Genomic DNA, 461,373 nt, shown 5'->3' with positions numbered 1-461,373 from the left:
TGAAAATACCTCCTCATCTGTTTAACAAATGGATTCTTGAATACTATATTGATTGAAACACAAAAATTCTATTTTATCCTAAGGTTTCCTTTTTCTTCATCAATTATTCTTGGAAAGCTATTTTATTTGGCTTTGTTAAAATCCCTATAAGGAGGATGTAAAAAAGTGCTTAATCGTTCGAAAATCGGACACGGGGACAGGGCCGCAGTCCGGCCAAAAACCAGGCCTGACAGCAGACCAGTCCCCAAGTCTTGCCCTTCTGTATGCTGAATCAGACTTTTTCACATCCTCCTATAAACATAAAAAAGAAGCTATCTCTCCATAGAATTGAATTCTATTTCAACATAACTTCTTCTTACAATTACATTTTCAAAACAATATTTTTCATCTTTCCATAATAGCCAATAGCTGAATCAATTTTCCTTTTCTTTCAGTTTATCTATAAATACAGCCATAATAATCACTATCCCTATTACAATTTGTTGGAAATAAACCGGCACATTTAGTATGGTTAAACCGTTTCGAAGTGTCCCCAGTATTAAGGCCCCCATTAGTGAACCTAAAATCTTTCCTTGTCCACCCGAAAGTGCCGTACCGCCAATGACAACAGATGCAACCGCATCAAGCTCATAGCTGTTTCCTGCTATCGGCGTCGCATAGTTAAGTCTCGTTGTCAACATAATTGCACCTATTCCGCAAAATAAACCTGCAAGGGCATAAACAAACATTTCTACCTTCTTTACTTTCACTCCTGACAAACGCGCTGCATCCCTATTGCCTCCGATTGCATAAATATATCTTCCGAACTTGGTTTTATGAAGCACAATGTACATAAGCACGTAAATAATTGCGCAGTAAAATATAAAAATGGGGATGTTTACAATTTTCGTTGATGCGATTTTTTCAAAAGCACTCGGAAATCCTGCCACAGGTTTTCCGGAGTTCAGCGCCAATGCAGCCCCACGGGCAATCCCCATCATTCCAAGCGTTACAATAAATGACGGTACGCGGCCATATGAAATAATGATACCGTTAATTGCACCGACAATCAATCCCAGTACCATGCCCAAAATGACAACCAGTACAACCGGGACTCCTGCAACCAGCGCTAGTCCCATTGCAATGCCTACAAAAGCAACAATTGACCCTACGCTTAGATCTATTCCGTTTGTTAAGATAACCATCGTTTCACCGACTGCTATGATTGCCAGAATTGAAGATTGAACAATAATATTGAGTATATTGCTTATGCTAATAAAATTCGGATTAATGATTGAAAAGATGATAAAGATACATAAGAACGCTAAATATATGCTGATCTTTTTCAAACATTCTTTCCAGTCCAAAAAGGTATTCTGATTTAATAACGGTTCCATTTAGCATTTTCCCCCTATCGCATACTCCAGAATATTTTCCTGCGTTAAATTAATACTATTATCCAAAACAGCTGCTTTCTCTCCATTACACATAACCATTACTCTGTCGGACATTTTTAAAACTTCTACCAGGTCTGAACTTATCATGATGATTGATGCCCCTTCTTTTAACAACTCCTCCATAATATTATATATTTCCTGCCTTGCCCCAACATCAATTCCCCGGGTCGGTTCATCAATGATATATACGTCCGCACCACAGAACACCCACTTTGCAATAACTACTTTTTGCTGATTCCCTCCGCTGAGATTTTTTACATAAGTATTCATAGAATTTGTTTTAATGCCAAACTGAGAAATGAGATTATTTACACATGACCGTTCCCGGTCATTATTGATTAACCCATTTTTTTGTATTTTACCTAATGCTGTCAATGTTGTATTTGATTTTATCTCATGTTTTAATATCAAACCTTCATTCTTCCGGTCTTCACTTAAATAAACAATCCTTTTGGAAATGGCATCTGACGGGCATTTAATCTTTTCTTCCTTATTATTAATGAATATTCTTCCTGCATCTTTCCTATATTCACCTATAATGCACTTTGCAAGTTCTGTGCGTCCTGATCCAACCAAACCTGCAACTCCCAGGACTTCTCCCTTATATAATTCAAATGATACATCTTTCAGCAGGCCTTTATAATAAATCCCTTCAACTTTAAGTGCTCTTTCCGGTCTGCGGTAGGATACCGCTCTTTTCTCAAAATCAACATTCCGGCCAACCATCATATGAATCAGTTCATCACAGGTTACGTTTTTCAACTCAACAGTCCCAATATAACTTCCATCTCTCAAAACTGTACATCTGTCACCTATTTCTGTTAGCTCTTTCATCCTGTGAGATATATAGACGATTCCTACACCATCATCTTTTAATTCCCTAATAATTTCAAAAAGCTTAGCAATTTCCGTATCTGTTAAGGTTGCTGTAGGCTCATCAAGGACAAGTACTTTTACATTCATGCTAAGGGCCTTAGCGATTTCAACCATTTGCATTTGAGCAACACTTAAATGTTTGACCAGCGTTTTAGGGGACACCGTTAAGCCTACTTTCTTACAAATACTCTCGGTCTCTTCAATTGCTTTTCTTTTGTCTATCAATCCAAAGCGTTTTGTAAGCTCTTTTCCTAAAAAAATATTTTCATAGATGCTCATATACGGATTTAAATTAAATTCCTGGTAGATTACTCCGATTCCATACTGAAAAGCATCTTTCGGCTTATTGATTTCAACAAGCCTATCTTCAATAAAAATCTCACCTGAGGCTTTTGTATAGGCACCGGACATAATTTTTATCAATGTAGACTTTCCGGCACCGTTTTCTCCAAGCAGGACATGTACCTCCCCAGGTTTTAGATTAAAATTAATGTGATTAAGAACTTGTACTTCTGCAAAGGACTTGCATATATTTTTCATCTCCAAATAGCATTCCGACATTCGATTCACCCCCAACGGTAAATTACTCTTTCACTCAAATCTTTTGAGTCGTATTCCCGATAATTAACTTTGTTGGTATAGTTATTCTCCCCTCACACTTTTCGTGGTTAATCATTTTAAAAAGTGCTTCCATCGTACATTCGATAATCTGGTCGACTTGCTGCTGTATGGTAGTAATTTTGGGATAAAAAGTTTCAGGCATGATACCGTCAAACCCAATCAATGAAATATCGTTTGGTATTGTTAGCTTCATAGAATGTGAACGCAGAATAATACCTTGAGCCAACAAATCATTAGCACAAAAAATTGCTGTCGGAATCTCGGATAAAGACATGCAGTGCTCAAGTGACCTTACTCCTCCCATCACATTAAAATCATCATGATAAATATACCCGGGATAAATTGGCAGTCCATACTTTTTCATGGTATCAATATATCCTTTTTTCCGTATTTGTGTCGTACAAATGTTCTCTGGACCGGCAGCAAAAGCTATCTTTTTGTGGTTTAGTTGTATCAGGTGTTCTACTGCCGTACATGCCCCATTGTAGTTGTCCGATGTAATAATTGGGAAATGCCATTTCGGTCCTATATTTCTATCAATCATTACAGAAGGAATATTATTTCCGATTCTTTTTATGATATCTTCCGAAGCACCTTCAGTAACAATAATCCCCGATACTTGCGCACCAAGCAGATAATTTAGATACTTCATTTCTCTTTCTTTATTATTTCTCGAATCACATATAAACAATGTATAATCATTGTCAAATGATATACGATTAATGCCTTCTATGATCTTTACAAAAAAAGGATTCGCTATGTCATAGATAAATATTGCAATGCACCTGGAATTATTGGTAGTAAACTTTTGTGCAAGCTGATTTGGCACATAATTATATTCTTCAATCACTTTTTCAACTTTCTCTTTTACCTCTTTCGAAACCTTATCCGGTTCATTAAGCACACGGGATATTGTTGCAGTTGAAACACCCGCAAGCTGTGCCACTTCACGTATTGTCATTTTTTTCGTTTGTCGATTACTATTTTTGCCCATATTGTACCATCCTGTATCCCTTTGATAATTAAATCATAATATATTTTGAGCAATTAAGAAACAAAATCTTAATATTGAATCAATGATTTAAAGATTTTATAATTTTTTTCTATCTCCTGTTTATTCATTGATCTATCAGGAGAAAATGTCTTTATTTCTACAGAGTTTTCTATAATTTTTCTCATATCCGTTAAATTCAAGCTCGGATTATGATACTTAAGCTGCGTTGCTATATTCCCCAAGGAAGTCGCCTCCTCCGGTCCGGCGCTTACTGCCTTCCCTGTCAAATCCGATGTCATTTGATTTAAGTAGTAATTCCTGGAACCCCCACCTACTATATAAATCTTTTCCTTTGAGCACCCTACGATTTCCTCAATTTGTTCAATTGCATACCGGTAACTGTATGCCAAAGACCTATATGCAGACGTAATGACCTCCTGATAACCGATTTGTTTTCCTTCTTGCCCGTTAATAAACTTTCCTATTGCTTCAACCATACTTCTAGGATTAAAAAATATCGTATTATTCGGATCAAATAAACCTATATCCCCTGTATATGTTTTGGCTAGGCTCTCAATCTCGTCCCATGAAAGCTTATATCCATCCCGCTCCATTTCCTTCTTAACCTTTTGCAGAATATGCATTCCTGTAGAGTTTTTGAGAAGTGTAATCGAATTAAAAGCACCTACCTCATTTGCAAAATTATCCCTATATACCTGTTCATTAATAACGGTTTTTTGTAATTCAGTGCCAATTAATGACCATGTCCCGGAGCTAATAAAAATAAACCCCTGCTCTTCGGTAGGAACAGCAACAACTGCTGAAGCCGTATCGTGCGATGGCACACAAACAAAAGGACATACATTGACGTTCAGCGTTTTCGCAATACTTCCTTTTAGAATGCCCAACTCTTCACCATGAGCTGCAATTGGAACAAAAAGCTGATCGTTAAGTTTAAACCGATTCAAGACTTCTTTCGAGTAAGCCCTTTTTTCCGTATCCAGGATTTGTGTCGTACTGATAATGCTTCCTTCCGTCTTATATTCACCTGTGAACATATTTACTAAGATATCGGGTATCATTAGCAATTTATCTGCCATATGATAGTTTTCCGGAAAATGCTCTTTAATACCAAGAAGCTGGTAAAGCGAATTAATTCTATTATTCTGTATTCCGGTGCGGTAAAATAAGAATTTTTTTTCTTCTTCATTCAGCCTGTTTAACTGTTCTTCCCCAAAAGAGTTACGATAGCTCATAGGATTCGCCAGCATCTGTCCTTTCTGCCCAACTAATCCAAAATCCACTCCCCATGTAGACACACCAACCGAATCAATTTTATTACATGCTTTAAAAGCTTCTTGCAATCCTTTTTGTAATTCATTAAAAATATATAAAATATCCCAGTAAAATACCCCATTCACTTCAATTGTCTGATTTTCTACTTGATGCACTACATCCATATCAATTTTCTTTCCGTCATAGTGACCCAATACAACACGGAAAGAAGAGTTCCCACAGTCAAAAGCTACGCAATAAATATCCTTTTGCAGGTTCTCCAATATAATCCCCCCATTCCAGTACATTGCATTCTATACCGATCCGATATGAACCTCTACCCCGGATTCTTCTCCAATTTGTACTAAGTACTGCAAATCTTGCTTATTAACCGGTTCAACACTTTCCAGCATATATTTTCTGCCCAGCCCTTTATATTTACTGCTGCCGAATCGATGATAAGGCATTATCTCGATACGAATAACATGCTGTAGATTTGCTGCAAATCGGAGTATCTCCTTTAAAACCTTTAAATCCGAATTAACCCCGGGTATAAATGGAATTCTCACAATAACATTACTATGACTCTTGCTAAGCCGTAATAGATTGTCAAGTATCTGTTCATTTCCTTGACTTGTGTAACGACGGTGGGATTCCGAGTCAATATGTTTTACATCATAAAATATTAAATCAACTTTATCAAGCATCCTCTCAATATTGCACCACCCAACACATCCGCATGTCTCAATAGCCGTATGAATATCTTCTTCCTTACAAGCATCGAGCAATGCCTCCAGAAATTCAGGCTGCATAAAAGGTTCACCGCCTGAAAAAGTAACTCCACCACCAGACGTTTTGAAAAACAACTTGTCTTTATTAATAACTTCCATAACCTCACGTACCGTAATGTGTTCCCCCATTAATTCCCTTGCATTAAAATAGCATCCTTCAACACATTTGCCACAAGCAGTACACTTATTAAAATCCGTAATTAGACCAAAAGTTTCATCCTTCTTGATAGCATGCTGTGGGCACTGCGCTATACAGCGTCCGCAGCCATTACAAAGGTTTAAATAATACATAATCTGTTTACTCATACTTTGCGACTCAGGATTGGAACACCAAATACAGCCAAGGGGACAGCCTTTTAAGAAAACAGTCGTTCTGATCCCCGGACCATCCCCGGTGGCATATCGTTCAATATCAAATATTTTTCCCCTTACATCAAGATACTGCTCCATTATATAAATCTCCCATAAGCTTTTTATACGTCACAATTCAAATTTAACCCGCTGTATCAGATCATCCTGGGCTTTAGGATCTAAAGGTACAAACAGTGTACTATACCCGGAGATACGCACCATTAAATCCGGATATTTTTCAGGATGCTTCTTTGCATCTTCCAAAACATCATTATCAATTACATTAAACTGCACATGCAACCCATACTTTTCAAACAATACCTTAATCAAACTTATAGCCCGTATTCTGCCTTCAGAAGTCGTTAACGTATCTTTTGAAAGCCTCATGTTAAAGATTGCTCCTTTTTGAAACCATATACTCGGCATCTTAGCAACAGAATTTACCGCAGCAGTCGGTCCTGTTTTTTCAGCTCCATTACTGGGAGAAATCCCATTGTTAACCGGTTCTCCGGCCTTTCGTCCGTTAGGTGTCGCACCTACAAAAGAACCAAATGCAATATTCCCTGTAACCGGGCTTTGACTTATCGCATAGCAGGCAGGAATCGGACCTTTTCCATACCGCGAGTTTTTAAAATCGGATTGATAAGTGGAACCGATATATTGCAATATCTCATAGACCCATTTATCTGCTTCATCATTATCGTTTCCGTATTTCGGTGCACGGTTGGTTAAAATTTGTTTTATCTCTTCTCCTGTCGGCGACGTTGTCTGATCTTCAAAATTTGTCTCCAGCGCGTGCATGAGCTGCTCAGACGTTAATATCTTTTCTTTAAATACGGCATATTCAACTGCAGCTAAGGAATCCCCTGCTGTAACCTGTCCGGCAGTAGGGCCGCCATCCGCCGAATAAACCGAGCCTCCTTCTATAAGAGACATACCTCTCTCGATACAATCTTCGATAAGAGAAGAGCGGAATGCATTGATGTCCATCTTTTTATGCAGTTCATCATTGATATGCTCGGTAATCACCTGCCGTTCCATATAGTAATGCAGCTGCTTTTTAAATGCTTCCATTACTTCTTGCGTACTGCTGAAATCAGTTAAATTACCATCTCCCTTTAAAAGGGCTATTCCTGTTTTAGGGTCTTTCCCATTGTTTATTGTCAATTCCAATATCTTTGCAATATTTAACCAAGGACCCTTGGCTGCAAAATCCCATTTCCCGGGGATTGATGCTTCAATACATCCGTCCGGTGCCCAATTATGGAGGTCCTCGTCTTTAATCCCCATATTCTTCAAAATACGCATAAATGCTTTATCGTTATAGAATGCAGGTTGGCCTCCTTTATGTTCCTGTAATGCAATCAATGCGGCTTCAAGAAACTTATCATCCGTTCCTTCAAAGCATTTAATAGAAACAGATGGTGTTACAAGCTTGAGGTTTGAGCAGGCTTCAAGAACCAGGTGCGATACATCATTTACCGCATCCTTGCCTTCTAAGGTTTGACCTCCTACAGCTAAATTGATAAACATCTGGTATCCAAGGAAAAATTCCGTATCAGGCCATGAGCGTAATTTATTAAGTTCATTTGCTTTGATAAAAAAAGCTTCGATTAATTCCAGTCCTTTTTCTTTAGTAATGATATCTGCTTCCAAGTCTTTTTTATAAAAAGGATACAGATACTGATCAAACCGCCCTAAAGAAATCGCATGTCCATTTGTTTCAATATGCAGCATAAGCAAAACAAACCATACCGATTGAACAGCCTGCCAAAAATTCTTTACAGGATTTGCAGGGACAGTTCTACAGTTTTCAGCTATAGCAAGCAATTCCTTCTTTTTTGCCTCATCTTTTTCATTTTTAGCCATTTGTTCACATTTACCGGCAAATCTATTTGCAAATCGGATAATAGCTTTGTTTGCAATAATGACAGATTGAAGAAACCAATATTTATTGATCTCTCCCGGCATGGTCAAATCAAGTCCGGCCATACGATCCTCAGCTTTTTTAATGACACCGTTCAGTCCTTTTGTAAGCACTAAACCATAATCAACAATGACATTTCCTAAACCGGCTGAAGATACCCAAGTATCATCAATAACACCTATATCCCAAGCCTGTTTACAGTCTTCCGGCAGTATTTCCCTAAACGTTTCAAACAAACTTTTGCCGTTCCAGTAAGATAAAATGTCCATGATTTCATTCTTTGTTTCATCGGTATAATAAAACTTATCTCCCGGCCGCTCATGGAGATGATAAGGGCTCCCATTAAACTCCTGTTTGAGCCATTCGGTTGAGTATTCCGGGTAAACGGGGGAAGCTTTTGGGCTGCCGGCTTGATTACCTACGATAAGCTCCCCATCCGACATATATAAAGACATATTTTCCAAAACATGCGCAAAAGCCTTTGCGCGTCTTACTGCTATATGTTCACCTTCTGTATTTTTCATAGATTCTGTAAAATAGCGTGCCCTTTCCGGGCATATTTGAGGCTGAACCGAAAACAGTTTTTCTCTAAGATTACTGATTCGACTATTCACAATGAGTTCCCTCCTTTGCCGGATGCATTTCGACTATCCGGCACATTTTTAGCATACCTATATTTTTATATTGACTATTTCTGCCCATATTGGTTGGCTACAAAATCCTGCATTATTTTCACTTCATCATCAGGAATAACTCTTGCCACACCGATGCTCTTGCTCATAATAAGGATCTGCGCAGCTTTTTCAAGTACATCACTAACCTTAAATGCCATTTCAATAGATTCCCCTACACTTACCGCGCCATGGCTGGTTAACAAAACAGCGCTTTTTTCGCCAAGTGCTTCTACAGTATTCTTAGCTAATTCAATAGTGCCGGGCAAAGCATATTCTGCACATAATATTTTGTTTCCTATAATTTGTGCAAATTCTTCAGTTACTGCAGGTATCCCCTGTCCGGTGACAGCGAATACGGTTGAATACATAGGGTGTGTATGCACGACTGCGTTTACGTCGGGACGCTTTTGGTATATGAATATATGAAGATCTTTCTCTATAGAAGGTCTCCGGGTTCCTTGCACATGATTTCCATCTTTATCGAACACAACAATATCAGAACATTCACATGTATCATAATTCATGCCGCTAGGCGTTATAAAAATATACCCACTTTGAGAATCACGTACACTTATATTCCCCCAGGTTCCAACTGTCAGGCTTCTTTTCACCAATTCATTACCTGCATCAATGACTATTTGCTTAAACTTATCCATGTCTTGTACTCCTTTGCCAATGCTTTATTTTTGTCTATTGTCATAAGTCTCGGAAAACAATTTACACTAAACTTCCGATATGATAAAATACAATTATACGTTTTATTTTTTCTCTCGCGCTTTCTGCAGCACGAAAAACCACTGCAGAAAGCGCATATTTTTATTAATCTTTATACTGTGCAAGATACTTTTGGAAATCTTCCACTTTATCTTTAGTAATCAGTTCAGCACCACTCCAAGTTACTTCCGGAACTTCTCCGCCTTCCGCAAGTGTTTTAGCCGCTTTGACACCCTCAATACCCATTTTTGCCGGGAATTGCGCTACCGTTCCCAACATTTCATCCTGTGCTATTCTATTCAATGCTTCGTTTATTGCATCAAAACCGATAACCTTTATGTCTTTGCCGGTATCTTTCACTGCTCTGATTGCTCCAAGCGCCATACCGTCGTTACTTGCAAAGATCAGATCAATATCTTTGTTGGCTTGCAAAATATTCTGTGTTACATTATACCCTTTTTCTACTTCCCAATCTGCACTTTGTTCTGCTACTACATTGAATTTACCCTCAACTACATCGTAAAAGCCATTTCTCCTGTCTGCCGCGTTTTGCTGACCGGATATCCCTGTTAATATAGCTACATTCCCCTTTCCCCCAAGAAGCTCTAAAGCAAACTCTCCCGCAAGTTTTGCTCCATCATAGTTATTCGTTCCGATGAAAGGAACTGTTTTCAACCCACTGCTTTCAACTAGGTTTGCATCCAGCTTTGTGTCCAAATTAATTACCGGGATCCCTGCATCCTGCGCCTTTTTTAGCGCTGTCATCAATCCTTCTGAAGAACTGGGTACGATACAAATAGCATTCACTTTATTTGCAATCATGTTTTCAACTAATTGCAGCTGCTCTTCTGCGCTCCCATGTTTCTCCCCTGCTTGAACCAATAGTTTAATCCCCAGCTTGTCAGCCTCTTGTTTTGCGGCATTCACCATCGTAATGAAGTACTCATTATTGAGTGTCATCGGAATAAAACCTACCAACAACTGCTTTTCTCCCTGCTTTGCATCATTTTGCTGTGAAGCATCTTGTTTTGCATTGTCTTGCGGCGGGGTGTTTTGCTTCCCACAGCCAATCGTTGTTATCAATACACATAATAACAACATACACACAACCAGCTTTCCAAACTTTTTCATAACTTAAACACTCCTTTTGTTTTTTATATTAACAATATCCTTTTCAGGTATTGCCAATAGCACAGAGTATTAGTATGTAAACAGTTACATTTGTTTTTAAAAAATAATATCAAATATTATTGTATATTTTTATGTCATTTAGTATCGATTTCCGGGATTTTTTTATGCATTTGCGATAAGTATATAAATAAATCAAGAAAAGCTTATGTAACTGTTTACATTATAATTTTATCACCATCTTCTCTTAATGTCAATATGATTTTTATTTTCTTCGGATAAACTTTAAATGGATTGTCCCAAAGCAGCATTTGATTTTAAGACGAAAAAGCTAAATACTTTATTAATGTATTTAGCTTTTTCGCTATTTTAAGATTTTTTATCTATAAAATATTGATTGTTTTCCGCAGATTCTTCGATTTGTCTCTTAAGCAAATATCATGGCTAATACTGATATTATCACGATCGATACAATACCTTGTACTAATGTGACACCTGTCTGACATTTGTAAGCAGTTGCCGTATTCATATCGGAAAATTGCGATACAACCCAGAAATAACTGTCATTTGCATGAGATACTGTCATTGAACCTGCACCAATCGCCATAACTACTAAGACTTTTGCCATTTCGCTTGTCATCCCCATCGATGCCATTAATGGCGCTACCATCGCCGAGGTGATAATCATCGCTACGGTAGATGCTCCCATAGCGGTTTTTAACAACATTGCAATAATAAACGGAAGTAATATCCCTATATTATATTTTAATAGCGAATTACTCAATGTATCCGCAATTGGTAAAGCTCGAAGCACTGCACCTAATGCACCTCCTGCACCGGTAATCGCTAAAATTGATGCTGCATTTAATATGCCATCAGATACCCATTTAAAACTGCTTTGTTTATCTTTTTCAACTTTAGGCACTAATGTTAAAGCAAGAAATATTCCTAATAATAATGCCGTAACCGGGTTTCCGATAAAATCAAAAAATTGTTTTGCAAATCCATTCCCAAATGGCTGAGAAGGAAAATCTGCAATAGACTTTAATGCAATCAAGATAATTGGGAGTATGATAGGTGCAAAAGATTGTGCAGGACCGGGTAATTTCCCATATCTCTCTAATAACTCTTCTACAGTTGTATCCGCTTTAGCCGGCACATCAAATTTGGAGCCTACTTTCATTGCATAAATATAACCCGCCAGCATAACAGGGATGGAAATCAATAAACCTACAATAATAACAAGTCCCAGATTTGCTTTAAGTGTATCAGCCATTGCAATAGGCCCCGGTGTGGGTGGAACCAAACAATGTGTTGCATATAAGCCGGAGCTCAATGCCGTTGCCATGACAGCAAGAGAAATTTTGGACTTTTCCGCCAGCGCCCGGTTGATAGGTGAAAGAATTACGAATCCGGAGTCACAAAATACCGGTATACTGGCAATATACCCTGTTAAACTCATTGTTAGAACAGTATTCTTCTGCCCAACCAGCTTTAATATGAAATTTGCCATCGTAAGAGCAGCACCTGTTTTTTCTAAGATTGTTCCTATAATCGTTCCTGCGATAATGACAATTCCTATGCTTCCCAGAATCCCTCCAAACCCTGATGTAATAGTTTTGATCAGTTCATCAACTTGTATGCCTGCTGTTAACCCAACAAAATATGAAGCAAGCAATAAAACGATGAACGGGTGCCACTTCCACTTGGATATTAGTAAGATCATAGCTATAATAGCTATCACAACAATAAGAAAAAGACCTGTTCCGCTAACCATAACAATTCCCCCTTATAAATTTAAATATTATATACTAAAAAGGCTTATTATTAAACCTTATTTAGCCGTTGGATATATATAATTAAAAATTTAAGCAATACAGCATGGTTAAAGTTTGTATTTATAGACAAGCCTGTAATTTCTTCAATTTTCTTAATACGATAAAGCATAGTATTTTTATGTATATTCAAAAAATTCGCAGTATCCGCAATATTAAGATTATTTTTAAACATTGCTTCCAATGTCTCAATTACCCATCCCTGTATTTTTTCATTATGATTTAACAATGTTTCATAAATCTTTTTAACAAAATGTTCCAATATATCGCTATTTACATTATTCAACATATAATCCGCTTGAATATTCAAATCATTAATATTCTGTATTGACTCTTTCCCAATGTCTAATAATGTTTTTGCTTCTTCAAAAGATTTGCTATAACCTTCAAATCTTCTATAAAAGCTACCCATTGTAATTTTGATTCTATATTGAAATTTCTCTAATATAATATTACAAATTTTTTTTAGAAGATGATGTTCATTATCATGTGACTTGACTAATTGTCTCTTAAATATAACGTAGTATTGATTTACAAGTCCGGAAAAATCTTCTTTATCGATGCACCCATTATCAATTAATGTTTGCTCTATCCGATTCATTACTTTTAACAACTGTAGAGAATTCAAAGCGCGATCATCGATTATTTCGAATACTATCGCATACCTGCTTATTTCCAAATCTATCCCAGCTATTTTGGATAAACACAATATTTCTTCCTCATTTTTCTTTGCATCTTCATAAATCAACTTTCTTAAAAGCTGCTGTTTTAAATCTTTAACAAGCTTAACCTGCTCTGAAATAAGATGCTGCTCAAGTGCCAACTCCACTGACATTTTTACCAGCTTAGCTACAATACGTACTTCATCCGGGTGACCATGTACGCCAACAACACCTATTGTTTTTCCTTCAATTTTCACAGGCATATTAACGCCTTGTTTAGCTCCAGGATAGTTTGACACATCCTCGGGATAAATATCTACCACATTCCCCGATTTTATAACGTCATCGGCTCCCTTATGATATGTGTTAATACGGCTTTTCTCTCCGGATGCAATGATAAAACCATTGCAATCCATAATATTTACATTTCTGCTATCAATCGTTTCCATGGTAGCGTCTACAATCTTTTGCGCTATTTCATATAGATTCATGCAACTCCCCCTATCCGGTTAATATACCGGTATATAACTTTATTGTTGCATTATATGATCAAATAATCATCATATACTATTTAATTGTATATCTATTCAAGCACTATGCTGGTACCTGTGCAATTATAAAAAAATTTATTCCTTTGCTGCTTTAATTGCTCTACTGCCTTATCGCCTGTACAATGCGAAATACCTAACAGTTTTATATCTATTTCATTAAAGTATGCTAAAGTACTCGTAAGCTGTTTGTCGTCCGCTTCGATCAGATGAGTACCGCCTAAAATTCCATATATGGGTTTTCCCACTCTTTTTTTAATAGTTGATAGGATATTCACAATACCCGGATGAGCACATCCTACTAAGACGACTATTCCTTTTTCAGTATGAATACCAATGATAATTTCATCATTAAAATGATCTGAAACATATTTGCCGCCCGCATCAATAAAAAACCTTGGATTAATTCTTTCAAACTCCGAAATTCTTTCAAAATTGCCTGCAATAAATATTTCCGGAGTTATATAAAAAATATCCTTATTTGTACAGTGAATGCTGACACCACGCTGGTGCAAGTATTCTTCATCAAAATCATTTCCTATGAATTGTAATGCCCCATCTTTTTGCGCGAACTTCTTATAAAAAAAATCTTCATTGACAATTAACTCAAATGAAGTGCCGAACTCATTTATAAAATCTTTGAGACCTCCAGTGTGATCATAATGAGCATGACTTAAAACGACATGTGTTGTTTTAGATAAATCCACATTTAATTTATTTGCATTTTGAATAAACATATTATCTTGGCCCGTATCAAATAATATGTTGTATTTTCCTGATTGTATATAAAAAGATATTCCATGTTGATTCTGCAAAGAAAGATTTTCTCCTTTTGAATTTTCAACTAATGTAGTAATATGAATGGACATTTAAATTCCTTCTTTCTTAATATATATTTCTTAACGAATATTTATAATAACCTATATTGCTTGCAGGATATAACAGCAGATTTGCAGATTACTTGAAGCGACAAAGAATTATTAATAGTTTGTCTTTATGTAAAATCAATTATTCTATTAACTAGATTATATACATATCAGCAAACATTTTCATCATTCATTTGTACAAATTTACAACAAATTAGTTTTTAAATTTTGTGCTAACCAATAGTACTACAAGAATCCTCCCAAACATAAAAAAGCTAAATGCAAATAAATGCATTTAGCTTTTTTAATAGCCAAATATACATAACTATCCAAAAAATTCCGGCATTATAACATGATTTGAACGAACGGCCTTTTGAAGGATTGTAAAATCAATCCCCTTATTTCCTTCACTAAAAGTACAAGGATATTGCACTCCACAAGTACAGCATTGCACATATTCTTTTGCTTCCGTCTGCTCACGATTATCGAATAAAAACGGAAGAAACTCCTCAACATTCTTATGTCCGAGAACATCAGTATCTATATGATATGAATACACATAGGTAGCTTCATATTTTGCAATAAAATCCTTATTTTTACATTTAGGGCATTCTAATTGCGTTAACTGATTCAAATCGTACTCACCTTTTCTTCATTAAGCATTATATATAGTATGCTTTTATTGAAGACCAATATACCCACACAACATTTAATAAATTTACAACAAATTTATTTTAAAATTTTGTACCAGTCACACTTTATTCTTTCTCCAAACCCTTTCCATCTATAAAATCACTTATATGCATAGGATGCGGAGGACAACCGGGAACATAAACACCCTCATTCATCGGTACATTCCGTGTACAAGTGCCCAAGCGAATAATTCTTTGTGCATCCTCATCAGGCATATGGGGATTTTGGCCATAAATCAATGTACAACCCTTTAACTTTTCCAGCTTTCCTTTTACATGCAAACCATGTATATATGCATTTACCACATTGTTACATCCGCTGCAAGCATCACATGCAATAACCTTTATACCCATTTCTTCAAGCAGCTTTTCATCCAGGCTCAATCGTTGAAAGGGCCTTTTTATATTTGACAGCTCTTCACCTAGCACCTTGATTTTATCCATTTGTGTACATCCAAGACCTTGTTCTCCTGCAAGCTGGATATACTCGACTTCTTCCAATCCGAATCCCATAATGTCCATACTCACCCGGTCCACTGCAATGGTATCGGTAGAAGCCAACAGCATCCCTAAACCCACAGGCTTTCCGACCACAGGTCCCATCCCTTCCAAAGCGACTGTCCCGTCCACAATTGTCAACTCAGGCATAGCAAGATGTCCTAAGTCCACTACGGTCTGTGAAAGTCCCCATTTGTGGAACCGTTTTTTATCGGATGGATGGATGATGCCTTTCATATTTTTAAGGCCTAAAGTTACGGCTAGCGCATCATGTGTTTTCATAACAGGTACGTTAATGACTACATTGCTTTCTATAAAAGCGCGTGGAATCCTTATACGCTTGATCTGCCTGCCTAACGGATTCATGACATATGCATATTCATCCTTATGGAAATTTAAAAGATTACAGTTATGCTTTTGAGCTAATTTTCTGAACCCTAAGGCATCAAATACCTTTTCGGTATCATGGCCAATCGCCGAGCCTTCAGCGATGGTGACCTGTTTTGCTCCAACTTCCCTGCACAATTCCGCTATCGCAAAAACAACATTTGGATTTGTTGTCGCTCCAGTGGCATAATCGGCAGCACATATTAAATTGGGTTTAATTAAGATATGATCTCCGGGGGAGATCACGGACTCCATGCCCCCGATAAGGTCCACTACCTGACGTACCGCTTCTTTTACTTTTTTAAATTCGTGGTATTCCCGGCACTTCACTATAGATACTTTAGATTGTTTAAGATGCATTACATGGTCGCCTCCTGTTGGTCGGATGTTAAAGGGTTTTATTGTTCCAATTTTTAAGTATTCAATAAATACTATTTTATCATATTAGGATTGATAACGACAAATTATTCTATATAAATTACGATCATACGCGTTAAGTTAAGCTATTTTTTACCAATTTAATTGAGCAAATAGTGTTCCTGCAATCGCTCAACCGTGGTTTTGCGATTACGTTTATCATGTAAGCTTTGTTCGGCCGCTCTTTTAAGAATCAGTCGCAGTTCCGATATTGCTTCAGTGGTTGCATAAAGGCTTGAAAATATTTTTTCCACCTTTGTCGCAATTAGTTTGATAAACGACATCATACTAATGCATCTGTTTTTTTGTTGGTACATGAGGGCATACAGTGCTGAGTAGACTGTGAAAATTAGTATAATGGCAATTAACCTTCCATATAGAAGACACTCTAATTGCTCTTTACCACAGTTGCCTACTTTGCCAAGGTTTAGATAGCTTTTGCAAGCCTTAAATAAAAGCTCTATCTGCCATCTAGCTCTGTACAATTCACAGGCTGCCTTTGGAGTAAGCATATGTGCTGGGGCGTTAGTAATTAGAAGGTTCCATCCTAATAACTCTAAGTCATAGTCACTCAGTGTTTTGCCTTGTGACTTTGCTTTTTTATTTGCTTTGCGCCTACGTTCATTAGCGACTTCATCAGGTAAACGTACACCAATCAGCCGACATTGTAGTAATTTAGAATACTTGGTGCCAAAGTATACATCTATATCAACACTGGAGCTGTTTTTTAAAACACTTAAAAGGTCTAAGGCTTTAAAAGATTTAGTGTCAGAATTTTGTATTTGAAAAACAGTATTTGATTTAATTCGGCTAAGAAAATATGCACCTTTGGATATTATTTTCCTAAACAAATCTTTACTGTAATATCCTAAGTCAGTAATTAACAGCTCACCATGATGAATGTGTTTTAGAAGTTCATCTTTATAGCCGGCATCTGGACCAGGCGCCTTTGTCAACTCCATATTTGTGATAGTTCTGGACTTAAGGCTATATATAGTCTGGATTTTTAGAGCAGCTTTTGCATTATTGCCACCAAGACCTTTCCAGACATCTGCTAATTTGTCCGGAAGAGTAACTTTAGAGCTATCACATATTTTTACATCAGTAAAAGCTTGGAGCACATCGAGATTCTGGACAGTTATTGCTCTCTTGGCAGAATACTCAACTGCTGACTGGAATACTTGTTTTAGCAATAAAGCACTTGTAGCCAAACGTTGAAAAAGTCCTTCGCGTGTTATACTAAGTCCGCGTTGAATATTTTCGCATTTAGAAGCAGTTTGACGTAAGGATGGATTAGGGGTGTCCCATAAGCCGAATGTAAATACTTTTACTATAGTATCTGGCAGCAGCTTAGAGCGGCGCACCGTAAACCCTGTGTCCTTAGAAATTTCCAGTATTTTTGTCTTTCCTAAAAAGCAAATAAAGCTTATAATTAGTGATATGGGAACTTGAAACATGGGAACCTCACCTTTCATTTCTCTATTACTTTGAGGTTCTCATGTTTTTTTCTTTTTTGCAAATGTAATTATTGGTTTACCATAACATGGCTTAGCTTAACGCGTATGAAATTACGATAAAGAATTTACATCAGCAATCATTTAGTGAGGAGTGGGGAGTCTTTACGCTCTCCTCACTCCCCACTCCTCACTAAAGCAATATATTCCATGTAAAATCTTTAATGCATTTAATATAGCAGCAGAAAAATAAAATTTCATAATCACTTATTTCTAAAATCAACAATATCACTCATATATGGTAATGAAGTCTGCGCCCCTTTTTTCATTACAGTCAGCGTACCTACAATGTTAGCTAGGTCAATTGCAGAATCAATATCCTCTCCTTCGCAAAGTGCATAAGCCAAAGCTCCGGTAAAAGAGTCTCCTGCTGCTGTTGTGTCTATCACTTTAACCTCCGGTACCGGCTTATGAATGATTTCACCACCTTTATTATAAACAACACCTTTACTCCCAAGTGTAATCACTACCTGTTTTACTCCTTTATGAATAAAATACGGAATGGCCGCTTTTGCATGCTCTATACTATCTACTGTTAATCCGGTGATTATCTCGCACTCACTCTCGTTAGGTGTTATAATATCTATATTTGAAAGGAATTCATCACTTAATTTTACAGCTGGCGCAGGATTAACCAAGACCGGCACATGATGCTTTTTGGCTATTTCTATTGCTTTGCATACGGTTCCCAATGGTATTTCAAACTGCACTACAAGTATTGAACTTTCTTTAATCACTTCTTCCAGATCACTGAGCATTTCTACCGACAGTTTTGAATTCGCACCTGGCGAAACGATGATGGAATTATTCCCGTCTTTAATAGTAATCACTGCAATCCCTGTCGAAACGCCCTCAATGACATTAAGATCCTCAACATTAATATTATTTGCAAGAAGATTACCGATTAAATCCTTACCGAAGATATCATCGCCAACACACCCAATCATCTTCACGTCTCCACCTAATCTAGCAGCCGCTACTGCTTGATTTGCGCCCTTGCCTCCCGGTGCGGTCATAAATTCAGTTCCCAAAACAGTTTCTCCCAGCGCCGGTACCTTTGGGGTGTGAACTACCAAGTCCATATTAAGACTGCCTGCTACAATAATCCTTTTAGACATTCTATTAACCCTCCTTCCAAAAATATATAGATAAAAAACTCTAAAATTATAAATTGGTACACGGAAGTAGGAATACCACTGAGGAACCGCCCCCATGTGGCATTCCGGTAAGATTATTTCAAACTTTAAGGTTTTTTATCTATAATCATTCATGTTTATATTATACCTGAGAACTGAATGTTCAAGACTGAAATCTAAAGCAATATTTTAAATCTCAGTAATTTTGAATCTTAACTATAATTTTTCAATCATTGCTTCTGCTTTCTCCATTGCCAGTACCACATCTTCAGCAGTAACCTTAAATGGCATGTTTTGCATCGGATCACTTAATATCGACTTTTCCGCCACTTCTTGAATCACTCTAGGGGCAAAAGGGAGCTTTAGTCCTTTAAAGGACGGCTCAAGATCCAATTGTCTAAAAAAGTTAACAATGCGCTTTATTTCTTCTATCGGAGTTTTCTCCATGATAAGTTGAACAATAATACCGTAACCGATTTTAAACCCATGTAATACATCATGACTCTCAGGAATAATGGACAAACCTGCGTGAAGACCATGCGCAACTGCACCCCTTGTTTTTTTACCGATGCTTTGAATAACAGCGGCTAGATAGATATTCAAGTCGGCTACAATAACAACCGAATCTGCTGCCTGATTATTCTTTACGGCTTGTACCGCATCTATCGCGTGTTTTTCCATTAACTCATTTAAAAGCAAAGCTAATCTGACAGCTGATGATGCAAAGATATCCGGATTCCGGATACCTCCGAAGGCAGCATTCCCTTCATACCATTTTGAAATGGAATCAAGAATGCCTGATTCAAGATATTCAACAGGAGCATTTGCAATAATCTGAGGATCTACCAAAACAAGGTTTGGATTTCTTTCAAGGTAATGGTCTTTCTTATGTACACCTTCCTGAGTATATATTACACTTAATACCGACGCGGCAGCGCATGTTGCAGCAATGGTAGGTATACAAACAATCGGGACACCGCAGATTTCTGCTGCCCTTTTGGCAGTATCCAATGATTTTCCTCCCCCAACTCCTATAATTGCATCGAAATTCATTTTCTGCACTTTTTCAGTAACGATAGATATATTTTCATCACAACATTCTCCAGAAAAATGATTTATCTCCCACTTTATACCGGCTTCATCCAGAGCAGCGAACAGCTTATTTTCCACCGCCTTTAATGCTCTAGCACCGCTGCTTACCAACACCCTTTTTCCCCATTTTAGAATAAATCGCCCACAGCCATCCAGTACATTATTCCTGCTGATGTACTGTGTAGGAGCAGTTAATAAATAGTCTACATTCGGGTCAATATTCTTCATATATTATCCAACACTCCTTTTCTGATTTTGAGAGGCTACCATAATAAAACTCTAATTACTGTTTAGTTTAATAATCGAACCGTTTCGCCTATTAGGCAAATAAAGTTTAAGTATGCGAATTTTTTTGATTACCTCTTTGAACTCTTATATAGATAAAAAACTCTAAAAGTAAAAATTGGGACACGGAAGTAGGAATGCTACTTGGGGACGGTTCGTCTGTGGCATATGATTTTCATGCTACTGAGGAACTGTCCCCATGTGGCATTCCGGTAAGAATATTTCTAACTTTACAATTAACTATCTATATGATAATTATGACTAGTTTTAGACTTTTTAATGGAACATTTCATGTGGACTCTCTAACAATTAATTTCGGTTCCAGTACTATATGCTCACTTTTTAAAGATCTATCTTCTATCCTTTTTATCAATAACTCAGCAGCCTTTTCCCCCATCCAATACTTTGGCTGATGAATAGTGGTTAAAGACGGAATAAACATCCCTGCGATACTTATATCATCATATCCAACTACCGATACATCCTCCGGAACTCTGACTCCTTTTTCAATTAAAGCTCTTACTGCTCCTAGTGCAATTACATCACTTGCAGCAAATATGGACTTTATTCCGCTGCCTTCATCATAAATCGTGCGAATAATATCATATCCCCCCTGAAAACTCACGTCACACTGATGCACCAATAATTCATTGTATTCAATTCCTTCAGATTTCAATGCATTTAAATATCCTGTCATTCTTTCAAAAAATGAACTCCTGGATAATGGACCGGTCAGCAGCGTTACTTCTGATTTTCTTCTTTCTAACAAATACTTCGTAGCAGTATATCCTCCCTTAATATCATCTACTAAAACAGAGCATATATTGTCCCCAACCTTGCTATTAATAAATACAATAGGAGTATCTTGTTTATTCTTTATAATATGATGGTTACGGCATGTTCCTATAAAGATGATCCCATCAATATCTTTGCTATATAAGGTATTGAGATACTCCTTTTCCTTTTTGGAATCTTTATCCGTATTGCATAATATAACATTATAACCATATTTGTTCGCCACATCTTCGATCCCTCGGGTTGTCTCAGTAAAGAATAAATTACAAATATCCGGCAGCATAATTCCTATCGTCAAAGTCTTTTTGGTTTTTAAACTCCGTGCAACAGATCTAGGCTGGTAATTAAGTTCTTCAATCACCTGCATGATTCTTTCTTTTGTTTCAGGTTTAACTTTCTTTCTATTATTTAGCACATAAGAAACGGTACTAACCGCCACATTAGCCTTCTTAGCAATATCTCTGATTGTTGCCATTTCCTTACCTCTCCGGAAACATTTTAAATTTATTGTATGCGAAATTAGAAAATTCTTCAAGAGAATAATAAAATATATACTATTCTTTTATACCCCTAAATATGCCTTCTTTATTTCGGGACTTTCAGCCAATTCACTGCTTGGACCTTGATATTTTACATTGCCTACTTCCAGCACATAAGTCATTGATGTGATATTCATTGCCATACTCGCATTTTGTTCAACTAGAATAATAGGTATTTTCTTTATTTTATTTATATTCACAATGACATCAAACACTTCATCTACGATTACCGGTGCTAACCCTAGAGAAGGTTCATCAAGCATAAGTAGTTTGGGATTTCCCATTAATCCTCGTGCAATGGCAAGCATTTGTTGCTCTCCTCCGCTTAACGTACCTCCCAATTGATTCAAACGCTCTTTCAACCTGGGAAATATCGCCAAAACACTTTCTGCTTCTTCTGCATACCGCTTTGGACTCATCTTCCTGGAATACCCGCCCATTTCAATATTTTCCGCTACTGTCAGATCATAAAATATTCTTCTTCCTTCGGGAACATAGATGATTCCTTTCTTTATAATTTTATGAGTGGGTTGATTATTTATAGTCTCTTCCATAAACTTTATCTCTCCGCCAGCCGGTTTGTTAAGTCCGACAATCGTGCTCATCAACGTGGTTTTTCCTGCACCATTTGAACCGATAATAGATACTATTTGATTCTCTTTTACTTCCAGTGATACATTAAAAAGTGCCTGAACCTTCCCGTAAAAAACATTGATATTTTTAATTTCCAGCATTTATATCACCACCACAAACCATTTATTTTATTTTCTTTTACTTCCCAGATAAGCCTTGATAACCTCTTCGTTATTCTGTATTTCCATTGGTGAGCCTTCTGCAATCTTAGCTCCGAAATTCAGCACCGTCACTTTGTGGCTGATGGACATGACAACATCCATATTGTGCTCGATTAATAATAGAGTTTTTCCTTGCTTATACAACTTCACCAGTATCGATACTACCTCCAGCCTTTCAGATGGATTCAATCCTGCAGCCGGCTCATCTAATAAAATCAAACTGGGATCTCCCATAAGTGTTCTTCCAATTTCAAGTACCTTTTGACGTCCATAGGGCAGATTTTTTACTAGCTCATCCTTCAAATGGTACATACCCAAAAAAAACAAAAGTTCTTCTGCCTTTTCTCTTAAAAATCGCTCTTCCTTCCTAGCTGCAGGAATATTAAGCAAAAAGCTTTGGAATCCTAAATTCCCTTTGCTATGACCTCCCACCATAACATTTTCAAGCACTGTCATGGAACTATACAGTTTTATATTCTGAAATGTCCTCCCTATTCCTTTTTGAGCTATTTTAAATGTTGGCAAGGCGCTGATTACCTCATTATTAAAACTAATCGCTCCTTCTGTTGCCTTCAATACTCCGGCAATCATGTTTAGTGAAGTTGTTTTTCCCGAGCCATTGGGACCGATCAGCGCGTGTATACTTTTTTCTTCAATCTTCATTGAAAGGTGATCTACAGCAGTTAAACCACCAAACTTTTTAGTCACATTTTCCAATTGCATTATAGCTGGCAAGATTGTTGACCTCCCTTCGCATTTCCTTTCTTTTGCTTGAAAGGATTTTTAAAGATTGATACTAATCCATGAGGCAAGGTTATTACAATGATCAATACAATTACACTAAATATTAACCAATAATAATCTTTTAAGAAACGCAGATATTCGGGCAGCGTTGTGACAACAATTCCTCCTATAATGCTGCCTGGTACAGACCCTATTCCGCCTAACATAAGCATCATTAAATACTTAACTGACAAATCAATGTTAAAATCAGATGGATTGATATAACCCATTAAATGTGCATATAGTGCTCCCGCGATGCAAGCATATACAGTAGATAAACAAAAAGCAATGATTTTTATTTCAGCGATATTGATACCACATGCTTCAACAGCCTCGTCATTATCCCGTATGGCTTTAAAAGCTCTTCCCCATTTTGAATTGATTATTCTTAGCGAAAGCATGATTAACATGATTAGAATACCAAGCAATAGATAGTAATAAGCTCTTTCATTATCTATCTTTATTCCAAAAAGATTATATGGCGGAATACTCATTACACCCTGAGTACCTCCTGTAATTCCTGCCAAATTTGTTAAAAGCAATCTTACAATTTCCGCAAAGCCAATGGTAGTAAGTGCAAGGTAAATCCCTTTGATTCTTAAACTTGGCCATCCTAAAACAATGCCGACAATAAGTCCCATCATAATAGCAAGGATTAAACCAATCCACGGTGAGAAGTGCAGCTTGGTAGTAAATAGAGCAGATGTATAAGCACCTGCTGCAAATATCCCTGCCATACCAAGATTAGTTTGCCCGGTAAGACCGGTAATGAAGTTCAACCCGAGAACCACCATTATATTAATAAGCGTCTGATCAAAGAGCATACGATAGTAACTGTTTTTTACAAATAACGGAATTAGAAGCAGTAATATTCCGAACACTATGTACATCACAAGATAGTTTTTGGACTTTTTCATTGCGTCACACCCCTATAAAAGATAATAAGGAATTTATCATCTACATTCCGAATGAATGTTGCAGAGTAAAAACCTAATCAATCAGGTACTTCTCTTTCCTATGATTCCCTGCGGCCTAATCAACAAGAATAATATAAACAATACAAATGCTACAACATCTTTATATATGGCCGGTCCGAACATAAGATATATGTTTTCTATTAATCCAATAAAAACACCACCTGCAATGGCACCCGGAATTGTTCCGAATCCTCCTACTACACTGGCTGCAAAACCCTTCAAACCGATCATATTAGCCATATTGACTTCAATACTGAACAAAGGAATAATCATAATCCCAATAATACAGCAAATAATTGAACTGAAAACTACTGTAATCACGATATTCCTGCTTACATCTATCCCCATTAATGCTGAAGCTACTTTATCTTGAGCAACACAACGCATTGCTTTACCTATTTTCGTTTTAGTGAAAAGTAAATGCTGCAGAATCAAAAACAAAATAGAAATAATGATAATATATACACTGGCTTTAGGTAATGCAATGTTTCCTACTCTTGCAGTCCCTGTTAAAAAATTTTCCAGTGTAAAAGGTTCCGGTCCCCAAAACAACCTTGCTATTTCCGCAATAATTTTGGCTAGCATAATGGTTCCCATTACTGCATATAAGTCAGACGGCATATTCCTTAGCGGATTAAAGATCCCTGTTGCAACCGCCGCACCAAATAGACCCATTAATACCGATGCAAGAATAAACGCGATAAAGAAGTTTAGACCAAGATGATTCACCATCGTTCCTCCAAATACATACGCACCCAGCATGATGAATTTATCATGACCGAAATTAATTAAACTGCTTGCATTCCAAATAAGTGAAAACTCTATGGCAACCAAGCAATAAATACAACCGAATGCTATACCACTTATTATAAGCTGAAGAGCTGTTTCCATCTTTCCTCCCCCTCATATTCGTTTTTCTTACTTTTTGAATATAAATTTTATTTTTATCTATAGAGAATACAGCATGTACATGCTGTATTCTCTTCTTCTATTCTGCTTAGCCTAAGAGAACTTCCAGAGGTTTCTGCATCTGTTTCTTTGTTTCGCTATCCAGTTCACGCAGGGGTCTTCTTGGTATGCCTACCGGCACTCCCTGTACGTTTACCGCCCATTTGAGCATTTCTAACCAATGCACTTTTTCATTGACTTTCGGGTCCATAAAGAAGTTTATAAACGGCAGAAATTGTTTGCATACTGGAAGCAGGTAACGGCACCCTCGGGATTCAGTTTTAGTAATTCGGTTAGTGGTGCCAGAATAGGCATAGTAAGTGATGCAACACCGGAAGTGGTCGGAACAACAATGCTTATAAGACCCTCGATAAGATACATGGCAGTAATAAACAAAGCACTTGGAACCGTATGTAAAAATCCAGTGAGCGTATGCAGAATTGTATCGATAATCATACCGCTTTCCGCCATATAAGAATGCCCCGGCTAACACCGATAATCAGACCGGCATAGACAAAATCACCCATTCCCTTTACAAATTCGCGGGCCATTTCGTTTACCTTCAATCCGCCTAAAATACCGGTCAACAATCCCATCGCAATAAATACAGCGGATAATTCATCCATATACCAGCCGAATTTCACTAAGCCATATACCATTAATACCATGCAGAAGCCAAAAGAAAGCAATACCAGTTTTTGACGTACTGTAAATTCTTCTTCAGACGATTCTGCACTAACGATTTCTTCCCGCCAGGTTAAATCGGTCTTATAAGTTATTGAGGAAAGTGGGTTTTCTTTTACTTTTTTAGCATATCGAAGCACAAAAAGAATTGCCAATGCTTCAAGAAAGATAAATTGGAGGAAACGGAAGAATAACTGAGGGTTACCCGCAATACCGGCAACGCCCTGCGCAATCAGGACATTAAAAGATTTACCGTACCCGCCGCAACGCCAATGCCGGAACCTAAAAATACAATAAGGAAGGTAGTCATGGAATCGTAACCTAAATTAAACATGAGAGGCATAAAGATTAAATAAAATGGAATCAGTTCTTCCGCCATTCCTGTCATTGTTCCGCCAACGCCAAATAGCAGCATGGAGAACGGTATAATAAATGCCCCTTTATTACCAAACTTTTTTATAGCGCGTTTCATGCCTGCCGTAATTGCACCGGTCTTATTCAGAATCTGAAAAGCACCGCCCAACAATAAAACAAATGCAACAACATCTGCGGATTTTTGAACACCTCTTGTAGGCGCCATTAGAATATCAAATATACCCTGACGGGTATCGCCGTCTTTAGTAACCTTTTGAACTGAGTGATAAGTTCCGTCCACAGGAACCGACTTGGTGCTGGAACCCACGGTGACATCCCTACGGTCATATTGGCCGCTTGGAATAACCCAGGTGAGCCCCCCCATGATTACGATAAATATAAAAGCCAGCGCATAGATATGTGGAAGATTCATTTTCCTTTTTTCATTTGTAACAGCTGTAACAGCGGTTTTGTTATCCATAATAATCCTCCTAAATCTTTGTCCATTAAATTTTTAATCAAACCTAGAAAAACCTTCGAGAACAGACACGTTAAAAGGCTTAACCTTAAAATCGAGTTCTTCTTCGATACGAATACCATCGTTTAATGAAATCACTCGTTCGCCGCTTCTAGGTGCACCGGTTTTCAACATCTGAGCTCCAACGGCAACAGCAAGATCTGTCGTAGGATCGTCCAAAACGCCGCCCGCTCGGCCGGAGGCTACAATTAAAAGACCATTATCCTTCATAAATTGTACGGTATCCAATGTCTCCGTCAAAGTCCCTACCTGATTAGGCTTCAATCATCCCTTTAACTGCGCCAATATTTACCGCCTTTTTTGCGCGTTCAATACTTGTGCAAAGGAAATCGTCACCGATAACGGCAGCCTCTATCCTCTGGGAAGCCAGGCGGAACCCTTCAAAATCCTCCTCCTCAAGTGCGTCTTCGACAAATCCGATAGGATACTTTGTACATAAGCCCGACAATATCGTTATGATTTCATCCCGATCCGCATATTTGCCACGATATAAATAAAGGCCTTTTTGCTCATCGTAAAATTCGCTGGCGGCGCAGTCCATGGCAAAACATGCTTTATTTTGATAACCAGTCTGTGCAACTGCTTCCATAAGAATATCAAAGATAACGGATGGGTCGTCAGAAGGAGCACCATAGCCGCAGTAATTCCCAGTTATGGCAGGTTGTTTGCGATACTTTTCGATTAACTCGCCTACCTTATAGAATACCTCTACTCCAACTTGGACAGCTTCCATAAAAGTATCCACATTTCTCGGAATCAGCATAAACTCTTGGAACGGCTGCGTAATGCCATAATAGGTACCGCCATTAATCAGATTAAGTGCCGGTGCAAAGTGAGTTTTGATCTCTCCCAATGCCATATACCTATAAAACGGCTGCCTTGTATAGGCGGCGCCGGCACGAGCAGCCGCAAAAGATGCTGCGTTAATTGTATTGCCCCCCAGTTTTTCCTTATTGGGAGTACCATCAAGTTCGAGAAGCCTTTGGTCAATCCCTTTTTGATCGGTAACATCCATGCCAACAAGAGCTGGTTCTATGTATTCTTTTATATTTTCAATTGCTTTAAAAACACTTAACCCGGCAAAAAGTTTTGGATCTCCATCGCGCAGCACAACCGATTCATTTTTCCCTACCGACGTGCCTGTGGATGCGCCGGAACGTCCGAGAGATCCATCTTCTGTGATAACATCTACTTCAATCACGGGCGGCCATTGCAGTCGATTAACTGACGCGCCTTAACACTACTAATTTTATTTGCGTACATTTACCAAGTCTCCTTTTGCTTTTCTTGTAGTCCAGGTACATACATTACGTTAAAATCACAAAGATTTGTACCTGTGTTTCCAGTTAAAATCGCATTGCCAAGCTGTTCCAAAACGCCTCCCGCATCATGCTTCCGTAATACATCATAAATATTCTGGCCAGCTTGCCGGATCTCGTCAAAGGTTTTGGAATCACAAATTCCGCCTGCGAAGCGGGTGGTTCCGTCTGTTCCTTCAGTGTCAACAGAAGCGAGTGCGGCGCCGTCAGTATACCGGGCTTCCAAAGCGAACCCGAGTGCCATCTCATGGCCAGGGCCTCCTCGGCCTGTGGCGGCATCGTCAACTTTGGTTGTTGTTTCCCCGGAACAGAAGACAAAACATGGCGGTGCAATTGGGACGTTTGTTTGATTGTATCTCGCGGGCAAGCGAGCCAAAAAAGATTCCTGCCTCACGGCTTTCTCCTTCAATAAAGGTAGAAAAGACCATTGAGGGCACACCCATCCTCGCGGCAATCTGAAGAGCAGCCTCACATGAATCCGGGACATCGTTTAACACAAAATGAGTCACCTTATTATCCAGTGTCTTAGGCGTTTCAATATCTGAGCCCTTGCCGGAAAGGTAATCAAGGATTGATTTCGGGATTCGGTCGGTAAGCGCGTAATTCTGGATACATGCAAATGCATCTTCAATGGTTGTTTCATCCGGTGCAATAGGGGTACCGGAAAATTCGACAGGTTCATTTCTATCAACTAGTGGCAAAGCGCCGACTGCATCACTGACTATAATGTTGATCAATTCGGCACCCCGGGCCCTTATACGCTGCCCAGCCGGCCGCCGTTTGTCTTACTATATGCCCCCACCGCGTTAATTTCAAGAATTTTGCGCCAGCACGTAAACACATCCTGTGCCCTGATCTCATCTTCCAGACTGATTTTCCGTCAACCGGACATCTGTCAATGTAAGTAAGGAAACCCTCCGCTGATTACCGATATGAATAAATCTTCCGGCTCGCAAATTATCAATCATCTGAAAAAAAGTTCTTTTGCGGCCTTCATTCCTTCGGCATTTGGCAGAGGATGTCCGCCTACATTGCCTTTATACGCCGATAAAATCCATTTGGTTCTGCAATCCTGACCGATATGATGCAAAAATGCTTTTCAGGCTGTCTCCAAGCACTTCGTCTACAGCCATTGCCATTGCATTGTTTAGTTTTACCTGCGCCGAACAAGTAAATGTTTTTCTTTCTTGAAAGATCCCACTGTTGTTTCCGATGATTAGACTATTCCCCGAGACGTGCATTTAAAATTATGTTGTAAAGTCAATCTCTTTCCACAAAAACTCCAACAGTTGAAGGATCATTTTTTTAGAAGATACATCACCGTGAGAAATCAGTTCAACATCGTTTTTGATTACTGCATTAATTAGCACCTCCAAAATTATGTATAAACTTCTCGGGCTCGGAATGAAAGACGGCTGATCGGACCGTCCAATTATTCCATTGTATAATTACGTGAATTTTATATGGGTGGGTTTATATGTAAAAAACCGGTTTTTACAATCTTTAATTTATTTCAGAAACGGTAGAAATACCCCTCGTTTAATATGTCTTCAATTTTGGAGCTTACCTTGAGGGAATTATCCTTTTCCCTTTCGGCAATTTCGTGAATCATATAATTAATAAGACAAAAAAGCGGTACAAAAGAATCTTTGAATCCTACACCGGATGAATCCGTTAGTATAACCAGATCTGCAAATTGTTCAAGCTGGGCGTGCGAAGGACCTGTAAACAAAATCACTCTCCCCCCCTGCTTGCGAATACGAATGGCCAGTCGCAGACATTTCTTGAATAAAACGTGGATAGGCAAACAAAATACACACATCATGGCGGCCAATCCGAACTATCTCTTCAGGATATGTGCTCGCAATCCCTTGGATAAGATGCGCATTTAATTTAATCTGTCGAAGTATGGTGCAAAATAGAAAGGCTGGCGCAAAACAAGTGCGGAGTCCCATAACATATACGTTTTGAGCTTCCAGAATCATCTCAAAAGCCTTTTCAAGTTTGTTTTCAGATAAGGTTAAAATAGTTTTTTCAATTCCTTCTATTTCCTTCTTAAAATATACATCTAGTCGACGTAACTCTTTTTCAGAAACCGTTATGGTACGTATGCGCTCCGGTAAACTGATGTTTCCCTTTATATTATTTTGAATATTCTCTTGAAAATCAGTAAATCCATTGTATGACAGCACTCTTGTGAAACGTATAACAGTTGTACTGACTCCGATTTTTGCTGCAAGTTCATACAGTGTGTCAAACGCAATCTCACCCAGATTATCTAGAATATATTTTGCCACACGCTTTTGAGATTTTGTCATTTTCGCATAAGAATTGTTAATTTCTTTTACTAAATCCTTCATTATTTCCCCTCCATAAAAAGTATCTCATAGTACATTTTTGTTGTCAATAATATGCTGTTTTTTTGTAATAGATCACTAATCAATACTATTATAACTAGTAAAACTGCCCAAAAATTAAGAGCTGCAATCAAAGAATCTTAGTTATGAAAAAAACGATGTACAAAATTGTACTATTTAATACATTTTTACCAATGTAGTGAAACAACCTAAATTCATTAACTGACTTTATAATTTAGACACGTCTATTTACAATTTCCTGTGCTCATTAGTGTTGCATAAAACTTTTTAAAAAAATTAAATGTAATATTTACCTGTAGAATTAAAGAAGGCCCCTCTGCTAATAAATATAGTAGCTGGCAAGCAACTACATTTATTAGCAAAGGAGCCAACGAACATGAATAATTGTACTACAGTTTTTGAAACTTTAAAAGGCTTTTCACCAAAGAATTTATTGGAAAGAGCCATTGCCGAAACAAATACCGATCACGAAACCAAGAAGTTTACTGCTCCGGCAATTTAATACGCTGCTTTATGCCCTAGTTAATCGGTAAAGAAGAAAGCCTTAGAGGTTGATTCAGCCATTTCTTGATGAAAGAAACACCAAGCTTATCAATGGCAGCTCCTCCCACCAAAACTTCTGTGTAGTTGAAAACATGACCAAATTTTTCTCCTATTTTACTTAACACCCTTAATCCTTGCTCTATTATTTCCGGACCAAACACGCCATCACCTTTTACAACTGCTATATTGTAACTCATAATGATTCTCCTATAAATCTTTAATTTTAATTTTTCATAATAATTTTTTCAAATGTTATATCTTTAAGAGTTTTACAACCTGTCATAATCATAGTCTCTATTAACTCTGCACCGATCTTTTTAGTATAAAGCTCGGCACCCTCCTCACCGCCAAAATGCCGCTATCGCATACGGCCTTCCAATCAAAACTGCATCTGCCCCTAATGCTATTGCTTTGAATACATCAGCACCAGTTCGAATTTACCGCCATCTACAAAAATTTTCAATTTATCTCCTACCATTTTTCTGATTTCAGGAAGCATGGCACAGGTTGCCGGAGTATCTGCAAGCACCCTTCCTCCATGTGAAGATACAACAATACCATATGCACCTGATTTTAAAGCTTTTTCTGCACTGGAGGCAGTCATAACACCTTTTACAATAAAAGGAATCTTCGTCATTGAGGATATTTCAGAAAGTTCTTCTACACTTTTTGACGAAACCGGCAAATTACCCATCAGAGCTAAGTTTAGTAACCCTGCCGAATCAATGTCCATAGCGAATGCCATAGCTTTAGTCTCTTCAATCATTTTAACTTGATCCAATACTTTTTCATTCTTCCATGGTTTAATTGTAGGTACAGCAATACCGTTTGCTGCTTTAATAATCAAAAGACTATTATATCCTCTTGCATTCCGTTTCCAGTAAATGCCGCACAACCAGCTTTATTTGTTCCAAATACAACTGCTGCATCATATTCAGCTTCCGTAAGTGCGCCATTATAATTAAGTTTCATTCCTGCTACTGGAGCTGCAAAAATTGGATACTGAAATGACCCCCGAACAGCGAGATTGTAGTATTCTGACCTTCATTTTTATAATTGTATCCATTTTAATTTTAACAGAAGACAGGAAATCGATGCATATAGTAAATCCGTTACCCCCGTTTCCTTTCGCTCCTACGCCCGGAATCTCTCCCTTACAAACAATTCCATTGCACTCCTTGCATACCCTACAATTAGGTGCCATATTCTTTTTAGCATTTTCTCTCATTTCTTGATATGTCATTAACTTCATCTCCTTTTCTTCTTTTATATAGATTCCTAACAACTCCCTTCAAAAAACTAATATCCTTCCGAATAGATGATTGTCTAGTTTTCTTTATTTATATAAATTAAATAACAAATATAGGAAGATCCTCTTTGCGCTCTTCCTATATCTGTTAAATAATCTGCGATAATTTGCCTTTGAGAATCTGACATATTTTTTCTATAGCTCAAATTCCCGTGTCAAATTGCTAAAAACTCTACTTATACCCATAAGCTCACAATAAATGTTGCCACTAAGCCTCCCAATGCCATAAACATATTAGACAGCGTTAATGTTTTCAAAGCCGTTTTCGTATCAAATCCCATGTAATTCGCATATACCCAAAAGTAGCTGCAATTGACATGCATAGGGGCTCTAGCACCAGCTCCCGATGCAAGGAAAATTAAAATTGGATCAATTCCCAATTGAGCGCCTATAGGTGCTGCCAGCGTAAGCAGTGACAACTGCTACCGTTCCTGATCCCTGTACCACTGTAAATACTGCAGCAATAAAAAACGGTATTAAGATAAATGGTATTCCTAAATTAGCAACCATATTTGCAAGACTGGCACCAGCACCGGATACTTTCAGAATTTCTCCAAGTGCTCCACCAGCTGCTGTTATAAAAATAATGGTTCCTGCATCCTTTAACGAACTATCCATAACATGTAAAACCTGTTTTTTGCCGATACGTTTACCAAGCAGTATAATTGCAAGTACCGTTCCACATATAAGCGCGATATTAGCATCGCCGATAAAACTAGTAATTGCCAAGACCGGAGATTCTTTCGGCAGAATCATTTTGGCAGTTGTATTTGATATAATAAGCAAAATTGGCAGCAGCAGTGGCATAATTGCCGCAAACATAGCAGGAAGATCCGTATCGTTTAAATCCACACTATCATTTGTATCTACTCCATCCTGATATGTGTAAAAACTATCCGGTTTGCTTCTAAGATAAAGTTCTGCAAACAACCAGCCACCTGCAGTCATTAAAATAGCTGCAAAACTTCCATAAAGAATGGCACGTCCGATATCTATTCCCAGCATACCGGCAGCTGATAATGGCCCTGGTGTCGGCGGAACAATACATGAGTTGCCAGCAATCCCGCCGAAAGAGAAACTGCCAATACGGCACGTGCTATTTTTGCTTTTTTTGCAATTGCTTTAACCAATGGCGCAAGTATAATAAATCCTGCGTCACTGAAAACCGGAATAGACACTATATATCCTGCAACAGCCATTGCGAAACTGGATTTTTTTTCTCCAACCATTCTCACCGTACCTAATGCAAGCTTTGTTGTTCCTTTTGATGCCTCCAGATAATTCCCCAGCATAATGCCAAAGATAATGATAATGCCGATATTCTTAATAGTTTTTGAAAAACCGGTTGTCATGTTATTAACAACTTCAACAGGTTGCATACCAGCCAGCAAACCCATTGCCAAAGCTGCTGCCATTAGAGCTACAAAAGCGTTGACCTTCATTTTAAAAGTCAAAAAAAGAATAATCGCAATCCCAAACAAAAAAACGATTTCAATTGGCATAAAACATTTTCCCCCTTATTTTTTAGCTCACTCTCGGAAATTCCAGGAGTTTTGGTTTAATGTATTCGCGTAGTGATGTCACCTCCTGCTTTTTATTAAATAACAGTTAAAATATATCTAATGAAATAACCATTATTTGCATTTATGTTTTCAATCGTTTTATCTTTCGCACATTATCCCATAATAGATATAATTGATATTTTTACATAATTAATATTATGGATATATATGCTACAAGATGATATGATTCATTTTACTTATCGGAAAAAGCTTAGACTCAAAATGCTGGAAAATCAAGAAATACAAAGAAAAGACCTGACTGTCTTGCTTGGTTTATGTTTCAATTTTTCTATCAAGGAAAAACTTTATCTGCTTTATGAGACTACTCTATCTATATCATTGTCCACCTCTTCAATTGCTTTTACCCATGTTACATGGGGAATCGCAAGGTATTCGGCAATTGCAGGCCCTACCTGCGCAGTGTCTCCATCGGTCGTCTGTTTACCGCAGAGAATCAGATCAAAATCTCCTATTACTCGGATTCCCTGCGATAGGGTATATGAGGTTGCAAGGACGTCTGCACCGGCAAATTTTTTATCCGAAAATATATATCCTTTATCCCCCCCCATCATGTAGGCTTCTTTAATAATTGCTTCAGCCTGTAAAGGACCCATTGTTACTACCCCCACCGTTCCCGACCCAGCTTCTCTTTCATCCTTACGCCGTTTCAACCGCATAAAGATCATAGGGATTCATCTTACTTTCAACCCATCCCTTTTAAGCACACCTGTCTTTTCATCTACTTCCACTTTTGTTGTCCCCGGTACTTGTTTTATACAAACTAGTATGTTCATGCTATTACTCCCCCTAGTCTCAGATTCGGTCTAGTGGCCTTACCGCCAATGCAAAAAATTTTATGCTATTTCTTTAACAAAATTCAGGTGTTTGTTCATAATTTCTTGTGCCAGTTGAACATCTTTATTCTTAATCGCTTGGTATATTTGAATATGCTGGTTATATAGAACCTTAGTATTAGCACTGTCTTTAAGAATTTTTGATCTGTTGAATCTTACCGAACTTTCAAATATAAAAGATACACATTCTGCTGCTTTAATAAGAACAAAATTATCCGTAAGGGAAAAAATGGCTTTATGAAATTTTATATCTGCTTCTACCCCCATATTTACATCGTTCTTATCTATGGCTTCTTCCATAAGCTTTATTGGCTCTTCCAGCAAAAATAAGCTACCATTATCCGATCTCATGCATACTAACTTTATTGCTTCAAGTTCAATCATTTTTCTAAATTCCAAAAGCTCTTCTTCCATGTTTTCATTTTTTATAAATAGTGGTGTAATCGCATTAATAAAAGGAGCGATATTGAGATTTGTTATAAATGAACCTTCTCCCGGCCGCACTTCAATCAATCCGATAATTTCCATCGCACTAAATGCCTCACGTATAGATGCTCTGCTTACATTAAACATCTCTGCGAGTGTGCGTTCGGGTGGAAGTTTGTCTCCAACCTTTAATTTTCCTTGTTTAATAAGTTCAACGAATTGCTCTATAATGTATTGGTATATTCTTCTTGTGTTTACAGGAGTAATGTTCATAAGTTCCCCTTTCTTGTCTGGTGGCCTTACCGTTAATAGTATTATATTCCATTTAAATCCAACTGTCAAGTTCTTCATGATCATTATTTTTCTTATATGTTCCATTCTTTTTTGAATATTCTTTCGATAAGTATTAGGATGAGCCTATTTATAAAACATACTATAAGATCATGAAATTTTATTTATAATTGGTATCTACTTACTTGACAAATAATAAAAAATTATATATATTTTTTGTAACATGTCAGACATGAAATACTTTTGATAAAAAGGCGGTAAAACAATGAAAGCAATTGAAAAGATTTCTATCACAGACCTTGTTGTGCATAATATAAAAGACCTAATCTTATCCGGAAAATATAAAGTGGGCGATAAACTACCTACTGAAAAACAAATTTGTACAGAACTTAATGTGGGCCGTTCAACTGTAAGAGAAGCTTTTAGGGTGTTGCAAGCTATAGGACTTATCCAGATGATAAAAGGACGAGGTGCTTTTGTAGCAAAAACTAAAGAGGATGATCCTGACAATATTGTAAACTGGTTTGTGCAGCACAAAGTAAAGCTTACCGACTTTATAGAAGTCAGGATGGCAATTGAACCCCTGGCCATTAAGCTATGTATTGAAAGGGCGTCACAAGATGAAATCAAAGAAATCGAAGAGGTATATAATGCGTTCGAAGAAGCTTTCCAAAACTATGATAGTGTAAAATTGGCTCTGAATGATGAAGCATTTCACAATACCATTATTGAGATGACCCACAATCAATTACTCATCATGATCAATAAAAATATTGTGGAAGCTTTTCGCGAATATCGGAATAGGTCTTTTTCGGTTAGTGAAATTGCAAGAAATGCTTTAGTTCCACATAAAAGTATTGTTGACGCTATAAAAGCAAGAGATGTTGATAAGGGTGTAAATGAAATGATTCACCACCTTAATATTTCATTACAGGATATCTCAAAAGTTGTAGAAAAGAAATCATTGATGTAATATGAATACTATATTCATATTACATCAATACTCAGCTTTCTTTATGCCGGTCATTTATAATTGGCATTATAATTAAAAAACCGGCTTTAAATTTTTCTATAGATCATTTCAAATTCTCATTTTTCATTAGTGCTATATATTAATGTGGATAATTTATTTAATCTGTAATGACACCCTTTTTCAGAATCATATTCGCATAAAGAGCTTTTTCACCGGTTGCAATAATCGCATAAGCCTTTTTTGCTTGCTCGTAAAACTCAAATCTGCTCAGATATTGAAATTCTACTGTTTCAACTTCATATTTATTTATTATCTCCCGATATCTCTTCCAAATAGTAGGCTGATTTGCACCTTCTTGCTCACTTTTCATAAGCATGATAGGATATTCCATACCCACATCCAAAGGAAATAATCCTAAAATTGCTTCAAGAAGAGGTGGAAGATCATGACCATCACAGCGTGCCAATCTTTGTGCACAACTCTTAGCAGGAAAATTGGCATCGGCTAGTACAATTTCATCTCCGTGACCCATTTCCATCAATATTTTTAATAACTCAGGCGATATAATAGAAGGTATGCCTTTTAGCATGTGCGTGCCACCTTTCAAATTCTATATTTTTTTGCCCTGAATAGATTTATCCGATGACTCACCGTAATCTTCTCTATCTCTTGCCATACAAAGGACCGAAGTTGGAACAAGCCCTATAATCAGCACCTTCACGGTCGTTGGTTCCAAAAGCATTCCATGCACTTGGTCTAAAGATTCTGTCTTCAGGTACATTATGCATACATACAGGAATCCTTAACATAGATGCCAGCGTAATCAACTCATCTCCAATATGACCATAGCTTATCGCACCATGATTGGCTCCCCAGTTGTTCATTACCGAGTATACATCTTTAAATGCGCCTTCATTGCTTAAGATAGGTACAAACCAAGTGGTGGGCCATGTAGGATCGGTACGCTTGTCTAAAACGCCGTGAATTTTCTCCGGCAGGTCCACTGTATATCCTTCTGCAATTTGAAGTACCGGGCCCAAACCTTTTATCAGATTAATTCTTGACATGGTGACAGGCATGCCGCCTTTTGTCAAGAAATTGGATGAATACCCGCCTCCTCTGAAATAACCAAGGTTTGCAGGTCTCCATGAAGTTGCTTTCAGGCATTTTTCCGCTTCTTCCGGTGTAATATCCCAAAAAGGCTTCATGGCCGGTTTTCCGTCAATGGACTGCTGCCCTGTACCGTCTAGGGTTGTGGAACCGGAGTTAATCAAGTGGATGATTCCGTTTTCGGCAAGTCCGGTTAATTCTTTACCGGTCACACGTTTAACCGCTTCCGGACTCCAGTATGTTCTGACATCAGAAAAGATTTGTGCCGTATTGGTTAATAGGTGTCCGAACAACATGGATACACCGTTTAAGCAATCATTTTCAGTGGCAACGATAAATGCCTCTCTGACTCCGTTCCAATCGAAGGAGGAGTTTAGTATTGCTTCTAAGAAATCACCATTGGGAAAATGGTCGGTCCACTGTCTTTGTCCCTGGAATCCTGATGCAATGGCATTATGACCTAATGCTTCTTCTTCAAAACCCATGTCCGCAAGCTTGGGATTTCCTATCATTAAGTCTCTTGTTATTAACGTCATCTTGACAACGGTTTCCCAATCTTTGTCTTTTTGCTCCCTTGAGCGCTGTATCTCGGCAGGATTGTTGTCGGCTCCTTCACTGCAGTTTTCTTTTACCCAGCTTAGCGCTTTTTCGTATTCTTCTTTATCATAGATCTCTTCTTCTATTCTTCTGATATATTCCGATGTGTCTACATATTCATTGCGCATCCCGAGATAATCTTGAAAGAAGTCTTCGTTGACCATGGAGCCCGCAATGCCCATTGATACCGAACCAACCGCAAGATAGGACTTCCCTTTCATGGCAGCTACCGCAAGCCCTGCTTTTGTAAATCTAAGCAGCTTTTGCTGCACATCTTCCGGGATGGTGCTGTCTCCCGAATCTTGCACATCTTTTCCGTAAATTCCGAATGCGGGAATTCCTTTTTGATCGTGTGCTGCCAATACGGAAGCAAGATAAACGGCTCCCGGCCGTTCCGTGCCGTTAAATCCCCAAACTGCTTTTGGAATGGAAGGGTCCATATCCATCGTTTCTGCTCCGTAGCACCAGCATGGGGTGACGGTGATGGTCACGCCTACCCCTTCTCTTGAAAACTTTTCAGCTGTTTGTGCCGCTTCTGCCACACCGCCTATACAAGTATCCGAAATGACACATTCTACCGGCATCCCATTGGAGTGTCTTAGATTTTCTTCCAAGAACTTGGCTGTTGCTTTTGCCATATTCATGGTTTGTTCTTCTAATGATTCTCTAACCCCTCTTCTTCTTCCGTCAATCGCAGGGCGAATCCCTATTTTGGGCATGGACCCATAGAGTCTCTTTTGATTTAGATGTATTTCCATATTTTTATTCGACATGTTATACCTCCTTTGACTGATCTTTGTGTTCACTATACTGATTTACAGTACACTACTTACCCATGGCTGAGATTTTTATCTCTTTTAACCTCTTCATTACATCATTGCCGCCGCAGCCAAAATAATCATGAAGTTTTTTATATTCTTCATACAATTTTTCATAGACAGCCGCATTTTCAGCAATTGGCTTATAAGATGCTTCTTTTACTTTTCCCATTGCTTTTGCAGCATGAACGATACTGTCATAACCGCCCTTTTCTTTGCCTGCAGCAACTGCTCCAAACATGGCGGCACCTAGTGCGGGAGCTTGCGGTGAATCGGTTATTTTTATTTCTATATTTGTAACGTCGGCATAGATCTGCATTAAAAGTTCATCTTTTTCTGCAATACCGCCTGCCGCATATAGCTCATAGATCGGCACGCCGCTCTTTTGAAAAGTTTCAATGATCATCTTTGTACCGAAAGCAGTTGCTTCTATCAACGCCCGGTATATTTCTTCCGGTTTGGTCAGCAGCGTACATCCAAGGATTAATCCGGTAAGATCAGCATCTACCAATACCGACCGGTTTCCATTCCACCAGTCAAGGGCCACTAACCCGCTTTCTCCAACTCTCAATGCAGATGCTTTCTCTTTTAGCAGCTTAAAGATATTGACTCTTTTTTCTTTCGCCTCTTGCATATATGAGGCAGGCACACAGTTTTTTACAAACCATTCAAAATGATCTCCTACACAGGCTTGCCCGGCTTCATATCCATAATATCCGGGAATGATCCCATCTTCTACTACCCCGCACATGCCGGGTACCATTTTTTCTTCTTTGTCTAAGATCATATGGCAGGTAGAAGTTCCCATGATCATCATCATTTTCCCCGGCTCTGTGATACCTGCTGCCGGCACAGCCGCTTGCGCATCTCCTATTGCTACTGCAACCGAAGTTCCTTCTTTTAATCCCGTTAACTCTGCTGCTTTTTTTGTGATCTCTCCTGCTTTCATCCCTAAGGGATAAATATCTTTATTTAGTTTGTGCTCTATGACATTTTCAAGTCTCGGATCCAATGCTTTAAAAAATTCTTTAGACGGATATCCTTCTCTTTTATGCCACAGCGCTTTGAGCCCCGCAGTGCAGCTATTTCTTTTTTCTTGTCCGGTCAGCTGTAGCACCATCCAATCGGCTGATTCCATAAACCGGTCTGCGGCATCATAAATTTCCGGTGCTTCATTGACGATCTGCCATATCTTTGGGATCATCCATTCCGACGATATCTTTTCACCATACCGCTGAAGGAATTTCTCCCCTCTTTGGGCAGCAATTTCAGTCACACGGTTTGCTTCATCCTGGGCCGCATGATGTTTCCACAGTTTTACATAACTGTGACCATTGGATCTGAATTCATCTTTAAAACACAATGGAACACCTTCGCTATCGATAGGCAGCATGGTACACTCTGTAAAATCCACGCCTACCCCTATAATATCTTCCGGATTTACTCCCGACTGTCTTATGATCTTTGAGACTGTTTCCTGGAGCACTTCGATGTAATCGTTGGGGTGTTGTAATGCCCAATCCGGTTCCAGTTTTGTTTTACCGTCTACAAAATATTCATCCATGACGCCATGGGTATATTCCTTCACCGCTGTTGCAATTTCGCTGCCGTCGGCTACATCTACCAATACTGCTCTACCCGACTGGGTCCCGTAGTCCAAGCCTATTACATATTTTTTATTCATAAATATCCCTCCTTTAACATTCTTAATTAGACATTAAAATCAGAGGTATCGCCAAAACACTCTTAACTGTTAAATTCTATATCCTTTTGTTTATTCTTTTTTCTAATGGATGATACAACGGTAAATATCGTGACTACAATAAAGAAAATGGATATAGGTCTTGTGACAAATATAGAGTAACTTCCTTCAGATATCAAAAGTGTACGCCCCAAATTCGCCTCAACCATTGGCCCAAGAATCATTCCTAAAAGAACGGGAGGAATCGGATATTCTGCTTTTGACATAAAATAACCCAGTACACCGAACACAATAGTAATCCATACATCAAATAGATTATTCCTCATAGAGTACGAACCTACAATTGCAAATACAAAAATTAGTGTTGTAATAATATTTTTAGGCAATGATAGGATTTTTGCAAAAATTCTTGCTCCCAGGATTCCAAGTACAAGCATCATTAAGTTTGATGTTATTGTACTTGCAAATACAGTATATATAATTTGAGGATTATCTTTAAATAATAATGGTCCCGGCTGCAATCCTAAAACCATCAAACCGCCCAATACAACAGCTGTTGCTGCTTCACCGGGAATTCCGAGTGTAAACATTGGTATTAATGCTCCATTTACACAACCGTTATTGCCGGACTCCGGCGCTGCAACCCCCTCAATCACGCCTGTACCGAATTTCTCCGGATGCTTGGACGACCTCTTTGCTTCTCCGTAAGATAAAAAGGCAGCTATATCTGTTCCGGTTCCCGGTATAGCACCTACAAAAGTTCCTATAAATGCAGACTTAATAATGGTTGGTAAAATATGAATAAACTCCTTAAAACTTATACCTAATTTTTTGATAGCCGCTTGTGCAGCAGCTTTTTCATCATATGTCTCTGCACTTTCCAATGCCTGGGAAATTGCAAACAAACCGATTAACACAGGCAAAAGCGAGATTCCGTTTAAAAAATTCAAATTGCCAAATGTAAATCTGGGGAAACCGTTAATTGGGTCCAACCCTATGGTTGCAATCAACAATCCAAATAGTCCGGCAAAATAGCCTTTTACTAATGATTTACCGGAAACATACGAAATCATCGTGAGACCATACAGTGCCAGCAATACATATTCAGGTGGTCCGAATAATAAAGCAAACCTCGCAATTTGCGGTGCTAGAAAGGACAATGTTAATGCACCAATAAGACCTCCAATTGCTGAAGATATGGTGGCAACCGTTAACGCTTTTCCGGCATTTCCGCTTTGAGCCAACGGATATCCATCCAACAGAGTCGCTCCGGCTGCCGGAGTTCCCGGCGTTTTTAATAAAATCGCCGAAACTGATCCACCATAAATACCGCCGGCGAATATTCCTATCAATAATGAGAGACCGGCTTCCGGAGATACCGTATAAGTAAGAGGAAGCAGCAAGGCGATCCCCATTGTTGCTGTAAGTCCCGGCAACGCTCCGATAATCATTCCAAAAACCATACCTAATAATAAAGTAGCTGCTGACCCCGATGCAAATAAATTTGCAAAACCTTGTAATAGTAAAGAAATCATGTTCTCCCACCTTCGGTAGTTCAATTATTTAGAAGTGTAATAATACCATCTGGTAAAGGTACATTCAAAAACTTTTGAAAAATATATTGAATAACAAGTGTTGCAATAATTGGAATTAAAACTAGATAACGGTACTTCTTCATTTCTAATAAATATAGAATACAAAACATAAGTACCATCGTAGATATGGTAAATCCCACTTTTTTAAGTATTAACGTATAAGCAATTAACAATGCGATTATAGATAATACCTTTTGGAAATTCTTAATTTTAATAGGCTCGTAGCCACCGTTTTTTAGCGCTTGAAAAACCAGAACAGTGGCGGTAATACACATGACTACGCTTAAAACCCTTGGAAATGTTGATGCCCCTACAGGATTAATATGCGGTTCGGGATAAGTGGAAGTTACGATAAAAATACAGATGGTAAGTACATATATAAAAATTCCGATACCTACGTCAATATAGTTGATACTTCTCTTATTCATATAATCTACTCCTATTTAGGGAATATTATTGATAAAAAACTTTAAAGCTTATTGTCATATCTGCGGGCGGACAGAGTCGTCCGCCCCTACAGCATCTTAATCGTTGGTGTGATATATAAATTTTGCGAATTATAAGTTTGAAGTTCTCAGTCTATATATCTTATTTCTTATAGAGACCAAGATCTTTTAATACGGGTTCTAACGCTTGTGCAGTATCATCAGTAAGCTTTATATAGTTTTCCGTATTTCTATAATCTATTCCAAGTCCCATTTTCTTCATTACATCCGTAAAGGCCGGATCTTCCATCATTTTTTTGAACCCATCGTGTAAAATCTTTACTCTATCTTCTGGAATATCAGCAGGTCCGCCCAGTCCTCTGAACGTATTGATATTTACATCAATACCCTCTTCTTTCGCTGTGGGAACATCAGGGAAAACATCCAAACGTTGCTCACCCAATACAGCTAAGACTTTCATCTCTCCTGCTTTTACTTGAGCGGATACTTCTGCTCCGCTAACCGTAACAGCATCGATTTGCTTTCCAAGTACTGCTGCAATTGCAGGTGCTGCTCCATCAAAAGGAACATGCGTAACTTTTATTCCTGCACTTCTTTCGAGAGAAGCAGCAGCTAAATGCCATAATACGCCTGTACCGGAGTTACCGATTTTAACCTTGCCAGGATTCTTTTTTGCATATTCAATAAACTCTCCAAGTGTGTTCCAAGGTGCATCTGCCTTTACAGTCAAAGCGGACGGATCTGTATTCAAATTCATAATTCTCGTAAAGTTATCAAAACTGAATGGGTAGATACCTTGTTTATCCAGGAATCCGAGTTCTACAGGTAATATCGCCAATGTATATCCATCAGGTTTAGCAGCCATCACTTCTCCTAATCCTACAGCTCCCGATCCACCCGGTTTATTCTCTACAATCACCGTCGTGCCTAAATATTTTTCTCCTGTCTGCGCTAAAGCCCTTGCTACTGCGTCTGTACCCCCACCAGCCGACCAGGGTACAATTAACTTAATAGGTTTATTTGGGAAATCACTTGCTGTCTTTTCTTGTTTATCGGAATCATTTTTTACTTCACTTGATTGCTCAGCCTGTTTCTGGTCTTTCGCTTGCTCCGGACTAGATGCTTGATTTGACGTCCCACAAGCTGTAACGCCTATTGCTAAGCCTAATACCAATACCAATGCCAATAATCTTTTATACATTATTTTCTCCTCCTATACTAATTATATCTTAATCTAAATACTTCAACGCAGCCTTAATGTTTTCCTTTTCCTTTTCGGTAGCCTCTAAAATAGGACTGCGTGCGATTCCTACTTCCCGTCCTAGCTGGTGCAGTGTTTCTTTGATTCTTCTTGGGAAGTGGTCACCTTTGATTGCTTGCCATGCCGGATAAAGTTTGTGCTGCAGTTCTTTTGCTTGTGCGCCATTGCCTTCCTGTACCAAATCCCAAATCCGTACACTTATTTCCGGAAAAGCCGTTAATATTGCGGCAATCGCTCCATCTGCACCTAAATCAAAAGTTGAATACAACATGTCATCTGTAGCACTATAAATCAAGCCTTTATCTCCACATAAGAGCTTCATCTCATAAAATGCCTGAATACCGCCGACACTTTGCTTAATTCCAACAACATGCTCTATATTTTCTAACATTCTGCTAAACAAAGACGGACCTATCGGATTTTGTGGAACGACATTATATATGATGATGGAAAGGCCTACTTCATCTGAAAGTCTTTTATAAAAATCAAAATTTCCATCCTCATCCGGTACTAAAACATTATAATGTGTAGGTGTAACCATCAAAGCAGTTGCTCCCGCCTTTTTCACTGCTAATCCTGCTTTTACGGCATCTTTGGCAGAATTTCTAATAATACCGGCTACAATAGGAATATTATTCTTATTTTCTTCTTTGATGATTTCTACCATTCTTACCAGTTCTTCATCACTCAATACCGCACCTTCCCCTGTACTTCCCCCTGGACTAATGCCATGGATGCCTGTATTAAGCAAATATTGTACTTCCTTTCTAAAAGTCTTCTCATCAAAATTTTCATTCTGATCAAAGGGTGTAACTAATGGCGCAATAATTCCTCGTAACGCTTGCTTATTCATCATCTGACCTCCTGATATGTGTTAAATTTATGAGTATATACTTAATTGCCTATCATCGCATACCTTAGGAAAGGTATGCGATCAGACAATTAGGTTCAATAAAAAAATTGTTATTATTATTTTACAAGAGAACTTAATGTTTTTGATAATTGCGGATAGAGTTGTTTATATAATGTTTTATTATGAACACTCATTTTTTTAGCCATATCCAGCATATCTTCTATCGAACCGTTAATATGCTTGGCCATTTCTTCAACTCCCGCATCTATATCTCTCCTTTTTATAGCGTCTAAAACTTTTCGATGCGGCTCTAATGCATTTTTAGAAATCTCTTTAATTGTGAATGACTTGCTCCTATATTCTGCAAAAACGTCCAATATTTGCTGATTAATGCTGATAAGTAGATTATTTTGGGTTGCCTTTATGATATGTTTATGAAAAGCTTCATCATTTGTTAAAAGTGCAACCACATCCTGACCTTCCATAGCCTTTTCAAAATTCGCATGGATTTCTTCCAACTCACTGATCTGCTTAGGTGTTGCCCTCTGAATTGCAAGTTTTACTCCTAATGGCTCAATTCCCATTCTGACTTCCATAAAATCGGTGACTTGCACTTCATGTTCAACAAACCACTTGATAATATGAGTGGGATCGTCCTCTGTCACTTTCGCTACAAACGCCCCTTTGCCTCGTTTCATTTCTACAAAACCCATCGCTTGTAAAACACGAATAGCTTCTCTTACTGTAGATCTGCTAATATTAAGCGCACTGCAAATTTCCATTTCGGTTGGAAGCTTATCGCCAATCTTTATATTTCCCGATATAATTAATTCTTTTAAATTTTGTACTGTCATATCAGTAACGGAGATTCTTTCTATAGGCTTCATATGAACACCTCTAAATTGTCTGACGTCATGTAATTATCATAGTATACTTTTTTTATATTGTCAATAGTATTTATCCAAATATCTATCCATTACTATACAAGCTAAACAACGAAGTTTCCGACAATAACCCTTCTTGTAACTCAGGGATGCCACATTAAATTTAAATAAATCCAAAATACCTCGGTAGAAATAGCGCTAATTCCGGAAACAGTGTCATCACCGCTACTACAATAAAGCCTATTATTATAAATGGCAAAGTAGCTTTTACAACATTTTCGAACTTCTCTTTGCCTACCGCAGCAGTCGCATAAAGCACAACTCCTATAGGAGGAGTAATCAGCCCAACGGTTAAATTTACAATCATTACCACAGCAAAGTGTACAGGGTGTATACCCACTTTATAGGCAATAGGAGCCAATATAGGTGCAAATAAAACGATTGCGGCACCTGTTTCCATCCACATGCCTACAATAATCAGAATGATGTTAACAATGAGCAGCATCATCAGCGGATTATCGGTAATCCCTAATAAAAACTGCGCAATTTGTTCCGGAACATTTTCGACCCCCAGCGCCCATGCAAAAACAGATGAAATAGATATAATAATAAATAAACTTGCGGAATTTTGAGCAGAAGTCCATAAGGCAGCCGTAATATCCTTAACTGCAACATTACGAAACAATAAGAATCCAATAATCACAGCATAAAGAACTGCTATGCCTGCAGCTTCGGTTGGTGTGAAAAATCCCTTTAAAATACCTACCAGAATAATTGCCGGCATTAGTATTGCAATTGCACCTTCTTTTATAATCATAAATACTTCCTGGGATGAATATTTTTTATCGTGCTTAGGCAGGTTCAGTTTTTTAGCCATAACAGCCGTATATAGCATTTGGCCTCCTGCAAGTAAAAGTCCCGGTATGATTCCTGCCAAAAAAATGGCACCGACAGATAATGCCATAATACCTGCATATAGTACGGCAATGTTGCTGGGTGGAATCAACGGACTTTGAATGGATGAAGCAGCCGTAATAGCACAGGAAAAGTCATTCTTATATCCATCGTCCCTCATCGCATTGATCTCCACATAGCCTAGGCCTGCAATATCTGAAAGCGCCGCTCCTGAAATACTGCCGAAAATCGTACTTGCCATGATGTTTACATATGCCAATCCACCTCTTAATCTGCCAAGAATCAGTCGGACAAAATTGAATAGCTTTGTTGAGATACCTGCTTTCACCATAATTTCCGCAGCAAGTACAAATAACGGCAATGCCATCAGAATAAATGAATCAACTCCTGCAAACATTCTTAAAGGAATGACGGTTATATTTTGTGGATTAGTCGTAAAAATATATATAAATGTCGTTATCCCTATGGCAAAGGCGATGGGAACACCTAAAAACAGAGTAACAACAAGAATAACTGTAGCTAGAGTAAATTCTATCACTGTTCATTCCCCCTTCCGGTGATATCTCTTATAATGACTCCTATTAACTGCAGTACCATAAGGAATAATCCTATGATCATCCCGGCTTGCGGCCACAGCATGCTGATCCCCATTGCTGCTGTAACCTGATTTCTGCTTACATTTGGGAAAACTGTCATACTAAGATATAAAATAGACATTAATACTGCTAAAACACAAAACTTTATAAACAGTAATAATGTATTTCTTGATTTCTCTTTGAGTTTATTAATAAAATAGTCTACATAAATATTTTCCCACCTTTTAATTACAGAACTTGCACCTATGAATGCCATATAAATCATAAGGTATCTGGAAAGCTCTTCGGTCCATACAAGGGGATTTTTCAGTATATATCTAAATGAAACCTGCAATATGATGGTGAGAGTCATCATCGCTGCAATAAAAATACATACCTTTTTTACTAACTCATCCAAAAAATCTAAAAATTCCAGAAAAATATCAATGAAACTCGACATACCTAATCAGCCCTCCAAAAACAATCTATACTGTGTTTATAAAGTAAATATGATAAATGGGAGGTTATGTTATATCTATTTGGTCATTCAACCTCCCACCCAATCAAACATTGCTCTAACAACAATGTACTATGCTAAATTAAACTTAATTTATGCAACAGCTTTTTTATTTCTGCTTTTGAAAAACGCGAACAATATAAATGCTACGATCAACACAGCTATTATGATATAAGGTATCGAATTGGAGGATTGTGTCTGCTTCTGCTGTGTGGATGCCTGATTGTCAGCGGCAATTTGACCGCCTTTTGCAACAGTTTCAACAAGCTCATCAACAAGTACAGGGTCTATATTTTCTTTCAACCATTTTATAACCGGCTCTTGTGCCTTTTTGAAGGTTTTTAGTTCTTCCGGTGTCGGCGCATACACATCTACGCCTTTTTGTTTCAATGTCTCAATAGCAAGCGATTCACTTGTTCTTACGATTCCTCTCCCTGCAAAAGATGCCTCTTTCCCTGCTTTTATCAGGGCATCTTGCAATTCCGGTGCAAGGCTTTGGAACCAAGATTCACTTGTCACAATAAACGCCATTCCCAATATGTGTCCGTCCAAAGTATAGTACTTTTGAACTTCTTGCAGTGAACCACCTAGAACAGTTATTGCGGAATTTTCCTGTCCATCTACCACTCCTGTTTGAAGTGCTCCATATAACTCGAGCCAAGCTATTGGTGTCGGAGCTCCGCCAAGGGCTTTAACCATTTCCATATGAGCGGGGATGTCCATCGTTCTGAATTTAAGGCCGTTCATGTCATCAGCACTTTTTATCGACTTCTTGCTATTGCTAAAGTTTCTAAATCCACCATTATCATATACAGCCAGTACTCTTAAGCCGCTTTTTTCAGCCATATCCGCAAAAAGCTTTTGTCCATACGGACCATCAAGAATCTCATATGCCTGCAAAGCATTGTCGAAAAGATAAGGAATAGAAAATACTTGTATATTTTTATAGAATGGAGCAAGACCTCCGTCAGGCGGCGTAGCACCCTGAAGATTACCTGCCAGAATCTGTTCAATATTGGATTTTACATCACCGAGCCGTCCGTTCGGATAAAGTTCTACCTTAATTTTCCCAGCCGAATTCTTTTGCGCAGCGTTTTGGAAAGCCAGCATTGCTGCATATGAAGGATGATATACTTGGTCATCTCCAATCTGAATCTTAGGAGCATCTGTAAATGCTAATTTGAATACAATCGGGTCTTCCTCCGCATTTACCAACAACGTACTAAATGCAAACGTACAAATAAGAAATACCGCAACCACCATTTTTACCATTCTAGACATTCTTAACATAATAAATCCCCTCCTTAAAATATTTACTTTTGATTGTAAAATTACTAAAATAAAACGGCTTACTTTTTAATTTATGCTACCACCACCTTTTACTTTTTTCTCTTATATCAATAGACCTAAAGAGGTCTTTGGAACACGTACACACATTTTTATTCTTTTTTCTTGCAATCAATAAAATCTGTTTACTTAGAAAATAACTTCAATACATTCTCTAACACGTTTTACCATTTTTTCGCTGCCCAGGTCCATTTTTTCGTTTATATATTTTAGGATGGTTTCAATATTCTTATCAGTAGCTTCCAATCGGATGTCGGTTAGTGAAGCGGGCACATTGATGGAACGCAGAAAACCTTTCATACCGTCAATTGAGTCCTTTGAAAATCCATTGACTGCCATTTGAAGAGGTATTGCTGCCGATACAAGCTCTCCATGCAGATACTTCGCCCGATGCTCTTTAAAATGTGCACATGTACAATCATAAACAGTATGGGCCATGGCCAGCTGTTTGCCCCCACTCGCCAACGAAGAAACAATTCCGGTCATTGCAATATTAGTACATACCACATCCTCCACATCTGAAGAATTCCGATGTTTTTTCACATATTCTACTGCGTTATAGCCTTTTTGCATAAGCAACTCCATGTTGGATTTTGAGATATTGAACGCGTTAGCAGGTAATACGGATTTTTCCCAATTCGGTGCATATTCCATGCTGTATGCCAATTCCGGATATTTTGCGACCGCATCCCCTATCCCTGAAGCAAGCATCCTTGTAGGACAGCGCTGAGTAATAACATCCATATCAACGATAATAGCAGCCATTTCCCGTTTATTAAATAAATTACCCAGTACCTCTCCTTCATCCGAGTAAAGCACACATAAAGTTGCGTAAGCAGCACAAGTAGCTGCAGAAGTCGGAATGGTTATGACCCTTAAATTCAAAGTATTAGCAACGCTTTTTGCAGTATCTAGGCATTTTCCGCCTCCTACTCCAATAATAATGTCGGCACCATATGTTTTCGCCTCTTCGCTAATTTTATTGATTTGGCTCATAGAGCAATACCCTTTGAATGTATGTACATGATAATCTATTTTTTCGCTGTCCAAGCTTTCCTTAATTCTGTTAAAAGATACTTCTAGCGCCGTTTGTCCCCCAATAATAAAAACCTTTTTACCATAATATTTCGTTTCTTCCCCTACCCGTTCAAGTGCATCCTTATCTTGGATATACCTGCCCCCACCAAGTATTACCGCATTTCCATTTCTCATAACAAAACACCCCTGTCAAAAATAATAAATTTCTACCATTTTCCTGACTTTAGTTAATAAAGAACACTGCCTCTAATTTAAAAAGCTTATTTTACATCTTCCTGCATTGTGCAAATGTTGATGTTTCACTTGTTATTTTTACAATTGATCAAATCACCAATAGTACTATTATATTTTGTATGCCGTCATACAAAATTTTAGAGTATACTACTGGTATTAATAGGGAAAATCTTGATTTATTTTATCGACTAGACCAACATTACTCTTACTAGATGTGCTGCTGTAATTTATTGTAGATTGAATAATATAACTCTTACTGAATATGCCAAAGCTTTTTATTTTATAGTATAACAGAGCAGCGCTTTTGAACTGATTCTAAAATTGAAAATTAGGCTCTAAACCCCTCTAAGCATAAATTTTATATTGGAATTATTAAGTATAATTTTGTCTGACATCAGCTAGGTATATTTTAACAAATAAACACCTATTTGTAAATACATTTTTATGGATATTTCCAAAATAGATCATTCTACTTTAATGTACTGTTGCTCATGCTCCCAGACCTTCACCTCAGAAATATTTTGCTTCCACAACTCCACATACCTTTCCCGGGTTCAATATATTTTTCGGATCAAATACGCCTTTAATAGACCGTATAAGCTGCATATGCGTATCTCCCACTGATTCTTTCAAAAATGGTACTTTGGCATGCCCGATGCCATGCTCTCCCGACACCTGGCCTTTGAGCCTATGTGCCTTATCGTACATTTCCTTCATTACCACATCTAGCTTTTGATGCCATACGTCATCCGTCAAATCATCTTTACATACATAAACATGAAGATTGCCGTCCCCTGCGTGCCCGAAACTACGTATACGGATGTGGTGAGCCTTTTCCAACTGATTTACAGATTTAACAAACTCGGCAATTTTATTTCTTGGCACTACCACATCACATTCATCCATTTCGGGGGTAGAGCTTTTTATGGCTTCTAAAAATGCGCCTCTGGCGCTCCAGATGGATTCTTGTCTTTCCTCTGTATCTGAAATGAATACATCTACTGCCCCCTCAGCCAAACATATCTTGGCTACATCGTCATAGATTCTTTCTATCTCTTGTGTAGAATTGCCGTCAAATGTAAGCAAAAGATATGCATCTGCCGATTTATCGGGGAACTTTTTACCCAGATATTCCTCTGCAGCTTCAATCACTTCTCTTTGCATAAATTCAATTGCTGTAGGGATTACTTTAGCCTTGGTAATCTTAGGAACTGTTTCTATACATTGGTCAAGGTTATCAAATGGTATGAGAAGACTGACATTTTTTTTGGGGAGGGGAATAAGCTTTAGGATGAGTTTTGTAACAATCCCTAACGTTCCTTCCGAACCGATGAGTAGGTCCTTTATGCTGTAACCGGAGCTATTCTTAGCGACCTTTCCCCCCAGTTCCAGCACTTCTCCGCCAGGCAGCACTACCTCCATACCTCTCACATAATCTCTGGTCACACCATATTTAACAGCCCTCATGCCACCGGCATTGGTCATCACATTTCCCCCGATGGTTGCGCTTTTCTCTCCCGGGTCCGGCGGATACATCAAATCTTTGTCAATGGCCGCCTTTGCAAGCTCCATCAGCAGTACTCCCGGTTCCACTGTAACCGTAAGGTTTTCTTCGTCAAATTCTAATATTTTATTCATTTTGGCCAATGAAAGAAGGATACCTCCGTGAATTGCCACTGCACCACCGCATAGTCCTGTGCCCGACCCTCGGGGCGTTACAGGTATATTATGTTCATTTGCGTATTTCATGATGTTGGATACTTCCAGAGTGTTTACAGCCTCTACCACTACTTCAGGAATATGTTTGCCGTATTCCACCATTTCATCATGGCTAAAGTCTTCATTGATCTCTTCACCGCTGTATACTCTATCAGGTGAACATATGCTTTTTAAAAACCCGATATCTTGCGCTACTATTTTTTTATACTGCATGGACCTTTTCCCCCTTTATCTTTTCAATCAATGAGGGTACGATCTCATATAAGTCCCCTACCATCCCATAATGAGCAATCTTGAATATAGATGCATTCTTATCTTTATTAATGGCAACAATACGTTCTGAAGTGTTCATACAGGCCGTAAATTGTATGGCACCTGATACGCCGCACATAATGATGAGTTTTGGCTTTACCGTTCTTCCCGATAGTCCGATTTGCTTAGTATAGGGCGCCCATCCGGCTTCGACCAATGGCCTGGTCACTGCCATCTGCCCTCCCAGCAATGCCGCAAGTTCTTCCAGCATGCTAAGATCTTTCTGCGATTTTACGCCTCTTCCTGCCACCACCAATACTTCCGCATCCGATATACTCTGTTCCTTTTCTTTATGAAACACCTTTTTTACTCGAATATTTGATTCCAATTGCGCTTCATTTAGCGAAAACACTTCAACCGTCCCGGAGGCTTTATCTTTGCGCGGCTCTTGGTCCATCACTTTATATCTCACTGTAGCAAACTGCGGTCTGCTGTTCGGGGTCACAATTTGCGCCATAATATTCCCGCCAAATGCCGGACGGACTTGAACCAGGTCGGTATTTGGCCTTACATCCAATCCGGTACAGTCTGCTGTCAATCCTGTTCTGAATCTGGTAGATACCCTAGGCGCCAATGATCTTCCGATAGAGGTCCCCCCCACAAGCACGATAGATGGTTTTACCTTATTAATACAGTCTTCAAAGGCATTGGCATATACATCCACCTTGAAAAATTTTAATTCCTCATCATCGTAGACAAATACTTTGTCAATGCCATAATATAATAGTTTGTGAGCTTCATTCTCTATATTACTTCCAATGAATACGCAGTAAACAGGATGATTGATTTTATCCGCCAGCTGCTTTGCTTTTCCTATCAATTCCATTGTCACAGGATGTATTTCTCCTTCCAGATGCTCTACATACACCATGACACCCTTCCAATCTTCTTTGCTGATGGATGCCCTATGTTCGTCAATAAAAGCAATCGCACCTTTAGGGCATCTTTTTATGCATACTTTGCACATCTTGCATGCGGCATTAAACTCCACCCTATGATCATTTATTTCTACAGCAGCGAACGGACAGGCCTCCACACATATACCGCACAAATCGCATTTATGATTGTTAACTGAAAGTACCCCCACCTCGTTCAACTCCTTATACGAATTTTGCTTCTTTTAGCATATCAAACATATTGCTTGCTAAATGTTCCGCTTTTCCGTTCCATAATACCTGCTCCACATCCACTACCGGCGGAAATATTTTTTCTACCTGTGTTGGCGAGCCATTTAAACCGTATTTGCTATCATCCTGATCTGCGAAATCCTCAAAACCGATGATGGTTACGGGAGTATTCATTGTTTGGAGTTTTCTTCGATAAGAAGGGAGCCGCGGCTGATAAATATCCTTTTCAACAGTAATTAAGCACGGATAATGAAGTTCCACTACTTCATAGCTATCTGCCATATCTTGTTCTACAACAATCTTTTCATTGTCCACCTCTTCAATTGCTTTTACCCATGTTACATGGGGAATCGCAAGGTATTCGGCAATTGCAGGCCCTACCTGCGCAGTGTCTCCATCGGTCGTCTGTTTACCGCAGAGAATCAGATCAAAATCTCCTATTACTCGGATTCCCTGCGATAGGGTATATGAGGTTGCAAGGACGTCTGCACCGGCAAATTTTTTATCCGAAAATATATATCCTTTATCCGCCCCCATCATGTAGGCTTCTTTAATAATTGCTTCAGCCTGTAAAGGACCCATTGTTACTACCGTTACCGTTCCGCCCAGCTTCTCTTTCATCCTTACGCCGGTTTCAACCGCATAAAGATCATAGGGATTCATCTTACTTTCAACCCCATCTCTTTTAAGCACACCTGTTTTTTCATCTACTTCCACTTTTGTTGTCCCCGGTACTTGTTTTATACAAACTAGTATGTTCATGCTATTACTCCTAATATCAAATTCGGCCTAGTGGCCTTACCACTAAAGCAAAATTTTTATAGTGCTTCTTTAATCATATTTAGTTGTTTATTTACAATCTTGATTTAACAAAAAACTTTATATTGAATGGTCACCTTATAATATATAGAATAAATGCAGCAGCATTTTTCTGTATAAAGAGGAAATCCTGTATTAGTTCTTTAAAGTAGTGAAATCGCTCTATTTTTGAGGATATTTAATATTCATTACAGCTATTTGATCGGTTTCAAGAGTGTATCTCACCGTATTGATGATATTGACCTCTTTTGCAGGCAACATCATCAATACCAAGAGATCTTAAAGATTTGAGTAGTACAATATTCAATATTTTATTTGCATATTAATATGTTATTTCAGCTTACCAACTGACTTGAGAGTATCTATAAGAACCTTTTTCTCATCTTCGGTGATAGGAGCCAACGGACTTCTTGCAGGACCTACTTTGATATCTGTTACTAGCTCAATTGCAGGCCGCATAATGGAATTGGGAAGAATTCTTCCGTTCTGGCCGCAGCTCTTGCAGAAACGATAGAGTTCTATAAATAGATCTTTAGCTGTTTCATTATCACCTTTATTAAAAGCTGCTATAATCTTTCTGATTTCATGCCCAAAAATATGTGCGCCTCCACTAACGATACCCATTGCTCCTTGAACAATGGTAGGAAGCAGCATAATATCATCGCCATTGAATATAACAAACTCAGGATTTATATCTTTGGTAGCTAGGAAATAGTCTGTAATTTGAGTGGGGTTAATCCCGGCCTCATCTTTTATACCGATAATGTTTTTAATTGCTGCCAGCTCACCGACAGTAGATGCCTCTAAATTAACTCCAACAAAAATCGGAATATTGTAAAGCAGGATATTGATATTTACACTTTTTGCTACAGCTTTATAATGATTGATGATACCCTGCTGTGTTGGCTTATTATAGAATGGTGCAACTACCATACAAAGGTCTATTCCAAGTTTTTCAGCTTTTTGAGTGAGTGCGATTGTTTCTTTTGTTGACGCGCAGCCGGTTCCGCCAATAACCGGCTTTCTTCCGGCTGATACTTTAACAGCAGTCTCCATTAGTTTTACGCGTTCATCAAAAGTTAATAGACTTGCTTCTCCGGTTGTTCCGGTTACAATAAGAGAATCACAAAGATCATTTTTTATCAAGTATTCAATCAGTTCTTCAAAGACTGCATAATTAACCTCTTCCTGGTCATCAAATGGTGTTACTAAAGGTAATAAGATCTGGCCGTATTTCGCGGTAAATTCTTTTTTAGTCATTTTGTTTTCCTCCTCACTATTTTTATACATTAAATAATTACTTTACATGTTGGGTATATAAAAAACTGTACCTAGAAAAATCATGTGTTCCAATGCACTATTATTTACTTTAACAGATTTTATCTTTACTCCTTGCAAACCAAGGAGTTTTGAGATAAAATTATAAGTAGATTGCATCCGATACCATCTCCTTATTTTGATTGACATTTGACAGTAGGGGATGTATCGGCTTTTTTGTACTTTTCCCAATATATTGGTAATATAAGTTTTAGATATCACTTTAATTTAAAGTGACTATAGGTTATTCAAAATTGTCTGACGTCATGTTATATGTTATCATTTTTATTTGAATATGTCAATATACTTTTATGGTTTTTGCAAAAATAGTATATTTTTTAATGCAATGATACCCCTTGCTCAATCAGTATAGATTGTAATGTTTTTACATCCAGTTGATCTGATTCAATTCCCTGCTTTATGCATAGGGCAGCAGCCGTACCCACCGACTGCCCCACAGCCATACATGTTGCTGTGATCCTCACCGATGCTAAAGCTTGATGAGAAACAGATATGCATCTACCTGCCACCAATATATTCTTAAGATTTTCAACTACCAGACATCCATATGGAACATCATAAGCTTTGGCCACTTTTTTAAATTCCATGCTATCACTATCCGGTTGATGAATATCAATCGGAAAAGCGCCTCTAGCTACAACATCATCAAATTTTCTTCCTGTCAAAATATCCTCTTCGGATAGAACATATTTCCCTTTTATCCGTCTTGTTTCTCTAACCCCGATATTCCCGGTATACATTATATAAGCATTTTCAAACCCCGGCACGTTATCTCTAAAAAGAGCTATCAACTCATGTGCCTGTTTAGTAGCCTGAACCTGCGCAAAAGTAATATCATTTATATTGGTTCCATCTCCACCTACTCTGGTAAAATTGATGATTACTTCGCCATTTCTCATGGTGGTAACCATATGCAATTCTCTTCTCTTTAAAGAAAGTATTTTCTTTTCGAATCCATCACCTAATACTTTCGGGAACCCCCATAGATGTATAATCTGATTCTCTGCGAAATCATCAGGATTACTTTCTATCTCAAATTCATCTTTATTTTCTTTCACATAATTGATAAGTCGTTTTACTTCTACGCCACCTGCCTTGAATAATAAAGTCATTGGCTGTGATAATGCATCTTTTGGTCTTCCTTTATCAAATTCAGCCCCTGCAAGTACGCTTAAGTCTCCATCGCCCGAACAATCTATAAAAATATCTCCTTGAATAGCCTGCCTTCCTGATTTGCTTTCTATAATGACCGCTTGAACCTCATCTTTTTCCTTAACGACATCCACAACCATCGTTTGCAAAAGTAATGCTGCACCTGCTTGTTCCAGCATCTGCAAGGCAACCAGTTTGACGACTTCCGCATCAAAAGGGGTTATTGTCTTACAATATTCTACATCATCTTTTACATGCCCCGGTGATCCTCCAGCCTGTATTAATTTCTCCACAAATTCTTGGGCAATCCCTTTAATTACTTGCTTATCAGAATCATGAAATGTCATGATTGCTTCTAAAGGACCATTCGTAATTGTTCCCCCTATAAAGGAGGATTTCTCAATAAGGATTACATTTACACCATTTCTTGCTGCAGCAATAGCGGCAATAAATCCCGCCGGACCACCACCAACGATTACAACATTTTTCTTACATACCACCGGTATGTTTTTGGGTTTCTCCTGTATATACTTCATATCATCTTCCCTTTCTTTTAATAACCAATATAAAACCTACACATAAGCAAAATTGAAGTGAAAATATTCTGCGTGCCCATTCACCCAACACTAATGAATTTAATTTTTTGTAGGGATAGATTTCATATCTACCCGCAAGTATCATGTATTATCGATTCGGGCGGATATGGAATCCGCCCCTACGAGAATTTATGTAATCTATTCGTATATGTTGATAAATTATAAATCTAAAGTTTGTTGCCTATGTTTTTATAGAAATAATATTTTTCTACTCATCCCATAAAATGAGTAGGAATAAACATTACTACCTGCGGGAAATAAGTAACGATAATAAGTGTAATGAGCATGACAATGTAAAATGGAACCATTGACCGGGTTAATTTCTCAAGTTTAATACCTGATATCGCACTGCCTATAAATAATATGACGCCTACAGGTGGTGTAATAAGTCCTATACCTAGATTCAAAATCATAATGACACCGAAATGAACAGGATCCACTCCTATGGATGTAACGACGGGCATCAAAATGGGTGTAATGATCAAAATAATAGACACCATATCCATCATGGCTCCTAATACCAGTAAAAGTATATTTATAATAAGCAATATTACGATCTTATTTTGGGAAATACCTAGAATTACATTAGTTATCATTGCAGGAATTTTTAGATAGGCTATTATCCATCCAAAAGCTGCTGATGTTGCGATTAGAATCATTACAATAGATAATGTTTTTATACTCCTGGTTAATATTCCTCCCATTTCGGATAAAGGAATCTCACGGTATACAAAAAAAGTAATAATAAACGCGTAAACAACTGCAATGGCTGCGGATTCCGTAGCTGTAAAGATGCCGCCAACCACACCAATCACAACGATTAAAACTGTCCCAAGACCTAGTCCTGCTTCCCATACCGCTTTTAGAGCTGTCTTCATATTAAATTTATCACCAACAGGATAATTGCGTTTAAGAGATACGAAATAGCAATAAATCATTAGTGCAACCCCTAACAATATTCCCGGAACCGCACCGGCAAGAAAAAGCTGTCCTATCGAAACACTCCCGGCAGCTAATGCATAAATAATCATATTATGACTTGGCGGTATCAAAAGTCCCTGAATGGAACTTGCCATCGTAACCGTTGTGGCAAAATCTCCATCATAACCATCTTCTTTCATCATTGGAATCAGAATAGACCCAATGGAAGATGTGTCGGCAGTTGGTGATCCGGATATGCCTCCAAAGAACATACTTGCAGCGATATTTACCATCGCAAGTCCGCCTCTCAGCCATCCGACCAACGCATTCGCCAGCTTGATCAATCGTCTTGAAATGCCTCCAGCTCCCATAATTTCTCCAGCCAGTATAAAAAACGGAACCGATAATAAGGCGAATACATTGATTCCTTTCACCATATTCTGTGCTGCCGTTTGCATAGGAATTCCCAAATAAAAGGTGGTAACTAATGTTGCAATTCCTATTGCAAATGCAATATGTTTTCCTAGTAAAATCAATATTAGGAAAGTACCAAGAAGTAAAGTTACTGCAATTGGATCTGTAATCATAATACATCTTCCACCTTTCCAAACAATGTTAACATTAAGCTTAATCCGGCAATAGGTACTGATACGTAGAGCCACGAAATTGAAACTCCTATTCCCGGCATAATACTTCTTATTGTAAGAAGTGTCAGTTTGGTGCCTTCAATGATCATGAATAAAGAAAAAGCAACATTTAACAAATAAAATATTCTATCTAAGAACTTCAGCACCTTTTTAGGAAAAATGGCATCTACTATGCTCATTCTGATATGGGTATTGTCTCTAACTGCCAAGGACGCACTCAAAAGTGAAAACCATACCATGCAAAGTAAAGAAAGTTCTTCTCCCCATGCAGGTGTCTTCTTAAATATATACCGTCCGGCAACAACGTAACATACTATTACTACTTGAACCAGCATGAAGGCTCTGCATAGATTGTTGATTCCATAGTATAGTCGGTCATAAAAAACTTTGAATGCTCTTTTTTTGCTTTCCATATGATCCCCCCTAAGCTTCTATTTAATATGGGGCCAATTAATCATTCTAATTGACCCCATATTTCATATTACAGTAACTAATTCAGTTATTTTGTATTTTTTATCTGATCGATGATATCTTCCATTCCGACCCCGTATTTATCATACAGATGTTTTACGGCATCTTGCCATTCTTGAGTGTTTTCTACCTCTGAGAACTCTACACCTTGTTTTTCCAGATCCGTCAGGTATTCGTCATAAAGTTTCTGTGACATCTCCTTATAATATTGCGCACTTTCATTAAATGCCTCAGTGATAAGCTTTTTATCATCTTCACTTAACTTATTCCATACCATTTCTGAAAATAATATAATACTCGTCTCATATTGATGCGCATCAAATGTAAATTTCTTAGCTACTTCATAGAATTTCATATTGTAGTAACCTTTAAGAGGATTTTCCGCGCCATCTACTACACCGGTCTGCAAAGCGCTATACAATTCGCCGTATGCAATAGGGGTGGGAGATGCTCCAAAAGCTTCTACCATATCTTTGTACATTTCACTCGTTGGCACTCTCAGTTTTAATCCTTTCAAATCACTAAGCTTTGTGACTCTTTTATTGGTAAAGAAAAAGTGCCTTAGCGTAGGCTCATAATATCCAAGTCCTACCAACTGCATATTGGCATTTTTGATTTCATCCAGTAATTGCTTTCCAACAGGACCTTCAATCACCTTGTTCGCATGACCAATATCATTGAAGATATAGGGCAATGATAATACATTCAACTTTTTTATCCCCGCATCTGCCAACCAAGACGGATTATTTCTAGCCATATCTACCGCGCCCATCTGCAGCGATTGAATGATATCTTTCATACCACCTAATTGACCATTCGGAAAAATCTGAACTTCAATACGTCCGTTGCTTTTTTCTTTTACTCTTTTTGCAAAGTCATAAGCGGCCTGTGTTTCAGGGTCATTATCTGCGTTCACTTCAGAATAACGCAAGATAATTTTCTCTTGTTTCTGTGGACTTGGCTCTTTAACTTCAGCTTTAGGGGTTTGGGGTGTTTCCGATTTCGGAGCAGTCTCCTGAGTCGCACATCCGGTTGCAATAAACATGGTTCCTACTATCAGCACCAGAATAAGAGCTATTCCTTTAACTATTGTTTTTCTTAACATTTTCTCCCTCCTAAACATTTATTGGTTACAATAGCATGATACCATGCACCTTATCTTTTCCTCTATGGAATTCGTTGCTTTTTTCTGTACTAATTTGTCCTTTTGCATAATTTTATAAATATCTTATCCGTTATTATTGTAACAATCATCTAATAAAGAGCTTTTCAATATGATCAGATATTATTCTACATATTTATCACGATATTGAGTTGGAGAAATACCAACATAATTTTTAAATGCCTTACTAAAATAATTAGGATCAGAATACCCTACTTCAAAAGCGGTTTCCTGTACCGTTTTATTTTGCTTACTCATCAAATGTTTGGCTTTTTCCATTCTGACCTTAATCAGATAATCCTTATAATTAATGCCCTCCGTATTTTTAAAGCATTTACTCAGATAATAAGAACTTAAACATACATGGTCCGCAATATCTTTTAAAGAAATGTCCTTAGAATAATGTTCATGAATATAGTCTTTTACGATATCAATTATTTTTTTATTGCGCCCCTGTTTGTGTGTCATTATAAACAGGATGATTTGATGAACTAATCTATCTAAATACAGACTGATATCCTCAATACGATTTAAATCCCTAATTTGTTCATGTACCCGCCTTATATTGATCATCCTAATATTGTCTCCAAAAAATTGGACAAGGTTTCTATCGATAATGGTGCATAATTGTTCGGCATAATTCTTAATTTCCTCAAGATTATTCTCACAATGATTTCCCAATACGCTACATATAATCTTTTTAAGTTGTTCTCTCGCCCCTTCAGAATCTTCATTAATCATCTTTTCACAAAGTTTTATTTCCTTTTGATATAGATATTGTGTCTTTTTGAATCTTTCCGGATTTTTTTGATCATCTATTTGACAAGCTTCTTCAATTGCTTTCTTAGCTTGAATATACGCCTGGTGCATATTCGACATGCCTGTATATACTTCACTTATCCCAATATGGCTCCTAATACTGCAATTGTAAGCAAGATAACTCTGTATATCATTTTTTGTATCGCTGAATGCTTTACTTGAAATCACTTTATCTAATTGGTTTTTAAATAAAAATAATATAATTGCGTTAAAAAAATTATATCCTACTACTTCCGAAAAAATAAATCTAAACTTGTTTTTTATAAATGCCGTAATATTATCATCCAAACTAACATCAGTATCGACCTGAAAAACAACACATACAAAATAATCACTCTTTATATTCAAGTATCCTTTATATTCTTTAATTTGTTTCGTACTTAAATGGGTACCGTATGCCATCCCTATTACTATTTCTTTTTCTACCAACTGACCAAGTTTTTGTAATTTATTATATATTTTCATTTGTTCTTCTAAGCTTTTTCTCTTTTTGATTATTTTCTCTATGATAATGTCTAAAGTTTCACAAAACTTTTTATTAGAAAAAGGCTTTACCAGATAATCTACTACACCAACTTGAATAGCTTTTTGAGCATATTCAAAGTAACCGAATGCAGTTAATATGATTATTTCAACATCACTCATTCTAGCTTTGATAAAACTTGAAGCTTCCAGACCATCCATCTTCGGCATATGAATATCCATTAAGATCATATCAGGTTTTAGCAGCAAAGCTTTTTCAATAGCCTCTTTTCCATCTGCAGCCTGATAAATAACCTCAACGGTTTCTTTATAGTATTGAGCCAACAAAAACATAAGTGCTTTTCGCTCTATCATTTCATCTTCAACAATCATTACTTTAATCATTTTATTGCAGCTCCCCTTCTAATGGAATTGAGATGGTAACACTTGTACCTATACCGAGTTGACTCTGTATATCTATAAGGTCTTTCTGTTGAAAGTATAGCTCCAGCCTCTTTTTGATGTTGCATAGTCCAATGCTTGTTTTTACATTCCTTTGCTCTCGCTCTTGTTCTTCAAAGATTCCTTCTAATGTATTCTTTTCAATTCCTCTTCCATTATCATTTATCTTGATATATATATGGTCTTTTTCCTTCCAAACCGAAATATCAATTCTACCTTTTGTACGCTTATCTTTAAGTCCGTGAATAATTGCATTTTCAACAATAGGCTGCAAAATCATAGGCGGAATTCCAATCCCTTCTACCCAATCTAACCTATTAAAAACAAAAGATATCCTATCTTGAAATCTCATCTGTTGTATAAAGATATATGCCTTAAGAGAATCAATTTCTTCCTTCAACGATACCGTCCTTCCTTTGTTTTCCAAATTATATCGTAAAACATTGGATATCGCCTCTATCAACGCTATTGTACTATCTGTATCCTTTAACATTGCAGTTCTACCAACCATATTTAAAGTATTAAATAAAAAATGAGGATTCATCTGCATTTGTAGTGCCAATAATTTGGACTCCTTTAGTAATTTATCCTTCTCAATATTTTTTAATTTCTCTTTGCTCAGTTGAATTTCAATCTCTGCTTTTTCATTCAATTCTTGTATATATGACTTAATATTCTTTTTCATATCATTAAAAGCATTTGCAACAGCTTCCAGCTCCATATACCTATACATCCTAAGGTCAGGTACCTCCCAGTTGGCATTGGATAATAGACCGGCTACTTGAGATACTTCATGAATTGCATCAAACACGTCATTGGAAAACATAATGGCAAATATCATACTAAAACAAACTAGGACAATCATGATAATATACATATTTTTGCCTATATTTCTATAGCTCTCTAATTTTTTTGCGTGTTCATTTCCACTGGAATCCATATAAGAAATTACCAGCCACTGCGCTTGTTTGTTCATGTAGATGTACAATGCTCTTAAGTAACTTAGTTCAGAAAATGTCCCGGAATTCAAGCTGACACTTTCCAAAATCTTATACGATACCTGCTGCATGCGTTCATTCATGGTGTATAATGATCTAAAATACACAAGAGTATTATCATCATTAGTCCCGCTATTACGCACACTCTCCAATACACGGTTTATCTCAGCATTCAACTCATCAAATCGCTTGTACTTTTCATGGTCTTTGTCCTTTAGGTACTGTTCAAAGGCTTCAGCACTCTGACTGATCATGATGGGCAATCTAACCACATCGGAATTAGTATTAATAAATTGATGATAACGATTTATAACTGTATTGTACTGATAAAATGAAAACCAAAAACCTACTGCCATTAATGCAATAATTAGTAAAAAAATACCCATGATTCTAAATCTGATGGATGTACCCATAAATAAGTTCTGAACCTTCATATATCCTCCTTGATCAGTTATAATCATATTTTTTAGTGAGGAGTGGGGAGTGGATAGTGCGGAGAGCTTAGGGACTCCCCATTCCCCACTCCCCACTTAACAACTGCTAATGTAAAATGTTTATCACAATCTGTATACAAGTATAAATAACAAATACTATATAATTATTCTATACTGTTTTTAAAAATCCTCCACGGAAATGATGTATTATGAAATTTTAGTATGATATCATACAATTATAAAGAGTCATATAAACTAATCATAAACGCTCTCCCTTAAATAGGTATTTATCAAATTTGCTAATGAAATTGTACTGAAATTTTAAATACTACTAAAAAAGGACTAACCATGAAGTTAATCCCTTTAATTCTATCTCTATTAATTTACCGACCATTACTTCTTAGTTTTTAGTTATGATTTTCTCCATATCAATTAAAGAGTTTTCAAGATGTTCCGTCATCAACTGTATACCTGAATCAGGGTCACGATCCTCAAAAGCTTTAAGAAGTTTATCGTGAGATTCAATAGCATGCTGTACATTCTCTCTAATGTTATAAGTCTGTATACGATAATCTACAATACACTCAGCAATTATCTTAACAATTTTAATCAATAATTCATTTTCTGATGCTTCAGTAATTTTATTATGAAATTCTTCATCGTACAACGCCATTTTTACATGGTTTTTCATCTCGGCACTTTGAACAAACAATCTATGAATCACTTTAAGCTCATCCAGTTGTCTGTCGTTCATACGCAAAATAGCTAATTTAGTCGTCATTGTTTCAATGGCAATACGAACTTCAGCATAATCCCTTAAACGCTGACCATGCTCTTTGAACCAGTTTGCAACATAGTTGTCATCAGCCTGCTCATTGGGAAATCCTTTAAAGTATGCGCCTTTACCGCGTTTCACTTCCAACATGCCCATAGCTAGCATCATACGATAAGCTTCACGCGCTGTAGAACGGCCTACACCATACATCTCGCAAATTTGCTTTTCGGTAGGCATCTTATCTCCTTCTGAAATTTTATTATCAACAATATAGTCTTTTAAGTTATCAATAACCTGCTCTACAATGGAAATCATTTCAATTGGCTTCATACAACTGTAAACCGCCTCTATTAAGATATTTTGAACAATGACACCAGATGAGTCATATTAATGCTATTAAGTACTTAAATATATTCATAAAGAATATATAGGTATTTTATTATATCATTATGATTTTTTATTCGTCAAGTTATATACTTCCATTAATGTGATTTTATCACTTAGTAATACGTGCAAAATTTTCGCGAATCTTAGTTTGCAAATCCTGATCCGTGATATTGATACTGGTAAAGATAAAATCTAAAATTATATCCAAATTTTCTGCAGTGGGAGCAATTCCTAATTCGCTAAAAGATATTGGAGTTCCAATTTCTTTTAAGAACTGCATATTTTTATGGATATACTCTTCAGAATACCCATTGACTGCTAATTGGACAAGGATACCACAAGATACAATCTCGCCATGAAGATATTTTGCTCTTTGAGATTTAAATAGTTTACTAACAGCGTCATAAAGCGCATGAGCAATTGCCAGTTGCTTGCTCCCACTGGAAAGTTGAGATGTTAACCCTGTTAAAGCAAGATTAGTAAATATGATATCATCTACAGCAGGTGTAATCTTCTTTTCACGTACATCTTTGATAGCTTGTATCGCAGTATTAAAGTATTTCTCAGTATTAAATTCTGCCAGTTTTAATGCCGATAAAGGCATCACTGTTATATCCCAGCCTGTTACAAAACGTATACTGAAATCTATCTCCGGAAACTTTGCCATAGCATCTGCAATACCGGATGCCAACATTCTTTCGGGACAATTTTTAGCGATAATTTCTGTATCCACAATTACTGCAGCGACAGGTTGTTGACAATATTCATTGCAATCAGGTGTACCGGTATCATCATATTTAATACATACGGTGGCGTAGCAAGCACAGGTTGCGGCAGATGTCGGCATATTTATAACCCGGATTCCCAAACGGTCTGCAGCAAGCTTTACAGTATCCATACATTTTCCGCCACCAATACCAACAAGTAATTTTACACCGTAATCCTTAGCTTCATCTACAATTCTGTTAACTGTTGTCTCACTGCAAAACCCTGAAAACATATGTACAGTGTATTCAATACCATTTTCCTCAAAGCTTTTTTCCACAGCTTCTTTTGTTACAGACCAAGCAGTATAACCAGCAACAACAAGTACTTTGTTATAAAACCGTTTTACTTCCCACCCTATAACCGATCTAACTCCAGGGTTCTGAAGATATCGACCGGATCCAAGAATAATTTGAGCGCCCTCTCTCATAAATTACATCTCCTTACTATCTTTTAAAATGCTTGCGGGATTTAATATTTTAATCTCAGATTAAAAACTTCAATTGCAGTCAAACTGAATATCTGCCTTAGTGCGAGCTCATCATTAACAACTTGCTTATATTTTAAGATTTCGCTGGCGGTATTGATTGGAAGATCTGTGGAAAACATCAGTTTCTTAGGGGATAAATTTTTAAGAAACATATCTATTCCTTCTACACCTATACCGCTAGGCTCAATATATACGTGCTCAAATGTTTCGGCTAGAAACATGGCTTGTGCAGCAAAGAAATCAGAACCTCCATGAGCAATAATTATTTTTACATCTGAATAATCACTTATCAATGGATATAGACGTGCCGGATCGGCAAAGGGTATTCCCATACCGGTATGAACCATTACAGGAACCCGTAGGTCACGAGCTACATTAAATACTTTTCGAGCATCCTCAGACATTAAATCCACAGCATGGCCATTAGGTGTAAGCTTGACACCAACAAACCCTAAATCTTCAACGCAACGTTTTACTTCATTTGAGTAGTCATCATTATTAAAATGCGGGTTCATTGATACCATTCCCCAAAAACACCCGGAGTGCTCTTGGCAAAATCGGTAAATTCTATTATGAGCCTCACGTATGTCCGCTAAATAAGGGCGTGTAATACAAGGTTGAACAATGGCTCCATAGAGATTGAATTCTTGACAATTTCTAATTAACATCTCCTCAGTCACTTGAAAATCATATACAGTATCGATTCCAAGATGGCAATGCGAGTCAATAATCATAGCAACTCTCCTTCTACCCTTTCTTAACAGTTTTTCATTGAAGCAACATTCATTTAACCCGTGGTCTTAAAGCTAAAAGAAAAACTTCAATTCATATATCATGTTGTCTGATAACATGATATTATTATACTACGACATATTGCATTAAGTGTCAATACCTTCTTACGCAGTTTTTATGCAATTTTCACAATTAATATATTGACAAATTTTGTTATGATCTATATAATTGTTATCAGACAACAATACAACCTGATATAAGGATATTTGTATTGTATAAAAACATGAGGAGGAATGTTAAATGACCAAAAAAGATTTTACCGCAAAGTACGGGCAGGTCCTATTACCTCTATTAACGCCATACGATGATCAGGAAGAGGTTAATTATACTGCTTACAACGTTCTTTCTGATACAATCAAATCATTTGATAAGCTGGAATAACATCCGGATCATTCAACTAGGATATTTTTGTCGGACTTGGCGTCTAAAACGCTAAAAATTAAAATATGTGGAGGGAATGAAATGAAAAAACTATTGGTAGTTTTACTAACAATTTCTATGATTCTGACAATCAGTGCCTGTGGCACCCAATCTTCAAGTAATCCCACCCAATCTGACACACCCCAAAGTAACGATTCAAATGCACAGAATAACACATCCGAAAACGACGATGAAATTCTTATCGGATTAAGCTGTGCTCTCACAGGGAACTTCCCATTAGCTGGCCAACGAACCCGTGAAGGCGTGGACCTTGCCTTGGAAGAAGTTAATGCCAAAGGTGGAGTTCTAGGCAAGAAACTTGCTTATACTATTGAGGATGATCAGAATACCCAAACCACTGCGGTAAATGTCGTAACAAAAATTCTCACAAAAAATGTTAGTGGTGTAATCGGTCCACATACGAGCGGAAATGCCATGGCAACAAACGAACTATATAAAAATGCTAAAGTTCCCTTTATGACCGGCGGTACCAGTCCAAAGCTTTCCGGATTGAATAACGATTATTTCTTCCGTGTCCGACCTGAGGATACCATTAATGGCCAGGTTGCTGCTAAATATGCTCTTGAAAAGCTGGGCGCAAAAAAAATAGGTATATCCTTTAACAATAATGACTTTGGAACCGGCGGCCGTGATGTTATCATAGAGTATCTTAAAAAAGTAAATGTACCCTATGTAGCGGTAGGACATAATTCAGGCGATAAGGATCTTACAGGTCAGATTATGAAGCTCAAGAGCGAAGGCGTTGATGCCATCATTTCGTGGACTGATGATGCCGAAGTTGTTCTTACTGCACGACAGTTATATGAACTGGGCTTTAAAGTACCCGTAATTGCTTCTGCCGGAGTTGTTATGGACCAAGTTCTGAATCTGATGGAACCGGAATACATAGAAGGCTGGTATTCTGTAACTGATTTTGTTTCCACAAATAACAGTCCGATAGTAATAGAGTTTGTTAAGAACTTTGAAAATAAATATGGCTACAAGCCTGAGCTTTATGCCGCTACCTACTACAGTGCCACCTATGTTTTAGCAGATGCAATTGAACGTGCCGGTTCAGCAGATCCGCAAGCGGTTCGTGACGCATTGGCACAAACAAAGGGTCTGCAGCTTCCGGAAGGAGTTTTCACTACTGATGGAAAAGGAAATATGCTTCAAGGATGTATCGTTGCACAGATTCTTAACAAAGTACCTACCATGATAGAGTATGTGGACCTTAACAATTAATAAATCAATACATAGAAATGCATGATAAATTATAGAGTGATGAAGTGCAGGATCATTGGCTTTCTGACCGCCCTGCACTTATCAAATATCAGTGAATAGTATTTTGAGATTTTTGCACAGGCCACTGATATAAATAGTTAATTGTAAAGTTAGAAATATTCTTACCGGAATGCCACATGGGGACAGTTCCTCAGTAGCATGAAAATCATATACCACAGACGAACCGTCCCCAAGTAGCATTCCTACTTCCGTGCTCCGATTTTTACTTTTAGAGTTTTTTATCTATAAAACAGTAATTAAAATAGAGGTGAAAAAATGGCATCCGAGATTGTGATTCAATTAATTGTTAGCGGTTTGGCGCTGGGATTTATCTATGCTTTGGTTTCCATTGAGTATACAATAATTTTTAACGCAACAGGCTTACTGAATTTTAGCCATGACAAACTAATTATGTTAGGTGCATATGTATTTGCAGGGCAGTATATCATTCGTATGGGTGCTAGCCCTACAATTGCTATTATTGCAACAGTTCTTACTATGTTTCTATTTGGCGTATTTGTAGCTTCAGGTATTTTTAACCCGTTAAGAAACATGGCTTCCCCGATTTTTGCAGTGATTGGAACGGTAATCCTTGGACGTATTTTAACAGAACTTGCACGTATTGTCTGGGGTGCTACGCCTTTCACTGTTCCGGGATTTTTAAAAGGCGTAGTGACTTTAGGAAATATTGTTATTACAAAAGCAAATCTATCTATTATTGGTGTATCCACAATTATCGTTATCACACTTCAAATATTTTTTAAGTCTACTAAAATGGGAAAAGCCATGCGATGTGTTCAACAAAATAAAACTGCTGCTGCTTTGATGGGCATTAACGTACCAGCAAATATAAATTTCACTATTGCACTGAGCGCCGTTATCTGCACAGCAATAGGTATCATGGTTATTCCCCTGTTTACTATCGATCTGACCATTGCCAATATGATAGGATTGAAAGGCTTTGCCTCAGGTGTTATCGGAGGGTTCGGTTATCTTCCCGGAGCAATCCTTGGCGGTATTACAATCGGCATTGTAGAGAACTTAAGTACATTAATTATCCCGACACTGTATAAAGATTGTGTTGCATTCGTACTATTGATTGCTTTCTTGCTTATTAAACCATCAGGACTCCTAGGACACAAAAAATAGAATAAGGTGGTGTACAAAATTGAAAAATATCAAAAGAACTGCTTTAATTATCTTTATCATCTTTCTTCTGATTTTACCTGCGTGGGATAATAATGCCTACCATCATATCTTGTTAAGTCAAACGCTTGTTAATATCATTGTGGTCATGGGTTTGAACTTCATTACCGGTTTAACAGGTCAGATGAACTTAGGTACTGCAGGTATAATGGCATTAGGCGCTTATACAGCTGCATTGATGAGTACAAATCTTCACGCTCCTGCTTGGATATGTTTTGTACTATCAATTGTTATGGGTTGGTTGATCGGCCTCGGACTTGGCTATCCCAGCCTACGTTTAAAAGGTGTCTACCTTGCTCTTACAACGATTGGTTTTAGTGAAATTACGCGCTTAGTTCTTACAAACTGGGTAGATCTAACCGGTGGCACGATGGGCGTTCAAAATATCCCTGCTATCACGGTTTTCGGATATGAATTGGATAGTTCTTTCAAAATATATTATCTATATCTTCTGGTTGTAATTGTGTTGGTTTTTACATCACAGCGTATTGTTAAATCAAAATGGGGCCGTGTTTTTAAAGCCATTAGAGATAATGTAGAAGCAGTGGAAGCTTGCGGGATCGATATCGCCAGTATCAAAATCAAAGCGTTTACCCTTGCTACCATTTTTGGCTGTCTGGGTGGTGCGATGTATACCTATATGATGAGATACGTTAACCCGACCACATTTATACCCGATTTATCGGCCAACTATCTCGTTATGATGATGCTTGGCGGAATAGGATCGGTTGCAGGAAATATTATTGGAGCTGTTATCATTACTCTTCTACCTGAGTTCTTAAGATTTATGCAAAGCTATTATTGGCTTGTGTTTAGTATTATTACTTTAATCTTCGTAATTTTTCTGCCTAATGGTATCATCTCAATATTCTCTGAAGAACGCAGATTTCAACCTTTCTGGATTCCAAAAACAGACAATACTAGGAGGCTAAAATAGATATGAATCCTGTTCTGAAACTTGAAAATATAACCAAACGTTTTTCCGGACTAGTTGCAGTAAACAATTTATCTCTTGAAATGCCTAAGAACTGTATTCATGCACTCATCGGCCCTAATGGTTCCGGAAAAACTACAACTGTAAATATGATTACCGGTGTGCTTCCTGCCAGCGAAGGCAATATCTTTTATAATGATGCTAAAATCAGCGGTAAGCCCTTGTTCCAAATAGCAAGACTGGGAATTGGCCGGACCTTTCAGAACTTGAAATTGTTTGGTTCAATGAGTGTTTTAGAAAATTTAATGGTAGGTGGCCATCAGCTCACAAAAGCCGGATTACTGAGGTTTCTCGTTGATCTTAAAGGAGAAAAAAGAGAAGAAACTCTTCTTAAAGAGCGTGCAGAAGAGGTTTTAGAACAAATTGGCCTAGTAAACCTTCGCAACGAGAAAGTTAAAAACCTATCCTATGGCAGGCAAAAAATGACTGAACTTGGCAGGGCGTTGATGATGAAACCGGATTTATTGATTCTTGATGAGCCGGCTGCAGGTCTTAATCCATCTGAGAGAAAAGAATTTGTTGATATTTTATTAAAAACCCATAGTAGAGGCATAGACTTGTTTTTGATTGAGCACAACATGGATGTGGTTATGAATATCAGTAAAAAGATTACAGTTCTGAATTTTGGAGCAAAAATTGCGGAGGGAACTCCTAAAGAGATTCAAAACAACGACCAAGTCATCAAAGCTTATCTTGGCAATAAATATACGCCCGTTAAGACTGAGAAGACGGAGGAATAGAATATGCTAAAAGTAAATGGAATAGATGTATTTTATGGAAATGTCCAAGCACTTTTTAATATATCTATCGAAGTTAATAATAAAGAGATTGTTTCTATTATTGGCGCAAATGGAGCAGGCAAAAGCACTTTAATGAAAACAATCATGGGTATTAATAAACCTGCCAACGGTTCTATTGAGTATGATGAGGAAGTAATCAGCAGCTTCAAAACCCATAAAATCGTTGGCAAGGGCATAGTTTACGTACCTGAAGGCCGAGAGATCTTTCCTCAGATGTCTGTTCTCGAAAATCTAGAGATGGGTGCATTCAGCAAAAAATATACCAAAGATGATATTGATAGACATATACAAGAGGCCTATGAATTGTTTCCCCGTCTGAAAGAAAGAGAAAAACAGATTGCCGGAACCTTAAGCGGTGGCGAACAGCAAATGTTAGCAATAAGCAGAGGAATGATGAGTGATCCAAAATTGATTATGTTTGATGAACCTTCTTTAGGCCTTGCCCCTGTTATCATTGAGGAGATGTTTGATGCTATAGTTAAAATCAATAAGCGTAATGATACACCTGTTGTAATTGTAGAACAAAACGCATTTATGGCCATGTCCATCTCAACACGGACATACGTACTAGAAGTAGGACAAATTGTAAACAAAGGGCATAGCCAGGAGCTTCTTAGCAGTCCCGAAATTAAAAAAGCTTATCTAGGCGGTTAAAATGAATAAGAAAACAAATAAGAAAAGGGGTTAAATATGAAATTAATAAGATTTCTTCTTAATAATCAGGAGTTTTATGGTAATCTTACCGATGATAAAATTTATATTCTAAGCGGAAGTATTGAAGAAGGTTTTACATCAACCGATCATGTTATCTGTATTGAAAAAGTAAAGCTGCTTAGTCCGGTTAAACCCGGAAAAATAGTTTGTGTAGGACTAAATTATATGGATCATATTATTGAATCCAACGAAAAAGTTCCATCCGAGCCTGTTATATTTATGAAGCCATCTACAGCCGTCATAGGACCTGATGAAGGTATATGTTATCCGGTTCAGTCCCACCGTGTTGATTATGAGGGAGAGCTTGCAATTGTTATTGGAAAGCGTGGAAAAAATATAAAAGAAAGCGAAGCTTCTTCATATATTCTAGGATATACATGTGCTAACGATGTAACTGCTAGAGACCTTCAGCCATCTGACGGACAATGGATCATTGCCAAAGGATTTGATACTTTTTTACCTTTAGGTCCATGTATCCATACGGATGTCGACCCAAATAACCTTCCTATCAGAACGGTTCTTAACGGAAAAATAGTTCAAAGTTCTAACACTAAACACTTACTGTTTAAACCTAATATGTTAATAAGCTATATTTCTTCTGTTATGACGCTTGAGCCTGGAGATATCATATTAACAGGAACTACCTTCGGTATTGGACCCATGCAGGTAGATGATATTGTTTCTGTCGAAATAGATGGAATCGGAAAACTCCAAAACTTTGTAGAAGGCCTTGAATAAATTTCGCCCTGACAAGCAACCAAAAAATTATAAACCGGATGAAATTAGACTTCATCCGGTTTTATTATCACAAGTTTTATGCTGGTTCTTTAGCAAAATTCAGGTGTTTATTCATAAATCTTTTATATCAGTTACAAATTGCTTATAGTATAAACATTGCCACAATAACAGTAGCTGCAAAACCTACCATAACCGGTATCAAATTCTTCCTTGCAAGTTCTATCGGACTTACATTACATATCGCGGCAACAGGAATGACCGCCCAAGGTATAATGGTTCCTCCGCCAACCCATATAGTTACAATTTGCCCTAAAGCAGCAAGGCCGGCCTTATCAATGCTGATTGCATTAGAAAAAGTCTGCGCAAGTGAACCTACAAGGGGCAATCCTGAGAATCCTGACCCATCAAGGCCGGTAATGCCCGATACTAAAGTCTGCATCAAAATAATAGGGACTTTAGATAATGGCACCGTATTTGAAAGAAAAAGTCCAATATCATTTAATAGTCCTGTGGCATTTTCGCCCAGTATCTGTTTTGCGGTGCTCTCTCCTCCAAGAAAGAAAAATGCCCCTATAACAATAACCGGTGCAAAGATTTTCACCCCAAATGTAAATCCTTCTTTTAAATAATCTGTTACTTTTTCAAGAGAATCAACAAAACGATGCTTAATCACTGCCGATACAGCCATGATTAGCATTACCGTCCCTCCTACAAGGGCGGTTGCGTCTCCTCCTCTAAGCTTATATTTATACATTACTATGATATCGATCACAAATACAATGGGGGTAATGAACCCAACAATATAAGTGCCAATCGTATTTGATTTTCTTTTTTCTTCTTTGTCGGATGACTTTAAGTCATCCACATGATTGTTCTTCATATCTTTTCTCATCATAATAAAAGCGGTAACGACGGTTACAACACTCATTGTAATCCATAGGGGCCAGCTGCTGTTTATAATATCGTAAGTATCGCTGATCCCGGCACCTTTCGCAGTTATTGAAGGCGCACCCTGAATAAAGTAGTCACTGGATAATGCGATGCCATGACCAAACAAGTTCATTGCTACGGCAGCCCATATTGCCGGAAGTCCCGCGCGAATAGCCGCCGGTACCATAATGGCACCAACCAATGCTACTGCCGGTGATGGCCATACAAACCAGGAAATGATAGTCATAACAATTCCCAACACGACAAACGCCGCATTTCTATTAATCATAAGCTTTTTAATAGGGCTCATCATAAGATCATCTGCCCCGATATCTTTTAACGCTTTAGACATAGCTACAACCAGAGAAATGATGACAATAATGCCCCAGAATTCCGTTCCTGCCGCTATAAGGGAGTTATATATAACCTGCACACCCTTTAGCAAACTGCCTGTAGCCGCGTATCCCATCACAAATAAACCGATGATGCAAGGAAGAACAATATCCTTTTTAAATGCCAGCGTAAGCAGAATGATCACTACCATCGCAATATAAATATAATGCAATAATCCTAACTCAACCACACTAGATCCTCCCAATCTATATCATTTTCTGTGCAAATATATTACTGGTATTACTGTCTTGTACTCTGCGTTGTATTTCGTTTTTGTCGGTTAAGTACAATCCTAGGTCTTTCATGCGGTCAAAATAAACAGAACCCGAGAAAGTGTATTTCTTTGACATCCCTTCTTCTGTGGTCATTGCTTCTTTTACATAAGCGATTGCATCTCCGGTTGCTAGTGTGGTAGGAATCTGAAACAAATCTGTTTTGAGACCCAGACGTACACTATTATGTCCCGCAAGTACTCCGGTTACAATTGCTTCGGTATGTCCAACCAGTAATCCCGCTTTTTCTCCGCAGCACAGGAGGTTTTCCACACCTTCTACCTTCATGCAATTATCCCTGGGCGCCATCGCAAAATATCTCATAGAATTTCCCATTCCGCCGGAATAAGGATCTTCATATCTTGCATCCTCAAGACCCGGGATTTTCCTCAACGTCTCAATATCATAGTACGGCGTCATCAATTTCGCGTGTCCCGTATCAAGCAATATCAGATTGTCCTTAAACTCCTTTAGGGCGTACTGCTGACACGCTTTCACCCCCAGATGGTCCTCTACTAAATCTTTAGGAATAGGGACAATGGCTACTCCTTTATCATTCAATTCGGCCTGAACCCCTTTAGAAAGGGATTCTTTATATAGCTTACATGAGCCGCTCATCGCACCATAGGAACCGTCGGCCTTTCTCCCCATCATTTCCTGAACACCCGCAAGTCCTGCAATGCTAACCCTGCCGCCAAAACTCGGGCATCTGAGTATACACATCGCGCATCCGTTTCCATACTTTGAACAGTTATTCATTGGACCTGCTGTTCCGGTAGCATCAATGAATACATCCCCGGAAAATTTATTATCACACTGGTCTTGCACCGACATAATGGTGCCCTGATGAACCCTTGCCTTGCTAATTCTAATATTAAAGTAGATTTTTATATCCATTTGCTTTAGATAATTATGCACCGCACCATGGATTTTGGCTATATCGTAAAGATTCGCATGCTTATGGCCTGGGAACTCTATATTTACATGTCTTGCATTGTCATCACATATCTTAAATAAGTCTCCTCCACCCATCGCAATCATTTCTTCTGTGGCAGTATATCTGCCGTTATTTCTCATGATCCCGCCAACAAGACCTGTCCCCAAAAGCATATCTGTTCGCTCAAGAAGCGTGACATCCGCGCCTGCTTTGCGTGCGCTGATTGCCGCAGCACAACCGGACCATCCGCCTCCAATAATTACAACCTTCATTTTATTGACTATACCCCCTCAAAAATAAAAAGCGATTGGTGTACATCCCAATCGCCTGTATTACAATGAATAATAATTTAAATGTCTGCATATCCAATACATTCGATAGCGCTCCACTACTTATGTCTGCAGTGACAGTTATTGCCCTGTTCGCACAACAACCAAGCATAAATCCAAGAGAAAACTCATACTTTCGGAACCTTCCCCTTTCAATAAGCTTCATCGGTATCTCTTTACCTCTACTTATCTACTCTTGTCAGGTCCACCTCTATCTATAATGACTATTCAATTACTATTATAATAACAAACCATGTCGCATTTTGTCAACTTTTCTGAAATTGAAGATTTAGTCAATTAACCCTTTGCTCTTTAAGAAATCACTTACCACTTTCTCAATTTCAACACCTTCACTATCAGCCTGATAATTCATCTGCTGCATTTCATCATCGCTGATCTGGTCTCCCAGTTGATTCAGTACTTCTTCGATTTCAGGATGTGCTTCCAACGTATCCATCCTTACCACCGGTGCCGCATAATACGGAGGGAAGAAACCTTTGTCATCTTCCAATACTTTCAGCTTATAGGTAATCAACTGTCCATCGGTTGCAAATGCATCGGTCACATCCATTTTTCCTTGTCCGATCGCCTGATATTTCAATGCAACCTGCATTTTAGCCACATCTTTAAACTTCAAACCGTACTTTTCGATCATCCCGTCATAACCGTCTTGTCTGTTGAAAAATTCGTGTTCCGCGCCAAACACAAGATCTTGCGCTAAAGGTACCAGATCACTTACTTTATTTACATTATTCTCGTTTGCAAAGTCTTCTTTTACCGCAACCGCATACGTATTATTAAACCCGAAAGGTTTTAACCACTTTAATTTAAATTGCTTATTAAATTCCTCTTGCACGATATCATATACCTTATCGGCATCATTGATAACATCCATTTTCAATTGGGCAGTCAATCCTGTTCCGGTATAATCGGCATACATGTCGATATCACCTTTTTTCAAAGCTTCAAAGTTTACAAATGTTCCACCCATGTTCAGCTTTCTTTCAACCTTTAGATCCGTCTTCGCTTCCAACATTTGTGCAATCATTTCACCTAAAATGATATTTTCGGTAAAGTCTTTAGAACCGATGACGACGGTTTTATCTCCGGCACCTGAACACCCGGCGAATAACCCCACTACTAATAATAAACAAATCATAACTGATAATTTCTTTTTATTAAACATATTTAAAACCTCCAATAATCTATTTTTGTGCCCTTTTCACCATTTTTCCTTCAGCATATCCTAGCAGCAGATCAGCACCTACAGCAAGAATAGAAACAGGAATGGCTCCCGAAAGGATCATCGAGACATCATTAATTTGAATCCCTCTCCATATAAACTTCCCTAAACCACCTGCTCCGATTAATACGCCAATGGTTGTAATCCCCAATGCAGTGATAAATGCAATACGAATCCCGGATAAAATAATAGGCAGCGCCAGAGGAAGCTCTACTTTCAACATTAACTGCATTTTTGTCATACCCATCCCCGTACCGGCTTCTATCAATCCTTCAGGTACACTTAAAATTCCTACATAAGTATTTCTTATAATCGGAAGAAGAGAGTATAAAAACAAACCCGTAATAACAGTGCCGTCACCAAGACCAAACATGGTCATCAGGATAGATAACAGCGCCAACGTCGGTATCGTCTGAATGATATCGGTCACTGACATCACGAAACCGGCAATTGCCCTGTATTTCGTCAATATAATTCCTATAGCCACACCAACAAATATCGCTATCACTACCCCTGATGCCGCGATTTGCAGATGCTCCATCACAACAGTAAAAATCTTTCCCATTACAGCATCCCCCTTTCTACTTTCTTAAACCTTTGGGAGTAGCAAGCTTTTGTATGATGCCTATCACTGTCCCTACTACCAGCGCAAGTATTGATGCAGGAATCGCCCCTGCAAATATCATATTTTTATCATAGCTGGCCAGGCCTGTCCAAATTAAGTCTCCAAGACCTCCGGCACCAATCAGTGCGGCAAGGGTAGCCCAACTGATAATATATACAAGCGAAATTCTTACTCCGGCTATTATAACCGAAAGGGCCAGCGGAATCTCTACCTGTAATAAAATTTGCACTCCGGTCATACCCATGCCTTTAGCTGCTTCGATATACATATCATCCACTTCACTGATTCCCGTATAGGTATTTCTAAGGATAGGAAGAATTGAATATAGTGATAACACGATCAAAGCCGGTGTCGTTCCTAAACCGAAAATGATCAACGCCATTCCAAGCAAAACAAGGCTGGGTATTGTCTGCACAACTCCTGTCACACCTAAGATATAATTTGCAATGCTTTTATTTCTTGTAAGCCATATTCCGGTAGGAATAGCAATCAATGATCCAATGGTAACAGCCAATAGCGATATATACATATGCTGCAGTGCCGCACGAATAATTAAATCCTGCTCTTCGACAACAAAACTCAAAAAATCATTCATTTCCATTATCCTTCCATACGACTTCTGCTAATGCTTTTACCATACTGGTTTTGGTAACCAACCCTTTTACCTTGCGTTCTTCATCTATAACAACAAGGTAGTCCAGCTTGTTTTGAATCAATGTATCGAATGCTTCTCTAGAATCCGCATTACTTGGAATGGTTACTACATTATTATCAATAAGGCCGTCAATAGTGCGCCCGCCTTTTCCGTACTTACTAATTGCTTCAATGGTTACAGCACCTTCAAGCTTTTCTTCTTCATCGACTACCAAAAGCGTGTTTACACCTTTACGCTTCATTAGAGCAACACTTTCAGCCGTACCTATACTCTTTGTTACCGTGACAGGATTCGCTCGCATAACATCTTCAACGGTTTCAATCTCGATCTCGTTAGTCAAGCGGTGTTTACCAATAAACTGAATAACAAAATCATTTGCGGGTTTGGACAGTAATTCCTCAGGCGATGCTGCCTGAACGATTTCCCCATCTTTCATCAACACAATCACATCTGCAATTTTTAGTGCCTCGTCCATATCATGCGTAACAAAAACAATAGTCTTTTTAAGCTTTTTCTGCAGGCGCTTCACTTCATCTTGAAGAGATTCCCGGGTAATAGGGTCCAACGCGCCAAAGGGCTCGTCCATTAAAACTAGAGGCGGTTCTGCCGCCAACGCTCTCAATACCCCTATACGCTGCTGCTGTCCTCCACTCAGTTCTGTAGGGTATCTATCCGCATACTGTTCCGGGTCCATGTCTACCAAACGAAGAAGCTCTTCCGTTCTGGCTCTTCTTTTATCTGCAGGCCATCCCAATAACTTAGGCACGATTTCAACATTCTGCGCTATTGTCATGTTAGGGAATAAACCTATCTGTTGGATAACATAGCCGATCTTTCTTCTAAGCATAACAGGATTGATTTTCGTTACATCTTCCTCATCAATATATATAGCCCCCGATGTTGGCTCAATAATCCTATTAATCATTTTTAACGTAGTGGTCTTACCGCACCCGCTTGGACCGATAAGTACGACCAACTGCCCTTCTTTGATCTCGAAGTTCAGATCTTCTATAACCGCTACATCTTTATAAGCTTTTTTTACATTCTCAAATCTAACCAAATACATCCCTCCTTATCTTCAACATTTTGGTCATTATATAATTTTACATGATAGGTTTTTTTTTCGCAAACCTCGTAACTCTTTATATATCCGGATCTATTTCTACATGTTCCCATAATAAAAAAACAAGCTATATATTCTAAAAATACTTTACGTATCCTTCCATATGCTACCGCTAACTAACAATCCGTCATTATGTATAGAGTTGTTAGTCTATATAAGTACTATATTCTTATACTTTATCTTAGTTATCATCAACTATATTCTCCAACAATTTTATTTCTATCCGTTATTTCAAAGTCAATATTAAATATTATCAGCTTCGCTTTCACCTCATGAATAGTTACGATGGATACCTATTGTTCGTATGGAATCACTACATAGTTATCAATGCGGATGACCAAAGATCGTCCCGACACAGTAGCTGACCCAGAACTTTGGGCAAGATGCTTTCTCAACAACAAAAAGATAAGCTCCTGAACATATATCCAAGGAGCTTATCTTCTATTATTATTAAATTTTCAACTTCTTAAGGTATATATAAACCTTCGCCTTTATTCAAAGCGTAACGCTTCTATCGGATTCAGTTTTGAAGCCTTGCTTGCGGGATAAAAACCGAAGAATATCCCTACCACAGCTGAAAACGAAAAGGAGAATAAAATCGTCATAATGGATGGCTGCGCAGCAACGCTCATTACTTTTCCAATAATTTGCGAACCCATATAACCGAACGCAACTCCTATTAGCCCTCCAAAGCAGCTAACTACAATGGATTCAATCAGAAACTGCACTAAAATATTTCTTCTCTTAGCACCAATAGCTTTTCTGATCCCAATCTCTCTTGTTCTTTCGGTAACTGAAACAAGCATAATATTCATAATTCCAATTCCCCCCACCACAAGTGAGATACCAGCGATTCCGCCTAATAACATGGACATTGTTTTTGTGGTTTCATTAATGGTGTCTAACATTTCCGCTTGATTTAGCACCCTATACGCGTCCTCACTATTAAACTTCTTAAATAAAAATTCTTCTAATTTAGTCACAGCGCTGTCCACTGTTTCAGGTGTTTTCGCCTGAACATAAAATGTAGTGATATTGGCATTCCGCACTAACCTTTTAGCCGTAGTATATGGAATAATTACCCTATCATCTTCTGAACTTTCAGCAGAACTACTCTTTTCTTCCAATATACCCACCACTGCATATATTTCTCCATTTATTTTAATTTTTTCTCCTATCGGCGAGACGTCTTCAAACAATTCATTTGCTACATAAGTTCCTAACAGAACCACTTTCTGTCTTCTATCTACATCTAATGCACTGAAAAACCTTCCATCTTCTACTTTCGTATTTCTCGCAGTTTCAAAACCTTCACTGGTACCGATTAAAGAAGTTTGTAAATTATTAGTCCCATACTTCACGGTTGCTTGGTCTTCTAAAGAAGGAACAACCGCTTCGATCACATCATCATTACTGTATGCTAAATTCATCAATTCATCTTCGCTTACAGATCTATTGCTGTTTCTTCCCATAATACGTACATTAATCAGGTTGGTTCCCATCCCCTGAATTCTTTCGGTAATCGCTTTGGTTGATCCTTCTCCCAAACTTACTAATATAATGACAGAGCTAACCCCAATGATAATTCCCAACATTGTAAGAAGCGTACGAACTTTATTACTTCCTATACTCTTTATTGCCATGTTGAAGGCTTGAAAAATATTCATCTAACTCACCGCCTTGTCTTCAACGATTTTGCCATCCATGATCCTTATGATTCTCCTCGCTTGCTGCGCGATATGCTCATCATGAGTAATTAGGCAAATGGTATTGCCCATCTCATACAGGTTGTGCATCATATTGATAACCTCGGTACCGGATTTAGAATCCAGGGCTCCTGTAGGCTCATCAGCCAGGATTAACGGTGGTTTGCTCGAAAGCGCTCTGGCAATGGCTACTCTCTGCTGCTGTCCCCCTGACAGTTCAGACGGTTTATGGTGTACCCTATCCCCCAATCCAACCTGCTCTAATGCCTGCATGGCCATTTCCATACGTTTCTTTCTTGACAGACCTTTATAAATCAACGGAAGCTCTACATTCTCTATAGCTGACAATTTGGGAAGCAGATTAAACTTTTGAAAAATAAATCCGATTTTATTATTTCTGAACTCCGCAAGTTCATCATCCTTTAACTTGCTAACCTCCTTGTTATCAAGGTAGTAATTCCCTGATGTAGGGATATCCAGACAGCCAATCATATTCATGAGTGTAGATTTACCTGATCCCGACGGTCCTACGATGGCTACAAATTCTTTGGGTTTGATATGAATAGAGATACCATCCAATGCTTTAACCTCAATCTTTCCCATTTTGTATATCTTATACATATCCTGAATTCTAATCATTTTTGCCCTCCAGTTCTCTGTCTCGCATATGCCGGACTATTTTCTCCGTTCCTCCGCATTTACTAATTACCAGATTATGTATTTATCGGTATAAGTACCTGTGTTTCCTGCCATAACAAACGTTCTACCAATCTCATATCATCACCAATCATATCATAAACATGATTATAACTGCAAGTTATGATAATAAAGTGATTAATTTTTGAATACTTTGTGAACATTTCAAACAATAGAAAATACTTCATCCATACTTTTTATTTTTTTCTCTCTAGGCGTATAAGCCGGAATCCCAACCGGAATAAGGCTAATAAACCTTTTGTCTAAAGAAATACCTAAAACTTCATTGATATCTTTTCCTGCAATTGCAGGTTCATTCATCCAACAAGCCCCGTAGCCTTTTTCATGAATAGCCAATAACATATTTTGTATCGCGGCGCCAATAGATAATATATCATAGTTTGCAAAAATATCCATGATACTTTTATTATCATGTCCTTGCTCTTTCAAAACAGATATAAATGTTTCATCATAAAATTTTGCTTTAGTCATAAAAACCGCGATAACCACAGGGGCTTTAGCAAAGAAACTTACCATTTTTCTTTTGGAGGCTAAGTAGCTTTGGGGTAATTCCTCCGCCTTTTCTTTCAAAATATCGTCAACTTTTTGAATGACGATGTTTTCAATCTTCTTTATTATATCTCTATCTTTCACCGCAATAAATTTCCAGCATTGGCTATTGCATCCGCTAGGCGCATAGGTGGCGGCTTTTATAAAATATTCAATATCCTCCACAGGTATTTCCTTATCTTCAAATTTTCTGATACTTCTTCTAGATACCGCTAAGTCTAAAAAACAATTCATGTGATCTCCTCCAAATCCGGTAATTTTATCATATTATCAACTCTTAACTTCGTTATCATAACTCAATTTGTTAATATAGTCCGTATTAAACTTTTCAAAAGTATCAAATACATAATCCGCACCCGCTTGCAGCAGTACTTCCTTTTCATGAGAAGAGGTGTATGCGCACACATGCATGCCTGCCTTTTTGGCACCCATAATTCCCCATACAGAGTCTTCAATTACAATACACTCAGCAGGAATCAGATTCATTTTCTTGGCAGTATATAGAAACAAATCCGGCTCCGGTTTAGTATGTGCCACATCCGTTCCACTACATATGATATGAAAATACTCTAATGCACCGGTAATTTTTAAACATCGTCTTATATCGGGATGCTTGCTTGATGATGCAATGGCTATAGGAATATGTTTGTTAATGAGCTCATTTAATAAATATTTCACACCTGGCATTAGTGCTAATTCTTGCTGCTCTACTATTTTGTAATGTTCCTGCTTTTCATTTAAAACATCCGGACTGATACTATACTCTTGCTTCGCCAGATAATAATCTCTAATTTGCTCGCAAGGGATTCCTACAAAACGTTTGAATTCTTCTTCCTGTAATTTAACACCATACCTGGCGAGTACTTCAATCCACGCTTTACAATGCAGCGGTTCGCTATTTATTAGAACACCGTCCATATCAAAGATGATCCCTTTATACATATAAACCTTCTCCTTATTGATAGCAGCAAAACCCTATTTCTGCTCTATTTTGATGCTGATAAAACCGATAAATTTCTTGAATCTATTATACTATTCGCAATGTATTTATGCAATAAATTGAAATTTTTAGGAATACTTCGCGAGATTGAAACAGACAATAATGATAATACTATCATCATGAGGTGCTGATTTGGATAAAGAGAGGCTTTTATTTAAATTGAATTGGTTTTATAGCTTTGAGTTGAATCAGGTTGACTTATATACTTCTCAAAGCAGCTCTACAAAAGATGATTATATATCATTGGCGTTTGAACGTATCGCCTATATTGAACAGCAACATGTAGATAATATTGCCGATAACATCAAAGAGTTAGGCGGCAAACCCACCATGCTTGGAGATATGATCGCCCCTATTGTCGGTAAAACAGTCGGCAAAATCTTGGGTTTGTCCGGAATAGAAAATCTGTTAAAGATCAATATCCTACTTGAGCAAAAAGCTATGCAGGATTACAAAGACCTTATTCATGCAATCAGAGGAAGATGTGACGATAAAGTGGTAAAGATATTGCAAAGCAATCTGATAGATGAAGATTTGCATGCCGCCTGGTTTCATAACCAACTTTTAGAGTTGAAAGAATAGTTCCGGGTCTATCAAATAGTATATTTACATTTAGAAACTAGTATGCTTAACAAAAATATGAAAAATACAGAAAGATAGACAAAAATTGATGAAGAGGTATTATATCCGATAAAAGGAATGTTTAGAGAAGACCTATACTATAGACTTAACATATTAAAAATAAATCTTCCTGCGCTAAGAGAGCGGAAAGAAGATATTTTATCGCTGGTTGATTCATTCATCAAGGGACATTTACAGCAATTAGGAAAAGAAGATATACAGCTTAGTAATAAGGTGAAAGATATTTTAACGCACTACGATTGGCCCGGCAATATACGACAGTTGAAAAACATCTGCGAAAGATTGGTAGTATTAAGTCAGTTTAGTCTACTTACCGACGGTGATATTGAGAAAATCTTCATTGACTGCGGTGATGACAATAGTCATCCGCTATCCGGTACTCCTCCTGCCAATACCCAAATATCATCCACTGACAAAAATACTATGAATGGTTCTTCCTCATTTTTAAGTGAAATTAAACAGCTTGAAAGGGTACGAATAAAAGAAGCTTTGGAAAAGAATCGGTATAATAAAACAAAAGCTGCTAAGATGTTAGGAATCAACCGGACAACCTTGTGGCGGCGTATGAAAGAATTAAATATTGAGGATTTACTTACTTCATCCGGTTAACAGCCTAAAAAAATGCGACAAGAAATCACCGTCCTTGCCGCATTCTTTCTGACTTTCATTTTAAAAATTATATTACTTTTTCGGATTGTAGACCAATAATCTAAAACAGCAGTTAAAACCAATATGATATTTCCAACGGTATCATTAGTGCATTTTCCTTAAGTTAAAAAAGTGTAGAACTATCGTCAATCATTAACGCATACTGTTTGCAGTATCCTGCTCCAACGTTTTCTTAATTGCTTCAATACCTTCTTGACAAATATAATTAAATGGTGCTCTGCAAGGTCCTACCGGATATCCTAGTAAGTTTACAGCTTTTTTTACTATTGTGTTTGGATTTCCATATTTAAAATTATTTCTAATATTTCGAATACTATCTTGGATTTCCTTTGCTCTATCTACGTCTCCCATCACAAATGTCTCATATAAAGATACCATTGTTTTGGGATAGATATTGGCAATTCCCGCAATACCTCCTACTCCTCCTGCCAACAGATTCCATAAAATAAGAGAATCGTTACCTGAAAGCACATTGAAGTTCTCATTTTTGCTCAACTCAATATATTGAAGCATATTATCAAAATTACCACTGCTGTCCTTTGCACCAATAATATTATCAATCTTCGCCAACTTAGCAATGGTAGCCGGGGCAATATTGACACCGGTTCTAGCCGGAATATTATAAACGACAATGGGCAAATCCACTGCCTCTGCAACAGCTTTAAAATGTTCGTAGATTTCATCCTGCGAAGCCGCCGCAAAATACGGACATATGATAGATAATATATCAGCTCCAACTTCTTTCGCCATAAGGGACATTCTAATGGTATCTTTCGTACCGACACATCCGGTTCCAGCATAAACCGGAACTCTTCCCTTTGCTTCATCTATAGTCACTTCTAATATTTTCTGCTTTTCTTTATCACTTAGTATATAACACTCGCCATTTGTCCCAAAACAGAAAATACCATGTACTCCTGCCTCGATTTGACGGTTTACTTGATTGCGGAGCTCCTCTAAATTCAATGACTCATCTTCATTCATGGGTGTTAGAATAGGTGGTATGATTCCTTTAATCTCTATCATTTTATTTCCTCCCTCAAATTGTTTTATTATACTTTCCATCTGGGATGGTTATATGCTTCCGGGTTGGCCACATAAGGCCATTTCTCACCTTTTAAAACCGCTAAACAGCCATCCACGCACATTTGCGCCATATTCACAACAGCCTCGCGTGTCTGTGCGGCGCTGTGCGGACTAAATACAATATTCTTTGCTGTCAACAACGGATCATCCGTCTTAGGCGGTTCTGTTACGAATACATCCGTTCCTGCGCCGGCGATGACATTATTATTTAATGCTCCAACCAGATCCTTCTCATTAACAATTCCACCTCTGGAACAATTGATGATAACAGCAGTTTTTTTCATTGTTTCCAATTGCTTTTTGGCAATCATATCTTTTGTCTCTGCTGTCAGCGGCACATGGATAGACAAGAAATCACACTCCTTCATCATATCTTCATAATTTTCATAATAGGTGCATCCTAATGCTTCTACTGCCTCCTTAGTTAAGAAAGGATCGTATCCCAGTACTTTCATTCCGATACCCTTACATATTTTAGCAGTTTCTCTACCAATCGCACCCAGACCTATGAACGCTACTTTCTTTCCCAGCAGTTCAAAAGATTTTCCCGCACCTCTAACAACAGTGAAATTACCTTTTTCAGTTTCCATTTGCCCTTCGACGATATTCTTCGCAATTGCAAACATCAAGGCCACTGCATGTTCTGCGACAGAACGGTTATTTGCACCGGGAGTTATCACAATAGGGACCCCTGCAGCAGTTGCCGCGTCCACATCCACGCTATCATAACCTACACCTGTTCTTCCTATCACTTTTAATTTAGGGGAACTTTCAATTACATTTCTATCGCATTTTGCAATTCTGACAATAATTGCATCTGCATCTTTCATTTCATGCAAATAATTGTTTGGATCTCCATCGTCCGCTATGTATATAATATCCGCCTTCCCATCCAGCCTTACCATTCCTTCAGGGCATACAGCCTGGGTCATTACAAATTTCACAATACATTCCTCCTAAACGAATGATCTGCAACAACATCTTTTGCAATATTCACAAAAATTTCTTTTTCTCCGAAACCACCTGATTTTGATATTACCTGCAAGTCCTTTCCATTTAGATTTAAATTCGAAAGAACCGCCCCTTGCCCAATTTCGGAAATGGGCACCAATTCATTGCAGTGGATCAGCTTCATAAATCCCATCAAGGTATCACCGCCGGTCATAATGATGGTGTGTCTAAGACCTCCTTGTATCAACGCCTTCACAATCATTCCTAAATTATTTGCAACACGGAAGCGGAATTCTTCTTTTGAAATTTCATCTTTCTGCGCATCATCCGAAGTATTGATAACATTGCCCGAAGTAAAAGTATCTATGATGAGAGGAACGTTTTCTTCACAATATTCTCTAAGCGTACCAATGAATTTTTTCCCCTTGCCGGTTTCCAAATAATCGATTCCCAACTTCTGTTCCACGCCAAGCGTAACTCTTCTAAACCCTTGGCTCTCAGCGTACTCAATTTGTTCTTTTGTAATTGGATTTAAGCTTCCGCTGACAACCAAAAGCCCATCCGTTTTCTTTAATCCGGCCTTTTTATTTCCTTTCAATTCCAAAATCCCGGGAAGAAAAGCGGCAAACCCGGCACATCCTGCCATTATTTTTAATCTGCCCTGGTTTTTCAGCGTACTTCCGATTCGATATAAATCATGATCGTTTTCTGCGTCAAAAACCGCTATATGTTTACGATTCAAACAGGTATTACGGGAATAATCTTCTTCTATCGGAACATTTACTACACAGGCCTTGCTTTGCTCTCCAATAATTTGAGAAATGCTTGAATGCATCACCGGCTCAAAAGGATCCTGACCGAAGACACTCTCGCGAACCGGTATCCCAGCAATATAATGAATTCCCACTCTTGTAATTCGCCCAATCTTCGGAAAAGCAGGAAGAAACGCAAGATATTCTTCATCACTGGCATCCAGCAACGCCGTCAACTCGCTTCCTATGTTTCCTCTCAAAGCCGAATCCGTTTTTTTGTATATATTGCACACACCTGCCGCAAGAGCCTTTTTAGTCAATTCATAGACCCTCTTGTAAGCCTGCTCCGGTAGGAGAGGTCTTGTTTCGGTGTTTACAACCAGCACCTCAGTGTCATGGGATGCATTGGCGAAATCATATTCCAAGTCGGTAATAACTTTTGTATCAATTCCATTCTTTGCAAACTGAACACCTGTATCTAATGCTCCGGTAAAGTCATCTGCAACAATTAAAAGCTTTATCATATTTTTCACCTATTTTTTCATCATCTTATTCATAGACAGTTTTGCACCATACTCAATTGCGCTTACTAAGCTCAATTCATTGGCATCTCCTTTTCCCGCATGATCAAAAGCTGTTCCATGATCAACAGAAACCCTTACAATCGGAAGTCCCAACGTAACATTCACCCCTGCAACTGCATTCCACATCTGAAGTTCCCGATTATATACAAACCCCTGTACTTTAACAGGAATATGCCCTTGATCATGATACATCGTAACTACTACATCATACCATCCGCCAATTGCCTTGGAGAAAATAGTATCCGGGGGTATCGGACCCATCGCATCAATGTTTTCCGCTTGTGCAGCTTCAATTGCCGGAGATATTTCTTCAATTTCCTCCCATCCGAACATTCCATTTTCTCCACAGTGAGGATTCAATCCGGCAACACCTATTTTAGGCTTTTCAATCCCCAAATCCAAGCATGCCTGATACGCTAGTTTGATTACTTCCAATACTCTGTCTTTCTTTACCCTATCACATGCTTCCCGCAACGAAACATGCGTAGAAACATGTACAACTCTGAAGTCTTCATGAGCAAGCATCATACTATACTGTTTTGTCCCTGTAAATTCAGCATATATTTCGGTATGTCCCGAAAAATGATGGCCGGCCAAATTGATAGCTTCCTTACTCAAAGCATTGGTAACTGTTCCATCCACTTTTCCCGACATAGCAAGATCAATTGCTGTCTTTACATATTGAAAAGCCGCTTCCCCTCCTACGGCCGAAATTTCTCCTAATTTCAACGAATTTGTATCAACCAAATCCAAATCATATACGTCAATCATTCCATATGTGAATTTGGCTTCTTCAACAGACTTTACTGCATGAATCGTGATAGGATTATCTACCTCTACTGTTTTCAGTGCATTTTCCATCACTCTTGCATCTCCGATAATGAGCGGTCTGCAAATATCATACAATTCGTTTTTCGCTAAGGCTTTAATTGAGATTTCAGGTCCTATACTGGCTGGATCACCCATTGTAATTGCTAAAATAGGTTTTTTGCCCATAACTTCGTGTCCTCCTTCTTTCTTAACAAACCGGCATATTATAGAACTTTTTCGTAGATGCTTCTGATATCATCCAAACTGAGTTCTTTCATATTATTCGACAACAATCTCGTTACCTTGCTGCCTGCATCAACCAAAAAGTCGATATCTTCAGGCTTTACTCCAAATTCCTTCAAATCGGTAGGAATATTTGTATACTTAACAATCTCCGCTATCTCATCAATAATGTATTGTGCCTTTTCAGATATGCTGTTTCCCGATAAATCCGGCCTTATCGCGTCGCAAAGAACTGCCAACCTATTTTCACATGCATCCTTATTGAATGCCATCACATGGGCAAACAGGATTGCATTTGACACACCATGAGCAATGTGGTATTTTCCTCCCAAAGGATAGGAAAGCGCATGAACCGCAGTGGTCCCGCTTGCTGTAATGGAAATTCCGCCATAATAGGCTCCCAGCAGCATATTATTTTTTGCTTCCATGTTCTCCGGATTGGCATATGCTTCTTTGATGTTGGAAAAAATCAATTTTGCCGACGCAATTGCATAGGTATCGCTAAAAGGAGTGGCTTTCTTAGAAGTATAGCATTCCACCGCATGTGCCAGCGCATCTACTCCGGTTGCGGCAATAATTGCTTTGGGAAGCCCTTTAATCATCAGCCCGTCTAATACCACATAATCCGGTATCATGCTTTCACTGACAATACCTACTTTTACATTGTCTTCAGGCACAGCCACAATGGCATTGCAAGTTGCTTCAGAACCTGTTCCACATGTGGTAGGAATCATAATGGATTTCATTTTTTTCTGGGCCAAACCCGGATTTTTCAACAAATCCTTCACCGTATAAGGTGCATCTTTTAAAACAGCACACAACTTCGCAGCATCCATTACACTGCCGCCGCCAATAGCGATGATCAAATCACCCTGACAACTCCCAGCCTCTTCCATAACGGCTTCCACATCATGATAACTAGGCTCCGGAATCAGATTACTAAACACTTGATATGACATTTTCATCTCTTCTAGTTGTGTTAACAAAACATCCAATAAGCCGCTTGTTTTAATCCCTTCATCAGTAAAAACCATAACCTTTTGGGCTTTTTCCTTTTCTAAAATTACTTTTATATTTTCAATGCTTCCTTCTCCGCCATAAGTACATGACGGGACTTTCACCTGATAAATTCCCATATATTCTTCTCCTCATTTTCTTGTTTTTTATACTTAGCCATTTATATTAAAAATAAATTTGTCTATATGCGACTCTTCCTTCTTTCATCGTAAGAAGCGGTATAAACATTTTATTACCTATTCGCTGTCCTCCATACCTGTCATAAAATACTTTATTTGTATCCATCACATCAATAATTGCAATATCCGCTTTACTGCCAGTATCCAAAGTACCTGCTTTACCCAATATTCCCAATGATTTTGCCGGGGTATAGGTCACCGCTTTAAATATCTTATTCATTTCCATACCGGCAGCAGAGAACACACACATCGCATGAATCAATGAAAAACCCGGTCTTACATATTCACTGACTCTTACCAAATCCGAACTAATAATATCCGGATAAAAATTATCCTCAAAAGCCCTGTTCAAGTGTTCGAAAGACCAATGGACTCTGCCGTTGCAGCTGTCCATAATAATGCCCCTTTCTTGGGCTTTTTTTATACAGTCAACCACTTTTCCGTTGCTATCGAAGATTGTCTCTCCTTTTGTCTGAAAAACATGAGCTAATACATCTCCCGGTCTCAGTATATTTACCAAGGCTTCCAATCCAACATTGTCAGGCAAATCGTCATAGTGTACAATAATAGGGCAATGGAAACCAAGTTTATTAATATTGTTCGAAATCTCAATGGCTCTCAACAGCGGCGACATTCCGTAATCTCCTAAAGTCCCTTTACACATCCTGACTTTAACACCCTTTAGGATATCCGGGTATTTCCGAAACAGTTTTGCCATCAAATCTTCTCTGAAATCGGCCGGGTCATGATCTTCTTCATGCTTACACAAGCTCTTATTGCCAAAAGTAGAAACATTAAGATATGCCCGTACATCCGTTTCATAGCTTACAATATTATGCTTATAGAACAATTCAAAACCCGATGCGCCTGTAGTTCCTCCATCCACCGCAGTTGTAACACCATTGGGAATACAGACCATATCTGCATTTGCTCCAATCATTGTTCCGTATAGATTTAAATGTGCATGTTCATCGATCAGCCCAGGCAACACATATTTACCCTCTGCATCAATGATATTCTCCGACTCAACTTCCACATTTTCTTCATCGGACTTCTCCACAATAATGCCATCTCTCACATAAATATCTTTTACTTGTATTTTTCCTGAACATGAATGAAATACATTGCCGTTTCTTATAATGAAGTCATATTTCAATGTACATACCTCCTTCTTTTATTTCATTAAAGACGGCAGCCAAATAGCCAAAGCCGGAATAAACGAAACCAAAAATACAGTTGTAAAAAGTATTACAACAAAAGGAATAACATTTTTGCTTAACGTCACAATATCTTGCTTTGTTGCGGAAACAGCTGCAAATAAACAATTTCCAAATGGCGGTGTCGCTTGCCCTACCGCAAGGTTAAATACAACAATACATCCAAGATGTACAGGGTCGATCCCGTATTTCATCGCAATCGGATATATAAGCGGAGCGACAATTAGGATAATTGCACCGGAATCCATAAACATTCCAAGGAAAATCAATAAAACATTGATAAAAATTAAAAAAGTAACTTTATTAGTAATCAATGCCGCTACTGCTTCCGTAAACATACTGGGTATATTATTCACTGTCAAAACATAACCGAATAAACTTGCCGCCATAATGAGCAAAAGAATATTGGCAGTTCCTTTCACGCTCTCAAGAACAATTTGATAAAACCGTTGTATGGTTAATTCCTTATAAACTAAAAATGCAACAATAAGTCCGTATACTACCGCAACTGCAGCAGATTCTGTCGGTGTAAAGATCCCTGAATATATTCCGCCAAGTATAATTACCGGCATAAGAATAGCACCGGTGGCATCCTTGGTTGTTATCCATAGATTTTTCCAAGAAAATTCACTTGTCTTTTGAAAATTGTTCTTCTTAGCAATGATATAAGCATATATACACATAAAAACTCCCGCTAAAACACCTGGTACGATACCGGAAATCAAGAGTTTTGAAACAGATGTACCTGTTGTCGTCCCATATACGACAAATACAATGCTTGGCGGAATAACAATTCCCAGCGTTCCGCCAACAACCGGCAATGCACCCGAATATCCCTTTGGATATTTCTCCTTTACCAGTTCCGGATATAACATCGCACCTATTGCTGCAGTGGTAGCAATAGATGAGCCTGATAATGCCGCAAAAAGCATACAAGTAATAATTACGACCATCGACAAACCACCGCTCATATGTCCCATCAGCGCTTTAGAAAAATTGATCAGCCTTGATGAAATGCCTCCGTGCTGCATAATAGAACCTGCCAGCATATAAAAGAAAATTGCCATTAATGCATACTTTTCTCCGCCGGAATACATTTTTTGCGCAATCTGCATCAATGGTAAACCGTCAACAAACACCAAGGAACTTATACATGATAAAGCTAATGACCATGCAATTGGCAGCCCTATTAACAACGTACCTATAAAAACAACCAGTAATACAACAATCGGATCCATTATTCAGCTACCCCCTCTACATCACCGTTATGACCACCAACTGCCTTGATTATTTTTTTTATAATATTTGTAAGCTTTTGGATAACCATTAGAGTAAACCCTATGATCATCATGCCATAAAGATGATAATACTTTAAAGGAAGTGCCGATAGTACCTGCGGGCGCTTATATGCTTGTTGTGTAATTAAAACAGCACTAATTAAAAGCAGCATCAATACAACAAGTGCAATAATATCTACTATTAAACGCAATATATTATCTTTCTTAGCGTCTCTAAACTTGACAATCTCTATTTTTATTTCACCGTCTTCTTTCATAGCGAGATTCCCACCAATTAGGATCATCATCATAAATAACACTACACTGCTCTGCTCGGACCATGGAATACTGTATGTAAAAACATAGCGGCATAAAACCTGCACAAAATTAATGCCTACCATCGCCACAACTGCTATAATCAAAAGCCATCTCTCCAATAAAAAAGTAATACTATTCACTTTTTCCAAATAGCTGAGAAATGTTTTCACCGTTTTCCCCCCAATACTTTTATTTAATGAACATATGCAACCTACGGCTTGTAGGTTGCATATACTTACATGTTTTCTGATTATTATTTGAGAATTATTTATAACTTTTTACCTTCTTAACTAATTCCGCCAGTTGCGGATAAGCATCATACACAGAAGCAGTGCGTTTCTGTAATTCTGCTTTATCTACCGCCACAACCTTCATTCCGTGTTCTTTCTGTAAAACTTCCTTTGCTTTTTCATTTTCTGTTTCACATGCAGTGCGCTCAATTCCTGTAGCATACTCACTTGCCTTATCAATGACGTTTCTTTGCTCGTCTGTAAGTTTGTCCCACAAAGTTGGAGATACTAAGAGGCCGGCAACCTGGAATACATGCTCAGTTTCTACAATTGTATTATTTACTTCGAAGATATTTGCTTGTAAAATATTTACGTACGGATTTTCCTGACCATCTACAGTTTTTTGTTGTAAGGCTGTAAATAATTCACTGAAATCCATCGGTGTCGGGTCTACTCCCAAAGCTTTAAAAATTGCCAGATGTATTTGTGAGTTTTGCGTTCTGATCTTTTGTCCTGCGAGATCATCTATAGATTTAACATCTTTGCTTGTTGTAGCATTTCTGAAGCCTAATGTCCACCATCCCTTAGCAAGCATACTTTGGCCTTCCAATTCTTTTTCTAAAACATCCCCCACTTCACCATCTAAAGACGCGTATGCATGCTTATAATTCTCAATAATGAACGGCAAGTCATACACGGCAATAGAAGGGCTGAAATTAGCTAATACCGTAGCTGAAATAGGTGCGACATCAATGGTTCCCATCTGTATTCCCTGTGCCGTATCGGATAATGTTCCAAGCTGGCCTGACGGGAATATTCTTACCGACATACTTCCACCTGATAATTCCTCAACCTTTTCCTTAAAAGCTAGGGCTCCCTTATGGAAAATACTCTTTTCATTATCTGCATGTGCAAATTTGATTTCTATTTTCTCAGATGCATCCGTCTTCGCATTTTGGGGAGCCTTTTGTACTTCTCCCTTTTCAGCAGGTGCCGTTTGAGTATTTTCCTTTCCGGACGAGCAACCTACCATCATATATACTCCTAATATCACTGCCATTAACAACCCAAACATTTTTTTAAACATTTTAACTACCCCTCTCACTTTACTTTTTTCATTGGCTAAGCATAAAGACTTGAAGCTTTTTCTCACTTCTCCATGGAATAAATCAAGCTATTTGCAGAGTGTAAGCTACACCCGCCTCCTTTCCGTCACTTTTTTTCACATACTGTAATACATGTTGTGATACAACCGAGAATAGACGCGTTTCATATTTGATCCTATTTCGAAATTATGTATCCTGTAAAACAATTTTACTGAATATCGTTACATTATACAATGTTGTTTTTATATAATTATGTTTCAATTATAAACATAATTATAAATTTAAAATTACTTATCATACCATTATAAATCTTTGTTTCATTTATATACGCACTCCGAATGAAAATATCACTTTATTTCCTCTACCCAGACAATTCATTAAACTTCTATCGCAAAAACATTCGCCGGATTATATATCAGCATATTGTCAATAGCCGACTGCTTAACACCAACTTCTTTCAATACCGGAACAAATCTTGTCAGCAAGTACTCCAAACCGTTCGCCTTTCCCTTTTCTTCCATATAGGCAGCCAGCGCTTCCATTCGCCCGCCGTCCATTCCCAATACGATTTGCTTCTCATATCCTTGCTCTACCAACCACAAAATTGTTTCAGCAATCACTGCATCCGGGCGGTACTGAGGTTTGTTCGGCTCATCAAAACAAATGATGGCACCCGTTTCCAGCACTTGACGATAATAATATTTATCAAGATTTCTCTGCATATGACATAATACGGTTTTTTCAGGCAAACCCCCATTCTTTTTGATTTCTCCAACAATTTCCAAAGCCATGGTGCCAAAATCGGTATGCATCGAGATTGCACACCCTGTTTCTTTTTGGGTAATAGCTGCAACTTTTAAAGCCTTCTGCTCCAAATTGGTAATCAAACGATAGCTGGTTCCGGCTTTAATCAATCCGGCTTTCGCCGTTGTTCTCTCTATTACCGGACCGTTATAGCTGTGATAGTCCATTCCCTCTACAATCTCAGCAATCATCAAATCCGCAATTTTATTTACATCAACCGTAGCCAGAAAAGAAGTATTAGGACAATAATTGTTGCCTTTCTGAAAGCCCGTAGTCATCATGATATGGCCCTTACCCCGGCAAGCATTCGCTACTTCTATCATTTTAGCCACATTGCGCCCACACCCGATAGGATCCATGCACACCATCGTTTTCCCACCGGCTGCAATATATCTCTCAAACTCTTCAATTGCACTATTCACATCATCCATCAAAAATGCTTTATCCAACCCTATCTCCGGCCCGCCACTCCGAATCAAATGATCGTGCGAATCTGTAATACCAATTTCGTTATATGGAATATCTCCTAAAATAGTTCTTATTATTTTCATAACATCACCTCACTTCAAAGGTCAATATAGCAGATTAGGCAATGCCGTCGTAAGAAACGGAACATATGTCAACAACAACAACATAGCAAATAACAGTATATAAAACGGCACACTCGCACGTATAAACTCTTCTGTTTTACATTTTGTTACGCCGCACACCACAAACATCAAATTACCCATAGGCGGAGTCAAAGAACCGATTGCCATATTAAATATAAAAACCATACCAAAATGAACCGGATCTATGCCAAAAGCTACCGCTACCGGCACCAGCATAGGCGCCAACACTATCTGTGCAGCCGTTGCTTCAATAAACATCCCTACAAACAACAAGAAAAGATTTATAACCAATAAAAATACATATTTGTTTTTACATATATCTATCATTAGATTAGTCATGTTCTGAGGGACATTCTCCCATGTCAATACCCACGAAAAACAGGTTGCCGCACCTACGATAAGCAAAATAGACGCCGTAGTAGCAACAGTCTCTTTGATACACGTAACCACATGTTTCGCACTAAGCTCTTTATATATAATACCAAGAATCAAGGCATACAATATCGCAATAGCACCCGCCTCCGTAGGTGTAAAAATGCCAAATCGAATTCCTCCGATAATGATAAAAGGCAAGCAAAGCGGCAAGAATGCCGGTTTAAATGACTTCCAGAGTTCCCCCCTCGACGCCATTTTATCCGAAAGTTTCGGATAACCTCTTTTTTTAGAAACTACATTGACAATAATCATCATCAATGCACACAATATGACTGCAGGCACGACACCTGCAATAAATAGCTTACCAATAGAAGTATTGGTAATACTCCCGTAGATAATCGCCGCTATCCCCGGCGGAATTAAAGGCGTAATAATAGACGATGCTGCCGTAACCGCTGACGAAAAACCTCTGCCGTATCCGCTTCTCTCCATTTCCGGAACCAGCATTTTAGCTTCCATAGCTGCATCAGCCAACGAAGAGCCCGACATACCGCCCATCAAGGTACTAAGCGCAATATTCACTTGCGCCAAACCACCCGTCATATGTCCGGTTAATACTTTACAAAAATCAAGCATCCGCTCGGTAATTCCGCAATAATTCATCAATACACCGGAAGCTACAAAGAACGGCACCGCAAGAATGGGTATGGATTGCATGCCGCTAATCACACGCTGCGCTGCCAATGCTCCAGTAATACCGGCTTCCGGATTCACTATAAAATACCCGATACATGCGCCCAGAACCGCCGCAAATACCGGAACATTCATAAACAATAATACCAATAAAACCACAGCCGAAATTGCTATTGGCGACATCATTCTCCAACCTCCCCTTGATTTTTACCAAATATATTTTTCACAAACAAAACCGTGTATTGCACAATCATAAATAAGCACCCTATAGGTACAGCAATATCAATTACCGTATATGGAATTTTCAAATACGGCGTTACTTTTTTAGTGACCTGCATCGTAAGTTCAGCAGAACCCTTAAGAATATAAATAATAACTGCTACTGTAATAATATATATGAATATATCCAAAACCTTCCTCGCTTTAGGTCTTAATCGTTCAGCAACCAAATCAATACCCACATGATTTCCGGTCCTAAATGCTACACTACCGCCAAACAAAACACACCAGACAAAAAAAAGCAGTTGTATTTCTTCCAACCACGCAAAAGGTTTTCCAACAACCTTACGCATAAAAACTCCACCTATGGTAGTAATAACAATAATACTTAATGATGCACCTGAAATAAGCAAATCCAAATTACCTAAAACTTTTAAGAGCTTTTTCAAAAAAATCCCCCCATCACTAAAAATTGTGGGCAAGAAGCATGCTGCTCCACCCACAATTCAAAGCTAGTAAATATAGTGTTTTCACTACTTTATAATAGACTGAACCTTATCATACAAACCTTTTGTCCAGGTACCTTCCGATTCATAAGAATCATACAATCCCTTTACAGCCGCTTTGAAATCTTCCAAATCCGATAGTTCAGATACTTCTACACCCGCTGCTTTAAATTTATCTAACATCTCTGCTGTTTGCTTTTGATAGATTTCATTATTATATTTAGCAGCTTCATCTCCAGCTTCCATAATAATCTTCTGATATTCCGTCGGTAGTGAACTAAAGAATTTTTCTCCCATAACAAATGTACTAAAAGTCTTTTGATGTCCTGTAAGAGTTAAATATTGGCATGTTTCCTGAAACTTATTATCATATAGCACTGTTAAAGGATTTTCCACTCCATCTACAACCCCTTGACTCAGCGCTGTATATACTTCCGATAATGCCATCGGAGTAGATGCCGCCCCTAACAAATTGAACATTTTAACCGAAATGTCATTATTGGGAACGCGAATCTTCGCACCGGCCAAATCCGTAAGTTTTGCTACAGGCTTTTTGGTAAGCAAATGCCTATCCCCGTATATCCAGTTCTTGGTCACAATCTTAATTCCTTCTTTTTCTAAAAGGCCAGCTTGTTCCGCCCACCAATCACTTGCAGTCAACTTAAACATTTGATCCCAGTTTTCAAGAACATACGGCCCCATAACAATTCCGATATCAGGGACATAATCCATCAGATATGAGCCATCTGCAATGGTCGCTACATTCTGGCCCATTAACATCATTTCAATTAAATCTTTTTTTGCACCCAACTGCGAACTAGGGTATATTCGAATTTCCACTGCACCGTTTGTTCTTTCTTTTACCAATTCAGCCCAACGGTCACATCCTTGGTCAATGGGATCTCCATCATTATTTTCATAACTCAGCTTAATTACATATTTTTCCTTTTTACCGTCTTTACCATCACTTTTTGCAGCATCACTTTTTTCCGCCCCAGAAGGTGCATTGTTCTCAGGTGCGAGTTGATTGCTTTCTTTGTTAGACGCACAGCCTACCATTATAGTTACTCCCAATACCAATACCATCAATAGTGCCAACACTTTTTTCAACATTTTAATTTCCCCTTTCACTTCTTCATTCTCTTTTGTTCATCATCACAACTCTTCAATCTCTCCAGATTAAATACAGCCATTATGTATTTAACCAAACACAGCCCACCTCCCTCCCAGCATCCCAAAGATTGCCTTACGACACAACAAGCGCCAGGCCCGTTTCATATTTAATCCCTTCGCGGAGTTATGTCTTCTTTTATATAATTCTACTGAAGATCGTTATATTACACAATAGAATTTTGTGATTATTATGTTTTATATTTGAACATCTTCTGCATTCTCTTGTGTTTTCACTTATCATTTAGTATAATTGTTTTATATTAACACACTTTTTAGGAGGAATCTCTGAAATGGATAAAATTAAAATTCTAGCAATTGCTCCTTATGAGGGAATGAAAGGGATCATGTTGAATCTAGCCGCAAAAAAACAGGAAATCGACCTAACAGCTTACGTAGGAGACCTTAATCGCGGCGTTGAGATTGTTCAAGAAAATCGTGATATTGAATATGATGTTATTATTTCCCGCGGCGGGACTGCAGAAATGATTAGTAATTCTGTTGATATTCCGGTTATCGAAGTCTCCATTTCTGTTTATGATGTTCTGCGCGCTATAAAATTAGCAGAAAATTCAACCGCAAAGTTCGCAATTGTAGGATTTCCCAGCATTACTAATTGCGCAAAGTTACTATGCGACTTATTACAATACGATATCGATATTTTTACTATTTCCAGTGAAACCGACGTGGAGAACTGCCTATATACACTCAAAGAACGAGAGTACGGGATGGTCTTATGCGACATGATTACCAGCACTGTTGCAAGACAAGTCGGCCTAAATGCCATATTGATTACATCCGGGTACGAAAGTATTGAAAGCGCTTTTGAGCAGGCAATTAAAATATGCCGAAGTTATTCCCACATGAGACAACAATACCTCATGATGCGTTATGCTCTCCTGGAATCTTCTTACAACACCTTTATTTATGATGAAAACAGCAAACTGGTATTTACTTCTCTCAGCAAAACAGACCCATATTCCGACATCCTTGATTTTATCAAAAAATCTTTGCCCACCTTTATAAAAAATAAAGAACATAGAATTGAAAAAAAATGGAATGATTACCTGCTCTCAATCATAGGTAAAAATGTACAAGTAGATGGACAAATCTTTATTCTAGTTTACTTACATATTAATACCTTCCCGGCAATTTCAGACGTCAATGGTATTCAATTAGTGAATAAAAGTGATGATATTAACCATTTTTACCACAACTATTATAACAGTGTACATTCTAACATAAATATTCGATCAACCATCGAAGAATACAGCAAAAGCAACTTCCCTATCCTTATTATAGGAGAAAGCGGAACAGGCAAAGATAAAGTTGCATCACTGATTTATGAGAATGGTCCATTCCAGAACAATCCATTCTATATTATCGACTGCAGCTTTATAAACGATAAGCATTGGACGTCTCTTTTTAAAAATACCGACTCTCCTTTTAACGGTATGAACTGCACTTTTTACTTAAAAGATGTTGGTGTTTTAAATGAACGTCGAGCTAAAGAATTATTTGAATTCATTGAGTGTACAAAGTTATGTAAGAGGAATCATATGCTTTTCTCCTTCGTATGTGATGAAGAGAAAGGAGAGAATCATCCTATCTGCTTGCATTTGATGAACAGACTATCCTGCTTAACACTACGCTTGCCTCCGCTACATCAACGCGCTCAAGACATACCAAGTTTGGCCAGTCTCTATATTAATGAGCTGAATGCCTCCTTAGGAAAACAAATTATCGGCTTCGAACCGGAAGCTATGAATTTATTACAGGAATTTCATTGGAAATATAATTTAGATCAGTTCAAAAGAGTGTTAAAAGAATTGGTGGTTACAACCTCAACTTCCTATATATCTTTGGAAAAAACTGCCGCTATGTTAAAAAGAGAAATGCCTTATACGTCCGCTGGCTCTAATAAGGATTACTATATCAACCTGGAGCAATCTTTAGAAGATATCAATTATGATATTGCACGTATTGTTTTGAATGAAGAAAAAACAAATCATAGTAAAGCAGCTAAGCGACTGGGGATCAGCCGAAGCACCCTATGGAGGATGCTAAAATCCCGTGATTAATTGTTTATACTCCCAGCAAAATGGTCACTCTATAAAATATATCTTATGAGGTGAGGAACGTATAAGAGAATTAAATATCTAGCACTTGATTATTCTCTCCGGTTAGTAGTTGAGTTAATTTCATAATTTCTAATCCTTGAAAACACAAGGTTAGAAAAAAGCATAAAAAATAGTTTACCCCAATCCGATAAATAATTCGTCCAAACAATCCACAGAAAGGAGTAAACGTTGTACGAATTATGAATCGGCAAACAACATTATTTACTTTAGAGCAAATTATAGAAATTCAACCATTAACAAAATTACAAGCTGTTTTAACATTTATTGATTATTCAATTATGCTTGAAACTTTTAAAATTGATGTCAGCAAACGTGGTCCTAAAGGATTTGCGTATACCAGCTTGCTCAATGCTTTACTTGCAATGCAAATAGATCAAATACCTACTATTAAAGCATTAGTTAAAAGGTTGAAAACAGACCCCGTTTTAAGAGTAACCTGCGGGTTTGATACTATTGGCAAAACGCCTAGTGCTTCAACTTTCTCTAGGTTTATAGAAAAGCTCTCTAAAACCGATGTACTTGAAAAAACTTTTCAGAGAATGGTTCGTAGAGCCAAAACCTTGGGACTTATTAATGGTTCCCATGTCTCAATAGATGCATCGAAAATTGATGCCTTTGAGCATGCTGTACCAAAATCAAAAATACCAGAAAACAATCCAGAGTTTCCTCACTGGGGTGCCAAGCAAGATACCAATGGCAATATGATAAAATGGTTTGGTTGGAAGATGCATGCTGTAGTAGATACAACAAGCGGAATCCCATTAGGGTACATCATAACCCCTGCAAATGTTGCAGATATGGTAATGGCAATACCACTAATGAATAAGCTTAAGGCAGATTATGAAGACTTATTCAAACCATCTTACTACATTATGGATACAGGCTATGATATACCATCTATCTATCAACATGCTGTATCATTTGGTGCTCAAGCTATTATGCCAATTAACTGGAGAAATACGAAAACTCCACCTGAAGGCATTAACTGGGAAGGTCAACTTGTTTGCACCATGAATTATCCGTATGTGAATGGTGGAAATGATAATGGAACCATTCGGTTATTATGTCCCCACGCTTGCGGAAAAGCCAATTGTCCTATGGGTTCAAGTTGGTGTACGAGTACAAAATCAGGATACATTGGCAAAGTTAAAATTAAGGATAATCCACGGTTTATATCTTATCCATTACGAGGAACAGAAGCATGGGACAATCTATATGATGAAAGAACATCCGTTGAACGCTTTTTTGGTGATGGAAAAGAAAACTATGCTTTAAACAATCTGCGTGTAGCAGGGCTAAAAAAAGCAAAAGTATTCATGGATTTAGCCTGCATTGCAATTATTGCTACAAGAATTACAAAAGCAGAACAATCAAAAAATATTGCAGCTTAGTATTTTAATTATCAAGGAACAGGAGATGATATTTCTTAATTTCAAAACTATATAGTTGTGGATAACTATCTATTGTAAGGATAGTCTAACCTTTTTTTGCACAATTTCAAAAATATCAGTAGGAATTATCCACATTCTTGATTTTTGAATTATGAAATATCCTCAGTTAATAAAATGCGACAAGACAGAACCCCACCTTGCCGCATTTTTCGTAATGTTAAAGTAGCTGTAAAAGAAGCATAATCAGGTGTTTCTTGTTTTTGCCGCCCAGAAAGCATTTTCCGGTTCTTTCATTCCTTATCTAAATCTTGTTTTCAATATATTTAGAAAAAGAAAGTCCATAATATTTCTTGAAGCACTTACTGAAATAGTATGGATCGTTATAGCCAACTTTCTGTGCAACATCTGAAAGTTGCATATCTTTACATTGGTCCACAATTTCCTTTGCCTTTTTGACGCGGTACTCCGTTAGATATTCAATAACAGAATATCCTACTTCCTTTTTGAAAATATTACTTATATAGGTCGGACTTACGACAAGACTTTCAGCAATCTCCTCCAGTGAAAGATCATACTTATAATAATTAGACTCTATATACTCCTTCGCCTTTTGTACCAGCTTTAGCGTCTCCGGTCTTCTTTCTTTTTTTATATCACCTATTATATGTTTATAAAAATCCATTATTGTATTTTTCATCTCATCCATTGTGTCTAACGTTCTTATTACTTCAAATATATCCTTATGCTCTTCTACTGCTTTATCCAGATAAATATTATTCGCAGAAACATATTCTGTCCCAATTGAGACAAGTTCCATCGCAACCATGTGAACATTATGACGAGGTGTATTCTGTTCCATCATAGCGTTAAATGCGTTAGTTATTATATTTTTAAGTTCATTCATATTTTTCGTCCTAATGCAGATCAAAACCTGATTTTTTTCTCCAAACACAAATATGTTATTCATAGCCCTTGCGTGCTTGGAACGCTGATATTTAATGATCCGTCCGTTTCCTTCGAAAAATTTACTCTCAAGGGCACGTAACCCTTCCTGAAATGATAAGAATATCTTCGTATATTCATCATATGTACCTCCAACGCCGATTGTAACCGAAAGCCCCAATTCGTCTTTAACCCTGTTTATGATTTCTTTTCCAACTACCTCGAAAGATACTTTTTCTGTGCAGTCACCTTCAAGTATTTCATTAAGTATGATTACAATAAGATCGTTAGGGCCCGAAAATACAACTGCATGATAGCATTTTGAAATGATGTCGCTAACTTTTTCCTGTACCTTTTGTTTAAATATTTTACACTGTTGCTCAGTATAATACTTTCCTTTTAAATGATCAATTTCCATCACCATAACGGCTATATGATCCGGAGATATCTTTAAATTAAAATATCTCATTTTTTCAGCAAGTCTTTGGATGTTATCATCAGACTGATTACTTATAGGTTTTTGAATAAGTGTATTTAAAAACTTTTCTTTAAGTATATTATAACCATCCTTTACCTGACGTTCCAAATCCTCGACATACTTTTTCTGGTCCCTATCTTTATATATTTGTTGCTTAGCCTCTATGAGTACCTGTCTTAGCTCCTTTGCGTTAATTGGCTTAACAATGTAACCCAATACATCAATCTTTATGGCTGCCCGTACATACTCAAACTGTTGATAACCGGTTAGAATTATAATCTTGATTCTAGGATGGCACTGATGTATGATTTGTGAAAGCTTTAAACCATCTATAAATGGGATGTTAATATCCATTATGATTAAATCCGGCTTAAATATCTCAACTTTCTCCAGTGCTTCTTCCCCGTCAGATGCCTCTTCTATAATCTCCATTCCTATTTCATCCCATTTAATAGAGTTTTTTATAAGATTTCTTATCAAAGACTCATCATCTACAACCATTACCTTAATCATTATTATCACATCCTCCTGTACGGCAAGATCACATCCACCTTTGTCCATTTTCCATATATGCTGTCGATCGCTATACCATACTCATTTCCAAAATATAACTTTATCCTTTCATTTACACTTCTTAACCCAAAACTCTTGTTGTCAGATTCAGTATTTACCTTAATGATTAAATCTGACAACTGGCTTTGTGTTAGCCCTATACCATTATCGATTACAGAAAGTTTGATCCTATCATCTTTCTTTTTACCTATAATCCATATGGACCCTTTACCTTTGATATTTTTGAGTCCGTGATATATGGCATTTTCAACAAGAGGCTGTATGGTAAGCTTTAGGATCTTTTGCGGCAATATCTCATCTCCCACGCATATTTTATAATCCAATTTATCACAGTACCTTATCTTTTGAATTGTCAGATAATCATGTACATTTTTAATTTCATCATCTATATTTATCACTGTATTTCCACTGCTTAACGCGATCCTGTAGAACATTCCCAGCGATTTGGCCATATCGAACACATCATCGGTTCTATCCAGCTGAACCAAAGAGCAGACACTCTCCAGCGTATTATATAAAAAATGAGGATTTATTTGAGACTGCAAAGATAAAAGTTCAAGTTCTCTTTTTTTCTTCTGATCAGCATAAGCCTGATCCATCAACTGGGAAATCCGCAAAACCATTTTATTAAAAGTTTGAGCAAGCTTTCCCACTTCATCATTGCCTGAAATTTTCGCCCTTACGTTCAGGTCTCCTTGTGCAGCACCATCCATGGATTTAGATAATTGAACAATGGGTTTTGATAAAGTTTTTGAAACGATTATAGAAAAAAGTATCTCAAATAAAATACAAATAAAGCTTGCAAAATAAATGGTATTAGCAATCTTTTTACTGTCTTCCATCAAAGCATCAAGAGGTACTATACCTATGATTGTCCAATCTAACCGGTTAATCCTGCTTAAGTTTACCAATAGACTTTCGTTTCCGATCTTATATATCTTACCTTCTCTTCCTCTTTTGGTCAGCCACTCGGTATAATTTTGATGTATTGTATCTTTATAATGTCCCAGCTCTTTGTCATAAGATACGATATCACCCTGACTATTAATAATAACAAAACTGCCTGCCGAACCATAGTTTAATCTGGAATATACTTTTGAAAAGATATTCCCGCTTATATTAATTTTTAATACTCCCAATATATCTTGCGTCATGGGATCCAATATCGTTTTGAGCATGGTTATACTTTGATCATAAGGACTATATAATGGTTCGGTAAGCAATGTATTGTCAAGCCATAAAGCCATTCCATGATTGTTGATCGCTTGATTTATAAGCTCTTGCTTTATCCCTTTTACACTTTCAAATCTATGTGCGTCAATATACCCTGCCCCTATCATCTTTGCGTCTTTTGTATATATTTCCATCGAATTAATAATGGTCTTTGTCTCAATGATTTTATTGAGAATGGTTTGTCCGATAAAAGAGTAATCAACAGGATCTGCAGCTTTGTTCCCGGCATCTTGCTTTAATGCCTCTAGTATTCTCTCATCCTTTATCGCTACATTCGCAGTGCCTTCTACATCATTTAAAAGCCCGTCCATGCTCTCTATGATGATATCCAGGCTTTGATAAGAATTGTTAATGGTTTTATCTACAATGACATTGGATGACACCCTATTCGCTATAATGGCCAGTATAATAGGAATAATCACAATAATCATATTCGCTAACATCAGTTTCCTTGCAATGGATAAATCCGCACACCATTTCTTGAAATTAATGATTACAGGATCCAAATTCACTTCCTCCGATGCTATTTTTCTATATACTTTAAATTATAAATTTTTTCCCGGCCTGCGTAAAGGAAAAATTATCATTACGTATTTATATATAACGCATAAAGAAATTGCAGTAACGGTAGGTTTGGGGTGGTGTTTCCGTAAGAGACCGTCCACTGTTTGAACGAAGTGAGTTTGGGCGCGTCTCTGAAGGATACATACACCATCCCAAAACCGTTTGCTAATATAGAAACTTTAATGCATTATATATAGTATGATAACGGAAGCAAGTTAAAATAAAGGTACTACATCCAAAAGAATAGCTTTGAATGTAGTACCTCTGTCTTAACATCTCTTTTAAAATTCGTTGCTATTATTCAAATGCAAAGGCAACAGCCCGAACGGGAGCCCCGCTGAATCCTTTTCCCTTTAGCGGAAATGCAGTCAAAAACCATCTTTCTTCCTCCATTATTTCCTCCGGAACGTTAACTTCCTCTAATAGAAATACATCTGCATTAAGAAGTACTTCATGCGGAGGTCTTCCAGTCCCTTCATCCCATCCGCCGATACTCATCCCATCGGTGCAAAGCCCTTTGATCTCTTTTTGCACAAGCCACTCAGCTGCCTCTTTTGAAACATACGGCCATTTAAACAGATATTCCTCATTAAATCCCCGTTTTTTTCCCCAACCTGTATATAGTATTATGATATCGTCTTTTTGGATTTTATCACTATATGCAAGAATATGTTCCGGCAGTATAGGTGAATTTGCTGCTATCCCTCTCAAATCTACCACCACTGCCTGACCTTGATATTTTTCAACAGGTATTTCATCAACAGTCTTTCCATCAGGGAAAAAATGATATGGCGCATCCAAATGTGTACCAGTATGCGAGTTCATTTCAAATATCTCTGCATTATACCCGTTTAACGCGTGAATGGCCTCGTAATTTACCCTTGTTACAAAATGTGTCGGCCATCCGGGACAAGCATGATATATGCTGTGAGATAAGTCCAAAACCTTTTTAACCTTAGGAAACATGTGCAAATTCTCCTTTTTTATTATTTAGGGAATACTGTGTCTGCTAGTTTATCCGCCATTTCATTTACATTATCTTTCGTAACCAATAGTGTTGGAACCTCTATTTCTTTTTCCGGAGTTTTTCCATTGATAATATCGTTAGCAGCATCCATTGCATAACGTCCCATTAAAACAGGCTGCTGCATAGCTGTTGCCAACACCTTACCTGCCTTGAGTGCTTCAACCATTTCAGGGGAACCGTCAAATCCAACCACCGCTACATCCTTTTCTTTCTTTGCATTTTCAACCGCCTTCACAACCCCAAGGGTACCCTCGTTATAGTGACAGAAAATAGCCTTTAAGTCAGGTGCTGCAGTCATCAAATTCTGAGCGAATCCTTCTGACTCTGCCCTTGTATATTTTTCACTTTGTCTCAAGTCACCAAGTTCTATACCGGCAGATTCCATCGCTTCTTTGAAACCATTAAGACGGTTTTGTCCATTGATTCTTGTAAGGGAGATAGTAATCTGAGCTACCGGGCCTCCGCTTATATTGTTTTTCTTAAAGTATTCAGCCAAATAGTCTCCAACTTCTCTTGAACCTTTTTTGTTTGATGATATTACGAATGAAGCATATTCCCCTTTATCGGTACCAATGTCAGCTATGACAACAGGTACGTTTGCTTTTTTCGCTTCTTCTAAAACCGATGCACAAGAAGCACTGTCGGTTGGAGATATTATAATAACATCTACATTCTTGGTAATTGCATTTTGAGCGTTCTTGAGCTGAGTTGCTGCGTCCAACCGTGAGTCATATTCCAATACATCTACACCATATTTGCTTGCATTTTGCTTAATACCGGTCGCAAGATTGTTCCAGAACGGATCGTCAGTTGCTGCTGTAATATAGGCTACTACAGGCTTCTTATCAGCCGGCTTCGCACTTGACTGTGCCGCCGGTTGTGAACTTGATTGATCACTTGTGTTTTGGGACTGTGATGAACATCCGCTAATAATTGTCGCTGTCATCAGGACAGCTAAAACGATGGACATTACTGCTTTCATTTTTTTCATTTCGAACCCTCCTATTATGCTTTTATTTTAGAGGAAATCTTACATTGGTATTTAAAATTTCCTCATTAAATAATCCTGAATATTCAGAATTATTTAATACGATTTGAGACTTTCTGAATAACAAGAGCTAAGATAATGACTGAACCTACTGCGAAGCCTTGCCAATACGGAGAAACTCCTATTAAATCCAATCCGTTACGTAAGAATCCCATAAAGAAAACACCTATTGCAGTACCAACAAGGGTACCTTTTCCGCCGTCAAGAACGGCTCCGCCAATGACAACAGCGGCTATGGTATCCAGTTCAAACCCTGAACCATAGTTTGGGTCAACAGCCATTAATCTTGATGCTTGCACAACCGCACCTAGTGATGCCATCAAACCAGATATAATATAAGGAACCGCTTTATGAAGGTTTGCACTAATGCCGCTTAGCCGTGTGGCATCTTCATTACTTCCTATAGCGTAAGTATATCTTCCAGTCTTAGTATTTTTAAGCACCCAATCGGAAACGATGTAAAGAACTAAAACGAGCAACATGTAATATGGAATAAGTCCAAGAAAATTTCCATTTGTCAAAACTGCAAAAGGTTCGGGTAAAGATGTAACTGAGCGCCCGTTAGATATCAAATATGTAATACTCTTTGCAATTGACAGCATACCTAACGTAACAATAAAGGGCGCGAGCTTTACATATCCAACTAAGGTTCCATTGACAGCACCCATAAATACGCCGACTGCTATCCCTGCGAGAATACCGGGCAATATCCCGAATCTCACCATAGACATGGCTGTGATCATAGAAGACAAGCCCATCATACTTCCTACCGACAGATCAATACCTCCTGTTAAAATTACAAATGTCTGACCAATCGCTAGAATGCCTATTACCGCAACTTGCGAAATGACATTTATCATATTTTTCGAAGTAAGAAAATATGGTGAGGCAAAAACCATGATTATAAAAAACACTAACAAACTAAAACTTACTCCTATCTCCGTACGATAATCTTTGACTATCCATTTCAAATCGGAAGACAAGTTCTTTTTCAAACTAGAATTATTATTATCCATGTAATGATTCCTCCAAAATATCCGAAAGATTTGACTCAGACTGACTTCTTTCTTGACCCCCAAATGACGCATATTCAATGATTAATTCTTCTGTTGCATCTTTCTGATCGATCTCTGCTGCCAGTGCCCCATCTTTTAAGATGAGAATTCTGTCACACATGCCTATTATTTCAGGAAGCTCAGAAGAAACAAGAATAATACACATACCTTGGGCTGCCACTTCATGTATGATATTATATATTTCCGCTTTAGCGCCAATGTCTATGCCTCGTGTCGGCTCATCAAGGATTAATATCTTTGGGTTTGCCAGCAGCCACTTTGATAATACTACCTTTTGCTGGTTCCCCCCGCTAAGACTGCTTACAGGATTTCTATAGTGAGCAGTTTTAATCCTCAGCTTATCAATCATATCCAAGCAGTCCTGGCGCTCATTTTTATGTCTTATTCTGCTTGAACTTGAAATACCCGACTTTGTAATAAGGGAGTTAAGAAGTATCTGCATTTCGAGTATCAGTCCGTCGGTTTTTCTATTTTCCGGAACCATTGCCATCCTTGCCTTTACAGCATCTGTTGGCGATGTCCCTTTATACTCGTTGCCATCGATATATATCTTCCCTTTTGAACGTTTATCCGCTCCAAAAATACAACGCACAAGCTCTGTTCTACCTGCCCCTACAAGACCTGCTATTCCTAAGATTTCACCCTCATACGCCTCAAAGGATATACCTTTCAAATACCCGGTGGCATCACAAATTCCATCTACCTTGATTGCTTTTTTTGCAACCACGCCTTCAGGTTTTTCTTTTTTCTCCCCATAGAATTCTTTTATTTCTCTTCCCACCATCGCATTGATGAGTTTTTTCTCCGTCATGTTTTTCATTTGCTCGCCTTTAACAATAAGGCTGCCATCACGTAATACCGTAATCCTGTCGGAGATTTCAAATATTTCGTTGAATCTGTGTGATACAATGATAAAAGCCACACCTTGTGCTTTAAGTTTTCGTATCAGACTAAATAATCTTTCGGTTTCATTACTTGATAAAGCAGCTGTAGGTTCATCAAGTATAATAACCTTTGAATCATATGATACTGATCTCAATATTTCTATAATCTGCTGCTCTGCCACAGATAAATTCACAACTTTATTCACGGGATTTATTTGATTTTCCATATTAAATAACTTAAGTAAGTCATAAGTCCTTTTTATAAGTTCCTGTTTTTTAATAATAAAACCGCTTTTGAATATATCTTTGTGTCCCATAAAGACATTCTCATATACTGATAAGTCCGGGAAAAGGTTAAATTCTTGCATTACCATTGAGATTCCACTATTTATAGCTTGCCCAGGATCAGAAAAACTAACTTTTTCTCCTTCAAACTCAATACATCCGTCGTCCGGCGTTTCTACACCTGATATTATTTTAGCTAAAGTAGATTTACCGGCACCGTTTTCACCCATTAGAGCATGAACTTCACCATTGAAAAGCTCAAATTCTACATTACTCAGTGCCTGTACTACCCCGAATCTCTTTGATATGCCTGAGGTTTTCAATAATGGCTTATTCTTTTCCACTTCAATTCACCTCCTAAGTTAGTTTTCATCACATCACATCAAAAATTAGTAGTTGGATATCGTGATCACTCCTTCGTTAATACAACTTTCTAGTTATCAATAGTAAAATTGTCAATTTCCCATAGCAGTAACACTACTTTTTTGTATACTTTTATTTTAATAATATGCTATTATAAAATGAATAGATTATCTTTTGATGGTTAGTAAAATTTTTAAGTACTCTAAAATTTTTGTGCTATTCTTTAATAGGAGGGGGGCTTTATAGAAATGAAAAAAATATTAAGTCTTACGATGATATCCATATTAATGATTACGACTTTATCCGGATGCAGTAAAGCAAAGCAACTTGCTGGCTCATGGTCAATCTTACCGGAAAATGCTGATTCATCTATAAAAGTTGCTTATATCGCACCATCTATGGAAATATCATTTTGGCGATTCGTATCCAATGGTATAAAACGCGAAGCAGAAAAGTTAGGAATTCAGACCGATATACAAATATATAATTCTAAAGATAATGCTGCAATACAGCTTGAAAATACCCGGGATGCCATCACTAAGCAGGTAGACGCTATCATCATATCCCCCACAGACAGTTCTACATGCCCTGCTGTTTTAGATGAAGCAGAAAAAGCAAAAATTCCTGTAGTTATATGTGATATAGGAACAGATTCGGGAAACTATGCCGCCTTCGTTATTTCCTCCAATAGGAAAGGTGCTAAGGAGACCGGAGAATATCTTGCCAATTACTTAAAGAAAAAAGGATGGGATACGTTTCCGGTGGTTGAACAAACACTTAGCCTGGCAAGGAATAACGGCAAAGAGCGTACAGGAGGATTTAAGGAAGCAATGGATGCTGCCAATATACAGATTGCTGCAATAAAACAGTTTGAAAAATATAACGTGGCAGAAGGCGAAGCATTTTTTATGGACTTAGTAGCAGAAAATCCTACTGCTCGCGGGATGTTTATACAAGCTGATGAACCCACATTAGGAGCTTTAAAAGCTGTGCAAAACTTAAATAAGCAAGATCAATTTGCCATTGTGGGATTTGACGCAACTCCTGAGACAATTGAAAAGATAAAAGCCGGAGAATTAATCGCTACGTCAGTGCAGCAGCCTGTGCTCATGGGTGAAAAGGCACTTGATGCTGCTGTTGATATACTCAATGGAAAAAACCCTGAAAAAACGATAGAAATTCCCACTCTGCTGGTTACCTATGAGAATATTAAAGACACCGAGTCTATACTTCAAGAAACTGTATTTCCCAAAGAGTGAGTTATTTAAGATCTTATTCGCGGGCAGTATAGAGTTTATATAATTCCACATAGATTATAATCCAATAAGTTAGTATCCGGTAAGAAGTAATCATATAGAAGGGTAGCACTTTCAGCACAAATGTTATAGACGCTGCAAAGTGCTGCTTTTTTGTGCTTACTAGAGCCTATCTAAAGTGAATTAAACATTTACGTCGGAACGGCACAGGGGCCGTTCCCTACATAGAACACTAAATTCTATTCATACATGATTTATAAATAGCATAATATTTTTTTCACTTTTTATTAAGAAAAACTTAATAATTTATTTTTAAATACTTTATCACTATCCTTTATCATTCTATTAGTGGCTTTTATATCTTATAAAGCTATTAAGAATCAATAACAAATCAAACTTTCCATGATATCAAAACTATTTAAAAGGAGGAAATGTGTTTTGGAGAAAGATCAGAAAAACATTCTAGGAAAAATAGCTATCTTTTTTATTGAAAGATACCGCATTGTTTATTTAATTATCCTAGCCGCCATATTATTTGGAACGCAATGCTATCTTTCTTTACCAAGAGAAGAAATGCCGGAAGTCGTGATGCCTGTAGGAATGGTGTCGGTATCCTATACCGGTGCTGCCCCTCAAGAGATCGAAAGTATGATTACCGACCCTATCGAAAGTAAGCTGAAAGAACTGGATGACGTAGATTCTATCAGTTCAACCTCAAGCAATGGTTCTGTTAGCATACATGTTACATTCGAAACAGGTGTAGATATTGATGACAAAATCTCTGACATGGAAAGCTTGGTACAAGAGGTGGAAAATCAACTGCCTGAAGATGCAAGTACCCCTATGGTAAGAGGTTTTGAAAGCAACGACAGGCCTATTATTACATTAAACATTAGCGGAGAAGACAATCTTGCAGATCTAAAAAATGTGGCAGAGGACATCCAAGAAGAAATTGAAAGCATATCCGGAGTGGACGAAGTTACAATCGTTGGCGGCTTGGACCGGGAAATCAATGTTTATATAGACCCGTTAAAACTTATCACCTATAGTTTATCTGTGAACGAAATTGCAACTGCAATATCCAACGCCAATCTCAATGCTCCCGGCGGCAACATAGAGTTAGACGGTCTCAATGTCAATGTTCGAACCGTAGGAGAATTCAATACGATTGATGATTTGGAAAACATTATCGTAACAAAAATAAATGATACACCTCTCTATCTAAGAGATATCGCTACAGTCAAAGATACATACTCGGAACAAACATCCTACTCACAATTGTATTATTCGGATGTCTCTACTGAGAAAAAAACAACTCCAACCATTGCGCTATCGGTCATGAAAGATTCCGACGGGGATGTCGTCAGCTTAAGCAATACCATTAAACAATTCATCAAGGATCAAAAAGGGACTTTATATCCGGATGATGTATTTATAGCAATCACAGGTGATACCGCTGTAGAAGTAAATCAAAAATTAACCGATGTAAGTACCAATGCCGTATCAGGATTGCTAATCGTTGTCATTGTATTGTACTTATTAATTGGACTCAGTGAATCTATCATCGTAGCTTTTGTAATCCCAATGTCCCTCCTTTCCAGTTTTATTTTGATGACTTATGGAGGTATCACACTAAACTCCATGTCTTTAGTTGCATTGATCCTGGCATTAGGAATGTTGGTAGATAATGCAATTGTAATCATGGAAAGTATCGACCGATTGCGGGATGAAGGTGTCGATGTGAACACTGCAGCAAAGAATGCGACCAATCAGGTGGCTCCAGCCGTATTCTCTGCTACCCTGACCACCATGGCGGCCTTCTTCCCCATGGCTATGATTGAAGGAATGATGGGACAATTCTTAAAATCAATCCCGATTACCATCATATTCGCTATCGGCTCGTCATTCGTTATATCCCTTAGTATTACCCCTGCTCTATGTGCAAGGTTTTTAAGCACACATAAAGTTAAAATCAATCATCACGGTAAATTGCTGACGTTGATTCGAAAGATCATCTCTGTTGCCTTCGTTGTCACATTATCGCTGCTTGCTTTTGCCAATAATGGTAAATTAGAATTATTATCATGGATTGCTGCGGTGATTTTCGGATCTCTCATGGCTTTACGTGCGTTTATTCTAAATGGAAGATCCATGGGGGAAATAAAATTTATCAAAATCTATATAAATATCTTGGGGGGAATTCTAAGAAGCATATTTAAACGACTGGTATTGCTTATTGTGGCAGTCTCATTGTTTGTCGGAAGCGTGCTTGCCGTTACCAATGGCTTCTTAAAAATAGAATTAATGCCTTCTTCAGACAGTACCAGCCTAACCATCGATATTGAAACACCGCCAGGATACTTGTTGGAAGATACAGGAACCGTTGTATCCAAAATAGAAGAAATCGTGCTGGAATATCCTGAGATAAAAAACGTGGTCAGTAAAGTGGGTAGTACCGGGAGTATGAGATCCTCCGGAGGAAGTAATACCGCACGCGTATCTATTGATCTAGTCCCTGAAGAAGAAAGAGAAAAAAGCAGTACGGAGATGATCGACGCACTGCGGAAAGACTTCGACAATATTGCGGGAGCTAGTATTACCGTCGAGCAACAGACGATGGGACCAAGCTCCGGTAAACCCATCAATGTACGAATATCCGGTGAGGATACAGCTACCCTGGGACAGGTGGCTCATGATGTAAAAAGCATGCTAAAAGGCATTGACGGAACAGCGGATGTAGCCACTTCATTGGAAGATGGCAGCCCTCAGCTTAAAATACTGGTTGACAAAGAGAGAGCAAATGCATTAAACGTAAGCACATCCACCATTACTGCGGGAATTAGAAATGCTTTACAAGGTATTGAAGCAACAACGATAAAGCAAAATGGCGAAGAGATAGATATTATCCTCCACACAAATGACAATAGCATTAACTCTGTTCATGATTTTGAGAATATATACTTTACATCTAATACAGGGCAAAAAATACAGTTTTCCAGGGTCGCTTATCTTGAAGAAGCCAAGGGTGCCAGCGCAATCACGCACGAAGATTTTAAAAAAGTTGTGAGTGTTGAAAGTAATGTTAAGGATGGAATAAACTCTACCGAAGTCTTAAAAACATTGCAAGAAAAATTAAAAGATTATGCTCTTCCTGAAGATACAAGTATATCTTTTGAAGGAGAAATGAGACATATCCGACAAAGCTTTACCGGTTTGCTTATCGCTATGTTGGTTGCCATTTTCCTTGTATTCCTGATACTATCAATACAGTTTAATTCTTTATCACAGCCGTTAGTAATTCTGTTTTCCGTGCCGATGGCTATCATAGGTGCTATAGGAGGTCTAATACTAACAAAAAATAATTTTGGGGTGTTTGCATTCATGGGCATCGTCTCCCTTGTAGGTATTGCGGTAAATGATGCAATTGTACTTGTAGACCATATAAACTATCTAAGAAAGAACGGATCTCCTATGATCGAAGCAATTAAGGATGGCGTGAGAAGTAGATTTCTACCCGTTATGGCAACTTCTATTACTACCATTGGCGGGATACTTCCATTAGCCTTAAAAAACCCTGATTATGCACAAATGGGCTTTGCATTGATATTCGGATTAATTGCTTCTACAGTGCTTACATTATTGTTCATCCCAATCCTATATTCTATTGTAGAAGGATTAAAAATAAAAATCCAAAGAAAAATACCTATATTTATTGATAGAACATATTCGAAGGGAGCGAGTAAAATTGAAACATTTTAAAAATCTGATTTTATTATTCTTGGTTACTTCTCTGCTGTTTACAGGATGTGCAAAACCTTCAGGGCAGGCTGCTCCCTCGAAAGATGGCGCAGCAACAGCCGGCCAATTCGGTCCGCCAACAGCTAAAGAAGATAGCAGCATTGCCGTTGAAGTCATTCATATTGAAACCTCTGAAGCGGTAAAAGAATACCAAACAGTAGGAACTCTTACCGTAAGCGAAGAGATTAATGTATCCGGTAATACCTCAGGCACAGTAAAATCGGTAAACTTTGATGTAGGTGATACAGTAGCTAAAGGAGATATATTATATACATTGGACAGTGCGGACCTGGAAAATAGTCTCAACTTATCTAAGAGCAAGTATGAGAAGTCTGTTAGTGACGCTGCCACAACATTAGCCGATCAACAAGAGAATTTTAATAACACAAAAATCCTTTATGAAGCCGGTGCTGCCTCCAAAACCGAGTATGACGCAGCATTAACTTCTTTAAATCAGGCAAAATCAAACTATGAGCAGACAGTAAAAGAGCTTGATGCGCATAATTATAGTGCTGCATCTTCATTGAATGATACTATTATCAAAAGCCCTATCGATGGTATTGTCTCCTCTAGAAATATCGAACCGGGAGAGATGACAGGCGGGACAGATTTTATTATAATAAAAGCAGACCCGATTTTAGTACAGACCACTGTATCTGAAGAATTTATCAATAGCATTTCTGTCGGTGACAAAGCAAAAGTCAGCGTACAAGATGAAGAATATACAGGTACAATTTCCCGAATCAGCCCTGTGGGAGAAAACGGCTCAAATATTTACCCTGTTGAGTTAAGCTTAAGTAATAAAAAAAATATTTTAAAGCCGGGGATGTTTGCCAAGGTATTTTTTGAAGTAGAAAAAATCGGAAACCAGATATTAATTCCTAAAAAATCTATCTTAACCGATGACGGTAAGAACTATGTATATATTGCAGAAGACGATAAACCAAAGAAAATAACAGTGGAAAAAGGTTTTACCCAAGACGGAATGGTTCAAATACTAAGGGGACTCAATACCGGAGACCAATTAATCATCAAAGGTCAGGAATACATAACCGAAGGGGCCTCCATTCGCATTGTGAATTAACAAGTTGTATTAAATTAATATAGATGACCAAATCTAGAGTTAAAAATACTCTGCATCTACATCCCAAATAGCACTAATTCAAATGTATAACTGTAGGGGTGGACGACTCTGTCCGCCCGATACATTATTGGGTTATCAACGGGTGGACAGAGTCGTCCACCCCTACAAAAACTCACCTGGCATACAAGTTGACATATTTTAATTCTAAATTTGGTTATGTATAAATGTTCACGATTTCCGATTCTTAACTAGGAGGAGCACTATGTCCATTAAACTCAGGCTTCTATTATCATACATTAGTATATTGGTGATACAAATTGTATTAATGATAGGCATTACATTTTTATTCGGTCATATAAAATTTGAAGAAGAAAACCCAAACTCCGATTTTAGCCTGCCGGGTAAAACGTTTGGTCACTTCATTTTAGATGCGAATAAATTGAATAGGGAGATTGATATACAAACCATTATCAATAAAGCTAAGCTGTTATCTCCATCCTATTTAGACGAGTTGGGATCAATGATAGAAAAATATGATGCTGGAATTATCGTAAGAAAAAACGATGAGTTGATTTACAAATCCCCTCTACTCTTCGGGTTTGATGAAGAAAATCATTTGAATGCTTTTTTAGAGCCTTTCCAGAGAAAAAAACTTCCTAAATCAGACGTAACTTATGGCACCCTTATACAAAAAGATTTTTACTACAGTGATGCGGAAGTTTCAATATTTATTGTAGTAAATTGGAAAGCTGTATATGATAAGGAGAGTTCTTCAAGAAATTTAATAACCGGCTTAATGGTTATATTTTTCATCATCAGTACTGTAATCATTACGATGTTTATATATAGGGATATCAACCGTTCGATCTATCAACTGAAGAATGCCGTCCATGAAATCAAAAAAGGCAATTTGGATTTTAAAATCACTAAGAATCTAAATGATGAGCTTGGTGAATTAAGCGACGCTTTCGATCAAATGCGGATAAAACTGAAAGAATCAAATATCCTGAAAGAAAAATATGAAGAAAACAGGAAAAATCTTATCTCTAATATTTCGCATGATTTAAAAACGCCTATGATGTCTATCAAAGGATATATACAAGGAATCAAAGATGGTGTCGCAGATACTCCTGAAAAAATTAATAAATACATTGATACTATCTACGAGAAAGCAAAAACAATGGAAGTGTTAATTAATGAACTGTTTTTGTTTTCCAGACTTGACCTTCAAAAGGAAGAATTTCATTTCCAAAAAATTGATATCATAGATTTTTTGGAAGACTGTGTGGAAGACTTGGATTTTGATCTTAAGAAAATAGGCGGTGCTATCTTCTTTCATCACGACATAGAACATGCATATGTGAATGCAGATATACAAAAATTGAAACGTGTAGTTCTGAACATTATTGATAATGCAGTGAAGTACCAGGGTGAGCAGCCCATAAGAATACATATCCGCGCAATGCAAAATGATGATAAGATTATTATTGAAATACAGGATAACGGAAGAGGTATTTCTAAAGAACATTTACCCTTTATCTTCAATCGGTTTTATCGGGGCGATCCCTCAAGGAATACGCAAATATCCGGTACAGGATTAGGACTTGCGATATCTAAACAAATCATCGAGCAACACGGTGGAAAAATGTGGGTAGAAAGCATAGAGCACCAAGGAACCCGATTATTCTTCTCATTGAGAATGTAGTATATACCACAAAGGGAGGGCGCACATATGAAGAAAAAAATATTAATTATAGAAGATGATCTTAGCATTGCAGAACTTGAAAAGGATTACCTTATCATTAACGGTTTTGATGTGCTTTTTGAAACTTCCGGCGTAAAAGGCTTGCTTACCGCCAAAAGCGGTAGATTTGATTTAGTTATTTTAGATGTGATGCTTCCTGAAATAGACGGATTCGTGATTTGCAAAGAACTTCGTCAAACTCTTGATATTCCTATTTTAATCGTTTCTGCAAAAGAAGAAGGAATCGATAAAATAAGAGGCTTGGGTCTAGGCGCAGACGATTATATTACCAAACCGTTTAGCCCTAATGAATTGGTTGCCCGGGTCAAAGCCCATATCAGCAGATATGAAAGATTGACGACCTATCAAAACAAAGAAGAAATTATCGAGATTAACGGCTTAATGATGGACATTACTGCTAGAAGGGTATTTGTAAATAACAACGAAATAAATCTGTCCATCAAGGAGTTTGACATCCTTCACTTGCTCGCAAAAAATCCGAATCGCGTATTCAGTAAAGAAGAAATTTTCGAAAGAATATGGGATGTAACATCGGTAGGTGATATTTCGACAGTAACTGTACATATTCGTAAAATCAGAGAAAAAATCGAAAAAGGTTCCGAAGAACCTAAATATATTGAAACGATATGGGGCGCAGGCTACCGGTTTAAAATATAGTAAAATTTCTTTAAATAAAGTATTTAGAGACTCACAAGTCTTACCATTGGCGATAAGGCCTGATTGGTCAATATCTACCACAACAAAATCTGTAGCCGATAGACACTGTGCGTTCTGCATGAACATTTGATGATGTACATTTTTTAGCTGCTCAACGCCTTTGCTGTCTATTCTACGGATCAAGTCATTTACTTGAGATTGGTCAGGAAAACGATCCATATTTAACATGTTAGCAGCGACTTTATCAGGTACAAGCTTTTCGCAGAAGTTTTTTCTTCTTTAAATTCACCTGTGGTAAAGGTTATACTTTTCATATAGGTGAAAACCCCCTTCGATATGTTTTTGTGTGATGACTAAACAATTCGATAAAAATGGGCTTTCACCTTTTGTTATATTATGGTGTCCGGTATATTACATTTTCAAGGTTCACGTTTGTACGAAATTTAGGTAATTACCTTATTATTAGAAGAATATGATAAATTTAGCTGTTGATATTCAAAATTAACCTCTCAATGCATATTCATATCAGGAGATACAAATCCTAATAAATACGTAATGTAGCAATATTCATTAGAATATGGTATTAAAATCAGATGGAGGATTTAATATATGAATTTTATATTGCCTGAATATAATGCACCGGATTTTGAATCTGATACTTTTATATCTAGTCCAAATGTGCATACGGAAGTAGTTGTAAAAGATGGTGTTGCTCCGGACAATTTTCATGCAACAACAATTTTTCCTGAATATTTTAAAATAAATGATAAATGGACTCTTGTAGATAAAAGCCGGATGGACTGCGTAGTAGCAATAAAAGATGATGGCAGCTTAGAAGTAAAAGAGTTTAGAAAATTGAAGATGGGAGAAAGAGTTGTAGTTGGAAGAGCTGAAGATGCTACTCAGGGAATCTATGTTCATACCGATGGATTTAGAGGTAACCAGCAATCATCAGATGAAACGTTTGTTTTCAGAACAGGAAGATCACGGGAAACTTCTTTTTCCAGAGACTATGATAGATTGTATGAATTACTGACATACGAGAAAGATCATGGCCATATAGTGTTTGTACTGGGACCTGCAGTGACTTTTGACCACGATTCTAAAAAAGCAATGATTTCTCTAATTGAAAAGGGTTACGTTAGTACGATTCTCGCTGGAAATGCATTAGCTACCCATGACTTAGAAGGTGCATTATTTAAAACTGCCCTTGGACAGGATATATATACACAAGTTCCAATCTCAAAAGGTCATTATCATCATATTGACGTAATAAACAAGGCCCGGCAGTACTCTTCTCTAGATGAATTTATAAAACAAGAGCATGTTTGTGACGGTATTGTTTATGCCTGTATTAAGAACAATATTCCTCTCATCTTAGCAGGATCAATTAGAGACGACGGCCCGCTCCCCGGCATCATTTCCAATGTATATGATGCTCAAGATCTCATGAGAGAATATACTAAAAAAGCTACAACTGTTTTAGGATTGGCGACACAACTTCATACAATTGCAGTAGGCAATATGACACCCTCCTATCAAGTAATAAATAACAGGATAAGACCGGTGTTTATATATAGTGTAGATATATCAGAGTTTGTAGTTAATAAATTAAGAGACAGAGGGACATTGGAAGTAACATCTATTGTAACGAATGTTCAAGACTTCCTGGTTAACTTGGATAGAAACTTACTTTAGAATTTTATTGTGTAAAACTAACAAGACTTCAAGCTATCGCTTTGAAGTCTTGTTAGTTTTTACAGAATTGCCGTATCAAGAGCAATTATAAAGCTTCAAAGTGAGCCTAGTATTCTTTTTCCAATCATCGAGCAAATAAGGGATACAGCCAATTTGCCCGTTTGATTCATATGATCAAGAATAGGGTTCACTTCAACAACCTCTAAAGAACATAATTTCCTACTATTTGCTATCATTTCTGCTGCAAGATGTGCTTCTCTATATGTAAGCCCTCCATTTACAGGAGTCCCCACCCCCGGCGCTTCATTAGGGCTCATAACGTCCACGTCAAAACTGACATGAAATCCTTCTGTATCTGTCGCTACAATTTCTAAAGCTCTAACCATTACCTCTTTTATCCCATATTTATCTATATCAGAGATTGTAAATACCGTAATACCTGATTCTTTTATTAACTTAGCTTCCTCGTCATCTATATCTCTGGCACCTATCAGCACAACTTTCTCCGGGTTCACGTAGTTAACATCTTCAGGTTTAAACTCCGTCATTTCAAATGCACCAAACCCTGCTGATGCTGCAAGAGACATTCCATGCAAATTACCTGACAAAGTAGTTTCTTTCGTGTTGAAATCACCATGTGCATCTATCCAAAGCACGCCAATATTTTTAAATACACTTTGCGTACCCAAGATGCTCCCTACAGCAATACTATGGTCACCACCGAGAACGATAGGGAAATTCCCAGATAAGAGACTTTCGCTCACTATGGCAGCTAAATTCCTATTTACATATGCGATTTCTTTAGCATGTTTAAAATGCTCATCTTCGAAATCTTGATAACTTTCCGGAACCGGCACATCAATGTTGCCAATATCTTTATAAGCTATATGAAGACTGGTTATAGCTTTTTTCAAGCCGCCATATCTTATAGCACTTGGCCCCATATCAACGCCTCTTCTGTTTGCACCCAAATCAATTGGGACACCTATGATATCAACATTCATAGCTTTATCTCCTTCAGATTTTAATACTTTTATAATATATTTTGATACAATTTAAACTTATTATCCGGTCTGAAAATAAAAACTATAACTCTGCTTTGGCATTTTGTATTATAGAAAGTTAAGAAATAACTAACAATATTTTATAATTGTATATATGTTTGCAAATACTAATTGGGACTAGATTATGTCAGGAGGTTTTTACATGCAGAATTTATCTACAAAGGAAGTAAACTATATAAAGGATATCTTGTCCTGGGAACTGCTTTCAACAAAAAAGTGTTTTCAATACGCACATCAGGAGCTGAACCCTGCACGGCAAAAATTATTCTTTGATACTGCAAATATGCATCAGCAAAACTATTTAAATCTTTTAAATTATGTAGATCAAATAGTAAAAAAGCAAGGAGGTCAGATGCATTGATGGATACTCAGTCAATAATTACAACCAAAATAGGAGTACAAAAAATCGGCAGGCAAGTTTCCGATGAACTCCCACAGGTGAAGGATGCAACCGTAAACTTGCGAGATCGGGTAAATGATATCCTATTGGATAAAAAGCATATCCTTGTCAACTATCAGATTGCTATAAATGAAGCGATAAATGACGATCTCCGCAATCTGCTGATAGACAACCGTAACAAAATACAGAGTACACATACTATTTTTTTCAATGAAATGTTTAGTCTGGGTGAATACCAGGCTGATGTTGCAACCAATCCCCAAATAAGGGATGCATTTGATGTATTTAGCGGTTATAAGACCCAACTTCCGTATAAACAATAGCTATAACAAAAGCCCGGCCTGCCGGGCTTCTTTACAAGAAATCAATAAAGGAGAAAAGCAGATAAATCATCCTGGCAAGGTAGTTGGTCGGTGTTTTATCTTGCATGGTGGATATCATGGTCTCCTTTCGTAGGTATGTTCATTGCTAGAATATCTAAAGGAAGGTCTATTCGAGAATTTGTATTGGCAGTACTGATTATTCCTTCACTTTTGTCATTTATATGGCTATCAGTATTTGGTGGGACAGCCATTTATCTGAATAGTACCTTGAACGGAAGTTTATTTGCAACTGTTCAAGACAAGCTTCCTATCGCTTTATTTGAAATGATTAGCTATTTAAATCTCCCTATCTTTTCTGGACTGTTAAAGATTTTGTTATCTGCAATTGCTACCATACTAGTAATTTCATTTTTTGTAACGTCTAGTGATTCCGGCTCACTGGTTGTAGATAATATAACCTCTGGAGGGAAATTGGATTCACCGGTACCGCAAAGGGTATTCTGGTCTTTTATGGAAGGTTTTGCAGCTGCAATCTTACTCTTAAAAAGTAAGAATATTCAAACATCGTTTATCTTAATCATAATTATTGTATCAATACCGGCAGGATTTTTTCCACCATCTTTATAATCTCTAAATCCAAATTTCATATACATCTTTCTTGCAGCTTCACCAGCGTTCGCATTAGGAGAAAAAGTTTGTACAAAGACAGGCTTTTTACTGTCTAAGCAATCAAGCGCTGCTTTTAATAATTGATGACCATAACCCTTAGACCTACTTTTTTCTCTGACTGCTAACCAAGATATCTCATTCTCAGCTTTATTAATTGCAATTATACCTTCAATATCATTATCAGTATTTAAAACACAAAAGGCTGATGAATTAAATATGCAATCTCTTATTCCCTTTTTAAAATCTTCATTTCCTACCATTTCACCAAATAATGGCTCAACCTCTCCAGCTAATTCTAACCATGGATTGAAATCTTCATTTGTAACAAGTCTAATCATAAATGACCTCTTTTTCTGATTTTAATACTTTAACCGGCCATGCTTCACTCCTTCTGCGTGCTAAATCAGACTTTTTCAGCAGTCCGAACGGTTCTTACGCTTCATACTATCACAAACACGAATGTTTGCCAAGCAGCAGAACCGCCCCCGCTTATTACCAGTGATAAAGATTAAAAACTTCTCATATTTTTTTTCGTATCTTCCCAATTACAAATAAGATAAAAGGAAAAACAAAACCAAAAAGTATATTTGTTGTCAACGCAATATACTTTGAGAAGTTTGCAAGTTCAAACCTGTTTCGAGCTATGTAATAAGAAAAAATAAAAGCAAATAAAGTAACCGGACTTAGTAGCGACTTTGACCCCGAAAGAGAAAAAAGCGACTTGATAATGCTGATAATAATATACATAAAAACAGATATAATTACAAAGTCCACAATTACCCAAAATGCAAGAGCTACTGATTCTATTCGTTCAATACTTTCCATTACTGAAATGCTTTTTACAACTACAAAGTAAGGCAGTGAAACACGTTGAATAATAGTATGACCGTATACTCCGATGGTCTGAATTAAGAGCATTAACGCCATTACTACCAGATAGACCGTACCTTGAAGTCCAAATCTTTTAATATGTTCCTTATTATTTATCTTATCTCCAAAAAAGAAAATGAACGTAAAATATCCCCATATCCCAAGAATTGAATATGTGGACTTAGTAATTGGCCAGATGTCATAATATGTTACCGGAAACAAATTAATTATTTCAACGTTTGTAATGGTTAACAAAAATAAAATAATAAAAATAACTGAAAATGCAAGAAAAAGAAATTCTGTCGTCCTGGTTAATGCAACAATTCCACCCCGAACGGCGTAAAAAACAACTATCAGAATGGTTACCGTAAAAAAGGCCATAGGAGTGTTAGGGAGCAGTGATGTTAAAAATCTTTCGGTAAAATAACGTACATATAAACCTAGTAAAACCATCAACCATACGAGATATAGTGATAATAACACTCTTCCCGGGACCTTTCCTATAATTTTGAGAAACATATCTGAAAGGTTTGCTTCCTTATCCTTTTTAAACAGTGCTTGCATAACATATACAAGGCAAATAAGAGGTAATGCTGCCAAAATCGGTGTTAACCATCCCGCACGTTCTCCTATCTCTGCCGAAGAAACAGGGAATAAGCGTATTGCAGGCGAATATACAAGCATTAAAAAGAGTATAACTGCCTGACGTATCGATATCTTTTCTTTTGAGGCTAACAATTACACTCCTCCTTCCTGCCCAAACAATGAAAGCAATATTTCCGAGAAACTATCACGTTCCGGATTGGAGAGATAAAAAAGTCCTAAAACTGCAACCATCAGCATAAACAAAATATATACAAATATATCCTTTTTTTGATTTTTTGACTTCATATCTTTTATATCCAGTATACTTAATAGTATGATGATGCTCATCAAGTAAACCATGTTTACTCCTTCCCTTTATATCCACTGGGTTCCCGTAATTCATAACTTCTTTCTATTACTGAATCAACTTGAACATTAAATTTAATCTCCGGCAGTATTTGCATCCACTGCTTCTCAATTCTTTTCCATTTTACAGGACTTCTCAATCTGATTTTATCGCAAATATCAAGGCAATCTGATTCAAATTCCAAAACTTTTTCGAAAACATCTTCCATCTCTTTTTTTAAAATCGTTGATTGCTGTTGTTCCATGTGGTGAATAGAGTTTTCTCTTATTACTTCCATTTGAGATTGAATCTCGCCCAGATTGCTTTTTACCTTTGATTTTATAGTGACTTCTGCCAGATTGTCATCAATAAAGTACGGTATAACCTCTGTATTGTTACCGATAATCTCTAGGGATACGTCTTGACCTGACAAGTCTTTTACAGTAACAATAGATGAACCTACGTTATTGGTGATAAGATTTACTCCCCGTGATATTTCTCTTCCAATGAAACCTGCCAGCTTTAAGTCTTTAAATATAGCATATCCATTACTTTCTACATCAAACAATTGCTTATTGCTTTCATTTTCTCGTCTTACCAGTTCTATACATGGGACACGTGCAGACGAATGATGTATGTCAATAAACCTCATCAAATCAGAAATCTTCATTTCTTCTGAGGTACTTAGCAATTTAATATTTTGTCCCAAACTATCAAGCTTGTCAAGAATGAAAAAGTCGGTTTTGTTGACCTCCTCTATCAATTCTTTCGCCGTTGAGCCTTTTACTATATATACTTTTGCCTCTATACGCAGTTCATGATCACGTGTAAAAAAATCAATATATTTGGCAATATTTTCTTTTGCTGCTTCCTCGCCAATCATGTAATAATCGGTGTGACTCCAAAATACCGTTTTATCAACATGTGTCTGTATATGCCGCACTGCGTCAAATACTGTTTTCCCTTGTGAAGTCACAACCAGTGCTTTCCCACCCGTACTATCACCACCTCCTCCGCTGCTTCCCGGACTTTCCTGGCTACCAACTTCTGTAAGCTTTTTACTTGCTGCCGTTATCATTGGGTTTCCCGGATGATCGGGCGACTTGTCAATTCCAATCACTTGTACAAGCTGTAGGTCATCTATTTCCCGGCTCTGAGGCAAAAATTTTGCTTTGCATCCTGTTGAATTTATCATTAACAACGAAAGTATTATTCCTATTAACGTTTGCTTCATAGCATTCTCCTACTTCTGACGCTTTTTATTTGTACTCTTAATACTCGATGGTCGCTTTTTCATTAGGAACAGGGGTAACCTGATAAGTGTATCCTCTGTAAGTTCACGCCCCTCATTAGCCACAAAAGGACTAAAATAAGGAACACCAAAAGTTTCGATCGTATTTAAGTGATACACAAGCATAATAAAAATCAATGAAAGCCCATAAAGGCCGGCAATGGACGCTCCTATCACGAATACCAGACGAAAAATCCTGAGGGCGTTTGAATAATCCTGATTAGGCATGATAAACCCGCAAATTCCCGTAACGGCAACAACAATAACCACAACAGGAGAGATGAGTTTTGCTTGAACGGCTGCTTGCCCTACCACCAGCGCCCCTATAATAGATACTGCCTGACCGATTGTTTTTGGAAGCCGGAGTCCTGCTTCAAGCAATATCTCAAATGCAATTAACATCATAAAAATCGAAGTTACTGTTGGAAAAGGTACTTCTGATTTACTTTGGATAATGGAAACAGCAAGTACCGTGGGAATCATCTCCTGATGAAAAGTTGTTATCGCCACATAAAATGCAGGTAAAAATAGAGTCACCAATGAACCGGCATAGCGTAGAAATCGAAGGAAAGAGCTTATAACATAATTTTGCGCATAATCTTCCGGCGCTTGATAAAAAGAAGTCAGTGTAGCCGGCATTATGTATGTAACCGGTAATCCATCGATAATAACTCCTACTCTTCCTTCTATAATATTATGACAAAACTTATCACTCCTTTCGGTATTCATCACTTGCGGAAACATGGTGCGTTTATGATCAATAATGAATTCCTCAATACTTCCTGCGGTAAGTACACCATCAATATCTATTTCTTCAAGGCGTTTGAAGACCTCCTTAACAATCTTTTCATTTGTCAGGTTCTCAATATAAATTACAGCAATAGGCGTATTTGTCTGGCGTCCTACGGCAACTTCTTTTACCCGTAGATAAGGGGTGCGTATTTTTCGACGAACCAATGCGGTATTTACCCTAAGCACTTCTATGAAAGCATCCTTTGCTCCCTTTATTACATTCTCAGCGGTCGGTTCGCTAATCCCCCTCTTTTCAAAGCCTTTTATATCAAGTGTAACCGCTTTTTTTTCTTTATCAAATACCAGAGCTACTGCACCGTTTAAAATATCCTTTAGGGTATCTCCCAAATTTTGATGCAATCTACGCGAAGCATGATAGACCGTTCCGTACTCTATGAGCTCTATAATGTCGTCAAAATCAGTTACCTCAATTAATACTCTTTCTTGTGTTAAGGGCTTTAGAACATCATCATTCAACATTTTTATATCCACTAGTCCTTCAACGAAAACAACGGTAACCGGAATGTCACGGCAGCCATTTATATAGTGAACTTGATAGCTTATATCACTACTGTCGGATAGAATAGTCTTAATATTTTCAGATGTTATGTCTTTATTATTCATTTCTAATTTTCCTTTTGAGTCTGCTACATTAAGCTCCTTTTTATTTCTCCCAAACCTCAACGACAAAAGTCACTCCTTCCAACTGCTTTTAATATTATCTCACTAGCTTTGCAATTCATACATATTCCCAATTAATAAATAAACGGTATATAAACATGATAATCATAGAAAAGAACAACGAAATGATTGCCAATAGATATTATTTGAAAAAGTAAAGTCACAAAATGGTATACCCCACCAACCAAAAACCACTGATAATTGAACCGAAAAAACTTTTTCGACTATCCTTCTTCGTGACATTTGAAAATTTTACACTGCCCTATTTATGCAGCTTACTTTTAACTATTGATGCATAAGTAATATCTGGTATGTTGTAGTGCAAAATAATTTGAAGCACAAAACTTCCAAATGTCAGCCCCATAACCGTCCCCCGTCACATTAAAAAAATTTATACTTTCTTAGATAATTAAAAAAGCAATCATTCACTTTGGAATAATTGCTCATAACTTTGCTAAAAATTTCTGTATTTATTTAAAAAATGCCTTTCTATATTTAATAGACAAATAACTCTAGTTTTTCATTCCTGTATAAATAAGCACTGCATCTCTCAAAAATTCTGCTGTTCCAGGTTGCTTTTTATCATAATAAGCTGTAAATCTTTCATCATTTACATACATCTGAGCAATTCCAGCATGTGCTTCTTTGGAATAGGTGTCCCAATAAAAGCTTAACCATTGGCGATGTAAATCTGCTGCTTTTTGAGCTAGCCCACCTGCAGGATCGCCTGTCTGAAACGCTGCATGAAGTACTTCAAGAACCTCATCTCTAAGTCTCGTAGTTTCATCATATTCTTCTTGTGTCATTTTTTTCAATTTATTGTTTGACCTATCAATCGACTTATTTCCATACTTTTGACGAATTTCCTTGCCGTATTTCTCTTCATTCTCATCAATCAGTTTTTGTTTAAATCCTTCAAACTTCTCCTTATCACTCATGGTAATTCTCCCTTCTGTTGACGCAATTGTTTTATCCACATTTGCAATTAATAAATTTAACTGCTCCCTTTTCTCAAGAAGTTTGATACGATGTTCTCTCAGTGCTTTTTCTCTATCGAAAGATGGTTGAGTTATAATGTTTTTAATACTATCCAAGTTTATACCCAATTCCCTATAAAATAGTATCTGCTGAAGTGTGTCAACCTCTTGTTGGCTATAAATACGGTACCCTGATGTATTAATTCTTGCCGGCTTAAGAATTCCAATTTCATCATAATACCTCAATGTCCGTGAGCTAACACCTGCTATCTGAGCTAATTTCTGCACTGTATATTCCATGTTCTCGCCTCCTGATAAAACAATAATACACCTTTACGTTGCGTTAATGTCAACAAGTTTTTAATTATTTTTTTGAGATCCTTACCCTGGCCCTATTTCATAATTTCGAGATAGCATAAAGCCTAAAGAATGCATATGATATATTAAATAAAGTATATCGAAATATGGAGGAATATAAGATGGCAACTTTTCAATCTTTTTACGGAGTCATTACCAAGATTGATGATTTCTGGACAGGAAGTGAAGCACCAACAGGATGCTATAAATTAATGTCTGTACAGAACAAAGAGGGAAGTATCGTAAATTTCGTAGTCACACCGAATACTTACTTTGTAGATCATATAACAATGGTTGTTGGCGACCCGGTGATCGGATTTTATGATGCAAACGCCCCTGTTCCTTTAATCTTCCCGCCACAATTTAGAGCAATAGTGATGGCAAGAATGGTACCGGGCTGGAATGTGAAAGTGGACTATTTTAATGAACAGCTGATAAGCAGTGATGCCATGTTAAAACTGAGTATTGCCCCATTTACCCAAATAATACTTGAAAATGATCAGGCCTTTACCGGCAGCCTTGGAAACCGAAATCTAATTGTAGTATATGGTGCTGCTACAAAGAGTATTCCCTCCCAAGCTACACCATATAAAATTATTATTATGTGTATGTATAGTGACGCCCTTAGATAATATATATTAGGCTATAGGCGCCATAAGTACTCTTCCTGTTCCACGGTAGACATTAACTAATCCTTCGCCTGAAACAGCAGAGCCCAGTAAACTCTTGCTAGATTTTTCAACTCTAAATTCTAATGAATCAGACCATGCAATTGCAAAATTTCCATCAATTCGAACTTCATCTTTGTCTATCACAAATTCTATCAGTTCATCTCTTGGGACAGGACTTTCTAATATAGCAATTCCTTCACCTTTAAGACATAAATTAAATAATCCTTCTTTTCCCAGCATTGCCGAAGAAAGATTAGTTCTAGCGACTACCTTCTGTTGAACTCTTGATTCACAAGCAAGAAAAAGCCCATCATCTAATACCAATCCGCCCCAATCTGAAACATCTTCAACTAGAATATGTTTATATGTAGGCTCTAACATTAATAAACCGGTTCCTTGATATCTCGGTTTAATTGCTGATTCCTTTGTTGCTTTGGAAGCTAATGCTTTACCTAATAAATCACCTACCCCTTTAATATCAGCAGTCATACTAACAGATCCTGTGGTCCATTGCATTGCTCCTGCACTGATTGTATAAGCATTTCCTTTTAATTCAATGAGAACTTGTCTTTTTCTGACATTCATTTGTGCTGCATAATATGCATTTATTGCATTTACAGCATCTACGCTTAAATCTTTCTTATACTCAAGGACTTTGACATCTCCTTTTGATTCTATAATCTCTATATTTTTATTTTCATGAAGGTTTTTACATGTTACCATCTTAACTTTCTCCCCCTTTTATCTTACTATATACTACTCTTGTTCATTAACATTATAGTTTTTTATGTATATTTAGTCAAGTACTACCAATACTATACTTGGAAATAGTGTTTAAATTTAATACTTTTTATAAAATAAAGATAAAGAGCTAAGCTCTAAATTGAACTCAACTCTCCAATATATTTTAAATTACCCTTTTAGACAGTTTATGTGTAAATAGATATAAATCCCATTTTTTCATTTATTTCTCATATTATACTGGACTCTTGCTTAATTTAACTCAATAACGATATCATCTAAGAAAAATTCTCTATCTTCCTTTGTCTGTGCTGGTTCCAATATAGTCTCATTCCCATTCTCATCAATGGAAACTCCGCCTGCATTAGTAGAACAGTGTACTTCCGGTGTAACAATCAATTTCGTTGTTCTTTCATCTAGCATTCCAAAAGTCATACTCCAATTCATAACACCTGTATGGATATCCCCTTGCCCTCCATTGCATTGCCCTTCGTAGACATTACCCAAATCATCCTTCACTACTAGTTCAGTGGTTACACTATCCCACTCGTTTCTATACTCTTCAGGTACTTGTTGAGTATAATCCACAATAAATGACATTGGTGTTTTATTTATCTTATTAATGGTTACGGTGAAACCATCTTTCGCCGTCCTCTGATTAATCACTTTACTACTGCGCTTTACGGCCTCTAACTGGAATGTAAAAACCCATTTCCCTTTAATCTTTTCCTCCCTGTCCGGTTCAGCTACCATAATATCTTCAATCTTCAACTTACATCTTACTTGATCTAATTCTCTTGAAACACTATAGTTTGCCTGCCCAATATAGATTCCTTCTTCTACTTTTTCTACCTGTTCGCTCCCTGTGAGTCCACCTGTATAATTTGCGATATCCAAAGAAGGTCCTAGACCGATTAGGGGATGCGTCCCTAGATCTTTATCGGTATTAATCTCATAAGTATAGGTTATGGTCTTACCATCAAAGATCGCATCCTTAACAGTTATCTGAATACCGTTACTCTCTTTACTGATATTAATCTCGTTGGCATTTTCTTTATATAAATCATACATACCAGTACGGCCATCATCCAAGAACCGAAATATATCTCCTATAATTGGAATTTCTGCGGCATATGCTGGATTAGTGATCCCTATATAAGCAGTACTCCCTACTACTAACCCAACTACAGCAGCTGCAATTATTCTCTTCCCGCTCCACCCTTTATTCTTTCTTATTAATTGCTTTAATCGTTTTTTCACACTTGCTCTTTCTAACTCTGTTACTTCTACGTCTTTTTCTATTTCTCTCATTTCCGCCTCATCTACCTCAACTTCTTCTAATAATTGATAAATATTCTTCATCTATATCTCCCTCCATCTACTCGCTGATGCCTGTTGATTCAGTTTTTTCTTTCCTCGGAAAACTCTATTGTCTACCGCTGTTCTGGTCAGCCCTAGTTGATTGGCGATTACATCTGATTTAATCCCTAAAAAATATTTCATAGTAAATATCTTTCGATCAATTGGCTGTAATGCATTAATGAGTGCTACTAATTCCTTCTTATCTTCATTCAACACAACTTGATCTTCTGTTGATTTAGCCTGTATTAAAGAATCATCCTCCAGGGAAACTTCTTCTCGCTTAACTAACTTTCTATAGTAATCAATAGCTTGATACTTAGCTATTTTATAAAGCCATTTTTTAAACTCTTCTTCATTCCCCTCAAATTGATGGCCATGATCCCATATAGCAAGAAATACGTCATTGATACATTCTTCGATACCTCCTTCTCTATCTATTGGACCTAAAATTTTGTGCACCGTTCCTTTTACCAGTCCTAAGTATTTATCTACTATAAACTCTAATCCGTCTTCCTTTTTCTTTTTTAACCGCTTAATATAAAATTGTTCATCACACGTCATCAATTCTTTTCCTCCTAAATATTCCAATAAAGGCCCTTATACTATATATAACGAAAGAAAGTGAATTTTCTCTCATTTTTTTAATAAATTTTTATTTCTACTTATTACTGCAAAAAGAAGCACCCCATATTCCCAATTACAGGATTAGGGGTACATTATGTTAAATAATCTAAAATTAGTATACATATGTCATGGGACGGTTTTCATTGGAACGCATTTCCTCTTGTTAACAGCAAGAACCGTCCCCACTGTCCTAATTATTTGCGTCATAGGTAAATACCAATGAACGTTCTGCAGGTTCCGTCACGGAACTAAGCAAAGCGTCCGTATACTGTAGTGTTGTTACGTTATTATTCCTATCTTCGATCCTCACCAGTCTCCCATCTGCATCATAGACGTATCTTAATTGGTTCTTGAATATAAGTGTATAGGTACCATCGGTGTTGCATGTTAATTTCTCATTGCAGCCGGCCTGCGCTATATAGCTTCCATTATTAGGCGCAAAGCAGGAACTATGTTCGTCACCATACATGACTCCAATAGAATGATCATGATTAAAAGTCAGATAGGAATTATACTGATGCTGCCATCCTTTGCCTAATGAACCTGAATTCCTTCCACATGAATTATATGTACGTGTAAATTCCAATGGTACGGATTTTGTGGGTATATGAATATCTTTACTTTCACTCAAGAAGTTCCCATTTACAATATTGACAGGTTCTCCAACCGATTCACACCAATCCTCTTCCACCAGACTGATAAGAGCATTATAGTCTTCTTGCAAAGATACCTTAAGCGTAATATTGCTGGCAACATAATCTACACTGCCTCTTTCTTTTATTTTTATGTAATATTCTCCCGGTGCTACTTTAAAGCTTGTCTTTCCGGTTGAACGAAACCAGTTACTATACAGTTTATTTAATGACGCATCGTAAATCTCGTAATCTATATATCCGCTGTTATTTGTGATTTCACTGAATATGCTGCTTGTATGATCTACACTGATTTTGAACCAATCTTCATCACTACTATCATTTATAGATGTGATCACCTCCTGCCCCGGCACAAGCTCAATCAAGTCTTCTGCATCACTTGATGCTGCCAAACTGCATATGGGTATGCATAATATAGCAAACAGTGTAATAATACAAATTAACCAAAACTTATATAGCCTTTTATTTGTTAAATCCATTCCCTGTCCACCTTTCTAAGCCTCCCCCTTCTCTTTATAAATGATCTCCTTCTATGCCAAAACACATATCAACTGGAACGTTTCTCATTGGAATACATTTTCTCTTGTTAACAACAGAAACTATCCCCTGTCACATGTATAGGGCGATTTGAGGATATTGCCTATTTAATTCCGCTATCACTGCCCCTCTAAATACTTTAAGCAACTTATTGCCTTTATAAGAAATATTTGCTACAGTCAAATATTTATCATATTCTTTAGAAAGTTCATGCAATCTCTCTTTGTAAATTTCACTCTTTACAACCCTTTTTATAAACTGATTTCTTTGTCTGTCTGCAATCACACCTGTTTTACTTATCAAACTTCTAACCTCATGTAATACTTCCGATAGCAGAATATATGGGTTTAAATGAAGTGCATTTAATAGATAGTAGGTATTATTATAATTTCTATTCACAATGAGAAATCTCTTCTCTTCCAATTCCTTTATATTATTTTGTACCGTTGTATGGCTCATTCCGCAATTCAAGGCTATATCCTCTATGGGAGGATAACAATAATGCTCATCGCCCATGTATCCAATTAAATCCAAAAGAATAATTTTTGCTGTACTTCCTAGGTTAATGCACCTTGATATTTTGTGCGGTATGGGTGTATAAAGTGTATGGGTTTCTATAAACTCCTTATTTTCTGCCAGTTCCTTCATATACTCCCATCCTTGTTGTCTCGAAATCTCTTTCCTTCTTTCCATAGCCTTGCCTCCTTTATAAATATAATAGCGTCAAATTGACCCCCTGTTTTTCTTTGAAAACCTTTTATTTTCAAGGGTTACAAATTTTCTTAATAAAAATAACAATGCCCCTCGGATTTATCAAGGGGCTGGAGTTATTGATAACTTATGCTTTTAACACAACTACTTTGGCAATCCCTGTTAATCTTTCCAATTTGTCTTACAGGTAAACATAATTTAATCTGTTGCGCTACCTAATATTTTTAGCATATCGGTCTCCTAATGTCTTTCCCATGTAATTCATGATTACCAAATACCGCCGCGCACCTTGTAACTGTTATAGAACGCCGGATCCGCAGGATAGGTAACCGTCGTAACAAGTTCTCCGGTACCGTTATCTTCTACTTGAACCGTTACTTGGATGATTTTCGTATCGTAGGTCATATATTTAATTGGGGATTCCGGAATGACCTCCCGGATAGTGTAAGTATGAGTGCCCGGAGCTGTATAAGTTAAATTGAAAGAAACCGTTCCATCGGCTTGATTGGTTTTCGTTTCGGTGTATCCCGTGCCCTCATCTTTTAGTTCAAACGGAAATGCCCCGGCAGTTAATTGCATACCAGTCAGAACCTTTTTCAGCTCAATGGTTGCATTCAACGGCGAATAAACATATTGATTACGGAAGGTCGCGTCCGGTGTATACCGGACGATTGCAGCCAAAACACCATTTTCATCCGTGACAGTTATTTGGGCAGTGATAGTTTTTAAATCATATACGATATTGGGATTAGCCGGTATCGGTACGGATTCCCGTATCGTATATGTATAAACGCCAGCCTTGGTAAAAGTAAGCGGCGAAAATTTGATATTGCCCGATGCGGTGTTGGACACCGTCTCCACAGATACGCCGGAGCTTTCAAGCAAACGGAAATCAAACATCCCTGTGGTCAGTGTCCGTCCTGTCAGTTCCTTGTTTGCCTCCAAAGCTACTGAAACCGGCTGCGGTGTGTATGTGTTGGCAAATACTGCTTCAGAGGGGTACTTCACTTCCGCTGCCAAATCATCATTGGACCTCGTTACAACTACCGTTACCTGGATGGATTTCGTGTCATAGGTCATTCCAGGCTGAGGGGTGGTAGGAATCACTTCCTTGATTTTATAAGTATATGTGCCTGGCTTGCTCAAGCCAAGTGAATCGAAGGTAATAAACCCATCAGCGTCATTGGTAACTGTCCCTATTGCAACATCGCCATGCTCAGTTACTCTTATCAGTTCAAAAGAGAACATTCCTTCCTCCAAATCCTTGCCGGTCAGTTTTTTTCTTACCTGAATTTGAAACGGAACGGCGTCAGGTTCCACAACCTGTACCACCGGTTTATCATAGGCCTTTTCCGCAGAACCGCTTCCACCGAAAGAATAGCTCAAGGCAGCAGAAGTATTGGAATAAAATCCCGGCTGTCCGGAGCTGGTGGTATTCCCTGTGTAATCCGTATCTGCGTCGCCAACATCCGGATAGCTTTGATTTAAGTCGTAATAATCAAGCGCTTCATCACTGCTTCGCACATTAAACGACACCGTGTACCTGCTGTCCGGCGTGGTTGCCTTCAACAACCGTACGGCAAGATCGTTTGTTCCGGTACTGACAGAATAATCGATCCCTGCAGCCAAAGTGACAGGTTCACCGCCCCCGGTGGCCCGTGTTACCTTCAATCCCCCGGTATAAGAAACATACTGGGAGAGTTCATCCGAGATTGTAACATCGTAGAGGGAATTACCCATCTTAGACATAAAACGGTCCAATGTATTTGACACTTGCTCTGCACTGGAAGCCTGAACCATATATTTTTCTTTTCCGACGTTGACTATTTGCGTAATTGTTTGCAGTGTGGAAGCACTTCCTGAGTTATTTCCTATAAAGACTGAATAAAATCTGTCAACATTGCTGATCTGGCGCGCAGCATCACAAGCATAGATCAAACCGGCATATGTGTTAGTCGTTGAGGATACGGCGGCCGGCGCGGCAAATGTCGGTTCTCCGTCTGTAATAAAGATAATAACCTTTTCCCGGTTTTCCGTGTCGCTGCCGCTCATGGTATTGACTTCGGACATTGCATCCCGCAACGACTGGTAGTAGTTCGTCGAGCCGTTAGCCGTTAGCCCCTGAACACTACTGATAAGTTGATTACGATTTGTGCTATTGGAGATTACAATTTGCGAGTTGTTTGCAAACTTAATAATAGAAATACGGTTATATGAATTTTGGGTTAAATTGTTAATTGCATTGATCATCGTGGACTTCAATACGGATATCCTTGATTGGTCCGATCCCAAATCATATGACATAGAACCGCTCACGTCCAGAACAAAGATAATATCCGCTTTGTTATCTTCCGCAGCCTGTTGTGTCGTAACATCAAGGTACAACCGGTAATCGTTTTTGCCGTTAACTGTTGTATCCGGATTCGGAACTTCATCGCCCAGATAGTCTATTTTCTTACTGTAACCGAGCTCAGGATCCGGATCCGAACTTACACTGTCAATATCCGGATTATACTTGAAATGAAGTGTTACGCTAGCCGCTCTTTTGCTGCTATCGATGATTTGAACCCAGTTCAAGGGTTCAGTCGAATAAGGATTGGAGGCACTTCCGGTCGGACTGTACGTATATGCTTTTAGGTTGTCCGCCTCCGCATATTCCACAGCGCAAAGGCTTAAATGCCGATCCGTATATTCATTGGTCTCAAACCAAAAGCTGTCGCATGTTGCATTAGAATAATTGCTGTAATGAATCGTCGTTGTCTGATTATTTACAATGTTAAATACTTTTCTGCTGGTCGCGGTAGGTCTGTTCGCATATGTGGATGAATATTCCATCTTATATATCCGAACAGCCGAATATTTTGATGAGAGGTTGTTGCATCCCGTAGGATATTCATCGGCATTATCGATCACTGTTGTAACGGTTAAATCCATACTTTCGCCAAGTGCAAATGCCGAAGGAGCAAACACTGCAGCATAAGCAATAAACAAGACGAAACCAACAATGAAGTTCCTCAAGTATTTGTTCATCAAATTCATCTCCTTTTCCGGGTGTGAAAGTCAATAATGCGTCTAATTTACCGAACCGCTTTCAACCTGGTTATCCAATCAAGCATATCGTCTTCTAAAATACCGCCTGAGCCGGAAAACGCAAGGTCCAGTTTTTCAACGCAAATTGCTCTTTTATCTTTTGATATTCGCTGAAACAAGGAAGGGTACATGCGGTCGGGAGTATCTAAAAATGCCTGTGCAGCCGCCAGATTGGCATCCGAAATTATCACATGATTTGTTGCCGGGATTCTTCCTGCTTGATTGCAGAGGAGTTCTTGTCCTTCCAAAGAAAGTAAATAGTGGATAAACCCTTTCGCGTCGGAAACGACTTTCGAACTTTTTGAGATCCCCAGCATCATATCGGCTTTAAATACGCCCGTATAAGTGCGACTTGAACCCGGCATCAAAAAAAATCCGGAATCAAAATCGCTGCTAAGTTCCTGCAACTTCCGGATGTCATTGGAATCGCCGGGAATCATCGCACATGCTCCTTTTGCAAACTGCTCCAGCAGCATCTGATGCCCTTGCACGCTTTCCTCTTTTTTCACTATTAAGTCCGACATCGTCAACTCAAAAGCAAGGCCAACTGCATCATAAAATCCGGAATCCAGCTCTGTGTTTTTATCAAAAAATTCCCCATTAGACATCAAGCCGGTATCACAGGCACCATTTGCCAAAATTCCCTCGATAAGATCCACAGTATCCAAAAAGCCGTTTTCATCCCTGTACATGGCAAGCGGTATGATGCCGTTTTGTTGCAGAATTAAGCAATTTACCACAAGATCGGAAATCGTCTGTGGCAGCACCAATCCGCATTTTTCAAAGAACATTTTATTGTAAAAAACAACAGGGACACTGCCTGTCACCGGAACCGCCCGAACATGACCGTCTCTGGTTCCGATTTGCAATAGAGAACTGTTGTAGCCCTCCGGCAACACATTGGATTTATTCAGATCTAAAAGCCTGCCACTGCCGATAAAAGCCTCAAAGTCTTCATCCGCAGGTACTGCAAATACATCCGCTATGTTTTGATCCGAAAGGCCTTGCAGCCAGGTATCCGTATATTCTTCCGGCGGAATGACCTGAACCTCAATTGTCAGTCCGGCATGCTCCTTCATATATTCTCCGGCCAATGTTTCATAAATCTCCCGATTTTCCACATCCCGGTGACTGAACACCAAGGTTCGTTCTTTTTCTGTATTAAAGCTAGACAAAAAAGGAATACTGCAACCGGTTAGAATACCGGCCAGCAAATAAATACATAAAGCTAAACTGACGTATCGTTTGTGCATTATTTATCACCTCGAAAACTTTATTAGTATCACAGCACACATCACCAATCCGCAGGAATATCATGGTTGTCATATACATATCCACCGCCGAATTGACTTGTATAGGAGCCGTTGTAGCTTGAAACTGCAATGGGAGAATACCAGATCATGTCCTTCAAGCTCTCTCCGTAGGTTTCACCCCCATCCAGTGAAACTGTAACAGTGGTCGTCGTCAGCCCGAATATCCTTGCAAATGTATAAGCGTATTCCTTACTGAGTTCCGTACGAATACGGTAATATCTATAATTGGATTCCGGCGTTTCTTCATAAAAATATACCTTTACAGTACCGTTAAAATTGTTGTCCGTCATTGTATCATAGATGATCTGATAGCTGGTAAGCCCGGGATTTTCGGCATACCGGATGGTATCCTGATAGGTGAACCGGTCTTCCCGGATCAGTTGGCATAGACTTTGCATGGAATTTCGATGCAAACAAATCATGCCGATATCCAGGGATAAGCCAATGAAAAAAATGAGCACTACAAGCGTCCCTGCAAATAAAATAATGATATTCCCGTTTTCTTGTTTGAAAAAACGCAGAATTTTATGTCTCATGGTATTCTCACCTCCATATCTTAAATTATTCAGATCTGTGCTGTGTCCTCACAACCCGTGTACACGTCAGTTCTTTTTCAACAGTAATGTCATTTCCGAGAAATAAACTTCCGATGGGTGTGAGTGGCTGGATGACATATGAAAAATCAGCGGTTAAATCCATATATCGCGTTCGGCTGATTGCCTGAACCGGGTTTCCGGGAGTTCTTCCCGGAACATTATAGCTATCCGCTTGATTGTACAGTACGGCATTAGCATCGGCAATGGTCACATTTCCCCCAATAATCCCCAAAGAGCTCCTGCTGAGTACATCAAACAGAACATCCGAAACTACCGCACCTGCATAAACGGCTGTGGAAGGAACTTCCTCCAGTGCATCCGTATCTCCCAGATCAGCTGCCGATACCGACCAACTGGAGTGCATATATCCGTATTCAAACGAAATCCTCTGATAGGAAACCCAACCGAAGTCAATAATGAAAAATGTAATGAGTATATACATCCATAAGGTCAGAGCAAACTCTACCAATGCCTGACCGGAATCATTTTGTTTGTTCAAACCGATTAATTTAAGCATCTCCCGCCTCCTTATCAACTTTTGCATAGTCACGGCGTATATCCTCCCGCATAAACATTCCGCGTGTAGGCAGGCGTTTGCACGTCAAAAGTACTGCCTAAGAACAGTACTCCCCAATAAGTTATGGGAGATAGTTCGTAGGAAAATTGCACTTGAACCTCCATGCATTGGTAGCTGGCGGGCCGGTCTTCGAATTGATCCCAATAATGGGACGGATCAGGATTAGCCTTTGCGCTCGAATATACATAATAGGTGTAGTTTTCGTCTTCAAGGCTCCCCATATTGAAGGAAATTTGAACCCTGCTGCTATCCAAACGGTCGCCATAATAGTCGTTTATCGTTTGCATGATTTCATTGACAGCATTGCCGGAGGAAACAGAAGCATAATTCAACCGGCTGATACTTTCACTTGCAGCACTGCTTAAAATCATTTTTGTATTGACGTAACGGAAAAAATCTACAGGAAGTGTCAGCAATAAAACCAAAATAGGAAGAATGATTGCAAACTCCACAAGTGATTGCCCGGTTTCGGCCTTTCGCCAATTCTGCAATGTTCTTTTCACCGCGCGTCCCTCCTGACATGAAATAATTACGGTATTTTATTCATTGAATACTGTTGTGCTGCTTATAAAACATCAGCAGTTTTAATGTTATTTTCAACGAAGGTGTTCTCCCGGCCCATCTTACGGAAAAGTTCCTTAGCTTTTTGGTAAGCATCTCTGCTCATATCCAAACCGGAATTCATAGACTCCTCCGCTTTGCAGCCATGGATGCTATCATCCGGAATGTCTCTTTGGGCACTGTCAAAACGCACGAGACCTCTCTTTTGCTGCTTCAGTGCTTGCTCCAATTCTGCATTTTTCGCTTCCAGCTCTTCTATCTTTGCTAACAGACAATCCTGCTGCTCCATTAATTCAATATTCCTCATCTCAAGAGCATTTCGTTCGCTGACAGCAGCTTTCAGCGCATCGCGTTCCTGGAGACTGCGTGTCACATAACGATCGATTCCGTTCGACTGCGCATCCATATGCGCCATCATCTGATCCAGCGTTTCACGTAAAGAGGAAATAATTTTTTTTGCTTTTTCATTTTCCTGCCGAATCAGGATATTTTCTTTTTCCAGCTGCTTATAATGCTCCAAAAGCAAATCTTTTTCGGAAATAGCCTTTTCCTGACGTTTCATGTTTTCCATAGATTGAGAGTAGTGCCGGTACAGCCCCTCGATTTCCTTTTTCAAATCATCGCTTTTCCATTGACATTCCTCCTGTTCACGCCCGAAAGCGTCCATTGTCCTTTCCTTCGCTGCTATAAGTTCGCCTATTCCTTCCTCTTTCTGTCGGACAGATTGCCGGTCATTCTGCAATTGTTGACCAAGTGTACTGTTCTTTTGTATATCTATCTTCAATTGGGCTCGTGCTTCTGTTAGATGTTGTTTTTCCTGTTCCAGCTGGGCATGAGCATCTGCTAAATACTGTTTTTCCTGTTCCAGCTGTATTTGCTTCTCATCCAAATGCTGCTTTCTTTGATCAAACTGCTGGTTGGTCTTCTCCATTTGTTGTAAAAGCGCTTGGTATTTCGCCATGATTTCATCATTTTGCCTCTTAAGCTCAGCAATTTCTTTTTCAGAGGACACACGTGAAGAATTGTTAAGTGATTTTTCCAGTTGATCGGTTCTTGCTTTTAGCTCGTCGTAATCCCGCTTATACTTGGCAACTGTCTCGTTCAATTGCACAATTTCCTGTTCCTTCTGTTCCAGCAGCTCCTCATACTTTTTCTTTTGCTCGGTAACCTGCCGGTAATCAGACAGCATCGCTTTTAAGCGTTCATTCTCTTCGCGGTAAAACTGTTTCTCCTTATCACTGATACATTGAGTTTCATCGCGGTACTGCTGACCTATGATTTGATTCCGTGCTTCCGCCAGACTCTCTTCCGCTGCTTTCAGTTGGCTCCGCAAAACGGAACATTCCTGAGAAACACTGGCTTTCTCGGCAGCCAAATCCTGAACCTGCCGTTCCAGCTGCGTTTTAATCTGCTGCAAGTTATTCCTCATTTCTAAAACGAAATTCTCAACACTTTTTTTGGAATACCCGCCTACAACCGAACTCTGAAGCTTGGAGTCCAGTTCAGACTGCAGATTTTTTTCCAAAAGAACGCTAAAATCCGTACTTTCCTCGTTGACGCCTATACTGCCGGCGCTTAGCATAGGGTTATAGTCAATTATGTAAGCATTTTGATTTCCGCTCATCGTAACACCCTTTCCATGTATAGGATACGGGGCTTTTGCCCGTGCTATATCGCTAATACAGCTAACTTCTAAAATGATATGAATTACAGCATTTATAAAACACTCCGGTTCATATCTTGGTTACAAGGATCATCTCGGCCAACAAGCTCCTCCAGACCTATCCTTACAATAAACCTCATACCGGTTTCAAGCTGTGCGGCAACGCCTGCCGAAGTTTCTAAAATCATTTTAGCTCCCTTTACATGTTTCCCGACACGCCAAGGAATAACGGTTTCTTTTCCTAAGACTGTAAAGCCGTCATCCAGATAAACGGCATCAATGGGAAAACGCATAAAACAGGTATGGATACCGGAACATGGAAATAACAAAATCCCCTGCCCGGGCGGGAGGACAGATCTGAACATCAGTCCTTTCAACCGCTTGGCAAAGGTATTCATCCATTCAGCTTTTACTTGAAATCGTCCGCTGTTTTCGTACATATGCATATACATCTCTTCAAATACCTCCCAACGCTTCTATAATGGAAGGAACCGTAGGTCCCAGCAGGATGATAAACATCACCGGAAAAATAAACAGCACCAGAGGAATCAACATTTTGACAGACAGCTTCTGTGCCTTTTCTTCCACGTTTTGTTTGTGCGCTTCCCGGATGACGGACGCCTGTATCTGCAATATGTTCTGCATGGAAGAACCTATTTCGTCAGCTTGAAGCACAGCACTGACAAAAGTCCGGAGCTCCAGATTGCCGCATCTGTCTGCCAGCCGCTCCAGCGCTTCTTTTCTGGAACGTCCCAAAGAAATTTCACGTTGCGCCGTATCCAATTCACGAATCAACGCACCCTCACTTTTTTTAACCACATAGGACAATGCCTGATCAAAACCCAAGCCGGCGGAAACGCTGACGCTTAATAAGTCCAAGGTATCCGGCAGTTGATGATAGATTTCATTTTGACGCCGGGTAATTTTACTTTTCAACTGAAACCGGCTCATTACCAGTCCTGTGCAAATGCCAAAAAAGCCGAACAGAACAGATTTCGAAATGCTTTGGCCAACAACCCATCCGTATAGGGCAAACACCATCACACAGGCAGTGGTAAAAAGAAGTACCGCAGCACTGTAATTCCTGGCACTCATTCGGATTTCGGCCAGCGTAAGCTGCTGCGTCAGCTTGTCCTGAGCAGCGCTGTTCTGCGGTATAAACATAGAAAACAAATTTACCAGACGGTTTAGAGCCGGTTTCAACATACGCTCACTAAACGGTGTGTTTAGTTCGTTATCTTCCATATCCTGATAATTTAGTTCACAAGTATGCTGCAGCCGCTGTTCCAAGACAATCTTTTTTGAAAACAAGAGGCTCAGGCACATATGCACCATGCAATAGAAGAAAACCCCGCAGCTTAATGCGAACATATATTTCATTTCAATCCCTCCTTTCGAACAGCTTCGTGTCAAATCTAACATTCCTATTCTTCTATAGATAAAAAACTTTGAAGTTTTATATAAAAGCTAAAATTTTATATCAACGATTTTATGGATTACAAAAAAACCGATACATTCCATTACGATACTGATAACCAACATCATGTGACCATATGTGGTGGTGAAAAACGGCTGCACATAAGCAGGGTTAAGTACGGAAAGGATCATCAGCAGCGCAATGGGAAGGAATCCGATAATTTGACCCGATATGCGTCCCTGCGCCGTTAACGTTTTAACCGACCGCTTGATTGACAGCCGCTCCCGGATAGTCTGTGAAATGGTATCAAGAATTTCCGCAAGATTTCCCCCAACCTGCTGCTGAACCACAACGGATGTGGTCAAAAGCTTCATATCCCCGCTGTTCATTCGTACTGCAACCTTGGTAAGCGCTATCTCGATGTCGCCGCCAAGCTGAAGTTCACGGCCAACAGACCGAAACTCCGATCCGATAGGATCCGCCAAATCCTTTGTAACATTATCTAAGGCCTGCGGGAACGAAAAACCTGCCCGCAGGCCGTTTGAAATCACCATCAGGGCATCTCCCAACTGTCGTTCAAACAGGATCCGGCGTTTATTGATTGCCATCTTCAGATAAAGAGGCATTGCAAATGTTCCAACCAAAATCAAAACAATAGCCCGGAGCAGGCTTGGTGAAACAGTAAAGCTTAGCGCAGCAGGTCCGAAAATGATCAGTATCCAAAGCAGCACAAATTCTTCCGGGTGCATCTTAATGCCCGAGAGGAGAATATCATTCTTCATACTCTGTGAAATATGAAGAAATCCAAGCCGCGGATGCCCCTTCTGCCGAGGTTCCCGGCTTTGCTTTTCAGACGCAAACTTATCCCGCTTGATTTCATGAAGACGCTCTTCAACGCGCAACGTATTTTTGTTGATACTCACAAAAACCATCTGAACCACGCAGTATGTAAAAACGGTAATTGAAACCAGAAACAGCCATTGCATAATGTTCACCATCCTTTCTGCAGGAACCATTCATCTTTGCAAAGCACCCCGTTATTCCGTATTTTTTCAACCACTTTAGGATGGATGCCGGTTGGCACAAACTGGCCTGCCACTTTTCCCATACTATCCACGCCATTAGGCTTGAACACAAAAATGTCCTGCATGGTAACGGTATCACCTTCCATTCCAATGATTTCCGAGACATTGACGATCTTTCTGCTTCCGTCCCGGAATCTGGACTGATGCACGACCAAATCAATGGCAGAAGAGATCTGTTCCCGAATCGCCTTGGCCGGCAGTTCCATCCCGGACATCATCACCATCGTCTCCATACGGGACACCACATCCCTGGGAGAATTGGCATGCACAGTGGTAAGGGAACCTTCATGGCCGGTATTCATTGCCTGCAGCATGTCCAGCGTTTCACCTGAACGGACCTCGCCGACGATGATCCGGTCCGGCCTCATTCGAAGCGCATTACGCACCAGATCACGGATAGAAACCACACCTTTGCCTTCAATATTGCTCGGACGCCCTTCCAATGTTACTACATGATTTTGTTTCAACTGAAGTTCAGCAGCATCTTCTATCGTTACAATCCGTTCCTGATCCGAAATATATCCGGACAAAACATTTAAAAGCGTGGTTTTGCCCGATCCGGTCCCCCCCGATACCACAGTATTGCAGCGGCCTTTTACACACGCCTCTAAGAAACTGGCCATCTGAGGCGAAAGCGTATTATACCCGATCAAATCTTCGATCTTCAGTGGAACAGCGGAAAATTTTCGAATCGTAATGGTAGGCCCTTTTAAGGCAATGGGCGGAATCACCGCATTAACACGGGAACCGTCAGCTAAACGAGCATCCACCATAGGGTTGGATTCATCACAACGACGTCCCACCGAGGACACGATGCGGTTAATAACATTCAGAACATGAGCATTATCCCTGAACCGTGAACCCGTTAGCTCCAGCTTTCCTGAGCGTTCAATGTAAATCTGATTAGGTGCGTTTACCATAATTTCCGAAACACTACTATCCCTCAAAAATACTTCAAGCGGCCCCAACCCCATGACGTCATCGTAGATTTCCTGTGCAATTTTGGATTCTTCCAATCTTGTCAATGTTTGCTCCTGACGCCCAATCAATTGACGGATAATCTCCATCATATCGACCGAAGAATCTTCGCCGGACCTGTTTTCCGCAAATCTGGTGTTATACTCGGTAACCACTTCTCTATGGACGGCTTCCTTGAGCGATTGGTACTTATCCGTACGGGGACCTATGTCACTATAATTCTCGCTGCCCGTCTTCTGAGAAGGCGTACCGGTATCTTTCACCTGTCCCAATCGTGAAACCCAATTCATGCTTTATTCTCTCCCCTTTTTGCCGCCGAATATCCACTTTTTCTGCTTTTCACCGTTGCCGAATGCCGGCGATACATCTATTTTATCCGTAATATCGGAAATCGCTTTGCTTATTTTGCTTTTAGGGTATTCCAAAACTACGGGATTTCCTTGGTTTGCAGCGGCTACGGCCGCTTTTTCCTCACTGGGAATGCTATGCCAGACCGGAAAGGACAATACACGCGAAACGTCGCCGTCCTTGATGGCCCCGTCACCATCCCTGCCAATAATCAGCTTGATCTTTTCCTGATCCGAAAGCGCATGAACCACCGCAAGCCCTTTTTTTGCGTTCCGGAGCGCCGGTATATCTTTAGCCGTTACAAATAGAACCGTAGACGCGCAGTCGATGCAGGCAGCGGTGATATCATTGAACCCGGAGAAAACATCCACGATCACATAGTCATAATAGACCCGGAGGGCAGCGATAATTCTTTCCGCCTGCATGGGGGAAATCGCATCCGCGTATTCCGGACTATGGGGCGATGGAAGAAAATTGACGCCTGAAATATGCAAAGACAGAAACTGCCGTATCATATCTACGTTCGGATTGCTCTGCTCCTGTATCAGTTCCAGAATTGTGTTCTTTGCGTCCACCCCGAATAACGCACCCACATCTCCAAACTGAAAATTGTAATCGAGGACAACCACTTTATTCTTTTTCTGGGCCAATTTTACGGCCATATTGACAGCCAGCGTTGACTTCCCGGCACCGTCCTTGGCTCCGAAAACGAGAATAACCTTCGATTTATTGGAAGCTGTTCTCGTGTTCTCCAAGGCCAGAAAGCGATTGGCCTCATTATTGTATATCCCTTTTAATTCGGAAATCAAAGTAAGGGGCTCCATTCCGCAAGGAAGTATATAATGCACTCCCGTCTGCATGATTTTCTGAATCAATGCTGCATCATCTATTTCTGAAATAACAACCGGAACAGACTTCGGCCTGAGAAGATAAATCTGCTGGCAGGAACGCAGTGCCATAGGCGAGGTATCAGAAATAAGAATCAGATCCGGTGAAGTCCGGTTGATTTCATCCAATACACTATTTTCGTCTGTCACCGTTCCCACAACTGCCATATCCTCGTCTTGCAAATTCATCTGCAGCTGTGCACAATTCTGCTGTGCACCTAAAAGCAAAATCTTTATTTTCATTGATATCCTCCTCTTGTCGAGTTGTGCCGTCGGTTACTTGGAATACCGCTCCAGCACAGACCCGCGGGCTTCATTGACCGTGCTGTCATCCTCGTGCGAACGAAGGGCGAGACGAATTTTTCCATCATTATCTTTTAAGAGGGCAATTTTCGCCGCTTCGGCCGGGGTTACCTCCAGTGTAACACTGCCATATTGCCGGTCTTTGCCGACAGTGTTTCTGTCAAAATAAAAAGTGTCATCCAACGCCACAACCTTAATATTTTGAAGCATAATCGCCGAAAAATATTGTCCTATATTCTCATTGATAACCTGTGCATTGGCAGGCTCTTCTTCACCACACACTCTAGACAAAATCATCCCTGCCGTGGCCGGCAAACCATTTATTTCGCCGGCTTGGATTTGAGCAGTAAAGATCACATCTACATAATTTCCTACCTTCAGGTTATTAGCCACACCTTGTTCGATACTTACTTCAATAGCAACCGCACGCTTACCCTTTTCCAAACGCGTTGCTAGGCCGAGTGCCGGATCATCCGCTTTTACGACCCGGTTTGTGGTAAGAACTTCGTTTGAAAAAACATCAGAGATGCAGACGCTTCCTACCACATCGTTGACTGACGTATAATAATCCGTCAAGCCTTCGTCGGCGGCAATATGTTTGATTGTGAGCATTTTGCTTGTCAGCGTAGTATATGGTGCAATATCCTGCGTTGCTGCGACAACGGAAATCTGCTTTCCTTTTGTGACACTCATATTTTCGTTCCCCTTCGAGGAAAGGAAAAGATATCCGCAGATAAACATCATAAGTGCGGAAAGCAACGCGATAATCCGAATTTTTTTCAATGCTTCTACCTCCCCTGCTGGGTTATGATTTTAATAAACCTATCTATCGATAAAAGTCTTTCAACTCGCATTTTTAATGAAAACGTATAAAATATTTATAAACTAGTTTAAGGGTGGTATCATAGATGGACTCTGTGATATCCACCCTTGATTTATAAGCAACAACCATGGCCAGCGGCTGTTATGTAAAAATACCGCTTGCCAAACTTAAAGCAGTATCGTCCGGAATGTCCTTATGGAGTAATAGCACCATCTAGAGTATCGCTGATCTTTTCAAAGATATCGTTTAGAGAAGTTTTCATTGTACCCAGAATCGTAATGAGCCCGATAGCGACCAATGCAACAACTAGGCCGTATTCCACCATACCTTGTCCACTTTCTTCAGAAACAAACTGATTCCATAATTTACCCATTTCTTATTACCTCCTTAAAATAAAATAATTTTTTCATAAAATAATGCTGGCCTTTGGTTGGTTACTTCATTAAAATAGAATATGAAAAAGTGTCTGTTACAACACAGAATTCACTTTTGTTAAGATATATTGGTATATTTCAATGACCTTATTGGCCACTCCATCGAAAGAAACTGCAGCAGCTATCACAATCAGTCCCATTATCAGTGCATATTCCACCATAGCCTGTCCGTCCTCGGAGCGTGATAGGTGTTTGTTTATTTGAGAAATCACATTCATCACCGCCTTTGTGTATTACAATGGCATATATGGCACAAAGAGTGCAATCAGAAAACCCGCCATGATATGTCCGCACATGGGGAATGTACTTTTAGGAGTTAACAAACCGATCTGAAGGCCTGCCAGGCAGTATCCGCCTATCGCAACAGCCATGCCTCCAAGAAAATAGTAGACACCGGGATATCCGGCGGTGATTGCAATCGCCATGGCAAGTTTTAAATCTCCTGCTCCTACTCCGGTACTTTTCGTAAAAATTTTGGTAATAACGGCTGTTCCTCCAAAAACCGCGATAACAAATGCCAGAGCGCCCAACGAACCTAACAGGGAATGAGCACCGCTAGCAATGATACGATAAATTACACCTAATACCATCACAGAAAGCACCATTTCATTGGGGATAATTCTAACCTGGTTGTCAACCACCGCGGCGGTGAGAGCAATTACAATAAAGATGTCCATCAACACGGCTTCCATTAAAGGCATTTGCCGACCGGCCAGCACAAACAGGCTTGCGCTTAGAAGTACAATAATGTGCTTGTGCCACTTCGGCATATAAAATGCCGGGGCATCTTGATGCCGTTTTATGCATTTATACCGGATCATTTTCTTTGCAAGGTCAGGAATCATAAAACCTATAGCAAGTCCAACACATAGAAAAGTTCCTATTTTTATCAGTTCCATTCTATTCTCCTTCCTTTCAAGGGTGATTAACGGATATCGGGTGTTTAACACATTGTTTTCATGGGTATAAATTACTTATAACCCGGATTATACTAGCCGTTTTTGTTTTTTTGAACTCTCCCGGTTTTTATTAATTTAAAAAAGCACGGATCTGAAGTTGCATATCAAAATCTTCTTTTGGTCATAATAAACATGAAAATCTTATTATGATATACTTAAATGTGTCGTGGTTTACTCAAAACCGTGACACATATGGAAAAAAAATATGCCTGTAAGACCTACAGACATTAAACGACGGCTTCATTGACGGTGCATATTTCGATGACTTCATGTGATAAATACATGGAATTCATTTTCTGAATAGCAATCTTTTTTTGTTCCAGCATCGAATGAGCATAGATATTTAGCGTGATGCCAACGCTTGAGTGACCTAATATTTCACTTAGGGTTTTGATGTCTATACCAAGTTCCAGTGCACGGGTTGCAAAGGTATGCCGGATGACATGAAATTTCCGTTCATTTACGTTTGCACTTTTAAGTATTTTTTTGTACAACCTCTGAATTGTCCTTGGTTCTACTGGTTTGTCGGTGGACGAAAAAACATAATCGGTCTCGCGCCTGTCGTCAGATGCGATATTTTTGATTAAAGCGGTCATAAAAGCCGGTATAGGAATTTTCCTGCAAGAGCTTCTACTTTTTGGTGTTCCTGTTACCATGATGGTCTTATGCCCTTGCGGATCATGATTCTTTACACGTGCTGTTGTGGCCGTAATGGACATAATCCCGGACTCCAGATCGATGTTCTCCCAGCGCAGAGCACAAAGTTCTCCAAGCCGTATACCGGTATAAAAGCAAAGAAGGATACCATATGTACGGAAATCATTAGAAGATAATATGGCCTGTTCAATCCGTATTTGTTCTTTTGAAGCAAAGACTTCTACAGTGCTATTCTCCATTTTTGGAAACTGTAAATCATTGATTGTTGAAATCGATATCCCAATTTCCTTTATGATCGCTCTCACCGCCGTTTTAAATATGCTTATTATTTTTCTTCGGTAAGAAACGGAAAGCTGTTGATTAATCGCTACAGCCTGAACAAATTTTCTAACCCGGCACTCCGAAAGTTGATCTTCACCTGACTGAAAAAAAGGAATTACATATTTATAAATGCAGTAATAATAGCTGTCATAAGTAGAGCGCCGTATGCACCCGGAGAATTGATTTTTCAACCAGTTTTGGAACAAAGCTGTTGCATTGGTTTTCGCAATTGTTGAATTCTGTGCAGCCACCTCATGATTGGTTGTATTTTTCTTTTTCTCCCGTACTTCACGATAGCTCTTACCATATAAATAAATGTACTTTCCATCCGGCTTTAATATTCGTCCTTCCCAACGCCCGTCTTTGCGCTTATAAATGTTTTCACCACGTTTGCTCATACCTTCACCTCGTTGTTAATTTGACGCCACATTTGACGGCGCTTATGATTATATCAAGATCCCGAAGATACCCAGGGATTTTGAAAATCACAAAAATCGACAAAAATAAGTTTTTTTTACCTTTTTTACACTCTTTGATACTTGCATTTCATCAAAATATGCTATATAATAACTACAATGTATTACACAATGTTACATAATAATTACAGAATATAGGATATATTTGGTTGTTTCGGTGTCACGGTTTTGAGTAAACCACGACATATTAAATCATTCCAAATTACGCGCTGGCATCATATGGATAGTATGTGAGTTGATTGAGTAGCAAAAGTCGAGAAAAATTATTCTCGACTTTTTTGCTCTCATAGAGCCGTACAAACGAGCCACGTATAAGGGCTCCTGGCAAGCCGTGTTTTTTATTTAACGGACATTGTACGGTTGAAGCTTAGCATGGATTTTCACATTAAAGTCTTGATACCGTGCTTAAAAGATAAAAAAACCTGTCGCTAAAAGGGCAGGTTCAAAAAAATTCTCTCTGCGGTAGCCAGGCTGTCATAGTGCTTGAAAACACCTTAGACCCTATAGCTTTGCGTCTCTGTCTTTTAACAGATTTGCCCTTAGCGCTGATTATTCAATTGTTATTTTCAATAACTTAACAATAACTTAACAATAACTGTTTTTATAAAACAGCTAAGAATAATATAGTATATTTTGTATTATTATGGTTATCGCTTCATTGTATAATTCGATATAATTGCTCAAAATCCTTTTTTATTTTTATTTTTTTAATATAGCCGTATTGTGAATGAATATATTATAAAATAACACCTTATATTTAATCTAAAATATCATCCGCAATATGATACTTCGGATCTTCTATTATATTAACTTCAACAATTTGTTTTGAGTTATTGATGAGTTGATAACATTCAGGGCTCAGATGTCTTAAATGTAGCGTTTTATCTAATTTTCTATATTTTTCAGCTATTGTGTTGATAGCTTCAATTGCCGAATGATCATAAATTCTGGCATACTTAAAATCAATAATGACTTCTCACTGCAAAGCTTTGCTCTCTTTGAACAGCGGTTTTTAAAACATAAATAATATTATATAATTTATATATCACTGGGTCACAGTTCAGCGAATCCACTGCAGATAAAGCATTATACAAGGATAAAGAAAAGAAAAATATGGTTATCAGTCTATAAAATATTAAAGGTTCATCAGACTTATAACCATATTTTTATGTTAGCACTATTTTGCATTCATCAGTTGATTACTTATTATCAAACTTTTTTTCCATTGCTTCAAAAAAGCTCTTTAAATTTTCCGGCAGCTGATATTTTGATTCATCATCTACATTACTGACTAAACGTGCTTTCGCGTCACCATAGATTTCTCGAAGTATAGCATCAATAATCATTGCCTTTGGCGGAACCGTATATTCCTTTCCCTCATATACCCATACCCGGCAATCCACTTCATCACCGCATAAATCTCCACAGGATTCACATTGTGACTCTTTCACTTCTAATTGTATATCTCTTCCATTTACTCTGATAGTTGGTGAACTTATAAACTCATATTGCACAGCCTTTTCTGCACTATTAATATGAATTTTATTTAGAATTACCTTTACACCTGTTAATTCCAGTACCTTTATCACTTCCGCAATAGCTTCTTCAAGAGTATTACTCGTTCCCTGGCATCTTGTGCAGACATCCAAATCCAAGTAAAGAAAATCAATCATCAGGGTTCTTTTTTCTGCTTTTTGATTTTGCTCTGTCCCCCTACAACACGCTGTATTACATCCACAGCTATTATTTTCCGTTTGACAACAATCCATATAAAAACCTCCATCTATAAATATTCTTTCACCTTGCTAGACGGAGGTCTTCAGAAAAAGACGCAAAAAACTTGAATTTCCCTAACAATATTTACAGTCATTTTCTCTATGCTTATAATCAATAATATGTCCATACACATCGCATTGGATTAGGCAGCATTCTAAAAACATTTCCTTTAACATAGCCCTTCCCCGCTGTACTCTTGACTTAGCCCCCGATATGGACAGTCCAAGTTTTACAGCTAGTTCTTTCTGTGTTAACTCACCTAATTCTGTTAGTAATATAGCCTGCTTATATTTTTCCGGCAACCTATCTATCATGGGCTTTAGGCAAGTAATCAGTTCACTGGACAATTCAATTTGATTAGCATCCGTATTTTCATCCGGTATATCAGGCAGTTGCTCCGCCTGCTTCTTATTCCTATAATAATCTATAATTGTATTTCTTGTTATTTGATATATCCATGCATATATTTGGGCAGTATCTTTTATTTCAGTAATATGAGCGTTTATTTTCAAAAACACTTCTTGTAAAATATCTTCTGCATCATAACTATTGGATACTCGTTTAGAAATATATTTTTTCAAGTTTGCGCTCAAATCTTCCCAAATGATATTATAATCTTCGATGACATTAGTACCGGAAGCACAGGGGAAGCACAGGGACGGTCCAGAAGCACAGGGACGGTCCTATTGCTTCTAATTACACTTTAAAGACTACACTGGGAGAAATCCCTAGTATTCTTGCAATTTGTCTATGTGTTGCTCCTTCTATGGCTTTTGCAGCTCTTATAATTTTATCTCTTTCCGGTTTGCTCATATTATGTATACTGTCAGCATTTCCATCTATTATCTTCATAATTTCTCTTAAAACTTCATTATCTGTTTTTCGTTTTGACTCATTAATATCAAGACATACCGCATTATCACTTTCTTGCATATATTCCTTAAATAAAGATATCGCTGTATCTTTATCATTCGAAAAGGTTCCCAGTATAAATGCAGTATCACTTAAACCTGTTGGATATTCTAACATGCCATAATAACTTCTACAACTATTCCAACGCCATTCTTCAGATTTTTTGATTAAGTTAGCTTTGACCGGATTATTATGTATATACCTAATAACCGTTAACAAATATGCATCGTCCTCCACACATTCACTTTTATACCTGCCTTGAAATACATGCCCTACCCGGTGATATTTCCAATTGTACCACCGTGCATAACCTGTCCCAATACACTTCATTGCCAAAGATAACCCTTCCTCACCTTCTTTTATTAGAAGGTGTACATGATTACTCATTAAACAATATCCGTAAATTTCTAATTCTTTTTCTTTCTTTACACGGTGTACCGTTTCCAAGTACCTTAGATAATCTTCCTCATCATAGAAAATATCCTGTTGATTGATTCCCCTAACCATTACGTGATAAACACCACTTTGGCTTCTTTCCCTTGTTTCTCTCGACATATAATAAGCCCTCCTCCCTTAATTTGGATTCAGGCTTATTATATCATCGTATTCCTTCGGAAGCAATAGGACCGTCCCCATGCTTCGGTCGTGAATTTGCCGTGCCCCATGCTTCTAGGTAAATTCAGTATACCCTAATATATCTCCCCTTAGCCAAGTCTAGTTTGCTATTAAAACTATCTTCGGTTATTTTCTCTCAGTCCAATATAATACTGGACTGAGCAAAGTTTAGAATTTCTTTCTATCTGGAATATGTGATGTATTATTCATCTATTAATTCTTTTTGCATATGTATATTATTAAAATTAATAACTAAGTCTTTAATCGTCTTTTTTTTGTTTGCAGGTTCAATAATCATTTCTTGGGTCATCATAGTAATGCAAGCTCTTCTAAGTTTACCATTAATAATCATGATGCATGAACCACATACCCCACGATTGCATCGATTTCTCCTAAATGATAAAGATCTATCCCCGCTATCAAAAATATCCAATAGTACTTGCAAAACATTTTTGTTTTCCTCTAAGGGCACTTGATATTCCTCATACTTGGCTTCATCGGAATTCATTCTTTTTCTTAAAATCTTTATAATAGCTGTCCTACCTTTCATGTATTACCACCTCTCGATAGATTCCTGTGAATTATGATAGTACAGTATGATTAACTGATTTTTTTATAACAAGATGCCTCTTCCACTCTACATTGTCTTCATTAGGATGATCGGTTCTGAAGTGATTTCCCCTACTTTCATTACGAGATTTTGCTGCTTTAGTAACTAATAGCGTATTTTCAACTAAATTACAGAGTTCGATAAGTTCCAGCATTTCTACGTTGTAAATACATTCTCTGCTCCTCAAACAAACCTTATTTAACTTCTCATTTTTTATGACCAGTAATTTATCAATAGCATCTTTTAATGCTACTTCACTGCGTATCACACCTACTTTTTCAAACATTAAGTATTGGAGCTCTCTCTTTATATCTAATATATCCAACCCCTCTTTTTGGTCTTGCTGCACTAGTTTGTGAATCCTTGAGATTTCTTCTGTAATCTGTCTTTTGTTAATAGAACCTTCATTGATTTTTTGCGCATATTGCGCTGCATTTCTACCCGCAATCATGCCAAAAACTACTGCCTCTGTAAGAGCATTGCTAGAAAGTCTATTTGCCCCATCAATTCCACCAGTACATTCTCCAGCTGCATATAGACCTTGGATAGTAGTTTCTGCTTTCTCGTTTATCTTAATTCCTCCGCATTGATAATGTGCACTAGGTGCGACTTCCATTTGTGTCGAAAAAACATCTAACCCATTCATACGCAAATAGTTGTATAAAGCAGGTAAAATTTCTATCATTTTTTCTTTACTGCCTTCAGTCAGATCTATCAATACCCCTCCATGCGGCGTACCTCTTCCTTCTTTTATTTCATTAAAAATTGCCCTTGCGAGAATATCTCTCGTAGTATTTTCTTTTCTAATAGGGTCATACTTTTCCGCAAAGTTGTGCTGTAATCCGTTTATCAGTCTTCCTCTAACTAAGTCTTTATAGTAAACTTCCTCCGGTATGATCAACCCTTTAAGCGAATCAGGGTATACTAGCGCATGTGGATAAAATTGAATGAATTCCATATCTACTAACTCGGCTCCTACATCATAAGCTAATATGTTCCCATCCCCGCTGGAATCTAACGATCCATCTGAAATTCTATAAAGACTCTCATTTCCTCCCGTAGCAATGACAATCGACTTCGTATTAAAACTTATAAATTCTCCTGTCTTAAAATCTATACTAAAAGCACCATTTATAACGCCATCATCAGCACATAGCTTAGTTATCATCACATCTTCCATTATTTCTATACCAAGTTTCTTTGCTTCTCTAAAAATAGGTTGTATTAAACCGGGCCCACCTCCCATTATCCATAAACATCTAGGATGAGAGCTGCCACTGGTTTTATATTGAAAATACTCGCCGTTAGTCAGCTTTTTAAATCTTACACCGTATTTTTCCAGGTATCTTATGCAATTAGGAGCGTGTGTTACAAGTATATCAACTAGTAATGAATTATTAATGTATCTTCCTGCGTCCATAGTATCTTTAAAGTGGTCCTCAGGACTATCTCCACTATAAAAAGATGCCTGTATTCCGCCCTCAGCCATAGGAGTGTTTCCGCTTTTTCCTACTGGACCTTTTGTGACCAATATTACTCTCTCTGCTATCTTTTTAGCCTCAATCGCAGCGAGTACCCCTGCTGTTCCTCCTCCAATAACAAGTACATCTGTTTCGATACTACTTCTTAGCTCTTCCAATTCCTTCATCCTTTCACATACTTCCGCTGGCATGCCAATAATTAAATAGCTTAAGCCCAATGTTACCGGAGCCTAGCTATTCAAGTACTCAGTCCTCCAGAGCATAATAATTTGCCGCAATAAAATCAAAAACTAACTTCGCTGCTACAGTACTCGTCATATTTCTATAATCGGTAAGTGGGTTTACTTCTACTATATCTATTGCATCAACATACGGAGCTAATTCCTTAATAAAAGCATAAAGCTGATAAGGGTTTATACCTCCCGGCTCATTCGCGCCTGATCCAGGAGCAAATGCCGAATCGAGTACATCTATATCAACAGTTAAATAGATATGTTCCGTCCCATTCCCTGCTTTTTCTAATACCTCTCTTGCAACCTGTTTGATATCTCTGTTATAAAAGGCATCCGGATTAATTACTAATATATCATTATCTTTAATAAAATGATAATGTTCTGCATAGTTATAACCTCTGATTCCAACTTGAACAACATTACTTCCTGATATTCTCTCCTTTTCGATTGCCCTTCTTATTTCACTACTACCAGAGAATTTACCCTGAACATAGGAGTCCTCAACTAAATCTAAATGTGCGTCCATCTGAATAATTCCCATGTTTCCTGTAGTGTTCTCATATAACGATATAATACCCGGCCATGTTACAGAATGGTCTCCCCCTAGCAATATTGGCGTGAAACCTTGCTGAAAAAGCTTATCTATCTGCATCTTTATTTCAGCAATGCTTTTTTCGTGATCATATCTACTTATGTAGACATCACCAAAATCTTCTATAATGAGCTTGGACATATCAATGATTCTATTACTTTCTGTATCGAACAATTCATTATTCTTAACTCGGTTAAATATCCATTTCATAGAATTTCTAATCTCACTTGGAGCATATCTTGCACCTGGCCAACCCAACGATGCTGTCGTGTCATACGCAAGACCTAATATACCAAATTTGCTTCTTTTTAATTTCTTCATTTTTATAATCATTCCTTTCTAAAAATTTGAATAATTACTATATTACTATCAATATCTGTGACACAAAACGCATTAAAAGCAAAGAGCCTGAAAATATGCATCGTTTATTGGGGTTTACTACCATCTAATAGTAATTTCACCCCTCCCCTACCGCATAAACAGGCTCTAATTCTTTCTATTATATACTTCCTATGCTAGACTCATATAGGAGATTTATTCACTTAGAGGAACATATTGACCATTCTCGACAGTTAATATAATTAAATCTTTTCCTTCAGGCTCTCCATCCTGATTAAATGTTGTCAATCCAGTAGCCCCTCGAAAATCTTTCGTTTCAGATAATGCTTTCTGTATAGCTTTTTTATCGCTAGAACCTGCTCTTTTAATAGCATTTACCATAACATACATAGCGTCATAAGCATATGGAGACCATGAGTCTGGCTCTTTTCCATACTTATCTTTGAATTTTTTTATAAATTCTTGTACTTCAGGTCTAGGATCAGATGGGTGGAAATAGCTTACAACCGTTGCCCCTTCAACTGCTTGTCCGCCTAATTTAATAAAATCTTCTGTGTAAATACTGTCAGTACAAATTATCGGAATATCTAAACCATTATTTTTTGCCTGTTGGGCAATAAGAGCACCTTCTGTAGGATAGCTTGCCAGCATGATTGCTTCAGCTCCACTGCCCTTTATTTTAGTAACTATAACACTGAAATCCTTTTCCTGCCCTCCGATATAGGATTCGATTGTAGTAATCTCACCGCCTAGCTCTTTGAATGTCTTGTTGAAAACATCTGAAACGCCCTTACCATAATCGTTATTATCATAAACGACGGCTACCTTTTTTATACCTTTCGTCTCGTATAACCATTTTGCTAACTGGCTGCCTTGATAATTGTCCCCTACATTAATTCTGAATATATAGTCACCAATTGTGGGTACGTCTGGATTGGTCGAAGCAATTGCAAGGGTAGGAATGCCATTTGATTGATATATAGGCCCTGCCGCTAGCGTTGCACCGCTAAAAAAGTGTCCTAACATTCCTACTATATTTTTATCATTGATAAGCTTTTGAGCTACACTAACCGCTTCTTTCGGGTCGCCTTTATCATCACCGTATACAAGCTCTATTTGCTTTCCTAAAACGCCTCCATTTTTATTGATTTCTTCTAAAGCTAGTTCAAGACCTTCTTTAGTATATTGTCCATATTGTGCATAATCACCCGTCATTGGGGCTGCCGTTGCAAGCTTAATGGTGTTTGAATTGCTGTTAGCTGCCTGATTCGCACAGCCTACAAGACCTAATAAGTTAACAATTAAAATGAAACTAATAAGAACAATCGTTTTTTTTGACTTTAACATAGTAATCCTCCTAATTTTATTATTTATATTGCAAAATATATGGTTTATCACATTTCGCCAAGATATATTTTCTTTACGCTGGAGTCTTCAAGTAATGAAGCTGCATTTCCCTCTAATACAACATCTCCGACTTCCAATACATATCCGTAATCAGCAACAGATAACGCCATCTGTGCATTTTGTTCAACTAAAAGTACTGTTGTACCTTGCTTATTTATTCTTTTTATATTTTCAAAAACATCTTCTACTATAAGTGGTGCTAATCCCATAGAGGGCTCATCTAAAATCAGAAGTTTTGGTTTTTGAAGGATTCCCCTTGCAATTGCAAGCATTTGTTGCTCTCCTCCACTCAAGGTACCTGCCAATTGTTTTTGACGTTCCCTTAGTTTTGGAAAAGTATCCAGTACTTGCTCTATCTCTAGTTTAAAATTTTTATATTTTATAGTTCTTGAGAAAGAACTAATAATAAGATTCTCTTTAACAGTCAGCTGTGGAAATATATGTCTGCCTTCCGGAATATGTATAAGTCCTTGTTTTGCAATATCATGCGGCTTCTGTCCGGTAATATCCCGATCATTGAATAGTATTTTTCCATTTGAGGGTTTTAAAAGGCATGAAATTGTTTTGAGTGTAGTTGTTTTGCCAGCACCATTATTACCTATAAGCGCTATAATTTTACCCTCTGGCACTTCAAAGCTTATATTATTTACAGCTGTGATGTTACCATACTTCACCGTAAGGCCCTCCACTTTAAGCACGTTGCTTCCTCCTTCCCAAGTATGCTTCTATTACTTTATCATTGGATTGAATATCACTAGCCTTACCTTCAGCTATCTTCACGCCATGGTCCAAAACTATAATTTTATCGGAAATATCCATTACAACCCTCATGTTATGTTCAATCAGCAGAATAGTAATTCCCTTATGTTTTAATTCATTAATAAAATTAACCAATTCTATCGCCTCCTGCATTGTCATGCCTGCAGTAGGTTCATCTAACATGAGTAGTTGAGGTTTAGACGCTAATGCTCTTATTATTTCCAGTCTTCTCTGTTCACCGTAGGATAAATTTTTTGCAATTTCCATACTTTTGTTTTCTAAACCAATTTGCTTTAACAGTTCCATCGCATATTCATAGCACCAAATTTCTTCTTGTTTTGTTTTTGGTGTATCAAATAGTGAATTAAGAATATTCGATTTAAGTTTTATATGAAGACCTATCATAACATTCTCTATCACTGTTAAGTTTGAAAACAATCTAATATTTTGAAAAGTTCTTGTTATTCCGACTTCCGCTATCTTATGAGTAGGTAAATTTGTAATATCATTATCATTAAATATTTTATTACCCTTTGTCGCGGTATAGTGTCCTGATATTACATTAAATAAGGTTGTTTTTCCTGCTCCGTTGGGACCTATAATACTAACAATATCGCCTTTTCTGACATCAAAAGATACATCATCTACTGCTTTTAAGCCTGAAAAATATTTACATATATTATGAATACTTAATAATTCCAAAGTATCACCTCTTTCTAAGAATCAGCCTTGGCCTTCATGAGATTTAGAAAGCGTAACAAAGGCATAATTGCTATATTTCCCAAATATTCTTTTTTCCGGTATAATTCCTTTTGGTTTAAATATCATCATAACAATTAATGCAATTCCATATATCAGCATTCTATACATAGATACAAATCGCAACATCTCTGGAAGCAATAGTAATACTAGAACCCCAAAAACAGAACCAATGATGCTTCCTTTTCCGCCTAATACTACCATACATAAAATAAGAATAGACTCATTTGAAGTAAAATTCATAGGACTGATAAAGCTCATATAATGAGCAAAAAGGCTTCCTGCAATACCGGCAAAAGCAGCCGAAATTGCAAATGACCAAACCTTATAATAGCCAATATTAATCCCCATTGCCGCTGCTGCAATTTCATTTTCTCTTATTGCTACAACTGCTCTCCCGAATCTTGACATACTCAATCTTTTGACTAAAATGATAGTAATAATAACTATTGCATAAACAAGATAAAATAGGACTTGTTTTGTGGCAATTTGATATGAAAATATAGAAGGTAAGGGTATCCTGCTCACCCCCATAGGTCCATTCGTAACATCTTGCCAGTTTAACAATACATATCTTATAATCTCAGAAAACCCAAGTGTAACAATCGCAAGATAATCACCTCTGATTCTAAGGCTTGGAATTCCGAGAAGAATACCAAATATAAATGAAACGATGGCAGCGATGAGCAAACCTATCCAAAAATTATTATAGATTTTAATTGTAAATAAACTCGATATATACGCTCCTATCCCAAAGAAGGCAGCATGTCCTAAATCTAATTCTCCGGCTAAACCGGTAACAATATTTAAACTAACCCCTAAAACAATATAGATACCTGCAACAATTAAAATATGAAGAATATAGTTATTATTAAATACAACCGGAAACAACATTATTAACATAATACCTAGAATAACTAGTAATAATGGTTTTTCACTTAACTTCACTATTGTCTTATTATAAGTTTCTTTTAATTTGCTCATTATATCACCTATACCTTTTCTACTTCTTTTTTACCAAAAATTCCTGTCGGCTTTACTAAAAGTACAATGATCATAATCAAAAACGCTAGTGCATCTTTATACTGTGATGATATAAAACCAGCAGCGAGACTTTCAACAAGACCAAGTATAACGCCTCCAAGCATAGTTCCAGGTATATTGCCTATTCCTCCTAAAATGGCAGCAACAAATGCCTTTAAGCCAACCGTATATCCCATATTAAAAACAATGCTGTTATAGTATATACCCATTAATATTCCTGCAGCTGCCCCTAAAATCGATCCCACTGCAAAAGTAATAGATATCACCCTATTGACATTAATCCCCATAAGACTGGTTGTATCCGAATCTTGCGAAGTTGCCCTCATAGCAATTCCAATTCTGGACTTATAAAGCAAAAAATATAATATAACCATTAAAGCTACAGCTGTTATAAGAATATATATTTGAAGATTAGAAAGTACTAGATCATTAATCTTATTTATTTGGGTCGGAACCACTTGCGGGAAAGGCTTTGTTCCTGAACCCCAAGTTAACATTGCAGTATTCTGCAGTAAAACCGATACGCCAATGGCACTTATAAGTTGCGAAGATCTAGCACCATGTCGAATAGATCTAAACGCTACAATCTCTATAAGTATTCCTATTAATCCACAGAGCAAAATAGCTATAATAAGTGATATCCAGATATTTAACCCTAAAATAGATATACAAGTAAATGCTATAAATGCACCTATCATATATATTTCACCATGGGAAAAATTAATTAACCCTAAAATCCCATACGCCAGAGTATATCCTAGGGCTACAAGTGCATATACCGAACCGATAGTCAAACCATTCAAAATTTGTTGAAATAACAAAACTGTTTACCCCCAATCAAATAAAAAACCTATAAAAATTACAATTTTTGTCTTCGTATATCTAAACTTCTTAATTTACTTATTAATAGCAATAATATATAACGACATAATTATAATTTATTTTGCATAACTATTCAACATAAAGTTGAATAGTTATGCAAAATATTCATTATTTCATTATTTTTCATAAAAGTTTTTTAACTTTAGTATACTACTATTCACTATACTAAAATTCCTTTAGAACTATTTATATTTCGGTGGCAGATTTCGCTTTTATGCATAATAAAAGAACCAGAAAACATTTTTCGGTCCTCAAGTTTGCTGCTATTTACTTATATACTATTCTCTTACTACCCAATCAAGATGTGAATAATTGCTATCTACACTTAGTCCGATCAGTTGTGCATTTCTTTGAACAAAGCATGGAAAGTATCTTGCAAAAGCAATAAACTCGGTCGTGCAAACCGAAGTAAATACGCCCGTATGCTATGTACTAACTTTTATCAACAGTAAACTAGAACATAATAATAAAAATTGCATGCTATAAGGTAGCCTTCTTATATATATTTAACTATAGTTTTGCACTTTTTAAATTACATGCATCAATTACCAGCATAAAAGCACAATAAAATAGGAATATAGATATTGCAGGGCACCGGCCCAATCCCTTAAAAAGGAGCGATTCTGCAATGACTATCTACATTCCTATGGAAATAATCCAGTTACTATTATTTCCAAAAGAATGCTTTAAATGCATAAAAACTTATAATTATTTTATTTGCTATATATGGTGCCTACTTGTGGTTCCAGGCAAGAAAACTACCAGAAAGCTGTATCGGCATTGCTTTTTCTTTCGTAAAGACGTATCTAGTTGGTGTAGGTTCTTTACGGAGTATAAATGGGATTATACAGAAGTTATAAGAAAAATGTTTTTGCTGCTTCTGAACTTGTTCCCAAATGAACTCATGGTACATGGTAAGATTCAAGCCTGCTTTGATACTACTTTGAATGCAAAAGATTCTAAGAAAGTAATCGGCATTCAAAAATGGGATAACCACAGCGGTAATGCTGATGCTGGTGAATATATTATAGGACATCACTGGGGAGTACTTGGTATTACAGGCTTTTTCAAAAACCAATATATTAGCTTCCTTATTTCCTTTAAACTCGTTACAGGAAAGCTTGCAAAGAGCCAATGGAAATGTAATCAATCAGGCCAAGCAGAACCATTAAAAATCTGGGATGTTGCACATGCTCAAATACTCCAGTTAAATCAATGGGTATTACAAAGCGGTCATAAACTACGTACCGTAGAAGATGCATACTTTGCAAACAAACCTTTTATTCAGCCATTGCTTGACCAAGGCATTGATGTTGTTACTAAATTAAGAGCTGATGCTGTAGCACGTTTAGACCCTGAACCGCAATCGCAGAAAAAAAGGGGTCGTAAGCCCAAATATGGCAAACAAATTAAAGTTCGTGAACTTTGGAATCTTACCGAACATGAAATTGTTACTGTACAGCTTTACGGCAAAATTCAAACTATAGAAATTGCTGTAGCCGATGTTTGCATGCTCGTAAACGCTTCATAGTAAGTACCTTTTCTTTAAGTATTATATTTGAGATAATGCTCTCATGAACTATTCAGTCAAAAAAGTTTAGTACTAAACTTTTTTGACTCTAGGGAAGGAGAACATATGAAGACTCAAACAAGTTTAGTGGCAGAGCAGATTCGTATACAAAAATGGTCGGAGCAAATTAAAGATTGTCAGGCTCGACCGGCTGGAATGAAAGTTGATACCTGGTGCGAACAGAATGGTATAACAAAAGCAGCATACTATTTTAGGCTACGACGTGTGCGCGAGGCGTGTTTAGCCCATGCTCAGAATAATGAGTCGCACTTTGTGGAATTGCCTGTACCAACAAACTCAAAACCTGTACATTCATGCCCAAGCGAAAAAACGCTGGCATCTGACACTGTTGCAATACTACATGGAACAAATGATATATCGATTGAATTACTTTCTACTGCATCAACTGAGTTTATTAGTACTCTTATCGGAGCTATCGCTCATGTTAAATGATGGAAACGGATTCAAGAAAATTTATCTGGCAACAGGGTATACCGATCTCCGCAGGGGTATTGAGGGATTAGCCGCCATCATTCGCTTTCAATTTCATCTCGATCCTTATGACACAAACACGTTATTCTTATTCTGTGGAAGACGGTGTGACCGTATCAAAGCGGTCTTATGGGAAGGTGATGGCTTTTTGCTGCTGTATAAGAGACTTAATACAGGTGCCTTTAGTTGGCCAAGATCTGCAGATGAGGCGATTGAAATATCAGAGGAACAGTACCGAATGTTAATGCAAGGGCTAGAGATTGTTGCAAAACGTCCGATTACAGAATTAAAGGATCCACCAAAGGCTATGTAGTTTTTGTGCATTTCGTAGAATTTAAAATTCTTGAAAAGCTGAAATCTGAAAATACTTTTCTATTATCCACACACTGCAATTCTGACCGTGAATTGTTAAGGCCAATTATATAAGAATTATCGGTTTGTGTGGATAACCATTCTAAGATGTCAAAGATTTTTGACCTTTTAGAAAGGTTATCCACCGTCAAAATGACGGAAGGCTAACGAACACAGATTAGCGTAATTACGCTGTATCTGCTATAATTAAGTCCAATAAAAGGAGTTCTTGATTATGGCATTTAAATATACAGAAGAACAATTGAATACAATGGACAAGTCGCTCCTTGTCTCGATGTTTCTTGGTCTGCAAGAACAAATGGATGCGCTTACTCAGGAGACGCACGCTCTTAATGAGAAGATGCAGCTCATGATGGAACAGCTAGTTCTTGCTACCAACCATCGTTTTGGCAGATCCACCGAGAAGATGGAGGATGTTGCTCAGATCCGCTTTATGGAAGTCGATGGGACCATCGTATTCTTTAACGAAGCAGAGGCAGTCTGTGATCTGGATGTGCCGGAACCTGAGGAGCTAGAACAAAGCCCCTCAAAGAAGACAAAGCAGTCCGGAAAGAAAGAAAAAGATTTAGCAGGTCTTCCAACGAACAGAATCAATCATTACATGACAGAGGAAGAATTGACTGCTGAATTCGGTGAAAAAGGCTGGAAACAGCTTCCGGATGTGATTACCAAACGGTATAAGTTTGTCCCTGCAAAGGTAGAAGTCGATGAGCACCATATTGGAGTCTATGCAAGCAAATCAGATGAGCATATGGTAAAAGCAGCGTATCCGAAGGGACTGCTTCATGGTAGTCCGGTATCTCCTTCACTTGGGGCAGCTATCATGAATGGCAAGTATGTGAATGCAGTTCCTCTTTATCGTTTGGAAAAAGAGTTTGAACGTTATGGACTGGCAATTACCCGTCAGAATATGGCGAACTGGATGATCCGTCTTGGAGAAGAATACCTTGGAATCATGTATGATCATCTTCACAAGCTACTCTATGATTATCATGTCATCCAGGCAGATGAAACTCCGGTTCTCGTTAATCGTGACGGTCGACCGGCAGGAAGTAAGAGCTACATGTGGGTATACCGTTCAGGTTTCATGTATAGAGCCAGGCAGATCGTGTTGTATGAATACCAGAAAACGAGGAATGCATCACATCCAAGGACATTCCTAAAGGATTATTCTGGTATCTGCGTAACAGATGGATATCAGGTCTACCACACTGTAGAAAAACAACTTGAGGATCTGACGATTGCTGGGTGCTGGGTTCACGCAAGACGGCGTCTTGATGAAGCACAGAAAGTGATTTCGGAGCCTGCAAGGAAAGAATCCATGGCATATCTGCTCATGAAACAGATCCAGGCCATATATCGTGAAGAAGGCAAGTTAAAGGACCTTACTTCTGAGGAACGACTTAAGCAACGCCAGGTTATAATTAAGCCCATGGTGGATGCTCTATTTGTGTACATCAAACAGCATGAATGTGAAGTCCCGGGAAAAGGAAAACTTCGCGAAGGATTCAATTACTTAATAAATCAGGAACGCTATCTTAAAGTATTTTTAACTGATGGTGATGTTCCAATGGATAACAATGCAAGTGAACGAGCCATTCGTGGCTTCTGTATAGGAAAAAAGAATTGGCAAGTTATCGATACGATAAGAGGAGCAACCAGTTCTGCTATCATCTATAGTATTGCTGAAACTGCAAAGGCGAATAACTTAAAGCCTTATGAATATTTTGAATATCTGTTAACAGAGATTCCAAAACATATGGAAGATACAGATAAATCATTTTTGAATGATCTGCTTCCATGGTCAGATAAGCTTCCGAAAAACATCAAAAAGTCAGAACAATAAAATCAAATGGCTATGAATAATGGTCTAACATTTGTCAAGGTACCGAGAATGGAGCGTTTACGCATGCTCAAGTTATCCAAAAAGGTTCGTACGGTAGTGCTCCATACTAATAAAGGTAAGCTAATGGCATTAATCAGTACAGATACAACCCTCACTGCTGCCCAGATTATTGAAATATACGGTTCCCGTTTTTCAATAGAATTGGCAATACGCGATGTTAAGCAGTATCTCGGTTTTGGAGAATACCAACACCACAGCTTATTACCTGTATTACGATTTTTACACACTGTTGGTATCGCCTATAATATTGGTAAAATTGTACTTATAAAGTATGGCAAGTGCAAATGGTTAAATATTACTTCCGATACAGGGGATACCCCTTGGGTATCAGAGTTAAGTTTTTCCAAGCTACGGTATTGTTTGAGAAAGTATGCCTTGGGAAAACTTGTATTCGCTGATTCCGCACCAGAAGCGGAACAGCATGAAATTGTCTTGGATAAAGATGCTATCGTGGACTTCGTTGCATAATGCACAGTGGGTTTTTATGGTAACACATTTACCCAAGAGTTTTCTGCAAAACTATAGATATTTAATTCTACAAAATCAATTACAAGTCCTGCTTGTTTTAAAAAATCTAATCCAACTAATTCATTAACTCTTTCCTTGGGATCAATTACACCAAAATCTAGTTTAATATTTTCTAGAAATATATCTCCCATTTCTATCCTATTAATTCTCTTACGAACCGAGCTATACTCAATTCCTCCATACCCACAGGCCTTTACTAGTTTATCATCATCAGAAAAGCCGACATCTAGCTCAGCAAGATAATCTGCAAGAATAATTGTATGAAACGCTCCTGTATCTATAATTACATCTTCGACCTAAACACGTTTATCCTCATGCATTAAACTAATAGAAGTGTATAATAAGCCTTTTTTATACTCAAGCTTTTGCATTATTATACACTCCTTCGTATTCCCACATGTTTTATTAATTCGATAACTACACTCTCATTTTTAGTGCTATATACAAACTGACCTTCTTTCCGATTAATAAACTCACGCATAGCTTCTTTATCATCCGCTATCGCCTTAATAACTGCTACTTCATCTACAATTTCTTTATTGTCCTCAATATGCGACTCGATTATTTCAAATTTAATGAACTGATTTGGATAACTTTTCCTAACTTCTTTCCAAGTCACTAAAATTCATCTCCTTTGTGTTTTTATACTAACATTATATCCTTCTACCTAATATTATTATATGATAAATTACAGTACATAGCTAAAGTAATAAAGTCGTTTACTATCTCCTTGATAGACTCTTGACATCCTGCTTAACGAACTCATAGATGGCGTCCACATCTTTCCTATCAACTTTGGCATTCTTCTACTTATACTAATTTGTCTACTTATATTTTAGAATTTTATAATCTGAAATCTCACGCATATCGTCAAGGACAAATTCTACATCATAGTTTTCCTCGTTAAGGGTTACGCTGCCTGTAACTCTAACTCTAGAAAAATCTGTTGGCAAGTCACAATAAATATTAACCATACTGTCTTTTATAGTTTCTCCAATATGATAAAATTCACCTTCATCTTCCATGTGTTTTACAACAGTAAAACCTCCTAAGTTAAGTTCTCCGAATACTGCAAAGTGCAGCAAGTTTTTTCCTTCACCTAGTGTATATTCCTTAAATTCGAAAGGAAGCGGTGGTTCTTCTACCTCACTATAAATTCCCTGATACATTGGAATTATTACAGTATAATAATCTCCGTAGTTTATAGCTTCTCCGTTAACTGTTTCGGGCGTAGGATAATTTTTCTTGTTTGTGAACTCCGTTTTAGGCTTAGACACATTAGCATGAATCTCTTTTGCTGACACATATTCAATCCTTGTATATCCTTCACTTGTTAGGAATAAATGAACCTCCATAGTTAAAAATGGCTGTTCAACCTCATCAAGCATGTTAAGAGTTGCAATATATTTTCCGTTTTCTTCTTTAACTTCTTTTAGTTTGCTTTCAGGAAAAGCTGGGTCACATGGAGTCCAGATAGCTTCCTCTTTAGAACTAATATCCACACCAAAGATAGCTTCACTAATAGCTTCTACATATTCTCCATTAGCTATCTTGCCCGGCCCGTACATTGTTTCCCCTTCTTTCACCACCATTTTTTCGGGTGGAACAAGACTACCCAGATTAGGAATATAGTGATCAACAATATATTGCTGACCATACATAAATACTAAGAAACGTCCAAAATCCTCAGCTTCTTCTGAACCTATTGAAAGTATTTGATCCTCATTAAAAATATTAAAACATGCTGCTAAATCACTTGCTATTGCTTCAATCTGTTCGTTTGTCAATTTTTTTCTACTCTCAGAAGCATTATTGTTGTTCTGATCTTCTTTAGATTCTTCTTTCGATTTAGCTTTGTTCTCTAATTCCGCTTTCGTCTCCGCTGTTAGCTCTTCTTTCATCTTTGCTTCGGCTTCCATTTCAGCTTTGAGTTCTGCCTTGATTTCTTCTTCGGTTTTCTGATTTGCCGTCTTAGATGAACAACCTACAAAAATAAAAATCATGGTTAAAATTAATAAAATTCTTAACATTTGTTTCATCATAACACCCCTTCACACATTATTATAGTTTTAAAACTAAATAAATTTATCTTTAGCAAATTTCTTTGCTTATCCATAACTTACATCTTGATTTTTATTTTATCATATCTCATTACATTTATGAACATAAAAAAAGACCGAAAAACACCTTCCAGTCTTCAGATTGTTGACTATTTATCTAGTATTATTCTGCTATCTGCAACCACCAGGTTCAATTGACTGACTAATATCCTTATAACACAAATACCAATCCATACACTGATATCCATTCTGGCATTCTATACGTTTCTTCAACTGCTCGTATGTATTTGGCGGTGGAATAATGACCGGCATACCCGGCAGCCAGTTGGCAGGGGTTACTACCTTTTCAGCATCTGCTGTTTGTAATGCATCCAATATTCTGAGTATTTCAGGTATATTTCTTCCTGTCGTTAAAGGATAGTATAATATTGTTCTTAAAATCCCGTTTGGATCAATAATATATACACTTCTTACCGTTGTCACATCACTCATTGCCGTGGAAATCATGCCGTAAAGCTTGGATACCGTTAAACTTCTGTCATCAATAACCGGGAAAGGTATCTCTATTCCTGTATTCATATAAATGTTGTACACCCAGGCGAGGTGAGAGTAATTGCTGTCCACACTCAAGCCAATAAGCTGTGCATTTCTCTGCACGAAATACGGAAAACATCTTGCAAAAGCGATAAACTCGGTCGTGCAGACCGGGGTAAAATCTCCTGGGTGCGAGAATAAGACAACCCATTTACCACAAAACTCAGAAAGCTTTATCGGCCCGAAAGTGGTCATCGCTTCAAAATCAGGGGCCTTTGCGCCGATTTGAGGCAAGCATGTTCTAGGCATGCTTCTATCTACGTCCATGAAAATCTCTCCTTTCGAAGTAGTATTCTATGATACTATATTCATCACTTGATATAAATGTTCGTAGAATAGACTATGACACACTACTCATTTGATTCACTATTTAAATAATCCGCCAGTGCCTTATCCTGCATACCAATATGCTCAACCAGCCAGAGGCTTAGTGTACTTCCTATCTCAAAGGTAACTTCCGGACTGATTCCTCCCTGTACAACAGTGTCTTTCAATTCTTCTAGTTTGCTAATGAATTCTTCATGTAATTTCTTATGGTTTTTATATCCGGGATAACGGTATTTGCTCTGAATGACTTCCTCTGCGTGAAAATGCTCGACAACATATTGTTCCAAAAATATAATGGTTTCGCAAACAATTCCTTCTTTCTTTCCTTCACTAATTGCCTGCATAAATTGGTTTACTCTATCAAGCATCTCCCTGTGTTGAGCGTCTATTTCTTCATACCCTGTTTCAAGACTTTCATTCCATTGCCAAGGCTTACTCATACTCTTTACCTCCCTTTTACTCTCTTCTGTATGTTAAATTTTTCGAATTAAAGCTTTCATAATAATATCATTATAACATTTAACTTCTTAAATAAAAATATATTGTGAGAGATAAATTATCGGATAGTACTGCTTGGCATGTGTGATAAATAATAAATATGTGTGTCATTAACAGCTGCAGACCTTACTATGCATTTTTTCATTGTATTTGATTCAAACTATCTTTCGTGATATTATATTTTTGTCTATGGAAAAATACATTATAAATACACAGTATATTTAGGCATAAGGTGATGAATATGAATTGGATAAGCAAAACTATACCCGGACTAGCTATTGTACTGGCTATTGCCGCCGCCTCAGCCTGGCTGGGGTCATCATTTCCGATAGTGGGTGGTGCTGTATTCGGCATTGTAATCGGCATGCTTATTAATAATACTCTGGGCAAACCTCCGTGGACGCAAGAGGGGACTAAATTCGCGTCCAAAAAAGTACTGCAGTGGGCAATCATTTTACTTGGTGCTGGATTAAGCCTCACACAAGTACTAGAAACAGGATTGGATTCATTAAGTGTAATGATATTCACACTATCTGCAGCCTTTATTTCAGCATATACGTTGGGTAAATTGATGGGTGTGCCAATAAAGCTTACCAGCCTTATCGGGATGGGCACGGCTATATGCGGTGGTTCAGCGATTGCCGCCATTTCACCTATTATCGAAGCTGATGAGATGGAGGTAGCCTATTCTATCTCAACCATATTTCTTTTTAATGTGATCGCCGTATTGATCTTTCCCCCATTGGGACATTTATTAGATTTCTCCGACCAGGCTTTCGGACTTTGGGCAGGTACCGCAGTCAATGATACTTCCTCAGTCGTTGCCGCCGGTTATGCATTCAGTAATGCCGCAGGAGATTATGCTACCATTGTTAAGTTAACCCGAACTACCATGATTATTCCAATTGCATTCATCTTCGCAGCAGTAATCGCCATAAACAAGAAGCGTCAAGCACAAAGCGATAAATCGGTAAACTACAGCTTTAAAAAGATCTTCCCTTGGTTTATCGTTTGGTTCCTAACAGCTTCCTTGATGAATACACTAGGTATCCTGCCCGATGATGCGATTCACACTCTTAAGGTGGTGGGAAAATTTATGATTGTTGTCGCATTATCCGCCATAGGTTTGAGTGCGGACTTTAAAAAGATGATGCACACAGGAATAAAACCTCTGCTGCTGGGTTTTCTTGTATGGTTTACCGTAGCAGCCGTAAGCATAGTAGTACAATTTGCAACCGGCCAAATTTGAATATATATAACGCATTAAAAAAATTGCAGTAATGATAGGTTTGCCAATGTAGAAACTTTAATGCGTTATATATAGATAACCAATAAAAACATAGGAAAGGAAAAACAAATGAGAACAAGAAAAAAAGCAATTACTCGGGATCAACTGACACATTATGACAACTACATATGCACAAATCCTGAAGACTATCGCAGCAAGTGGCACGAATATTTTTCGAATGACAATAAAATACACGTGGAACTCGGGACAGGCAGAGGAAAATTTTTAATCACGCTTGCCCAACGCAATCCTCATATTAATTATATCGGTTTAGAGATGAAAGAGCCGCTGATTTTTGATGCTGTCTTTAAAGCTCAAAATATAAGGCTAAATAATATCGCTTTTCTTCATTATAATGCGTATAATCTTGAAAAAACTTTTTCTGATAAGGAAGTGGACCTTCTTTTCATTAACTTCTGCGACCCATGGCCTAAAAAAAGATGGGCAAAACGTAGACTGATCCATGGAAATTTCCTTGTAATTTATAATAGACTGCTAAATAATGGTTCTGAAATACATTTTAAAACCGATAACGAAAAACTGTTTGAATTCTCACTAAATGAGTTTTGCCAATATGACTATAAGCTCAAAAACATCACTTTTGATTTGCATAATACTGAAGCTCCAGATATCGTAACCACTGAATACGAAGATAAATTTGTTTCTAAAGGCATGAGGATTTACCGTTGTGAAGCAGTAAACAGAGAGACGGACTGTTGAGGTTAGCGGAACGACACGGGGGCCGCTCCCTACAAAACCACTTGATCTTTCAGGAGGTTGTGAAAAAGTCTAATTTAGCACATAGAAGGGCAAGACTTGGGGACTGGTCTGCTGTCAGGCCTGGTTTTCGGCCGGACTGCGGCCCTGGGCCCCGCCCATGTGTTGCCCTGACCAATCAAGCACTTTTTCACGTCTTCCTTAAGATTGATATGAATGATTATTCTCATTACTTAAAAACTTTCTCATATAACCAATGCTTCTTAATATCAACAGCTTTTTTAGGACATAGTTCATGGCAGCAAAAACATCGGATACACTTATTCAAATCTACTACAGGCTTCCCACTGCTCATATCGATCACTTTGGGCGGACAACTTCTATGGCAGTCTCCACAGGAAATACACAAGGCATAATCAAATACCGGCTTAGGTCTTAATGTCCCCATCACCCAGTCCTCAATAAACTTCGGTACCCTTCCCCCTACGAAATTAATACTTATGGATTTCGGAAGTTTGAAAGGTGATATTTTCAATTCTTCAATCTTTATGCCTTCAATAGCATAATCGTTTACAGACCCTTTGCAAAGTCCTCTTTTTTCAGCCATCCTTATGGTAGGAACGCTTTGGGGATTTATTCCGACAATATAGGCAGCAGCTACGTCCAGTGCATACGGATTGGCAGACGCCATTATAAGACCTACCTGTCGTTTATCTCCCGCCGCCGGTCCATCTCCTTCCATTCCTTCGATACCGTCTATGATTGAAAAAACAGGACACACATATTCACAGATATCTATAAGATGTTCTGAAAAGTTATCTACGCTGCTCATCTTCAAATGATAATCTGCTTTGGTAAGACCGGGGATTACTCCAAATAAATTTTTAACAGCACCGGTAAATGTCATCATGCCATGGGTCTTCAGTTTAGCTGCAGAGATGACAAAATCCACTTCTTCCAGGATTTTGATGACTTGCATGTTCTTTAAACGCAATGCTTTATCATTGCTCACTTCAACAACCGAAGTATCATAGTTTAACATACACCCTGTTTTTTCAGCCACTTCCACCATACCTGACGCTGTATAAACCGAACGGAGCATCCGCTCAGTAAACGGGCCACCGGGACTGTCCCCCAATACAACGATACACCCTTGGTTCTGCAAATACTCAACCATCGCCTGTATCACGCTAGGATGCGTAGTGACCGCATCCTCCGGTTTGTTTTTCTTCAATAGATTTACTTTGATCAGCACTTTCGCTCCTGGCTTCATCTGTTCTTTCATACCATTTATTCTTTCAAAGCATTCGGTTACCGCTGCTTTTACATGTTCATACTCATAATCCGGGCACTTTGTAATATAAACTTTATCCAATATCGCCATCTCCTTTAGCATGGATATCATACATTCTCCTCTGACTTGCCTCTAGTATAATCCATTTTTTCCAATTGTTCAAGAATGCATTTTACTATCGCTATAGATAGCCATAAGTCACGTTAGAGATCTCTTTTCCCAAACTTTCGTATACTCAATCCAACAGCGGCCGCAATATAAATGAAAATATAAATCAGCATTGCATTGCTGGGCTGAGTATTGCCTCCCAGCATTTGATCTAAGTTTACGGTAAATCCTGAGGAAGTAGTAAATAGCACTGCAGAAGCTTTTCTATAAATAATATCGGATGGCATAATTAAACTAATAATAATGCCGATATTGGATATTACATGTTTGGCCTCAGTAGTAATCATCTGTCCCACCTGTTCCAGTATTCCTCCGATCATTGCACAGAAATATAAAATTACAAGCGTAACACCCGATGCCATGGTAGACATAGAACAACTAAAAAATATTCCTACCGAAACCAAAAGGATGGGTAACAGCGCGAAAACACTTAATGACTTTAGGAACGTCGCCAATGAAAAATATTTTACTACACCGTGCCCTATTACCACATTGAGAACCACCGTAGTACCTAACATAAATACCAAATAACCAAGGAGAACTATCACAATCCCTAAAAACCTGCCTATTAACAATTTATATCTGGGTATAGGTTTCGTAGCAATCGCATCATAGGTGCCTTGTTCAATCTCGCTCGAGATAGCCCCTGCACTGGCAAATACAGATAAAAAAGCGATAATAAATCCGGTGATATACACGCCTAAAGACATTAATTGCCCCGATAATGCAGTCTTCATAAGAGGCTCCATATTTCTTAATGAAGCATATACATAGTGAAGTGCCACTCCGTAGAAGATAAAAAAGACTGCAGTCATCGCCAATGCAAGGTATAATATTTTCTTTTTAAGCATTTCTAAAAATGTCAGCCTCATAATCGCGCTCATCGTGCATCCTCCTCGCCTACCGTATCAATAAATAGTTTTTCCAACGCATTGTCTTTTCTCTTCATTTCATATAAAAGACCGCCGCTGGAAATAATCGCAGCCGCAATTTTTGGAAGCACCTCTTCATTTTCAATGTTCAATTCAAACCCTTGAGGAGTTCTTTTCAGTTGTCCGTCAAATGCTGTCAATCTATTCACTAACTCTTCTCTAACGTTGCCAACAGTTAATAACAGTGGCGCTTGCAGCAGTTCCTTCATAGTGCCGGTTTTTAAGATTCTGCCCCGGTCCATCATCGCGACCCGGTCGGAAATAAGCTCTACTTCGCTTAGCAAATGAGTATTTAGAAAAATCGTCTTCCCCTCATTTTTTAAATCTATAATAATATCTCTTACTTGTTTTCTTCCTATAGGATCCAACGCACTGGTAGGCTCATCCAAAAATAGTATTTTAGGATCGGATATGATCGCGCAGCCTAACCCTATACGCTGCTTCATCCCTTTGCTGTATTGTCTTATTGTTTTCTGGTCATGTCCTTCAAGACCGATAATTTTTAATACTGTAGGTATACGTGCCTTTATCTCTTTCGGCGCCATTTTATATAGCAATCCATGGTTATACAGCAGTTCATATCCAGTAAGCCATGCATGATACTGAAAAAGCTCGGGCAGATACCCGACTTGTTTTCTAGTGTCTACATGTCCGATAGGCTGCCCTAGCAAACGTGCTTCTCCTGAGTCAGCATGCAAAAGACCCAGTAATGTCCTAACAAATGTACTTTTCCCGGCACCGTTTTTCCCTAAAAAGCTAAAGACCTCCCCCTCTGCTACGCAGAGAGAGATGTCTACAAATCCGCCTTTACCTTTAAATTGTTTTGTTAAATGTGAAATTTCTATTACCATTATATCACTCCAATGTTTCCAATATCTGCAGCAGTACTTCAAGGGTGACCCCTCTACCACCGGCAAAATATAATTGATTGCCTTCTTTGAAGACCACATCACACCTGTCATATTTTTCATCCTCTGACTTTAATGCGATTCCATGCTGCCCTTGGATTGTAACTTCTATCTTTTCCTGTTTCTCCGCATCATATGGGATAGGGAGGGTACTTGAAATATCACTGATGCCCTGCAGCTGTTTTCTTACATTATCGGGTAATATCTGCAACGCAAACAATGCATCAATCAATTCTTGGGCATCTACTCCATCTGGTATTTCAAGGGTAGGCGTATCCATCTGGACTAAACTGAACCCTTTATATTCTTCATTGTCATTTCCCTGTTCTTTGGAGTTGCTTACCTGATATTGAACAACATTACCCGTACGTATATGAAATTTTTTCCCGTTCAATTCTTGAGGCAGCCTGGTCTCTTCCCCTAAATAGGTTAGTAAGTCATTAATTTTTTCGACATGCAGTGTCATAATCATATCCGTTTCGGGTTGCGTACCAAAACTTTCATATTGGAATTCCGGAGGCAGCTTGACAAGCTTGGCGGATGGTGCTTTTTGTTTAATTTCATTAAAATCGGTAATGTTTTTGGCTGTAAAACCTTTACTCTCACTACTTACCTCCATAGATATCAAATTTTCCACATCCACTTTTCCTTGTCCGTCACGGAAAACCTTTTCAATTTGCGAAAGGTCCTGCTGTGTAATAGAAATCCCTTGAACCTCGTTGGCACGGAAAATTTTCAGAAACTCTGAAGCATAAGTTCTTACAGGCTGAAAACTAAGCAGGCCTGCGCACACAGCTACTGCCGCTGCGGCTGCGGTAATTCTTTTTAGTGGTGTATTCATATATATAACTCCTTTTCTTCTATAAACTTTCTTTGATAATAAAGACTCGTTTTTAAACTCTCTTACCGGCGGAACTGCCATATCCTGTTCCAAACGTTGCCGGATAAACTCTTCCGAAGCTTTTAATCTTGCAAATGCCTTCCGGCATTTTTGACATTGTTCCATATGCTTGTATACTTTGCTTGCATCATCCCGGTACTCCCCATCAATGACTTGTTGAAGGATATTGTCTTCGAAGCACATACGGATCATCCTCCTTTTCATAGGCTTGTTGGAAATTTCCCTTTCCCCTTGCAATCATCTGCCCGATACTATTCTTGGGTATTCCTGTAACACGTTGTATTTCATCATAGGAGTACCCGGAAAATTTCAGAAGCAGACAACTGCGTTGTTTATCATTCATTTGTGAAAGCACCTGTCTTACCCTTCTAATCTCTTCCTTTTGCAGTACTTTATCTTCAAGAAGGAATATCTCTTCAATATTTGATAAGATGTCTTCTTCCCTCTTGATCCTTCTTTTTTCTCCCCGTAAATAATTGAGGGCGGTATGGGCAGCAACTTTTGAAAGCCATGCACCCGGATATTCAATAACCTTATCCTTGGAGTTGTACAGCTTTACAAAAACCTCCTGTGTTAGGTCTTCTGCCAAGCCATTATCTCCAACAAGATAATAGCATTGTTTATACACCGTGTTATAATACTGCGTGTATATTTTCTTAAATTCCTGTTCACTCATTTTCTTATGATTTGGGATCCCAAAAATGTTGATCACCTCCGGTTCATATATATAAACACCACCAAAAGATTTTTTATGACACCAATGCAATAGATTTTTCTCTTTTTCATATTATTTCCCAAAACAAAGACCCTGTTGCTGATAAACACAGGGCCTACGATAAATATTATTTTATTTTGCCAGCTTAAGGATATCAAATAGGTTATATTCTGTCCGTTTTTAGCCGGAAAAAATTTTAATCCTCAAGGCTGATTTTTACTGTTTTTCTATCGGAAACTCAGATATTAACCCTACAACATATCTTAGTATTACTGTAGCGTCCCCTGCTGTAATACTTCCATCTCCATTTACATCAGCTGCTTTTTTTTGCTCTTGACTTAATGAAGTAAGACCTACTATATCTCTTAAAACTAAAGTGGCATCTCCCGCACTAATAATGTTATCAACATTTACGTCACCATAGAGTATTTGGGCAGCCTGTAATGCCTTTACTGTCTCATAAGCATCCGCCATACCGCTTGTCATTACTTTTCCTCCTAATGAGGGCAGCACTTTAACATGATTATCTATAAGCTGAATAATTTCATTGTAACCAATATCGTGTTTAACGCTTTTTAACAGCGCAGCAACTCCGCTAATAAAGGGGGCTGCAAATGATGTGCCCGAATTAAACCCATAACCACGTTCTGGAAACGTACTGAATATTCCTACTCCCGGTGCCGCAATATCAACAGTACTTCCGTAATTTGAAAAAGATGCAAGAGCGCCCTGATTGTTTATCGCCGCTACCGATAAAACATTGGGTAAATCAAAACTAGCAGGATAAACGGGTGATACGTCCAAGTTATATCCGTTATTACCTGTTGCACAAATAAAAAGCATGTCTGAATCTGCCATTACTTGTGCTAAAGCAAGATTATAATCCTCGCCTCCCCAACTGCAATTTACTATTCGCACGCCCATTGTTTTTGCATACTCTATCGCTGCAATAACATCGGAAGTGTAACCTCCATCTCCTTGAATAAATTTTAGAGGTAAAATCTTTACGCCCGGCGCTACTCCCTGAATGCCTTCTGAATTTATACTTGCAGATATGATTCCCGCTACCTGCGTTCCATGCTTCTCCTGCAAATAGAAATCATATGCAGTATTATCATTATTGTAAAAATCCCAACCCATAATGTCATCTATATATCCGTTTTGATCGTCATCTATGCCATTTCCTAGGATTTCTCCTGGATTAACGTATATATTGTATGCTAAGTCGGAGTGATATACATCTATATCTGAATCAATGACCCCGACAACAACATCTTCACTACCGATGGTAATATCCCACACCGGAACAACATTAACATCTATTCCAGCGACTCCTGTCAGTCCTTGGATTACTTGTCCCGTATTCTTGATTCCCCACTGTTCTCCAGAAAATTCATCTTGTAGTGTATCAAATTTATTAAGCTTATAGTTAGGTTGTATAAATTCTATTTCAGGATTCTCAGAAAACTGCTTAAATACTATCTCCGCATTATCGTCATCAACAATCTCGAATAAATCAATACCGAATTTATTAAACCTCTTCTTAAGTTTTACATTGGGCAGCGACATCTTATCCATTATTGAGTTTTTATCAGTATCCATGTTGCTTCGATTTTTGTACTTGACGAGTATCTCATTTTTTCTCTCTACACTCGCCATATGATTACTATATGTATCGTCTGCTGCCTCTATTCCATTATTAGGCACTAAAATATTGAGTATAAACAGAAAAAAGATCGATATCCCAGCTTTCATAAAAATTCTAATATGTTTATCCACCGTTTCATCTCCTAAATATATATATTCATAAAACACTTTACAATACTCAACATTCTTTATTAATAGCACAAAAAGGAACACCAACAGTGCACTTGGCGTTCCTTTTTGTATTTAGTTTAGAATAATAGAAGAAAAGAACTCTTCTTAGCTTCTTTTTGATTATAGACCTTTGTATAATAAGTAAATAATCTTTGCAGCCGCTGCTCTTGTTGCATTATCGATTGGCGCGAACATATTGCCGCCTACACCGTTAATAATATTAGCCTGCTGCATAATAGACACTGCTTCTGCCGCATAGGAAGCGATAGATGCATTATCCACAAATGTTTCTTTTTCATTCACCATTTCAAGCTCTACATTTGCAGCTACAGCAGCTCTATAAGCCATTACCGCCATATCCTGTCTGCTGATCTTGCTGCCTACGCCAAACTTGTTACCACCTATGCCGTTTATAACGCCTGCTTTTTGAGCAGATGCTACATACTTGGCATACCAAGCTTTTTGGTCTACATCACTTAATGATGTTTTCGCTGTTTCATCCATCAAACCAAAGGCTTCCACAATCATCTTAGCAAATTGTTCTCTAGTAACATTGCTGTTAGGATCAAACTTGCCATCTCCTACACCACTGAGGATCTCTCTTCCTGCAAGTGCTTCAATATAAGTTTTCGCCCATGATACTGTCGACAGGTCATTGAAAGTAATATCCGCTTCCATTACGGTATACTTACTAAAGTGATCTGTTGTAAATGTAACTTTTCCAGTAGCAGTATCATACTTGCAATTCTTTACTACTTCTAATTCACCATTATCATTGATATAGTAAATCACGATCTTATCAGGGTCTTCACCAGCCGCAAGCTTATAATCTACAGAAATCTCTACCGGATTTTCTCCTGCAAACTGACTTACTTTCTTTCCGTCTACCGAAAGGTTAAAATCATATACAGGATGGTTTCCAACTTTTGCTGCAACTTCTTCAGACAAAGCATCTTTATCAACAGCAGCAACGGACACTTCCACATCCTTAGATCCGGAATTCACACTGCCCTGTAATGCATCGGGTGCAATGGCTATAGTTGCAATACCGGTATCTATCGCAATCCTATCAATATCATTGTTCTTTGCAAAGTCCAGAATATCCGCAGGGATTTTAGCCGCTACTTCTTTAGCTCCTGCAACATCCGGTACTTCAATCGTTACAATCCTCTTGGCCGCAGCATCGATGCCTTCAGCCTTGGCTTGTTTTTCCAACGCTTCTGCAACCTTTGCCGCATTCTTTATAGCTGTTCTTAATGCTTCTTCTTGAACCTCAAGCATTGCCTTAGTTCCTTCAACTGTAACGTCTTTACTGTCCACAGTTATTTTTGCAGCAGCTCTTACTGCATCTTCGATGGCTTTCTTCGCTGCGGTTTTTACATCTTTATTAGCAGACTGACTGCCTATCACCTTATCTAATGCAGCAGCGCCATCTTTAATAGATTGGTCTGCATCTCCTGTTTGTTGCGTGGTCTTAGTTGTCGATGCACCGCCACCGCCACCGCCGCCGCCTGTGGGGCTGTCATTGTCATCATCCTTGCCGGTATTGATAGTTCCTTCAAAAATTGAGCCATTATTCTTTAAGAATAATTTGAAAGCTGCTACTTCCGAAGGCTGAGCATTCACTAATTGTTCCGCATAACTTAACAGTTTATCAAAATGTGTATCCCCAGTATATCCGTTGATCTTGTTTGCTAGGGTTTCAACACAATCAACCAATGAAGACACTGTTGATTTAACAGATTCATAGCCTTCCATCTTGAAGTCTATTTTAGAAGCATCACTGCTGTCGTTAAAAGCAATAGGCCCCGTCATTGATGTTACCGTTGAAAGTAACTTTACAATGAATTTTAGTCCTGTATCATTGGTTGGATTACCAGTTACTTCTCCGTTGATTGCTGCTGCAATATTGGTAAAACCAGTAGCATTGTTTAAAGATGTTGGAAGCCCCTCGTTAATCGCATTCTCAATCACTAGTTTTTTAGCCGCTGAATACGGTACATAAGCTTCTAATGCTTTCCGCGCATCGGTCGTACTTACTGAATCTAATATATTACAAGCCTTACTTACCAATTCCGGTGTCACGTATACGGCTCCGTATACGGCTCCATATACTGTAGAATCAACCGTTCGAAGCGGAGTTAAAACTTCTGCAACAAATTGACTTCTCTCTGCATCCGATAAACTTAGTGCCTCAATCATCACCTTTTGGAACGGATTCAAATCAGGTTTAATGATTACCGTATACTCTATCAAGGCTTGGGCACTATTCTTTTCTACTCGTAGGGTTAACGTTCCTGTCACTTGTGCATCACTATAAGCCGGTCTCGCAATCACTTTTGCAGTATCTGCTCCAGACCCTGCCCCTTCTATAGCAAGCATACCGCCTGCTAAGGTAGTGTTCGCCCAATACACTCCCAAATCGGCTGCAACCGGTTTAGTAATCGTATATGGGAGCGCTTCGTCACTATAGATGACAATCTCACGATTAACAATAGATGCGGCAAATGCATCTACTGCTGCTTGGTCTGCTTCATCAGCAGCTGCTTGTGCAGCGTTTAATGCGCTTACCTTTGCATCAAGGTCTGACAGTGCAGCCGATAGCGTATTCATGGCTGCTACTACTCCCATAGAATCGGTCATCGCATCAATTTCAGCATCCGTTTTATTCGCTGCGTTTACTGCTGCTATTGCAGCTGTTACTTCCGCTTTTGCAGCTATTACCTCTGCTGCCGGATTGGTTGCAGCTGCTATCGCCGTATTAGCTTCATATACTTTTCCTGCTACTGTTGCAGTCACAGTTTTAAATGCTGCTTGTGCTTCTGCAAGATTCATTGCTGCATCCGCTGCCGCTTGTGCTGCATTTAATGCTGCTACCTTTCCATCAAGATCTGACAATGCACTCTCTAATGCGGTTTTTGCCGCTGTTATGTCCGCTACCACTGTCATCGCATCAATTTCAGCATCCGTCTTATTCGCTGCGTTTACTGCTGCTATTGCAGCTGTTACTTCCGCTTTTGCGGCTGTTACCGCTGCTGCTGTACTGGTTGCCGCTACTATCGCGTCATTTGCAGCTTGCAGCTTCTGAGCTACTGTTGCAGTTACAGCTTTAAATGCGATCTTTGCATTCTCCAACGCATTAGGATCTTCTTGTACGGTAATAACACCATTTTGAGGTGTGATATCAATAGTAGCTACATTTTCATCATTAAATAACGCATCTTCTATTACCAATGCGATATCTCCAGCTGCAGCGTCGGCTTTGATATCAAAACTAACTGAAAATAAGGTTCCTGCTTCAGAAAGCGCCTCTGATCCTGCCCAACTAAAACGCAATTCGCCGTTTGAGGCATTGTTAAGATTTTTAGTGACAGATGTAATTCCATTTGTTACACCCGTTGCTAAGACTTTTGAAGCATCATAGGTAATATCAAACTGATATCCTGCTATTCCTGCGGGGGAAGAAATAGATACCGGTATAGTTACAGAACTGCCTGCAACACCAATGGCACTCCCTACTGATACTGTTCCTTGTGCCGCAAAAGCTGCGGGTACTGTTCCAAAAATCAAGCAAAATGTAAGAATGATTGCAAGAACTTTTGACATGATTTTTGAGCTGTTGCTTCTTTTCTTGTTCATAAACATCCTCCCGTTATTTTTTTGTTGTCGCCTGCAATCTGCATTTGCATGATTGTTTTGCCTTTGATAAGGCTGGTTGGTTAAGCACTCAAATATATATCCTATTGTCCATTCACCTCCTTTCATTTTATAGTACTGAGTACGTCTTGTCCTACACATCAGATGTTTTTACTTGAGTATCTCACCTCATAAACTATTGCTTGATAATTGTCCCATGAATTAGGAATTTCTTAAATATTATAGCATATTTTTCTATAATAATAAATAATTTTTCATACTTTCTATAAATTTTACAGTATTTTTTGTTTGCATATTTGCAGTGAGCAATTCTATTATTTTCTTAGAAGGCTGTCTCGAAATAGAACCAAATTCTTTCTCGAAACAGCCTTCTTTTAGTGTTCAGCAGTATTACTGCATTTGCACAGGGAATAGCTCAATAAGCCCTACAACCTTTCTAAGTATAAGTGTTGCATCCCCCGCTGTAATTCTTCCATCTCCATTTACATCTGCTGCAATCTGCTGCGCATCTGTCAATGCAGTTAACCCTACCACAGCCCTCAAAACAAGAGTGGCATCTCCTGCTGTCACTCTTTCATCTTCATTCAAATCACCGTATACTATGCTCGTATCCGATGATCCTACTTCGCTATCCTCTTTTACTTCAAACGCCTTCTCATTAAAGTCCGCATTCTGTATTGTGATGGTTGTTTGCCCAACATTACCAATCGGTCTGAAAGATAGGTCCAACATCTTTTGACTGTCCGTAATGGCTTGAACGCCTGCAAGTGCAACCTTAATGACGCCAGGTGTATTCGTGTTCACCGCCATTACAAAGTCATTGGCCGCTGCTTTTTTTACGTCTAAAACCTGCAATGCATCGGCATCATAAGCAAGCGTTAGGTCAAGCGCGTACAACTTTTCTTCACCCATATTTACATTTAACGGTACTGTAAAGTCAGCATCCTGCTGTATTTCTACATCTCCAAGTTCTATTTTTAAAGATGATATATTTTGTATAGCTGTTTCGTCATCGGACCAGTTGCCTGTGACATCTCCTATCAGGATTGCAGTAAAGTCTTGATTATGATAATCGGCATTTACATTGCATTCTCTCTGCTCCGGAACAAACGCCCATACCCTTCCTCTTCCCGGAAATGGCAGCTGCCTCAAATCTGCAGCTTTCTCTAACACATAGGAAGCATCCATCGCATTTACTTGGCCATTATGATCCACATCCGCAGCAATCTGTTGATTTGCATCTAATGCCAGCAACCCCGCAGAGCTTTGCAGAATCAATGAAGCATCATATGAAGTAATCCCGACCGCTTCATCTTCTTTCTCCGCTGTCAGCACATATGTGCCTTCTACCACACTATTCATTAAATAGCTGCCCGAATAATCAGTAATGCTTGTGCAGCTGTGATCTCCGTTTAATTGGAGATTTACACCCCCTACTGCTTTACCATCTTTATAATAGTAAACTCTTCCATCTATCGAATACGTATCCGAAAGGTTGAAACTTCCATCCGCCTTATTTGCCGGGATGTTTCCGGCATTTAACTGTATATTTTCCAGTGCCAATGCCGACATTGTTTTACTTGTATCCAATACTTTGAAGTCGATATTCACAAGGGTCCCCTCCCCTGAGACCGCCATGCTGGAAGCCATCGAGAGTTTTACCTGACCCGGTGTAAGTGTGTTTTCAGCTAGAGTGAACTTATTTGTAATGCTTCCCAGTGAGACATCCTGGAACTGCAGTAAATCGGCGTCATAAGTCAACGTCATATCTACAGACCTTAATCCGGTGATATTGCTGATGGATACCGGAACTCGGACGATGCTTCCACGGTTGGCGTTCACTTTAGGAATACTCACGTCCGCACTCCCGCTTCTATAGGTAAACGCCTGAAGCAGCGTATACTTGTTCTGGTCGGAATTAGTTACCGTGACATCCACTACGGCAGGATAATGTGCCGGTGACACAGCAGTCATACGCGTAGCACTTTCTACATGCACATCCGAAGCTGGTGCGGTATCAAACAGAACACTTGCCCCTTCCTTAAAGTTGGTCCCTGTAATAATGACAGATATTCCTCCCGACTCCGCTCCTTCTTTAGGGGTTATGGATGTAATATGCGGAGCATCCAAGATTACGATCTTATGAGGCATATCTGCACTTCCGTCTCTGATAACAGAAACCCCATCGGTCACTTCAATGTAATACTCAATACCCGGCGCCTGTACCAGCGTGCCTTCTAATGTCACAGAATAACGATTGTCGGTGGTCTTAACCATTGCACGCTTTTCATATGTTTCCGTACCTATTTTCCGGTAATAAAAATCCGCGCTCTGTACTTCTACATTATCCGTTACATCCGCATAGATCTGCAAAGGCAATCCAACTGCTGCTTCTGTTGCAGGCTGGTGACCGATTGCCGGCTGTACGGTATCTAAGGCAGCTGCCAATGCAATATTAGAATAATCCGATTCAGAAAAATCTGTTTTTACAACAGTAAATTTATAATAGTAAACTTTGCCCGGTTCCACCTCTGTATCTTCAAATGTTTTTTGGTCTGCCGTGATCAGAGAGGTATTCACCCTCGTGTAACTGCCGTTTTGAGTTTCACTTCGATATAGATTATATCCTGCCAATAAATCAAAATCATCCTGGGTCCAGCTCAATATAATCTTACCCTCAGCACCTTCCGCCTGCAGGTTCATCGCTTCACTGCCCGAAGTCAGAATTTCAAATCCGAACCTTTCGGAATCATTTCCGGTAATCAGCCATGGATCATCGTCCGCTGCAGCACCCGCTACCCGGAAATACTGGTATCCATCGCCGGTAAGAGGGTTAATATCGATGCTGCCTGTCCAAAGTCTCGCCGTCTGCCAGTCTCCATCCACCATATAGTCGGTATAAGGCATATCCGGCCCAAAGGATACCTGGGGCTGAACCGACATATCCATATCCCGGTTGAAGCATACATTGACCACTGCCGTTTCAGCACCCACACGTTCAGCCCGGTCCTGCTCCTGCGTTGACAGATAGATATCGGTCACAAAAGGATAGGCGCTTTCCGGTGGTTGTGTAAGGATAGGCTCGTAAATAATCTTACCCGTATTAAAGTCATCGCTGTAGTCAACCATTGCTTTATCTAAAATCGTTTTGGATGTAGTCCCCCAATAGTTGTTGGATAAGTAGGTGTTAACATCCCTGTCTTGCACACTGAAAAATCTCATCCAATGTTCAACATGAGGATCTTTCCAGTTATTTAAGAGGGCATTATTCTTAACGGTACTGAATGTCCCATCTTCTAACATCTCATTGCGGGCAGCATCTAATTGTTCTTGCGTATAGCTGCCTGGCAGCTCAAGGATAAACGGATAATAAAACCTTGAATATGTCTGCCATTTTCCGTCATAGTCCATTATCACGTAATCTGCATCATTCTCAGAACCCTCTTTATTATCCGGTTCTCCATCACCCCAGTTTGTATAGGCTAGTACTTCACCACTTGTCCACACCATGGTTCCCTCTTGAGTTAAATCATTTAGCCCAAGAGTTGCCTGATTAAAATACCCGAAAGATGAAATCTCCAAACCCGGATAAGTTTGCTTGAATAGTGCTTCATTTCTTTTACTATTAAAATAGTTCTTTAAGAATTCATTTTCACCACTGTCATTGATGCTGACAATATGGCCTCCCAATTGGTTTGCAAAGAATTCTGCAAATTGGAATCTTTGCCGATAAGTACCCTCTATATCCTTTACACTAATGATACAATAGGTTTTTCCATTATATTGTTCAGGATAGACCATCCGTACCGTCTTTTCAGGATTAATCCCATACGCAAACTGGTTGCCCTTTGATGCCCAATATATTTCGTTACCACTATAATCTGTACTAACCTTATAGTTCTTTAAATAAACATTATTCTCTGTGTTTTTGCTGTTCATTAGGTATACGCACGAGTCAAACAGATTGCCGACGGCTTCTCCTTCAATCCTAAGCCTTTGGTAATCACTAACAGCATCGCTGTTGCCGTAATTCGTACCTAGCTGATAGAAATAAGAATTTGAAATTCTATCCGCTTTTACTACAGGCCCATAATAAGCTATAGTTTGTATCTTCCCCTCTGAGGAATATCTGTTTATAATCCTATCATATAAATCCTGACTAAAGTAAGTATGATCGATCTTATTCACTGCCAATCGAGGGTTCATAACCTTCGCATAATTCAATTCCGCATATCCGTTAAGACTACTATTAATATAGCCGGTATACTCCATGATTCCTGTAGAATAAATCCTGACCTCATATCCGGGATACAATGCCCCGGCAAAGATCTCTACCGGTTCTTCCGCTGTTCCGTTGACCAGGAACTTTCCTTCCACCTGCAGATATGGCATTTGCTGCTCGGCATATGGGTCGGAAGGATCCGCACTCCAGAATTGGATCTGCGTGCCAGGTTCTACCGTAACCGTAGTCCCTTCTTCAATTAACACATTATTAGGTAGCAGCCAGTAGTCGTCCTTGGTAAGTGTCATGTCCTGGCTGATGATGGAAGGAAGCCCCCGACCACGGCGGACCATAATACTAAATCCGCTTTCTGCAGTGTAAGTATTGTTATCACCGGCATCAAAACCGTTCTTTGCGGTAATGGTAACGTTGATGGGTATAATATGATCATTGGGAGTATTCTGCGCAAGCTTGATGGTAAAAGGAAGATTTACCCCGGTCACTGCACCTTCCTCATCCCAAAGCAGTCCATTATCATCCACCGCAAAATTGCCTACTGCACCGTAATTTACCGTATCATTGATCACTGTGACATAGGGGTCATCTATACCCGCAGACGACTTTGTATCGATAGTAACCTGGACATCCTCTGCTTTCCCCCATTGGTTGCGGATGACCATTCCTATATTTATCGTTTCCCCTGCATCCGCCACACCATCTCCATCGTTGGCATCATTTATATCGGTGGTGTCGAATAAATAATGCTCCATATAACTCAAACTTGGCTTAGGAGTATTTGTTAACGCCTGGTAGGCATTTACTTCGTAATAGTTAATAGGCGGTTTGTTGGGACTATAAGTTATACCTTGCTTCATCTCTCCGGCACATGCCAGTTGTCCCATGATAAACCTTGAAGAGTATAAAGATTTGTTAGAGAATTTCGAACGAACTAATGCTGCAATACCCGATACTACCGGTGCAGCCATGGACGTCCCGCTCCATTTTGCATATCTCCCATCAGGCAAAGTACTAAAAATATCTACTCCGGGAGCCATTAATTCATATTCACTCGCATTTTCCGGGGTTACATCCCAGTTTGAAAAAGACGCCAGATAATCTCCATTGGATTTTGCCGCAGGCTCTTCTGCCATCACCCCCAAAACCCAATTATATGCTGCAGGGTACATGGGTGCGCCAATCCATCCTGCTACTGACTCATTGGGGGTTCCATCATTCCCTGCCGCTGCAATTAACACAGAAGTACCAAATGCCGTCTGCAACGCATCTTCTTCTACTACCGAACGCCCATAACCGCCGAAACTCATATTAATAATATCTGCTCCTTTATCAACGGCATAATTGATTGCCTGCGCTATATCGGAAGCAGAAAGGCTGCCGCTGGATTGCGCTGCTTTGATTGCCATAATTTGAACATTGTAGGCTATACCGGCACCGCCTACTCCATTTTTAGCCTGGGACGCAATAATTCCAGCTACGTGTGTTCCATGTCCATGGTCATCCATAGGGTCTCCCGACTCACCGGCATATCTGTTTCCTACTGTTGATGCTCCATGAATATCATCTATGAATCCGTTATTATCATCATCGATGCCATTATCAGGGATCTCTCCAGTGTTAATCCACATATTGGCCTCTAAATCCGGATGATTGTAGTCCACGCCGGTATCAATGACCGCCACTACAATATCGCGGCTTCCGCCGGGCTCTATCCCTTCTTGCCCTAAGTAGTTCCAAGCCTGTTTTATGCCCAACTTCTCAAGGTACCACTGCTGACCGTACCCCTCATCTGTTGTTATGTCCGGAAGCTCCAACTCGGATGTATTCCGGATATAGTCCGGTTCTGCCATGACTACACCCGGTTCTTTTGAAATCATCTCCGCCGCTTCCATAACATCGGCACCTTCTTTTAAAGTGGCTTTGTACCACGTCCCGCCGGTCTGCTTGGATGAGTCCGCCTCCATCACATAAAGCTGCCCTGCGTGCTTACCATTATCGGTAAATAAAGGCTCCATCTCCAGTACGCCTTCATCCGAGAATTGGGCACCAAACGTGCCATATGTAGACCCTTCTGTTCCGCTTGCCGTATCTTTCATTTTAATCAATAAGCTATTGCTTTTATAGTTTTGGCGCTGCTGTTTTTCTTCCGCTGCCTTCGTACTCTCTTTGTCCTTAAAAGGCTCATATGCATGCTTTTGTTCACTACTCGTCCCATGATAAGGGCCATATGTGATCTTTGGTTTTTCTTGTGTGAGTGTCTGATCCTCCGCCCCAATCTGTCCATTTGATACTGCTGTGTCTTCCCTCGCAAACGATATCTCGGAAAAGATTGAAAACATGACCATACACGCTAACAACACAACGGATATCTTTTTGATAGTTCCTCTAATCATAGATCTTCCCCCATTCTAAGCCGCATTTTTCAATGTAAATATTATGTATTTTATATAACTTACTCCAATGATTATATATAATTACTGTCGATATGACAAATTTTTTGACAACAGTTATCAGTATTTATCTTTTTGTTTCAATATTTTTTATTAAATTTCCACATTTTTCATTAATCGCCCACTAATTTTTCATGCTCTTTAACACAAAAACACAAAAAGGTTTAACACAAAAAAAGAGCCTAGGATTGCTCCTACACTCTCGAAAGGCTTTCTCCATATATTTTTTGATTGCCTCGACTAAAGACTGGTTTATAATATTGTACTAAAAACGGGTCTGCCCATGGACAGACCCGTTTTTAATTATTTTTTAGATTAGTTAGATTCTACCGGAAACTTCGTAATAAGTCCTACGACTTTTCTCAGTACTAATGTAGCATCTCCCGCCGTTATCTGCCCATCTCCACTCACATCTGCTGCCTGTGTTTGTGTGGCACTAAGTGTTGCCAGTCCTACGACGGATCTTAAGATCAACGTTGCATCCCCTGCTGTGATCTGCCCATCTCCACTTACATCACCATATGTTACTGCCGGCGCAATTTGGATGGTATATGTCTCTGTATAAACATCCGATTGATTTCCTGCCGTATCTATCCCTATAAACTTTAATGTAGTGGTATCACTGATGGTGATAGAGCCGGTATATAAAGTACTTGTAGTTGTCGGTTCGCTTCCGTCAAGCGTGTAGTATATGCTTCCCGGTTCAGATATTGTTAATGTGACCTGCTGCGCACTATTGTAAGTAGCTCCTGCAGGCTGAGCCGTCACTTCCGGACTCTCCGTATCCGGTGCTGTCTGTGTACTGAAACTAAATGTATAGTATTGATTCAAAGCTTTATCCGTCTTATCTTTAATAGTGTTTTTCAAAACTACATTGTAAGTTTCATCCCCAGCAAAGACTGCAGTCGGTGTAAAGATCACCTTTGTATCTCCCTCTGCAAAGGTTATTGTTCCATCTACTGCTTGGTCGCTGCTATCCCTTACAACGAAGGACTCTGCAGTGATTGTGGTTGTATCCATTGACTTATTAAACACAACTGTAACCGGCGTATTCACCGCAGCGGCACTTCCGTCCGTAGGTGTCGTACTTTGAACCATCGGGCTCTGAATATTAACTAACCCAATATTAACATCCTCTCTTGGCGGCGGAATAATGATGGTACTATTTCCACCCGCATCGGAATATTTAGGATCAAATGTTGTTGCATAACTCTCATAGCCTTCCTTTTGTACTAATACGCGGTAAGTACCTTCCGGCACCATCCATCCGTATTTTCCTTCATCATCGGTAAGCTGCGGGTTCACCTGCCCATAAGCTTCCGCATTCCACTGCACCCATGCTCCATCTACAAGCTGCTCGCAGATTGCGGTAGCTCCCTGGATTCTCTCACCGGTATACGCATCATATACATATCCGCTCGGGTCAATCAAGATGGTTAACTCTCCAACGATAAACTCAACCCAGAATTCTCCATACTTAATTCTAATGATGAGCTGCTGTGTTCCTGTTCCAGACCATCCTGTAATATCTCCTTTCCAGTACCCTTCGTCATCCAATGTTGCCGGATAACTATTGCCTAAGAATACATACTCGACTTGATCACCGGCATAAGTATTGGATAGTTTAACTCTTGCTTCTATCGGCTTCCCTTGCATCTGAGAATTTACCCATACCGAAAATGCCGCAATGCCGGTATCCCTGTTGCGCCCTATGTTCTGACCGCCCGAAGAGGTCAAGATAATATCCTGCACTTCTATGGCGCTATTCTTAACTGTTACCGGTACGCTTGGCGATAATCCGGACATTGTCCCCTTAGTCGCCCTTGCAACCAAATGATACGTCTTATCACTTCCATCCAGCGGTGCCGGTAATTGGATCTCTGTAGAATACCATTTTCCATTCGGCGCTGTCACGGCAAATACTTCTTGCGTATCCCTATCCATAATCACAACTTTCGAACCTTGGGTAGCTTCACCATATACTCTAAAGCTTTTACTCTTAGTCCTGTCTGCTTCATCTATACCCACTTGTTCCGGCGCATTTAAGGTAGCACTTACAACCGCTACCTCTGCAAAGCCAATGACTGCGGTATTGCCGTCAAAATTTGCATTTGCGGAGATTACCACGGTATCTCCAACATAATCTTCATCTACCCTTAACATAAATGTCATATGTCCGCGGTCGGCGTTATCTTGTGAGCCATTTGCACTTAATGAAGAAACTGTTTTGGTAACGGTTTGCCCATTTGCAACGGCTCCATCAGTTAAGCTGCTTGCAATAACGGATGTTCCTTCCGGAATGGTCGCTTCTATCGTTACATCCTGTAATGATGCTGTACTGGCATTATGATAATTGACTTCCGCCGTGATGTTTCTGCCTCTCTGTATGGTCGTGACATCGGTTATGACAGAGTTATGGCTGCTGTCAAACGTATACGCATACCCATAAGGTGTTAAACTTAGATCAGTAACAAAGCCCTTCTGATCTATGACATCTTGTTGTGTAATGGTTACCGTCTCTTGTTTTGTATAATACCCAGGTGCCCATGCACTAATGGTATGGGTGCCCGGTCCGAATACATACCCTAAGCTATAGTTACCGGCACTATTTACGGTTGTACTGTGATATTCTCCCATATCTCCGCCATAAGTGCTTATGCGTGCATCGGACAGTGTGTTTCCAGCATTATCTGTCACCTTACCTTCAATTTTAGCACCATCTGCTAGAACAAAATCTATATTGCTTGTACCGGAAGCTACCTGTTCATATTTTGATTGGAGCGGCACACCGGCAGTGCTGGGCAATATCGCAACAGTATATGTCTCGGTATTGCTTTTCGGAACATTAAACGTAAAGGTTCCGTCCGTCTGCGACTGCGCCCACTCATAACGGCTGCTGCTGTATGCCTGTATTTGTACTCCGGAAACAGGCGCTCCTTCTTTCGTCACCGTTCCGGTAATTGTTTCAAACACCGGTACCGTATAGGTTACTTGCTTATTCTCACCGGCACTGTCTATACGTATAGTATTATCATAATCATTGTATGAGTTGTAATAGAGATAAACGTCATACAACATCCCTATCGGGACGTCTGCAAATACAATTTGACCGCTTTCATCGGTTTGTCCTGAATAATACAAGTATTCCTGCCACTTGCTTATATTGATCCATGCATTAGGCACTAAATTGCCTTCTTCATCCCGGACAGTCACTGTTAATGTTCCTCTGCCGCTATAGCTGTCATTTAATGCAAAATTCAAGCCTGATAGATCCTGGCCATCTACTGTTAGTTGCTGCTCCGTTGCTCTGTACTGTCCCCATGAATAAGCATATAGTGTATAGGTGCCATTTGGTATTCTTCCCAAGTCAAATTGACCTTGACCAGTGGTATATACACCTCTTACAATCTGCTGTTCTCCGGTATCGGACATCTTTCTGAGTTCAACATAATGATATGGAACATTATTGCTTCCTGCCGTTAATATCCCATCAACATTGACCAGTCTACTCACAGTCATGCTTGCAGCAGCCGATTCAGCAGACTTATTCCCCGCTAGATCAATAAAGTATATTTTAACTGCATCAGCACTTGCAATGGTTTTTGCTATCCTAATATTGCTTCCAAATAAATAATCATTTCCCAAACGGTCGGCATAGGAAAGCTTATAAATTCCCAACACCGTATCCCCTGCATAGAAGGTTGCATATGCATATAGATTTCTTTCCTTTGCTAAAGCTGTTAAATATACATAGCCTTCTTCATCTACCTGTGCTGATGACTCCCCGTTTAACTGTACATTCAAAGGTGCTTCAGGCACTATGGTATCCAGATAGATGCTTTGACTTAACACTTCGGATTCCAAGCCCTCATTGTTCTTAAACTGAACGAATACTGTCTTTTGACCGTCACCCTCGGACAGCTGCCACTGTTTAACCGTTTGAACCGAATTATACGAAGCTGCTGCAAGTGCCTGCTGAGAATCCGCCACTCTAAATAGCTGGTATCCCGCAGCATCGATATTCAATGTAACATTCCGATCATTCGTATATCTCGCTCCCTGATTGATCTTTACTTCAGGTGTCCCTATTGTCTCTCCGTTAGTTTCAACGTATAAATAGGCATTCCCGATTGTACTTCCATCCATTTCAATATACGCATGATATGAACCATTCGTAAGCATGTCGATAGCAGTCTTGGGTATTTCAAGATTACCATTTTCATTCGGCTGCCCTAAGCTAATGGTGGTTTGATAGCCACCCTCACCTTCACTATAGTAACTACCGTTCTTGTATTCATAATCGGATGAATATAAGACTGCTTGATAATTCCTTCCGGACCCCATGTTCCCACCTGTAAAGAAATAGGTTGGTTCAGGATCATCATTATGCCAGGAACGCATGGTTCCACGAATATAGGGATGTCGAATAGCATAGATGGTCTTAGTAACCCCTGTGGGTACTCCGTCCTGTAATAATTGAAGGATATACGTTCCTTCATGCATTCCGGCGCCGATATTAGCCCTCATCCACATATACCGATTATCATCTTCTATCTGTATACTGCTGGGTGCAATCTCGACAGGGATAATGTTTGCGGCATCTTTCAAGTCGATCAATCTAAACCCTAATGCATCCGTATTAATATTAAGCACACTTTCTAGCGATATATATATCGGCGACTGCTGGTTAACAGATATCAGCGTTTGTACACCCACCCAACAGTTCGGCAGTCCTGTTGCCATAACGGAAGACGAACCTCCTATTTGTTCGTATGCATCATCTTCTTCATATAAATACAAAACATATATACGGTACATCTTCCGTTCTTCCAATGGAGATGCAAGCCTGAAGCTGCCAGCATACTCTTGCGTAGCTCCATTTGCCGATGGGGAAATAATAATATCTGCTTCATCTGCAATTGCCGCTACATTATCATTGTCATCGCGCAGCTCAATTCTCATCTTACTGAGATCAGCATTCATTACTTCACTCATCGTAAATCGTACCTCTGACAAACCGGTTGAGATAATGTTCATATAACCAAAATCCGGATTTTCCGAATAAGTTGCGTCTTCGAAATCCACATCACCCACTCGGACATCGGATACTACTGCTACCGTACGGTTATAGATGTCATAGTAGTAATCATCACTATAAGTGTTTATAGGCTGCCCATTGATTCTTACGTTATATGCGTATCTGATATCCTCATTCACAGGTTCGGTAAGCGCTATCTTTCCTGTAACAGTATATACTTTATCCCCATCTATTGTATAAGGACTATCGATCGATATCGTGTCGGGACTCATTGTTCCCACTACATTCTGACTGGACAGCACCGGAGGCGACTCCACCATATTCCATCTATCGATAAGGTCCACTTCTATACTACTAGTTTCATCTATAGAAGCACCCCTTATTTCCAACGTCGCTATATACTCTGTGACTCCTGCAGGCAGCTGTTGAGGACTTGCATAATAAAGCTGCGAAACACTTGAAGAGCTAAAACTATAGTTCCCATAGGTAACATACTCATCATACCTGCCGTTATTATAGTAGAGATTAAAGTATCCGCTTGTAAGCCTCATCGGCTGTCCATCTTCACCAATAATGGAAAAGCTGATGGTTCCATCCGGATTTACGATACCATAAGATCTGAAATTTTCTGGAGCATATTCCCAAGAGTAATCCCTTAAGTCTAGGATATATTCTTCTCCGATATTAAAATTAACCGTCTTAACGATTAACCTGCCGGTATTCATCTCATCGGTTTCTACGCCAATGACCCTCGGTTCGGTATCCGGAGAAATAAATGCCTCTTCAATATTGCTAACTACTTCCGGACCATCATTTACTATTTGCACAAAATATTGCTCACCGGCAATAATTTGCTGACCTGCTGAAATATTCATTCTATACGTGAGACGTGTGTAACCTGTTACCGCATCATATCCACCATAGTACTGGTAGTTTGCAATGCCGGAAGCCGCAACGATATTGTTAGCGCTGTCCAGTAAATTGATGGTTAAATGCTTTCTTGCCAGATTATACCCATTCACAAATAAATCAAAAGAGCTGGACCCGGGAATGAATGGTTTTATAGAACTGCCGTTTTGATATTCCTCTGCAACGCTAATGGAGGCTAGAATGGGGCTATCGGTGAATGTAAGCTTTGCTTCATCACCAAGACTGATCATCTCCTCATTCACTTTAAGATAGAGCTGATATTCCCCTGGACTGATTTCGTCCATCTTATGCAGAATCCCTCCATAGATAGTTGTACTGCCATTACCCCCATTATTTAAGTACAAATCGTCACCCTTTGAGGAGGCTTTATATGAAGTTCCGGCAATGATTTGATCATTATCATCAAGTAATACTAATTCAATAGCTTCGCGGGACAATTGCTGTTGTATTACAGTATTTTCCAATGTAATTTCATACTCTGAGCTATTAATCAGATAATACTTTTCAACCAACTCAAATACTACTTCTGAAGGCTCTGATGCAAATACCGCTTGTCCCGATTGGTCAAATGCTGTGACTGTTAACTGATAATTCCCCTCAAGATCAACAGGCATTTTTATAGATACAGCACCATCTTCATCGGTCTGCTTGGCTACTTGAGAATCAGTATCCGAATATGTCACGCTACTATTCTGGTTTTCCAGAGAAACAGTAAAGGATAAGTCTTTCACTTCTTCTTTGGTAAATCCCTGGATGGATACTTCAAAATCCGCAGGAGCGGTTTGATAGTATGTAAAATAATTATCAAAATAAATCTGTATTCCTTTTGCATTATATACGGCATTATAAACGGTGCTGTAAACAGCATCATTGACTGATGACGCTTCCAATGCCGACATTAACTGCAATTTATTGGATGTGCCTGTGGATAATTTTGACTTACTTACCAATGGAAAATTGACTACTTGTGCCTGATTAGACATAGTGACGTCCGGATTTGTCGAGTCCACCGAAAGTTCCTCTCTCAAAGCGTTTTGGGCATTCACTGCTGTACCAGGAGCTAACAGAGAAAATGCCATTACAAAAGCTAAAAAAAGCGAGAGAAACTGAGAGGACCATTTCTTTTTAACGTTCATTAAAATCCCCCTTTATCAAATTAATAGATGGTTTGGAAATCATTTCACATCTTTCTTGAAAATTATACCACACGCTTACATATTATTCAATATTACCCCAATTTTTTTGCATTGTGCTATATTAAATAGGGGCTCCACCTGATTTTCAGGTGAAACCCCTATAATCTTTTCCGTTTATTGCACTTCTACTGGAAACATCTGAATCAAACCTACTACATATCTTAAAATTAAAGTAGCATCCCCCGCTGTAATATTTCCGTCTCCACTGACATCGCCATATGTGATATCAAACGCAGTTTTAATTTCTTGGTTTAAGATCACATTACTATAACCTGCTGCTTCAACTAGTATTGAATATATTTTATTAGAAGTAGTAAATACACCTTGAATCGATAATAATTTTGCCAACTTCTATTGTATACTGTGTATCGGCGAGAACCATATCATCAACGGATATTTTAGTAATAGCCTCTCTCCATTGAGTGTTATCTGAAAATACGATCTCAATTGGTTGCCCAACAGTATTTTGCGTTGTATCAGCAGCTATTACAGGCGGTGTTAACTCCCCTTCCGTAATAAAGGATACACTAACCGATTCTTCCGTGCCTATGCTATCCATAATTATTATCGATATTATACTCCTGTGCTGATGAATAGACTTCTGCATAAACCGTTTTGCTACCATTTATAAAATCTACATCATCGACATCAAATTGTTGACTCATAACAAATGCCTCATTCATAGCTAGATTATCGATCATTCTTTGGCTGAAAATTGGTCCATTAAGATCATTCTCTCTAAAATTGACAGTCACATTATTTACCGGAATAGAACTTTTGTTTCGAACTTCAATATGAACGTCTCTTTTATCAAGATTTTCAGTTATATATATTTTTTCGACTGCAACATCTGTATATCCTACATTCGCAGAAACTATATTATCTGTAGTATCAATATCTTGTCCATCTGGTGGGATAAGTTTTACATATACATCATACGTTTTAGCTTCTGCAGGCACAATAAATTCAACATCTATCCTCTTTGTTTCACCAGGTTTAATTGGCTCAGGATATAATCACAGTATTATTTAATATTGCTTCTGAAAGTAATGGGTCACCAATATAAACCTCTGCATTCATACTTCTAACCGTCAATTCACTCTTATTTGTCACATCAAGCTGTATGACGAGGAGCATGTTAGGATAGAACTTTTCGTCTTCCCACATTAAATCCCCTTCAATAGATATGTAAGAAGGTATAATATTCATTAGACATAGATCACTCTGACCGTTCGTATAGTAAATGTCTTGATTCTCTCCAACGTTTTCAATTTTTTGTGCCCTATTATAAACCAATGATATAGAACCATCATTATTAAATGTCCCATCTGCATATAATATTCTTTTTCCTGATTTGGAAAGCTTAACCGCTTCACTCCACTCCCTTTTTGCCGTATCATATAAGGGGCTATTCATTTCAATATTTCCTTCTTGGTCCTGTTGCATCCATAGAATAGTTTTTCTGTTTCCTGATAAAATAATATTAAAATTATCCCTTAAACTCTCTTTCGATTCTGAAAAGATAAAAGATTGCGCTTCTGCAACAGTCTCTGAAAGAGATACTATATCATCAATAACCGAGATATTTCCATTATTAAACCAATATAGCGATGGCTTCCCATCCGTAAATTTACTGTACCATAACCGTTTTGAATATATACTATAGACGGTGATATATGATCACATCCATCGGCTGTTAAATTGATAAAATCTGAATACTCTGTAACCCTTTGTCCATTCTTGTCCAATACTTCAAATTCTATTGAAAACTCTTGGCCTGCAACTTGGTCATCAATAGTAGTAATCTTGATTTCATCAATTTTATCTAAAGTTTCTTGAGAAATTACAGTTATATCACTAGGACGATCCACCAAGTATTTCTGACAAGGATATCCATGCCATGTCGGAGTTGTAAAACCCTGAGCTCCTTCCATAAAGTATACAGTAAGATCAGAAGCTGTACCCTCAAATGCACCTGCTCCCAAGACTGGCGCATCTCCTTCAAAGTATGCACTGTTTAGGCTGCTGCATCCGGAAAATGCATATCCATAAATGTATTTTACACTGTTTGGTATCGTTACACTACTTAGACTACCGCAATCATAGAACGCCCAATCTCCAATGCTGGTTACACTATTAGGTATCGTTATATTCATTAAGTACTGTAAGTGAGAAAACGCATAATCTCCAATTTTTGTGACACTTACTCCATTTATAGAACTTGGAATAACCACTTCACTAGTCCTATTGATAATCTTATTGATTTATGTGAGTATTATTTGTACTTAGAAGAATCTTCTTCAGAATATCTGATAAAGCAAAATATGTGTTTCCAAATGATCCCTTTTGATATTCTTCATAAGATGCTCGTTGATTCAGATTATTTGGGCTTGTCTGAAAATCATCCTAAAATACAGAAGCTTATTCAGATTGCTTTAGATAGGGTTAATAATTATTACAATATAAAAAAAATCAAAATTCACTTATTTACAAAAAGAGGTCTGGAAGATTTTATTCGTACCCGCACGTTAACAGATCATCTTTACTGCTTCAGACCCTTTACCAAAGAAGAGATCAAGTACACTATTGAATTTATACTCCATCAGATAGAAACAAATCCATTTTTCAGCCTCTATCTATTGAAAGACGACTATTATATCGCAAATATCGAATATAACTACTATGAAAATCGCGTTTTACATTTTTTTGATTCGTGCTCTGGTTATAGTGAAGACTTTGAAGATGGTATTATTACAGCTGCTCCTATTATTAGTGCCTTTGATGATTTTATTAAAAACCAGTTAATTCCTTATCACACTTTACCGGTAGCAGAGACAATTATTTTTTTAAATGATTTACTTAAATTGTGCACTAAATCGTAGACAATTGTAGTCATCGGTGCGTCCAATAATTACATTGGTTAAAAATAGACAAAAAGAAGGCATAAGCAACCCAAATATGTTAGTTTTATATTGTCTAAAAATAAAAAAACAAAGATATTTGGGTTGCTTATGCCTGATATTACTATGAGATTATTCTATTTCGCGAGCTTAAGGATATTAAATATATCTTCTGTTGATAAAGGAACAAAAAACCCTAGCTTATCTCCGTTGGTCTTTTTACATTTTTGAGCCATTTCCTCCAACCTGTCGTCCGGAATATTCAGTCCTTTCAACGTAGTAGGAAGCCCTATTCCTTTAAAGAAATCTTCAAGCCGTTTAATCCCTTCCAATGCCGTTCTCTCAGGCGTTTCAAAGTCATACCCCACATTCCATACTCTTACCGCAAACTGCGCAAAGCGCTCTATTCTTTGCTTATAGATATACTTCATCCATGCAGGCAATATCACTGCCAGACCGGCACCATGAGCTACATCATATATACCGCTCAATTCATGTTCGATTTGGTGGGATGACCAATCTCCAATACGTCCGACTCCCAGCAGATCATTATGTGCAAGCGTACTTGCCCACATGATTTCTGCACGGGCATCGTAATTCTCCGGATTTTCCATTACCATCGGCGTATTCTTTATGACGGTTTGCAGCGCACCTTCACATAATCTATCGGTTAAATCCACATTCGAAACATTTGTAAAATACCTTTCCATGATATGCGCCATAATATCTGCCGCACCAGATGCCGTCTGATAAGGCGGAAGGGTATAAGTCAGTTCGGGATTCATAATCGCAAATACCGGACGATTGATTTCAACATTCAATCCACGTTTATACCAACCATCTTCATTAGTTATAACGCAGCTCTTGCTAGCTTCACTGCCTGCAGCCGGTATGGTAAGCACTACACCTACTTTCAGCACATTTTCCGGCACTGCTTTCCCTTCAAAGAAATCCCAAACATCTCCTTCATATGGGGTTCCCGTTGAGATGGCTTTTGCGGAATCGATTACACTTCCTCCTCCGACAGCCAATATAAAGTCGATTGCATTTTCGCGGCAAATCTTTATCCCTTCTTTTACAAGGCTTAGTCTTGGATTAGGCTGCACGCCGCTTAGCTCTATGTATTCTATACCTGCTTCCTGTAAAGACAAACAAATTGTTTCATAGAGGCCGGTTTTTTTAATGGAGCCTCCGCCATAGTGCAGCAAAACCTTACTGCTGTGCTTTTTGCATTCACTCCCTACTTTTTTTTCCGTTTCTTTACCGAATATTATCTTTGTAGAACTTAAAAATTGAAAATTCTGCATCATGCCAACTCCTTTACTACGTCATGTAATTTGTTTTTCTTTGTATTATATCATATTCTTCTACTTTAAAATTAAAAAGCACTAATAATCCTTAAAAAAATGAGTATGCTAAATATTGAATAAAAAACTTCTATGTTTACATAAATTTTTTACAATATTTTTAACGTTTTAAGTTTTATTCTGAGTATTTTTTTGATATAATAAAGCCATATACATTAGTTTTTATTAGTTTTTATTATTTTTTATCTAAGGAGGATATTTATGTCAAATGAAAGAGGCAGTTGGGGATCAAAAATAGGTCTGATCCTAGCCATGGCAGGTAACGCTGTAGGTCTAGGAAATTTCTGGAGATTCCCATATATGGCTGCCAGCAATGGTGGTGGCGCGTTCCTAATTCCATACTTTGTAGCACTTATTCTAGTTGGTGTTCCATTAATGTTTGTCGAATGGAATCTTGGCCGTTTTGGTGGCAGACGCGGTCACGGTACATTGGGTGCAATGGTGTATATTCAAGCTCGCGAAGGCATCAATCCCAGAGCTGCTGCGGTAATTGGAGCATTATGCGGTATGCTGGCTTTTTCTGTAACCGTATTGGTTAATTCCTACTATAACCATATTGTAGGATGGGCATTGGGATACAGCTTTTTATCCGCTACCGGCAAGTATATGTCCAGCAGCGTAGATACTGTAAATTTATTTGTTAATTTCATAGGTACCCCCGCTTTATCTTTTACTTTTTGGATTATCGCCCTTGTACTCTTAGGAATCGCGGTAATGAGAGGGGTTGAAAAAGGAATCGAAGCATGGGCAAGAATTATGATGCCGGTCTTATATATTTTAGGTTTTGTTTTGATTATCCGCGCTTTAACACTTGGTGCGCCGAATGCTGCTCATCCCGACTGGACACCTATCGCAGGCTTAAATTACTTATGGCAGCCTGATTTTGATAAGATCAGCTTTAATACGCTATTAAGTGCATGTGGGCAGGTATTCTTTACCTTATCATTAGGGATGGGTATTATCTGTAATTATGCTTCTTATTTGAAGTCCAATGACGATATTGTTTTATCCGGTATCAGCACCGTCTCTTTGAATGAATTTGCTGAAGTAATCTTAGGCGGAACCATCGTCATCCCCATCGCGTATGCTTTTGGCGGTGCGGAAGGTCTAGGCCAAGGAGTAGGTCTATCATTTATGGCTCTTCCTAATATTTTCAGAAGTATGGGCGGCGGACAGATATTCGGTACCATCTGGTTCCTGATTCTTTTCTTTGCCGGCTTTACTTCTGCCATTGCAATGTACAACTATCTGGTTGCCTTACTGGAAGAAGATTTATCAGTTGCCCGTAAATATGGCGCCTGGATTATCTTTGGGTTATACATCCTAGTAGGGCTGCCTGTGGGACTTGAACCCGTCTTCTATCCTGGAAATACCTTCTATTTAGATGAATTGGACGCATGGGTGGGTACTTATCTGTTGGTTGTATTAGGATTTATTGAAATCTCCGTTGCAGGATGGCTAATGAGAAATAAGGCTTTTGAAGAAATTAATAAGGGAAGCTATTGGAAGATACCTAAATGGTTCTTCAACTTGTTTATCCAGTTTTTAACTCCTATCTTCCTTATTATTGTACTGATAAGCTCTACTATTGAAAAGTTTCAAAAAGGATACTTCAAGTGGATCCCTACTTTTGTTGCCGATAAACCCGAGTCCATTATGTGGGTGCAAATGGCACGCGGTGTAATGCTGCTTATATTGATTTTAGGTTTTACGGAAGCTTACCGTTCAATAAAAGCAAACTATGGCAAAGAGTTGGAAATCAATAAAGTCAGCACTAAAAACTAAGAGGAGGAGTATATCATGACTGGTACGGCAATTGTTTTTATGGTTATTTTCTGGGGTCTTATTCTTTCTATGTGTGCGATTACATTAAGGGCTTTATTAAGACATGAATCCAAAGAATGACTACCTCGCCCTGCCCATTGATGGGTGGGGCGTATTATCTTAAAAGGGTGAACATATGAATACACAAAAATTAATGGACATCTTGTCTCAATTGCAAAATCAAATAAAATCTCATCCATTTCTAAGCGAATCAAAAAGAAAATTTTATACCAATAAAATCGTATCACTGGTACAAACATATGCTTCCGTTGAGATAGCAGAAATACATCAAGATCTATATGAATCGCTTATTAATGGTGGAAACAATCTGATTAAGGCATTGAAAAAAGAAAAAAATATTAAAGAATTGAATCAAAAAACAAATTATTACCTTCGTTATGTTCATGCATCTATCTACGACTTTAACGGTGATATACAAGGGATTAATTATTATACACGGGCTTTCATGATTACAGCCGCTTTGTTTATGGGCCTCACCCCTCAGTTTTATGGGTTTGTACTCCCTATCATTTTCATACTCCCGATCTTTGCAGGACTCAGAGGAGTTAAAAAGCGGAACTATACCGGTTTTTTGATGACCTTATCGGTAGTACCGATGGGAATCATGTCCGGCATCACTTGGATAAGATATTTCTTACAGGTAGCCCTTCCGGACTTTGAGAATACGGTGGCATCTTCTGCGAAAGCATGGAATGTATCTCCTACTGTCGGAATGTACCTTATCATTATTCCCAGTATTTTAAGCGTAGTTTTGATTCTTTCATCCTGTACCACCCTGTATTTTGCATATAGGTATCGTAACATGTTTGTATAGAATCAGAAGCACTAAGCCTTTTAACTTATCGGTATGATGATGAACTATAGAATTATATTTTTTCATTTATATATCATACAAGCATTGGTAGGGGTGGACGACTCTGTCCACCCGCAGATAATGCAATAATGTACCGGGCGGACAGGGTCGTCCGCCCCTACTATAAAACTATTAAATATAATATATTTCAAAGACTGTTAACCTTATATTCTCTTAAATAGTCCCATTATTAACGCAGAGATTAACGATAGTACAAATGCAACCGCCGTCATCATCGCCAGCACAATATATGCAATTCCCTCCATCCCCTCTGCAAAATAGGATGCTTTTGCCCAAAAGCCAAGAGTTAAAGTAGCGGCTGCCAGTGTTGGGATATATTTTATAAATTTATTTCTTTTATACTTTTTCGATAGCACTAAAGTAATTAGAATAAAGATTATACTTATAATAGAAACGGCTGCAATAAATCTTAATTGCTCCATATCAATGATTAAACTCCTTTACTATCAGATTTCACACTCGTTCCGGTACATTTATTCATGATTCTATGACCAACTGCGTATTTGCTTCATGATTTATTATTCACTCTCCGTCTCCTTTAAATACTCTTCAATAGGCTGATCTTGAATATATAATTGCACCACGACACCAAATCCATTACGTATCCGAATAGTGACATTGGTAAATTTGATTTACTCCTATTATATCTTTCTTTTTCACTTTCTTCAATTCAATAATCTGACCTTATTATTTTTAACCTTTTACGAAATGCAACATATACTGGTTATAGAGTAAATAATAAAAGGAGCGATTCAAATGCCTATTCCTATACACGTAGTAGGACTTGCACTGGCAGGAAAGACGCTATTATCCAATAAAAAAAATAGTCGTACTTCATTGACCAGAAAAAGAAGAATATCAAGACCACGTCCTCAGCCAAGGCTTATGAGAAGACAACGTCCGTCGGGTCCTAACCTACTTCAAAAATTGATGAGCAATATATCATCATCAATAACTAAAATTACACAAAAGCCAACAAAAGAAAACTATCAATCAATCGTTCAAGGCTTCTTGCCCGAAAACGCCAAACTTTTGACACCAAAGTATCCTCTAGGCGCGTCACAAATTCAGTTTGCTGATCTGGACGGAGACTCACAAAACGAAATGATTGCTTCATACGCACTAAATAATGAAACTACTACGCTTATTTTAAAGAAGCAAAATGAAAGCTGGAACGAACTCACCAGGATTACAAATAATGATTCCAATACCATGCACTATATAGGTTTTGCGGATATTATGAACGAAGGAAAGAAACAACTGCTGCTCAGCAGTACAAAATCAAAAGCATCCCCAATTCTTGAAATATATTCACTTGATAATGCAGCAGCGAATAAAATGATTGATCTTAATTACAGCAGATTTGAAGTACTGGATCAATCGCAAAACGGAGAAATACGTCCTGCGCGCCTGGCCGTATGGAACGAAGCCGAAACAGGAGAGTATGATATCAAGGTCCTTCATTGGAATGGCGAGGAACTTGCACCTGCTGCAGTCCCTGCGGACTATTATCACAGAAATGTCATTCCCTACTTCGCACAAAAAGCTAAACAGACACCGGGAAACCTTAATCACTGGTATAACCTCACCAAATCACTGATAAACGCCGGAGCTTATAGGGATGCCTCCGCCGCCATAGAACTTGGACTATATATTAATCAGAATTCTCCATCAAAAGAAAAATTAGCATCTCTAAAAGAAGAAATAGAAAATAAATAATACTTTGCTTTAGTGAGGAGAGGGGAGTGAGGAGAGCTTAAAGACTCCTCACTCCCTTCTCCTCACTCCCCACTAAATAATGTACTGGTAATATACCTCATTATATTATATAATAATTAAACAAGAAATGAGGAGAAATGAGCATGAACTACGAATTACTTGACCTATTTAATAGTTGGGTAGCTTTTTGTCTATCATTTACCATTATAGTTTTAATTTCTTTAATAAAAGATAAACAGAATGACTTCAGATACACTTCATTGATATTGCTGACTCCTATGATCATCAATGGGATCATTGTTTTTCATGATATTCCTCATAAGTTTGATAGTATTGCTACTGTTCAACTGATTTTATCAGACTTGGGATTAATTACTTTGTTTTTTTTACGTTCTTTTAAAAAGGTTTCTCAAAACAATATTTTTTATATTATAGCTTTGCTTAATCCTGCATTATTATACCGTTTATCGATACAATTTAGCTCTATCACTACCCCCTCATTTACTTTGGGGATTATATCTGCATCTGTTTTTTCTCTATCGTGCCTCTTGGTAATCATGCGCTCAAAATGTAATAGAACACCGTTATATTATGGCCTGTTCCTGTTAGCAGTGTGTTTGCCAATAAAGGTATTCCTACAAACCGGAACGGGCCCAGCATTGCATTCTTTCCTTCATGCCACTGCCTTTTTGATGATATTTATTCATTACTATATTCAAACAAAAAAAATCATTACTGATAAAATCCAACAAGCAGATAAGATCATATCAGATTTTAACATGGCTTTAAAAAACGAGATTAAAAAGAAAACGTTTGAAATTGAAAAACATAATAACAAATTGCTTGAAAAGTCAAAAAAAGATACGTTAACAGATACCTATAACAAAACAGCCCTCCTAAATATCATCGAAACGTATATTCATACCGGTAAGTATAAAGAGTTTTCAGTATTAATGTTTGATATCGATAACTTTAAGAGTATTAATGATACCTATGGTCATATTACAGGGGATAAATGTATCATGAAACTTGCATCTATTGCGACTGAGAGTATTAGAGAAGAAGACTGTGTAGGCAGATATGGCGGTGATGAATTTATTATTATCCTGCCGGAACTAACCACACAAGAATCTTTTTTCATTGGTGAACGTTTAAGAAAAAATGTTATGAATTCCTCCAGTCCGCAATTTACGATATCAATCGGCATTTCTTCTTTTCCGCAGGACGGCAGTACGGTTCAACAAATTATATCTGTTGCAGACGAAGGCTTGTATCTTTCCAAAAAGAAGGGCCGAAATGCTATCTCACATAAGTCATTTTATGCAAATCACCCTAAGTAGATTGCTTTGGAAATTTAGCTTTAATAAACAATTACAAAGAGTGATGAGTAGATAGCTGAATTATCCACACTTTAACATACTCTCTCTCAATGTCACCCTCGCCCTATGTAATCTGTTTTTTATGATAGATAATGGCTTATTCAATCTTTCCGCCATCTCTTTGTAAGATAACCCATGCTGATGATATAGAATAATCAAAGTCCGATACTTTTCAGGTAGATTTTCAACGGCCTTGTGCACTTGGGCAGCACGCTCCTTGCTGAGGTATTGCTTCTCCGGAGTATCATCATCTCTTGTTAAGCTTTCATACTCATCAATATTTGTTACCTTCAATTTCTTTTTACGGATAATGTCAACACAAAGATTCTTTGCAATGGCTACAGACCATGTTGAAAAGTTGTATTCCGAATTATAACGGTTTAAAGATTTATAGATTTTGACAAATACTTCTTGAGCAACATCGTTAACTTCTTCACGATCTTTAATATAGTAATATACTGTATAATAAATTAGCTTCTTATACCTGTGCACCAACTCGGCAAATGAATCTTGGTCTCCCTGTATACATTTTTCTACTAATTGATGATCAGACATGCTTGACATTACTCTCACCTCCGGAAAATCTGGACGATAATAATTCCACCCTGATATTACGTATAGCCTCAAGAAGCCTCTCAGGCTGGTCTCCTTTACTTACAAAAGCATCTACCCCTGCTGTTAACGCAGCTTTTGACGCTTCCGGTCTACTGCTCATCGCAATAATCTTCAAATTCGGCGACAACTTTCTAAGCATAGGTATAACACCGGATATGCTAGAATCTGGCAGCTCCCAATCAAGTAAAACCAGATCAGCTTTTTTTTCGCTGATCTGCTCTATAAGTCCATCCAGCTCCGCAGCTTCTCCCACGATATTTAACCCGGATTGCTGCTCAAGTATTATTCTCACAGCTGATCGTACATATTTTTCATCATCCGCCAGTAATATTCTCATTTATACCACTCCAATAGTACTTGTATGCTTTTATTATAAAATAAAATCCCCCCATATTCTTCAATCATGTGGGGAGACTTTATTGAACCGAGTGGATAGTCTTTAGCCTGGTCAACAGGCCAGGTATTTAAACAAGTTTGTTCTGAATCGCTATTGCTACCGCTTCCGTTCGCCCTGAGACCTCCAGCTTTGATAGGATACTACTGACATGAAACTTCACTGTGGATCTGCTAATAATAAGCCGGTCTGCAATTTCCGGATTACTAAGTCCCTCTACCATCATACGCAATACTTCCTTCTCCCTTGGAGTTAGTTCAGATACATGGGATTCGGAACGCATTGATGATCTAATAAGGGCCTGGGTTGCCTCCGGTGATAATGTCGGCTGCCCGCGTTTTGCACAACGTATCGCCGAAACCAGATCGTCAGCAGAGACACTTTTTAACAGATAGCCAATAGCTCCGGCTTGTAAAGCTGCTTCTATAAGATCATCTTCTTTAAAACTTGTTAGTACAATCACCTGGGTTTGAGGACATTTTTCACGTATCATGCGGGTAGCGGCAGCACCATCCAATTCGGGCATAACAAGGTCCATGAGTACTATATCCGGCTTCAGTCTCAAACAAACTTCCACAGCTTCTTTCCCATTGGAAGCCTCACCTGCAAGTTCAAGATCATCATATACCATCAAAAATGCACTCAAGCCACTTCTTACAACTTTATGGTCATCTACTAAAACCACACGTATTTTATTCACATCACTCATCCACCTTACCCCCATTCAAATCCCAATATATAACTATCTTTGTCCCTCGTCCTATCTCGCTATCAATTCTCAATTGTGCGCCAATTGCCTCGGCACGTTCCTGCATAATACCTAGACCTAAGTGTTCTCCCGATACATCATTTGGATTGAAACCGTACCCATCATCGCTGATGGTTAGCTTCATAACATTGCAATCTTCATCTGCATCCCAATCGCCTTTTAATGTTACTATAGCTTGATTGGCTTCCGAATGCTTGGCAATATTATTAAGTGCTTCTTGCGCTATACGATAGAATGCGATCTTTACATCCGTCGGTGGATCAAATTGCCCTTCAATAGTGAGTGTAACAGGAATACGCGCATGACCGGTTGTTGCCTCCGCTAAATGTTTAAGCAATTCTTCCAGCTTTGCTTCAACCAACGTAGCGGGTCTCAATTCAAGAAGCAGGGTCCGCATCTCTGCTAGTGCTCCACGTGCAAGCTGGCGGAGTTCTTCTAATCTTTTCTTGCCTTCATCGGCATTTTTATTCCATATTTTCGGAAGCACTTCAGCGATAAGACTGGCTGAGAAAAGTGTCTGTGTTACCGCATCATGAAGGTCCCGTGCCAGTCTGCTCCGCTCGGCAGCCACAGCCATCTCTTCAGCTTGAGCTCTTAACATTGCGTTATCTATAGCAAGCGCAGCTTGATCGGCGAATGTCATCGCTAAATCAATTTCCTCTTTTGTCAAGACCCGTATATCCTGAAAATATAAGACAATACCACCATAAATCTCCTCCTTGCACAACAGCGGAATAGCTAACAATCCACGATAGTTGTTCTCCAACCACGTTAAGTGAGGTTTTCTTCTTGTATCATGTGAAAAATCTGTAGGTATATAACCTTTCATATCTGCTACATCGATGGGCTTCCGCTCCATGACTGCCCGGCCTACAACACCCATTCCAACCGGCACATCCATCTGTTTCACATATTGTTCCGGCAAACCGCACGCAGCTTGGATAGTAAGTATACTATTCTCTTTATGAAGCCGATATAGTGCCCCGGTATCCGTATCCATTAACCTTGCGGCTTGATTTACAATGTAGTCAAGTATCTCGACCAATGGACGGTTGGAGTTAAGAATAGTAAGGATATCTCTTAAACCTTCTGCAACACGCCGGCGTTGTTTATCTTCCAAATGCCGCTGCCGCTCTTCTTGGTACATACGTGCATTCTCAAGCCCAATCACCGCTGCCGACGCAAGCATACTTAATATACGTTCGTCTCCACTATCGAAGTTTCCGGTTGTTTTATCTGCTGCAGCAATAATTCCTATATGCCTTGAACCTGCAGTGAGTGGTACACATAAAAAAGATCGTACTTCTGCCTTCATCACCAGGCCGGGATAAACAACCGGATCGCTTTGTGCGTCGTTTACAGTCATCGGCTTACCATGTATTAGTACCTGCCCTAATATAGATTGCTTTATGGGCATTCTATAATCCAAAAACCTTTTGGTATCCTGTCCTGAAGCCACAGATAGAATCAAATCACTGCCCTCAACCATGAATACCGCCGTACGCTCTGACGCAGTTAATCTTCTTGCTTCATCAGCAATAAGTTTCATGACGGCATCAAGTTCCAAACGGCTTGTAATCGCTTGCTGTACAGCTAACATGGTTTTTAATTCATCCGCCTGTTTCAAAGTCTCATTATATAACCGCGCGTTTTCAAATTCTATCGCTGCCTGATTTGCAAATGTCATACCGATTTCAAGATGTTTGGGAAGATAGTAGCCGGATATGTTATGATCTATTGTAAGCAATCCAATCACCCGATCCTTTATAATCAACGGTATCCCGATCCATGAGCGTATATATGCTAACGCATCTCCCAATAGACCTGTGATATTCTCCCTGAATTCTATTGCAGATTGAGTGTCACTCTGCACATCAGATATGACGATAGGTTGTTTATCAACGATTAATTGCTTCCCTAATGGGATATGTTTATAATGGGCTGAATACTTTTTTTCCTGATCTTCTGTTAAAAAGCTTCTATGGGCTACTACCTTTAGAATCTCACCTTCCAGTGCAAATATTTTCGCACCCTTGTAGTCCAAAATTGTTTTTAATCTATCTAGAATCGCTTCCAATAACAACCTTAGCTCTAATGTAGAAGATACTAGATTGGAGACATCCAACAACGTAGATAATAGATGATTGTGTTTTTCCAATTGCTCTTCCGCTTTTCTACGCTCCGCAATTTCCCGTTTAAGTTTCTCATTAACCCGATTAAGCTCCGACACTTCACTCAAGGACACAGGTATCCCCCCATGCTTAAAAATATTTTACATATACGTGTGATTCTATCCTAATATAAAAAAAATATCAAGTATTACACATTATATTAGATAAAAGCGGACTCTTTTGTCCGGTATAATAAAGTCCCAGCCGATGGAGTGCTCTGGTGCAAGATATATAAAGTAAATTTCTGTCCATATCGCTTGAATAGTTTTCATCATTCACACCGTAAACAAGTGCAACATCAAACTCTAACCCCTTGGCCTTATATACCGGTATGATTACGCTTCCTTTTTCAATTTCGCTGTTTTCTTCATTCAAAATTCTGATGGAACTGTGTTCCTTGAGAGTATGATATAACTCTTCTGCTTGCTGCTGCGTCTTGCATATGACGGCAACAGATTCAAACCCTTGTTGAAGGTAGTCTGTAATATCCCGCATCACGGTCTGTTCAAGTAGTCTTTCTGTCTGTTCATATACAACTGCCGGTGCAGCTTCATACCTTTCAAAAGATACAAAATCTTGTTTGACATTTAATATCTTCTGTGCAAAAGTATTGATTTCGAAGGAAGCTCTATAGCTTTTGTTCAAAAATAGTTTGACCGCTTTACGTTTGTTAAGAATACTGACGACATCTTCATAATGAGATGTTTGAACATTCCTCTCTATTGTCTGATGAACATCTCCTAATACCGTGAAAGTTGCATTATGAAATAAAATCTTTAAAATCTCATAATGCATAGGATAATAATCTTGGGCTTCATCAACCACCACTTGCTTAATCTCTGAGTATAAGTCCGTCCCCTCTAACCTTAGCTTCAGATACAACAGCGGCAAAGCATCTTCATAAAGCACTTGCCCATTTTGAAGCCTGTCAGCAGTACTTGAAATAATATGTTGAATATTTTCAGGCAGCGCGATATCTTGAGCAACCTTATAAAACAGCTCTTGGTTTTCAAAAAGCTTTTGATACAGGCTTAAACTATCAACCTGTGTAAATGTACGAAGTCTCTCCAAAAAGATTTTTGTATCTTTAATAGATAACAAGCGGCTAAAGGATTTAATCTCAAATTGATGTTCTCCATTTTTTTCAACAATCTTTTGAATTTTTTCAAGCCTTATCTTCTGAAGCGGGCGCACTTTTTCCAATATTTTATTCTCAAGCCTCTTCAGGCGTTTTGCCATTGGCAAGCCAATCTTATTATTTAAAAAAGAATTCTTGAGTTGTTGTTTGGTCTCCACCACTTCGCCACTGTAGTATACGTCTTCAAACCGAACCAGTCTATGTTCAAAATGCCATAATAGCTTATCAAGAATCATCCTAAAATTCCTAGATCCTTTGAATTCTACTCCCTGCTGCATAAAGCTTCTGCCAGCATCTTCTTTACATCCAATCACCGATTCCAGAAATTCATTCCTTGTCTGTATCTTCATCTTGCTGTCAAAGCATACGTCAATAATTTCTTCAACGGTAATTTGGTTAACATTATCCTCCCCCAGTTCGGGCAATACACCGGATATATATTTGCTGAACAGCGCATTAGGCGAAACAATAATAACATTATTCGAACCAATTTGCGAGTCCATCCCTTGATAAAGCAGAAATGCTATTCTATGCAGGGCAATGGATGTCTTTCCGCTGCCAGCTACACCTTGAACAATAAGAATCTCATTTTCGGTATCTCTAATGATGATATCCTGCTCTTTTTGAATAGTTTCTACAATATTTCTCATCTTGGCTGATGCATTGCGGCTTAATACCTCTTGTAATGCTTCATCATTGATCCTTATGCTGCAGTCAAAGCAATAACTCAACTCTGACCCCTTAATTTTATATTGCCTTTTTAATAGCACATTCCCGGTAATATCGCCAAAAGGTGTATGATATCTCGCTTCTCCCGGTTCAAATCTGTAAAATATGCTTGAAATGGGTGCACGCCAATCATAAACAAATATATCATGCGTTTCAGAATCCATCAGATTATAAAGACCCACATATATTTTCTCAGCCCCGTTACAACCATCTTCAGCAAAGTCAAATCTTCCGAAATAAGGACAATTTGCCATCTGCCGGTACCTATCAAGACGTTTTCTGGTATGATCATAGGACGCGGTTTGGTTTGTGACTTCAGAAAGATGCTGATTCACCTCCGTCAACTTTTCAAAGTCAGTAGTGAAATGAACTGTATTTTCCCACATCTCTTTTCTTGATGCAACTAATTCGTTTTTTCTTTTTGATAGGTGGCTTGTCTCCATTGACAATTCCTTTTGTATTAATGCTATAACTTGCCTTAGATACTGTTTTTCTTCCACAAGCTGATCATGGTAGCTATCCATTCTTTACCCTCCAATATTTATTAAAACTCCTCTTGACATTAAACTTATACTATGATACAATGATATTGTTGATTCAATGTTATAATTGTGTTAGGTTTAAGTATTTTTATATTATACAATAAAAGGATATTCTTGTAAAGAATTTTTTTATAATTCACATGCGTTAAATACCAAAGAGAGCTGGGAGTTCAAAACACACTCACAGCTCTCTTTTTATATACAATAGTATTTTCCTATGTTCTGTTTATATAACCAAAACTGTCTCAATGAAAGCCAGCATATTACTTCATCAGGCCTGTGCACCTAAGAACTGACTTTTATAGAGATCTGCATAAAACCCGTCCTTTTCCATAAGCTGCTGATGATTTCCCTTTTCAATAATGCTGCCGTTATTCATCACAAGTATTAAATCCGCTTCACGAATAGTGGAAAGTCTGTGCGCAATCACAAAGCTTGTTTTTCCGTGCATTAGCCGAGTCATGGCCTTTTGAATCAGCTGCTCGGTTCTGGTATCCACACTGCTTGTCGCCTCATCAAGAATAAGAATGACAGGGTCGGCAAGAATCGCGCGCGCGATGGTAATCAACTGCTTTTGCCCTTGAGAGATATTAGAGGCTTCTTCATTAAGGATAGTATCATATCCATCGGGCAGCGTTCTGATAAAGTGATCAGCGTGCGCTGCTTGTGCGGCTTGAACCACCTCATCAAAAGTCGCTCCTTCACGTCCGTATGCGATATTTTCTTTGATGGTTCCATTGAAAAGCCAGGTATCTTGAAGCACCATGCCAAAAATACTTCTCAGTTCTCCTCGCTTCATATGTCTAATATCTATTCCATCAATTGTAATTCTGCCGTCATCTATTTCATAAAAACGCATCAAGAGGTTTACAAGTGTAGTTTTTCCTGCCCCTGTAGGCCCTACGATGGCGATGGTTTCTCCTTGTTTCACATCTATATTCATATGTTTAATAAGTGTAACATCTTTGCTGTAACCAAATCCAACATCTGCAAACTTGACTTCTCCTTTCGGAAACTCCAGCTTTTTAGCATCCTCATTGTCAGGGATTTCTTCTTTCTCATCCAGCAGTTCAAAAACACGCTCGGCGGATGCCACTGTAGATTGGAGAATATTCGCTATATTTGCCGTCTGTATAATGGGATGCGTAAACTGCCGGGAATACTGAATAAACGCCTGTACATCCCCGATTTCAATCATTCTTTTGGTTACAAAAATACCTCCAACTACACATACAAGTACATACCCGATATTATTGATAAAATTCATCAGCGGCATGATAATCCCTGAGATAAACTGAGCCTTTCGGTTTGCTTCATAGAGCTTTTCATTGATTTCATCAAATTTGCGGATTGATTCATCCTCATGTCCAAAAACCTTTACGATTTTATGTCCGGTGTACATCTCCTCAACATGACCATTCAAATTCCCCAGTGTTTTTTGTTGCATTACAAAATATTTTTGCGACCGTGCTGCTATAGCTTTTGTTACCATGATATAGAAAGGCAGGGTAATGACTAAGGCAAGGGTCAGCATCGGACTAATGGTCAACATCATAATCACGATACCCACTAGGGTAACGACCGCGGTAATCAGCTGGGTCAAACTCTGCTGTAATGTATTGGCAATATTATCGACATCATTGGTTATACGGCTCAAGATCTCCCCATGGGTGCGTACATCAAAAAATTTGAGCGGCAGCCTTGCCAGCTTATCGTTAATATCTGTTCTCATATCAAAAACTGTCTTTTGCGCAACTCCTGCCATGATGGACTGCTGAATATAACCAAATACCGCACTCACAATATAAAGTCCCACTAAAACAGTAATAATTCCCAATATATAATCGAAATCAATTCCTGCTCCCGGTACACCTTTGTATTTCATCATCACACCTTCAAATAGCTCGGTTGTTGCCTTCCCCATCACTTTAGGACTTATAATATTAAAGACCGTACTAAGGATAGCCGTAACCAATACTAAAAAAAAGCGGAATCGATACGGTTTTAAATATTTCATCAACCTTCTGATTGTACCTTTGAAATCCTTTGCTTTCTCCGCCGGCATCCCCATCGCCATACGATGTCCTCCCATAGGACCTCTTGGAGGTGTTGGACCGGATTTGTATTCTTTATGCTGCTCACTCATGCAATCTCCTCCTCCGAAAGCTGTGAGGATACGATCTCACGATATACCTCGCAGGTCTTTAATAACTCTTTATGCTTATCCATCCCAACCACATGACCATTTTCCAAAACAACAATACGATCTGCCCCTAAAACAGTACTGACTCTTTGCGCGACAATGAGTACCGTCGCATGGGACGTTTCTTGCTTAAGCGCAGCACGCAGCTTCGCATCGGTTTTAAAATCCAGCGCAGAAAAACTATCGTCAAATATATATATTTCCGGTCTTCTGATGAGTGCACGCGCGATGGAAATCCTTTGTTTCTGTCCGCCGGAAACATTGGTCCCTCCTTGTGCAACTTGGGTAGCAAAACCATCCTGCATACTTGAAATAAACTCGGTTGCTTGTGCAATTTCTGCTGCATGCTTTACTTCATCATCCAAGGCATCTTTTTTTCCGAATCTTATATTATCCTCAATGGTACCGGTAAAAAGAAGCACATTTTGAGGAACAAAACCCATTTTAGCTCTAAGATCTTTCTGAGGGATATCCCTAACATCCACACCATCAATGGATACACTGCCACTCTCTACGTCATAAAAACGCGGAATAAGACTAATCAGTGTTGTTTTCCCCGAACCGGTACTCCCTACAATCGCAGTAACTTCACCGGGTACCGCATGGAAAGAAATATTATCTACCGCCGGCTGTTCCGCACCGGGATAACTGAAGCTGACATTTTTAAACTCTACAAGACCTCGCTTATTGCCTGTATTCTTAACTTGTACCGGGTCATTGATTTCAGGCACGAGATCCAGCACTTCGTTAATCCTGGCTGCGGAAACGGATGCACGGGGAAACATGACAAACATCATGGAAACCATGATAAGAGAAAACATAATCTGCATCACATACTGAATAAAAGCCATAAGATCTCCTACTTGCATACTCCCATTATCAATACGAATACCGCCAAACCAAATGATCGCAACCGTTGTGAAGTTAAGAATCAACGTCATGATAGGCATTAAAGCGGCCATAATTTTATTCACCGTGATGGCCGTATCAGCCAAGTCCTTATTCGCACCGCCAAACCGTCTCTTTTCATAATCAATGCGGTCAAATGCACGAATTACCCTTATTCCTATAAGGTACTCACGCACAACAAGATTTAGTTTATCCAACTTTAGCTGCATTGCCTTAAATAGCGGTAGCCCTTTGGTTGCGATGATAACAATGGCTGCAATAAGAATTGGAATAGCTGCCATAATTACAAGCGAAAGCGAAGGATCTTTTGATACTGCCATGATAATTCCACCTATGCACATCATGGGTGCACTGATCATCATCCTCAGGATCATCATCGTTACCTGCTGCACTTGCGTAATATCATTGGTGGTTCTTGTAATGAGTGATGCTGTTCCTATCTTATCTACCTCACGCAGAGAGAAATTTTGAACATGAGAAAATAGCATACTTCGTAGGTTTTTGCCGAATCCGGCCGCCGTTTTGGATGAAAGATCACTGGTCCAGATTGTGCTCACAGCACCAATAGCAGCCACAAGTACCATCCCTCCACCAATCCTATAAATATAATTTATATCACCACTGATGATCCCTTTGTCAACAATATCTGACATCAGTGTGGGAAGATACAGCTGGGAAAGGGTTTGGATAAGCGTAAGCACCAAAACACCGGCCACTGCAAGTGTATATGGTATTAAGAATCTAAATAATCTAATCATACATGATCATCTCCGGTCACTTAAACTTTCAATAGTTTTATTTTTTGATTTCATTAAAATAAACAAATACCTCTGATAAGAGCTCAATAAGCGCTGCACTTTTTTCTTGTCCCAAATATTCAACCAAACCATTTAATGAAGCATGAAATGCATCCGAAGCCTTTTTAATCACATCTTCTCCTTTCTCTGTAAGTCTTATTTGAACTACACGCCGGTCTTCCGGGTCTATACTACGCTCCACAAATCCATTAGACTCAAGGCCATTTACCAGTTGAGTTACGGTAGGAGAAGTAACTCTTAAAGTATTACTAATCTCTGAAATCTTTATTCCGGTAGCATCCGTCCCAACTTCCTTTTTGATACAAAACAAAACCCTAATCTCGCTGTGTTTTAATCCCACGATGGGCTTCTGATGCCAATTTATTCTATGAAACCGAGAAAAACATTCCACAAGCCGCTGCGCAGTCTCATTATTATTACGATCCATCTTCTCACCTCTAATATTTTTTCACTGAGCAATCATTTATTTAGGTTGCCTACCTAATTATATAATTATATATGCAATACGTCAATAGTAAAATTTTTGAATTAATAACAATACTACCATGAGGATTTTGGAATATATTTAAACTTGAAAGATAATACCGGCCTTTGGGCCGGTATCGGTGAATGTTCAAACTGTATTTATGATGCAATCATTTACAATATCTATGCATAGAATATATCTTGTATTGTTTGTATTTCTAAACACTGAGGAAACAGTGACACATACACTCCCGGTTGCATGAGAGATATACGGATCCGATATATACTTGTTCATTCTAAAATTAATCAGTTCATAATAATATCTTTTAAGAGAATTATCCGCACCAACGCTTGATGGATAATACATCAGACCTTTACGATGACCCTTTCTCTCACTGCTGAAAATGGTGTTACTAACCTGAATACCTTTTTCACTAAGTATGTAGCCGCATTTAATATTTAACCATTCATTATCACGTACGAATTGTAGTATCAGTCTGTCAAATTCCTCCGATTCGCTTTTTTCCAATTCAAAAACGAGATTACTTATGACAGAGTCTATCAATCTTTTATACCGCTTTTCACTCTTCATTTTCTTCTTCATATAGTTTTTCCAATGATCGGCAGTACATTTACCTTAGAATTCAGGCTTGCAATAAACCCGCTATCAATAAAATCCGGCTTGGCAAAATAGTACCCCTGAAGCATATGTGCCCCATATTCAAGGGCCATGTATACTTCTCCTTAATAAAAAACCTTAAAAAAAGTTACGCCTGTTCTCATACTTTCAGGGCATAGCTTTTCCTAAGACTTCATCGTCTATATTTTATTCTGTAAAATCCATGATAATATAAAATTGAAAAAAATACAATGCACAATTCGATTTATCTTTATTTTTTCAAAAATATTTATTATATATTCAAACGACAGGCATTATGCCTGTCATTTTTTATTCTCATTGGCATTTGAATCTTTCTCATCCTTTAGCACGCCTACTGCATTACACAGGGTATCACAAGTTCCTACAGCCCCTACCCCGATAAGAATTCCATAAAAAACATACTCTCTTATCAAAAGATTATCAAGACCTAAAAAGCTTACCAAAATCCCTAACGGAATAGCCAGCAAATGCGCATATTTTCTTTTCAAGCCAAACTTTTCAAGAGTTTCGACTAATGCATACACGATAGGAATCAACAAGGTAAAAGATAAATCCATATTGCTCACCTCAATATATCCTATGCACTTAGTCTACATAAAGTTCATTTTTTTCACAATAACCTCATACTCATTGACCCCAATACAAATCTCTTCCTTTTCTCCGTCCTCTCCAAAATGAATTCTTTATCATATGAAATAAAACAGGCACGTTGAAAAATCACCGCGCCTTTGCATAACTTTAATATCCAATATTATTCATCCAATGTTATCATAAATATATACTGTGTTACTATATTGTGTCAGTTATTTTCAAATCATTCAATAAAAATTCTATCCAATCATTACCTCAATCTCCCAACCGGACTATTACTGCATATCCATATCCGAGATAGACCTTAACTGTTGTACTTCATCATCCGACATAGTTTTTATAAGATCAAGTATTAAAATAATTCGGTCTTCAAAGTTTGCTATTCCTTTTATATATGCTCTGTCATTACCGTTTATACTGCCAGGTACAGATTCAATATCGTCATCATTAAGCTTGAAAATATCGGTTACCTCATCTACAATAAATCCAACCGTAGCCTCCTCATTATTCACGATAATAATTTTGCTGTCCTCATTAATAGTTTTATCATCCATATCAAATTTCTTCTTTAAATTAAATATAGGATTAATACGGCCTCTAAGGTTAATAATCCCTTCCAAATATTTTGGTGAATTGGGTACCTTAATAACTTTATAGCTCTTGCTTTTTACAATACCATTAATTGAATTGATATCAATACCATACTCTCCTCCACACAATTCAAAAGTAACCAACTGAACAAATGCCATCACACTCACCTCATTTATTTTTTTAAGATGATAAATTCCTGTTACGCTTTTGTTGCCAGACTATCCAATTCTTCGGAAAGACTGTTCATTTCTTCCAGTCCTGCACTCACTTCTTGTATGGCTGCTGCTTGCTGCTGTGTCGCATCTGTTGTTGAATTTGCCATTTCGACTGTTTTGCTGACCGACTTTTTTATATTTAACGTAAATTCTTTAATTTTATTGACAGTTTGTTTTGAATCACTTGAAAGTTTCCGTATTTCTTGTGCCACAACCCCGAATCCTAATCCTGCTTCCCCGGCTTTTGCTGCTTCTATTGCAGCATTCAATCCCAAAAGTCTGGTTTCATCCGCGATTTCTTTGATAAAGTCGATTACTTCATTTATTTGCTCTGTTAAAGTATTTACATTCTGAATCTCTTTATTTAGCAACGCTTGGTTATGATTCACTTCGGTTGCAGAGGCAGCCATCTGCTCCATGGTCGCCGATATTTGGGTAATACCTTCGTTTAAAATACCCGCCATGCCTCCTAGTTTATGCTGATCATACCACGTCTTAGTAATATTATTAGCTACAATCCAAAGAACGTTTGCAGCTGCTTCGATTCGTTCTTTAGACAAGGTTTTTACTTCTTTAACCGCTTCCATATATGCATCGGAATCTACACCAATTTCTTTAGCTATTTTTTCATATTTTTCAAATTCAGGTGAGTCTGTCAAAACCTGTCCCCCAAGTATCGTACCGATTTGTTTTCCTTCCAACATAATAGGAGCTGCAAAATCTATTAATCCGGCATGACATTCATAAACATAAGGTTTCCCTGTTCTTGCCGCTTCTTCTCCCCCTCTGCGGTGGGATTCGGCACACCTCTTATCACCAATATCTGTTGAATGAGTATAGTCCATGCAAAACCTTGTATACTTGCTTGGTTTTGTTACGGGGTTTCCGTCTAAATCTACTGTAACACTGGCCAGACCTATTCCTGTCGCAAAGTCATCCTGGAATTTTTGCAGAAATTCCAAGTCAATAATGTCTGTGAGTTTCACCTTGCTTAAATCAATAACGTTATTCATTTCGGTAGTTCTGTTACTCATCCTTTGCTCCCCCTCATATAGTAAATATTGGTTACTACTAATAATATATTTCGACATATTTCTACAAAACCCTCTAATATTTGATGATTTTTTTCGATAATCAACAGATAAATTTGATAATATCACACGTCTTTTGCAGGATTTGTTAAACTTTTGTCGAAACTATACTAGTATACGTCTTATACTTACAACACGAACTGCTATATCATTATCAAAGGAGGCCATCATATGAATCTGAAACTAAAAAGCAAGCTATTATTCATAGTAATAAGCTTATTTACTATCCTAGGCTTACTCCTATCTACCCTGGTATATTTTCAAACGAACGAGCTGTTTACCAACCAAGTACTCTTATCAGAAATGAACATTGCTTATCAGTTAATTGATGAAGAATATAAAGGAGTATGGAATATTCAAAATGACACCTTGTATAAAGGGAGCACATTAATTAATGAAAACTATGAATTGATAGATACTATTCATAAACTATCAGGTTCATATGTAACGATTTTCTTAAATGAAACGAGAGTATCGACAAATGTAATAAACGAAGATAGTACTAGAGCAATCGGCACGCAGGCTTCCCCTGAAGTAATAAATACGGTACTGACTCAAGGTAAAAGTTTCCACGGGAAAGCCATGGTTGTAGACAAACCTTTTCTTACACAATACAAACCTATTAAAGACGACGACGGAAACATCATTGGTATGTTTTTTGTAGGTATCCCCGAGGAAAATATAAAAAGCATTATGAAGCCTTTTGCGTATAAAATAGTGGCAATAATAGTTGCTGTGATGGCCGTATCTTTAAGTTTATTAATGTTAGCTATGAACAGTATTATTAATACGGTACAAAAAATCGTATTATCCATGAAAAAGGCAGAAACCGGTGATTTAACCTCGCTTATTGAAAATAAAAAACTTAAGCCTTGTTGGAAATTGCTGCACTGCGAGACGAAATCGTGTCCTGCTTACAACAGTGATAATCTTCGTTGCTGGCAAATATCCGGAACTCATTGTAGGGGCGAAGTCCAGGAAAATTTAGCAAGGAAATTAAAAGATTGCGAGCACTGCATCACCTATAAAAAAGCCAGCGGTGACGAGATACAGCAAATGATTGAATCATTTAACAATATGTTGATAGGTTTTAAAAATATAGCTAAAAATATTACTATATTATCCTCTCAAGTATCGGCATCTACTCAGCAATTAGCTGCAACTGCTGAAGAAAGTGGCGCTTCCGCTAGTGAGGTCGCAAAAACCATTGAACAAATAACTTGTGAAGCTGAAAAACAGGTACAATATATTAATGAGACTAACTCGCTAGCTAAGCAGCTTCAGACTACCTTAGATAAAGTAAATGAAGCTACATTGCATATGCATAATGTTTCTACGGCAGTTACCGAGTCTGCAAATGCAGGTAAACATGTAGTAAGCGGCGCTATTATCCAAATGAACAAAATAGAGGATTCCTCCAATCATGTTCAATCGGTAATTCAAGATCTGCATGTAAGCTCTGATAAAATCAGTAATATTGTACAGATAATTTCTTCTATATCCGAACAAATAAATCTATTAGCTCTAAATGCGGCCATTGAGGCTGCAAGAGCAGGGGAACAAGGAAAGGGTTTTGGAGTAGTTGCAGAAGAAATACGTAAATTAGCTGAAGAGACCAATAAGTCTTCACAAAGCATTTCCCAATTCATTAATAGCATTAGAAAGGAAATTGAGAACGTTATACTTTCTACAAGTGAAAATCAGAAAGAGATAGATATTGGAAAGCAAGAAATTACCAAAACAGAAACTGCCTTTAGTGATATTATTTCGTCGATAAAGCAGATTTCAGAGCAGATTAAAGAAGTTGTTAAATCCTCAACTCATATGACAAAAGATACTGAAGTAGTTAAAGAATCTATAGAAGGAATATCAAGTATTATCAATCAAACCGCTACAGCTTATAACCAGGTACTGGCTTTATCACAGGAACAAAATGCTGCTTCAGAGGAAATTGCTGCTTCTGCTGATGAATTAGATAAGATAGCGGCTGAATTAGTATCCACTGTACACCATTTAAAAATCGAATAATGATTTTAATTATAGATAAAAAACTATTGCCTGTAGGAAGATATAATATAAATAAAATCTTTCTACAGGCAATATCAACTTAATCTGGAATTTCTACTCTCGCTTGTGCATCAAATGTCTGCATTACTTAAACCAATGCGCTTTCCAATCCTGAATCGGCTACAAACAGAATGCTGTTAGGACATACCCTGATGACGTCCATCATCTGCTCATATCCGTTAGGCATGCCAAAAATATTGAGATCTGCCGGCTCATTTTCAACAACGCTCCAAAACTCACCAATGATCACCTTCACTTCTGTACTTCTAGGCAAGCGCGCATCCTCTACAAATTGGATCAGTTCCTCTTCAGCTCTCTTTTTCCCGGCGCTGTTTTTTACAACTCTTATTAAATATAAAGAAGCATTCCAGTTTCTGCTCAAATGCAGTGCACTTAAAACAGCCAGGTTTGTATTGGGACTTCTGTCTCTTAACCATAAGTTAACTCTCTTTTCCTGCCCTAGCCCATATTTAGGATGAAGATGCATACACATGAGACCGATTTTCAAACTCTTCAAACTATTCAACAGCACATTAAATTTATCCTGCTTTTCGGGTTGGTTGCTGATAGTAAAGAAAGCCGTATTAGGAGGTAAAAAAGTACTCATCATACTTTGCAATATAATTTGAAAATCCCTGCTAAATTCCCCACCTCTGATAATCACTTTATGTGCAAATAGGTTTTCACTTTTCAAAGGAACCAGCAGTTCATCAACACTGTGCTCAGTATCTTGCACACAGTTTCCTTCGCCGCAGATGGTCAGATAGTATACCCTACCCGATGGATAGATCAAACTCCTGACAAATCGCGATATACGTCTGAAATCTTCGGGTTTTTCAACCGGTATCACAATAGAAGGCTTCCAAAGACGAGGATGATAGGGCATAGACATCGCCTTTTGCGCCGCCCATTCGGTTACCGCCGTAAAGACACCACCCCGCACATCCCCCCAAGGAGATACAAGGTTCTTTTTGCTAAGAATATAATAGATAAAAACAACAACAAAAAGCGTAACCAGAGTGAATAACTGGTTAATGAGAAGCATTGCAAATAGGCAACCTAAGAACCCTATAATAGGCACCAAAATCGAGAGCAAAAAACGAGGCCTAAAACTAGTCACACCTATAAACTGTTCTAAAAATACAACAAGATTAATCATACCATAAGTTGTAAGGAAAAAAAGTGTCAATAGCTCTGCAAGGCTATTCAAGTTCCCTAGTAAAATAACAGCAAGGCTGATGACCGAAGATACTAATACCGCATTACGGGGCTCACCATTCGCTGCTTTCGCACCTAATTCTCTAGCAAAAGGTATGGTCCTGTTGTCTGCCAGCGCCGCTAAAGTTCTAGGTGCACCAACCAAAGTAGAAAGAGCCGACGATAGTACGGCACCCATAATCCCTGCAATAATTAACGGCTTTGAAAACGCCAACTCCATGATGATAGAACTGTTTGAGAGCAGCATCTCCTGTGAAGCTTGCCTTGCGAACCAAAACGCTAAAAGTATATAAACCCCTAATCCCGTAAATACTGCTGCCAGAGTACCCTTGATGATACTTTTTTTGGGGTTTTGCAGCTCACCCGACATGGACGCCCCCGCTAAAATCCCTGTAACAGCGGGAAAAAAAATAGCAAATGTCTCCCAAAAACCGGCTTGTTCAAATTTTCCTATTAAAGTGATTCCTTCAGTATTTATAGAAGGCCCGAGTAAAAAGGAAAAAATCGAAACTCCTACGGCAGCCAATACAATATACTGAAGGCGAAAAGCAAGTGTAGCGCTAACCATAGATATACCCGCCAGTACAAGCCAAGTGATCACACCAATTAACCACATAGGATGTTCCGGGAAGATAGATACCCACAACTCTGTAAATCCTGATATATAGAATGCGACTGAAATGGTTTGTGAAAGATACAGCGGAATCCCTATCGCTCCACCCATTTCCAACCCCAATGAACGCGCCACAATAGCGTAAGCACCTCCTGCTTCTATCTGAATGTTGGTCAGCATCGAAGACATGGATAACGTAGTGCAAATGGTAATTATATGTGCGATAAGAATGATTACCAGCGTACCTAAAAAGCCTGCATTACCGGTAATCCACCCTAATCGCAGGTACATGATTACTCCTAATATAGTTAAAATTGTAGGTGTAAAAACACCATCAAATGTTCTTAATCTTTTACTCTGCTCCATGCTATTCCTCCAATTATCTAAAAGTTTATTATATTAACCGGTTGTTCTATTTAGCTTTACATAAAGGACGAACTCCTTTATCCTTACAGTATCACTAAGTTAGCACACCGAGTTATATTATTTTTCAACATTAGCATAAATTATATAATAAATCAATGCAATTTACTATCTGTAAATTGCATTGATTTATCCCATTGGCATAAGATCATTCATTTGATATATACCACGTATTCAATAAATATAATAAAAAACTTAAATCCCATCTAAAAAAGAGAAAACATCCCCTCCCGCTTAGATGTTTCCTCTTCACACTTATAAACTATATTTCACCAACTTATCCGCATGCTGAACAGCCGGAGCATCCGCTGCATTTTGATCCTGCTTCTTTTACAACGCGTGTAATAGAAAAAGAACATCGATCTATCGAATACTCATGTTCCGTCCCATCATCAATCATTACTTTATTATCGTCAAAATCAATCTTGAGGGGTACCAGATCCATGATGCTTTCATTAAATAGATTGGGCTTATATGAAGGTTTAAATATTTTCTTGTTTCCATCATGGTCTATAGCTTCTATTCTATCGGTTGAAGTAATAAGAGATTTTATCCTTCCATCTTCATAAAAGTTCAGTGAGTTGATATCCCCATGGATCCCAATGGCATTGGCATCAAATGCGTGGATTCGCCCAATACATGTATCTACAGGAACAGGTTCAACAGGCTCTACCGATTTGATTTGACCATTAGGATATACTGCAATCCCTATACGCGTCTCGGTCATTCCTGTCGGGGTTTGCAGCGTTACAGTATCTTTAGGCCAAAATGTCAAACTTTTGATGCTTCCATTCTCATAAAACTGTATGCATATGATTTTTTTCTTAAATGTACCAAACGAGAATTCGAACTGAAATTCACGGGCTAATTCATACTCATCCTCTTCAGTCCAATACCCTGACATTTTCCCGTTTAACGGAAATATGCGATGAATACTTTCGTCTTCATAAAATGTGACAAGCTCCGCCGGTATAGTACCAACTTCTGTGCTTATATCTGTTTGTGACTGAAGAGAAATACTTTTTAAATTTCCGTTCTGATAAAAGGATAAGGAATTGATATATTTCCGCCTTACACCATCATTCTCGTATTGAGGTATTAGCGCCCCATAAAGCGTATTAATACTGTTTTCTTCACCCAGAATACACTCCTTGATACTTCCGTCAGGATATACTTCTGCAGAAGATATCCCAGACAACATCCCATATTTTGTTGCCAACTCATTCATAAATTCACCCCTTCATTATGCATGATCATTTCTTAGAAAAAATAAAAAGGCGCAATGAATAATTCACTGCACCGTTGCTTCAACACATTCAAACATATACTGTTCAATTCTATGCTTTTCACATCATCGTTCTATTTATATACTATAGTACTACACTTTCGCATCTTATTCAATAAACTTTTTATCTAAAGTGCGCTGTTATATACTGCTAATTATATTAAAAATCCACAACAAACCTTAACATTATCTTGAGCTATATCGTTATACACTCACCGATTTCCTCTAAGAATACTGTGCGCGGAAAACTATCCCGCACTTTCTCATAGCATTTTTTCGCCGCATCTATCCAACCGTCACTATCAAGTTCCTTATAGGGAAGGTGCATTGCCACGATATTCTTTGGCCTGATATACTTTTCAATCATTTGCCTGCCGGCCGCAATACTGATATAGGGAAAGGGCGCTATCAGCAAATCTATATCCTCTCGTATCAGATTCAGATCCATATAATTCTCTTGGGCAGGTTTTGCATCGCCCACATGTAAGATTTTCTTTCCTCCTACATTAATGAGATATGCAAAATTTTCAACCTCTTCATATTCCTTGCCCATATGCAGCATGGATATGGCTTGAATATCAATCCCGTTCAAATGGATATCTTCTGTTTGATACTTTTTAGGTTCTACTTTTATCAACCTGCTTTCTTTCGAATCGAAAAAAACACTATTTAACATCATCATAGACTGAGGGGTCGCTAGCGCAAAGGCTTTTTCATTGCGCTCCATAAAACTTTCTACACTCTCAGCATCAAAATGGTCGGTATGGTGATGTGTGAATAATAACATATCAATATCGTTAAATGGTGAAATGCCTAGCATGATCTGCTGCTTTACTTCATCAGGGATACGTTTGTATATAGGCATCCTTGGATTACAAAAGCTGTCGATTAGTATTTTTTTTTCATTTATTTCTAACATGACACCCGCATTAGATATATACGTCAATTTGTTTAAATGATTCAAAGTATATCCTCCTTGATCTGTACCGTTAGATTATGTTCTAAGCATATCATAAAAGAGATAGTTCCGATACTACTTCTTACCAAATCCAACTTTGTACGATAAGCTAGGTTCGGGTGTTATACGCTTTATCTGCATGATAGGAACTTCTCACCAACGGCCCTGATTCCACATAATCAAATCCCATCTCTAATCCTATTTCCTTATACCTTTCAAACACATCTGGATGTATATATTCTACAATGGAATGATGTTTTTTTGAAGGCTGCAGATATTGACCAATGGTTAAAAAGTTACATTTTACTTTTCTCAAATCTCTAAGCACTTGAATAACTTCTTCTTCATGCTCTCCAAGACCTACCATGATCCCTGATTTCGTTAATATGCTGTTATCCTTTTGCTTAACATTCTCCAGCAAATCTAATGAACGTTGATATTGTGCCATGGGTCTTACCGTGGCATAAAGTCTTGGAACAGTCTCCATATTATGGTCGATAATCTCGGGTTTTGCATCAATGACTTTGGATAAAGCATCAACATTCCCGTCAAAATCGGGAATCAACACTTCTACAACGGTTTTTTCATTCAAATCCCTTATTTTTTCAATCACATTCACAAAATGTCCGGCTCCACCATCCGGTAAGTCGTCACGGGTTACCGACGTCACCACAACATGTTTTAAGCCCAGTTCCTTGACAGCCTGTGCCACATGTAGGGGTTCTTCCGGGTCTAACGGCTGTACTTGTGCTTTTTCTACTCCGCAAAAAGTACAGTTTCTTGTACATATTTTCCCCATAATCATAAAAGTAGAAGTCTTCCTATTGTAACATTCCATACGATTGGGACAACTGGCTTCTTGACATACTGTATTCAATGAAAGCTCATTTAATATGGTTTGAACAAAATCCATATTCTCTCCGCTATAAGACTTAACCTTAAGCCATTCAGGCTTTCTTATATTCAACATCCCCACTCCCCCTAGCACTAATATTACAGTTTCTGCAATATACTTAACTTTTGTAAAAACTGTTGTCTTTCCAACATTTTAATTTCTACATCAAAGACCTTAGCTAAGCACTGCGTTACCAATTCTGCCGTTTTAGCAAAATCCTGCTTTTTTCCCAATATCTTTTCCAGGGAAGTAACTCCCTTGTCCCCAATCCCGCAGGGTACAATCCACTTAAAGTGCTCCATATTCGTATTAACATTAAACGCAAATCCATGCATTGATACCCAGCGTTTGATCGCAAAACCAATCGCAGTGATCTTTTCCTGTCCGACCCATACCCCCGTATGCACAGGATCTCTTCCGGCATCAATATCATATTGCTTTTTAAGCAATTCAATAAAGATCTCTTCTATATTTCCTACGAATTTACGTACATCTTTTCCAAAGTTATTAAGGTCAAAAATGGGATATCCTATCAATTGACCCGGTCCATGGTATGTCACGTCCCCACCCCGGCTCACCTCATAAATCCGAATACCTTGCTCTTCTAAAAACTGCTTTGATGCTAGTATATTAGACTGTGCGGCACGTCGTCCCATTGTCAATACAGGAAAATGTTCCAGTAATAACAGTGTATCTTGTATGTCTCCTTGCATTCTTAACGTCAGCACTTTTTCTTGTATATCCAAAGCTTCATTATAGTCTATTAATCCTAAATTTACAACTTGAACGACCATACACATCATCCCCTTATCTTCATATATCATATAGGACATTTATATTGATTATTAAACATGTCTTATTGTATCTTTGATAAAAAATTACAATATAATGTTATTTTTTATCGTTAATATTAATGATTTTATCATGTTTTCACATTCCGGTCAATTACTCATTTCTTTTTCATATTCGTAAAAAGTCACTGGAGTCATATGACTCCAGCGACTTTTTTGAATCATTAAACTAATACTCTGCAGTATCAGCACACATTGATAATGTAATATTTAAATTACCGTTCCTACATCGCAACGCATCCAAAAACTGTTTTTGACTCACTTTATTATCCATTATGACTGTATAAACCAGCTCATACAGACTTCCTAAATCTGTGGTTCTAATTTTCCTAAGATCATAACCAGTTGTAAACTGTTCGAATATCTCATCAAATGCACCCTCATAGTCTAAATCTTCAGGAATGGTAATTTTAAGCAATTTCTGAGATGTTTTCCTTGCTCCGAAATCCATCAAATGAAGAATTACCATCAGCAGGCAAAGAGCTACCGTGAACAAAACCGCGTATCCGTAAAATCCAACTCCGCTGGCAAGTCCTGCCGCCATTGTGAAGAGTACATAAGCAATGTCTTTAGGATCACCCGGGGCACTCCTGAACTTGATGATTGAAAAGGCGCCGGCCAAACTGAATGCTCTTGCAACATTACTTCCTATTAACAGGATAATGATTGCGATCACCGTAGGTACAAGCACTAATGTTAGTGAAAAGTTCTGCGAATAACTGCTTTTGGCACATGTTTTCATATACGTCAAGCTTATAAGCCCGCCTAATACAAATGATACGAGAATAGTTACTATTGCACTTGTCAGCGATATTGAGGTACTAACCGAAGTTGTGTTAAGTATTGTTTCCAACATATATTTTCTTCCCCCTTAAACTTTTTATTATTAAGCAGTGTTTTTTCATATTCCTTTCCGTATTTTGAAAAACCGGTACTAAATACTCTGTATTCGGAAAGCAGTTTTGATAACCAAACGGGAATACTTTTTTCCGCTTTAACTTCCATAAGCCACCGCTCATTGTCCAGCAATTTCTCTCCATGGTCACCGGCTTCAAGTCTTAAATCATGTCTTCTCGTTCTTATGTTTGTATCAAATGTAATCCTTAGATCACGGCTTTCTTTGCTGAATAAGGCCTTTCTATCATACGCCAAGTAAAGCTTTGGCTCAATGTCATATATCTTTAACATATATTCTATTTCATTCAGAACCTGCTTGTTCATATACTCTTTCCATTCAGGCTTTATGCCTGTACTTACAAAATCATACGCTTCACTGAGTTCTAATGTGGTCCTTCTTTTGTTTACCAGTCCACACACCTTTTTCTTGATTTCCAAATATACCTTTGCATCCTTTTGAGGGACACCATATGCCCTGAGACGGAGTTTTTCTTTGTATTTAGGCTTGGATAACGAGGTCCTTATTAAATGGTTATCTTTGGTATCAAAATATATATTGCTGATGGTATAGAGCTGATGGTTCTTGTTGTATTCATCAAGCTCCATATAATCATTTAGCTTATCTTGAATTTTTTCATAAGTTTCGGTATCAAGTAAAAATTTGTTTTCATATCTGTTAAAAACTTCTATCGCCATCATTCTGCACCTTCCTTTGAAAAGTTTCCATTTCTGCTTTTCTACTTTGTTCTCATTGTTGTTGCTTTCATTCTACACAGTGCACCTTAAATGAACCTTAAAAATTTTACATAGATTTAACAATTCATAAATTATTCACATTTAAGGTTAATTAAAGGTTTGCTATGATATAATACAATCAATAAAACTAAGAACGGAGGGCCTATGATGCGTATATTAATCGTAGAAGATGAAATTCATTTAGCAGAAGCTTTAACACAAATATTAAAAAAGAATAACTATTCCGTTGATACGGTTCATGATGGGGAATCGGGAGTGGATAATGCTTTAAGCAATATATACGATTTGATACTATTAGACATTATGCTTCCTAAAATGGATGGGATCAGCGTCCTTCAAAATATAAGGAAAAACGAAATTACAACGCCGGTCATTCTTCTTACCGCAAAAGGGGAAATTTCAGATAAAGTAACAGGACTTGACAGTGGCGCCGATGATTATTTGGCAAAACCTTTTGCATCTGAAGAGTTATTGGCAAGGATAAGAGCTATTTCAAGACGCAAAGGGGAAATCGTAACTGATAATACTTTAAAGTATGGCGATGTTCAATTAAATACTGCAAACCTCAAGCTCTCACAAGGCAGTAAAGAAGTAAAGCTTACATTAAAAGAAAGTGAGCTGCTGGAGTTTCTTATTCTCAGAAAAAATGCCGTCGCATCCAAAGAATTAATTATTGAAAAGCTTTGGGGGTTCGATTCTGAAGTTGAGCATAACCATGTTGAAGTCTATATTTCTTTTTTAAGAAAAAAGCTTGTATTTTTAAATTCAAATGTAACAATAAACACTGTACGCGGGGTAGGATATGTACTGGAGGTAAAAGATTAAATGTTTATAAAACTTAGAAACAAGTTTCTGATCCTTAATTTAGTCATTATTTCAGTTATGATGATCATGGCATTTTCTTCTATATATTTGATAACCTATAATGACGTACGTAAGGATATTGATATGGAACTCCATAAGATATCGGATTTTTACCATAAAAGCAATAAATCTTTAAAAGAGCCGCGTGATGACTTCGACAAGAATGGGCCACCGTCTGACTTTGATGATCTTCAACCTCCACGGGAACGTTCGGTTGCTTTTACTTTAATAACCGATAGTCAATGGAATATCACAACGATTTCATCTATATTTGATATGAATGATGAATTTTATCAAACAGCTAAAAAAGCTATGCTTTCCAAAGGAATGAATTCCGGCAATCTAAAACTGGACGGCAATGATTGGGCCTTTATGATTACCCCTCACTTTGATGGTTACAGGATAGTATTTTTAGACATCACTTCACAGCAAAGTATTCTTACAAATCTGATCTACACTTTTTTAGTTGTCGCAGCGGTTATGCTGATTATTATTTTCTTTATCAGCCGTTTCTTTGCAAACAGGTCTATACAGCCCATTAAAGAAGCTTTTGACAGACAAAAACAATTTGTTGCCGATGCCTCACATGAACTAAAAACACCACTTTCTGTAATCAATACTAATGTGGATGTACTTTTATCCAATGGTGAAGAAAATATTAACAGCCAGTCCAAATGGCTCCATTATATTAAGTCTGAAGCTGAAAGAATGACTAAACTTACAAATGACCTTTTGTACCTGACGCAACTAGATTACTCAGATATTAAAATGATTTTTGCTGATTTTAATCTTAGTGAGATCGTTGAAAATGTTATCCTAACCATGGAAGCAATCATTTTTGAAAGCAATATCTCGCTCGATTATGAAATCCAGCCTAATTTGATGACACATGGCAACAGCGAACAGATTAAACAGGTAGTAATGATTCTTTTGGATAATGCTATAAAATATACTAATCATAAAGGATTGATAAATATTTCTTTGAAGAAACACTTCAATGCTATTGTATTATCTGTAACAAATACCGGTGAGGGAATTTCAGAAGAGCATATTGATAGAATATTTGACAGATTTTATCGTACTGATAAGTCTCGGGCAAGGAAAAGCGGCCGCTATGGTCTTGGCTTGGCTATAGCTAAAACAATTGTTGAGCAGCATGGAGGAAAAATCACTGCTAAAAGTGTTTTAAACCAGAGCACAACCTTTAGTGTCGAACTTCCTATAGATAGCCAAAAGTAGAATGATAATTTTCTAACTTACATTCAGCATGAATAAATTACCACTACCCTTTTATGTTGCGTAGCGATATATCAACTTGCTAATGAGCATGATTACGGTCAGAATTAGTGGATTTACCATAGCTTACGTAAAAAAAGCGCACTGAACCAAGGTATACCACTAACTCCGGCAACCCAATATATCCCTTTTATTAATAATACATTTTCGAGATTACTATGGATGTCGTGTTAACTGTCATTCTAAGAATTCTTCAATGTCTATATCTAGCAGTTCCAGCACTGTTGTTACAGTTAATTGTTGGTGTTCGCTATAAAACCCATAACTGTAGGTATCTTCTTGTTCTTTCACAAAGTATGCTTTTTCTAAAGCTTCAAGCACATATTTGATGGTAGGGTTTTCAAGCTTCTTGTTATTCCAGCCAATACGTGGAAGCTCCTCTTCTGATTCATTGATACTTTTACGAATCTTGTACTGAACAATTGCACGAATCAGAAGTGAGATGTTCATGAGCATGACCAAGGCATTAATTCGCTCTGGCGTTTTTAAAAAGATTGAAGCTGCAAGTGCAGGTTCTTTCAACAGTCTAAACTGCGCCTCAACAACAGTTTGTTCTTTGTACTGACGGAGGATCTCCTTGCCATCAAATTCTGTCTCATGAATACTTGTGATCAGCACGAAGCATTCTTCTTCGTGTTTTAGTTTCTCCACAGCTGTAGCATTTTCTGCTTGTATGTGTACAGTTACACGCCAAGATATTACGATAACTGGAGGTTTAGGATTTTTTCCCGGATTACCACGTGGTCTTTTTTCTGTTTTTTCTTCCTTGAAACAGACGTCAAATAGAAAAAGACTCTTCTTGTGAGCTTTTTCAAAGCGAGCCCACTCTTCACGGGCATCCGCTTCACAAACAAATACTTTGCCCGATAATGTCAGGATATCTTTTTTAAGCTCCATACGTTGCTTCTCCAGCTTATGCTCAAAACGATCTTTTCCCGCACTACTGCGGACAACAATAAACCGGGTATCACAATTTTCAACAGCCTCCATAAACTCCTGCATTTCATAGGTACATGCGTTCTTGCCAGAACCTATCTGACCGATATCAGTCCATTGATCAAATTTATAAGCTTTCTCGATCAGTCTTCCGGCAACCTTGCCGTAAAAATTTGCAGGACACCGCGATATGAACCGTATCCTGTTGTCTGGATCGGTAAGCTGCTTGAACGTTGGCAGATTAATAAGCTTAGAGTCAGCAATATAAGTTACTTCATTCAAACAATCTCCGAATATTTGCTTTGTAAGGGCTAAGGCTTTTTGATTCCATTCAATATCGGAAGTATTTCCATCCATAGTTGAACTGGCTACGGCAATACCATGTTCATTGACAATCTTACCTACTACGGCCTGTTTGCAATGCGGAAGGTGATCCTTGTTATATCCTTTGGTGATGTTCAAAGCACCCTCCGGCGCATCGTCGCACATATATTGCCCATAAAAGGACAATGTTGTTGTATCAGAATGCAGCCGATTGAAAGCAATATGAAACACGCTGTACATAGACAAACAGATAGATGAAAACAATCCTTCAGGTTTAGCTTCACTGATTCGGTCTAATGCACGTGCGATGGAATAGTCATTTAAGTGTTCTGGCATAACCCCTTTGCCAAACAATGCTTCAGTATCATAACCGGCAAATGCCCGCTTGATCCTGTAAAGTGGGGCTCGTACCTGCATAAATGTTGCCAATATCACGGCCTTAGCTAAATTACCGGGAGACACTTTCCAATGACTTTCATCCCATTCAACACTACCATCTATGAATTCAACAAAACCAATGAGTTTTAAAAACTTGTTTGCAAGCAGTAAAGCAAAAGGAAGGATCAAAGGTTGCTCTACTTTTGCCGGATGCAGTATAGTAATTTTACGCTTTTTATTTCTTTTGTGTTTATGTGACTTCTTTGAAGCTTTTGCCATACGAATCACTCCTATAATTTTGTATATAAAAGAGATTCGCCAAAAGTTCTAAATTCCATTCAAGTTTACATAAATAATGCATGGTAATTTATTCATGCTGAATGTGAGTTCTAACTCCCATAATGTATCGGGCGGCCAGGGTCGTCCGCCCCTCCAGGAGGATGTGAAAAAGTCGAATTCAGCACTTTTCCACATCTTTCTACAGGACTGATCTTAACTGCTTTTTGCCGCTGAAAGTCCGAATAAACTGCCGATCACTCCCAAAATTGCGCTTAGAGATGTAACGAGTACAACCATACCTGACAGCAGCTGTGCAAGAGGCGGCATAGGTATGAAGGGAAGGGGGCCGGATATTTGCATATAAACATACCTTAACACGAATGTCGCTAGAGCCGCCGCCATCAGGCCTCCCCCTAAAGTTAATAATAATCCTACTATCAGAAAAGGGCATGCGATAAACGTATCCGGTGCGCCCAATAATACCAAGGTATTTATTTGCTCCTTGTTATTATGCACTCCTAACCTGATAATATGGGATATGATGACTATTGTCGAGATACCTACGGCAGCTGCGAAAAAAGCGCCTAAAAATCTCAGTGTATCCGAAATATCTTGCAAACGGTTTAGTACTTCTCTATTGTCCCTAATATACGTAATCCCCGATATAGATTCCAAATCATCTATAACTGCATCGATATCCTGTAAATGAACCTTTAGCTCGATAAAAGGACTGAATGGATTATCGTTAAAGAATTCCAAAACACGCGCTTCCTCCCCCAGAATTTCTGCCATTCTGGCGTAGGCTTCATTTGCATCAACCCTTTGCACTTCCTGTATACCTTCTACATTCTTTATCTTTCCGGTTAGCTGCGCAACATCAGTATTATCCATATTTTCATCAAAGTAGACACTAATTTGCGTCTGCCCCTGTATCACTTCAATCACCCTACTGCTTATCCACCATCCCGACATGATCATAGCAAGCATAAAGAAAATAAAACCTGTACTTAGAAGGGAAAAAATATTTGATAATAGATTCATCCTGATAATGGTTTTCGCCTCATTTGTAAAGTATCCTATGTTATAAAAAGAATCCTTCATTGTGATTTCATCCCCTCTTTTCCCATTGAATATTTCCCCTGTCCACCTCAATAAACATACCAACTTTTTTATCGTTAATTAAATGGGTTGCATGGGTGGTAATAACAACCGTTGTTTTTTTATCATTAAAGGAGGTCAAAAGTTCTAATATGTTTACCGCATTATTTACATCCAAATTACCGGTTGGCTCATCCGCTAATATCAAGGCCGGCTTTCTCGCTACCGCACGCGCTATGGCTACTCTTTGAGACTCTCCCCATGACAGGTTTTCTACCGGTGAAAGTGCCTTATGTTCCAATCCCACCTTTATCAGTGCATGATTGGCATTTTCTTTTAGCTGACGGGGAGGAATTCCTAGAAAGCGCATCCCCAGCATTACATTCTCTATAACCGTTCTCCCTTTTATCAACTTAAATTCCTGGAAAACAGGTCCGATGACCCGCCGCAGTCTTCTAATGCTGGCTGCCTGGTCTTTAGTGATGGCTTGTCCCATTACTTTTAAAAAACCTGTTGTAGGATACTCCATCCCCATCATAAGCTTTAAGAGACTGGTTTTACCCGATCCGCTGGGTCCTGTTATGTATACTATATCGCCGGATTGAATTTGCAAATCGACATTTTTTAAAGCCATTGTACCATCCGGGTACGTTAAGCAGACTTTTTTTCCCTCAATCATCTTTCGTCTCCTCTCTTTCTTGTACTAGAAAACGGGTTTAATACCAAACTCCAAGCGGTTTTCTAAAGCTTCTACCGAGTTTAATATATTTGTACCTACTAGCGGCTTAAGATTTAACACAAGTTGGCCTTCCTTGAACAACTCCTCTAACGTATCATCGTCCAATGCTACACCATAAAAACTGCCTTCTTTTACTTGAAATTCTATAATATTTCCTTGTAAAATAACAAATGAGCCTTTTAAAATAAGGTGCTTTTGGGGCAGCTTCATCTCAATTTCTCCCGGATAAAAACTGAATACCATTTGCGGAAGCTCAGCATTCGCCGCAATAATATTATTAAAGGTTTTTTCCTCGATAGACCCTTTAATACCATTGGCAGTCAGCGATATTTTTAATGCATCCGGCGGTAGATTGCCCTCTTCAATAATACGCGAAACTTCTCTTGTGATGTCTGAAAATAATGGTTTAAATTGATCCCATATGTATTGAATATTGTTTACTTGCTGCTGATAATACTCTCGTTCCTCTTCTAAAGATGCCAGATACGTTTCCTTATCTTCTTTTAGCTGTACTTTTTTTGATAAAGACTCATCTAACTGTTGTTGTTTTTCTTGCAGCAATATAAGCCTTTCCGCGAGCGTTGCTTTTTCTTGTGCAAGCCTGTCTCTACTTGCGTCCAGGGATTCCAAAAGCTCTCCGGTATTGCGGGTTAGATCCCGTAAAGCGCCTAGCCTTCTAAGAAATACAGTTAGGTTATCCGAATCTAAAATGATTTCAAGGTAAGAACCTGGTCCCCTTTTTTGGTAGCTCTTAAGAACCTGCTTCAAGATATCCCTCTGTTCTTGATATGCCGCTTCTTCATCTGCGATGGATGCTTCCACACTTTTGATTTCTTTCGCCATCCCCTCAATTTCCCGGGAGATCTCTTGTTGGGCTGCTTCCATCCTCTCTATTTCTTGTTCCAAGTCGAATAAGTATTTAATGATTTCTTTCTTCTCTTGAGAAATCCCTTCCAACTTTTTTTCCATCTCCGAAAATGAATCTGCTTGCCCTATAATCATGGTTGGATAAAGGATCATACAAGCAAAAACTGCGGTTAAAATGAAAACTATAAATAAATTACCTTTTCCGGGTTTGAACATGCGGTTCCTCCTTCCTAACACCCTTAAACAGGAAAAATCCATTGATATGATAACAATCTAATTTTAACAGAATCTTTTATAAATTAAAATCTTTTTGTAATTAGAGGAAGCATTAAAAATGATATTCTATAGAGATGAAACAACATTCATATGAGCTCTATTCTGAATGCTGCTGGATCTCATTGGACTTGCACGGATACTGCAATTTCCCAGAGCGGACGGCCAATGGCCGCCCCTACATTCTATCCACAGATTCTTTGGAGATGTATTAAAAATGATTAAATATTTTATTTAACCTTTATGGTAGCAGTATAATCATACCCCTTTGGAGGATTATCTTGCGCAGTACTATGATGTATGAATTCAATATCCTTTCCCAATTGCTTGGATGCTAACCAGAAATGACAAAACGCAATACCCATATCAATCTTGTTCATCCTTTCATACATAAGCGCTCTAATAAAGTTTGGCTTAATACAAAATGCGTCAATGGTATCCTTATTCACTACAAAATACCATGGTTGGCCATTGGTTGCAGACGGTGCTAATCTAACCGCTTCCAACTGCTCCTCCATGCCGCTGCCACTACTGATTTCAGAAAGTGTTTTTCTTTTGAATTCCTGAGTACTGTTTCTGTGTAATGGTTCCTCAGCTTTTCCGAAAGCCATCGCGATGACAAATTCCAGCGTCAATCCTTCTTTCACTGCCTTTATCGGTTTTGCCATGCCTACCCAGCAGCTTCCGATACCATTGATTGAAAGAAACAGGTCCATTTGCTGAAGCATAAAACCTACATTTGTGAGATACCCTTCTTTATTCTCCGATGATACCACAATATAATGCGGTGATTTTATCGGCAATAAATTCTTGATTTGCTCTTGTGATACAATCATCATCTCTGTTTTGATCTTACTATCAATAGGTTTTAAAACATTCGTGTACGCAGAAATCTCCGCAAGCGTATTCTCATCAAGTGGATTTAAATCATATTTTCTCACAGACTTTCTTTTAAAGATTGCTTCATATAAATTCGTTTGCTTCACTATACCAACTCCTTACTTTTTTAGATTTACTCTCTTATACAGTATTACAAGAGAACAGTACGAGATCACTGAAAAAGTCGGTTTTAGCACGCAGAAGGGCAAAACTTAGGGATTGGTCTGCTGTCAGGCCTGGTTTTTGGCCGGACTGCGGCCCTGTCCCTAAGTTTTGCCCTGACCAATGAAGCACTTTTTCAGTAGTCTCGAACCGTACTTATATCTATACTTCCTAGTATATCAAATCCGAAAATCAATATACAGATTGAAACCCTTCAATCAGCACAGCCCGTACAAAGGCTCCGTCACTTTCTTCAATCTTCACCGGTGGAGCAACCAGGAAGTACTCTCCTTCTGCAGCTTGAGATAAGTCTAAGTTTTCCAGCACCGCAATATTTCTGCCCAGTATTGCTTTGTGCACATCATCATCACCTATTGTATCGGCTTCTGTTCCGATCGTTGTAATCCCTTTTTCTACTATCGCTGTATAGACATCCTCACCAAAGCTTATATTACCCTTTACGAGCAATATTTTGCATCCATCCATTTGAAGTGAAGATACAAACTTATTGTCTGCAATACCACTGCAAGGTACAACCTTACATCTTCCGATAAAAAGTTCAAGAGGCAGCTTGTCAACAGTCATACTGCTATCCAAATAATGACTTGGACTATCTGCATGGGTACCGGTATGTACACAGGCTTTTAAGACAGACAAATTCATTTGATCATTCTTTGCACGATTATAGATTTTCTGAAGCTCGGGCTCCGGATCCCCCGGATAGACAGGCGACGTCAACACTCCCTTGCTTATATCTATCATCTTCATACCAGCATTTCCCTCCTTTAAAACAGCAGTATTTATAAAACCTTGTGAGTCGGAACGGCACAGGGGCTGTTCCCTACATAGAACACCAAATTCCATTCATACCTGATTTACAATTCGTAGGGAACGTCCCCCGTGGCGTTCCGTTGACTTGCAATATTCAATTATTTGACTCAACTTATAGCATAATGATATTTCCTATAAAGGTTCTTTATTACTTAAAAAACGAAAGCTGTCTATCCCCATATCCCATGGTATACGCTCTTATGATATCCTGCATTTTGTAAAGTACACCGAGTTTTTCACATTCCGCCTTAAACACCGTCCATAAAGCCTTTACTTTTGGTGATGTACAGCTATATGCATAACCGTATTTTTTAATATATTTATCTTTCAGTCCGGGAAAAAGCTCGTCCAACTTTTTATAGTAATGGTGCCTCTGATTTTGCCTAAGTGTTACTCCAAAGGCAGGATAAATAAATCTTGCTCCGTTCTTCCTTGCAAGACGAACAATATTTAAAATGTTCTCCTCATTATCTTCCAAAAAAGGCAGCACCGGCATAAGCAATATCCCTGTAAAAATCCCGTGATCAGATAAGTCTTTTATTGCAGAAAACCGCTTCCCCGATTCCGCTACATTGGGCTCTATTTTTCTGCAAAGATCGTCATCATATGTAGTTACAGTCATTTTCACAATAACCGGGGAATGCTGTTTAATATCTGATAAAATATCAATATCTCTGGTAATCAAGTCGCTTTTTGTGGCAATAGCAACTCCAAATGTAAAAGCATTAATAAGCTCCAATGCATGTCGTGTAAGTAATAATTCTTTCTCGAAAGGGTTATATGGATCGCTCATCGCACCGGTACCAATCACACCGGTCTTCACCTTCCGCCTCAACTCATCTCTGATGATTCGTAATGCGTCTTTTTTTGCCCTTACCCTGTCAAAATTTTCCACACGATAGCATTCACTGCGGCTGTCGCAATAAATACAGCCATGGCTGCATCCCTTATAAATGTTCATATTGTAGTCCGTACCAAACCACTGCGTACTTTTCGTTTTTGTCACTATTGTTTTTGCTTGTATATACTCCATACTATAAACTCTCTCCATCAAAAAATGTCATAAACTCCATGGCATCTAACAATAAATTACTACTAACCCTTTTTTACGCTAATTTTTATTATTCATTCTCTAAATATAGTATACTACAATTAGATGACAGCGTAACGCCATGTTCAAAAAAATATATCCATAGGCAGAATGATACCCCCATGGATATATATGTAAGATAATGATCTAAATCGCTTCAACCAAGATTTTTGATGCCTCTTCAGAACGCAGCGCAATAACAGCGCCTCGAATATGATATGCAATTGGGTCACCTGCCGGACTTTTTTGCACGGCTTCTACCTCTGTATTGGAAATCAACCCTAAATCAAGCATTCGTCTTCGAATGGTTCCATCGGAAGTTAGTGCCTTTACCTTCGCTTTTTTGCCTAAAGGTAAAAAATTAAGCGGAATAAAATTTTCATTCATAGATCTACACCTCCTGCAATTTATTATGTTTATTCTTTATTTATTCACTATCAGCGGGGAGCAAATTTTTTTCCCTACACCAACATATGTAAAATAAAATCAAAGTGTTACGCATATAAATGAAATAATTAAAAAATTTTCACTGATACAAGGAGGTAATCACAGATGGACAAAAATCGTGAATTTCACACGGTACGGGGCTACCAACTGTTGGACCAAAACCATAGGCTTCTAACACCGGCCATGGAAGATTACCTTGAGATGATTTATAGAAACATCCTTTTAGAAGGATATATGCGCGTCAATACACTTGCAGATTTATTAAATGTGCGGCCTTCTTCTGCAACGAAGATGGTTCAAAAGTTAACTCAACTCGGTCTTTTAAAATATGAAAAGTATGGAATTATTCTTCTGACAGAACAGGGTAAGAATATAGGTACATTTCTTTTAAAAAGGCATCATATTATTGAAAAGTTTTTAGAAAACATAGGAATTAGCGATAATATCCTGGTTGAAACAGAATTAATAGAGCATAATGTTAGCAAAAGTACTCTCAGGTGCATTGATATGCTCAATGAATTTTTTAATGTGCATCCACATTTGATTGATGAATTTGAATCATTTAAGCTAAAACATTCAAGTACAAATGAACTATAAAGGTATCATAACCGTCAAATAGCCAAAGCTTACCGATATAAATGATAAGCCGGCAGAAGATGTATATCATGCAATGCAAATACATCTCCTCTGCCTTATAGGTATCTGTTAAAGATTTTCCTTTAACTTCTTTAATTCCTCTAATACGCCATAATACTCCTTATCCAGTGCTATGATATCATCATTCTTTGAAGGGAGCGAAAGTTTTCCTACTATTTCCGAAAGGCGATTTTGCAATACAAAAACCCGTTTTTCAATTTCTTGCTTCTGATTATCCAAAGGCTTATTTCTTCTAGATAAATACTCCTGGTAGTTTCCCTGAAACATATTTATCTTATAATCTTCTATTGTCATAATATGATCTGCAACCGAATCCACAAATCTTCTGTCATGTGAAACAAACAATAACGTTCTGTCATAGTCTTTCAAAGCTTCCTCTATTGCCTCGAGGGAAGTTATATCCATATAATTGGTAGGCTCATCCAATATCAAAAAGTTTATATCCTGTAAGAGTATTTTTGCAAGTGAAACCTTCACCCGCTCTCCTCCACTTAACATGTTAACCTTTTTATAAATATCTTCTCTTTTAAATAATAGCCTTGCAAGTAATGTCCTTGCAAAGTTCTCAGCGCTGCCGCTAGTCTCCATAACATTTTCTATGATTGTCATATTTTCTTTTAAGATATACATATCTTGACTAAAGTATCCGATTCTCGCCCCTTGAGCAATTTTTACAGCATTATCCTGCTTCATGATCATTTTAATCAAGGTACTTTTCCCACACCCGTTAGGACCGATCAACGCTGTCTTCGTGCCATTATAAATAGTAAAATCCGCATCCCTGAATATCGTTTTGTTACTAAATACCTTGCTTATTTTCCGGCCTTCTAAAACAATTTTACTGTACAGCCGGTTTGAATCCGCAATATCCAGCTGAATACGTTCCGCTTTCTTAGGTTTTTCTTTAACCTCCAGGTGCTCTATTCGCGCTGCGATATTCTTCACTGCCCTATCAAGCGTTGCCTTAGCTTTTTGATCTCCCATTTTGTGAAGTCTTGCCTCAGAATTCCCCATCCTCTTAGGAGCCTTCTTTATCCGTCTTACCTTTTCCTTGGTATCACTAATGACTTCCTCAAGCCGCTTCTTTTCTTTCACATACTGCTGATACTCAAACTCAACCCGTTCTTTCTCTTGAATCTTTTTAGCCTGATAACCGCTATAGTTTCCATGATATATTTTTATCCTGCCATTTTCAATTTCGAGTATTTTATTGCATAGTTTATCTAAGAAACTTCTATCATGAGATATAAGAATAAGCGCCCCATTGTATTCACCAAAGCTTTGTTCCAGGAGTTCAATGCCTTCCATATCCACATTGCTGGTAGGCTCATCCGCAAATAGCATTATGCTGTTATTATCCAAGCTTTGAGCAAGCTTAAATCTGGTCTTCTCTCCTCCACTCAAATTCTCATGCCAGGCACTTGGAATTCCGAATTTGGAAGCCATCTCGCTACTTATACTTGTATTGTCAGGTGCTTCAAGTTGGGATATATACGCGTATCTGCCATGCAATTTAATCCACCCTTCATCTGCCTCCAGCTTTTGAGTCAGTATGTTGATCAAGGTCGTCTTACCTGCCCCGTTAACTCCTATAATCCCAATTCTATCTTCAGAATAAATTTTTAAATCTTCTATATCCAGTATCAATCTATCACCAAAATATTTTTTCATATTGCTGCACTCTATTAATAGCATAAAAAAACCCCTCCTTGTAACTTGGAGAGGATAGTATCAGAGCCAGTTTACACCCTGATATACCTAAAGTAAATATTCACATGAATAATAAGCACCCCTATAGGAGTACATATGAAGATTCACTGATCACATCAAGGCTATGACGCCGAGCCGGCAAGTTAATAACAGCAAAGAATACTATCCACTCACAACTTTAAATAAAATGCATCACAACAAAGCCTCATTCGAAGGCCTTACTGAATTTTCATTTAACGTAAATCGTTGAAGTGAATTACATTCTCATGTCTGCCAATACCTTACCCTTTCTTAAATAGTAATCCCATTATATAAATTATCTGCCATACTGTCAACTTAAAATCCTTTTAACTGTTGTAAGTTATAAATTAAGAGAAAATAAACAAAAAAACTGGAATAAGAAAAAGACACATAAGATCTTAGATAGACCTAATGTGTCGAAAATCAATGACCTTTTTTCTTCTCTTTCTTTTTTTGTTGCTTTTTTTGAAATTGTAATTCTTTCTCCAGCTCTTTTTGTCTCTTGGATTTACTTTTCCGTTCCAGTTTATTTGCTTCCCGCTCCAATCGAATGGCTTCTTGCGCTTTTGTGGAAATACCTCTGTTTTCAACTGCTTTTTTTATTTTACGCTGCAATCTTTTAGGATTGACCTTTGTCTCAGTTGCTTCTTTAATCGCCACCGGTCTGCTAAATTTCAGTTGATGATAATTTTTCAGTACAAATTCATAAACTTCATAGTCTTTCGGTTCAGGCCCAAAAACAATCCTACAGGTCATTAACTCTTCATTTTCCACCCGTTCAAAAACACCAATCCAAAAGGGGTCGTCAAAATAAACTGTTAACTTATTCATATTTAATTCCTCCTGTTTAATGAGCTATAAACAGAGAATGGACAACCCCAGGAGGGCAGGTTACTGACAGATAATCATCTGCATCCGGACTACCAACCGAATCGTGTTTTTATCTCTTAGCTGTTCTATTTTAACATATTTTTGCACTTAGTGCAGCCCTGTACTCATATATTGAAAATCCATTTCTCCTATTTCTTCTCTGTTAATTCTTTCTCCACTTCAAAAGATACTCCGGCTTGTTTTTGGTAAAACAGCGCAATAGCGCCACTGTCCTTCTCACCGTGCTCTTCCCTGCACATTCCGAATATCTGTTCAACAAGGCTCGCTACAAGCGTTGGTGTGCCAAGCTTTTTACCTACATCTGTAATAATATTCAAATCCTTATACATGAGTGACAGCTTAAAAGAAGGATTGTAATCATTCTCCATAAACATAGGCATCTTTGCATTAAGAATCACACTATTGGCAGTTGCATTTTTAAGAACTTGGTATAAATCTGAGGGATTGATGCCTGCTTTCACTGCCAGACACACTGCCTCAGCAATTGCTGCCATTTCCGATGCAGCTATCAAATTGTTCGCCATCTTCGCAGCAAGGCCGAGCCCGCTAGGTCCGCAATAAACAATATTCTTACCTATCACATTTAATACTTCCCTGAGTTCTTCAAATACTTCCTTATCTCCGCCTACCATAATGGCTAAAGTCCCGGCACTAGCGCCAGCAGGTCCTCCACTGATAGGAGCGTCAAAAAAATATATTCCCTTTTCTTTCAAGCGCGTTCCAAATTCTCTACTTCTGCTAAGGTCAATTGTGCTCATATCTATCACAATACAACCAGGTCTTAGTCCTTCTTCGAGCCCATTTTCTCCGAATATTACTTCTTCTACCTCTTTATCATTTGGGACAACAGTAAAGATTATATCCGCATTTTCTCCGACTTCTCTATATGTGCTGCAAATAACCGCTCCTTTTTCGGCCACTGCTTCCGCAGGCTTTCTATTGTTGTGAAATCCCACATAAAGTTGATAGCCTGCGTTAACCAGATTCATAGCTATAGGAAGCCCCATCGTTCCCAGTCCAATAAAGCCGATTTTCCTCATATCCAACCTCCTTGTTACTTTCTTAAGTTATAAATGGTATATTGCATTTTTACATTTTATCTTTGGTTTTCCTGCCACAAAATACCATATCCTACTATTATTTTAACAGCATGTACTCTTTTTTGTCAATGACCTGCTAATGTAAAGGCACTTATTGTTCCTTGCTGATTTATAGACTCACAGTGAGTTTATAATCTCTGAAATCCCCTTCGTTTTTATCCGTTTTAACGGCCTGATAACAGAAAATAGGGTTACCAGCAATGTAATCATCAATATTAAAATGATTTGATACACTGGAAATCTCCAAATTATATGAAAACTAGATAGATATTTTACTATAAATATCCTTTGCAGCATAATCCCAAAGATGCAGCCTGCAATGCACCCGGTCACCATGTAGGTTGCAGCTTCAACCAGAAGCATTCTATCTAATTGAGTACCCGACATCCCGATTGCCCTCATAACCCCTAAATATCGTATTTTTGATGCAACGCTGGTGTTCATGGTATTGATCATATTCAAGATGCTTATTAAAGCGATTACTGTCACAAAACCGTATACAAATACAGCCATTGTCAAATAGATTTGGTCCATCTCGGTATTTTTCTGACGCATATCCCTAAAAGATATCGTATCATCCACCCTACTCTTTATCGCATTCACAGCTTGCTCATCCTTTTTTTTCTTAAGCTGGATATCTACTGCTTTGAATGCAGACTCACCGGTTAGGTCAGTGAATAATGCTTCGGTTGTAATAAATGTAGTTAATGTCAGTTCTGTGCTGCTTAAAGGTACAGAACGCAATATCCCCATTACCGTTAACTCTTTTTCTCCTGCAGGGGTCTGAATGTAAACCTTATCCCCTAATTGAAAATTTGCAGTCTCTATTGAAACATTTTTTCTTAGATGCCTGGAAACCGCAATGACTCCATTCCTTTCATTCATTTTTTCCTCCGAAAGCTCACCTGCAATCAAATCTGCTTTTGCCCAATTTAATTGGTCCTTATCATAGGAAATGAGCCATGACTTCTCAGGAGGCACTAATAAACCGTTTTCTTTTACCGCAATCCCGTTTTTACTCTCTCTATATGTGTCAGACAGCCTTGACGCATCAAAAGCAGCATCAACATAGCTGAACATTCTTCCATAAGCCCTTTTGACCCCATCCATCTCTGATATCTTAGTATACAGTTCCTCTCCTATACCTTGTTCTGATATCAGCGAAATATCCGGCGTGTAGGGTTTGGTAGTTTTAATAGCAGTATGCATAAAATCGATAAATACATTAAAACCCAAGAACATGATAATACTGATTGCAATGGAGCATGACATCAAAAAAAGTGTTTTCCTCTTGATAATAGCATTGCTTATTCCCATCGCAATTTCAGCATGTAAGATTTTTGTTAGGAGCCCCTGCTTCTTTCTTCTTGGGATTCTTATCTCCCCGCTTCCGGTCACAGCATTTACAGGAGAAACCCGTGCCGCCTTTTTCGCAGGCAATAAAGATGCCGTAAATACGGTCAGAAAGCCAATCACTATACCGGCACATATTCCGGTGATACTTATACTAAACAACGGAATATCTGAAAAAATAGTATTATTGAAATACTTTAGCAGCGCAGAGCAAGCAAAGGTCATCAGCATACCTGCGAGGATTCCTAAAGGAATTGCCCTCAGCGTTATGATAAGCCCTTCCCTTTTAACAAGCTTTTTTATCTGCGCCTGTGATGCGCCGATACATCTTAAAAGCCCGAACTGCTGAACCCTCTCCATTACCGAAATATTAAAGGTATTATATATCATCACTACACCCGCGATAAGAACAATGCAAAATAAAATGCCGCCTACAACATACAAACCAACTGCGGCTTTATGCTCACTTTGCCCGATCACCGCAAGCAAATGATTATTGAGTTCTATCCTGTCACCAGCAATACCAAGTGTGTTTTTAATATCTGCCACCGCTTGATTTATTTTTACTCTTTCCTTAAATTCAACAAGATACAAACTCATTTCTTCAGACGCAATCTCATTCGTAACGGTCGAAGATAATAGCACACCCGGCACACCTGCTGCCTTCATGTTGCCTAAGTCGTTATAGATTCCGCTTACTATAAATTCTCTATCAATATTGCCCGGAAAAGAAATTTGAACACTATCATCAATATCCACATTTAAATATAGGCTTTCAGTTGCCCATTGTTCAATCATTATTTCGTTTTCTTCGATTGGAAACTTCCCTCGTATCACTTTTACATTCATATTAGGCGCAAAGGCTTCATCTATCGCTCCGAGCTTACATTGAATCCCGTTGATATTTGCATCTTCAAACGCTTTCCAACTCCCTGAATTCTTAACATCAATGCGGTTCTTGATAAATGTCCTTTCTTTATCCGATGCATCTTTAACAGCAAGATGAAAATTCCCGTAATCATGAATCACTTGCAGCTTTTCAAACCGCATGAAAACATCCAGCATTGAAAAAATACCGGTAATAAGAGCAACCGATATAGCCACACTGATGATGGTCAGCCGGGCTTTCTTTTTGTGCATGAATAAATATTTAGTGACAAACGCTAAATAGTTTTTCATTTACCTGCCCCCCCGAGTTCCGTGACTATTCCGTCTTCTACATGAAAGACCCTGTCTGCCAAAGAAGCATAATTCTCGTTATGTGTAATCATAATGAGTGTCTGTTCATATCTGTCCACAGATAATTTCATCAGGTCGATGATATCTCTACTATTTTTACTGTCAAGGTTTCCTGTCGGTTCGTCGGCCAGAATGATTGCAGGTTTGGTTGCAAGGGCTCGTCCAATCGCCACCCGTTGCTGCTGTCCTCCCGAGAGTTGACTGGGCAGATGATGTTTTCTTTCCATCAATCCCAATGTATGAAGCAATTCATCGATATAATCCTTATCCGGTCTTTTATAATCCAGCAGTAATGGCAAAATCATATTTTCCTCAACATTTAGCTCCGGCACTAGATTGTATGCCTGAAAAACAAATCCTATATTACGCCTGCGGAAAACCGCCAACGCCTCCTCTTTCATGGAAAAAACATCTCGACCATCTACAAAAACCTTACCGGATGTCGGAACATCCAGTGCTCCAAGCAAATTAAGAAGTGTACTTTTCCCTGAACCCGACGGGCCGACAATAGAAACAAATTCTCCTTTTGAAACGGAAAAAGACGCGTCCTTTAACGCTTCCACTTTCGTTTCACCTTTCCCGTAAGTTTTTGATAGACTTTCCGTTTTTAATATCTCCATATTTCCCACCTCAGTTATATTATTCTATCCGTTCATTTCAGAACAAATATAGAATAACCTCCAAACCTTACTCTCATATGAATTTAATCTTACAATTTTGTAAGCTTGGGCAGATGAATCGCAAACTTTGTTCCTTTTCCCATTATGCTTTCTACAGATATAAATCCATCGTGCATTTCAATGATTGCTTTTACTAAAGTAAGTCCTATACCGGTTCCTTGCTTATCCTGCGAGAATTTACTTCTGTAGAATCTCTTGAAAATGTGATTGATATCATCGGAGTGAATACCTTGCCCATTATCTTCAACAGTTATTTTTATCAGTAACGGTGTTTCTTCAACCAAAACCCTTATATGGTTCCCTCCAACAGTATGCTCCAAAGCGTTTTTAAACAGATTGCTTAAAGCTTCAAACATCCATTCCTTATCGCAGAGATATGATATCTTCCCGTCTGATTTCACGTCAAAGGTTTTTTGCTCTTTTAATAACCGGATTTCGAAACTTTCAGCCACACGTTCTACAATATCATTTAAAACATGACTGCTTTTGTTGAGCTCAATCATTCCCGCGTCCAATTTCGCCAATTTCAAAAGATTCGCTATCAGGATTTGCATACGTTCCAGCTCATTTTCGCTTTTACTCAAAAATCTTGCGATCACTTCATTATCCGTATTCTCATTGTTCATGATTTCGTTATACATCGCAAGGGCGGACAAAGGTGTTTTAAGCTGATGAGATATATTCGCTATAATATCCTTTAAAAAGACTCTGCTTTGTTTTTCTTTTTGAATATGTGTATATAGGGACCCTGTCACCATATTGATGGATGAGGCCAATTTTGACAGACTTCCTTCTTCATGATCATCAAGTTTTGTTGTGAACTCTCCATTCATGATCTTATTGACATCGTCATTATACCGGTCTATTCTTCTGTAATGGTGTTTTAGAAATAAATAGACAACCATCAAAATGGCAATGCTAAGCAGTATGGAAAATGTGAGACTTATTGCTCTATTGATCATATAAAACTTATTCACCTGTGGGATTAAATATAGTTGTATGTTATTTTTATATCCCGATTGCTCAAGCAGGGCTTTGCCTTTTTTAAGGTGGTGGGATAGTTTATTTGCTGTGAATGCCGCTTGTATTTCTAATTCCATTGCCGGATACTTTTGGCTCAAATATCCCGCAAGTTGATAATCATGCATCACCATCTCATTCTTAAAATGAACAGCATTGATGTATACACTGATTTGAACAAGTATCATCCCAACAAACAAGACCAACGTCAATAATGCTAAAATTTTTCTAACTTCTTTATTTACTAGTAAACTCATAGCAAACCCCTTATACAATATTCCATTTATATCCCATTCCTCTAATTGTTACTAAAAATCCAGGGCACTTTGGATCATCTTCAATTTTTTCACGCAGCCTGCTGACGTAAACAGCTAAAGTATTATCATCAATAAAGCTTTCACGGCAATCCCATAACTTCTGGATGATCTGCTCCTTTGATAGTATGACTCTTGGATTTTGCATAAATAGACATAGCAATCTGTATTCGGCGGACGTAAGGTCTATATCTTTTCCGTTTTTTATTACTCGGCCTTCTAAAAGTTTTATGGTAATGCCGTTTGAATTCAATACCGCGGCTTGCTGCTTTGCCAAATCCGAACGTCTCAATGCAGCGTTTATCCTTGATATCAGTTCATTTAGTTTAAAAGGCTTTGTTATATAATCATCTCCTCCCAGATCCAAACCCATAACAATATTTACTTCTTCATCGGAGGCTGTCAGGAAAATGATCGGGATATCGGATGTTTGCCTGACTGTTTTACATATGTCAAAGCCGCTGCCATCCGGAAGCATTAAATCTAAAATAATTAAAGTATATTCACTTTGATTTAAATATTCTTTGGCTTGCTTTAATGTTCTTGCAATAGTTACATCAAATCCATGCTTGGAAAGGGAAAATTTCAAGCCTTCAATCAAGCTTAAATCATCTTCCACTAATAATATCTTTCTCATATTTTCCTCCGCTAAGTGTATTTGATCCCTTCATAACAATAATTTTTAACTATACTTACGTTAATAAACCTGTATTGTCTAATAAACGAATCTTCTTCTTGTAAAATTTTTTCTCTCCCCTAATTTTTCTTCTATCTAACTGTAACAAGTGTAAATCATGGTGCATATCTTAATTATTAGTTGTAGCAAATAAAGTTTCTTGCGACTAATGTATGAAATACGCCAATAAATTATTTTTCAAAAAGGAGGTTATATAGATGGGTTTAACAAACCAGTCTACAGGTACAGGCGCATTAAAAGAGATGTTTGAAGTAGAATTGGAATCACCGGATGATATTGTCATTGCACTGGCAGGCAATCCCAATACAGGGAAAAGTACAGTATTTAACAGTCTTACAGGTCTTAACCAACACACGGGAAACTGGCCCGGCAAGACGGTTACTAACGCACAGGGAAAATATATACATAAAAACAAAAGATATATCTTAGTCGATTTACCCGGCACTTATTCTTTGCTGGCTAATTCTGCGGAAGAACAAGCCGCCAGAGATTTTATCTGCTTTGGTAATCCTCATGCAACGGTCGTTGTAGCTGATGCTACCTGCTTAGAAAGAAATCTTAATTTAGTACTTCAAATCATGGAGATCACTGATAAAGTAGTGGTATGTGTCAATCTTTTGGATGAAGCCAAGAGAAAAAGGATTCATATTGACCTGAAAAAACTTTCCGAACTTCTAGGGGTACCTGTAGTAGGCGCCACGGCAAGAAGCGGTGAAGGATTAGAAGAATTAAAAAATACGGTAGAAAAAGTTGCCCGTGGAGAAATCAAAACCAATCCTCAAAAAATTAATTATGACGAAGTGCTTGAAAAATCTATCAAAGAAGTGCAGCCGTACATTGATGCCCTGGTAGGTGATGAAATTAACGGCAAATGGGCATCCCTTCGTCTGATTGATGGAGATGATGACTTATTAAAATCACTCAATATCCATCTCGATTTTGATTTGTCTAAGGATGAAGTGTTGAACAAAAAGCTAAATGCTGCCCATGCTGATTTAAAAGATGAAAACATCGCATTAGCCGACCTAAGAGATCGTATTGTTTCTAATATTGTCAGTACTGCTGAAAGTATTAGTAAAGAGGTTGTCACACTAGAGAATAAAACCCATCAAGAACTGGACCGTAAGATTGATCGTGTGCTAACTTCAAGAGTCTTTGGTATTCCACTGATGGTCGCCCTGTTAGGCGTTATTTTTTGGCTTACCATCGAAGGCGCAAATGTTCCATCCTCCATGTTAGCGAGTGGTTTCTTCTGGATTGAAGAGCAATTAACAGTATTTTTTCACAGGCTTGGTACACCCGAGTGGGTACATGGTATTCTTGTATTGGGTATGTATCGTACTTTAGCGTGGGTTGTCTCGGTAATGCTTCCGCCAATGGCAATTTTCTTCCCATTATTTACGTTGTTAGAAGACTTAGGTTATCTTCCTCGTGTAGCCTTTAACCTGGACCATTATTTCAAGAAGGCTTGTGCCCACGGAAAACAGGCACTAACCATGTGTATGGGATTCGGCTGCAATGCTGCCGGCATAGTTGCCTGCAGGATCATTGACTCCCCAAGAGAACGACTGATTGCCACCATCACTAATAATTTCGTACCCTGCAACGGACGATTCCCTACTTTAATCGCTCTGGCTACCATCTTTATCGCCAACGCTGCCGGTGCTTTCAGTTCTTTTGCGGCTACCTTATCCATATTAGCAGCAATTGTTTTAGGTGTTATGATTACGCTCTTTATATCCAAACTGTTATCTAAAACAATTCTAAAAGGATTGCCCTCTTCCTTTACTTTGGAATTGCCACCTTATCGAAAGCCACAAATAGGAAGAATCATTGTTCGTTCTATCTTGGACCGTACCTTATTCGTGCTCGGCCGTGCGGTTGCCGTTGCTGCCCCAGCCGGCTTGGTCATCTGGTTCATGGCTAATATTACCGTCGGAGATGTAAGCTTACTGACGCATTGTGCTCAGTTTTTAAATCCTTTCGCTAAGCTTCTGGGAATGGACGGATATATCATGATGGCCTTTGTATTAGGTATGCCGGCCAATGAAATTGTAATTCCTATTTTGATCATGAGTTATATGGCTAAAGGGTCTATGCTAGAGTTAGATAGTTTGGACGAAATGAGACGGTTGTTTGTTGATAATAGCTGGACTTGGCTCACAGCAGTTTGTATGATGTTATTCTCATTAAACCATTGGCCTTGCGGTACTACTCTTTGGACCATCCGTAAAGAAACACAGAGTTGGAAATGGACTTGGATATCATTCTTAGTACCAACCGTTACAGGTATTATAATATGCTTTGTCGTCGCCCAGGGTGCAAGACTGCTTGGTCTGGTATAGAGTAATATAAAAATCCCTTGACTGTATTCAAGGGATTTTTATATTTAAATTTTATTTAAATAAGTCTATACTTGAGCACCAAAAATTGCAACATATTGATTATCTAAAGCAAACCTGGAATTTTTCCATTTTAAGATATTCTGTATGTACCCTAAAGAATCAGCGTTATATCTTCCTGCTATCTTTTGATATGCCAGCAGCTCATACACTCCATTCGAATCAAAATCCACAGGATACAAACCGCTTATAGGATTCACAAATCCGGTAATAGGTTCCTTCAACTTTCCATTCTTATCATATATTTCATTTAAGTACTCGGCGCTTCTAGTGGATATGTCTATAATATATTTTTGATTATTGCTCTTACTCACAACTTCAACCTTGTATTGATCCTTGTAAGTCACAGTGTATTGATACTGCTCATTATATACGTTAAAATCAAATAACAATCGTGCCATATTATGAAGGAACGAATAGATGTAATAATACATCATTCCTCCACTCCCTCCTGAAGCAATCCCAATTAAAATATCATCCACACCATCTCCGGTAAAGTCACCTAAAAATAGTGTAGGATTATACCCTGCATTTTCCCTAAGGGGTATGGTTGTAGATATGCCTGTTCTGCCATCCCGTATTACAAGCGTGATATTTTGAACAAATGGACTCTCGGGCGTCTTAACACCTGTCAAATACACATTATCAGGTATTCCGTCACCGGTTACATCACCTCTTGCATAAGCTACAATATTAGAATATCCCATATTCATATTAAAATGATACATTACAGCTCCCTCCATATGTTTAACTATTTTAACTATTGATTGATATTATCATATGAACGAAGCAGTATTTTTGCCACTTTAGTAATTAATTTATACCTGCACAGCTTAAGATGAAAAAATCCCTACATATATCTCAATCTAGTGAATTTTTTTTTCCGATGTTTTGATGCGCAGAATATGAACTGTAACGCCGACAGCTATTATCAACAACAAAATTCTTATAATCAGGTTTAAACCTGCAAGAATAACTGAATATCCTATTGCCAGCCATAACATAGTTATGGATAAAACCTTGCCTCTGAGCGGTATGCCCTTACCTTCCCGGTAGTTTTTTATAAACCGTCCTAACATCTTATTATTAATAAGTTTGTTGTAGAATTTATCCGAGCTTTTCGAATAACACGCAGCCGCTAATAAGAGAAACGGTGTTGTAGGTAGTAAAGGCAGAAAAATTCCCAGAACCCCTAAACCTAACGAAATACTCCCTACTAAGATTAATATAGTTTTAGTAAATCTGTTCATCATCCACCTCATGCATTACATTCATGAGGATGCCGACGCAAACATACGGTAATAAACTCGTCTTATCGCACTTTAAAAGCACCCTCTATTGCATTTATTCTACAATAAAGGGTGCTCTTTTTCAATGTCCCTTTCTACAGTTTAGTTCGTATCCATTGGGGCCATTCCTCTCTGAGGCCGATTTTGATCTCCGCCAAATCCTCCACCACCGTTGGGTCCTCCCGGCTGAGCGCTTTTTGCGGTTGTTACTCCCGCTTCTGACAGCCATGTGACAACATTTGATATCGTAAAGTCTACGATCTTTGTCCCACCTTCATATTTCCCATCAGTATAAAGACCATCAGCTCCACTTCCCGTGGATGTTCCTCCGGTGTAAAGTGTATAGGTCATATCCTTTTTTAGCTCCGGCGAGCTAATCACTAAAGATTGATAATTCTTTTCAGGCGAAAACGTCACGATGGTATTACCGTTACTGTCTTCCAGATGAGCAACAGTACCTGCCGGCTGTGTCTGTGAATAATTCATAATGATTGAATACTGAGACGATTGGTCAGAAGGTGCCTGTGCCATTCCTGCACTCCCGGCAGCAACCAGTAATCCACCACTCATTTCAAATGTTCCGTCATAATCCAGGGCACCATTCCCATTAGTTGTTGGACCATTTACAATCACTGTGCCGTCAGTCATATAAATTGAGCCATTTGCGTCCAGGCCATCCCCCGACGCATCAACTACAATATATCCGCCATTTATATTAAGCTTGTAGTTTCCTGAAGCACTAAAATTATTTTGTCCGTGACGTCCTTGTAAGGATGATCCATCATTACCTCCCGCAACATTGATACCATCATCGCTGGCAGTAACATGAATTTCTCCATCTGAAACCGTTATAACCGCGCTCTCTATGCCTTCATAGCTTTTTGTAATATTAATTTTCCCACCTTTTATGATGATAGACGAATCTGCATGAATTCCATCGTCACCGGAAGCAATGAAAATGTCACCGCCTATTATGGTAACGCTGTTGTTGCTGTGTATCGCGTCATCAGAAGAATCAATGTTGAAGTTACCTCCGCCGATAACAATTTCTGCAGCAGCCTTAATGGCTTTTGCACTTTCTGATTCCGTTTCATCAGTAGTTGTGATTGTATTATTGCTTGCGTCTCCCCATGGTTTTTGTCTGTTACCGCTAATTTTCTTGCTGCTATTTCCACTGCCACCACCGGAAGAAATCGTAAATGTGCCATCAGTGATAAGCACTGATGTCTCCGCTTGTATTCCGTCACTACCTGCTTTTATGTCGAAAGTTCCTGCTTCAACGGCTATGAATCCTTTGGAAGTATCCGTATCATTGGTAGATTTGATTCCATCTCCAACGGCTTCAATAATTATATTCCCCTCTTTAATTGCCACCATATCCCGGCCCATTAATCCGTCATCCGCTGAATATATTTGAATATTTCCTCCGACGACTTTCAAATCATCTTTGCTTGTAATCCCATTATTATAATTCCCTCGAACAATTAATTTTCCGGTTCCGTTTATAATAAGATCATCTTTACTAAAGATTGCTGCATTTGGTTCATCGGTAGAAGCATCAGAAAAAACATATTCTTCTCCATCGGATATTACATTCTCTGTCCCATCTTGTAAAGTGATAATGGTTTTTCCTGCATTTTTCACATAAATCGGAGCATTGTCAAAACAATTTATTTCTGCTCCATTTAACACCAATCTAACGATCCCCTTATCTTCTTCATCAATAACGATTTGACCGTTATCCAAGATTCCGCTGATTACATATATCCCTGCTTTTGTGATTGTAATTTTACCGTCCTTCATTTCTGCCCCTAAACCTGTTAAGTTAGCATCCGTCCCCTTTAACTCGATATAATTTGGATTTTGATTTTCCCAATCAACATAATATTCGTCATTATCATAGGTGACCAGCTCACTTATAACGCTACTGATCTCTTTGTCACCAGCAACACTTAAGTTCGATTGTTCGGCTGCATTCGATTGAGGATCAGTATTTTTCGGTGTTGTAGATTTGTTAGTACAAGAATATAAAAGTGTTGTGCATAAAAGCACTGCCAATAATTTAAAATATTTCGATTTTCTGTTCATAATAAATCTCTCCTTTTTGACTATTTACGTCATTAAACATTTGAGCATAGAATGCTTAAGTCATTGCTTAAACTAAGTTTGTTTTTGATTTTCATGTGTTCATTTTACAATTTAAATCTTAAACAAACCTTAAATGATTAGAGAAATTTATTAGTTTTTTCTTATAAATATATACGCTCCGATTATCCTCACTTATATTCGACTAAAATGCTATAGAGGCTCTATATGAGCTATCGTACTTAGTGTTCATTATAATTCTCCACATCACTCTTCTTGTTCATCCTTCTTGTATATAATCGGTAAGCAGTCAGTAACGCGCCTACTGTGCATATAACGGCTGCAGTGATATAGACATACCTCATCCCATAGATAAACGCTTCTTCTTGTCCTTGTACGTAGTCCACAACATCATATCCGAGTTTATGGCTCATCCGATTATACAGCAGCGTAGTTGCCAGGGTTATTCCAAAAACCATTCCTAGATTTCTTACTAAAGCATTGACACTGCCTGCGATCCCAAGCTTATTTGGAGGGACTGTAGACATAACCAGAGAATTATTTGGAGATTGAAACAATCCATTCCCCAATGACATTATCGCTATGAAAACAATCATAGTTAGCAAATCGGAATGCTCATTGAGAGTGGACATAAGAAATAGTCCCACACTGGTGAGCAGCAAACCTAAAAATGTCAGAAACTCCGATCCGATTTTATCGGATAGATGACCGCTGATAGGAGCTACTACCGATAAAATCAGCGGAAAGGTCATCATAATCAACCCTGTAACTGCTGGAGAAAGTCTCATAACATTTTGAAGATAAAACGGCTGAATAATATTTGAACAAAAGATAGCGACAAATGAAATAAAACCGCAAAAAATACTCAGAGAAAACAATCTATTCTTAAAAATCTCCAGCTTCAAAAGCGGTACAGGCACCCTTTTTTCCACCATAATAAATATCACCATGGCTACTGCCGCAATCATAAGACCCGTGATAATCATGGGGTGCACATATCCTATATCTTCTCCTATAATTAATGAGCCGAATAGCGTTATCATCACGATGATGATTAAAAATGCTCCCGTAATATCAAATTTCTCCGATGTATTATCATCACTTGAAGGAAGCACTTTTGCTCCCATCAATAATGTAAATAGTCCAATAGGCAAATTGATTAAAAAGATATACTTCCAACTTAGGACGCTTACGATAAAACCACCTAAAGGCGGCCCAACCAATGATCCTAACGCTACAAATGTTCCAGAAATCCCCAAAGCCCGTCCTCTTTCATTTTTGGGAAATACCTGGGTTATAATTCCTTGATTTGTAGCCATAGCACCGGCTGCGCCGATAGCCTGAACAACTCTGGAAATCACTAAAACGGAAAACGAATTTGAAATCCCGCACATTAATGAACCTAATGTAAACAAGACGATTCCAAACTTAAATATTTTCGTTTTTCCCTTTATATCTCCCAACTTGCCAAATATCAAAATTGTTGTAACAATCGCTATCAAATATGAGGTGACCACCCACGAAATCGCTTCTGTGGTCACCCCTAGCTTTTCAGCCATTATTGGCAGCGCCACATTTACGATACTGCCATCCAGGCAGGCCATAAATGTCATCAGTACAACATTAATTAAAATAAGCATTCTATTCTTATATATTTTTTCGTTCATTTACCTCATCCTTTATCCTTTTCTTACTTATATATACGTCACACTAAGTATATTACATACTCGTTCAAAAATGTAACACGGGGACGGTTCTCCTGTCACCCAAAACCGTTGTGACATGAAAACCGTCCCCGTGTCACATTTTTTCTTCTACGCCTGACTGTAATGTACTTAGTGTTATTTATATAGTTATTTATATAGTTATTTTCTATATCTTTGTGCATTTTCTAAAACCTTACTCAATAGATTTATCACTGCCTCCTCTTCCTGGGCACTTAAACCTTTTGCTATCACTGCATTCCACCGGTATAATTCCTTCTTAACCAATGGAACGATTGCTTTACCTTTCTCTGTCAGAAATAATCTGTACGCCCGTGAGTCTTCATGATCTTCTTCCTTAATTAAATATTCAAGTTCAATTAACCGCTTAATAGCCCTTGCAGACATCGCCTTATCAATATTCAGCTCTTTACTGATTTGATTTTGGTTGATGCCTTCCTTTTCATAAAGCGTAAGCAAATACGGGTATGTTCCACTGCTTAGTTTATATTTTGCAAGCGCCTCATTTGCATAAGCTTGGGTACATCTATAAAGGTTATTAGCAAGTTTTGTTAATGGCGGCTTCCCTTCTTTCATATCTTATGCCCCTCTCTTTTTAACGTATTTATAAAATCATCTTCTTTCTCTGGCTATAATCGCATTTTTGCATAAAATAGTAATAACAGAATAAGATAGTCACTCTTTAACAAAAGCTAAAGTAAATTATGATGATACTTTCTTTAGTCACATAATAAAATACAACAAAATAGTTGATTAGTCAACTATTTTGTTAGTTTTACTCTTATGAATATTATTTAAAGAGTTTGATAAACTAGCTCTAAGGAGGTATGAACCTTTATGGAAAAAATAGAAAAAATGATTCAGCATCTTGAAAACTATGGATCAATTACTATGAATGGTAAAAATATTACTGCATCTATTACAGAAGTAGATGGAAAAGAAGGATATCTATACATTAGTGACATGCATGAGTCCTTTAGTAGCAGTGAAGAAGCGATCAGGGAGATATTGCATAGATTTAACGGCGTGAATAATATAGTAGAATGGCTATAAAAATCTCTAATGAAATAAGAAAATTCTTCCGATACAAAATATAGCAGGTAAATATTTTTCTATTTTTCAGCATCGGGAGGCTTACTATGGATCAAATGCTTCACGTCCTTGAGTCAAATACTCTGTTAAACGAGGGGCAGATATATCGCATTAAAAATTATATTTATACCAAGTATCCTCATATACTGGAGCATAAAAGAGTAGAGTTGCTTTCCAATACCCTTCACCGCATTCTTGATGATACCTTAAAAGAGTTTGAAGATACCTATAGAAGCTTACTCAGAAAACGTATTATCGAGAATACACTTGCAAAGGGTCAGATGAACATTAGCCAGTCCGATGTCATTCATTCTTATTTCGGTCTTGATCATAAACCGGAAAATACTTTGCATTCACTAAAAGAGTGGTTGAAAGGTAAAGGATGGGAGGAGACTGTTGCTGAAAACATTACACAGTATTTTTCCGAAATTCTTTATGAGCATTCTACTGTTATCTCTTCAGGCTGGAACACTGATTCTTTGATAACAAAATCAGCTTCTACGCTGTTTCATGAGACAACAAAGAATACATCGGAAGATGCTTTAACATACGCCGAAGTTCTTGTTGACCCGATAGAAGCTGCTTCTATACGCAGCGATGATATTTCAATGTCAGTCAAATCCACAACCATATTGTATGATATGGTTTCGAGATGGACACAAGCTGCGTTGCTCTGCAACAAGTTTTTTAAGAAAGTTGTATTTCATAATCTATCCTCACGCTGGCAAACGGCGCTTATGGCTCTTTCTCTACTAGCTACTGTAATAATCGTCGTTCAAAATCCCGGATATATAGAAACTACAGCATCAGAACAGCCGACTGTCATGGTGGAAAGCCTATTGGCTTCCAAAGAAATTCAGCCGACCACATATATGAAACATGACTTCATATATACAACCACATCCAATTCAGAAAATAGTGGTGTAATACCGGCTACCGCACCTAAAGAAACTGAAAGAATAGAAAGTAAAAAAACTGCTGCCGGTGTACTACCTGAAAAACTAAGATATCACAATATTAACACCAGCAAGCTAAAGAAGTTTCTGGTATCCCGCAACTCCCTGCTTGCAGACGAACCTTATTTTGAGACCATTATCTCAACGGCTCGCGAATATGATATCAACCCATTGGTGTTATTCTCCATCACCGGACAAGAGCAATCTTTTGTCCCAAAGAACACTCGCCATACTGAAAAAATTGCAAATAATCCATATAATGTTTTTGGCAGCTGGAAAAAATACAATACAAACATTAAAGATTCATCCACTATTGCCGCCAAAACCATTCTATCTCTTTCAAAAGATCGTCCGGAAGGAGTAGATCCTTTTCAATGGATCAACCGCAAGTATGCGGAAGATAAGGAATGGTGGGTCGGTGTGCGGAAGTTTTATATCATGCTCGAAAAAGAAACGCTAGCAAGTGAACCTGAATAAATGTACAATGTTTCGATGTACAATTTTATTGCTTTTCTCTGTCATATATATTTACATTGGATCATTGTGCATTGTACATTTTTCCCGATAATAAAAAAAGCACATCCTAATGGATGTGCTTTTTTTCAGTTCCGGCAACGACCTACTTTCCCAGGAAGTCACCCTCCAAGTATCATCGGCACTGTGGAGCTTAACTACCGTGTTCGGAATGGGAACGGGTGTAGCCTCCACGTTAAAATCACCGGAATGCCATTCAAACTTTGTTTGAATGATTGTACAATGTTTCAATGGACAATGTACAATTTTATTGCTCTTTTCTGGTACTTCATTGTACATTGGATCATTGTCCATTGTACATTTTTTAATGTACCTTCAAAACTATACAATGTAAATCATGAGTACTTCTTTGGAAAAACCTACTTCATATATATCTCTCTTTGTTTACTAATGGTCATTGTACATTGTACATTGTCCATTGTAAATTCCTTTTGGTCAAGCCCTCGGTCTATTAGTATCGGTTAGCTCCATACATTACTGCACTTCCACCTCCGACCTATCTACCACATAGTCTACGTGGGACCTTACTAGCTTACGCTATGGGAAATCTTATCTTAGGGGGGGCTTCACGCTTAGATGCCTTCAGCGTTTATCCCTTCCGCACTTAGCTACCCAGCTGTGCCATTGGCATGACAACTGGTGCACCAGAGGTGCGTCCATCCCGGTCCTCTCGTACTAAGGACAGCTCCCTTCAAATCTCCTGCGCCCGCGACAGATAGGGACCGAACTGTCTCACGACGTTCTGAACCCAGCTCGCGTACCGCTTTAATGGGCGAACAGCCCAACCCTTGGAACCTACTACAGCTCCAGGATGCGATGAGCCGACATCGAGGTGCCAAACCTCCCCGTCGATGTGGACTCTTGGGGGAGATAAGCCTGTTATCCCCAGGGTAGCTTTTATCCGTTGAGCGACGGCAATTCCACTCTCATACCGCCGGATCACTAACTCCAACTTTCGTTACTGTTCGAGGTGTCTCTCTCACAGTTAGGCTAGCTTATGCGTTTGCACTCTTTGCGCGATTTCCGACCGCGCTGAGCTAACCTTTGAGCGCCTCCGTTACTCTTTTGGAGGCGACCGCCCCAGTCAAACTGCCCACCTGACAGTGTCCCATACCCGGATTACGGGTACTGGTTAGAATTTCAGTATCTCAAGAGTGGTATCCCAACGTCGACTCCGACAACACTGGCGTGCTATCTTCTCAGTCTCCCACCTATCCTGTACATGAAATACCAAAATCCAATATCAGGCTACAGTAAAGCTCCATGGGGTCTTTCCGTCTTGTCGCGGGTAACCGGCATCTTCACCGGTACTACAATTTCGCCGGGTACGTTGTTGAGACAGTGCCCAAGTCGTTACGCCATTCGTGCGGGTCAGAACTTACCTGACAAGGAATTTCGCTACCTTAGGACCGTTATAGTTACGGCCGCCGTTTACTGGGGCTTAAGTTCACACCTTCGCTTGCGCTAAGCATTCCCCTTAACCTTCCAGCACCGGGCAGGCGTCAGCCCCTATACGTCGTCTTTCGACTTAGCAGAGACCTGTGTTTTTGCTAAACAGTCGCTTGGGCCTATTCTCTGCGGCCAGGTCACCCTGGCACCCCTTCTCCCGAAGTTACGGGGTCAATTTGCCGAGTTCCTTAACAACGCTTCTCCCGTTCGTCTTAGGATTCTCTCCTCACCCACCTGTGTCGGTTTGCGGTACGGGCACCTAACCAATATATAAGCTTTTCTCGTCAGTGTAGAATCGTCTGCTTCGCTACTTGTTTTCGCTCCCTTTCGCCGCACTCAACCAACGGTGCGGTCAGACTATCTTCCTGCGTCCCTTATATACTTATCGGCTTCGGTGGTTACGGAATTTCAACCGTATGTGCATCGACTACGCCTCTCGGCCTCGCCTTAGCTCCCGACTAACCCTGAGCGGACGAACCTTCCTCAGGAAACCTTAGGTTTTCGACGATTATGATTCTCACATAATTCTCGCTACTCATTCCGGCATTCTCTCTTCTATCTCGTCCACATGTCCTTGCGGTCATGCTTCAACCTGTCATAGAAAGCTCCCCTACCCAGTATTGCTACTGCCAAAGCTTCGGTATAGATTTTAGCCCCGTTACATTTTCGGCGCAGAATCACTCGACCAGTGAGCTATTACGCACTCTTTAAATGAGTGGCTGCTTCTAAGCCAACATCCTGGTTGTTTTAGCAACTCCACATCCTTTTCCACTTAAATCTATTTAGGGACCTTAGCTGTTGATCTGGGCTGTTTCCCTTTTGACTATGAAACTTATCTCCCATAGTCTGACTCCCGGACATCATTTATGCGGCATTCAGAGTTTGATAGGGTTCGGTAACCGGATAAGGCCCCTAGCCCATTCAGTGCTTTACCTCCGCTAAATTAATCCGAGGCTAGCCCTAAAGCTATTTCGGGGAGAACCAGCTATCTCCGAGTTCGATTGGAATTTCTCCGCTACCCACAGCTCATCCCCCAATTTTTCAACATTGGTGGGTTCGGTCCTCCACGAAATTTTACTTCCGCTTCAACCTGTCCATGGGTAGGTCACCCGGTTTCGGGTCGTATACAACGAACTGCGCGCCCTTTTAAGACTCGGTTTCCCTTCGGCTGCGGTGCTTAACACCTTAACCTTGCTCGTTACATACACTCGCCGGACCGTTCTACAAAAAGTACGACATCGCACCTTAATGTGCTTTGTCTGCTTGTAAACACAGGGTTTCAGGTTCTATTTCACTCCCCTCCCGGGGTTCTTTTCACCTTTCCCTCACGGTACTATGCGCTATCGGTCATTAGGTAGTATTTAGGCTTGGAGGGTGGTCCCTCCTGCTTCCCACAGGATTTCTCGTGTCCCATGGTACTCTGGATCCTGCTAGCTCACTTCGGTTTTCACATACGGGACTCTTACCCTCTATGGTCTACCTTTCCAGGTAGTTTTGCTAACCTTCATGATACATATTGCAGTCCGCAACCCCTAAAGTATTGCTACTTCAGGTTTGGCCTCTTCCCCGTTCGCTCGCCACTACTTAGGGAATCGATGTTTCTTTCTCTTCCTCCGCCTACTTAGATGTTTCAGTTCAGCGGGTATTCCTCCATACAGCTATGAATTCACTGCATGGTGACTGGATATTGCTCCAGCCGGGTTCCCCCATTCGGATATCTGCGGGTCAATGGCTATTTGCGCCTTACCGCAGCTTTTCGCAGCTTATCGCGTCCTTCTTCGGCTCCTAATGCCAAGGCATCCACCCTGTGCTCTTATTAGCTTGACCTTTGTTTAGTGAATAGTTAGTAGTGAATAATGAATAGTGTTATTCATCTTCCTACTGCTTTTCACCTCAACAGTCTGGTGTTCTCCTTAAGAATTATATGAGTAAAGTTTTCCTTTAAAATTGTAGTGTAATACAGTGGTTCCACTGCGATTACCCTTTTTTAATCTTTTCCTCATGTCTTTACATTGTTTAGTTTTCAAGGTACATTTTGTTTAGTTAATAGTGAATAACTAATAATGAACAGTTATCTTCTATTAACTTTTGAAAGATCATTTTCTTAGTGACTGCTAACAGCTTCCATTCATAGCTTTTAAACTATTCATTATTCACTATTAACTATTCACTAAAAAGAACTTGGTCTTTCAAAATTAAATAGCGTAAGAGTTCTCGTGAAGATCATACTAATATGATCTATCGACCATAGGATTGGCTCCATCCGTTAATAATTATTAACTATTCGTTATTCACTATTAACTGGAGCTCTGCTCCTTAGAAAGGAGGTGATCCAGCCGCACCTTCCGATACGGCTACCTTGTTACGACTTCACCCCAATCATCAGCCCCACCTTCGACTGCTGCCTCCTTACGGTTAGCTCACAGGCTTCGGGTGTTACCGACTCTCATGGTGTGACGGGCGGTGTGTACAAGGCCCGGGAACGTATTCACCGCGGCATGCTGATCCGCGATTACTAGCAATTCCGACTTCATGTAGGCGAGTTTCAGCCTACAATCTGAACTGGGACCATTTTTGGCGATTTGCTCCACGTCACCGTCTTGCTTCGCTCTGTTAATGGCCATTGTAGTACGTGTGTAGCCCAGGACATAAGGGGCATGATGATTTGACGTCGTCCCCACCTTCCTCCGATTTGTCACCGGCAGTCTCGCTAGAGTGCCCAACTTAATGATGGCAACTAACAATAGGGGTTGCGCTCGTTGCGGGACTTAACCCAACATCTCACGACACGAGCTGACGACAACCATGCACCACCTGTCTTACAGTTCCCGAAGGCACTCCCAAATCTCTTTGGGATTCTGTAGATGTCAAGCCCTGGTAAGGTTCTTCGCGTTGCTTCGAATTAAACCACATACTCCACTGCTTGTGCGGGCCCCCGTCAATTCCTTTGAGTTTCAACCTTGCGGCCGTACTCCCCAGGTGGGATACTTATTGTGTTAACTCCGGCACTGGAGGGGTCGATACCCCCAACACCTAGTATCCATCGTTTACGGCGTGGACTACCAGGGTATCTAATCCTGTTCGCTCCCCACGCTTTCGCGCCTCAGCGTCAGTTACAGTCCAGAAAGCCGCCTTCGCCACTGGTGTTCCTCCTAATATCTACGCATTTCACCGCTACACTAGGAATTCCGCTTTCCTCTCCTGCACTCAAGAACTACAGTTTCAAATGCAGCCCCGGGGTTGAGCCCCGGTATTTCACATCTGACTTGCAGTCCCGCCTACACGCCCTTTACACCCAGTAATTCCGGACAACGCTCGCCACCTACGTATTACCGCGGCTGCTGGCACGTAGTTAGCCGTGGCTTCCTCCTCTGGTACCGTCATGTTTCTTCCCAGAAGACAAAAGTTTACGACCCGAAAGCCTTCTTCCTTCACGCGGCGTTGCTGCGTCAGGGTTTCCCCCATTGCGCAATATTCCCCACTGCTGCCTCCCGTAGGAGTCTGGGCCGTGTCTCAGTCCCAATGTGGCCGATCACCCTCTCAGGTCGGCTACTGATCGTCGCCTTGGTGAGCTTTTACCTCACCAACCAGCTAATCAGACGCGAGTCCATCTTATACCGGATTGCTCCTTTGATCAAACAGCCATGCGACTATCTGATATCATGCGGTATTAGCACATCTTTCGATGTGTTATCCCCCTGTATAAGGCAGGTTACTCACGCGTTACTCACCCGTCCGCCGCTAAAATTGGTATCCGGTAAACCTTCAACCAATCTCCGCTCGACTTGCATGTGTTAGGCACGCCGCCAGCGTTCGTCCTGAGCCAGGATCAAACTCTCAATAAAAATTTATTGAACGTTTAATTAGCTCAAAATTATCACTAGCTTTACTTTGTTATAAAGTACGCTAAAGTTTTCTCAAATCATCAATAATTATTAACTATTCGTTATTAATTATTAACTATATTAAACGAGAACCTCTTACGCTATCCAATTTTCAAAGACCAATTTAGTACTGCTCACTGAAGCAGCTTTGCTATTATATCAAACTTTATTTCGTTTGTCAACAGCTTTTTTCTTGGTAATTTCTTCATCGCTCTTGTGAAGCGACAAAAGCTATCTTACCATGATCAACTCTGTTTGTCAATAGCTTTTTCTTTGGTAACTTTTTCATCGCTCTTTCGAAGCGACAAGAGCTATCTTAACATAATCTCTTATGTCTGTCAACACTTTTTTTACGGAAGTTCTATCCATTCAATCAGTGTTGCTTTTCTGTATCAATATAGCTCATTAACTATACAGCACAGTTATTGCTAAGAACTTATCTATTTAGTTACCGTCAATAGTTTCATTATAATAGCTTTTAAACTATTCATTATTCACTATTACCTATTCACTAAATAGTGGTGGAGATGAGGAGAGTCGAACTCCTGACCCCCTGCTTGCAAGGCAGGTGCTCTCCCAACTGAGCTACACCCCCACGGTTTTTGTCACCTGTTGTCACAAGCGACAGCTTTAATAATATATCATATCCTCTTACATTATTCAATCAATCTTTATCTTCAATTATCACTATAAGCAGATATTATACAAATTTATTTCCTCTATTCTAGTGCTAATACAAGTATACTTTCTTAATCTCACTTTTAAGCAATAAAGATCCTAAATTATTGTTAGTCAAAATTTTTTATAAAATAATATAAAGTTTACAAATTGTTAATAGTTCATTAACTTTCTTAAAGTACAATATAAATATACCGATAGATTAATTTCTTTCTTATTTCGGGCACCGTATGGTCCCCCTTACGGTGCCCTCTATATAATCGGGATTCTGTTTACGAACGCTATTAAAAAGGAGTAGTATAAATGAATTATAATGACACACTAAAGACATTAAAACAAGAAATTATTGAACTTCATCGTACAATATCTAAAATATATTCCGGTGAAATTAAAACCGGACAAAACGCGCTGCAATTGATTCATCAACTAACATATTTAAATACTGAATATAAGAGATTAAAGTCACTAAACAAGTAAAAAGCTACGGAAAATAAATATGATGAAAAGATGGCTTTTCTATATCACATAATTGCATTCAATAAATAAGTCAAGCGTATACTGAAAAAAGAACCCTTTTTTAATTTTAGACTTTTGTCGTTATCAATAAAAGAGTTCTTTTTTTGATTATAACCCTACGATTCATCGTATAGTTGAAAGCAGGAAAATTCCCCTATTATATTCTTTAGAAAAGTCAAGAATCCTTTCCATTTACCTGAAGATACTTTTGAATATCTACATAAATACTATCTATATTTCCAAAGTCATCACTAAACCAAATTTCTATTTCTTTTGGGTTCTCAATCGGTTCTAAAGTAATACTCCCCTTTAAGTGTGTGTCGTTATAAGAAGCAGAAGCCCCTCTCATCCTACAATTTGCTCCGTTAACTCTTACTTTATCTATATTATACTTTCCGGGCTGGCTTTCATATTCAATACTGGTAGCCATCTTACCAAAAGCAATTCTATTAATGGTGATATCAGATTTTCCTATTTTTTTAGATATTTTTTTGGAAATAACAATTGAATTAGCGTATCCGGGTGAAAAGACCACGGGAAGCGGTATCGTTTGTTTGGCGATGATTGGATTAGCGGTATTATTTGAATCTTCTATGTTAACATCCAAGTATATTGTACTAGAAGATTGAGGAATCGTTTCTTCATATGTAATTACACCATTCTGCTCAACTGCGGATGTTACACTGCTATTTGAAACTCCCCCGAAAATCCTGCCATTTGCATCGGATAACTCAAAACAAAAATCTTGCCCTTTTTTAAGCTTACTATTGCTATATATGATACTATATCCGGTTACATCGTTACATACTTTTTCAATCTTGAAAACAGTGGGCCCAACTTGATAAGTTTGATTGATCTGTTGTACCATTCCTGCGTTCTCTGCCCTCTTCCATGCTTTTTCATTATAGCTTTTTATTGGAGCACAACCTGCAATAATAAGTAAAACTGCACTGATGATTAATAAAATATACATGCTTTTACATTGATATCCGAACATACAAGTCTCCCAAATTAAGAAATATTTTATCGTTAAAGGTAAATCCTTCCTTATTATAACATTTGTATACTTACTTTACAAGAAAACCAGAAAGAACTAGCGTAGTTATTCAGCATATCTTCTGTAACCTCTTCCACCCAAATGAGTTACGATAGGCAATAATATTGGGATCACTATAACAATAATTCACGACATACCCACCATGGTTCCCAGTACTAAAAGAAGAACATTGATCATTAGTAATATAAGTATCTTACTTTGGGTGATTCCTAAAATCACCTGTGCTAAATATGTTGGAATTTTTAAATAGGCAATCAACCATCCAAAAGCTCCGGCAGAAGCAATTAAAATAAATACTATTGATAAGGTCTTTATAGACCTGCCAAAAATAATCTACCAATAGACACACTGCCTGCGGCTAAAGCATAAATAACCATGTCATGACTTGGAGGTACCAGCAAACCTTGAATAGAGCTAGCCATAGTAACGGTTGTAGCAAAATCCGTATCATATCTATCCTTTTTCATCATGGGAATATGTATTGCCCCCAGAGAAAAAGTATCTGCCGTCGCCGACCCAGATATTCCGCCAAAAAACATACTCGCCATAATGTTTAACATCAATCATACAGGGATAACCAAAAGTTCGTGATTATCCCTGTAATCTTCAAAAACATTTGTTAAACTGGAAATAATAACTTACTTAGAGTTCTGAATCTTACTAATGACATCCTCAAACCCTGCACCATATTTTTCATAAAGCGGTTTGACAGCATCACGCCATTCCTGCGGATTTTCAACTTCCGTAATCTTAACTCCACTTTCTTTTAGAGACTTGATAAATTCTTCATCCTTTTTGCCTGAGATTTCATTGAAATATTTTTTACTTTCATTAAAAGATTCTATAATGAGTTTCTTATCTTCATCACTTAACTTATTCCATACTATCTCTGAAAAGACAGTAATATTCGGACTCATTTCATGCCCCTCTAAAGTATAATATTTAGATATTTCATAAAACTTGTTGGAATAGTATCCTGAAATAGGATTCTCTGCACCGTCTACTACCCCGGTTTGCAGTGCACTGTATACTAAAATAGTTTGGATCATTATATCCCACTCTTAGACTTGTCTCTAATTGCAGTAGCTGATATTTGGATGTTAAAGCTGTCCCAAAAGGTTCGTACTGTGGTTTTACATACTACTATATGTATTCAAATTCTGTGAACTGTAAACCGTTAACTGTGAACCAGTCATGTACATTGGACCATTGTGCATTGTACATTTTTCCCGATAATAAAAAAAGCACATCCTAATGGATGTGCTTTTTTTCAGTTCCGGCAACGACCTACTTTCCCAGGAAGTCACCCTCCAAGTATCATCGGCACTGTGGAGCTTAACTACCGTGTTCGGAATGGGAACGGGTGTAGCCTCCACGTTAAAATCACCGGAATGCCATTCAAACTTTGTTTGAATGATTGTACAATGTTTCAATGGACAATGTACAATTTTATTGCTCTTTTCTGGTACTTCATTGTACATTGGATCATTGTCCATTGTACATTTTTTAATGTACCTTCAAAACTATACAATGTAAATCATGAGTACTTCTTTGGAAAAACCTACTTCATATATATCTCTCTTTGTTTACTAATGGTCATTGTACATTGTACATTGTCCATTGTAAATTCCTTTTGGTCAAGCCCTCGGTCTATTAGTATCGGTTAGCTCCATACATTACTGCACTTCCACCTCCGACCTATCTACCACATAGTCTACGTGGGACCTTACTAGCTTACGCTATGGGAAATCTTATCTTAGGGGGGGCTTCACGCTTAGATGCCTTCAGCGTTTATCCCTTCCGCACTTAGCTACCCAGCTGTGCCATTGGCATGACAACTGGTGCACCAGAGGTGCGTCCATCCCGGTCCTCTCGTACTAAGGACAGCTCCCTTCAAATCTCCTGCGCCCGCGACAGATAGGGACCGAACTGTCTCACGACGTTCTGAACCCAGCTCGCGTACCGCTTTAATGGGCGAACAGCCCAACCCTTGGAACCTACTACAGCTCCAGGATGCGATGAGCCGACATCGAGGTGCCAAACCTCCCCGTCGATGTGGACTCTTGGGGGAGATAAGCCTGTTATCCCCAGGGTAGCTTTTATCCGTTGAGCGACGGCAATTCCACTCTCATACCGCCGGATCACTAACTCCAACTTTCGTTACTGTTCGAGGTGTCTCTCTCACAGTTAGGCTAGCTTATGCGTTTGCACTCTTTGCGCGATTTCCGACCGCGCTGAGCTAACCTTTGAGCGCCTCCGTTACTCTTTTGGAGGCGACCGCCCCAGTCAAACTGCCCACCTGACAGTGTCCCATACCCGGATTACGGGTACTGGTTAGAATTTCAGTATCTCAAGAGTGGTATCCCAACGTCGACTCCGACAACACTGGCGTGCTATCTTCTCAGTCTCCCACCTATCCTGTACATGAAATACCAAAATCCAATATCAGGCTACAGTAAAGCTCCATGGGGTCTTTCCGTCTTGTCGCGGGTAACCGGCATCTTCACCGGTACTACAATTTCGCCGGGTACGTTGTTGAGACAGTGCCCAAGTCGTTACGCCATTCGTGCGGGTCAGAACTTACCTGACAAGGAATTTCGCTACCTTAGGACCGTTATAGTTACGGCCGCCGTTTACTGGGGCTTAAGTTCACACCTTCGCTTGCGCTAAGCATTCCCCTTAACCTTCCAGCACCGGGCAGGCGTCAGCCCCTATACGTCGTCTTTCGACTTAGCAGAGACCTGTGTTTTTGCTAAACAGTCGCTTGGGCCTATTCTCTGCGGCCAGGTCACCCTGGCACCCCTTCTCCCGAAGTTACGGGGTCAATTTGCCGAGTTCCTTAACAACGCTTCTCCCGTTCGTCTTAGGATTCTCTCCTCACCCACCTGTGTCGGTTTGCGGTACGGGCACCTAACCAATATATAAGCTTTTCTCGTCAGTGTAGAATCGTCTGCTTCGCTACTTGTTTTCGCTCCCTTTCGCCGCACTCAACCAACGGTGCGGTCAGACTATCTTCCTGCGTCCCTTATATACTTATCGGCTTCGGTGGTTACGGAATTTCAACCGTATGTGCATCGACTACGCCTCTCGGCCTCGCCTTAGCTCCCGACTAACCCTGAGCGGACGAACCTTCCTCAGGAAACCTTAGGTTTTCGACGATTATGATTCTCACATAATTCTCGCTACTCATTCCGGCATTCTCTCTTCTATCTCGTCCACATGTCCTTGCGGTCATGCTTCAACCTGTCATAGAAAGCTCCCCTACCCAGTATTGCTACTGCCAAAGCTTCGGTATAGATTTTAGCCCCGTTACATTTTCGGCGCAGAATCACTCGACCAGTGAGCTATTACGCACTCTTTAAATGAGTGGCTGCTTCTAAGCCAACATCCTGGTTGTTTTAGCAACTCCACATCCTTTTCCACTTAAATCTATTTAGGGACCTTAGCTGTTGATCTGGGCTGTTTCCCTTTTGACTATGAAACTTATCTCCCATAGTCTGACTCCCGGACATCATTTATGCGGCATTCAGAGTTTGATAGGGTTCGGTAACCGGATAAGGCCCCTAGCCCATTCAGTGCTTTACCTCCGCTAAATTAATCCGAGGCTAGCCCTAAAGCTATTTCGGGGAGAACCAGCTATCTCCGAGTTCGATTGGAATTTCTCCGCTACCCACAGCTCATCCCCCAATTTTTCAACATTGGTGGGTTCGGTCCTCCACGAAATTTTACTTCCGCTTCAACCTGTCCATGGGTAGGTCACCCGGTTTCGGGTCGTATACAACGAACTGCGCGCCCTTTTAAGACTCGGTTTCCCTTCGGCTGCGGTGCTTAACACCTTAACCTTGCTCGTTACATACACTCGCCGGACCGTTCTACAAAAAGTACGACATCGCACCTTAATGTGCTTTGTCTGCTTGTAAACACAGGGTTTCAGGTTCTATTTCACTCCCCTCCCGGGGTTCTTTTCACCTTTCCCTCACGGTACTATGCGCTATCGGTCATTAGGTAGTATTTAGGCTTGGAGGGTGGTCCCTCCTGCTTCCCACAGGATTTCTCGTGTCCCATGGTACTCTGGATCCTGCTAGCTCACTTCGGTTTTCACATACGGGACTCTTACCCTCTATGGTCTACCTTTCCAGGTAGTTTTGCTAACCTTCATGATACATATTGCAGTCCGCAACCCCTAAAGTATTGCTACTTCAGGTTTGGCCTCTTCCCCGTTCGCTCGCCACTACTTAGGGAATCGATGTTTCTTTCTCTTCCTCCGCCTACTTAGATGTTTCAGTTCAGCGGGTATTCCTCCATACAGCTATGAATTCACTGCATGGTGACTGGATATTGCTCCAGCCGGGTTCCCCCATTCGGATATCTGCGGGTCAATGGCTATTTGCGCCTTACCGCAGCTTTTCGCAGCTTATCGCGTCCTTCTTCGGCTCCTAATGCCAAGGCATCCACCCTGTGCTCTTATTAGCTTGACCTTTGTTTAGTGAATAGTTAGTAGTGAATAATGAATAGTGTTATTCATCTTCCTACTGCTTTTCACCTCAACAGTCTGGTGTTCTCCTTAAGAATTATATGAGTAAAGTTTTCCTTTAAAATTGTAGTGTAATACAGTGGTTCCACTGCGATTACCCTTTTTTAATCTTTTCCTCATGTCTTTACATTGTTTAGTTTTCAAGGTACATTTTGTTTAGTTAATAGTGAATAACTAATAATGAACAGTTATCTTCTATTAACTTTTGAAAGATCATTTTCTTAGTGACTGCTAACAGCTTCCATTCATAGCTTTTAAACTATTCATTATTCACTATTAACTATTCACTAAAAAGAACTTGGTCTTTCAAAATTAAATAGCGTAAGAGTTCTCGTGAAGATCATACTAATATGATCTATCGACCATAGGATTGGCTCCATCCGTTAATAATTATTAACTATTCGTTATTCACTATTAACTGGAGCTCTGCTCCTTAGAAAGGAGGTGATCCAGCCGCACCTTCCGATACGGCTACCTTGTTACGACTTCACCCCAATCATCAGCCCCACCTTCGACTGCTGCCTCCTTACGGTTAGCTCACAGGCTTCGGGTGTTACCGACTCTCATGGTGTGACGGGCGGTGTGTACAAGGCCCGGGAACGTATTCACCGCGGCATGCTGATCCGCGATTACTAGCAATTCCGACTTCATGTAGGCGAGTTTCAGCCTACAATCTGAACTGGGACCATTTTTGGCGATTTGCTCCACGTCACCGTCTTGCTTCGCTCTGTTAATGGCCATTGTAGTACGTGTGTAGCCCAGGACATAAGGGGCATGATGATTTGACGTCGTCCCCACCTTCCTCCGATTTGTCACCGGCAGTCTCGCTAGAGTGCCCAACTTAATGATGGCAACTAACAATAGGGGTTGCGCTCGTTGCGGGACTTAACCCAACATCTCACGACACGAGCTGACGACAACCATGCACCACCTGTCTTACAGTTCCCGAAGGCACTCCCAAATCTCTTTGGGATTCTGTAGATGTCAAGCCCTGGTAAGGTTCTTCGCGTTGCTTCGAATTAAACCACATACTCCACTGCTTGTGCGGGCCCCCGTCAATTCCTTTGAGTTTCAACCTTGCGGCCGTACTCCCCAGGTGGGATACTTATTGTGTTAACTCCGGCACTGGAGGGGTCGATACCCCCAACACCTAGTATCCATCGTTTACGGCGTGGACTACCAGGGTATCTAATCCTGTTCGCTCCCCACGCTTTCGCGCCTCAGCGTCAGTTACAGTCCAGAAAGCCGCCTTCGCCACTGGTGTTCCTCCTAATATCTACGCATTTCACCGCTACACTAGGAATTCCGCTTTCCTCTCCTGCACTCAAGAACTACAGTTTCAAATGCAGCCCCGGGGTTGAGCCCCGGTATTTCACATCTGACTTGCAGTCCCGCCTACACGCCCTTTACACCCAGTAATTCCGGACAACGCTCGCCACCTACGTATTACCGCGGCTGCTGGCACGTAGTTAGCCGTGGCTTCCTCCTCTGGTACCGTCATGTTTCTTCCCAGAAGACAAAAGTTTACGACCCGAAAGCCTTCTTCCTTCACGCGGCGTTGCTGCGTCAGGGTTTCCCCCATTGCGCAATATTCCCCACTGCTGCCTCCCGTAGGAGTCTGGGCCGTGTCTCAGTCCCAATGTGGCCGATCACCCTCTCAGGTCGGCTACTGATCGTCGCCTTGGTGAGCTTTTACCTCACCAACCAGCTAATCAGACGCGAGTCCATCTTATACCGGATTGCTCCTTTGATCAAACAGCCATGCGACTATCTGATATCATGCGGTATTAGCACATCTTTCGATGTGTTATCCCCCTGTATAAGGCAGGTTACTCACGCGTTACTCACCCGTCCGCCGCTAAAATTGGTATCCGGTAAACCTTCAACCAATCTCCGCTCGACTTGCATGTGTTAGGCACGCCGCCAGCGTTCGTCCTGAGCCAGGATCAAACTCTCAATAAAAATTTATTGAACGTTTAATTAGCTCAAAATTATCACTAGCTTTACTTTGTTATAAAGTACGCTAAAGTTTTCTCAAATCATCAATAATTATTAACTATTCGTTATTAATTATTAACTATATTAAACGAGAACCTCTTACGCTATCCAATTTTCAAAGACCAATTTAGTACTGCTCACTGAAGCAGCTTTGCTATTATATCAAACTTTATTTCGTTTGTCAACAGCTTTTTTCTTGGTAATTTCTTCATCGCTCTTGTGAAGCGACAAAAGCTATCTTACCATGATCAACTCTGTTTGTCAATAGCTTTTTCTTTGGTAACTTTTTCATCGCTCTTTCGAAGCGACAAGAGCTATCTTAACATAATCTCTTATGTCTGTCAACACTTTTTTTACGGAAGTTCTATCCATTCAATCAGTGTTGCTTTTCTGTATCAATATAGCTCATTAACTATACAGCACAGTTATTGCTAAGAACTTATCTATTTAGTTATCGCCAATAGTTCCATTTGATAGCTTTTAAACTATTCATTATTCACTATTAATTAAAAGCTGTCTGTCAACACTTTATTAACTGGTAGTTTAACCCTTATTTTGCATTAGTTCAATATAATAAATTTAGTACCTCGGCTTCGAAGGCACTTCTCTTATAAAAGAACATCCCTTATAGAACAACTATATGTTAATAGTTTTTTATTCCTATCTTTAATAAGAGAAATGTCCTTTTGCCAACATATGAATTAATATATTTTCATTATATTATAACCGTCATTTTTAAGTACTTTTACAATTTGCCGGATATGTTCATGCCCATTGGTTTCAACTGTTACTTCAAGCTGCACATTCATAAATCTATCTAGGGCTTTAAACTGATTATGGTCGAGTTTCACAACATTTGCATTTGCGTCTGCGAGAAGCTGAGAAATTTTTAAAAGCTCTCCTGGTTTATCTGCTAATTCAACTGAGAAGCAGAAAAGACGCCCACGCGACACGAGACCACGGTCAATCATAGCCGATATTGTTACAACATCAATATTACCACCACTAACCAAGCATACGATTTTTTTATTTTTTTCTTTGATTTTCTTAAGTGCCGTAAGAGATAATACCCCGGCATTCTCTCCAATAAGTTTATGTCTTTCTAAGAGCACTAAAAAAGATTCCATAATTTCAAAATCAGAAACAGTAACAATCTCATCAACAAAATTCTTAATAATTGAAAATGTAATATCCCCGGGTTTTTTTACCGCAACTCCATCTGCTATAGTATCTACAGTATCAAGATGGACAAGTCTGTTACTTTCCATAGAAACTTTCATAGCTTTGGCGCCTTCCGGTTCCACACCGATTATTTTTATATCTGGTTTAAGTATTTTTGCAGCCGCCGCTATACCACTGATCAGACCTCCGCCTCCTATCGGAACAACAATACAGTCTATATCTTGTAATTCTTGTATGATCTCTAAACCGATGGTTCCCTGACCGATAATTACATCCAAATCGTTAAATGGATGGATAAAGACATATCCTTTTTCCTTTTCTAATCTTCGTGCTTCAGCGTAGGCCTCATCATAGCAATCTCCAAAAAGCACTACATTTGCCCCATATCCCTTTGTTGCATCAACTTTAATCAGTGGTGTGGTTTTAGGCATAACAATTGTTGCCTCTACACCGAGCTTTTGGGCAGCAAATGCAACTCCTTGCGCGTGATTTCCGGCTGATGAAGCAATTAGACCTCTTTGTCTTTGTTGCATAGATAGTTTGCTGATTTTATTATAGGCTCCGCGAATTTTAAATGCGCCGGTAGTTTGTAAATTTTCAGGTTTTATATAAACATCATTGCCTGATTCGTTGCTAAAAATCCTACTATGGATAAGTTCGGTTTTAATTAACACAGACCTTAAACAGTCTCTTGCCTTCTCAAATTCTGATAATTTTAATGAATCTAAAATTGTATTCCATTTTACGTTTTTCATTATAAGCCCCCTCGTACAATTGTCATTAGTAAAACTGTGTTTTTACGGCTGCCGGTAATCATTTCTATCGTTCATTATTTATTCTCCACAGCGTTGTTCTGCTAATCCCTATCTTCTTAGCCAGAACTTCTTTACTATATGGAAATATAAATTCAAGCTTTTCCAACAGTTCTTTTGTCAGCCCTTTTTTTTCACCCTCCTCTGTATCACTTATTCCGTTACTCCTTAGAACATCTAATAATAACCTTTCCTCACCGATTGCCCTCACTAAAATATCATGATATTTTATCTTCCTTGTACCTTTTGCAATACTAAAGAAAAGATAAAACCTCTCACATACATTTTGGAGTTCTCTGATATTGCCCGGCCATGAATACATAGTTAATATTTTAAGAATTTCAACAGGAATCTCAAGCTTATAGTCATCTACATCAACTTTTTTATTTAAAAGAGCATTGAATATATAAATTACATCATCATCCCTCTCTTTGAGTGAGGGAATTTGAAGCTGCAAAACATTAAGCCTGTAAAGCAAGTCACGTCTAAACTCATCATTAGAAGCATTCTCTAAATTCTTATTTGTTGCCGAAATAATGCGCACATCAATTGGGATGATCCTGTCACCGCCCACCCGCATCACTTCTTTTTCTTGTATGACTCTAAGAAGGCGTGCTTGAAGATTAATTGACAGTTCACCTATTTCGTCTAACAAAAGAGTTCCACCGTTAGCGATCTCGAATAAACCTACTTTTCCACCTTTTTTACTTCCAGTGAATGCCCCTTCTTCATATCCAAAGAGCTCACTTTCTAGTAAATTCTCAGGAAGTGCAGAGCAATTGATAGCTACAAATGGTCCCCTATTCCTAAAACTAAAATTATGGATACTTTGAGCAAACATTTCTTTTCCAACACCCGTTTCTCCCGTAATTAAAATATTAGAATCCGACTTTGCAAAAATTTTAGCTTGCTCAATAGCACTCTTATAATTGTCAGACTTTCCCAGTATATCTCTAAAGCTGTTTTTGGCTTTAAACCCTTTTTCGTTATTAATTGCTTGTGCCTTCTTTTCAGCTCTAAAATAATCGGATACAGGAGATAACATCGCAAGGGCACCTATCACTTTTTTCCCGTCATCTATTGGAAGCGTGCTTACAACAACTTTATTGTCATTAATTTCTCTTATAATTTTATCAGCAGGTTGACCTTCCTTGATAATTTCATCTAAATTGCACTCTGGAACAACATTTGCTGCATAATTCCCTCTTGCTTTATCCATAGATATTCCTACAACCTTTTCTGCCGCCGAGTTATAAGTAATGATTTTACTCTCTTCATTTGCAAGTATGATTCCTACCGGACTCAGTTCGATGATGGCTTTTATAAAATTAGATCTTTCTCTTTCTTTCCGAACTGCCACTGCAAGGTCCTTGGCTTCCATAATAGCATTAGCAATGGTTTCTTCACCAGGATATATCAGTATCCCGTTCTTACCTATCCTATTCGAAATCTCAACAGCTAAACCTGCACCTATTACCACATTCGCGTCAATTTCTCTCAATTTAAATTCGAGTTCCTCCGTACTGCTATAGATAATATGGAATATTTTAATTGAAAAATGATGTTCAATATTTTTGAAGTCATGGCGTGGCTCATCAATATAGTTTACAATTGCTATATTTCTATCTACTTTGATAGCCTTAAAAATGGCCTCTAAATAATCCATTGCATTCAGTTTAATTTTGATAACATTTGCTTCAGTTGCTTTCATAACATATTCAGCGTTCGCTCCACCCCCGATAAATACATCTGTTCCATTTCTCAGCTCCTTATTGACCTGCTCCACGAGCTCGTCACGTATGCCATATAAGGTATATAGCTCCAGATCGGGATCGTTATTTTTTTTTATCACATTTTGTACTAACAAATCCAATCTTTTATAGGTCAAACAACCAATTTTATACCTCTGCATAATCCTTCCTCCTTGCTACCCTTTAGCTAGCAATATCTACTAGCAGCGTACTTATCGCTATTACCAAACCCGTTCAATCTAATATACCAACTCTGATAACCTGGCATCACTTAATTCTAGCGTCTGCACATTTTCAAGCTCATATTGCTATTAAAAGCTGCCTTTTTATATTAATAATAGCACAAAAGATAGAGGTTTAGATAGAATCTTGCACAAGGAATGATTATCCTATTTCTCGATTAATAATGTACTGTTAGAAATAACACTAAAATGATATATAAATAACTGATCTGTACTAGAACTATTAAATGATTTTACATATAATTTTTTGTTTTCCCTGATGAACGGCGAAACCTCTTACCTTTATATTTACATAATAAGCCGCCGACTTATCACATACAAAGCATTTTCGCGGAGGAATACAGAGCTCCTCCCGTCCAATCTGGACTCCACTTTTATCCATCACATCTATATCAAGTATTCTTCCAAAAACCAGATTATTTTCAGCCTCTACACATACCTTTCTTACATTAACTCCCTCTGCCGAAGTAACAATATAAGCTTCGTATCCATCGACGGACCGATAAACTTCCTTATATATAGCCATGATATTTTTTTATCTAGAAAATCACATATCCTATCATACATCAACGGGAAAATTGTATCCATATTCTCCCCGTATGCCCATCACGCCATACTTTTTAAATAGTTTTTCTCCTTTTGTTGTTGGCGACTCAATGTTTGTTTCAAAATCAGAAAGAGCGGATTTTGCGGTCACCGCGCAATAGTGACAAACATTGTTGGGATTAAACCCTATTTTTCTTGAATGACAAAAACCTGCCACAGTGGATATGATAGATAAAGAAAAAATAGCCCCCTTATGGGTGTTGATTCCTCTTTAATATCTATATTATTTTACATTTCTTATTGTATCAATGACTCGCCCATCCCTGTATACAACTTTTCCTACTACTTTATCTCCTAAGCTCACAGGTTCAGGCTTTCCTGTTAACCGTTCTGCTTTTTCTCTTAATACTTCAATATCTACAATGGGTAACCCTGCTTCAATCAGTCTTTCTTTTAATATCGCATTTTTAGGATTGACAGCGATTCCTCTTTGCGTAACCAAAACATCTACAGTGTCACCTGGCGTGGAAGTTGTAAGAACTTTTTCAACTACAATGGGAAGCCTTGCCCTAAAGAGTGGCGCAACAATCATTGCTAACTTCGCACCGGCCGCAGCATCGCTATGCCCTCCCGAACCTCCGATAATATATCCGTTTGAATCGGTATGGACGTTCACATTAAAGGATGTATCTATTTGTGTTGCTCCTAGTATTACAACATCCAGATTGTCTACCGCGCTGCCTTTTGTGTGAGGCCCGGCATAGAATGAAGCGGTGATTTCCTGGTGGTTCGGATTTTTCTTTAGGGACTCTACCGCTTTTAGGTCAAAACACTGCACATCCAGTAGTTTCTTAAATACTCCTTCTTCAAGAAGATCAACAAAATAGCCCGTGATTCCTCCCAGTCCGAAGCTCCCTGTTATATTCTGTTTTTTCATGATGTCTTTTAAATACTGGGTTGCCGCAAGAGAGGCTCCTCCGGCTCCTGTCTGAAAAGAAAATCCGTCTTTTAACAGTCCCGAATACTCTATGACTTGTGCAGCATATTTGGCAATGGTCAGTCCTACCGGATCCCGGGTAATTCGTGTAGTACCTGATACAATCCCTTTTGGATCTCCTATGCTGTCAACTTTTACAACATAGTCTATTTTTGTTTGATCGATAGATATGGGTGATAACGGATGGTCTACAAGGTAGTCGGTAATAGCCACTACTTTTTTAGCACATGCAGCATCGGGATAAGCATATCCTAATGATCCGCATGCAGAGGGCCCATCCACTCCGTTGATATTTCCGTAAGCATCTGCCGCCGGTGCTGCTATGAATGCGATATCAATGGAAAGCTCTCCCGTTTCAATGGCTGCCGGCCGACCGCCGTGGGTTCTGAAAATGACCGGCTCCTTCATCATCCCCTCTGAAATGGCTTTTCCCACAGGAGCACTCATGTAATTGGTGTCAATACCTGTTACCACGCCACTTTGTATTAAATCGACGATGGGCGCATGGGCATTATGAATGGAGCTTGCACTGATTTTTATATCTTTATATCCCATTTCTGCAATCGTATTCATTACCATATTCAATACATAATCACCGTTTCTTAAGTGATGATGAAATGATACTGTCATTCCGTCCTGCAGTCCGCATAGTTTTATGACTTCTTCCAATGATTTTACCAGCTTTTTCATTTCGTCTGCCTCCTTCCCAGGCTTTCTGCCATCTCCAAGATCTGTCTTGCTCTTTCTACGATGGGCGCATCTATCATCTTCCCATTCAATGAAATCGCACCTTTCCCCTGCTTTTTAGCCGTTTCAATCACTTCCATCACATCTTGAGCGTATTCTATTTCTTGTTGGGAAGGAGTAAAGATCCTATTTACATGGTCAATATGTCTGGGGGAAATAACCGCTTTCCCGTTAAATCCCATTTCTCTTGCAAATACTGCATCTTTGATGAGTCCTTCTTCATCATCCACATCGGTAAAAGGCGTATCCACTGCCGGAAGGCCTGCAGCTTTTGCTGCTACCAGTATTCTTGACCGGCTGTAGAATATTTCTTTCCCTTCTTTTGTCCGTTTCGCTTTTAAATCGGCTGTTAGGTCTTCCGCACCAAGATATAAAGCGTCAATTCTCGGACTGGCTTTTGCAATTTCAAAGGCATTCTCTATCCCCAATGCCGTCTCCAGCAATGGCATAAGCTTTACTTTGTTTAACGGCAGTCCTTTTTCTTTTTCTATATTTGTAATATAGCTATCGATGATTTCTATGTCTTCCCTGCATTGTATCTTGGTAGGTAAAATTACATCCGGCTGTTCAGGGATGATGACCTCCAAATCCCTTTTCCAAAAAGGTGTGGATAAGGAATTGATTCTTACGATAACCTCTACTCCTTCATACTCAAGGCTTCTTAATGCGTTTCTTACTAATATTCTTGCGGCATCTTTTTCATTGGGTGATACCGCGTCTTCCAAATCCAATATGATGCTGTCTGCCCCAAAAACATCGCCATTTAAAAGCATACCGGGATTATTTCCCGGAATAAAAAGCATCGTTCTTCTCATCTTAGCCATCATTCTTCCCCCTTGCTCCTTAAGATTGCGGTCTCCATTCGGGCTTTTAATGTGCAATCCAGTGCACCTTTGTCCTGTACCCGGATATATGCATTTGTGATATCGAAATCTGCCAAGACCTCTCTGATATTCTTTCTGATTTTATCTCCAAACTGTTTTTCAACGATGCTTTCTACCGTTAGTTCTATCCCTTCTCCTTTTGGCGGCCCTAAAGTAATGAGAGCATCATTAGACTCTAAAGAACCGGCCATCACCATTTTATTAATAATCATATCCTTCACCTCTTTAATGTCTGGATTTTGTATGTTTAATTTTTTCTATAACCTCTTTTGCCTGCGGCGAAATCAAATACTGATATGTTGATAAGGGAACCATCTTCTCTAGCTCTTCTATTCTATCTTCCCGTATCAACTGTCTTACTTTTGAAGCACTTACCGCTTCGGCATCCTTTTTTAACCGCTCAACTTCTATGACTTCCAATCCCTTACCGGTAAGTATCTGTTTCATATGATGATTATATGCTGCCGTAACAGGACAATAGGGTTCTTGTCCCACATACCTTTTTTTCACCTTTAAAATCGGTGCAATATGGCGAGCAAATATTTCGAGATCCAAAGAAACCTGTGCTGTAATTACATCCTCATCTCTGATAAAATATGATGGAAAGGTCAAATGTGAGATGACATACTTGCCGCCCGGAATTACCGTAACATTTGAAAGATCACTTGTTCCTCTTTTCACTAAATCCAACCGGACTTCAAAAGGAAAAAGCGAGACATCTTCCTCTACCACTAAAACATAAAGCCATTTATTTTCCTTTGATGCTTTTTCAATCAAATACCGGTGTCCAAGCGTAAAAGGATTGCAATTTACCACGATACATGCTGCTTCTTTAGGATTTGAAGCTGCTGTTGTCGCTAAAAATGCCTTGTATTGTTCGATGCCGTTTCTTCCCCACTCCAGTAAAGCTGCAAAAGACTTAACCTTAGCAACAGTTTTAAATCCTAATGCCTCAAAGTGATATATCTCCTCTGGCTTTGTAAAAATATAGAGCTGTTCCTTGCCCATTTCTAAAGCTTTCTTCATCAAATACGTAATAACTTTTGTAGAAATTCCTTCTCCCTGAAATTCCGGGTCAATGGCTATCCCTTGCAGAGTATCCCTTACTAACGACCCTGTTCCTATTAGCCGTTGGCCATCATAGACGCCGACCGTATAATCGATATTTTTAGGAATCTTTAGTCCTACTAAATCAAGCAGAGGTTTTATTTTTTCTAATTCTTTTATTTCTTTCTCTACAAACATTTAATCTCTCCCCCATTGAATATCAGTATTGATTAAAGCATTGGCACAATCATAAAACAATTGTGCCAATGCTCTAATCATCCTATATTATTCACTTTTTCGGTGGATATTCGTCTTGTTCAAAAACTTTCATGTCATGTCCAGGCAATATATAATCACAGATTTTCTCAATCTTTTCATACGTAGCATAACATTCCTTTAAATCTACGTGTATTGCAGAAGGCAGATGCTTATGAATACCTACTCCTTCCCAGTTTTCAAATCTGCCGATACAATCGCTCGCAATAAGGTACTTACCTCCTTCGGTATCGACAAGAACTCCCTGGAATCCCGGCGTATGTCCCGGAATAAATACTAAATCAATGCCCGGATAAAGATTGACATCTCCATCTACTACTTCATACTGATCCATTGTTTTTTTATATGGAGGTTGCATTCCAATCTGCTCAGACTCATAATAAGGATATTGCATTGGTATAGGATTTTCTGCAAATTCCAGTTCCTTCTTCTGAACATATATCTTCTTACCGGGAAACAAATCATTATTCCAGCAATGATCCCAATGTAAATGTGTGTTTACAATGCAATCTATATCATCAGGCTGAAGGCCTAAGTTTGCAAGTGCATTAAGCATCTTCATATCTTCTGTCTGTTTTATGGGATGATGATATTTCTTAGCCCATTCTTCACCTGAGCACCCCGTATCTACAAGAATGTTCAGGCCTTCACCCCTAATCAGATACGCAATGATGGGTGTAATAATTTTCTCACCATAACCATAAAAATAGGTCAAAGTAGACTTTTCATGCTGCTGGAATTCGCCGCATTTGATTGGTATAATTTTATATTTCGCCATAATAATCTCCTCTTTCTCTTATCATATTTATTTATAACATCCCAAGAACTCTTGGCAACCATAGAATAATCTCGGGAAAAAAAGTGGTCAAGACAAGTGCTGCTATACTTGATACTAAAAATCCAAGTATACTTTTGGATATGGTTCCTAGCTTGATATCCGCAATCCGGCAGGCAGGATAAAGATTAACCGCTACCGGCGGTGTACTAAATCCAATCGCAATAGCTATCGTCATAGTCACGCCAAACCATATAGGATCCATGCCAAGTTGTGTTACAACAGGCAACAGCAACGGAACAAAAATATAAGAAATAGATATACCATCAATAAAAAAGCCCGCTAAAACTAAAATAAGATTTATAAGCATTAGGATGACCCACTTATTATCTGATACAGATAGTAAGGCTGTTCCGAATCTTTGTGCTACACCTTGCGTCGTGATAAGCCATGTAAATGCCGAGGCATTCGCCATAATGATAAGAATACTGGCTGAACTTACCCCGGACTCCGCAACAATTTTCCACAACTCTTTGACATCAAACTCCTTATAAATAAACAATCCGACAATCAAACTATAAATAACCGCAACAACAGCAGCTTCTGTAGGAGTAAATACTCCTCCATATATACCACCAAGAATCACTATCGGAGTAACAAGCCCCCATGAAGCCTCCTTAAATGCCTTCCATATTTCAGAAGGTTTGCCATAAGGCTCCCCTTTGTAACCTTTCCTAACCGCATATATATATACATAAACAGCTGCACATGCACCCATAAGAATTCCGGGTACGATCCCCGCTATAAACAGCGTACCGATGGACTGTCCTGAAAGCACCCCGTAAACAACCAATGTAATACTGGGTGGTATTACAACCGCAACTGCGCTGTTGGATGCAATCAACGCCGCTGAAAACCCCTTGTTGTATCCGGCATTAATCATTGCGGGTATCAGAATAGATCCTAGAGCTGCTACGGTTGCAGGCCCCGAACCTGATATTGCACCCCAAAATAGTGTAATTCCTACCGACATGATGCCAAGTCCGCCGGGAATCGGACCAACAATTAATTTAGCAAAAGCTATAATCCTTTTCGATATCCCTGCCTTTTCCATTATAAATCCTGAAAGTATAAAGAACGGAATAGCCAGCAGCGTGAATTTCGAAAGTCCGGAGGATATAATACTGACATACATCGTGATAGGAACATTATATAACACCATTGTTACCAGGGTTGACAAACCAAGAGAAACCGCAATGGGTATATTAATGAGTATCATAATCATAAATACTATTAATAGTGCTATCCCTATATCAACACCCATCGTCGCACCTCCTGAAAGCAAATACCATATTCTGTACAACTCTAAAAATATATAGTGCAGAACCTACAGGAAATGCCATCGTAAATATCCAATTCGGAACTTGAAGTATAGGCGTCCTGGAATCATAGTTGATATTTGAAACGACCTCCTGAATACCCTGTTTGAATAAAATTGAAAATAATAATATACTGGCTATCGATGCGATAACCATAAAAAATTTTTGTGTTTTTGGAGGACAAAGATCAGTGATTGCTGAAAGTCCCATATTCGCACCTCTGGCACACGCAGCAGGAGCTCCTAAAAGAGATGCACACACAAATAAATAATTTACAAGTTCTTCTGTAAACGCCAGTGAAGCTCCAACCACATAGCGCCCAATAACGTTAACTCCTAAAATCAAAAGCATTATAATCATCATTGCTGCGATTAAATGCTCTTCAAATAATAGCTTCTTTTTCATACTACCTCCATATTGACTCTACTATATTATCAACCCTATAAAACTGCAAACTTCAATAATAAGACCGTAAAGATACATCCTACCAAAATATTTATCTTCTATTTAAATAATATTTGTAATCTTTATAGCAGTTGGAAAGGCTCTGTTCACTTTAATCCATAATCAGTAGCATTTAAGATAAACAGAGCCGTCCTCCTGTATAGCATCTACGTTGATAGCAATCTTAGCAGATATTTAGGTTTACAATCTAGAACTCTGCCTCAATAATCTGTGAATATAACTTTTTCAGCAAATAGACCTATTTATTTGCGTCTTTAAGCAATGTAACTAGTTTTTGGTCATATTCCGGAAGATATTTTTCGACAACAGGTGCAGCCGTATCTTTGAATACCTTCATTTCTTCTGCAGTTGGCTTATAAACTTTCATATCAGCTTCTTCAAGTTTCTTTAGATCATTCTCATAATCAGCACGTGCATATTCTTTTTGTAACTTACATGCCTCGATAGCCGCTTCTTGTATTGCTTTTTTAGTAGCATCATCAAAAGAATCCCAAAGCTTTTTATTGGTTTGGAAAGGATGCGGCTCGTAAGAATAGTCCCACAATGTAATATATTTTTGAACTTCATAAAACTTATTAGGAATTATAATTGTTGAGACAGGATTCTCTTGACCATCTATAGTTTTTTGCTGTAACGCCGTAAAGATTTCTGAGAAATTAATATCTGTCGGGTTTGCACCAAAAGCTTTAAATACATCCAAAAGCATCTTATTGCCTATGACCCTGAATTTGATTCCTTTAAAATCTTCAGGACTTTTAAGCTCCTTAGTATTATTTGTTACTTGTCTAAAGCCATTCTCTCCAAAACCTAACACAACAAAATCCTTGGCATACAGGAGATCATATATTTTTTGGAATGCAGGCGTTCCAGGTGAAAGCGTTTTGTCGATAGTTTCAACATCTTTCCAAAGCCACGGAATACTCATAGCGCCCAAATCCGGTACGATACTCGTCTGTACAAGCGGAGAAAGCCATCCAAAATCAATAGCACCCTTTTGAACCATCTCAATTGCTGTGAGCTGGTTTCCACCGGCTAACTGCGAATTGGGATACACCTCTACTTTGTATGCACCATTTGTTTTTTCTTCAACGAGCTTTGCAAATTCAAGCGATGCTTTGTCGTGCGCAGAGCCTGAAGCAGGTGCGAATGTTAAGGTTAAAATTTTTGCCTTTTTCGCTGGTCCGCTGCTTGGTGCCGGGGTGTTTGTGTCGTTTTTTGAGCTATCCGGCGCAGATTTACCACAACCGGTAAATAGCAGAGTTGTCATTACAACCATTCCAAGTAGTACGGCAAATACTCTTCTTTTCATAATAAAATTCCCCCTTCAAAATTTAACATTTGTTATTTGTAAAATGCTGCAACCTTATACTTCACAGCATCTATACACACTATATTTATTGCTTCGACACATAACATTCAATCATACACGCAATTCAATTATTATATTTTTCGCCTTAACAAATCCAATAATAATGACTATAAATAATACACATAAAGCTAGTATACCTATCTATATCCATATTATTTGCCACTTTATCTTCAATTTTTCTCTGGTTAGATTAATTTTTTCACTGCAAAACTTGTCCGGATAACGGTTGCTATTATGCTCCAATTCCATGCCTAGGATATTTACATAAAAATGTAATAATTTTTCAATATCTCGTGTCGTAATCATAATGTGATTGATATTTTTGATTTTATCTCTCTGAATACAAATCTTAATAATATCGCATAAGCACTTCGTTTATCTATCACCCTATAAACCTGAAATGGACGGTATATATGTCACAAGGACAGGAAACAGGTTAAGTATCAGCAACGTAAGCAGAAGCACGGCAATAAACGGAATAATCTGCTTTGTCAATTTTTCTATAGATACCTTGGCAACATCACAAGCCACAAACATGCACAGACCAACCGGCGGTGTAATCTGACCGATTGCAAGCGCAAATACCAATAAAACACCAAAGTATACCAAATCTCCATTCATGGACTGTATTACAGGATAGAAAATAGGTGTCAGCAGTATAACAGCTACCGCATTGTCAAGGAAAGTTCCTGTTACTAGTAGTGCAACCATCATGATAAGCTGTATAACCAGCAGGTTGTCCGAAAAGTTAACGATCAACTGCGCAAACTTTTGAGGTATTTGCTCACTTGTAAGCAGGTAACTAAACATATGCGCAGACGCAACCAAATACATAATTGACGCCGTACCCTTTGCAGAATCCAAGGTCACTTTTATAAATTGCTTAAAATCCAGTAACCTATATACAAACATACCAATAACGAAACCATAGATTACAGCAACCGCAGCTGCTTCCGTAGGGGTAAAAATACCTCCGTAGATACCTCCCAGAATGAGGACAGGCATTAAGAGCGCCCATATTCCATTTTTAAAGGCTGTCAAAATTCCTCCTGCCGTTACAGCCTCTCCACCACGGTAACCTCTCTTTTTTGAAATCCACAGTTCAACCGAAATTAGTGCAATTGCCATCAGAATACCGGGAACAATCCCGCCTAAAAACATTTTCGCTATGGAAGCCCCTGCAATCGCGCCATACAATACCATGTTATTACTAGGAGGAATCAATAATCCTATAGTTCCTGAAGATGCCACTGTAGCTGCTGCAAACTCCTTGCTGTATCCACGCTCCTTCATAGGTTCCACCATTACAGCCCCTATCGCTGCTGTAGTAGCAGGTCCTGAGCCTGAAAGAGCACCGAAGAAAGTACATGCAACTGTAGATACTACTGCAAGTCCTCCTGTCATTTTACCTACAAAAGCAGCCGCTAAATCTGTAAGTTTCTTCGATACACCACCTCGAGCCATGATATTTCCTGCGAAAATAAAAAATGGAATGGCCATTAGAGTAAACGAGTCGACACCACGGAACATTTTCTGCATCAAGTTAATAACCGGAATATCACTAAAAAATACAACTGCCACAACAGATGATATTGCAAGACAGAATGAAATCGGAATACCGATTAAGATTAAAATAAAAAATGTTATAAATAATGCAATAGACATTATTCCACGCCCCCTTCCATTCTCTCTGTCTGTTGCCCAATATCATCGGCCTTGGTCTTTAGTGTACCGATTATTTTTTCAACCATCAGCAATCCCATCGCTAAGCCACTGATAGGAACCTGCATAAATACATATCCTACCCGTATAGACTCTAGATTAAGAAGCCTCTGGTCATTCTGCAATAACATTGCTACTAAGTTTGTTGAATAATATACAACCATGCCAAGGAAAGCCAGTACCAAAACCTGCGAAAACAAGATGACTGTTTTTCTTAAACTCTTATTATTAATCCTATCTACAAAGGAAGAAACATTAACGTGGTTATCATTCTTTAAGACTACCGCTGCACCAAAAAAAGCAAGCCAAGAGAAACAATAGGTAGATAGCTCCTCAGACCATGCAATCGGACTCTTTAACACATATCTAAACACAACCTGTGAAAACACCATGATGCTCATTGCTAGCAGCAAGCATATTATGAGGACTTTAAATACATTATATATGCTATCATTAAGCTTGCATAAGACCTTATACATATAATCCTCCTTAAATCATGTAGCTTAATTATACACATACCGCTCTTTCTAGAGCGGTATATATATAATTTTAGATTATTTTTTCTTTTTTATCTGATTTTCAATGCTTAAATTCTAGCTTTCTTTACTTTCTAATCATGTCCAGAATTTCTTTGTACTTGTCATAGTACTCATCGTACACCGGTTGGGAAGCTTTAATGAAAGCTTCTCTATCAACTTCATTGACTTCCATAAGACCTTTCAACTCTTCTAATTCCTTAGTATAATTCTCCTTTGCATTCTCAAAAGCCCATTTGGATACCTCTTTACCTGCTTCAACAAAGATAGTCTGCTGTTCCGGCGTTAACTTGCCATAGGCCTTCTTGGACATAATCATCGGCTCTGCCGTATGCACGTGACCGGAAACAGACATGTACTTTTGTACTTCATAGAATTTTTTGTCAAGGATATTTGTAAATGGATTTTCCTGAGCATCTACTACACCCACTTGAAGTGCATTATACAGTTCACTAAAAGCAATATTTGTCGCACTTGCTCCGTAAGTGTTGAAGGCCATCATATTAGGCTTTGTACTTGAAGTTCTGATCTTTATACCTGTTAAATCTTCAGGTACAACGATTGGTTTCTTATTGTTAGTTATATTTCTAAAGCCATTTTCCAACCATGACATAAGTATAACGTTTTTGCTTTCAAGTTTCTTAGCAAGTACATCTCCTACTTCACCGTTTAATGTATTATATACATCATCGGTATCTTTAAAAAGAAATGGCATACCAAGTGCTCCCATTTCAGGAACAAGCGTTGCAAGTGCATCATCCGCAACAATCGCTAAATCAACGGTTCCAAGCTGTATTCCCTCTGTAACCTCCTGCTGTGTTCCTAGCTGATTGGCTGGGAAAATCTCAATGTCGACAGCACCGTTTGTTTTTTCCTTTACGATGTCTCTAAACATCTCTGCACCCTTTTGGTATGCATGATCTGTTCCGCCAACATGAGAAAGCTTTAATACTACAGCCTTAGTGTCTTCTTTAGTTTCTTGTCCTTGAGCAGGTGCTTCCTTATTTCCTTCATTAGCACTCTGTTTTTGCCCACATCCGAACAAAAGTGTAGACATGAACACCACTAACAAAACTAGACTTAATACTTTTTTCACAATTACCCCTCCATTATAATTTATTAATACTCCGCTAGTTAGCAGATAGTATTCTGAATTGCTCATTCCGTTTCCTGAATTGTCCTTAGCTAAGTTATTAATTCTATCAAATCTAATATTGTTGCACTTATATATATTTAATAGCAAATATTATGCCAATATTAAAACAGCTCTAAATCAGCATTTACATAATAATCACTCGTACATAAATGTTTCATATGATAAATTCCCTATATATTTGAAACATTTTTAGCGTTCCCATTTGAGATGCCCCTCATATTCCTTAATGATTTAATTAAGCACATGTTACTCTATTTGCTACATTTAATAAGTCTGTTGAAATATTCACCATATGCCCTGACATTCCCGTTCCTATTTTATTTTTGACCATTCTCGATGCCTCCAAAAGGTTATCAAGGCAAACACCGGTACTTACACCCATCTTTTCAAACATGTTTACCAAATCTTCTGTCGCCGTATTTCCTGTCGCACCCGGTGCAAACGGACACCCTCCAAGTCCTCCTACACACGATTCAATGGTTTTAATTCCACTCTGGGCAGCCACCATGGCATTAGCTAATCCCATTCCTCTTGTATCGTGGAAATGCATGTGAAAATGCATTTCCGGATACTTTTCCAACACTGTCTTCGCTACATTTTCTGTGTGCACCGGATTTGCAACGCCGATAGTATCACAAATACTTACTCTGTCTGCTTTTACTTCACAGGCTTTATCGATAAGTCTAAAAACATTCTCAATTGGAGTAATTCCATTAAAAGGACATCCAAAAGCGGTTGCTACATCAAGTTGTAAGTCTATATCAGGGAACTCTCTTCTTAATTGTTCAAACTCGACAAAGGATTCGTCTATTGTCCTATTGACGTTGGCTTTATTATGTGCTTCACTTGCCGATATAACATAGACTATTCTTCGAAGCCCGCTTTCATATGCTGCTCTTGCTCCATACAAATTCGGAACTAGCGCAGCAAACTTCACATCCGGATATTTCTTCAGAACATTACTTACAATCTCTTTGGCATCTTTCATTTGAGGAATAGCTTTCGGATGGACAAAAGAAGTAACTTGCATCTTTTTAAAATTAGATTTTACTAAGCCATCTATAATTTCCAGCTTTACTTCTGTGGGGATCCACTCCTTTATATTTTGATAACCATCCCTTGGTCCTATTTCAATGATTTCAATCTCCTTTGGAATATTCATCATTTTCCACTTCCCTTCATCACATATCATAATTGATTTAAATTAGACCATCCTTCTTTAGTTCATTGATATCGTCGTCCTACATTCCCATAAATTTATAGTTATTTAGGCTATCGTTATTGCTTAAAAGTAACTCAGATATTCTAATTCACAACTTAAAATACTCCATTATTTTGAAAGTTTTCTATTTTCGCTTGGCTATAGCCCAGGATTTCTTGAAGTATCTCCGTTGTATGCTGGCCTAGAAGAGGTGCCGCCGTCCTTATAGAAGCTTTTTTATTTGTAAATTTTAAATGATTTCCTGTTAATGTTATCTTTCCTGCCACAGGATGCTCTGTTTCTACGAACATCTCTCTCGCGCCTGCAATATGAGGATCCTTTACCACCCTATCAATAGTATTGATTGGCGCAGCAGGAATTCCATTCGAAAGAAGAGTATCTACAATTTCATCAATTGTATAATTCACTGTCCACGCTTCAATAATTTCTTTTAATGGTTCATGATTTTGCACTCTCTTAACATTGCAATCAAATCTTTCTTCTTCCAATGCCGATATTTTAAGAACTTGCTTTAACAGATTAAATAACTTATCGTTACCACAGGCAATAATAACATCTCCATCCTTGGCTTTAAAGGAATCATATGGATAAATTGCTTCATATCTATTGCCGATTTTATCCGGAACCCTGCCTGTACACAGATAAATCATATTGATAATCTCTAACGAGGAAACCATAGAATCCACTAAAGAAACATCCACTTTGTCTCCCTCACCGGTCTTCAGCCTATTCGCATACGCAGCAAGAATTCCTACACAGCAGCTAACACCTCCCATAACATCTGAAATAGCAGTACCCGTCCTGGTTGGTGGTGTTCCCGGCCACCCCGTGGTACTCATCAGTCCGCTCATTGCCTGACCTACAATATCATATCCTGCTCTTTTTGAATAAGGGCCATAGTGTCCAAAGCCAGAAATGGCACCATATACCAAACCCGGATTTATCTTTTTTAAGTCCTCATAACCGAGTCCAAGCTTCTCCATAACGCCGGGCCTGTAATTCTCCACCACAATATCACTTTGTTTTACCAGTTCTCTAAAAATTTCTTTCCCTTCTTCGCTTTTTAGGTTTAGTGTCATCCCGCGTTTATTTCTGTTTAAATTCATAAAATATGCGCTTTCACCATTAACAATCGGCGCGTTTCCTCTTGAGTCATCCCCTCTACCAGGAAGTTCGATTTTAATAACATCTGCACCCATGTCCGCAAGCATCATGCAACAATATGGCCCTGCTAATACACGCGTAAGGTCTAATACTCTTACACCTTCCAACATCAAATTATTTGCTTTACTTTCCACATTCATCACCTCAACAAAATATTTATAACTAACATACGCCTTTCCTAATTAGCTATTTTTACCTATCGCTTCCGTATAGTTTGTCCGCTACCCATAATGTAAAAGCTATAGGTAAGCACAAAATCTCCCCCCTATTATCACAGTGTTATCAATTTGATCCTCCTTCAAAATAATATCTTTACATACTCTATTAATAGCAAGTTCTATGCCAAAATCAAAAAAGCAGCAAAATGGCACTTTCCGAATCTTGTCTTAACAATAATTGTTTCATTCATCCCATTTCATAATATAGTGAAACACATATTCATAAATGTAGCATATTAGTGCAAATATTTATAAAAAAAAATTATTATTATTTTCCAATAAAAAAATACACATGAATTGTTCAAATGCTTTTTCAGCTAAAATTTCCAAACAATTCATGTGTTTTACATATAAATTTATAATATGATAATTAAGAGATGTTCTTCCTTATATCTTTTTTCGAATTTCCCCTATTATTAATATTACAATTGGTATAAATACTCCAAGAAAAATATTGACATATACCACCACATTTTCTGCGAAACTCTGGAGTTCAAAAACACTATTACAGATATACATTGCCAAAAAGTAAATAAATACCATATAAATGTTTATAAAAACCTTATATTCAGATAGTCTAAACACTGATTTTATCATTAACAATACACAATATGTAAAAACGGAAAATAGTATAAAGTCTGAAGCAATCCAAATCATTACGACTATCGATTCTACTTTCTCAAAGATATCGAATACGGATATTTGCTTTACTGCCGTTAAAAACGGCAATGGTATTCTTCCTGTCACTGAATAGCCGAGTGTTCCTACTGTAGCTATAATTGTTGCTATATTTGCAATTAATAAGAACATCAGAGTTTGAATCCCAATATTTTTTATTTTTTCTTTATTATTGATCTTATTCCCTAAAAAAAATAAAAAGAAAAAATACACCCATATACCTGTGACACCAATACTCGCTTCGAATAACGGATAGATATCTTTATAGCTTACTGGCGTGATATCATTTACTTTGATTACTGGTAATAGGAAAAAAATCATCAGTAATGTGCTAATTGTTATCAAATAAAATATTATTTCGTTCATTCGGGCGATTACTACTAATCCCGAACGCAAAACATAAGCCAGTAAACCAAGCATGATAATTAAAAACACACTTATTACTGTATTCGGTAATATTGACGAAACAATTTTCTCACCATAATATCGTACATTCAATGCCAGTAACAAGGTTATCCATATCATATAGATAATAACAACTACTCTTCCAATCCCTAGGCCCAAAACACTATATATTACATCCATCAGCGAATGATTTTTATGCTGTTTGAAAAATCTATGCAGTATATATACAAGAATGACAAAAAAGATACTAGCTAAACATGGCGCAAGCCATGACGCCTGCTTAGCTCTATTGGCTACATATAAAGGTATAAACCTAACAGCCGGTGAATATGCTAATGTTAAAAATAGCAATGCCGCTTGTCTCAAAGATATTTTTTCTCTATCTGCCAACATTATGAGTACCCTTCCAATATCCTTATTTTAAATATCCTAGGATAACAGCAGCCAGACTTTCCCTATATGGCTGCACAGAATAAAATATTCCAAATATAAGAGTGCCAAAGGCAAAAGCAATAAAAACAAACATCTCTTTTTTTTTCTTTTTTCTAACCATATTTACTATTTCAAAAATACTTATTAATACAATAAATAAACATGTTAAAATCATTACTCTTCACCTTTACTTGTTTTTATTTTTTCCTGTATTTCATATGTCCTATTAATTTTGGATTCGGCTTCAACATCGATTTCTAATTCGGAAAACAGTTCCCCCCATTGGTCTTTTATATTATCCCATTGTACAGGATATTTATGAAATACAGCATTGCTTACTTCCAATATATCAGTATTATTTTTCTGAGCATAATCTATAACACTTTTTATTTCGTTTTTTACTAGTTCCTGTTGCTGACTATTTAAGTATGTAATCATATCTTCAGTAAAAACATTTTTTCTACCTTGCACTTCTCCAATATTTGTCGAAAACATGATTTTTATGGTTACTGACAGCATGTTATTTGTAATTTTGGGCAATATTTTGCACTTAGAATCGATAAGCTCAAGCAATATATTATTTCCAGATGTTTCTGTTACTACTATCACTGTCGACTCTATATTATTCTTTATCCAATTAAGCCCACGTGATTGGCCATCGCTTATATAACCAATCAATTTGGAACCTTTAAAAATTGCAAATCCTTTAATAACTATATCCATAGCATTTTTATCTTCCTGTTCCCGTTTTACCCGTTTTTCCAGTTGAATATAAGGTAAATAGGCAGACAAATACTGATTATCCATAACTTTGATAAGTTCAGATAATTCCACCTTAGATGAGATTCCCAGCCCTGCTTGAGTATTTAATAGATTTTCCATCCTGTCAGATACAAATCGTTGCGTGGTACCAGCATTATTAAGCACTTCTTCAGCAGTTGAACCCTTAATAATCAGTACTTTTGAGTTAAGCCTCTGCTCATGGTCACGAGTGAATAAATCTATATAATCAGCAATATTATCCTTAGCCGCTTGTTCACTAATAATTACAAATTCTGTATGTCCAAAAATCGGTTTTCTATCTGCAAATAACCGAAGATTTCTAATAGCTTCAAAAAGGGTTCTTCCCTCTATACTTAAAACATCAATTTGTTTGGATTGTGAACTTTGCTCACTTCCTCCCACTTCAGTTTTTTTTGAGGAAACTGATATTCTTATTAATCCATTGTCTAATTTGTCAACCCCAAAAACTGTAACAAAGAATAAATTCTGTATATCACCGCCACCTCTAATGGGGCTTTTACATCCTGTCATACCAATAACAAGAATAAATAGGATAAGACATCCTTGCAGCTTCACCATTCAAAAACCTCCATCAATCCTGCCTCTTTTTATTGATAGTTTTCAACTGTATTGGCCGTTTTATATGCGTGCGAAGCTTTAGCCGAAACAAAGAGTCTTGCATCTGCCTATTCTCATCAGCCACGAAAGGTGATAGATAAGGCACGCCATAACTTTCTATTTTTGATAAATGATATAGCAATACCAGACTTCCGATACTCAGACCAAAAAGTCCTATGATACTGCTTAAAACAACCAGTACTAAGCGCCATATACGTAATGCATTGCTAAAATCCTGATTAGGCATTGTATAATTCGAGATAGCTGTAACTGCTATAATAAGAACTACAGCCGGCGAAATAAATTTAGCATTAACTGCTGCTTCCCCAACTACTAATGCACCTACGATTGAAACAGCCTGTCCTATTGTTTTAGGTAACCGTAATCCTGCTTCTATTAAAATTTCAAAAGCAATCAGCATAAGTATCACTTCAATAAAAGATGGAAACGGAACTCCCTCTTTTGCCGCCGCTATTGAAAGTGCAAGACTTGTAGGAATCATTTCTTGATGAAATGTAACTATCGATACATAAAAGCCAGGTAAAAACAACGTTACTAGCATAAGTGAGTATCTTAAAACTCTGACTAGCGTACTTATAATATAATTTTGCGAATAATCTTCCGGTGCCTGCAAAAACTGGTTAAGTACTCCAGGTACTTGATATGATACAGGGATTCCATCAATAATAATACCTACCATTCCTGAAATGATTCCGGCACAGAACTTATCAGGCCTTTCAGTGCTTATTACCTGCGGAAATGGTGAGTTATTATTGTCGATAATATATTCCTCAATAAATCCTGTTGAAATAACACCATCAATATTAATATTACTAAGTCTTTTTTTAACTTCATCCAAAATATGTCTGTTTGTTACTCCTTTCATATAGATAATTGCAATATTTGTTAACGTTTGCTTACCTACAATTGTTTTTTCAATGACCAAGTTTTGTGTTCTAATTCTTCTTCTTATTGTTGCTGTATTGATCTGCAAAGTTTCTACAAAAGAATCTTTTGCACCCTTAATAACATTTTCCGTTGTTGGTTCGGATATGCTTCTCTTTTCAAAGCTTTTAGCATCAAATATGATAGCTTTTTTTTCTTTATCTAAGACCAACACCGTACTTCCAGATAGTATATCACTAATTACAATATTAATATCACTCCTGATATACTGGCTGGAATAATAAATCTTCCCTTCCTCAATAAGTGCCAAAACTTCCCTTTCATTTTTTACCGACTTAAACGCTTCCTCTTGATTTAATGGCTTCAATATGTAATCACTCGTCACAGCATGGTCAACAAGCCCGTTTACATATATAAGCGATAAACGAATATTATTTATTTTTATATCACGAAACGAAATATCTTCACTACCGGAAAGTATAGTTTTAAGATTTTGTGCTGATAATTCAAAATTATTTTGCTCTTCATCCGTATACATTATGCCATTACACTCATTCTTTTTATATTTCCCAAAAAGCATGATATCACCTACTTATAAATAATTATTTCCATATTTTTTTTATTTACTCATTAGATTCTACTATGAGAATTCGAATTACAAATATCAATTGATTCCATGTGGATTTCTCCGATCGAGCTGGAGCCTACCAATTATTTGAGTAGCATTCACGGAGGGATTTGTTCAAGTGAGATGAAACAACGCATCAACTAGCCGGAAGACCAGAAGGGCTAGCCGCATGTCTTATTTGAGCTTGCAAGTCTGACACACACCGGTATAGAAAAAGCCATTCTAACTTCCGTATACTGAAGTAGTATGGCTTTTTCTATTAATCATATATTGATTAAGGTTCCTTTGATATGCACAAATTCTGCGAAGACACCTCATATTTATATGATAATATTGGTGACCGTGACCAGTCAGCTCTTGTGTAAGGTTTCTGGACTAAAGTTCAATAGGATAAAACAAATTCTAAAATTAAAAGATATTAAATTTTCCATAGGAGTTTTAGGCATTTTAAGAAATGGTAATTGATGAAAAACATGCAAAAAAGAAGGCTGACCTACCTCCCCAAATAAATTAAATCTTGAAATTTACCATAGCCTATATCTAAATCCGCTGAACCAGTAAAATGTCTAACTTTAGATTCTGTCGCCAATAATGGCATTGCAATCTACTAAAACTGATTTATTATATTGATGTTCTATCCCGATCGCAAGTATTCTTTCTTGTTGAGCTAATGCAAGATTTCTATTTGTATCTTCAAATAGTACAACCTCATTATTATAAGCACCATAATAATGATATGTATCACTTAGTATATCTGCTTTCGACATATCTCCGCTTGCAACAGATATAATTTTATCAAACGCTGAGTCTAAATCCCATAACTTCAGTAAATCGTTAATGATGTTCAACTTTTGTGAAGATAATATACAGAAACAAATATCTCTATACTTGTTAAATAAGTCCATGAAAAAGTTAAAAGGTTTTAGATCTTTCTTTTTAATTAGCTCTAAATAGATAGAAATCCTTTTATCGAAAAAAGTATCATCATCAAAGCTTATTCCAAAATCATCTTTTAACATACTATATATTTTTATTTCTGCATTACCGATATAACGATCAATATGCTTTTTTGTTAAAGCAATATTAAATTCTGACAAGCATATATCATATGCCGCCCAATGTAAAGTCTCCGTATCAGCTATAGTACCATCAAAATCAAAAATAAATACTTTTTTAGACTCCAATAACGAACCGATTTCTCTTATATCTTTTGTTTTTATCATTTTTCCTCCTTAGTCAAATCTACCTCTTTTTCTTTAGCTGCTTTGAGCATATCTTCTCACACTCGCTTCATTTTATCATAAAAAGAAAAAAGGAATCAATACAACTGTACCTTCAATTCGATCTTCAAGACATATAGAATGAATAACATTACTGCGACTATCATGGATATGGTTGATATTATTTTCCTGTCATATTCCAACAATTAATCTACAAATGGTGCTGATAGTTGTAAAAATGTCTATAAAAGACAAAGGCGCCCACATACTGTGAGCGCGCATTTTATCTGAGATAATTTATCGCAGCCTTCCGATATTGATTTAGATGCCGAAGTTAATAGAACTATATTTCTTGTTAACTCAATGATTTATATCTATATGTGCAACTTTCCTATAATATACTGACCTCCGTACTACCAATTAATCTCTACAACAGGCTTAATCAAATCTCTAGGCTTTTCTTTCATAAGCATTAGCGCGGCTTCAATGCTTTCAAACCCTTTAAATCGGTGTGTAACAAGCTTGCTGGGGTCTATTCTGGCTGTCTCGATAAGTGCAGCTAATTTCTCCATACGTAATCTTCCGCCTGGCATCAAGCCTCCTTCAATGGCTTTATGACCCATACCACAGCCCCACTCAGCACGTGGAATCTTAATGTAATCTCCTTCACCAAGATAGTTTATATTTCCTATTTTTCCGCCTGGTTTTAAAACTTTAAGTGCCTGGGCGAATGTATCAACATCTCCACCTGCAATAATAACCCGGTCTACCCCTTTGCCTTTTGTTTTTGCCATAATCTGCTCTACGATATCACCTTCACGGTAGTTGATGATATCTGTAGCTCCATATTCTTTTGCAATCTTAATGCAATTTGCACGAGATCCCACAGCATAAATATAGGATGCACCTCTAATAGCTGCCGCAGCAACAGCCATTAAACCGACAGGACCTATTCCGATAACAGCCACACTATCACCGAATTTCACATCAGCAAGCTCAACACCATGAAATCCGGTTGGTACCATATCAGAAAGCATACAGGCAGCAACTGGATCCATACCTTCCGGCAGCAATGCCAAATTTCCATCTGCATCGTTCACATGAAAGAATTCTCCGAACACGCCATCTTTAAAGTTTGAGAATTTCCATCCGGCAAGCATGCCTCCTGAGTGCATCTGGAACCCACCTTGAGCTTCTAACGAATTCCAATCGGGAGTAATAGCAGGAACAATGACTTTATCCCCAGGAGCAAAATCTTTTACGAATGTTCCTACTTCTACAACTTCTGCAACCGCTTCATGGCCTAAAATCATATCATGACGTTCACCAATTGCACCTTCCCAAACAGTATGAATATCTGACGTACATGGCGCAATAGCAATTGGACGACAAATTGCGTCCATAGGTCCGCAGACCGGACGTTCTTTTTCAATCCATCCTATTTTTCCAATTCCTAACATTGCATAACCTTTCATATTAACAACCCCTTTACATTTAGCTCATGTTAGATTTTTGTTTGTTAATTATCTAACAATACTTCTTATTTTTATTCTATTATGCAATGTTTTAATTATCAATCAAATAAACATATCTAATTTCAGTAATGTTTTATTGTAATTTTTATGTCAGATATGGTATTTCAATAATATTTACAAAAACATAATTATGTTTTTGTACTAAAAAAAGATGTGTTTAATACACATCTTTTTTTAGTACTGCATTGCTTTCTCAATAATGCTAATTGCAGAATTCAAACCTAGGCCAAAACGACTGCACCCTGCTTTAGCCATTGTGATCAAAGTATCCAGATCTTTTATCCCACCTGCTGCTTTAATTTTGGCTTTATTTTTAATAGTTTCATTAATCAATCTAATATGATCAACGGTGGTGGGCTTGTTCATCCATCCTGTCCCTGTTTTGACATAAGACACTCCTGCCTCTACTGCAATATTACTTGCCTTAACAATTTCCTCATTAGTAAGAACCGTTACTTCAAGGATTGCTTTCACAGGCGCTTTTCCCGCAGCATCTACCACTGCTTTTATATCATTAAAAACGGTCTGATAGTTTTGAGATTTTAGGTGGGTTATATTCATTACCATATCAAGCTCGTTGCAACCCATCGCAATCAATTCTTTTGCCTGAAAGACCTTGGCCTCTGTTGTATCCCCTCCGGAAGGAAACCCAACGGCTCCCCCTACCTTGATATTCGGCTCGTCTTTTAATTTTTCCAGCAAATGCGGTGTAAAGCTTGGCAATGCGAAGGCACAAATAAATTGATACTTTCTTGCAGCTGCAATCATTTTATCAATCTCTTCTAACGTATGATTTGACTTCACACAGCTGATATCTATTATTTGAGAAATATTCAAAAGAAAATCATTATCCATGATAAAATCTCCTTTATTATTTATATCGTCCATTCATTGAAATCTCAAGTTCATATTCATCGCCAAGGATGCTTACATGATCTACACAAATCGGCTGATTATCTTTATAGCAAATACGACGAATACACAGAAGTGCCGTATTTGGTTTTACCCCAAGCATTTCTGACTCGGCAAAATCTGCCGACTTTGCATATATTTTGTCCTTTGCGGCATCAATTTCTATCTGGTACTGATCTTCTAAAAACTGATATAGCGCAGAAAATTTATTAGTATATTGCTCTATACCCGGTACTTTCTCATATGAGATGTAATTTTTCATGATTACAACCGGTCTTTCATCGGCCAATTGTATTCTTTGTACACGGGCCAATAAACTTCCTTTCATTACATTCAATTCTTTGGCCAGGTTTTCTGTAGCAGGTATTCTATCAATATGCATGCTTTTAGTCCTTACATTATAGCCTTTTCTTCTTAAAGATTCTGTAACAGAGGTAACCATATTAAGATCTTGTTTTGTTTTGTAGTTCATTACCATAGTGCCTCTGCCTTGCTTGATTTCTACTAAGGTCTCCTGCGCAAGCAATTCCATTGCTCTCCGTACTGTAGTACGGCTTACATTAAATATCTTTTCAAGCTCTGTTTCAGTAGGAAGCAATTCACCTACTGAATACTTTCCGGCCTTGATATCAGCTTTTAATTTATCATGCATTACTTTATACGCTGGTGATTTGCTCATACGTGTAACTCCTTTTTACTATTATTCTTAAACCATTCTAATTACTATAAGCAAATGAAATATATTATTATTATAAAACACTTTCAAACAGAATCCAATAAAGTATACACGTATAGAGTTAATCAGAAATGTATCGAGATGCCCTTGGAGATCTTTAAATATTTGTGATATTATTTAACAAACCTATTATTCAAGTATGACTGGCTCAATGTGTATATTATGATCAAACAATTCATCATTGATTATTTTTCAAGAAGTAATATAATCAATGATTTCACGTATATTCTTTCTTTGCGTGAAATCTGCCGGCTTTTCATAAGCTGCAAGCATCCCCTTCTCATCAGGCGATAGTTCTTCTTTCCTCTTCAGCTTCCATTTCAGTAATGTCATAAGCACTTTATCGAAAGGCTTCAACTTCCCATAATCAAAGCCGCCTCTTAAGTAAAAAAAACGGATATATTCTTGTTGTTCGGAAGTAAAATTATTATTCATTACCTCACTTATTATTTCTTTTCTGTCCGGTGATGCCCCTGATGCGAAAACAACAATCTTCTTTCCTTTAAGTCTGTCGAGATTTTGTATTATTAGCTTTACTCCATTAATACCAACAGCATATAAACCACCACCATAGATCACAGTGTCATAGTTTGCTATTTCATCTATTGTAATATTTGAAGCTTCAAAAATATCCGCTGATAACTCTTGTGCAATCCATTCTGCATATTTCTTTACGAAGCCCGCTTTGGATTTATATACTACAACTGTTTTCATTCTTACCCCTCCCAAGAAAATCTAATTTTATAATGTACTCAGCATATAGATAACGAACTGTAGGATTGTAATTTACCAAATTGTATATCACGCTAATAGTTAAGATTCTGTAGGGGCGGGCGACTCTGTCCGCCCGTAGATACGGTATTAGCACAGCGGGTGGACAGGGTCGTCCACCCCTACGATAGTACGACAGGTATATTGAAACAAGAATTAATCTATTGGTTAATAATAACTTTACAGTTTTTTATCTATATTAAAAGAATCCTCTTACCATCATTGTAAAACCTAAAATTAATAACGGTACTCCCACAATCGCACCGACTACTGTCATACTAAGTATTATCCCTACAATCATCAAAACCAAACCTAGCATAACCGCTACCAGCCTGCCTGTCATCTTGATAATAAGTTCTATCATTTTCCATATCGCAATAAAAGGAAAAAACAGTATTCTCAATCTATTCATCTCCTAATATCTTATCTAACTGTATATACGCAATATCAACAAATAAGTTTATGTATTTAAAAATGTATATTTAATATTTGAGACAAGAGACAATATACCTTTGCCCTCTAGAACAAGCAATAAACAAATGATATAATAAGAGTATCTCAGAATAACGAAAGAGGATAATAATGAAAAATAGTTTTAATGATCTGGATATTTCGCCTCCTATTCTAAAGGCGATAGAAGAGATGGGTTATGAGACACCTACAGAAGTACAGCATAAGGCAATTCCACATATTCTCAATCAGAAAGATATGATGGTCATGTCTAAAACGGGCAGCGGCAAGACTGCTGTCTTTGGCGTTCCTATTTTACAAATGATCGATCCCAGGGCAGCAGGTCCCCAAGGGCTGATTCTTACACCAACGCGGGAACTGGCCGTCCAGGTAGACAGCAATCTCAAACAGATGTCAAAGTATCTTCCGCATAAGACAACAGCAGTATACGGGCAGCACAGTATCAATGCTGAAATTCAAGCCCTCAATAGAGGCGTTTCGGTTGTTACCGGAACACCGGGCCGGATATATGATCACATCTGTCACGGAAATTTACAAACCAAACATATACGTTTCTTAGTACTTGATGAGGCCGACAGGATGTTGGATATGGGCTTTTTAGACCAAGTGGTGAGAATCATTAAAACGCTCCCGCAAAATAGGCTCACTCTCCTTTTTTCAGCTACCATGCCCACAGGAGTTCAAAAAATATGCAGGGAGTATATGAAGCATCCGATAACTATTGAGATTGAATCTCCGACCAAGACTGTGGATACCATCCAACAAAGATACTACCGTGTCGATGGCAATGAAAAAAACCTACAGTTAAACCGCTTACTTCTGGTTGAACAGCCTGAAAGCTGTATAATTTTCTGCAACACACGATTGGCAGTGGATAGAGTTCAAAGCTTTTTATCAAGAAAAGGATATGCCTGTGAATCGCTGCACGGTGATATACCTCAAGGTAAACGACTAAAAACCATACAGCAGTTCAAGCAGGGAGAATTTCATCTGCTGGTAGCTACAGATGTTGCCGCACGCGGTATTCACATCGAAGATTTGGCACTGGTAATTAACTATGATGTTCCTACTGATAAAGACAGTTATGTACATAGGATCGGACGTACCGGAAGAGCCGGGAATAACGGCCGTGCCCTTTCTTTGGTTACAGGAGAAGACATCATGAGCCTCTATGAAATAGAAGAGCATATCGGTGTTATGATTGAAGAAGCAGCGTTACCCACAGAAGCTGATTACAATGAACGCAGCACTTCAGCCGAGAAATGGATACAAGCGAATTCAAAGAAGAGTACACCCCCTCGAGCTGATTCCAAGCCAAATTCCAAACAAGCTCAAAAGAAGTACTCTCATAATAAGCCTTCTCAACACCATAAAAAGCACAAAGATCGGCCAACCGAAGTTAAGAGGGATTATAAAACAACAAGAAGGGAAAATACAATGCGTCCTGCCGAGCAGACCAAATCAGTACATACAACCACTAAACCCGGGATGGCCCCTTCCACTAACGCCGATATATCCCCTGTTAAGAGAAACACAGAAGTGGTGCAGAGTCAAGATTCCAAAACTAAAAAATCCTTTTTTCAACGTGTACTGCAGCGCATATTTGGCAAGTAAGGATAACAGGTGCCTGATGGTTAATAATATTAAAATATCTCCTATTGAATATTGAAGAATAAATAGAGATGTTTAAGCTCCTTCTTCTGATGATTGTCCGGCAGATGGAGGAGCTTATCAATATAGTGTATGGACATAGCCTTTGTCTTTACATCCACATTAGCATTTCTTTCATTTCTTGTTGTTCATTGTTTTTATTATGCACTCAGATCAAATAAATCCTCCTTCACCATATTTACAAACATACTTCCAATACCCTAGATCACAAGACACCGTAAGTTCATCTTTTGTCGGAGTTTGGTCTTCTTTCCTTACATGAGAGCAAAGTGCCTCACATAAAAAAGTATTATGGCTTTTGGGACAGTCACCAAAAAGTCCTCCTCCTGCTACCTCATCCAACGCTTCATCTTTTAGTTTCTCATTTTCCATTTTTTATGCTCCTTTCTTTTTACAGTTCTACATATTAGATAGGTCCAGCTTTTCTTTTAATACATTTCTTTATTTTCCTTTTTGATCCATTGATCAAATAACTTTACACACGAATCATGCTCCAAGATATAGCAATAAGTTTTTATCTCACGTGCAGAGCCTGCGATAAATTCATAAATATAGTTATCATCAAACCCTATATCTTCCGCATCCTTCCTGTTTGCACCAAAATATACTTTGGGTATCTTGGCCCAAATAATAGCTGCCATGCACATAGGACAAGGCTCACAAGTTGCATAAATCTCGCAATCTTCGAGATGAAATCGTCCTAATCTTCGAGTGGCCATACGAATAGCTGCGATTTCAGCATGCATGGTAGGGTCATTGGTAGCTAAAACCTGATTATGGGCTGATGCAACTATTTCACCATCCTTTACAATAACAGCGCCAAAGGGGCCTCCCTCACTACCGGTGATATTCTTCATAGCTTCATCATAGGCAGCTTTCATATATTCATTCATAGCAATCTCCTCTACAACATTTATTATAGTCTCACGTGAGCAACTTTCTGATTATATATACGTAATAGTCTGAAAACTAGCTCAAATTAAGAAATATCGAAAAATAACCGCTTGAAAAATAGGAAATTATTATTTCATCATTCCTAAACATTGAAGCCACTTTTAAATAAGGTACAAAAAAAGCACCTGGCAAACAGGTGCTTAAAAATTCTAGTAATAATTGTTGAGATAACTTTTTGGAACACTACCATTTCCTGTATTTTCCTATCTTTTCATCCATCGTCACTCCTTCAGGTTTATAGTCAATCTTGACGACAGACAACACTCTTGTTGCTCCTTCTGCAGCACAAATATCTTGTACCTCTTTTACAATCTCAAGCAGCTTGCTTAATTCTCCCTCCATGGTTGTTTCCATAGGACCAACTTCGTACTTGACATTGCAGGAATCGATGTATTCAATAACCTTATCTACAACTTCATATAAATTTTCATCCTTCACATTGGGAATCACCTGTAAGCTTACGTTGGCTGTGGGCATAACCTCTCATCCTTTCTATCCGTTTTAGTCGATACTTTGCCATATTATTAAAAGCTACTTTAATCAGTACTCATACTTTCAATAATATCTTTAAAGTTCTCAAAGCACTTTGTATGTATACCTTTTTCAATACAATACTGGGATAGAACTCCTTTAGCAAAAACAAGGTCTGCTATTCCCGCAGGGCACATATCGGAATAGCCGTCTCCGATATAAATCACTTCATCCCCTTCTGATTTTAGATTATTTATCCAAGTTGTCTTGCAATTACCGCATTTTCCGCATGAAGCATTCTTATGCGGACATTCAATGCTAAATCCATGATCCACATTATATAAAAGCTTATTTGAATAGTATTTTAATCTTATATCATATCTCTTAAATATTGTTTCAATATTTAGATCATATCCATCACTTAGTACATATACTTCATACCCCTTTGCTTTGCACAAAGAAAGAAACGCTGTGAAGTATTCGTCAATTTCAATGGTATGCATTAAGTTTATTATATCTTGAGGGGCAGCATCAAAAAGCTTAAAGGTAGCATTGGCACATTCCTCCGTAGATAGCTCTTTGTTCTCCCATAAACGGTTTATCTCTTGCCAGCCGTCTTTGGCGAATTCTTCAATCATCGCAGCGCAAGTATCTTTTTTTGTAATCGTCCCATCAAAATCAATAAAAATTATCTTTTCCATTATTCCTCCCAAAGCTTAACCAAGTTTCTTGATGCCTCTTCTATATCATCACTACCCAAAACCGCCGATATAAGCGAAACTCCATTGATCCCCGAAGCTTTTACTTCTTTTATATTTGAAATCCCTATTCCCCCTATTCCAACAATGGGAATAGATACATTTTGCTTAATTTCCTTAAGACCTTGAATTCCAATAGGTCTTCCTGCATCCGACTTACTTCCTGTTGCATATACAGGACCTACTCCCAAATAATCTGCACCATGCTTTTCTCCATAGAGAGCTTCTTCTATATTAGATACCGAGTATCCTAATATCTTACCATCACCCAACTGCTTACGGGCAACCTCAAGGGGTAAATCCTCTTGTCCGATATGAAGACCTTCAGCATCTACAGCTAGAGCAATATCCAGCCTATCATTGATGATCAGCGGAATATTATAGAAGCGTGTAAGCGCCTTCAACTTTAGTGCAATATTATAAAAGTCCAGGCTGGTAATATCCTTTTCCCTTAACTGAACAAGTGTAACCCCGCCCTTTATGGACTTTTCTACACTTTCCATCAAATCTCTTCCTTTTAAAACTCCCCTATCGGTAACAAGGTATAATGTATAGTCTACAGACATCTTATTTTTCCACCTTTCAATAAATCCTCCTTGGTCATTCCATATATAGAATCAAGAAGTTTTACCCTGAAACTTCCGGGAAGCACTTTTTCCATTGAATTCGCTGCAATTTCACCGGCAAGCCCCATCGCCATAATTGCCGCTGTACCGGCAACAAGTTTATCTTCGCACACACCTGCAGTGGCTGCTGCCAATGCACCAACCATACATCCAGCCCCGGTCACCAATGTGAGCATAGGCGTGCCGTTATCTATAAGGTAAGTTGTTTTTCCATCAGTAATGATATCTGTTTTTCCGGTGGCTGCCACTACAGTATTAAAGCTTTTAGCCAAACTTTTGCAGGCTTCTACAGCACCTTCCCCGTCATCTACCGAATCAACACCTCTTACCTTCCCTACATAGCCTGCAAGTGATTTGATCTCTCCTATATTTCCTTTGACTACTGATATTTTGCCGTACGCAAGCAACTTTTCCGCTATTTCCTTCTTTCGGCTTATAGCACCACATGCAACCGGGTCAAGAACAACCGGCTTACCGATCTGAGCAGCTTTTTTTACTGCAAGTACAGAAGCCTCCTCTTGTTCTTTTGTAAGCGTACCGATATTAATGTACAATGCGGAAATCAAGTTCACAAATTCCTCGACTTCTTCTTTTGCCTCACACATAGCTGGTGATGCTCCAAAACATAACAATATATTCGCACAGTCATTGATTGTTACATAATTTGTTATTGCTTGAACTAATGGTGTCTTTTCCCTCACATCGTTTAATACCTCAATAATTTTGTTTAACATAACATCCTCCTTAAATAATATAAAAAAGGAATGCGTAAGCAACGCACTCCCTTATTCTAAAGTATAATTACTTCCCTACGCTGGCATTACCCAAACAGGTTAATAGGGTTAAGATGTCTCTTTCTCAGCCTTAATGGCACCCCTAGTAAATTTTTATTAAATTTTAAAGTCTTGTTAAAGTAATATTCTTGATGAAAATAACTGATACGCATATTATATGCCTTTCAATTATTTCTGTCAAGCTATTGAGATTGACATTTCAGAAAAAGCATTAGTACTTATATATTTCAATCTATCAATAAATATTATATAATCTATATATCATTATAAACGAAAGGGTGTGTACTGTGCAAAGAGTCGTATTTCTTGTTGATATGAATGCCTTTTTTATAAGCTGTGAAATGACAAGAAATCCTTCTCTTGTTGGTAAACCCGCTGCTGTTGCCGGTGACCCGAAAAAGCGTACAGGTATCATTCTTGCCGCAAACTATGAGGCTAGAAAATTCGGTGTCAAAACCGCTATGACGCTGCACGCCGCATTGAAACTTTGTCCGGATATGCTTTTAGTTCCTCCCGACCATGAATTCTATAATCAAAAGTCTAATGAAGTCATGAACCTTTTATCCGGTTATACGCCTATCGTGGAGCAAAACAGCATTGACGAGGCATGGCTTGATATGACAGGCACTGAATATCTGTTCGGCAAGCCTGTAGAGGCTGCAGCACGAATCATGAATGAAATTAGAGATCACCTTGGTCTTTGGTGTTCTATCGGCATCGCCGAAAATAAATTTCTTGCGAAGATGGCTTCTGAGATGAAGAAACCCCTCGGAATTACAGAGCTATGGCAAAAGGATATTCCGCTAAAACTTTGGCCGCTTCCTATTAAAGCAATGTACGGCATTGGAAGCAAAACTGCTGAAAAGCTTAACCGGCTGGGCATACAAACCATAGGCGAACTTGCAAAATACAATAGAGAGCAGGTTGTGAAAGCTCTTGGAAAATGCGGCTTAGAGGTCCATTTGCATGCAAACGGACATGACCCATCTCCCCTTCAGCCTCACACATCCGGTGATATGAAGTCAATCGGACGCTCAACAACACTATCGGAAGATATTACAGATATAAAAAAAGCCAAGTTGATCCTTATGGACCTTGCCGATGATGTAGGTATGACGGCAAGAAAACACCACAAGAAAGGTCGCACCATACAAATTACATTGAAATATTCAGACTTTCAGGTTATCACAAGACAGACCACCATTCCTGTAACTTGTGCTACCAGAGAAATTTTCCAAACAGGATGCAGCCTGCTGGAACAGAACTGGAACACGCTTTATCCCGTCAGATTGATCGGGATAAGCCTCTCAGGATTTGATGAAGACTATTCTACCGACCAGTTATCTCTTTTTGATTTTGTTCAAGTAGAAGATAAAAATACTAAGCAGCAGCAGATTGATTTAGCAATGGACAAAATCCGAAATAAACATGGCATAGATAAGATCAATCGTGCAGCGTTGATAAAGAGAACTCTGTAAAGATTATCGGTAACTACATACTTTTTAACCTAATTCTAAAAATATGCCTATTTATTTAACTGCCATATGGAATAATTCAGCAATCCGGCAAAACTGACCCACAATATATAAGGAACCATTAAGTACCCTGCAATCTTGTCAATTTTATAAAATTTCACAGTCGTAATGATGATCAATACCCACAGAATAATCAGCCAAACAAAAGCAAATCCTCTTAATTCAAGTCTAAAAAATATAATGGTCCAGAAAAAATTAAATATAAGCTGTATGGTATAAAAAATCAATGCATTTTTCACTACAGGCTTTTGAATACCTGCATTATATACCCTGTAGCTTGCTATCCCCATAAGTAAAAACAGTACACTCCAGACAATGGAAAACACCCATCCCGGCGGACTAAATGATGGCTGTACCAACTGCTGATATTTCTCCATGGTACCTCTTGTAAAAAAAGAACTTAGAATTCCTACCCCTTCTGCTATAGCAATACTTATAAGCAAACCAACGGCATGCTGTATCCAGTTGAGCATTTTCTTAGTCATAACAGTCACTTCCTTTTAATATGTTTTAAATATGTTAATATATTTTTATGTATGATCCATAATCTATATTCTCTTAACTATAATAAAATCCTTCCCATTACTTTCTTATAAAGTATTATAGAAATGATAGAAATATATACGATTCCGACTGTTAAATACGCCCACACACTCATGGCAGCAGCAAATTTATCAAAATAAGCAGCTATTGCCATAGCCGGCCAAAATGCGGGGACAACGCCACAGATATTGTTATATGGATATGGAATGTAAAGGGCTATAACAGGTAGTATCAGCATAAAAGCTGTACCTTTCATCGCTGCAAAACCTTCAACTTTATTACTTGCTAAAGAATTGATTAAAAGCATTCCAAAGGGGATCCCGAGGGATGCTATAAAATTAATCAGGAACGAGGCTGTTATTGGCACATCATACAGATTAATGAGCCAAGTGATAAACATACCGCTAATAGTGGATAAAAAAACAAACAAAGCGCTTTTCGCAAGGATATAATGTGACATTTTAATAGGCAGTACTCTTATGGCACTTAACGTATTATCCTCTCTTTCATCAAGAAGCATAAGACCGATGATGTCTCCATAAAGTACAGGATTCATGACTACGAAAAAAATCATAAGGGCATGATAGTGCTCCGCTAAGTTGAACGTGCTTGAAAGTGTCGCTTTCTGAATGACAGGCACTAAATATCTGCCTATCAGTGTTAGCATAAAAGGATAAACCATAAGTATAATAAGCACGCTGTCTCTACCTATTCTTTTGAATTGTGATATCAGTAAAGCCTTTGTCTTACCCATCTATATCACCTTCCCTTCCTATCACTTTTCGGTTGAAAAGTTTTACCGCAATTCTAAACAGAATGAAGTTCATAGCCATAATATAAGCTATGCTTAGACTAATAAATATTATATTTGAATCTCCAAGTATTGCATCTATGATCTTCATCATTGAATAAGTAGGCCATAGAAATACAATAGCATCCAAAAAATCAAACGTGTCTATATTAATATAAGTTAGAAAGGGTATGAATAAAACAGCAAGCCATACACCCATTGGCATGATCATGTCAGTGAATGACTTATAAAAAGTGGATGTGATGAAACCAAGTAAAATAAAAAAACTGCCGGATAGCAAGCTTGCCAATAGCACAAACCCATAATTGGCCTCAAGTCCTTTTATACTGCTTACTCCAAAGACTAGTCCCATAGCAATAAAACATATTAAAGTACTTAGGCTGATCAACTTGGATAATATATACTCCGATACCCTGACTGGACTTGTTACAATAACATCCAGGGTACCTTGTCCTTTATCAAAAAATAGCATTGCTGCTATAAATAAAAATCCTGTAACGGCAAAATCAGTAACAAAGGCAATAGGTATTACATAGCCCATCGTATACACCGGCAATAATGAAATCATACCAAGCCATACAGCTGTAATGATGATGCCCGCTATAACAATCCCATATTTCACTTGAAATACAAAATCCCATTTTAATAATTTTGAAAGTCGCATTTAGTCTAGACTCCTTCCGGTAACTTTAATAAATACATCTTCTAAAGTAGTCTCCATAGAATGTATTGTGCGTGTTTGATGATTCTTTATTATATTTAAAAATTCCGGATTAGTGCCGTAAGAAGCTAAATCAAAAGTAGCAGACTTGATTTTATCATCCACATAATATTCAATCTCTACTAATTTAAGTCCGTATTTTAGTTTGAGGGATTTTGGTGTATCCATCTCTACTATTTCCCCATCAACGATAAAAGCTACTCTATCGCATAGAGCATCTGCAACCTGCATGTCATGAGTAGTTACAAATATTGTCTTACCCTTGCTTTTCTGCTCAAGTATCAGATCCTTAACAATCTTCGAATTAACCGGATCCAGGCCACTTGTGGGCTCATCAAAGAACAAAAGCTCCGCATCATTAAGAAACGCCCTAACGAAGTTAAGCCTCATTTTCATACCTTTTGAAAAGCTTTCTACCAAATCGTCTTTGTAATCATATAACCCAACGGATTTCAAAAGGCTGTCAGTATCTACATTTTGGTTTTTATAAAAAGACTTAAAAAATTCCAGGTTTTCTTTAGCAGTAAGCTTTGAAAAATGATTAGGCAGCTCAAAACCTATTCCAACTCTTTCATAGTAATCTGAGTTAAAGGACGACAAATCTCTGCTGAAGACTTTAACGTCACCGGAATACCCATCTAATAATTTGATTAATATTTTTTGGGTAGTAGACTTTCCTGCCCCTGAAGGGCCTAAGAAACCGAATATTTCGCCCTTTTTAATATTAAAATCTATCCCCTTCACTGCATGTTTTCCCGATTTCTTATAAGTATAATTAAGGTTTTTCACCTGTATCATCTTGTCTCACCCCATAATGATTCACTTATTTAATTTCTTCTTTTGGGCTTAGCCCTTCAAAAATCACATTATCACAATACTTCAAAGCTTGTCTGTATTGCTCGGAAGACCTTGCTGTCCATCCCAGCACGATACTGCCTCTTTGTGATTGTTTGCTGACAACCGGCTTCGGCAGCGCTTCTATCTCATAGGCAATAAAAGCAGGCTTGCTTTCAAAATTCAGCAGCAAATTTTTAAGCATAACCTTCTTATACCACGCTAAATCTTCATCTTTAAAGGATCCGGATAACTGACCTCTGATAATATGCGGTGCATTTTTCCTGAACCACTTTAAAGAATATGGATTGAAAGACTGAACCGCCAGCTTGCCTTTATAATCTTTGATTTGATTATATAAGGCTTGCTCCATTTTTCCCACTTTCCCTTTGTTTTTTATTTCAATTAGGATTGGAACCTTGCCATTTACCAGTTGTAACACTTGAGCAAATAAAGGAATGGTATATTCCGAATCCAACAATCTTAGTTTTGATAATTCTTCCCATGTGCAGTCTTCAAGATTTTTATCAATACCTGTCATTCTTTTTAAACTCTCGTCATGAAATACAACAACTTTGTCATCCGCACTTAGCTGAACATCCAGCTCAATCGCATATCCTCCTATAAACGCCTTTTCAAACGCTATCAATGAATTCTCCGGTGCTTCAGAATTATTTGTATGCAACCCACGGTGAGCTATAGGTATTGACTTTAACCACTGTCCTTCAAGCTGATCTGCGACAGGCATACTCATAGTGGCATAAGTATAAAGAGAATAAATTGCTGCAATAATAGCAAAAATCCATATCCAAACCACTGTGTGTTTATGTGATAAAACAGCTGGATTCATCATTTCCTTCTCCTTCACGATGTTAGAATATTCAAGTTATTTCGCTGGTTTTGCAATATTAGGTATTGATTTAACATTGCACTTTAATATTCTCCGGTTTTATTATTCCAACTTTTATATGGATTATCTACCAGATTTGAGTTACGGTACCGATAATCATGCGTGACTTCATCACCAACAAAGTCCGGCTTCATAAATTCCTCATCTTCTCTGCTCAATTCTATCTCAGCAACTACTAAGCCTTCATTATCTCCTAAAAATTCATCTATCTCCCAAACGAAGCCTTTATATTCTATCTTATATCTATATTTCTCGATAATTGGCTGGTGACATAGTTCACCGATCATTTTATCTGCATCGTCAAATGGTATTTCATACTCATATTCTATTCGTGAGATACCATTATCAGCACCTTTAATAGCAATAAACGCTTGCTGCCCGATCACTCTTATTCTTACGGTCGCTTTCGGATCGGTAGAAAGATAGCCTTGTTTATATAAAACCCCTTTTGATAATTGCTTAAAGGATAAATCCTTTACCAAATATTTTCTTTCAATTTCTTTTGCCATGAGCCTCTCCTTTTTCCTATAACTATTTTATTCACTTGCATCAAACAACACTGTTTCATTTTTCCGCACTTCTATAAAACACTATCATATACTTAGTACTCTATATTTTAATAATATCTCACCAGTTAGTTATTTTCAACATTAAGGGACAGGTCAATCGTCCCGTTTTCCCCTGATAATTTTATGTTAAACGGAGCTGAGCTCTCGATTTCGATATTCTAGCATAAGATAGTATAAAGGTTACAGCTTCAGCCAACGGTACTGTGAGCCATATACCGATATCTCCTAAGACTATCGGAAGCACCATAATAAACAGGCTTATTAGTACAAGGCTTCTCAGTATGGATATAGCAGCAGATGTTTTTGCATCCCCGATAGAAGTAAAATATGCAGATGCTATAAAGTTATAGCCATTCAGCAAAAACGCGAGAATATGTATCCTCATGCCGCCACTGGCTATCTTTATAATTTCGCTTCTATCTCCTGCAAATAACCTTACCACCCCTTCAGTGCAGCCCATCAATACGATAAATGTAATTGTTCCAACTACAACAACAGCTTTCATGCCTATAGCCAGCAACCTTATTGTTGTTTCTCTATCCCGTGCCCCGAAGCTATAGCTCACCAGTGTATTAACACCCTGCGCGATTCCTGTGATGATCATGTACTGTATAAAAAAAACATAACCAATGATTGTAAATGCCGCAACTCCACCTATCCCTATTCTTCTTAGTATTACAAAGTTAAACAAATATGTTGTTATGCAGATGGAAATCTGACCGATAAATTCAGAAGAGCCATTGAATACGATACTCGTAAAATCCGTACGGTCAAAGCTGAATTGCACAAACCTGTATGCCGACCTTCCTGATAGGAAGTAGATGCACCCGAGAAAGAAAGGAATCATTACCGCAATACCTGTGGCAAGTGCGGCGCCCTTCATACCATAATCCAGTTTTATTATGAATAGATAGTCAAGCATAATATTGATGATGTTTCCGGCTATCCCAAAGAAAAGAGATAACTGCGGCTTACCCTCTCCCCTTATAAACATGGAAAAAATAATATTCATCATCATGAATAAATAAAAAAACGACATTGTTCCCAGATAATCTTTTACATAGCTTTGCAATTCTTCTTTGGCATTCAATATATATACCACATTGTCCAGCAACCCCCTGAGCAGCACAGCCATCCCAAGGATTATAACTGCATTCAGTACAAAAGTGAAGGCAAAGCGCTGTCTTGCACGGACTATATCCTTCGCTCCCAAACTATGAGTGGCAAGGGTCATCCCGCCCAACCCTATCATTATAGTTATCCCTAGTAGCAGGTACAGAACAGGCAGGGTTAGGTTGACTGCCGCAAGTCCCCGTCCCCCCAACTTGTTTCCTATGAACATACCGTCAACGATTGTTACAAAGGATGTGAGAAACATAGCAATTATACACGGAATGGAATAGTTAAAGAAGGTTTTGGTCAAACCTTTTTGAGTCTTGTCCTGAATCATTCTAATCTCTCCTCTCAATTGATCATAGAATGATTTTAAAACAAGAGACTTGGAAAAACTTCTGAATTCGTGCTGTAATAAAAATCAGGTTAATCCTCCTTGACTATGGGTATGCATATATCCATATGTACACGGTCTCCTGCATCCGAGACCGTATGGTAAATTTCTAAAGGAAGCCTGTGATCCAGGTCATATTCACAGAAGGGCAGCCACAGTGAAAACATCTCGTTATACGCTTTTGCGATATTTATAACCTTATCATGAAATTCGTAACATGCATAGTATCCTTCCTCAATGATATGTATATTGGGACCACCCACGCTTTCAACGCTAATGCACACATCAGTGATGCACCTATTTTCATCTATGATAAGGGGATTATCATAGGAGATTCCGATAAAGCGCGTATTCTCATTGATCAGCTGCTCTTTCTCCACCTTTTTGCAAAAGGCTTCCCAGAAATCCGGCAGATCGCAGTAATTACCTACGAATCTTTCATAAAACAGACTCATCCCTTCTATTTTCCGTATTTTTATTTTCCTATGTATAATACCGAAATAATCCTGCATCTCCTTCATTTTTCGTATATGCTCGACTACTGCAATATAGGAATCGTTTGGTGGCATATCATTCTTTTTCCTGTACTCCGTGGCGCTTATACCATAGTGTTCCTTAAAGGTACTGGCAAAATTTGAAGGACTATAGCCGTTCCTAAGAGCAATATCCGTTACAGACATGTTTGTTTTGGTTCTTAGAAGAAAAGCTGCATTTTCAAGCTTTCGTCTTTTTATAAAGGAATACACGCTTTCACTCATTACCGCTCTAAACATTCTGCTAAAATAAAATCTTGAGAAACAACAGTAATCAGCAATTTGTTCTGCCGTCAGGTTTTTATCGAGGTTTTTGTGTATGTAGTCAATAGCCTGATTGATTCTCTGCACACTCTCAATATTGCCCATTAGACTCCTCCCTTTATAATATAGATTGCTATACAGTATTATACTCTTTGCAATGAATATAAATCAGTATTCTTATTTTAGCAAAGCATTATTTTATTGTAAAACAAATCCTTATATAAATTTCCTGCAGCAACAAAATAACTGCCTCCTAAGAAGCAGTTATTTTGTATATCCATTTTCTTTTATTCTTCTACAAAATTAGCTCTAATATATTCTACTGCATTTTCACCGGCGATACGTCCGCTGTTCACTGCAAATCCCAAAGTATTGCCCGGAAGAACGAATACATAATCCGGGTCACAGATGGAGTTTGCATCGGTTCCTGCAGCATATAAACCTTTAATTGCATTGAAGTTATTATCTAAAACTTCCGTCTTATGATTTATTTTGATACCACCTAAACTACCATAAGCACTTGGGGCCAGTTTTAATGCATAATATTTGGGTTCAGCAATCGGTTTTAAGTATTTGGGATTTTTATTGAATACACGGTCGCTTGATTTACATGCCTCATTGTATTCTGCTATTGTTGCCTTTAATCCTTCGCAGTTAATACCTGTTTTTTCAGCCAACTCTTCAATGGAATCTGCCATAAAGAACACATCGCTGCCATGAGCAATCGCTTCATTCATCTCCTGTTTGAAATAGCTCATATCCATACTGGAGGTTACCACATTGATTAAATCAAGACCGTTTTGTTCATAGTACTTCATAATATTTTCATCTATAATGGAGTAAGCGGTACGCTCCTTCTGCCTTAAAATAGCATTTACTGAGAAAACAGGGTTTTCAATGACTTGTTCGTTCATAAAACGCTCACCGTCCAGATTAACCAATAGATTAGGCTGACGGAAAGGCAATTCGATAGGTGCATATCCACCTGTATTTGGTGCAAAGAAAACCAATTCCATGTCCATGGTATCTTTCGCCGCACCGGCTTCCCATGCCATCTTAATACCGTCCCCTGTTAAGCCCGGAATACGGTACGAAAATAGATCTTTTCCCCATTCGAATCTTGTATGTTCCTTAATGAACTCAGGACTGTCACCGAAGCCACCGGTTGCAATAATAACTGCCGCACCATACGCTTCCAGTTCTCCGTCTTTATCTTCCGCCATAATACCTACAACAGCGCCGTCTTCTTTAATCAAGCTTTTAACCGGTGTTTCAAGGTAAATCTCAACACCTAGTTCTTCCGCTCTTTCGGTCATTGCCTTAATCATAGTGGCCGCAGCACGTAAACCCGGATTACCTGTCTTAGGCTTGATGATATGCCAGGTTGCTTCTGATCCCGGGAAATACTTAGACGGAAGCGCAAATTCAACCCCCATCTCTTGAAGCCACTCAATGGTACTCGCCGATTTATCTATGTAGTTCTTCACCAGCTTCGCATCGGATCTCCAATGGGTATAATCCATAAATTTTTCAAAAGCTGACTCTCTTGTTATCCCGATTAATCTTTCCTTTTGGAGCTTTGTTTCCACACCCAACAAACCCATGGCCATGTTTGCACATCCGCCTGTCGTGTTTGCTTTTTCAAAAACCATTACACGCGCTCCTTGTTCCGCTGCTGAAATAGCAGCCGCAAGGCCTGCGGCACCCCCTGCTACAACAATAACATCTGCTTCTAATTGTCTCATAATACCTCTCCTTTTCATATATTTTTTAAGTATGATTACCCTTTATTGTGAACGACGTCTTCTGGACAGCAGTCCTCCACCAAGCCCTGCCGGCTTAAATGTGCCTACAGGAATCGGCTTTTCCGGTGTTTTCGGTTTTATAGCACCTGCTTTGGTAATGGCTGATGATGTGCAAACCTTCATACAATCACCGCATTTATTGCAATTGCTTAGTGAAATCACATGGATTAAACCTGCATCCCCTTCAATAGCCCCGTTAGGACAAGCAACCTTACACTCACCGCAGCCGGTACATTTATCCCCAAGGATATGATAGCTGATGTATTCCTTACATACCAACGCATCACAGCGCTTGCGCTTTAAATGCTTCTCAAAATCATCATACCCTGCATCCAACATGGATTGAAGCATCTCTCCTACAGTTTTTCCATAATCACAGATAGAACCCGCCTTCAAGTTTTCAGCCAATTCGGATAGAATGGCAAGATCACCATCTTTTCCTTTTCCTTCGGTAATATCTTTGATAATCAACGCACTTTGTAAAATGCCTTCCCTGCAAATAACACATCTTCCGCAAGTAGATCTCCTGGCGTATTCAGTAAACTGTTTGGCTTGATTGACGCTGCAGAAGGCTTCATCTTGTTGAACAGTCAGACTCTTTAGATAGTCTTGGATTTCACTTACTTCACAGTCTTTCCAGTCTTTTCTTTCTAAATGTATCAATCTTTATCACCTTCTCTACAATTATTTGACAGCATATTCAGTCCAAAATTTCGGCTTTGTCAGCTTTATACGCAAATCACATTGAAGGCAGCGGCTTGCTTCATGACAAGCATCAGAAGTTTCCAAGCAATGGACTACCTCATTGAAGTTAGACACTCTGAGTTCAGCATGCTCGCAGCTGTTTTTTACCCGTTCTTTTTTTGTGAAACCTTCTTCTTTACCGATATAATCGCTCGGTATTTGCTCCTGTGCTAACTTTTCTTCTATTACGCCGTCACCGCCCAGTTGAATATCTATGTATGCCGCTGCTTTTCTGCCTTCTGCAATAGCTTTAATGACAGAAGCCGTTCCATAAACAGCATCCCCTACTGCGTAGATATTTTCCTGATTCACTTGGCAACTGTTTTTTTCTGTTAAAATCAAGTTGCCTCTTCCGGTTTCTACACCCCATTCTTTCGGTATATCAGGTCTTTGACCGATAGCAAATATGACTGTATCTGCTCCAATGATATGATCCGAATCGGGCGCTATATCTAATATTAATCTTTTATTTTCATCAAAGGCAAAAGATCTCACATCCTGGCACTTAATCCCGCTAACTTTGCCATCGGTGCCCTCAATCGAAACAAAAGTCTTTGAATTTAAAATTCTAACGCCTTCTTCCAAGCCTTCTTCTATTTCTTCTATACTTGCAGTCATATTCTCTCTTGCTTCAAGACAGGCTAACGTTACTTCTTTTGCACCCAGTCTTCTCGCTACTCTGGCGCAATCAAAAGCCACATTCCCGCCTCCGAGAACCACTACTTTATCCCCTAGCTCCACTTTTTCATGCAGAGAGACCTTTTGTAAAAAATCTATATTTTCGTAAATACCGTTGAATTCTGCACCGGGTATGGGAAGCTTGATACCTTTTCCCGTCCCTATTGCTAAAAGGATGGCATCAAACCCCTGCTCCTTCAAAGCTTCTAAAGAAGTAACCGGGTTTCCTGCCTTAATACATACGCCTGCTTCTTCTATGATCGCAATTTCTGCATTCAACGCCTCTCTCGGCAATCGGTATTCCGGGATCCCTGTAGCAAGCATCCCGCCCGCTACCGATTGTTTTTCAAAAACTGTAACTTCATGCCCCTGCTTTACCAAATAGTAAGCTGCGGTTAAACCTGCTGGACCGCTTCCGACGACCGCTATCTTTTTGCCTGTTTTGGGCTTTATCAAAGCTGCATGCTTCCAGAGGCCCTGGTCCTTCTCTGCTAAAAATCGTTTCAGCTCTCGTATAGATACTGCTTCGTTAATATCCTTACGTCTGCATCCCTCTTCACAGAAACGCATACATACATAGCCTAATGAATGAGGGAAAGGTGCTTTCTCTCGAACGACAGCAATTGCCTCTTGAAATTTTTCTTCTTTGATATAACGAACGTATTTAGGTACATCAATATGGGAGGGACACTCTGCCTTACAAGGTACTAGAGCAATTTCACGATTAGGGTGAGGTTTAAAGACACCTTCTTTATCTCTTAGTGCTCCTGTGGGACAAACCTCTATACATGCTCCACAAAAACGGCATCCTCCTTCTTCCAGAGAAACATTTCGTTGCGGTGCTACAATAACACGCCCTTCTTCGTTAATCTGGTAACCCAATACCTCAACACCTCGTACATCTTTACACACCCTGATACATCGGCCACATACCACACAGCGGTTTAGATCCCTGATGATCAATGGATTCCCGGTATTTTCCGGAGCACTGTTTAAGGTTCTTCTTAATCTGGAGGTACTAACACCCAGATACTGGATCAAGGACTGCATCTCACATTTTAAATACTTAAGGCACCCGGTACAATCATCTACATGATTCGCCAGCATCAACTCCATGGATAAACGGCGCATTTCATTTAACTTTTCTGATTTCGTATGTACTACCATCCCATCTCTCACCGGCGTTGTACAAGAAGTTTTTATTTCATCTTCACCGTCTATTTCTACAATACACAATCTGCACGCGCCAATGTCCGGTAAATCCGGATGATGACAAAGATGGGGGATATAGATGTCCGATTCTAGAGCGGCACTCAAGATTGTTTTCCCTTCTTCTGCTTCCACAAGACGATTATCAATCATTATTTTTACTGTACTCAAATTTTTTCACTCCACATCCAATTAACTCAACCAAGCATGTTTGTCATTTATTTAACAGGCTCACCCTTATTATAGACCCTCCCCCAAGGGCAGAGTCAACTTGATTTGCACATTTTTTTATATTTGTATCCCTTTATGAATTCATATATAATAGAACTGGACTTCAAATACTGGGGGGATCTTCTTGCCAAAAAAATACTCAATCGGCGATGTATCAAAAATCATGAATATCTCGGTAAAAGCACTCCGCAATTATGATGCCATAGACTTGCTTAAGCCTTTTTATGTTGATGAGTCATCACGGTATCGCTATTATTCTTATGAACAATTTTTCTATATTGATTTGATACGCTACCTGAATAAGTCTTTATATGTCCCCTTAGAAGATATTAAGTTGATGCTGAACGAAAAAAGAGATCTATCGGATTTGCTGTTATTTCTGGAAAAACATAAGAAATCTGTTGAAGATAAGATCAAGGAGTACGAGTATTCAAGAAATATACTCGCTAAAGTCATTCAGGATATAAAGAAACACTCCCAGAGCAATTTGAGCAATACTATTTTCGAACAGTATCTTTTAAGACGGGAAATCTATGTAAAGGATGCCAATGTTTCTATTTATGATATTGATTCGTATTTTAAACGTAATGAAAAGGTTTTTCACAGCACCCAGGCTGCTGAAGGAAATAATATGTGCTATGTTTATCATAAGGATGACTATGATCCTTCTTCGAACGATTTGCTTATTTCTAAGATGGGGATTATCAGCGATCGAAAGATCGCCGGACTTAATAAGATGGTGTTACCTGAAGGACGCTATGTATGCTGCAAGTTCAGGTATTCGGAAGAAGAGTCCATCCGTGTCATCGCTGCCATTGTCCGTTATGCCGAAAGTAAAAACATCCAATTATCTAAAATAGCCATACAAACCTTTAATATTGTCGACTTGGCAGCTACCAGCAAATATGAGTATGAAATGGAGTTCCAGGTTCTAAGAGAAACGCCTTAAATACAAAAATCTTACCAAGCAGGTGGATAGTATGTAAAATGGGAAGCAGTAAGATGAAACTCTACGCTTCCCATTTTTTATTTTTTTACAAATAATACCAAATAATCAATGCTATTGAAAATTATATTCCTTACTGTCACAGTGTTTTATATTGATACCTTCAAGAACAAAATGCAAAGCATCTTCCTTGGAAAAACCCGGAACAGAGAAGCAACTGTATAACGGTAAGCCGTGTACTCCCCGAGGAACCGTTTCTTCTTTATTCTTTGCTGTAACAAAAATAGCTGTAGGACCGTGTGCACCACCAATGATACCAATTGACGAGGCTGCGGTAGGGCTAAATCCATCTTCCGGGATTTCTGTGTATTGGATGCTGCTATTAAACTGCAGGGAATCGCCCTGGGGTAAAGCAGGCTCTATTTCATACATGGCCTGTACAGCGTAGAAGCTCCTGTTTCCGTCTTCGCCCATTGGCAATTTCACAAGCTCTGCGTTTTGGAAGTACAATGTATGTTTAATTCCCGTTTTCGGATGTTCAAAGCAAATCTTTTTTTGGCTTTCTTTGTCTGATATTCTAAAATGAATATCTAACGGTGAAAACCATTGTACAGGGCACATAGACAGTTTTACGCTGCTTACTTTGTTAAGACGTAAAAAACGCAGCATTTTTTGTACTTTAAAGTTCGTTTTAGGGTATGGTACACAAAAACGCTCACAAGCAAAGCAATCCGTATCCTTTAGAATCAAAGAATATGCCTTTCGCACAAATATCAGCTCATCCTCCTGCCGTGCCCAGGGTATACTGATAGCGCTGCTGGAAGAATAACCGCTTTCCGCTTGTTTTCCGTTTATCCATATCTCGTTGATTGGCATAGGCTGATAAGGATGTTCCTGCTCTGCACAACGCTGCTGCAATGGTGTCAGCGTTTCCTCGATGGCTTCATACTTTTCAAAGAACGCACGGAGCTTTGTTTCATCCAAAAAAGTGATGACATCAAAAACGATGCCTTTTGAAAAACGATATATCACAGGAATGCAGTGTCTGGTTCCTGCGTACTTAAAATGCCAGTTTACCTTCTGCCGCACTCCACCAAGCCCATTGCCTTTGTCCCATAGACTAGAGTTATAATATATTTTCATTTGTCCACCTCTGATTTAGTCAATATTAGATAGATGGTTTATTCTCTTTTTTTGATTAGCAAATTATTTATAAATATCTTTTGCCTGTGGATACTGAGCTAAGAATTTTTCATTTGCCATTTTGAGCTTTTCTTGATACTTCCTATAGGAAGTACTCAATATTATCAAATTAGGAATAAACACTTCGTAGTATCCGTTACTTTTTTGAAATTCTATGAGCGTCTGTTGGATTCTATAGGCGGAGCTTTCTCTGAACTCTTCTGAATTTCGGTACTCCAAATACTGCTCTATGCTATCCTTATTTTTCTCCATAAAATCGCTGTAGCCGTTGATAGCAGCATTTGTGGCTTCATCCATTCTATCAATGTCTATTTCATTTAACACGTTAAATACTTCTGAAAGATATTGTTCCAATTCTTGTGAAAACACAGTAGTATCTATCTTATCAAGAAATTCAATAATCCTGCAATATGCTATTTCTTTTTCAGGGCTATCAATCTTTTCATCTAGGAATTTCCCAAAATGTATATACAGATACTTTCCATAACTTCCTGGAAAAGCATGCAGTAATTTATCTTTGATCATAGTATTAGGGTCTAATTTTCTTTCAACCTCGGTAAATACTCCTTCAATATCGTAACCGCTTTGTATTAAATGATTCAAGCACTCGTATTCAGTCCTAACTTGCCGCATTTGAATTTCTTTTTTCATCTTATATTCAGCTAATGCTTTATGCTTATCCTCACTTTTAATAATCATCTTAATATCGGCAATACTAATGCTAAGCTTTCTAAGCATGGCAATTTCTTTTAATCTCACTAAATCATTATACGTAAAACGTCTATACCCATTGCTTTCATATTCAAATTGAATTAACCCTCTTTTTTCATAATACTCTATAGCCTTTTTGGTCAAACCGCATTCTTTGCAGACTTCATTAATTAACATTTTGTCACCTCAACTATATTGTATACCAACCCCTAAGGTGACAGTCAAGACTTCTGTGAAAAGATTATCTATAATTCCTTTCCAAAACAATTTATTCCATAGCAAGCTTTTATCAGTTCTAATGTCATTTACTCTCCAGTCATTACTTTACATAAAATTCAATCACAAATTATTTTTTCTCAAGTTAGCGTGATTATGATTAATAACTTTTTACACTACCAGTAAATATAACAAAATATTTTAAATATACGAAAAGCAGCTCAAGCTATTTTGAGCTGCCTAAACTTATCATAAAATCAAGCTTCTTTTACGTACTGCAGCATAAGGGCTAATGCTATACTCATTCCGGCCGGTATACTGTCAAGATCCACCCATTCTTCTCTTTTATGAGCCCCGCCTCCTACAATCGTACCGATTGTATTGGCCAATACGCCTCTTGAAAGAGGTATATTCCCATCAGTTGAATACGGTTGAATATCCATCGGTCCATCATAATACTTTTTTATGATGGAAATGTTATTTTCAGTCCAGGATTTAAGAAGTTCACCATTCATCTCTCCTTTTCCCGGACGAATTCCCAATATCTCAGCCTTAATCCTTTTACCTGAACTTCTCAAATCAGAAATTATTTTGTTGAATTTTCCCTCCATATCAGATAAGCACTTCTGACTTGGAGATCGATACTCATAAAGAATAACTGCTTCCTGTGGAATTGAATTTACCGTTGTGCCGCCTTCAATATATCCAACATTATATGTTGTCTTTTCTTCTGTCGGAACTTCTACTTCATATAATCCCTGAATAAGAGATGCCATTGTGCAAACCGCATTTTCATTTCCAAAATCCAGATAAGAATGCCCACCATCACCTTTTACAGAAATTCGGTATCTGTAAGATCCCACCGGTATGCTGGTGCACTGGGACATATATCCGTCAAAAGAATAAAATTCTGTAATACGATTACCAAAGTTGTTAAATATTTCTTTACAACCCTCTAAGTTTCCCAAACCTTCCTCGCAGGAATTCGCAACAAACAGTACACCTTTTTTCATGGGAATCTTATGGTTTAAAAAATATTTTGCTGCCATCATAAGATTTACCAGATTGGCGGTATCATCTCCGATTCCCGGTGCATATAACTTTTTTCCTTCTCTTCGCATGGGCAGTTCTTCTTTGTCAGGAAACACAATATCCGTATGAGCCATAAACACAGCAATATCTTCATACTTATCACAATCTACAGCACATATAACGTTTTTTGCTTCATCAATCCAAACTTCATCAGCACCTTGCTCCATAAACCATCTCATACAAAATTCTGCACGTTTTTCTTCATGGCGGCTAGGTGCCGGAATCTTCCCTAGCTTTTCCAGAAGTTCAATTGCTTCTTGCAAATGCGCATCTACGTAGTCTTTGATTAACTGTTCTTGCTCCATTTTTTCCCTACCCTCCTATAAAAGTAAAAGTAATTACAGTTTTTTTATGCGATGTTCCAGACAGCCATCCAATCCTGCCAGTCCAAGAATCAAAAGAAGGTCCCTCTGGGGTCCTAAAAAAGCATCTATCGGTTCAAACCATTCGTGAACCGTATGAACTTTTCCTTCTTTTCCACCACGTCCTACAGTAATAGCTGGAATTCCCATACTAATTGGAATATTGGCATCCGTACTGCTCTCGTCACGAAGTTCAGGTTCAATTCCCAAAAGTTCTGCTGCTCCCCATGCAGTTTTTACGATTGTGCAATCTTTTGGTTGAGTGCCCGCAGGACGGTTGCCTTTCATTATAATCTCCGCAACGACATTTTCATTAGATTCCCATCTTTTATTTTCTTCTTGTACTGCTAAATCAACAGCCTCTTTCAGCTCCATGCTCAGACGGTTCAACTCCTCACTACTGTCAGAACGGATATCCACAAGCATGGAACAAGATGCAGAAATTGTATTAACGGACGTTCCTCCTTCTACAATCCCCACATTAAAAGTCGTTTTGGGAATATTAGGGGCTTGAAATTGTGAAATTGCATTGATAGCTCTTCCCATGGCATGAATTGGATTCGGTAACCCAAAATCAGCAAAGCTATGACCGCCGCATCCTCGGAATATGACCTGATACCGATGACTTCCGGTAGCCGTATATACAATTCCACCGGTCACGGGATTATCGATCGAGACAAATGCATCAATTGAATTTGGGTTTTCAAAAATATGTTTCACACCTTTTAAATCACCCAGGCCCTCTTCACATACATTTGCACAAAAAATAATATCTCCTTGAGCTCTGATTCCAAAAGCTTTCATGGCTCGTGCTATCGTAAATAATTCAGCTACCGCTCTAGTATCATCATTAATACCGGGACAGTAATACACATCCCCTTCTTTTCTAACTTTTATATCTGTTTCGATTGGAAATACAGTATCGGTATGGGCTGCCAGCATAATAACAGGCCCATTTCCTGTTCCGGGTATTGTACCCATAACATTCCATACCTCATCAATTTTTACATTCTCAAGACCAATCTCTTCAAATTTATCTTTCACGTAAATAGCCCGTTTCCCTTCATTATGGGAAGGTGCCGGTATTTCGCAAAGTTCCAGGTGCTCCCTTAATGTTTTGTTATCATCTTCTTTTATGAATTGAATTGCTTTTACTACTGTTTCATTTTTCAATAATGACTGCACAGTTTTTCAAATCCTTTCTTCTATAAACTCCGTTAAAGATGATCCCTACTGCCGCAATTCCCAGCATCACAGCGAGAAATGTAAAGCGGAACCGATAGCCGCTCTGTCCTAATACCCGTTCAACCAACTGCAATATATAAACACACAAGGATTGACCAATAAACATACTGGCTGTCATAAATGTAACCAACTTTGTGTTTTCATCTTTCGTTCCGGATAATTGGCCGATTTTAAGAAACACACCAGAATAAAAAATACTGTAGCTGCCACCAATTAGTGCAGCAAATCCTGCTATCAAGATAATATCGGAACATACTGCCAGTCCTGCATACCCTGTACCCATCATAATACAAGCCAAGGCAAAAATAAACTGCTTAAATGTACTTCTGAGTTTATCAGTAATTAAGCCTATCAGAAAACCGAAGAGCATAAATGCAGCTACAACAGAACCTGAACTTGAAGTTCCTCCAATTCCTTCTTGTTTCATAAATAACGAAATGCTTACAGAAAATGTATAGAACGCTACATTAATTAGTCCCATGCTTAAAATGACCAAAAAAGCTTTCCAGTTAAATTTCTGATTTACTTCTTTGGCATTCCTGTTTATTCCACCTGCAGAATCATTAGGAAGATATCTAAGATTTAATCCTAGAGTAAGTAATGCCACAAAATAAATGGCAAATGCAAGTCTCCAATGTATTCCTACTAGTTTTCCAACTATAACAGAAGAAATAATTCCCATTAAGTATGACGCAGAGGCTGAATACCCTATTAAACGCTCCTTCTTCCTACCTGAAAAATGAGCACTGATTAATGCTTGTGCCATCGGGGTAACCAATCCACAGCCGATACCCAGAACAGCTCTTCCTGCAAGCATCATATAAAAATTAGGCATTAGCCCGGCCCCTACGCCACCAATCAGGTATAATATAATCCCCAGAATCAGAACTTTTTTCATTCCTATCCTCTCCGTAAAATACTTACACAGAAAACAGGAAGGAATAATAAATAGCGGTGTAATTGTAAGTACTAACTGAATTTGCTCATCACCCATCTGTGGAAATGCACTCTTAATCCCAGCAAGAGCAGGTGCTACTGCCAAGCTTCCTAAAATTGTAATCATGGAAACTGATAGTATTGCAAGAGCTTTTTTATCACTCATAAATAATTAATATCCTATCATTTGTGCAATAACAAGAAGAACTGCTCCTATCACATACCATAAAAGCACCAATTTCCAAATGAATTTAAGCCACTTTTGATAAGGGACATTGGACAATACTAAAAATGCCATTAATGCGGCAGAATGCGGGAAAATAATGTTTGTAAAGCCATCGCCATAGTTGAGTGCCAGTATTGCTGTTTCCGGAGACATTCCTATAATCCGGGCAACCGGAAGCATCACCGGCATAGTAACCACTGCCTGCCCACTTCCGGATGTAATAAAGAAGTTAATAATTGTATGTATCAGCAACATTCCGGGAGCCTGTAAAAATGTAGGGAAATAATTTAACCATCCTGATACGCTATGAACAACTGTATCTAAAATATGACCGTTACCAAGGACTATGGAAATCGTTCTTGCAAAAGCAATTAGAATGATAGCACGTACAACCAATTTGCTTCCTTCTGCAAATTGCATACATATTTCATTCGCACGCATACCATAGACAATACCGCCAAGAGCACCTAGAACAATAAAGAAAGCCGACATTTGCTGGAAGCCCCAAGCAAGTTTTGTACACCCATAAACTAATACAATAAGGGAAATACCTACGGTTACAAGAACCAGAATTTGACGAACTGTTAATTTTTCATCAATGGTTTGGGTATCTGAAGTTATACTTGGCTTTATACCATAAACATAACTATATGAAGGATCGGCTTTTACTTTATTTGCATAACGAATCACATAAAAAATAGTTACAGCCGTAAAGATAAAAAATCCGATTAAACGGAATCCTATTCCATGAAAAATCGGAAGCCCGGCTAATTGGTTACCGATACCTGTGGTGGATGGGTTCAGCATACCGGCATTGGGCCCCATTGCTGCCGCTAGGGCAATCATAGCCACACCGACCATTTCATCATATCCTAACTGATACGACATCAAGAGTGCAACCGGTACAAATGCTATAAACGGATTATAACCCATCGGAGAGCTTAATACTGAAATAACAAACATGATAACTGCAATTGCTATTGTCTGACGCTTGCTAAACTTTCTTATTACTGTACTGGTTAAGGCCCGCAACGCTCCTGTTGCCATTATAATTTGCATGGAGCCCGTGAAAATAAGTATCGCAAATATCAAACTACTGGAATCATAAAAACCTTTCACCAACAACATTGGAATTTTCCAGATGGAAACCGGAGTGTTTTCTATGTACTTGAAAACATCCGGATTGATAACCATCTTCCCGGTTTCGGATTTTATTCTCTCATATTCTCCGGCTGGAATAATATAGGTGAGAATACATGCCAATACTGCCATAATAATTACAATAATGAATTCGTGCGGGAATGACCACTTTTTCCTTTTTGTTGTTTCCATTTTGTACCCCCTCATTATAAGAATAGTAGATTAATTTAGAAAAAGCCTGAGTATTATAATATTCAAACTTTTTCATAAACATACATTTATAAATATATGTATATCATGTAAATCATCCCTTGTCAATACTACATTGTAAATTAGTAAATTATATTACTTAATAATTCCCATATTTCTTTTTCTGAAAATTGAATCATGGAGTTATTCCAAGTATTTCTAGTATGAAGACCTTCATAAATCAAATACAACGCCTGTGCCACTTTATCTTTAGGCTTTTTTAATGTATTTCCGGATTTTTTTTCAATCTCAGTTAAAACTCCTTCTAAATATCCTAAAAATTTAATCCTATTTTGATATATTCTATTTTCAATACTAGAGAATTCAGCTTCTTCCAGAAGATAATGAGGAATTCTGTTAACAAACTGAAACCATTTAACATGCCTGATGGGCATAAGAAAAAGATTTGTCAGTCGTTCTTCAGCAGACATACTATAGTCATTTTGATATTTCTTTCTCATAATTTCAAGCCGATCTAAAATATTCTGGAGAACAGAAAAATAAATTTCTTCTTTTGTCTTGAAATGCCAATTTACTGCACCTCTTGTCATCCCCATCTCCATGGCGATATCATCTCTTGTCATCCTCTCAAAGCCTTTTCTATTGATAATTTCGAAACTGGCATCCAGTATAGCTTGTCTGGTTTGCTCAGCATCTTCTTTTGTTCTTTTCAAAAACACTCCACCCCTTCATATCTTAAGCTTATCTTAATTTTCAGTTCAAGTAATATATTCACCCGGCCTGTTTTTGCAACACTCAAGTTTCGTGATTTACATATTTATTTAACATACATTTCTATATGTCAGTAAATGATTATACACTAATTTCTTTTTTATGAAAAGCCTAATATGCAGTAAATATCGTCTAGAATTTGCAATAGATAGGGATCGCAAAGAAGTTGGAAAGAAATGTTTCAAGCCTGACCTTTTTTCTGCAAAGTACCATTTTCTATTCACATTATCCCCATTATGGTATTTAGCTGCATATTATTCCACTAATACCCTGAAGAGCATTAGGCACTAATTCATTTACCATTACAAACTGCTCCGGTATATCCAAGACATGTTTGATATTAAAATCTGATGAAGATCTAAACCCGAATCTATAATCCTATTAATCCCGGCATTTTTAACCTGGTTAGGCACTACGCAAGATAAACGTAGCCAGCGAAATAGTCCTTTGTACCACCCAAAAGCCTTGCCCATCACAATTTTAAATATCTTTCTTCTGAAACATTCCCATATTTTTCTCTTCACATACCTTAATCCCATGGTAAAACATCCAGTTCATAGGTGTTTCGATCCCCAGTTCCTCACCCAGTTTCACCACCTTGCCGGCAAACATTTCAATTTCTGTTATACGACCGCTTTCTAAATCCTGCAGCGTGGAAGGTTTGTTACAAAATCGCAGCCGCTTAAGTGTATCTTCCTGACGCTCTATGTCTTCTTGTCCTAGGTCAATACCAAGCCGATTTGCAATTTGGACCACCTCCCACATAGCTTTGCGTCGGATTGCATTAGCATGGTTACTTACCCGGAAGGCACCAAAGGGGATACCTAGCATTGCACAGGTCATATTTTCACCGATATTACACATAAATTTGAACCACATGCCTCTTATCATATCCGGGTATATATTATATTTTATTTTGGAGGCATCAAATAATTCTTTGATAGATTTAACTCTCTCGGATAATTCACTATTCCATTTCTCTCCAAAATATACTTTTCCCCACTCAGGGTCATAGTTTGCAACCCCATCTTTCATAACTATAGATACTCTCATATAGGAATACAGAATGTGTTCCCAACCATAGACTGCTGCAATCCGTTCTTCACTGTCAATTCCATTCATCACGCAAATAATCTGGGTATTCTCTCCAACCTGATTGCGAATATCATGGATGGCTTGAGTAAGTCCGGTATCTTTTACTGCCATTATAATCAAGTCAGCCGGATCACCTGTTGTTTCCGGAGTAATAACAGTGAAATGGTGCCTAATCCCGTTAACAATCACACCTTTTGATTGTATCCTCTCCTTGCGTTCACCGTCGGCAAGTACCCTGAAGTTTTCTTCGCCTAGGTATGCGTCCAGCTTTGGTGCAAAAAAAACTCCCATTGCTCCCAAGCCAATTAGAGTTACCTTTTTAATTTTCATCGTATTCTCCTTTACTTATCATGGATTTTACGCAATTACTAATCTCCTAAGCCATATTATATCCATTTCATGCCATACCATCAACCGACAATTTTGTTAGAACCTTTCAGGCCCCTGCGGGCAATGCTATCTCAATAAAATTTTCAAGTAATCCTTCATATCCGTTCTGCGTTCGGCTTTCCTTTCTTATGAATTCGTGAAAGTCCCTCTTACAAGCACTATGATACCAATTGATATACATACGATATAAATAGTTTCCAATAAGTTGCCCCATCCCGTTCCGGTAATCATTATCGGAACTCTTAATCTAATATTGAATACATTATAGATACATCTGTACAACATATTCTTACGCAGATAGTTGTGCACTCTCAATTTTCTAAAGACAAGCGGCACTACTGATAGAGGTACTCCTCTCCCTGTAAATAAATCCCCAAGATACAAGTGACTGAAATATCCTATAAAGAAAGCTACTGCAAGATAATCATATCCCAGATGTCTCGCGATATACCAGAACGCTGCAGTCAATAGAAATATTCCTTCAACACTATGCATAAAAGTGCGGTGCGGAAATAGTACCATAAGGATAAACAATCCGCTGACAATAAAGATAACATTATCCTTCAGGTATAAATAATTATATATGGCTAATGCCGCTCCGGTTCCACCATATAGCAAAAGCATGATCATCCTTTTAACCTTTCTGCCTGTCCGATAAATTCCTGAAGAAATGCATGTATAAATCCATCCTATAACCGGAATGTATTTAATTGCTTTATTGTTACTTAAGCCAACTATAATGACAAATATTATCAAAGCATATGTCATATGTTGCGCATAAGTAGATAATAAGGGTATAAGTCTTATATAGGCAATTATTTGTCTCGAATACCATAGTATTAATGCACCGGTTACAATCGTTAGCGAGTATCTTGTAATAAGTACCACTTTTTTCTCAATTTTCTCTATCACTTTATATGATGTACCCAATAAAGGATTCATCCGATTTATGTTGCTATTTTCGCAGTCGGCATCTGGCAGCAGTGCACCAAAAGCAGCTGCGATTGCTCCTATCAGTGATATTTCATAATCAAATACCTTCAAAAACACGTGTAATGGCAGTAATCCAATCAATACATAATATAAAATACCTATTTTAAAATGTGTTTTTCCCATCATATGCGTATTTTCCCTTTATTCTTTCTTTACCCTCTTTAATATTGCCACATCATATTTATGAGTTCTCTCCATCTCATGACCAAAAAAGGGTCTGCTATAGATAGCGATTCTGGGCATACATGGAGAATTCGATCATCAAATTAACATAAAACCGCTTATATCATTATAGCAAAATCTGTATTAGTTTCAAGACCTGGTTAGCCTCCGGTTATGGCAAATCAGTCCCCCCTCCTTCCAATATCCTTTCACAAGGATTTTTTATCATAATCCATTTTTTCATCAAAATCAACTCTGATTTTTGTTGATCCACTATTCCTCATAGATATGTTCATATTAATATTCCCTGAATATTTGAATTTTTTCAACTATGCAATAAATCTTGGATGTTATATAATTAGGCCATCCTTTTCTAATTTATAGCTTCTAATTTGAAGGGAGAAATAAAAATTATGAAATAGAATTCCAGAAAATCATATACTAAAATTGATAAATAATGTTGTAGATTTTAGTTTTATTAATAAGCTACTGGAAAAGTCCTATTGTAAATATTATGGGAGACCTGCTAAAGAACCTGAGCTAATGATCAAACTTTTAGTACTGCAATATTTATACAATATTTATACAGCAAAAAGGAGTACGGTCATTAGTAAATCAGGATGCAAGGGTAGGCTATAAAACTAAAACAGATAGTTTTTTTGGATACAAGACAGAGTTTCAATTACAACAGAAGAAAGAATTATTACAGCAGTAAGAGTCTATAATGGTGCTTATGTGGATGGCACAGGTTTTAAGGATTTGATTGACTTATCAAAAGATTGCGGTATAACAATAAAAGAGATATATGGTGATAAAGCATATTTTAGAAAACCAATCTTAGATATTATTAAAGAAAACGAAGCTCAAGCATATATACCGGTTAGTGAAATGGTTTACAGAATTGATGAGAGTAAATACAGTTACAATTAATTGTTGCAAATTTCCTGATTGATAAGTTTGTTACTTTATTTGAAATGTTTGATTAACTTATCAGTATCTATACTTTTGCATTTACAACGACAACAGGATTAGCACAATCAATCATTGTAACCTCTATTGGAAAGTGATCTAAAATTTCCAATATATCCTTCCGGCTGCCAGTTGAAAAAGCCTTTCCCGTGGTTGCACCGTTGGGATTTTCAAAGAAAAGTTCTACTGGAGATCCTGTACCGGGAACCCCCTTTATCTCGGCATCGCCGTGAACCATAGCCTTGCCGCCCTTTACCTTGACATGTTCCTCAATAATCTTACCTGTATTTACATTATATACGCGAACCATTGAAAGCAATATACCCCTTGCTTCAATTTTTGAATTGTCCATTCCATATCGGTCATTAATTCTGATACTATTTGAAAACACTAAACAAAAAAATCAAACATGTGAACAGTTTCCATGTTTGATTCTCAGGCCCCTATACGTGTTGTCAAAGCCTTAATGTGAACAGGGTTTCTGAATATCTTCCTACATTTTGAGAATAATATATCCATTACTCCGAAGCTAGTCTTTTTTCTCCTGTGATTTCCTGTATCGGTTTTATATCCTGTGTAACCTCCATAGTACCCAGGTATTCACCTTTTTCATTTCTTACAGCATAGTAACGGATATGCACATATTTATCACCCATTTTGATCCAAAAATCCTCATGATCTTTTCTTCCTGCTCTTAAATCCTCCACAATCTTTTCAACAATATGCACACTTGCAGGCGGATGGCAGTTCTGTACCTGCCTGCCGATAATGGTCTTTGGTCTTGCAAATATTCTTTCTTTTCCTTGTGTAAAATATTTTACCGCTCCGTCCTTATCAACAAAAGTAATGTCCAAAGGAAGTGTATTAAGCATTGCATTGATCTCTTCAGGAGTCAGAATTCCAGCATCAAATTTAATATAGCCGTTATTGGAAGGCTCCTGTCCCTGTTCAATAACCTTTTCTTCCACATCCGAATTTATAGGTTTCCATCTTCCCCTTGGCTCGATAAGCGTGTATCCAATCTCAGCACTTTCTTCAGCAATTTTTAACCATTCGTCTTCTGATAGGGTTTCAAGCACCATAGGAAATAAGATATTTTCTTCCTTAAAGATCATTTCTATAACTCTATTAGCCACTCCATTGGCTTTTTCCGCTATTTCATCCATATTCACTGATTTACCGGATAGAAGTTTCTTTATTCCCTTGATCTCACCCCGTATCTCATCATCTACACCCCACATGACTTTTGGTGGCGCGGTAATGCCGTACTGCTCCATAAAGGGAAAAAGTAGGTTTTCTTTTCTCGAATAGTGCTTGTCGATCTCCCATAAAAGGTTCATATCTTCAAGAAGCACCTTTTTATTCTCTTCATTATCGGAAGCCTTCAAGTTCTCCACATGAGGTTTTATCCTTTCATTCAGCAGTTTCTCCAACTCACGGTTTTCAAGCCTGAAAGTATGGATCGGATGTCCTGAAATCTCTTCGGGCTTCTGCGGCCGATGAATCTCTTCTATCGAGCCTTTGAAAACGGCAGCATGAACATCACATAAATTCTGAATCTGCTCTACAGGCATTCCATCCATAATCAGCGCCTGTTCCATTTCAGAAATCTCTTTTACTGAAATACCCTGAATCAGTTTTTCAAACCTGGATTTGACTTCATCAACGCTTTTCCCATTGTGAAGCTCTGTAATAAGCTCTTTTAAGACTCTTTGACGATATTCCCGATTATTGATCATTTCACTCATCAAATTCACTTCCTATTCCTTAATTTTGTATCCTCTTCTATCGAATGCTTCTTTTATTTTATCCATAGGTATATTTTTTATAGAAGCTCCCTTGGGTATTGTCATGAACCTGCCTGCAGTATTTAGCATTCCAGCATTTGCGATACTTTCAAACCCTAACTCCTTCATGATTTGAATGATATCCGGATGATCTTTGCATATTTCATGTACACTTTTTGATAAATCTATGGTATTTCCCATGTTAATCACCTATCCGTTAATAATTAATTTTTTTGTATGATGGATACTGCAGAAGTATTTCTAAAAATCAGCTTGCAGTATCCATCCATTACTTTCACTACATTTTTATATGATTTATCTCTAAACCTAGCTGCTTAAACAAAATATTATTTTCCAGATGGATATGTTGAAATAAATCTGATTCAAGTTCCTGCAGCTTTTCAAAAGTCTTGCAGTATGTGCCGCAGCCATCTTCCGGTACTTTGTACTCTTGTGTGACTTTTCTTAGCTCTTTAAGAACGCCTCCAGCTGTTTCGTGTTCGTCTTCTGTTTCCTTGATCACTGTATCAATCCTATTAAGAAGATCCTTTGATGGACTGGCGTCATATTCCTTGATCATTGGGAAAAGAATCTCTTCTTCCTTTATGAGGTGCTGTTCCAATTCAGTCTTTAGATTATGAAACAGTTTGTGAACTTTAAAAAGATCACTGTGGCTTGGCCCATGCACTCTTAATATTTTTGTTGTCAGTTCACTAATCTCCGGTAAGATTTTTTTGACGAAAACGTGGTGAGTATTCACAATATAATCAATCAGTTCACTAGGGGCCATTTTTCTGAAGTCAACTTGATTTGTAAATTTTGTTGTTTCCTCATAAGCCTCATCCAGCTTTCTCAATATTTCCTGATCATTGAGTTTATGTTCTCTGATCGCTTCTGACAGTGGTCGGTGTCCTCCGCAGCAGAAATCAATATTATATTTCTTAAAAACATCACTTGCTTTTGGCATGATGGATACAATTTCTCCGATACTTTGTGATATATTAAATGTACTCATATAAATCCCTCTCTTTTCTATTATTATAGTTAGATATCATCACTTTTTTAGTCTCTTATTTCATTGAAAATTGTTGCCCAAACTATATTATCTGCAATCTTTATTGTATTCATAATCTAATCGTCCTTAAAACTTATATTTTTTTGCTTTTTCCGGTTGATTATTGTATTCTGCGGTAATCCATGTATATAAATCAGGATGGAAATTTGCCATCACACCGCTGAATCCGCTTGCTCCTAACTGTAATGTCTCCAACAAGGTAGAAGTATTGGCATTAAAAAGCCTTAATTGTGTTCCTTGAATTTTAGCAAGCTTATCTTTTATGTTTTCAATATCACAGCTGGTATCCTTGATAAAATAGAAACGTCCTGTATCCGCACACTATTTTAAGCGCTCTGGAGAAATCAATCTCTTATAAGGATATGGACATTCATAGAAACCAAGGGCCAAATCTTCTGGAAGCATGCCCAGTAATTTCTAAGGTTTAATACAATTACAACTCCTAAATGAATTTCATTAAGGCCTACCGCTTGAAAAAGAAGGAGCACTTAATAGCTATACGTATATTGGGAATGAAGCATTTGTCACTTTCCTATTTGAAATACACGGAAATGGAAAACAGCCATAATTACCTTGGATTTCCATCCAGTAATTACTTTAGTTCTGTGTTTAAAAAATTATGAATTGTACCCCAAAACATTACCGAAATTATTTTTATCAAGATTCTTATAAAAATTCATAAAAATAGCGAGTAAAAATTAATCTCCAAATGATAGGAGATAGCTTAATCATTTGAAGATTATTATATGCTATATAAAATAACACTTTTAAATCTCATCTAAATTTTTGATAGTTTATTTCATCTTCATATGCAATTAAATGAAAAACTATATCATATTTTACCTTTCCCATGACCAAGGATCCATAGCATTTTGAACAATAAATTTGCCTCCTGATATGACAAGAGCCTCGCCAGTAATATAGCTTGCACAATCACTTGTAAGAAATATTGCTCCTGCTGCTATATCCTGCGGAGTACCGAAACGTTTTAATGAGATAGGCTTTATTATCTGCTCAGCTTTTGTATCTATATCTATATTCCCCATGTCAGTACGGATATAACCTGGAATAATGGCATTTACCCTTATATTATAAGGTGCAAGCTCAGCGGCAAGCACTTTTGTCAACGTTATCACTCCGGCTTTTGAGACTGAATACGCACCATTATTTGCCGACGCTATGAGTGCTGTAAAAGATGAGATATTGACTATATTGCCGCCACCCCTTTTAATCATATATTCCGCAGCTATCCTTGAACTAACAAACACAGCGGTTAGGTTGGTTTGCAAAATAGCCTTCCAATCCTCCATTTTCAACTTCATTAAACTACATAACTTCACTATTCCAGCATTATTTATCCAGATGTCTATGCCACCGTAACTTTCAGCTACATCATCTGCAAATTTTTTGACTGCTTGTTCATTGCTTACATCGCAAATTTTCCCATCTATTTCATAACCTTGTTCCTTTGCCGAATTAATAAAACCTTCCAGTTTATCTTTGTTTCTTCCACAAACTACAACTTTTACACCTTCCTTTGCATATTCAAGCGCCATGCTAGCACCTATGCCGGATGTACCTCCTGTAATAACAGCAACCTTGTTTTTCAACCCAGTATCCATAATAATCATATCTCCTTTATATAAATTTGCGTTCTTTACAACTCTCCTTATTTTTCCATTGTTATTTTTTATTTTCAGTTAGAAAGATAAATCGTAAATATTTACCACATGTCAATTCGAGTTTGAGTACTTTTTTACCATTTAGATCCGCTCCTGTTTCGTCAAACGCCATATAGCACTTTTACCGTCCATACTATGCCCTTCTGTTTTCCACCTCTAACGCATACGACATTGACGGACTTTAAAATCTTCTATACCTCATCTATTTCATCAACCAATGGAATAATGTCGACTTTATTAGGCATGGTCAGAATAAATCCGGAAAAATTCATAAGCTTTGTCACCTCAATAAATCCTGCAAGTTCACGTTTTCTGATTTCAACGGGAAGATTCATTGCATTCACTTTGTATAAATCAAATAGATAATTATGTACATGGGGCGATATAAATCCTCCGATAGGACTTCCAATTAGCGGAATAATTTTTGTCTGATGCGGGTTCATCTCTGATAGGTTCACAAACGTTTCATCCATAATATAAGTATTCTGTAAAACGCTTTTTAAAATAACATTATATTCCATATTAAGTGACATGTCAATAATTAATCAGTTTTTGGGATTAATATTATAAAATCACAAAAAAAATAACGCCAATAGATAGACATATAGACGGTTCAAAACCACTGGTAAAGTACCCTTGTCTATTCACTCTTGTCTATCTCCCCAAATATTTGAATTATTTCAACTGTGCAATAAATCTTGGATGTTATATAATTAAGGCATCCTTTTCTAATTTATAACTTCTAATTTGAAGGGAGAAATAAAAATCATGAAAATGAAAGAGAATCATAAGTTAAGGAAACCCAGCGGCCCATCCCTTGTCGGGTGTACTCACTTTGCTTATGAATACCGCCCGAATGAAAAAAACGATAAAAAACGTATTATCCCCTGCATATGCTTTTATCCGGCAAAAGGTATCGGAGAAGAAAAACTAAAAAAATATGCCAGCGAAAGTATTTTTCCGGGAGCCGGCAGCATTGAAACTAATTCATATATCAGCGCGCCCATATATGACGGCAAGCACCCGCTTCTCCTTTTCAGCCATGGATTCGGTCTCGGTTATGAAGCCAACACTGTGCAATTTGAAGAACTCGCATCCCATGGATATATTGTATTGAGCATAGGCCATCAGGATGACGGCTCATATGAATTACCAAACGGCGAAATTTTGTTGTTTGATATAAAGAAAAAACCGGAAGATTTCCAAGCAGATGCTGCAGTATCCATAGAAATATTCCCTAATTATGGGGTATGGCTTACCGGATACGGTAAATGTGCAAGCATGGAAGAACACCGCAATTACTATAAGACAATCATTGACGATCAGCCTAGAATGGTGGCTCAAGCTGAAATCTGGCTAAAAGACAGTCTTGCTGCCCTTGACATGTTCATAAATGGAGCTGGACAAGAAAGTGCTATGTTGTATAACCATGTTGATCAAGAGAATATTGGTGCTTTCGGAATGTCCTTCGGAGGTTCTACAGCATTAAATCTGGCACATGTGTCGGACTTAATCAAAGCCAGCGCCAATCTTGATGGTTTCTTTTATAGTTGTATGTGGGACAAGTCAATAAAAAAACCAATCCTATTGATGCACCACGATAGCCTTGGCGGATATTGCCTGACCTTTCCTTTTCTCAATGCTGAGAATGATGCTTACTTGGCAGCATTCAAAAATAGTACACACGGAAACTTTATGGATTACAACGAAATTTTGGCTGAAAACTCTGTTTCAAGAGCCGTGATAGGAGAGAAAGAAGTCGAACTGGCAATGCTTGGAGAAATAGATCCTAATAAAATGGAAAGTATCATGAATATGCTGCTCCTTGATTTCTTTAATAAATATCTCAAGGGTAAGGATTGCCATATACTAGATATGGATAATGTCCCTGATGATGTGATTTTGCTTACAAAATAGCGATGTAATGCAGATACTTTATCACTACATTTTATCTATGATGATACGTTTTTTACGGATGTTTGCTTTTTTGCTGACCCTTTTAGTACCGGCAACATACATAGCAATAACAACATTTCACCAGGAAATATTCCCCCTACTCCATTGCTATGGATTGTTACACAATTTGTGATAGGTACATTATTTTTCTATGCAGGGGTCATAGAGCTTTCACAATTACTTGGATTTAAAAATCATAAAAAGATAGTTATCCCACTAGGCCTTATCATATTAGTATTATCAGAAGTTGTTTTTCCACATTCTATATATCAAGCAAATTGGTTTACTCTTGTTTGGGCTCCATATAGCTTTACATTTAAATTTGTTTTACTTGTTTTACTATTACTTGTATTTTTGATAAAGAAGTGGCTTTTTAAATAAGGAATTAAAAGGTTAAATATCGCTTAACCTAGAAAAAAGGCATGGTTCCCTTATGGTACGTTGTTCATACGATAATCATGTTATAAGTGGCTTGTAATTCCTTGGTAAGGGTTACTTTTCTTCCTGTAAGAGTTTAATCTGATTCAAGTGATTTAATATGTTTAGGTAGAAGTCTGCTTTTTTCTGCACACTAAAGATTAGGTTATCCAGCTGTTCGTTTTCATTGATAGATTTTTTTACTACATTCTTTAAAGCATCTGTGATTTCCTGTACTTCGGATAGGTTCTGTTCCTGGGAATGCTGTACCTCTCTCATCTGCTCATGTACCTTTTTCTCTGCCACAAAGATATTGTCAAATAGCGTATCGGTCTGCTGGATAAGACCAGTAGCATTATTTACTACGTCACTGCCAGCATTGGACTTTTCACTTAATTCTTTAATGGTATCCGTCATACAGTTTAGCGCACCGATAATGTCCTTAGCATTTTTATTCGTTTCATTGGATAAATTTTTTATCTCATTAGCAACTACAGCAAATCCTTTGCCTGCCTCACCTGCTCTGGCGGCCTCGATAGAAGCATTGAGGGAGAGAAGGTTCGTCTGTTTTGCTATGCTGGTAATGACACTGGCAAAGGTTGAGATGTCATGATACTGTGCTTCTAACTCTAAAAACACATTAAAAAATTGTTGAAATATTTCGGATACGCTGTTCATCTGCCGGACAACGTTGACAATACTGTTTTTCGCATTGTCAATTTCATAGGATGAATGTTCTAGACTGCTGAACACCTCATTTACATGGCGTTTGGTTTTTTCGCTGTTTTCGGTAAAACAGATCAAATGTTTCTCTACTTCCTCAATCTGTCCCGTAGTATATTCAGAGCCACCCAAAAGCTGGCCGAGTCCATGAGTAATGTTGGCTTCCTGTTTCAAAAGAACATCAAAATCTTTGGTTATCTGTTCTGTTAAGGAAAAAACTTCCTTTTCATAATGAAATCCAGTAGATACAGCTTGGATATCCTGAGTGCCTATATCTATTATGCTTTCACCGCTATTTTTCTTGCGTTTTAATATAGTCATCATTCTTTGTATCCCCCTTTTATTCCACTGCTAATATTACCATGGTTTGGTTTACATGATGTCTGTAGAACTGTTCCCCATAACTGATATACCCAGTGGTGTTCTTGCACTTGTCCAATAGCATACGGTCAAAAGTATTCCAGATTCCCTCCTGTTGAAATTTTACGCTGCGGAGAACACAGTTCACCACGTATACGAATTGAGGCTTAAATGTAAGGGCCTGCAGCGTCTCGTTTAACTTAGCGATTGGATCCACAGGTTTTAAGATATGAATGAAGGTATTTGGCATTACCTGACAATAAAAAGTGATAGATTTATCTGGGTTCACTTTCATTGGAGATGCAATCAAAATATCGTCTTCATAGATTTTACCCAGAGGATTATTCATAAAGTACTGATGAAGGTCTTTTTCACTGATTGCCAAAACTCTTGCATATTCTGTGCTAGCAGGATTGTTATTGATAGTTTTTACAATTCGTTTGATTGGATCAGCATCTGTAATCAGGAGTTTGTCGCCGATAGGTACATAAATGTTTTCTTTTAAGATTTGTGTTCTGCATTTTATATCAAAAAATATAGCCGCACTATGTACTTTTTTTGAGCCGATATAGATAGCCGTCTTTTGAAACTGAAGATTATCTCCTGCACTGCCTCCAATAATTTTAAAATTCTTATCCATAAAATAAAGGGTTGTCATGATGCTTTCTTCCATGCCCGATAATCCATCACACATCAGAAGCATAAACGCGTTCCTATTGTTTCGCAGTTTTTTATAAGCTATTTCTAATGTTGCCGCACTTTTAACCGGAGGATATAAGATTTCAACGACTTCTCCTTCATTTGATTCATAAAAAAACCCAGTAATAACTCCATTTTTATATCCGGAAGGAGTATATTCTCCGGAGGTAGAACATAAAATTACGTTATTGCTGATTTCTTTGGACAATTCCTCGATCATATCAATTGGAACATGCAATACATATCCCTTATCCGAATTGGAATTTAGGTAATCAGACGTTTCTTTGAGGGATGTAAAACATAATGAATTCATATTAACACTCCCATCGTATTAGTTTATGGCCTACATAATATAATTATAACTGATTTTTCAACATTCGTATACTATATAATGACAAAAAATAGCTTTATTTGAAAAGTATGCATCTTCTATAGCATATAGTTTTGTTTCTTTTATAACTCCCATTGATTCCAATTGAAAAATCTGAGCATACGCAACAGCAACATGCCAAATTATTAAAGATTGTATTTTTGCCTGCTTTTTTTAAAATACTTCCATCAATACTTATTTTACCTATATCATGAAGTGTGGATAATAACTCAAGTTCAGATATTTCTTCATCATCCAAACCAAGAGCCTTTCCCGGTTTCTTAGATAGCTCTGCCAATCTTTCCGCATGCGCCTCTGTCTCATTGCTTTTCTCCCACATTATAGTTTTTATTGAAGAAATAATCGGACTATGTATACTTTTATATTCAAGGAGTTTTAGTCTGTACATGAGTTCCTCCACAATTCTGAATGCTTTTTCAAAAGACTCTTCAACTGTCAGCTTAGTTGCATGCCCCAAAGAAATACTTGCATAATATGTTTCTCTGCCTGCTGCATTAGAATAGTCTTGGCATTGCTTTTTTATTTTATCTACCATTGATTGAGCACTTTGGATATCCGTCTTAGGAAGGAGAATACAAAACTCGTCACCGCCTATTCGAGATATAATATCTTCTGCCCGGCAGCAGAATCTAAGTATCTTAGATATTTCAACAAGAACCTTGTCGCCCTCTTCATGCCCGAAAGCATCATTAATAAGCTTCAACCCGTTAATATCCCCTACAATTATTGAAAGAGGCAACATTGGCTCAGTATCAAGGCGCTTTCGTTCTTCTTCAAAAAATGTCCTGTTATATAAACCGGTTAAAACATCGTGATATGTAAGATAAACAATTTCTTCCTCTCTTTTTTTACGTTCGGTAATGTCTCTACTAATACCAATAAGCCCTAAGACAGTTCCCTGGGAATTTGTATACGATGTCTTAAGGGTTTCCAGAAACACCTTTGTCCCATCAGGATATGTGACTATTTCATCATTTCTCCTTGGCGTACCCTGTTTGAGCATATCTTTATCCATTTCTATAAATAGGTCTGCCATTTCTTGATCAAAGAGGTCTAAATCCGTAAGGCCGATTAAATCTCTTTCTTTTCTTCCTGCGAACTTTTCAAAAGCACTATTGCCGCCTACATATACACTATTGATATCTTTGTAAAAAATCAAGTCCGGAACAGAATTGATGAGTGCCTTAAGCAATGTTTGCTTATTTTGATGTTCATAGTAAAGTTCTTTATACTTTGACTCACTTTCTTTTAGTTCCAATATACAGTTCTTTATCTATAAAAATAAATATCAGAAAACTGAACTTTGATTTCTGTTACTAATCTATCATCAAGATCCAAGCACACTTCAGTTTCACTTTCTATTCCTTCTTTTACAGGCAGTGTTATAATAAATGTGCTTCCCTCACCCAACTCACTTTCCACTTCTATCGTGCCACCTAAAGCACCAACTAATAATTTTACGAGAGATAAGCCTATACCCGTTCCCTCTGCTTGTCTGGATAAATTACTATCAACTTGTCCAAACTTTTCAAATATTATTTCTCGTTTCTCTTTTGGAATTCCTATTCCTGTATCAGTTACTTTAATCTGTACAAAATTTGATTTTTTATTTTCTTCGAGTAAAACAGTAATTCTTCCTCCACTTTCTGTAAATTTCATAGCATTTGAGAGAAGATTTAATATTATACGTTCAAATTTTTCTTCATCCATAGCAATAATCTTACTTTCTACATTTGATTCAAAGTACATTTTTATATTTTTTTGTTTTGCATACAACTCTACTGATTCGGTTATTACTTTAGATAAAAATACGATGTCAACGTTTTTTACATTTAATTTCATATGTCCCGAATCCATTCTTGTAATATCTAATAAATTATTTGCAAGTCTTAACTGTCTAAAGGTGTTCTGTTTTATATTCCCAATAAGTTGTTGTACACGCTCCGGTATCTTGTCAAAGTATACGCACTCCATTAACTGAATAGCAGAATAAATTACATTCAATGGAGTTTTGAATTCATGACTAACTAATGATATAAACTCATCTTTCATTGCAAGTGATTTCTCCAGCACTTCACGTTGTTGTCTTTCTGCCTCAAAAAGAAGTTTCTGCTGCTCCTTAATCTTATCTTCTGTCTGCTTACGTTGAGTAATATCTTGTATAGTACCCTCGAAAAATTGTTCCTTTCCTTTACAATCATAAACAATATGACTGTCTATCTGTACCCATATAATTATTCCGTCGTAACGCTTTATTTGTGTTTCAAAACCACTTAAACTACATACATTGTCTGTGGTAAATTGTTTTAACTCGCTATTAATTAAGGATTCATTTAAAAATTTAATAATATTATCCTTCATCAATTCTTCTGAAGGATATGCCAATATCACTGCAAGCATTGGGTTAATATCCAATATTTCGCCAGCCAATGTGACGCGAAAAAGACCTATTGGTAACCTGTCTACCAATCCACGATAACGAACTTCGCTTTCTCGAAGTGCATCCTCACGCAATTGCAGATTATTGCTCATGAACTGAAAATCTACCAAAAGATTATTTAGCTCAACAAAAGAAGTAGGACCTGAAGATAAAATATTTAATTCGCTATAAGTTCCATATGTTAGCATATGTGTTCTTTTAGTCAGCGCTTCCAATGGAGTAATAACATATCGATGAAGCTGTTTTCGAAGATTCCACACCAAGGCTAGCCAAATGATCAATAGCACTAGCAGTGCCGTTACAAATGACCATGCGTACGATCTAAAAAAAACATATAACGAAACTTGATCCACAACGATCCACCCTGTTTCTTCCATTCGCACAGCACTACCAATCACTTTATCTCCATTGTAGGAATACACCGCATTTGATTTCCCCTCAAGTGTTGTGTTAAATATCCCCAAGTTACTCATGTTAGTTTGTTGTTTAACCAAATCTGAAGAAGGATGCGCTATAAGCATACCTGTTTGATCCATGATGAAAACAAAGTTATTATCTCTTATATTCATAATTTCTTTCTGAAATAAGTTCAGGTTCAACTCCCCTATTACAGCACCTCCACTAGAAAGATGTCTAATTAAATATACTGTTGGGTAACCTGTACTAAGTGAAATGAATGGACGTGAAATAATAAGATTTATATTTTTTCTTTTTTCTTTGAAATCGGGTAAATTGGACATATCCAATCCGGTATGACGTGTATCATATGGCTCCATTAATGTAATTTTGTTATCTTTATCTAGACAATATATTGTTTCAAAGTACCCATAGGCTTCCCACGTACTTTTCATAAAAATTTGCAAATTTTGTGTTTCTGATGTCTCAGCTACCCGTGCAATAGAATCTAATACTCTTGCTCCATGTTCAAGATGATAATCTACTATACGGGATATTGTTTGTACCACTTGATTTTGATGATTTTCAAGACTTTTTTCCCCTAAATATCCTGCTCCCGCAATTGCTATCAATGCCACAACCATTAGAGGGATAAATAAACGAAGAAGTAACATGGTCAAAAGTACTTGACGAAGATAAGGGGCACTATTAGCCTTTTTCATTATTTAATCCCTCCAAAATTAATTGAAGCTAGCTTATCAACAATAACAAATTTTCCATTGCGAACGGTACTTAAATACCAAGGTCTTTCAACATCACCAAATCTATCGAAAGAGAAGTCATCCATAATCCCATTGAAATGATGAGTTTCTAGCAATGCTTGTTTTAATCCGGCTTTATTGCCATTGGTCTTTTTTAATGCGTCAGAAAGTACTAATGTCGCTTCATAGCTAAAAGCTGCACCAAAGGAAGGCTCTTTACCAAATCTTGCTTTATAACGAGATTGAAAATCAATAAAAGATTGTGATTTATTGGCTAAAGTATAAGATTGTTCAAGTTTCATCCCCTCAACAGCCTTACCACCATTGTTTATAAGTGTTTCTGTTTGAGCCCAAGCTGAGGTAAACATCGGGATTTGCCATCCCATAAGCCTGGCTTTTTGGGCAATAAACGCTGTATCAATATCTGAAGCCACAATGAGCAATCCTTCTGCTTCAGATTCTTGTAACTTTGATAATAATGGAGAAAAGTCCGGATGATCCGCAGATGAAAAACTAACTTGATCGGTTATCTCACCCCCTAATGACTGAAATTCATGAGCAAAAACTTTGCTGTAAGTCTTAGAATATGCTAAGTTGTCAATATCATAAATTACAGCCATACGCGTTATACCATTAACCTTATAAGCGTATTTGGCGAAATTTTCCGAGCTTTTTTCAAATGATGGGTACACTCTAAAAAAATAATCATCCAGACCACTCAATTCAGAGGTTGAGACCGTTGGACTAATCATTACTACTTGCTGAGAATCTGTTACCTTAAGACCTGCCAATGTTTGAGCAGTTGTGGCATGTCCAATAATAGCAACTGCCCCTTTCTTAATCAATTCATGATCTCCAGACTGAGCCTCTTCAGGAATACCAAGGTCATCATGAATAATCAGAGAAATCTTTCGCCCTGCAATACCACCGTCTGCATTAATTTTCTCCACAGCAAGTTGTACTCCATTCCGTTCTTGAACTCCTAACTCAGCTTGCCTCCCGGTCAATTGAGCAGAAAAGCCAATAATAATAGAATCATTTCTCTTTCTTTCTATAAAAAAGAAACCGGCTATTCCTACTAATAAAAATATAATAATAAAAATGCACACATTTCTACTTACTTCAAATCTATGTCTACCCACCTTAAATTTCACCTCATCTTTCTCTAGTGATTTTTTAGCTTTATTACATAATTCTCCATTAATTCTAAAAAACCTCTATATTTTTCAAAATTTTATATCACTATAATTCAAAGCAAATAGGGGAAAAGCTCTTCTTACCTGCTCTTCCCCTTAATCTGAAATAGTTATTAAGTTATATTACAAATATTACTAATTTCCCATTAACCTTTAATGATGTTTTCCACTGCATTCATCTGTTCCATCACAGTTTCTTATTATTTTTAATGAATCTTTCTCCATTAATTCCAGAGCATTCTGAACTAAGCTACCGGTTCCTAAAAATCTCGTTACACAAGCATCTGCCAATATATTAAATGCTAAGGGTTTTATTTCTCCTGTTATTAAAGCCTCGCAATCATACTTTAATATTTCATTGGCTAAGCTTTCTCCAGAGGTGTTTTTCGATAATTTATCATTTTTGATAGCTGTAATGCTTAAATCGCCCATATTAACAATAAGTAGGTATAAGCATTGTTCAAATTCTTCCGACACCTTACTGTCTAAGCTTTTTCCATCTGCCGCTACTGCAATCTTCATTTTTATCCCTCACTTCAAACTTTTTTCATTAAGCCGTAATCGTCTACATTGACTGAATACTTAACTTCACAATTCTAAAAATATCACTATTTTTATATTTTTACAACTATTTCATAAAATTCTTTAGATTTATACTTTGCACAATTTAATATAAAAGCCATCATTACAAAATAAAGGGACGGCAGACCAATGTCATATGATAATTGAAATTAATAGGTTTGAATATAATAATATTTACTTTTTAGTATTTGTAAATATTTTTTTTACACCTAAAACAGAAAAAAGTAGTAATGGTATCCCAAAATCAATTGGAATAGAAATGTTTTTCCATACATGTTCTCTTATATTTAAGAAGAATACGTCATTAAAACCTATATAGTATGTAAAAATCATTAACATTAAACCGAAGATAATGATCATTAACGGCGTTTTTTTCTTTATTCCGGTGGTTTGCATAAACCCCTCTAAAGAGCATAACGCCAGCGTTCCTGCTTGAATCATTATACTCCAGTACCATAGGGCAACCATAAATGATTCAAAACGGTGTAGATATTTAGTAATCTGAATAGATCTTACAAAATCCATACTTGCAATTCGCATCATTGCCACCACCTGAGGGCCCATAACCATCAATTCAACTATAAAATAGAAAACAAAAAAAAAGCCTCCTATGAATAAGCCTGCGGACGCTGCACCAAAAGCTTTTTTTTGGTCGCGAACCATCGGCAGAAGCATTGCTGCAAGCAATGGGGAAAAACCAATAAATGTATCGGTATTTACACTCGCTATAAATACGGACACAGCCCCTGAGTCAAAAACAGGTAGAATCCTGTCAATATTTATTTCAGAAAGAGAAGCCATAAAAACCAGAAGGTAAAAAATTATAGCCATCGCAAATGCAATAACACTTGTTCTTGCAATCACTTCAAATCCTTTCCATACGATGAAGCATATGATGGAAACATGCAGTGCACTCACCACCAAAAAAGGGGTTTCCGGCAGCAAAAAGCCGGTAAGATGGTGGATATACATTGTTGTCGAACTTGAAGCCACGAGAAAAAAATATATTGCAACCACTATCCCCAAAACTTTCCCCAATACACGCCCCAGTAACTCCGTACTGTATTCTACTACTGTTTTTCCCGGAAAATTTTGTCCGATACGGATAAAAATCATCATAAACGGCAGTACGGTGAATATGCTTATAATCCCGCATATCCACATGTCACGACCTATCTCTCTGGCTAAAATGCCGCTTCCGTAATTGATTGTCGCAGGCCACATCATACAAATCAGAATATCTCTAAATTGCTTACTATTAATAAGTTCCTTTCCTTTACTCATATTATTTCTACTCCTTTACCGGATATATTCCTTTTGTATTTTTGCCGATTTCAGTGGCTTTGCTAATGATACATGATTGATATTGGCTTTTACAATAATAGTAACCTCCGTATCTTTAAAAATTTCATTCCAGTCTGAAGATACCTGATACCATTCTTCCCTATGTTGTCTGTGAAATATGCGGCTTAAGCCAAGGAAATCTACCTTCAAGTCCTTCGCAGTTGTTATTGCAGATTGTATATCCTCGCGAATGGCTGTCTCCAGCATTTTTGACAGCTGATTCAATTTCTGCATGTCGTTAAAATCGGTAAGACATCCTTGTTCTGTAATATTGGCGGTTACATCAACACGAATTGAAAAATATGGAATATCCTTTTGTAAATCACTTTCATAGGATGATTTAGATCCTTTTATCTCCAATGTGACAGGCTTATTATCATCCGGACTTTTGACAACCATTACAGAACCATTCATTTCATTTTGAATCCATAGAAAACCTCTTGTCTGCTCTTCATTTAGTGAAGCTGAAACTTTATTTTCGTCAAAAACATATGCACCACTTGTTTTTAGAACAGGCCTTGATTCTGATTTATCAAGAATTACTCTTGAAGTTACCGGGCCTACATTCGGATCAAGATAGTCTTCAAGAAAATCTTTGAGCATTATACCATAAGACTTTCCGGTTAAATTCTTATTATTAATTATATTTTCCAGATAAATAGCCGGATCTTTTTCCATCTCCGGTACAACGTCAATAACCTTTCCTGCCTCGTCCGGTGTAACCGCAACTAAGGTCCTCAAACGCAGCTCAGGATTTCGGGTGAAGAAGTCAAATATCTCAAGGGTATTGCTTTTTGCCAGCTCCTCACTTATAACGATCACCTTTATATGAGCCCAAAAGATACGGCGAGAGGATATGGAAGCCATATTCCGTATTGCTTCAAAAATCGTCTTGCCGGTGCTGGACACAATCCAGAAAGGTTTTTTGTCCTTTTGGGTGCTCGCAGAACCCGAGGGCGTTTTGCTGAAAGTATCCGGACTTGCTATTTGCGCCGTTACCTTAAATCCGTCACCAGCCTTATCCAGGCCAATACTTAGTACAAAACCAAGCTCATTGATTTCCCTGGAATTCCAGCAGCCGGTTAGCCAAAGTGAAGGTATAAGAATTAATATAACCGCTATTTTTCTCATATAACCCTCTCCTTTTTATTTAAAACCGATTATTTAATCTTTTTGAGGTCCCGGTTTCATGTTCGGTTTCACTCTTCTAAATCCTTTACGGGCGATATACCCGGGAAGCCGATTCATCGCCCACCGCGGAGACCTAATCAAAATATCTTTAAATTCATTTTTCCTTGCTGATACAAAAGGCTCCATGTAGTTTACCCCAAAAGAACGCAAGCTGTTTAAATGAATAATGATTATGCTTAGTCCTGCCAGAATGCCGGGTAAACCGAGTATGGAAGCCATCAGCATCAAGGGGAATCGTATGAGACGCCCTGAGGCTGCCGCATTAAAAGCCGGAATAGCAAAAGAACTAATCCCCGTCAAGGCCACCACAATGACCATAGCCTGAGAAACAATTCCCGCCTGAACTGCAGCCTGACCTATCACAATACCCCCCACTATGCTTACCGCCTGCCCTGCCTGTTTAGGCAAGCGCAAACCTGCTTCCCGTAGAATTTCAAATGTAGCTTCCATTATAAACACCTCTCCTATGCTGGGAAAAGGTACGCCCTCACGTGAAGCTGCAATTGACAAGGCTAAAGTAGTAGGGATCATTTCCTGATGGAAACTTGTTAAAGCAATATATATTGCCGGAAGAGTCATTGAAATAAAAAAAGCTACAACTCTAATAAACCTTGTCAAAGTTCCAATCATGAAACGTTCGTAATAATCATCCGATGACTGGATGAACTGAAAAAAAATCGTTGGAACTATCAAAACATGAGGAGTTGTGTCTACAAGGATGGCCACCCGTCCCTCCAATATCGATGCACAAACCTTATCAGGGCGTTCGGTATGCTCCAACTGTGGAAAAGGGGAGAACGGGTCATCTTCTATTAACTCTTCTATATAGCCGCTTTCAAGTATGCTGTCAATTTCAATCCTTCCCAGCCGATTTCTAACTTCACTTACTAAGTCTTCCCTTGCTACACCTTCAAGATAAACTATCAATACCTTTGTTTTCGTCCTTGTGCCTATTATCAATAGTTCCATCCTTAGATCAGGGCTTTTGATACGACGCCTTATTCGAGCAGTATTGTCTTCAATATTTTCTGTAAAACCATCTTTCGGACCTCTTACCACATTTTCGGCAGCCGGTTCGGAAACTTCTCTATCCTTCCATCCTGCACTTCCCACTATAAGTACTTTGTCTACTTTGTCTATCAAGAGTATAGTATTTCCATCAATCAATTGATCTAATATATTATTAACATCAGATTCTTCAGTTACATAAGTACTTGGTATGCCATACTCTTCTATCATTTGAAAAAACGCAGTATGATTTTTAGCATTATTAAGCTTGTCATTTGACATCAATGCTCCTATAACTTGTGCGTTAATAAGTTTTCTCTCAGCCAACCCTTTAATCAAAATGACAGCTGCTTTTATATTGATATCCGGGGCAAAAGTAAATTCTCTGACTATTAAGTCGCTGGCAAAACCCATTTTCTTTCTTAGCATTTCAAGATTAGAAGCTAAATCTAAGGAAAGATTTATCTGTTTTGAAAATTCTTCTTTACATTTCTGATCCTGTTCTATATTTTTACTTTTCTTTTTTTTACGGTAATATTTAATGGAGTTGATATAATAGAACCTCCTTTATGGCAACTAATTATAGGTCTATTATGTGCTTAATATAATTATAATTATTCGCATGGGAAAGATCTTTATAGAGTACGAATTGCATTATCGTATTAAAGCTTCCCTTTCAAATACTTCTTATATTCAGAATATTTTTTTAATGCTCCCGATAGAAACAAAACAGCAAAAATCAATACCGTATACACATCCAGGCCCTTTTGCTTCTTCTGCTGCAGGGGTACGGCATCCGGCGACATTTCCAATACACGCCAGGGCTGGCTGGCTGCCTCTTCTACGGAAGTACTGACACCTAACACGTTTGCCTCTTCAACACTATTTTCTGTTTTTTTTGTGTCTGCAGCCTCTTTTTCTACCAAATACTGCTGATTATTTTGCTCATTTTTTTCAGCAGAAGTATCCGGTATTTCTTCTTGCTCTTTTGTTTCGGCAGAAGCATCCGGTGTTTCTTCTTTTTGCTCTTTTGCTCCGGCAGAAATATCAGTTATTTCTGCTTTCTGTTCGGTTGTTCCTGCAGCAGCAGTACCGTCGGCTTCGGCACCCTGGGAACCACCGTTTACAACACAGGTGGAGGTAATGTTTCCCACTACCGTACTCGCAGTGATGACAGCGGTTCCCGGCCCTACAACCGTCACCAGTCCGTTTTCATCCACCGTAGCCACAGCGGGATCACTGCTGCTCCAGTTCACACCCTTGTCCGTCGCTTTATCCGGGTATACGGCAGCCTTCAGCTGAAATGTGCTTCCAACCTTGATATCGACGATATTCTGGTCAAGCGTAACTTTGGTAGGCGGCATGCCTCCAAGCATCACTTCGATGGAATGCACCCATTTGGCAGATGTTGCGGCGTTATGCTCAACCAAATCGACTTGTCCCAAAAGCAGCCTGAACCTTGTGGAAGTATCATAAGTACTGAAATCAGGTTCATCGGCATATCTCTGCCAGTTGTCCTTATATGCCATGATTGTATCCACCCTAACCGCCCCCTCTTCTGCCTCGGGCAGGGCAGATTGTGTGTCATAATCCCAGTGGGACGCAAGGTTCGGATAATAATAGCGGGGTGTATCCAGCAGATCAGCCTTGTCAAAACATTCATACCAACCTTGTTTTATATCGGTGGCATAAAAATAAAACTTTTGAATAGAATTAACATCGATGCCCGCATCCTCCATCAGATCGGAAAGCCTGACTCCTTTAGCCGCATCGATGCATATCGCAGGCATATTGTCAATAAAAGTATACGCCTGTTCAACCTGCGGCAGCTTATCAAAATCGTTAAGCGTATAGACCTTCTTTGTATAATAGGGACCACCGAAATACCCCACCTTTATGGTCAGCGTATCGGACGGTATTCCGGTACTGCCGCATACGGCGCTTACCCTGACCGAACCGGTAATACAAAGCATGCCGGCCAGCATCACCACTGCCATCATCAAAGCACCGTTTCTCAACAATCTTGGTTTAAGTTGCTTTCTCCTTATTGCTTGTGAAATAAAACAAAGAAATTTCCATACATTACTTTTCTCCTTTTTAACCATTCATCCATTCCCCAATCCCATTGAATTTCATCACCATCAGTGTCAGGGTTGCTGCTGCGGAAAGAAACATCACCGCATAATCGGCAAAGCAGAATTTCAGTCGTCTCATGCAGGTGCGCCGCGGATAAATCCGGAACCCCCGTGTTTCCATCGCTACAGCCATCTGCTGGGCTTTAAGCATTGTCCCGTAAACTACCGGAAACAAAAGGCATCGGCACATCTCGATTCTTTTCCGTAGTGCAACCTTCTTCAGCTCAACTCCTCTTAATTGCACTGCTGTGACCACATTAACCATTTCATCCCTGAAAAGGGGCAGAAACCTGATGGCGCCGGAAACCATAAATGCCAGTTCATACGGCACCTTCCACTGCACAAGGCCCAGTATAAAGTCCCTGGAGCTGAATGTAGAAAGCAAAAGCGCTGCAGCAACCAGTACTACAATGCGCAGGACAACTCCCGCCCCGGTCAGCATACCCTTTTCCGTCATCAGGGGCACCTGCCCTGCCGCCAGCAGTACGCGGCCCTCCCGTACAAATACACACTGTATGATAAAAAGAACCAGCATCATATATAAGAAGGGCTTCAGATAACTCCATACGACACCGAGATTTATTCGAAAAATCATCAGCAGCAGTATGGTAGCCGCGAGCAGCAGTAAAAGCCGGCCGGGGGTATCGTAAACCATGGCCAACGTAGAAATGCAGCCGGCCATCACCATCTTAGTGCGAGGATCAATCTTCATGTCCGGTATTTCCTTTCCACCTTATATCATATAAAATATGTCCATTCTCCATAACGACGGTCCGCTGCGCCATTCTGCCTATAAAATCCTCGTCATGGCTGACAACAATCATGCCCCTTCCCAACTGTGCGGCCTTTTTCAAACAGTCCTCCAGATTTTTTTTACGGCATGCATCCAAACCTGCGGTTGGCTCATCCAGAATCAGAAACTCAGGCTCATTTGCCAGCACGGCGGCAATGGCAAGACGCTGTTTTTCACCCTGGCTCAAATGCAGCGGAAAAGTATTTCTATACGCCGTCAATTCAAAATAATCCAGATAGAACCCTACTTTTCTCTTTACAAATTCCGGCTCACCGCCCCGATTCTTCAAGCCAAAGCCTATTTCTTCCTCTACGGTATTGCAAAATAGCTGCATGTCGGGATTCTGGAAAACATACCCGACGCGCCCTCCGATCTCCGACAGTGAATATTCCCCAATCGGCCGGCCTGCTATGCGGATTTCTCCCTCCTCGGGCTTTAAAACCCCTGTCATCAACTTGGTTAAAGTGGTCTTGCCGCTGCCGTTAGGCCCGACAACAGCCGTTATTTGATCCTTCTCAAAAACCAGGTTAATCTCCGATAAGGCCGACTTTGTTTTCCGGAGATAAAAGAAGCTTACCCGGCTCAGCTCTATAAATGGCATTGATTGTCCTCCTACAGTCTTGTATCGTGCCGGAGCAAAGCAGCTTTCCTTCCCCCATCACTATAATGCGGTCGGCAAAAGCAATATCATCCATATTGTGCTCAACGGCAATAATCGTTTTACCCCTGTCACGAAGCTTTCTTAAAACATCCTTCACTCTCTTTTTACCAGCCGTATCCAACCGGCACATGACCTCGTCCAGCACCAGTACAGGAGGGTCGAGGGCCAATACCGCCCCCAAAGCCACCAGGCTCTTCTCACCACCTGAAAGATGGCAGGGATGTTCTTCCCTTAAATGCGCAATGCCCAGAAGATTTAAAACATCCTCTACCCTCTCCCGTATGCAGTCCGGCGGCAGGCAGAGGTTTTCCGGGGCAAAGGCGATTTCATCTTCTACCGTAAAGGAGAACAGCTGAGTATCGGGATTCTGAAAGACAATTCCTACTTCCGGCGCGTGACCGGTTGTTCCCGTCCGGTATATGTCCTTCCCGTTCAGCAGTATTTCCCCTGTCATAATCCCATCACGGTTATAGCGTGCGGCTCCGCTCAGGCACATACAGAGAGTGCTTTTCCCGCAGCCGCTTAAACCGGCAACCGCTGCCATTTCTCCCCGGTTCATCCTGAAATCGATATCCTTCAAGGCAAGCGGCCCGCCGGGGCGGTATTGATAAGTAAGCTTTTTGACCTCTACAGCTTTAACAGCCTTTTTATCATTCATAGGTATTCCAATCCTGTTTTTTAAATTTAAATATCTGCTGTAGGATCTCAAAGCCAATAACTCCCCCCAGCCCGCCGGATAAAGCCGCAATACTGAGGCTCAGCACCAGCGGAAATACAGGCAGCCGGTAGTTCACAAAATTCACCATTGCGGTACCCGTAATATTGCACAGCATCCCTGCCGCAAAGGCGCAGGGCAGACAGCAGACCCGGTGGCCGGCAATCAGCAGCCCCAAATCTGCCGCAATACCCGGCATCGTATAACTCAGCAGGCTCATTACCCCCTGGGAGCCCACCATGCCGGTCGCCATGACCACAATGCCCTGCACCAGGCCTATCAAGGTCATGGTGCCTCTTTTGCCCGTTATGCCGAACCCCAGGACAAGCCAAACCATGTATAAGCCTCCGGTAACTGCCCCGGGCGGTATGGGGAACGCCCCTAAAAGGATGTGGCTTAAAGGCGTAATGATGGGTTTGCAGACGATCCCCGCCGCAGAAAGCATGGCTATTATCAGCAGATCATAAACAGAAAACCTGTTCAAAAATTTTCGCCAAATACTCATATGCCTTTATCCCTCTTTCAGAAAATGATACCGTTACTTGTCGGTCAGCATAAACAGCTTTCCGGTAGCAGGGTCTTTGTATACCGTACCCATCTTTTCATACATTTTGCCCTCATCTTGACTTTCAATCAGATTGTCCACCATATCCGGAGTTTGCGCCACTTCTCTGCCAGGCTGCAATCCGACACGTTGTCCTGTTTCGCCCAGATCAACATTCCAGTGAATAATCAAAGAGAGCATCAGTCCGCACGCGAACACAAGCATTGCATCCACTATGTTTATGGCACCCTGGAGAGGATCAATCTCTTCACGCACTCTTAGCCGTCTGTTTCTCAGTCCCCTGTTCACAGGCAAACACCTCCAGTAAGCTTTCCATCAGGGCTTCCGTAGAACCCAGCAAATCTTCATACCACCTTTTCCGCATCCGGGAAATCACAAAGGCAACCCCTGCGGTTGCCAGACCGAATACCGTCGCATCAAATGCGGTAAGCAAGGAATCCGCAAGCGTTTTGGTATCTCCCTGTCCAAGAGCAATCAGCCCCGGTCCGAGCGGTATAAGTGTGGACATTAACCCAAACATCGGCCCAAGCCGTGCTATCAGGTCTGTTCTTGCGGTTATCCTTTCATAATGCAGTTCCTCACCCGCAAGCAAACGACGCGCCATCGCCTGCAGTGAGCCCTCAGGCAAATCATTGTATTTTATAAGCTCATCAAGGGCTGCTTTCTGCCGTCTCAACAGACAGCTCTTATCCACAATTTCCAAAATCTCCTCCGGCCCTTTCCCCTGAAAAGAATCTATCATTTCAGAGATCTTAAGCTTGGCTCCCCGCCTTTCGGTGAGGCTTTCCACCAGAAGGCTGCCCAGTTCAAACACCGTAAACGCCAGAAACAGCATAAGCACGAGAATGACCGGAATCAATAATCCTGCTGAAATTACATGCATCGTATCTTTAAGCTGTGCTAAGATTGCAACTATCATTTTATAACCTCCTCTGTATATATGTAAAATTAATGCAGCAGCCTGTACAGCCTCACAGCCATGGCAGCCGCCTCAGCCCGGGTTGTGGTAGCCTTGGGTGCAAAGGTTCCGTCACTCGACCCCGCCATGATCCCGAATCTCACCACTGCGGCCGTTCCGGTTTTCGCCCAATCCGATAACTCTCCACTATCCGAGAACCGGTCTACAACCTGACTGCTGTCTATATCGGACAGCAAAATCAATGATTTCATTTCCATGGCTCTGGAAATGATTACTGCCACCTGTTCTCTAGTAATATCATCTTCAGGAGCAAAAACACTGTCGCTGCAGCCGGTGATCAAACCCGCATTCACCGCCGCCGCGATGGCGTCATGATATGACGCGCCGGCATCCACATCCTGAAAGGAAATGTCCTTCCCGCTGTCGGTTTCAATATCCAGCACCGCAACCAGCCATTCTACGAATTTGGCACGGGTTACGCTTTCATCCGGCCTGAATTTCATATCGCCGGTTTGCTTGATAATCCCCCTATTGAACAGGTAGTTGATATCATCCTGTGCCCAATGGCTTTCAATATCGGAGAAAAGCCTATCCACCTCATACCGGAAAGTGACTATTTCGCTGTCCAATCTGCCGAACCCTATTGTTCTCGCTTTGATGGTTATATTGTCTTTTACCGGTATCGGCGCATTAAAGGCCGGTTGGAAGTTCGGATAGCTTATATTGAAGATATAGCTTCCATAGGTCGGTTCGCTTCCGTCCACGGTGTAGTACATCATGACATTATCGGGCTGCCTTTCCGGTTTTATAAGCGATATTTTCGTGCCGGCGGCAACCTTGCCGGGACCGGGATCGGCCACAGGTGCTTCCCACTGTTTCAGCGCTTCCGTAGACGCCTCAATGACCCCGTTGTTGCACACCTCCTGAATCATGATGCAATCACCGCCGATGGGTTCATTCGGTGACCGCTGGCCAAAGCATATTCTTCCTTTTGAATCATCCAGCGCGATGATGGTTTCAACCGGTACTTTTCCTTTTTCTGAACGTTTTGGCGGCCACTCCACAACATCGCCCGGTGTTTCCCCTTCGGGAAAATAATAACGTGATTCATTCAGCAGCTGGTCCACGGTGAAATCCACGTGCACATACTTGCCGCCGCTCGGCTTGAACTTGAGCAGTGTTGCGTTATCCTTTAACCCCGCTGCATCCAGAATGCTTTTAAGGGTTGGTCCGGTCATGTTTTCAAATACTCTGAGGGCCGGCCAGTGGTTATATCCCGAATAGGTATAGGTTTCTTGCGGAAGCGCTCTTAAATCGTCCATGGTAAACTGCACTTCCTTCTCAACCCCGTCCCCCCTGACCGTTAACGCGACGGCACCGTCGGCACGCGCCGCCTGCGGAGCAGCCGCAAACAAAAATGCGGCGGCAAAGCAAACCAGCGAAATCACTGCCAGTATTTTTTTAATTTTCAAACTGCCTTTATTCATCATGCATATCCACCTTTCAAAATAATTTACTGCAGTTCCAGGCTCACAAGCCATTTTGTAAAGCGTTGTCCGGATTCGTCGCCGGAAACAACAACCTGCAGGCTTCCGTCCTTGCCGTCTTTCATTTTTAAAGGACGTCCATAATCACTGAAAACGATATATACATCATCAGCCTCCATGATTTCAGACATCTCTATCACCTGACTGTAGTAGTCTATTCCTCTGGTAATAACCTTTTGATACTTTGAAGCCAGCCCGGAATCCATACTGTTCAGTACATCCAGAAGTGAAGCTCCGGTATATTCGTGTTCACTGCTGCTGTTTTCGGTATTGCTGCTGCCGCAGGCACCGCTGCAATTTGTGATAACCACCATTCTCATTTCCCTGCATGGCAGCTTCCGGAGATCGTCGGCGGTAAAACTGCCCACCACCGCGTCACCGGCTTTAATCACTACCGTTCCTTCTCTCAGTCCGTCGTTATCCAGACTGAAACACCACGATACGGCGGCAACAGCCATAAGAATTACAATCAGCGCCGCCAGCCATTTTTTCAATAGCTTGTCGTGCTTCACTTTAAACTCATCTCGAATCATCCTGTCACCTCCAGGACTCCTGTTTTATGATTTGTTTTCATGTATTAAACCTATTATATAAACGCAATATTATAACCGCCGCTTCAGCCCGGGTTATGGCTCCCTTCGGAGCAAAAGCGCCTTCGCCTGCGCCTTTCATTATCCCGCAGTTAATGGTAAGAGCCGTCCCATGCCTTGCCCAGGATGAGATGTCCTGCCGGTCCACGAACTTGCCGATAATCTGCTCCACCGTATTTTCCTGAATGGCCGCAGCTTCTTTCTTCTCCAAAATTCTGGAAATCATCACAGCCATCTGTTCCCTGGTGATGTTTTCATCGGGGGCGAACCTATTCTCTCCGCACCCCATAATAAGCCCCTCCTCGGATGCCGTTATCACAACATCGTGGTACCATGCACCGGCAGGCACATCGGCAAACGAAACAGTGCCGTTTTTCTTGCTTTTAATTCCCAGCGCATCCACCAGGAATTGGGCAAACCGGGCACGGGTAATCTTTTCATCAGGCTTGAATTCCGTATCGGTTTCACCCGAAATGATTCCTTCTTGCAGCAGGAAGTTAACGGCATCTTTTGCCCAATGGTTTTCAACATCGGCAAAACGCACTGTTTTCCCGCTGCTTTCCGAAGCTTCCGTGTTCTTTGAAGCTTCCATATTTCCTATCCCCGCCGTATTCCCGTTTCCTTCCGTCACCTCACCGGTATTATATTGAAACGTTACAATCTCGCTGTCCAGTTTGCCCATCCCTATGGTTCTGGCTTTAATTGTCACGTTTCCGTCAATGGCCACCGGCTTGTTCATCTCGGGCTGGAAAGTCGGATAGCTGATATTCACGATATTGCTTCCATACGTAGGTTCGCTTCCATCCACCGTATAATACACAATCGCATGGTATGGCGTCCCATCCCCGTGCTGCAAGGTAACTTTTATGCCGGATTCGACATGGCCGGGCGCCGGGTCGGCATGGGGCGCTCTCCACCGTTCAGGCGGTGTTGTAAGCACTTCTATGGTTCCGCCGCCGCACAGGCCTCCGAGCTCCTGATTTTTACAGCAGGTCGGCTCATTTGGGGCGATTTGCCCATACAGCAGCTTCCCGCCCGTTTCGTCCAGATCAATGATTGTTTCTACCGGCTTTTTACCGGTTTCGCTGCGTTTTGGCGGCCAGTCCACCACATCGCCCGCATCCTTGGCATCCGGAAAATAGTACCGTTGGTCAACCAGCAGCTGCTCTTTTAAAAAATAGCTGTACGCACCTCCGTCAGAGGTTACCTTGATCAATGTTGCATTGTCTTTCAGTCCTGCCGCATCTAAAATATCTTTAAGGGACGGTCCGGTCATATCCTCGAAAATCACCAGCGAAGGCCAATGATTATATCCCGAATAGGTATATGTCTTTTGAGGCAGCGCCTCCAAGTCGGCCATGGTAAATGGTACGGTTTTCTCTACGCCGTCGCCTGTCACCGTCAACGCCACAGGCTCGGCGGCGTATTCCCCCTGCGTGGAAGCCTGTCCATCCTCCGAAACCTTGAAGGAATAGGTTGCGGTACTGCTGTCCAGTTTCCCGAACCATACGGCTTTCGCTTTGATTGTCATATCTTTTTCAACCGTAATCGGTTCATCCTGCCCTGCCAGAGGCCCGCAGCCGTGTTCGTTGAATATCTTGCTGTCAAGGCCGGGCTCGGTGCCGTCGGTGGTATAGTAGATCTTTGTTTTTACTTGGGCATCCAGGTCTATTTTGGAACCTTTTTTTACGACACCTCCCTGAACGGCTTGCTTTTTACCTGTAGCAGGATCAATGATTTTTGCTACCGGCGCAGTCCATATCTCGTGATAATTTGTTGTTACGGTAATAGCCTGTATGACTTTAACAAATCCCAACAAGGTCTGTTGTGTCTGCGCACGCTGCCCAAAGCACAATACCGGCGTATCGCGTTCGTCCATTTTTGAAAAATCGGAAGACCTCTCAGTACGTTTTAATGCAACCACCGGCTCTACTTCGTTTTTATCGGGAAAACGGAAGCGCTTTTGCTCCAGCAATTCGTCAACCGTGTATTCACCTATGTATCCATCGGTACCGCGGAATGTAATCATCCTTGCATCGGGTTTGATTCCCGCCTTGTCAAGCAATACTTTCAGCGGTACACCCTCGGCAGCCACAAGCAAATGCTCGGGAAAGTCGTTTGTCGCTGAAAACAGGACTCTTTCCTGGGTCATGGCTTCAAGCCCGGCACGGGTGAAAACAATCTCTTCCGCCACTCCGTTTCCCGTAATATAAAACAGTCCGATCGGCTGGGTAATGTTGGTATCGGAATACTCTCCGGCCTCGATGACTATGTCATAGTCCTTCGAGGTTTTGAACACAGACTTGTCAATCGTAATTTTACCGGCAGTGTCCTTATCATACTGTGAAGCATCCAGCGAAACGCCATCCACACTTACGGTATTTATAGCCGCCCGCCACGCCGCATCATCCCGGAATGTCAATTCCACCGGGTTCCTGGCGACATTTTGCGTTGTATCCGCCGATAATGAAGGCGGCGCTTTCAGCGTGCCTGTAATCTCCTCGGCACCGGCCTGCAATGCAGGGCTCATGCATGACAATATGAAAAGTGCAAATACTGTCGGGAGTAAAATATGAAGCAACTTTCTTTTTGAATTGTACAAAAGTATCTCCCCCTATTACACTCTAAAATCTGCCCACTGATTAATTTCAAGATCAGGCTCCAAATCCCATATTCCGGTCTTGACATTAATCAATCGGGCAGATTCATGTTCCGTTACCGGAAAATCATCTGTTTGCGGCGGCATCTTTTTACATGATGCTGCCTCTTTATTCGTATTTTAAACAAATATATAATCAAAAATATTTATAAGGGCCGCAGCTGTTTGGTAAGGTTTATTCAGCCGTCAGGCTGACTTACTGATACAGTTGTGCTTAATTTGAAGTTAAGTATATCTTGTCCAGATCCCTAACCCAATCTTCAATTGTATCATCTCCAGCTGCCTGCTGTCCGTGGACATTTCTGATGCAACCGTCGGTAGATAGAGTGCTTGAGCCATATTCTTTAGCGATTACAGCTATAACATCATCACCTGAAAGATCATTTTCAGCCGTGAAATACTTTCCGGTTAATACGTCATCTAAGCTTACCGGATCTGAAGTATAATCATCAGTACCCACGAATTCTATAGTATCTATATCACCCGTGGTCTTACCCGTATTAGCCACTGCTAGTGCATAATTCAGCACATCTGCCAATTCATATCCTGTTGCGGATCTAAAGACAAAGCCTCCTTTGCAAGTATGGCTAGAAAAGGTTTGAGTAGGGACAATATCAATGCTTGCCACAGCATCCAATTGGCTTGTAGTATATGTTCCTATTGAATTGCCATCCAGATAAATAGTTACCGAAGAAGAATCTGCAAAAGCAGTTGCGCATGTAAAGCATGTAACTACCGCTACAACAAGCAGTAAACTGAGTTTTTTAAGCATTTTCTTTTTCATGATATGGCCTCCTAGTATTTTAATTTTTTTCGTTCTGCTGCGGCCCAAAATTGGCTGAGATTTGAATTTAGTTTATTTGAAAGCTGAACTTCTGATACGGCATATCAACAGGGACATTATCATCGTCCAGAATAAATACATCTACATAAGCCGTACCTGACGGCGTATCGGACAGTGCAAAATCGGCATATACATCCGCCCCTTCTACAGCTACATCCGCACGCATGCTGACTATTCCCAACGGTACTCCGCCGCTTACGGCTGCCGCACCGTCACCGCCGCGCACCTGCATTACTGCCGTTACGGTCTGCGGCTTACCGGTATAATTGTCCATGTGCGCCTGCAGCCGGAAGCTGCCGCCCGCCGATACGGTCTCAATTTGGTTAAACGAGCTGTCCAGAAGCTTTACACCGGTTACGGCAACGCTTGAATCCATCCCTTTGCTTTTATTGATCTTGTACATATCTTTAACGTTTCCATCGGTGTCTCTGGTCGTCATTGTCAGGACATTGCCGTCAATATTGATGACGGTATAATTATTGGTCCCTTCATCCGCTCCGTAGAATACTTTTTTGATATAGTCATGGGTCTCCGGATTAACATAATACTTGTCGCTTGAATTCACCATGACATAGGTTATACCGTCGGTTTGCTTTTCCTGCACCTCTCCGGCCTTTATCGGGAAAGTACGCATGTACATATGCTGGTGTCCTACAAAGACCATATCCACGCCGTTTTCTTCAAGGACAGGCACCCAGCTTTCCCTCATCATCTCAGCCTTTACATCGTCGCCCGAGTTTCCCGAATTGACGCAGTAAGGCGGGTGGTGGAATATGGCAAACTTCCATTTTTTAGTGCTGTTTTTTAAGTCATTTTCCAGCCATTCTATCTCAGATTTGCATTGCTCGCCATCTCCCATGACATTGCTGTCAAGAACTACAAAATGCGCATTTGCGTAATCGAAGGAATAGAACTGCTCCTTATACCCGTCAGGCCCGTTCTGCGGAAGCGCCATTGCCTTGCAGTACATATCCTTATTCGCATATTCATGATTGCCCAGTGCAGTCATCATCGGAATGCGGTCGAAAACACGTTCTGCAGCTTCATAGAACTTGTTCCACTGTGTGATATCGTTAGGATTGTCGATCTGGTCGCCGTTAACCAGCGAAAACCTGATATCCGGGTCATTGGCGAGGGCTTCCTGCAGCAGCTTTTTCCATGGTCCGGTATCACCGCCTTCCTGGATATCGCCCATATCCATAAATGAAAATCTTTCTATGCCGGATGCCTGGGTTGTAAATGAAGCCGTTTCACTCCATGAGCCATCGGTTCCGACGCGGTAGTTATAGGCGGCGCCGGGCTGCAGGCCTTCCAGCGTCGCTTCAAAGTGGCTGTAGCCCGTATACAGTTCGCTGCAGACGGCAGCTTTTTCAGCCGCGCCGGCAAACCCATCGGTTACCTTGCTTTGCTCTATATATTGAACCTTTGCCTCTGTCACGCCGGACCCGTCCCGCCAGGCCACCGTTTGGGTGGTCCGGGGGTCTCCGGTCCAAGACAGGACTACATGGTCCGGACCGGAGGTATCATCAGCAGCTGCTGCCTGTACGGCAAAAGCAATGACTGCAATAAGCGTCACAAAGGATATTGCTCTCAGGCTCTTCAGCAGGCCCTTTTTCTTCTCCATACTTCTTCTCCCCCTTAATATACTTCCTACTGTGTTACGGTAAATTGAAGCGTCTGCACCGGTTCCGCATTGGGCACCATCTCATCCCAGCCGTTCCAGACAAACACATCGGCATAGACTGTTCCTCCGATATCCCCGGGTATTATAAAGTCGGCACTTGCCGTCGACTCCCCAAACGCCGGGATATCGCCGTCCTTCGCTGTGCAGCCGAGCACCCTTCCGCCTCCGCCGGCAGCGGCTCCTTCGCCTCCGCGCAGCTGAATGATGACCAGTCCTTTCTTTGCTTCACTGCAGATGTTGGATATTTTCGCATTGATCCGGCAGCTTCCTCCGGCAAAAACCGTTTGGATGCTTTCACCGTTTGCATCGGTCAGCTCAACGTCTTCTGTTGTTAGATAGTGGCCCCGCAATACGTTGAGTCCGGATAGAAAATCATTTATCTCATCATAATGTGAATAACTTTTATCCGCATATTCGGCACTTCCGTCCCGGAATATTACCGTCATGCCCTTTACCGCAAGCACATTCGTATAGTCTTCCAGACATTTCCTGTGTTTTTGATATCCCCATCCCATTATCGTACCATCGGTTTTAACGGCAGTTACATAATTACTACCCTCAATATTAACATAGGTTACATCATGCAAGCCCACCGGCACGTTCCGGACTCCGTAGTCATTGTGGCCCCAAACCGCAACGGTGCCGTTGCTTTTTAAAGCTGCGCAGGTATAATTACTCACTGAAACATATACCACACCGCTCAATCCTTCAGGTACATCGCATTGCCCAAGACTGTTATCACCCCAGGCAACTACCGTCCCGTCATTTTTCAATGCTGCCGAAAATCTATATGAAGCATATATGCACGCCACATCGCTTAACCCCTCAGGTACATCGCACTGCCCACAGTCGTTATGCCCCCATGCCGCTACCGTTCCGTCGTCTTTCAGGGCCAGGCTGTGGTCATATCCTGCCGAAATGGCTGTGACTCCGGTGAGGGCTTCCGGCACATCGCACTGCCCATAATAGCTATTGCCCCACGCTTCAACAGTCCCGTCGCTCATTAACGCCATGCAGTGTGCCGAAGTAGCATATCCTGTTGATGCGGCAATTGCCGTCACGCCCGTATTGCACGTTTCCGGGACATTACACTGTCCATCGCCGTCATATCCCCATACAACTACCTTTCCGTCCTCCTGCAGCGCCATGACAGTACCGCCCGAGTATGCCAGCGCTTTGACATTTTCAAGTCCGTCCGGCACACCCATATCCACATCGGAATGATAGCTCAAGCGTTTGACGGTACCGTCGGCTTTAATTCCGAAGCTACTTGTACCGCAATATAATTTATCATTTGCTTTCATATAGATGCTATCGGCATATGCGGCAGGAGTTTGAGGGATTGCAGGCACAGGTCCGGTGTATTCGGTGTCGTCGGCAAATAGGTTGAGCCCCTCCGGCACGTCCAACTGACTATACATATTATAACTATACTTGTCATATTTCATCCATGCCCCCAGTGAGCCGTCCTCGTACAGTGCCACCAGGAGTTCTCCTCCTGCGCTTTCCGCAATCACCTTTTTATCCAGTGGATCCGCGATGCCGATATCAATGTTCTCATCCCTCACACCATTAAGATCTCCCCAGACAATCAGGCTTCCGTCCCATTTTACAGCGGTGCAATATTTGCCGCCGGCAGAGATCGCCCGTATATACTGCGGCTCCAAACTATTTATTTTTAATCCCGCAGTGTTCTTTCCCCATACCGCTACGGTACCGTCAGCCTTCAATGCCATAGATCTACTAATGCCGGCAGCAACCGCTATGACATGCTCCAATCCGACAGGGACATCGCATTGGCCATTAGCATTATCCCCCCATGCCGCCACCGTGCCGTCCGACTTCAGCACCAGCACATGCTTGAATCCGCAGGCGATATCGGCCACGCCGGTCAGCCCATCGGGGATATCGCACTGTCCGTATTGATTGTCTCCCCAGACATAAGCTTTCCCGTTTTTATCCACAGCTCCATAAGCATTCCAATATGCGGATATATCCACGATGTCTTTCAAGCCCTCCGGCATAGCCGACCATTTATTTCCATAATATCCTTTATATCCCCATTCCGTAACTGTTCCGTCCTTTTTAAGCGCAAGGCTTTTATTACTCCCGGCTGCCACGGCAATGACATCCTTGAGCCCGGCAGGCACATTGCCCTGGCCATGATTAGTAGGATTATTTCCCCATGCCACTACCTTACCGTCCTTTTTGACCGCCAGCACCCTGTCTCCGCTATAACTTGTCGAAATCAGACCGGCATAAGCAGCGTCTTTCCCGGCGCGGTATCCCTCCGGAGTCTCCGGCAGTGTAAAGCTTCCGTCCACCCGTTTGATATTTAGTACATAGCTCCTGATTTTGCCGTCCTCAGCCGTAACCGCCACGGTAACCGCCGTGGTGCTGCCTTCGGCGCCGAGGTACAGTGTTTTTGCCGCACCGTTTTCCATCGTATCTCCGTTTATTTTGAGTGCTGCCTTGCTGCTGAAGGCCTGCGCCGTGATATCCACCTTTTCTCCCAATACGTCAACGGCGAATTCGGTACCGGCACTGCCGAAGCTTGGCATTAAAACTGCTTCCTTTCCGTTTCTATCCACCACCGAAAGGCTTTCCAGCATGTTGTTGCTGCTCACCATACTTGATAGATTGAGCCCCGAAGGAACATCCCCTTCTCCTGATTTGTTCCAGCCCCACGAAAGGACCGTGCCGTCCTCTTTCAGCGCATACACGTCATAGTCACCTGCAGCCAGCGCCTGCACATTTTCCAACCCCTCCGGAACATTGCACTGTCCGTATTTGTTGTCTCCCCAGGCATATACCTTTCCGTCGATGCCGAGAGCGGCACAGAAAGCTCTCCCCGCAGCCACAGCCTTCACACCCGGGAGTCCGGCCGGTACGGCATATGCGGTGCTGTCCCAGCAAACCACCGTCCCGTCCGACTTCAGTCCAAGAATATTGTTGTAAAAAGCAGATATAACTGCAATATTTTGCACGAATGCCTCCGGCGTATCACAAAGCTCATAGGTTCCCGATGAGCAATCCCAGCACGTCACATTGCCGTCCGAATCGACAGCCATCAAATAAAACCGGCTTAATGCGATCGCCGAAACCGTCTTGCCGCTAAGGCTGTCTATCGCATTAAGATCCAGCGTGATGCTGGAAAATTGCAAATTCCACCCGAACACACCCCAGACATATAACTGCTTGTCGGCCGTAAGCGCAGCGCTGCAATCCGGTCCTGCTGCGATTGCAATCACGCTCCTGTCTTGCAAAGCATCGGGGATATTACACTGCCCATTACTATTCCGCCCCCAGGCCGTTACTTTCCCGGCACTGTTTAAGGCTAGCGTATGATTCATTCCTGCCGCAAGTGCCTTGACATCTCTTGTTCCCGGCGAGACATTCAACTGCCCGTATGTATTATCTCCCCATGCTGCCACTGTCCCGTCCTGCAGTACGGCCGCCGCATGAAATGTGCCTGCAGCCAGTCCCGGCCCCTGGGGTACGGAACCGCTTTCCCTTCCGACGTTTATGGTGTAGCTGCTATGATGTATGCCGTCTTCGGCCGTTACCGCGATGGTGACGACGGCAGTGCCTGCCCCTACGTAGACCGCCTCGGCCACGCTGCTTTTTGCATCTTTTCCGTTGATTTCAAACGTTGCGCCGCCATCCGAAGCAACCGCCGTGATATCCAGGCTTGTCACATCCTCCGAAACAGCGACCGAATACCCTGTTATCCCGCTGCTGAACGCAGGGCTTAAGGCATAACCGTCCACCGAGAGGCTGCTCAGCGATGAATCACTGCTTTTTCCCGAATCTGCCGTTCTTCCGGCAACGACGGTGTAGGTTTTTACCGTGCCGTCTTCGGCCGTTACAACGATGGGAATGGTTGTATCCCCCTGGGCGAGATACACCGCCTCGGCTACTCCGCTTACGGCATTTTTGCCGTATATTTTAAGCGCTGCGCCGTCATCGGAGGTTTCGGCCATGATCTCCACACTTACTACCGTACCTGGCACATAGACCGAGTACGCCACCGTGTCGGCATCAAAGTTTGTGCTCAGAGGATAGCCGGTACCGTCATGGGATATGCTAAGGCTTTTCAAGTCCGCGTTACTGCTCTTGGCAGTTTCCGCCGCCCTTTTTACGTCTACCGTATATGTCTTTGAAATATCGTCTCCCGCCGATACCCCTATCGTAATCATGGTATCACCGGAACCGATGTAGACCGCCTGCGTCACATTTTTTACCGCATCGTTTCCGTTGATCTTCAGCGCTGCGCTGTCATAAGAGACATCTGCCGTCACGTACACGCTTTCTACAACACTGGGCACGCTGATTGAATAATCTGTGGTATCCGGGTCAAACGACGGACTCAAAGTATACCCGTCCACCGTCAGGGCTTTGAGGTCCGCGCCGGGCTCGGCCATGTGCCTCAGGTTAAGCCCTGACGGCATATTATTGACAAGTGCCCAATCCGTAGCCGCCGGAGCAGCCCTGACGAATAGAGAACCGTCATCTTTCATTGCGCAAATAATGACTTCATTTACTACCGTTGTTGACAGCGCCGCTATATTGTCCTCCGGACCTGTAATCACTTCACCGTCCGGCTTACCAAGATATCCCCCTGTCTCCGTCGGGTACTTATTCCAAACCATAATTGACCCGTCGTCCAGAACCGCCGATGTTGACAGCCATCCTGACCCAATCGCGCGCACACCGTTTTCATACTGAATACCTCTGCATTGCCGGATGTCCTTCTCAGCACCTGTCACTATAACTTTTCCGTCATTTAGAAGGGCAAGCCAGTATTTCTGTCCTGCGGCTACCGAAACCACATTACTGCCGGTTATTAAGCCGGTGTTATAATCGGTACAACTAGAATCGCCCCATACAGTTACTTTTCCGTCCTTGTTAAGAGCAATTGCACAGTGATTGTTTATCGCCATCGATACTATATCTCCGAAATCAGCCGGAGAGGGTATCTCGTTTGTGACTGCCGTACTGACAGCAAATCCCCACGTGATGACCTGGTTTGTATCCGTAACTACGGCCGACATGTTTCCGCCGGCCACTATTAATTTGATATGTCCTTGTACATTGTTCACACTATCCGGAATTGAAACCGGTGCATCATCGAGGGAGCTGTCGATACATACACTCCCCCAGGCAAATACACGACCGTCCTCGGTCAAAGCCAGTGTGTGGGTTTCACCTGCCGCCACTGCCGTCACTTTATCATTTGCCAGTTCTTCAGGCACATCCAGCTGATGGCCGTCATTGTTTCCCCATACCGCAACTTTCCCGTTGGGCTTGACCACCGCGATATGCTTGATACCGGCCGCCATTTTTTTACCGTATACGGCATAATCGCTGTTTGAATATTCCAAAGGGGTATCCAGGGAGTCCGGGAATGTATACGGCACCCGGTTTATTGTAAGGTTATAGGTCTTAACCGTGGTTCCATTTTCGGCTGTAACCTCTATGCTGACAGTATTTTCTTCAGCTGTGTTCCCCAAGGTAAATTCGTAAGCGCTTCCGTTCTCTATTGCCGTTCCATTGATGTTAATGGTGGATGCCGAGCTAGCAGTTTCCGGTTTAATGCTGATCCCGGTCTCTTTGTCCAGCACCTCCACAGTGTAGGCATATACGCGTGAACTGAAAACCGGGTTCACGCCATAGTAGCCGTCGTTAATGACAATGTCGGATAGAGATGCATTGCTTGAAACCGCCGCCAAAGCCGGGGATATATACGTTAGCATCATCATCATACACAATAATATTGATAGAAATTTTTTCATTCTGCCGGCACCTCCCTTGCTTGCTGTCCGTTAATAAAATTCACATATGCGAGGAATCTCTTCAGGATCGCCGCACTCTGTGCCCTGTCTGCGTTGGTACCGGGTGAAAATCCTCCGCCCGGCATGCCGTTGATGATTTCTGCCTTTACTGCCAGAGCAACATCTTTCTCGGCCCACGATGATATTGACGTGCTGTCACTGAATTTTTCCAGCAGCTGTGACTGCTCGCTTTCGGACAGTGTCCCGGCTTTTCCGGCAGCATTTGCCGCACGTGCGATCATGACCGTCATTTCTTCACGCGTGATATTGTTGTTGGGCTTAAACGTGCCGTCCTCATAGCCGGTGATGATTTTTTCTTCCGAAGCAGCCGCTACACTTCCCGCATACCAGTCTGCGGTAGCCACATCCTTATACTGTCCTTCCTTTAAGATTCCTTCTTCAAGCCCCAGGGCCCTCACGAGCAGCGCGGCAAATTCCGCACGGGTTACATTGCTGTCCGGTTCATAAGATGTCTCGCTTTTACCGGATACCAGCATCTTGGATGCTAACAGCTCTATATCCTCTTGTGCCCAGCAGCCCTGTATATCCGCAAAGGTTTTGCTTGACTGCAATACGGTATACAAACTGTTGGTTCTGCTCAGTATGACCGCATAACTCTTGCCGTCTTTTGTTTCAAAACGTGTCGGGACAGGCCTGAATCTTCCGTTTCCTCCGTTCCAGACAACCCCTATGGCTCTATTGGCATCGGCATCACTGCTCAGCGGGATATTACGCTCCACATATGTGCCGCCGAAATACTTAAACTCTTTCTTCTTCCCGTCGGAAGTGCTTACTTCAACGGTAAATTCAACCGGCTCGGCCAACATCTGCTGCCCTTCCTTTACACCGTCAGAAAGTTCGCTCTTTTCATCGGCCGTTGCTTTTGAAATAGTGATATTCAGGATTAAATCTTCAGCCTTGACGCCGAGCTCGGCAGCTATCCCGTCGAAATCGACGGCACCCAGCGGCAGGGTATAGCTTCCATTGAGACTGTCAATGCCTATCGCCAATCCTTTTTCTTTTGCTTTTTGGAGGACTGCTGCCGATACCTCGACTCTCACTTCATCCACATCGTCGGTAGAAGCAACAGCCAATCGGCTTCCGTTTTCCGCTTTTTCTATGTCTTCGCCTACACCTTCCAGCAAGGTAATTTTCTCTCCCTTGCGGCCGTTGTCAAGGTTCAAAATTTCTCTTTTAACATTTGTTTCGTCTACCTGCCGCCCTGCCGCATCCGGAGCTGCCGTTAAAGCTGCAGCGGTAAAGCTGAACGTGGCAGCATCGCTGTTTTCTCTTCCGGCACCAATCGCCATCGCTTTGACGACAGTGTCTTTATTCACCACAACAGGATCGTACACACCTACTTCCGGTCCGCATCCATGCGGATTGAAGATCGGGCTGTTAAGACCGGGTGTACTGCCGTCGGTAGTATAATAAATCTTCACTTTATCCGTCGCGTTTGTAAATAGAAATACTTTTGAGCCGCTTTTTACTTCGCCTCCCTGCGTAGCAACCGCCGAATACTTATCCCCGTTTTGATCCGCTATCTTTGCCGTAGGTGCTGCCCACTGTCCCGGATCTGAGGTGGATACGGTAATGTCTTGCACATATTTGATGAAGGAGAATAACGTCTGCTCTGTTTGTGCCCGCTGGCCAAAGCATAATACAGGTGCCTCACTGCTTGTCATATCACTTTCCGCTGTGGATCTCTCCGCCCGTTTCAGTGCGATTAAAGCATCCACGGGTTTTTTATCCGGGAACATATACCGGTTTTGATCTATCAGTTCATCGACAGTAAATGCAGCCATGTATCCATCACTGGCTGTGAACGTTATGGTCTGGGCATCACTTGTCAGGCCTCCTGCCTGATTGAGCAAATCTTTAAGTGTAACACCCTGGGCAATCACGAATAAATCTTCGGGATAATCACTTGTTACCGAATACAAGACCGTTTTCTGGTTCATTGCCTGCAGGTCTTCAAGCGTAAAGGACGCTGCCTTATACACACCACTGCCGCTGATGGTCAAGATTGTATCCTCTCCGATAACCGGGCCGCCCGGAGTATTTCCTCCCGATGCTGCTACCGTAATGCTGTAATTCTGTGCGGCCTCAATCCCCGCAGCGGTAACACAAATGTTGTACTCACCGGCCAATGTATCATCCGGCAAAGTGAATTTTGTATAAAAAGCGCCATTTTTCACAACCGGCTGGGCGGTAAAAATCCGTCCCCCTTTGCTGTTGCGTACACAAACCGCAAATGAATCCACTCTTTGCGCCGTACCTTCTATTTCCACAACTTCTCCGGCTTTGAACTGCTGGCCGGCTTGCGGCTTTTGAACGTTAATGACGGCACTTCCGGTATCATTGACCGTAAAGGTATACGTCTGCTTGGCGGGAAGTCCAAGACCCCCGAGAGAAATCGTATACCGGCCTTCTTTTGCAGCCTGTTCAAGGGTAAAATCGGTTGTAAAGGCTCCGTTTTTAACTTTAGGCTGATCTGCAAATATCAATTCACTATTTGAATTATGGACAGCAACTGCTACCTCACCTAACCCTGCGGAAGTACCGCTTATTAAAATTGTCTCTCCCGGCATATATATCCGGTGGGTGCTCGGAGTGGTGAGGCTCACCTGCACTTCTCGGTTATCGGCATAAGCAATGCCAGTGCACGGCAGCAGCATTACCAAAACCAGAAAAATGCAAAATATCTTCTTACTGCACTGTATAGACTTCATTTTATCCCCCTTTCCCCTTTACAAAGAGATATTCTATTCAATATCAAAACTCAAGTCATGATTGTCTTTTCCTAAACTGACACCGCTGCTTTCACTATCAAGGGCAAGCACATCCACATATGCCTTCCCGCTTAAATCCGAAGGCATGATAAATTCGGCACAAGCCTTGCCTCCGCTTACGGCAACTTGAGTCCGGACAGCCGCATATCCTATCGTTTTGCCTCCGGCATAAGCCGCAGTTCCTTCTCCGCTGCGTACCCGGAATACCAGCAGCGCGTCCTCTGCCGCATCTACAGCATTAATGAAATCAGCTTCTATGCAGTATCCTCCTCCGGGCGCTACGGAAGTCACTGCCTGTCCTGTGACATCAAGCAGTTTGACACTGCTGATGGTTATTTCATCATCAACGTTAACAAGCTTGATGGTATCAATGTTTTTCAGCACGCTGCCTTGATTGCACAGTATTTGAATGTATGTCGTGGTATCCCCCGACACATCCTCAACTGCGGACCCGTTTACTTCGTATGCAAGCATACACAGCTTGTCCTTGATATCCTGTACCGTACCGCCGTCATATTCTTCGCCTGTGACCGATACGAATTTAACCATCCATCTGCCGGAAGCAGACAATTGGTTAAGAAGGCTGCCTAAAAGTACTCCTTTGCCGTTTAGGCTTACAGCCTGTCCCCCTTCAGCGCATTGATAGCTTGCTGTTACAGGTGTCATTGCCTTCAATGTCTCAAGCGCATAGTAAACCGGTTCGGTTAAGCCTGCTCCTTTAATCGTACAGGCCAGTGAACCGAGATCATATTCGTAAGTTACTACATCGCTGTCCGCTTTACCCGACCCGATCGTCCTCGCCTTGATTGTCATTTTCCCGGTAATGGGTATCGGTGCATTTAAATGCGGCTGGAAGGTAGGGTAGCTGATATTATATATCGGGCTTTTCACGGTGGGTTCACTTCCATCAAGGGTATAATGCACAATTGCACCATATGGTGTTCCATCCCCATGCTGCAGTATTACCTTGGTGCCGGGAATGACTGTGCCGGAGCCGGGATAAGCATCCGGTGCGTCCCATTTCGGGGGAGTCTCTGTAGACACAATAATCGTACTCTCCGGAAGCAAGCCCTCTATCTGCTCGCTTTTGCAGGCAGTCGGCTCAATAGGACACCTTTGTCCGTATAGCAGCTTGCCATAGAGCTCCATTCTTGAATCATCTTCCAACGAACTGGATCTTTCACAACTAAGAGAAATCATCGCTTTGACCGGTACTTTCCCTTCTTCAGTGCGCTGCGGCGGCCATTCTGAGAGATCCCCGGTGTCACCGTCCGGGAAATAATACCTTTCATCATCAAGCAATTGTTGTTTTGTAAAGTTGCTGTATGCACCTTTTGAATCTCTGAATATAATCATGGTGGCATTTTCCTTTATTCCTGCCATCTCCAGCAGCGTTTCAAGGGTTACCCCTTTCGCATTTTTGAAAACCTGCAAGGATGGCCAGTGATTATAGCCGGAGTAGGTATAACTGGGTTCCTTTTCCGACAGTTCTCTAAATTCTTTCACAGTAAGTGATACTTCCTTTTCAACCCCGTCGCCTTTTATAGTTATCGCTGTCATATTGTCATCGTCTTGCGCCTGGACCGAGGCTATCAGCATGGTTGACAAGATGCCGAGTACCATCACCATACAAAACAACATCTTTTTAAATTTTAATTTTTTCATTTGCACTCTCCTCTCTGTTTTTAATATTTTCATTCTGCTGTGAGCCAAAATTACTCTAAATTTTTATTCGAAAAAATCGATTGAGAAGAGCCGGTCATCTTCCATATCCAGAGACTCCCGGTCTGTTACAGCCTGCTTTGCGGTTATGGTCAACCGTTTCTCACCCTTTTCCCAAATGCTTTGCCCAATGCCATCTGTTGCTGTGAATCTGAACCGTGGCGGATTAGACAGCCTTGCATTGCTCAAACCCTGCAGCACATCGGCCAAACACCGCGGACCGTTAACCGTTACTTTTAAATCCTTTGAATTGAGATGTCCGAAATGGTCATCAGCGATAAGAGCCATACGCACTCCGAGCAATAAACCGGCGCATTTTTCCTGGTGGTGGAGCATGGCTTGCTTTATGAAAATCTCCTGCCGCATTTCTCTTTTTAACGGTCTGATATAAGGTGTAGACGGCGAAAAAACGATTTCCTGCTCATAATAGGGCTTGATATCCAGAACGAAAGTCCCATCAATGGCATCGAGGCCGCTTACATATAGAAGGTTGTTCTCTACCCTTTCAAGACGTACCAGCGATAAAGCAACCGGGTTGGGGCGTCCAACTGCACGGATAGAGAATACTCCGTATTCCGGCAGATTGGAATTGACTTTTCCCGGCACAGTACTTAGGAGACTGCGGTCTGCTTCGTGAAACCACATTTGAAGCCACAGGTGTGAGTTTTCTTCAATACGCAGCAAACCCCGCTTATACTCCGGGAACACCTCAATTACGGCATTTCCTCCTATAATCGGAACACTGTCGGGCGAAGCAAAATCAGATTTGATTACTCCTATAGGCTTTAAAGTGATAATGTCTTTATCATTACACATCATCAAATTTCCACATCCTTTCTTTTATTAAATTAATGGTAAATGTTTTTACTTTTTATTTGGAAATTAATATTTAACTGAACTCTATATGAGGTTGTGAAAAAGTGCTTGATTGGTCAGTCGCAAAACATAGGGATGGGGCCTACAGCTTCCCTAAAAAAACAAGTACAGCAGTAGGTCCGCCCCTATGCTTCACTCCTTCTATATGCTGAATCAGCCTTTTTCAAAACCTCCTATAGAATGCTATCCGGGATTTTTACAGGGTAAGCATAATAAAAATGTTTTAATATTTTTATTTAAATGATTTAGGTTTTCAATATTTATTTTAATTGCATATTATTATGTTTTGTTTATTTTTATTTGTTTTTATTGCCTAACCATCGTGCATGGAATTTGCTTTACTATGTCCCTTTTGATAGGAATTATGATTTTAGTTGTAAATAAGCAGTGCAAATTGCGCTTTATATTACGTTATGTACTGTTAAGATGCGTTTCTATATCAGTATTCAATTTGCATTAATATTTTTAAATTGATTTTTGTAATGTTTCATTTATTTTTGTAATGTTATAACAGAATTAATTATAAGCATTATATTAACAAAAATCAAGTTTTTTTTACATATATTCTATTTTTTTTTGGAATTTCGATATTTAATGGAAGTAAAAAGGTACATATATGGTTAAAAACTCAAAAAGTACCAGAATGATCAGTAGCAAAGAGCTGTTCAGTGGTCTCGAACCATCCTCTCATTTGATATTTTTTAAAATGGACAAGCCCAAAGTTTTCTTAACTTGACATTTATAGAGCAATGCGCTATGTTTTTACTAGAAAGATTTTCCGATTAAAGCATTTTGAGCTTAATAACAAGCATAATGTCTCATTGCTTTACAAAAGAAGATATTAAACGTATTACAACACCCATTAGGCTATCAAACATTAAGGGTGAAACACCCGCAGAAATTGCTATCAGCATTGCAGGGCAGCTTATTACATTGCGTACAAGCGGTGAAATTGCTCAATGAGTTCTTTGTCCACAAAGCAAATTCATGATATAAGCGGACGTTCTGAGGCGGTAGCAGAATATTTTATTCAAGGAGCAATAATATTGAAGAAAATTATGTTAACAGGTGAAATTGGTGTAGGAAAGACAACTCTCCTTAACCGGCTTCTTAATCTTATACATTATAATAAAAAAATATACGGCTACCGTACTGAAAAGGACACTGTAGGAGATAAGCACTATGACATAGGTAAAGTATATATATATCCGGCAACGGGTAAAAAAATAAAATCACAAGCAAATTGTGTTGCTGATCTTACAGGCAGCAAGCAATTTACAGCACATACCGAAATTTTTGAAACAACAGGTGTACAGCTGCTTTCAAACATTCCAAAAGGCAGTATTGTAGTAATGGATGAAATAGGCTTTCTTGAAAGCAAAGCGCCAAAATTCTCTGCAAAAATAAAGGAAATTATCAACAATGACTATATAGTATTTGGCGTAATAAAGCCGAACAATACACCTTTACTTGACTATATACGTAATAACCCTAATATAGATTTATTTACAATAACTCCCGCAAACAGAGATATTATATTTGAAAAAATAAAATCACTAATTATAAAGAAGAATTATTAATGTTAACGGAAATTAATTTAATAACTTGAGTTGTGCACTGAATTGTAAACAATTGTAATTTCCAGTGCATCCAATAATTACATTGGCTAAAAATAGGCAAAAAGAAAGCATAAGCAACCCAAATATGTTAGTTTTATATTATCTAAAGATAAAAAACAAAGATATTTGGAAGATCTCACTTATGCCTAATATTACTATGACAGAACAGGATCAGCATATTATCAACTATGTGACATACTCCCTCCCCCTACGCTATCGCTAAGAGGTAGGAGACTTCTTGCCGCATAAGGTTAAACAATTTCTCTTACTAGCTTTATATCAAAGACATATACTATAATTGCTCCAATAGTATATGCAAGCAAATCAAACGGATCGAAAACTGATCCTATAATTAACTGTGCAAGTCTGTTATGTTCAAGTCCTAAAATGTTTATAAGCTTTATGTACTGTAATAATTCGGTAGTAAACGCCAAAAGAAGAGTAAAAATTATTAATTTCAAAGGGTGAAAATCATAAAGAATTTTAATGAAAAAGTATATTAGTAAAATAATAATAATGTCTCCCGTAAATCCTCTAATAAAATGATTATTGGAAAATAACTCAACTATTAAAACACAAGCTGTAAAGCATGCAAAGGATAGAACAGAATAAATCAAACGTCTTTTCAAGATTTTCCCTCCAAATTCAAAAACATTTTAAAATTTTACTTTGATAGGTTTTGAACTTGAGTTTATAACAAGTCCGATAAAAACCAAAAAAGTCCCCACTAATGCTATAAATGTCAAATTCTCTTTCAAAACAATAATTCCAAGCAATGCAGCCAGCTATAGATCAATCCACTGCATATTTGGCTTTATACCTTACAGACGTAGTTGAATAACTGATTGGTTCATATTGTCCTCCCTGTTAACTGAACACCTGATTCCAGAATTTCTAATTGATATCTTGAACAAGGGGGAACGTATATCTCCTCTTCTTTTTTCTCTGTATAAAGATATAATTTTCCCTCTTTATCCTGCAAAAGTTCTTCATAACTTTCATAGATTTTATCACAGCAAAACTTCTCCATACAGGAATTTCTCTTTTCTTGACTTCTTGATTGCCACTGCATGAAATTCAGCAGACTCAGATTTCATCATGGCAGGTATAACTTCTCTCTCTGCTATTCTAGCATAACCTAAAACTCCAAAACGTACTTTTCTCATTCTGTATCTCCTCTCATAATATTAGGGAATTCCTAGAATGTTTTTACTATTTGTTATGTACAATATTATATAAAAATACCCTCATGGTTGGCAAGGAGTAGACAATGCCAACATTGTTATCCAAAACCAACAACTGGTTTAATGTTGCATAATCTCCGATATTTCCGCTCTTATCAGGGTGTTCTTCCCGCCACTGTTTAGCTGTGATTCCAGACAGTGCATCATTCAGCACATCTGCTTCGCTGACATATCATGTGGCAAATTTCCATTGTGCTGCAAAAAATCTCTTGATTTTTGAGGCTAACGCCAAATATTACGGAAAGCAATGACATCCCCAGGCAACCATCGCTTTTGCTCCTCTCGCCTTTGCATCTGCTTCAGCAGCTTGGAGTAACGCTTTTCCCCTTCCTTTTTTATGTCCGTGAACCCACATGCATTTCATCTTTTAAAAAATAAATAATCTTAAGTTTACACTTATGACCTATGAAGCTTCCCGTGCGGAGAATTAAAAATTTCTCGTGCTTTTGTTTTTCTTCCATTTAGCAATTCTTTCAATAATAAGAGTTACGATGAGTACCCCACCTAATGCCAAGATTGTTGCTACACGTTCACTCTATGTCATTTGAATAAAATTCATACCCATTCCCTTTTTCTTCTCCTTTCTTAATGTCTAACCATTAATCTGGAAATAATAGAATTAAACTCCTTCATATTTCAATTTTAGCGATATTATCGCTAGATGTCAATAGCGAATACTTCGCTAAACTATAATGATTCTGAGGTGATTTTATCATGTATGAAAGAATAAGAAATTTACGTGAAGATAAGGATATGACCCAGACACATGTTGCATCATATCTTAACTGTAGTCAAAGAATTTATAGTAATTATGAACGTGGCGAAGTGGATATACCTACTGGAATTTTAATCAAGCTAGCAGACCTACATAATACAAGCACTGATTACCTATTAAACAGGACAACCCAAAAAAAGCCTTATCCGAAAGACTAACAAATAAATAATTCTAAAAAACGACTCTATTAAAAAAGTCGTTTTTTATTTTTCCGATTCAAATACATTTTCTCCATTGTTTCCTCTCCCCATTACATGATATAAAGCACCTTCATAATGTACCCTTGGTTTCCTTGGCATCTTATAATCCATTACCATATTTCACCTATTATGTTCATAGTTTGTCAATTTATCAAGCCTGACCCTTTTCCCTTCTCTTTTCCCTTCTTTCACTCCCGCTGTCGTAAATTTATTGTAAGTTTATTACAGCGGGAGTGAAATGTAAATTGTTTCCTAATAAGTATCCCCCGATTACCCCGATTAATCAATTGGGATAAATAATTGGATGGTTTTTATCCCAGCATCGGCAGGCACTTCACTTTTACTGGAAAAATCGCCTTCCTTATCATATTCCCATCTGAGGACCATATTCGTATCTGCCGTTTCTCCGGAGCTTTTCTTCTCCTTGTACATAAATGCGTCGAAAATATCCTGTCCCATATGCATGTCATAAGCATGCTTAAAATTCTTTTCACAATAATCCAAAGCCTTTTGAGCAGGTTCTCCAACCTTGAAGTCATAATTAAAGACATATTTGTCCGAGGTAATTGTTATGTTGTCCGGAGCTTTGCCTTCCGGCAGCTCTTCCGTATCATAATTGAAATCAAATGTAATGCCCTCGTATTTCAGTGAGGAACAATATGTAAAATAACCCTCCTCTTGCTTGGTTTCAAAGGTGTAACCCTTCCCAAGCTTATTTATGATTTCGTCCTTGTTCATAAGCACCGACAGCACAATTGGAGAGTCTGCCTCAGCTTTGTCATTTTGCCTGGCATCATTTTTTGCGGCATCTTCTTTCTGCTTATTTTCCGTAGAAGAGGTTTCGTTGGGCTTACTTTGCCCTGAAGCTGTTTCTCCGGCCTTTTGCTGGACTTCCAGCTCCGACCTGATTTCTTTCCTAAGCTCTTCCTTCATCCTGGCTTCTGCTTCCATTTCCGCCTTGACCTCAGCCTTCAGCTCTTCTTCTGTTTTTTGACCGGTGGTCTGCTTGCGGGATGAGCATCCTGCCAGCATTGTGAATACCAATACTACGGCTAATAAAGCACTAAATATTCTTTTCATAACATCCTCCCTGGTTAACTATAGTTTTTAGGTTTTTTGTTGTGTTTCATTTTCCTTTCAGTTTAATTCTTACACTGGTTCCCTCATCCACCATTAAGCACAGTAATAATGCCGACTACCATCATTAAGGCGCCTGTAACAATCATCCCATAAAAAATACACATTCTGGATTTATCACCTTTTACAATAAAAAGATCTGGTTTATCTCTGCTGTATACGATATCAATTTTTGTGCCAACAGCATATTTTTTATTGGTTGAACCTTGTTGCTCACGTGCATGAATCAATTGACCATCCGGAAGGTAATATTCAACCGCCATTGTGTACATGGTTGTGGGATGCATTCCCGAAAGATTTCTATAGTCATAATAGATTACTACCGTTGCATCGGTCGTTACAGGATCTTTAAACAATCTCTTCTCGTTCTTCAATAAAACAATACCCAGAACCATCGTAATCAATCCGATAGCTGAAAAGATCAATAAATCATTCATCATCACATACCCCTTTTTTCAGTATTAATAAAAAATTGATGCAAACCAAAGTACGACTATCACTTTTTTCATGTTGCTTGCAATCCTTTACCTTTTTTATAAATCATACCACTCTGTTTAATGGATGAAAATCACCCGGTGGGTGATAGTATAGACGTTTCTTATGATATATTATTAAAATATCGTGAAAAATGGCGTCATTTGTCCTATTCATGACATACAACGCGTAAAGGCGGTCTATAAGTTTAAATTAGCTTATCAAGGAGGTTTTAATTATGAACAAACAGTTCTACATACGGTACGTGGCCTTGCTGATGGTATTTGTTTTCACGGTTCTTTTGATGCCGGTTTCCACAATGGCCGCAGGATATGACGGCAACGCGACACTTGTAAAAAGCTACAACAAGGATGGAAAGTTCTCCATGGTCATCGATCTGACCTGTCCGGACAATGGGATCGGAACTTTTGAGATTTTTTTAACCGATGCAAGTGGTAACGTTTATTCACGTTGGGATACCATAGAAGCAATCTACTCCTTCGGTACCAGACAGTATACATTTTCAAGAAGTTATGCTGATACGCCTGACGGCCAGTACAAAATGAATGTAGTAGCCACGAATGGATATGGAAATTCAAAGAACTTCTCTTGGGTAATAAACCACAAGAAAACTGTTAGTGTAAATTTCAAAGATACTTACAAAGTCAAAAACGCGGACGGCACCTACAGCCAACAGTTCAACTTCACGTCTGTAAACGGGAAGGGCAAGACGTATCACGTTGAACTATATACGAATGACGGAAAATTAGTTAAATCGTTCAGCTTTACAGATCCATATAATAAAACTAACTGGTACACAAAATGGAATTACTTCCCAGAAAGCGGCGTTAAAATGAAGAGCGGCAGTTACATACTCAAGTATTGGGTAGATGGCGGAAATCCAAAGCAGGCAACCATCACGATTTCGATATAAAGGAGACGAACACAATGCAGATTGATAAAATACATAACATAAAAGGAAAGCAAATTGCTGGATTTTCGGTCATGCCGGTATGTCTCCGGGGCTATAAGGGTATTGGAAGGATAATCCGGGGGCTTGCCGCCGTACTCATGACCTTGCTTCTATGTCTGATGGGATACTTAGCTGTACAGGCCGCTTCGCCGAGTGACTGGAATGAAGTAAGAGGCACCTTCAACCAGAAGGACGGAAGCCAGTACAACAGCGGAAAGCTGCAGCTGTTGCCTCTGGATAATGGGTGTGTACTGTTTGAACTCGATGTAATGCAAGGCAGCGAAGCCGAAGATATCTCCACAGACTTTCGTTTATCGGGCACTTTCTATGTGGAAGAAGACGGAACCGGTACCTGTGAAGAAGAAACCGAAAACGGGTTGGTTTCACTACGGTTTGTTCTTGATGGAGATACAATCACAGTTACCCAGACCGGTACGCTCCCTGTTCCAGTCGAAGGAATCTACATCTGGCTGGGGGAGTCTCTTGAGGTTACACCGGAATCGGCGGGAGAACTGCTTGAAGGTCTCGCGACAGCGACGACCAGCCTGAATCACAATAACGGCGAATATCGGCTGGAAATGTCCGATATGGAAGTGGACGGTTGGTTTTATGATATGAAGGCTGTTTTTGCAGACACCGGCGTACTAATCGGGGAATTTCTGATTGCCAACGACCTCAGCGCTGTTTATCGTATTGATACCGAAGAACCCATCCTCATTTATGGTTCCGCTGATTCCATGATGGAAGCGGTTTATGATGTGGTATTGGAGGAAGGCGAAGAAGCACTTACCGTTGCAGGGTCAGAAACCGATATCGGAGATGGTTTAGAATATTCCATACCATTGGTGACTGCGATGCCTTCCCGCTCTACTCTGCCTGTCGGTGAAACGGCGAAGGTGGTATCCGTAACGCCGGGAAATGTTCCGGCGATGATCACATGCACATCAGAGAATCCTGAAGTCGCCGCCGTGGATGCAGATGGTGTTATTACCGGTATTTCTCCCGGAACGGCAGTTATCACCGGAACAATCTCCGTAGACGGCTCTGAAAAAGCCTTTTCTTTTGATCTCAATGTATGGGTCAAATCCATTCAGGCTCTGGATATCAAGACCGACATCCAGGTCGGAGAGAGCGTTACGATGAACGCTCAGCCTATAGGGGTGTCAACTCCAATCAGTTGGAGTGTTTCAAATACCGATTTGGCGGAGATTGATGCGGCAACCGGTGTATTTACCGGAAAGAAAGAAGGTCAATTGACGTTGATTGCTCAATCCGACGATTTGAAACGGGAATGGGCGATCAACGTTGGATCTGTTTCTGGATCGGATGACAATGTAGCTGCAAAAGCATCTGTTCCCGCATCCTCTAATGCCGGGGAGAAAGCGACCGGTAATTCCGGGTCCCTCCTGGCATCAATTATCGGAATCTTGCTTGTAATAGGTGTTGTGGCATTCGTTTTGATGAAACGGAAGCGGAAACACCCCAATCCATAAAGATTGTAAGTATTACCTGATGGGGATGTTACAAGGAAATTGCAATGAGTAAACAAAAAGTATTAAATGGGAGGTAGTGTAGTGAACGTACTTAAAAAGCTGATCATATTTCTGGGCATCTTCATCATGTGTCTGGGATTTGCGGCATGCTCAGTAAAGGAAAAAGGATTATCGAATGACCTGATGGATGAAAAGAAGCAGCAATCACAGGCTCCAAAATCACAAACACCGAAATCACAAACACCGGATCCGCAAGCGCCCAGTGATGAGGCGCCGCCGGATCCTACTGGATCCGATCCTATGTCACTTCCCCCATACACATATGACATAGAAGGCAGAAACTGGAATGTTGAGGGGATCACCGTTAAATATCCCATGATAGTCAATTCCAATATTCAAGAAAAATCTGATGAAGCCAACGATCTGATTATGAATGATATGTCAACCCTAATAGAGATAATTAAAAAGAATGTTAATGATGAAACGCTCACCGTCGATGGTGTATTTGATTATTCTCAAATCTCACCAACAGTCCTGAGCATCTGCTATGAAATAGACTACTATGCAGAGTCGTTGGCCTATCCCGTCAGTCTCTACCATACGCTAACAATCTCTTTGGATCAAGTTGCCGCCATTCCGCTTTCTGATTTATTTGTAATAGACGAAACGTTTGTTGAAGACTTTAAAACCATGTGGATGTATGCACCCTTCAGAGATTTAGACCTTGAAGCATCCGGTGTTAATATTAAGGAAGAAATAGAAAAACTATATTCCAACAAGGAACTCATAAAGCTATTTTCACAAGCAAATGCCCAATACTATTTGATAGACCAGGGCCTTATTTTAAGTATCGAAGTTCCGCATGCGCTCGGCGATCATTTGGAAATGGCGACGAAGTATGAATTCTTGGAAATATACATGAAAAAGGACCATCCTCTTTGGAAGGATTATATGTTTTTGGGGGGGGATGGTTTTGAAGGAACCAATGAAGGAGAGCTGTACACCATTGATAAGAATATAAAAGTTGGTGACATCTTAACAATAACACTGAACGAAAATTTATCAACAGGGTACAGCTGGCAGTACGCAATTGAAGATGACGAGGTTGTCAGTTTTAAATCTGATTACGTTTTAGAAAATGGCGGCACAGACGATGGTGTGTCTGCAATAGTAGGAACAGGAAGTCAGCATGAATGGAACTTCAAGGGATTAATGCAAGGTTCAACAGCTATTGGGCTCGATTATTTGAGAAGTTGGGAAGATCGGGGCACAGAGGCACAGACAATTACTTACATTATAACTGTAGAATAACAGTGGCTTGATTCCTTTCTGTTAAAGTTTTTTTAACAAATGTATACAGGCTAATGAAAAGGGGCTTGCTTTGAAATCATTGCTGATTTCAAAGCAAGCCCCTTTATTCGACGAGTTAAACGATACATTTTCAGAGGATTAACACAAAAGCGTTGCTTTTTATGCAAGATAGTGTAAACTTGTCAAACTAAAGAGCATAACTAAGACTAATACCATTGATAAAATTTTTCTTTGTTTCTTCATTACACTTAATTCCTCCCAAATGATACTTTTTATAATTCTCACTTCTGTGCCAGTTGAAAAACCTCATTTATGGATATTTCCAGCATATTATCCCATCTGATATAGCTTCCGTCAGCGGTGACACGGTAGAATAACTCCTTGTCCGAAAGCATTCCAAACCTCACAGTCCCAAGTCTGCTTTCCATATTCAGTATGACACCGTTGCCGTTATCCAAAATCACCTCCAAGCAGTAGCCCTCCTTTGGTATAACCTTTTTGATATAGCTCACTCAATCACCTCCTAAAACACAAAATCCATCATACATAATTGTATAGTGGATTTTTCTCATTTTTTATCCCCCAGTGGGTGATTTATTCATGTGATTTTCAAGACTTTTGTTCAAAATATTGCTTTAAAAGAGACCGCGAATTGATTCCAAGCTTTTCAAAAATACTTTTAAGCTGGGTCTTCACCGTATTTTGTGAAATAAACAGTTTGTCACCAATTCCTTTATTAGAAAATCCTTCAGCTGCAAGGCGTGCTATCTCATCTTCTCTTGCGGTCAGCCTTGGTTTATCCTCTTTTAAATACTCTTTTGTTATTTGATCTACTGCCTTTTGATATTGTTTAGACATCATAAGTATCCTAGCAATATCCTCACGGTAAGTACCTTGATTATATAGTTCCTCAAGCAAAGGCTTAATATAATCGCAGTTCTCGACAAATGGCATATATACCCTGTCCGGCAAAGCCATGTCAAGCACCTGTTTCAAGGCCTGAATTGCTTCTCCCCTCCGATAGATCCGTTCGTTGGCCGCTGCAATATAAATTGCGGTATAAATGTTTGCCAGTATATTAGGGAATATGGAGGCTATACCTAAAAATTTATCGGCGATTCCCAAAAGCTTTAAGTATTCACCATTGATTAGAAGTACTCTTCCATATATGATATTGGCGAACGCTCTAGCCTGAAAGTAGATGCAGCTAGAGTCGAAATCGCCCTTGACCAGCCATTCAGGAATATTTTCTTTTTGATTCAAGCAGGTATATACAAAACCTATGCACAGATCGATCGTATGAATCACAACATAATTTTTTTTGAACTCAATTCTTTCACGCATCTTCTCAAACAACTCGAGTATACATGCATAATCGCCTTGCATCAGACACAATCGTATCTGTAAAAACAGTGCACAGATGATAGCACTTGGTTCAGGTCCTTCTTGAGCTACATAAAGCGCCTTATGCAATGCAATTTCAGCATTTTCAAAGTCACCCTGATGAAAATACCATTCTGCAGCCATTACATGCTCACCACCCATTCCGTGCCCATTTGTCAATTGGTAGTAATATTGAATAGCTTCTTTAATTTCCATAACTTTATTCTCAAGTGTTCCGCTTTCCCTGTGAAATATGTATAATACAGAGGGCGAACCGAAAGTCCAACTCCCTTTTGTATCCATAAAAACAGACGGCTCTTCAAGAAGTTCACAAGCCTTTTTTTGGTGTTTAGACATTTCCATCATGTCATTGTATTTTGTAAAGCTCAGCAATAACTCAAATTCCCCCATCAGACATTTGATTCGTTCAGGATCGAGATTACTACTTTGCAGCAGCACGGTGAACTCACCTGCAGCCTTTTCAAACAGTTCCATTTCATTGAATGTCATCAGGCACATAGCATAAGAGAGCACTGCAACAAGATGGCACCGTTTGTATTCCTCCGGACATTCCTCAAAATACTGAATCAGTAGTTCTTTTTGCTCATTTACAATGCTGTTTGTCTTGTCAAGCTCCACCACCAAAAGCAGGTTATCAAAATCTCTGGCTAAATAAAAAAAATGCATTGCGGCAAGGTATTCCCCCGTTCTCAAGTACCAGCTTCCTGCCTTCTCGTACAGGTTTTTCATATAATTGAAATCTTCTTTTTCAATTATTTCTCTGAGGAAATTTGTAAATATGTTATGAATTTGATACGTCTTGCTCCTAGCATCATAATTGACAAAAGCGTTTATTCTGGTAATTTTATCTAAATACTTTTTTGCATTTTCATTGCCCCACATATGTACTGCCTGCGTCTCGCTAAAGCTATCAAAAATACTTATGCTTAAAAGAAATTCTTTTATATCTTCGGAAAAATGTTTGTATATAGCATTCTCAATCAGTTTATATATATTGTGAGTAGTTATCAGGCTACCCGTTTCTTGATAATTAAGCATTAGCAAGTATAAAGCGCTTATCCATCCTTCCGTGATGGCATAAAGCTTATCCGCCTCGGTAGCCTTAATACGAATTCCGCACAGCTTGTAATATTTTATGATTTCATTTGGCATAAGCTCAAAGGTTTCTTTTGTAATATGGTGTAGATAACCCTTAAGAAAAAGCTCTTCCATGCTTTGAAGCTCAATAAACCGAGTAGTTAAGACAATCTGTAGATGATCAATTTCATTTACTACTAGAAACTCAATGAAAGCTCCCACATCAGTACCATTTAGCAAATGGTAATCATCGATGACGAGCACAGTTTTTTTCGGCAGTTCTATATCTACAATAAGCTTCAAGGCTTCCTGAAAAGATACTTTATCATTTGGGAATCCTAGTTCTACAAGGTTATTGGCAAGTCTTTCATCTAATTTACCCAACAAGCGACAAAATCCGTTCCAGAAGTTGTAAATTGAACCACCATGAATCTTAAGCCACAATATATGTGCATTAGCATTACATAGATGCTCCCTAACCGCAGTAGTTTTCCCATAGCCCATGGGTGCTTCCACAATGGTAAGGGGATAGTCGAAGATTCCTTTCATGGCTTCAACGATCCGTTCAGGAAAATATAGAGTTTTTGTTTTGTTCTGTTTATACATAGTTCGTCCCCCATAAGTTTCTTGAATGATTATATATCTAACCTTTGCACTTAAAAAAGCTTCTATGAATCTTGATAATCCAATGATATTCGGGAGAAATACATAGGGCTTACGTTACGAAATAATTGAGTTATCACCAAAACAATCATAAAGAAAGGCTTATGTCATCTATATTTTCGCCCTCTTTTCGGGGTCAAAAACGTCATTTTCGAACTCATTTTTTGTCCCAAAATCACTCTTAAACCACAGCATATTGTGGTCAAAGTCTACATTTTCTTGTCCAAACCACAATACGCCATCAGAATTATCGTCTTGACGGTATTACCTTTATCCCACAAAACTTCCTGTACTACTTTCCCATCTTTATATACGGGGAAATTAAATGAAATCGACTTTAACGGTACTTCCGCTTCATCACGGGGTTATATCTGAATTTCTTTAATTAACGAAGATATAAGAGCCTTTCGCTCTTCATCACTGATTTTATCATATACCTTTTCAAAGTTAATCATCATCTTGTAAACATTATCAAGTGTAATAGCGTTCATCTCAACAGAGTGACGTTTTAATTCTGCATCTTCTATCTTTTCTTCTAACTCAACGATTATATCATACAAACCATCTAAGCTCCATTCTTTTAGTGTTCCGTTTTGTCTTTGAATTTTTTTTTTACACCTTGTAAATTAAGATATTTTGCTATTCCTCCATATCCTATATTGGAGTTTGCGAATTTATCATATATTAATCGAATAACCTCTGCTTCTTCCTCCTGAATAAAAAAACATTTTATCTTTCAAATAGTAACCGTAGGGAGCAAAATCTCCATTCCATCCACCTTGCCTGGCTTTCTCCTTGCGCCCATTCAGGGTCTGCTCAATGATGTTTTCTCTTTCAATTTCAGCCACAGCAGAAAGAACAGATATTAGCAACTTGCCGCTCGTCTGTGATGAATCAATACCTTCATCAATACATATTAGGTTTACAAAGCAATTTTTTTCTGCAGTAAACAGATTTAAAATTTATAAAATGATTATTTCAGCTACTTAACAAATAAAATAGCAATGGTTTCGCTATCGTCTGCATATGGACTCCCTGTAACATCACTAAAAATATCTTTTACTTTAAAGCCAGCTTCTTTTGCTTCATCAATTAAACTTTTCTTTGTAAAACATTTGTTCCAAATATAGTATGTTTTTGTGTTTTCTTCTGTAATTACAATAGCTCGTTCTAAAGTAGTAAAATTCTCATATTTGAAGTTTGTATTTAGTAATAGATATGGGTTTTTATCCCAAAATCCATTGTGTTGACAGAATTCCCATGATTGCTCATTTTTAAATTTTGCATACTTCTCAATAGAGAATACGTCCAACAAGAAAACCCCACCCTGATTCAAGCAATCATATATCTTTTTCATTAACATTTGACGATTATAAGATGATAAAGCACCATAGTCGCAATAAATCATAGTTGCTAAATCATACTTGTTTGTTAGTTGCATTTTTAAGTAATCTTGACACTCATATTGAATATTGAATCCTTTTTCTAATGCAGAATTGCGAGCATAGTCTATGGAATTTTGAGAAATATCAATTCCTGTTACCTCATATCCATGTTGATAAAATCTTTCAGTATATAATCCTGGCCCGCAGCCTACATCTAATAATATAGGGAACTTTTCAGAAGGTGTAATTTGAGATATCCATGCGACAGAATTATCAATAAAATCTTTTTTTCTACTTGCTCCATCTGAATTACAATCAAGATGTGCCGTCAGTAATTCTTTAGAGATATATTCTTCATTCCAAAAATTTGTCTCACTTATTGTGTTGATAGATGGCAATTCAAAAAAACTTTTGTTCAAGTTCATAATCACTATTCTCCCTTTTCATAAAATAATAAAAAGCCGCAGATTTTATTCTGCGACTTTAATCAACAAATGATTAAAGATGTGAAAGCAGAATAAAATCAATAAATAGGCACAAAAACAGAACTGCATAAAACAGTAAGCCCTTTACCTATAAATTTGATTTTATCTACTCTTATCCAACGATACCTATACTAATGATTTTATAGTATCCGATATGCCGGAAATCACATCACTCTTTTCTTTTTTTTCTTTAAGTATATAGGAAAAAGCAGCGGTTATAATTTTCCTTTTTGATATTTCGCTGGATATGTACTTTTTCGTAATACGGCGGTATTCTTCATTAACCGTCGTATTGCGAAGCATTCACTTGTCATTCAACATTTGAGGTAAAAAACAACGGCGGCTTACCTTAACTTATTGCTTCTCTGTGCAAGTACAGAAATCATATTCATGTATTTTCCAGCACCAGCCTCCATCGACTTCCTATCATTGATTGCATATTCAATATCGCTACTAAGCCAATCGCTCCAGCAAGTTTCAAAACAGGTCATTTCTTCAATACTTTGGATATGGATTTTCTGGGACTGAGCAAGAAGATTATTCCACCATTCACAGCTATGAAATGTTTCCAAATCCTCTGCTTTCCAAGAAAGCAAAAATTCAGGTGGTAAATTATCGTGAATATCTTTCTTAAATCCGGGGAAAGCCAATGCAATCTGTCCACCTGATTTTACAAAAGGTGCAATTTTATCATCCATAAATGATGCTTCTCTTCCAAAATAGTAGTACGCATCAACACTAATAATTGCATCAAAAAATTCCTCTGCAAATGGTAAGTCCGTTGCGTCAGCATGGATAGGAATAATTAAATCATCTAATCCCATTTGCTTAAAACGATTATAATTTTCAGTTGCGCCTACCCAAAGGTCTGTCGCAAAAACCTGAACACCAAATTCCTTCGCCAAAAAAATTGAGGTCAATCCTTTGCCACAACCCAAATCCATAACTTTCATACCCGGGTGTAAGTCTAATGTAGAAGTCAATTCCTCAACCATTTTTAAGGAATTAGGCCCCATAAGATTTTCTTCAACAAATTGTTTTTCATATTTATCGCTTTTAATGAACTTCAAACTGTTATCTCCTTCTTTCTTTTGATTTTAATTAATTGTACTATATAGCCATTGAAAAGTAACCCTTCAACTCTTTTCTGAAAAAAGAATAAGAACGCCAAAAGTCATGAAACATTGGCGTTCTACAATTCTTCATCTTTTCATTTTGGCAATTATTCCATAGATGGTTTTGACAGAAAGGAAATATTCTTCGGCAAGGGTTTCTACTGAAATGCCGGACATATACTTGTTGAAGATTTCTTGGTTTCGGTCAAAGGTACATCGCTTACTTTGGTTGGTAGTACCCCATATCTGTCTATTACATTCCTTTCGTGGAATATAGATATACTCACCATCAATATATTCTTGAATCTCAACTAATAACTTTTTAGGTAATACAGATTTTCCATTCAGGTAACTCATTTGCTTCCTCCTAATTTGTGATATTTCTTAGGAATAAGCAAAGGCTATTTTAAATTTAATAATTTATTGCAAATAGCCTCTGCTATCTGCAACAAATGGACTCTAATTTACTCAGTGAATAGATACGACAACACCCCTTTCATTTTTTTTGGTTGTTTCCTATAAGCTTAAAGATGACGGCCTCAGCACTTCTTAGATGCTTTGTTACGATCTGACACAAGCACTTTCCATTGATAATCTCCTTTGCGATAAATTACTATAGTGAACTTAAGCAAAGTTGAATAGCAAAAACAATAAAGATAATACCAAAGAGTTTCTGAATTAAATTCATCAATTTGGGAGAATTAATTATTGTTTTTGCTGTTCCTGCCAACATTCCATATCCTATAAATACTACAAAGGTGAGCATCATAAATGCAAAACCATAAAGTAAACATTCAATAACATAGTTTTGGCTTTTTGAACTCACATATTGTGGTAAAAACGAAAAAAAGAATAATGTCAGCTTTGGATTTAATAAATTTATTAGTATCCCACGACGAATTATAGTCGTTGGTTTATCTTCCGTTTGTGCATTGCCAAATTCCAATCCATTTTTGGAAAACAGCATTCCAAATCCAAGGTGCAGTAAGTATAAAGCACCTATCATTTTCATAATTAGAAAAGCTTCTTGACTCATTTTTACAAGAAAAGAAGAAAGTAAAATACTTGCGCATAGATGAGGAACTATGCCTGTTGTACAACCGAAAGCTGCAAACATGCTTGCTTTTCTCCCTTTTGAAATCCCTGTGGAAATAGTATATATAACTCCTGTACCCGGAATAAGAATAATTATTAATGATGTAATTAAAAAAGTATAGGTGTTCATTAACTCCCCCCCATATTAGAATGAATTTCAATCATTTTTTCCTCCTGGATTTACTTTATTTTATTTCTATGATATACTTTATCGCAAAATAGCGATTCTGTTAAGTTCCACATTGTTAATTATTTTTTAGAACCACTTGAAAGGGGTCTGTATGCTTCACATAAAAATTGATAGAGAATCTGCGAGTTATCTGTCAAAACAAATATATAATTCCATTAAAGAATTCGCGCTTTGTGGGACAATACAGCCGGGAGAAAAGTTGCCTTCATCACGAGATCTGTCAAAATATTTAAATATAGCAAGAAATGTTGTAATTGAAAGCTATGAGCAACTAATAGCCGAAGGATACGCATATTCAAAAAGTGGTTCTGGCACATACATTTGTGAGGGGGTTCAATTTCAAAAGACTAAAGTGGACAGTATGAAAAGACATTATATATCAGATAATTACATCACCCCATATGATCAATCTCTGATTTTCGGCTACGGCAACACAAAACTTGATGAAATAGAAGCAGGTATAAATAAATTGCACTCTGTTATAGGTGAGAACCGCACATCGTAGCACCATTTTAACTATTTTTTCATTTTTATTTTATTTGCTAACAAAAGCGGCAAGCAGGGCAAGGTGGTACACACCTTGATTCCAAAGTTTTGTAGGAATAATTACGCATGCCATAATAGGGCATTTCAATAGGTGAACTTGCAACCTTCCTGAAATACTCAAATCTCATGAAGCACAATAATTGCCTGTTTACTGTTTTCTGATTTCTTATCCGATACTCTAACCGCGCAAAATATAAATGATATGTTAAAAAACATTATTTCTACTTAATCATATTAATACAATGCAGTATCCTCTGGTTTAATATTAATGTTTAAGAGCAGTACCGTTTTACCAATACTACTCTTAACTCATCAAATGCTCATATTCTGACTAATTTATTTTCATCAAACAAGCTGTCCGGGACGTTTTTCTTTGATCTTAGGAGAAAATTTCAGGTCAAATTCTTCGACATCCTCATCGGACACTGAGTAAGCATCCGGTTCTATAATTTTGCCGACGATTCCGGCAAGGTATCCCTCCAACAATTCTTTAATCATAAAAAACGGTGCTTCTTCATTGCGTGGTAAATCAGCATAGTAAATATGAAACTTTGAACCACTTTGGAAACCAAATCGATGATAGTATTCAGGATTTCCTGTAATTGCAACCGCTCCATAGCCCAATTCTTTGGCTTTTTGCAAAGAGTAGTCTATTATTTTTCTTCCAATACCGCAACGCTGAAATTCCGGCAATACGCTGACAGGCCCGAACATAAGAATCTCTTTTTGTTCCCCGCTGTCAGATAAAATAGTTGCCTTACAATACATAATATGTGCAATAATTTTCCTGCTGTTTTCCTCTTCTGCTACAAAGCTTAGTTCACTTACAAAAGCAGGATGCGTTCGGAAATTATGAACAACCAAATGCTCCGTGCAGCCTGGACGGTATACATTCCAAAACGCTTCACGGGTTAAATTTTCTACTTCAAACCAATCATTGCTATTTTCTAATCGAATGATCATTTGCCTTTTCCTCCAAATCAAAACTTCTGCTTTTTCTGTTCTTTTAGATGCCTACGTGCATTTTTCATTCCACCAACTTCTTTGAACATCATCTCAAATTTACTGGTTTCAATTTCCTTTGAACTGAGTCCATCGTATTTTGCTTCACGCTTTATTTTGAAATAATTATCAAGTCTTCGCTTCTCTATTAAACCATCAGCAAGCGCTTTTTGTATAGCGCAACCCGGTTCTGAAGTGTGCGTGCAATTTCTGAATTTACACTTGGCCTCCAATGCCTCAATTTCAGCAAAAGATTTTGACAAATCAGCTGATTCAATACCGATTTCACGCATACCTGGAGTATCAATGACAATCCCTCCATTTGGGAGTATCAGCATTTCACGACCTGTTGTTGTATGTCTTCCCTTATCATTCTTACCGATTTCCGCAGTTACTAGGGCATCTATTCCCATTAGCTTATTGATAAGAGTCGATTTCCCAACTCCGGATGATCCGATAAATGAAGCCGTTATTCCCGGTTTCAGATACGAAAAGATTTTTTCATCAACCGTATCATCAAGAGCGGAAGTAACAATGATATCACTAAACGCAGCTATACCTTCTACTTCTTGTAGTTTTTTTTGCAAATCATCACATAAATCAGATTTCGTTAAAACAATTACAGGAGTAGAACCGCTGCTCCACGCAATAGAAAGGTAGCGTTCCAATCTGCTTAAGTTGTAATTATTGTTGAGTGACATACAAAGAAACACAACATCAACATTTGTTGCTATGACCTGCGATTGGCCTGTTACACCGACTGCTGTTCTTTCAAAAGAGCTTTTTCTTGTGAGAACATGGTGTATCATTGCGTGTCCGTGATCATCAGAATGAGCAACCATAACATAGTCACCTACCGCCGGAAACAGTGAAACTAACGTTGTATCATGACGGAATTTCCCCGTCACCTCTGCAAAGCATTCACTATTTTCTGTGGCAATCTTATATAGTCCCTTAAATTGGGCAATAACTCTAGCAGGTTTTAAGTTTGGATATAACGACGCTTCGTTAAGGAAGCATTCGTTAAGACCATATTCTTTTAATGTATTCATTTTTATCCTCCAAAATATAATATTCTTATTGAATATCTCGGAGGTATTGCGTATTACTCAGCATCTACCTCCGAGTATAACGCCGACTCCAGTGTACCTAACATAAACATAAATCCTCCTTTTATATAAATAGTCTAACAGATAGTATTATACTAACTTAAGCATATTAATGCAATACAGCTTGATTGAGAACAGAAAAGTGGCAATCATAAAACACTGCGATGGTCGCTCTTAACAACATCTATTACATGCGCAATGTTCCTCGAAACTCTGAGTGACATGGGGTATGCTCATAGTCTTTTGTTAAGATTATTAAAAACTATAATTCCACAGATATACTGGAAAACAAGCATTATGACCAATCCGAAAACAACATATTTTGAAAATGGTATAAAATACCCAAGTGCACTAAGTATAGAAAATACTATTATCAAAAAGCAAAAAACCCCTAACATGATGCGATAAGTTATACAACCGCTTTTATCTCTGAGCATAATCTTTCTTTCATCAAACATCTCAATTTTCTCCTGCTTCAATCTTTTTTTGTACTCAGTCTGATTTTCAGGCTTTGACCAATGTATAAATCTCAAGATCATTACCAATCCAGGACCAATCCCAGCTCCCCCCAGTCCCCATAAAATACCTTGAAGCTTAAATTCTGTAATTAGAGCAATTGAAATACACACAATTCCAAATAGGGTATAACCGATTCCTACATATATATCTGATTTTTTCATATTTCTTCCTCCTCATAAATAAAAATTTCTTCAATGCTCATCTCAAAATATCGAGCAATTTTAAAAGCTAAAATGATTGATGGATTGTATCGTCCATTTTCTAAAGAGCCTATTGTCTGTCTTGAAACTTCAAGCGCAGAGGCTAAATCTTCTTGTTTGATACCCTTCGCTTTTCGAATTTCTTCTAATCTGTTTTTCAAATCTACACTCCTTTCCGCGGAAAGTTTACTTTACATATTTTCATTATATCAAATTAAAGCGAAATGTCAAGCAAGCTTTCCATAAAAATATCAGATGAAATTTATCGTCTGCTAAAGGTCATATAAATATAAATAATCTCATATAATCTGCTTCAAAAATTATTTTTTTTATAGAATTTAATATCTCACATTACCTATCTTGTTCTGAAGCTTTTTCAGTTATTTTTCCAACAGGAATCTTTCCATCAGAAGCAATATAAGCAAATTTTCAATAAGAGTACTTTCTTAAAAAATGTTTTTTGCAAGTACTTTTTGCAAAAAGTTGCAAGTGATTTTTTCATAGTATTGCAACTACATTTTCCACAAAGTTGCAACTGTATTAATATGTAATATATGGAATATGATAAGTAATCATTGCAGGATTAAAACAGTTTTTTCAATTCATGATATGATCTCTAAACCAATTTAATAGTTGAAGATAATCATATTCCCGATCTTTTACGAAAAAGCGATTGTTGTTAATTCGTTTAATTACTATTCGCAACTCTTTGACTTTAGTCATTTCAACCACTCCTAAATTCAATATTTATCCAATGTTCCGGTGGTTCTGATGATAAGTCAAGGTATCAACGTTTCCACTTTTGACTTATCATCATCTGCCATGCTTTATCATTATCACCAAAAGCCTAAAGGGAAAAGGCATACAGTGTTTTCATATCCCCTTTTAACCTTTGTATAACATTTATAGACCACCAGTCGGATTTGCTTGTTGTATAGCTTGCGCTACAGGCCTTTCCTTGGGTACATATTTAGTATTCAATTCGTTGTTTTGTCATTCCAGAAGATTTCAGCCCATGCTCCGAAAGCATATGTTCCAGCTCAGCAATATAGTCTTCAAGTTCACGTGTCTCAAAGTATTTATCAATATACAATTTGCGTAGGTATTCACGCTCATCCTGCCAGCGCTCAGACGGGCTTTTTATTGTAACATCCAGTTTTCCAATTTCATATTCACTAATATCCTGCTTGATGTTAGCATAAAGATCCTGTTCAGTGAATTCATATGGAAACGCCTCTTCCTCATATTTCATGAGTAGATATTGTCTCAACTCTTCAGGGAATGACTTTCTGTATGTGTGTTCAAGTTCCATGATAAACATTTTGTCTATGGTCATGTTATTCGCCCTCCCTGTTTGTCATCTCATTTACATAAATCCGATTTAAAATCTGCTTAATCTTCATTTTCATTTCTCCTTCAATTTTTATAAGTTTCTTTATATTTTTAGGTGACATGTTTCATTACCAAGCGTAAATACCAAGACTATTTTCCCATTACATTCAATTTTGCATTAGATGCCTGCGCCTTTGCAGAATGCTTGATTTCTCCATTCAGCTTTACTGCTAAAATTCCCATGATGATCATCGTGATAATGTCGGTAATCGGTTGAGCGGCTATCACTCCGTTTAATCCCATGAAGTTGGGAAGCATCAGAATAATAGGAATAAAGAACACGGCCTGACGTCCGGCGGAAAGTACCCAGCCACCTAACGGTTTACCAAGTGCCATAAAAAGCATACAGTAAATTGCTTCTATACATTATTTCCGATAGCAGTAACATAATGAAGTTGTTTTAAATTCTTTATCATGCAGGAAGCTCTTGCCGAACAGGCGGGTGTCACCACACGGTACATAATGGCCATAGAAAATGAAAACAGACAGCCCAGCATGGAAGTGCTGTTTAAGATTATCCGAACATTAAAAATATCCGCAGATTTAATCTTTTTCCCTGAAATTCAACATACAGACAAGAAAAAAGAACACCTCATCCACATGATTCACTTGTGCGATGAAAGAGATTTACAGGTTGCAACAGCTACTATTAAGACATTATTGGATACGAAATAGCTAGGAGCCATCTTTCTTTGGAGGATGGTTTTCTCTATATACTTAGATAATCTATTTGTTCTTTCTCTGTTGATAAATAAAATCCTTAGAGTGAGTTCTTCACTGCATAAGCCATAATGTCACATACCATATGCCACCAAGAAAGCAGACTGCTCCCTTGATGGTTTGATATATTTTTTGCCTACTTCACCGTAAAGAACAGACTACTTTTCCCAACATTTTCTCGCCACCGCTGTTCCTTGATAAGATGTCCGGACTGTTCAAGGTCAGCGACGGCTCGCTGTACGGTTCTTCGCTTCTCCTCTATACTCACTGAAAACGAGTGATCAAAAACTCCACATCAACACCATCATCTTGGAATCATTCCAAGGAAAGTTCAAATTGATGAATAAGTTTCTTTTGATATCTTTCAGCTTCACGCTCTTTATGATGTGCATGGAAGATAGCTTCGCTGACATCCACACGGCTTCTTTTAACAACGATTGTATATCCCTTGTTTTCTGACATATATTGTCCTCCTAATTTTGAAAAATGTGTTGAAAACGAAGGACAAGAGACGGGGAATGACACTGAGGAATAGTACTGCGGAACAAAAAAGAGCAACCAAACAGACATGAGCGTCTAGTTGTTTGCTCTTATAACTTAATATAATATTAAAATCATCTAATAATTTGTTTCTATAATCACACTTCTCCAATGAGAAATACAATCTCTTTTTAATGTTCTTGTACATATATTAGTTATGTAGCAGATTTAATGTCGCCGCTTTCCTTTATTTCTTTTCTCTAAACCTCTTTTGGCGGAATTATTTTATTTGCAATAGTATGTTCCGTTAATTCAGACAATAATCCTATTCTTTTGTTTATCATATTTCTCATACAGTTTGGTACATGCTCTTCATGAGCTCTATGAATAGCAACACATTCTTTGCAGTTTCCATGGTATCTGCATGCCTTCTGACAAGGGCAATGATCTTTTGATTTGAATTCTTCACGAAATTTAGATGCAAACTCCTCCTGAATGCGTAATCCTTCTTGTCTATTTCCTTTATGGAACTCTTGCATTGCCGCTTTTTCAATTTTATTTCCATCAATTATCATTTGTTTTTTCCTCCTTCAATCTTTTCAAGATAATATAATTATAAATCCATATTATCTTGAAAAGTAGTTATATTCAGCCTATAATATATAAAAAAAGAACCATTAAAGGAGGTTTGCTAAATGTTTACAAAAGCCCCTGTATACTCACATAACCCTTATCACACAACGCAATTCCCACTTCTAGTCTTAAATGTAAAACATCGCATCTGCACCCCTTTCAATGAAGGATTTCAGGTATTACATTGGCACGATGAGGTGCAATTTGTTTATATTTTAAAGGGAATTGTTCACGTTAAAATATATGATGAAGTATTTGATTTACACGAACATGACTGTATATTTATTAATCGAACCGTACTGCATCACATCACAGAAAAAGAGGATTGTCATTATCATAGCTACATTATTCCAGCACGAATGCTATCTTTCTTTTCTGGAAGCATTATGGAACATGATGATGTGGGTGTAATCATTAATAACCCTATATTCACACATTATTTACTGCGCTCTAATATCCCAACACACAATTCTGTACTTTATCAGATACGCCTTTTAGACAAGTTATATTTTCAAGATAGCAAATACAGGCATCACGAATATCGTCTTTCTATTCAATTATCCATGGTCTGGTTAGAATTTATCTCTCTTCTTCACGAAATGAAAGAAGTATCACCTTCAAAAAATCACGAACGAATACGAGCCTTAATTACTATAATACACACTAATTATAAACAGCCAATTTCCATAAAGGATATTGCCGATGCTGCCCACATCAGTAAAACAGAATGTTTACGTTGCTTTCAAAAATTTGTACATGATTCTCCTTATCAATATTTGTTGAAATATCGCCTACATATGAGCACATCATTACTTATTGCTACAGATATGTCGGTAACGGATATTGCATTGGATGTAGGTTTTCATTCCATAAGCTCCTATATTAGATATTTTAAAACTTATTACCAAACAACCCCCTATAAATATAGAATTGAAAATAAATTTTCTGATTCTGATAAATAATAATTATAACCCCAATTTTCTATTTATTTTACTTGATTATATACTTATACAAAAGTAAAGAAATAGAACAGTTCATTCATATGATTCAAATATACAATGAAAAGGACACAAAGATAGCCGCGCTTAAGCGTTGTTCTCATTGGAGAGTATCCTGTTTTTGCTAATATAAAGCGTCCTTTGGGAAGTGTTTTTAATTCATCCGGTGTCATCAATGGTCGCTGGATCATCTGGAGGCTCTGGCTGGGATCATTCTTTCCTCTGCTGATTGAACCAGACATAACTGTCTTATTTCCAAGAGCCTTAGAGAGGACGATAATGATTTTATCCTCGGACATGATTTTGACGGTTTTATCAACTGTTTCACCAGCACTTCATCAAATTCTTCCAGAATATCCTCCTGTTTCTTAAGCATCCGAATCAGTTCGTTACTCTTGATAATGTTATTGTCGAAATCCGTGTAATCCTTGAGCTTGGCGGGCTGTTCTTTCAGTTTCGCTGTTTACTGCACAAATCGGTTGTTTTTTCCATAGAAAAACCACCACATCTCTGTGACGATTCACTTGGTTTACTCTTATGTTAAAATCATTTTATATAGTAGTTCAGTTCCTCAAACACTAATGATTTTTCTTTCCATCTTCGATTCACTTTCAATAGCGATAGATCCCATAAGCCAAGATGCCTACAGCAGCCAACCATAATCCTGCCTACAGTCCACCACGGCATCTACGTATACGGTACTGTCCTTCACCTGATAAACCAGCAAATACCGCTTCGCCATCAGAAGCTTGCGGTATTTGCCTGATGGCACCAATGAGTCGGAAAGCCATGGGTTTCGCTCCGGAAACTTCTCTAGGGATCTTGCTTTTTCATTAAACTCGGCAATAAATTGCAGAGCTGCCGTTTCACTAGCCTGTGCAAGAAAACGGGAATGAGATACCAGCATCTGAGCCGCCTCATCGGAGATAATCACATTATACATCTTACTTTCACTGTCCATCCAATACCTCCTTGACAGCGTCCTTCATCATATTGGACACATCGTCAATGGAATAACCTTTTTTGCCGCTCAACCTGCCTTCCTCCGCAGCTATCAGATTTTCACGGAGGCGCAGCATGCTTTCACGTCTGGCAAAGGCTTCAATGTCCATTACCACCAGATCACCTTCTCCGTTTTTGGTCAGATATACCGGTTCTCCCGACCGCCTGCACAACTTGGAAATCTCATTGTAGTTTTTTCGAATTGCCGCAGATGGCTTTATATGCATCATCCCAATCACCTCGCTTCGTAGCATTATTGTATTCTCATTTTATGCTTATTATACTACAACAGAAGGGATTTGTAAATCCGAAAGCATCCGCTGCTTTATAATCAATTCCAGGACAGCTTCTACTATTGTGCATCTTCTATGCACGTATATCAGCCTTTCAGCCTCTCAACCCTCGTGGCGGCCTCACTAAGGAATACTTTTACCTCATGCCCGTTCTTTTTGCAGTAACCGCAAAACGGAATGCATTCCATGCCTTTTCATATTCCTTTGTTTCAATAATGATACCCAGTTTCATGATGATCCCTCCTCTTTTCATTAAATCGTTCAAAATGATTCACTCATACATTAATTAGTGTGTATAGTCAATAATTTTTATGGCATCGCCTAATTTTTTAATAATAGCATCTTTCATTGCTTGAGCATGAGGGCATGGGAAACCTATCGGAGTGCCCCGAAAAATACAGGACGCCAATACAATTGTATCCGCTCCCCGTTTTACCATTTCGGCAGCTCTTGTTACAGCTTTTTTACCCGGGCAGCCGCCACAGGTAGTTACACCAATAACTTCAATATCCTCTGTGATTCCTTCAAAGGCTAGTTTTTTTTGATTCATAACTTTTAAGCAAGTAGTAGCAGGGCACATATCCTCTGTTTGCATACATCTGATTAATCCAACTCTCATATAATTTTCTCCTTTACATTTTATTTAGTTGTATGGATTTCCTTAAGTCTTTTAAGGACAGTATCAATTTCTTCTTGTGTTGTATATCTTCCCGAACTGAATCCTACTGCTCCTCTAGCAATTTCATAAGGAATATTCATTGCTTTTAAAACAGGTGATATGGAAATAGAACCAGCGTGACAAGCTGATCCGGTTGATGCTGCGATGTCATCGCCTAGTTTTGAAAGTATATCACTGCCGTTATATCCTAAAAAACTGACATTTAATATGATCACCTTTATGTCGATACGTATGGGCGACCCCTTTAATTACTGTATTATTTGATTCACTGCCGCCGCTTGTAAAAAATATTTCATTATTCGTGCACTTTAATAGCTCAGCTATACTAGCCCTAGCCTGTTCAACTGCTTTTTTAACTGCTATTCCTAATTTGTGGCCACTGGATGGATTTCCGTAATTTTCATAAATATAAGGAAGCATAGCATCAGCCACATCTTTGTCTATAAGCGCTGTAGCATTGTACTCCAGATATATCAATTGAAACATTCCTTTCATTTCTTATTTCGCTGTAATATATACTTCACAGTATAGCATTTATATAATATAACAATCAACAGATTACTTGAATAATTGAATGCTTGAATGCTTGAACGGAGGAGAAATAATGGACCAAGAATCTCATATGCTTAAAGATAGTACTTATGCACAACTTGCTAGAATTGGAAAAGCGATTGCCAGTCCTAAAAGATTGGAAATATTGGATATTTTAGCACAAGGGTCTAAAACAGTTGATACAATAGCCAGAGAAACGGAAATGAACGTAGCAAATACATCCCAACACCTGCAAACATTATTGGAGGCGAGACTTGTGGAATATCAAAAACAGGGGCTTCACCCCTTCACTAAAGGCCTGCTTGATAAGAGATTGTTTTTCTCTTGCCAGCATGGTCTCCTTTTTATTGATGACATATTTAACACTATCTCTGGTCTTTAATGAAGATGGCTGTAGCCTTTTTTAAGATTTCTAGTTCCATTTTAAGCTCAGCATTTCCTTTTCTTAACTTAACTATTTCCACATCAGACTCATGCAGATTACCTTTACTGGGAAAAGCATCATCTTTATGCTTCTTGGCCTGTTTTATCCACCCATGTATTGTGGTTGCCGGAATATCAAGCTCTTTTCCAACTTCCGCTACGCTCTTGCCAGCTTCATTAATTAAACGTAATACTTCTTTTTTGAAATCTTTGTCGTATGACCGTGTATTGCCCATCTTTACAAAACCTCCTATAATTATTATATTCGGCTTCTTTGTGTCCGGCAAATCGGGGCATGGTCAAAATATAATGATACCAGAAAACAAGACTGACAAAACAGCGCAAATAAGTTAGAATAGTATTATGGAAAAAAGAAGAAAATTTACACCCAAACAAAAAGCAAAAATTGTTATGGAGGTTTTACGAGAAGAAAGAACATTTAACGAAATTGCTGCTGAATATGAAGTACATCCTAATATGTTAAGCCGTTGGAAAGCAGAATTCATTAACAATGCAGCAGCAGTCTTCAAAAAAGAAACAGATGAATTAGAAAAGGCCAAACAGTCATATGAAAAGGAGAAAGATGAACTGTTAAAACAAATCGGGCAGCTTTCTTATGAAAATGCCTGGCTCAAAAAAAAATCTGGCCAAATCTAAGTCTCGTGAAGACCGCATAAATATGATCGATAAAAATGATAAAAAGCTCAGTATTGTAAGACAGGCTAAACTGCTCTCCATTAACCGTACAAGCCTTTACTATAAACCAGTAGAGATGAGTGATGAAGAGTACAAAATCAAACGTATTATTGATGAAGTTTATACTGCACATCCTGAATACGGATACCGAAGGATGACAATCATTTTAAATAGAGATTATGATATTTTAATTAACCGCAAGAGGACACGCCGTTATATGCGTGAAATGGGGATACACGGCTTTTGTCCTGGTCCTAACCTCAGTAAGCGTTTGCACAAAAAGTATCTATATCCTTATCTTCTTAGAGGCTTAAAAATCGACCGTCCAAATCAGGTATGGTCCATTGATGTGACATATTGCAGGATGAAGCGTGGTTTTATGTATATGGTCGCTATTATAGACTGGTATTCTCGCTATATTGTGTAAGTGCTTCAAAAGATGACGTATAGCCGCGTTATATTCATTGTGGTAAGCTAATACTATCATTTTGGGAAGCACTTTTTATTTCTTTGATTCAATCTGCATTTCTCTGGCAATTCCTTTGACCAGGGCAGATACTTATTTAGTATTTCAGGATAGTTATGAAAATCTGTATCCGGGATCGACGCTAGGATATATCTTAGATATTCATACACATCCAGATCATTTGCTTTTGCAGATTCTACTATTGTATAGAGAATAGCATTGGCTGTTGCTCCTTTAGGTGTATCAGCAAAGAGCCAAGCTCTTCTTGCCGTAGCATATGGTTTAATATTTGCTTCACATAAATTATTCGAGATGGGAAGTCTTCCGTCTTCCAAAAATGTTTCCAGATATTTTTTCTGGTTTTTGGCATAATTAAGGGCTTTTGTCAGGTTCTCATTTGTAGTAGAAAGAGCAGATGTTTCTTCAACCCACGACCAAAAGGCATCTAGGATGGCTCGTGACGCCACCTGACGCTTCTCTTTCTTTTCTTCATATGTTAATTCCTTCATCTCATCTTCCAATTTAAAGAGAAGATTAATGAATTCTCTGCCTTCAGCACCTTTGGAACCTGGGATTTCTTTTCCCTTATTATCCAGTGGAATACTTTCGATTAGGTATCTGCGGCAGTGAGCCCAACATAAATTTCTTTTTATTCCCTCGGCTTTTTCATAACCAGCATATGCATCTGTGGTCAAATATCCATGAAAACCATTTAATAGCATTTTTGCTACTTCACCGCTTCTGGTTCTGGAGTAGTAAAAATATGCTCCTTTTATCTCCTCACAAGCTGCACTTCGCATGACCCACATAAAAGAATCACTGCTGGCTTTTTTGCTCTCTTCCTTATTACACTGGATTCTTGTTTCATCCATGTGAAGGACTTCGCATTTTAAAAGTTCCTCATGGATTCGGTTGTAAATTGGAGTAAGCCATTCCTCGCTGCATCGGATCGTCCAGTTCGCCATGTTAGCTCTTGGTAATACCAATCCCATACGGTACCAGTCCTTTTCCTGACGGTTGAAAGGAATCCCCATTGCAAACTTCTGATACATGACCTGCGCCACAAGTGATGCAGTTCTTTGGTAGCTTGGAACAGTTATTTTTTTCTGTTCCTTAAATAGTTCCTTTGCCAGTTCCTGTGTTGTTTCAAACAGATTCATCTGTTCGTCTACATGTTTGGTAACCTCTGAAGAAGCACCAAAGAGTTTCTTACGGGCATGCAGAAGAGCCTGTATCATATTTTCTATCTGAATATTCTGTTTTTCACGGATTTTATCTATATTTCCAGCGATATTGATGAACTGAAAAGTGCTGATTTCATGCGTGTTTCCTGGCTTTTATTTATCATATTCACGAAGCTTAAAAACAGGTTTTTCCGGCCCTCATTTCAACAGGATGAAGTGCCTTTTTCTGTTCCATTTCCAATCCCTGAAGAAGCCACTCCATCTGCTGGAATGTAATCTCTTTTACTTCAGCCGGATTCTTTGGCCACTGAAATTTCATTCCTTCTAGCAGCTTCTTGCTGGCCAGAATAAAACCATTTTTATCATATCTTAAAACCTTAATGCCTGTTTTTCTTTTGTTGCAGAAGATGAAGGCACATCTGTCTGAGAATGGATCAAGCCTGAATTGTAGATTCACAATCGCCACCAGTCCTTCTATCTGCTTGCGAAAATCAGTTGCGCCACAGGCAATGCTATACCGAAATCGGTATAGCATTGCTTATACCGAAAAAATAACTATACCGAGATTCTGTTGAAAGTATCATTCTACTGGTTTCTTAGCATAAATTTCGGTATAGTATTTCGCTGATTACAGGCGATAAAGTTTTTCCATCACCTTTTTATCTTTCCACTTTTTAGCGGTCTGGCTCTCATTAGCCTTTTCTAATGACTTTGCTAAGGTATCAAGTGTTGCAAAAGCATAGAATCCGGAGGTGGTTGAAATATTCTCATGTCCTAACAGTTGTTGTATATGTGTCAATGGAATTCCCTGTTGATACAAATTCATGGCTCTCGTTTTTCGAATCATATGGCAATGGACACTTGAGGGCATCTTTGTTCCATTTGATATACATTTTGCTGCATAGCGTTTTAGCATTTTCTCTACCGTATCCGTCGAAAGATGATGTTTCTCACCATGCGTTGTTGCATAAAAAAGCGGTGCATCTGGTTTGTTATCATCATGAAATTCATTGAGATAACACTTTAAATGCTTTTTTGTTTTCTCCATTAGTTCAAAGTTCTCTTGTGAGGCATACTCCATAAGGGCATGCACTGCAGTCAACCTCAAATTGCATGTTTTTGGTGCAAGTTGTTGGTCATTCAGCATCCAGTTCATGTATTCCTTTACATTTTTACGGTTGAATTCCTTAAAGGTGATGTCCTTACGGTTGTATTGTTTTTGTTTTTCCAGATAGTCAATATAATGGTTCAATGCATTTCTGTATGCTGAAATAGTATTGCCACTGGCTTTTCGTATATCAGTTAAATAATGCCTGATATAATCCATCGCGGTATTCCAGAAGAATTGGCTGCTGTCTATATCATTCTTCTTCATAGGGCACCTCCGGCAGGATGTCTTCTAAGGATTCTGACAGTTCTGTGAATACAGGGAAAAATTCTGGGACAAAGCGAAAGTAATACAGGGTGCTGCTAGGATGCTGATGCCCCATGTACCGTACAAGATATGGAAGCATAGCGTTGATATCCGTCCCTTCTTTTACCCAACGGTTTAAATTTGCCCAGACAAAGTGATGGCGAAAATCATATGCCCTTGGTCGTGATATCGGTCCATCCCAATCAGAGAATGCCTGCTTCCAAAGACGTTTGAAATTTTCGGAGATGAATCCTGCCGTATAATAATCGGTCAGGGATCGTGGGAAAAAATATGTTCTGCCCGGAAATACGTTTTCTATCTTCTGATTATACCCTTTTAGGTAATCTGACAGTTCCCAGCTGATGAACAGTCTTCTACTTTTAGCTCCCTTTGACTGCAAGATGTCAATGTAGTTCTCAGAAAGATGTACATCACTGCATAGTAACTTACGTACTTCCTTGCACCTGAGTCCACAACAATATAAAATCCTGAACAATGCAGGAAGAACATATTCGCGGCCTTTAAATGATTGATTAGATTTGACGGAATCACAGGCAAGGAAAAAGTGGACTGTCTCATCCTCTGTAAAAAAATAAGGCGGTTCTGGGTATAGCTTAGGCATTCGCTTTGGAGGAATCACATATACATTTTCACATCCTTGATTAAGAAGGTACCTGCTGAATTCTCTCAGGACTGCTGTTAATCCATACAGAGCACCTGGATAATCTTTTTTTGTATCCAGATATGCAAGGATAACATCTTTATTCGGAAACTTTGCATTTGGATAATTTTGATGGGTATATTTAACAAATCCATTAAGATAGGTTTCCGATGTGATATATTGATACCCAATACCACGTTTGTATGATAGAAAGTCTTCTGCTAAAATATCAATTGATTTACAATTATTCATAAGCACCTCCCGGAAGAGGAAGGGTACATTCGGAAAGTCTTTCTCCATCTGTTGAAATATAAATCAGGGTACTGTTGGGATCTGAATGTCCAAGAACTTCTGCTATTGCAGGAAGTGGAATTCCCTTGCGTACCATACGAGAAGCTGCATTGTGACGCATCATGCGCGTCCCATTAATTCGACCGCTCTTTTCAATTCCTGCATTTATGACGTCCTACGCGTTGAGCAATTTCAGATTTTGAATGACCTTGATGCCACAACAGGATGATTTGTTGTTTCATGTTCAAAGTTATCAACTCCATTACTCCCCCATACTAAGACAAGATTTGAATCTATATGGGAAAGTATAATTTAGAAGTGCCGATTTTTCAAATGAAATGATTGCCTACTTTTAGATTAACATAAACACCATGAATTTGCGGATAACTATAAATTCATCCCTCGAGTTAATAGGCAGAAAACCGAGATGTCTTAAAAACTCCCAAGTTCGGTTTTCCACACAGTAAAACATATTGGCAAGGTTGGAGTTAAAATCGTTGTATACCTCCATTGCCTTTGGAGCAGGCGGTCTGCCAAACAACACCCAGCCTCCACCGCCGAAGACTTCAATGTATCTGCCGAAGTCTTTTGGGAACAGCTTGTAAATGATTTTTCGGAGGGCTTTTTTACCGCCCACCCAACTGATAAAACTATTGATATTACACTACCTCCTATGCAAAAGAAAAGAGCCGCGCATTATCACATTTGCATGGGTGGCGACTCATCAGGATGATATTCATATTCATTTGTTCCTTCGTTATAGAGGTAGCCCTCATCTGCGAGGTCGATACCATGCACTTCAGCGGCTAGCTCCAAGGCTTCCTTAGAACCTCCAAACGGAATATCGCAAAAAACTTCCTCACCGTTTTCGTATTCTTTTTTCCCTGTGTTATTTCCAAAATCCTCATCTGCCCACAGATATTCAAAACACAGTTCCGGATATTGTTCTGCAAGTTGGCTGATTACTTTGTCTACGTTGCTCCAAGCTGTTTGAAACTCTATGCAGCTGCTATTAAAATCCTGTAATGCGGTATCCCTATATCCATAGCTATTCCACTTACTGCCCCAATTGGCAATATTCCAATCTAACCAGTTGTTTTTGCCATACTTAGCTAATTCCTCTTTGCCAAGATCGCCATGATAGATGTTATCTGGTGTTGGTATTATCTTATTAAAATCAATACTGCCAATGCCGACTTTATCTGATTTTATTGTCTCAAACATAGCTCTGACCTTATCCTCATCGCCATGCACTTTTAAGATATTTGTTACATGATTAGGCATTTTACATCCCTCCCTTGATGACATTGATTCCATATCGCCTTACCAAAAAGGTATTAACAATAAGTCGCAGGAGCTTATCATTTATCAGCTCCGGATCACTTAGTTCAGAAACTGTAATGTGTTCCTTTCCAGAGTAAAGCTCCTTTGCCATATGAAAGATGGCATATCCATCTAAATCCACACCATGAATGCGGATAGCTTCAAAATGAATGAGTTGGCTGCCTACACAACTTTTTGCTTTACTCCGGACAAATGCATCTGCAGAGAGTAAAAAAATAGCGGCTGCATATCCGTAGCTTTCTTCTGGCTTCGGAAACAGACCGCTTTTACAGATACTTTGAAATCTCTTTTTATGCTCTGCATTTCTAAAAAGCATTTGGTTCACCTCGCTTTCTTCGAGGTTGCTCCCAACCTCTATGATTTTTTGCACTCGCAGAGCAAATGCCTGAATCTCTATCTCTTTCAAAAGCAGCCCCAGCAATTCTTCATACCGAATTGGGTTTGGATTCACATATCTTTGCTGGCTTCGGAATGTTCCCCAAGCACGAGGAGTAAAGCCGGGAATAAGTTGCATTTCTATTTCTATGGCAGAGAGAGGTGTATCTCTCATAAATCTTGTAATCACTTTAATCAATCCTTTCTTTTTCTGCAAATCGAACAATTAAAAAAGAGGCTATGCTTTTCAGTAACGAAGAACATAACCTCTTGATTGTTTGCCCGATGCATTTATTAAGTTGTTCTTGGTTTTATATGAAAACAGAGGCACGAAGATTTATCATCGAGGTACCTCTGGATTTTCTTCATTTTAATTTTAAAATGTTAGGCATGCCTGCTATATTCTCATTAGACCAATGAGGTGCACTGCGCCCAATACTAATTGGACTGGTTCAGAACATTAATCAAACAAAATAGGCAATAATGTTTTATACTATTCCATTCCTGTCAAAACAACCTTTTTCCGTCTGAAATATTTATACCAAGCTCTTTCGCCATACTGGTTTGCTTAAATGGATTTACTTTTTCCACTACTCCGTCATGTTTAAAAAGTGAGCCTGTATTTTTGAACCAAAATGTTACATTTGCTTTTACGCATTGTTCACGGATATTAAGTACCCAATCATAATCACATTCACGAGCCTCTCGCCCCGTTTCACCGCCAACTGTAACATGGTCTACTCCATGAAGATAAGGTGTTAAATCTATCGCTTCTAAGAGCGGTGCGCAGGCAATAAAACGCCGCTTTATCGGATAGGATAAAAATAATGGAAGCCTATAATCGGCTAATATTTGATTTTCGACAGTACATCCAATATTCACATTGTCATATCCAGTATCCCAATCTGACGGAAGCGATACAAGGAAGCGGTCAATCCGCTTTGTCAAAATCAAAAATTCTATATCTGTTCTTTTCTTGATGATAGCCCATATTTCTTTACGCCATTCATCTGCTTCAGGAAGAAAAAAGTCAGTTGCAAAACATGTTGCAAGAATTTTGTTACCTTTAATGTTGTATTCGCCTTTTGCATTCGTCCTTATAGGCCAATCAAATTTGTCTGTTTTTTCTATGACGTTTTGACCATATCGTTTTGCATGGGGTCCATAAAAATAACAATATGTACAACCATCACTAATTTTATAACAGCCTGTCCATGGTTCCCAGTTCATAGCATCCTCCTTATTTAGTGAGTTTTGTTGTGTCTATATATAATCAATCTTTTATGCGCCTTTTCCGCCAAATGCGTACAAGTTATTATTTACCTCAAAGCCTCGTTTTCCATCTGCCATTTCTCAAATAAGCCGATGTCATCTATATTTTCCCTTAAAAATCAGGGCAAAAATCGGGCACTTTTTAGCCTAATTTTTGCCCATTTTTTGCACCAAAACCACAACATCTTGTGGTTAGAGTGTCTTATTTATCGTTTTGACCACAACGCGTCATTAGAATCACCGTTTCAACATGTGCCGTATGTGGGAACATATCTACTGGCTGTACGTCGATAGTTTTATAACCCCTATCTTCAAGATATCTCAAATCTCTGGCCAGTGTGCTGGGATTGCATGATACATAAACGATTCTGTCCACCTGCATTTTAGCAATGGTATCTAATAATGCTTCATCACATCCCTTGCGCGGCGGGTCTACGACTACCACATCCGCTGTATACCCTTGATTATACAGCTTAGGAATCACTTCTTCCGCTGCCCCAACATGGAACTCTACATTATGGATATCGTTAAGTGCCGCATTTTGTTTTGCATCCTCTATTGCTTCAGCTACGATCTCCACCCCTACCACTTTCTTAGCATTCCTGGCAAGAAACAGCGATATGGTTCCTATCCCGCAATATAGATCGAATACCGTTTCATCACCATTTAGCTGTGCACACTCCAAAGCCTTGTTGTACAGTACTTCCGTTTGTACAGGATTGACCTGGTAGAATGACATGGGAGAGATATGAAACTTTACATCCCCAATATAATCAATTATTGACTCGGTTCCCCATAGCAATCTATTCTCTTGTCCTAAAACAACATTTGTAGCTTTGGTGTTAACATTTAATATGATGCTTTTGACTTTATCATTTACACTTCTCATCGCATCTATGAACTGCTGGGGATTAGGTATTTTGGCACCGTTAGCTACTAAGACCACCATGATTTCTCCCGTTGCAAATCCGACACGGGTAAAAATATGCCGTACCAGGCCTTTTCGTGTTTTTTCTTGATAAGCAGAAACATTATTTTCTTCCATCCAAAGTTTCAACTTTTCAATAATACTATCATTAATCTCATGTTGTATCTGACAGACATCCGTTTCAATAATATCATGACTTCTTGGAGCGTAAAAACCCACTTTAACCTTCCCGGTGTTTTCATCCCTGCCTACAGGAAACTGTACCTTATTCCTGTATCGCATCGGCTTTTCCATACCTATGGTATCATGTACAACTACATCCTCTAATTTTCCGATACGTTGAAGATTGTCCACTACCTTCTGCTTTTTAAGCTCTAGTTGCTCCGAATAAGCAAGATGCTGTAATTGACATCCTCCACATTTTATATGTGATGGACAAACAGGGTCTACACGGTGTTCTGAAGGATTAACGATTTCTATTAGTTTGCCATAAGCATAAGTATTTTTTGTTTTTACTATCTTAACTTTTACTCTATCTCCCGGTAACGCATGAGGTACAAATACCGTAAAATTCTCTATACGGCCTACACCTTCTCCTTCATGCCCCATGCTATGTATATCCATTTCGTAATATTCATTTTTGTGTACAGGAATTTGATTTTTCATTTAGTCACTTCCTCATTTAAATCATTAGTAAAACTATAGAGCATTCTAAAACAGGATATTAATCGAAACTGCAAATAGTCATAACTGCTATTAACATGCGCGCATTCTAAACGGGCAACTAAATCTGTCCTAATGAAATTTTGTCCTTTCTATAACATCTGATGACATTAGCCACTATTCACTATTCATTATTCACTGCTCAGTATTACCTATGAGTATAATTGTTATTTCATGTTTCGTAAAGCAATATTTATCCATAAATCTATTTAAATAGTATTATTCTACACAAACTATATTTGTACTCAAAATGACATTGAAAAAAAGGCAGTGTATGTATGCCGCTATGATGGGTACAACGCTGCTAGGACTTGGGTGTGTATATTTCTGGGAAAAGACATGTTGTATTGATACCTATAATGACTTGAGTTGTATTAGAGATAGGCTTGTGAAATGTAATTAATAAAAGGATTTTTTCTTGCCAAAAGATAATCTATTCATCATAGATACCCTCCGCTTTAATTGTTATCCTGCTCTTTTTTAGCTTTCGGTTCTAAAAAGGACAAAATGAAAGATATACAGCATAAAATAATTGCAATATATATTAGAGGCCTATTACGTATAACGGGACATACGCCGGAGGGCAAACTACTTTTCAAAACATATATTTCAGCAAGTGTATATACTCCAATCACTGTCCCAATTATCAAAGTGCCATAACTTAGATATGATAATATCTTCTTTCTCATGATTGTTCCTTATCTTCTATATATTTGTTAAATTTAGCTTTATTTATTTCCGGATACTGTTTCATATGGCCATCTTACGATACCACCCAAATTATATATATGTGTATAACCCATTTTTGTTAACACTTTTGCAGCTATTGCACTACGACTGCCACTTCTGCAATAAACGAAAATTTCTGTATTTTTATCCGGCAACTTTTTGTTTGCTTCGCTCGAAAGAACATCCACAGGAATCAAAGTGCTTTTCGGTATATGTTTTTCCAGATATTCATCCTTGGTTCGAACATCCAAAAGAATGATGCCTTTTTCGCTCTCCAGTCTCCTTTTCGCATCCGAAGGACTTATTTTCACTCCCCCCGCCGTGCCCAAACCTTTTCTAGATATCCAAAAAGCAACGACAACTACCAACAAAATTACTAAGGAAATATACTGATTCATCGTCTTTCCCTCCAAACTGGAAATACATATTAAAATTGCTCTCTCACTTCACAAATACCCCCACAGGGTACATTTATATTATAAAAGACAAACCACCTATCTGTCAATCATTATATCCATATATTACGATATAATTTCAAACCCATTCAAAGCAACGATAGCAGGAATAAAAACACTTTACATATCCTGTAGAAGCATTAGCAAAGTTGAAGCCTGATTTGTTTGTTTTATCTTTCATAAAGCAATATTTATGTATAAATCTGTTTAAATAGTATGATTCTACATAAACTATATTTGTACTCAGAATGATATTGAAAAGGTGGTGTAAATATGCGTACCGCTATTATGGGTGCAGGATTATCGGGCCTTTGCTGTGCATATATCTTGGAAAAACAGGGATACCATTATGATATTTATGAAAATCGGCGCTGTGTCGGAGACAGATTTGTAAACGGAGAAATCATCATGGAAATACTCGACCGCCCTATTCAGGATATTTTTTCGCTGCTTTCAATGGAGCACGGACTATATCTTAAGGCAACCAACGTCATTAATAAGATCATAATAAAATCGCCAAAAGAAACAGTAGATGTTCAAGCATTTATTGGTTACATCACTACAAGGGGCAGACATGAGCATTCACTGGAAAAGCAAATTTCAACCAATATAAAAAAGCGTATTATTTTTAACAGCGATAAATCTATTGATGATTTATTATACAATTATGATAAGTTGGTACTGGCAACAGGTGATGGAAGTTATTCTGAAAAACTTCAGAAATATACCACCCACCTGCCGGTAAACCTAAAAGGTGCCACCCTCAAAGGCGAGTTTCAACCAAATACGGTATGTGCTTGGCTGAACAATACCTTTGCACCGCAGGGTTATGCATACCTGATTCCTTTTAATGCCCAGGAAGCAAATGTAGTCATCGCCTATCCAAATTATGAACATAATAAAAAGTATAATATTGATAAATTGTGGGATAACTTTTTAAATAGTTTTAACTTCAAATTCCGTATTACCGATGGATTTCAGGTAACAAACTACCAAATAGGTATAGCGGAGAAATGCAGGGTTGATAATGTACTCTTTACCGGAAACTGCTTTGGCTCAATTATGCCTTTCCTTGGATTCGGCCAGGGATCTGCTATGCTAAGCGGAATTTATGCCGGTTTGGATATATGCGGAAAAACCAAATATGAAAAAGAGATAAAAAAACTCCGAAACAGCTATTACGATTCATTAGCCCTCAGGCATGCGATGGAAAAAATGAATAATGACGATTATGACAAGCTACTTAGAATCTTGAAAACTTCTCTAGGGAAGAAAGTATTCACAAACAAAAAGCTCAACTTTCTTAAGTATGCGGCAAAAGCTTCAAAATTACTGCTTGACCAGAATAAAACTGCCCAGTTTTAGAAAAACTATGGGACACCCCTTCATTTTAAGGAGTGCCCCTTTTATTTTTTATACCTTCATATATCTCCATATCATAATCCTTCATACGCCGTTCATGGATATTCTTTTGTTCTCTTCACATACAATCAGCTTTCGCACCTTGTCAATGACCGTACGAAGCAGTATTTTACCACCCCAAAGCGTTGACAAATATTTTAATGTCTCATATGCGTAGGTGAGGTCCAACTCTCTGCCATCATATTCATGTTCCAAAAGCAGCGACCGGTCCTTCGGAGACATTTCCATTACTTTGATGGAGGGGATGCCTGACATACCAGTAGTACTAACGACGGCATTGCGTATTTCCTTCCATCCTTTTTCATCCGCAACCTCTTCTATCACATAGTCTACACCTTTCTTGTTATACTCAAACAGGTTCATGTCTCTACATAATTCTTCAGTAAGATATCGCCGGATAAAAGATTCATCCCTTTCTAACTTCCGCACTTCAAATATTTTTTTTTTGCCGTAGCGCCGTTCAATATCATGAAAGATAGTGTACCCCATATAATACGGGTTCACCCCACCTTTCCACGGACGAATTACTTGATGATGCCGGGTCAAAAATTCCATATGAAACTCTTGCGTCAGTTCCAGCTTATTCAATATATGATAGTGCCAGTAACTGGCCCACCCCTCGTTCATAATCTTTGTCTCAATCTGTGGAATAAAATATGCCGTCTCTCGCATGGTAATGGTAAGGATGTCTTTTTCCCATTCTTCCAGTTGCCCATATTCCACTACAAATGCCATCAAGTCTTCGGCTGGCTCTATAGGAATTTTATTCAAATCCGGGAAAGCAATATTCTTTTTAATATCCAACGGACTATGGACTTTTGTCTTCTCGTAATATTTCTGCAGCAATCTGTCTTTCTTCTCTTGTTGAGAAACTTTTTTCTCTCCGATTACTCTAGAGGTCTGAAACCTTAACGCATGAGCCGCATCCAATATACGCTCAACCTTCTCATAGCCAATGCTTGGGTCTTGAATATAACTCCTAATTCTATCCGCATGGTTTTTAAACATTTCCACCGCAGTCTCTGCCGATGTTCCTTCTGCGAACAAACGGTTATTTTTAAAAAAATCGTTATGCCCATAAACATGAGCAATGGTAAGAATCTGAAGCAATTGGCTGTTATCCCTCATAAGATATGCTATGCATGGGTTTGAATTGATTACCATCTCATAGGGTAATCCCTCAAGATTATACCTATACAGTGTTTTTTTCTTCTCATAGGTTTTACCGTAGCTCCAGTGAGGATAATGGGACGGCATCCCTACATAAGCTTCATAACACAACATATCTTCGTAGCTGCAGATCTCAAATTCCTGAGGATAGACATCCAATCCTTCCTCCTTTACGATTTCTTCAATCTTCTTATTCCATTCTTCCAACTGTCCCACTGTATATTCCATCATAGTCCTTTTGTTATTCTTTAAGCGCTGTCTCCTTGTCTAACAACTTTCTAAGCGCAGGAATAACATCCTCCTTCTTTGACATTGTAACAATTGAAAAATTGGGATACTTCACCTTATTGGCAAATTCTTCACGTATGGTGCTGATAGGTGTATAGTATCCCAGCATAATCTCTCCGTAGCCGAACAGATTGCATGTCTCACAAAGCTTACATGCCGACTCTACAGCTTTTTTATTGTCTTCCGTCCAATTATCACCATCACTGCAGTGAAAAGCATAAATGTTCCATATTGCAGGATTATATCTTGCTTCAATGATTTCCAACGCCTTTTCATACCCACTGCTGATAAATGTCCCCCCGGACTCTCCCCGGTGAAAGAAGTCATCTTCATCCACTTCTTTTGCGACGGTAGAATGTGAGACAAATACAATCTCAACATTAACGTATTTCAGCTTGATAAACTGGTATAGCAAGAAATAAAAGCTCCTAGCCAGGTATTTTTTAGTCATGTCCATCGAACCGGAAGTATCCATAATGCATATAACCACTGCGTTGGATTCTCGTCTAACATCCTGCCGCATCCGGTAATATCTTAAATCATCCTCTTTAAATGGGAACCTTTCCCGTTCTTTTTGCTCATCATACAATTTTGGTTCTTCCGCCTGCGCTCTTTCGTAAGCTTTTTGCCTTTTGATTTTTTCCACTACCGACCGTTTCTTAGCCAAACGCGGACGAATCCCTTTCCTCTGATATCCCAACTTCTTAAAAGTTGTTTCAGATTCCATTTCCTTAAATTTCTTTTTCTGCAGAAAGGGTAAATTCAAATCTTCAAACAGATAATCAATTAATTCTTCAATCGTAATCTCTGTTTCGTAAATGTCTTCCCCTTCATTGCTGCCTGCCTCTCCTTGTCCGGGGCCTTGGCCTTTTTTGGAACTATCACTTCCGATTTTATCACCGCGTTTTTCACTTCCATCTCCAGAGCCCACACCCGGTTTATTCTTCCCGTATATAAACTGATATTCTTTTATTCCCCGAACAGGAATCTTGATTTTTTTATCTTTGCTTTGTCCTATAATACTCTCCTCAGCAATAATATTTCCTATATTTTTTTTGATGGAATCTTCCACCAATTCCCGATGCCTTCTTTTGTCTTCCGCTGACCGGTCTCTGCCCCTGCTGTCAAACTCTCTAAATATAACCATATACTCACTCCGTTCGTTAATCTTTCCACAAATTATTCGCAGCATATTTAAGAATCACATTACAGCAGTAATCACAGTACCCGTTTTTCTTCATCTCTTCTACCATGGCATCAAATTTTTCATTTTGCTCCTTATCTCTAACCTTGGTTCGGGTAATCACCCTGCTCAATTCCCGTACCGATGAAGTAAGCTTCTTCTCTATTGCTTCCTTTAAAGGCTCATAACATGTATAGTCTACTTTCCCACCACTTCTCATTACAAAAAACATATAGGCGGTTACATCTTGGCGGAATCCTCGGGCAGCCGTTTCAGTAATTCCGATCTGCTCTTCAATGGACCGCAAGAACTTTTCATCCGGCTCCAACTCTTGGCCTGTACTCCTCTCTTTGATCTTTGCCTTATTCACATAAGCTTCCGCATGATCCAGATAATTGTTGAACAAGTCTTCGGCCTGCTCCTTATAACCATGTATAAATGCTTTGGTAACCTCTTTTTCAAGAATCTTGTGATATTCTTTCTTAATAGCATCCTGCAAAAAGTTGAGATATTTTTTCTTGTCGTCATCGCCAATTGCCGTTTCTTTCACTTCTTTTACTAAAGTCTCCATCACTCCGATTGGATTGATACAATTATGGTCCGACTCTGCTATTGCCGTATCCAGTGCCTTCATGATAAACCGGGTGGATATACCCGTCATCCCTTCTCGCTGTGTTTCTTCCCTCAATTCAAGGATATCCACTTTTTTAGTGCTTCCTTTTTCAACAATTTCTTCCCCGTTATATATCTTTAGCTTTGTAAGCGCATCGACTTTGGATGAAGGCGCTAATCTTGTGAGTATCGCAAACATGGACGCCACCTCAATGGTATGCGGCGCAATATGCGCGCTAAACTTACTTTTCTTCAAGATCTTATTGTATATCTTAATTTCTTCATTCAATTCAAGACAATATGGCACCTCAATTTTTACGATTCTATCCAGGATGGCTTCATTGGTATGGTCAGACTTAAATTTATTCCATTCTGCTTCATTAGAATGGGCTAAAATGATTCCATCAAAATAGATCATTGAACCTTTCCCCGGTGAAGGAACACTCTTCTCTTGTGTTGCCGTAATCATAGTATGCAAATATTCCACTTCATTCTTAAACACTTCAATAAACTCTACCAAGCCCCGATTACCCACATTAAACGCTCCATTTAGGGATAATACCCTTGGGTCATCCTCGGGATATAGGTCCAACTTGGATATGTCTACCGAACCGATGAGCACTGAGGTATCCTGATTGTTAGGATCCACCGGAGGTACCACACCCACTCCTTTTCTTGAACGAATACTAAAATCCACACTTTCTACAGGGTATCGCTCATATTCTCCGTTGTACTGCTCTTTCAGCCTATAGCGGCAAACCGGACACAGATCGCCCTCTATCTGTATGTTGAGCATACGTTCAAACTGTTCCCTTAAATGTTTTGGAATAAGATGCAGCGGCTCCTCTCTCATGGGGCAGCCTTTAATAGCATATATAGGTATACTCATTTCCAATGCTTTTTTCAGTGCCTCCATGATGGATGACTTCCCTGCCCCCACCGGTCCTACCAAATAAAGCACCTGCCTGGATTCTTCACCCTTCATGGCAGCTGCATGAAAATATCTCACCATTTTCATTAAAGTCTTGTCTATACCAAAAAAGTCATCTTTGAAGAAATTATACTTCTTGATGACGTCATTGCCATAAATCCTTCTTAGCCTGGGATTTTCTTCCGTATTAATGATTTCTATTCCTTTTCCGGTAACTAATTCATACATTCTCTGGTGGGCCAGCATGCACAACGAAGGGTTCTCTTTTAATACTTCCAAATAATCAAGCATCGTGCCTTCAAAATGTTTCTTATTCTTTTCTAGTCTGTCCTTCTTAATGAGGTCTGCAAACTGTGACATTACCCTTATAACCTCCTTATTGTTCTGCAAATTTAAAATTCTTTTCCATCCATTTCTTTTAAAAGAGCGAATGAATAGCTTGATTTACTCTATAATACATATGTATGATTGAAGCAATATTTTAATACCGCAATATTTGAATGGCGGCAAGTTAAGTATTTTTCATTAAAATATGTTATAATAACCATACGGTCTGATAGAATTAGGAGTGAGAATATGTCTAGAAATAAATTCGATGATTTTTTTGCAAACCGTCAGAGCTTAATTGACCAATACACCAAAGGAGACCTGTCCAAGGAAGAATTTATTGAAAACAACTATTACTATATACAATCGATGAATACAAAACCTTTTCAAAGAGTAGATCATATAAAAAAAGGCTTGTTTAACTATCAGTATTATAACGTGATTGCGAAATACTGTCAGAAGCGCGCCCATGAGTCCCCTAAGAACAGCCTTCAGAAAAAAGACTTTATCGAAAAAGCCAATTACTATTATTCTAAAAAAGATAAGGTCACTATGAAAATATTAGATATCCTTGATTTCGAAGGCGTTGATGCATATTATGTAAAGGTAAATTCTCCAAATCTTAAAAATAAGCTATTTGAAATCGTATTAAAAGAGTATGAAGATGTTATTTTACACTCTAAAAATGAAGATATCAGAAATAGGCTCATTGAAGAAGGTGTATTTAGAGATGAAAAGATACGGTCGGTCATTGACAGCTATATAAACCAGAAGTATTGATTGGTTCACGGTTCACAGTTCACAGTTCACGGAATTTTGTTAGATCTATAAACTATGAACTGTTAATCGTGAAGTTTAATGTAATAACTCTTTGAATAGATCTTCGCTATTTTCATTAATAATAACCACTTTTGCTCCATTTTTTTGGGCTATATTAGGCAGCAGATTGGCAGGAGCCACTTGCAGGCTGGTACCGATTACCAACATCAGGTCACATTTTCCGGCCCACTGAATTGCTTGCTCCCAGTCGTGAATTTGATCACCAAATAACACTACATCGGGCTTTAGTATTTTGCCGCAGTCGCAGTGCGGTATTTTTTCATCCAGCGATTTCTGTGCAGGGTAAATCATTCTGCACTTTTCGCATACTAAGTCTCTCAAATTTCCATGTATCTCCAATACATTCTGGCTGCCGGCTTTTTGATGAAGCCCATCGATATTCTGTGTAATAATATCTGCATTATATTTTGCCAGTACTTTATGTGCTGCGTTTGGCTGTACATCATTCCATGCCAGTATACTTCTATACAAATCAAAAAATGTGTTCGGATGATTCACAAAATATTCCCTGGTTAGCATATCACGTATAGGAATATCATTCCAATCTACATCAAATGTAGGTAATCCGCTTGCAACACTTACACCTGCACCGGTGAGAGCAAGAGGATATTTTGAGTTTACAAGACTGTACTTTAATGTTGCTGTATCCATTTGTACCTCCTGTTTTAGTTCCAAGCCCGGCATTGAGCGCTTGGAATGTGTATTATATTCATTATTATTGCAAATCCAGTCATTCTTGTTCGTCTGTTTCATCTACTGAATAATCAACATCAGAAATGACTTCTCCATCTTCATCCATCACTCCTGATCTCTTTGAATCTACATAGTTTTCCAACTCTTCTTTCAGCAAGTTCCAACCGTATAAAACAGCTACAGTGTCATCAATGAAACCTGCTCCTGGAATCAAATCGGGCATGAGATCTGCAGGATTGATAAAATAGAGTAGAATTGCACCGATAATCAGCTTTTTATAGGTAGATACTTCAGGGTCGAGGAAATAATTGTACATTACTTTCAACTTGTTAATAATACCGTCTATTCCTTTAGAGGATTTTAGTTTATTGGAAAAGTTTAATTTTATTTCGTTTCTGCCATCCTCGGTCTGCGCCTTTTTCATTAATGTTTTTAATATTTTGGTAAGCTTTTTTAAGTTTACTACCCTCATATTATCACCACCCAATCCATAGTATAACACAATGAACAATTAATAATGAATACTGAATACTTATTGTAGAAATAATTTAGTGCTACTAATATAATATAGCACTACTTCGTAATTTATTATACTTAAAAAATTGAGTTAGAAGCTTATTCCGGCTTCTAACTCAACTTTTCGAATATTTTGCTACCGGAGTAGCAAAACATTCATTGTTAATTGTTCATTAACTTAAACTTTGTAGGGATGGGCAGGTGTTGATATTTCGGTTAAAGCTTCAGAAGCTTCGGTATCATAAGTCGGGTTTACCGCTAAATCTCCAAGTGCTACCATTCCCACTACCGTATTATTTTCTACAATGGGCAGCCTTCTGATTTGCTTTTGCGCCATCATTTTTGAAGCTTCTCTAACATCCATGCCCGGCCAAGCGGTAGTAATCTGTGAAGTCATAACATCACTAGCTTTCAAGGTCTTTGGATCTGTCCCATGGGCAACATTTCTTACCACAATATCTCTATCGGTTACAATCCCTTTCACACCACTTGCATCACAAACCGGAATAGAACCTACGTTATGTTTCTGCATCAGTTGAGCTACCTGCTCCACAGGTGTGTCAGGGCTTACATATACTACTGTACTTGTCATGATATCTTTGAGTTGCAAATCCATCATCCTTTCATTTTTTAATTGCAATCTATCATTAATAGGCTTCATATATTATGTTATCCTAATTAAATAAAATAATGCCCGCCATTTTTTGATATTGCGGAAATTGCAAATTTATACAATTAATTTTTTAAAATCAGATAGTACTCCGTTAAATATGAATAGATTTCAATGGGATGCAAAGAAAGGGGTACCAAAAAGTGTCATTTTTTATCCTCAAGCATAGAATAATAAAGAATCTATCTCGCTTTAGAAAGGAGAATCAGCTTGACCGCACTATTACTTGCTTTATCTCTCAGTTTAGATAGTTTCGGTATCGGTATCAGCTATGGTATAAAAAAAATTAAGGTTGCAAAAACCGCATTACTTATAATTACTATGATGTCGTTAGGCGCTTTATCATGTTCCTGGCTGCTTGGGCAAGCGATCCTATCGATAGTCTCTATCCATACCACAAAGATTTTAAGCGCCTTATTGCTAATGAGTCTTGGAATATTTGTTTTTATTCAAGCTTTCTTTGATGCTTTATTTCCTGCATCCGAAGAAGAAAAGCTGATAAAAAAAATCAAAATCAAACCTTTAAGTATCGTTGTCAACATTATTCGTGAACCGTCATCCAGTGACATAGACCATTCAGGGGTGATTGATATCAGAGAAGCCGTATATATTGGTGCTGCTCTCTCTATCGATTCAATATCTGTGGGTATAGCGGCGGCAGCTTTCCAAATCAATTTGGCATCTATTGTAATTTTTACAGCAGTTCTGAATATTATACTTTTAAAGATAGGCGAATTGATAGGTAAAAAATTTGGAAACTTAGTCAGTCAAGATAAATTAAAATTCGCATCAGGGACTATCATTTTTATACTGGGCATACTGAAGTTGATTTAAGAGTTATATCCTAATAAAAATGGCTGCTGACAGCAACTTTGTCAACAGCCTTATACGTATTCATCTTCTTGTTCATATATTTAATGATTTTCTATAAAATCAATGTAAAACTGCTTTAGAACTTCGTGTATTTCTTCAGTAGTCTTCAATCCCAATACGCTATCCAATACTTTTTTACAATCGTCTCTAGTAATTTGTGCAATGCCGTGCTTCACTTTTTGCATAGATGTTGCCGACATGCTCCATTCGTCCAGCCCCATCGCAATCAGTAAAGGAGCAGCTAGAGGGTCACCGGCCATATCTCCGCACATGCCTGCCCGCTTCCCCTTCGCATGTGCCGCATCAATGACAGATTTTATCAGGCGTATTACTGCCGGATGGAAATAGTCATAAAGGTATGCAACTTTTTCATTCATTCTGTCAACCGCCAGCGTATATTGGACCAGATCATTGGTACCTATACTGAAAAAGTCAACTTCCTCTGCTAATTGGGATGCCATCAAGGCAGTTGAAGGCACTTCAACCATGATTCCCAATTCAATAGCCGAATCAAAAGAAACTCCTTCTTCCGTAAGTTGTGCTTGAACCTCTCTATAGATCTTTTTTACCTGTCTCCATTCTTCCATTCCCGATATCATTGGAAACATAATCTTTATTTTCCCGTACACACTCGCTCTTAAAATCGCACGCAATTGCGTAATCAAAATGTTCTTTTGATCCAGGCAAAGCCGAATCGCCCGATATCCTAGAAAAGGGTTCATCTCTTTAGGAATATTCAAATACGGCAGTTTTTTATCTCCGCCAATATCCAGTGTCCGAATAATTACCGGCTTATTTTCCATAAGCTGCACTACTTCTTTATAGGCTTGGTACTGTACTTCTTCATCCGGAAGCTTATCTCCTGCCATAAACAGAAACTCCGTCCTATATAAGCCAATCCCTTGTGCGCCTTGCGCAACAGCAAAATTAGCCTGGTCAGCATTCCCGATATTCGCCGCAATCTCTACCTCGTGACCATCTTTGGTTACAGCACGTTTAGAAGCATAACTCTTTAAAGCCTGTTGTTGTTCTTGTTCAACTTTCATCCGATGACTATATTGATCAATCGTTGCTTCATCAGGATTGATGATACATAGTCCTTCAATACCATCAATAATCAAGAAGTCACCATTACAAATATTGTCCAACTCATCTCCAATACCTAATACCGCAGGAATGCCCAAGGATCGAGAAAAGATAGCTGTATGTGATGTTTTACCGCCGGTTTTGGCTGCAAAGGCCAGAATATACTTCTTATCCAGTTGAACAGTCTCTGACGGGGCTAAATCATCGGCCACTAAAATAACCTCTTCACGAATATCCGATAGCTGCACTTTGTTCTTACCGGATAAAATCAGTAGCAATCGCCTTCCTAAATCCCGAACATCCTTTGCTCTTTCCCTCATGTATTCATTGGGCATTGCCTCAAAAATCGCTGCAAATTGCTGCACCAGACCCTGCACTGCCTTTTCAGCAGAGTACTGCTGACCCTCAACTAATTTCTCCATTTTAGGGTAAAAAGCAGGGTCGGTTAAAAAGCTCCGCTGCCCCTTTATAATGCCGGCTTTTTCTTCTCCTAACGTTTGCTTGGTTTTTCCAATCAATTGGTCCAGTTCATGAATACATTGTTCCTTGGCTTTTCTGAGACGGCTTAACTCTGCATCTACGTTATCACTACTGACACTCATATATTCACTCTCATTTAAGTCAACTGCACTATATAGAAAAGCCTTCCCCATTCGAATACCATCTGAAACACCAATTCCACGCAGTTGTATTTCAGCCATTTTTCTCACCCTTCACCTTTATTCCTCGCCAAATTTACTCTCGACCAGCTCTACTAATGCACTTACCGCCTCTTGTTCATCTTCGCCGGTGGCTTCTATGGTAATTTTTGCGCCTTTCTCCAGTCCCATGGTCATTAATCCAAGGATACTCTTCGCTTCGATAGGTACTCCATCTTCACCCTTTACAAATATATCGGATTTAAATTCTGCAGCTTTATCAACAAACAACTGGGCCGGTCGAATATGAAATCCCGAAGCGTTTTGAATGATCACTTCTTTAATAAACATTAAAATCCCCCCTTCTAGATTGCCTGTAAAATATCTATAATATCCTGAGCACTTCCAGCTTCTTTTAATTGATTACGAAATTCTTCATGAATCAGTTTTCGAGAAATAGCAATTAAAATTTGCAGATGCTCATTGCCTACTTTTTCTTCGGGAACAGCGATAAGAAATACCACCGAAACCGGATTGCCGTCCATAGATTTCCAATCAATCGGCTGTTTCAAACGCGCAAAAGCCAATCCGGGTTCGGCAACTCCTTTGGATTTTCCGTGCGGAATGGCTACACCAAATCCAATACCTGTTGTACCTGTCTCTTCCCGACTCATAACAGCTTCCATATAAACAGATTTATCGGCTACAAATCCTGCTTCTACCATACTTTCAACCATTTTATCAATACATTCTTCTCTGTTTTTAGCATCAAGTGATAATAATATGGTTTCTTTTTTAAGTAAATCAGATAAATGCATCATTATTCTCCTTCCATATCTACCTCAAAGAGGGCACATATTGTTTTTTTATAACCACTAATTTCAAATGTGGAAAATATACCCTCTTTAAGATATTGAATGTCAAAATTAATTTCCCTTATTTTAACCGAACACTTTAACGCTATACTCTTATTCTTTATTCTTCTTCAATATATTTACCGTTAATGCCGTTACAACAGTTCCCACAACGATGGCAACAGCATACATTGGCAGATTACCTACCGCGTTTGGAATAGGAAGTACAAAGATTCCACCGTGTGGTGCACGCAAGGTGTTCCCAAACATCATTGAAAGCGCGCCGGTAATCCCAGCACCTAACATGGTGGCCGGAATAACACGGAACAGGTCTGCCGCAGCAAAAGGAATCACACCTTCGGTAATAAAAGAGATACCCAATACCGCAGCGGCTTTACCGGCCTCTCTTTCTTCCACCGTATATTTCTTAGGTGCCAACAACGTTGCAAGCCACATTCCCAGTGGCGGTGTCATCCCCGCTGCCATTACTGCTGCCATCGGGCCATACACATTACTTCCCAATAACCCTACTGCAAAGGTATAAGCAGCCTTGTTCACCGGTCCGCCCATATCAAAAGCCATCATCGCTCCCAGAAGTAATCCCAGCAGAACCGCGTTGCCGGTTCCGAGAGTTGTAAGCCAAGCGGTCAGTCCCTCCATGATCCCTTTCATTGGTGTGCCTACTACGTAAACCATTAATAGACCGACAACCAAGGTAGATATGAAAGGAATGATCAGTATAGGAACAAGACCCGATAGATTTTTAGATAATTTAATGTTATCTTTCAGCGCTTTTGCAACATACCCTGCTATAAAACCTGCAATGATACCACCAAGAAATCCTGCACCGATTTTAGATGCCAGCATACCTCCCACCAAGCCCGGCGCTAATCCGGGTTTCTCAGCAATGGAATATGCAATGAAACCTGCTAAAATAGGAACCATCAAAGCAAATGCCGTACCGCCCCCAATATCCATCAATGCAGCTGCAAGCGTCCCTTGTTCTTTAAATGCTTCAATTCCGAATACAAAGGAAAGAGCGATTATCAATCCACCGGCAACCACCAAAGGAAGCATGTAGGATACCCCTGTCATCAAATGTTTATATGGGCCTGTTCTCTTCCCGCTTCGCTCTGTCTTTGCTTTTGCGATCTGTTCAACATAATCTTGTCCCGAAGCTGAAGGTTTTTTTTGCAATGCTTCATCAATAAGCTTTGCCGCGTCTTTAATGGCTTGTCCCACCGCAGTCTTTACCACAGGTTTGCCGGCAAAACGCCCTTCATCAACATCCATATCCGCATGCGCTTGTGCAATTTCTTCTTCGGATAATGCATTTTCAACACCAACAGCACCCCGGGTTTCTACTTTGAAATCTACATTTTTTTCTTTTGCGGCCTTTTCCAAGGCTTCAGCAGCCATATAGGTGTGAGCGATCCCCGTCGGACAAGCAGTAACTGCTAATATCTTTTTCATAAAACGAACCTCCTTTAAATTTTAGAAAATTTGTATTTTTTATGTTTATATTTTAAGTGCGCGCACTTGGTGCAGAGATTGTTGGACTTCAGACAGTGTGCACACTTGAGTTCCGGGCTTTGAAGCAGTAATGGTACCGGCTGCCGTAGTCCACAGCGCAATTTCCTCCAGCGTTTTATTTTCCAATAATGTATAAGCGAGAGCAGCAACCATAGAATCTCCCGCACCTACCGTACTCTTCGGAATAATAGAAAAGCTATTTACACGGTAGGCTTCTTTGTTGTTAAGAATGACCGCACCTTCTTTTCCCATAGATATTAATACCATGCTTACGCCTTGTTCTATCAAATTTCGTCCGGCAGAAAGAATTTCTTTCTCTGTTAAAAGCTTCATACCTACTAACTTTTCCAATTCATAAATATTTGGTTTTATAGCAAACGGAACGGCTTTAATGCCTTCTTCCAACGCTTTACCATCTGCATCAAGGATAGTTCTAACCCCTTTGCTATTTGCCATTTCAACATAGATTCTGTAGATATCTTCAGGCACCCCCGGAGGTAAACTACCACCAAGAACCAAGATAGAAGAATAATCCAATAAATTTGAAAGCCTTTCGTTAAAATGGGCTAAAATTTTCGGAGTAACAAAAAATCCGGGTTCATTAATTTCAGTGGTGACTTTCGCTTTTTCATCCACTATTTTCGAATTTGTTCGTGTCTCTCCTTCTGCATTTATGAAAGAAGTCTTGATATCTTCTTCTTCCAGATATTCCAGCAGCAGCTGCCCTTGAAATCCTGCGGTTAATCCCGCCGCTAGGGCATCCACTTTGAAATTTTTCAATACTTTTGCCACATTAATCCCTTTTCCGCCTGGGTCTATACGCATATCCTGAACACGGTTCAACCCACCTATTTTTAAGCTTTTTACCGTTATGGTCTTATCCAAGGCGGGATTGAGTGTGACGGTAACTACCGGTGAGTTCATTTTATCCCCTCCTACGACTTAACAATATATATCTCTTTTCCAACTCGTTTTATCGCTTTTACATATTCTTCCGAAATGCCATCGCTTACAATATATTTATCAATCTCTTCGAAGTCCGCAAATTTTCCGAAAGAAACTTTTCCTTCTTTGGTATGGTCAGATAACAAAATTACTTCCTTTGCTGCTTCAATCATTTTTCTTTTACTTGCAGCCTCTATCAGATTAGGAGTGGTAAGGCCTTGCCGAATATCCATGCCGTTTGTTCCAATAAAGGCTTTATCAACACAAACCATCTTGAGAGATTGTTCTGCGATAGGCCCTACCAGTGCCAGTGTTTGCTGGCGTAAAACCCCTCCGGTAACCAGTACTTCAATTCCTTTATACCCTTGCAGCTCATGGGCTAAAATTAAGGAGTTTGTAACCACTGTCAGATTGGAAAAAACCTTTATTTCTTTTGCCAAATGAAAGATGGTAGTTCCCGAGTCCAATAAAATGGTATCTCCATCTTTAATAAATTCGGCAGCTTTACGGGCTATACTCTCCTTCTCTTTGCGGAATTTATCTTCCTTTTCTATAAAAGTCGGCTCAAAATTCACCTCCTGCATAAATACCGCTCCACCATGCGTTCTTTTCAACAGCTTTGATTCTTCCAATTCTTTTAAATCGCGCCGGATTGTAGATTCGGACACTTCAAAATACTGACTTAACTCCGGAACCGATGCCCTGGAATGTTCCTGAACATATTGCGCTATCTTTACTTTTCGTTCTTCTTCATATAACATGGCATATTTCTCCGTTCATTTTATCATTTCCGATCACACTCGATCATTCAAGCCAATCTCTATGACCATTTGTTATCATTTGTGCTTATTTATGATTATACTCCTGATTTTTTTCCTTGTCAATAGTAATAATATTGACTGTCAAAAAATATTCTCTATCGTCTAAAATACACAACAATAGCATCTTTATCTTAAGATTCCCCATTATCCCATATATGATTTCCATGCTCATATATGCATATCGATGAAAGGATATGCTTAAAATAGAAGCATAAGCTCTGCTCTAACAGTCAACTACAAAGGCCGGCCATCGGCCGTTTGTGAATATCACAGGTTACCAAGGCGGACGCGCAATGCGCGCCCCTACAATAAAAATATCCATAGAATTTTGCACAGGCTATTTCCTCAATAACAAAAAAGAGTTTACTGCATATATGCAATAAACTCTCTCTTAGTGCCCCTTTTTCCTTTTTACATATATCTAACCGCCAGATAAACGGCTATCACACATAAAAAAATAGTTATAGAAAGGCATATGTTGTTAAAATCCAGTTCAAACTCTTTTATCCTATACAGCCATTTCGATTTTAATATAATCTTTTTATAAATAATCACTCCGGCGATTAAGCTTATCAAGTAAATTCCGGCTTTTTGAAGGTATGAAAATATATCAATGGAAACCTGCTGATTAAATAACAATTCGATAAATCCCTGTCCCCAAACGCCTCCGGTAAAGCATATCAGTCCTAGGGTAATAATGGTAATACTGCGGTAATGATCTATATTTACCTTACTTTGCTTACTGTCGCCCCAAAATATGGACGAGTATTTTAAAAATGACACAATGGTCCCTAGATTAATAATCAAGATGCCATATTCCAGCGCATTCCCTTTTATCCCGCTTTGAATTAAATATTTCGAAATACTTCCATTAAACAATGGCGCTCCGGTGATACCCAGTATCGCCAAAACAGATGCCGCCGCTACGATAGGCATCCTCCTGAAAACTCCTTTAATCTCCCATAAATTTCTTGTCTTATATTCTTCAATGATCATCCCCGCTCCCAAAAACAGTGTGGATTTAAAGAAAGCATGATTCACGATATGGTATATGGAACCCCAATAGGAATATTTATTAGGAAAGTTTAATCCGATCATAATCAGTCCGATTTGGGAGACCGTATGATAGGCAAGGATCAGCTTTAAATCGGTCTGGGACAATGCCAGAAAAAAGCCAATCATTCCGGTAAGCAAACCCATGACCAAAAACAATTCCGATGTATCTATCACCCCTTGAAACATCTCTTGAATCCTTATAAAAAGATAGATACCGCTCTTTACATACAGACCTGATAATATGGCGGATACAATGGAAGGCGCACTCGGGGTCCCATGGGCTTTCGGAAGCCAGCTAAACAGCGGCATCAACGCACATTTCAAACTAACCGCCGTAATCATTAACGCATACGGTATGATAAGTGTACGGGGATGTTCTATGAACTTCATTCTTTCCTGTATGCCCCCAAAATCCAATACTCCCATTGTTTTATAAATAAACCCAATTCCAAAAAGAAAAAAAGTCATCGCGACAATATTGACCAATAAATAGATGATACCGTCATAGATAGCCTGACTATCTTTTTTAAACATGATCAATATGCTAATGGTAATAGTTGAAATCTCTGCTAATATGAATACATTAAATAAATCATTTGATAGAAATATGCCAATAATGAGTGCCTGTAATACCAAAAACAAAAATAAAAAAAGCTTATCCACATACATCTTACTGTAATTGAATATAAGCATGGCTAAAAACAAGAATGCGGTAAGCATCACCAATACCGAAGAAAGTATATCTGCCCGTAGCACAATGCCAACATACCCTTTCCATCCTCCTAAGGATTCCGTAATCACACCACTGTGCTTAACAAGTATAAAGTTCTTGACCGAAGCCAAAAAAAGGAATATCTGCAGTAGTATCGCAACCCTCTTGCTGTACTTCCCCAAAGCTAAGTATAGCAATGTCGCAGAAAGTATTGGCAGCAAGATAAAAAAATACAAAGAAATCATTCTATCGTTGCTCCCTTCTTCTTGATTTAACTTTCTTCCAGTTTGTTGTACCGTATTTGTGATAAAGGGTGATAAACATAGTCAAGCTCACTGCCGTCACCGCTACCCCTATGACAATCGCAGTAATCATCAATGCCTGTGGAAGAGGGTCCGCCATACAGCCATAAGCCGAACCGCCGATTGGCGGCATATCCCCTTCCTTAAAATTAATAGTCATAAAAAACAATATGATCGCGGATTCCATGATCCCGATAGATATCACCGTCTTTACGATATTTCTTCTGGCAATAATTCCGTAAATCCCTATAAAAAATAATATGATGCTTACCGTCTCACCATTTAACCAATCCAAAAAGTCACCTGCTTTCATAAAAAACAAATCTAAAGAAAACAATACTCAAACCGCAGCATACTTTTATGCCTATCAGCGCATTCATAGCCACCAAGTAATACCGGTTTAAGAAGGGATACATAAAATTAAACTTTAATAGTAAGAATACCAACGGGATCGCAATGATTAGAACATAAATCATCTTTTCAAGCATTTGCAGACTATTCAATCGGATGTCTTGTACCGGCCTCACCAGGTATCGGCTCATAAATACAGCCGATAATATCGCTCCGCCCTGAAAACCTCCTCCGGGAGTCAAATGCCCGTTTAGGATGATATAAAAACCAAACAATAGAATAAATGGGTACATCATTCCAATCATAATGGATATGATTTCTGAATTTTCATTCATCCATATGTCCCTCCTCATGCCTGGAAAAATAAATAATGCCTATAATGCTAATGAGCAGCATTAGTGCCTCAAACATAGTATCAAAAACCCTATAATTCAAATATATTGCTGTCACTGCGTTTTGCGCCGCTGTATCACGGATAAAATATTTTTGATAGTATTCGAATATTTCATTAGGCAGCACTTGTCCCGCCCCTGCATATATACCCAGAAACAACACACCCATCAATAGAACATATACGAAAAGTATTTTTCTCCTCAAAGTCAATCACCTTCTTCGATTTCATATACCACAAATTTTATATCACTTTCCTTCTTGCTCTGAATATACCTCCTCAGCGCATCGAATTGATAGTTTTGCTTATTACCGAAAACCGAAGTTTGGTCCCCCTCATGCCGCACAATCAGATCGTATTGATGGTTTTCTTCTAAATGCTTTAGGCTTTCTGCGGTGTAGATGACTTGCGGCTCTAATTCTCTGGATATACAGAATTGCTCTATCAAATCAAGAATGCGCTCCCGCCCTTTGTTGATACATACATCATCTATCACCCCACAGCTGTCATCAGTATAATAGATAGTAAAGACCTTATATTTTTGCAAAGCTACAAGGTATAGTATTGTTGACAATGTACTGCCGATAATAGCCTCCGCGATGGCAACATCAGGCGCACTATACAGCAGATAGCAAAATGAGCTGATTAATGAAAATATGCCTAGATAGATAACCGCCCTGCGAAGCTTGTGAGTTTGTACGGCCATAATCGCAAACAAGATCATAAGTATCAAGAAAATCTTTAACAGCATATTATTCTCCCTTCTTCACTCTATATCCGCTGAAATATGCTGACCGGGCAATGGAGTGGGTAGCAAGAGGATTTGTAATAATCATGACAATCAATATCAGCAGCACCTTAAGGGAAAAAAAGCTGAATCCCTGCTTGAGAATCACTCCTGTCATAATAGTTATAAACCCTACCGTATCCACCTTGGATGCAATAAGTATTCTGGAATAGAAATCATTAAATCTGAATATTCCAAATACTCCAAAACATATAAAAACTATACCGATAGAAATAATGATATTTCCTAATAGATTGATCATAGCTATATCTTTCCTTTTTTTTGAATAAAATTTGCGATAAAAATGATACTGATAAATCCCAGCAGAACATATACTATCGCTATATCTAACAAATACGATTTTTGCATGACCACAGCAAATAATACAATCAGCATAATAATTTTTGACGAAAATAGATTAAGCGCAAGCAGCCTGTCCCATATGGTAGGACCTAAAATTATTCTAATCACACTTGCTAATGCCAATACGCCCAAAATCGTTAACACTATTTTTACAAACATCTCATCACCTTCCGATCATCATTTTCTCAAGTTTTCCCTTAATGATCCGGCCGGCCAACCGGGAATCTTTGGTGGTGCAATCAATCCACAATACCTTTAGCTTTTGTCCCACTTTATCCACAGTTACCGTACCCGGTGTTAATGTAATAGAATTTGCAAGTATACATATATAAAAATCATTTTTTATTTCAGTTTCGATTTCAACTATATCCGGATTGATATTGCCCGATATAATTTTTGAGATGGTAGAGAAACCCGAAAGGTAGATTTGAAAAAGTAAGTATAGTAAGTACTTGAGGAGCCATAAAGGACGCACTTTATACGTCCTCTTGTAATTAACAAATAAAAGAAACCGGTCTGATATGAGCACAGCGAACAGACCCAAAACACCACCAAGCACTATGTGTCCAATGGTGATTCGCTCATTAAGAATAACCCATAATATAGAACATAAAAAAATCATTTCCAGATAATATATGATTCTTTTCATCCAATCATCACCACCTATGATCCTGATACTTTTTATATTCTACACGGGTACATCATTTTCCTTCATATTTATCGGCAGAATTACATGTTTTTCTTTTCTCATTATCATCCTACTCGATACCATATTGTCCTTCTTTTTCATCAGCATGAGACTTCTTTGACACATATAAAGTTCCCGATGTATCAAGTCCTGCATAAAATACTTCAGAAACATCCACAATATTTTGTTTTTCCAATTCATCCCGCAGCCACTGCTCATTAAGATGAATATCCTGCAAATTCTCATACATAATGCTGCCATCTATGACCAAGTCCTTTGTCAATCCCTTATAGCCGGTAGATATATTCAAGTCGGAAGGGGTTAGGGGTTGTTTCTGGGACTTGGGTAATACGGATATCTTACCGTCACTTTCTAAAATAGCAAACTCTACATCCGCAACATTAAACATATTCTTCTCTCTAAGCAAAGAAGTTAAATCATCAATCGTGAATCGAATTTTTTTCATGTTCTCATTGACGATCTGCCCATTCTTTATAACAGTTACCGGCTCAGAATCGATAAGCTTTCTTCCTTTGAAACTTTTGATGTGGATATATCCGGTTAGAATAGCCAAAGCCGCAAGCGTAATCAAGGTTGCAGTCGCCGAAGCTGCTGAAGCTTTAGGTCCTAACGCTAAATTTGCCGTTACCGAACCCAGGGTGATTGCTACCGCAAAATCAAAAAAAGTCATCTGGGCAATCGCTTTCCTACCCATTAATCTTGCGACAACCATCAATAATAAATATGCAAATACGGCCCTGAGCATTGAATTAATCACTGTATCCATAACACATTGCCTCGTTTCCTCATAAAACCAGTCCATTCTATTAAAATAATGGCGGCCTTTCATCTCCTCCACTCTTATGTGTATCTTATACTTTGAAGCGTACTAATTAATAATATTTGTACTTATTATGTACAATTATTCACATTTTCTTCATACCTTCTCGATTTTGACAAAAAAATAAAGCTTCCATGATGTTCATTATCGCTTCTTAGACTTTACATCACTAAGGCTTTATTAACTATTACTTCACTTAACTGTCCCATAATCAAACCCACTGGCCATTCTTGAATTTCATCTAGAGCTTTCTCTCCTTCCTTATTTGGACGGTTCACTTAAGTCCGCCATATTCAAAATCCAGTTTTCTTTTGCATGCTTGCATGAATAAAATGCTGATAGAATAATAGATAATTCTCTACATATAGATTTAAACATAGACTATTCCTCCTTTATCATAAAATTAAAAAAAGCTTTTTCGGATCAATGGATACTCTCCATAGTGTTTCTATGTTCTTAATTTTTTCCCATCTCTCTTTCGAAACCTCCCACTGCAGGTGATATTTTTTCGTTCTATCAACCGCATGCGTCAAACTCAAATACACCGTCACCTCAAAAGGTGCTTCACTAACACGTGTAACCCAACATTCAAACGTATTGTGCTTGTCAGAATGTTCAGTGAATTCAAGATAGTGTGCCCTAATCCCAACATACTTAACCGAATCACCGACAGGCTCATCGGTATGAAGAACACATCCCCAATCCACTGCTTCCACCAGATGATCGGATATCTTTCTAGCTTCGGAAATATTCTTGCAGCCTGTTAGCTGTGCCGCATCATAACTAGGCGGCTTATGAAAGATACTTTCTTTCTCTCCATCCGCCACTATTTTACCTTGCGAAAAAATAACAATATCTTTGCATACTCGATACGCTTCAGCCATATTATGTGTTACAAACAACGTAGTACCCTGATACTCAGATAAAATCTCTATGAGCTGCCTCTCCATCTGACTCCTCAAATGATTATCAAGCGCAGAAAAAGGTTCATCCAACAACAGCACTTCCGGCTCAACCGCCAAGGCCCGGGCAAGCGCCACCCGCTGTTGCTGCCCTCCCGACATTTGGGATGGGTACCGATGTTCCAATCCCTCCAACTGCATCATGGCAATTTTTTCTTTTATAATACGCGTTTGTTCACTCTTCGTCAGCCCATGCAACCCAAAAGCGATATTTTGCGCTACCGTCATATGAGGGAAAAGCGCAAAATTTTGGAAAAGAAATCCTATTTTCCTTTTACGGCAGGGCAGATTGATTCCTTTATCCGAGTCAAAAAGAACCCGTCCATCTAATTCAATACGCCCTTTGGTAGGCGTCTCCAATCCGGCAATACATCTTAAAGTCATACTCTTGCCTGATCCGGAAGCACCTAGCAGCGCAAGGGGGGCGTTCCGAGTACGAAAGGAAGCCTCCAGTGTAAAGCCGTGAAGTTTTTTCTGAATATCTACCAAAAGATCCATCTTACCGCCCACCTGTCCCTGATATAAATTTACGCTGATGATCAAGCCAGTAATTCATCAAAAGAATCACAATAAGGGAAATAGTTACAATAAGAAGTACCCACGTCAGCGCTCTCCCCATATCCCCGCCTTCTGCCGCAAAGAAAATAGCAACCGGCATGGTTTGGGTTCTCCCGGGAATATTTCCCGCAACCATTAGAGTAGCCCCAAATTCTCCAAGCGCCCGGGCAAAGGATAAAATGGTTCCGGCCGCGATTCCCGGCCAAGCCATAGGCAGAGTAATTCTCCAAAATATCCGCCATTCCGACACTCCCAATGTACGTGCCGCATTTAGAACATTGCCATCCACCTGTTCAAAAGCTGCTCTCGCAGTTTTATACATCAAAGGAAAGGCTACCGTTGTTGCCGCAATCACCGCAGCATACCAAGAGAAGATAATCGTCGTTCCAAGATGAAGGAGGAGCCGTCCGATAGGTCCGTTCTTTCCAAGCAAAAGCAAGAGGAAGAACCCTACAACTGTAGGTGGCAATACCAAAGGAAGATTCAAAATCCCGTCAATAAGTCCTTTCAATCTCCCCTGATAATTGGCAATCCATTGAGCAGCTATAATCCCGAGAAAAAAAGCAAATATTGTTGCTGCAAAAGCTGTTTTTGTTGAAATCCATAACGGTGATAAATCAAACCCCACGAACACTCCCCCTCATATTATTAAGAAGCATTTATATTTTAAAATAAACAATACATCTCTATATGATGCAAAACGGAACGCCACAAGGGGCGTTCCTTACTATGCACTTAGATACCAAAAAGCATGTACATTAAAATTAGCACTTACTTCGCAAGCACACTAAACCCATACTTTTCAAACACATCTTTTGCCTTATCTCCTGTTAAAAACGTGATAAATTCTCTGGCTGCCGCCTCATTCTTACTATCTTTTATCACTGCTGCAGGATAGATGACCGGCGAATGCGAACCCTCCGGAGCAGTTTCTACAACTTTAACCTTATCAGATATCTTTGCATCTGTTCCATATACAATACCGGCATCCACATCACCGGTTTCCACCCACGTTAAAACCACACGTACATCTTTCCCCAGTGTAGCTTTAGTCTGCACTTTATCCCATAGTTTTAGATTTGTCAATACTTCCTTAGCATACTTTCCTGCCGGAACACTTTCCGGCTCACCTAACGCTACTTTTTGGACATCCTCAGCATCAAGACCTTCAAAGCCGGATACCTTAGAGGAATCTTTTGGTGCTATTAAAACAACTTTGTTTTCCAGCAGTTCCTTATAAGTATCTTCTATAATGAGACCTTTTTCTTTTAAGGCATCCATTTGTTTAGCAGCAGCCGACAAGAACACATCAGCCGGTGCACCCTGTTCTATTTGCTGCTGCAATGAACCTGAGGAGCCGAAATTATAAGTAATGGTAACATTGGTTTTCTCTTGCGCGTAAAGCTCCTTTATTTCTTCCATCGCATCTTTCATGCTCGCTGCGGCTGATACAATAAGCTCAATATTTTTTTCTTGTTGTACCGACGCTGGTGCAGTGTCTTGCTGGGATTGCGGCGCAGAAGACTGCTGACAACCTGCCGCCATTAAAATGAAACTTAACATTAATACCAACACAATAGATCTTTTTAACAACCTCATCATAATATTACCTCCTAAATAATGAAATAAACAATAAAGCCTCGACCGCTTGGATACAACTATTGTCATTTAAAATTGCTCCAAACTCGCCATCGAGACGTTTACTCTTCAAAAAATATTAAATTTTCAAACGTTTCTTTGCATTACACAACAAAGCAAAACATGATATAACGTTATATTAATTAATATTATAGTAATGTGTCTCAATAATGTCAACATATATCAAATAAAAAATATTATATATTGCATTTTTAATTCCAGTAATATTGCATAATGTTCATTTATATATATTTTACAATACAATTACGAATAGTATTATAAGCTTTCTTTCCTTTTTAGAATATTTTTTAAGAAGATAATAGATAATATGTGGAATAAATGCTATAATTGACTCAAATGAAAGGAGCGTATATCATGAGAGACGATTCATCTTTAACACCCCAAGAAGTCGCAGATATTTTGAAAATTGCTAAGAACACTGTTTATGAACTGATTAAGCGCGGAGAACTGAAAGCATACAGAGTAGGAAGAAAGGTCCGTGTAGATCCGCAGGACGTAGAAGAATATAAAACCCAAGGAAAAAAGAGTTCTTCCGTCATTAATACTCCTATGCCTACAAGTACTACTCCGGCACCTTCCTCTCATGTTAATACTGCACCTAATCAGAACCGTATTGTAATGAATACTCCCCTGCGTAAGCATTATCTCACCGAGAAGGAATTTATTATTTGCGGTCAAGATGCTCTTCTCGACATATTGTCGCGTCACCTCGAGCGTCACCAGAATGGAGTCCGTGTGCTGCGTTCTTATGTCGGAAGTTATAACGGCTTATATGCCCTTTATCATGGAAATGCTTCCATCGCTACCGCCCACCTTTGGGACGGCGATACGGGAGAATATAACATTCCCTATATACGCAGATTGCTGCCAGGCATTCCAAGTGTAGTTATCCATATCGCCTGCCGTATACAAGGCTTTTATGTTTCTAAGGGAAACCCAAAGAAAATCAAGGAGTGGCAGGACCTTACCCGGGCAGATGTATTGATGATCAACCGTGAAAAGGGCTCCGGCACCCGTGTCCTGTTGGACGAATCCCTCCGTCGTTTAAACATCCCCAGTTGGTCTGTAAGAGGTTACGATTGGGAAGAGCTATCCCATCTCGCAGTCGCAAGTACTGTGGCGAGAGGCGATGCAGATGTGGGTATAGGTAATGAAAAAGCGGCCATGCAAGTATCCGGAATAGACTTCATACCTCTGCAAAAGGAAAAGTATGATATGGTTATTAAAAAAGAAGATATGAATTTACCACATGTTCAGGCAATTATTGAAATTCTTAATTCAAAAGAATTTAAGGCCGAACTTCAAGGAATAGGCGGATATGACTTAGATAAAACCGGCAGTATTGTAACAGAGATCTAACTTGGTAAATTGCAAATCTCAATTTAGTTATCTATATGTATCCGCCGTTTCGGAATTCTATCTAAAATTAGGCTTATTAAAGAAAAAAAGAAGGGTGGACCAAACCGCCCTTCTTAACAGATACTCTTATCGCTATTTCTGAGCATAACCATATCCATAACCATAACCATATCCAGTGTTATAGAATAATAATAAGAATATCAAAATAAAAAACAATACTTCAGAATTTTCACCAAAGAAACCGCCGCCTCCGCATGCCATAATTTTCACCTCCTTGATTAAACCAGGATACATTATTATGTTATGTTAATATTTCACTAAGTGTTACTCTGTCTTTGCTCCATTAGATAAAATGATAGCAATTTTTCTCTGCTTCCGTCTTCAATTCTTCTTCAGGTATCCCCCTTCGCTATTTCAACTATCTATATACTGTAGAATTATAGGGCGGATCATGATATAATGCTATCGAGTGAACTTGGCAATACTTCTTCTCTGACAAACAGCATAGTTTACATCTGCATTTCAATCAAACTTTCAAAGTTTTAAGAACTAATAATATCTACTGCTTCATAAAATTACATAGGCTATTTATAAATAACAGCACACGCATTGAAATTTGCTATAAAGGAGTTAGTATTGTTATGAAAAAGACATATTTGCAGAACTATAGATTTAACAGTATTTTCTTCAGGACTTTTATTGTTCTTATCCTATCTTCTATTATACCTGTATTGGCAGCCAATTGGATTATCTACCGGCAGTCTACTTCGGCTATTCAAAAGCAGACACGTAGTACCAATTTGGATATGCTTCACAAGACCAGCCAAATGGTTGATTTGATCTACGGCGAAATAAATCATACATTGCAGCAAATAGCAAATGATACAAATGTCATACAGTTAGCAATCAATCCCCATATTGATTATTTCAGCAGAAACATCAATATAATAAATAACTTGAAAAACATTGCCGCTTCCAGCCAATACATCGACTCCATATATGTATATGGTGCTAAAGACAGGTCAGTTTTCCATTCAAACGGCAATTCATATAAATTAGAAAACTTCTATGACAAGGTGTGGCTAGATAAATACCAAGCATCCGCCTCTCCTCTCCTTCAATTAGAGACAAGAACGGTTACCGATGCTTCGGGAAACCAAGTCGATAACATTACTTTTATCGCCAATGTTCTTTACGAATCGGGCAGTAAACTAGGTGCTGTCGTGATCAATGTCAGCGAAGAAAAAATTTATAAAGCAATTGAAGGATTGCATACACAGAGCAAAGGAGAAGTCTATGCTATTAGCAGCAATGGTGTGATTGTATCGCACAAAGATAAAAACAAACTATATAACAACATCAGCCATTTGCCTTATGCTAAAAAGATTTTTGAGAATGACCGGGGGTTCTTTATTGAAAAATATGAAGGAAAGCAAACTTTCTTTACATACGTGACCTCTTCTAATAATAACTGGAAATACATTTACAGCATTCCCACCGATGAGTTGCAGGCAGATACAAAAATCGTCACATTAATCATTTTAGTGATTACATATATTTATATTTTATTGAGTTTATTGATATCATTTGCTGTTTCAAAAGGCATTTATGACCCCATTGAAAATCTAATGGGATTGGTTTTGAATTTCAAACAATTTCCTGCAAAAGAAGAAGACCGGCTTATTAAAAACGAGTATGAATTCTTAGGACACGCTTACAGTAATGTTATAGATGAAAACAGAAGTATGGAAGAAACATTAGAGCAGCTAAAGCCCATGATTAAAGAAAAATTGTTTTCAAACCTCATCATGGGTATTAACGAAAATGTCAAAGAAATATCGGAAAAACTCCGCTTTTTAGATAATGATTTTAGCTTGACTAATTTTATTGTAGTTGCTATGCAAATCGATGACTACAATCAATTTTGTGATAATTTTAATGAAATCGACCGAAGCCTTCATAAAGTAAAACTGATAAATATGGTTGAGCAAATAATAGTTCATCATCAAAAAGGTGTTTGTGTAGAAGTAGAACCTGATAAGCTTGCGGTAATTATTAATTATAACGAATATATAAAGATGATGGAAGCACAGACGCAAGCCCTTCACCTCGCAGAAATCATAAAGAACCAAGTGGAAAAATGTTTTCCTTTTACCGTTACACTCGGTATTGGACGGCTATATAAGGATATTTTGAATATAAAGCAGTCTTACCGCGAAGCGCTGAATGCGTTAAAATACAAATTGTATCAAGGAAAGAATGAAATTATCAGTATTAGCGATATTGAGCCGCAGTCTAACGAACTGTATTACTATCACTCTGAAAAAGAAAAAATTATCATTAACAATCTTAAAACCGGGAATCAGAAAGAAGTGATGATCTTACTTGATGAATTGGTGGAAGAAATCTATGAAAACGGTGCAATCCCTTATGACTTCCTGCAGCAAATATTCGCAAGGATCATTAGTTTAATGGCAGAAGTACTGATCGAACTTGGTCTGACGGTTGAAGGGGTATTTTGGAGCGGATACAATCTGTATACGGAACTTTCTAAAAGAGAGACACTGGAAGATATCAGAATATGGCTGACAGAAGTATGTCGCACCATCACCGACGCAGTAAATGATATGAATATGAAGAGATTGGACCGAAACGTAGAAAAAATATTAGAATACATTGATGAACATTTGCATGAAGATATCTCATTAAACGATGTTGCTGAATGGGTCGGATTCAGTTCAAGCTATGTAAGCAGGATATTCAAAGAGAATTTGGGAAAAAACTTTGTAGAATATTTAAATGAAAGCCGTATCGCCAAGGCAAAACATCTTTTAAAGGAAACAAACTTTACCATAAAAGAGATCGGATTCAGGGTCGGCTTTAATAGTATCCAAACATTTATGAGAACTTTTAAGAAATATGAAGGGGTTACCGCAGGACAATACAGAGACAACTTATAAGCTCAACCCCTGAATTTATAAAGCATATATCATTTTTAGAACAAAAAAAGTTCGCAAAGTTCAAGAAATGATATATGCTTTTTTTACGTTGCATCTACCCTGCTATTCTTAAGTGATACAGGCCTCTGAACAAAAATAATCATCAAAGTGATAAAAGTGTTAATTTACTTTTCTTGAATATCCGCATATGATTTTTATATAAATACAACAATTCACGCACATATAAATACAATATTTTTAGCAATAATATATAACACTCATTCAAGTTACACTTGCCCCCAATGGTTATTCTAAGGTAATTTAATCCACCATATCGGTTGGATTATTACAAATATAAATGTATTTTAGGAGGGAAAGGTTGAAAAAGAATAAAAGAGCACTTAACCAGATTAGAGGGCATACCAAATAGACCACCTTTCGCTAGTCAAAAAATTTAATATTGAAAAATTAAGGTTATTCAGTAGCTGACTTAATTCTATAACCTTGGAATTTTGCTATTAATATAGCCTGCTCCACTGTAATCTCGCGATTGGCAGGAATAATGTCAGATTTCCTATAAAGTTCAGCATTATATGGTTCATTATTCTTCAACATGTTGTATAATGCTGTTAGAAGCATTCTTGCTATTGCAATGATTGCCTTCTTGTGACCGCGGCGTTTCCTGAGGCGGAGGTAGCGGTTACGTATTTCAGGATGCTTTTCACTTTTGACCACTGAGTTGGCGCATTGAACCAAAAGTGGCTTGATGTAGCATCCGGCTTTGGAAACCCGGACAGACTTTTTCTTCCCTGCACTTTCATTATTGGTAGGCGTAAGACCTGCCCAAGAACATAAGTGTTTCGCCGAAGGAAAAGACTCCATATTAACACCAATCTCTGAGATAACTGTAATTGCAGAGAAAATGTTCTTAAAGGATGGAGCGGTTAGAATTAGGTCGAGTTTTTGCTGATAGGGACTGGCGAGCGCAAGAATCAGTTCTTCTAGCTCTGTTTTCCGGGATTCCAAATCTTCAAAATGCTTTTTGATAATCTTTAATTTACCAGCCTGTTCCGGTGTAATATAGCCGTCAATGGCGAGCTCTAATTCAGGGATTTTACCTTTCATAGAGCTATGAATTAAAGGTTCTATATCAAAGGAAGTATCCTGAGGATTTTCAAGAATCTTATCCAGAATTCTTTTAGAACTTTTACCAAAAGTGTCCGATACAACGTTTCCCAATTGAATATTGGAAACCGTGAGACAGTTTTGGAGTCTATTCTTTTCGCTGGACATAAAGCAGGTTAGTTTGTAACGATAGCGCATTAGGTCACGAAGCTGGCGGATATCCGCAGGAGGCATAAAGCTACCGGCAACAAGATCATGCTTAAACAGGTCAGCAATCCATTTAGCATCTTTCTTGTCAGTCTTTTTACCACGAATAGCCTTAACATACTTAGGATGTGCAAGTACAATAGAACAGTTTTCTTCCAAGACGTTGTACACTGGAATCCAGTACTTTCCTGTAGATTCCATACAGACATCCTTACAGTTAAATTCAAGCAGCCATTGTAACAGCTCTTTCAAACCTTTAGTGTAAGTGGAAAAGCGGTGGCGCTTGTAGGTGGTAACACCTTGATTGTTGGTGGAAGCGATACAGGCAACAACAAAAGTTTTGTGAACATCAATCCCACAGCAGACTTTGTACACAATTTTTAAAGCCATAGGGACTCCTTTCTGAACTGGAAAGCTCGCAAGAATTATAGGGGGATACGGCATTGACTGAACGCCTAGCATATAAACGAGATTGTTTAAACAAAGATAAGGTTACGTACTCAAAGGTACACTTATTTGTGCTTGAAAAGGCGATCTACACATATAAACATACGGTCATCTGATAAGTCAGATAGCCCACTCACCTCCCCGTGATTTGTAGTTTACCGAAATCCCTATGGACTTAATTATAAAACAAATAACGCTCAAAAGCACTTTTCATTACGTTTTGTGCCTTGAGCGAAGCGAAAGGAATGGATATAAACATGAAAAGATTCAAAAAACTCATCAGTCTTACAGTGATCCTTGGTCTTCTGGTCACCCTATTTGCGGGTTGCGGTGGTCAACAGAGCGCTCCTGCTCCATCCGGCGGAAACGAATCAAAAACAGAGGAACCTAAGAAAGAAGAATCTCAAAAGCAAGTCACACTTAAGATTGCAAATTATTATGCAGAAACCCATCCTCAAAACATTGCATTAAAAGAAGTATTCAAACCCATGATAGAAAAAGAAAGCAACGGAACCATCAAAGTAGAAATCTATCCAAACAACCAATTGGGTGCTGAAAAAGAATTCATTGAAGGTACCAAGATGGGTACTATTGAAATGAATTTGATGGGTGTATTGCTGTCGGAACAGTTCCCTAAATTAAAAGTAATGGAGTTTCCATTCTTATTTGATTCTCCGGAACAAGGATATAAAATTCTCAGCGATGAAAAAATTTCTGCTGAAGTAACAGAAGGATTGTCTACTGTAGGATTGAAGGTATTAGGCTACAGTGTTAACGGTGTGAGAGCCGTCTCCAACAGTAAGCATCCTATCAACAGCGTGGAAGACTGCAAAGGCATAAAACTGCGTGTACCTCAGGTTAAACAGCACATCGAAATGGCGAAAGCTTTAGGTTTCAATGCGGTAACCATGCCTATTTCCGAAATATTTACGGCTTTACAGCAGAAAGTAGTTGACGGGCAGGAAAATCCTCCTACAACCGTGCTTGCAAGCGGCTGGTATGAAGCTCAAAAATACATCGCTTTAACAAACCACATGATCGCATACAATGCCGTTACTGTGAATGAAAAGTTCTTTAATAGTTTATCAAAAGAACAGCAAGACGTAGTACAGAAAGCGGTAACAGCTTTTACAGAAAAAGAATTGGAATTATATAATGACGCTGCCCAAAAGGATATCGAGACATTGAAAACCAAAGGCATAGAATTTACTACGCCCGATCTTAAGCCTTTTAAAGAAATCGTGGTTGCAAATGCTTATGACAAAGTACTTGCCGATACTCCCGAAGTCAAGGAATTGATTGAAAAGATTTGGGAGCTTCAAAAAACAATAAAGTAATTAAAGGCTAAGATTTTGAAAATTTAAAAATACATATAGGAGAACTATCGACTCCTATATGTATTTTTCTATAACGTGATTGGAGTAATTGCTGTGCAAATGCGTTTAAAATGGAGGGGATCTCATGGAAAAAAGCGATATGAAAAAAAGCGGCTTTTATAGCAAAATTAAAGGCATTACGGAGTATCTGTTATTTTTACTTTTTGCCGCCATGGTTGTCATCGTATTTATCAATGTTATCGCAAGGTTTGCTTTTAACAACTCTCTGACAGCCTCAGAGGAGATTGCAAGAATATGTTTTATCTGGCTGGTTTTTATAGGTGCTACCCTGGCATTAGAAGAAGGCGAGCATATAGGAATCGATTTACTTATTAATCTTCTGCCGCGGATAGGTCAGAAATTAGCAGCAATTGTGGCAAATATATTACTGCTTGCCATTACTGCCTTAGCCAGCATATACGGCTTCATTTTGAGCAAAAACAATATGGATTGGCCGTCACCTGCCACAGGTATATCATTCGGTGCGATTGGCATTATACTCCCTATTTGCTTTACCTTGATGTTTTTCATCGTATTGCGAAAGACTGTGCTTTTATTTAAAAAATGATATAGGAGGAAAACCACATGTTACTTGTTTTTGTAGTCAGTTTGCTAGGATTTCTTGCTATAGGTATTCCGGTTGGATTTTCACTAGCATTAACCAGTACTGTCATGCTTTTATTTATGAATAATACCAATTTCATCGTTATTTCCCAAAACCTTTTAAGTGGTACCGATAACTTCGCACTCATGGCCATTCCATTTTTTATTTTAGCAGGTGAAATCATGAACGAAGGAGGATTATCCCTCGGAATTGTAAGGTTTGTCAAATCCCTTTTAGGTCATGTAAAGGGAGGCTTAGGTTACGTGGCAGTGGTTGCAAGTATGATTTTTGCCGGTGTCTCAGGCGCTGCGGTGGCAGACACATCGGCTATCGGTTCTGTGCTCCTGCCTTTAATGGACCAAGAAGGATATAAAAAAGATAAAAGTACTGCATTAATCTGTGCGTCAGGATGTGTGGGCCCGATCATCCCACCTAGTATCCCCATGGTCGTCTTTGGTGTTGTAGGCGGCGTATCGGTGACAAGAATGTTTCTTGGAGGCATGGTTCCGGGCATTGTTACCGGCTTACTGCTCATGATTACATGGTATCTTCTTTCCAAAAAAGAGAACCTGCCCACTTTCCCAAAAGCTTCTTTTAAAGAAGTGCTTTCCTCTACAAAAGACGCATTACCTTCATTAATGCTTCCCTTCATCATTCTAGGGGGAATTCTAAGCGGTATATTCACACCTACCGAAGCAGGTGTTATTGCTGTAGTCTATGCATTTGTAATTTCAGTAATTATATACAAAAAATTAAGCTATCCTCAGATCAGAGATATCTTTGTGAAGGCTGCGCGTTCTACCTCGGTAGTGATGTTTGTGGTCGCAGCCGCAACGGCTGTTGCCTATGTTATCACAGTAGCGCAGATTCCCCGACTGCTGGGCGATCTTCTGATGGCAACCACTTCAAATAAATATATCATCCTGTTTTTAATTAATATCCTCATCCTACTGGTGGGCTGCTTTATGGATGTATCCCCTTCGCTGCTGATTTTAGGGCCTATCCTGCTCCCTATTGTCACAAAGATAGGCATCGACCCGGTTTTCTTCGGAGTAATCATGGTATACGGCTTGTGCATAGGTTTGATAACACCGCCTGTCGGAAATGTGTTGTATGTAGGATGTGGTCTATCCAAGATATCCATTGCACAATTGGTAAAGAAAATCTGGCCGTTGGTGGTGGTTTACATCATCGTACTTTTCTTGATTACTTACATCCCGGATCTTGTTATGTTCATTCCGAATGCAGTCATGAAGTAGTATAAGATACCACCAATATAGGATAGTCGGGAAAGTTTCTTAGCAAAACAAAGGCTAGTTTTCACATGAATCTTTATTCATGTGAAAACTAGCCTTTTATATTGGTAAAATTACTAATTGACTGCTTGCAGAATCGTCCTTGTCATATCCTTATTATTTGATAAAGATAGTCTTATCATTTAAAGAATAGAATTTTTACGCAATTTGCTCACTGATCTACTTAGTCTTTTCCAATTCTTGTTTTAACATATCAAGTGCTTCTTCACCAAATATATCTGTAAAATCATCCCAAATAGGAATGAGGATCTCTTGGAATATCTGTTTTTGTTCCAATGTCAATTCAGTAACTTTCAAGCCGTTTGCCTCCATTGTTTCGCGGCATTTTTGTGCGGCAGCCCTATTTATCTTTCTATTAATAGGCTCGGTCTCTTTTGCAACCTCTTTAAAAATCTTTTGATCATCTTCCGGGAGCTTATCAAATAGTTTTTTACTATAGATAAATATAAACGGGGAATAAACATGACCTGTCGTAGAAAGATGATCTTGAACCTCATAAAATTTTCCATCATAAATGGTCGGATATGGGTTCTCCTGTCCATCAATTACATGCTGCTGCAGTGCAGTAAACACCTCCGTATATGGCATAGGTGTGGGATTAGCACCCAGAGTTTTCCATGCAGCTAAGTGAATTGGATTCTCCATGGTTCTAATCTTCATGCCTTTAACATCTTCAGGACTTACAACCACTTTCTTGGAATTAGTAAGATGCCTAAATCCATCTTCATACCATGCAACATTGACAAGTCCCTTTTCTAACATCTTATTATCAAGATAAGATGCGAAATCCCCAGATAATATTTTATCTGCTGCTTCTTCACTACTAAACAGAAATGGAAGGTCAAACACCATTACTTCTTTCACAATTGTCCCAACTGGAGAAGGTGATGTAACAACCGCATCAAGCATACCGGCTTTAACCTGTTCAGTAGCTTTTAAATCATCACCTAAAGCTGCATTCGCAAAAATCTGGATGTCGTATCTCCTTTGCGTTTTTTCCTCAAATTGTTTTTCAAATTCTTCAAGTGTCTTGGTTATTGGATGGGTATCGCTGCCTGCAAAACTAATTTTGATTACTTTTTGATCTTTCGGCGTATCCGCATTGTTTAAGTCATTAACCGGCGATTCATTAGTTTTTTCTTCTTCAGAATTAGGTACTTCAGGCTTTTCATTTGAAAGACATCCCCCGAGTAAACTTGCTACTAGAAAAGCAATAAGAATTATTGATACTATTCTTTTTTTCATTATTTTTCTCCTCTCTAAACTGTTTTTTTGAATATGACATGCAAACAATTCTACATATTAAATAATGATAAGACTCCCTTAGCATTTTTTGATTCTCTTGTTACCTGATTATGCAAACGCATTTGGAATAAACATTATTAAACCTGGTACATATGTAATCATTAGAAGTACTGCAATCATAACTAAAATGAATGGTAAAAGTGGTTTAGTTAATTCAAAGATCGATATTTTAGACAACCCGCATACTACATATAAAACCGTACCAACCGGCGGTGTCACAAGTCCTATACATAGATTAACACACATTATTACTCCAAAATATACAGGATCCAATGAGTAACTTTGTATAATAGGTAACAGAATTGGTGTCATCAAAAAAATTGCAGGAGCAAGGTCCATTACACATCCAATTAATAACAATAAGATATTAATTAAGAACATTGTCACATATATATTATCCGACACCGACAGCAACAGCTTAGACAACTGACTAGGTACATGTGCTGTAGTAATATAGTAGGCAACAGACATCGCGGCACCACATACCAGCATGATAATGGATGTACTTCTAGCTGTAGCTACTAAGATACTAGGTAATGCATTTAAATTCAATTCCTTATATATAAACTTTGAAACGAAAAATGCATATACAACCGCTATGACCGCCGATTCTGTCGGTGTCACAATCCCGCTGACAATACCTCCGAGAATGATAACGGGAAGCAGCAATGCAAAAAAGGCTTTCTTTGCATTGACCCATATAGCTATCCATGAAAATTTATCTGTAGATTTATATCCCTGCTTGCGGGCATGGATTCCCCACACTACCATTAATCCTGCACCAATCAACACTCCCGGGACGATACCTCCTAAAAATAGCTTCACAATTGAAACACCTGCTGTTACACCATATAATATCATTGGTATACTAGGTGGAATGACCGGCCCAATACATCCCGATGTAGCAATTAATGCGGTACTAGTACGTACATCATATTTTTCTTCTTTCATTATCGGAAGCAAAATTGAACCAATAGCTGACGTATCAGCGTCTGCAGAACCCGAAACACCTGCAAATACCATACTCGATAGAATCGATGTATACCCTAGACTACCAGTAATCTGGCCGATGAATGACCGCGCAAATCCTACAATCCTTCTAGACAACCCCCCCACATTCATAATCTCTCCGGCTAAGATAAAAAATGGGATTGCAAGAAGTGTAAAGCTATCAAATCCTCGTATCATACTTTGCATAACAACGAACGGTGATATATCTCCCATATAGACCATCAATACAACCGCTGTCAGCAATAAACTAAATGCAATAGGTATGTTTAAGAGTATAAATCCAAACAAGCTTAATAAAAATATTAGAACTACCATAACAATCCCTCTTTTCCTTCTTCCTTTCGCGATAGCAGCCGCATAGCTTGGGATACTACTCTATGTAAGGTTATTAGACAAAGTATTGCAGAACATATCGGAACAATAATATATACGTATCCAAGACAAATGCGCATTGCTGGAGAAACAGACTCAAATGCTCCAAGTACCACTTGATATCCTCCAACAGTCATTAAACCGGTTATAAACAGAATAAATAGATTGCCGACAAATACAACTATTTTAGAAACTCTATCCGGTACCATTTTAACTAATATATCCAACCCAAGATGTTCACTGCGAACATATGCCAAAACTGAACCTATACAAACCATCCAGATCATCATAAATCTTGACAGTTCTTCCGACCATGCAATAGAAGTATTAAAAATATATCTACTACATACACTGAATAACACCACTAATACTAGCAACACCATCAATAAGCCTGAAAAAAATTCCAACAGTCCATTAATCTTAGAATAAACATTATTAATTCTACGGCTTTTCTCTTTCATAAAATTCCTCCCTCAATAGTTCCATTATATTAAGAGTTTTAATGAATTCTCAATAAACAAATATACCGCCAATACCCATGAATATGATGTAGCTATAGATCCATCGGAATTGCAACTGCAGAATTTGTATAGATACGAAAAATTACTTTCATAGTATATTGACGGTAACCAAATCCATTTGGTATAAATATGTATTAATATAAAATTCCATTTGTAATAATCATTACATTTTAATCAATAACATCAATATTTATCTGCTCTATATTTTTCGATCGCTTTATCATCAATTTCAATTCCCAAACCAGGTTTTTGTGGAACATCAACATATCCATCTTTCACTATAAAGTCTTCAATCAACATCTCTTTTCTAATAGGGGTATCCCAGACACAGTATTCCAACAGACACGCATTAGGAATTGCTGCAATCAGATGAAGTGATGCGGCTATTACAATCCCGCTGCTCCACGCATGAGGTACCGTTGTAATGTTATTTGCCATGGCCATCGTAGCAATTTTCTTTGCCTCCGTCAAACCACCACATCTCGTGATATCAGGTTGAATGATATTAATCTTAGAATAATCTATCAGCTGTTTAAATCCGTATCTTGTAGACTCGTTTTCTCCACCTGCGATTCTTGTATCAATAGATTCTGCCAACATCTTATACCCATCATAATCATCTGGCGATAACGGCTCTTCAATCCAATAAGGACTAAATTGTCTGATCTCTTTTGCAAGTAATAATCTTGATGTTGCATCGATAGGCGTATCAGGTGAAGGAATAAAACCTAGATCCAGCATGAGGTCCATATCTTCTCCTATTGCTTCTCTAGCTGCCCGTACAAGTTCTACATTTTCTCTGAAACCAAGTTCAAATCCACCCCAACCCATTTTGACCGCAGTAAACCCTTTTTCTTTCCACTTTAAAGCTTCCTCAGCAGATTCTTCCGGAGTATATGGCATTAATGTACTTGCATACGCACGTACTTTTGAACGAAACTCTCCACCTAGCAATTTGTAAATAGGCTTGTTTAATGCTTTCCCTATAATATCCCATATTGCTATGTCAATACCGCTTATAGCATGAATGACTGCTCCACGTCTACCGTAAAACATGCTTGCCAAATACATCTTTTCCCATATTTTATCTGTCTCAAATGGGTCTTCTCCTATAATGGCCTGCCCTAAGCCTTGGCATATTCTGTGGGACGCCGGGGAGTCAATAATAGCCTTAATAACCCAAGGAGCAGAATCAACCTCTCCATATCCTACTATCCCTTCATCAGTATAAACTTTAATAATTATTCCATCCTGAGCACTATCATTAATAAGCAGGATATCACCTTTTTGTTTTACCGGAATTGCTTCCACTTTCGTTATCTTCATAAAGATCCTCCTTCAGTTACTCTACTTCTGCAAAAATATAAATATAATCAGTAAAACTGGAATTTACAAATAAGCGTAAACCTATATGATTTATACTTTTTCACCTAGTCCCTCCCTTACAAATCTCTAATGATCGGTTAAAGTTAGCTGTATTATATCTAATACAATTTATCATGAGAACAAAATTCTTTTATATTAAAATAGCTAACCTACATAAGATCAATTACCCTATCTCAGAAATTGAGTTTCATTTGCAGAATAAGAGTTGTTTATTTTTCAACTTGATTATATATGATCCCTCGGCAATTGTCAACTGTATATTGTCAACAATTTTCATTTTACGTTTAACAATTGACAAATGCTGTATTATGGGATACACTATATTTAAATTTATACAAATTAGAATTCATTAAAGAAATGAGAGGTAGAATTTGAATACAACATTTAAGTTTGAAAAGAGTAAACAGAAATCATTAAAAGATTTTGCATATGAATCGATTAAAGAAGCGATTATTAAAGGTGTCCTGCCTCCTGGCAGTCGTTTGCGTGAAACCGAAATTGCATCTCAAATGGGAATAAGTCGTGGACCTATTAGAGAGGCTCTTAGTCTCTTGTCTCAAGAGGGACTTGTGTATTCACACCCTTATCGAGAGACAGTAGTAGCTGAAATTTCTCCTGCTGAAACTGAAAAAATATATGTACCGATTAGAAAAGTTATTGAAAATTATGTAGCAGAAAATGCACATAGAGTACTGGGTGAAAAAGAATATAACTATCTAGATTTATTATTGGATAAAATGGAATCTGCGTGCAAGAAAGATGATCTTGATACCTTAACCGAGCATGATATAGAATTTCATAGTTATTTAGTCAAAAGTGTTGCAAGCCCTAATCTGTATGCTCTATGGAATAACATAATAGCTAAAATTCACGCTCGTCTACTTTATCAAGGGATTAAGCATATCGACCTAGATAGCGTCACCTTAGAACACAGGGAATATTTGCAATATATTAAAGAAAATAATTTTAAAAAAGTTAGAGAACATTTAGAAACACATATTTATTGATCTAAGAGAATGTAATAAATTTATTATACAGAGAACGAGGACATTCCTCTGGAAGAGGCATGTCCCCATTTGTCTGCTTGCAATTAATACCGGTATTGGTCATATAACCATCGAATCCTTGCTGTAGATATCCCAAAATGCTTTGCCGCATCTTCAAAAACGGCTGCAGTATACTTATCTCCCGAATATCCGCTATTCATCTTATCATAATACTCATATCTCTTTTGACACCACTGATAGACGACTTTCGGTGTAGGGTCAGGTTTCTCTTTTTTCTCCTCTTCTTTTGTAGGAAAAGTTTTTGTTGTATCCACAAAACCAATACTGATCCTGTAAGGCTCACCCTTCTTGCTGTACAGCATCAAAAAAACATCTATATCAACATCTTCTCTTTGCCAGGCTGCTTGAAATATGCCATAATTATAATCACCTTCCAGTTTTGAGGCTATCCTCTCACCGGTAATATCTTCAACCTCTGTATTCTCTATTGATTTACCCTCCAAAGACACTACCGCCCTTTGTATGTCAGGAACACCCAGTCTATCTATTAGATCCTGCTTAATGGTATCATAATCGTCTTGAAAATTCTTTTCTTCGTAGAATAATTCATAACCGCCTTGTATGAGTTTCTCATCAGCATCAAAAAAGTATTTAATGGTAGCAGGCATCTCATTAAGTCCGAATTCCTTACGAAGAATATACTCATAAGTCATTTCCTTGCCGGTTGTATAATCATTTGTATATTCTGAGATCATTTTTGCCGTCTCTGCTTTTTTTACTTGCTCAATATTCATTTCCCAGGTTGTATTTCTAAAGGGATACCGGTCATGCGCAATGGGTGGCATATCGTTTTCCTCACCAGGTGTTTCAGAAATGGTCTCATTGGTATCCAAAGCAGCTTTAGGTGTATTTACCGGTGATGCTTCGATACTCTCTGAAGGTTTTACTGCTTGATTATTTGATTTTGTTTTGACTACTTCCATACTTATAATAGTCCCTATGATCAGTAAAAAAACTATGACCGCTATTAAAAATATATGAAAATATTTTTGATTTGCTAATAGTCTCATAAATCCATTCCCTCCATATATTTAAAACTGTTTGCTTCGTTTAAATAATCTACTATACGCCTAGTTGATTATTCATCTTCAACCACCAATATATTATTATGGACTGGGATAACACTATACGCTTTCACAAGCGCTGTATAAGCTTATCATACAAGTGCACGCTTTGCAATATTTATGTAATGTTTATGTAACATTGAAAATAATGACGGAGTGTACCAAAGACGCATATACCGACCGGTTACCAAACTCTTTTTCGGTTTATGATAAACTACTTATACAGAAATATTTTTCAATAAAAAAGAATACCGTATCCGCTTATTGCATATCCTATTACATTGTGGATAACTCTGTGGATATGTTGTTAACTTGTTGTTGGCAATTCTTAAACACAACATATTGCATAGTACTGTAGACCTGCCGGTATACGAAGAGTCACTTTATATCTTTCTCCATTATCTTGTCTTTTTCGCGCTTTTGCTTACCAATGATTATATTTTCTAATTCTGCGACTCTCTTTTTTAAATCCCTAATGGATGAATTAATATATCCTATATAAATAATAGCTCCACATAAGATCGCTATTGCAGCTACTGCATTAATATCTACTTTAAACAAATCTATTAAATAAATGCTGCAGACAATAGCCACTGCAATGTATATATTTTTCAACACAGAACATCACTCTTTTATTTTAAAAGTTACGCTTGTCCCCAATACAACAAGGAATTGATTAAATACTCTATCCCTTGCTTTTGTGCACACCTGAATAAATGATTTTTTAATAATTGGCTCTTAACAGTACCCTCCATATAATCTTCCAGTAGTTTTTCAAACCGCCTTTTTTCAATACTGGAGCATTCTTTCTTTACATATCCCCAAACATGCTGTGCCGCATTCACTTCAGCCCCTTGGTCCTCAGGCAGTAAAATTGCTTGTTCGATCTTTTGATAGAACACCTCTGCCTTGGGTGCTTGTTTTTCTTTAAGCAGCTCCCGCATCTCATTATACAGCTTTGCTGAACGGCTTAGTACAAAGTATTTATACCTTGCCCACTCTTCTTCCAGTTCTCTGATACACAAATCCTTATTAATAGAGTTTATACATTTAACAGCTGATAAATTTTTATCCTTTACTTCCAACATGATATCAATCTCTTTGTCAGGAAGCCGATTATAGAATTGTAAAAATTCCCCGATGTAAATGGTTTCTGAGTGTGCACCTCTGACATCTCCGGTTCTTTGCTGTGAATAGTGAATTTTTTGCTTACCGTCTTGTTTGTCAAAAGTATTTCCGCATAATTGAATCCATTCAAATTCGGGCAAGTTTTTATTCGGCGGATTTAATTCATGGTGCAGATTATCAAGAACAACCGGAATACCTATGATTTTTGATATTTCAAGCGTATCCTGTACAGTATAATTTTTATCATCATTCTCTATCACCAACCTGCTTTTCACATCTTCCGATAACTGATGATAGTTCTCAATAAATGTTTGTATGGCTTTGTGCTTATCCCGGTATACACCGCCAATATGAAGTATAATCTTATTTGTCCGGTCAACTCCAAGTGCATCAAGAAATGCAGCATGGTACTTCAAATCCTCAATTGCATTTCGTACTACCCTTGGATCAGGAGAGTTAAGAACTGTGTATTGCCCCGGATGCATAGATACTCTCATACTGGCTTCCAGTATTTTTTGTCCTATTCTTGTAAATACATCTTTAAATTCGTCTGCCCATCTTAAGGTGTTCACAGGATGGGATGCAAATGGAATAATATCAGAGCTGATCCGAAACAATTTGATTTCTTTTTTAATATTGTAATCCACCATTGCTTCAAGAGCAGACAAATTCAAAGCTGCAATTTTTCTTATATTATCGTCTGTAGCATTTTTAATCAAACAGCGTGACAGCTTTGCGTTTTGAACGCCTATTGTAATGCAGGCATATCCTATAGCCAAATGTCAAACCTCATTTCATCATATTTATATTTATTGAATCCATTACCTTTTCTCATAGATCTAATTATTTATTGATACCACATTGTAAGTATGTTTTCACAATTTTCTAAATATTTTCTAAATATTTTCTAAAAGATAAAAAAGCTGCTGACATTTTGTTATCAACCGCTTATCTATTTTCTCTTAGCTTTTAGAAGAGATATCTATTTCATCTACAGACCAAACAAGGAGACGGTTTATCATTCGCTAATTGTACTGGAAATGAGAGATAAAATATGCGCTGCATCTTTATTCCCATAATATCGAACATGGATCACATTATTATTCAAACTGGCAAAAATCTGTTTTTCAATACCTTCTACAGAAATATAGACTTGGTCAAACAGGTCAGTATCAACCTTTTGACGAGTAATATCAGTCTTATACAGATAACGGTCCATAAGGTCATGAATCAAGCCATCCGCTATTGCCGGAAAGGCTAGCTGATAAAACTGTGTATGAATGCTTGGTGAATATGTTCCGCTTTTATCCCCCCACATCTCATTATTTACGATACCATGTTCATCCACTTCATATTGTACGGGGGCTAAAACGCTCCAGTTATAATTGACATGGTTTCCCCAATCCACACCTTCAGAATTATAGAATATCTCACGTTCAAAATTAGGATTTTGCTCTATTTCTTCCAGTCTTACAATAGGAAGATCGCTTACGGCTTCGGGCAATGTGTATTCTTTACTTTTTATCATTTGAGCTATCGGATTCAAAATGCTCAATACGGCAATTGTCAAAACTAAGATACTCACCGTTCCATTAATAAAGTGGCTTCTTCTCCAATTTTCTTTATGATTGATAGGCTGACCTTCTGAGAGCGATTTTCTGAGTATACGAACGGCTATGTAATTACGTATTATCGCATAAAAACCATAAAGTTCTACTATCACAAGCAGTATCTGTTGAATAAACATACCTCTTACCATTGACAGAAACGGCCTTCTGTCAATGAAGAATACACTGAACATTATGCCAAAGAAAAGCAGCATCATTAAAGATATTATAATCAAATTACTTCTTAGACGCCTATCCAAATCAACTAATGTATAACTTTGTTCCGCAGGGTCGGTGTGAAGCTCAGGTGAATCAGAGGATTCGGGAGATGAAAAGATATAAAAGTTACCTCTAACCGTCACAATGTCCCAACCACATTCTTTATAGACATCCAGTTGTTCCTGCGATGGTTTTTGCTGCAAGACATCAATGCGATACTTACTTTTGCTGGGTTCTCCTTTTTCAAAAGAAGCAAATACACGTCCTATACTTTTTAAATGAAGTCCTTTTTCCGCCATATCGGCAAACCAGCTTTCATTTTTCCCTATGCTCCAGCCATCATCCAAAAGAAATTTTTTGACTATTTTACTCATTTCTCTTTTCCTCCCTCAACAGCCTCCCGTCCTCCACCAGACATACTAGCCGTTGATATTCTTGCTTCAAAGCAGCTTTTCCCACTTCAGTCATCCCGTAAGTTTTTCTCCTTCCATTATCTTTAACTACCATGATAAAACCGTCTTTTTGCATTCTGCCAAGCACGCCGTACAGTGTACCCGGACCCATACGAATACGACCTTTGGACACTTGTGCGACGGCATTCATTAATTGGTATCCATGATTAGGACTCATTAATGCAAGCAGTACATAGTACATTGCTTCTGTCATTGGCCCCCCTGAATATGGCATATCCTCTCTCCTTATTATTATTATGTGACTCGATATATCGTATCACATAATAATAATATCTGCAAATCTCTTTTTCAAAAAAAGAATAATCTGTCTCTATATTGCACATTCTATTATATTGTGGATAACTCTGTGGATATGTTGTTAACTTGTTGTTGGTACTTTTGAAACACAACATATTGCATAGTACTATAGACCTAATAGCATAAGAAAGTCACTTCATGCCGTTCCTCGTCATTCTATCTTTTTCGTCCTGTTGTTTACCCATGATTATATTTTCTAATTCTGCGACTCTCTTTTTTAAATCCCTAATGGATGAATTAATATATCCTATATAAATAATAGCTCCACATAAGATAGCTATTGCATTTTTATATTAACAACCTGAACCATAATAAGAGCCATCAATAGAGAAACAGGAATTAATAAAAATATGGAATTAATCGAATACTGTATTGATACAATACTTCCAAGCATAGGTGAAATCGCCCAGCCGATACTTCCTACCAAGCCTTGTATTCCGAATAAAGTTCCTCTTTTTTCAGGTGAAATACTCTCACTGGTAATAGACATTACGATTGGTTCTATACCACCTATAGCAAAGAAGAAGATGCTGTAAACTACGGCAAAACTCCAGATGCTTCTCAGAAAGAACAGGGGTGCGGATAAGAGAATTCCTGCAGACAACAATACCTTCATGACCATCAGTTTGTCATATTTATCTCCTAGACGGCTCAAAATCAATCCGGCAGCAGCTGTCATCAGGCCAATGATGCCATTGATAATCCCGGTAGTTTTAGCGGTACCTGTAGTAGTAGAAAGCAGTTCCTGTATAAATAAGGGGATATACGGATTAAAAACGGTGCGGGATACTCTCATGAAAAACAACACCAGCAACATGGCTATCAATGTAGAAGTAAATATGGATACCCCTGAATTAGTTTCAGCATGCTCTTCTAGCTCTTCTATAGTAGATGATACCGGAGCCTTATTTTCATTTACGATAAAAAGTACAAGAAAAAAATCAATCAACATCAAGGCAGCTCCGATAAAGAAGCTTATACGGTACCCGAACATCTCCGCTACGACCCCTCCGATGGCGGGACCGGCAGAGAAACCTATAAAGGTAGAAGAAGATAGAAAGCCCAAGGCATAAGACATACGATGTGACGGAGTGCCGGACGCAACCAACGCAGCGGAAGCCGTGACTGTTCCTGTAAACATGCCTTGGACAAAACGCAAAATAATGATATGTTCCACCTTTGTCACAAGACCCAGTCCGCATAATATTAATGTAGCCGCCAGCATGGCTCTTAGCAGCATCGTCTTTTTGCCCCACTTATCCGCGGCAATACCCCAGAGAGGAGACATTATTCCCATGGTTATTGCCGGAGCAGCACTAAGGATACCTGTATATAGTTTAAGCTGGTCAGGGTCAGTAACGCCCATATCCTGTATGTAAAATGGCAAAAACGGAAGTCCAAAGCCAAAACTCATAAGAGATACTATTTGTGCAATCCATATAGTGTAGAGATTAATGCGCCACCGTTCCATAGCTGCCTCCTGACATATCAATTCTTGATCATTCAATAATACATATGTATATCAATAGGATTTAATCTTGTTTTTTTCTATATATATTTTTAACGCTGTAATTGCTACCAATATCAACCTAATGAGAAGCAAAAGAGCTATAACTGCTAAAACACTTAGCAATACATTAACAACTATAATTAAGATCGGAAGATTCAAGACCGGAATACCTATCATATTAAAATCCCTCCCTATAACTTTAACAAACGTATGCTATGGGACAATTCTTTGTCACACCGCAAGCAAAACATCCTTACCATTATTTAATCAAGGTATTTTCTTCACAACTTATAACGCATTAATGCTTAGAACCAATATATTTTACTAATAAT

General features: G+C 38.7%; 422 protein-coding genes, 1 tRNA gene, 6 rRNA genes, 9 pseudogenes and 3 riboswitches (1 of these 441 cut by a window edge). Of the genes and pseudogenes, 69 read left to right on the top strand and 369 right to left on the bottom strand.

All coding sequences use genetic code 11. From position 1 onward, the window contains the following. The 31 genes and pseudogenes from QKW49_RS20015 to QKW49_RS19865 all read right to left on the bottom strand — a co-directional run. Position 1, bottom strand: partial view of an NAD(P)H-dependent oxidoreductase subunit E gene (locus tag QKW49_RS20015; protein ID WP_282864407.1) — a 1-nt sliver only. The gene continues 509 nt to the left of window position 1, outside the view; a 1-nt sliver of its 510-nt coding sequence is all that appears in the window; only part of the start codon is in view: it crosses the left edge, with 1 base visible at position 1; its stop codon lies off the left edge, out of view. 412 nt (positions 2-413) lie between these two features. Continuing rightward, positions 414-1,376 (bottom strand): ABC transporter permease, encoded by a 963-nt coding sequence (locus tag QKW49_RS20010; RefSeq protein WP_282864405.1) that lies wholly within the window; start codon positions 1,374-1,376, stop codon positions 414-416. Beyond that, complete coding sequence (locus QKW49_RS20005) at positions 1,377-2,873, bottom strand: sugar ABC transporter ATP-binding protein (RefSeq protein WP_282864403.1); 1,497 nt, start codon at positions 2,871-2,873, stop codon at positions 1,377-1,379. It abuts the gene before it with no gap. Positions 2,874-2,907: 34 nt separating this feature from the next. After that, entirely contained in the window at positions 2,908-3,927 is a 1,020-nt protein-coding gene (locus QKW49_RS20000; RefSeq protein WP_282864402.1) for a LacI family DNA-binding transcriptional regulator, read from the bottom strand. 68 nt (positions 3,928-3,995) lie between these two features. Continuing rightward, positions 3,996-5,486, bottom strand: coding sequence for an FGGY family carbohydrate kinase (locus QKW49_RS19995; protein ID WP_282864401.1), 1,491 nt, complete (start codon positions 5,484-5,486; stop codon positions 3,996-3,998). A 30-nt stretch (positions 5,487-5,516) separates the two neighbouring features. Continuing rightward, a complete protein-coding gene (locus QKW49_RS19990) occupies positions 5,517-6,443 on the bottom strand; it encodes a glycyl-radical enzyme activating protein (protein WP_282864400.1) in 927 nt (308 codons plus the stop codon). Between the two features lie 30 nt (positions 6,444-6,473). Further along, entirely contained in the window at positions 6,474-8,885 is a 2,412-nt protein-coding gene (locus QKW49_RS19985) for a formate C-acetyltransferase/glycerol dehydratase family glycyl radical enzyme (protein WP_282864399.1), read from the bottom strand. 74 nt (positions 8,886-8,959) lie between these two features. Continuing rightward, the gene (locus QKW49_RS19980; RefSeq protein WP_282864398.1) at positions 8,960-9,601 is read right to left on the bottom strand and encodes a class II aldolase/adducin family protein; all 642 of its coding nucleotides are present in this window, start codon (positions 9,599-9,601) and stop codon (positions 8,960-8,962) included. Between the two features lie 163 nt (positions 9,602-9,764). Further along, positions 9,765-10,790, bottom strand: a complete 1,026-nt coding sequence (locus QKW49_RS19975; RefSeq protein ID WP_282864397.1) for a sugar ABC transporter substrate-binding protein — start codon at positions 10,788-10,790, stop codon at positions 9,765-9,767. A 424-nt stretch (positions 10,791-11,214) separates the two neighbouring features. After that, complete coding sequence (locus QKW49_RS19970; protein WP_282864396.1) at positions 11,215-12,564, bottom strand: GntP family permease; 1,350 nt, start codon at positions 12,562-12,564, stop codon at positions 11,215-11,217. A gap of 50 nt (positions 12,565-12,614) precedes the next feature. Continuing rightward, the gene (locus tag QKW49_RS19965) at positions 12,615-13,775 is read right to left on the bottom strand and encodes a sugar diacid recognition domain-containing protein (RefSeq protein ID WP_282864395.1); all 1,161 of its coding nucleotides are present in this window, start codon (positions 13,773-13,775) and stop codon (positions 12,615-12,617) included. Between the two features lie 92 nt (positions 13,776-13,867). Next, entirely contained in the window at positions 13,868-14,701 is an 834-nt protein-coding gene (locus tag QKW49_RS19960; RefSeq protein WP_282864394.1) for an MBL fold metallo-hydrolase, read from the bottom strand. 322 nt (positions 14,702-15,023) lie between these two features. Further along, complete coding sequence (locus QKW49_RS19955) at positions 15,024-15,332, bottom strand: hypothetical protein (RefSeq protein WP_282864393.1); 309 nt, start codon at positions 15,330-15,332, stop codon at positions 15,024-15,026. A gap of 124 nt (positions 15,333-15,456) precedes the next feature. After that, complete coding sequence (locus tag QKW49_RS19950; protein WP_282864392.1) at positions 15,457-16,635, bottom strand: DUF362 domain-containing protein; 1,179 nt, start codon at positions 16,633-16,635, stop codon at positions 15,457-15,459. A 158-nt stretch (positions 16,636-16,793) separates the two neighbouring features. Beyond that, complete coding sequence (locus tag QKW49_RS19945) at positions 16,794-18,149, bottom strand: IS4 family transposase (protein ID WP_282863409.1); 1,356 nt, start codon at positions 18,147-18,149, stop codon at positions 16,794-16,796. Positions 18,150-18,409: 260 nt separating this feature from the next. Beyond that, complete coding sequence (gene rbsK / locus QKW49_RS19940; RefSeq protein ID WP_282864391.1) at positions 18,410-19,324, bottom strand: ribokinase; 915 nt, start codon at positions 19,322-19,324, stop codon at positions 18,410-18,412. 234 nt (positions 19,325-19,558) lie between these two features. Beyond that, positions 19,559-20,662, bottom strand: coding sequence for an iron-containing alcohol dehydrogenase family protein (locus QKW49_RS19935; RefSeq protein ID WP_282864390.1), 1,104 nt, complete (start codon positions 20,660-20,662; stop codon positions 19,559-19,561). Between the two features lie 346 nt (positions 20,663-21,008). Next, entirely contained in the window at positions 21,009-21,989 is a 981-nt protein-coding gene (locus tag QKW49_RS19930) for a LacI family DNA-binding transcriptional regulator (protein WP_282864389.1), read from the bottom strand. An 87-nt stretch (positions 21,990-22,076) separates the two neighbouring features. After that, the gene (locus QKW49_RS19925) at positions 22,077-22,787 is read right to left on the bottom strand and encodes an ABC transporter ATP-binding protein (RefSeq protein ID WP_282864388.1); all 711 of its coding nucleotides are present in this window, start codon (positions 22,785-22,787) and stop codon (positions 22,077-22,079) included. Positions 22,788-22,814: 27 nt separating this feature from the next. Next, on the bottom strand, positions 22,815-23,582 hold the full coding sequence (locus QKW49_RS19920) for an ABC transporter ATP-binding protein (protein WP_349239047.1): 768 nt from the start codon (positions 23,580-23,582) through the stop codon (positions 22,815-22,817). Further along, entirely contained in the window at positions 23,570-24,547 is a 978-nt protein-coding gene (locus QKW49_RS19915) for a branched-chain amino acid ABC transporter permease (protein ID WP_282864387.1), read from the bottom strand. Before QKW49_RS19915 ends, QKW49_RS19920 begins: the two co-directional genes overlap by 13 nt. Positions 24,548-24,628: 81 nt before the next feature. Next, positions 24,629-25,498 (bottom strand): branched-chain amino acid ABC transporter permease, encoded by an 870-nt coding sequence (locus tag QKW49_RS19910; protein ID WP_282864386.1) that lies wholly within the window; start codon positions 25,496-25,498, stop codon positions 24,629-24,631. 106 nt (positions 25,499-25,604) lie between these two features. Beyond that, positions 25,605-25,742 (bottom strand): hypothetical protein, encoded by a 138-nt coding sequence (locus QKW49_RS19905; protein ID WP_282864385.1) that lies wholly within the window; start codon positions 25,740-25,742, stop codon positions 25,605-25,607. A gap of 32 nt (positions 25,743-25,774) precedes the next feature. Further along, a pseudogene (locus QKW49_RS19900) lies at positions 25,775-26,451 on the bottom strand (hypothetical protein). Positions 26,452-26,471: 20 nt separating this feature from the next. After that, on the bottom strand, positions 26,472-27,074 hold the full coding sequence (locus QKW49_RS19895) for a hypothetical protein (protein ID WP_282864384.1): 603 nt from the start codon (positions 27,072-27,074) through the stop codon (positions 26,472-26,474). Positions 27,075-27,107: 33 nt separating this feature from the next. Then, entirely contained in the window at positions 27,108-27,341 is a 234-nt protein-coding gene (locus tag QKW49_RS19890; protein WP_282864383.1) for a hypothetical protein, read from the bottom strand. Between the two features lie 43 nt (positions 27,342-27,384). Beyond that, on the bottom strand, positions 27,385-28,332 hold the full coding sequence (locus tag QKW49_RS19885) for a phosphopyruvate hydratase (RefSeq protein WP_282864382.1): 948 nt from the start codon (positions 28,330-28,332) through the stop codon (positions 27,385-27,387). Between the two features lie 62 nt (positions 28,333-28,394). After that, a complete protein-coding gene (locus QKW49_RS19880) occupies positions 28,395-28,844 on the bottom strand; it encodes an MOFRL family protein (RefSeq protein WP_282864381.1) in 450 nt (149 codons plus the stop codon). Beyond that, on the bottom strand, positions 28,732-29,208 hold the full coding sequence (locus QKW49_RS19875; protein ID WP_349239139.1) for a DUF4147 domain-containing protein: 477 nt from the start codon (positions 29,206-29,208) through the stop codon (positions 28,732-28,734). The genes QKW49_RS19880 and QKW49_RS19875 overlap by 113 nt, the downstream gene beginning before the upstream one ends. Before the next feature lie 755 nt (positions 29,209-29,963). After that, positions 29,964-30,188, bottom strand: coding sequence for a hypothetical protein (locus tag QKW49_RS19870; RefSeq protein WP_282864378.1), 225 nt, complete (start codon positions 30,186-30,188; stop codon positions 29,964-29,966). Further along, positions 30,151-30,810, bottom strand: a complete 660-nt coding sequence (locus tag QKW49_RS19865) for a MurR/RpiR family transcriptional regulator (protein WP_282864377.1) — start codon at positions 30,808-30,810, stop codon at positions 30,151-30,153. The genes QKW49_RS19870 and QKW49_RS19865 overlap by 38 nt, the downstream gene beginning before the upstream one ends. 394 nt (positions 30,811-31,204) lie before the next feature. On the opposite strand from QKW49_RS19865, the gene QKW49_RS19860 reads away from it, so the two are divergent. Beyond that, on the top strand, positions 31,205-31,330 hold the full coding sequence (locus tag QKW49_RS19860) for a hypothetical protein (RefSeq protein ID WP_282864376.1): 126 nt from the start codon (positions 31,205-31,207) through the stop codon (positions 31,328-31,330). A gap of 16 nt (positions 31,331-31,346) precedes the next feature. Here QKW49_RS19860 and QKW49_RS19855 read toward each other — a convergent pair whose 3' ends face one another. From QKW49_RS19855 to QKW49_RS19815, 7 genes and pseudogenes are all read right to left on the bottom strand, one after another. Then, the gene (locus QKW49_RS19855) at positions 31,347-31,568 is read right to left on the bottom strand and encodes an isocitrate/isopropylmalate family dehydrogenase (protein WP_349239046.1); all 222 of its coding nucleotides are present in this window, start codon (positions 31,566-31,568) and stop codon (positions 31,347-31,349) included. A 206-nt stretch (positions 31,569-31,774) separates the two neighbouring features. Further along, entirely contained in the window at positions 31,775-32,218 is a 444-nt protein-coding gene (locus tag QKW49_RS19845; protein WP_282864375.1) for an alpha-hydroxy-acid oxidizing protein, read from the bottom strand. A gap of 114 nt (positions 32,219-32,332) precedes the next feature. After that, on the bottom strand, positions 32,333-32,614 hold the full coding sequence (locus QKW49_RS19840) for a hypothetical protein (RefSeq protein ID WP_282864374.1): 282 nt from the start codon (positions 32,612-32,614) through the stop codon (positions 32,333-32,335). Positions 32,615-33,049: 435 nt separating this feature from the next. Next, on the bottom strand, positions 33,050-33,685 hold the full coding sequence (locus QKW49_RS19830; RefSeq protein ID WP_282864373.1) for a TRAP transporter large permease subunit: 636 nt from the start codon (positions 33,683-33,685) through the stop codon (positions 33,050-33,052). Further along, positions 33,673-34,182: an SLC13 family permease gene (locus QKW49_RS19825; RefSeq protein ID WP_282864372.1), complete on the bottom strand. Its 510-nt coding sequence runs from the start codon at positions 34,180-34,182 to the stop codon at positions 33,673-33,675. The genes QKW49_RS19830 and QKW49_RS19825 overlap by 13 nt, the downstream gene beginning before the upstream one ends. A gap of 404 nt (positions 34,183-34,586) precedes the next feature. Further along, a pseudogene (locus QKW49_RS19820) lies at positions 34,587-35,036 on the bottom strand (electron transfer flavoprotein subunit beta/FixA family protein); the annotation flags it as partial. A gap of 60 nt (positions 35,037-35,096) precedes the next feature. Next, a complete protein-coding gene (locus tag QKW49_RS19815; RefSeq protein ID WP_282864371.1) occupies positions 35,097-35,795 on the bottom strand; it encodes a FadR/GntR family transcriptional regulator in 699 nt (232 codons plus the stop codon). A 283-nt stretch (positions 35,796-36,078) separates the two neighbouring features. Between QKW49_RS19815 and QKW49_RS19810 the strand changes: the two genes are divergently transcribed. Further along, positions 36,079-36,786: a FadR/GntR family transcriptional regulator gene (locus tag QKW49_RS19810; protein ID WP_282864370.1), complete on the top strand. Its 708-nt coding sequence runs from the start codon at positions 36,079-36,081 to the stop codon at positions 36,784-36,786. Positions 36,787-36,943: 157 nt separating this feature from the next. Here QKW49_RS19810 and QKW49_RS19805 read toward each other — a convergent pair whose 3' ends face one another. The 25 genes from QKW49_RS19805 to QKW49_RS19685 form a co-directional block, all read right to left on the bottom strand. After that, on the bottom strand, positions 36,944-37,375 hold the full coding sequence (locus QKW49_RS19805; protein ID WP_282864369.1) for an RbsD/FucU domain-containing protein: 432 nt from the start codon (positions 37,373-37,375) through the stop codon (positions 36,944-36,946). Positions 37,376-37,448: 73 nt separating this feature from the next. Further along, the gene (locus QKW49_RS19800; RefSeq protein WP_282864368.1) at positions 37,449-39,266 is read right to left on the bottom strand and encodes an L-fucose isomerase; all 1,818 of its coding nucleotides are present in this window, start codon (positions 39,264-39,266) and stop codon (positions 37,449-37,451) included. A gap of 52 nt (positions 39,267-39,318) precedes the next feature. Further along, complete coding sequence (gene araB, locus QKW49_RS19795; protein WP_282864367.1) at positions 39,319-40,995, bottom strand: ribulokinase; 1,677 nt, start codon at positions 40,993-40,995, stop codon at positions 39,319-39,321. Between the two features lie 62 nt (positions 40,996-41,057). After that, a complete protein-coding gene (locus QKW49_RS19790) occupies positions 41,058-42,548 on the bottom strand; it encodes a tripartite tricarboxylate transporter permease (protein WP_282864366.1) in 1,491 nt (496 codons plus the stop codon). A 20-nt stretch (positions 42,549-42,568) separates the two neighbouring features. Continuing rightward, positions 42,569-43,036: a tripartite tricarboxylate transporter TctB family protein gene (locus tag QKW49_RS19785; protein WP_282864365.1), complete on the bottom strand. Its 468-nt coding sequence runs from the start codon at positions 43,034-43,036 to the stop codon at positions 42,569-42,571. 160 nt (positions 43,037-43,196) lie between these two features. Next, on the bottom strand, positions 43,197-44,255 hold the full coding sequence (locus QKW49_RS19780; RefSeq protein WP_282864364.1) for a tripartite tricarboxylate transporter substrate binding protein: 1,059 nt from the start codon (positions 44,253-44,255) through the stop codon (positions 43,197-43,199). Between the two features lie 28 nt (positions 44,256-44,283). Beyond that, positions 44,284-45,171 carry a dihydrodipicolinate synthase family protein gene (locus QKW49_RS19775; RefSeq protein WP_282864363.1) on the bottom strand — a complete coding sequence of 296 codons (888 nt, stop codon included), beginning with the start codon at positions 45,169-45,171 and terminating at the stop codon, positions 44,284-44,286. A 113-nt stretch (positions 45,172-45,284) separates the two neighbouring features. After that, entirely contained in the window at positions 45,285-46,055 is a 771-nt protein-coding gene (locus QKW49_RS19770) for a FadR/GntR family transcriptional regulator (protein ID WP_282864362.1), read from the bottom strand. A 160-nt stretch (positions 46,056-46,215) separates the two neighbouring features. Beyond that, the gene (locus tag QKW49_RS19765) at positions 46,216-47,505 is read right to left on the bottom strand and encodes a TRAP transporter large permease (RefSeq protein WP_282864361.1); all 1,290 of its coding nucleotides are present in this window, start codon (positions 47,503-47,505) and stop codon (positions 46,216-46,218) included. Further along, the gene (locus tag QKW49_RS19760; protein ID WP_282864360.1) at positions 47,502-48,002 is read right to left on the bottom strand and encodes a TRAP transporter small permease; all 501 of its coding nucleotides are present in this window, start codon (positions 48,000-48,002) and stop codon (positions 47,502-47,504) included. The genes QKW49_RS19765 and QKW49_RS19760 overlap by 4 nt, the downstream gene beginning before the upstream one ends. 150 nt (positions 48,003-48,152) lie before the next feature. Then, on the bottom strand, positions 48,153-49,349 hold the full coding sequence (dctP, locus tag QKW49_RS19755; protein ID WP_282864359.1) for a TRAP transporter substrate-binding protein DctP: 1,197 nt from the start codon (positions 49,347-49,349) through the stop codon (positions 48,153-48,155). Positions 49,350-49,535: 186 nt separating this feature from the next. Next, positions 49,536-50,618: an iron-containing alcohol dehydrogenase family protein gene (locus QKW49_RS19750; protein ID WP_282864358.1), complete on the bottom strand. Its 1,083-nt coding sequence runs from the start codon at positions 50,616-50,618 to the stop codon at positions 49,536-49,538. Between the two features lie 570 nt (positions 50,619-51,188). Next, positions 51,189-52,610, bottom strand: a complete 1,422-nt coding sequence (locus QKW49_RS19745; protein ID WP_282864357.1) for an FAD-binding oxidoreductase — start codon at positions 52,608-52,610, stop codon at positions 51,189-51,191. Next, positions 52,600-53,796: an FAD-binding protein gene (locus QKW49_RS19740; protein ID WP_282864356.1), complete on the bottom strand. Its 1,197-nt coding sequence runs from the start codon at positions 53,794-53,796 to the stop codon at positions 52,600-52,602. Before QKW49_RS19740 ends, QKW49_RS19745 begins: the two co-directional genes overlap by 11 nt. A gap of 13 nt (positions 53,797-53,809) precedes the next feature. Further along, complete coding sequence (locus QKW49_RS19735; protein ID WP_282864355.1) at positions 53,810-54,598, bottom strand: electron transfer flavoprotein subunit beta/FixA family protein; 789 nt, start codon at positions 54,596-54,598, stop codon at positions 53,810-53,812. 387 nt (positions 54,599-54,985) lie between these two features. Then, positions 54,986-55,915, bottom strand: coding sequence for a 4-hydroxy-tetrahydrodipicolinate synthase (gene dapA, locus QKW49_RS19730; RefSeq protein WP_282864354.1), 930 nt, complete (start codon positions 55,913-55,915; stop codon positions 54,986-54,988). 395 nt (positions 55,916-56,310) lie between these two features. Next, positions 56,311-57,681: an FAD-dependent oxidoreductase gene (locus QKW49_RS19725; RefSeq protein WP_282864353.1), complete on the bottom strand. Its 1,371-nt coding sequence runs from the start codon at positions 57,679-57,681 to the stop codon at positions 56,311-56,313. A 272-nt stretch (positions 57,682-57,953) separates the two neighbouring features. Then, on the bottom strand, positions 57,954-59,249 hold the full coding sequence (locus tag QKW49_RS19720) for a TRAP transporter large permease (RefSeq protein WP_282864352.1): 1,296 nt from the start codon (positions 59,247-59,249) through the stop codon (positions 57,954-57,956). Next, positions 59,246-59,722, bottom strand: a complete 477-nt coding sequence (locus QKW49_RS19715) for a TRAP transporter small permease (RefSeq protein WP_282864351.1) — start codon at positions 59,720-59,722, stop codon at positions 59,246-59,248. The genes QKW49_RS19720 and QKW49_RS19715 overlap by 4 nt, the downstream gene beginning before the upstream one ends. An 86-nt stretch (positions 59,723-59,808) precedes the next feature. Next, entirely contained in the window at positions 59,809-60,885 is a 1,077-nt protein-coding gene (locus tag QKW49_RS19710; protein WP_282864350.1) for a TRAP transporter substrate-binding protein, read from the bottom strand. A 180-nt stretch (positions 60,886-61,065) separates the two neighbouring features. Continuing rightward, positions 61,066-62,628: an AraC family transcriptional regulator gene (locus QKW49_RS19705; protein ID WP_282864349.1), complete on the bottom strand. Its 1,563-nt coding sequence runs from the start codon at positions 62,626-62,628 to the stop codon at positions 61,066-61,068. Between the two features lies 1 nt (position 62,629). Continuing rightward, on the bottom strand, positions 62,630-64,117 hold the full coding sequence (locus QKW49_RS19700) for a histidine kinase (RefSeq protein WP_282864348.1): 1,488 nt from the start codon (positions 64,115-64,117) through the stop codon (positions 62,630-62,632). A 400-nt stretch (positions 64,118-64,517) separates the two neighbouring features. Further along, positions 64,518-65,222, bottom strand: coding sequence for an FCD domain-containing protein (locus tag QKW49_RS19695; RefSeq protein WP_282864347.1), 705 nt, complete (start codon positions 65,220-65,222; stop codon positions 64,518-64,520). Between the two features lie 166 nt (positions 65,223-65,388). Further along, positions 65,389-66,474: an iron-containing alcohol dehydrogenase family protein gene (locus QKW49_RS19690; protein WP_282864346.1), complete on the bottom strand. Its 1,086-nt coding sequence runs from the start codon at positions 66,472-66,474 to the stop codon at positions 65,389-65,391. 41 nt (positions 66,475-66,515) lie between these two features. Next, on the bottom strand, positions 66,516-67,268 hold the full coding sequence (locus QKW49_RS19685) for an amidohydrolase family protein (protein WP_282864345.1): 753 nt from the start codon (positions 67,266-67,268) through the stop codon (positions 66,516-66,518). A 298-nt stretch (positions 67,269-67,566) separates the two neighbouring features. Between QKW49_RS19685 and QKW49_RS19680 the strand changes: the two genes are divergently transcribed. From QKW49_RS19680 to QKW49_RS19650, 7 genes are all read left to right on the top strand, one after another. Next, positions 67,567-67,707 carry a hypothetical protein gene (locus QKW49_RS19680; RefSeq protein WP_282864344.1) on the top strand — a complete coding sequence of 47 codons (141 nt, stop codon included), beginning with the start codon at positions 67,567-67,569 and terminating at the stop codon, positions 67,705-67,707. Between the two features lie 81 nt (positions 67,708-67,788). Further along, positions 67,789-68,991: an ABC transporter substrate-binding protein gene (locus tag QKW49_RS19675; RefSeq protein ID WP_282864343.1), complete on the top strand. Its 1,203-nt coding sequence runs from the start codon at positions 67,789-67,791 to the stop codon at positions 68,989-68,991. A gap of 315 nt (positions 68,992-69,306) precedes the next feature. Beyond that, complete coding sequence (locus QKW49_RS19670) at positions 69,307-70,179, top strand: branched-chain amino acid ABC transporter permease (protein WP_282864342.1); 873 nt, start codon at positions 69,307-69,309, stop codon at positions 70,177-70,179. Between the two features lie 19 nt (positions 70,180-70,198). Beyond that, entirely contained in the window at positions 70,199-71,173 is a 975-nt protein-coding gene (locus QKW49_RS19665) for a branched-chain amino acid ABC transporter permease (RefSeq protein WP_349239045.1), read from the top strand. Between the two features lie 2 nt (positions 71,174-71,175). After that, entirely contained in the window at positions 71,176-71,970 is a 795-nt protein-coding gene (locus QKW49_RS19660; protein ID WP_282864340.1) for an ABC transporter ATP-binding protein, read from the top strand. A gap of 3 nt (positions 71,971-71,973) precedes the next feature. Further along, positions 71,974-72,684 (top strand): ABC transporter ATP-binding protein, encoded by a 711-nt coding sequence (locus QKW49_RS19655; RefSeq protein ID WP_282864339.1) that lies wholly within the window; start codon positions 71,974-71,976, stop codon positions 72,682-72,684. A gap of 36 nt (positions 72,685-72,720) precedes the next feature. After that, on the top strand, positions 72,721-73,482 hold the full coding sequence (locus tag QKW49_RS19650) for a fumarylacetoacetate hydrolase family protein (protein WP_282864338.1): 762 nt from the start codon (positions 72,721-72,723) through the stop codon (positions 73,480-73,482). A gap of 142 nt (positions 73,483-73,624) precedes the next feature. Here the strand turns inward: QKW49_RS19650 and QKW49_RS19645 are convergent, their stop codons facing one another. From QKW49_RS19645 to QKW49_RS19600, 10 genes are all read right to left on the bottom strand, one after another. Next, complete coding sequence (locus QKW49_RS19645) at positions 73,625-74,995, bottom strand: hypothetical protein (protein WP_282864337.1); 1,371 nt, start codon at positions 74,993-74,995, stop codon at positions 73,625-73,627. 16 nt (positions 74,996-75,011) lie between these two features. After that, a complete protein-coding gene (locus QKW49_RS19640) occupies positions 75,012-76,286 on the bottom strand; it encodes an FAD-dependent oxidoreductase (protein WP_282864336.1) in 1,275 nt (424 codons plus the stop codon). 98 nt (positions 76,287-76,384) lie between these two features. Further along, positions 76,385-76,565: riboswitch (Lysine riboswitch) on the bottom strand. 67 nt (positions 76,566-76,632) lie between these two features. After that, on the bottom strand, positions 76,633-77,529 hold the full coding sequence (locus tag QKW49_RS19635; RefSeq protein WP_282864335.1) for a glycine betaine ABC transporter substrate-binding protein: 897 nt from the start codon (positions 77,527-77,529) through the stop codon (positions 76,633-76,635). A gap of 19 nt (positions 77,530-77,548) precedes the next feature. Then, positions 77,549-78,151 (bottom strand): ABC transporter permease, encoded by a 603-nt coding sequence (locus QKW49_RS19630; RefSeq protein WP_282864334.1) that lies wholly within the window; start codon positions 78,149-78,151, stop codon positions 77,549-77,551. Positions 78,152-78,167: 16 nt separating this feature from the next. Next, positions 78,168-78,806, bottom strand: a complete 639-nt coding sequence (locus tag QKW49_RS19625) for an ABC transporter permease (protein WP_282864333.1) — start codon at positions 78,804-78,806, stop codon at positions 78,168-78,170. Further along, positions 78,799-79,926 (bottom strand): ABC transporter ATP-binding protein, encoded by a 1,128-nt coding sequence (locus QKW49_RS19620; RefSeq protein ID WP_282864332.1) that lies wholly within the window; start codon positions 79,924-79,926, stop codon positions 78,799-78,801. The genes QKW49_RS19625 and QKW49_RS19620 overlap by 8 nt, the downstream gene beginning before the upstream one ends. Before the next feature lie 554 nt (positions 79,927-80,480). Further along, positions 80,481-81,656: an ABC transporter permease gene (locus QKW49_RS19615; RefSeq protein ID WP_282864331.1), complete on the bottom strand. Its 1,176-nt coding sequence runs from the start codon at positions 81,654-81,656 to the stop codon at positions 80,481-80,483. After that, positions 81,657-82,334, bottom strand: a complete 678-nt coding sequence (locus QKW49_RS19610; protein ID WP_282864329.1) for an ABC transporter ATP-binding protein — start codon at positions 82,332-82,334, stop codon at positions 81,657-81,659. It lies immediately after the preceding gene. A gap of 222 nt (positions 82,335-82,556) precedes the next feature. Then, positions 82,557-83,195: a nitroreductase family protein gene (locus QKW49_RS19605; RefSeq protein WP_282864328.1), complete on the bottom strand. Its 639-nt coding sequence runs from the start codon at positions 83,193-83,195 to the stop codon at positions 82,557-82,559. Positions 83,196-83,231: 36 nt separating this feature from the next. After that, complete coding sequence (locus tag QKW49_RS19600) at positions 83,232-83,903, bottom strand: HAD family phosphatase (protein ID WP_282864327.1); 672 nt, start codon at positions 83,901-83,903, stop codon at positions 83,232-83,234. A 190-nt stretch (positions 83,904-84,093) separates the two neighbouring features. Between QKW49_RS19600 and QKW49_RS19595 the strand changes: the two genes are divergently transcribed. Both QKW49_RS19595 and QKW49_RS19590 read left to right on the top strand, forming a co-directional pair. Beyond that, a complete protein-coding gene (locus tag QKW49_RS19595; protein WP_282864326.1) occupies positions 84,094-84,543 on the top strand; it encodes a demethoxyubiquinone hydroxylase family protein in 450 nt (149 codons plus the stop codon). 117 nt (positions 84,544-84,660) lie between these two features. After that, positions 84,661-85,212: a helix-turn-helix domain-containing protein gene (locus QKW49_RS19590; RefSeq protein ID WP_282864325.1), complete on the top strand. Its 552-nt coding sequence runs from the start codon at positions 84,661-84,663 to the stop codon at positions 85,210-85,212. A gap of 192 nt (positions 85,213-85,404) precedes the next feature. Here QKW49_RS19590 and dapA (QKW49_RS19585) read toward each other — a convergent pair whose 3' ends face one another. The 13 genes from dapA (QKW49_RS19585) to QKW49_RS19525 all read right to left on the bottom strand — a co-directional run bounded on the left by dapA (QKW49_RS19585) (position 85,405) and on the right by QKW49_RS19525 (position 99,363). Further along, entirely contained in the window at positions 85,405-86,298 is an 894-nt protein-coding gene (dapA, locus tag QKW49_RS19585) for a 4-hydroxy-tetrahydrodipicolinate synthase (protein WP_282864324.1), read from the bottom strand. A 26-nt stretch (positions 86,299-86,324) separates the two neighbouring features. Continuing rightward, the gene (locus tag QKW49_RS19580) at positions 86,325-87,302 is read right to left on the bottom strand and encodes a hydroxyacid dehydrogenase (protein WP_282864323.1); all 978 of its coding nucleotides are present in this window, start codon (positions 87,300-87,302) and stop codon (positions 86,325-86,327) included. Beyond that, positions 87,299-88,585, bottom strand: a complete 1,287-nt coding sequence (locus tag QKW49_RS19575) for a four-carbon acid sugar kinase family protein (RefSeq protein WP_282864322.1) — start codon at positions 88,583-88,585, stop codon at positions 87,299-87,301. The genes QKW49_RS19580 and QKW49_RS19575 overlap by 4 nt, the downstream gene beginning before the upstream one ends. Positions 88,586-88,594: 9 nt before the next feature. Further along, positions 88,595-89,641 (bottom strand): 4-hydroxythreonine-4-phosphate dehydrogenase PdxA, encoded by a 1,047-nt coding sequence (gene pdxA, locus QKW49_RS19570; RefSeq protein ID WP_282864321.1) that lies wholly within the window; start codon positions 89,639-89,641, stop codon positions 88,595-88,597. Between the two features lie 38 nt (positions 89,642-89,679). Beyond that, positions 89,680-90,834 carry an iron-containing alcohol dehydrogenase gene (locus QKW49_RS19565; RefSeq protein ID WP_282864320.1) on the bottom strand — a complete coding sequence of 385 codons (1,155 nt, stop codon included), beginning with the start codon at positions 90,832-90,834 and terminating at the stop codon, positions 89,680-89,682. A gap of 46 nt (positions 90,835-90,880) precedes the next feature. Beyond that, positions 90,881-92,050: an amidohydrolase family protein gene (locus QKW49_RS19560; RefSeq protein WP_282864319.1), complete on the bottom strand. Its 1,170-nt coding sequence runs from the start codon at positions 92,048-92,050 to the stop codon at positions 90,881-90,883. Between the two features lie 18 nt (positions 92,051-92,068). Then, positions 92,069-93,349 (bottom strand): TRAP transporter large permease, encoded by a 1,281-nt coding sequence (locus tag QKW49_RS19555; protein ID WP_282864318.1) that lies wholly within the window; start codon positions 93,347-93,349, stop codon positions 92,069-92,071. Continuing rightward, the gene (locus QKW49_RS19550; protein WP_282864317.1) at positions 93,349-93,876 is read right to left on the bottom strand and encodes a TRAP transporter small permease subunit; all 528 of its coding nucleotides are present in this window, start codon (positions 93,874-93,876) and stop codon (positions 93,349-93,351) included. Before QKW49_RS19550 ends, QKW49_RS19555 begins: the two co-directional genes overlap by 1 nt. Positions 93,877-93,970: 94 nt before the next feature. Beyond that, a complete protein-coding gene (gene dctP / locus QKW49_RS19545; protein WP_282864316.1) occupies positions 93,971-95,023 on the bottom strand; it encodes a TRAP transporter substrate-binding protein DctP in 1,053 nt (350 codons plus the stop codon). 396 nt (positions 95,024-95,419) lie between these two features. Continuing rightward, the gene (locus QKW49_RS19540) at positions 95,420-96,397 is read right to left on the bottom strand and encodes a hypothetical protein (protein WP_282864315.1); all 978 of its coding nucleotides are present in this window, start codon (positions 96,395-96,397) and stop codon (positions 95,420-95,422) included. 21 nt (positions 96,398-96,418) lie between these two features. Further along, positions 96,419-97,711 carry a TRAP transporter large permease gene (locus QKW49_RS19535; protein WP_282864314.1) on the bottom strand — a complete coding sequence of 431 codons (1,293 nt, stop codon included), beginning with the start codon at positions 97,709-97,711 and terminating at the stop codon, positions 96,419-96,421. Next, positions 97,708-98,193 (bottom strand): TRAP transporter small permease, encoded by a 486-nt coding sequence (locus tag QKW49_RS19530; protein ID WP_282864313.1) that lies wholly within the window; start codon positions 98,191-98,193, stop codon positions 97,708-97,710. Before QKW49_RS19530 ends, QKW49_RS19535 begins: the two co-directional genes overlap by 4 nt. Before the next feature lie 84 nt (positions 98,194-98,277). Continuing rightward, complete coding sequence (locus tag QKW49_RS19525) at positions 98,278-99,363, bottom strand: C4-dicarboxylate TRAP transporter substrate-binding protein (protein WP_282864312.1); 1,086 nt, start codon at positions 99,361-99,363, stop codon at positions 98,278-98,280. 350 nt (positions 99,364-99,713) lie between these two features. Between QKW49_RS19525 and QKW49_RS19520 the strand changes: the two genes are divergently transcribed. Both QKW49_RS19520 and QKW49_RS19515 read left to right on the top strand, forming a co-directional pair. After that, a complete protein-coding gene (locus QKW49_RS19520) occupies positions 99,714-101,501 on the top strand; it encodes a sigma-54-dependent transcriptional regulator (RefSeq protein WP_282864311.1) in 1,788 nt (595 codons plus the stop codon). Positions 101,502-101,740: 239 nt separating this feature from the next. After that, complete coding sequence (locus tag QKW49_RS19515; protein ID WP_282863267.1) at positions 101,741-102,952, top strand: transposase; 1,212 nt, start codon at positions 101,741-101,743, stop codon at positions 102,950-102,952. 301 nt (positions 102,953-103,253) lie between these two features. Here QKW49_RS19515 and QKW49_RS19510 read toward each other — a convergent pair whose 3' ends face one another. The 6 genes from QKW49_RS19510 to QKW49_RS19485 form a co-directional block, all read right to left on the bottom strand. Further along, a complete protein-coding gene (locus QKW49_RS19510) occupies positions 103,254-104,885 on the bottom strand; it encodes a response regulator (protein WP_282864310.1) in 1,632 nt (543 codons plus the stop codon). A gap of 5 nt (positions 104,886-104,890) precedes the next feature. Then, on the bottom strand, positions 104,891-106,684 hold the full coding sequence (locus tag QKW49_RS19505) for a sensor histidine kinase (RefSeq protein ID WP_282864309.1): 1,794 nt from the start codon (positions 106,682-106,684) through the stop codon (positions 104,891-104,893). Between the two features lie 355 nt (positions 106,685-107,039). Then, entirely contained in the window at positions 107,040-107,708 is a 669-nt protein-coding gene (locus QKW49_RS19500) for a cyclase family protein (protein WP_282864308.1), read from the bottom strand. Positions 107,709-107,728: 20 nt separating this feature from the next. Further along, the gene (locus QKW49_RS19495) at positions 107,729-108,760 is read right to left on the bottom strand and encodes a substrate-binding domain-containing protein (protein WP_282864307.1); all 1,032 of its coding nucleotides are present in this window, start codon (positions 108,758-108,760) and stop codon (positions 107,729-107,731) included. Positions 108,761-108,849: 89 nt separating this feature from the next. Further along, positions 108,850-109,833, bottom strand: a complete 984-nt coding sequence (locus QKW49_RS19490; RefSeq protein WP_282864306.1) for an ABC transporter permease — start codon at positions 109,831-109,833, stop codon at positions 108,850-108,852. Next, positions 109,826-111,406, bottom strand: a complete 1,581-nt coding sequence (locus tag QKW49_RS19485) for a sugar ABC transporter ATP-binding protein (RefSeq protein WP_282864305.1) — start codon at positions 111,404-111,406, stop codon at positions 109,826-109,828. Before QKW49_RS19485 ends, QKW49_RS19490 begins: the two co-directional genes overlap by 8 nt. A gap of 267 nt (positions 111,407-111,673) precedes the next feature. Between QKW49_RS19485 and QKW49_RS19480 the strand changes: the two genes are divergently transcribed. From QKW49_RS19480 to QKW49_RS19455, 6 genes are all read left to right on the top strand, one after another. Then, complete coding sequence (locus QKW49_RS19480; RefSeq protein WP_282864304.1) at positions 111,674-112,684, top strand: substrate-binding domain-containing protein; 1,011 nt, start codon at positions 111,674-111,676, stop codon at positions 112,682-112,684. A 435-nt stretch (positions 112,685-113,119) separates the two neighbouring features. Then, complete coding sequence (locus QKW49_RS19475; protein WP_282864303.1) at positions 113,120-116,440, top strand: efflux RND transporter permease subunit; 3,321 nt, start codon at positions 113,120-113,122, stop codon at positions 116,438-116,440. Further along, complete coding sequence (locus tag QKW49_RS19470; protein ID WP_282864302.1) at positions 116,427-117,563, top strand: efflux RND transporter periplasmic adaptor subunit; 1,137 nt, start codon at positions 116,427-116,429, stop codon at positions 117,561-117,563. Before QKW49_RS19475 ends, QKW49_RS19470 begins: the two co-directional genes overlap by 14 nt. 262 nt (positions 117,564-117,825) lie before the next feature. Beyond that, positions 117,826-119,268, top strand: coding sequence for a HAMP domain-containing sensor histidine kinase (locus QKW49_RS19465; RefSeq protein WP_282864301.1), 1,443 nt, complete (start codon positions 117,826-117,828; stop codon positions 119,266-119,268). 27 nt (positions 119,269-119,295) lie between these two features. After that, a complete protein-coding gene (locus QKW49_RS19460; protein WP_282864300.1) occupies positions 119,296-119,985 on the top strand; it encodes a response regulator transcription factor in 690 nt (229 codons plus the stop codon). A 609-nt stretch (positions 119,986-120,594) separates the two neighbouring features. Next, complete coding sequence (locus tag QKW49_RS19455; protein WP_282864299.1) at positions 120,595-121,683, top strand: hypothetical protein; 1,089 nt, start codon at positions 120,595-120,597, stop codon at positions 121,681-121,683. Positions 121,684-121,778: 95 nt separating this feature from the next. On the opposite strand, the gene rocF is transcribed toward QKW49_RS19455, so the two are convergent. Then, positions 121,779-122,687, bottom strand: a complete 909-nt coding sequence (gene rocF / locus QKW49_RS19450; RefSeq protein ID WP_282864298.1) for an arginase — start codon at positions 122,685-122,687, stop codon at positions 121,779-121,781. A gap of 202 nt (positions 122,688-122,889) precedes the next feature. On the opposite strand from rocF, the gene QKW49_RS19445 reads away from it, so the two are divergent. The 3 genes from QKW49_RS19445 to QKW49_RS19435 all read left to right on the top strand — a co-directional run bounded on the left by QKW49_RS19445 (position 122,890) and on the right by QKW49_RS19435 (position 124,097). After that, positions 122,890-123,108: a hypothetical protein gene (locus QKW49_RS19445; RefSeq protein ID WP_282864297.1), complete on the top strand. Its 219-nt coding sequence runs from the start codon at positions 122,890-122,892 to the stop codon at positions 123,106-123,108. After that, positions 123,108-123,470 carry a spore coat protein gene (locus QKW49_RS19440; RefSeq protein ID WP_282868190.1) on the top strand — a complete coding sequence of 121 codons (363 nt, stop codon included), beginning with the start codon at positions 123,108-123,110 and terminating at the stop codon, positions 123,468-123,470. The genes QKW49_RS19445 and QKW49_RS19440 overlap by 1 nt, the downstream gene beginning before the upstream one ends. Before the next feature lie 90 nt (positions 123,471-123,560). Continuing rightward, entirely contained in the window at positions 123,561-124,097 is a 537-nt protein-coding gene (locus tag QKW49_RS19435; protein WP_282864296.1) for a BCCT family transporter, read from the top strand. Here the strand turns inward: QKW49_RS19435 and QKW49_RS19430 are convergent. The 6 genes from QKW49_RS19430 to QKW49_RS19405 all read right to left on the bottom strand — a co-directional run bounded on the left by QKW49_RS19430 (position 124,028) and on the right by QKW49_RS19405 (position 129,981). After that, positions 124,028-124,477, bottom strand: coding sequence for a GNAT family N-acetyltransferase (locus QKW49_RS19430; protein WP_282864295.1), 450 nt, complete (start codon positions 124,475-124,477; stop codon positions 124,028-124,030). The two genes, QKW49_RS19435 and QKW49_RS19430, sit on opposite strands and share 70 nt — an antisense overlap. A 181-nt stretch (positions 124,478-124,658) precedes the next feature. Further along, positions 124,659-125,747, bottom strand: coding sequence for an endospore germination permease (locus tag QKW49_RS19425; protein WP_282864294.1), 1,089 nt, complete (start codon positions 125,745-125,747; stop codon positions 124,659-124,661). Continuing rightward, positions 125,748-125,954, bottom strand: coding sequence for a hypothetical protein (locus QKW49_RS19420; RefSeq protein WP_282864293.1), 207 nt, complete (start codon positions 125,952-125,954; stop codon positions 125,748-125,750). It abuts the gene before it with no gap. Between the two features lie 2 nt (positions 125,955-125,956). Further along, entirely contained in the window at positions 125,957-127,174 is a 1,218-nt protein-coding gene (locus QKW49_RS19415) for a Ger(x)C family spore germination protein (RefSeq protein ID WP_282864292.1), read from the bottom strand. A 9-nt stretch (positions 127,175-127,183) separates the two neighbouring features. Beyond that, entirely contained in the window at positions 127,184-128,713 is a 1,530-nt protein-coding gene (locus tag QKW49_RS19410; protein WP_282864291.1) for a spore germination protein, read from the bottom strand. Between the two features lie 503 nt (positions 128,714-129,216). After that, a complete protein-coding gene (locus QKW49_RS19405) occupies positions 129,217-129,981 on the bottom strand; it encodes a MerR family transcriptional regulator (protein ID WP_282864290.1) in 765 nt (254 codons plus the stop codon). 179 nt (positions 129,982-130,160) lie between these two features. Between QKW49_RS19405 and QKW49_RS19400 the strand changes: the two genes are divergently transcribed. Beyond that, positions 130,161-130,670, top strand: coding sequence for a hypothetical protein (locus QKW49_RS19400; protein ID WP_282864289.1), 510 nt, complete (start codon positions 130,161-130,163; stop codon positions 130,668-130,670). 6 nt (positions 130,671-130,676) lie between these two features. Here QKW49_RS19400 and QKW49_RS19395 read toward each other — a convergent pair whose 3' ends face one another. The 33 genes and pseudogenes from QKW49_RS19395 to QKW49_RS19235 form a co-directional block, all read right to left on the bottom strand. Continuing rightward, on the bottom strand, positions 130,677-131,432 hold the full coding sequence (locus QKW49_RS19395) for an AIM24 family protein (RefSeq protein ID WP_282864288.1): 756 nt from the start codon (positions 131,430-131,432) through the stop codon (positions 130,677-130,679). A gap of 270 nt (positions 131,433-131,702) precedes the next feature. Next, positions 131,703-132,812: a DUF4179 domain-containing protein gene (locus tag QKW49_RS19390; RefSeq protein WP_282864287.1), complete on the bottom strand. Its 1,110-nt coding sequence runs from the start codon at positions 132,810-132,812 to the stop codon at positions 131,703-131,705. Next, positions 132,813-133,373, bottom strand: a complete 561-nt coding sequence (locus QKW49_RS19385) for a sigma-70 family RNA polymerase sigma factor (RefSeq protein ID WP_282868188.1) — start codon at positions 133,371-133,373, stop codon at positions 132,813-132,815. Between the two features lie 253 nt (positions 133,374-133,626). Next, a complete protein-coding gene (locus tag QKW49_RS19380; protein ID WP_282864286.1) occupies positions 133,627-134,568 on the bottom strand; it encodes an RHS repeat domain-containing protein in 942 nt (313 codons plus the stop codon). A gap of 130 nt (positions 134,569-134,698) precedes the next feature. Continuing rightward, positions 134,699-135,319: a helix-turn-helix domain-containing protein gene (locus QKW49_RS19375; protein WP_282864285.1), complete on the bottom strand. Its 621-nt coding sequence runs from the start codon at positions 135,317-135,319 to the stop codon at positions 134,699-134,701. Positions 135,320-135,604: 285 nt separating this feature from the next. After that, positions 135,605-138,367: an FctA domain-containing protein gene (locus QKW49_RS19370; RefSeq protein WP_282864284.1), complete on the bottom strand. Its 2,763-nt coding sequence runs from the start codon at positions 138,365-138,367 to the stop codon at positions 135,605-135,607. 47 nt (positions 138,368-138,414) lie between these two features. Beyond that, positions 138,415-139,680 (bottom strand): ABC transporter substrate-binding protein, encoded by a 1,266-nt coding sequence (locus tag QKW49_RS19365; protein ID WP_282864283.1) that lies wholly within the window; start codon positions 139,678-139,680, stop codon positions 138,415-138,417. A 41-nt stretch (positions 139,681-139,721) separates the two neighbouring features. Next, positions 139,722-140,276, bottom strand: coding sequence for a Tad domain-containing protein (locus QKW49_RS19360; protein WP_282864282.1), 555 nt, complete (start codon positions 140,274-140,276; stop codon positions 139,722-139,724). 25 nt (positions 140,277-140,301) lie between these two features. Then, positions 140,302-140,853: a TadE family protein gene (locus QKW49_RS19355; RefSeq protein WP_282864281.1), complete on the bottom strand. Its 552-nt coding sequence runs from the start codon at positions 140,851-140,853 to the stop codon at positions 140,302-140,304. Positions 140,854-140,882: 29 nt separating this feature from the next. Then, entirely contained in the window at positions 140,883-141,404 is a 522-nt protein-coding gene (locus QKW49_RS19350; RefSeq protein WP_282864280.1) for a TadE/TadG family type IV pilus assembly protein, read from the bottom strand. A gap of 74 nt (positions 141,405-141,478) precedes the next feature. Further along, positions 141,479-143,098 (bottom strand): hypothetical protein, encoded by a 1,620-nt coding sequence (locus tag QKW49_RS19345; protein WP_282864279.1) that lies wholly within the window; start codon positions 143,096-143,098, stop codon positions 141,479-141,481. Between the two features lie 92 nt (positions 143,099-143,190). Next, positions 143,191-143,589, bottom strand: a complete 399-nt coding sequence (locus QKW49_RS19340; RefSeq protein WP_282864278.1) for a DUF192 domain-containing protein — start codon at positions 143,587-143,589, stop codon at positions 143,191-143,193. A 4-nt stretch (positions 143,590-143,593) separates the two neighbouring features. Further along, on the bottom strand, positions 143,594-144,517 hold the full coding sequence (locus tag QKW49_RS19335) for a type II secretion system F family protein (RefSeq protein WP_282864277.1): 924 nt from the start codon (positions 144,515-144,517) through the stop codon (positions 143,594-143,596). 87 nt (positions 144,518-144,604) lie between these two features. Continuing rightward, positions 144,605-145,303 carry a type II secretion system F family protein gene (locus tag QKW49_RS19330; RefSeq protein WP_282864276.1) on the bottom strand — a complete coding sequence of 233 codons (699 nt, stop codon included), beginning with the start codon at positions 145,301-145,303 and terminating at the stop codon, positions 144,605-144,607. 242 nt (positions 145,304-145,545) lie between these two features. Continuing rightward, complete coding sequence (locus QKW49_RS19325) at positions 145,546-146,907, bottom strand: CpaF family protein (RefSeq protein ID WP_282864275.1); 1,362 nt, start codon at positions 146,905-146,907, stop codon at positions 145,546-145,548. Positions 146,908-146,910: 3 nt separating this feature from the next. Continuing rightward, positions 146,911-148,095: a P-loop NTPase gene (locus QKW49_RS19320; protein ID WP_282864274.1), complete on the bottom strand. Its 1,185-nt coding sequence runs from the start codon at positions 148,093-148,095 to the stop codon at positions 146,911-146,913. Between the two features lie 33 nt (positions 148,096-148,128). Beyond that, positions 148,129-148,914 (bottom strand): Flp pilus assembly protein CpaB, encoded by a 786-nt coding sequence (gene cpaB / locus QKW49_RS19315; protein WP_282864273.1) that lies wholly within the window; start codon positions 148,912-148,914, stop codon positions 148,129-148,131. A gap of 257 nt (positions 148,915-149,171) precedes the next feature. Then, on the bottom strand, positions 149,172-149,351 hold the full coding sequence (locus QKW49_RS19310; RefSeq protein WP_282864272.1) for a Flp family type IVb pilin: 180 nt from the start codon (positions 149,349-149,351) through the stop codon (positions 149,172-149,174). 96 nt (positions 149,352-149,447) lie between these two features. Further along, positions 149,448-149,624, bottom strand: coding sequence for a hypothetical protein (locus QKW49_RS19305; protein WP_282864271.1), 177 nt, complete (start codon positions 149,622-149,624; stop codon positions 149,448-149,450). Positions 149,625-149,645: 21 nt separating this feature from the next. After that, a complete protein-coding gene (locus QKW49_RS19300; RefSeq protein ID WP_282864270.1) occupies positions 149,646-150,311 on the bottom strand; it encodes an A24 family peptidase in 666 nt (221 codons plus the stop codon). Positions 150,312-150,598: 287 nt separating this feature from the next. Continuing rightward, positions 150,599-151,747, bottom strand: a complete 1,149-nt coding sequence (locus tag QKW49_RS19295; RefSeq protein ID WP_282864269.1) for a site-specific integrase — start codon at positions 151,745-151,747, stop codon at positions 150,599-150,601. 536 nt (positions 151,748-152,283) lie between these two features. Next, a riboswitch (cyclic di-GMP riboswitch) is annotated at positions 152,284-152,373 on the bottom strand. Between the two features lie 651 nt (positions 152,374-153,024). After that, positions 153,025-153,594 (bottom strand): DUF2703 domain-containing protein, encoded by a 570-nt coding sequence (locus QKW49_RS19290; RefSeq protein WP_282864268.1) that lies wholly within the window; start codon positions 153,592-153,594, stop codon positions 153,025-153,027. An 81-nt stretch (positions 153,595-153,675) separates the two neighbouring features. Continuing rightward, positions 153,676-154,206: an RNA polymerase sigma factor SigZ gene (sigZ, locus tag QKW49_RS19285; protein ID WP_282868187.1), complete on the bottom strand. Its 531-nt coding sequence runs from the start codon at positions 154,204-154,206 to the stop codon at positions 153,676-153,678. A 91-nt stretch (positions 154,207-154,297) separates the two neighbouring features. Further along, positions 154,298-155,068, bottom strand: coding sequence for a transposase (locus QKW49_RS19280; RefSeq protein ID WP_282864267.1), 771 nt, complete (start codon positions 155,066-155,068; stop codon positions 154,298-154,300). Positions 155,069-155,330: 262 nt separating this feature from the next. Next, positions 155,331-155,678: a 2Fe-2S iron-sulfur cluster-binding protein gene (locus tag QKW49_RS19275; RefSeq protein ID WP_282864266.1), complete on the bottom strand. Its 348-nt coding sequence runs from the start codon at positions 155,676-155,678 to the stop codon at positions 155,331-155,333. Positions 155,679-155,709: 31 nt separating this feature from the next. Further along, positions 155,710-157,386, bottom strand: a complete 1,677-nt coding sequence (locus tag QKW49_RS19270; protein ID WP_282864265.1) for an FAD-binding protein — start codon at positions 157,384-157,386, stop codon at positions 155,710-155,712. Positions 157,387-157,465: 79 nt separating this feature from the next. Then, a complete protein-coding gene (locus tag QKW49_RS19265) occupies positions 157,466-158,365 on the bottom strand; it encodes an agmatinase family protein (RefSeq protein ID WP_282864264.1) in 900 nt (299 codons plus the stop codon). A 213-nt stretch (positions 158,366-158,578) separates the two neighbouring features. After that, positions 158,579-159,730, bottom strand: coding sequence for an ABC transporter substrate-binding protein (locus tag QKW49_RS19260; RefSeq protein ID WP_282864263.1), 1,152 nt, complete (start codon positions 159,728-159,730; stop codon positions 158,579-158,581). A gap of 47 nt (positions 159,731-159,777) precedes the next feature. Continuing rightward, the gene (locus tag QKW49_RS19255) at positions 159,778-160,488 is read right to left on the bottom strand and encodes an ABC transporter ATP-binding protein (protein WP_282864262.1); all 711 of its coding nucleotides are present in this window, start codon (positions 160,486-160,488) and stop codon (positions 159,778-159,780) included. Then, the gene (locus QKW49_RS19250) at positions 160,481-161,251 is read right to left on the bottom strand and encodes an ABC transporter ATP-binding protein (RefSeq protein WP_282864261.1); all 771 of its coding nucleotides are present in this window, start codon (positions 161,249-161,251) and stop codon (positions 160,481-160,483) included. Before QKW49_RS19250 ends, QKW49_RS19255 begins: the two co-directional genes overlap by 8 nt. A gap of 21 nt (positions 161,252-161,272) precedes the next feature. Continuing rightward, a complete protein-coding gene (locus QKW49_RS19245; RefSeq protein WP_282864260.1) occupies positions 161,273-162,292 on the bottom strand; it encodes a branched-chain amino acid ABC transporter permease in 1,020 nt (339 codons plus the stop codon). 8 nt (positions 162,293-162,300) lie between these two features. Further along, positions 162,301-163,173 carry a branched-chain amino acid ABC transporter permease gene (locus tag QKW49_RS19240; protein WP_282864259.1) on the bottom strand — a complete coding sequence of 291 codons (873 nt, stop codon included), beginning with the start codon at positions 163,171-163,173 and terminating at the stop codon, positions 162,301-162,303. Between the two features lie 339 nt (positions 163,174-163,512). Further along, positions 163,513-163,641 (bottom strand): annotated as a pseudogene (locus QKW49_RS19235) (redoxin domain-containing protein); the annotation flags it as partial. A 221-nt stretch (positions 163,642-163,862) separates the two neighbouring features. Between QKW49_RS19235 and QKW49_RS19230 the strand changes: the two are divergent. The 5 genes from QKW49_RS19230 (at position 163,863) to QKW49_RS19210 (ending at position 168,042) form a co-directional block, all read left to right on the top strand. Next, positions 163,863-164,765: a transposase gene (locus QKW49_RS19230; protein ID WP_349239044.1), complete on the top strand. Its 903-nt coding sequence runs from the start codon at positions 163,863-163,865 to the stop codon at positions 164,763-164,765. Positions 164,766-164,870: 105 nt separating this feature from the next. Next, positions 164,871-165,257: an IS66 family insertion sequence element accessory protein TnpB gene (locus tag QKW49_RS19225; RefSeq protein ID WP_282864258.1), complete on the top strand. Its 387-nt coding sequence runs from the start codon at positions 164,871-164,873 to the stop codon at positions 165,255-165,257. Further along, positions 165,247-165,609 (top strand): IS66 family insertion sequence element accessory protein TnpB, encoded by a 363-nt coding sequence (gene tnpB / locus QKW49_RS19220; protein WP_282864257.1) that lies wholly within the window; start codon positions 165,247-165,249, stop codon positions 165,607-165,609. Before QKW49_RS19225 ends, tnpB (QKW49_RS19220) begins: the two co-directional genes overlap by 11 nt. A 273-nt stretch (positions 165,610-165,882) precedes the next feature. Beyond that, positions 165,883-167,514: an IS66 family transposase gene (locus QKW49_RS19215; RefSeq protein WP_282864256.1), complete on the top strand. Its 1,632-nt coding sequence runs from the start codon at positions 165,883-165,885 to the stop codon at positions 167,512-167,514. A gap of 63 nt (positions 167,515-167,577) precedes the next feature. Continuing rightward, positions 167,578-168,042: a transposase gene (locus tag QKW49_RS19210; protein ID WP_282864255.1), complete on the top strand. Its 465-nt coding sequence runs from the start codon at positions 167,578-167,580 to the stop codon at positions 168,040-168,042. Positions 168,043-168,056: 14 nt separating this feature from the next. Here QKW49_RS19210 and QKW49_RS19205 read toward each other — a convergent pair whose 3' ends face one another. The 5 genes from QKW49_RS19205 to QKW49_RS19185 form a co-directional block, all read right to left on the bottom strand. After that, complete coding sequence (locus QKW49_RS19205; RefSeq protein WP_349239138.1) at positions 168,057-168,383, bottom strand: hypothetical protein; 327 nt, start codon at positions 168,381-168,383, stop codon at positions 168,057-168,059. Positions 168,384-168,475: 92 nt separating this feature from the next. Then, entirely contained in the window at positions 168,476-168,721 is a 246-nt protein-coding gene (locus tag QKW49_RS19200; protein ID WP_282864254.1) for a hypothetical protein, read from the bottom strand. A gap of 205 nt (positions 168,722-168,926) precedes the next feature. Then, positions 168,927-170,144, bottom strand: coding sequence for a cell envelope integrity protein TolA (locus QKW49_RS19195; RefSeq protein ID WP_282864253.1), 1,218 nt, complete (start codon positions 170,142-170,144; stop codon positions 168,927-168,929). 189 nt (positions 170,145-170,333) lie between these two features. Further along, complete coding sequence (locus QKW49_RS19190; protein ID WP_282864252.1) at positions 170,334-171,023, bottom strand: peroxiredoxin; 690 nt, start codon at positions 171,021-171,023, stop codon at positions 170,334-170,336. An 83-nt stretch (positions 171,024-171,106) separates the two neighbouring features. Then, positions 171,107-171,523, bottom strand: coding sequence for a bacteriohemerythrin (locus QKW49_RS19185; protein ID WP_282864251.1), 417 nt, complete (start codon positions 171,521-171,523; stop codon positions 171,107-171,109). Positions 171,524-171,822: 299 nt separating this feature from the next. Between QKW49_RS19185 and QKW49_RS19180 the strand changes: the two genes are divergently transcribed. After that, the gene (locus tag QKW49_RS19180; protein ID WP_282864250.1) at positions 171,823-172,830 is read left to right on the top strand and encodes a YeiH family protein; all 1,008 of its coding nucleotides are present in this window, start codon (positions 171,823-171,825) and stop codon (positions 172,828-172,830) included. A 108-nt stretch (positions 172,831-172,938) separates the two neighbouring features. Next, positions 172,939-173,589, top strand: a complete 651-nt coding sequence (gene trmB, locus QKW49_RS19175) for a tRNA (guanosine(46)-N7)-methyltransferase TrmB (RefSeq protein ID WP_282864249.1) — start codon at positions 172,939-172,941, stop codon at positions 173,587-173,589. 226 nt (positions 173,590-173,815) lie between these two features. Here the strand turns inward: trmB and QKW49_RS19170 are convergent, their stop codons facing one another. The 14 genes from QKW49_RS19170 to QKW49_RS19105 form a co-directional block, all read right to left on the bottom strand. After that, entirely contained in the window at positions 173,816-174,991 is a 1,176-nt protein-coding gene (locus tag QKW49_RS19170; RefSeq protein ID WP_282864248.1) for a DUF362 domain-containing protein, read from the bottom strand. Positions 174,992-175,083: 92 nt separating this feature from the next. Beyond that, complete coding sequence (locus QKW49_RS19165; protein ID WP_282864247.1) at positions 175,084-175,932, bottom strand: ABC transporter permease; 849 nt, start codon at positions 175,930-175,932, stop codon at positions 175,084-175,086. Then, positions 175,929-176,831 (bottom strand): ABC transporter ATP-binding protein, encoded by a 903-nt coding sequence (locus QKW49_RS19160; protein ID WP_282864246.1) that lies wholly within the window; start codon positions 176,829-176,831, stop codon positions 175,929-175,931. The genes QKW49_RS19165 and QKW49_RS19160 overlap by 4 nt, the downstream gene beginning before the upstream one ends. Positions 176,832-176,835: 4 nt before the next feature. After that, positions 176,836-177,972, bottom strand: coding sequence for a hypothetical protein (locus QKW49_RS19155; protein ID WP_282864245.1), 1,137 nt, complete (start codon positions 177,970-177,972; stop codon positions 176,836-176,838). Further along, positions 177,935-178,555, bottom strand: a complete 621-nt coding sequence (locus QKW49_RS19150; protein WP_282864244.1) for an RNA polymerase sigma factor SigX — start codon at positions 178,553-178,555, stop codon at positions 177,935-177,937. The genes QKW49_RS19155 and QKW49_RS19150 overlap by 38 nt, the downstream gene beginning before the upstream one ends. 165 nt (positions 178,556-178,720) lie before the next feature. Further along, on the bottom strand, positions 178,721-180,283 hold the full coding sequence (locus QKW49_RS19145) for a S8 family serine peptidase (RefSeq protein ID WP_282864243.1): 1,563 nt from the start codon (positions 180,281-180,283) through the stop codon (positions 178,721-178,723). 159 nt (positions 180,284-180,442) lie between these two features. After that, the gene (locus QKW49_RS19140; protein WP_282864242.1) at positions 180,443-183,961 is read right to left on the bottom strand and encodes an S-layer homology domain-containing protein; all 3,519 of its coding nucleotides are present in this window, start codon (positions 183,959-183,961) and stop codon (positions 180,443-180,445) included. A 408-nt stretch (positions 183,962-184,369) separates the two neighbouring features. Then, the gene (locus QKW49_RS19135) at positions 184,370-190,612 is read right to left on the bottom strand and encodes a S8 family serine peptidase (RefSeq protein ID WP_282864241.1); all 6,243 of its coding nucleotides are present in this window, start codon (positions 190,610-190,612) and stop codon (positions 184,370-184,372) included. A 372-nt stretch (positions 190,613-190,984) separates the two neighbouring features. Beyond that, positions 190,985-197,773 (bottom strand): carboxypeptidase regulatory-like domain-containing protein, encoded by a 6,789-nt coding sequence (locus QKW49_RS19130; RefSeq protein ID WP_282864240.1) that lies wholly within the window; start codon positions 197,771-197,773, stop codon positions 190,985-190,987. A 174-nt stretch (positions 197,774-197,947) separates the two neighbouring features. Continuing rightward, a complete protein-coding gene (locus tag QKW49_RS19125) occupies positions 197,948-198,094 on the bottom strand; it encodes a dockerin type I domain-containing protein (protein WP_282864239.1) in 147 nt (48 codons plus the stop codon). A 43-nt stretch (positions 198,095-198,137) separates the two neighbouring features. After that, the gene (locus QKW49_RS19120; protein WP_282864238.1) at positions 198,138-198,392 is read right to left on the bottom strand and encodes a hemoblobin-interacting domain-containing protein; all 255 of its coding nucleotides are present in this window, start codon (positions 198,390-198,392) and stop codon (positions 198,138-198,140) included. After that, the gene (locus QKW49_RS19115) at positions 198,385-198,792 is read right to left on the bottom strand and encodes a hypothetical protein (RefSeq protein WP_282864237.1); all 408 of its coding nucleotides are present in this window, start codon (positions 198,790-198,792) and stop codon (positions 198,385-198,387) included. The genes QKW49_RS19120 and QKW49_RS19115 overlap by 8 nt, the downstream gene beginning before the upstream one ends. 46 nt (positions 198,793-198,838) lie before the next feature. After that, positions 198,839-199,249 carry a hypothetical protein gene (locus QKW49_RS19110; protein WP_282864236.1) on the bottom strand — a complete coding sequence of 137 codons (411 nt, stop codon included), beginning with the start codon at positions 199,247-199,249 and terminating at the stop codon, positions 198,839-198,841. Between the two features lie 146 nt (positions 199,250-199,395). Then, a complete protein-coding gene (locus QKW49_RS19105) occupies positions 199,396-200,067 on the bottom strand; it encodes a leucine-rich repeat domain-containing protein (RefSeq protein ID WP_282864235.1) in 672 nt (223 codons plus the stop codon). A 45-nt stretch (positions 200,068-200,112) separates the two neighbouring features. Between QKW49_RS19105 and QKW49_RS19100 the strand changes: the two genes are divergently transcribed. Continuing rightward, the gene (locus QKW49_RS19100) at positions 200,113-200,715 is read left to right on the top strand and encodes a hypothetical protein (protein ID WP_282864234.1); all 603 of its coding nucleotides are present in this window, start codon (positions 200,113-200,115) and stop codon (positions 200,713-200,715) included. 155 nt (positions 200,716-200,870) lie between these two features. Here QKW49_RS19100 and QKW49_RS19095 read toward each other — a convergent pair whose 3' ends face one another. After that, positions 200,871-202,040, bottom strand: a complete 1,170-nt coding sequence (locus QKW49_RS19095) for an iron-containing alcohol dehydrogenase (protein WP_282864233.1) — start codon at positions 202,038-202,040, stop codon at positions 200,871-200,873. 261 nt (positions 202,041-202,301) lie between these two features. On the opposite strand from QKW49_RS19095, the gene QKW49_RS19090 reads away from it, so the two are divergent. Further along, positions 202,302-203,885, top strand: coding sequence for a sodium-dependent transporter (locus QKW49_RS19090; RefSeq protein ID WP_282864232.1), 1,584 nt, complete (start codon positions 202,302-202,304; stop codon positions 203,883-203,885). 175 nt (positions 203,886-204,060) lie between these two features. Then, complete coding sequence (locus QKW49_RS19085; protein ID WP_282864231.1) at positions 204,061-204,759, top strand: hypothetical protein; 699 nt, start codon at positions 204,061-204,063, stop codon at positions 204,757-204,759. 203 nt (positions 204,760-204,962) lie between these two features. Here the strand turns inward: QKW49_RS19085 and QKW49_RS19080 are convergent, their stop codons facing one another. Then, a complete protein-coding gene (locus QKW49_RS19080) occupies positions 204,963-205,241 on the bottom strand; it encodes a hypothetical protein (RefSeq protein ID WP_282864230.1) in 279 nt (92 codons plus the stop codon). 334 nt (positions 205,242-205,575) lie between these two features. On the opposite strand from QKW49_RS19080, the gene QKW49_RS19075 reads away from it, so the two are divergent. Together QKW49_RS19075 and QKW49_RS19070 are read left to right on the top strand one after the other, a co-directional pair. Beyond that, positions 205,576-206,538 carry a hypothetical protein gene (locus QKW49_RS19075; protein WP_282864229.1) on the top strand — a complete coding sequence of 321 codons (963 nt, stop codon included), beginning with the start codon at positions 205,576-205,578 and terminating at the stop codon, positions 206,536-206,538. Positions 206,539-206,681: 143 nt separating this feature from the next. After that, positions 206,682-207,878 carry a GGDEF domain-containing protein gene (locus QKW49_RS19070; RefSeq protein WP_282864228.1) on the top strand — a complete coding sequence of 399 codons (1,197 nt, stop codon included), beginning with the start codon at positions 206,682-206,684 and terminating at the stop codon, positions 207,876-207,878. A 60-nt stretch (positions 207,879-207,938) separates the two neighbouring features. Here QKW49_RS19070 and QKW49_RS19065 read toward each other — a convergent pair whose 3' ends face one another. The 13 genes from QKW49_RS19065 to QKW49_RS19005 all read right to left on the bottom strand — a co-directional run bounded on the left by QKW49_RS19065 (position 207,939) and on the right by QKW49_RS19005 (position 221,762). After that, positions 207,939-208,481 carry a sigma-70 family RNA polymerase sigma factor gene (locus QKW49_RS19065; protein ID WP_282864227.1) on the bottom strand — a complete coding sequence of 181 codons (543 nt, stop codon included), beginning with the start codon at positions 208,479-208,481 and terminating at the stop codon, positions 207,939-207,941. Beyond that, positions 208,465-208,869: a response regulator transcription factor gene (locus tag QKW49_RS19060; protein WP_282864225.1), complete on the bottom strand. Its 405-nt coding sequence runs from the start codon at positions 208,867-208,869 to the stop codon at positions 208,465-208,467. The genes QKW49_RS19065 and QKW49_RS19060 overlap by 17 nt, the downstream gene beginning before the upstream one ends. A 127-nt stretch (positions 208,870-208,996) precedes the next feature. After that, positions 208,997-209,635, bottom strand: a complete 639-nt coding sequence (locus QKW49_RS19055) for a response regulator transcription factor (protein WP_282864224.1) — start codon at positions 209,633-209,635, stop codon at positions 208,997-208,999. Further along, a complete protein-coding gene (locus QKW49_RS19050; protein ID WP_282864223.1) occupies positions 209,628-211,940 on the bottom strand; it encodes a GAF domain-containing protein in 2,313 nt (770 codons plus the stop codon). Before QKW49_RS19050 ends, QKW49_RS19055 begins: the two co-directional genes overlap by 8 nt. Before the next feature lie 67 nt (positions 211,941-212,007). Next, the gene (locus QKW49_RS19045; protein WP_282864222.1) at positions 212,008-214,257 is read right to left on the bottom strand and encodes an ATP-binding domain-containing protein; all 2,250 of its coding nucleotides are present in this window, start codon (positions 214,255-214,257) and stop codon (positions 212,008-212,010) included. A gap of 289 nt (positions 214,258-214,546) precedes the next feature. Then, positions 214,547-216,421 carry an ABC transporter ATP-binding protein gene (locus QKW49_RS19040; RefSeq protein WP_282864221.1) on the bottom strand — a complete coding sequence of 625 codons (1,875 nt, stop codon included), beginning with the start codon at positions 216,419-216,421 and terminating at the stop codon, positions 214,547-214,549. Continuing rightward, a complete protein-coding gene (locus tag QKW49_RS19035) occupies positions 216,418-218,145 on the bottom strand; it encodes an ABC transporter ATP-binding protein (RefSeq protein ID WP_282864220.1) in 1,728 nt (575 codons plus the stop codon). The genes QKW49_RS19040 and QKW49_RS19035 overlap by 4 nt, the downstream gene beginning before the upstream one ends. Before the next feature lie 37 nt (positions 218,146-218,182). Beyond that, positions 218,183-218,632, bottom strand: coding sequence for a MarR family transcriptional regulator (locus QKW49_RS19030; RefSeq protein ID WP_282864219.1), 450 nt, complete (start codon positions 218,630-218,632; stop codon positions 218,183-218,185). A gap of 186 nt (positions 218,633-218,818) precedes the next feature. Further along, positions 218,819-219,274, bottom strand: a complete 456-nt coding sequence (locus tag QKW49_RS19025; RefSeq protein WP_282864218.1) for a PDC sensor domain-containing protein — start codon at positions 219,272-219,274, stop codon at positions 218,819-218,821. Further along, a complete protein-coding gene (locus QKW49_RS19020; RefSeq protein ID WP_282864217.1) occupies positions 219,271-219,402 on the bottom strand; it encodes a hypothetical protein in 132 nt (43 codons plus the stop codon). The genes QKW49_RS19025 and QKW49_RS19020 overlap by 4 nt, the downstream gene beginning before the upstream one ends. A 210-nt stretch (positions 219,403-219,612) precedes the next feature. Next, a complete protein-coding gene (locus QKW49_RS19015) occupies positions 219,613-219,888 on the bottom strand; it encodes a hypothetical protein (protein ID WP_282864216.1) in 276 nt (91 codons plus the stop codon). 309 nt (positions 219,889-220,197) lie between these two features. After that, a complete protein-coding gene (locus QKW49_RS19010; protein ID WP_282864215.1) occupies positions 220,198-220,671 on the bottom strand; it encodes a chemotaxis protein CheW in 474 nt (157 codons plus the stop codon). A gap of 41 nt (positions 220,672-220,712) precedes the next feature. Continuing rightward, a complete protein-coding gene (locus QKW49_RS19005) occupies positions 220,713-221,762 on the bottom strand; it encodes a PocR ligand-binding domain-containing protein (protein WP_282864214.1) in 1,050 nt (349 codons plus the stop codon). A 228-nt stretch (positions 221,763-221,990) separates the two neighbouring features. On the opposite strand from QKW49_RS19005, the gene QKW49_RS19000 reads away from it, so the two are divergent. Next, complete coding sequence (locus QKW49_RS19000; protein ID WP_282864213.1) at positions 221,991-223,847, top strand: methyl-accepting chemotaxis protein; 1,857 nt, start codon at positions 221,991-221,993, stop codon at positions 223,845-223,847. Positions 223,848-223,974: 127 nt separating this feature from the next. On the opposite strand, the gene QKW49_RS18995 is transcribed toward QKW49_RS19000, so the two are convergent. The 7 genes from QKW49_RS18995 to QKW49_RS18965 all read right to left on the bottom strand — a co-directional run bounded on the left by QKW49_RS18995 (position 223,975) and on the right by QKW49_RS18965 (position 231,722). Continuing rightward, the gene (locus QKW49_RS18995; RefSeq protein WP_282864212.1) at positions 223,975-226,083 is read right to left on the bottom strand and encodes an amino acid permease; all 2,109 of its coding nucleotides are present in this window, start codon (positions 226,081-226,083) and stop codon (positions 223,975-223,977) included. A 334-nt stretch (positions 226,084-226,417) separates the two neighbouring features. Further along, complete coding sequence (locus QKW49_RS18990) at positions 226,418-227,368, bottom strand: hypothetical protein (protein ID WP_282864211.1); 951 nt, start codon at positions 227,366-227,368, stop codon at positions 226,418-226,420. Positions 227,369-227,621: 253 nt separating this feature from the next. Then, positions 227,622-228,389, bottom strand: coding sequence for an MBL fold metallo-hydrolase (locus QKW49_RS18985; RefSeq protein WP_282864210.1), 768 nt, complete (start codon positions 228,387-228,389; stop codon positions 227,622-227,624). 103 nt (positions 228,390-228,492) lie between these two features. Then, positions 228,493-229,350 carry a lipoyl synthase gene (gene lipA / locus QKW49_RS18980; protein ID WP_282868185.1) on the bottom strand — a complete coding sequence of 286 codons (858 nt, stop codon included), beginning with the start codon at positions 229,348-229,350 and terminating at the stop codon, positions 228,493-228,495. A gap of 26 nt (positions 229,351-229,376) precedes the next feature. Then, positions 229,377-230,072 carry a lipoyl(octanoyl) transferase LipB gene (gene lipB, locus QKW49_RS18975; RefSeq protein ID WP_282864209.1) on the bottom strand — a complete coding sequence of 232 codons (696 nt, stop codon included), beginning with the start codon at positions 230,070-230,072 and terminating at the stop codon, positions 229,377-229,379. A 226-nt stretch (positions 230,073-230,298) separates the two neighbouring features. Beyond that, positions 230,299-230,985, bottom strand: coding sequence for a DUF4956 domain-containing protein (locus QKW49_RS18970; RefSeq protein ID WP_282864208.1), 687 nt, complete (start codon positions 230,983-230,985; stop codon positions 230,299-230,301). Beyond that, positions 230,934-231,722: a polyphosphate polymerase domain-containing protein gene (locus QKW49_RS18965; protein WP_282868183.1), complete on the bottom strand. Its 789-nt coding sequence runs from the start codon at positions 231,720-231,722 to the stop codon at positions 230,934-230,936. The genes QKW49_RS18970 and QKW49_RS18965 overlap by 52 nt, the downstream gene beginning before the upstream one ends. A 207-nt stretch (positions 231,723-231,929) precedes the next feature. Here QKW49_RS18965 and QKW49_RS18960 point away from each other — a divergent pair, with 207 nt between their 5' ends. Together QKW49_RS18960 and QKW49_RS18955 are read left to right on the top strand one after the other, a co-directional pair. Then, positions 231,930-232,607 (top strand): response regulator transcription factor, encoded by a 678-nt coding sequence (locus tag QKW49_RS18960; protein ID WP_282868182.1) that lies wholly within the window; start codon positions 231,930-231,932, stop codon positions 232,605-232,607. Further along, the gene (locus QKW49_RS18955; protein WP_282864207.1) at positions 232,608-233,885 is read left to right on the top strand and encodes a HAMP domain-containing sensor histidine kinase; all 1,278 of its coding nucleotides are present in this window, start codon (positions 232,608-232,610) and stop codon (positions 233,883-233,885) included. It abuts the gene before it with no gap. A gap of 234 nt (positions 233,886-234,119) precedes the next feature. Here the strand turns inward: QKW49_RS18955 and QKW49_RS18950 are convergent, their stop codons facing one another. From QKW49_RS18950 to QKW49_RS18915, 8 genes are all read right to left on the bottom strand, one after another. After that, positions 234,120-235,859, bottom strand: coding sequence for an IS1634 family transposase (locus tag QKW49_RS18950; RefSeq protein ID WP_282863996.1), 1,740 nt, complete (start codon positions 235,857-235,859; stop codon positions 234,120-234,122). A 213-nt stretch (positions 235,860-236,072) separates the two neighbouring features. Then, complete coding sequence (locus QKW49_RS18945; protein ID WP_282864206.1) at positions 236,073-236,960, bottom strand: permease-like cell division protein FtsX; 888 nt, start codon at positions 236,958-236,960, stop codon at positions 236,073-236,075. A gap of 7 nt (positions 236,961-236,967) precedes the next feature. Then, positions 236,968-237,636, bottom strand: coding sequence for an ATP-binding cassette domain-containing protein (locus tag QKW49_RS18940; protein ID WP_282864205.1), 669 nt, complete (start codon positions 237,634-237,636; stop codon positions 236,968-236,970). Between the two features lie 24 nt (positions 237,637-237,660). Then, entirely contained in the window at positions 237,661-238,779 is a 1,119-nt protein-coding gene (locus tag QKW49_RS18935; protein WP_282864204.1) for a hypothetical protein, read from the bottom strand. Positions 238,780-239,066: 287 nt separating this feature from the next. After that, complete coding sequence (locus QKW49_RS18930) at positions 239,067-239,822, bottom strand: nitroreductase family protein (RefSeq protein ID WP_282864203.1); 756 nt, start codon at positions 239,820-239,822, stop codon at positions 239,067-239,069. Between the two features lie 247 nt (positions 239,823-240,069). Beyond that, the gene (locus tag QKW49_RS18925; RefSeq protein ID WP_282864202.1) at positions 240,070-240,645 is read right to left on the bottom strand and encodes a cyclase family protein; all 576 of its coding nucleotides are present in this window, start codon (positions 240,643-240,645) and stop codon (positions 240,070-240,072) included. Positions 240,646-240,856: 211 nt separating this feature from the next. After that, on the bottom strand, positions 240,857-241,741 hold the full coding sequence (locus QKW49_RS18920) for a radical SAM protein (RefSeq protein WP_282864201.1): 885 nt from the start codon (positions 241,739-241,741) through the stop codon (positions 240,857-240,859). Between the two features lie 204 nt (positions 241,742-241,945). After that, on the bottom strand, positions 241,946-242,185 hold the full coding sequence (locus QKW49_RS18915) for a FeoA family protein (RefSeq protein WP_282864200.1): 240 nt from the start codon (positions 242,183-242,185) through the stop codon (positions 241,946-241,948). 165 nt (positions 242,186-242,350) lie between these two features. Here QKW49_RS18915 and QKW49_RS18910 point away from each other — a divergent pair, with 165 nt between their 5' ends. After that, on the top strand, positions 242,351-242,842 hold the full coding sequence (locus QKW49_RS18910) for an iron dependent repressor, metal binding and dimerization domain protein (RefSeq protein ID WP_282864199.1): 492 nt from the start codon (positions 242,351-242,353) through the stop codon (positions 242,840-242,842). Positions 242,843-242,950: 108 nt separating this feature from the next. Here the strand turns inward: QKW49_RS18910 and abc-f are convergent, their stop codons facing one another. The 7 genes from abc-f to QKW49_RS18875 form a co-directional block, all read right to left on the bottom strand. Then, positions 242,951-244,597, bottom strand: coding sequence for a ribosomal protection-like ABC-F family protein (abc-f, locus tag QKW49_RS18905; protein ID WP_282864198.1), 1,647 nt, complete (start codon positions 244,595-244,597; stop codon positions 242,951-242,953). A gap of 459 nt (positions 244,598-245,056) precedes the next feature. Next, a complete protein-coding gene (locus QKW49_RS18900) occupies positions 245,057-245,464 on the bottom strand; it encodes a YjdF family protein (protein ID WP_282864197.1) in 408 nt (135 codons plus the stop codon). 188 nt (positions 245,465-245,652) lie between these two features. Then, entirely contained in the window at positions 245,653-246,564 is a 912-nt protein-coding gene (locus QKW49_RS18895) for an NAD(P)-dependent oxidoreductase (RefSeq protein WP_282864196.1), read from the bottom strand. 177 nt (positions 246,565-246,741) lie between these two features. Beyond that, complete coding sequence (locus QKW49_RS18890) at positions 246,742-249,156, bottom strand: ABC transporter permease (RefSeq protein WP_282864195.1); 2,415 nt, start codon at positions 249,154-249,156, stop codon at positions 246,742-246,744. Continuing rightward, positions 249,153-249,836, bottom strand: a complete 684-nt coding sequence (locus QKW49_RS18885) for an ABC transporter ATP-binding protein (RefSeq protein WP_282864194.1) — start codon at positions 249,834-249,836, stop codon at positions 249,153-249,155. Before QKW49_RS18885 ends, QKW49_RS18890 begins: the two co-directional genes overlap by 4 nt. An 89-nt stretch (positions 249,837-249,925) precedes the next feature. Next, positions 249,926-251,173, bottom strand: a complete 1,248-nt coding sequence (locus QKW49_RS18880) for a HAMP domain-containing sensor histidine kinase (RefSeq protein ID WP_282864193.1) — start codon at positions 251,171-251,173, stop codon at positions 249,926-249,928. Positions 251,174-251,183: 10 nt separating this feature from the next. Then, positions 251,184-251,867, bottom strand: coding sequence for a response regulator transcription factor (locus tag QKW49_RS18875; protein ID WP_282864192.1), 684 nt, complete (start codon positions 251,865-251,867; stop codon positions 251,184-251,186). Between the two features lie 257 nt (positions 251,868-252,124). Here QKW49_RS18875 and feoB point away from each other — a divergent pair, with 257 nt between their 5' ends. Further along, the gene (feoB, locus tag QKW49_RS18870; RefSeq protein WP_282864191.1) at positions 252,125-254,272 is read left to right on the top strand and encodes a ferrous iron transport protein B; all 2,148 of its coding nucleotides are present in this window, start codon (positions 252,125-252,127) and stop codon (positions 254,270-254,272) included. Positions 254,273-254,337: 65 nt separating this feature from the next. Here the strand turns inward: feoB and QKW49_RS18865 are convergent, their stop codons facing one another. The 5 genes from QKW49_RS18865 to QKW49_RS18845 all read right to left on the bottom strand — a co-directional run bounded on the left by QKW49_RS18865 (position 254,338) and on the right by QKW49_RS18845 (position 260,024). After that, complete coding sequence (locus tag QKW49_RS18865; protein WP_282864190.1) at positions 254,338-255,057, bottom strand: VCBS repeat-containing protein; 720 nt, start codon at positions 255,055-255,057, stop codon at positions 254,338-254,340. Between the two features lie 138 nt (positions 255,058-255,195). Continuing rightward, a complete protein-coding gene (locus QKW49_RS18860; protein ID WP_282864189.1) occupies positions 255,196-255,579 on the bottom strand; it encodes a YbaN family protein in 384 nt (127 codons plus the stop codon). Between the two features lie 141 nt (positions 255,580-255,720). Beyond that, the gene (locus tag QKW49_RS18855; RefSeq protein WP_282864188.1) at positions 255,721-257,706 is read right to left on the bottom strand and encodes a carbohydrate-binding domain-containing protein; all 1,986 of its coding nucleotides are present in this window, start codon (positions 257,704-257,706) and stop codon (positions 255,721-255,723) included. A gap of 239 nt (positions 257,707-257,945) precedes the next feature. Beyond that, positions 257,946-259,391 (bottom strand): MFS transporter, encoded by a 1,446-nt coding sequence (locus QKW49_RS18850; RefSeq protein ID WP_282864187.1) that lies wholly within the window; start codon positions 259,389-259,391, stop codon positions 257,946-257,948. Positions 259,392-259,589: 198 nt separating this feature from the next. Then, entirely contained in the window at positions 259,590-260,024 is a 435-nt protein-coding gene (locus QKW49_RS18845) for a MarR family transcriptional regulator (protein WP_282864186.1), read from the bottom strand. Positions 260,025-260,285: 261 nt separating this feature from the next. On the opposite strand from QKW49_RS18845, the gene QKW49_RS18840 reads away from it, so the two are divergent. Both QKW49_RS18840 and QKW49_RS18835 read left to right on the top strand, forming a co-directional pair. Then, positions 260,286-260,501 (top strand): hypothetical protein, encoded by a 216-nt coding sequence (locus QKW49_RS18840; RefSeq protein WP_282864185.1) that lies wholly within the window; start codon positions 260,286-260,288, stop codon positions 260,499-260,501. A gap of 86 nt (positions 260,502-260,587) precedes the next feature. Beyond that, positions 260,588-261,973: a hypothetical protein gene (locus QKW49_RS18835; RefSeq protein WP_282864184.1), complete on the top strand. Its 1,386-nt coding sequence runs from the start codon at positions 260,588-260,590 to the stop codon at positions 261,971-261,973. Between the two features lie 129 nt (positions 261,974-262,102). Here QKW49_RS18835 and rrf (QKW49_RS18830) read toward each other — a convergent pair. The 4 genes from rrf (QKW49_RS18830) to QKW49_RS18815 all read right to left on the bottom strand — a co-directional run bounded on the left by rrf (QKW49_RS18830) (position 262,103) and on the right by QKW49_RS18815 (position 267,958). Further along, a 5S ribosomal RNA gene (rrf, locus tag QKW49_RS18830) occupies positions 262,103-262,219 on the bottom strand. Between the two features lie 242 nt (positions 262,220-262,461). Further along, positions 262,462-265,306: ribosomal RNA gene (locus tag QKW49_RS18825) — 23S ribosomal RNA — on the bottom strand. Positions 265,307-265,799: 493 nt separating this feature from the next. Continuing rightward, positions 265,800-267,324, bottom strand: a 16S ribosomal RNA gene (locus QKW49_RS18820). Together the 16S, 23S and 5S rRNA genes form the textbook arrangement of a ribosomal RNA operon. A gap of 558 nt (positions 267,325-267,882) precedes the next feature. Next, a tRNA-Ala gene (locus QKW49_RS18815) sits at positions 267,883-267,958 on the bottom strand. Positions 267,959-268,344: 386 nt separating this feature from the next. Between QKW49_RS18815 and QKW49_RS18810 the strand changes: the two genes are divergently transcribed. Then, on the top strand, positions 268,345-268,518 hold the full coding sequence (locus tag QKW49_RS18810; RefSeq protein ID WP_282864183.1) for a hypothetical protein: 174 nt from the start codon (positions 268,345-268,347) through the stop codon (positions 268,516-268,518). 214 nt (positions 268,519-268,732) lie between these two features. Here QKW49_RS18810 and QKW49_RS18805 read toward each other — a convergent pair whose 3' ends face one another. The 32 genes from QKW49_RS18805 to QKW49_RS18650 all read right to left on the bottom strand — a co-directional run bounded on the left by QKW49_RS18805 (position 268,733) and on the right by QKW49_RS18650 (position 304,663). Further along, positions 268,733-269,554: a hypothetical protein gene (locus QKW49_RS18805; RefSeq protein ID WP_282864182.1), complete on the bottom strand. Its 822-nt coding sequence runs from the start codon at positions 269,552-269,554 to the stop codon at positions 268,733-268,735. Positions 269,555-269,925: 371 nt separating this feature from the next. Continuing rightward, positions 269,926-270,162: a TRAP transporter large permease subunit gene (locus QKW49_RS18800; protein ID WP_282864181.1), complete on the bottom strand. Its 237-nt coding sequence runs from the start codon at positions 270,160-270,162 to the stop codon at positions 269,926-269,928. Between the two features lie 90 nt (positions 270,163-270,252). Beyond that, the gene (gene dctP, locus QKW49_RS18795) at positions 270,253-270,663 is read right to left on the bottom strand and encodes a TRAP transporter substrate-binding protein DctP (protein WP_282864180.1); all 411 of its coding nucleotides are present in this window, start codon (positions 270,661-270,663) and stop codon (positions 270,253-270,255) included. A 225-nt stretch (positions 270,664-270,888) separates the two neighbouring features. Next, positions 270,889-271,005: ribosomal RNA gene (gene rrf, locus QKW49_RS18790) — 5S ribosomal RNA — on the bottom strand. A gap of 242 nt (positions 271,006-271,247) precedes the next feature. Further along, a 23S ribosomal RNA gene (locus QKW49_RS18785) occupies positions 271,248-274,092 on the bottom strand. Positions 274,093-274,585: 493 nt separating this feature from the next. After that, positions 274,586-276,110: ribosomal RNA gene (locus QKW49_RS18780) — 16S ribosomal RNA — on the bottom strand. 737 nt (positions 276,111-276,847) lie between these two features. Next, positions 276,848-278,083 (bottom strand): threonine ammonia-lyase, encoded by a 1,236-nt coding sequence (ilvA, locus tag QKW49_RS18775; protein ID WP_282864179.1) that lies wholly within the window; start codon positions 278,081-278,083, stop codon positions 276,848-276,850. A 64-nt stretch (positions 278,084-278,147) separates the two neighbouring features. Then, positions 278,148-280,052, bottom strand: coding sequence for a sigma 54-interacting transcriptional regulator (locus QKW49_RS18770; RefSeq protein WP_282864178.1), 1,905 nt, complete (start codon positions 280,050-280,052; stop codon positions 278,148-278,150). A 304-nt stretch (positions 280,053-280,356) separates the two neighbouring features. Then, positions 280,357-280,659, bottom strand: coding sequence for a citrate lyase holo-[acyl-carrier protein] synthase (locus QKW49_RS18765; protein ID WP_282864177.1), 303 nt, complete (start codon positions 280,657-280,659; stop codon positions 280,357-280,359). Positions 280,660-280,962: 303 nt separating this feature from the next. Then, a complete protein-coding gene (gene citF / locus QKW49_RS18760) occupies positions 280,963-282,366 on the bottom strand; it encodes a citrate lyase subunit alpha (RefSeq protein ID WP_282864176.1) in 1,404 nt (467 codons plus the stop codon). Beyond that, complete coding sequence (locus QKW49_RS18755) at positions 282,363-283,250, bottom strand: aldolase/citrate lyase family protein (RefSeq protein WP_349239040.1); 888 nt, start codon at positions 283,248-283,250, stop codon at positions 282,363-282,365. Before QKW49_RS18755 ends, citF begins: the two co-directional genes overlap by 4 nt. Continuing rightward, on the bottom strand, positions 283,247-283,519 hold the full coding sequence (gene citD, locus QKW49_RS18750; RefSeq protein WP_282864175.1) for a citrate lyase acyl carrier protein: 273 nt from the start codon (positions 283,517-283,519) through the stop codon (positions 283,247-283,249). Before citD ends, QKW49_RS18755 begins: the two co-directional genes overlap by 4 nt. A 13-nt stretch (positions 283,520-283,532) precedes the next feature. After that, positions 283,533-284,552: a [citrate (pro-3S)-lyase] ligase gene (gene citC, locus QKW49_RS18745; protein WP_282864174.1), complete on the bottom strand. Its 1,020-nt coding sequence runs from the start codon at positions 284,550-284,552 to the stop codon at positions 283,533-283,535. 91 nt (positions 284,553-284,643) lie between these two features. Continuing rightward, complete coding sequence (locus QKW49_RS18740; RefSeq protein WP_282864173.1) at positions 284,644-285,408, bottom strand: N-acyl homoserine lactonase family protein; 765 nt, start codon at positions 285,406-285,408, stop codon at positions 284,644-284,646. A gap of 31 nt (positions 285,409-285,439) precedes the next feature. Then, the gene (locus QKW49_RS18735; protein ID WP_282864172.1) at positions 285,440-286,729 is read right to left on the bottom strand and encodes a TRAP transporter large permease; all 1,290 of its coding nucleotides are present in this window, start codon (positions 286,727-286,729) and stop codon (positions 285,440-285,442) included. Continuing rightward, positions 286,719-287,189, bottom strand: a complete 471-nt coding sequence (locus tag QKW49_RS18730; RefSeq protein WP_282864171.1) for a TRAP transporter small permease — start codon at positions 287,187-287,189, stop codon at positions 286,719-286,721. Before QKW49_RS18730 ends, QKW49_RS18735 begins: the two co-directional genes overlap by 11 nt. Before the next feature lie 298 nt (positions 287,190-287,487). Next, entirely contained in the window at positions 287,488-288,558 is a 1,071-nt protein-coding gene (locus QKW49_RS18725; protein WP_282864170.1) for a TRAP transporter substrate-binding protein, read from the bottom strand. Positions 288,559-289,005: 447 nt separating this feature from the next. Further along, a complete protein-coding gene (locus QKW49_RS18720; protein WP_282864169.1) occupies positions 289,006-290,283 on the bottom strand; it encodes a TRAP transporter large permease in 1,278 nt (425 codons plus the stop codon). Beyond that, positions 290,283-290,819: a TRAP transporter small permease gene (locus tag QKW49_RS18715; protein WP_282864168.1), complete on the bottom strand. Its 537-nt coding sequence runs from the start codon at positions 290,817-290,819 to the stop codon at positions 290,283-290,285. The genes QKW49_RS18720 and QKW49_RS18715 overlap by 1 nt, the downstream gene beginning before the upstream one ends. 124 nt (positions 290,820-290,943) lie before the next feature. Beyond that, positions 290,944-291,972 (bottom strand): TRAP transporter substrate-binding protein, encoded by a 1,029-nt coding sequence (locus tag QKW49_RS18710; protein WP_282864167.1) that lies wholly within the window; start codon positions 291,970-291,972, stop codon positions 290,944-290,946. Between the two features lie 295 nt (positions 291,973-292,267). After that, complete coding sequence (locus QKW49_RS18705) at positions 292,268-293,197, bottom strand: hydroxymethylglutaryl-CoA lyase (RefSeq protein WP_282864166.1); 930 nt, start codon at positions 293,195-293,197, stop codon at positions 292,268-292,270. Between the two features lie 152 nt (positions 293,198-293,349). Further along, a complete protein-coding gene (locus QKW49_RS18700) occupies positions 293,350-294,558 on the bottom strand; it encodes a CoA transferase (protein WP_282864165.1) in 1,209 nt (402 codons plus the stop codon). A gap of 465 nt (positions 294,559-295,023) precedes the next feature. After that, positions 295,024-296,112 (bottom strand): GerAB/ArcD/ProY family transporter, encoded by a 1,089-nt coding sequence (locus QKW49_RS18695; RefSeq protein ID WP_282864164.1) that lies wholly within the window; start codon positions 296,110-296,112, stop codon positions 295,024-295,026. 22 nt (positions 296,113-296,134) lie between these two features. Beyond that, entirely contained in the window at positions 296,135-296,326 is a 192-nt protein-coding gene (locus QKW49_RS18690; protein WP_282864163.1) for a hypothetical protein, read from the bottom strand. Beyond that, entirely contained in the window at positions 296,326-297,513 is a 1,188-nt protein-coding gene (locus QKW49_RS18685; protein WP_282864162.1) for a Ger(x)C family spore germination protein, read from the bottom strand. The genes QKW49_RS18690 and QKW49_RS18685 overlap by 1 nt, the downstream gene beginning before the upstream one ends. A 13-nt stretch (positions 297,514-297,526) precedes the next feature. After that, positions 297,527-299,038, bottom strand: a complete 1,512-nt coding sequence (locus tag QKW49_RS18680) for a spore germination protein (RefSeq protein WP_282864161.1) — start codon at positions 299,036-299,038, stop codon at positions 297,527-297,529. Positions 299,039-299,658: 620 nt separating this feature from the next. Then, positions 299,659-300,309, bottom strand: a complete 651-nt coding sequence (locus tag QKW49_RS18675) for an HAD hydrolase-like protein (protein WP_282864160.1) — start codon at positions 300,307-300,309, stop codon at positions 299,659-299,661. 410 nt (positions 300,310-300,719) lie between these two features. Beyond that, on the bottom strand, positions 300,720-301,781 hold the full coding sequence (locus QKW49_RS18670) for an NAD(P)-dependent alcohol dehydrogenase (protein ID WP_282864159.1): 1,062 nt from the start codon (positions 301,779-301,781) through the stop codon (positions 300,720-300,722). 234 nt (positions 301,782-302,015) lie between these two features. After that, positions 302,016-302,696 (bottom strand): deoxyribose-phosphate aldolase, encoded by a 681-nt coding sequence (deoC, locus tag QKW49_RS18665; RefSeq protein WP_282864158.1) that lies wholly within the window; start codon positions 302,694-302,696, stop codon positions 302,016-302,018. A 16-nt stretch (positions 302,697-302,712) separates the two neighbouring features. Continuing rightward, entirely contained in the window at positions 302,713-303,432 is a 720-nt protein-coding gene (locus QKW49_RS18660) for a GntR family transcriptional regulator (RefSeq protein WP_282864157.1), read from the bottom strand. A gap of 249 nt (positions 303,433-303,681) precedes the next feature. Then, entirely contained in the window at positions 303,682-304,203 is a 522-nt protein-coding gene (locus QKW49_RS18655) for a flavodoxin domain-containing protein (protein WP_282864156.1), read from the bottom strand. Between the two features lie 256 nt (positions 304,204-304,459). After that, a complete protein-coding gene (locus QKW49_RS18650) occupies positions 304,460-304,663 on the bottom strand; it encodes a hypothetical protein (RefSeq protein ID WP_282864155.1) in 204 nt (67 codons plus the stop codon). Between the two features lie 179 nt (positions 304,664-304,842). On the opposite strand from QKW49_RS18650, the gene QKW49_RS18645 reads away from it, so the two are divergent. After that, a complete protein-coding gene (locus QKW49_RS18645; RefSeq protein WP_282864154.1) occupies positions 304,843-306,345 on the top strand; it encodes a DEAD/DEAH box helicase in 1,503 nt (500 codons plus the stop codon). A 210-nt stretch (positions 306,346-306,555) separates the two neighbouring features. Here the strand turns inward: QKW49_RS18645 and QKW49_RS18640 are convergent, their stop codons facing one another. The 6 genes from QKW49_RS18640 to thiM form a co-directional block, all read right to left on the bottom strand. After that, entirely contained in the window at positions 306,556-306,774 is a 219-nt protein-coding gene (locus QKW49_RS18640) for a hypothetical protein (protein WP_282864153.1), read from the bottom strand. Between the two features lie 56 nt (positions 306,775-306,830). Further along, positions 306,831-307,295, bottom strand: a complete 465-nt coding sequence (locus QKW49_RS18635; RefSeq protein WP_282864152.1) for a nucleoside deaminase — start codon at positions 307,293-307,295, stop codon at positions 306,831-306,833. 244 nt (positions 307,296-307,539) lie between these two features. Continuing rightward, the gene (locus QKW49_RS18630; RefSeq protein ID WP_282864151.1) at positions 307,540-307,833 is read right to left on the bottom strand and encodes a thiamine-binding protein; all 294 of its coding nucleotides are present in this window, start codon (positions 307,831-307,833) and stop codon (positions 307,540-307,542) included. Between the two features lie 59 nt (positions 307,834-307,892). Further along, positions 307,893-308,528 (bottom strand): MtnX-like HAD-IB family phosphatase, encoded by a 636-nt coding sequence (locus QKW49_RS18625; RefSeq protein WP_282864150.1) that lies wholly within the window; start codon positions 308,526-308,528, stop codon positions 307,893-307,895. Beyond that, entirely contained in the window at positions 308,528-309,151 is a 624-nt protein-coding gene (thiE, locus tag QKW49_RS18620) for a thiamine phosphate synthase (protein ID WP_282864149.1), read from the bottom strand. The genes QKW49_RS18625 and thiE overlap by 1 nt, the downstream gene beginning before the upstream one ends. Then, entirely contained in the window at positions 309,142-309,945 is an 804-nt protein-coding gene (gene thiM, locus QKW49_RS18615) for a hydroxyethylthiazole kinase (protein ID WP_282864148.1), read from the bottom strand. Before thiM ends, thiE begins: the two co-directional genes overlap by 10 nt. Positions 309,946-310,000: 55 nt before the next feature. Next, positions 310,001-310,099, bottom strand: a riboswitch (TPP riboswitch). 193 nt (positions 310,100-310,292) lie between these two features. Here thiM and QKW49_RS18610 point away from each other — a divergent pair. Then, positions 310,293-311,483, top strand: a complete 1,191-nt coding sequence (locus QKW49_RS18610) for a DNA polymerase IV (protein ID WP_282864147.1) — start codon at positions 310,293-310,295, stop codon at positions 311,481-311,483. A 47-nt stretch (positions 311,484-311,530) separates the two neighbouring features. On the opposite strand, the gene QKW49_RS18605 is transcribed toward QKW49_RS18610, so the two are convergent. The 11 genes from QKW49_RS18605 to QKW49_RS18555 all read right to left on the bottom strand — a co-directional run bounded on the left by QKW49_RS18605 (position 311,531) and on the right by QKW49_RS18555 (position 322,839). Continuing rightward, entirely contained in the window at positions 311,531-312,025 is a 495-nt protein-coding gene (locus QKW49_RS18605; protein ID WP_282864146.1) for a TspO/MBR family protein, read from the bottom strand. Between the two features lie 77 nt (positions 312,026-312,102). Next, positions 312,103-312,837, bottom strand: a complete 735-nt coding sequence (locus QKW49_RS18600; protein WP_282864145.1) for a hypothetical protein — start codon at positions 312,835-312,837, stop codon at positions 312,103-312,105. Beyond that, on the bottom strand, positions 312,830-313,558 hold the full coding sequence (locus QKW49_RS18595) for a hypothetical protein (RefSeq protein WP_282864144.1): 729 nt from the start codon (positions 313,556-313,558) through the stop codon (positions 312,830-312,832). The genes QKW49_RS18600 and QKW49_RS18595 overlap by 8 nt, the downstream gene beginning before the upstream one ends. Beyond that, positions 313,559-314,413: an ABC transporter ATP-binding protein gene (locus tag QKW49_RS18590; protein ID WP_282864143.1), complete on the bottom strand. Its 855-nt coding sequence runs from the start codon at positions 314,411-314,413 to the stop codon at positions 313,559-313,561. Positions 314,414-314,438: 25 nt separating this feature from the next. Beyond that, positions 314,439-315,302, bottom strand: coding sequence for a glycerophosphodiester phosphodiesterase (locus tag QKW49_RS18585; RefSeq protein WP_282864142.1), 864 nt, complete (start codon positions 315,300-315,302; stop codon positions 314,439-314,441). A gap of 80 nt (positions 315,303-315,382) precedes the next feature. Continuing rightward, entirely contained in the window at positions 315,383-315,868 is a 486-nt protein-coding gene (locus QKW49_RS18580; RefSeq protein ID WP_282864141.1) for a CYTH domain-containing protein, read from the bottom strand. Between the two features lie 181 nt (positions 315,869-316,049). Then, a complete protein-coding gene (locus QKW49_RS18575) occupies positions 316,050-317,378 on the bottom strand; it encodes an MATE family efflux transporter (protein ID WP_282864140.1) in 1,329 nt (442 codons plus the stop codon). Between the two features lie 89 nt (positions 317,379-317,467). Continuing rightward, positions 317,468-318,337, bottom strand: coding sequence for an AraC family transcriptional regulator (locus QKW49_RS18570; RefSeq protein WP_282864139.1), 870 nt, complete (start codon positions 318,335-318,337; stop codon positions 317,468-317,470). Positions 318,338-318,519: 182 nt separating this feature from the next. Further along, positions 318,520-319,977, bottom strand: a complete 1,458-nt coding sequence (locus QKW49_RS18565) for an FAD-dependent oxidoreductase (protein ID WP_282864138.1) — start codon at positions 319,975-319,977, stop codon at positions 318,520-318,522. A gap of 42 nt (positions 319,978-320,019) precedes the next feature. Continuing rightward, complete coding sequence (locus QKW49_RS18560; protein WP_282864137.1) at positions 320,020-320,700, bottom strand: NADH-ubiquinone oxidoreductase-F iron-sulfur binding region domain-containing protein; 681 nt, start codon at positions 320,698-320,700, stop codon at positions 320,020-320,022. 21 nt (positions 320,701-320,721) lie between these two features. Beyond that, the gene (locus QKW49_RS18555; protein WP_282864136.1) at positions 320,722-322,839 is read right to left on the bottom strand and encodes an FAD-dependent oxidoreductase; all 2,118 of its coding nucleotides are present in this window, start codon (positions 322,837-322,839) and stop codon (positions 320,722-320,724) included. Between the two features lie 184 nt (positions 322,840-323,023). On the opposite strand from QKW49_RS18555, the gene QKW49_RS18550 reads away from it, so the two are divergent. Beyond that, on the top strand, positions 323,024-323,848 hold the full coding sequence (locus QKW49_RS18550) for a MerR family transcriptional regulator (protein ID WP_282864135.1): 825 nt from the start codon (positions 323,024-323,026) through the stop codon (positions 323,846-323,848). 111 nt (positions 323,849-323,959) lie between these two features. Here QKW49_RS18550 and QKW49_RS18545 read toward each other — a convergent pair whose 3' ends face one another. The 9 genes from QKW49_RS18545 to QKW49_RS18505 all read right to left on the bottom strand — a co-directional run bounded on the left by QKW49_RS18545 (position 323,960) and on the right by QKW49_RS18505 (position 334,561). Next, positions 323,960-324,988 (bottom strand): hypothetical protein, encoded by a 1,029-nt coding sequence (locus QKW49_RS18545; RefSeq protein ID WP_282864134.1) that lies wholly within the window; start codon positions 324,986-324,988, stop codon positions 323,960-323,962. A 63-nt stretch (positions 324,989-325,051) separates the two neighbouring features. Continuing rightward, positions 325,052-325,936, bottom strand: coding sequence for a MerR family transcriptional regulator (locus QKW49_RS18540; protein WP_282864133.1), 885 nt, complete (start codon positions 325,934-325,936; stop codon positions 325,052-325,054). Between the two features lie 296 nt (positions 325,937-326,232). Next, complete coding sequence (locus QKW49_RS18535; protein ID WP_282864132.1) at positions 326,233-327,372, bottom strand: M20/M25/M40 family metallo-hydrolase; 1,140 nt, start codon at positions 327,370-327,372, stop codon at positions 326,233-326,235. A 33-nt stretch (positions 327,373-327,405) separates the two neighbouring features. Beyond that, positions 327,406-328,614 carry a M20/M25/M40 family metallo-hydrolase gene (locus QKW49_RS18530; RefSeq protein ID WP_282864131.1) on the bottom strand — a complete coding sequence of 403 codons (1,209 nt, stop codon included), beginning with the start codon at positions 328,612-328,614 and terminating at the stop codon, positions 327,406-327,408. Further along, positions 328,592-329,776, bottom strand: coding sequence for an MFS transporter (locus tag QKW49_RS18525; RefSeq protein ID WP_282864130.1), 1,185 nt, complete (start codon positions 329,774-329,776; stop codon positions 328,592-328,594). Before QKW49_RS18525 ends, QKW49_RS18530 begins: the two co-directional genes overlap by 23 nt. Before the next feature lie 6 nt (positions 329,777-329,782). Then, a complete protein-coding gene (locus QKW49_RS18520; RefSeq protein WP_282864129.1) occupies positions 329,783-331,168 on the bottom strand; it encodes an AbgT family transporter in 1,386 nt (461 codons plus the stop codon). Between the two features lie 140 nt (positions 331,169-331,308). Beyond that, positions 331,309-331,899 (bottom strand): TetR/AcrR family transcriptional regulator, encoded by a 591-nt coding sequence (locus tag QKW49_RS18515; protein ID WP_282864128.1) that lies wholly within the window; start codon positions 331,897-331,899, stop codon positions 331,309-331,311. A gap of 538 nt (positions 331,900-332,437) precedes the next feature. Next, complete coding sequence (locus QKW49_RS18510) at positions 332,438-333,382, bottom strand: ketopantoate reductase family protein (RefSeq protein WP_282864127.1); 945 nt, start codon at positions 333,380-333,382, stop codon at positions 332,438-332,440. A 186-nt stretch (positions 333,383-333,568) separates the two neighbouring features. Further along, the gene (locus QKW49_RS18505; RefSeq protein WP_282864126.1) at positions 333,569-334,561 is read right to left on the bottom strand and encodes a metal-dependent hydrolase; all 993 of its coding nucleotides are present in this window, start codon (positions 334,559-334,561) and stop codon (positions 333,569-333,571) included. A 459-nt stretch (positions 334,562-335,020) separates the two neighbouring features. On the opposite strand from QKW49_RS18505, the pseudogene QKW49_RS18500 reads away from it, so the two are divergent. Next, positions 335,021-335,524: pseudogene (locus QKW49_RS18500) on the top strand (transposase); the annotation flags it as partial. A 70-nt stretch (positions 335,525-335,594) separates the two neighbouring features. Here QKW49_RS18500 and QKW49_RS18495 read toward each other — a convergent pair. The 7 genes from QKW49_RS18495 to QKW49_RS18465 all read right to left on the bottom strand — a co-directional run bounded on the left by QKW49_RS18495 (position 335,595) and on the right by QKW49_RS18465 (position 340,568). Then, the gene (locus tag QKW49_RS18495; RefSeq protein WP_282864125.1) at positions 335,595-335,918 is read right to left on the bottom strand and encodes a PrpF domain-containing protein; all 324 of its coding nucleotides are present in this window, start codon (positions 335,916-335,918) and stop codon (positions 335,595-335,597) included. A gap of 166 nt (positions 335,919-336,084) precedes the next feature. Beyond that, positions 336,085-337,314, bottom strand: coding sequence for a DUF438 domain-containing protein (locus QKW49_RS18490; RefSeq protein ID WP_282864124.1), 1,230 nt, complete (start codon positions 337,312-337,314; stop codon positions 336,085-336,087). Between the two features lie 12 nt (positions 337,315-337,326). Then, positions 337,327-337,554 (bottom strand): DUF1858 domain-containing protein, encoded by a 228-nt coding sequence (locus QKW49_RS18485; RefSeq protein ID WP_282864123.1) that lies wholly within the window; start codon positions 337,552-337,554, stop codon positions 337,327-337,329. A gap of 97 nt (positions 337,555-337,651) precedes the next feature. Beyond that, positions 337,652-338,368, bottom strand: a complete 717-nt coding sequence (ric, locus tag QKW49_RS18480; RefSeq protein WP_282864122.1) for an iron-sulfur cluster repair di-iron protein — start codon at positions 338,366-338,368, stop codon at positions 337,652-337,654. A gap of 126 nt (positions 338,369-338,494) precedes the next feature. After that, on the bottom strand, positions 338,495-338,722 hold the full coding sequence (locus tag QKW49_RS18475; protein WP_282868180.1) for a dihydrodipicolinate synthase family protein: 228 nt from the start codon (positions 338,720-338,722) through the stop codon (positions 338,495-338,497). Positions 338,723-339,267: 545 nt separating this feature from the next. Then, positions 339,268-340,050, bottom strand: a complete 783-nt coding sequence (gene fabG, locus QKW49_RS18470; RefSeq protein WP_282864121.1) for a 3-oxoacyl-ACP reductase FabG — start codon at positions 340,048-340,050, stop codon at positions 339,268-339,270. 251 nt (positions 340,051-340,301) lie between these two features. Further along, on the bottom strand, positions 340,302-340,568 hold the full coding sequence (locus QKW49_RS18465) for a hypothetical protein (RefSeq protein ID WP_282864120.1): 267 nt from the start codon (positions 340,566-340,568) through the stop codon (positions 340,302-340,304). 310 nt (positions 340,569-340,878) lie between these two features. Between QKW49_RS18465 and QKW49_RS18460 the strand changes: the two genes are divergently transcribed. Together QKW49_RS18460 and QKW49_RS18455 are read left to right on the top strand one after the other, a co-directional pair. Further along, complete coding sequence (locus QKW49_RS18460) at positions 340,879-342,027, top strand: hypothetical protein (RefSeq protein WP_282864119.1); 1,149 nt, start codon at positions 340,879-340,881, stop codon at positions 342,025-342,027. Positions 342,028-342,034: 7 nt separating this feature from the next. After that, positions 342,035-342,199 (top strand): spore germination protein, encoded by a 165-nt coding sequence (locus tag QKW49_RS18455; RefSeq protein ID WP_349239039.1) that lies wholly within the window; start codon positions 342,035-342,037, stop codon positions 342,197-342,199. 359 nt (positions 342,200-342,558) lie between these two features. Here QKW49_RS18455 and QKW49_RS18450 read toward each other — a convergent pair whose 3' ends face one another. The 26 genes from QKW49_RS18450 to tsaA form a co-directional block, all read right to left on the bottom strand. Continuing rightward, on the bottom strand, positions 342,559-343,530 hold the full coding sequence (locus QKW49_RS18450) for a methyl-accepting chemotaxis protein (RefSeq protein WP_282864118.1): 972 nt from the start codon (positions 343,528-343,530) through the stop codon (positions 342,559-342,561). Between the two features lie 16 nt (positions 343,531-343,546). Next, positions 343,547-344,578, bottom strand: coding sequence for an FIST N-terminal domain-containing protein (locus tag QKW49_RS18445; protein ID WP_282864117.1), 1,032 nt, complete (start codon positions 344,576-344,578; stop codon positions 343,547-343,549). 94 nt (positions 344,579-344,672) lie between these two features. After that, positions 344,673-345,914, bottom strand: a complete 1,242-nt coding sequence (locus QKW49_RS18440) for a diguanylate cyclase (protein WP_282864116.1) — start codon at positions 345,912-345,914, stop codon at positions 344,673-344,675. An 11-nt stretch (positions 345,915-345,925) separates the two neighbouring features. Further along, positions 345,926-348,214: an ATP-binding protein gene (locus tag QKW49_RS18435; RefSeq protein ID WP_282864115.1), complete on the bottom strand. Its 2,289-nt coding sequence runs from the start codon at positions 348,212-348,214 to the stop codon at positions 345,926-345,928. Next, entirely contained in the window at positions 348,214-349,395 is a 1,182-nt protein-coding gene (locus QKW49_RS18430; protein ID WP_282864114.1) for an ABC transporter substrate-binding protein, read from the bottom strand. The genes QKW49_RS18435 and QKW49_RS18430 overlap by 1 nt, the downstream gene beginning before the upstream one ends. Before the next feature lie 207 nt (positions 349,396-349,602). Next, a complete protein-coding gene (locus tag QKW49_RS18425; protein ID WP_282864113.1) occupies positions 349,603-349,971 on the bottom strand; it encodes a NifB/NifX family molybdenum-iron cluster-binding protein in 369 nt (122 codons plus the stop codon). A gap of 234 nt (positions 349,972-350,205) precedes the next feature. Then, on the bottom strand, positions 350,206-351,315 hold the full coding sequence (locus tag QKW49_RS18420; protein WP_282864112.1) for an endospore germination permease: 1,110 nt from the start codon (positions 351,313-351,315) through the stop codon (positions 350,206-350,208). 15 nt (positions 351,316-351,330) lie between these two features. Further along, entirely contained in the window at positions 351,331-352,506 is a 1,176-nt protein-coding gene (locus QKW49_RS18415) for a Ger(x)C family spore germination protein (RefSeq protein ID WP_282864111.1), read from the bottom strand. A gap of 33 nt (positions 352,507-352,539) precedes the next feature. Beyond that, positions 352,540-354,003, bottom strand: coding sequence for a spore germination protein (locus tag QKW49_RS18410; RefSeq protein ID WP_282864110.1), 1,464 nt, complete (start codon positions 354,001-354,003; stop codon positions 352,540-352,542). A gap of 233 nt (positions 354,004-354,236) precedes the next feature. After that, complete coding sequence (locus QKW49_RS18405) at positions 354,237-355,679, bottom strand: Ig-like domain-containing protein (protein WP_282864109.1); 1,443 nt, start codon at positions 355,677-355,679, stop codon at positions 354,237-354,239. After that, positions 355,672-356,364, bottom strand: coding sequence for an energy-coupling factor transporter transmembrane component T (locus tag QKW49_RS18400; RefSeq protein WP_282868178.1), 693 nt, complete (start codon positions 356,362-356,364; stop codon positions 355,672-355,674). The genes QKW49_RS18405 and QKW49_RS18400 overlap by 8 nt, the downstream gene beginning before the upstream one ends. Before the next feature lie 46 nt (positions 356,365-356,410). Beyond that, entirely contained in the window at positions 356,411-357,103 is a 693-nt protein-coding gene (locus tag QKW49_RS18395; protein WP_282864108.1) for an ABC transporter ATP-binding protein, read from the bottom strand. After that, positions 357,030-357,878, bottom strand: a complete 849-nt coding sequence (locus tag QKW49_RS18390) for an ABC transporter ATP-binding protein (protein ID WP_282864107.1) — start codon at positions 357,876-357,878, stop codon at positions 357,030-357,032. The genes QKW49_RS18395 and QKW49_RS18390 overlap by 74 nt, the downstream gene beginning before the upstream one ends. Further along, complete coding sequence (locus QKW49_RS18385; RefSeq protein ID WP_282864106.1) at positions 357,814-358,383, bottom strand: ECF transporter S component; 570 nt, start codon at positions 358,381-358,383, stop codon at positions 357,814-357,816. The genes QKW49_RS18390 and QKW49_RS18385 overlap by 65 nt, the downstream gene beginning before the upstream one ends. Before the next feature lie 33 nt (positions 358,384-358,416). Continuing rightward, positions 358,417-358,731, bottom strand: coding sequence for a DUF2149 domain-containing protein (locus QKW49_RS18380; protein WP_282864105.1), 315 nt, complete (start codon positions 358,729-358,731; stop codon positions 358,417-358,419). Continuing rightward, complete coding sequence (locus tag QKW49_RS18375; RefSeq protein ID WP_282864104.1) at positions 358,691-359,362, bottom strand: MotA/TolQ/ExbB proton channel family protein; 672 nt, start codon at positions 359,360-359,362, stop codon at positions 358,691-358,693. The genes QKW49_RS18380 and QKW49_RS18375 overlap by 41 nt, the downstream gene beginning before the upstream one ends. A 29-nt stretch (positions 359,363-359,391) precedes the next feature. Next, a complete protein-coding gene (locus tag QKW49_RS18370; protein ID WP_282864103.1) occupies positions 359,392-360,426 on the bottom strand; it encodes an S-layer homology domain-containing protein in 1,035 nt (344 codons plus the stop codon). A 449-nt stretch (positions 360,427-360,875) separates the two neighbouring features. Next, positions 360,876-361,442 (bottom strand): molybdopterin-dependent oxidoreductase, encoded by a 567-nt coding sequence (locus QKW49_RS18365; RefSeq protein ID WP_282864102.1) that lies wholly within the window; start codon positions 361,440-361,442, stop codon positions 360,876-360,878. A gap of 37 nt (positions 361,443-361,479) precedes the next feature. Continuing rightward, positions 361,480-364,101: an S-layer homology domain-containing protein gene (locus QKW49_RS18360; protein WP_282864101.1), complete on the bottom strand. Its 2,622-nt coding sequence runs from the start codon at positions 364,099-364,101 to the stop codon at positions 361,480-361,482. A gap of 15 nt (positions 364,102-364,116) precedes the next feature. Then, positions 364,117-364,245, bottom strand: coding sequence for a hypothetical protein (locus QKW49_RS18355; RefSeq protein ID WP_282864100.1), 129 nt, complete (start codon positions 364,243-364,245; stop codon positions 364,117-364,119). Positions 364,246-364,372: 127 nt separating this feature from the next. Further along, positions 364,373-364,942: a hypothetical protein gene (locus QKW49_RS18350; protein ID WP_282864099.1), complete on the bottom strand. Its 570-nt coding sequence runs from the start codon at positions 364,940-364,942 to the stop codon at positions 364,373-364,375. 67 nt (positions 364,943-365,009) lie between these two features. Further along, positions 365,010-366,626: a metallophosphoesterase family protein gene (locus QKW49_RS18345; RefSeq protein ID WP_282864098.1), complete on the bottom strand. Its 1,617-nt coding sequence runs from the start codon at positions 366,624-366,626 to the stop codon at positions 365,010-365,012. A gap of 26 nt (positions 366,627-366,652) precedes the next feature. Beyond that, positions 366,653-372,481 (bottom strand): cadherin-like beta sandwich domain-containing protein, encoded by a 5,829-nt coding sequence (locus QKW49_RS18340; RefSeq protein WP_282864097.1) that lies wholly within the window; start codon positions 372,479-372,481, stop codon positions 366,653-366,655. Then, positions 372,478-375,252, bottom strand: a complete 2,775-nt coding sequence (locus tag QKW49_RS18335) for an S-layer homology domain-containing protein (RefSeq protein WP_282864096.1) — start codon at positions 375,250-375,252, stop codon at positions 372,478-372,480. Before QKW49_RS18335 ends, QKW49_RS18340 begins: the two co-directional genes overlap by 4 nt. Before the next feature lie 33 nt (positions 375,253-375,285). After that, positions 375,286-376,977 (bottom strand): chitobiase/beta-hexosaminidase C-terminal domain-containing protein, encoded by a 1,692-nt coding sequence (locus tag QKW49_RS18330; RefSeq protein WP_282864095.1) that lies wholly within the window; start codon positions 376,975-376,977, stop codon positions 375,286-375,288. A 63-nt stretch (positions 376,978-377,040) separates the two neighbouring features. Beyond that, positions 377,041-377,853, bottom strand: coding sequence for a tRNA (N6-threonylcarbamoyladenosine(37)-N6)-methyltransferase TrmO (gene tsaA / locus QKW49_RS18325; RefSeq protein WP_282868177.1), 813 nt, complete (start codon positions 377,851-377,853; stop codon positions 377,041-377,043). Positions 377,854-378,723: 870 nt separating this feature from the next. Between tsaA and QKW49_RS18320 the strand changes: the two genes are divergently transcribed. Together QKW49_RS18320 and QKW49_RS18315 are read left to right on the top strand one after the other, a co-directional pair. Next, on the top strand, positions 378,724-378,873 hold the full coding sequence (locus QKW49_RS18320) for an XdhC family protein (protein ID WP_282868176.1): 150 nt from the start codon (positions 378,724-378,726) through the stop codon (positions 378,871-378,873). Beyond that, the gene (locus tag QKW49_RS18315) at positions 378,870-379,490 is read left to right on the top strand and encodes a nucleoside-triphosphatase (RefSeq protein WP_282864094.1); all 621 of its coding nucleotides are present in this window, start codon (positions 378,870-378,872) and stop codon (positions 379,488-379,490) included. The genes QKW49_RS18320 and QKW49_RS18315 overlap by 4 nt, the downstream gene beginning before the upstream one ends. Before the next feature lie 290 nt (positions 379,491-379,780). Here the strand turns inward: QKW49_RS18315 and QKW49_RS18310 are convergent, their stop codons facing one another. The 4 genes and pseudogenes from QKW49_RS18310 to QKW49_RS18295 all read right to left on the bottom strand — a co-directional run. Beyond that, positions 379,781-380,158, bottom strand: a complete 378-nt coding sequence (locus QKW49_RS18310) for a DUF2809 domain-containing protein (protein WP_282864093.1) — start codon at positions 380,156-380,158, stop codon at positions 379,781-379,783. Between the two features lie 221 nt (positions 380,159-380,379). Next, entirely contained in the window at positions 380,380-380,559 is a 180-nt protein-coding gene (locus QKW49_RS18305; RefSeq protein WP_282864092.1) for a hypothetical protein, read from the bottom strand. Next, positions 380,540-380,695, bottom strand: a complete 156-nt coding sequence (locus tag QKW49_RS18300; RefSeq protein WP_282864091.1) for a hypothetical protein — start codon at positions 380,693-380,695, stop codon at positions 380,540-380,542. The genes QKW49_RS18305 and QKW49_RS18300 overlap by 20 nt, the downstream gene beginning before the upstream one ends. A gap of 115 nt (positions 380,696-380,810) precedes the next feature. Then, positions 380,811-380,945, bottom strand: a pseudogene (locus QKW49_RS18295) (KilA-N domain-containing protein); the annotation flags it as partial. A gap of 542 nt (positions 380,946-381,487) precedes the next feature. On the opposite strand from QKW49_RS18295, the gene QKW49_RS18290 reads away from it, so the two are divergent. Then, on the top strand, positions 381,488-381,706 hold the full coding sequence (locus QKW49_RS18290; protein ID WP_282864090.1) for a helix-turn-helix transcriptional regulator: 219 nt from the start codon (positions 381,488-381,490) through the stop codon (positions 381,704-381,706). Positions 381,707-382,027: 321 nt separating this feature from the next. Here the strand turns inward: QKW49_RS18290 and QKW49_RS18285 are convergent, their stop codons facing one another. Together QKW49_RS18285 and QKW49_RS18280 are read right to left on the bottom strand one after the other, a co-directional pair. Then, positions 382,028-382,828, bottom strand: coding sequence for a hypothetical protein (locus QKW49_RS18285; RefSeq protein WP_282864089.1), 801 nt, complete (start codon positions 382,826-382,828; stop codon positions 382,028-382,030). A gap of 83 nt (positions 382,829-382,911) precedes the next feature. Further along, positions 382,912-383,325, bottom strand: coding sequence for a DUF3592 domain-containing protein (locus QKW49_RS18280; protein WP_282864088.1), 414 nt, complete (start codon positions 383,323-383,325; stop codon positions 382,912-382,914). A 272-nt stretch (positions 383,326-383,597) separates the two neighbouring features. Here QKW49_RS18280 and QKW49_RS18275 point away from each other — a divergent pair, with 272 nt between their 5' ends. The 3 genes from QKW49_RS18275 (at position 383,598) to QKW49_RS18265 (ending at position 387,136) form a co-directional block, all read left to right on the top strand. Next, entirely contained in the window at positions 383,598-384,293 is a 696-nt protein-coding gene (locus QKW49_RS18275) for a hypothetical protein (protein WP_282864087.1), read from the top strand. A gap of 14 nt (positions 384,294-384,307) precedes the next feature. Then, positions 384,308-385,825 carry an Ig-like domain-containing protein gene (locus tag QKW49_RS18270; protein ID WP_282864086.1) on the top strand — a complete coding sequence of 506 codons (1,518 nt, stop codon included), beginning with the start codon at positions 384,308-384,310 and terminating at the stop codon, positions 385,823-385,825. Positions 385,826-385,906: 81 nt separating this feature from the next. Then, on the top strand, positions 385,907-387,136 hold the full coding sequence (locus QKW49_RS18265; protein WP_282864085.1) for a protease inhibitor I42 family protein: 1,230 nt from the start codon (positions 385,907-385,909) through the stop codon (positions 387,134-387,136). Between the two features lie 281 nt (positions 387,137-387,417). On the opposite strand, the gene QKW49_RS18260 is transcribed toward QKW49_RS18265, so the two are convergent. From QKW49_RS18260 to QKW49_RS18220, 10 genes are all read right to left on the bottom strand, one after another. Beyond that, positions 387,418-387,648 carry a DUF2442 domain-containing protein gene (locus tag QKW49_RS18260; RefSeq protein ID WP_282864084.1) on the bottom strand — a complete coding sequence of 77 codons (231 nt, stop codon included), beginning with the start codon at positions 387,646-387,648 and terminating at the stop codon, positions 387,418-387,420. Between the two features lie 97 nt (positions 387,649-387,745). After that, positions 387,746-390,223, bottom strand: a complete 2,478-nt coding sequence (locus tag QKW49_RS18255; RefSeq protein ID WP_282864083.1) for a LuxR C-terminal-related transcriptional regulator — start codon at positions 390,221-390,223, stop codon at positions 387,746-387,748. Positions 390,224-390,645: 422 nt separating this feature from the next. Continuing rightward, positions 390,646-390,840 (bottom strand): hypothetical protein, encoded by a 195-nt coding sequence (locus QKW49_RS18250; RefSeq protein ID WP_282868240.1) that lies wholly within the window; start codon positions 390,838-390,840, stop codon positions 390,646-390,648. 20 nt (positions 390,841-390,860) lie between these two features. Then, positions 390,861-390,938 (bottom strand): hypothetical protein, encoded by a 78-nt coding sequence (locus QKW49_RS26060; protein WP_349239137.1) that lies wholly within the window; start codon positions 390,936-390,938, stop codon positions 390,861-390,863. A gap of 19 nt (positions 390,939-390,957) precedes the next feature. Next, positions 390,958-391,152, bottom strand: a complete 195-nt coding sequence (locus QKW49_RS26055) for a recombinase family protein (protein WP_349239038.1) — start codon at positions 391,150-391,152, stop codon at positions 390,958-390,960. A gap of 110 nt (positions 391,153-391,262) precedes the next feature. Beyond that, positions 391,263-392,090 (bottom strand): class I SAM-dependent methyltransferase, encoded by an 828-nt coding sequence (locus QKW49_RS18240; RefSeq protein ID WP_282864082.1) that lies wholly within the window; start codon positions 392,088-392,090, stop codon positions 391,263-391,265. A 186-nt stretch (positions 392,091-392,276) separates the two neighbouring features. Next, positions 392,277-392,453 carry a hypothetical protein gene (locus tag QKW49_RS18235; RefSeq protein WP_282864081.1) on the bottom strand — a complete coding sequence of 59 codons (177 nt, stop codon included), beginning with the start codon at positions 392,451-392,453 and terminating at the stop codon, positions 392,277-392,279. 41 nt (positions 392,454-392,494) lie between these two features. Next, positions 392,495-393,220, bottom strand: a complete 726-nt coding sequence (locus QKW49_RS18230) for a methyltransferase domain-containing protein (RefSeq protein ID WP_282864080.1) — start codon at positions 393,218-393,220, stop codon at positions 392,495-392,497. A gap of 132 nt (positions 393,221-393,352) precedes the next feature. Continuing rightward, complete coding sequence (locus QKW49_RS18225; protein WP_282864079.1) at positions 393,353-393,622, bottom strand: CD3324 family protein; 270 nt, start codon at positions 393,620-393,622, stop codon at positions 393,353-393,355. A 256-nt stretch (positions 393,623-393,878) separates the two neighbouring features. Next, positions 393,879-394,490: a LysE family translocator gene (locus tag QKW49_RS18220; protein ID WP_282864078.1), complete on the bottom strand. Its 612-nt coding sequence runs from the start codon at positions 394,488-394,490 to the stop codon at positions 393,879-393,881. Between the two features lie 151 nt (positions 394,491-394,641). On the opposite strand from QKW49_RS18220, the gene QKW49_RS18215 reads away from it, so the two are divergent. Further along, positions 394,642-395,055, top strand: coding sequence for a winged helix-turn-helix domain-containing protein (locus QKW49_RS18215; protein ID WP_282864077.1), 414 nt, complete (start codon positions 394,642-394,644; stop codon positions 395,053-395,055). Positions 395,056-395,441: 386 nt separating this feature from the next. On the opposite strand, the gene QKW49_RS18210 is transcribed toward QKW49_RS18215, so the two are convergent. The 6 genes from QKW49_RS18210 to QKW49_RS18185 all read right to left on the bottom strand — a co-directional run bounded on the left by QKW49_RS18210 (position 395,442) and on the right by QKW49_RS18185 (position 399,663). Next, the gene (locus QKW49_RS18210) at positions 395,442-396,059 is read right to left on the bottom strand and encodes an N-acetyltransferase (RefSeq protein WP_282864076.1); all 618 of its coding nucleotides are present in this window, start codon (positions 396,057-396,059) and stop codon (positions 395,442-395,444) included. Positions 396,060-396,076: 17 nt separating this feature from the next. Then, positions 396,077-397,156 carry a ribosome small subunit-dependent GTPase A gene (gene rsgA / locus QKW49_RS18205; protein WP_282868175.1) on the bottom strand — a complete coding sequence of 360 codons (1,080 nt, stop codon included), beginning with the start codon at positions 397,154-397,156 and terminating at the stop codon, positions 396,077-396,079. A 284-nt stretch (positions 397,157-397,440) separates the two neighbouring features. Beyond that, positions 397,441-397,887, bottom strand: coding sequence for a hypothetical protein (locus QKW49_RS18200; protein WP_282864075.1), 447 nt, complete (start codon positions 397,885-397,887; stop codon positions 397,441-397,443). Then, positions 397,884-398,087, bottom strand: coding sequence for a helix-turn-helix transcriptional regulator (locus tag QKW49_RS18195; protein ID WP_282864074.1), 204 nt, complete (start codon positions 398,085-398,087; stop codon positions 397,884-397,886). Before QKW49_RS18195 ends, QKW49_RS18200 begins: the two co-directional genes overlap by 4 nt. An 809-nt stretch (positions 398,088-398,896) precedes the next feature. Then, positions 398,897-399,262, bottom strand: a complete 366-nt coding sequence (locus QKW49_RS18190) for a hypothetical protein (RefSeq protein WP_282864073.1) — start codon at positions 399,260-399,262, stop codon at positions 398,897-398,899. A gap of 146 nt (positions 399,263-399,408) precedes the next feature. Continuing rightward, positions 399,409-399,663, bottom strand: coding sequence for a hypothetical protein (locus QKW49_RS18185; protein WP_282864072.1), 255 nt, complete (start codon positions 399,661-399,663; stop codon positions 399,409-399,411). A gap of 69 nt (positions 399,664-399,732) precedes the next feature. Here QKW49_RS18185 and QKW49_RS18180 point away from each other — a divergent pair, with 69 nt between their 5' ends. Then, a complete protein-coding gene (locus QKW49_RS18180; RefSeq protein ID WP_282864071.1) occupies positions 399,733-399,993 on the top strand; it encodes a helix-turn-helix transcriptional regulator in 261 nt (86 codons plus the stop codon). 181 nt (positions 399,994-400,174) lie between these two features. Here QKW49_RS18180 and QKW49_RS18175 read toward each other — a convergent pair. From QKW49_RS18175 to QKW49_RS18165, 3 genes and pseudogenes are all read right to left on the bottom strand, one after another. After that, positions 400,175-400,300: pseudogene (locus QKW49_RS18175) on the bottom strand (helix-turn-helix domain-containing protein); the annotation flags it as partial. A gap of 53 nt (positions 400,301-400,353) precedes the next feature. Then, positions 400,354-400,500 carry a hypothetical protein gene (locus QKW49_RS18170; RefSeq protein ID WP_282864070.1) on the bottom strand — a complete coding sequence of 49 codons (147 nt, stop codon included), beginning with the start codon at positions 400,498-400,500 and terminating at the stop codon, positions 400,354-400,356. A 278-nt stretch (positions 400,501-400,778) separates the two neighbouring features. After that, positions 400,779-401,093: an LPS biosynthesis protein gene (locus tag QKW49_RS18165; protein ID WP_282864069.1), complete on the bottom strand. Its 315-nt coding sequence runs from the start codon at positions 401,091-401,093 to the stop codon at positions 400,779-400,781. A gap of 120 nt (positions 401,094-401,213) precedes the next feature. On the opposite strand from QKW49_RS18165, the gene QKW49_RS18160 reads away from it, so the two are divergent. Then, complete coding sequence (locus QKW49_RS18160) at positions 401,214-402,113, top strand: AraC family transcriptional regulator (protein ID WP_282864068.1); 900 nt, start codon at positions 401,214-401,216, stop codon at positions 402,111-402,113. Positions 402,114-402,235: 122 nt separating this feature from the next. Here QKW49_RS18160 and QKW49_RS18155 read toward each other — a convergent pair. The 7 genes and pseudogenes from QKW49_RS18155 to QKW49_RS18125 all read right to left on the bottom strand — a co-directional run. Beyond that, a pseudogene (locus QKW49_RS18155) lies at positions 402,236-402,424 on the bottom strand (type IV secretory system conjugative DNA transfer family protein); the annotation flags it as partial. After that, positions 402,337-402,525, bottom strand: coding sequence for a hypothetical protein (locus tag QKW49_RS18150; RefSeq protein ID WP_282868239.1), 189 nt, complete (start codon positions 402,523-402,525; stop codon positions 402,337-402,339). The gene QKW49_RS18150 and the pseudogene QKW49_RS18155, both read right to left, overlap by 88 nt. 267 nt (positions 402,526-402,792) lie before the next feature. Next, positions 402,793-403,110, bottom strand: a complete 318-nt coding sequence (locus QKW49_RS18145) for a type II toxin-antitoxin system RelE/ParE family toxin (RefSeq protein WP_282864067.1) — start codon at positions 403,108-403,110, stop codon at positions 402,793-402,795. Further along, positions 403,100-403,381, bottom strand: a complete 282-nt coding sequence (locus QKW49_RS18140) for a type II toxin-antitoxin system prevent-host-death family antitoxin (protein ID WP_282864066.1) — start codon at positions 403,379-403,381, stop codon at positions 403,100-403,102. Before QKW49_RS18140 ends, QKW49_RS18145 begins: the two co-directional genes overlap by 11 nt. A 349-nt stretch (positions 403,382-403,730) precedes the next feature. Continuing rightward, positions 403,731-404,063, bottom strand: a complete 333-nt coding sequence (locus tag QKW49_RS18135; RefSeq protein WP_282864065.1) for a CGGC domain-containing protein — start codon at positions 404,061-404,063, stop codon at positions 403,731-403,733. Between the two features lie 20 nt (positions 404,064-404,083). Continuing rightward, positions 404,084-404,338: a hypothetical protein gene (locus QKW49_RS18130; RefSeq protein WP_282864064.1), complete on the bottom strand. Its 255-nt coding sequence runs from the start codon at positions 404,336-404,338 to the stop codon at positions 404,084-404,086. After that, entirely contained in the window at positions 404,304-404,609 is a 306-nt protein-coding gene (locus QKW49_RS18125; protein WP_282864063.1) for an aminotransferase class V-fold PLP-dependent enzyme, read from the bottom strand. The genes QKW49_RS18130 and QKW49_RS18125 overlap by 35 nt, the downstream gene beginning before the upstream one ends. 118 nt (positions 404,610-404,727) lie before the next feature. Here QKW49_RS18125 and QKW49_RS18120 point away from each other — a divergent pair, with 118 nt between their 5' ends. Then, positions 404,728-405,057 carry a metalloregulator ArsR/SmtB family transcription factor gene (locus tag QKW49_RS18120; RefSeq protein ID WP_282864062.1) on the top strand — a complete coding sequence of 110 codons (330 nt, stop codon included), beginning with the start codon at positions 404,728-404,730 and terminating at the stop codon, positions 405,055-405,057. Here QKW49_RS18120 and QKW49_RS18115 read toward each other — a convergent pair. Beyond that, entirely contained in the window at positions 405,041-405,334 is a 294-nt protein-coding gene (locus QKW49_RS18115; RefSeq protein ID WP_282864061.1) for a transposase, read from the bottom strand. The two genes, QKW49_RS18120 and QKW49_RS18115, sit on opposite strands and share 17 nt — an antisense overlap. 127 nt (positions 405,335-405,461) lie before the next feature. On the opposite strand from QKW49_RS18115, the pseudogene QKW49_RS18110 reads away from it, so the two are divergent. After that, positions 405,462-406,218, top strand: a pseudogene (locus QKW49_RS18110) (IS3 family transposase); the annotation flags it as partial. Positions 406,219-406,277: 59 nt separating this feature from the next. On the opposite strand, the gene QKW49_RS18105 reads toward QKW49_RS18110, so the two are convergent. The 11 genes and pseudogenes from QKW49_RS18105 to QKW49_RS18055 all read right to left on the bottom strand — a co-directional run bounded on the left by QKW49_RS18105 (position 406,278) and on the right by QKW49_RS18055 (position 415,579). Continuing rightward, entirely contained in the window at positions 406,278-407,498 is a 1,221-nt protein-coding gene (locus tag QKW49_RS18105; RefSeq protein ID WP_282864060.1) for an IS66 family transposase, read from the bottom strand. A 121-nt stretch (positions 407,499-407,619) separates the two neighbouring features. Next, positions 407,620-407,979 carry an IS66 family insertion sequence element accessory protein TnpB gene (gene tnpB / locus QKW49_RS18100; protein WP_282864059.1) on the bottom strand — a complete coding sequence of 120 codons (360 nt, stop codon included), beginning with the start codon at positions 407,977-407,979 and terminating at the stop codon, positions 407,620-407,622. A 93-nt stretch (positions 407,980-408,072) separates the two neighbouring features. Then, on the bottom strand, positions 408,073-408,819 hold the full coding sequence (locus tag QKW49_RS18095; RefSeq protein WP_282864058.1) for a tyrosine-type recombinase/integrase: 747 nt from the start codon (positions 408,817-408,819) through the stop codon (positions 408,073-408,075). After that, a complete protein-coding gene (locus QKW49_RS18090) occupies positions 408,806-409,771 on the bottom strand; it encodes a tyrosine-type recombinase/integrase (RefSeq protein WP_282864057.1) in 966 nt (321 codons plus the stop codon). Before QKW49_RS18090 ends, QKW49_RS18095 begins: the two co-directional genes overlap by 14 nt. Next, a complete protein-coding gene (locus QKW49_RS18085; protein ID WP_282864056.1) occupies positions 409,764-409,934 on the bottom strand; it encodes a tyrosine-type recombinase/integrase in 171 nt (56 codons plus the stop codon). Before QKW49_RS18085 ends, QKW49_RS18090 begins: the two co-directional genes overlap by 8 nt. Before the next feature lie 246 nt (positions 409,935-410,180). Continuing rightward, a pseudogene (locus QKW49_RS18080) lies at positions 410,181-410,468 on the bottom strand (DNA adenine methylase); the annotation flags it as partial. Positions 410,469-410,509: 41 nt separating this feature from the next. Further along, positions 410,510-411,094 carry a hypothetical protein gene (locus tag QKW49_RS18075; protein ID WP_282864055.1) on the bottom strand — a complete coding sequence of 195 codons (585 nt, stop codon included), beginning with the start codon at positions 411,092-411,094 and terminating at the stop codon, positions 410,510-410,512. A 1-nt stretch (position 411,095) separates the two neighbouring features. After that, a complete protein-coding gene (locus QKW49_RS18070; protein WP_282864054.1) occupies positions 411,096-411,719 on the bottom strand; it encodes a hypothetical protein in 624 nt (207 codons plus the stop codon). Between the two features lie 317 nt (positions 411,720-412,036). Beyond that, positions 412,037-412,759, bottom strand: coding sequence for a DUF5131 family protein (locus QKW49_RS18065; RefSeq protein ID WP_282864053.1), 723 nt, complete (start codon positions 412,757-412,759; stop codon positions 412,037-412,039). A gap of 244 nt (positions 412,760-413,003) precedes the next feature. Beyond that, the gene (gene rlmD / locus QKW49_RS18060; RefSeq protein WP_282864052.1) at positions 413,004-414,395 is read right to left on the bottom strand and encodes a 23S rRNA (uracil(1939)-C(5))-methyltransferase RlmD; all 1,392 of its coding nucleotides are present in this window, start codon (positions 414,393-414,395) and stop codon (positions 413,004-413,006) included. A 785-nt stretch (positions 414,396-415,180) separates the two neighbouring features. Continuing rightward, positions 415,181-415,579 (bottom strand): rhodanese-like domain-containing protein, encoded by a 399-nt coding sequence (locus QKW49_RS18055; RefSeq protein ID WP_282864051.1) that lies wholly within the window; start codon positions 415,577-415,579, stop codon positions 415,181-415,183. 330 nt (positions 415,580-415,909) lie between these two features. On the opposite strand from QKW49_RS18055, the gene QKW49_RS18050 reads away from it, so the two are divergent. Further along, a complete protein-coding gene (locus QKW49_RS18050) occupies positions 415,910-417,001 on the top strand; it encodes an NAD(P)/FAD-dependent oxidoreductase (protein WP_282864050.1) in 1,092 nt (363 codons plus the stop codon). Positions 417,002-417,082: 81 nt separating this feature from the next. Here QKW49_RS18050 and QKW49_RS18045 read toward each other — a convergent pair whose 3' ends face one another. Genes QKW49_RS18045 through QKW49_RS18035 form a run of 3 tightly spaced genes read right to left on the bottom strand, consistent with a single transcriptional unit; the run spans position 417,083 to position 421,602 of the window. Then, positions 417,083-418,456 carry a SpoVR family protein gene (locus tag QKW49_RS18045; protein ID WP_282864049.1) on the bottom strand — a complete coding sequence of 458 codons (1,374 nt, stop codon included), beginning with the start codon at positions 418,454-418,456 and terminating at the stop codon, positions 417,083-417,085. A gap of 13 nt (positions 418,457-418,469) precedes the next feature. Then, a complete protein-coding gene (gene yhbH, locus QKW49_RS18040; RefSeq protein WP_282864048.1) occupies positions 418,470-419,663 on the bottom strand; it encodes a sporulation protein YhbH in 1,194 nt (397 codons plus the stop codon). Positions 419,664-419,679: 16 nt separating this feature from the next. Then, positions 419,680-421,602: a PrkA family serine protein kinase gene (locus QKW49_RS18035; protein ID WP_282864047.1), complete on the bottom strand. Its 1,923-nt coding sequence runs from the start codon at positions 421,600-421,602 to the stop codon at positions 419,680-419,682. 216 nt (positions 421,603-421,818) lie between these two features. On the opposite strand from QKW49_RS18035, the gene QKW49_RS18030 reads away from it, so the two are divergent. Then, positions 421,819-422,349, top strand: a complete 531-nt coding sequence (locus QKW49_RS18030; RefSeq protein ID WP_282864046.1) for a DUF6648 family protein — start codon at positions 421,819-421,821, stop codon at positions 422,347-422,349. A gap of 75 nt (positions 422,350-422,424) precedes the next feature. On the opposite strand, the gene QKW49_RS18025 is transcribed toward QKW49_RS18030, so the two are convergent. The 3 genes from QKW49_RS18025 to QKW49_RS18015 form a co-directional block, all read right to left on the bottom strand. Beyond that, entirely contained in the window at positions 422,425-423,060 is a 636-nt protein-coding gene (locus QKW49_RS18025; RefSeq protein ID WP_282864045.1) for a Sir2 family NAD-dependent protein deacetylase, read from the bottom strand. A gap of 79 nt (positions 423,061-423,139) precedes the next feature. After that, entirely contained in the window at positions 423,140-423,574 is a 435-nt protein-coding gene (locus QKW49_RS18020; RefSeq protein WP_282864044.1) for a DUF1232 domain-containing protein, read from the bottom strand. A gap of 222 nt (positions 423,575-423,796) precedes the next feature. After that, positions 423,797-424,228, bottom strand: a complete 432-nt coding sequence (locus tag QKW49_RS18015) for a CBS domain-containing protein (protein WP_282868174.1) — start codon at positions 424,226-424,228, stop codon at positions 423,797-423,799. Between the two features lie 270 nt (positions 424,229-424,498). On the opposite strand from QKW49_RS18015, the gene ytaF reads away from it, so the two are divergent. Next, entirely contained in the window at positions 424,499-425,122 is a 624-nt protein-coding gene (ytaF, locus tag QKW49_RS18010; protein WP_282864043.1) for a sporulation membrane protein YtaF, read from the top strand. Positions 425,123-425,202: 80 nt separating this feature from the next. On the opposite strand, the gene ptsP is transcribed toward ytaF, so the two are convergent. The 18 genes from ptsP to modA all read right to left on the bottom strand — a co-directional run bounded on the left by ptsP (position 425,203) and on the right by modA (position 439,651). Continuing rightward, positions 425,203-426,948, bottom strand: a complete 1,746-nt coding sequence (gene ptsP / locus QKW49_RS18005) for a phosphoenolpyruvate--protein phosphotransferase (RefSeq protein ID WP_282864042.1) — start codon at positions 426,946-426,948, stop codon at positions 425,203-425,205. 18 nt (positions 426,949-426,966) lie between these two features. Further along, the gene (locus QKW49_RS18000) at positions 426,967-427,236 is read right to left on the bottom strand and encodes an HPr family phosphocarrier protein (protein ID WP_282864041.1); all 270 of its coding nucleotides are present in this window, start codon (positions 427,234-427,236) and stop codon (positions 426,967-426,969) included. 14 nt (positions 427,237-427,250) lie between these two features. Further along, on the bottom strand, positions 427,251-427,706 hold the full coding sequence (locus QKW49_RS17995; protein WP_282864040.1) for a PTS sugar transporter subunit IIA: 456 nt from the start codon (positions 427,704-427,706) through the stop codon (positions 427,251-427,253). Positions 427,707-427,853: 147 nt separating this feature from the next. Next, positions 427,854-429,212 (bottom strand): fructose-specific PTS transporter subunit EIIC, encoded by a 1,359-nt coding sequence (locus QKW49_RS17990; protein ID WP_282864039.1) that lies wholly within the window; start codon positions 429,210-429,212, stop codon positions 427,854-427,856. A 45-nt stretch (positions 429,213-429,257) separates the two neighbouring features. Then, on the bottom strand, positions 429,258-430,196 hold the full coding sequence (gene pfkB / locus QKW49_RS17985; protein ID WP_282864038.1) for a 1-phosphofructokinase: 939 nt from the start codon (positions 430,194-430,196) through the stop codon (positions 429,258-429,260). 11 nt (positions 430,197-430,207) lie between these two features. Next, positions 430,208-430,978 (bottom strand): DeoR/GlpR family DNA-binding transcription regulator, encoded by a 771-nt coding sequence (locus QKW49_RS17980; RefSeq protein ID WP_282864037.1) that lies wholly within the window; start codon positions 430,976-430,978, stop codon positions 430,208-430,210. Positions 430,979-431,449: 471 nt separating this feature from the next. Continuing rightward, a complete protein-coding gene (locus tag QKW49_RS17975) occupies positions 431,450-433,051 on the bottom strand; it encodes a proton-conducting transporter membrane subunit (protein WP_282864036.1) in 1,602 nt (533 codons plus the stop codon). Position 433,052: 1 nt separating this feature from the next. Beyond that, entirely contained in the window at positions 433,053-433,403 is a 351-nt protein-coding gene (locus tag QKW49_RS17970) for a cation:proton antiporter subunit C (RefSeq protein ID WP_282864035.1), read from the bottom strand. Between the two features lie 4 nt (positions 433,404-433,407). Then, positions 433,408-433,794: an MnhB domain-containing protein gene (locus QKW49_RS17965; RefSeq protein ID WP_282864034.1), complete on the bottom strand. Its 387-nt coding sequence runs from the start codon at positions 433,792-433,794 to the stop codon at positions 433,408-433,410. Beyond that, entirely contained in the window at positions 433,787-434,056 is a 270-nt protein-coding gene (locus QKW49_RS17960; RefSeq protein ID WP_282864033.1) for a hypothetical protein, read from the bottom strand. Before QKW49_RS17960 ends, QKW49_RS17965 begins: the two co-directional genes overlap by 8 nt. Positions 434,057-434,058: 2 nt before the next feature. Beyond that, positions 434,059-434,601: a DUF4040 domain-containing protein gene (locus QKW49_RS17955; protein WP_282864032.1), complete on the bottom strand. Its 543-nt coding sequence runs from the start codon at positions 434,599-434,601 to the stop codon at positions 434,059-434,061. Position 434,602: 1 nt separating this feature from the next. Continuing rightward, positions 434,603-434,899: a monovalent cation/H(+) antiporter subunit G gene (gene mnhG, locus QKW49_RS17950; protein ID WP_282864031.1), complete on the bottom strand. Its 297-nt coding sequence runs from the start codon at positions 434,897-434,899 to the stop codon at positions 434,603-434,605. Positions 434,900-434,901: 2 nt separating this feature from the next. Further along, positions 434,902-435,159 (bottom strand): monovalent cation/H+ antiporter complex subunit F, encoded by a 258-nt coding sequence (locus tag QKW49_RS17945; protein ID WP_282864030.1) that lies wholly within the window; start codon positions 435,157-435,159, stop codon positions 434,902-434,904. Positions 435,160-435,163: 4 nt separating this feature from the next. After that, a complete protein-coding gene (locus QKW49_RS17940; RefSeq protein WP_282864029.1) occupies positions 435,164-435,649 on the bottom strand; it encodes a Na+/H+ antiporter subunit E in 486 nt (161 codons plus the stop codon). A gap of 109 nt (positions 435,650-435,758) precedes the next feature. Further along, a complete protein-coding gene (locus QKW49_RS17935; RefSeq protein ID WP_282864028.1) occupies positions 435,759-436,475 on the bottom strand; it encodes a DUF421 domain-containing protein in 717 nt (238 codons plus the stop codon). A gap of 449 nt (positions 436,476-436,924) precedes the next feature. After that, complete coding sequence (locus QKW49_RS17930) at positions 436,925-437,989, bottom strand: sulfate/molybdate ABC transporter ATP-binding protein (protein ID WP_282864027.1); 1,065 nt, start codon at positions 437,987-437,989, stop codon at positions 436,925-436,927. Between the two features lies 1 nt (position 437,990). Beyond that, positions 437,991-438,677 carry a molybdate ABC transporter permease subunit gene (gene modB, locus QKW49_RS17925; RefSeq protein WP_282864026.1) on the bottom strand — a complete coding sequence of 229 codons (687 nt, stop codon included), beginning with the start codon at positions 438,675-438,677 and terminating at the stop codon, positions 437,991-437,993. 143 nt (positions 438,678-438,820) lie between these two features. Next, positions 438,821-439,651, bottom strand: coding sequence for a molybdate ABC transporter substrate-binding protein (modA, locus tag QKW49_RS17920; RefSeq protein ID WP_349239037.1), 831 nt, complete (start codon positions 439,649-439,651; stop codon positions 438,821-438,823). Positions 439,652-440,062: 411 nt separating this feature from the next. Between modA and QKW49_RS17915 the strand changes: the two genes are divergently transcribed. Continuing rightward, positions 440,063-441,067 (top strand): helix-turn-helix transcriptional regulator, encoded by a 1,005-nt coding sequence (locus tag QKW49_RS17915; protein ID WP_282864025.1) that lies wholly within the window; start codon positions 440,063-440,065, stop codon positions 441,065-441,067. 132 nt (positions 441,068-441,199) lie between these two features. Here the strand turns inward: QKW49_RS17915 and QKW49_RS17910 are convergent, their stop codons facing one another. Further along, a complete protein-coding gene (locus QKW49_RS17910) occupies positions 441,200-441,328 on the bottom strand; it encodes a hypothetical protein (protein ID WP_282864024.1) in 129 nt (42 codons plus the stop codon). 380 nt (positions 441,329-441,708) lie between these two features. Here QKW49_RS17910 and QKW49_RS17905 point away from each other — a divergent pair, with 380 nt between their 5' ends. Continuing rightward, positions 441,709-444,027 carry a helix-turn-helix domain-containing protein gene (locus QKW49_RS17905; RefSeq protein ID WP_282864023.1) on the top strand — a complete coding sequence of 773 codons (2,319 nt, stop codon included), beginning with the start codon at positions 441,709-441,711 and terminating at the stop codon, positions 444,025-444,027. Between the two features lie 453 nt (positions 444,028-444,480). Here the strand turns inward: QKW49_RS17905 and QKW49_RS17900 are convergent, their stop codons facing one another. Next, positions 444,481-445,728: an IS110 family transposase gene (locus QKW49_RS17900; RefSeq protein WP_282863096.1), complete on the bottom strand. Its 1,248-nt coding sequence runs from the start codon at positions 445,726-445,728 to the stop codon at positions 444,481-444,483. 302 nt (positions 445,729-446,030) lie between these two features. On the opposite strand from QKW49_RS17900, the gene QKW49_RS17895 reads away from it, so the two are divergent. The 3 genes from QKW49_RS17895 to QKW49_RS17885 all read left to right on the top strand — a co-directional run bounded on the left by QKW49_RS17895 (position 446,031) and on the right by QKW49_RS17885 (position 449,024). Then, a complete protein-coding gene (locus tag QKW49_RS17895) occupies positions 446,031-447,122 on the top strand; it encodes a TRAP transporter substrate-binding protein (RefSeq protein WP_282864022.1) in 1,092 nt (363 codons plus the stop codon). Between the two features lie 124 nt (positions 447,123-447,246). Continuing rightward, the gene (locus QKW49_RS17890; protein WP_282864021.1) at positions 447,247-447,729 is read left to right on the top strand and encodes a TRAP transporter small permease; all 483 of its coding nucleotides are present in this window, start codon (positions 447,247-447,249) and stop codon (positions 447,727-447,729) included. A gap of 17 nt (positions 447,730-447,746) precedes the next feature. Then, positions 447,747-449,024 (top strand): TRAP transporter large permease, encoded by a 1,278-nt coding sequence (locus QKW49_RS17885; protein ID WP_282864020.1) that lies wholly within the window; start codon positions 447,747-447,749, stop codon positions 449,022-449,024. A 216-nt stretch (positions 449,025-449,240) separates the two neighbouring features. Here QKW49_RS17885 and QKW49_RS17880 read toward each other — a convergent pair whose 3' ends face one another. The 4 genes from QKW49_RS17880 to QKW49_RS17865 all read right to left on the bottom strand — a co-directional run bounded on the left by QKW49_RS17880 (position 449,241) and on the right by QKW49_RS17865 (position 453,616). Next, positions 449,241-450,326 carry a DctP family TRAP transporter solute-binding subunit gene (locus QKW49_RS17880; RefSeq protein ID WP_282864019.1) on the bottom strand — a complete coding sequence of 362 codons (1,086 nt, stop codon included), beginning with the start codon at positions 450,324-450,326 and terminating at the stop codon, positions 449,241-449,243. Between the two features lie 108 nt (positions 450,327-450,434). Beyond that, the gene (locus QKW49_RS17875) at positions 450,435-451,712 is read right to left on the bottom strand and encodes a TRAP transporter large permease (RefSeq protein ID WP_282864018.1); all 1,278 of its coding nucleotides are present in this window, start codon (positions 451,710-451,712) and stop codon (positions 450,435-450,437) included. Then, a complete protein-coding gene (locus QKW49_RS17870) occupies positions 451,706-452,230 on the bottom strand; it encodes a TRAP transporter small permease (RefSeq protein WP_282864017.1) in 525 nt (174 codons plus the stop codon). The genes QKW49_RS17875 and QKW49_RS17870 overlap by 7 nt, the downstream gene beginning before the upstream one ends. Positions 452,231-452,473: 243 nt before the next feature. Next, entirely contained in the window at positions 452,474-453,616 is a 1,143-nt protein-coding gene (locus QKW49_RS17865; RefSeq protein WP_282864016.1) for a mandelate racemase/muconate lactonizing enzyme family protein, read from the bottom strand. A 431-nt stretch (positions 453,617-454,047) separates the two neighbouring features. Between QKW49_RS17865 and QKW49_RS17860 the strand changes: the two genes are divergently transcribed. After that, positions 454,048-454,683 (top strand): GntR family transcriptional regulator, encoded by a 636-nt coding sequence (locus tag QKW49_RS17860; protein WP_282864015.1) that lies wholly within the window; start codon positions 454,048-454,050, stop codon positions 454,681-454,683. An 83-nt stretch (positions 454,684-454,766) separates the two neighbouring features. Here the strand turns inward: QKW49_RS17860 and QKW49_RS17855 are convergent, their stop codons facing one another. The 7 genes from QKW49_RS17855 to QKW49_RS17825 all read right to left on the bottom strand — a co-directional run bounded on the left by QKW49_RS17855 (position 454,767) and on the right by QKW49_RS17825 (position 461,218). Further along, positions 454,767-455,753 (bottom strand): hypothetical protein, encoded by a 987-nt coding sequence (locus tag QKW49_RS17855; protein ID WP_282864014.1) that lies wholly within the window; start codon positions 455,751-455,753, stop codon positions 454,767-454,769. Between the two features lie 432 nt (positions 455,754-456,185). Beyond that, positions 456,186-456,425 carry a hypothetical protein gene (locus QKW49_RS17850; protein WP_282864013.1) on the bottom strand — a complete coding sequence of 80 codons (240 nt, stop codon included), beginning with the start codon at positions 456,423-456,425 and terminating at the stop codon, positions 456,186-456,188. A 26-nt stretch (positions 456,426-456,451) separates the two neighbouring features. Beyond that, positions 456,452-457,714: a UV DNA damage repair endonuclease UvsE gene (gene uvsE / locus QKW49_RS17845; protein WP_282864012.1), complete on the bottom strand. Its 1,263-nt coding sequence runs from the start codon at positions 457,712-457,714 to the stop codon at positions 456,452-456,454. A gap of 239 nt (positions 457,715-457,953) precedes the next feature. Continuing rightward, positions 457,954-459,135, bottom strand: a complete 1,182-nt coding sequence (locus QKW49_RS17840) for a DUF2812 domain-containing protein (protein WP_282864011.1) — start codon at positions 459,133-459,135, stop codon at positions 457,954-457,956. Beyond that, entirely contained in the window at positions 459,128-459,427 is a 300-nt protein-coding gene (locus tag QKW49_RS17835) for a PadR family transcriptional regulator (protein WP_282864010.1), read from the bottom strand. The genes QKW49_RS17840 and QKW49_RS17835 overlap by 8 nt, the downstream gene beginning before the upstream one ends. A gap of 381 nt (positions 459,428-459,808) precedes the next feature. Continuing rightward, positions 459,809-461,002, bottom strand: coding sequence for an MFS transporter (locus tag QKW49_RS17830; protein WP_282864009.1), 1,194 nt, complete (start codon positions 461,000-461,002; stop codon positions 459,809-459,811). Between the two features lie 51 nt (positions 461,003-461,053). Further along, positions 461,054-461,218: a hypothetical protein gene (locus tag QKW49_RS17825; protein WP_282864008.1), complete on the bottom strand. Its 165-nt coding sequence runs from the start codon at positions 461,216-461,218 to the stop codon at positions 461,054-461,056. Between the last annotated feature and the right edge of the window lie 155 nt (positions 461,219-461,373).

Origin of the sequence: Petroclostridium sp. X23 (genome assembly GCF_030013905.1) — a bacterium.
Classification (GTDB): domain Bacteria; phylum Bacillota; class Clostridia; order SK-Y3; family SK-Y3; genus X23.
This window is presented reverse-complemented; position numbering and strand designations above follow the sequence as displayed.

What these genes read in the sequence shown, in the direction of transcription:
- QKW49_RS19395 (WP_282864288.1), bottom strand. Translation starts at nt 131,432, where the DNA reads ATGGTAACATGTAAAAACCTTCATGAAAATAAAAATATAGAGATTATA.
- QKW49_RS18595 (WP_282864144.1), bottom strand. Translation starts at nt 313,558, where the DNA reads ATGCGACTTTCAAAATTATTAAAATGGGATTTTGTATTTCAAGTGAAA.
- QKW49_RS19215 (WP_282864256.1), top strand. Translation starts at nt 165,883, where the DNA reads ATGGCATTTAAATATACAGAAGAACAATTGAATACAATGGACAAGTCG.
- QKW49_RS19495 (WP_282864307.1), bottom strand. Translation starts at nt 108,760, where the DNA reads ATGAAAAAAATGAAAGCAGTAATGTCCATCGTTTTAGCTGTCCTGATG.
- abc-f (WP_282864198.1), bottom strand. Translation starts at nt 244,597, where the DNA reads ATGCTATTAATAGAGTGCAGCAATATGAAAAAATATTTTGGTGATAGA.
- QKW49_RS19600 (WP_282864327.1), bottom strand. Translation starts at nt 83,903, where the DNA reads ATGTATAAAGGGATCATCTTTGATATGGACGGTGTTCTAATAAATAGC.
- QKW49_RS19445 (WP_282864297.1), top strand. Translation starts at nt 122,890, where the DNA reads ATGCAGAATTTATCTACAAAGGAAGTAAACTATATAAAGGATATCTTG.
- QKW49_RS18240 (WP_282864082.1), bottom strand. Translation starts at nt 392,090, where the DNA reads ATGAACTTGAACAAAAGTTTTTTTGAATTGCCATCTATCAACACAATA.
- QKW49_RS18695 (WP_282864164.1), bottom strand. Translation starts at nt 296,112, where the DNA reads ATGTTGGCAGATAGAGAAAAAATATCTTTGAGACAAGCGGCATTGCTA.
- QKW49_RS18835 (WP_282864184.1), top strand. Translation starts at nt 260,588, where the DNA reads ATGGATCAAATGCTTCACGTCCTTGAGTCAAATACTCTGTTAAACGAG.
- QKW49_RS18120 (WP_282864062.1), top strand. Translation starts at nt 404,728, where the DNA reads ATGGACCAAGAATCTCATATGCTTAAAGATAGTACTTATGCACAACTT.
- QKW49_RS19605 (WP_282864328.1), bottom strand. Translation starts at nt 83,195, where the DNA reads ATGAATTGTTTTTTAGACTTAGCGGTATCTAGAAGAAGTATCAGAAAA.
- QKW49_RS18600 (WP_282864145.1), bottom strand. Translation starts at nt 312,837, where the DNA reads ATGGGTAAGACAAAGGCTTTACTGATATCACAATTCAAAAGAATAGGT.
- QKW49_RS18410 (WP_282864110.1), bottom strand. Translation starts at nt 354,003, where the DNA reads ATGCTAAGAAAGAAAATGGGTTTTGCCAGCGACTTAATAGTCAGAGAA.
- QKW49_RS18850 (WP_282864187.1), bottom strand. Translation starts at nt 259,391, where the DNA reads ATGAACGAAAAAATATATAAGAATAGAATGCTTATTTTAATTAATGTT.
- QKW49_RS18035 (WP_282864047.1), bottom strand. Translation starts at nt 421,602, where the DNA reads ATGTCACAGTTTGCAGACCTCATTAAGAAGGACAGACTAGAAAAGAAT.
- QKW49_RS18255 (WP_282864083.1), bottom strand. Translation starts at nt 390,223, where the DNA reads ATGTATAAACAGAACAAAACAAAAACTCTATATTTTCCTGAACGGATC.
- QKW49_RS19345 (WP_282864279.1), bottom strand. Translation starts at nt 143,098, where the DNA reads ATGAGCGGAAATCAAAATGCTTACATAATTGACTATAACCCTATGCTA.
- QKW49_RS19075 (WP_282864229.1), top strand. Translation starts at nt 205,576, where the DNA reads ATGCCTATTCCTATACACGTAGTAGGACTTGCACTGGCAGGAAAGACG.
- QKW49_RS19650 (WP_282864338.1), top strand. Translation starts at nt 72,721, where the DNA reads ATGAAATTAATAAGATTTCTTCTTAATAATCAGGAGTTTTATGGTAAT.
- QKW49_RS19960 (WP_282864394.1), bottom strand. Translation starts at nt 14,701, where the DNA reads ATGTCCATTCATATTACTACATTAGTTGAAAATTCAAAAGGAGAAAAT.
- QKW49_RS17990 (WP_282864039.1), bottom strand. Translation starts at nt 429,212, where the DNA reads ATGAAAAAGATATTAGCAGTTACTGCTTGTCCGACGGGGATCGCTCAC.
- QKW49_RS18700 (WP_282864165.1), bottom strand. Translation starts at nt 294,558, where the DNA reads ATGAATGTGGAAAGTAAAGCAAATAATTTGATGTTGGAAGGTGTAAGA.
- QKW49_RS19120 (WP_282864238.1), bottom strand. Translation starts at nt 198,392, where the DNA reads ATGGATAGCATAGGCACGGAAGAATCGGTTAGTGTATCCTTTATTACG.
- QKW49_RS18680 (WP_282864161.1), bottom strand. Translation starts at nt 299,038, where the DNA reads ATGCTTTTTGGGAAATATAAAAAGAATGAGTGTAATGGCATAATGTAT.
- QKW49_RS18670 (WP_282864159.1), bottom strand. Translation starts at nt 301,781, where the DNA reads ATGAAAGGTTATGCAATGTTAGGAATTGGAAAAATAGGATGGATTGAA.
- QKW49_RS19060 (WP_282864225.1), bottom strand. Translation starts at nt 208,869, where the DNA reads ATGAGAATATTACTGGCGGATGATGAAAAATATGTACGATCAGCTGTG.
- QKW49_RS19180 (WP_282864250.1), top strand. Translation starts at nt 171,823, where the DNA reads ATGAATTGGATAAGCAAAACTATACCCGGACTAGCTATTGTACTGGCT.
- QKW49_RS18990 (WP_282864211.1), bottom strand. Translation starts at nt 227,368, where the DNA reads ATGAATGAGTTGGCAACAAAATATGGGATGTTGTCTGGGATATCTTCT.
- QKW49_RS19565 (WP_282864320.1), bottom strand. Translation starts at nt 90,834, where the DNA reads ATGGGAATTTATCAGGTGAAAGTCCCGTCATGTACTTATGGCGGAGAA.
- QKW49_RS18655 (WP_282864156.1), bottom strand. Translation starts at nt 304,203, where the DNA reads ATGAAAACAGTTGTAGTATATAAATCCAAAGCGGGCTTCGTAAAGAAA.
- QKW49_RS19245 (WP_282864260.1), bottom strand. Translation starts at nt 162,292, where the DNA reads ATGAGCAAATTAAAAGAAACTTATAATAAGACAATAGTGAAGTTAAGT.
- QKW49_RS18845 (WP_282864186.1), bottom strand. Translation starts at nt 260,024, where the DNA reads ATGAAAGAAGGGAAGCCGCCATTAACAAAACTTGCTAATAACCTTTAT.
- QKW49_RS18400 (WP_282868178.1), bottom strand. Translation starts at nt 356,364, where the DNA reads ATGGTTTACGATACCCCCGGCCGGCTTTTACTGCTGCTCGCGGCTACC.
- pdxA (WP_282864321.1), bottom strand. Translation starts at nt 89,641, where the DNA reads ATGGGCAAAAAACCTATTTTAGCAATTACAATGGGTGATCCAGCCAGT.
- QKW49_RS18320 (WP_282868176.1), top strand. Translation starts at nt 378,724, where the DNA reads ATGTCTCATTGCTTTACAAAAGAAGATATTAAACGTATTACAACACCC.
- QKW49_RS19155 (WP_282864245.1), bottom strand. Translation starts at nt 177,972, where the DNA reads ATGTGCTTCGAAGACAATATCCTTCAACAAGTCATTGATGGGGAGTAC.
- QKW49_RS18880 (WP_282864193.1), bottom strand. Translation starts at nt 251,173, where the DNA reads ATGAGTTTACTAGTAAATAAAGAAGTTAGAAAAATTTTAGCATTATTG.
- QKW49_RS19085 (WP_282864231.1), top strand. Translation starts at nt 204,061, where the DNA reads ATGAATACACAAAAATTAATGGACATCTTGTCTCAATTGCAAAATCAA.
- rlmD (WP_282864052.1), bottom strand. Translation starts at nt 414,395, where the DNA reads ATGAAAAATCAAATTCCTGTACACAAAAATGAATATTACGAAATGGAT.
- QKW49_RS19700 (WP_282864348.1), bottom strand. Translation starts at nt 64,117, where the DNA reads ATGAAGGTTCAGAACTTATTTATGGGTACATCCATCAGATTTAGAATC.
- QKW49_RS18345 (WP_282864098.1), bottom strand. Translation starts at nt 366,626, where the DNA reads ATGGAGAAGAAAAAGGGCCTGCTGAAGAGCCTGAGAGCAATATCCTTT.
- QKW49_RS18050 (WP_282864050.1), top strand. Translation starts at nt 415,910, where the DNA reads ATGCGTACCGCTATTATGGGTGCAGGATTATCGGGCCTTTGCTGTGCA.
- QKW49_RS19975 (WP_282864397.1), bottom strand. Translation starts at nt 10,790, where the DNA reads ATGAAAAAGTTTGGAAAGCTGGTTGTGTGTATGTTGTTATTATGTGTA.
- QKW49_RS18385 (WP_282864106.1), bottom strand. Translation starts at nt 358,383, where the DNA reads ATGAGTATTTGGCGAAAATTTTTGAACAGGTTTTCTGTTTATGATCTG.
- QKW49_RS18715 (WP_282864168.1), bottom strand. Translation starts at nt 290,819, where the DNA reads ATGTATAAGGTCTTATGCAAGCTTAATGATAGCATATATAATGTATTT.
- QKW49_RS17825 (WP_282864008.1), bottom strand. Translation starts at nt 461,218, where the DNA reads ATGATAGGTATTCCGGTCTTGAATCTTCCGATCTTAATTATAGTTGTT.
- QKW49_RS18950 (WP_282863996.1), bottom strand. Translation starts at nt 235,859, where the DNA reads ATGGCAAAAGCTTCAAAGAAGTCACATAAACACAAAAGAAATAAAAAG.
- QKW49_RS18625 (WP_282864150.1), bottom strand. Translation starts at nt 308,528, where the DNA reads ATGGAAAAGATAATTTTTATTGATTTTGATGGGACGATTACAAAAAAA.
- QKW49_RS18185 (WP_282864072.1), bottom strand. Translation starts at nt 399,663, where the DNA reads ATGCTTTTTATGGCACTTGGTAAACCGTTAGGTGGCTGGGTACTTTCC.
- QKW49_RS19625 (WP_282864333.1), bottom strand. Translation starts at nt 78,806, where the DNA reads ATGAATGATTTTTTGAGTTTTGTTGTCGAAGAGCAGGATTTAATTATT.
- QKW49_RS18485 (WP_282864123.1), bottom strand. Translation starts at nt 337,554, where the DNA reads ATGGGAAATACCATAGATTTATCAAAAAGTGTACATGAAATATGCAAA.
- QKW49_RS19300 (WP_282864270.1), bottom strand. Translation starts at nt 150,311, where the DNA reads ATGGAACTGATAAAAATAGGAACTTTTCTATGTGTTGGACTTGCTATA.
- QKW49_RS18285 (WP_282864089.1), bottom strand. Translation starts at nt 382,828, where the DNA reads ATGAAAAGAATATTTAGTGCTTTATTAGCCGTAGTATTGGTATTCACA.
- QKW49_RS19535 (WP_282864314.1), bottom strand. Translation starts at nt 97,711, where the DNA reads ATGATGTCGCCAATAGCAATTTCGGCTGTGGTTTTATTGGTATTATTG.
- QKW49_RS19635 (WP_282864335.1), bottom strand. Translation starts at nt 77,529, where the DNA reads ATGTTTAATAAAAAGAAATTATCAGTTATGATTTGTTTATTATTAGTA.
- QKW49_RS19590 (WP_282864325.1), top strand. Translation starts at nt 84,661, where the DNA reads ATGTTTAGAGAAGACCTATACTATAGACTTAACATATTAAAAATAAAT.
- QKW49_RS19430 (WP_282864295.1), bottom strand. Translation starts at nt 124,477, where the DNA reads ATGATTAGACTTGTTACAAATGAAGATTTCAATCCATGGTTAGAATTA.
- QKW49_RS19270 (WP_282864265.1), bottom strand. Translation starts at nt 157,386, where the DNA reads ATGAAGGAATTGGAAGAGCTAAGAAGTAGTATCGAAACAGATGTACTT.
- QKW49_RS18895 (WP_282864196.1), bottom strand. Translation starts at nt 246,564, where the DNA reads ATGAGGAAAATCGGCTTTATTGGACTGGGAACGATGGGGCTTCCTATA.
- QKW49_RS18925 (WP_282864202.1), bottom strand. Translation starts at nt 240,645, where the DNA reads ATGAAGATGATAGATATAAGCAAGGGAGTGTTGACGTCGCCTGTCTAT.
- QKW49_RS19320 (WP_282864274.1), bottom strand. Translation starts at nt 148,095, where the DNA reads ATGAAAATAAAGATTTTGCTTTTAGGTGCACAGCAGAATTGTGCACAG.
- QKW49_RS18460 (WP_282864119.1), top strand. Translation starts at nt 340,879, where the DNA reads ATGAAAATGAAAGAGAATCATAAGTTAAGGAAACCCAGCGGCCCATCC.
- QKW49_RS19680 (WP_282864344.1), top strand. Translation starts at nt 67,567, where the DNA reads ATGACCAAAAAAGATTTTACCGCAAAGTACGGGCAGGTCCTATTACCT.
- QKW49_RS19210 (WP_282864255.1), top strand. Translation starts at nt 167,578, where the DNA reads ATGCTCAAGTTATCCAAAAAGGTTCGTACGGTAGTGCTCCATACTAAT.
- feoB (WP_282864191.1), top strand. Translation starts at nt 252,125, where the DNA reads ATGGGTTTAACAAACCAGTCTACAGGTACAGGCGCATTAAAAGAGATG.
- QKW49_RS19095 (WP_282864233.1), bottom strand. Translation starts at nt 202,040, where the DNA reads ATGCAGAATTTTCAATTTTTAAGTTCTACAAAGATAATATTCGGTAAA.
- tnpB (WP_282864059.1), bottom strand. Translation starts at nt 407,979, where the DNA reads ATGCTATACCGATTTCGGTATAGCATTGCCTGTGGCGCAACTGATTTT.
- QKW49_RS18720 (WP_282864169.1), bottom strand. Translation starts at nt 290,283, where the DNA reads ATGTCTATTGCATTATTTATAACATTTTTTATTTTAATCTTAATCGGT.
- QKW49_RS18075 (WP_282864055.1), bottom strand. Translation starts at nt 411,094, where the DNA reads ATGCCTAATCATGTAACAAATATCTTAAAAGTGCATGGCGATGAGGAT.
- QKW49_RS19500 (WP_282864308.1), bottom strand. Translation starts at nt 107,708, where the DNA reads ATGTTTCCTAAGGTTAAAAAGGTTTTGGACTTATCTCACAGCATATAT.
- QKW49_RS18800 (WP_282864181.1), bottom strand. Translation starts at nt 270,162, where the DNA reads ATGGCGAGTATGTTTTTTGGCGGAATATCTGGGTCGGCGACGGCAGAT.
- QKW49_RS19010 (WP_282864215.1), bottom strand. Translation starts at nt 220,671, where the DNA reads ATGGCATTTGTTCAGTTGGTTACTTTTGAATTGTGTGGAGGAGAGTAT.
- QKW49_RS19930 (WP_282864389.1), bottom strand. Translation starts at nt 21,989, where the DNA reads ATGGCAACAATCAGAGATATTGCTAAGAAGGCTAATGTGGCGGTTAGT.
- QKW49_RS18585 (WP_282864142.1), bottom strand. Translation starts at nt 315,302, where the DNA reads ATGATGAATCCAGCTGTTTTATCACATAAACACACAGTGGTTTGGATA.
- QKW49_RS19385 (WP_282868188.1), bottom strand. Translation starts at nt 133,373, where the DNA reads ATGACGTGTGATGAACAATTTTATATTAAGCGGTTAAAAAAGAAAAAG.
- QKW49_RS18770 (WP_282864178.1), bottom strand. Translation starts at nt 280,052, where the DNA reads ATGCAGAGGTATAAAATTGGTTGTTTGACCTATAAAAGATTGGATTTG.
- QKW49_RS19355 (WP_282864281.1), bottom strand. Translation starts at nt 140,853, where the DNA reads ATGCTTAAATTAATCGGTTTGAACAAACAAAATGATTCCGGTCAGGCA.
- QKW49_RS19525 (WP_282864312.1), bottom strand. Translation starts at nt 99,363, where the DNA reads ATGTTGAAAAAAGTGTTGGCACTATTGATGGTATTGGTATTGGGAGTA.
- QKW49_RS18330 (WP_282864095.1), bottom strand. Translation starts at nt 376,977, where the DNA reads ATGAAAAAATTAAAATTTAAAAAGATGTTGTTTTGTATGGTGATGGTA.
- QKW49_RS19750 (WP_282864358.1), bottom strand. Translation starts at nt 50,618, where the DNA reads ATGAGAAATGGAAATGCGGTAATACTTGGTGGGGGCAGGTATATCCAA.
- QKW49_RS18145 (WP_282864067.1), bottom strand. Translation starts at nt 403,110, where the DNA reads ATGGACAGTGAAAGTAAGATGTATAATGTGATTATCTCCGATGAGGCG.
- QKW49_RS18675 (WP_282864160.1), bottom strand. Translation starts at nt 300,309, where the DNA reads ATGATAAAAACAAAAGATATAAGAGAAATCGGTTCGTTATTGGAGTCT.
- QKW49_RS18805 (WP_282864182.1), bottom strand. Translation starts at nt 269,554, where the DNA reads ATGTTCGGATATCAATGTAAAAGCATGTATATTTTATTAATCATCAGT.
- QKW49_RS18885 (WP_282864194.1), bottom strand. Translation starts at nt 249,836, where the DNA reads ATGGAGATATTAAAAACGGAAAGTCTATCAAAAACTTACGGGAAAGGT.
- QKW49_RS18890 (WP_282864195.1), bottom strand. Translation starts at nt 249,156, where the DNA reads ATGAAAAACTATTTAGCGTTTGTCACTAAATATTTATTCATGCACAAA.
- QKW49_RS18170 (WP_282864070.1), bottom strand. Translation starts at nt 400,500, where the DNA reads ATGTCAGAAAACAAGGGATATACAATCGTTGTTAAAAGAAGCCGTGTG.
- rocF (WP_282864298.1), bottom strand. Translation starts at nt 122,687, where the DNA reads ATGAATGTTGATATCATAGGTGTCCCAATTGATTTGGGTGCAAACAGA.
- QKW49_RS19935 (WP_282864390.1), bottom strand. Translation starts at nt 20,662, where the DNA reads ATGAAGAATATTGACCCGAATGTAGACTATTTATTAACTGCTCCTACA.
- QKW49_RS19770 (WP_282864362.1), bottom strand. Translation starts at nt 46,055, where the DNA reads ATGAAGCCTATAGAAAGAATCTCCGTTACTGATATGACAGTACAAAAT.
- QKW49_RS18520 (WP_282864129.1), bottom strand. Translation starts at nt 331,168, where the DNA reads ATGGAAACAACAAAAAGGAAAAAGTGGTCATTCCCGCACGAATTCATT.
- QKW49_RS18635 (WP_282864152.1), bottom strand. Translation starts at nt 307,295, where the DNA reads ATGAATGAATATATGAAAGCTGCCTATGATGAAGCTATGAAGAATATC.
- QKW49_RS19455 (WP_282864299.1), top strand. Translation starts at nt 120,595, where the DNA reads ATGAATTTTATATTGCCTGAATATAATGCACCGGATTTTGAATCTGAT.
- QKW49_RS18995 (WP_282864212.1), bottom strand. Translation starts at nt 226,083, where the DNA reads ATGGAGCAGAGTAAAAGATTAAGAACATTTGATGGTGTTTTTACACCT.
- QKW49_RS17900 (WP_282863096.1), bottom strand. Translation starts at nt 445,728, where the DNA reads ATGGCTTTAAAAATTGTGTACAAAGTCTGCTGTGGGATTGATGTTCAC.
- QKW49_RS18640 (WP_282864153.1), bottom strand. Translation starts at nt 306,774, where the DNA reads ATGGAAAATGAGAAACTAAAAGATGAAGCGTTGGATGAGGTAGCAGGA.
- QKW49_RS18435 (WP_282864115.1), bottom strand. Translation starts at nt 348,214, where the DNA reads ATGAAAAAGGCTAATAGTGCCCCTTATCTTCGTCAAGTACTTTTGACC.
- QKW49_RS19540 (WP_282864315.1), bottom strand. Translation starts at nt 96,397, where the DNA reads ATGAAAATAATAAGAACTATTTTAGGAGATATTCCATATAACGAAATT.
- QKW49_RS18300 (WP_282864091.1), bottom strand. Translation starts at nt 380,695, where the DNA reads ATGAGAAAAGTACGTTTTGGAGTTTTAGGTTATGCTAGAATAGCAGAG.
- QKW49_RS18215 (WP_282864077.1), top strand. Translation starts at nt 394,642, where the DNA reads ATGCTTCACATAAAAATTGATAGAGAATCTGCGAGTTATCTGTCAAAA.
- QKW49_RS18685 (WP_282864162.1), bottom strand. Translation starts at nt 297,513, where the DNA reads ATGGTGAAGCTGCAAGGATGTCTTATCCTATTTATTCTTGTTATTGGT.
- QKW49_RS19950 (WP_282864392.1), bottom strand. Translation starts at nt 16,635, where the DNA reads ATGCATCTTAAACAATCTAAAGTATCTATAGTGAAGTGCCGGGAATAC.
- QKW49_RS17915 (WP_282864025.1), top strand. Translation starts at nt 440,063, where the DNA reads ATGAGAGACGATTCATCTTTAACACCCCAAGAAGTCGCAGATATTTTG.
- QKW49_RS18605 (WP_282864146.1), bottom strand. Translation starts at nt 312,025, where the DNA reads ATGACTAAGAAAATGCTCAACTGGATACAGCATGCCGTTGGTTTGCTT.
- QKW49_RS17995 (WP_282864040.1), bottom strand. Translation starts at nt 427,706, where the DNA reads ATGATGCATTTATCTGATTTACTTAAAAAAGAAACCATATTATTATCA.
- QKW49_RS17830 (WP_282864009.1), bottom strand. Translation starts at nt 461,002, where the DNA reads ATGGAACGGTGGCGCATTAATCTCTACACTATATGGATTGCACAAATA.
- QKW49_RS18395 (WP_282864108.1), bottom strand. Translation starts at nt 357,103, where the DNA reads ATGCCATTTATAGAGCTGAGCCGGGTAAGCTTCTTTTATCTCCGGAAA.
- QKW49_RS19330 (WP_282864276.1), bottom strand. Translation starts at nt 145,303, where the DNA reads ATGCACCCGGAAGAATTTGTGCTGCTTTGGATACTGATCATTTTCGGA.
- QKW49_RS19080 (WP_282864230.1), bottom strand. Translation starts at nt 205,241, where the DNA reads ATGGAGCAATTAAGATTTATTGCAGCCGTTTCTATTATAAGTATAATC.
- QKW49_RS18030 (WP_282864046.1), top strand. Translation starts at nt 421,819, where the DNA reads ATGTCTAGAAATAAATTCGATGATTTTTTTGCAAACCGTCAGAGCTTA.
- QKW49_RS18445 (WP_282864117.1), bottom strand. Translation starts at nt 344,578, where the DNA reads ATGAATTCATTATGTTTTACATCCCTCAAAGAAACGTCTGATTACCTA.
- QKW49_RS19110 (WP_282864236.1), bottom strand. Translation starts at nt 199,249, where the DNA reads ATGAATAGCCCCTTATATGATACGGCAAAAAGGGAGTGGAGTGAAGCG.
- dctP (WP_282864359.1), bottom strand. Translation starts at nt 49,349, where the DNA reads ATGTTAAGAATGTCTAGAATGGTAAAAATGGTGGTTGCGGTATTTCTT.
- QKW49_RS18570 (WP_282864139.1), bottom strand. Translation starts at nt 318,337, where the DNA reads ATGGGCAATATTGAGAGTGTGCAGAGAATCAATCAGGCTATTGACTAC.
- QKW49_RS18305 (WP_282864092.1), bottom strand. Translation starts at nt 380,559, where the DNA reads ATGGAGAAGTTTTGCTGTGATAAAATCTATGAAAGTTATGAAGAACTT.
- dctP (WP_282864180.1), bottom strand. Translation starts at nt 270,663, where the DNA reads ATGATCCAAACTATTTTAGTATACAGTGCACTGCAAACCGGGGTAGTA.
- QKW49_RS18375 (WP_282864104.1), bottom strand. Translation starts at nt 359,362, where the DNA reads ATGATAGTTGCAATCTTAGCACAGCTTAAAGATACGATGCATGTAATT.
- QKW49_RS17930 (WP_282864027.1), bottom strand. Translation starts at nt 437,989, where the DNA reads ATGGATCTTTTGGTAGATATTCAGAAAAAACTTCACGGCTTTACACTG.
- ptsP (WP_282864042.1), bottom strand. Translation starts at nt 426,948, where the DNA reads ATGGCTGAAATACAACTGCGTGGAATTGGTGTTTCAGATGGTATTCGA.
- QKW49_RS18955 (WP_282864207.1), top strand. Translation starts at nt 232,608, where the DNA reads ATGTTTATAAAACTTAGAAACAAGTTTCTGATCCTTAATTTAGTCATT.
- QKW49_RS17980 (WP_282864037.1), bottom strand. Translation starts at nt 430,978, where the DNA reads ATGTTATATGAAGAAGAACGAAAAGTAAAGATAGCGCAATATGTTCAG.
- QKW49_RS18140 (WP_282864066.1), bottom strand. Translation starts at nt 403,381, where the DNA reads ATGATGCATATAAAGCCATCTGCGGCAATTCGAAAAAACTACAATGAG.
- QKW49_RS19225 (WP_282864258.1), top strand. Translation starts at nt 164,871, where the DNA reads ATGAAGACTCAAACAAGTTTAGTGGCAGAGCAGATTCGTATACAAAAA.
- QKW49_RS19265 (WP_282864264.1), bottom strand. Translation starts at nt 158,365, where the DNA reads ATGAAGAAATTAAAAAGAAGCAAATTTGGTATATTAGGTCTTGCGTAT.
- QKW49_RS19390 (WP_282864287.1), bottom strand. Translation starts at nt 132,812, where the DNA reads ATGAAGAATATTTATCAATTATTAGAAGAAGTTGAGGTAGATGAGGCG.
- dctP (WP_282864316.1), bottom strand. Translation starts at nt 95,023, where the DNA reads ATGTTTAAAAAAATGTTTGGGTTGTTAATGGCAGTGATATTAGGAGTA.
- QKW49_RS19860 (WP_282864376.1), top strand. Translation starts at nt 31,205, where the DNA reads ATGAATAATTGTACTACAGTTTTTGAAACTTTAAAAGGCTTTTCACCA.
- QKW49_RS18125 (WP_282864063.1), bottom strand. Translation starts at nt 404,609, where the DNA reads ATGTTTCAATTGATATATCTGGAGTACAATGCTACAGCGCTTATAGAC.
- QKW49_RS20010 (WP_282864405.1), bottom strand. Translation starts at nt 1,376, where the DNA reads ATGGAACCGTTATTAAATCAGAATACCTTTTTGGACTGGAAAGAATGT.
- QKW49_RS19020 (WP_282864217.1), bottom strand. Translation starts at nt 219,402, where the DNA reads ATGGCCCTTGAATATGGGGCACATATGCTTCAGGGGTACTATTTTGCC.
- QKW49_RS18590 (WP_282864143.1), bottom strand. Translation starts at nt 314,413, where the DNA reads ATGATACAGGTGAAAAACCTTAATTATACTTATAAGAAATCGGGAAAA.
- QKW49_RS18135 (WP_282864065.1), bottom strand. Translation starts at nt 404,063, where the DNA reads ATGAGAGTTGGATTAATCAGATGTATGCAAACAGAGGATATGTGCCCT.
- QKW49_RS18095 (WP_282864058.1), bottom strand. Translation starts at nt 408,819, where the DNA reads ATGAAGAAGAATGATATAGACAGCAGCCAATTCTTCTGGAATACCGCG.
- QKW49_RS18210 (WP_282864076.1), bottom strand. Translation starts at nt 396,059, where the DNA reads ATGATCATTCGATTAGAAAATAGCAATGATTGGTTTGAAGTAGAAAAT.
- QKW49_RS17975 (WP_282864036.1), bottom strand. Translation starts at nt 433,051, where the DNA reads ATGATTTCTTTGTATTTTTTTATCTTGCTGCCAATACTTTCTGCGACA.
- QKW49_RS18065 (WP_282864053.1), bottom strand. Translation starts at nt 412,759, where the DNA reads ATGAACTGGGAACCATGGACAGGCTGTTATAAAATTAGTGATGGTTGT.
- QKW49_RS19380 (WP_282864286.1), bottom strand. Translation starts at nt 134,568, where the DNA reads ATGGATTTAACAAATAAAAGGCTATATAAGTTTTGGTTAATTTGTATT.
- QKW49_RS19230 (WP_349239044.1), top strand. Translation starts at nt 163,863, where the DNA reads ATGACTATCTACATTCCTATGGAAATAATCCAGTTACTATTATTTCCA.
- QKW49_RS18630 (WP_282864151.1), bottom strand. Translation starts at nt 307,833, where the DNA reads ATGCCCACAGCCAACGTAAGCTTACAGGTGATTCCCAATGTGAAGGAT.
- QKW49_RS18730 (WP_282864171.1), bottom strand. Translation starts at nt 287,189, where the DNA reads ATGAAAAAGAAGCTATTATTTGAAGAGCATTTAATCGCAGCAATGATG.
- QKW49_RS19400 (WP_282864289.1), top strand. Translation starts at nt 130,161, where the DNA reads ATGGCAACTTTTCAATCTTTTTACGGAGTCATTACCAAGATTGATGAT.
- QKW49_RS17940 (WP_282864029.1), bottom strand. Translation starts at nt 435,649, where the DNA reads ATGAAAAGAATCATATATTATCTGGAAATGATTTTTTTATGTTCTATA.
- QKW49_RS17855 (WP_282864014.1), bottom strand. Translation starts at nt 455,753, where the DNA reads ATGAGACTATTAGCAAATCAAAAATATTTTCATATATTTTTAATAGCG.
- QKW49_RS18945 (WP_282864206.1), bottom strand. Translation starts at nt 236,960, where the DNA reads ATGAAGGATTCTTTTTATAACATAGGATACTTTACAAATGAGGCGAAA.
- QKW49_RS17935 (WP_282864028.1), bottom strand. Translation starts at nt 436,475, where the DNA reads ATGGATACAGTGATTAATTCAATGCTCAGGGCCGTATTTGCATATTTA.
- QKW49_RS18160 (WP_282864068.1), top strand. Translation starts at nt 401,214, where the DNA reads ATGTTTACAAAAGCCCCTGTATACTCACATAACCCTTATCACACAACG.
- QKW49_RS19510 (WP_282864310.1), bottom strand. Translation starts at nt 104,885, where the DNA reads ATGATTAAGGTAATGGTTGTAGATGATGAGTCTTTGATAAGAAATCTT.
- QKW49_RS19130 (WP_282864240.1), bottom strand. Translation starts at nt 197,773, where the DNA reads ATGAACGTTAAAAAGAAATGGTCCTCTCAGTTTCTCTCGCTTTTTTTA.
- lipB (WP_282864209.1), bottom strand. Translation starts at nt 230,072, where the DNA reads ATGGTCGTTCAAGTTGTAAATTTAGGATTAATAGACTATAATGAAGCT.
- QKW49_RS17875 (WP_282864018.1), bottom strand. Translation starts at nt 451,712, where the DNA reads ATGGTAGTTCTAATATTTTTATTAAGCTTGTTTGGATTTATACTCTTA.
- QKW49_RS19725 (WP_282864353.1), bottom strand. Translation starts at nt 57,681, where the DNA reads ATGAAGTATATACAGGAGAAACCCAAAAACATACCGGTGGTATGTAAG.
- QKW49_RS18575 (WP_282864140.1), bottom strand. Translation starts at nt 317,378, where the DNA reads ATGATTCAGGACAAGACTCAAAAAGGTTTGACCAAAACCTTCTTTAAC.
- QKW49_RS18045 (WP_282864049.1), bottom strand. Translation starts at nt 418,456, where the DNA reads ATGGAATATACAGTGGGACAGTTGGAAGAATGGAATAAGAAGATTGAA.
- QKW49_RS19970 (WP_282864396.1), bottom strand. Translation starts at nt 12,564, where the DNA reads ATGGTTAGCGGAACAGGTCTTTTTCTTATTGTTGTGATAGCTATTATA.
- QKW49_RS20005 (WP_282864403.1), bottom strand. Translation starts at nt 2,873, where the DNA reads ATGTCGGAATGCTATTTGGAGATGAAAAATATATGCAAGTCCTTTGCA.
- QKW49_RS18935 (WP_282864204.1), bottom strand. Translation starts at nt 238,779, where the DNA reads ATGTTCAAACCCGGAAAAGGTAATTTATTTATAGTTTTCATTTTAACC.
- QKW49_RS17885 (WP_282864020.1), top strand. Translation starts at nt 447,747, where the DNA reads ATGTTACTTGTTTTTGTAGTCAGTTTGCTAGGATTTCTTGCTATAGGT.
- QKW49_RS19890 (WP_282864383.1), bottom strand. Translation starts at nt 27,341, where the DNA reads ATGAAGGATAATGGTCTTTTAATTGTAGCCTCCGGCCGAGCGGGCGGC.
- QKW49_RS18425 (WP_282864113.1), bottom strand. Translation starts at nt 349,971, where the DNA reads ATGAAGATTGCAGTAGCGGCAGATGGAAAAAGCTTAGACAGTAAGGTG.
- QKW49_RS18645 (WP_282864154.1), top strand. Translation starts at nt 304,843, where the DNA reads ATGAAAAATAGTTTTAATGATCTGGATATTTCGCCTCCTATTCTAAAG.
- QKW49_RS19790 (WP_282864366.1), bottom strand. Translation starts at nt 42,548, where the DNA reads ATGATTTCTTTACTATTACAAGGTTTTGCAAATTTATTTGCATCGGGG.
- QKW49_RS18335 (WP_282864096.1), bottom strand. Translation starts at nt 375,252, where the DNA reads ATGAAGTCTATACAGTGCAGTAAGAAGATATTTTGCATTTTTCTGGTT.
- QKW49_RS19990 (WP_282864400.1), bottom strand. Translation starts at nt 6,443, where the DNA reads ATGGAGCAGTATCTTGATGTAAGGGGAAAAATATTTGATATTGAACGA.
- QKW49_RS20000 (WP_282864402.1), bottom strand. Translation starts at nt 3,927, where the DNA reads ATGGGCAAAAATAGTAATCGACAAACGAAAAAAATGACAATACGTGAA.
- QKW49_RS19420 (WP_282864293.1), bottom strand. Translation starts at nt 125,954, where the DNA reads ATGGTTTACTTGATGAGCATCATCATACTATTAAGTATACTGGATATA.
- QKW49_RS18055 (WP_282864051.1), bottom strand. Translation starts at nt 415,579, where the DNA reads ATGAATCAGTATATTTCCTTAGTAATTTTGTTGGTAGTTGTCGTTGCT.
- QKW49_RS19810 (WP_282864370.1), top strand. Translation starts at nt 36,079, where the DNA reads ATGAAAGCAATTGAAAAGATTTCTATCACAGACCTTGTTGTGCATAAT.
- QKW49_RS17965 (WP_282864034.1), bottom strand. Translation starts at nt 433,794, where the DNA reads ATGAATGAAAATTCAGAAATCATATCCATTATGATTGGAATGATGTAC.
- QKW49_RS19030 (WP_282864219.1), bottom strand. Translation starts at nt 218,632, where the DNA reads ATGGATCGTAATAATAATGAGACTGCGCAGCGGCTTGTGGAATGTTTT.
- QKW49_RS17945 (WP_282864030.1), bottom strand. Translation starts at nt 435,159, where the DNA reads ATGTTTGTAAAAATAGTGTTAACGATTTTGGGCGTATTGGCATTAGCA.
- QKW49_RS19005 (WP_282864214.1), bottom strand. Translation starts at nt 221,762, where the DNA reads ATGAGTAACAGAACTACCGAAATGAATAACGTTATTGATTTAAGCAAG.
- QKW49_RS19375 (WP_282864285.1), bottom strand. Translation starts at nt 135,319, where the DNA reads ATGGAAAGAAGGAAAGAGATTTCGAGACAACAAGGATGGGAGTATATG.
- QKW49_RS19160 (WP_282864246.1), bottom strand. Translation starts at nt 176,831, where the DNA reads ATGGTAATAGAAATTTCACATTTAACAAAACAATTTAAAGGTAAAGGC.
- fabG (WP_282864121.1), bottom strand. Translation starts at nt 340,050, where the DNA reads ATGGATACTGGGTTGAAAAACAAGGTTGCTGTTATTACAGGAGGTACA.
- QKW49_RS19405 (WP_282864290.1), bottom strand. Translation starts at nt 129,981, where the DNA reads ATGGAATATACAGTGCAGAAATTAGCTCAGATAGCAGGTGTTAGCTCA.
- QKW49_RS18165 (WP_282864069.1), bottom strand. Translation starts at nt 401,093, where the DNA reads ATGATAATTGATGGAAATAAAATTGAAAAAGCGGCAATGCAAGAGTTC.
- QKW49_RS19140 (WP_282864242.1), bottom strand. Translation starts at nt 183,961, where the DNA reads ATGAACAAGAAAAGAAGCAACAGCTCAAAAATCATGTCAAAAGTTCTT.
- QKW49_RS19735 (WP_282864355.1), bottom strand. Translation starts at nt 54,598, where the DNA reads ATGAACATACTAGTTTGTATAAAACAAGTACCGGGGACAACAAAAGTG.
- modA (WP_349239037.1), bottom strand. Translation starts at nt 439,651, where the DNA reads ATGATGAGGTTGTTAAAAAGATCTATTGTGTTGGTATTAATGTTAAGT.
- QKW49_RS17895 (WP_282864022.1), top strand. Translation starts at nt 446,031, where the DNA reads ATGGATATAAACATGAAAAGATTCAAAAAACTCATCAGTCTTACAGTG.
- QKW49_RS19360 (WP_282864282.1), bottom strand. Translation starts at nt 140,276, where the DNA reads ATGAGACATAAAATTCTGCGTTTTTTCAAACAAGAAAACGGGAATATC.
- QKW49_RS18180 (WP_282864071.1), top strand. Translation starts at nt 399,733, where the DNA reads ATGCAGGAAGCTCTTGCCGAACAGGCGGGTGTCACCACACGGTACATA.
- QKW49_RS19555 (WP_282864318.1), bottom strand. Translation starts at nt 93,349, where the DNA reads ATGGATCCGATTGTTGTATTACTGGTTGTTTTTATAGGTACGTTGTTA.
- QKW49_RS18490 (WP_282864124.1), bottom strand. Translation starts at nt 337,314, where the DNA reads ATGAGTGAAATGATCAATAATCGGGAATATCGTCAAAGAGTCTTAAAA.
- QKW49_RS18000 (WP_282864041.1), bottom strand. Translation starts at nt 427,236, where the DNA reads ATGTTTATTAAAGAAGTGATCATTCAAAACGCTTCGGGATTTCATATT.
- QKW49_RS18350 (WP_282864099.1), bottom strand. Translation starts at nt 364,942, where the DNA reads ATGAAAAAGAAAATGCTTAAAAAACTCAGTTTACTGCTTGTTGTAGCG.
- QKW49_RS18725 (WP_282864170.1), bottom strand. Translation starts at nt 288,558, where the DNA reads ATGAAAAGAAGAGTATTTGCCGTACTACTTGGAATGGTTGTAATGACA.
- QKW49_RS19965 (WP_282864395.1), bottom strand. Translation starts at nt 13,775, where the DNA reads ATGAATCTATATGAAATAGCGCAAAAGATTGTAGACGCTACCATGGAA.
- QKW49_RS19630 (WP_282864334.1), bottom strand. Translation starts at nt 78,151, where the DNA reads ATGGGAAAGATTTTTACTGTTGTGATGGAGCATCTGCAAATCGCGGCA.
- QKW49_RS19695 (WP_282864347.1), bottom strand. Translation starts at nt 65,222, where the DNA reads ATGAAGCCAATTGAAATGATTTCCATTGTAGAGCAGGTTATTGATAAC.
- QKW49_RS18690 (WP_282864163.1), bottom strand. Translation starts at nt 296,326, where the DNA reads ATGATTTTAACATGTTTATTTATTGTATTAATAAGTATTTTTGAAATA.
- QKW49_RS18535 (WP_282864132.1), bottom strand. Translation starts at nt 327,372, where the DNA reads ATGGAGCAAGAACAGTTAATCAAAGACTACGTAGATGCGCATTTGCAA.
- ilvA (WP_282864179.1), bottom strand. Translation starts at nt 278,083, where the DNA reads ATGAAAAACGTAAAATGGAATACAATTTTAGATTCATTAAAATTATCA.
- QKW49_RS18275 (WP_282864087.1), top strand. Translation starts at nt 383,598, where the DNA reads ATGAACAAACAGTTCTACATACGGTACGTGGCCTTGCTGATGGTATTT.
- pfkB (WP_282864038.1), bottom strand. Translation starts at nt 430,196, where the DNA reads ATGAACTCACCGGTAGTTACCGTCACACTCAATCCCGCCTTGGATAAG.
- QKW49_RS18020 (WP_282864044.1), bottom strand. Translation starts at nt 423,574, where the DNA reads ATGAGGGTAGTAAACTTAAAAAAGCTTACCAAAATATTAAAAACATTA.
- QKW49_RS17880 (WP_282864019.1), bottom strand. Translation starts at nt 450,326, where the DNA reads ATGAAAAAAAGAATAGTATCAATAATTCTTATTGCTTTTCTAGTAGCA.
- QKW49_RS19925 (WP_282864388.1), bottom strand. Translation starts at nt 22,787, where the DNA reads ATGCTGGAAATTAAAAATATCAATGTTTTTTACGGGAAGGTTCAGGCA.
- QKW49_RS19615 (WP_282864331.1), bottom strand. Translation starts at nt 81,656, where the DNA reads ATGAATATTTTTCAAGCCTTCAACATGGCAATAAAGAGTATAGGAAGT.
- QKW49_RS19480 (WP_282864304.1), top strand. Translation starts at nt 111,674, where the DNA reads ATGAAAAAAATATTAAGTCTTACGATGATATCCATATTAATGATTACG.
- QKW49_RS19815 (WP_282864371.1), bottom strand. Translation starts at nt 35,795, where the DNA reads ATGAACATTACTCCTGTAAACACAAGAAGAATATACCAATACATTATA.
- QKW49_RS19780 (WP_282864364.1), bottom strand. Translation starts at nt 44,255, where the DNA reads ATGTATAAAAGATTATTGGCATTGGTATTGGTATTAGGCTTAGCAATA.
- QKW49_RS18355 (WP_282864100.1), bottom strand. Translation starts at nt 364,245, where the DNA reads ATGCCGCCGCAAACAGATGATTTTCCGGTAACGGAACATGAATCTGCC.
- QKW49_RS19670 (WP_282864342.1), top strand. Translation starts at nt 69,307, where the DNA reads ATGGCATCCGAGATTGTGATTCAATTAATTGTTAGCGGTTTGGCGCTG.
- QKW49_RS19895 (WP_282864384.1), bottom strand. Translation starts at nt 27,074, where the DNA reads ATGGATAACAAAACCGCTGTTACAGCTGTTACAAATGAAAAAAGGAAA.
- deoC (WP_282864158.1), bottom strand. Translation starts at nt 302,696, where the DNA reads ATGGATAATGATTTTCTTTTGAATATTTCTCAAATAATAGATATCAGC.
- QKW49_RS19045 (WP_282864222.1), bottom strand. Translation starts at nt 214,257, where the DNA reads ATGGATAGCTACCATGATCAGCTTGTGGAAGAAAAACAGTATCTAAGG.
- QKW49_RS18220 (WP_282864078.1), bottom strand. Translation starts at nt 394,490, where the DNA reads ATGAACACCTATACTTTTTTAATTACATCATTAATAATTATTCTTATT.
- QKW49_RS18940 (WP_282864205.1), bottom strand. Translation starts at nt 237,636, where the DNA reads ATGATTGAGGGAAAAAAAGTCTGCTTAACGTACCCGGATGGTACAATG.
- QKW49_RS18025 (WP_282864045.1), bottom strand. Translation starts at nt 423,060, where the DNA reads ATGGATACAGCAACATTAAAGTACAGTCTTGTAAACTCAAAATATCCT.
- QKW49_RS19865 (WP_282864377.1), bottom strand. Translation starts at nt 30,810, where the DNA reads ATGAAGGATTTAGTAAAAGAAATTAACAATTCTTATGCGAAAATGACA.
- QKW49_RS19260 (WP_282864263.1), bottom strand. Translation starts at nt 159,730, where the DNA reads ATGTTAAAGTCAAAAAAAACGATTGTTCTTATTAGTTTCATTTTAATT.
- QKW49_RS17890 (WP_282864021.1), top strand. Translation starts at nt 447,247, where the DNA reads ATGGAAAAAAGCGATATGAAAAAAAGCGGCTTTTATAGCAAAATTAAA.
- QKW49_RS18420 (WP_282864112.1), bottom strand. Translation starts at nt 351,315, where the DNA reads ATGAGTAAAGGAAAGGAACTTATTAATAGTAAGCAATTTAGAGATATT.
- QKW49_RS18865 (WP_282864190.1), bottom strand. Translation starts at nt 255,057, where the DNA reads ATGTATCATTTTAATATGAATATGGGATATTCTAATATTGTAGCTTAT.
- QKW49_RS18340 (WP_282864097.1), bottom strand. Translation starts at nt 372,481, where the DNA reads ATGAAAAAATTTCTATCAATATTATTGTGTATGATGATGATGCTAACG.
- QKW49_RS19610 (WP_282864329.1), bottom strand. Translation starts at nt 82,334, where the DNA reads ATGATTAGAATTCAGGATATGTATAAGATATACAAAATGGGAAAGATT.
- citD (WP_282864175.1), bottom strand. Translation starts at nt 283,519, where the DNA reads ATGATTATTAATAAAATGGTGATGGCCGGTTCTTTAGAGTCTAATGAT.
- araB (WP_282864367.1), bottom strand. Translation starts at nt 40,995, where the DNA reads ATGAATAAAAAATATGTAATAGGCTTGGACTACGGGACCCAGTCGGGT.
- QKW49_RS17910 (WP_282864024.1), bottom strand. Translation starts at nt 441,328, where the DNA reads ATGGCATGCGGAGGCGGCGGTTTCTTTGGTGAAAATTCTGAAGTATTG.
- QKW49_RS18270 (WP_282864086.1), top strand. Translation starts at nt 384,308, where the DNA reads ATGCAGATTGATAAAATACATAACATAAAAGGAAAGCAAATTGCTGGA.
- QKW49_RS19760 (WP_282864360.1), bottom strand. Translation starts at nt 48,002, where the DNA reads ATGTCGAGTTTCATTGATATTTTTCTGGAATTTTTAGATTTTTTGGAT.
- QKW49_RS19460 (WP_282864300.1), top strand. Translation starts at nt 119,296, where the DNA reads ATGAAGAAAAAAATATTAATTATAGAAGATGATCTTAGCATTGCAGAA.
- QKW49_RS19310 (WP_282864272.1), bottom strand. Translation starts at nt 149,351, where the DNA reads ATGGGTAAATTATGGAATCAGTTTGTTTCTGAAGAAAGTGGACAAGGT.
- QKW49_RS19040 (WP_282864221.1), bottom strand. Translation starts at nt 216,421, where the DNA reads ATGAGTGAGCAGCATAAAGAATACAAATCCGGTCCAACACCTCCAAGA.
- QKW49_RS19290 (WP_282864268.1), bottom strand. Translation starts at nt 153,594, where the DNA reads ATGGATTGTTGTCAAACGGAAAATAATAGCTGTGGATGTAATACAGCG.
- QKW49_RS18970 (WP_282864208.1), bottom strand. Translation starts at nt 230,985, where the DNA reads ATGTTGGAAACAATACTTAACACAACTTCGGTTAGTACCTCAATATCG.
- QKW49_RS18225 (WP_282864079.1), bottom strand. Translation starts at nt 393,622, where the DNA reads ATGAGTTACCTGAATGGAAAATCTGTATTACCTAAAAAGTTATTAGTT.
- tnpB (WP_282864257.1), top strand. Translation starts at nt 165,247, where the DNA reads ATGTTAAATGATGGAAACGGATTCAAGAAAATTTATCTGGCAACAGGG.
- QKW49_RS19715 (WP_282864351.1), bottom strand. Translation starts at nt 59,722, where the DNA reads ATGGAAAGCAAAAAAAGAGCATTCAAAGTTTTTTATGACCGACTATAC.
- QKW49_RS19490 (WP_282864306.1), bottom strand. Translation starts at nt 109,833, where the DNA reads ATGGATAATAATAATTCTAGTTTGAAAAAGAACTTGTCTTCCGATTTG.
- QKW49_RS19775 (WP_282864363.1), bottom strand. Translation starts at nt 45,171, where the DNA reads ATGATGAATAAGCAAGCGTTACGAGGAATTATTGCGCCATTAGTTACA.
- QKW49_RS19440 (WP_282868190.1), top strand. Translation starts at nt 123,108, where the DNA reads ATGGATACTCAGTCAATAATTACAACCAAAATAGGAGTACAAAAAATC.
- QKW49_RS19340 (WP_282864278.1), bottom strand. Translation starts at nt 143,589, where the DNA reads ATGTATATGCATATGTACGAAAACAGCGGACGATTTCAAGTAAAAGCT.
- QKW49_RS19055 (WP_282864224.1), bottom strand. Translation starts at nt 209,635, where the DNA reads ATGAGTGATGTGAATAAAATACGTGTGGTTTTAGTAGATGACCATAAA.
- QKW49_RS18875 (WP_282864192.1), bottom strand. Translation starts at nt 251,867, where the DNA reads ATGAGAAAGATATTATTAGTGGAAGATGATTTAAGCTTGATTGAAGGC.
- QKW49_RS17865 (WP_282864016.1), bottom strand. Translation starts at nt 453,616, where the DNA reads ATGAAGATAACGAAAGTGGAAGCAATTCCGGTAAAACAAAAAGGTGAT.
- QKW49_RS18965 (WP_282868183.1), bottom strand. Translation starts at nt 231,722, where the DNA reads ATGGCGATAGAAGTTTTTAACAGATATGAAAACAAATTTTTACTTGAT.
- QKW49_RS19855 (WP_349239046.1), bottom strand. Translation starts at nt 31,568, where the DNA reads ATGAGTTACAATATAGCAGTTGTAAAAGGTGATGGCGTGTTTGGTCCG.
- trmB (WP_282864249.1), top strand. Translation starts at nt 172,939, where the DNA reads ATGAGAACAAGAAAAAAAGCAATTACTCGGGATCAACTGACACATTAT.
- QKW49_RS19980 (WP_282864398.1), bottom strand. Translation starts at nt 9,601, where the DNA reads ATGGATAAGTTTAAGCAAATAGTCATTGATGCAGGTAATGAATTGGTG.
- QKW49_RS19660 (WP_282864340.1), top strand. Translation starts at nt 71,176, where the DNA reads ATGAATCCTGTTCTGAAACTTGAAAATATAACCAAACGTTTTTCCGGA.
- QKW49_RS18915 (WP_282864200.1), bottom strand. Translation starts at nt 242,185, where the DNA reads ATGAATGAAAATTTTATTCCGCTTAATTTTTTACCTTTAGGCAAAAAA.
- QKW49_RS18405 (WP_282864109.1), bottom strand. Translation starts at nt 355,679, where the DNA reads ATGGTTAAAAAGGAGAAAAGTAATGTATGGAAATTTCTTTGTTTTATT.
- QKW49_RS19840 (WP_282864374.1), bottom strand. Translation starts at nt 32,614, where the DNA reads ATGACATATCAAGAAATGAGAGAAAATGCTAAAAAGAATATGGCACCT.
- QKW49_RS18365 (WP_282864102.1), bottom strand. Translation starts at nt 361,442, where the DNA reads ATGATTCGAGATGAGTTTAAAGTGAAGCACGACAAGCTATTGAAAAAA.
- QKW49_RS18190 (WP_282864073.1), bottom strand. Translation starts at nt 399,262, where the DNA reads ATGACCATAGACAAAATGTTTATCATGGAACTTGAACACACATACAGA.
- QKW49_RS17905 (WP_282864023.1), top strand. Translation starts at nt 441,709, where the DNA reads ATGAAAAAGACATATTTGCAGAACTATAGATTTAACAGTATTTTCTTC.
- QKW49_RS17835 (WP_282864010.1), bottom strand. Translation starts at nt 459,427, where the DNA reads ATGACAGAAGCAATGTACTATGTACTGCTTGCATTAATGAGTCCTAAT.
- QKW49_RS18090 (WP_282864057.1), bottom strand. Translation starts at nt 409,771, where the DNA reads ATGAATAATTGTAAATCAATTGATATTTTAGCAGAAGACTTTCTATCA.
- QKW49_RS19190 (WP_282864252.1), bottom strand. Translation starts at nt 171,023, where the DNA reads ATGGACGTAGATAGAAGCATGCCTAGAACATGCTTGCCTCAAATCGGC.
- QKW49_RS19280 (WP_282864267.1), bottom strand. Translation starts at nt 155,068, where the DNA reads ATGTCGAGAGAAACAAGGGAAAGAAGCCAAAGTGGTGTTTATCACGTA.
- QKW49_RS18105 (WP_282864060.1), bottom strand. Translation starts at nt 407,498, where the DNA reads ATGATACAGGCTCTTCTGCATGCCCGTAAGAAACTCTTTGGTGCTTCT.
- QKW49_RS18115 (WP_282864061.1), bottom strand. Translation starts at nt 405,334, where the DNA reads ATGGGCAATACACGGTCATACGACAAAGATTTCAAAAAAGAAGTATTA.
- QKW49_RS18150 (WP_282868239.1), bottom strand. Translation starts at nt 402,525, where the DNA reads ATGCTTAAGAAACAGGAGGATATTCTGGAAGAATTTGATGAAGTGCTG.
- QKW49_RS18235 (WP_282864081.1), bottom strand. Translation starts at nt 392,453, where the DNA reads ATGCTTCGCAATACGACGGTTAATGAAGAATACCGCCGTATTACGAAA.
- QKW49_RS19000 (WP_282864213.1), top strand. Translation starts at nt 221,991, where the DNA reads ATGAATCTGAAACTAAAAAGCAAGCTATTATTCATAGTAATAAGCTTA.
- QKW49_RS19830 (WP_282864373.1), bottom strand. Translation starts at nt 33,685, where the DNA reads ATGCTGGGAATAGATATCGGACGTGCCATTCTTTATGGAAGTTTTGCA.
- QKW49_RS17840 (WP_282864011.1), bottom strand. Translation starts at nt 459,135, where the DNA reads ATGAGTAAAATAGTCAAAAAATTTCTTTTGGATGATGGCTGGAGCATA.
- QKW49_RS19170 (WP_282864248.1), bottom strand. Translation starts at nt 174,991, where the DNA reads ATGATATCCATGCTAAAGGAGATGGCGATATTGGATAAAGTTTATATT.
- QKW49_RS19295 (WP_282864269.1), bottom strand. Translation starts at nt 151,747, where the DNA reads ATGAGCAAACGTGGTGAAAACATTTATAAGCGCAAAGACGGGCGTTGG.
- QKW49_RS18860 (WP_282864189.1), bottom strand. Translation starts at nt 255,579, where the DNA reads ATGAACAGATTTACTAAAACTATATTAATCTTAGTAGGGAGTATTTCG.
- QKW49_RS19165 (WP_282864247.1), bottom strand. Translation starts at nt 175,932, where the DNA reads ATGAGCGCGATTATGAGGCTGACATTTTTAGAAATGCTTAAAAAGAAA.
- QKW49_RS18580 (WP_282864141.1), bottom strand. Translation starts at nt 315,868, where the DNA reads ATGGCAAAAGAAATTGAAAGAAAATATTTGGTAAAGGATTTATCCTTT.
- QKW49_RS18450 (WP_282864118.1), bottom strand. Translation starts at nt 343,530, where the DNA reads ATGATGACTATATTAAAACGCAAGAAAAATAGCGGTGAAAGCATAATA.
- QKW49_RS18510 (WP_282864127.1), bottom strand. Translation starts at nt 333,382, where the DNA reads ATGAAAATTAAAAAGGTAACTCTAATTGGCTTGGGAGCAATGGGAGTT.
- QKW49_RS19655 (WP_282864339.1), top strand. Translation starts at nt 71,974, where the DNA reads ATGCTAAAAGTAAATGGAATAGATGTATTTTATGGAAATGTCCAAGCA.
- QKW49_RS18495 (WP_282864125.1), bottom strand. Translation starts at nt 335,918, where the DNA reads ATGGACAATTCAAAAATTGAAGCAAGGGGTATATTGCTTTCAATGGTT.
- QKW49_RS19685 (WP_282864345.1), bottom strand. Translation starts at nt 67,268, where the DNA reads ATGATTATTGACTCGCATTGCCATCTTGGAATCGATACTGTATATGAT.
- QKW49_RS19945 (WP_282863409.1), bottom strand. Translation starts at nt 18,149, where the DNA reads ATGTTTCAAGTTCCCATATCACTAATTATAAGCTTTATTTGCTTTTTA.
- QKW49_RS18920 (WP_282864201.1), bottom strand. Translation starts at nt 241,741, where the DNA reads ATGGAGTATATACAAGCAAAAACAATAGTGACAAAAACGAAAAGTACG.
- citC (WP_282864174.1), bottom strand. Translation starts at nt 284,552, where the DNA reads ATGTTTGTAGAGAAAGAAATAAAAGAATTAGAAAAAATAAAACCTCTG.
- QKW49_RS19710 (WP_282864350.1), bottom strand. Translation starts at nt 60,885, where the DNA reads ATGTTAAGAAAAACAATAGTTAAAGGAATAGCTCTTATTCTGGTGCTG.
- ric (WP_282864122.1), bottom strand. Translation starts at nt 338,368, where the DNA reads ATGAGTACATTTAATATATCACAAAGTATCGGAGAAATTGTATCCATC.
- QKW49_RS19515 (WP_282863267.1), top strand. Translation starts at nt 101,741, where the DNA reads ATGAATCGGCAAACAACATTATTTACTTTAGAGCAAATTATAGAAATT.
- QKW49_RS19070 (WP_282864228.1), top strand. Translation starts at nt 206,682, where the DNA reads ATGAACTACGAATTACTTGACCTATTTAATAGTTGGGTAGCTTTTTGT.
- tsaA (WP_282868177.1), bottom strand. Translation starts at nt 377,853, where the DNA reads ATGATGTGTAATGATAAAGACATTATCACTTTAAAGCCTATAGGAGTA.
- thiM (WP_282864148.1), bottom strand. Translation starts at nt 309,945, where the DNA reads ATGTTAAACAAAATTATTGAGGTATTAAACGATGTGAGGGAAAAGACA.
- QKW49_RS18755 (WP_349239040.1), bottom strand. Translation starts at nt 283,250, where the DNA reads ATGATGGCTAAGATGAGAAGAACGATGCTTTTTATTCCGGGAAATAAT.
- QKW49_RS19800 (WP_282864368.1), bottom strand. Translation starts at nt 39,266, where the DNA reads ATGTCGAATAAAAATATGGAAATACATCTAAATCAAAAGAGACTCTAT.
- thiE (WP_282864149.1), bottom strand. Translation starts at nt 309,151, where the DNA reads ATGTCTGTAGACTATACATTATACCTTGTTACCGATAGGGGAGTTTTA.
- QKW49_RS18505 (WP_282864126.1), bottom strand. Translation starts at nt 334,561, where the DNA reads ATGATGGGAAAAACACATTTTAAAATAGGTATTTTATATTATGTATTG.
- dapA (WP_282864324.1), bottom strand. Translation starts at nt 86,298, where the DNA reads ATGATAGAGATTAAAGGAATCATACCACCTATTCTAACACCCATGAAT.
- QKW49_RS18525 (WP_282864130.1), bottom strand. Translation starts at nt 329,776, where the DNA reads ATGAGTGATAAAAAAGCTCTTGCAATACTATCAGTTTCCATGATTACA.
- dapA (WP_282864354.1), bottom strand. Translation starts at nt 55,915, where the DNA reads ATGACTAAAAAAGAATTTACCGCGAAATACGGCCAGATCTTATTACCT.
- QKW49_RS19035 (WP_282864220.1), bottom strand. Translation starts at nt 218,145, where the DNA reads ATGATTAGATTATTTAGATTCTTAATACCATATACACTTGCAGTGGCC.
- mnhG (WP_282864031.1), bottom strand. Translation starts at nt 434,899, where the DNA reads ATGATCAATCTATTAGGAAATATCATTATTTCTATCGGTATAGTTTTT.
- QKW49_RS19415 (WP_282864292.1), bottom strand. Translation starts at nt 127,174, where the DNA reads ATGAAGCAAACGTTAATAGGAATAATACTTTCGTTGTTAATGATAAAT.
- QKW49_RS19690 (WP_282864346.1), bottom strand. Translation starts at nt 66,474, where the DNA reads ATGAGAGAGGGCGCTCAAATTATTCTTGGATCCGGTCGATATCTTCAG.
- QKW49_RS18840 (WP_282864185.1), top strand. Translation starts at nt 260,286, where the DNA reads ATGGAAAAAATAGAAAAAATGATTCAGCATCTTGAAAACTATGGATCA.
- QKW49_RS19915 (WP_282864387.1), bottom strand. Translation starts at nt 24,547, where the DNA reads ATGAAAAAGTCCAAAAACTATCTTGTGATGTACATAGTGTTCGGAATA.
- citF (WP_282864176.1), bottom strand. Translation starts at nt 282,366, where the DNA reads ATGAAAAAGCTGGTAAAATCATTGGAAGAAGTCATAAAACTATGCGGA.
- QKW49_RS19335 (WP_282864277.1), bottom strand. Translation starts at nt 144,517, where the DNA reads ATGAAATATATGTTCGCATTAAGCTGCGGGGTTTTCTTCTATTGCATG.
- QKW49_RS19065 (WP_282864227.1), bottom strand. Translation starts at nt 208,481, where the DNA reads ATGTCAAGCATGTCTGATCATCAATTAGTAGAAAAATGTATACAGGGA.
- QKW49_RS19275 (WP_282864266.1), bottom strand. Translation starts at nt 155,678, where the DNA reads ATGAAAGGTAGGACAGCTATTATAAAGATTTTAAGAAAAAGAATGAAT.
- QKW49_RS19015 (WP_282864216.1), bottom strand. Translation starts at nt 219,888, where the DNA reads ATGGATTTATCTTTTACCTTGTTGATTCCTATCGTGTATGCATTAGTC.
- QKW49_RS19910 (WP_282864386.1), bottom strand. Translation starts at nt 25,498, where the DNA reads ATGGAAACAGCTCTTCAGCTTATAATAAGTGGTATAGCATTCGGTTGT.
- QKW49_RS19705 (WP_282864349.1), bottom strand. Translation starts at nt 62,628, where the DNA reads ATGATTAAAGTAATGATTGTTGAAGATGAAATGATAGAGCGAAAAGCA.
- QKW49_RS18200 (WP_282864075.1), bottom strand. Translation starts at nt 397,887, where the DNA reads ATGAAAAAATCAGATATATATGTAGGAATCGGTTATACCCTATTTGGA.
- QKW49_RS19185 (WP_282864251.1), bottom strand. Translation starts at nt 171,523, where the DNA reads ATGAGTAAGCCTTGGCAATGGAATGAAAGTCTTGAAACAGGGTATGAA.
- QKW49_RS19575 (WP_282864322.1), bottom strand. Translation starts at nt 88,585, where the DNA reads ATGATAAAGCTTTTAATTGTTGCAGATGACTTTACCGGAGCATTAGAT.
- rbsK (WP_282864391.1), bottom strand. Translation starts at nt 19,324, where the DNA reads ATGTCTAAAAGGATTATTGTAGCAGGCAGTCTTAATATGGACTTGGTA.
- QKW49_RS18705 (WP_282864166.1), bottom strand. Translation starts at nt 293,197, where the DNA reads ATGATGAATATTCCAAAGGAGATTGAAATCATTGAAATAGGACCAAGG.
- QKW49_RS18540 (WP_282864133.1), bottom strand. Translation starts at nt 325,936, where the DNA reads ATGTTAATTAATGAAGTCTGCAAAGAATGCGGTTTGACCAAAAAGGCT.
- QKW49_RS18910 (WP_282864199.1), top strand. Translation starts at nt 242,351, where the DNA reads ATGGACAAAAATCGTGAATTTCACACGGTACGGGGCTACCAACTGTTG.
- QKW49_RS19805 (WP_282864369.1), bottom strand. Translation starts at nt 37,375, where the DNA reads ATGCTAAAAGGCATACCTTCTATTATATCGCCTGAGTTATTAAAAATA.
- QKW49_RS18085 (WP_282864056.1), bottom strand. Translation starts at nt 409,934, where the DNA reads ATGATGCGTCACAATGCAGCTTCTCGTATGGTACGCAAGGGAATTCCA.
- QKW49_RS18740 (WP_282864173.1), bottom strand. Translation starts at nt 285,408, where the DNA reads ATGGCGAAATATAAAATTATACCAATCAAATGCGGCGAATTCCAGCAG.
- QKW49_RS18455 (WP_349239039.1), top strand. Translation starts at nt 342,035, where the DNA reads ATGCAGATACTTTATCACTACATTTTATCTATGATGATACGTTTTTTA.
- QKW49_RS19365 (WP_282864283.1), bottom strand. Translation starts at nt 139,680, where the DNA reads ATGCACAAACGATACGTCAGTTTAGCTTTATGTATTTATTTGCTGGCC.
- QKW49_RS19675 (WP_282864343.1), top strand. Translation starts at nt 67,789, where the DNA reads ATGAAAAAACTATTGGTAGTTTTACTAACAATTTCTATGATTCTGACA.
- QKW49_RS18960 (WP_282868182.1), top strand. Translation starts at nt 231,930, where the DNA reads ATGCGTATATTAATCGTAGAAGATGAAATTCATTTAGCAGAAGCTTTA.
- QKW49_RS19195 (WP_282864253.1), bottom strand. Translation starts at nt 170,144, where the DNA reads ATGATGAAACAAATGTTAAGAATTTTATTAATTTTAACCATGATTTTT.
- QKW49_RS18565 (WP_282864138.1), bottom strand. Translation starts at nt 319,977, where the DNA reads ATGAGACAATTAGAAGCAGATGTTATTGTTGTAGCAGGGGGTGCCGCA.
- QKW49_RS19025 (WP_282864218.1), bottom strand. Translation starts at nt 219,274, where the DNA reads ATGAAGAAGAAAATGAAGAGTGAAAAGCGGTATAAAAGATTGATAGAC.
- QKW49_RS18545 (WP_282864134.1), bottom strand. Translation starts at nt 324,988, where the DNA reads ATGAAAATATATTATAACTCTAGTCTATGGGACAAAGGCAATGGGCTT.
- QKW49_RS18855 (WP_282864188.1), bottom strand. Translation starts at nt 257,706, where the DNA reads ATGAACAGAAAATCGAAATATTTTAAATTATTGGCAGTGCTTTTATGC.
- yhbH (WP_282864048.1), bottom strand. Translation starts at nt 419,663, where the DNA reads ATGGTTATATTTAGAGAGTTTGACAGCAGGGGCAGAGACCGGTCAGCG.
- QKW49_RS19825 (WP_282864372.1), bottom strand. Translation starts at nt 34,182, where the DNA reads ATGCCAATTGAAATCGTTTTTTTGTTTGGGATTGCGATTATTCTTTTT.
- QKW49_RS18290 (WP_282864090.1), top strand. Translation starts at nt 381,488, where the DNA reads ATGTATGAAAGAATAAGAAATTTACGTGAAGATAAGGATATGACCCAG.
- QKW49_RS18900 (WP_282864197.1), bottom strand. Translation starts at nt 245,464, where the DNA reads ATGAATAAGTTAACAGTTTATTTTGACGACCCCTTTTGGATTGGTGTT.
- QKW49_RS18810 (WP_282864183.1), top strand. Translation starts at nt 268,345, where the DNA reads ATGAATTATAATGACACACTAAAGACATTAAAACAAGAAATTATTGAA.
- QKW49_RS19640 (WP_282864336.1), bottom strand. Translation starts at nt 76,286, where the DNA reads ATGAAGGTTGTAATTATTGGAGGCGGATGGTCCGGTTGTGCTGCGGCA.
- QKW49_RS18660 (WP_282864157.1), bottom strand. Translation starts at nt 303,432, where the DNA reads ATGAGCAAATCACCAGCGTATAAAGTAATGCATGATAAATTAAAAGCT.
- QKW49_RS19325 (WP_282864275.1), bottom strand. Translation starts at nt 146,907, where the DNA reads ATGAATTGGGTTTCACGATTGGGACAGGTGAAAGATACCGGTACGCCT.
- QKW49_RS18280 (WP_282864088.1), bottom strand. Translation starts at nt 383,325, where the DNA reads ATGATGAATGATTTATTGATCTTTTCAGCTATCGGATTGATTACGATG.
- QKW49_RS19785 (WP_282864365.1), bottom strand. Translation starts at nt 43,036, where the DNA reads ATGAATAAGAGAAGTATCAACTATATTGACGTAGGTATCGGAATTTTT.
- QKW49_RS19465 (WP_282864301.1), top strand. Translation starts at nt 117,826, where the DNA reads ATGTCCATTAAACTCAGGCTTCTATTATCATACATTAGTATATTGGTG.
- QKW49_RS19090 (WP_282864232.1), top strand. Translation starts at nt 202,302, where the DNA reads ATGTCAAATGAAAGAGGCAGTTGGGGATCAAAAATAGGTCTGATCCTA.
- QKW49_RS19745 (WP_282864357.1), bottom strand. Translation starts at nt 52,610, where the DNA reads ATGCAGTATAAAAAAATAGTAGCGCAAGATATCGGGTTTTTAAAAAGC.
- QKW49_RS19520 (WP_282864311.1), top strand. Translation starts at nt 99,714, where the DNA reads ATGGATAAAATTAAAATTCTAGCAATTGCTCCTTATGAGGGAATGAAA.
- QKW49_RS18765 (WP_282864177.1), bottom strand. Translation starts at nt 280,659, where the DNA reads ATGGCTATATATAAGGAAGTTTATCGGTCCGTCGATGGATACGAAGCT.
- QKW49_RS19370 (WP_282864284.1), bottom strand. Translation starts at nt 138,367, where the DNA reads ATGAACAAATACTTGAGGAACTTCATTGTTGGTTTCGTCTTGTTTATT.
- QKW49_RS17870 (WP_282864017.1), bottom strand. Translation starts at nt 452,230, where the DNA reads ATGAAAGAGAAAAGCCGTAGAATTAATAATGTTTATTCTAAGATTAAT.
- QKW49_RS18735 (WP_282864172.1), bottom strand. Translation starts at nt 286,729, where the DNA reads ATGGGTGTTGATATAGGGATAGCACTATTAATAGTATTTATGATTATG.
- QKW49_RS17955 (WP_282864032.1), bottom strand. Translation starts at nt 434,601, where the DNA reads ATGCTGTTAAAGATTTTCTTGATACTTATGATCTTGTTTGCGATTATG.
- QKW49_RS18415 (WP_282864111.1), bottom strand. Translation starts at nt 352,506, where the DNA reads ATGAGAAAAATAGCGGTTATATTAATTCTTATACCTTCACTTTGGCTA.
- QKW49_RS18315 (WP_282864094.1), top strand. Translation starts at nt 378,870, where the DNA reads ATGAGTTCTTTGTCCACAAAGCAAATTCATGATATAAGCGGACGTTCT.
- QKW49_RS19135 (WP_282864241.1), bottom strand. Translation starts at nt 190,612, where the DNA reads ATGATTAGAGGAACTATCAAAAAGATATCCGTTGTGTTGTTAGCGTGT.
- QKW49_RS19720 (WP_282864352.1), bottom strand. Translation starts at nt 59,249, where the DNA reads ATGATTACAGATCCAATTGCAGTAACTTTACTTCTTGGTACTTTCCTA.